The sequence below is a fragment of the Synechococcus sp. RS9909 genome (assembly GCF_014279595.1).
Classification (GTDB): domain Bacteria; phylum Cyanobacteriota; class Cyanobacteriia; order PCC-6307; family Cyanobiaceae; genus Synechococcus_C.
On the sequence record NZ_CP047943.1, the window covers coordinates 767490 to 1211780 of the forward strand.

The window sequence follows — 444291 nt, forward strand, 5'->3', positions numbered from 1 at the left end:
GCGATGGCTGCACTGCGGATCCTCAGCTCCTCAGTGGAGCGGGTCGTGGCCGATCGGAGTGAGAAGTGAGCCTTTTGGTTCGGACCCATCCAGCTCGAACAATTGCTCCACCCACAGCCGCATGGAGTGGGGCAGGGAGCCCTGCTCGTAACGCAACATCGCCTCGAACAACACAGGCGAATTCACCCATTGGATCGTGCGGCTGGCCATGGCGCAGGCAGCTTTGGTTGCACGATGGGGCTTGCTCAGGGGGTTGGCAAGGCTGCTGGCGTCGCGATTAGTCGGCTTTGTCGTATTTACTGCCCAAGCGCCACAGCTCGTTGCTGTGGGAGGGGGATTCGACAATGCGCAGCTTGCGCACCAGTTCAAACAAATCGGCCTGATCAAGTTCCCCGTTGCTTTGCCACTGCATGGCACGTGGATCGGGTTGTGGAGCAGCGGACAAAGGGGGGATAGCTGAAGTCTGAACAAGCTAATCAGCGCCGGAGTCGGTTTCCGCCCTGAAGCGCCGCTTTGCAGTGGAAGATTTCCTGAAGCCTGATTCAGAGATGCTGCAGATTCGGATAAGCGGTCACCAGTTCATCGGCGCTGAGCACATCGCCACTGCCGTCGGGTTGCCAGATCACCTCCAGGGCGATCAGGTCGCTGGAGGCCGTGGAGCCGAGGATGCGCAGGGCTTCACGCAACGCTTCGCCATTCTCGGTTTGCTTGATCGTCATTGGACGGCGGCTCGCCACCAACAGGGTGACGACGATGTATTCACTGGTGGCGTCGGCATCACCGCGTTGGGCCAGGTCTCCCGTGGTGGAACGAACGCCGCCCACGTTGCTGGTGAGCTCCTGCCGCAGTTTGCTGCGCTCGGTCATCGACAACCGATTGAAAGTGCTTTCTGCGGCACGGAAGGGGACGCTGCCGCATTCCGCATTGGCGTACACCCACAGCTCAGGCTGGCGCAGGAGGGCGAGGGTGGTGTCTTGAAGCACGCGTTGCAGGCCGGAAGCCTGGCTCGTGTCGGCCGTGGCGGCCAGTTGGCGCAGGTCGCTCTGCAGGGCTTTGGCACTCGCCAGCAACCCCACCTGCACCTGGATCAGGCTCACGGGGCCTGGATTGATCGTGTTGACCCGATCGCTGCCGATCGCATTGCCGCCGCCACTGCCAGCGCCACTGCCAGCGCCACGGAACGCATTCACCAGCACCCCCACGATCGCCATCAGGATCAGGAAGCCGAAGAGTCCGCCGCCGCCGAATCCGAAGATCGGGATGATGAACGGAAAGCCGATGCCACCTCCATAGCCGCGGCTGTAGCCACCGCCGTAGCTGCGGTTCAGTCCACCGCTGCGCGGCATCGATGGGGCCCGGAAACTGCCGCCGCCGATGCGGCCGCCACTGGCGGCTTCGCTCACCTGGGGCTGGATGATCAACACGCTGATGATCAACAGCGGGATCATCAGAATCGACAGGCCACGCTGCAGCCATGGATGCAGCGGTGATTGGCTCCGGGGATTCGGCATGCGTTCCTCAGCGGCTCACATCGTTGAAAACGACTCTAGGAACCACCACCCACGATGGTGACAATCTCCAACCTGTCGCCATCGCGGACGGTTTGGCTGTCCCAGCGATCCGGGGTGAGGATCAATCCGTTGAATTCCACCACCACCAAGCGGGGATGGTGCCCCAGCTGTTCGACCACCTCGGCAAGATTGGCCGGGGCTGGGCTGAGCAGGCGTGGCTCCCCATTCACCTGTAGTTGAAGCGTGGGCATCGCGGTTCAGGGCGGTCAGAACAAGTCAGAACACGGCAGCGATCACAACAGCGCCGTGAGCAGTTCGTGGCTGGCCGCCTGGGCATCAGTGGCGTCCATGATTGCGCGCACCACCGCCACCCGATGGGCGCCGGCCGCACGCACTGCGTCGAGCCGTCCGGCATCGATGCCGCCGATGGCGAACCAGGGAATGGAGGCATGGCGACTGGCTTCCTCCACCCAGTGCAGGCCGCGTGCGCTGCGATCCGGTTTGGTGGCTGTTGCATACACCGGACCGACGCCCACGTAGTCGCACCCTTCGTTTTGGGCCGTGAGCAGCTGCTCGAGCTGGTGGGTGCTGCGCCCCAGCAGGCGATGGGGGCCGATCAGGGCACGCGCTTCCCGTGTGGGGAGATCCTCCTGGCCCAGGTGCACGCCATCGGCATCCACCAGCAGGGCCAGATCAATCCGGTCGTTGACGATGAACAGGGCCTGATGCCGTTTGCAGAGATCGGCCAGGGCGCGTGCCTCCTCGAGCCGCTGCAGGTCATGGCCTTCCTTCGCTCTGTATTGCACCAGGGAGAGGCCCGCCTGGAGGGCTGCAGCGACCTGGGCCACCAGGTTCGGCACCGGTGAGGTCACCAGATAGAGCCGGCTCTCATGCAGGCGCCGCAGGCGTTCCTGATGGTCTCCAGCCTGCAGGATCGTGACCTCGAGGTCGTAGATGCCATAGCGGATTGCCGCGGCCGTCGCCGCCAGCTCCGGGTTGCTGTCGCGTCCGAATTCCTCGAGCACCCGCAGGGCTTCCTGAATCCGTCCGCAGTTGGCGGCCACGATCTGCTCCGCGTGGTCCCGCTTCTGCTGGGCGGGGTGGGCGAGGCCGGCGCCGCTGTCGGTGGCGGTGGACCGTGCTTCCTTGTAGGCCCTGTGGTGGTGGGCGCCGAGTCGCTGACGCCAATCCTTGAGGCGGATCACCAGATCCTGCCGGTCGAGTCCGAAGCGGCACCAGTCTTCAACGACGCGCAGTCCTTCGCGGGCCCGGTCGAGGTTGGCGTCGATCAGCCGGGCCACACGCTGATCGCCGGAGGCAGCGGCAAGCATCGATTTCATGGCAATCTTGGCAGAATCGCACGCCTACGAGCGGCCATGGATAACGGTGGATCCGAGAGCACCATGCACGTGTTGGTGTGGGGGATCGTGCTCCTGGGGGGGATCGGCGTGTTCATCGTCTGGGGCCTGGCGAACGCTTACCCCACCGGCGCCTGAAGCCGAAGACGTGCCCGTTGGGCATCGAGGCCGATCTGGGCGCTGAGTTCCTCCAGCCCTGAGAAGCGCTGCTGCCCGCGCAGGCGTTCCACCGGTTCCACCGTGAGCTCCCGCCCTTCCAGTTCGAGGCGGGTGTCGAGCAGATGCACCTCCACGGCCGAGGGGGAGGTGGGATCCACTGTGGGCTGGGGGCCGAGGTTCATCACCGCCGGTAGACGCTCGCCCTTGTCCTGGAGGAAGGCCCAGGCGGCATACACCCCGAGGCCGGGCAGGAATTTGCGCCCATCCACCTGCAGGTTGGCCGTCGGCCAACCCAGCTCGCGGCCGAGGCCTCGCCCTCGCACCACCCGTCCGCTGAAGCGATAGGCCCGCCCGAGCAACGCGCTGGCCCTGGCCAGGTCGCCGGCACCGAGGGCCGCGCGGATGCGACTGCTGCTCATCCGGCCGCCGTCGTCTTCCAGGATCGGCAGCACGCTGACCCGCACGCCAGCGCGTTCGCACAACCTGCGCAGGGTGTCGGTGTCGCCTGTGCGGTCGCGTCCGAAGCGGAAATTGGCACCGACGGCGATGTGGCGCGCCTGCAGGGTCGTCAGCAGCACCTGATCGACAAAATCTTCCGCCTGCAGCCCGGCCAGCTGCTGATCAAAGGGCACCAGCACCAGTTGCTCGATCCCCAGCGGTTCGAGCAGATCCACCTTTTCCGACGGCAGATCGAGCCGCAGGCGGGGTTCGCCATGCAGCACTTCGCGGGGGTGGGGCCAGAAGCTCACCACGCTCGGCAGGCCGCCGCAGGGATCGCCACACACGGCGTCGATCACGCGCCGATGGCCGGCATGGAGGCCATCAAAGCTGCCGAGGGCCAGGGCCGATGGCGTGCGGGCCTGCTGGGGTGAGCAGAGGGGGATCAAGGCTGGCCGTGCATCCGGCAGGAGTTAGTGCCAAGTTTGGACGACTGCCGTTCATTCGCGCATGGCCGATCGCCTTGATTTCCAGCAGCTCGCCCTGGGCGTGCGCCGGATGGCCTGGATCCGGTTCTGGATTCAGACGGCCCTCGGCGTGGTGGTGGTGGGGGTGTTGCTGTTCAACAACATCGGCGGCAGCCTGGCGCGCAACTCCGAGCGGGCGCTGGGGCTCGGGCCCGGCCTCTCACTCACCACGCTCTCGTTCTTTGTGTTGTTGTTCAGCCTCTGGCAGGGCTGGCTAACCGTGCGCCTTGGCCGCGCCCTGGGCAGCAACGCCAGACCCAGTCGCGGCGAGGCGAGTCGCCTGATCAAGCGCGGCTTGCTGGCGGATCTGCTCGGCCTGGTGCTCGCCTCTGTGGGCTATCAGAGCCTGGCCGGCAGCCTGTTCGTGCAGGCGTCGCTCCAGGCCCCTGGCTTCTTCGGATCACCGGTGGGGGGAACCAGCGCTCGCAGCCTGGTGGGTTACCCGATCACCTCGATCGAGATGCTTTCGGTGTTGAGCAACACCCAGGTGTTGTTCGCCCACACCATTGGCCTGATCCTCTCTCTCTGGTTGCTGCAGCGGATCTACCGCACCTGAGGGCGTCAGCGCACCAGCTGATCGGCCAGTTGCAACCGGGGCAGGCTGCTCAGGCCACCACGCCAGAACAGTTCCGGCTGGATCGGCGTCAATGACGGAGCATTGGCCTGAATCTGGGCCACATCGGTGGGCCAGTCGCGGGGGCCGTCGCCGCCGGATTCCAGATCGTCCACCGCTTCACCGGCCAGCCAGTAATAGGAGCGGCCGCGGGGATCGACGCGGGGGCTGAACTGCTCGTCGTAGCGCCGGATCGAGAGCCGGGTCCAGCGCAGCGCTCCCATCGCCTCCGGATGGCAGGGGGGGATGTTGAGATTCAGCAGCAGTTGGTCTGGCCAGCCATCGGCGAGGGCGGCCTCGGCCACCGCCAGGGCCAGCTCTCCGGCACCCGTGAAATCACGCCACTGGAAGCAGGCGCTGCTGATCGCCATCGCCGGCAGTCCTTCCAGGGTGCCCTCCATGGCGGCGGCCACGGTGCCGGAGCAGAACACATCCGTGCCCAGGTTGGGCCCGTGGTTGATTCCCGACAGCACCAGATCGGGCGGATTGTCGAGTAATTCGAACAGGGCCAGTTTCATGCAGTCGGCGGGGGTGCCGCTGCAGGCCCAGGCGGTGATGTCGTGCTCAAACAGTTCATCGGCCCGTTCCGCCCGAATCGGCGTCTGCAGGGTGAGGCCGTGGCCGGTGGCGGAGCGCTCCTGGTCGGGACAGACCACGGTGACGCTGTGGCCGCGACTGGCCGCCGCGGCGGCCAGAGCGCGAATGCCCGCTGCGAAGACGCCGTCGTCATTGCTGATCAGGATCCGCAGCGGGGACATGGCATCCGGGGCTTCTGGGGGGAACCTAAGCGTGCTGGCTGCCTACAGTCAGTCGCCGCGATCCCGATGCCGTGAGCGCCACCGTGTCTCTTCAGCAGCTCACCGACCAGTTGGAGGCCCTCGAAGCCGACGCTGCCGCAGCGATTGCCAGCGCCGCCGATGCCGAGGCGCTGGAGCAGTTGCGGGTGGGGTTGCTCGGCAAGAAAGGCCGCCTCTCCTGTGTGCTCGGCGCCATGGGCAAGCTGCCGGGCGATGAACGGCCCCTGGTGGGGCAGCGGGCCAATGTGTTGAAAACCCAGGTCCAGGAGCTGCTCAGTCAACGACTGCAGGCGGTGAAAAGCGCGGCGATGGAGGCCCGGATCGCTGCCGAAACCCTGGATGTCACGGCAGCGGCCAGTGGCACCCCCGTGGGGCATCGCCACCCTCTGATCACCACCACCGAGGAGATCGTTGATCTGTTCTGCGGCCTGGGCTATCAGGTGGCGGAGGGCCCGGAGGTCGAGAGCGACCACTACAACTTCACGGCCCTCAACATCCCTGCGGATCACCCGGCCCGTGACATGCAGGACACCTTTTATCTCCAGGACAACCTGCTGCTGCGCACCCACACCTCACCGGTGCAGATCCGTCACCTGGAGCAGACTCCGCCCCCCGTGCGCATCGTGGCGCCCGGTCGGGTGTATCGCCGCGATGCCGTCGATGCCACCCACTCGCCGGTGTTCCACCAGGTGGAGGTGCTGGCGCTTGATGAGGGCCTGGATTTCAGCCATCTGCGCGGCACGGTGATGGCCTTTCTCAAGGCCTTCTTCGGCGATCTGCCGGTGCGTTTCCGCGCCAGCTACTTCCCCTTCACCGAACCGTCTGCGGAGGTGGATGTGCAGTGGCGCGGGCGCTGGCTGGAGGTGATGGGCTGCGGCATGGTCGATCCGGCGGTGCTGGAGGGGCTGGGTCTGGATCCCGATCGCTGGAGCGGCTTCGCGGCCGGTTTGGGCGTGGAGCGCTTCTGCATGGTGCGCCACGGCATTGATGACATTCGCCGCCTCTACACGAGCGATCTGCGCTTCCTCGAGCAGTTCTGAGCCCTGCCTTAAGCCAGCGCAGCGGAAAGTCTCATAAAGTGCCGGAGCTGTTGTTTGGATGCGATCGGTGCCCCGGGTCGGACTGATCGTCAATGACGGCAAGCCGCTGGCGGTCGACACCGCCCAGACGATCCAGGCCCGTCTTGAACGCTGTGGCCATGAGGTGGTGCGCGCCAGCAGCGCCGGTGGCATGGTGGGATTTGCCAATCCCGACCAGCACCTGCGCCTGTTGGGCTACAACGCCTGCGTGCCGGAGGGGTTTGATCCCAGCATGGCTCTGGCGATCGTGCTCGGCGGTGATGGCACGGTGCTTTCGGCGTCGCGCCAGACGGCACCGGTGGGGGTGCCGATTCTCACGATCAACACCGGCCATCTGGGCTTTCTGGCTGAGGCCTATCTGGGTGATCTGGATCGGGCCCTGGAGCAGGTGCTCACCCAGCAATGGACGATCGAGGAGCGCGCCAGTTTGGTGGTGAGCGTGATGCGGGGTGATCAGCGTCGCTGGGAAGCGCTCTGCCTCAATGAGATGGCCTTGCATCGCGAGCCCCTCACCAGCATGTGCCATTTCGAGATCGCGATCGGTCGCCATGCCCCGGTCGATATCTCCGCTGATGGCGTGATCCTCTCCACACCCACCGGTTCCACCGCCTATGCCCTCAGTGCGGGCGGCCCGGTGATCACGCCCGATTGCCCGGTGCTGCAGCTGACGCCGATTGCGCCCCATTCCCTGGCGTCCAGGGCCCTGGTGTTCAGCGACCGCGAGCCGGTCACCGTGTTTCCCGCCACGCCGGAACGCTTGATGATGGTGGTGGATGGCAGTGCCGGTTGTTACGTGTGGCCGGAAGATCGGGTGCTGATCCGGCGCAGTGACCACCCCGTGCGCTTTGTGCGCCTCTCAGACCATGAGTTTTTCCAGGTGCTGCGCAACAAGCTGGGTTGGGGCTTGCCCCATGTCGCCAAACCGGATCGGCCATGACGACGGGACTGCTGGTGTTGCTTGTGGGCTCCGGCGCCGCCGTTCTGGCGCCGCGCCTGGAAGCTTCCGGGTATCAACCACTTGCCTGGTCGGCGGGAGCGGCTGCGGCCATGCCCGCCAGGGCTGAGACCCCGGTGGCAGCGATCCTGGCCCTGGATCAGGCGGATCGCATCCCTGATCTGCGCGCCCGCTTCGGAGCGATGCCGATCCTGCTGGATGTGGAGAACGACAGCGTTGAGGCGCGCGAGCTCTGCCTCAGTGCCGGAGCGGACGATTTCTGGCTCTCGTCCCTCGGTACCAGTGATCTGTTGCAACGGCTTCGCCTGCACCGCCGCATTCAGGCCCGCAGCGGAGAACAGCCCAGCCTGCTTCAGGTGGCTGATCTGAGCGTGGACCCCACCTGTCGTCAGGTCCGGCGCGGCAGTCGGCCGGTCGCGCTCACCGCTCGGGAGTATGCCCTGTTGATGGTCCTGTTCGATCACCGCGGTGAGGTGCTCAGCCGCGAGCAGATCCTGCGGGAGGTTTGGAACGACGAGCAGGGCACGTCCAGCAATGTGATCGAGGTGTATGTGCGTTATCTGCGCCAGAAACTGGAGGAGGGTGGCGAGAAACGCCTGATTCACACCATCCGCGGCCGCGGCTACTGCCTCAACGACGGCATGCCCCAACGCGAGCGTTCCTAGCCATGGAGCTGCCACCAGCCCAGTCGCCACCGCAGCAGCTGCCCTTGGAAGCGCGTTGGTGCGTGGCCGATCGTCGCGATGCCTGCGTGCTGCTTGAGGTGGCCGATCAGCCCCAGGAGCAACGCCTGGGGCTGATGCAGCGACCGGCCCTGCCGCCGCTCCGGGGGATGTGGTTCCCGTTCCGCCCCTCCAGGCCGCTGCGCTTCTGGATGTTCAACACGATTGCCCCGCTCGACATGGTGTTCGTGCGCGATGGCCAGGTGCTGGCGATTGAGCGCGATGTGCCCACCTGTCGGGCGCAACCTTGCCCGTCCTACTGGGCGGATGCGGATGGCAACGGCCGGGCTGATTTCGCCGATGGCGTGATCGAGCTCGGCGCTGGTGAGGCGACCCGGCTGGGCATCAGGGTCGGCCTGCCGGTGCGGATCGAGTCGATCGCTCCAGTTGTGGCGCCACGCCCGTCCGCCTCAACGGACGTCGAAGAATGAGAACGTCATCGTCAGGTCGTTGAAGTCCTGATCGCCACCGCCGGGTAGATCCTCCATGCCGATCCGGTTGCTGCCGAGGCGCCTGAAATGGTTGAACCCATCGGCATTGGCGGCGGCGAAGGCGAAGTAGATCGCCTCTTGGCCAGGTTCCAGCACTTCCACCACTGGGGCGATCAGTGCGCCTCCCTGCAGGGTGTCCTGCCGGTCGCTGGAGCCATCGTCTTCGGCCTCCAGTCCCTGCAGCGGCGTCACGCTGTTGCGGGGGGAGAGGGCCGCCTGTTGATAGCCGGCATCGCCAGGGCGGATCAGGGCGCCGCTGAGGGGATCGACGACAGCGCCTTCCGCATCCTGCACCACATAGAACCCCACCTGAGATTGAAAATCCGCCTCACGACTTGCGTTCACATCAACGGTGAGTTGTTGAAAGGGCTCGAGGCTGCGCAGGTCGAGGAGCACATCGTCTGGCGTGTCCTGCAGGGTGGCGATCGCGCTGCTGATCAGGCCATCCTGCTGGGGGATGAGTTCCTTGGCGGGATTGAAGTTCGCCGGGATCGCATCCGGGAAATACACCCCGGCCTGGAAGGGCATGGCTCCGTCGTAGTGACTGCTCCAGGGCGGGCCATCGAGGCTGGTGGACTGCAGCTGCTGAATCGAGGAGAGGATGGCGTAGGGCAGGTTGTCCTGGCCGTCGAAGGCGCGGGTGTCGGTGGAAATGGAGCCGGGCAGCGCATCCGGGTTGTTGCTGCTGTATTGCTGGCCAAGGAAGCCATCAATCAGGCCGTTGTGATGCAACACCGAGAGCACGTTCCACTGGCCATTGGCTCCCTTCTGGGTGTTGGTGAGGGGAAGGTTGGATAACTGCAGGGGGGCGAGCAGGCCGGAGCTGCTCAGCAGAGTGGCGATGTCGGGGTTGCTCAGGTTCTTGAACAGGCTGCTGGAGGGAACCGGGATGATCCTGGCCGCGTCGCCCAGCACCTGCCGACCGGCCCAGAGCACGGCGATCACGCCGGCATACACCTGATTCACCTCCTCCTGGCTGAGGCCTCCGGGTGCAAATTCAAAATCCTGGGCCCAGATGCTGTAGCCGCCTTGGCTATTGGCCCGTGTTTCCGCGCTGCTGAGAAATTCGCCCGGATAGGTGAGCACTGCCTTGAGAATCGAATCCGCCACCTGTAGGCGGTTGTTGTCATCGATGCTCTTGGGCAACAGACCGGCAATCAGGGGCCAGAGGTTCCGTCCGTCGAACTGGCGATCGTTCAGCGCGCACGACATGCCGACCACCCGCCCGTCGTTAATCAGATCAGCGCGTTGACCCTTGCTGAGCTCGCCGATCGGCACCACATCCGTGGGGATCGCACCCGCCTCGAGGGTGGCGCTGAGGTTGTCAACGAAATAGGCGTAGGTGGTGCGCATCGCTCAGCCGAAGAAACCCTTGGATTGCAGAAACAGGCCGATGGCCAGCAGCGGCCCGAAGCCGGCGATCAACAGGGTGATCTTCAGGCGCAGTGGAGACACCTGCTTGTCGGTCTGGCGCGGCATCGCGATCGGGGGCGGATGGCCTCTGATTCTGGGCCTCAGGTTGGGGGCTTGGTGCCTTTGAGGATCAGCACGGGATTCATCGGTGCCAGGCGGGTGCCCCCGGCGAGGGGTTGACCCCGCCAGGATTGCAGCTGACTGAGGGTCACTCGGCAGTCGGCCGTTTCCAGGAGCGGTCGGAGCTCGGCCAGGGCTTCGAGCGTGGCCAGGGGGATCACCACCACACCACCGGGCCGCAGACGCGTGAGCACGGCCTGCAGCAGGGCGGCCCGATCGCGCCCTCCCCCACCAAGCAGCACGCGGTCGGGGCCGGGCAAGTCCGGTAGCAGGGCAAGGGCATCGCCTTCCAGCACAGCCGCTGGCCGCACCCCCAGCCGCTCGGCATTGGCTTCGATCAAGGGCGCCCCGCCGCCCCGTCGTTCAATCGCCAGGAGCTGCAGGTCTGGCCTGAGGCGCAGGGCTTCCAGGCCCACACTGCCGGTGCCGGCCCCCAGGTCCCAGAGCACGCCGCGATCCGGCAGCTCCAGATCGGCGAGCAGCTGGATGCGCACCTCCCGTTTGGTCATCAGCCCCGGGCGGTCGTCGTGCTGCAGGAAGAGGCCGTCCTCGAGGCCGAAAAGGGGCAGGCGTTCCGGTGGCGGGGCGCTGGGCAGCTCCGCCAGGAGCACCACCAGATGCAGGGGATGGAGTGTGCTGGGGGAGGGATCCGGGGGGTGCAGCTGCTGCACCCGCTCGTCCGCGTGCCCCAGGGCTTCGAACAGCCAGAGCGCATAGGCGGTGTCCAGCCCACTGCTGCGCAGGATCGTTCTCACCTCCTCCACGCCGCCGCGGCTGGGGTCGGTGAGCACCGCCAGGGCTCTGGGCCGTTGCTGCAGTTGTTGCGCCAGCGCCAGGGGATCGCGCCCATGCAGGCTCAGCCATTGGGCGTCCTGCCAGGGGCGGCCGAGCCGGGAGAAGGCCAGCTGCAGGGAGCTCGGTGCCGGTTGAAAGCGGAGCCGATCAGCGCCCAGGCGCTCCACCAGGGTGCGGCCGATGCCGAACCAGAGGGGGTCACCGCTGGCGAGCACCACCGCCCGCGTGCTGGACGGCAGGGCCTGGAGTTGGTTGCAGAGCTGAAGAGGGGAATCGCTCGCGAGCAGCGTCGCCGGGTGGTGATCGCCAAGCCAGAGTGTGAGTGCCGAATGCAGACGCCGCGGCGCCGCGATCCAGTGCGCCTCTCGCAGCAGACGCTGTTGCGGCTCCGCCAGGCTGGCGGGTGCGCCGGCGTCGGTGCCGATCACCTCGATCATGGCGTCATTGTGGCGCTGGCGATGTCGATTGGAATGGGGTGAAGGACATGGGGTGAATGAAATGGATAGTGCGCAACAGGGGATGCGGAGCCGAGAGCGGCGTCAGCGTCTGCATGAACTCCTGCTGGCCCTGATCGCCCAGCAGGGCGACCTGGAACTGATGGATGCCGACGGTCCCGTGGGGATCAGTGCCGGGTCCAGCGGCGAGGCACCCGCTGATGCGGCCCGCTGGCTCGATCGCAATCGGCGTCTGCTGCAGCGCTACCAGGCCCTGGTGCGCACGGCGGTGACGCTCGATGCCCTGTTGGATGGTGAAGAGGCGTAATTCTGGCAATCTGGGGCGACTTTCGGCCCCTGTGCATGGCCCCGCTCGGACTCTCCGCTCTGCGTTCGCTGCTGGGCCGCCACAAGCGGCGCGCTCCCTGGCATCCGCCCGAGGCGAGCTGGAGCCGGCCCTTCGGCCTCGGTTGGGATCGCCCTTACACGGTGCGCTACGCCAGCAATCTCGATGATGGCCCCAATCACGGCATGCCCCTGGGGGGCTTTGGGGCGGGCTGCTTCGGCCGCGCTCCCGATGGCAGCTTCAACCTCTGGCACCTCGATGGCGGTGAGCACTGGTTCGGCGCTCTGCCCGACTGTCAGTTCGCTCTGTTCGAGCGCAATGGCAGCAGCACACGCGCCCATGCGCTGGCGGTAAAGCCCGAGGCCGATGCCTCGCGTCCGGATGGCGGTGAGCCCCTGGCCGCCTGGGATTGGTACCCCGCCAGCACGCCTGAGCGCAGCACCGGCACCTATGCCGCCCGCTATCCCCTGAGCTGGACCCACTACGACGGCGTCTATGACGCCGAGGTGCGCTGCGAAGCCTTCAGCCCGATCCTCCCCGGCGACTACCAACGCACCAGCTATCCGGTGGCGGTGTTCGTGTGGACGCTGCGCAATCCCACCCCAAAGCCGTTGGATTTGTCGTTGCTGCTGAGTTGGCGCAACACCAGCGGTTGGTTCACCAATACCGATGCCTCCGCGGAGGTGCACTTCCGTGATGACGGCAGCCCGGAGCACAACTACGCCCCGGCGATCGGCACAACCGATGGGCAGCGCAACCGCTGGATTGACGACGGCAACCTCAAAGGCGTGGTCCTGGAAGGGAACGTCTCCAATCCCATCGCCGAAGGCGAGGGCCAGTGGTGCATCGCTACTGCAGAGCAGCCGGGGGTGACGATTCAACGCTGCAGCCGTTGGAATCCCCACGGCGATGGCAACGAGCTCTGGAGCAGCTTCCGCGCTGACGGTTCGATTCCCGACAGCAACAATGACCGCCGCAGCGGCCACAACGATCCCCTCAGTGCCGCCCTGGCGGTGCAGTGTCAGTTGGCGCCGGGCCAGAGCCTCGAGATTCCGGTGGTGATCAGCTGGGATCTGCCGGTGACCGGTTTCGCCAGTGGGAGCCAGGCGCTGCGTCGCTACACCGATTTCTTCGGCGCTGAAGGCCATCAGGCCGCGGCGATCGCTGCTGAGGCGTTGCGCGACTGGCGCGACTGGAGGCAGCAGATCGAGGCCTGGCAGCAGCCGGTGCTCGAACGCAGTGATCTGCCCGAACCGGTGCGGATGGCGCTGTTCAATGAGCTCTACGACCTCTGCAGTGGCGGCAGTTTGTGGAGCGCGGCAACACCGATGGATCCCCACGGTCGCTTCGGCGTTCTCGAGTGCATCGACTACGCCTGGTATGAAAGTTTGGATGTGCGCCTCTATGGATCCCTGGCGCTGCTGCAGCTCTGGCCGGAACTCGACAAGGCGGTGCTGCGCAGTTTTGCCCGGGCGATTCCCGCGGCCGATGCCACCCAGCGGCCGATCGGTTGGTATTTCACCCAGGGCAAAGGCCGCGTGGAGGCCGACCGTAAGGTGAAGGGGGCGACCCCTCACGATCTGGGGGCACCGAATGAGAACCCCTGGGACGCCACTAATTACACCGCCTATCAGGATTGCAACCTTTGGAAAGACCTGGCCAGCGACTATGTGCTCCAGGTGTGGCGCACGTTCAAGTTGTCGCCCAGCGGTGAAGACATCAACTTTCTGGCGGAGTGCTGGCCCGCGGCCGTGGAAGCCCTCACCTATCTCAAGGGCTTCGACACCAACAACGATGGCTTGCCTGATAACGGCGGCGCCCCGGATCAGACCTTTGACGACTGGCCGCTCAAGGGTGTGAGCGCCTACTGCGGCGCCCTCTGGATTGCGGCCCTGGAGGCGGCCCTGGCGATGGGGCAGCAGTTGCAGTTGGCCACAGGCCTGGACACCGCCGCTGAGCAGCACACCTTCAGCACCTGGCTGGAGCAATCTCGCGCCAATTTCGACACGCTGCTCTGGAACGGTGAGTACTACGACATCGATGCCGAGAGCGGCACACCGGTGGTGATGGCCGATCAGCTCTGCGGTGATTTCTACGCACGTTTGCTGAAGCTGCCAGCGGTGGTGAGTGATGCCAATTGCCGCAGCACCCTCAAGGCCGTGAAGGAAAGTTGCTTTGAGGCGTTCCAGGGCGGCAGCCTCGGGGTGGCCAACGGCCTGCGCCGCGATGGCACCCCGCTCGATCCCCAAGGCACCCATCCGCTCGAGGTGTGGACGGGGATCAACTTCGGCATCGCCAGCTACTACCGCTTAATGGACGACACCAGCACCGCCCTGGCGATCACCTCCGCCGTGGTGAACCAGGTGTATGCGGGCGGGCTGCAGTTCCGCACCCCCGAAGCGATCACAGCGGTGAACACCTTCCGCGCCTGCCACTACCTGCGGGCGATGGCGATCTGGGGACTCTGGGCCACCCACACCGACTGGCAGCGGATTCCCGGGGCTGAACGGGGGTAATCGGTTTCGCCGCCAGCACCATCGCGTCGGACTGGCACCGATGATGGGAGGCATTCGTCCTGGGCTTGATGGGTGTGTTGCGGCGTCTGCTGGTGTCCGTTCTGGCGGCGGTGATGCTGGTGTTGCTCACGCCTGGGGCGGCGATCGCCCAGGTGCATGAGCATCAGGATGAGAACGGTGCGCCGATGGTGCGCAGCCTCGAAAGCCTGCGCGATCTCGACTATCAGAGCTGGCAGGCGGTGGCCTACCGCACTGGGAAACCTGGCAACCCTGTGGTGCTGCGCATCGTCGGCTATCCCGGCAAGCTGCGGCTCGAGCATCCCGCCCCGCTGCTTGTGCAGGCCGGGGTGAAGGAGTGGCAGCTCGCCGACATCACTCTCGACAATCCCGTTTTGGCCAGCGATGGCCGTGAGGCAGCTGCCGAGTTCGGCCTCGATCCCCTGCTCAACGATCTCAGCAACAACCGACCGCTGCGTTTGTTCCTGCCTGGTGTGTTCAATGAGCTGCCCGTGCCTCCCTACGTGGTGAGGGAATGGCGTGAGGTGCAGAGCGAGCCCCTGGGCTGATCACATCCTGCGGATGGGTCCTGGGTATTGGCTGAGTTGTTCGTCCCTTGTGACGAGCAGCAGTCCTTCGGTCTGGGCTTGGGCCAGAAGCACCCGATCAAAAGGATCGCGGTGCAAGGGTGGAAGCTGTGCGACAGCCAGCACGTGCTGACTTTGAACGGGCAGTTCTCGCCAACCACCCTCTAGTAGTGCACTCCGCAACAACCCTGCTTCCACCTCGAAGCCAGGTTTGCCGAGCGATTGTTTGATCACCACTTCCCAGAGGCTGGCCACGCTGAACACCGGTGTGTTGAGGGGGTCTACGAGCATGGCCACCAAAGCTGGTGCAAGCCTCTCGGGTGAGCCCATCGCCCAGATCAGCAGGTGGGTATCGAGTAGCAGTTGCATCGTTTTTCACTGACCTCCAAACAATTCGGGGATCACATCGTTGCCCAGCTGGTCAAAGTCATCGGGCACCTGGCAGTGACCCTTGAGCAAGCCGAGTCGTGGTTTGGCTGTTTGCTGCGATGCCTTGGCATCCAGAGGCGTGACCTGCACCATTGCTTGCCCGGCCTTGCAGATCAAAAAGCTCTCTCCTGCAGCAGCTTCATCCACCAGACGTGAAAGGTGGGTTTTGGCTTCGTGCATGTTCACCTTGCGCATGACGCCCGACTCCAACCTGGATTCAAGGTTAGTCGACTAAGTCGATTTGGGCCTCGTCTTTCATGATGGTGGCTGGCTTGTGGTCTCTGGGTCTTGTTGATCGAGCGCTGGATTCCTTGGATGCGCCGCGCCTTGCAGCTGGCGGCCCTCGTGGAAGGCCAGACGAGCCCCAACCCCTTAGTGGGAGCGGTGGTGCTCGACGCCCACGGCACGTTGGTGGGGGAGGGATATCACGCACGTGCCGGCAAACCCCATGCGGAAGTCGGTGCACTCGTTCAGGCGGGGGAGGCTGCCCGCGGCGGCACGCTCGTGGTCACCCTGGAGCCTTGCTGCCATCACGGCCGCACCCCTCCCTGTGTGGAGGCGGTGATTGCTGCCGGGATCCGCCGGGTGGTGGTGGCGCTCACCGATCCCGATCCCCGCATGGCCGGCGGTGGCCTGCAGCGCCTGCGCGATGCCGGCCTGGAGGTGATCCCTGGGGTGCTGGAGGCCGAGGCGGCCCATCAGAACCGTGCCTTTGTGCATCGGGTCAAGACCGGGCGCCCCTGGGGGCTTCTCAAGTGGGCGATGAGCCTGGACGGCCGCACGGCCCTGCCCAATGGCGCCAGCCAGTGGATCAGTGGCGCTGCTGCACGCGCCTGGGTGCATCGCCTGCGGGCCCACTGCGATGCAGTGATTGTGGGGGGCGGCACCGTGCGTGCCGATGATCCCCTGCTCACGAGCCGCGGACTGCGCACACCTGAACCGTTGCGGGTGGTGCTGAGTCGCTCCCTCGATCTGCCTGCGGCAGCCAGGATCTGGACCACGGCCGAGGCCCCCACCCTGCTGGCCCACGGTCCAGCCGTGGAAGCAGCCGATGCCGAGAGCAGTCCGTTGCTGGAGGCGCTTGGCGCCGCCGGAGTCATCTGCACGGCTCTGAAACGCTGCGAACCCCTGGCCTTGCTGGAGCAGCTGGCATCACGCGGTTGTAACCGGGTGCTCTGGGAATGTGGCCCGGCCTTGGCTGCGGCGGCACTGCAGCAGGGCTGCGTGCAGGAGCTGGCGGTGGTGATCGCCCCGAAACTGCTGGGGGGCCTCGCGGCGCGGACGCCTCTGGCCGATCTGGGCTTCACCGCGCTCGATCAGGTGATCCCGCTCCAAGACCTGAACCTGCAACGGCTCGAACGCGATGCTGTGGTTCAGGCTCTGGTGCCGCCGCAGTAAGCCGCTGGGTTCAGAGCTCATCCCGTTCAGAGCTCATTGAGATCCTGGTCGTCCAGATCGTCGCGATCCTCCAGTTCACCGGTGTAGCGACTGATCAGTACCCCCATCACCACCGCCAGATAAAGGGTGCCCACGATGCCGGTGCTCACCGAGAGCATGCGCGAGAGGGGCAGCATCGGATTGATGTCGCCGAAGCCCAGGGTGGTGAGGCAGACAAACGCGAAGTAATTGATCTTCGCGAACAACCCGGGGGAGAGCAGCAGGGTGGTGTCGGTGCCGCGCAGCTGTTCGGTGGAGAGATCCAGCGGTTCGAAACTGCCCGGTTGGATGGTTTCCACTGCACTCATCACCAAGCCGGCGGTGAGGCCCAGCAGCAGGTAACCGGCCGCAGCCCCCATGAGCATCTCCCGGCTTACCCGCGTTTCGCGGGACAGGCGCTTCACCAGCCGCACCACACTCCATCCGGTGAGCAAGCTCCAGCTCAACACCAGGGGCACGCCGGTGTTCACCCAGCGCAGCGGTGTGATCAACCAGAGCAGTTGCGAACCGAGGGCCACGATGCCGAGGAGTTGAAACAGGCGATCGCTCATGGTGCGCCGCGCTTTGCGGATCACCAGCAGTTGGGTCAGCAGCAGGGCGATCAGGGAGTAGCCCACCGTCCCCAGCCAGGAGAGCCAGGGGAAGGCGAAGCTCACCAACACCAGCAGGCACAGACTCAGCAGCAGCTGGTAAATCCGTTCGCGACTGCGACGACTGGTGCGTTTCCGGCGCTTTGGCTCAAACATCATCTTCCGAGCATTCGGCCATGGTCAGCAGCCCCGCCAACACGAAGGCGAAGGCCCCCACCACCGTGGCTCCATCCGCCATGCCGCCATTGAGCACCATCTGCTGCGGGTAATGGCGCGGCAGGCCCGCCAGGGCGGCGAGCAGAAAAAGCACGCAGCCGCTGCCGCTCACCACCGTGATCCACCAGGCGAGATGGCGCGGCTCGAACACCAGCAGTCGTCCATGCCCCACTTCCATCACCGCATAGGCAGCAGAGGTCACGAACAGGATGCACCCGATCAGGTTCGGCAGCACCTCCAGGCTCAGCCATACCGGCGAGGACGCCTGGGCCACAGCCAGGCCACGACCGGCGGCACGGTGAACAACAGGGCCCCGAGGGCCTGGGTTTCGGCGCAGCGCAGACCACTCCACTCCCAGCGCAGGCCGTGGCGACGCAGGTGCCGATCGGCCAGGCGGGCTTCCACCAGCTGCCACCAGGCCCCGGCCAGATAGAGCAGTGAACCGATGGTGAACACCTCCACGCTGAGGGTGTCGGTGATGCGCTGATGGTCGGATCCAATCACGAACAGCACCGAACCGACGATGAAGGCCAGGGCGGTGCGAACCTCCAGCCGCTCCAGATTCTTGGGGTGGATCAGGGCATGGAGCATGCCGATCGCGCTTAACGGTCGGTAGTGACATCCCTTGAGGGGACCATGACCCTTGCGCAGGCGCCGACTGGTCCAGATGCCGTCAGGGTGACTCCACGCTGTTACGGCATCACCGACACGCCAGTGGGCATGGAAGAGGCGAGGCTTCATCGCGTTCGGTTCTCCGTCCCTGGCCGGTGGCGGGCATCCGGGGTTGTCCCCCTAGCTTGGGGGACCAGTCGACTGTCGCCATGCCGATTCGTGAGGATGACAACAGGCCGAATCGGCGCTTCGGAATCATCAACCTGGTGCTGATCGGATTCGGGGTGTTGCTGCTCTTCAGCAGCTTCATTCCCAACCCCGGCATGCAGGTGCCGCGGGTGCCCTACTCCCTGTTCATCGATCAGGTGAACGACGGTGCGGTGAAGCGCGCCTTCATTACCCAGGATCAGATTCGCTACGAGCTGGCCAATCCCGAGGAGGGTGCTCCCTCCGTGTTGGCCACCACGCCGATCTTCGACATGGATCTGCCCCAGCGGCTTGAGGCCAAGGGGGTGGAGTTCGCCGCTGCACCGCCGAAGAAGCCCAACATCCTAACCACCATTCTCAGTTGGGTGGTGCCGCCGCTGATCTTCATCCTGGTGCTGCAGTTTTTTGCCCGTCGTTCCATGGGAGGTGGTGCTCAGGGTGCCCTGAGCTTCACGAAGAGCAAGGCGAAAGTGTATGTGCCCGATGAGCAGTCGCGGGTCACCTTCGGCGATGTGGCTGGAGTGGATGAAGCCAAGGATGAACTCACGGAGATCGTTGATTTTTTGAAAACCCCCGAGCGCTATGCCGAGATCGGCGCTCGCATTCCCAAGGGGGTGTTGCTGGTGGGTCCGCCCGGCACCGGTAAAACCCTGTTGTCGAAAGCGGTGGCCGGCGAGGCGGGCGTGCCCTTCTTTATCATCAGTGGCTCTGAATTTGTGGAGCTGTTTGTAGGGGCGGGCGCCGCTCGCGTTCGTGATCTGTTTGAGCAGGCCAAGAAGAATGCACCCTGCATCATCTTCATCGACGAACTTGATGCCATCGGCAAGAGCCGCTCGGGCTCCATGGGTGTGGTGGGTGGCAACGACGAGCGCGAGCAAACGCTCAATCAGTTGCTTACGGAGATGGATGGTTTCGCCTCCAAAGACAAGCCGGTGATCGTGTTGGCGGCCACGAATCAGCCGGAGGTGCTGGATGCGGCGCTGCTGCGTCCGGGCCGCTTCGACCGCCAGGTGTTGGTGGACCGCCCCGACCTCTCCGGTCGCAAAACGATCCTCGAGATCTATGCCAAGAAGGTGAAGCTCGCCGATGGGGTGGATCTCGATCGCATCGCCCAGGCCACCAGTGGCTTCGCCGGTGCCGATCTCGCCAACCTGGTGAACGAGGCGGCGCTCCTGGCGGCTCGGGCCAAGCGCACCAAAGTGGAGCAACAGGATCTTGGTGAGGCGATTGAGCGCGTGGTGGCTGGCCTTGAGAAGAAGAGCCGGGTGCTGCAAGACGACGAGAAAAAGGTTGTGGCCTATCACGAGGTGGGCCACGCGATCGTGGGCCATCTGATGCCCGGTGGCAGCAAGGTGGCCAAGATTTCGATCGTGCCCCGTGGCATGAGCGCCCTCGGCTACACGCTGCAGCTACCCACCGAAGAGCGCTTCCTCAACTCCCGCGAAGACCTGGAGGGCCAGATCGCCACCTTGCTGGGTGGACGTTCCGCCGAGGAGATCGTCTTCGGCAAGATCACCACCGGGGCCGCCAACGATCTCCAGCGCGCCACCGATATCGCTGAGCAGATGGTGGGCACCTACGGCATGAGCGAAACACTGGGTCCGCTTGCTTATGACAAACAGGGCGGCGGACGGTTCCTCGGTGGCAACAACAACCCCCGTCGCACCGTCAGTGACGCCACGGCCCAGGCGATCGATCGCGAGGTGCGTGGCCTGGTGGATCGAGCTCACGACACAGCCCTGGAGATTCTGCGCCACAACATGGCGCTGCTGGAGACCATCGCCCAGAAAATCCTCGAAAAAGAGGTGATCGAAGGCGATGAACTCAAGGAGATGCTCGCCGCCAGCGCCATGCCCGAACACGCTCCCGTCGCCGCCTGAGGCTTGACGGGAGGCGCTCCCGTCCTCGATAACACTTTTTTGAACGATCACCATGGTCGCCGCAAGCTCCGGCGTTGCTTCCGTTCTCTCTCCTCTAAAGGGCAGAGATTTCCTTTCCTCTGCGGATGTCAGCGCTGAGCAGACCGCTGCTCTGCTGGAGCTGGCCCGGCAGCTCAAATGCGGTGATCGTCGCATCGACCTGGGCAACCGGGTGCTGGGCCTGATCTTCACCAAGGCCTCCACCCGCACCCGCGTCAGCTTTCAGGTGGCGATGGCCCGCCTGGGGGGGCAGACCGTGGACCTCAACCCTCAGGTGACCCAGCTGGGCCGCGGTGAGCCGCTTGAAGACACGGCCCGTGTGCTCAGCCGTTTCTGTGATGTGCTTGCGGTGCGCACCTTCGCGCAGCAGGAGCTGGTGGATTACGCCCACTGGGCCACGATCCCCGTGGTGAATGCCCTCACCGATCTGGAGCATCCCTGCCAGGCCCTCGCCGATTTCCTCACCCTGCAGGAGGCGTTTGGTGACCTGCAGGGCCAGACGCTGGCCTATGTGGGGGATGGCAACAACGTGGCCCACTCGTTGATGCTCTGCGGCGCCCTGCTTGGGGTGAACGTGCGGATCGGTTGCCCGGACGGCTTTGAGCCCCTGCCGGGGGTGCTCGATCAGGCTCGCGAACTGGCCGTGGCCGGTGCTGAAATCTCCGTCACCAGCGACCCGATTGCAGCCGTGCGTGGTGCCCAGGCGCTTTACACCGATGTGTGGGCGTCGATGGGTCAGGAGCAGGAGCAGGCGGAACGGGAGCGGGCCTTCCAGGGGTTCTGCCTCAATGAAGCCCTGCTTGCGGAGGCCGATCCACGGGCGATCGTGCTGCATTGTCTGCCGGCCCATCGCGGCGAGGAGATCAGCGCCGGTGCGATGGAGGGAGCCGCCAGCCGCATTTTTGATCAGGCCGAGAACCGCCTCCATGCCCAGCAGGCCTTGCTGGCCTGCCTCATGGGTGGTCTCTAGGGCTTCAGGCTGGGGCTTGCCAGCGAGCATGTTGAGAGGTACAAATGTATTGTCCCCGAATGGCCTGGTCTGTGCCCGCTGGATCCCCCGAGCCACTCACCTCTGCGCAGCAGGAGCTGTATGACTGGCTCGCTGATTACATCGGCAGTCATCACCACAGCCCCTCCATCCGTCAGATGATGCAGGCGATGGGTCTGCGCTCTCCGGCGCCTGTGCAGAGTCGCTTGCGCCACTTGCAGCAGAAGGGCTGGATCACCTGGCAGGAGGGGCAGGCGCGCACGCTTCAGCTGCTCGGAGGCATGGCCTCCGGCATTCCGGTGCTGGGAGCGGTGGCGGCCGGTGGCTTGGTCGAGACCTTTGATGACGTCCAGGAGCGCCTCGATCTCGTTCCCTTGCTGGAGACCAGAGGCCTGTTCGCCCTCACCGTGAATGGCGATTCGATGGTGGAAGCGCACATCGCTGATGGCGATGTGGTGTTGATGGAGCCCGTGTCGGATCCCAGTCGGTTGCGTCAGGGGGTGATTGTCAGTGCCCTGGTGCCGGGGAGCGGCACCACCCTCAAGCATTTCCATCGCGAAGGTGGCACCGTGCGGTTGGAGGCGGCCAACCCGGCCTATGCGCCGATCGAGCTGCCCGCCGATCAGGTGCAGGTGCAGGGCAAGCTCATGGCGGTCTGGCGTCAGGTCTGAAGGCTGAGCCCATGGCTTGCAGGGTCTGGCCTGCGGCGGTGTAAGCTTCGACACGACGACGGCACGAGCCCAAGGGCATCACCGCCGTTCATGGGGCCATAGCTCAGCTGGTAGAGCACCTGCATGGCATGCAGGGGGTCAGGAGTTCGAGTCTCCTTGGCTCCATTGACTGTTTTCGGTATGAATGTTCAAAAGATGCTGGGCATTAGGGCCAGTTGAGTCTTTTACCGTTTGGCCAGCCCACGACCGTTCCCGATCAAGCCAGCATCGATCACCAGGCCGATGGCGACCACCAGCAGGCCGCTGAAGCTGCCAACTCCACCGAATGAGGCATGCGCGAAGCACACACCCAGGGTTGTCGTGGGTAGAAATACCACACCCAGAACTGGAAGAATCGGGTTGGGGATCGCTAGACCTTCAAACGGTGCGAGAACAAACAGAGGATTGAACACCCACAGCAGAATCAGGATTAGCCTCGGCGCAACCAACCCCAGGGCAGCCAGAAGGCACATCAGCCGGCACCCACCACTTCAAACGTGCCGCTGCTGGTAACCGAAAGGATCATCCAGAGCAGCACCACGCTGGCCGCCACCAGCACTACCGGCCAGATCTCACCTTCGGGGTTCATGGCCACCAGCTGCGCATGGCCTTCTTTTAGCAGGCTCTTTTCAGTGTGTCCCCTCCAGGGGCCGGAAAGCTGTTTCGTGGGTGAAGAACACGGCTGTGATCAAGGTGATCAGTCCTGCCAAAGCAACCCAGGCGCCTGGCAGCAGGGGATTGTCGGTGCGACTGATCAACCCGGTGGAGATCAACGGCGTGGTGCCTCTGAAATAACCCTCGGCGAGATTGAAGGCCACCGCCAGACCGGTGCAACGCACCGCGGCGGGCATCAGTTCCACATTGGCCGGATTCTTGCCGCCAGCGAGCAGGGCAATGGCAACGGTGAGGCCGAGTTCTCCGCGCAACACCAGCTGCGGATCACCGCTGTGCATCAGATCAAAGAACGACAGCGCACCGAATCACAGTAAGGCCGATCCGACAGCCAGGCTGCGATCGGATAAAGGAGAAGAAGTATGCCAAGAACGCCGGTGTTGAGGCTCAGTGCCGTGGCATCGCTGAGCTTCTCGCTGTCTTCCAGATAGCTCACGGCATAACGAAGGCGGCGTAGAAGCCCACGCTGCTGGCGATGTTCAGGCCCATCACTTGCAACACCTGCAATCGGTAGCGACCGAATATTTCCCGCACCGGAGCCATCACCTGAAGGGCGAGCACCTCAGCACCGTTCCCTCGCCGATCACAATATCCCAGCACAGATCCCCACATCCCCTAGATCGCGTAAAACCCCCGCTGGCGCTGGGGAGCCTGTTCGCTCAGAAAAATGATCGAACTGGTGTATTCGTCGCCAACGGACAGCCCTTGGATCCACCGCAGCACCACCACGGCAATCGGCGCCGCCACACCGATCTGTTGATGGGTTGGCAGCACTCCCATCAGCACCGTTGGGATCGCTATCGCCATCACCGAGAGGTTGAGGACACGGCGGCGACCGAACAGATCGCCGATGCGGCCGAACACCACACCGCCCAGGGGACGCACCAGAAAGCCTTCGGCAATGGCACCGAAGGCTCCGATCAGAGAGCTGGCAGGGTCGCTGGTTGGGAAGAACTCACGCCCAATCACGGTGGCGAAGTAGCCGTACACCGCGAAGTTGTACCACTCCATCACGTTGCCGATCAGGCCGGCCAGAAGAACGCGGGATGTGCTGGCTGTCGGTTTCGTTGTGGTCATGGCGAGTCGACGGCACTGTCGTGCAGGCGGTCGGTCAGTAGATCCACCTCGGTGTCGCCGATCAGGTGGCAGGCGATCGTGCGCCGGTGCGGCGCTGCGCGGTGCTCCCAGAGATACACGGCCTGCCAGGTTCCCAGCACCAGGTGGCCGTTCTCCACACTCAGGCTCAGCGTCTGTTGGGTCAGTGCGGTGCGGATATGGGCCGGCATGTCGTCGTTCCCCTCGTCGTCATGCAGGCATCGCCGACGCTCACCGTTGATGCCGAGGGGACCGGCTCCGTCCTGCGGACCCATTCGTTGAGGGATCCATCAATGCGAGTGAAGCCTGAACCCTTGGTTTGGACCTCGAGACGGCAGAGCGCCTGATCCAGCGCCATGGATGCTCTGTTCCGATCTCTATCGCTTTAGCCAGGTCTCGGGGTGAGGGGAATGGCTTCGCCCACGGTGGGCGTGATCAGCGTGCAACCCTCGGTGACCTCGGGGCTGAGCTCTGAGACACCGCCGGTTTCCAGCGCTTTGCTGATCAATCCACTGAAGCGCACATTGCCGCCCGTGGTGCTCGCCAGCACCTGCTGCGGTTGAAAGCGGCGCATCAGATCCGGCATCACGGTGGCTCCTGTGATGAAGTTGCCGACCAGGGGCAGACCCAGATCCACAACCGGGGTGATCACTGTCTGTACAGGTCGCGCTTCCACAGAGGAATCCAGCACCCCATGGGGTTCCAGGTAAACCGACCCGCCGGGCCAGTCGAGCAGGTACCCGTTCTCAACGGCTGGAACGGCGGCACCGGCGGTGGCGCGAATCCGCAAGGCTCCCCGCTCTGTGCGGTCACCTGGCTTGAGCGCCTGCACGGAGCTGAACCCCAGCCGCTTCGCCACCTTGGCGGCTGCAGCCGATCCCACGACGGGCAGATTTTTGCTCAGCATCGAGAGCGTGTCCGGATGGGCGTGATCCTGAAGCCCCTGGGTGAGCAGCAGCAGATCAATCGACTCAGGCACCGGCTGCAGCTCGGGCATGACCCCCTTCAGCAGCCAGGGGCCTGGCGGAAACACCAGATCACCGCAGAGCCAGGGATCCACCAGCACCCGCAGGCCGCCGATCTCCAGCAACCAGCCGTTGGCTCCGAAATAGGTGGCCTGATCTGTCGTCACGACTGTTGTTGCGCAGGAGGTTGGAGGGATTCATCGATGCCCAGATCGATTTCGCCGATCCAGGCCAGCATCGCGATCAGGGCGCCGATCGCACCGATCAGCAGCAGCCAGCGGCGAGCGTTCATGAACGACTCAACGATGGGTTGACCGTAAAGGGTTCAGCTGAGAACGGCGAGGCCAACGCCGACCACGGCCAGCAGGGAAGCGAGCACGCCGCCCAGTCGGGGCTGATCGCCCTCGGCCCTTGCCACCAGCAGGGCCATCACCGGAGCGGTGCTCAGGAGGGTCACCCCAAGGCCCAGCGGCAGCCGTTGCAGCACCACCTGTTGCAACACGATGCCCAGGTTGGTGCCCAGCAGCGTCGCCAGAAGCACCCTGGGCCAGCGGGCGCGGCGGGGGCGTGGCCTGGCCCAGGGGGTGTTGAAGCGCAGCCAGGGCAGCAGGAGCACCAATCCGCCCAACAGGCGGGTGGCGGCACTCTGTAATGGGGTCAGATCGCTGTTGATCAGCACGCTGCGCGAGAGGGCGGCGCCGCTGACGCCGCAGAGCACCGCCAGAACAGCGCAGATCAATCCCAGACGTTGGCTTGTCGCCGATTGATCGCGCTGCACCGTCGCCTCTGGTGGGGCCTGCCGCGCCACCACCAGCACCGACACCGTCACCAGGCCCGCGCCGATCCAGGCCTGATGGGGCAGGTGTTCCCCCAGGCCCACCACACCGCCGATGGCGGCAGCGATCGGTGCCAGGGATTCCACCGTGAGGGTGCGGCGGGTGCCGAGACGGCGCAGGGCGGCGAGATAGAAACTATCGCCGAGGGCGATGCCCACCCCGCCACTGAGCAGCAGTAACACCAAGCTTGCGGGCTGGTGCATCCAGGGCAGGGTCAGCAGCACGGGCAGCAGCAGCAGGCAGGCGATGCCGTTTTTGAGTCCATTCAGCTGCAGGGCGGTGAGGGAGGTGGCTAGGCCGCGCCAGAGACTGCTGGCCAACGTCCAGGCCAGGGCGGCGATCAGCCCTGCGAGCCACCCCATCAACGCTTGTTCTGCAGCATCGTTCCCACCAGCAGGCCGATCACCAGAGCGCCGGCGCCATGCCCCTGCAGCAGGGTGAGCCCCAGGATCAATCCCAACAGGGGTGAGGCCAGCAAGGTTCCCAGGCTTCCCCCAACCACTCCCGAGCACCAACTCTCCATCCCACCGATCGCAGGCAGCCATTGATGCAGCCCCATGCCGATCGCACTGCTGGCCAGGATCACCGGAAAGAACTGGCCGCCACGCCAACCGGTTTCGAGGCAGCCGCCCACCAGCAGCAGTTTCATCAGACCTGAGGCCACCAGCAACGAGGGGCCGAGGTGCCAGTGGCCCAGCACCAGCGGTCGAAGCTGCTCCTCCCCGGAGAACGGGGCGAGAGGTAAGGCCCAGAGGCAGACCCCCAGCGCCAGCCCGGTGATCACCGGACACCACCAGCAGCGCTCCACCAGATTGAGCCGCTGCAGCCAGCCGCGCCAGCGCTTCAGGAGCAGGCCGCAGACGCCACCGATCAGCCCGGCGATCAGCGCGGCGGCCAGGGCGCTGAGTCGTTGCTCCTGATCGGTCGGCCAGTCGTAGGGCACGCCGTGCAGGCCACCGCCCAGATCGCTGAGCCCATCAAACACCACAAAGCCAGCCATCCCGCCCAAGGTGGCGGGAAGCCAGCGCCAGAGCAGCTGCCAGCGGCGTCCGGCCAGGGCGGCCCCACCGAGCAATGGTGAACGAAACAAGCCAAGACTGCCGGCCATGGCGGCAGCGATCAGATCCCGATCGGCGCCGCGCCAGATGCGATGGCTGACGAAAGCCACGAGCCGCGTCATCAATGCCTCCGGTCCGAGGCTGCCACCACCGATCAGGGCGAGGGCGCCGCCAAGCAATTGCCTGCTGCCATGGCGGCTCTGCAGGCCATCGGGATGGCGCAGTTCGCTCAGGGTTTCATGCATCTCCGGCAGGGCGCTGCCGGCCCGTTGCCGTTGCAGGAGGGCGATCAGTAGACCCAGGCCTGCCCCCCAGGCCAGACACCAAGGCAAGGGGCGCTCGCTCGGGAGCCCCTGCAGCACGGCACGGCCCCAGATCCGGCCCTGAAATTGCAGGGTGATCATCACCACCAGGGCGGCGAGGGCGCCACCGGCGGCCCCGGCGCACAGGGCGCGCAGGCTGCCCAGCAGCAGGGAGTGGGGGGTGGAGGTCTGCGTCACCAATAGGGATCGGTGGCCAGCTCCACCGTGAGACGACCTGATGCTGACGCAGGAACGCTGGCGATGCAGGCGCGGATGGTGGTGCCATTGACATCGAGTTCGCAGGCGCCGCAGCTGCCGCCCAGACAGCCCGTGGGGATCGAGAAACCGGCCTCGCGCGCCGCCTGCAGCCAGTCCGTCCCCGGCCTGCAGCGGCTGGTGTGCCCGTTGGGCCAGTGGATCAACACCTCGTTCATGGCTGCAGGAGGGGCTCCAGATTCACGTGTTGCTCGAAGGCATCGGCGAGGCGATCGAGCAGGGCATCGCGCTGACGGCTGTGGTGCGGTTGCTGTTCGCTCAGCATCGGCAACCCCTTGCGCGTGCGCAGTTGGTTGAGCCAGCGCCGCCGCCAGGGGCCGCTTTCGAATACACCGTGCAGATAGGTGCCGGCCACGTTGGCTTGCACCCAGCCCAGCCCGTCATCAGCGCACAGTGATTGGCAGGGTTCAAGGGCAGTTGTGCTGCCGCGGTGCAGTTCGAAGCCTTCCAGTCGGATGTCACTGGCAGCCGAAGTGGGGTCGCTGTTCTTGGGCCAGAGCGCCTGGCTGCTGCGTTGGCGCAGTGCTTTGCTGCCGCCGAAGACGGTGCGCAGGGGCAGCAGGTTGAGGCCTGGAGCGCTGCCCGACGTGTTGTTGCCACCCTCCAGTCCCTCTGGGTCGAGGAGCTCCCTGCCAAGCAGCTGCATGCCGCCGCAGATCCCGAACACCGCTCCTCCTGTTGCCGCGTAGGTGTGCACATGCTTGCCCAAGTCGCTGCTCTGCAGCGCTTCCAGATCGCGCAGGGTCTGCTTGCTGCCAGGCACCACCACGGCATCGGGCTGCCCCAGCGCTGCGCCCGGGTCCACCCAACGTAACTGCACGCTCGGTTCGGCCTCGAGGGGGTCGAGATCGGAGAAGTTGCTGAGGGAGGGCAGCTTCAACACCGCGATCTCCAGCTCGGCGCTGCGTTTGCGGCCCCGGCGCTCCAGCAGATCGAGGGAGTCTTCCGGGGGGAACAGCTCATCGAGCCAGGGCATCACACCGAGCACCGGGATGCCGGTGTTGGCCTCCAGCCAGCGGCGCCCCTCATCAAACAGCTCGCGCCGGCCGCGGAAGCGATTGATCAGCAGCCCCCGGATCAGCGGACGCTCCACCGGCCGCAGCAGCGCCAGCGTGCCCACCAGCTGGGCGAACACGCCGCCGCGCTCGATATCGGCCACCAGGATGCAGCGGGCCCGCAGGTATTGGGCCAGGCGCAGGTTGGTGAGATCACGCGGTTGCAGGTTCACCTCCACCGGGCTGCCTGCCCCTTCCAGCACCAGACGCCCGCCTGGGTATGCCGCCTGTAGCTCGCACAGGCCCTGGCGGATCGCGACCCAGCCGGGACGGAACCAGTCGCGGTAATAGTGCTCGGCGCGGCAACTGCCCACCGACTGGCCCAGGTGGATCACCTCGCTGGTGCTGTCGCCCTGGGGTTTGAGCAGCACCGGGTTCATGGCGCATTGGGGCTCCAGCCCCGCCGCCCAGGCCTGCAGGGCCTGGGAGTAGGCCATCTCGCCGCCGGCCTGATCCACCCAGGCGTTGTTGCTCATGTTCTGCCCCTTGAAGGGCAGGGGCGTTTCACCACGGCGCCGCAGCACCCGGCAGAGCGCGGCCGTCATCAACGATTTGCCGGCACCGCTGCTGGTGCCCAGAACCATCAGGGGGGGTGGGACTGTCAATGCGTGACCATGCTGTTGCCTGCAAACCACTCCTCAAGCTCCTCCCAGGGCAGGTCACCAGCTGCCAATCTCTGAATCATCAACACCACGCTCTCATTGCTGGCCTGAAAGCTGAACCCGTTCAGACCGAGAAACACCACGGCGACGAGGAAGCCGCTGCGTTTGTTCCCGTCACTGAACGGGTGTGCCCGCACGATCGCTTCCGCGTAGGCCGCTGCCATTTGCGGGATGGTGCGCAGTTCCCCATAGCTCCAGCGCTGCTGGGGTCTGGCGAGTGCGGCATCCAGAGCGGCCTGGCTTCTGAGGCCCTGGAGCCCTCCGTGCTCGAGCGTTTGTTGCCGGTGGATGGCCTCAACGGCAACGCTGGGGACCCAGCGGGGTTCCGCTGTGTTGCTCAACGGGCCAGCTCTCGCAGGGCGGGCTGGAATTGTCGTGCTGCCGCGCTGGCGAGTGCCAGGGCCTCCTCCACGGCTGGATCGAAAGGCGATAGTAAAATTCCCTGCTCAGTTTCGATCGCCTGAACCCGGTCACCTGGAGACAGATGAAACCGGCGCGCCATCTCCGCTGGGATCGTGGCACTTACCGATCCACCGGCCCTTCGCAACCTGACTTCTATTCCCATCAGTCTCGATCAGTAGCATAAAGATGCTACTTTCCATCGTCACAGCCTCGGTCGATAGCGCCTCAGCCAGTGATGCAGCCGTTGCGGTAGCGACGCCCTGGGAATGGCCCCGGTCCAGCACCTCAGGCACTCGCGCCCCATCGGTGTGAGCCGGACCCGTTCGGTCAGGCCCTGTCCATCCACCTCCCGGCGCAGCACCCCCAGTTGAATCAACCAGATGAAATCGTCTTCGATGCGGCTGGCTGTGAGGGGTTGCTGGCAGAACTGCGTCCTGTCGGATCGCTCCAGCAGGGCCGTGCTGCTGAGTGCCTCCTCTTCGAGGACCTGATAAAAACGCCATGTAAAGGGCAGACAGGCCATCGCTTGCCGAGCCCGTTGCAGCGCGCGCTGGCTGAGCAGGGAGGAGGTGGTGGTGATCACGGCCAGGAGTCGCTCAAATCCATTGTCGGATCTCGAGCTCCCTGCAGCGTTCCCGTCAGACTGCCCTCAATCAACGCTGGCCCGTGCTCCTGCTTGCCTCCGCGTCTCCAGCCCGACGGCGTCTGCTTGAGCAGGCGGCGATCCCCCATCGGGTGCAGGTGAGTGGCGTCGATGAAGACGCGATTCATCACGCCGATCCAGCCCAGCTGGTGCAGTTGCTGGCGCAGGCCAAGGCTCAAGCGGTGCGCGATGCCTGCACCGACGCTTCGATCACGGCGGTGTTGGGCTGTGATTCGGTGCTCGCGTTTGAGGGGGAGGTGTTCGGCAAGCCTGCCGATGCGGCTGAGGCCATCGCCCGCTGGCAGCGGATGGCTGGCGGCTGGGGAGAACTGCACACCGGGCATTGTTTGTTGGCTGCAGGAGCACAGCAGGCGGAACGGCTCGCCACCATCACCACCCGCGTCCAGTTCGCACCGCTCAGCCCCGCTGAGATCGAGGCTTATGTCGCCACCGGTGAACCGCTGCAATGCGCGGGCGGCTTTGCGCTGGAGGGACGTGGCGGCGCGCTGGTGGAGCGGATCGAGGGCTGTTTCTCGAATGTGATCGGGCTGAGCTTGCCGTTGCTGCGGCGCTGGCTCCTGGCCATGGGCATCGGTTAGCCCCAGCTTTACGGCAGTTCGCGCTCAAGCTGGTTGGCGGAGGTTTGAAGTCCTGTGAACACCGCTTCGGAGATGGCTGGTGGAAAGTCGGCTGGCAACTGGGCCTGCACTGCGGCAATCGCAGTGGGAGTGTGAACGATCTGTTTGTTGAGGATGGTTGAGGCGTCGGCAAGGCCAAGCCGTTTTGCGGTGAGCAGCATGCGACGGCCTGTGATCTCCAAGGGCTTGTAATAACGCCCTTTTTCACCAAGCCAGGCCATCGCCATCTTGAGTTTTTGCTGTGGCCATTGATCACTTCTCCGTCCAATCACGGGCCAGGCTGAGAGCACGTCGTAGAGCGGAGTGAGCTGAAAGTGGCCGCCTGGATTCAGGAAAAGGCTGAAATTCTTGGCGTGGCCATCAATGGCCCGCAGCATCCAGAACAGCACCTGCGCTTTGAAGAACGTGGTGAGGTCGTTCCGCTCTGACGATTGAGCTAGCAGCTCGGCAATGGCTGCCATGCCGGGGCCGCCATTGTTTTCATATTTTTGAGCAGCTGGAGTGGCACTGGCCTGGCAGCAATCTTCGGTGGGGAGGCGCAGCCAATAGGCGCCGCTGGTATGGAGGCGACGATCAAAGCGTTGCACGATCAGGCAGCGTTCGCCGTCGAACTCGGCCATTTCCGTTGATGCCATCGGCAGGCCATAGGCGTGAAGCAGCCTGCTGCAGAGCCATTCGTTGGCGACAGAACTGCTGAAATCAATCTGGCCCTTACCAATCACCCCCATCGGTAGCTTGAAGAGATGGGTGGTGGGCGTGCTCCCCAGCGGCAGACACCATTGGTTGTCGTGCAGCAGGAAGGCTGTTTTCTCCTGAGCACCGGCAATCGAAAGCCTGAGCTCATCAGGCTCTGGGCCCAGGGACCCTGGAGCCGGCGTTGCCGTGACGGCGCGCAGCCGCTGGCCGATCTCCTGGTCGCTCAGAGGCCGAGCCTCGATGCGATCGAAGCCGCTGGGCACCTCGTCTGGTGGAAGCAGCTGTACTGCTCCGGCACAGTCGCGGCCAACGGCAGCCAGCAGATCGAAGGCACTGGTGCTGGCTGCCTGAAACCGAGCCTGGGCTCGACGGCGGATGGTGTCGCTGTCAGGGAGGAGGTTGTCAAACCAGCTCTCAACGGCATGTCCGCTGAGCGCCGAGCGCCCGAGCCCTGCCGGCAGAGACAGCGATAGCGGGCGGAATTGACTGGACTGAAGCCAGGACTCGGCGTAATTGAACTGCTGAGGCCCGCGAGCCGGCAACAACCAGGTGCCGACCCGTTCACCGTTCATCCACACCGCCAGGGAGCGCGCCCTCGAGGGTCTACCCATCACCACTCGGCCGGTTCGATGGAGTGTTGTCGCGGCCTCACCACCACTTCGAGGTTGAGGGCGGCCAGGAGCAGCAGCAGGCGCTCCACGGTGAGACGACCCGGTTGCAATTCGAGCTGAGAGAGCCTGGCCTGGCTTATGCCACCGGCCTTGAGTGCCAGTTGTTGCTGATTCATCCCCTGTTCTCGCCGAGCATCGCGAAGCAGCATCCCCAGCTGCGCAGGGGCGCGGATCACCTGCTCACCTACAGCCATGGCTTATGCGGATTCTCAATAAACGCACAATAGCAAGAATCTTGATAAACGCCCTTTATTGAGAATTCGAGTGAACGGGGTGGGGCTGGCGCAGGCCTGAGCGGTCGCTGCCCGCCGGACCTTGCCATTTTTTTCTGGCCGTGGCTAATCCGGAGATAGGCCCTCCTCACACCCTGGCCATGATCCGCTTCTCCCTCGCTTTTGTTGGCGCATCCCTGCTGCTCGCTGCTGTGGCCCCCCAGGCTGTCGCCATGGAGCCGGTGGTGCTCACCGCCAGCAGTGAAGTGTCTCTTGACCCCAGCATCGAAGCGGAGCAGGCCTACTTCAGCAACAGCCGCGCCCATCTCGGCAGTGGTGTCGTCTCTCCTGCCGATCCCGGCCTGCAGCAGGGTCAGCCCCGCGCTCCTCGCGGTTACAGCGTGCTCGACCTCAGTTTCTGAATTGAGCCCGAGCGCTCATGGGCTGCCGCTCGAGGCGATTGCCATCAGAGTGCCATCGTCTCCCCGTGCCTGCGGTGTCGCTGTTTCTGAGACGACTCCTGCTTCTCCTGGCTGCGGTGGCTCTGGTGATCTGCACCTCACCGCATCGCGCGAGGGCTAACACCGGCTTCCCTTTGATCGATGCCGGTCGCATCACCGAACCGGCGGCCACGTCGCCTCGCTCCCGCTCAGAAGTGCTGGAGGCGGGAAGCTACGAATTGGCCAAGGTGCGCATCCTGGGCGTGCCCGCCCTCACGGTTGCCAGCCCGGTGCTGCGGGATGGTGACGCCCTTGGCGCCAAGCGGCGCGCCTCGGTGATTGAAGGCAACCTTCGCCTGCTCTACGACCCCAATCGCCTCTGCAGCCAGAGCGAGCGGCTGAGTGAATGGATGCTGGAGAGCCTGCTGGGGCAGCAGGCCAAGGTCTGCACGTCAGGGCCTGGGGATGGTGTGTCGCTCAGCCATGACCCGCTCACGATCAGCATTCAGACCGATGCCGCCGGCAATCAGATCCTGGAGGCCCAGCTTCCTGATCGACAGCGCCAGATTCCGCTGATGACGGTGACCCGGGCCGATGCCGAAATCAACGGCGTCAGCAGTGAGGAACTGGCTCGGCGCTGGAAAACCCTGCTGGAACGCCGGATCAACCATGCCCGTCGCATCCTTACGCCGGAACGTCTCCTGCAGCGTTGGCGTCTCACCTTGGCGGTGGAGCTGCTTCTGTTTGGCGTTCTGGCCGGGCTGATCTGGTGCTGGGCCTGGATCCGGCGGCGCCGTTGTCTGCTCCAGCATCAGCGTCAGCGGGGGATTCGCAATCACAAGCTCGAATTGCGCCTGCATCTGCTGCACACGATCACCCGGGTGCTGATGGTGTTAGTGCTCTTTCTCCTGGTGGTGATGGTGGGCTTTGGCGTGATGGCGCTGCCCGGCCGCGTGCCCCTGGGAATCGAGCTGCTGCTGCAGCCCAGTTTCGCGATCCTCAAGGTGGGCGTGGTGACGGTGTTGGGTTTGCTCGGCCGGGCGCTCTGCACCTTCCTGCTGCACCAATGGGCTGACAATGTCGACGTGATGGAGCAGGAGCGGGCCCGGCGCGACCAGCGCTACCGCAGCCTGCTACGGGTGAGCCATCGCCTGGTGGATGTGGCCTGTGTGTTGGTGGTGGGGGTGTGGATTGCGGTCGACATTCCTGGTGTGCGCTCCGCATCCACCTCGATCCTGGTGGCTGGGGGTGCTCTGCTCGGTGCCCTGGCCTTCGTGTTTCAGAGCCTGCTGCGCGATTTCGTCGCCGGCATGTTGGTGTTGCTGGAGGATCGCTACGCCATCGGCGACTGGGTGGAGATCGATGGCGTGGAGGGTGAGGTGATCGACGTGGGTTTGTTCAGCACCGATATGCGCTGTCTCGACCAGCGGGTCGACACCCTGGAGAACAGCGCCATCCGTCAATTGCGGAACCACACCAAACTGCGCTCCGGAAGCTTGATCAAACTGTTGATCTCCCATCGGCAGAACTCGATCGATCAGGCGATCGGCCTGATCAGCGACGAGATCGAGCGTTTTGTCGCTGATCCCAACTGGGGAGAGCGCTTGCTCTCCCAGCCGATCCTGCGCGGTGTGCGCCGGATCACTCCGCTCGGCACCCAGCTGGAGGTGCTGTTGATCACCCGTGCGGGTGAACAGTGGGTGACCGAACGGGAGTTTCAGCTGCGCGTGCTGCGCAGTTTTGAGCAGCACGGCGTGGTGATGGCCAATGGCCTGGAGCTCAACGCACTTACTTGAACAGATTGTTCAGCAGGTTGCCAACTGCAGCGCCTAAGGCAGCACCGGAGGCTTCCTGATTCGAGCTGCCGCTGTTCTGTGTGGCCACCAGTTTGTAGTTGGCAAAGCGGAACACACCGGTGTTGCCATGGTCGACGAAGGTCACCGGCCACCTGCCACCGAAGGAATCGGTGATGGCGTAGTTGCCGCTGCCGTTGTCTTGGAAGACATAGGTCGTGCCGTTCTGGAGCTGGATCTTGTAGCGGTTGCGATCGCCCTTCGACACCTGCTTGAGCAGACAGGAACCATCGAACACCCGCCGTCCACCTTGGCTGAGGCTGCAGTAGCCCGTGTCGCTCGTCACCTGTCGATTTCCACTGTTGGAGCTGGCGTTGCTGGCACTCTGATTGCTACTGAAAAGCTGTTTGGTCAAACCTCGCGCCACATTCTTCTCGCCCCAGCCGTCATCCCAGCAGGTGCGCTTCTGGATGCTGCAAGCCTGGCCGGAGCTGAGTCGGAAGTCGTTGTTGGTGGAACCACGACGGTTCTGGCGGAGGCGCTCAGCGGCGAACTGGCCGAAGTAGATCTTGGTGATCGCGATTGATGGGCCATAGCTGTCGTAGCAGACTTGCCCCACTTGATCGCACACCACCCCGGCTTTGGGATACGTGATGCCCTTGCTCTGGGCCGAGGCAGGCATGCCTGCCAGGGTTGTGCTGATCAGTGCTGTGGCGGCGAGCAGGCCGGTGCTGGTGCCTGACAGAGACAGTCCCATCAATCGAGAAAGCGATGAGTTGAGGTTAGGGGCGCTGGTTGTCGTTTGCTGGTGATGGACTGGCACTGCTTGGACCGTCGGTAGGTTCCAACAGCGGACCGATCACACCCAGCAGGCTGTTGAGCAATCGCCGGCTGGTCTGCGCTAGTTCGCGCACGTCTTGGAGTGTGCTGGTGATCAGAGGCCGCGACTCCTGCAGCAACTGCTGAGCTTCCTTTTCCGCCACACGCGCCTCCTGGCTTACCTGGCTGATCTCGGCGCTCACGTTGTCGAGGGAGCGGCGCACTACAGGTGCGGTCTCGGCGGCTTCTCGTTCGATGGTGGCGGTGAGCGTGTTGGTGTTTTTCAGGGTGTTGCGCAGATCGGCGAGCGTGGTGTTGATGTCGCCGTTCTTGGCAGTCAGGGAGGTGGTGTTGCGCAAGGTGGCCTGGAGTTGCTGCTGCGTGACAGCGAGGTCTTCGAGGGCATCGGCGAGGTTGAGGGGCTCGGCGTAGGCGATGGTTTTTCCATCAAGAGCCTGCGCATCACCAACGCGTTGAGGATCAGGACTGATGTCGATGAAGCGATCTCCAACGAGTCCCTCTTGGGCCAGCCTTGCGCTGCTGTTGGGTCCGATCAGCCGGGCTTTGCTCTGCTCAATCCGCAATTGCACCCGCACGCGTGCATCAGGTTTGAGCTCTAAGCCACCCACTTGACCCACGGGAAAACCGGAGATGCGCACCTCTTCACCGGAGTGCAGACCACTGATGTCGCTCGCGAGTAGGTAAACGTTCACGAACCGACTGCCCCATCGCTGCTCACGGGCAAGCCCGAAGAGTACGGCAACCAGCAACAAGGTACCGGACCCCAGAAACAACCAGCGTTCGCGGGGGTGGGAGGGTTCGATCGAATTCATCATCACACGGGTCATTGGGCCAGGGTGTTGAACACCAACACCCAAACCAGTTTGAGAGCGAGGGCCAGCATCAGCCCCTCCACCAAGAGATTGCTGACAATCAGCGCTTCGCTGCGACCGCTTCTGAGCGCGGTCAACGCCCGCCACTGACACCAGGCGCAGATGCAGCTCAGGAACACACCGCTACGCGCCAGGGTGCGTAACAGACCCAAAAGCCTGATCCCAGAGAGCAGATCAGTCGTTTCACGAAGCAGATCAGCCCGCGGTGTGACGAGAACCCCGCCAACGATGGCGCCAACGATAAACAGCAGCATCAGTAAGAGTCCCACTAAACCTGCTGCAGGAACGGATTGACGCCAGGCTCGCTGACCCTGCTGCACCACGCGCTCCAACCAGCGGGGCAGCAGCAGGGCCATGGCCAGCACGCTGACGAGAATGGGGCCGATCAGTTGCAACACCAGCAGAACCAGTAACTGCAGGCTGAAGCGACTGGTCTGGTTCAGCGCACCTGTGGCAAGCTCAATGACACCAAAGCCCACCACAAACCCTGCCATCAGTACCGGACCGGCGCAGCGCTCACCGTCGCGTTCGGCGGTGAGGAGTGTTGTCAGCGGTGACGGTCTCACCAGGAGTATTTGAGGCCCCCGCCGTAGGAGACCTCGTTGTCGTTGCTCCAGAAGCCACCGTTGACGCCTGTGTAGAGGGAGACGGAATCGGAGGTTTCGATTTCGATGCGTGTGGGGATGGAGAAGAAGGTAGCAATCACCTTGGCGAAATCCGGGGTGACCAATGCGGCTGAGGTTTGATTGGTGGTGTAGCCGGTAGTTCCGATGGCGGATCCGGTGACGCCGGAGGAGACAGCAGCGCTAAGGGAGGCCCAACTGACATCAATGGTTTTGGCGACGAAGAGGCCATCCAGGATCCCGATCCCAGGCGGCTTGTGCAGCTGCTGGCGCGGGCCAAGGCTCAAGCGGTGCGCGATGCCTGCACCGACGCTTCGATCACGGCGGTGTTGGGCTGTGATTCGGTGCTCGCGTTTGAGGGGGAGGTGTTCGGCAAGCCTGCCGATGCGGCTGAGGCCATCGCCCGCTGGCAGCAGATGGCTGGCTGCTGGGGGGAATTGCATACCGGGCATTGTTTGTTGGCGGTGGGTGCAGCGCGGGAGTGACCAGCTCCGGATATCCATGGATATCCGACCACGCAACGCCTCGCCACCATCACCACCCACCTCACACTTCGCGCCGCTTACCGCCGCAGAGATCGAGACCTACGTGGCCACCGGTGAACCGCTGCAATGCGCTGGGGGCTTCGCACTGGAGGGGCGCGGTGGTGCTTTGGTGGAGCGGATTGAGGGCTGTTTTTCGAATGTGATCGGCCTCAGCCTGCCGCTGATACGTTTATGGATGGGGAGATTGACATTTCAATGATGACGTCCTCGCCAGTCTGTGGCTTCCAGCCCGTTGTGCAGAGCGCAAACTTTGAGCATTGGCGCGACCACTTGCAGCAGCAGCTTGGGGAGTGCCGTGTGACTTGCACGGCGCATGACCAAGAGACGTTTCAAGCCAGTATTCGTGTGGCTCACGTCGGCCCACTCACCTTGGTGGAGCTGCATGGTGATGGGGGAGGTTTGGAGCTGTTGCGACGCCAAAGTGCAGATTGCGCTGTGCTTTGGATCCCGGAGCAAGGCACAACGCTGGAGCAGCAGGCGGACCAGCCTGATCCACTGATCAGCAGTCCCGGTCAGGGCCTCTGGATTGCTCCAGCTGCAGAGGTGCAGGGCCAAACACCAAAGCGCTCCAGTGGGGTGTCGATCCTCCTCCCACGGGCGCTGTTGGCGGTCTGGTCCGACCAAGGTGGAGATACGAGCCTGCTGGATCCCTTCCGCACTGTGCGCCAGCCCACGGTGGTGGCCCTGCTGCGAAAGGCCCGTGCCTTGATCGATGCGGCACGTTTGCATCCCGAATGGCTCGACCACAGCGCAGGAGAGTTCTGGCGGGCGTTGGTGAACCATCGCGATGCGGTGGGGAGTTCCGCGCTGCCACCGCCAAGCCCCGATCTCACCGATCGGTTTCTCCAACTTGTCCAAAAGAAGCTGAAAGCCAGCCCTGCACATCGCTTCGGATTGCAGGCCATGGCCTTGGAACTGCATTGCTCTGCACGAACCTTGCAGAACCATCTCCGATCCGATCTGGATGCCACACCACGTGAGATCTGGACGGCGCTTCAGATGCAGCATCGCTACCCGGCTTGAGGCCATGTGCTTCAGATCGGCACGCCTCTGTTGCCATTGGCATTGCTCCGTGGTTAAGGCCTGAATATGCCCTGTTTGCCTCCGATGAAGTCCATCGCTCTCCCCTCGCCAGGGAGCCAAACAGCCACAGGCTGCTTCCCCGGTGTTGAACGACCAGTTGTTCCGCTTTCTGCTGCAGTTCCGCAAGGCGCTGTTCAAGCTTGTGCTTCCGCAGCTCTGCCAGTGAGTTTGAAGTTGGTGCAGGGAGTGCCATGGCCAAAGCTTAATCAGCTTGCGGCCTTCGCGTTTAAGCCAAAAAAAAAAACACCTTTCGGCAGGGGCTGAATGGCGATCGTTGGGGATGAATCCTTCGATCATTCGACGTCGGGAATGGCCAGGGTGGGCGCGGCTGGGGCGCTAGAGGTGACCCACCAGGAAGAAGAAGGCGAGCACGAACCGGGTCGCACTCAGCCACTTGCGGATGGTCATGATGTGCCGCGACGCAGCTCACCAGGAGTATTTGACCCCTCCTCCGTAGGAGACTTCAGTGCCATTGCTCCAGAAGCCGCCGTTGACGCCGGCATAGAGGGAAACGGAATCGGAGGTTTCAATTTCGATGGAGAGCCCAACATCGAGGGCGTTAGCACCACGGTTCTGTCCGAGGACATCAACGGAGCCGAGTGCTGGCAGTTCAGAGAAGGAGGCGTTGAGTTGATGCTCCTCATTGGCATCACCCATGAAGTCGTACTCGTAGCCGACGGTGAGTCTTGGGATGAGTCGATTGGTTGAGTTGAGCTTGATTGGAGTTTCCAATGTGAAGCCGATGCCCCAGAGGAGGGAGTCGGCGGTGTGGGAGTCAACGTCGAGGTTGAGGGACTGAGCGCCGAATTCAGAGAAGGAGCCCTGGTTGTGAACGGCGTAGGAGAGGAAGGTGCGCGGCTTGATGCGAATGGCGTCGGGATCGCTGTTGTCGCCATTGAGAGCCCAGTTGTATTGAGCGTCCAGGGCTGCTGTGAAGGCGTTGCCATCCCAATTGGCCTCTGCGGTGCGGTTGAGGCCGCCGAAGTTCATCTGCCTTGATGAGTCGTATTGGAGATTCATGTAGCCAAGAAGGCCTGAGAACTTCCAGTTGGCGGAAGGTCTGTAGATGCCCCAGAGGCTGCCGCCATAGGTGTCGGATTGGATGCGCGAATTGGCGTATTCGTAGTTGTAGAGATTGGCCTGGCCGTAGCCAAAGGCACCACCTGCACTCCACTCGGGAGAGAAGGCGTATTGGAGGCCATAAATGGTGGAGAAGACGTTGTAATCGAGGGAAGCAAGATCGCTGGTGCCATCGAGAGTGGCCTCGGTATTGGTGCCATCAAGGAGCAGACTCCAGCGTGAACCAACGGTTTTGGTGCGCTCCTCGCAAGTGTCGGGTCGCTCGGGCGAGTCGGCAGGGATGAGTGTGCCGTCGTCTGTTTTGCAGAAGGTTTCGGTGTGAGTGAGCGGAACGGAGCGATCGGTGAGCGCGAGGGAATTTTTCCCGAACTGCTCGATGGCTTCCAGTGCGACCGATTGCATGGAGGCGTAGGGCTCAGCGGTGATGGAGTGAAGCGCCTGGTTGAGTTCGATGCGTGTGGGGATGGAGAAGAAGGCAGCAATCACCTTGGCGAAATCGGGTGTGACCAAGGCCGCTGAGGTTTGGTTGGTGGTGTAGCCGGTGGTGCCAATGGCGGAGCCGCCGGTGACACCGGAGGTGACAGCAGCGCTAAGGGATGCCCAACCGGCATCAAGTGTTTTGGCGACGTTGGTGGAATTGGTGTTAGCAGCACCAGAGCCCGACCCTTGTTTGTTTTGCTGCTGACAGGTTGCTGTTGTGCCGCCGTTGGCGATGCAGGTGTTGGTGTTGGTGGAGGAGTTACCGGATGAAGCGGCGGTGATGGCACCACCTGTTTGTTTGATCGCCTTGATGGTGCTTTGTCCTGGTGTCTTGTGGCGATCGGGATTGACGGCGACGCCAGTGTCGGGATCGACTTTCAGCCAAGCGAACTGGAGTTTGGTGCAACCGAGTAGGACGGCTGGATCGTTGCTGGTGCAGGTGGCGTAATAGGCCGGATCGAGGAGACGGAACTCGCGGTCTGTTTCACGAACGAATGTCATGCCTGAGGAGCCGACAACATTGAGGTTGGTTTTGAGACCCAATTCCCCACCTGTGGCGTTGTCACCGGTGACGTCGATTGCGGTGTAGATCTTCCCAGGAGAGACAGCGGCGTTGTTGTAGCTGGAAATGTTGAGATTCCCTCCAAGGAGAACTGTGCGATTGTCTCCGGTGATTTTGAGGAGATCACTGCTGGAGCCATCCACCTCGATATTGAGGCTGGCATTCGGATTGCTCGCGCCCTGAACATAGTTGCCATCGACGGTGAGTGTGCCGATCGAGTTACCCGGAGAGACCGTTCCTTCGTTGCGAACATTGCCCGTGATGGTGCCATTTCCTTTGAGTATTCCGCTGGATTTGACGTCGAGAGAGTTGCTGGTGAGTTCACCTGAACTGTTTGGCAATGATAACGAAGCCCCGCTTTCAATATTGGTTTGCAGAATCGTCCCGTTGTTCCCGTTATTCAGTGTGATCTGGCCTTCTTCGATCTTTAATTGTCTGAGGTTGGCCAGGCCTTGATCGCGGGTGAGCACAAGTGTGCTGTTCCCCTTTTTAATAAGTGCCCCACCTTGTTGGCCTGGATTGAAGTCTCCGATTCCACCATCGAAACTGGAGTCGTTTTGGATGGTGAGAGTGAGGGTCTCGCCGTCGACAAGGATGTTGCTGCTTCCACGGAGCTCACCAGTGTTAATGCTGTAGTTGCCACCTCGTGAATCAATATTCTCACCGTTGTGGGTAAGTACGCCTGTTACAGAGAGGCTCCTGGTTCCTGCAGCCAAGCTTGTGTCGCTAATATCACCACTATTGAACAGCGTGCGGCTGCGCTCGAGCAGGGTCAGATCACCATTGATTTTGAAGGTTCCATTGATGTCGAGATGGCTGCGGGAGCCTGGGCCTCCAACAACGGTGCTGCCGGCTTCTGCCTTTGTACTGCTCAAAATGCCCAAGCGAGCCCCAGGTTTCACCGTAACTGGTGAAGTCTTGAAAAATGAACCGCCATCAAGCAACACATTGCCTGATTCGATGGTGCTGCTGCCTGTATAGGTGTGCCGGCCTTGTAAACGAATCACATTTGCAATGTTGGGGGCCGAACTGTCTCGGAAGATGATGTTCCCCGCTGTGTTGCTTGAGTCTCTGAAGATTCCGCTGAATGTTGAGACCCTGCCATTAGCATCAATAGTATTGGTTGTCGATCCATTCAGCGTGAAATTTTGTGTGTAGGTTGAATTGTCTTGGTCAACGGTGAGTGTTCCTCCTTGGAACTCTGGGGTTATCAATGAGCCAAGATTTGACGTAAGATTGATGCCATTGCCTCCGCTGATATTTCCTGTGGGAATGATTGGATTCGCCGCCACGTATGCGTAACGCCAAGCGTCTCCCTCTCTGGGGCCGCGGTTTGATATACCTTTATCTGGCGAGGCTTCCCATGTTCCAATCGTAAATCCTCTATCTTCATACGCGAACTGCGTTCCTATGACATAGCCAGAACTTGATTTGCATGCTGAGTACCAACATGATCTTGCAAAAGTTCTGGCAGCGGTTGAGTTCCCCCACCATGGCTGAGACCTCAGAATGGTGCTGATATTATTGAAGCTAGTGTATTGAAATATAATGGCGTAATCTTTTCCTTCGACCGTTACTAGATTGGAGCCTCGTGCCGGCATCGCTCCAATCCAGCTCACAAGACCAAAGGCGAAGGCCCCAGTAAGTGTTGTCCTGGTTGCTTTTCTTAAAGAAAGACTAGCTTTATGGTTGAGCATCTCTGTCGCGTTAGTGATTTGAATGTGTGTTTTGGCGTTAATGCAATGTTAGCTGGACGCGGTTGTGCCTCAATGAGTCTTTCGTCTTCATGTTGAGACGAGGGTTGCTTCTTTTGTTTGGCGCCGCGCCTCTTCGGATCTGTGATTGTGCTTACTCGCCCCCTTGCCGATAAGCGCATGTTTATCGTTTTCTGTCAGTGGTGATGAGCCTTTCGCTTCAGCTCTTTTCGCCGTAGGAGCGTTCGCTGCCTGACGCTATTGTGCTCGGATCAATCGGTTATGTGCGCATTCGGCATGACCATTGTCTCTAATTTCTGATGCCAATAAAAAGCCCCCGCCTTGCGGCGAGGGCTGAAGCAACGTCGAGTTGATCGATCAGGATCAGTCGAGGTCGGGCATAGCCAGCGTGGGCTCGGCCTGACGGTCGATGCCCTTCTCAAAGCCAGCAGCAGCAGCGCGGGCGCGGCCGGCATGCCAGAGGTGACCCACCAGGAAGAAGAAGGCGAGCACGAACTGGGTCGCGGCCAACCACTGGCGGATGTTCACGAAGTTCACCGAGTTGGGTTCGGTGATGATGCCGCCCACGGAGTTGATCGACGCGTTGGGAGCGTGGGTCATGTACTCAGCGGCACGACGCACCTGCCAGGGCTGGATGTCGTTCTGGAGCTTGTCGAGGCTCAGGCCGTTGGGGCCACGCAGGGGCTCCAGCCAGGGACCACGGAAGTCCCAGAAGCGCATGGTTTCACCACCGAAGATGATCTCGCCGGTGGGGGAGCGCATCAGGTACTTACCCAGACCGGTGGGGCCCATGGCGGAACCGATGTTGGCGCCGAGGCGCTGGTCACGCACCAGGAAGGTGAAGCTCTGGGCCTGGGAAGCTTCGGCGTTGGTGGGGCCGTAGAACTCCGAGGGATAGGCGGTGTTGTTGAACCAGATGTAAGCCGAGGCGATGAAGCTCATGAAGCTCAGGGCGCCGAGGCTGTAGCTCAGATAGGCCTCACCATTCCAGATGAAGGCGCGACGTACCCAGCCGAACGGCTTGGTGATCACGTGCCAGATGCCACCGAAGATCAGGGTCAGACCCAACCAGATGTGGCCACCGATGATGTCTTCCATCGAGTTCACACCGATGATCCAGCCCTCGCCACCGAAGGGGGCGCGGAACAGATAACCGAAGATCACACCGGGATCGAGGGTGGGGTTGGTGATCAAGCGCACGTCACCACCGCCGGGGGCCCAGGTGTCGTAGACGCCGCCGAAGAACATCGCCTTGAACACCAGCAGCAGCGCACCGACGCCAAGCAGGATCAAGTGGTAACCGATGATGTTGGTCATCTGGTTCTTATCCCGCCAGTCCTGGGAGAAGAAAGTGGAGTAGTTCTCCAGAATCTCCGGACCGCGCAGGGCGTGATACAGGCCGCCGAGGCCGAGCACAGCGGAACTGATCAGGTGCAGCACACCCACCACGAAGAAGGGGTAGAGGTCGGTGACCTCACCGCCGGGTCCCACGCCATACCCCAGGGTGGCGACGTGGGGGAACAGGATCAGACCCTGCTCATACATCGGCTTGTCGAAGGTGAAATGGCTCACCTCGAAGAGCATCATGGCGCCAGCCCAGAACACCATCAGGCCTGCATGGGCCACGTGGGCACCGAGCAGACGGCCGGACAGGTTGATCAGACGGGCATTGCCAGCCCACCAGGCATAGCCGGTGGAGTCGAGGTCTTTGCCGCCAGTGGCGACAAGACCAGCATCAAAGGGCGTTTCCACGGGGCAGAACCTCTTCAGGGAAGACGAAGTTTTCGTGCGGCTGGTCAGCCGGTGCCATCCAGGCACGCAGACCTTCATTCAGAAGGATGTTCTTGGTGTAGAAGGTCTCGAATTCGGGATCTTCTGCAGCGCGGATCTCCTGCGACACGAAGTCGTAGGCGCGCAGGTTGAGGGCCAGGCCGATGATGCCGATGGAGCTGGTCCACAGGCCCATCACAGGCACGAACAGCATGAAGAAGTGCAGCCAGCGCTTGTTGGAGAAAGCGATCCCGAAGATCTGGCTCCAGAAGCGGTTGGCGGTGACCATCGAATAGGTCTCTTCTTCCTGGGTGGGTTCGAACGCCTTGAAGGTGTTCGACTGCTCACCGTCTTCAAACAGGGTGTTCTCCACGGTGGCGCCGTGAATGGCACAGAGCAGGGCACCGCCGAGGATTCCGGCCACGCCCATCATGTGGAAGGGATTCAGGGTCCAGTTGTGGAAGCCCTGAAGGAAGAGCAGGAAGCGGAAGATCGCTGCCACACCGAAGGAGGGAGCGAAGAACCAGCTGCTCTGGCCGAGGGGGTACATCAGGAAAACGCTGACGAACACCGCAATCGGACCGGAGAAGGCAATGGCGTTGTAAGGACGGATGCCGACGAGACGGGCAATCTCGAACTGACGCAGCATGAAGCCGATCAGGGCGAAGGCACCGTGGAGTGCCACGAAGGCCCAGAGGCCACCGAGCTGGCACCAGCGCACGAAATCGCCCTGGGCCTCAGGGCCCCAGAGCAGCAGGAGGCTGTGGCCCATCGCATCGGCGGGGGTGGACACCGCAGCGGTGAGGAAGTTGCAACCTTCCAGATACGAGGAGGCGATGCCGTGGGTGTACCAGGAGGTGACGAAGGTGGTGCCGGTGAGCCAACCACCGATGGCCAGATAGGCCGTGGGGAAGAGGAGGATGCCGGACCAGCCGACAAAAACGAAGCGGTCGCGCTTGAGCCAGTCATCGAGGACGTCGAACCATCCCCGCTGTGGCGCGCGTCCTACAGCGATCGTCATGAGGGTGAACGGTGCGGAAATCCGCAGGCTGTGGGATACCAGGCGACCTTAACAATCTCAACGTGGTGTGTGAGGCCGAGATCCGGCAGCTGAAATCCGTTGTATTGAAACGCTTCTCCCGCCGCTCGGAGGCCACAATGGTCCCTTCCTCAGGGCTCCCATGGCGGCCGATCTGCTCGAACAACCGGTGGTGGGATCCCGCCGCCTCTCCAATGTGCTGGTGGCGCTGATGGTCAGCATCGGCGGTATCGGCTTTCTGTTTGCCTCGCTCTCCAGCTACCTGGGTCGCGATCTTTTGCCCCTGGGGCACCCCGCCGGCCTGGTGTTCGTTCCCCAGGGCCTCGTGATGGGCCTCTACAGCATCGCGGCGGCCCTGCTCGCCACCTACCTCTGGGCCGTGATTGCCATCGATGTGGGTGCCGGCTCCAACCGTTTCGATAAAAGCGCCGGTGTGGTCACGATTTCCCGGCGTGGCTTTCGCAAGCCGATCAGCGTGGAGATTCCCCTCAAAGACGTGAAAGCCGTGAAGGTGGAGGTGCGCGATGGCTTCAACACGCGCCGGCGCGTGTCCTTGCGCGTGCAGGGGCGCCGCGACATGCCGCTGACCCGAGTCGGTGAGCCCCTCCCCCTGGCTCAGCTCGAACAGGATGGGGCGGAACTGGCCCGTTTCCTCGGCGTCAACCTCGAAGGTCTCTGATCGATGAAGCGTCCCTCCTGGATCCACTCGGCCCTGAGTCTGTTGCTGTGTCTGCCGTTGTTGGTGAGCTGTGCCCGCTCCACCACCGCTTCGGTTCCAGCCGGTTGCGCCCAGGCCAGCAGCCCCTGCCTCACCGGCAAGGCCACGGTGAAGATGACCACCAATCGCGGTGCCATCACGCTGGAGATCAATGGTGATGCCGCCCCGGTCACCGCTGGCAACTTCGTGGATCTGGTGAAGCGCGGCGTTTACAACGGCACCGTGTTTCACCGGGTGGTGCGGGAACCCGTTCCCTTCGTGGTGCAGGGAGGCGATCCTGCTTCGAGCGATCCCAAGACCCCCAAAAACAGCTACGGCACCGGCAGCTTTGTGGATCCCGCCACGGGGCAGGCCCGCTTCATTCCGCTGGAGGTGAAATTCCGCGGTGAGGACCAACCCCGCTACGGCCGCGTCAGCACCAATCCCACCGATCTGCTGGAGATCGAACTCGCCCATGAGCGTGGTGCCCTGGCGATGGCTCGCTCCCAGGCACCCGATTCCGCCAGCGCCCAGTTCTATATCGCCCTCCGGCCCCTGCCGGAACTGGATGGTCGCTACGCCGTGTTCGGGCGGGTGACCCAGGGCATGGAGGTGGTGGATGCGATCCAGCAGGACGACACAATCATCAAAGCCGAACTGCTCAAGCCCTGATCGGTTCAGGCGATCGCGTCAGGCCGGCACCCGGTTGCCGCTGATGGCCGCTTTCAACAGTTCCGTGTTCACACCGGAGGCCCTCTCCAGGGCCACTTTCCCCGTGCGGGCGATCTCGAGAATGCCGTAGGGAGCCATCAACCGTTCCAGGGCCACCAGCTTGCCCGGATCACCCACCACTTCCAGGGTGAGGGCTTCATCGGCCACGTCCACCACCTTGGCGCGGAACACCTGCACCAGGTCGAAGATGGCGCTGCGCTGCTCCGCCGGGGCGGCCACTTTCAGCAGCATCAGTTCCCTCTCCACCGCTGGAATCTGCGAGAGATCGAGCACCTGCAGCACATTCACCAGCTTGTCGAGCTGCTGGGTCATCTGTTGCAGGGTGTGGTCATCGCCGTCCACCACCATCGTCAGCCGGGAGCGACCATCGGATTCCGCCGGCCCCACGGCCAGGCTGTCGATGTTGAAGCCCCGGCGGGCGAACAGGCCGGCGATGCGGCTGAGGGCGCCGGATTCGTCTTCCACCAGCACGGACAGGGTGTGCTTCATGCCCCTCGAACAGGTCCCACAGGAGTGTTGATGGCATCCAAACTACGGTCCAGCCAGGCCAGCACCGTGGCGTGGAATGCCTCGGGCCGTTCATCGTGGGGGCAGTGGCCGCTCTCCTCCACCACCGCCAGCTCGAGCCAGGGGTGCTGGCGCTGCAGACGTTCGCCGATCAACAGAGGCACGAAGCGATCCTGCCGGCCCCAGAGCAGCAGCAGGGGGGGGACCTGCTTCTGCTCGGCGAGTTGTTCCAGCAGGGCTGGTGCGGTGGCGCCTCGCGGACGCAAAGCCATGCCGATGCTCATCGCCCGCAGGGCGCGGGCGGCACTCCTGCGTTGCGCCGGTCGGGCGATCAGGTGCTGCAGCTCCCGGTCGTGACGGATCGAGCGCCGGTAGGCCCCCTGCAGGCCCAGCTGCAACAGCCTGGTGCGGCTGATCACGGGCAGGAGCAGTTCCAGGGGTAAGAGACGCATCGCCAGCACCACCAGCGGCCGGCGAAGGCGCCGCCAGCGCCTGGGACGCCGCAGGGGCAGCGGTTGGATCAGGGCAGGATCGGGCAGCGGCGCCGCCGCCACCGCCGCCACCAGGTCGGGGCGGAGCACCGCAGCGGTGAGGGCGGTGAGCCCGCCGAGCGAATGGCCCACCAGCACCGCCGGCCCCCTCGCCGGCGCATCCACCACCTGCTCGAGGAAGGCGTTCACCTGGCGACCCCAGAGACGGTTATCGAGCGGGCGCTGCCGCTGATGCCCGGGCTGGTCGGAGCGGCCGAAGCCGATCAGATCGAGGCTGTAGACCCGAAAGCCCGCTGCGGCGAGGGGAGCAGCGTTGTGGCGCCAGTGGTCGCTGCTCGCTCCGAAACCGTGCAGCAGCACCAGCGGATGCCCCTGCTCCGGTCCGAGGGCCCGCCAGTGACTGCGCAGACCCTGCCAGTGCCAGTCGCCGCTGTCGCCCCAGTCGGCCCCGGTGTTGAGACCGGCGGATGCAGCCGTCGGGGCAATCTTCGGAGCAATCTGGTGAGTGGTCGCCTCCACAGCCCCTGGGCCCAGTTCTCTCTCACTATCGCGAAGGTGCTGCGGACCTGAGCCTGGGAACGGGGTTTTTCCGGCCCGAGTCGCGCCCTGCCCGTGATTGTTCAGTGTTGCTCGCGGCCTGGCAACGGCGCCAGGCCCCCGAGCGCCCCCTCCGCTGGCTCGATCTGATGGCCGGCTGTGGCATCCGCGCTCTGCGTTGGGGACTGGAGGCGTCGCTTCCCAGGAGCGGCCCCCTCGAGCTCTGGGTCAATGACGCCGATGCCGATCGCAGGGCGCTGCTGCGCGCCAACCTCGCCCGCCTGCACGGCGGCGGTGGGGGCCCGGAGGCTTTGCTTGTGGAGCAACGCTCGCTGCCGGCGGAGGTGCTGTTGCGCCAGGCCTATCTCGAGCAGCGCACGTTCGATCTGATCGATCTCGATGCCTTCGGCTGCCCCAACCGCTTGTTGCAGGCCACCCTGCAGGTGCTGGCCTTCGAGGGGATCCTGCTGCTCGCCAGCACCGATGGCCGCTCCCCCACGGGCCACGACCGTTCGGCGGCGGTGCGGCGATTCGGCGCAGCGGCCCGCGCCCATCCCGCCAGCTGGGAGATCGCCCTTCGCTTGCAGCTGGCGGCCCTGGCCCGGGAGACCTGGTTGCTGGGGCGTGGTCTCGAGCCCCTCCTGGCCTTCAGCGACGGGCGCACCTTTCGTTTGGCGGTGCGCCTGCGCCAGCATCTCGATGCCGGGGAGGAGGGGCAGCTCGGTCTGCTCGCCCGTTGCGAGGCCTGCGGTGCCCAGGCGAGTCAGTCGATGCTCCGCCTGCAGGGCTGGCCGGCCTGTGCCTGTCCTGCCGGTGCTGGGCGCTGGGCGGTGAGTGGTCCGCTCTGGTTGGGACCGCTCCAGCAACCCGCCTTGCTGTTGGCGTTGCAGCAGCTCGGTGCGGGGATGGAGGGCAGCGTGGCACCGGCCAGCGCGCGGCTGCTGGCGCGCCTGGCTGCTGATCCCGGCTCGCCTTTGCTCTGCTGGTCGACGGCGGAACTGGCTCGCCGTTTGCGGCTGAACGGCCCTCCGGCGGTGGCGGCCGTGGTGGAGGCGTTGCGCGCGCAGGGCCATCAGGCCCTGGCCAGTGGGGTGATGGCGGGCCAGCTGCGCACGGATGCCCCCTACGCGCTGTTGTTGCAATCCTGCCGCCAGTTAGGGCGTGAGGATCGTTAAATGGTGGCTGTCATTACCGCCCCACCATGGCCTCGGAGATTTTTGGGACTGCTGCAATCTTCTGGGTGCTGATCCCCGTGGGCCTGGCCGGCGGCGCCCTGCTCCTGAAGCTGCAGAAAGACTGAGGGCCGCGCGGGGGAGGTGGCCGCTTTAGGCTCCTGCCTTGCAATGACGGACCCCATGCAGGTTCTGGTGGTTGGTGGAACCGGCACGCTCGGTCGGCAGATTGCCAGCCGAGCTCTTGAGGCTGGCCATCAGGTGCGCTGCATGGTGCGGACACCCAGAAAGGCCTCGTTTCTGCAGGAATGGGGCTGCGAGCTCACCCGGGGTGATCTGCTCGAACCCGCCAGCCTCGACTACGCCATGGATGGTGTCGACGCGGTGATTGATGCCGCCACCAGTCGCCCGAATGATCCCCGCAGCGTTTACGAGACTGACTGGGACGGCAAGCTGAACCTCTTGCGTGCCTGCGAAACGGCCGGGGTGAAGCGCTTCGTGTTTCTGTCGCTGCTCCTGGCTGATCAGTACCGCCAGGTGCCGCTGATGGACATCAAATCCTGCACGGAGCAGCTGCTGCGGGACTCGGATTTTGACTACACGATCCTGCAGGGTGCGGCCTTCATGCAGGGGGTGATCGGTCAGTTCGCCATTCCGGTGCTCGAGAGCCAGACCGTGTGGGTGAGTGGCAGTCCCACGGCGATCGCCTACATGAACACGCAGGACATGGCGCGGTTTGCGGTGGCGGCCCTGGAGCGTGATGAGACCATTCGGGGCAGCTATCCGGTGGTGGGTCCGAAAGCCTGGAACACCGGCGAGGTGGTGCAGCTCTGTGAGCAGGCCTGCGGCAAATCGGCGCGGGTGTTCCGGGTGCCGCCGGCTCTGCTGGAGCTGTTGCGCGGCATCTGCAATTTCTTTGAGCCCGCCGTCAATGTGGCGGAACGCCTGGCCTTTGCGGAAGTCACCGGCGGTGGCGCCCGTCTTGATGCGCCGATGGAAGCGAGCTACGCGGCGTTCGGTCTCGACCGTGCGGACACCACCACGCTCGAGTCGTATCTCAACGAGTACTACACCACGATTCTCAAGCGTCTGCGCGACATGGAGAAAGATCTCGACAAGGATGCCAAGAAGAAACTGCCCTTCTGAACGCCGCAGCCTCGGGGGCGGGACCTCACACCAGTCGATAGTCGATTTGTACTAGTGATGCGTTAAGCTTGTCAGGGTCTGCCCTTGGGTCCATGTCTGTCGCGCAAGTCAAGAATCTCCAGCGTCGGCTCGACAATCTCGCTGCTGAAGCGGAGCGTGAACTCAGCCGCGCCTGCGGTCATGAGCTTTGGCGCAGCCTTGGCTTCGACGCGTTCGACGGTCTTGAGGATGGCGACCGTCGCGCCACCGCCAACTACTACTACGGCCAATGGCAGACCGTTCAGGAGCTGCAGCAGGCTCTGGGCTGACGGTCGCCAGAATGGTCGGATTCGCTGAGCTCACCATGGCGTCCTGCTGCGGCCCTGCCGGCCTTGACCAAACCGATGCGGTGCAGCAGCGGTATGGCGCTGCTGCGGCTGAGCGGGAAGCCTGTCTCTGCACCCCTGTGGCCTTTGATGCCGCCCTGCTCGAGGTGATCCCGGCCGAGGTAGTGGAGCGGGATTACGGCTGTGGTGATCCCACCCGCTGGGTGCAGTCGGGTGACACCGTGCTCGATCTGGGCAGCGGCAGCGGCAAGAACGCCTTCATCTGTGCCCAGGTGGTGGGGGCCGGTGGCCGGGTGCTCGGGGTGGATCGCAATGCCGAGATGCTCGCCCTCTCCCGTGCGGCAGCGCCCGTGGTGGCGGAGCGGATCGGGGTGGCCAATGTGGAGTTTCTGGAGGGTGCGATCGAGGCTCTCGACGCCCCCACAGCGAACGGGCAGCCCCTGGTGGCGGATGCCAGCGTTGATCTGGTGCTCAGCAACTGCGTGCTCAACCTGGTGAACCCCTCCGCCCGTGAACGGTTGCTGGCCAACATCCGGCGTGTGCTGCGCCCCGGCGGTCGGGTGGCGATCAGCGACATCGTCTGTGATCGGCCCGTGCCCCTCGCCCTGCAGCAGGACCCGGAGCTCTGGAGTGGCTGCATCAGCGGCGCCTGGCAGGAGCAGGCCTTCCTCGCTGATTTCGTGGCGCTTGGTTTTGAGAACGTGCATTACGCCGATCGCTCCAGCGAGCCCTGGCGCGTGGTGGAGGGCATCGAATTCCGTGCTGTCACGCTCGTCGGCGTTGTGCCGGGCGGCTGAGCAGGGCCTGAAGGCGGAGGTGTTCCTCTGTGCTCACGGGCCGCCAGGAGCCAGGCGCCAAACCGTTCAGGTTCAAGGGCAGCCCCCCATCCATCAGATCGATGGCACTGCGGATCAGGCGCAGCGTGGGCAGCCCGACGGCGGCGGTCATGCGACGCACCTGGCGGTTGCGCCCTTCCCGCAGGCTCAATTCCAGCCAATCGGTGGGGATGGAGCGGCGTTCACGGATCGGTGGCACGCGATCCGGCCACGGCTGGATCTGGTCGTGGCGGAGGCGTTGTGCCTGAGCCGGCAGGGTCTGGCGCCCCTGCACCAGCACGCCATCGCACAGCTGCTGCAGTTGCTTGTCCGTCGCGGTGCCCTCCACCTGCACCCAGTAGGTGCGCCAGTGGCCGAAGCGGGGATCGGTGAGGCGCTGCTGGAGCCGTCCTTCCGTGGTGAGCAGCAGCAATCCTTCGCTGTCGGCATCGAGGCGCCCGGCGGCATACACCTGGGGCACGGGCACCAGATCAGCCAGGCAGCGCCAACGGCTGCCTGGTTCCGGGGTGAACTGGCTGAGCACGCCGTAGGGCTTGTGCAGCAGCAGGGTCGACTCAGCCGTGGCCACCGAAGCAGAGCAGCAGCGCCTCACCCCAGCTGGAGGCTCCGTTGAGGTGGTCGTCGTGGACGTGCTTCATCTTTTCGGCCTGCATTTTCATCAGCGTGGCCTGGGTGAATTCATGGCCCTTTTCGCTGGCCAGATCCACCACGTGCTGGGGGGTGGGGGCTTGACGCACCTGTTCGCGGACCTGCGAATCGGATTGCACCAGGGATGCGAAGGCGATCAGAGCGGATTCAGACACGATGACGAGAACGCGTTGAATTGAGATTAGGTGGAGCTCTGACGTGCACGCCAGAGATTCACCACCCCGATCGAAATCAGCAACAAGCCGAGGTCGAGGCTGAGGGGCGGAAGAATCATGGCGACGTCGATCGGGACGTTGACCCTAAGGGCAATCCGGCGGCGAAGGGCTGCGGGCGGCCTTCTAAACTGAGATCAACCTTGTGTTGTGGCACCGCCGGATGATCGAAACTTCGGGTGTGATTGAAAAAGAACAGGGCAACGGGTTCTACCTCGTCACCCTCGAGCAGCCCGCCGGTCACCAGTGCCTCTGCCGTGCCGCCGGCAAGCTCACCAAGTTCCGCATCAAACTCCTGGCCGGCGACAAGGTGCTGGTGGAGATCAGTCCCTACGACCTCACCCGTGGCCGCATCACCTACCGCGAGCGCAACGCCGGTGCTCCGGGTGGTCGCCCAGGTGGCAACCGACCCGGCGGTCCGCGTCGACGCTGAGGCGACCCTCAGACGGGTGCGCCCAGCAGAGCCTCGATCGCGGAGCGGAATTCGCTGCGCTGCTTCACACCGCGCCACTGCTGTTTCAGTTCCTTCCCGAAGAACAGTTGCACGGTGGGGGTGCCATTCACCCCGGCCTGCTGGGCGATCTCCTGATCGGCTTCGATGTCGATTTCCAGGCCCTGAGCTCGGCCGCCCAACTCATCCAGCACGCGCTTCAATTGCGGTTTGAGCACGTGGCAGGGGCCGCAGCTGGGGGAGGTGTACACCACGAGCAGGGGCTTGCTGCTGTCGTGATAGAGCTTGCGCAGGGCGTAACTGCCCTTTTGCCAGAGCGCATCCGGGTCGTAGCTCGCTTCGGTGGTGGTTTCGCTGGTCTGGGGCGTGGCGGCCTGAGCCGGTTCCACGCTGTCGCGGCTCACCAGGCTCGCCAGGTTGTGATGGCTGAGCCAGCGTTCCGCCGCCAGGGCCGCCTGGCAGCCGCTGCCGGCCGCAGTGATGCCCTGGCGCCATTCCGCATCGGCCACATCGCCGGCGGCATACACGCCCTCCAGCGAGGTTTCCGGCCGGCCCGGTTGGGTCACCAGGTAGCCCTTGGCATCGCAGCTGAGCTGGCCTTGCACCAACTCGGTATTCGGCGTGTGGCCGATGGCATAGAAGAGGCCGCGCACCGGCAGTTGTCGCTCCTCGCCGCTCTGCCGATTGCGCAGTCGCAATGACGCCAGCCAATCGTCGCCCTCTGCGTCAGCCACCTCGGTGTGCCAGTGCACGCTGATCTGGGGGTTGGCTTGCACCCGGTCGGCCATCGCCGCACTGGCGCGCAACTGGCCGGAGCGCACGAGCAGATGCACGTGGCTGCCGTATTTGGTGAGATACACCGCTTCTTCGCAGGCGGAATCACCACCGCCCACCACTGCCAGCTCCTCATTGCGGAACTGGGGAGTGGCGCCATCGCAGATGGCGCAGGCACTGATGCCCTTGCTCCAGAAGCGCTCCTCCTGGGGCAGCCCGAGGCGATTGGCGCTCGCGCCGGTGGCGAGAATCACGGCCTGGGCCTGGATGCTGCATCCATCGGCTTCGATGCGGAAGGGGCGGCGGCTCAGGTCGATCGCGTCGGCATCGGCCTCGAGCAGTCGGGTGCCCCAGCGTTCGGCCTGGGCCTTCATCAGGTCCATCAGGTCGGGGCCCAACACCCCATCGGGGAATCCCGGGAAGTTCTCCACGTGGGTAGTGGTCATCAGCTGACCGCCGGGGATGCCGCCCCGTTGAAACCCGGTGATCAGCAGGGGGCTGAGATTGGCGCGAGCGGCGTAAATCGCCGCGGTGTAGCCGGCGGGCCCCGAACCGATGATCACCAGATTTTCGGTGTCAGGAGCGGTGGTGCCGGGGGTGAGGCCGGTCTCAGCAGCCATGGCTAAAGCGAAGCGGTTATGAGTTGACTTTAAACCGGGCTCTTGTCGCTTGGCGAGATAGAGGGTTTAATCGTTTCTTCAGATTTGCAGGGGGTCTTCGGAGTCTTCGCTGAGACGGGGTCGTTTGCTCGGACCGCGACGCACCATCAGCACTGCCTCCTCCAGGAGCTCGGGGTGCTCACCGATGCAGGTGATCCATTCCCGGAATTCCTGGGTGATCGCATAGCTGTCCTCGTATCGCTCAGCGCTGTCGAGCACAGCGATCCGGGTGGTGGCCCAGCAGGTGGCGACGCTGACGCGGCGTTCCATTGCTGCATCCATGATCTGCTCCCAGATGGTGACCAGGCTGATGGTTGAAGGGGACCGATCAGGCCTGCATTCGCAGAACGTCGCATTTTTCTCTGCAGAAAGGTGTCGTTAACGCTGCAAAAAGCGGGGAAGTTCGGGAGTGCGCATGCGGATCACGGCCCCGGCTCCATCGTTCACCGCTTCCAGGGGAAGGCTCGGACCGCGCCAGCTGGTGCCTTCCCCTTCGTCTGCCGCTTGATCCGGGGCCTGGGTGCGGATCCGGTAAGGCTCGGAGCAGGCCCAGGTGCGGGCGTAGCCCATCAGCAGCGGGTCCGCTGGAGCAAAGATGAAGGAGGGATCCCTGGGGATCGCTTCCGTCGCCGCCCGCTCGCCGCTCATGCGCACGGCCCGGGTGATCCCCTGAATGAAGCGGCTTCGCGTCACCACGGTGGTGAGATACGCCACAACCCGCAGGCGGGGCGCGTCGAACCCTTCGGCACACATGTCGATGCTCACAAGCCAATCGGCCGTGCCCTTCTCAAACGCGCCCAGGCGCTGCGAGGCCTCCGGATCCTGGGAATGCACCAGATCGACCCGGTCGCCCTCCTCCCTGAGCAAACGGCTGATGCTGCTGGCGTGGTCGATGTCGCGGGCGATCACCAGTCCCGCCGCCCGGGGGTGGCGTTCGCGCACTTTGGCCAGTTGCCGCCTCGCCCGCAGCAGCAGTTGCAAAGCGATGCTGCTGGAGTCGGAGAGGCGAATGGCCCGCCGCAGGTTGCGGGCCCGCCAGCTCTCCCGTTGTTCGGCGGAGAGCGGTGACACATCCCGATCGGGGAGGCCCTCGCGGCTGTGTTCCACCCAGCCATCCTGAAACCGGAACTCAAGGGGGCGCACATCTCCGGCGGCGATCAGCTCCCGTGGCTCCACGCAGAGATCGGGGCTGATCTGTTCCACCAGTTCGCCGCCGTTGTCCACGCGCACGCGTCGCGCGGCGCAGAAGGCGAGGTTGTCGGCACGGAACGGGGTGCCGGTGAGTCCGAGCCTCAGGCGACAGTGCTGGCTGAGATCGAGAAAGGTGCGTCCCCAGATCGGCCCATCCGCTTCCTCCGGATCCACCCCCAGATGGTGGGCTTCATCGGCGATTGCCAGCAGTCCCTCCGGGCGCCAGTGCGCCAGTGCCGCCAACAGGCTCTGCCGTTGCCGCCCAGCCCCCTGGTACGTCACCAGCCAGCCATCGGCCTGGCCATGGTCTCCGTCCGCAGTCCACTCCACCAGCTCCAGACCCACCCGACTGGCGGCACTGCGCCACTGCTGCAGGATCGAGGTGCGATGGCAGAACACCATGAAATGCTGCAGTCGTTTTTCCGCCTGCATGCTGCGGAAGCTCAACAGCGCCCCAAGGGTCTTGCCAGCACCGGGCCCGGCATGCACCAGCACATCGCGGCCGGCCGTGCTGGCGGGATCAAGGCGCCGCCGCAGCAACTGAATCAGCTGTTGCTGCCAGAGCCGCGGCCGGATCTCCGGTCCGCCGCTGAGCTGGAACGAGGTTGGGGTGATCGGCCCGCTCCGGAAGATAGGTCTTTCTAACCATTCCATTAGCCTCGGGCATCCTTACCGTCCGGCCAACAGCGATCGGGTTTCGCCCGCCCCAGCCATGGCCAGCCGCCGTTCCTCTTCGCGACCCAGCCCTAACCAGCGTGAGGGCCTTCACCGCTGCTGGAGCCAGGAGTGCGACATCGATCCGCTGATCCTGCGGGCCCGCCTGCTCCGCCACCAGGGACTGAAGAACCAGGCCCGGGCGGTGGAGCAGGAAGTGCGCCCTCTGTTCTGATCCGATCGCTTGTGCTGATCAGATCGCTTCGGTGTGGTTGGTGAGCAGGCGTTCCACCTCCTGCAGCCCTTCGGAGGCCGCCAGCTGGGCTTGCTGGGCATTGCCCTGGGCTTCGCCGAGTAAGCGGCTGGTCAGGCGTTCCAGCAGCTCCTCCTGGCGTTCCTGCAGCATCACCAGCAGTTCGGTTTCGATCAGATCACGCACGGCGGAGCGGCGCAGGTGCTGATCGCTGGCCTCATCAAAGGTGCCCTGCACCAGTTCCTGGATGAACAGACGATGCACTTCACTGCTGCGCAGGAAGCTCTCGGTGGCATTGATGATCCCATCCACCAGGGTGCGATCCGGTTCTGATTGCTGGTCGGCGAGTTTGAACTCCCAGTCGAGGTGGCGCCGCTGCCAGCCCGCGGCATGAAGGCTGGGCATCACCGTTTGGGAGAAGGTGTCCACCGACATTTCATAGATGCGCTCCGCCAGGCGCTCGCACCACTCCCGGCCGTGCTCCTGCAGCACCTCCTGCATGGCATGGCGTTCCACGGCATGGCCGCCGTGGTGGCTGTGGCAAACGCCGTCAGGACATTCAATCGCCGTGAGGCCCATGGGGGGATCGTGACTGGAACCTCTGCCTAGCCAGTGCGGCTCAGGCCTTTTCCGATCTTCAGGAAAGTTCCTGGAATCGTGATCACGACCCCGTAATCTCACCGGGGTCGACGGCGTCATGATCTTGCCCAGACTTTTCATACCTGTTGAATCTGCGACGGCGGAAACCCGTGTTGCGGCTTCTCCTGAAACCGTCAGGAAATTCATCAGCCTGGGTTGTTCGGTGACGATCGAACAGGGGGCTGGTGCCAGCGCCGGTTTTGTGGACACCGCCTACAGCGAGGCGGGCGCCGAGCTGGTGCCTCCCGCTGATCCCCAGGCCTGGGGATCTGCTGATGTGCTGCTCTGCGTGCAGCAACCCAGCGCCAGTGCCCTCGCTCGCCTGCGCCGCGGCGCCTTGCTGGTGGGCCTGCTCGCTCCCTACGGCAATGACGCGCTGGCCACAGCGCTCCAGTCGGGCGGTTGTTCCGCCATGGCTCTGGAATTGTTGCCACGGATCAGTCGCGCCCAGGCCGCCGACGCCCTCTCCTCCCAGGCCAACATCGCCGGCTACAAGGCCGTGCTCCTGGGGGCCGGCGCCCTCGATCGCTATTTCCCGATGTTGATGACGGCGGCCGGCACCGTCCAGCCCGCCCGTGTGGTGGTGCTGGGGGCCGGTGTGGCCGGGTTGCAGGCGGTGGCCACGGCGCGTCGCCTCGGCGCCGTGGTGTATGTGAGCGATATCCGCCCTGCCGTGAAGGAACAGGTGGAATCGCTCGGGGCCCGCTTCATCGATCCCCCCGACATGGACGACAAACCGGCTGAATCTGGTGGCTATGCCAAGCAGGCATCCGATGCCTTCCTCGCCGCCCAGCGCCAGCAGCTCTCCGACCAGTTGGCGGAAGCCGATGTGGCGATCTGCACCGCCCAGGTGCCGGGGCGCCGCGCCCCTCGCTTGATCAGCGAAGACATGCTCGATCGCATGCGTCCCGGCTCGGTGGTGGTGGATCTGGCCGTGGCCCAGGGCGGAAACTGCGCCGACACCGAACCCTCCCGCACTGTGGATCGCAAGGGCGTGAAGCTGATCGGCGCCAACGATCTGCCCTGCACTGTGCCCAATCACGCCAGTGCCCTCTACGCGCGCAATCTGCTGTCGTTGCTCGAGCCCACGCTCCAAGACGGCCAGCTCAAGCTCGACACCGACGATGAATTGATCGCCGGTTGCCTCGTGGCCCAGGACGGCAGCATCCGTCGTGGCGACGTTCTCACCCCCGGAGGATCGAACTGATGTCTTTTCTGAGTGAAGCCCTCTGGGTTCTGCTGCTCGGCAGCCTCCTGGGCCTGGAACTGATCGGCAAGGTGCCTCCCACCCTGCACACCCCCCTGATGAGCGGCGCCAACGCCATCTCCGGCATCACCGTGCTGGCAGCCCTCACCCTGATCATCAAGGCCGGTCACAGCGGCAATACGCCCCTGCTGCTGCTCGGGTCTGTGTCGCTTGGCTTTGCCCTCTTCAACGTGATCGGCGGCTTTCTCGTCACCGATCGGATGCTGGCCATGTTCGGCCGTAAGCCCGCCCGCAAGGAGTCCCGCTGATGAGCTCTGCTGTGATTGTCAAATTTGTGATCGACCTGGTCGCCGTTTTGCTGCTGGCGCTGGGGATCAAGGGGCTCTCGAAGGTGCGTTCCGCCCGTGCCGCCAACCAGCTCGCTGCCGTGGCGATGGCACTGGCGGTGATTGGTGTGCTGGTGGAGGCGCTCAGTTCCAGTGGTGATCTGACCACGGGCCTGGCCGGCGGCATCACCGCCGCCTCCTGGACCTGGATCATCCTCGGCACCCTCGTGGGGGGTGTGCTCGGTGCGATCACCGCCCAGCGCGTGCCGATGACGTCTATGCCCGAAACCGTGGCGCTCTTCAACGGTTGCGGCGGCATGTCGTCGCTGTTGGTGGCCCTCGGCGTCGCCCTCTATCCCGCCATCGGTGGCAACAGTGAGGGGGAATCCGGTCTGGTGGAAACCATCTCGATCGTGATCTCCGTGTTCGTGGGCTCGATCACCTTCACCGGTTCGATCGTGGCCATGGCCAAGCTGCAGGGCTGGCTGTCCACTCCCGCCTGGATGCAGAGCAAGCTGCGTCATGTGGTGAACATCGCCCTGGCGGTTGCGGCCCTGGTGGGTGCGGTGGAAATGATTCGCTTCAGTGGCAGCACCCATGGGCTCTGGTTGCTGGTGGTGGCCTCCGGCCTGCTCGGCATCGGCGTCACCCTGCCGATCGGCGGCGCCGACATGCCCGTGGTGATTTCCCTGCTCAACAGCTATTCCGGTGTGGCCGCGGCCGCCGCCGGTTTCGTGGTGGGCAGCCAGCTGCTGATCGTGGCGGGGGCCATGGTTGGCGCTGCCGGCCTGATCCTCACCCAGGTGATGTGCAACGGCATGAACCGCTCATTGGTGTCGGTGCTGTTCGGCGGTGCGCTCGGCGCCACGTCCAGCGCCGGTGGCGGCGGAGGTGAATACACCAACATCACCAGCTGCAGCGTGGAGGAATGCGCCCTCACCCTGGAGGCGGCGGAGCGCGTGGTGATCGTGCCCGGTTACGGCCTTGCCGTCGCTCAGGCCCAGCACACCCTGCGCGAAGTCACCCGTTCTCTGGAAGCGGCAGGCATCCAGGTGGATTACGCCATTCATCCGGTGGCTGGCCGCATGCCTGGCCACATGAATGTGCTGCTCGCCGAGGCCGATGTGCCCTATGAGCAACTCAAGGAGATGGATGTGATCAACCCCGAGTTCCCGGCCACCGATGTGGTGCTGGTGCTCGGTGCAAATGATGTGGTCAATCCCCAGGCCAAGAACGACCCCAATTCGCCGCTCTACGGCATGCCGGTGCTGGATGTGCAGCAGGCCCGCACGGTGTTTGTGGTGAAGCGGGGCATGAGTGCCGGCTATTCCGGCATCAAAAACGATCTGTTCGAGCTGGCCAACACCTCGATGGTGTTCGGCGATGCCAAGAAGGTGCTGGGTGATCTGCTCGGGGAGCTCAAGGAGCTGGGCGTCGGCAAGAAGTGAGCGGTTTGCTGCTTCAGCAGCTCGGGGTTGCGCCCTATCGCCAACGTTTCCCCTGGCTGGGGGGTGACCTGCAGACCCTGCGGGACACCCTCAGGCCGATGGCGTTACCGCCGGATCAGGGGCAGCCGCTCCGGATTGCTGTGCCGGCTCTGGCCAGTGGTGCGGCAGCGGCCGGACAGCTGTTGGCCTTTCTCGATCGTCCCAGGCCTTTCGCCAGCTCTCAGCCGCCCAAGGGGCTGGTGCTGCTGCTGCATGGACTGGGTGGATCCAGCCGGCGCGAGGGGTTGCGCCGGCTGGGTCTCACCCTGCAGGCCAGCGGCTTTGCCGTGTTGCGGCTCAACCTGCGCGGTGCTGATCCCGGTCGCCATCTCGCCGGCGGCACCTACGCCGCCGCTTGCAACAGCGATCTGCTCCCCGCCCTGATGCGAGCCCGGGAGCTCGCCGGGGATCTGGCTGCCGCTGCCGGCTTGCAACGGCCCCTGCCGCTTTTCGGTGCTGGCCTTTCCCTCGGCGGCACCATGCTTCTGAATGCAGCTTTGGCGATCCCCGGGGTGCTCGATGGTCTGTTCTGCGCCAGCAGCCCCCTCGACCTGGCCGCCTGCAGCGCTTCGATCGAGCGTCCGCGCAACCGCGTGTACCAGCGTTGGTTGCTGCAGCGGCTCGTGCTCCAGACCCTGGCCGATCCCTTCGGTGTGCGTGAGCCGGAGCGGCAGCAGCTGGAGGCGATGGCGCGGGGAGAGCAGGCCGCCACGATCCGGGCCTTTGATGCGGCGATCACCGCACCACGGTGGAGCTTTGCCTCCGTGGAGAGCTATTACAGCGGCGCTTCACCGCTGCCCAGGTTGCTTGAGCCCAGCCGGCGCAGCCTGCTGCCACCGACCCTGTTGCTGCAGGCCCTGGATGACCCCTGGGTGCCAGCAGCCGCGGCTCAACGGCTGCAGGCAGCGTTGCAGATCAGCAATGGCGCCGCTGCGGCGGCGGGCAATGTGTCGGTGGTGCTCACGCGCCAGGGCGGCCACAACGGCTATCACGGCCGCGGCGATGGTCGTTGCAACGGTCCGGAGCCGGGTTGCTGGTCGGATCGCCTGGCGCTGGCCTGGTTTGACCAGCTCAGAGCGAGCGCAGGGGTGTGCGGCGAATGATCCAGTCGTGGCAGGGTTCGCCCCCCACCACATGGCGTTCCAGGATCAGCTGCACCCGTTCCGGGGTCACGCCGCCATACCAGATCCCGTCGGGCCAGATCAGCAACACCGGGCCCTGCTCACACACCCGCAGGCAGTCCGCCTTGGTGCGCAGCACGATGCCTTCGCGTCGTTGGGGGTTCTCCAGATCGAGGGCGCGCACGCCACTCTTGAGCGCCTCCCAGCTGGCAGCGCCGATGCTGGGATCACAGCACTTGGCTTTGGCAGGCGTGGCGCAGAGCAGCAGGTGATGGCTGATCACGCCGCAACCGGGGTCATCCCCAGCCGCTGGCTGCCGCGGCTCACCTGCTCGCGCACCGTGACCCGCGCCCATTGATCCACCTCCAGCACATCCTCGAGGCGGGGGTGATCCATCCGATCGGCCTTGTGCCGTTCGCAGGCGGCATCGATCAGGTCGGGAATGTCGAGGAAATGAATCCGTTCCTGCAGGAACTGGGCCACGGCTTCCTCGTTGGCCGCATTCAACACAGCCGGCATGGTGCCGCCGGCGCGTCCGGCGGCGTAAGCCAGCTCCATGCAGGGATATTTGGCGGGATCGGGGCTGCGGAAGGTCAGTTGGCCCACCTCGGTGAGATTGAGACGGCGCCAGGGGGTGTCGAGCCGGGAAGGCCAGCTGAGGCAGTAAAGGATCGGCAGTTTCATGTCGGGCCAGCCGAGCTGGGCGAGCACGGAGGAATCCGCCAGTTCGATCATCGAATGGATGATGCTCTGGGGGTGAATAACGATTTCGATGTGGTCGTAATCGAGGCCGAACAGATAGTGGGCTTCGATCACTTCCAGCCCCTTGTTCATCAGTGAGGCGGAATCCACGGTGATCTTGCGGCCCATGCTCCAGTTGGGATGGGACGTGGCATCGGCCACGGTCGCCTTCTCCAGGTCAGCGGCTTTCCAGTCGCGGAAGGCGCCACCGGAGGCGGTGAGTTGGATTCGGCGCAGGCCGGGGGTGGGAATGCCGGTGGAGAGCCGGGCGTTTTCGGCCCAGGGGGTGCCCTGCAGGCACTGGAAGATGGCGGAGTGCTCCGAATCGGCCGGCAACAGGCGACTGCCGCTCTTCTTCAGCTCGGGCAGCACCACCGGCCCGGCAGCAATCAGGGTTTCCTTGTTGGCCAGGGCCAGATCCTTGCCGGCGCGCACGGCCGCCAGGGTGGGCAGCAGGCCGGCGCAACCGACGATGCCGGTCACCACCAGATCGGCGGACTCCCAGGCGGCGGCCTCATTCAACCCCTCACGGCCCCCCACCAGCTGGGGCAGAAGCTTCGGTGTCTGGTTCGCCTCCAAGGCCTCCAGCCTGGCGCGCAGCTCAGGCAGCAGATCGGCGTCGGCGAGCGCCACCACCTCCGGCTGATGCTCCACGATCTGCTCCACCAGCAGGGGCAGGTTGCGCCCGGCGGTGAGGGAGACAACCCGGAACTGGTCGGGAAACTCCCTGGCGATTTCCAGGGTCTGGGTGCCGATCGAGCCCGTGGAGCCCAGCACGCTGATGGCTTTCACGTCGATCCGGCAATTGGCAACAGTTTCCCATGCCGAACCCTGGCAAACTGCCGCCCATGGCCAGGCATGGGAAGCGCGGATGGCGGTGAAGGAACACTGGCGTTCAGGCCTGGGCTTTGTCTTGGCGGCCGCTGGCAGTGCGGTGGGGCTGGGTAACCTCTGGGGCTTTGCCTATCGGGCGTCCCAGGGCGGTGGTGGTGCCTTCCTGTTGCTGTATGTGCTGATTGTGCTGGTGGTGTGTCTGCCGGTGCTGGTGGCGGAGATGGTGCTGGGCCGCAGCACGGGCCATAGCCCCTTGCTGGCTCCGGTCACGGCGGCGGGCCGGCGCTGGCAGCCGATGGGCTGGCTGTTCATCGCCGCAGCAAGCGGCATTCTCGCTTTCTACGCCGTGCTGATGGGCTGGACCGGCCACACGCTGTGGCATGCGCTGGTGGTGGGTCTGCCGGCCGACATGGCCGAAGCGGAACGCTTCTTCGGGGCCATCAGCGGCGGTAACAGCGCCCTGCTGGGGCAATCGGTGAGCCTGGTGCTCACGGCCCTGGTGGTGGTGGCTGGCGTGCAGGCCGGCATCGAGCGGCTGTCGCGCTGGGCCCTGCCGCTGCTGTTTGTGTTGTTGATCGGACTGGCGCTGTGGGCCTCCGGTCTGGAGGGAGCAGCCGAGGGGCGTCACACCTTTCTGCTCAACTTCGATCCCCGGGAACTCGCCGACTTCACCACCATTCGTAATGCCTTCACCCAGGCGTTTTTTTCGATTGGGGCAGGAATCGGCTGCATCCTGGCTTATGCGGCCTATCTCGACCGTCGCAATCATCTGCCGAGAGAAGCGATGGCCGTTGTGGGGATGGACACCGCCGTCGGCCTGCTCGCCGGGCTGGTCACCTTCCCGGTGGTGATGAGTTTCGGGCTGAAGGATGTGGTGAGTGGCTCCACCGTGGGCACCCTGTTCATCGCTCTGCCCACCGGACTCGCGTCCCTTGGGCTCACGGGACGGGTGGTGGCGGTGCTGTTTTTCTTTCTTGCCTACATCGCCGCGATCACCTCGTCGGTGTCGTTGTTGGAGGTGCCGGTGGCGTCGCTGATGGATCGGCTCGGTTGGAGTCGCCGGCGGGCGGTGTGGATCAGTGCGGCGTTGATCTTTGTGGCCGGTCTCCCGGCGGCCACGTCGATCCCGGTGTTGGAAGTGATGGATTCGATCTTCGGGGGGGTGATGCTGATCCTTGGTGGTCTGCTGATCGCCCTGCTGCTCGGTTGGGCGGCGCCGCAACGCTTTGAGGCTGATCTCAAGGGGAGTGCCACACCGGCTGGCTTACGCCGCTGGTTGCTGTTTGTGCTGCGCTGGATTTCCCCGCCCGTGATCGCCGTGGGCCTGGTGATCAGCCTGGTGGATCTGCTCAGGGGGTGGGGTTGGCTGCCGGGTTGAACGGGCAGGGTCAGATCAACTCGCGCAGATGCCGCGAGGCCATCTGAACCTCCCGGAGGAAGCAGAGCGAGGCGAGCATCAGCAAGCTCATCGCTGCGATGAACAGGGGCACAACCACCAGGGTGAGGTTCACCCTGGAAATCACGCTGAAGAAGGTCACCGCCACCACGGCGGAAATCAGCAGCGTGGCAGCGGTGAGCAGTTCGATCGCCCGGATCGTGAGTTGCATGCGGCGGCGGTAGCTGCGGCGTTGCTGCTCGTCGAGTGTTTCTCCCGCTCGGGCCGCATCGCGCGCCTGCCTGGCCGCATCCACGATCCGGGCCAGCCGGGCGGAGATCACGTTCAACAAGGCGCCGATGCCGGCGAGCAGGAACACCGGGGCCACGGAGAGCTGAATCGCTTTGGAGAGGCTCTCCGGTTGCATCGCGCTCGAATCCAGTAGACCGGATCCATCATCGCGACTGGCATGCCCATGCTCTGGCTCAAGCGCTGGAATTTCATTGAGCGGGCTCGGCTGGAACGGGAGCTGTGGGACGCGTTTGAAGCCAAGCAGAATCCCGAAGCGAAGCTGGCGGAGCTCCAGGCCTGGATTGATGCAGCCGATCCGGCCGATTCCAAGCTGGCGGATCAGCGTTTTCGGCTTGAGGTGTGGACCACCACGCTGGCGCGGATCCGCAAGATCGAGGCCTTGATGGCAGGACAGCAGCGCTGATCTGCGCCCGCTGCTCAGCTCAGCTGTGGCGCCACTCGGTGATCCCACCGGGCTTGTCGATCAGTTCGATGCCTTGAGCCGTGAGTTCGCTGCGGATGCGATCGGCTTCGGCGTAATTTTTGGCCTGCTTGGCAGCTTGACGTGCTGCGATCGCCGCTTCGATTGCCGTGGTGTCGACCGAGCTTTTGCTGGCTTCAGCCTGTGGTGGGGCCTCTGCCCGCAGGCCCAGCACCGCCGCCAGTTCGCGCAGCAGGAGCCAGCGTGACCTCAACACCGCCGATTCGGATGCCGTGATCCCGGCGTCATCGCCCCGATCGAGTCGGTTGGCCAGGCCGCGTAGGGGCCGAGCCAGCTCGAACACCACCGCCAAGGCCCCTGAACTGTTGAGGTCATCGTCCATCGCTGCGATGAAGCGTTGCCGCAGGCCCAGCAAGGGGTCGGGGTCGGTTGATCCTTTTTGATCCAACAGCCCGATGCTGCCTTCCACCACTGCGCCCTTGGGCAGGGGTGCGGCGTTTGGCCAACCCAGCGCGGTGCCGTGGCCTGTGCCGAGGTTGAGGGCGGCATTCAGGCCTTTCCAGCCGCTGCTGGCCGCCTCCAGGGCGTCCGAGCTGAAATCCAGCGGTTTGCGGTAGTGCGCCTGCAGCACGAACAGGCGCAGGGTCATGGCGGAGAGGCCGCTCTCCAGGAGAGCCCGGATCGTGGTGAAGTTGCCCAGCGATTTGCTCATCTTTTCGCCGCCCACGTTCACCATGCCGTTGTGCAGCCACAGCCGCGCCAGCTCCTGGCCGCTGGCGGCTTCCGACTGGGCGATTTCGTTCTCATGGTGCGGGAACACCAGGTCGGCACCGCCGAGATGGATGTCGATCGTGTCGCCCAGCTCCTCGCGCACCATCGCCGAGCATTCGATGTGCCAGCCCGGTCGACCGGCGCCCCAGGGGGAGGGGAAGGAGGGCTCGCCGGGCTTGGCCCCTTTCCAGAGGGCGAAATCGAAGGGGTGTTGCTTGCGCGCTTCTTCAGCATCGGCGACGCGGCCCTCGGCGTTCGTTTGCTGCTCGCCCAGATCACGGCCGCTGAGCTTGCCGTAGCCGGCATGCTTCATCACGGCGAAATACACATCGCCATCCGCGGAATAGGCAGCCCCTTTGGCCTCCAGTTCGCCGATCAGGTCGCGGATCGCGTCGAGGCAGCGGGTGGCGCGCGGCATGCGATCGGGCCTGAGGATGCCCAGGGCCTCCATATCGGCATGGAAGGCGGCGATGTTGCGCTCGCTCACCGCCTCCATGCTCGAGCCCTCGTCGGCAGCGCGGTTGAGAATTTTGTCGTCGATGTCGGTGAAGTTCTGCACGAAGGTCACCGCGTAGCCGCGCCAGATCAGATAGCGGCGCAGCACATCCCAGTTGATGTAGCTGCGGGCATGGCCCAGGTGGCAGAGGTCATAGACCGTCACCCCACAGCAGTAGATGCTCACCTGGCCCTCCTTCAGGGGCCTGAAGGGCTCCATGCGGCGGCTGAGCGTGTTGGTGAAGCGCAGGGCCAAGAGCGTGGTGGCATCGCTGGCGGCGAGGCTACGGTCCGGGGCCTATTTCGCCTCCATCCAGTTCGCTCCCACACCGGTTTCCACCACCAGGGGCACGCTGAGCTGGATCGCCTGCTCCATGGTGGTCACCACCAGCTGCCGCACCCTCTCCAGCGCGGTGGGATCCACCTCCAGCACCAGTTCATCGTGCACCTGCAGCAGCAGCCGCGCCGGTAGGGACTGCTGCTCGAGGGCCGCCTGCAACTGGATCATCGCCAGCTTGATGATGTCGGCGCTGGAGCCCTGGATCGGTGCATTGGCCGCGGCGCGCAGCTGCTGGGCCTCCATCCCGCCTCGCCGTGCCACCTCCAGATCAATCTCAAGCGGGTCTTTGCCGAGCAGGCGTCCCAGGCCGTTGCGATCGAAGTGGAACGGCCGCCGCCGCCCCAGGATCGTTTCCACGTAGCCGCGACTGAGGGCGAGCCTTTCCTGCAGCTCGAGGAAGGCGAACACCTTCGGGTAGCGCTCTTTGTATTTGCTCAGGAACTCCTTGGCCTGGGCCTGGCTGACGCCGGTTTCCCGCGCGAAGCGCTGGGCGCCCATGCCGTAGATCACCCCGAAATTGATCGTTTTGCCGAGGCGGCGCTCATCGGCTGTGACGGCCTTTTTCTCCAGCAGCAACCGGGCGGTGAGGGCATGCACGTCGTCGCCATCGCGATAAGCCTGTTGCAGCACCTCCTCGCCCGAGAGGTGGGTGAGGATGCGCAGCTCGATCTGGGAGTAATCGGCGCTGAGCAGTTGCCAGCCCGCCTGGGGCAGAAAGGCCTTGCGGATCCGCCGCGAGAACTCCGTGCGCACGGGGATGTTCTGCAGGTTGGGGTTGCTGCTGCTCAGCCTTCCTGTGGCGGTCACGGCCTGGTTGAAGTCGGTGTGCACCCGGCCGGTTTCCGCTTCCACCAGCTGGGGCAGGGCATCCACGTAGGTGCTCTTCAGCTTGCTGAGCGTGCGGTGCTCCAGCACCAGGGGCACCACCGGGTGATCCTGTTCCAGCTTCTCCAGCACGGTGGCATCGGTGCTGTAGCCCGTTTTGGTGCGACGCGATTTTTTGCGATCGAGCCCGAGGGTGTCGAACAGGAGCTCCCCGAGTTGTTTGGGGGAGGCGAGGTTGAACTCCATGCCGGCGGCCTGCTTCGCCTCGGTCTCGAGCCGTTCCAGGGTCTGGGCCATCTCGGTGGAGAGCGCGGCAAGGTAGGGATGGTCGATGCGAATCCCCGTGGCCTCCATCAGGGCCAGCACCGGCTCCAGGGGGAGTTCCACCTGGTCGAGCAATGGCAGCAGCCGGGGCCCCATCGCCGCCAGCTGCTGGCGCAGGTCAAGGGCCAGGCGGCGGGTGAGATGCACATCCATGCCGCAGTAGAGGGCGGCCTGGTTGATCTCCACCTCAGCGAAACAGCTCGCTTTGCCGTCCTTCGCTTTGCCCACCAGGTCGCTGAACAGGGTGGGTTGGATGCCGTAGTCGCGCTCGGCCATCGCATCAAGACCGTGTTTGGCTGCCGCATCGCGGAGGTAATCGGCCAGCAGGGTGTCCATCACCACCCCGCCGAGGGGCAGCCCGTGGCGCAGCAGGATCAGACGGTCGTATTTGGCGTTCTGCAGGGCCTTGGGGTGCTCAGCGCTGGCCAGCCAGGGGGCGAGCTGGGCGAGCACGGTGTCCAGGGGGAGCTGCTGGATCGCGCTGGAGTCCTCCAGTGATGGTTCCGCCGACGGCCGATGCCCCACTGGGATGTAGGCCAGATCATCGAGCTCCGGCCCCCAGCAAACGCCCACCCCCACCAACTGGGCCTTGAAGGGGTTGAGGTCACTGGTTTCGGTGTCCAGGGCCACCGGTTGGGCGGGGTCGCGGCACAGCAGGAGCCGATCGATTAGTGCCTTCAGCTGGTGCTCAGTTCTGATCAGCTGGGGCGTCAGGAGCGGCAGGCTGTCGCTGGTGGCGGGTGCAACGACGCCTTCCGTGGCGCCTTCCGTTCCCGTGTCTTGGACCTGCACCTGGCCGACCTGCCCCAGCAGGTGGCCGTTGGCCGCCAGGCCGCCGCTGGAGAAGGTCGCCACAAACGCAGGAATCTGGCGCACCAGGCTGTTCAGTTCCAGCTCTTGCAACCGTGCGCTGAGACCGTCGGCATCCACCGTGCCCAGGTCGAGATCCGGCTCCTCTGGAAGGGGGATGTCCACCAGAATCTCCGCCAGCTTGCGGGAGAGGTAAGCATTGTCGCGATCGGCGCTGAGTTTGCCCTTGAGCGCGCCCTTGATCGCGCCGCGGCTCGCCTTCGGGCCCTCGGCCTCCACCTCGGCCAGGGCTTGATACACCCCATCGAGGTCGCCGTTCTCCTTGAGCAGGTTGATGGCGGTTTTGGGCCCGACGCCTTTCACACCTGGGATGTTGTCGGAGCTGTCGCCGGTGAGGGCTTTGAGATCCACCACCGACGCCGGCGTCACCCCGAGCTTGGCTTCCACGCCCGCTTCGTTGATCAGGCTCGGGCCGCTGTTTTTGGCATAGGGGCCCCCGCCCATGTAGAGCACGGCGATGTCGCGCTGGTCATCCACCAGCTGAAAGAGGTCGCGGTCACCGCTGAGGATCCGCACCCTCCAGCCGTCGTTGGCGGCGCGGTTCGCCAGGGTGCCCAGCACATCGTCCGCTTCATAGCCGGGTGCCAGGCACAGGGGCAGACGCAACTGCTGGCGCAGGATCTGCTGGAGCTGCTCCAGGTCTTGAAAGAACACTTCGGGGGCCACGTCCCGGTGCGCCTTGTAGTTGGCATCGGCCTCATGCCGGAAGGTGGGTTCGGCCGTGTCGAAGGCGATCGCCACACCGCTGGGACGCAACCCCTTGCAGTGATCGAGCAGGGCCTTGAGGAAGCCGTAGGTCACGCTCGTGGGACGGCCATCCTTGGTGGCCAGGCCACCCTCCCCACCCTTGCTGAAGGCGTAGAAGCTGCGAAAAGCGAGGGAGTGGCCGTCAATAAGCAACAGCAGGGGCTTCTCTGGGCTGGCGGGCATGGGGGTGAGGGGCGTTGGGTTGGATCCGTCTCTCTGGATCAGTCGCGCTTCTTCGCCCAGGGGGGCAGATCGATGAACACCTTTGTTCCCGGCTGAACGCCCTTGAGAATGGCGGTCTGACTGCCGCTGCTCGCCCCCAGTTCCACCGCCTGGAAGCGGGGCTGCTCGTTCTTGCCCACCAGCAGCACGCCGGGTTTGCCGTTTTCCGTCACGATCGCCACGGTGGGCACCAGGGTGCTGGGGGCGGTGGATCCGGTCTGGAAGTCCACATCGGCGGTCATGCCGATGCGCAGCTTCGGCGGCGGATTGAGCAACGACAGCTCCACTTCGAAGGAGACCACGTTGTCGACCTTCTCGGCGCGGGGGGCGATGTCGCGCACACGCGCTGCAAAACGCTGATCCGGGAACGCATCCACCCGCACCGTGGCGTCCTGGCCGATGAGGATGCGGCCGATGTCGCTTTCCGGCACCTTGGCGGCGACCTCCAGTCCCTGGGAGAGCTCCACGATCGAGGAGCTGGTGGCACCGGCGGTGGCTGAGGCGGTGGTGGTGGGGGTCACGAAGGCGCCGGGTTCGGCAAAGCGCTCGGTGATCACACCGCTGAAGGGGGCGCGGATCAGCAGCTCTTCCCCTTCCACCTGGCGTTGCTGGATGCGCTCGCGTGCCGCCGCGAGGGCGGCTTTGCTGCTGAGGTAGCTGTAGCGGAACCCTTCCAGATCGGAGGTGCTGAGGGCACCACTGTTTTCCAGCCTCTTGTTGAGCAGGTAATCGGCACGTTTTCCCTGGTAATCGGCGCGGGCCTGCCGTTCAAGCGCCTGCAGTTCATCGATGCGCTCGCGGTAATCGCCGCTGTCCATGCGCGCCAGCACCTGACCCTTCTCCACCGTGGCGCCTTCCTCCACATCCAGGCTCTCCAGCCGCCCCTGGCGCTTGGGGCTCACATTGACGCGCCGGATCGCCTCCAGTTCGCCGCTGGCCGTGATCACTCCTGGCAGCGAGCCCCGCTCCGCCTTCACGGTGTAGGCGCTGAGGTCGCGGGAGCGATTGCGGCCCGGCCCGACGCTCCAGAACGCCAAGCCACCACCCACCAGCACCAGACCGGCGATCAGGCCGAGGCTGCGCCGCCGCCGTCGTTTGAGGCCGCTGAGTTGGGTGAGGGGAGCCAAGCCCTGCTCCTGGGATGGGGGGAGGGGCTGGCGGTTGGTGGTGGCCATGACCCCACGTGCAATTGCGCACCAGTCTCGCTGGGGATGGCGCCGACTTGCGCAGGTAGATTGCCAGCCATGCTCAAAGCCGGAATTGTCGGGCTGCCCAACGTCGGCAAGTCCACCCTGTTCAACGCCCTGGTGGCCAACGCGCAGGCGCAGGCTGCCAATTTTCCGTTCTGCACGATTGAGCCGAACGTGGGCACCGTGGCGGTTCCCGATCCCCGGCTGCAGCAGCTCTCGGATCTCAGCGGCAGCAAGGAGTTGATCCCCGCCCGGATCGAGTTTGTCGACATCGCCGGTCTGGTCAAGGGAGCCAGCCAGGGGGAGGGCCTCGGCAACAAGTTCCTGGCCAACATCCGCGAGGTGGACGCGATCGTTCATGTGGTGCGCTGTTTTGAAGACGATGACGTGATTCATGTGTCCGGCTCCGTGGGGCCGGCGCGGGATGCGGAGGTGATCAACCTGGAGCTCGGATTGGCCGATCTGGCCCAGGTGGAGAAGCGCCGCGAACGGCTGAAGAAACAGATGCGCACCAGCAAGGAGGCCCAGGTGGAGGACGCTGCCCTGGAGCGGATCCAGGCGGTGCTTGAGCAGGGGGGCGCAGCGCGCAGCGTCGCCTTGACCGAGGAGGAAGCCGCCATGATCAAACCCCTCGGTCTGCTCACGGCCAAGCCGATCATCTACGCCACCAATGTGAGCGAAGACGATCTGGCTCCTGGGAATCGCTTCTGTGAGGAGGTGGTGGCCCTCGCGGCCAGTGAAGGCGCCGAAACCGTGCGCATTTCAGCCCAGGTGGAGGCGGAACTGATTGAGCTGGGCGATGAGGAGCGTGCCGATTACCTCGAGGGTCTGGGGGTGAGCGAAGGCGGGCTGCAGAGCCTGATCCGTGCCACCTACAACCTGTTGGGTCTGCGCACCTATTTCACGACGGGCGAGAAGGAAACGCGTGCCTGGACCTTCAAGGCCGGCATGACAGCCCCCCAGGCCGCCGGTGTGATCCACACCGATTTCGAGCGGGGCTTCATTCGCGCCCAGACGATCGGCTGGCAGAAGCTGTTGGAGGCAGGCTCCCTTGCCGAGGCCCGCAACAAGGGATGGCTGCGCAGTGAAGGCAAGGAGTATGTGGTGGACGAGGGAGACGTGATGGAGTTTCTCTTCAACGTCTGAGGCGTCAGTCAGTCGCGCTGAATGGTTCGGCTTCCGCGACCTGAACACCGAGGTCGCTGCGCCATTGCGACAAGGGTTTCTCCCAGCCCTCTTCCCATTTCTGGGCCACCAGAGGGGCTGCCTGCAGGCCGATTCTGTTGCCGTGGGCGATCGCCCGGCTGATCAGCTCCAGCTCCTGAGGCTGCAAGCGGAAGGAGCGGAACCCGGCGAGCAGGTTGAGCAGCACGAAGGCGGGAAAGCCGATCTGGGTGGCCGTGATCGCCAGCACGCCGGATTCACCGGCTGGTTCGGTGCTGAAGCCCGCCACCACATGGTGCAGGTCATGGGTGGTGGCAATCCGTTGGGTGAGCCACAGCGCTTCGGTGCTCGTGTCGCGCGGGCGGAAGAAGTCGGCGTCGTAGTTGAGCCGGCGGATCATGCCGGCGTAGGCATGGCCGAGGCTGCCCTGCGGCAACCGCTCCAACGCCTCCACATCCGGCTGAAAGGGGGGATAGCGCTGCTCGAGCATTTCGGCACCACCGGGAAGGCGGCGGAAGCGTTCGACGCACAAGGCCATCGCTTCACTGTCGAGGAAGTTGTCGACCAGATCGGCGATGCTGTCGAGCCCACCACCTGTTTTGGCCAGGTCGCGCAGGATGGTGAGGTTGCGCACCGAGCGCAGCAATTCTCGGGCTTGGCTCATGACGCTCCAGTGGCGGTGGGAAAGTGCAGCTGCACCTCAGCCCCACCCAGTTGGGTGGAGCGGCCGATGCGAATCGTGCCGCCGTGATTCTGAAGGCTCAGTTGCACCACAAACAAACCGATGCCATAACCGTCATCTTTGAGGCTGATCAGGGGTTGCAGCGGTTCGAGGCCAGCGGGGAATCCCGGCCCGTTGTCGGCCACCACCAGGGAGATCCCATCCGGCTGCTGCCGCACCGTCAGGAGCAGCCGGGGCGCGGCGGTGTGATGCAGGCGCAGCGCATCGAGGCTGTTGCGGAGCAGGTTGCAGATGGCGAGTTGCAGCTGCACGGAATCGCCCAGGATCGGCACCGCCGTGTCCGGTTGCTCCAGGCAGAACTGCACCTCCTGCTCCCGCACCCTCGCCTGCAGTTGCAGAACGCAGCTGTCCACCACCTGCCGCAGGTCGAGGGGCACCTTCTCGGTGTGCACGTTGCGCAGCAGCAGCCCGATCCGCTCGGCGATCAGCGACAGGCGCTGGGATTCTGCGTCGATCACCGTCAGGCGTTCGCGCAGATCCTCAGGGGTGGCGGTCTCTTGACCCAGACCCTCCAGGGCCAGCTTGCTGTTGAGCAGGATCGTGCTCAGCGGCTGGCGGATCTCATGGCCGATCGCAGAGGCGGTGAGGCTGATGCGCAACTTTTCGTCCATGTCGCTCAGCTGCCGCCGCTGAGCCTGGCGATAGGCGGTCACATCCACGAAGGTGAACACGAGCCGATCGTCGAGTTCCACGCTGTTGATCAACATCTCCAACTGCTGGCCGGATTTGCTGGTGATCCGGTAGTCGTCGTTCTGGGCGATGGCGCCTTCGCCATCAGCATGGATGGCCAGGGCCTTCTGCCAGCGTTGCATCACCTCCTGGCGGTAGTCGGGATCGGGGTAGGCGAGGGGAAACCAGCGCGACAGGCTGGGGATGTCGGCCAGGGTGTAGCCGAGCTGGTGTTGGAAGGTGCTGTTGAGGAAGGTGATCGCAGGATCCTCCTGTCGCAGATCCAGAAAGGCGATGCTGATCGGGATGTTGTCGAGGATGCGTTCGAGGTCGCGGCGCTGTTCTTCAAACTGTTGCTGGGCCAGCACCTGCTCGGTGACGTCGATCAACACCCCTTCCCACACCACACTGCCGTCGGGCAGGTCGCGTGGCACCGATTCCGCGGTGATCCAGCGCACGTCCCCATTCACCAGCAGGCGGGTTTGCCCAAAAAACGGTGTGCGGTTGGTGAAGGCTTCTGCATTCCATTGCACCCAGGTGTCGAAGTCGTCGGGATGCACACAGGCGAATCCCTTGAGCGGGTCCTCGAGCGCCTCTTCCCGCTTGATACCGGTGAGTTCGAGGAATCGGTCCGACATGAATTCGAAGCTGGCCAGTGCAGCGCCGGGTCGCAGCACCATCGTGTAGGTGCCCACGGGGATCGCTTCGGTGATGCGCAGGGCGGTGAGAGCCAGATCGGGATCGGGTGGGCCGTGGGGTGGGGTGGGGATTGGCGGCTCAGCGCTGACGTCGCTGAGGTTGAGCAGCCAGCCATTGGTGCCATGGGGCTGGGCTTCCACATGCAGCGCTCTGCTGCAGGGGGCGGAGCGAGGCTCCAGCGCCACCTGCCAGCAGATCGGTGCCGATGCCGCATCGCTGGCGTCGCCTCCGAGCAGCCCGCGCTCCTGGCCTGGGGCGAGCACGATTTGCAGCCGCTGTTGTAGTTCTGCGGCTGAGGCTGCGTCGCTCAACCCGAGCAAGGTCTGGGCTCGCGCGGTGAGCGCCTCACAGCGGAAGGATCCTGCCTCGCTGGCATCCGCCACAACATGCATGGCAGCGAAGGGCCAGGACTCGGGCCAAGGGGCCATCAGGAGCCAGCATCACGTCGCAATGCTAATTCATCACTTCTAAGGACACGCCAATGCGACGTCATCGGCCTCCTGTCCGGGTGAAAAAGTCATGGCAAAATGAAGCTGCAGATGCAATGTTTCTGGTGCAGCAGTGGGAGTATCAAGTGGTGCGCTTGAACATCGAGCCGCCGGTCTCGGCGCCGCAAGAGCCGCCTCCAGCACAGAATGCTCCCGACAGCGAGACCAAGCCTTCTGGAAAGGTGTTCAGTGAGGCCTACCTCAAAGAGGAATTTCCGCGCTTTTACGTGCCTGAGGTTGGTGCTGCCTCAGCAGGGCCGATGCCTCAGCAGCAGGATCCCGCCTTCCAATTACAAGATTTTCTTAACGGTCAGGGGCAGCAGGGGTGGGAGCTGGTGGGTTTCCAGCATGCTCCTCCCCATGTCTTCATCGTGTTCAAGCGGCCTGCCGCCGGTCAGGAGAGCGCCCAAGCTGCCCAGAGCGAGCAGCTGAGGCTCACTCTGGATTTAGCGAATCGGGCCCTTGCGATCATTGACAAGCAGTCGTCTTAATTGCCCTTTTGTTGATCAAGTTTCTGAATCAACGACACCATGCGGCCGCTGGGAACCACGCGGAGTTGCCCCACTTTGTCTGCTGGTTCTTTGCGTAGGTAGGCGATGAAAGCATTCAGGGGAATCGCGATCACACGCGGCTGGTTCTTGGCTAATTGAGGTGATTCCTTCGTGGCCCGTTTCACGATGCCTTCCACGAAGTCCACTTCAGTGGCGCAGGGCACAAACTGTTTGCCCTTCGCCGGTCCCTCATTCATGGTTACCAGCAGGCCTGGTTCCGGGCAAAACACCATGGGTTGCAGATTGGCGATCTCCTTCGCCTTCGCTGCGGGAACATTCTGTGCAACCAGCAGTTGCTCTGCAGCGGCCACTTGGCTGGGATCAGGAGCGATCACTCCCAGCTGTTCGGGGTTTTGTTGCAGGAGTGGAGCTAAAATCTGATTGAAACGTGCCAGGCTCACGGGGGTGAAACGCAAACTGCCGGCGACGTTTTTGCTGAGGCCATAGCGTTCGCCGGCATTGATCTGTTCTGCGGCCTGGATGGAGATCGCGGCGAGATAGGCCTGAACGGAGCGGCCGTCAATGGTGGCGGGGATGGCTTTTGGTTTTCCCTGATCATCCACGGCCATCAAGAGCAGAATTGTGTCGAGCTTGGCGCTCACCTCTGCTTCGGGCAGAGCTCGAACGGCGCTGCCGGAAGCGGCTGTGCCCCAGAGCAGGAGGCCACCCAGCAGGGCGAAGGCGCGATGCAGGTGTTTCGTGGTCATTGGGTCAGGTGCGAGAGGTGTAGGGAGTGCTGGTTTTGAGCGATCTGATTAAAGCGATCGCATCAACCAGCGTGAAATGCGACTCAATAATTGCGATTTAGGCTTGGTGTCATCGCCGTTTGACCGAGACAGCGCGTCATCGTCCGTTGGGGATGAGATGGTACCGGTGGGCGAGATCTGCTCTTGAGATGTGTTGGTTGTGACTGAAGAGCCGCATCCAGATCCGCTGACACAAACCTCATTCCCAGGCTGGATTTCAAAGGATGCAGTACCCATGTTGTAGCGCTCTGGTTGCTGGTTTTCCACGCGGAAGTTTGGCTTGAGCGGCCCTTCCTGCACGACGCTACCTGTGCCGCGCGCTGCCGTTGCTTCACCGGTCGTCTCGCTTGAGGAGTCCTGTCTGTCGAGCGATGGATTGCCAGTTGCGCTTGTGCGCTCGCTACCTGACGTGGTAGTGATGGTTTGCGGAGCGGTTGCGATAGAGGGGCTTGGATTCGACATGGACAGGGGATAGGGAGTTGCTGCTCCAGTGGTTGCTGCTGCAAGCGGCTGGCTATTCGTGAGGCTGCTGATGGGATTCAGCACTGTGGTTGTTGTGGTTGAGGTCTGCACCCGAACCACACTCGGATCGGTGTTGGTGAGCAACGAGGGCAGCGCAGTGGATGTGCTGCTGGCGATCACTTCGCGGACGGATGGAGCTTGAGGAGTGGGTTGGGTCGTTGTGGGGACCACGCCTGGCAGCACTGGGGGTTCAGGCCGGGGCTCGCTGGTCGTGCTGGGTGGGACCGGAGGTGCCGGTGGAGTTGGCGCTGAGGGTTCGGGCCGGGGCTCGCTGGTCGTGGTGGGTGGGACTGTTGTTTGCTCAGGAGCTGTCGGCGCCTGCGAGCCACCACTGCCACCACCCCCACTCGAAGGGGGCGCCGGAATCTGAAGACCAACTGCCAGTACGCGCACAACACGACCTTGGGCAGAGAGACTGCCGCTGAAATCATTGCCGGGGCCAGGCAGATTGATGTCGCCGAGGCCGGCATTCAGATCGGTGTCTCCATCAACCGTGATGTGACCGGTCTGAAGGATCGGGCCATTGCTGCTGGTGATGGAAGCGTTGCCTTGGATCGAGGTGATCCCCAGTGAGACCTGGCCCAGCGTGATGGCCTCCAGATCACCGGTGAGATCAAGGATGCCGGAGATGAGGACGTCGTTGGCGGTGTTGATGGTGAGGTCGCCACCGACACTTGGGGTGGAGGGTCCATCGGTGAGTGTGATGTCACCGGAGACGGCGATGTTGCCAGCAGCACCGCTGTCGAAGACGAGCGATTCAGCGTTGGTGTTGGTGATGGCACCGCCGATGGTGATGTCGGAGCCAGCAGTGCCATCGGTGGAGAAGGTGATGACCTCATTGGCAGAACCATCAAGGGTGATGTCTGTGGCAATGGAGATGCCCTGATCGGCGGTGATGTCAGCGCCGATGGTGCTCGTGCCGGTGCCGTCTTGAATCAGCTCGCCAGCAATGGAGAGCACGGCGTTGTCGCCGGTGGTGAAGGTGCCGGTGTTGGTGACGAGCAGATCAGCGCCAATGCTGTTTGGCTGACCATTGATGACGAGGTTGGTGCCGTTGAAGTCGAGATCACCGGTGAGGGTGATCGCGTCGGAGAAGGTGGTGGTGCCGGTGCCAGCTGACTGGGAGAAGGAAGCCGCGGTGACGCTGCCGGTGAAGGTGGCGTCGTTGGCATTGGTGATGGAGATGGAGCCAGTGCCGAGATCACCGATGTCACCGGAGACGGCGATGTTGCCGGTGTTGCCGCTGTCGAAGACGAGCGATTCACCGTCGGTGTTGGAGATGGCACCGCCGATGGTGATGTCGGAGTCTGGGTTGCCATCGGTGGAGAAGGTGATCACCTCGTCCTGGTCACCATCGAGTGTGATGTCCGTGGCGATGGTGATGCCCTGATCAGCGGTGATGTCAGCACCGATGGTGTTGGAGCCCGTGCCGTCCTGGATCAGCGCCCCGCTGATGGCGAGCACAGCGTTATTGCCCGTGGAGAAGACGCCGCTGTTGGTGACCAGCAGATCAGCGCCAATGGTGTTGGGGACACCATTGATGACGAGGTTGGTGCCGTTGAAGTCGAGATCACCACTGAGGCTGATCGCGTCGGAGAAGGTGGTGGTGCCGGTGCCATCGATCTGGGTGAAGGACGCAGCGGTGAGGGTGCCGTTGAAGGTGGCGTCATTGGCATCGGTGATGGTGACGGCGCCGGTGCCCAGATCACCGATGTCACCGGAGACGGTGATGTCGCCATCATTGCCGCTGTCGAAGACGAGCGATTCCCCAGCGGTGTTGGTGATGTCACCGCCGATGGTGATGTCGGAGCCAGCAGCGCCATTGGTTGAGAAGGTGATGGCCTCGTTCTGATCACCGGTGAGCTTGAGGTCACCGGTGAAGGAGAGGGCGCCAGTGGTGGTGGTGATGTCCTCGCCGATGACGTTGGTGCCGCCGCCGGATTGAGCGAAGGAGCCAGCGGTGAGATCAGCCGCATTGCCCGTGGTGAAGACGCCGGTGTTGGTGACGGTCATGGCACCGCCGATGACGTTGCCACTGCCGCTGAGGGTCAGGTTGGTGCCGTTGAAGTCGAGATCACCACTGAGGCTGATGGCATCCGAGAAGGTGGTGGTACCGGAGCCATCGATCTGGGTGAAGGACGCAGCGGTGACGGAGCCGAAGAAGGTGGCGTCATTGGCATCGGTGATGGTGACGGCGCCGGTGCCCAGATCACCGATGTCACCGGTGACGGTGATGTCGCCATCATTGCCGCTGTCGAAGACGAGCGATTCCCCAGCGGTGTTGGTGATGTCACCGCCGATGGTGATGTCGGAGCCAGCCGCGCCATTGGTTGAGAAGGTGATGGCCTCGTTCTGATCACCGGTGAGCTTGAGGTCACCGGTGAAGGAGAGGGCGCCAGTGGTGGTGGTGATGTCCTCGCCGATGACGTTGGTGCCGCCGCCGGATTGAGCGAAGGAGCCAGCGGTGAGATCAGCCGCATTGCCCGTGGTGAAGACGCCGGTGTTGGTGACGGTCATGGCACCGCCGATGACGTTGCCACTGCCGCTGAGGGTCAGGTTGGTGCCGTTGAAGTCGAGATCACCACTGAGGCTGATGGCATCCGAGAAGGTGGTGGTGCCGGAGCCATCGATCTGGGTGAAGGACGCAGCGGTGACGGAGCCGGAGAAGGTGGCGTCATTGGCATCGGTGATGGTGACGACGCCGGTGCCCAGATCACCGATGTCACCGGTGACGGTGATGTCGCCATCATTGCCGCTGTCGAAGACGAGCGATTCCCCAGCGGTGTTGGTGATGTCACCGCCGATGGTGATGTCGGAGCCAGCAGCGCCATTGGTTGAGAAGGTGATGGCCTCGTTCTGATCACCGGTGAGCTTGAGGTCACCGGTGAAGGAGAGGGCGCCAGTGGTGGTGGTGATGTCCTCGCCGATGACGTTGGTGCCGCCGCCGGATTGAGCGAAGGAGCCAGCGGTGAGATCAGCCGCATTGCCCGTGGTGAAGACGCCGGTGTTGGTGACGGTCATGGCACCGCCGATGACGTTGCCACTGCCGCTGAGGGTCAGGTTGGTGCCGTTGAAGTCGAGATCACCACTGAGGCTGATGGCATCCGAGAAGGTGGTGGTACCGGAGCCATCGATCTGGGTGAAGGACGCAGCGGTGACGGAGCCGAAGAAGGTGGCGTCATTGGCATCGGTGATGGTGACGGCGCCGGTGCCCAGATCACCGATGTCACCGGAGACGGTGATGTCGCCATCATTGCCGCTGTCGAAGACGAGCGATTCCCCAGCGGTGTTGGTGATGTCACCGCCGATGGTGATGTCGGAGCCAGCAGCGCCATTGGTTGAGAAGGTGATGGCCTCGTTCTGATCACCGGTGAGCTTGAGGTCACCGGTGAAGGAGAGGGCGCCAGTGGTGGTGGAGATGTCCTCACCGATGACGTTGGTGCCGCCGCCGGATTGAGCGAAGGAGCCAGCGGAGAGATCCGCGCCATTGCCTGTGGTGAAGACGCCGGTGTTGGTGACGGTCATGGCACCGCCGATGACGTTGCCACTGCCGCTGAGGGTCAGGTTGGTGCCGTTGAAGTCGAGATCACCACTGAGGCTGATGGCATCCGAGAAGGTGGTGGTACCGGAGCCATCGATCTGGGTGAAGGACGCAGCGGTGACGGAGCCGAAGAAGGTGGCGTCATTGGCATCGGTGATGGTGACGGCGCCGGTGCCCAGATCACCGATGTCACCGGAGACGGTGATGTCGCCATCATTGCCGCTGTCGAAGACGAGCGATTCCCCAGCGGTGTTGGTGATGTCACCGCCGATGGTGATGTCGGAGCCAGCAGCGCCATTGGTTGAGAAGGTGATGGCCTCGTTCTGATCACCGGTGAGCTTGAGGTCACCGGTGAAGGAGAGGGCGCCAGTGGTGGTGGAGATGTCCTCACCGATGACGTTGGTGCCGCCGCCGGATTGAGCGAAGGAGCCAGCGGAGAGATCCGCGCCATTGCCTGTGGTGAAGACGCCGGTGTTGGTGACGGTCATGGCACCGCCGATGACGTTGCCACTGCCGCTGAGGGTCAGGTTGGTGCCGTTGAAGTCGAGATCACCACTGAGGCTGATGGCATCCGAGAAGGTGGTGGTACCGGAGCCATCGATCTGGGTGAAGGACGCAGCGGTGACGGAGCCGAAGAAGGTGGCGTCATTGGCATCGGTGATGGTGACGACGCCGGTGCCCAGATCACCGATGTCACCGGTGACGGTGATGTCGCCATCATTGCCGCTGTCGAAGACGAGCGATTCACCGTCGGTGTTGGTGATGGCACCGCCGAACGTGATGGGGCCGTTTCCTGCGGAGGTGTTGATGGTGACGTCGGCTGTGAGGGTAGCGTTCTCGTTAAACACCGCGCCTGCGGAGCCAGTGGCGGTGATGTTGCCGCCGAGCTGAACCGTGCCAGGGGCATCGGTGAGCACGCTGGCCACCTGCAGGGTGCTCTGGAAGTCGGTGAGAGCGCCGGTGTTCACCGTGAGGGCGCCCAGTTCGCCGTTGCTGGCAGCCCCCACGGCGCCAACGAAGCTGACCGGACCGCCAGCGGTGATGGTGAGGCTGCTGGCCAGGCTCGCAGCGGAATCGAGGCTGCTGCCAAACGTCACGGCACCGTTCGCGTCGCTTGCGGTGATGGTGAGCGTGTTGGCGAGGCTGGCGTTCTCGTTGAACACCACGCCGGCGGCGCCGGTGGCGGTGATGTTGCCGCCCAGCTGAACCGTGCCAGGGGCATCGGTGCTGATGCTGACGGCGTTCACCGTGCTCTGGATATCGGTGAGGCCGGCGGTGTTAAGGGTGATGGCGCCCAGAGTCGTGGTGGAGCCGATGGCGGCATCGAATGCCACGCTGCCGTTGCCGGCATCCACGGTGAGGTTGTTGGCTAGGCCTTGGGCACTGTTGACCGTTCCCTGGAAGGACACCGCACCACCAGCTGTGACAGCGCCGTTATTGGTGGTGTCAACCACGAGCTCGCCGTTCGTCACCACAGCGCCCGCGAAGGTGATGGCGCCACCCGCACTTCTGTAGGTGCTGTTTGTGGTGATGGTGCCGGCTGAGGTGTAGGTCTGGTCGCCGGTGGTGGTGACGTCAAACAGGTAGAGATTGGCCGCCGAGATGTTGAGGCTGGCCAGAGGCGTGATGGCGCCAATGGCTCCATTGAGGCCGATGTTCAAGTCGCCAGTGCCCGCGGTGAGCGTCACAGCTAGGCCACCATCGAGGGCACCCAGCAATTCGAGATCGCCGCCGGTGGCGCCGGTGTCGATGGTGATCGAGCCGCCGTTGAGCGACAGCACGTTCTTGAAGCTGATGTCAGCGCCTGCCCCTTGTGCTCCGGCGCCATCGCCCAGGCCACCGGCGGAGCGGATCACACTGTTGTTGAGAACGATTCCCTGGCCATTAGGGGTTTCCAGAGCGATCGTGCCTGCATCGCCCCCTGCGCTGCCGGTCCCATTGCCAGCGGCCCCACCGGATGTATTCAGGCTTGCCAAACTGATGCTGGTGCCGGATCCGCTGGTGGTGATGGTTATGGCACCGCCAGCGGCCGCTGCAGAGCCGGTGGTGATCAGGTTGCCGGCCAGGTCGACGTTGCCAACGGAATTGATGTTGATGGCACCGGATTGGGTGCCGTCGCTGGCTGCCGTCGTGCTGATGGTTTCGCCGCTGACCAGGGAGAGAGCAAGACCATTGGAATCACCAATGCCGGCGTTGATGGTGACCAGACCATTGTCGGTGCTGCCGTCGTTGCCACCAGTCGTCGCGATGGATGCATTGAGATCCACCACCTTGCTGTTGATGGTGATGGCCCCTGTGGAAGCGGTGAGGTTGCCATCGAGTTGGAAGACGCCCGTGCCAGCGGTGGCCTGTGAGAAGGAAGCAGCGGAGAAGGTGTCACCGAGGGTGACATTGTTGGCGGCGTTCATGGTGACAGCGCCGAGGGTGCCGCCGGTTGCGCCACCGACGATGCCGTCGAAGTCGATGTCACCGCTGCCAGCGGTGAGGGTGAGGTCGCGAGCGGTGCCGTCGCTGTTGAGGGTGCTGCCAAAGGTGATGGCACCACCACCACTGGTGAGGGTGGTGTTGGCAGCGAGGGTGACAGCCGCGGTGTAGGTCTGAGCGCCGGTGGTGTTGATGGAGCCACCGTTGAGGTTGGAGGTGCGGGAGACGGTCAGGCCGCCAAGGGCAAAGGTGTTGCCAACGGCACCACCGAAGACCGCATTGCCGGTGATGCCGAGGGTGCGGAAGGTCGACGCCGGAGTTGCACCACCGGTGTTGCTGCTATCGAGGGTGCCGTTGAAGGATGTGGTGGCCGCGGAGATGGCGGTGTTTTGGTCAAGGCCCGTGTCACCGGTGAGGGTGATGGTGCTGCTGTCGGCGTCGTAGGTGGTGCCGGTGAGGGTGATGTTCGTGGCGGTGATGCTCTGAGCGCCGGTTGCGAAGACGTTGTTGAGCGCAGCGTTGTTGGCGCTGGTGACGGTGAGGCTGGCCAGTGCATTGGCATCGCCGGCAGCCGTACCAGTAATGCCGGAGAGGGTGACATCACCAGTACCGGCGGTGAGGGTCAGGCCCTGAGCGCCATTGATGGTGCTGGAGAAGGCGATGTCACCGGTGGTGGCACCGGTGTCAACGGTGGCGGCACCCGTGGTGAGGGCAACGGCGTTGGAGAAGGAGATGGTGGCGCCAGCGCCCTGGCTGCCCGTGCCATCGCCGAGGCCACCGGCAGCGGTGATGGTGCTGTTGTCGAGGGTGATGGTGCCGGCGGTGGTGAGGCCAATGGAGCCAGCAGCGCCGCCGTTGCCATTGCTGCTGGAGGCAGCGGCACCACCTGAGGTGGTGATGTCGGAGATGGAGAGGGTGGCGGTTGTGCCGGTGGTGTCGATGGTGACGTTGCCGCCGGCTGCGCCTGCAGAACCAGTGGTGATGAGATCACCAATCAGGTTGATGTTGCCGTCGGAATTGATGTCGATGGCGCCGGATTGGGTGCCAGCAGTGGTTGCGGTGGTGGTGATGCTCTTGCCGGAGGCGAGATCGAGGCCGCCGCTGCCCGCATTGATGGTCACCAGACCATTGGCACCACCAGCAGTGGTGGTGATGGAGGCGTTGAGATCAACGGTGGCCGAGCTGATCGTGATCGCACCGGTGTCGGTGTTGAGATCACCGCCGAGGGTGAAGATGCCCGTGCCGGCCGTGCCGCTGGCTTGTGAGAAGGAAGCAGCCGAGAAGGCTTTGCTGAGGGTGACATCAGCGGCCTGGTTGATGGTGACCGCCCCCAGACGGTTGGTGCCGCCGACGACATCGGAGAAGTTGATGTCACCGGAGCCGGCCGTCAGCGCGAGGGTTTCGCTGCCAGCTGTGGTGGCATCAAGGATGGAGGAGAAGGTGATGGTTCCAGCGCCGCTGCCTGTGCTGAGGGCGACAGGTCCGGTGAGGGTGACCGCCCGCAGGAAGGAGATGTTGCTGTCTGTGGTGGAGATGTCCCCAGCGATGGAGCTGGAGCCGGCGCCGTTCTGAGTGAAGGCGCCAGTGGCGGTGATGTCAGCCGCAGTGGCGGTGGTTAACAGGCCGGCATTGGTGATTTCAACCGTGCTGCCGCTGTTGAGGCTGTCGTTGAGGGTGAGGGCCTGACCGGTGAAATCAAAGGCACCGGAGAGGTTGAGGGCACCATCAAAGGTGGTGAGGCCTGCGGCAGCGCTCTGGGTGAAGGAGGCGGCATCGATGGCGCCCGAGAAGGAGGCCTGATCAGCGCCTGTGATGGTGATGGCACCGAGTGTGGAGCCGCTGGCGCCGATGGCAGCGGTGACGGAGATGTCACCGTCGCTGCCGGCGTTGAGGGTGAGGTCTTGGCCGCTGCCGGTGATGCCGGCAGGGATGGTGCTGGTGCCGATGGTGATGTCCTGGCCGGCGGCGCCACCGGTGGCCAGCACAACGGCATCCGTACCGGTGAGGGCAATGGCTTTGGCAAAGGAGATGCCGCCGGTGGCGGTGAGGTTGGCGCCGAGGCTGCTGGTGCCGTTGCCGGTTTGCTGGAAGGCAGCGGTGATGGAGAGATCAGCGTTGTCTGTGGTGGTGAAGGTGCCGGCGTTGGCGACGGTCATGGCGCCGCCGATGGTGTTGCCGGCGCCGTTGATGGTCAGCGCCTGACCGATGAAGTCAAAGGCACCGGAGAGGGTGAGCGCCCCATCGAAGCGAGAGAGGGAGCCAGCGGCGGCAGCGCTTTGCGTGTAGGACGCCGCCTTGAAGGCGACATCAGCGGTGAGGTTGCCGGCGGAGTGGATGGTGACGGCACCGAGAGCGCCGTTGAGAGCAGAGCCAACCGCGCCGTCGAAGTCAATGGCGGCGTTGCCAGCGGTGATAGCGAGGGTGTTGGCCTCGGTGGATTCACTGTCGAGGGTGCCGGAGAAGGTGACCGCACCGCCGGTGGCACCACCAGCTGTGGTGTTAATCACCAGGGCGTCATTGATGACGGTGTCACCGGCGAAGGTGATGGCACCACCAGATGAGGTGTAGGTGCTGTTGGTGTTGATGCCAGTGGTGGCGGTGAAGGTTTGAGCGCCGGTGGTGGTGACGTTGCGGAGGGTGAGGTTGTTGCCGCTGATGGACAGAGAAGCGAGTTCTGAGCCGGCTGCAGCGGTGCCGACATCAGCGGCGGACTGGAAGACGACATCACCGGTGCCGGCTGTGAGTGTCAGAGCGCGTGCGGTGCTGTCGCTGTTGATGTCACCGGAGAAGGAGATGGTGCCGGTGCCGGAGCCAGTGGAGAGGGAGACGCCATTGGTGAGTGTGATGGCGTCGGAGAAGGCGATGTCGTCATCAGTGGTGGTGATGCCAGCGCCGAGGTTGATGGAGCCGCCACCGGATTGAGCGAAGGCGCCATCAAGGGAGAAGGCGGCGCTGTTGCCAATGGTGAGCAGGCCGGAGTTGTCGATGGCGACAGCGCCGCCGCCAGTGGTAGTGACACCACCTTTGAAGGTGAAGGCACTACCGCTCAGATCAATGCCGTTGAGGTTGACCGGAGTACCAGACGGATCAATTTGAGCGTTGGTGTTGAGTGTGCCGCCAAAGGTGGTGGTGCCGCTGCCGGCTTGTTGCTTGATGGAAGCAGCGGAGAAGGCTTTGGTGTCAGCAACGGTGACGTTGGTGGCGCTGTTGATGGTGAGTGCCCCGAGGCGCGTGCTGCCGCCAACGGTGTCGGAGAAGGTGATGTCACCGGAGCCAGCGGTCAGCGTGAGGTCCTGAGCGCCGTTGAGGGTGCCGGAGAAGGTGATGTCACCGCCAGTGGAGCCAGTGGAGATGGATCGAGCAGCGTCTGTGAGGCTGACAGGGCTGTTGAAGGTGATGGAGCCGCCGTTGGCGGAGAGATCACCGCCGAGGTCGGTGGTGCCGGTGATGGCGATGGCCTGGCCGCTGCCGTCAGCGGTGAGGTCAGCGTTGAGATCAACAGCGTTGCTGTTGATGGTGATGGCCCCTGTGGAAGCGGTGAGGTTGCCGCCGAGTTGGAAGGTGCCACCTCCAGCTGTTGCCTGGGAGAAGGAAGCAGCGGAGAAGGTGTTGCTGAGGGTGACGTTGTTGGCGGCGTTGATGGTGACAGCGCCGAGAGCGCCGTTTTGTGCACCACCGATGATGCCGTCGAAGTCGATGTCACCGCTGCCAGCGGTGAGGGTGAGGTCGCGAGCGGTGCCGTCGCTGTTGAGCGTGCTGCCAAAGCTGATGGCACCACCACCACTGGTGAGGGTGGTGTTGGCAGCGAGGGTGACAGCCGCGGTGTAGGTCTGAGCGCCGGTGGTGTTGATGGAGCTGCCGTCGAGGGCAGAGGTGCCGGAGACGGTGAGGCCACCGAGCGCGTAGGAGCTGCCAACAGCACCATCAAACACCGCATTGCCGGTGATGCCGAGGGTGCGGAAGTTGGAGGCCGGCGTGGCTGCGCCGTCATTGCTGCTATCGAGGCTGCCATCGAAGGTGATGCTCGAGAGCGTGCCGCTGTTATCGGCGGTCAGGGTGGTGTTGCTGCCCAGCACCACAGCACCGGTGTAGAGCTGGGCGGTGGTGGTGGTGACGGCGTCAGTGCCGCCATCGATGTTGATGGTGGCGGCGGAGGCATCAACGCTGGCGACGTTGACATCACCGCTGAGGGTGAGGGTGCCGGTGCCAGCGGTGAGGGTGAGGCCCTGAGCGCCATTGATGGTGCTGGAGAAGGCGATGTCACCGCCTGTGGCACCGGTGTCAACGGTGGCGGCACCCGTGGTGAGGGCAACGGCGTTGGAGAAGGAGATGGCAGCGCCAGCACCTTGGGAGCCCGTGCCATTGCCGAGGCCACCGGCGGCAGTGATGGAGGAGTTGTTGAGGGTGATGGTGCCAGTGGTGGTGAGGCCAATGGAGCCAGCAGCGCCGCCGTTGCCATTGCTGCTGGAGGCAGCGGCACCACCTGAGGTGGTGATGTCGGAGATGGAGAGGGTGGCGGTTGTGCCGGTGGTGTCGATGGTGACGTTGCCGCCGGCTGCGCCTGCAGAACCAGTGGTGATGAGATCACCAATCAGGTTGATGTTGCCGTCGGAATTGATGTCGATGGCGCCGGATTGGGTGCCAGCAGTGGTTGCGGTGGTGGTGATGCTCTTGCCGGAGGCGAGATCGAGGCCGCCGCTGCCCGCATTGATGGTCACCAGACCATTGGCACCACCAGCAGTGGTGGTGATGGAGGCGTTGAGATCAACGGTGGCCGAGCTGATCGTGATCGCACCGGTGTCGGTGTTGAGATCACCGCCGAGGGTGAAGGTGCCCGTGCCGGCTGTGCCGCTGGCTTGTGAGAAGGAAGCAGCGGAGAAGGCTTTGCCACCAGCGATGGTGACGTCGTCAGCTTGGTTGATGGTGGCCGCCCCCAGGCGGTTGGTGCCGCCGGTGATCTCGGAGAAGGTGATGTCACCGGAGCCGGCGGTGAGGGTCAGCGTGCGTGCAGCGGTGGCATCGGAATCAAGGGTGTCCGAGAAGGTGATGGCGCCATTGGTGGCGGTGAGGGTGGTGGCTGCACCGAGGCTGACGGCATCACCAAAGACCATGCCGGCAGCGCCGGAGGTGGCAATCGAACCACCGTTGATGGCGGTGCTGCCGCCGGCATCGGTGCTCAGGGAGACCAGCGCGGTGCTGTTGCCAACAGCGCCGGAGAAGGTGGTTGTTCCGGTGGTGTTGACCGCCAGGGTGTAGCCGCCGTTGAGGGTGCTGTCAAAGGTGATGGCCCCACCACCGCTGGTGAGGGTGGTGTTGGCAGCGAGGGTGACAGCGCCGGTGTAGGTCTGCAGACCGGAGGTCTTGATGGAGCCACCGTTGAGGGCAGAGGTGCCGGTGACGGAGAGGCTGCCGAGCTCGTAGGCGTTGCCGACGGCGCCATCAAACACCGCATTGCCAGTGACGGCGAGGGTGCGGAAGTCGGAAACGGCAGGAGAGGCGCCGTTATTGCTGCTATCGAGCGTGCCCGCGAAGGAGGTGGTCGCCGCGGTGATGGCGGTGTTTTGCTCGAGGACGGCAGCACCGTTGAGGGTGATGGTGCTGTTTGCTGCGTCGTAGGTGGTGCCGGTGAGGGAGATGCCAGTGGCGGTGATGCTCTGAGCGCCGGTGGAGAAGACGTTGTTGAGAGCGGCGTTGGTCGCGCTGGCGACCGTCAGGCTGGCCAGACGGCCAGTGCTGCTGTTGCTGGTGCCGGCGATACCGGCGAGGGTGACGTTGCCTGAATTGGCGGTGAGGGTCAGAGCGCGAGGCGTGCCATCACTGTTGATGACATCGGAGAAGGAGATGTTGCCGCCGCCAGCGCCGGTGTTGATGGCGACATCACCAGTGAGGGTGACAGGGCTGTTGAGGGAGACGTTGTCTGCGGTGGTGGTGATATCCCCAGCGGTATTGATGCCGCCTGTGACGGTGAGGGAGACAGTGCCATCGGCGTTGATGTCCCCAGCGGCGGCGATGGTGAGAGCTCCGCCGGTGGCATTGAGGGTGACAACACCGGAGGAGGTGGTGTCAATGGAATCGGCCAGGGAGATGGCGGCGTTGTTGATGACAACGCCGGCCGAACCGGTGGTGCCAAGGGCCTGATCGGTACCGCTGGAGAAGGTGCCGCCGTTCAGGGCGGTGGTACCAGTGCCGGTGGTCTGGGCAAGGCTGAGGGCACGGAGGCCGTTGACGGTGACGTCGTTGGCGGAGGCGATGGTGACGGCACCGAGGGGAGTGGTGTCACCGACGAGGCCTGAGAAGGTGATGTTGCCGCTGCCGGCGGTGATGGAGAGGTTATTGGCGGCGTTGGCCTTGGAATCAAGGGTGCCGGAGAAGGCGACGTTGCCGCCGGTAGCACCACCAGCGGTGGTGTTGATGGTGAGGGCGTCATTGATGACGGTGTCACCGGTAAAGGAGATGGCGCCACCGGATGAGGTGTAGGTGCTGTTGGTGTTGATGCCACCGCTGGCAGTGAAGGTCTGATCGCCGCTGGTGGTGACATCACGGAGTGTGAGCGCAGCACCGCTGATGGTGAGCGAAGCGAGCTCGGAGCCGGCGGTGGAGCTGGTGCCAACGGTGGCGCCGCTCTGGAAGACAACGTCACCGGCACCAGCGGTGAGGGTCAGAGCGCGAGCCGTGCCGTCGCTGTTGATGGTTTCGGAGAAGGCGATGTCGCCGGCGTCGGTGCCGCTGCCGGTGCTGAGGGAGAGGTCACCGGTGAGGGTGATGGCCTTGGAGAAGGAGATGCCTGCGGCGTCGGTGGTGATGTCACCGGCGATGGAGCTGGAGCCAGTGCCGTTTTGGGTGAAACCTGAGGTGGCGGTGATGTCAGCAGCAGCGGCGGTGGAGAAGGTGCCGGCGTTGGTGACGGTGACGGTGCTGCCGCTGTTGAGGGCGGCGTTGAGGGTGAGTGCCTCACCGGAGAAGGCAAAGGCACCGGTGAGATCGATCGCGCCACCAAAGGTGCTCAGACCCGTACCGGTGGTTTGTGTATAAGAGCCCGCGTTGAGGGCGCCGGTGGCGGTGAGGTTGCCAGCTGAAGCGATGGTGATCGCTCCAAGGCGACCAGCGTTGTTGCTGCCAGCGGTACCGACGTCACCCGAGAAGGTGATGTCACCGCTGCCGGCGGTGATGGTGAGCGCGCGGCCGCCATTGGCATCGCTATCCAGCGTGCTGCTGAAGATCAGATTGCCGCCGCCGGTGGTGATGGCGATGGGACCGCTGAGGGTGGTTGCAGAAGCAACCGTGACGTTGTCACCTGTGGTGGTGATGTCAGCAGCGGTGGTGATGCCGCCGTTAGCGGTGAGGGAGACGGCGCCATCGGCGTTGATGTCTGCGGCAGCGGCGATGGAGGCGGTGCCGGATTGGGCGATGGTGAGGGTGCCGCCGGTGGTGGTGGTGAGGGAGCCGTTGAGCACCAGGTTGGTGCCGGTCAGGGAAATACCGGCAGCGGTGTTGGTGTTGATGGCGCCGGAGAAGGTGGCGGTGCCGGATCCGGCCTGCTGGGTGAGGCTGGCGGCGGTAATGGCAGCGGCAGAGAGGTCGTTGGCGCTGGCGATGGTGAGCGCCCCGAGGCGGCCATTGACATCGCCGCCGACGGCCCCAGAGAGGGTGATGTCACCGGTACCAGCGGTGAGGGTGAGGTTTTGAGCGCCATTGATGGTGCTCAAGAAGCTGATATCACCGCCTGTGGCACCGGTGTCAACGGTGGCGGCACCCGTGGTGAGGGCAACGGCGTTGGAGAAGGAGATGGCAGTGCCAGCACCTTGGGAGCCCGTGCCATCGCCGAGGCCACCGGCGGCAGTGATGGAGGAGTTGTTGAGGGTGATGGTGCCGGTGGTGGTGAGGCCAATGGAAATGGAGCCAGCAGCGCCGCCGTTGCCATTGCTGCTGGAGGCAGCGGCACCACCTGATGTGGTGATGTCGGAGAGGGAGAGGGTGGCGGTTGTACCGGTGGTGGTGATGGTGACGTTGCCGCCGGCAGCACCAGCCGAACCGGTGGTGATCAGGTTGCCGGCCAGGGCGACATTGCCGTCGGAATTGATGGTGATGGCGCCGGATTGCGTGCCAGCGGTTGCGGCAGTGGTGGTGATGGTGTTGCCGCTGGCCAGGGTGAGAGCCAGGCCATTGGCATCACCAACGCCGGCATTGATCGTCACCAGACCATTGGTGCTGCCAGCGGTGGTGGTGAGGTTGGCGTTGAGAGCAACCTCCTTGCTGTCGATGGTGATCGCCCCGGTGTCGGTGTTGAGATCACCGCCGAGGGTGAAGATGCCCGTGCCGGCCGTGCCGCTGGCTTGTGAGAAGGAAGCAGCCGAGAAGGCGTTGCTGAGGTTGACATCAGCGGCTTGATTGATGGTGACGCCGCCCAGGCGGGTGGTGCCGCCGACGACACCCGAGAAGGTGATGTCACCGGAGCCAGCGGTGAGGGTGAGGTCTTGAGCACCAGCGCTGGTGGCATCGAGGGTGTCCGAGAAGGTGATGTCACCAGCGCCGGAGTCTGTGCTGAGGGCGACAGGACCGGTGAGGGTGACCGCCCGCAGGAAGGAGATGTTGCTGTCTGTGGTGGTGATGTTGCCAGCGATGGAGCTGGAGCCAGCGCCGTTCTGAGTGAAGCCAGCGGTGGCGGTGATGTCAGCCGCAGCGGCGGTGGTCAGCAGGCCGGCATTGGTGATTTCAACGGAGCTGCCGCTGTTGAGGCTGTCGTTGAGGGTGAGGGCCTGACCGGTGAAATCAAAGGCGCCAGAGAGGTTGAGGGCACCATCAAAGGTGGTGAGGCCAGTGCTGGCGGCGGCGGCTTGCGTGTAAGAGGCCGCAGTGATCGCCCCCTGGAAGGCGACCTGATCGCCATTGCTGACGGTGATGGCACCGAGTGCGGAGCCGTTGGCACCGATGGCGCCGGTGATGGTGATGTCACCGGCGCTGCCGGCATTGAGGGTGAGGGCCTGGCCAGTGCCGCTGATGCCCGTGCTGGTGGAGGAGCCCAGGGTGATGTCCTGTCCGCTGGCGCCACCGGTGGCGAGGACGACGGCATCGGAGCCGGTGAGGGCAATGGCCTTGGCAAAGGCGATGCCGCCAGTGGCGGTGAGGTTGGCGCCGAGGCTGCTGCTGCCGTTGCCGGTTTGCTGGAAGGCACCGGTAATAGAGAGATCAGCGGTATCAGCGGTGGTGAAGGTGCCGGCGTTGGCGACGGTCATGGCACCGCCGATGGTGTTGCCAGCGGCGTTGAGGGTGAGGGCCTGACCGGTGAAATCAAAGGCGCCAGTGAGGTTGAGCGCTCCATCGAAGGAGGAGGTGCCGGTTCCTGCGTTTTGTGAGAAGGACGCCGCGGTGATGGATTGATCAGCGGTGAGGTTGTTGGCGCTGTTGATGGTGACAGAGCCGAGAGCGCCATTGGTGGCGGAGCCGACAGCACCATCGAAGGTGATGTCACCGGTGCCGGCGGTGAGGGTGAGGGTATGGGCCTCGTTGGCCTTGGAATCAAGGCTGCTGTTGAAGGCGATGGTGCCGGCGCCAGCTCCGGTATCGAGGAGAACATTGCCGGTGAGTGTGACGGCCTTCTGGAAGGTGATGGTGTCGTCAGTGGTGGTGATGTCAGCGGCGATGGAGCTTGAACCAGCGCCGTCTTGGAGGAAGGCGCCGGCGAGGTTCATGTCGCCGGTGGCGGTGAGGGTCAGAGCACCGCCGTTGGTGATCGTCACCAGGCCAGCGCTCTCGTCTGAGGTGGTGACGAGACCGTTGAAGCGAACGGTGCCGGTTGAATCGAGATCGAGGTTGCCGAGGGTCAGCGTGACGGTGTCATTGAAGTTGAAGTTGGTGCCATCGAGCTCGATGCCGTCGGCCGCGGTGGTGGAGAGAGCACCGGAGAAGGTGGAGGTGCCGGAGCCAGCGACCTGACGCAGCGAGGCGGCATTAAAGACGGCGTCAGCGGTGAGGTTGTTGGCGCTGTTGATGGTGACGGCGCCGAGAGCGCCATCGGTGGCGGAGCCGACAGCACCATCGAAGGTGATGTCACCGGTGCCGGCGGTGAGGGTGAGGGTATGGGCCTCGTTGGCCTTGGAATCAAGGCTGCTGTTGAAGGCGATGGTGCCGGCGCCAGCTCCGGTATCGAGGAGAACATTGCCGGTGAGTGTGACGGCCTTCTGGAAGGTGATGGTGTCGTCAGTGGTGGTGATGTCAGCGGCGATGGAGCTTGAACCAGCGCCGTCTTGGAGGAAGGCGCCGGCGAGGTTCATGTCGCCGGTGGCGGTGAGGGTCAGAGCACCGCCGTTGGTGATCGTCACCAGGCCAGCGCTCTCGTCTGAGGTGGTGACGAGACCGTTGAAGCGAACGGTGCCGGTTGAATCGAGATCGAGGTTGCCGAGGGTCAGCGTGACGGTGTCATTGAAGTTGAAGTTGGTGCCATCGAGCTCGATGCCGTCGGCCGCGGTGGTGGAGAGAGCACCGGAGAAGGTGGAGGTGCCGGAGCCAGCGACCTGACGCAGCGAGGCGGCATTGAAGACGTCGTCAGCGGTGAGGTTGTTGGCGCTGTTGATGGTGACAGCGCCGAGAGCGCCATTGGTGGCGGAGCCGACAGTGCCATCGAAGTCGATGTTGCCGGAGCCAGCGGTGAGGGTGAGGGTGTTGGCGGCGTTGGCCTTGGAATCAAGGCTGCTGTTGAAGGCGATGGTGCCGGCGCCAGCTCCGGAGTCGAGGAGGACATTGCCGGTGAGAGTGACGGCCTTCTGGAAGGTGATGTTGTCGTCAGTGGTGGTGATGTCAGCGGCGATGGAGCTTGAACCAGCGCCGTCTTGGAGGAAGGCGCCGGCGAGGTTCATGTCGCCGGTGGCGGTGAGGGTCAGAGCACCGCCGTTGGTGATGGTGACGAGGCCGTTGTTGGCGTCTGAGGTGGTGACGAGACCGTTGAAGCGAACGGTGCCGGTTGAATCGAGATCGAGGTTGCCGAGGGTCAGCGTGACGGTGTCATTGAAGTTGAAGTTGGTGCCATCGAGCTCGATGCCGTCGGCCGCGGTGGTGGAGAGAGCACCGGAGAAGGTGGAGGTGCCGGAGCCAGCGACCTGACGCAGCGAGGCGGCGTAGAAGACGTTGTCAGCGGTGAGGTTGTTGGCGCTGTTGATGGTGACGGCGCCGAGAGCGCCATCGGTGGCGGAGCCGACAGCACCATCGAAGTCGATGTTGCCGGTGCCGGCGGTGAGGGTGAGGGTGTTGGCGGCGTTGGCCTTGGAATCAAGGCTGCTGTTGAAGGCGATGGTGCCGGCGCCAGATCCGGAGTCGAGGAGGACATTGCCGGTGAGAGTGACGGCCTTCTGGAAGGTGATGTTGTCGTCAGTGGTGGTGATGTCAGCACCGAGGCGGATGGAGCCGGCACCGGATTGATCAAAGGCGCCATCGAGGGAGAAGGAAGCGCCGCTGTTGATGGTGAGCAGGCCGGAGTTGTTGATGGCGACAGCGCCGCCGTTTGTGGTGGTGACGGTGTCTTTGAAGGTGAAGGCACTACCGGTTAGATCAATGCCGTTGGCATTGCTACCACCGATTTGAGCGATGGTGTTGAGTGTGCCGCCAAAGGTGGTGGTGCCGCTGCCGGCTCGTTGCTCGATGGAGGCAGCGGAGAAGGCCTTGCCATCAGTGACGGTGACGTCAGTGGCAGAGGCGATGGTGAGTGCCCCGATGCGCGTGGTGCCGCCAACGGTGTTGGAGAAGGTGATGTCACCGGAGCCAGCGGTGAGGGTGAGGTCTTGAGCACCAGCGGTGGAGGCATCGAGGGTGTCCTTGAACCAGATGTCACCAGCACCCGAGCCAGTGGTGATGGTGCGAGCAGCGCCAGAGAGGGTGACGGGGCTGTGGAGGGTGATGGCACCGCCGGTAGAGGTGAGATCACCGCCGAGGTCGGTGGCACCGGTGATCGTGATGGCTTTGCCACTGCCGTCAGCGGTGATATCGGCGTTGAGATCAACAGCGTTGCTGTTGATGGTGATGGCCCCTGTGGAAGCGGTGAGGTTGCCATCGAGTTGGAAGGTGCCGCCTCCAGCGGTGGCCTGGGAGAAGGAGGCAGCGTCAAAGGTGCTGCTGAGGGTGACGTTGTTGGCGGCGTTGATGGTGACAGCGCCGAGGGTGCCGTTTTGTGCACCACCGACGATGCCGGAGAAGGTGATGTCACCGGCGTTTGAGGTGAGGTCGAGGGTGCGGTTGCCGTTGGCGTCGCTGTTGAGGGTGTCCTTGAACCAGATGGTTCCACCCGGTGTAGGTCTGATTGCCACTGATGCCGGTGGCGGTGCTGGTGGCGATCGAGCCACCGTTGAGGGCCGAGGTGCCGGAGACGGAGAGGCCACCGAGGGCATAGCTGTTGCCAACAGCACCATCAAACACCGCATTGCCGGTGATTCCGAGGGTGCGGAAGTTGGAGGTATTGCTGTTATTGCTGCTATCAAGCGTGCCCGCGAAGGTGATGCTCGAGAGCGTGCCGCTGTTGCTGGCCGTGAGAGTGGTGTCGCTGCCGAGAACGACAGCACCGGTGTAGGTCTGGGTGCCGGTGGTGGTTACGGCGTCAGTGCCGCCATTGATGTTGATGGTGGCGCCGCTGGCATCAATGCTGGCGACGTTGACATCACCGGTGAGGGTGAGGGTGCCGCTGCCAGCGGTGAGGGTGAGGCCTTGAGCGCCATTGATGGTGCTGTCAAAGGTGATGTCACCGCCTGTGGCACCGGTGTCAACGGTGGCGGCACCCGTGGTGAGGGCAACGGCGTTGGAGAAGGAGATGTCAGCACCGGCACCCTGGGAGCCGGAGTTAGCGCCAGCGCCACCCGCGGCGGTGATGGTGCTGTTGTCGAGGGTGATGGTGCCGGCGGTGGTGAGGGTGATGGAGCCTGCATCCCCGCCAGCGGCGGTGTTGTTTGCATCAGCAGCACCACCTGAGGTGGTGATGTTGGCGATGGAGAGTGTGGCTGTGCCGGTGGTGGTGATGGTGACGGCACCGCCGGTGGCGCCTGCGTTGGTGGTGCTATCACCCGCGACGCCCGTGGCCACCAGGTTGCCGGCCAGGTTGACATTGCCGTCGGAATTGATGTCGATGGCGCCGGATTGCGTGCCAGCGGTTGCGGCAGTGGTGGTGATGGAGTTGCCGGAGGCGAGATCGAGACCGCCGCTGCCGGCGTTGATGGTGACCAGACCGTTGTCGGTGCTGCCGTCGTTGCCAGCAGTGGTGGTGATGGAGGCGTTGAGATCAACGGTGGCCGAGCTGATGGTGATGGCACCGGTGTTGGTGTCGAGGTCACCGCCGAGGGAGAAGACGCCCGTGCCGGCTGTGCCGCTGGCTTGTGAGAAGGAAGCAGCGGAGAAGGTTTTGCCACCAGCGATGGTGACGTCGTCAGCTTGGTTGATGGTGACGTCGCCCAGACGGCCGTTTTGTGCGCCGCCAACGACCCCGGAGAAGGTGATGTCACCGCTGCCAGCGGTGAGGGTGAGGGTTTCGCTGCCAGCGGTGGTGGCATCGAGGGTGTCCGAGAAGGTGATGTCACCAGCGCCGGAGTCTGTGCTGAGGGCGACAGGACCGGTGAGGGTGGTTGCGGCGTTGAAGGTGACGTTGTCGTTTGTGGTGGTGATGTCAGCGGCGATGGAGCTTGAACCAGCGCCGTCTTGGAGGAAGGCGCCAGTGAGGTTCATGTCGCCGGTGGCGGTGAGGGTCAGAGCACCGCCGTTGGTGATCGTCACCAGACCAGCGCTCTCGTCTGAGGTGGTGACGAGACCGTTGAAGCGAACGGTGCCGGTTGAATCGAGATCCAGGCTGCCGAGGGTCAGCGAGACGGTGCTGGCGAAGTCGAAGTTGGTGCCATCGAGTTCGATGCCGTCGGCCGCGGTGGTGGAGAGAGCACCGGAGAAGGTGGAGGTGCCGGAGCCAGCGACCTGACGCAGCGAGGCGGCGTAGAAGACGTTGTCAGCGGTGAGGTTGTTGGCGCTGTTGATGGTGACGGCGCCGAGAGCGCCATCGGTGGCGGAGCCGACAGCACCATCGAAGGTGATGTCACCGGTGCCGGCGGTGAGGGTGAGGGTATGGGCCTCGTTGGCCTTGGAATCAAGGCTGCTGTTGAAGGCGATGGCCCCACCGGTGGCACCACCGCCATTGGTGGTGTCGATGACCAAGGCGGAGTTGATGACGGTGTTCCCGGCGAAGGTGATGGCACCACCGGATGAGGTGTAGGTGCTGTTGGTGTCAATGACACCTGTTGCGGTGTAGGTCTGGGCGTCTGTGGTGGTGACATCACGGAGGGTGATGTTGTCGCCACTGATGGTCAGCGAGGCGAGGGCATTGGTGAGACCGGCTGTGGCATTGGTGTTGAACACCACGTTGCCGGTGCCAGCGGTGAGTGTCAGAGCGCGTGCGGTGCTGTCGCTGTTGATGACATCGGAGAAGGTGATGTCACCGCCTGTCGTTGCGGGGTTTGCGGCAACGGTGCTGGAGCTGGTGAGGGTGACGCTCTGGGTGAGGGTGATGGCATCGGCAAAGGTGATGTTGGCGTCTGCCGTGGTGATGTTTGCGCCGAGGCTGATGGAGCCGCCACCGGATTGATCAAAGGCGCCAGCGAGGGAGAAGGCAGCGCCACTGTTAATGGTGAGGGTGCCGGAGTTGTCGATGGCGACAGCGCCGCCGTTTGTGGTGGTGACGGTGTCCTTGAAGGAGAAGTTGGTGCCGGTTAGATCAATGCCGTTGGCATTGGCGGGGCTACCGCCGATTTGAGCGTTGGTGTTGACGGTGCCGCCAAAGGTGGTGGTGCCGCTGCCGGCCAATTGCTGAATCGATGCAGCGGAGAAGGCTTTGGTGTCAGCAACGGTGACGTTGTTGGCGCTGTTGATGGTGAGTGCTCCGATGCGCGTGCTGCCGCCAACGGCACCGTCGAAGTCGATGTCACCGGAGCCAGCGGTGAGGGTCAGATCCTTATTGCCATCAACGCTGCTGTCAAAGGTGATGTCACCAGCGGTGTCACCGGTGGAGATGCTGGCGTCACCACCAGCAAGGTCAACGGCGTTGGAGAAGGAGATGTCAGCACCGGCACCCTGGGAGCCGGAGTTAGCGCCAGCGCCACCAGCGGCGGTGATGGTGGAGCTGTTGAGGGTGATGGTGCCGGCGGTGGTGAGGGTGATGGAGCCAGCAGCGCCGCCGTCGCCATTGCTGCCGTTGGCAGCATCACCACCCGAGGTGGTGATGTTGGCGATGGAAAGTGTGGCTGCGCCGGTGGTGTCGATGGTGACGGCACCGCCGGTGGCGCCTGCGTTGGTGGTGCTATCACCCGCGACGCCCGTGGCCACCAGGTTGCCGGCCAGGGCGACATTGCCGTCGGAATTGATGTCGATGGCACCGGAAGCTGCACCGGCGGCAGATGCCGTCGTGGTGATGGTTCCGCCATCAAGGGTCAGACCACCAGAGCCAGCGTTGATGGTGACCAGACCGTTGGTACCACCGGCGCTGGTGGTGAGGTCAGCGTTGAGATCAACTGTGTCCGAGCTGATCGTGATGGCACCGGTGTTGGTGTCGAGGTCGCCATCGAGGAGGAAGGTGCCGGTGCCGGCATTGCTGCCGTCGGCTTGCGAGAAGGAGGCGGCCGAGAAGGCCTGGCTGATGGTGACGCCCTTGGCCTGATTGATGGTCACCGCCCCTAGACGGGTGGCGCCAACGACATCGGAGAAGGTGATAGCGCCGGTGCCGGCGGTCAGGGTCAGGGTCTCGGTGCCAGCGGTGGAGGCATCGAGGGCGGAGGAGAAGGTGATGTCACCAGCCCCGCTGGTGCCGGTGGAGAGGGAGACGCCCTGGGTGAGTGTGACGGCGTCGGCAAAGGTGATGGCGCTATCGGCGGTGGTGATGCCAGCGCCGAGGCGGATGGAGCCGGTACCGGATTGATCAAAGGCGCCATCAAGGGAGAAGGCAGCGCCGCTGTTGATGGTGAGCAGGCCGGAGTTGACGATGGCAACAGCGCCGGAGCCGGTGGTGGTGACGGTGTCCTTGAAGGTGAAGTTGGTGCCGGTCAGGTCAATGCCGTTGGTGTTTGGCGTGGTGCCAGACGGATCGATTTGGCCGTTGGTGTTGACGGTGCCGCCAAAGGTGGTGGTGCCGGAGCCGGCCAATTGCTGAATCGATGCGGCATAGAAGGCTTTGTCGTCAGCAACGGTGACGTCAGTCGCAGAATCGATGGTGAGGGCACCGATGCGGCCAGCGTTGTTGGTGCCGGCGGTACCGACAGCGCCGGAGAAGGTGATGGAACCGCCGCCTGCACCATTGAGGGTGAGGGCATTGGATTCAGCATCAGCGCTGTTGAGGGTGCCGGAGAAGGTGACAGCGCCGGAGCCGCGGCTGATGGTGACGGCGTCATCGAGGCGTGTGTTGCCGCCAAAGCGCACAACACCGTTGCCGGAGGAGGCGTCGATGGTGAGTCCATCGAGGGCAATGGTTGTGGCGGTGAGGTTGAGGCCGCTGGCGGTGGAGGTGGTGATGTCGCCGCGGAAGGTGGTGAGAGTGCCGGCGTTTTGTGTGAAGGACGCCGCGGTGATGGATTGATCAGCGGTGAGGTCACCGGCGGAGTGAATGGTGACGGCGCCGAGAGCGCCATCGGTGGCGGAGCCGACAGCACCATCGAAGTCGATGTTGCCGGTGCCAGCGGTGAGGGTGAGGGTGTTGGCCTCGGTGGCCTCGGAATCAAGGGAACCGGAGAAGGTAACGGCACCACCGTTGGCGGCACTACCGCCATTGGTGGTGTCAATGGTCAGGGCGGAGTTAATGACGGTGTCACCGTCAAAGGTGATGGCACCACCGGATGAGGTGTAGGTGCTGTTGGTGTCGATGACACCTGATGCGGTGTAGGTCTGGTCGCCTGTGGTGGTGACATCACGGAGGGTGATGTTGTCGCCAGTGATGGTCAGCGAGGCGAGGGCGTTGGTGAGACCGGCTGTGGCATTGGTGTTGAACACCACGTCGCCAGTGCCGGCAGTGAGGGTCAGAGCGCGTGCGGTGCCATCGCTGTTGATGACATTGGAGAAGGAGATGTCACCAGCCCCGCTGGTGCCGGTGGAGAGGGTGACGCCCTGGGTGAGGGTGATGGCATCGGCAAAGGTGATGTTGGCGTCTGCCGTGGTGATGCCAGCACCGAGGCTGATGGAGCCGGCACCGGATTGATCAAAGGCGCCATCGAGGGAGAAGGAAGCGCCGCTGTTGATGGTGAGCAGGCCGGAGTTGTTGATGGCAACAGCGCCGGAGCCGATGGTGGTGACGGTGTCTTTGAAGGTGAAGGCCTTGCCGGTTAGATCAATGCCGTTGTCATTGGCGGGGCTACCGCCGATTTGAGCGTTGGTGTTGAGTGTGCCGCCAAAGGTGGTGGTGCCGCTGCCGGCGAGTTGGGCGATGGAGGCAGCGGAGAAGGCCTTGCCATCAGTGACGGTGACGTCAGTGGCAGAGGCGATGGTGAGCGCCCCGATGCGCGTGGTGCCGCCAACGGTGTTGGAGAAGGTGATGTCACCGGAGCCGGCAGTCAGCGTGAGGTTTTGAGCGCCATCGAGGGTGCCGGAGAAGGTGATGTCGCCAGCACTGTTGCTGCCAGTGGAGATGGAGCGAGCAGCGCCAGAGAGGGTGACGGGGCTGTGGAGGGTGATGGCACCGGCGTTGGAGGAGAGATCACCGCCGAGGTCGGTGCTGCCGGTGATGGCGATGGCTTTGCCACTGCCGTCAGCGGTGAGGTCAGCGTTGAGATCAACAGCGTTGCTGTTGATGGTGATGGCCCCTGTGGAAGCGGTGAGGTTGCCATCGAGTTGGAAGGTGCCGCCTCCAGCGGTGGCCTGGGAGAAGGAGGCAGCGTCAAAGGTGCTGCTGAGGGTGACGTTGTTGGCGGCGTTGATGGTGACAGCGCCGAGGGTGCCGTTTTGTGCACCACCGACGATGCCGGAGAAGGTGATGTCACCGGCGTTTGAGGTGAGGTCGAGGGTGCGGTTGCCGTTGGCGTCGCTGTTGAGGGTGCTGTCAAAGGTGATGGCCCCACCACCACTGGTGAGGGTGGTGTTGGCAGCGAGGGTGACGGCGCCGGTGTAGGTCTGCAGACCGGAGGTCTTGATGGAGCCACCGTTGAGGGCAGAGGTGCCAGAGACGGTCAGGCCGCCAAGGGCAAAGGTGTCACCAACAGCAGCGTCAAAGACGGCATCACCGATGATTCCGAGGGTGCGGAAGGTCGACGCCGGAGTTGCACCACCGCTGTTGCTGCTATCAAGCGTGCCCGCGAAGGTGATGCTCGAGAGCGTGCTGCCGTCCTTGGCAAGCAGGGTGGTGTCGGAACCGAGCACCACAGCACCGGTGTAGAGCTGGGTGCCGGTGGTGGTGACGGCGTCGGTGCTGCCATTGATGTTGATGGTGTCGGCAGAGGCATCAACGCTGCTGACATCCACATCACCGCTGAGGGTGAGGGTGCCGGTGCCGGCGGTGAGGGTGAGTGCCTCGGGGCCGCTGGCGCTGGCGATGGTGATGTCGGCGCCGGGGGAGTTGACGCTGTTGATCGTGGTGGCGGCGGCCAGCTCGAGGGTGCCGATGTTGATGGCGGCGCTGCTGGTGCCCACCGTGCCGGCGGTGATCAGCTTGGCGGGCGCGGTGGCGGTGAGGCCGCCGGTGAAGGCAATGGCATCGCCCACGGCATCACCGAGGGTGACGGTGCCGCTGTTGGTGAAGGTGGTGTTGCCGGCGATCGTGTTGTTGGCGCCGGTGATGCTGATGGCGTAAGCGCCGGTGCCCACGGTGAAGCCGCTGGTGAGGGTGAGGTCGCCCTGCACGGCGATCGTCTGGCCGCTGCCTGCCACGGCGTTGGCCAGGATCAGGTTGGCGGCATCGACGCTGCTGCTGAAGGTGGCGCCGCCGGCGCGAGTAAGGGTGAGGCTGCCGATGTCGGTGCCAATCGTGCCGGCGCTAAGGCTGCCGGTGCTGTTCACCACCAGGTTGGAGGCGTTGCTGCCGGTGGTGCCGCTCAGGGTGTCCACCGTGATGGCATTGCTGCCCAAGTTGGCGCTCGAAGTTGCAGCCGCATCACCGAGGGTGAGGCTGGCGTCGTCGGCCAGGGTCACGTCCGAGAGGGTGATGGCGCCGCTGCTAGTGGCGTCGCTGGGGCCGCCGATGCGGGTGATGCCGCTGATCGCAATGGCGGTGTCGCCATCGCCGAGGCTGATGGTGCTAGTGCCCGTGGCTTCCAGGGTGCCGCGCAGGTGCACGGCGCTGGGGGCCGTGGCGGTAACGCCGCCGCTGAACACCAACCGGTCGCTATCGCCATCGCCGAGGGTGAGCCCACCGGTGTTGGCGAAGCTCACCGCGTCGGTGAAGTTGGTGGTGGTGCCGAGCAGGCTGAGGTTGTAGCCACCAGCGTCGGTGGTGAGGCTGGTGGCGCTGAGATCGTCCTGGAAGCTCACCGCGCCGGTGGCATTGGCGGCCTGCAGGCTCAATGCGTTCACGCCGCTCACCGCGCCGCTCACCGTGGTGGTGCCGCTGCCGGAGATCAGATCGAGGCTGTTGTTAGCGCCTGTGATGGCAGCCAGGGAGAGGGCACCGCCACCGCTGCCTGTGGAGAGCGTGATCGTTTGGGGGTTGGTGCCGTCATCCAGAAGGGTCAGAGCACTGCCGATGGTGAGATCGTTGTTGGTGGTGCTGATGTCGGCACCAAGGCTCATCGAACCAGCGCCATCCTGCGTAAAGCCGCCTGCGGCGGTGATGGTGGCGTCGTCGGCCACCGTGAGCAGGCCGGCATTGGTGATCTCCACCGTGCTGCTGCTGGAGAAGGCCTGGTTGATCGTCACCGCGTGACCGGTGATGTCGACAGCGGCCAGTTTGGTGCCGCCCACCACACCGTCAAAGGTCACGCTGCCTTTGCCGGACGCGGTGCTCTGGGCGTTGATCGTCAACGCGCGGGCGGTGCTGTCGGAGTCAATCGTGCTGTCGAACTGGACGTTGCCAGTGGCGCTCGTAAGGGTCACGTCCGCGCCCAGCGTCACCGCGTCGTTAAAGGTCTGGTTGCCGGAGCTGGTGACCGAGGCGGCCAGGTTCAGGTCGTCCGCAACGGTGAGGCTGGTGATGGCGTTGCCGCTGCCGATGGCGCCGGCCAGGGTGATCACGCCGCTGCCGCCAGTGCTGTTGCCGATGGTGAGGGCTGAGGCGCCGCCGGCCGTGGCGGCGTCGATGCTGCCGCTGATGGTGAGGGCGCCGTCGGTCTGGATCAGGGTGTTGCCGGCGAGGCTGATCGCACCGCTCACATCGGAGGCGGTGCTGCTGGCGCTGCTGTTGTAGAGGGCGCCGGAGTTGCTGATGCCGCTGCCGCTGAGGGTGAGGGCGTTGGCCAGCGAGTAGCCCGCCAGATCGAGGGCGGCGCCGCTGGCGACGCTGGTGCTGCCGAGGCCAAGGGCACTGCTGGAGATGGCGCTGTTGGCGACAACGCTGGAGACGCCGAGCTGAAGCACACCGGCATCCACGCTGGTGGTGCCGCTGTAGGTGTTGGCGCCCGAGAGGGCGAGGGTGCCGCTGCCCTCTTTGATGAAGGCACCGTTGCCGCTGATCACGCCGCTGATCTGGCCGCTGCCCCGCTCATCAATGGTGAGCTGATGGCCGGCGTTGTTGATGGCGGCGGCGCTGAAGTTGGTGGCGATGAAGCGGGTGTCGGCGCTGAGGGTCATGCCCTCCCCGAAGCTGATCACGCCACTGGCGCTGATCGGCCCGCCGGCCACCAGCAGCGTGCCGGCGGAATCGGTGCTGATCGAGGCGGCGGTCACCGCGTTCTGGAACCAGGTCTGACCGCCGCTGTTCACCACCAGCGCTCCCAGGGCGCCACCGGTCGCCGTTCCGACGGCATCGGCGAAGGTCACCGCGCCAGTGCCGCTGTTGATGGTGAGCGCGTTGGCTTCCGTTGCAGCGGAATCGAGAGCCGCCTGGAACTCCACCGCCGCGTTGGTGGTGGCCAGGGTGATGCCGCTGCCGAGGGTGATGGCGCCTTTGTAGGTCTGGCTGCCGGCGGTGGTGATGTCGGCATCGAGCACGGCGGCGGCATCGATCTGCAGGCTGGCGATCGGTGCACTGCCGCCGACAGTGCCGGCGAGGGTGAGCAGGCCGGTGTTGGCGAAGGTGAGGGCGCTGCCGCTGGCGCCGTTGGCGGCGTTGATGCTGCCGTTGATCACCAGGGCGCCGTTGTTGCGCGCGGTGGTGTTGGCGCTCAATGCAATGGCACCGTTCACGGTGGCGGCGGATGCGCTGCTGTTGAACAGCGCACCGGAGTTGCTGAAGCCGGTCCCCGCCAGGGTGAGGGCGTTGGCGATGGTGTTGCCGTTGAGATCGAGGCCGGCGCCGCTGGCGACGCTCACGCGGCCAGTGCCGAAGGCGGCATTGTCGCCGGCCTGCAGCACGCCGGCTTCCACGGTGGTGCCGCCGCTGTAGGTGTTGGCGCCGCTGAGGGTGTAGCTGCCACTGCCCTGCTTCACCAGTGCGCCGCTGCCGCTGATCAGGCCGGCGAAGCTGCTGTTCGTGTTGTCGCGTCCGAAGCTGAGCACGCGGCCGCCGAGGTTCACCGTGCCGCCGGTGCTGCCGCCGCCGCTGAGGCGATCGATGGTGGCGTTGTGGTCGATCAGCTGCAGGGTGGCGCCTGCCGCATCGGCGATCACCACCCGGGCATTGGTGATGGCGCCGGTGCTGCCGGCCACCAGGGTGCCGGCGTTGATGGTGGTGGTGCCGGCGTGGGTGTTGCTGCCGGTGAGGGTGGTGGTGCCGCTGCCCTGCTGGATCAGGTGGCCGCTGCCGCTGATGTTTTGGAACAGGGTCACCGCGTTGCTGCGGTTGATCACCAACGTGCCGTTGTTGATGAAGTCGGCATCGCTACCAGAGGCGAGGCTGCCGGTCGTGCCACCGGCACCGAGCTGCAGGGTGCCGGTATCAATCGCGGTCTTGCCGGTGTAGGTGTTGGCGCCGGTGAGGGTAAGGGTGCCGCTGCCCACCTGCGTGAAGCCAAAGGCGCCGCCGCTTTCGCCGATCGCCGCCGAGATGGTGCCGTTCTGGCTGGCGCCGATGCGGCTGTTGGCCTCCAGGGTGATGGTGCCGGCGTAGGTGTCGGCGGTGGTGCTGGCGAACTCGAGCGCGCCCAGCTGGGTGCTGCCATCAAGGTTCCAGCCCAGGCTGTTGAGCGTGAGGGCGTTGCTGATCGAGGCGCCGCCCATGTTCAGTTGCAGGGTGCCGTTGTTCTGAACGGTGATGGTCGACGTGCCAAGAGACAGCGGATCTTCCTGAATCAACCGCGCCTGGTCGATGACCGTGGCGCCGGAGAAGCTGCCGGCGCTGGTGATCGTGTAGGAGCTTTCGCCGTCGTTGCCGGTGCCGCGCAGGCGCAGGGTGCCGCTGCCGTCGATCGGGTTGTTGATGCTGAGGGCAGTGTCGCTGCGGAACACATCCATTTCGGCGCCGTTGGCGATGGTCACGGTGCCGCCATCGCCGAGGGTGCCGGCCGCACTGCCCACGCCGATCTGCAGGCGGCTGCTGTTGTTCACCGCCCAGGCGCCGGTGTTGGTGTTGGCGCCGGTGAGGATCAGTTCACCGGCGTTGGTGGTGATCGCCGCGGCGCCACTGAAGGCGCCATCGATGCGCAGGCTGCCGGCGCCGGCCTTGGTGAAGGCTTCATCGCGGGTGCCGCCTGTGGATGTGAACTGCAGCGAGCCGTTGGCGTGGCTGATGTCGATGGTGGCGGTAGTGTTCGCGTCGTCGATCCTGAGGGTGCGCCCAGTGCTCTGGGCGCCGGAGCCGGTGTAGCGCAGGGTGCCCGTGCCGGAGAGTTCCACGAAGCCGGTGCTGCCGGAACCGGAGCCGAGGTTGCTGGCGGCGTTGTCTTTGATGTCGGCCACCTCGAGCACGCCGGCGCTGATGGTGGTGCCGCCGGTGTAGGTGTTGGCGCCGGTGAGTTTCAGGGTGCCGGCACCGGACTTGCTGAAGCCGTAGTTCGCTGAGTCCTCAGTGAGCGCAGCGCTAACGAGAAGCTCAGGATCAGCATTGTCACTCGCAACGTTGAATTCCGTTGCCGAATCACGGAAATGGACTCGACCCGTGATGCTGGCTGTAGCCGTGGGATTGGTGACGTTGAAGGTGACGCCGGAGATCTCCCAACGACGGCTGGCTGCTGCATTACTGGTGCCTCCGTTGACGCGCAACTCGCCACCATCGGAGAAGTTTACTGCGGTGTCCCAGATGTACATCCGGTCGGTGTTGTCATTCAGCGTGCCTGACGGTGTCAGCGCTTCAACCAGGCCGCCATTGATGTTCAACGTGGAGACTTTGTCGCCAGTCCAGCCCAGTGCCGAGTTGTTGCCTGTGAGTTGAACGGTTGCGCCCGAGTTGACGGTCAATGCGCCCTTGACAACGCCCTGGCCGTTATTAGCAACGTCGTTCAGGATCAACGTGCCGGCATCGACGGTTGTGCCGCCGCTGTAGCGCATGTCCCGCTCAAAACTCATCACGCCAGCGCCGGTCTTTCTGACCTCACCTCGATTGTTGAGGTAACCATCAATATACAAATCACTATTGGCATTAGTACCAGCAGGCACATCGAAAGTGACCGTTCCGGTATCTAGGTTGTAGTAAAGCTGACTGCCGCCACTTGTTGTTGGGGACAAGATCTGGTTCTGGGCACCACCAGTAGTCACATAGGTGGTGTTGCGATTCACAAAATTGCTCGATGTACTATTAATCGTGCCGCCACCGGCGCTATCAAACCTGAAGGTTGCGCCATTAAAGTCGATGCGGCTACCCGAAATCAACAGGGTCGACCCATTATTGATTTCATACTGGTTACCCGCCCCCGCAACGGTCGATGTGCCATGCTCCCCGACGGAGTTGACAGTGGTGCTATCGCCTGTTGACTTAAGCTCCAGCGTACCGGCATTGATGATGGTGTCGCCAGTCCAGGGATGGAAGCCTTCGATTGTTAGCCTACCGCTGCCAATCTTGGTCAGTTCGCCAGCGCCTTCAATTGTCTCGGTGATCGTAGCGTTGTAGCTCTGGGTATCGATCGTGCCGCCGCCAGACAGCAGGCTCACGACCAAGGTATTGCGATCAACAATCAAATTCAGGTTGTCGGCGCCAGCTTTTAAGGTCCCTCCATCTAGATTCAAGGCTGTGGTCTTAGAGGTCGTTGAGCCCGTCCCGGCAATGCTGCGTTTTGTTAGCAGAACACCACTGCTGTTTATGTTAATGACGCCTACGGTATCGGCATTGCCGTTTGAGACGACCTCTATATTGGTTGTATTTGTAGTTCCACCGCTGGCACCGACCTCAACTAGGCCACCACTATTAACATTCAGTGCCCCTTCACCTCTAGTATTTTGAGTCAGGTCACCGTATCTGCCACCGATCCGGACTTCACTGCCATCGCCAATCGTGAGAGTTCCGTGAACATTAACAATGCCATCGGCATTAATCCCCGTGAAGAAAGCGCTACCATCTGCAGTGGCAACTGATCCTTGCACATTCAACGTAGTGCCCGCAGCACCAGAAACATCCAATCGACGTAAACCCGATACAGAACCGCCAGAATCCACGGTTACCATGCCATCGTGCACATACAAATCACCGGCGTAGGTAGATGTGCCCGTGAGGGTTAACGTACCAGTGCCCTCTTTGATCAGGGTGAGCTTGCCGCCATTCTCGCCGCTGTCGGCGAGCGTGCCAGCGAAGGTGCTCGTTGCGTTGTTGACGCCAACGAACACATTGTCCACATCTGAACCCCAGCCGCTTTCGAGGGTGCCGGATCCGGTGAGTGCGTTGAAGCGTGCCGCACTGTTGACGTTGCGGAACGTGGCGCCACTGGCGATGTTCAGATCCGCGAGGTTGTTGGTGAACACCTCGTTTGAGCCCCAACCCGTGGTCATCGCACCGGCTTGAACATCCATCAGAGCGCCCGCGCTCAGGGAGAAGGTGCCCACACTGGAGGCGCTGGTGTTCCACTGCAGTTCGCCGGCGCCGGATTTACGCAGGGTGCCAGTTCCGGTGTAGGTGGTCGTGTCGGCTTGCTTGGTGCCGGTGGCGATCTCGTAGTTCAGCACCGCGCCGGAGTCAATCTGATAGCTGCTGGTGCGGTTGTTGCCAGTGAGGCGCAGTTCGCCACCGGTGACCGTCACACCGCCTGTGTGGGTGTTGTCATTAGTGAGCGACAGCTGGCCGTTGCCGGTCTTGGTGAAGTTGCCAGAACCTGAGACAACGCCGCTAATAGTTAGGGGATCAGTGGCACTGGCCAGAGAGATTGTTGAGCTGGTGTTGGCATCCAATGCCAGCAAGCCAGTCCAGGTGCTTGAGCCCACGGAAATCAAGGTGCCGCCCTGCATGGTCAGTGGCTCACCCTGGGTGTAGTTCACGCCCTGAAGCTCCAGTGTGGCTCCGCTCTTCACGAACGTGCCACTGGCCAGTGTTTTGCTGGTTGCGTCGCCGAGCGCACCATCAGCCGTCACAATCAACTTGCCAGCGTTAATCGTCACACCACCGGTGTGATCGTTGTTGGTCGACAGCGTGAGTGTGCCGGTGCCGGTTTTACCGAGCACGCCACTTCCGCTCATGGTGCCGGCGTAGGTCTCTGAATCACCGTCGGCAATGATGAAGCGCGTCAGCGCGTTGTTGGTGATGTCGCCCTGAATGGCTGCTGTGTCACCCTCGATGACACCGTCCGTAACCGTTGTGCCGCCGGTGTAGGTGTTGGTGCCGGTGAGCGTCAAGGTGCCCGATCCAACTTTTTCGAACGTGCCGTCACCTGAGAGCACGCCTGAGAAGGTGGTTGAGCCGTCGTTGGCGCCGGCGCTCAGTGTGAAGCCACTGCCCAGCACGATGTTGCCGGCACCGGCAATCGAGCCAACAGTGTCAGTTGCGTCAACGTTGTACGTTGTGCCGCTGGCAAGGTCGACAGCGGTCAGATCCGATAGCGCACCTGTGACTGACAAGGTGCCGCCATCAATGTCTGTGGCGCCCGTGTATTGGCTGGCACCAGAGAGCAACAGCGTGCCAGCGCCTGTTTTTGTGATGCCGGCTGGGCCTGCCAGTGATGTGTCGCTTGCACCAGTCGCACTGCCAATCACTGCCTGCACATCGAGCGTGGCATCGGTGTCCACATCAATCGTGATCGCGCTGCGCATGCGCAAGGAGCCAGGATCCGTGTCGCCTGTAATCGACCGAATCACCGAGGTACTGCTGCCCGTGACAATGATGTCGCCACTGACATCATTGCCGTCACCGTCGGCTTCTGTCCCACCCAGAATCCAGGTGCCGCCGTTCATATTGACGTCGAAGTAGTAGTAGTTGGAGTAATCCGAACCACCAAACGTGCCGCCGTTGATGTTGACCTCGGTCAGCTGCGCGGTGTTGCTGGCATTCGTCGTGCCCGTCGTGTTATGGGCTTTGAAGTCGACTGTGGCGCCCGTGTTGATGGTCAACACACCACCCACGGTGCCGGGGTCGGTACCGCTTGCATTGGCCAGCCATAGCGTGCCGCCATCCACCGTGGTGCCACCGCTGAAGGTGTTCATGTTGGATAGCGTCAACTGGCTGGTGTTGACCTTGTGCAGGGCGCCATCGCCTGAGATCACACCACCAAAGCTTGTGTCACTTGAGGTATCACCGATATTCAGCACCGTGTCGGCGCCCAGTTGAACATTGCCGCCCGTGGTGCCGCCACCGGCCAGTGAGCCAATGGTCAGCGCCATGTCTGACGCTGGTGATGCCGCCGGATTGGTGACAACGAGCTTGGTATCAGCGACGTTGCTCAAGCTCACGGCGCTGCGATTGCCCAGGCCGGTGGCATTGGTCACGGTCACTGTTCCGCCAGTGATGTCGGTGGCGCCGGTGTAAGTATTGGCTCCTGAGATTGTCAGCTCACCGGCGCTCGCATCAGCAGTCAGTGAGCCGCTACCGGAGATGGAGCCCGTTAGCGAGGCGGTGAAGTCTTGTACGTCGAGACTAAAGCTCGATGAGCCTACGGTCTTAAAGGTATGCACGCGATAGCCGTCAGATGAGGACTCTTCGCCGCCTTGTGCACGGTCAGTGTCACTCAAGTATCGAACCACGACGATGCCCGAGCCACCCTTACCGCCTGACTTTCGGAGGTCTCGGCTTGCGCCACCGCCGCCACCAGTGTTGTTAGCACCTGCCTGCCCACCAGCAATGAGGGCATCACCGCCCCCACCGAGGCCGCCAACACCCAGGAACAGCGGATCGTCGTTGGATCGGTGGCTTGAGCCGCCACCGCCCGCGCCGAAATAGCCTGAATCTCCAAGACCTATGGCATCGGCCCATGCAACGTATAAACCATTGCCGCCATATCCCGGATTTGCATCATTCGGGCCCTGTCCAGATGTTCCGGCACCATCACCGCCTGATTTTATCTCACCACCATCACTAGCTGTCCCGCCCGAACGCTGACTGTCTAGGCTCGCGCTGTTCCAGCCGTAGCCGCCACCACCACCTGCCGACGTAATGGTAAAGAATGACGAGCTATTGCCACGTAAACCATGCCGGTTCTGATCAGCTGAATCATTTACGTCGTACCCACCAGAACCGCCATCACCGACTGTGACGGAAGCCGATGAGCCCGTCAGAATCATACTGCCGGTCTGAACTTCTCCGCCACCACCGCCACCTGCGATATCCCGTCCGCCACCGCCTCCACCACCTCCGACAACGAGATAATCCACCGGCAGGCCAAGCATGACTTCAACGGCGCCGTTCAGAGTGATGGCGTTGCTGACTTCAACACTGGGGCCAAGCACCAACGTTGTGCTGGCATTTCCATCCGCGCCCATGGTGAGCGTGCCACCAAATCCGGATGAACCGGTGGTGCTCAAGGCCAGCGTGCCGTCTTTCACGTCGACGCCACCGCCAAAGCTGTTCGTGCCGGTGAGGTTCAGAAGGCCGGCGGCGTATTTGATCAGTTGACCGTGGCCGTCAATGTCTGCGGTGATTGAGAAGCCGTTGCTGCGGTTGGTGGCCAGCGTGGCCCCTGTGTCAATTGTGATGTTGCCGGTGCCGATGGTACCGGTGGTGCCACCGCTGCCGATTTGCAGCGTGCCTTGGCTAATCGACGTGGTGCCGCTGTAGGTGTTGTTGCCCGTGAGCGTGGTCTCGCCACTGCCAGCCTGCTCAAGCGTGCCTGAACCAGAGATCGACTTGGACACCGTGATGTCGTTGCTGGTGTCGAAGATCACCGCACCATCGTTGGCGATCGTGCCCGCGCCGCCGAGGCTGCCGTTGGCTCCGCCATTGCCCACGCGCAGGGTGCCGGCGCTGATGGTTGTGGCACCGGTGTAGCTGTTGCTCGTTGACGTCAGGATCGTTTCACCTGCGCCGGCCTGGGTGAGGCTACCCGTGCCGGTGATGGCGCCAGCCAGCGTTTGTGAGGCTGCGCTGTCGATAGTGAGCGCACCGCTATTGCTGATCGCACCGGCGTAGCTGCCGGTGGTGGCATCAACGTTGTCCAGGGTGCCTGTCACGGTCAGGCCACCGGCGCTGATGGTGATGTCGCCTTCGAAGGTGTTGGCGCCAGCCAGGGTCAATGTGCCTGTGCCGAGCTTGTTCAGTGCTGCTGTTGTGCTTGTTAATGCCGTGGCAAACGTGACGTCGCGACCGTTGGTATCGATGTTGTAAGTCTGGTCTGTGGTGGCAAAGCGGCCTGAGTAGTCGGTGTTGTTGTTGGCGCTGTACTGCAGCGTGCCGCCACCAAGGTCAATCGTGCCGGTGTTGCCAATCGCTGCAGCTGAACCCAGATTCAGGATGCCGGCCGTCAGGTTGGTGCCACCGGTATAGGTATTGGTACCGGTGAGCGTGAGTTTGCCGGTGTTCTGCTTGGTCAGCACGCCACCGGTGCCGGTGATGTCACCTGACAGCGTTTGGTCAGCGGTGGTGTTGATCACCAAAGTGCCGGTATTGGCGATGTTGCCAGCGTAGTTACCAGCACCCAATGTGCCGGTGACTTCCAGTGTGCCTGCCGTGATTGTGGTGTCGCCCGAATAGGTGTTGGTGGCCTGCAGCGTCAACACACCAGCACCATCTTTGGTGAGTGCGCCACTGCCTGTCACCGCACCAGCCACGGAACTCACACCCGTGTTGGTGATCGTGCCACCGGTGCTATCAAGCGCGAGCGTGTCCTTAAACGTCACTTCGTCACCGGTGACTGAGAGGTTGGCCAGCGTCTTACCGAAACCGACTGCCTTCTCGAAGTTCACATTGCCGGTCGAGGTAATGGTCAGCTCGGAGGCGGCCAGATTGGTTTCTTTGACATAGCCAGAGGTCGTGCTTGAAGAGCCCAAGTCATTCCAAAAACCAGCGGTGCCAATAAATTGGCCGCGTGTCTCACCACCACCACTCAACGACCCATTGGGCTCACCGGATCCAAAATTGGAATACCAACCCGGCTGGGTCTTGCCGTTGGCCTGCACAGTTCCTGTCGATGGGCTGCCCTGGATATAGAACACTGAGACAGCTTCTGGGCCATCGGACCATGTCCAGTTAGCAGATTTGTCGTCAGGGCGATACGCACCATGCCACGAAGCGGCATAGTTTGCTGCCAAGCCAGCAATCGAGTTTTCTAGGCGGCTGGTGATCGTCACCAGATATGAGTCGCCTACTGTGCTGCCGCCAGTCGTTGAGCCCTTGGCAGCCGTGCGTGCATCGCTCCATGTTTGCGTGCCTGACACAAACTCATACTGGTTCGCCGAATTCACCACGCCCTTGAAGTCAACGTTGCCCGCGCCTGTATCAATCGTCAGGCCAGCAGGCGTTGCCACCAAGGTCTCACCGTGGATGGTGAAGTCGCCACCGCCGGTGTTGATGCTCTGGGCACCTGAACGGGCAAAGTAGATGTCGCCGCCCGTCAAGTAGCCACCGGTGGCATGGGTGCTGCCAGTGCCAGTCTGGAATGAACCACCACCGGTGGTAATCGAGGAACCGAAGAACTGAATAATGCCGTTGCCGGTGTTGCCGGTGTCGGCATGCAACAAGACGCTCAGCGAGCCATCGGTGGCGTTAATCGATGAGTTGGTGCCCAAGGTGATGTGGCGCCCAGCCTTAACCGTCAACGTATCTGCGGTGGCAACATCATGCGTCACCGCAAAATCCATCACCACATCGTTGTCAGTGTGGAATTCGGTGTCGCGGTTGACCTTCATGCCTTGGGCATAGAGCTCAAGGTCAAAGAACGGCTTTGCGGATGTGCCGATGTCGCCGCCGATTGAAATGTCGCCGTTCAGTGCCTGAATGGTGAGGCTACGGGTACCATCGGTGTCGGGTGTGATGGCACCGGAAATCGCAACGTTGCCGTTGGTGGACTCCAGTGTCACGTTGTTGTTCACCGTCACCGGGCCATAGAAGCTCTGCAGGCCGTCGGTGGTCACATTGGCGTTGATGACGATCTCGGTCTGGTTGCTTGCCTTGCCAACCGTGAGGCTGCCGAGGGTTGTTGCAAACTTGCTCAGTGGCAGGGTTAAAGCTGAATCGAAGCTGTCAGCCGCTGATCGGATCACCAGATCGCCGGCGCCGCTGTAGCTGCTTGAACTCAGGGATGGCGCGTCATTCTCGATGATCAGGTCGCCGGCACTGATGGTGGTAGCACCCGTGTAGGAGTTGTCACCGGTGAGCGTGGTCGTACCTGCGCCTGTCTGCGCGAAACTGCCCGAGCCACTGATGTCACCCGACAGCAGTTGATTAGCGGTGGTGTTAATCGTTAACGTGCCGCTGTTGCTGATCGTGCCGGCGTAGCTGCCAGTGCCAGCACCATCGTCACCCAAGGTGCCCGTGACTGTTAGGCCACCGCCACTGATGGTGGTGGTGCCGGTGTAGGTGTTAGCGCCAGCCAGCGTCAAGGTGCCATTGCCAGCCTTTGTCAGATTGCCGTCACCGCTGATCGCGCCAGACAACGTCGTGGTGTCGTTGTTGCCACCGGTGGTCAACGTCATGCCTGAGGCGAACACCACATTGCCGGCCCCGTTCAATGAACCGATGGTGTCTGTCGAATCGACGTTGTAGGTTGTCCCGTTAGCCAAGTCCACTGCTGTCTGATCCGAAAGGCTGCCCGTGACCGTCAGCGTGCCGCCGTCAATGTCTGTATCGCCCTGGTATTGGTTCGCGCCGGAGAGCAACAGCGTGCCAGAGCCTGTTTTAGTGATGCCAGCAGTGCCAGCAAGTGATGTGCTGCCCGCTTCAGCGGCACTACCAATCGCTGCTTGCACGTCGAGCGTAGCCCCTGTGGCCACATCAATCGACATCGCGTTACGCATGCGCAGTGAGCCCGGCGTTAAATCGCTTGCGATCGAACGAATCACCGAGCTGGTGCTGCCCGTCACGTTGATGTCGCCATCGAACACATCATTGCCGTTACTACCTGCCGCATCACCACCTAGAATCCAGGTACCGTCGTTCATGTTGACGGTGAAGTAGTAGTAGTTGGAGTAATCCGACCCGCCGAACGTACCGCCGTTGATATTGACTTCAGTCAGCTGCGCTTTGTTGGTGACATCTCTTGTGCCGGTCGCATTGTGCGCCTTAAAGTCAACCGTGGCACCCGTATTGATGGTCAAGACACCACCCACGGTACCGGCGTTGGTACTGCTTGCATTGGCCAACCACAGCGTGCCGCCGTCGACCGTGGTGCCACCGGCAAACGAGTTCATGTTGGTGAGGGTCAGCTCGCTGGTGTTGACCTTTTGCAGGGCGCCGTCACCTGAGATCTCGCCACCGAAGCTGGTGTCGCTTGTTGCATCACCAACATTCAATAGCGTATCTGCACCGAGTTCGATGTTGCCACCGGTGGTGCCACCACCAGCCAACGAGCCAACGGTCAGAGCCATGTCCGTTGACGGTGATGCCACCGGATTGGTGATGACTAGTTCGGCACCAGACACATTGCTTAGGCTCACGGCTGAACGATCGCCTAAGGCAGTGGCATTCTTGGCGACTAAGGTGCCAGCCTGAATCGAGGTGGTGCCGGTGTAGGTGTTGGCGCCTGACAGTGTTTGGGTGCCCGTGCCTAGCTTCGCAAAGTTAGCGTCACCTGAAAGCACACCCGAGAAATCAGCCGTGCTGTTGTTGGCACCGACAGTCAGCGTTACGCCAGATGCCATTTCAATGTCACCAGCACCGGCAATCGAACCAATCGTGTCAGTGGCCCCGACCTCGTAGGTGGTGCCGCTGTTGACAATCACATTCACGTTGGCGAGCGTGCCGCTCACAATCAAGCGACCAGTGGTGATGCTCGTATCACCGGTAAAGCTGTTGGCACCGGCCAGCGTCAGCTCACCGGCACCTGTTTTGGTGAAGGTGCCGCTGCCACTGATCACACCAGCGATATTGCCGGCATTGGTATTAGCCGCCGTGCCGGTTTCATTAACGGTCAGATTATTCGACCCCATGCCGATGGCTTGGGCATCCATGCCCTTGGCATTCAGGGTTGTGTCGGCACCGAGTGTGACGGTGTTGGCGTAGGTCTGGCTGCTCGTGGTTGAAACCACCATCGGATTGCTGCCATCGCCGTTCAAAGCCGTCGTGCCAGACACATCCAAAGCACCAAGGATGGTGGTCTCGCCCACCACGTCGTTCAACACCGCGTTACCGACTACATACAAGCTGTCGTTGTCGGTGGTTGAGCCCGTCTGACTGCTATCAACGGTGTCGTTAAACGTCACCGTGGTGCCGACGATGTAGGTGCGTCCACTCAGTGTCACCGGAGCGGTGTAGGTCACCGTGCTATCGCTGGCGTAGTCGTTGCCCGTCAAGGTAATGGCATCAGCGGTGATCGTTTGGGCGCCGGTGGTAAAGATGTTGTTCAGCGATGCAGCTGAGGCGCTGTTGATGGTGAGGCTTGCCAGTTCACCACTGCTGCCGTTTGAAGTACCAGCGATGCCGGTCAAGGTCACCGTACCCGTGCCAGCAGTCAGATTCAGCGCCGAGTTGCCATTGATTGTGCTGTCAAACGTGATGGCGCCATTGGCGCTGTTCACGGCCACGGCGCTGCTCAGGGTCACCGCATTGCGGAAGCGGGCATCAGCTCCAGCGGTGTCGACATCACCCGCCAGGGTGATGCTGTTGGCGGCGATGTCCACGCCATCCGCAATCAGACCGTTAACGGATACATCCTTGGCGTTGTTGATCGTCACCGCGCCCAGCGGCGTGCTGTCACCCACCAGGCCTGTGAAGGTCACATCGCCAGCCGTGCCGGCGCTGATGGTGAGGGTGCTTGGGTCGCCGACGCCATCACCATCCACCGTGGCGGTGAAGGTCACGTCGGCGCCGGTGGTGGTGTTGCCGCCATCGGTGGTGTCGACCACGGTGGCGTCGTTGAACACCGTGGGGCCATCGAAGCGCACCGATGCTCCGTCGGTGACGTAGCTGCTGTTGGTGGTGATTGTTCCGGTGGCGCTGTAGTCCTGCTGGCCGGTGGTGTAGACGTTGCGCAGGGTGATGTTCTTGCCGCTGATCTCCAGCCCGCCGGCCTTGGCGGCGCTGGTGCCCACATCAGCGCCGGCGGCGAAGATCACATCGCCTGTGCCGGCCGCCAGGGTGAGCACGCCGCTGCCGCTCACGGCTTTGTCGAAGCTGATGGTGCCGGCGCCGGTGCCGGTGCTGATGGTGATGTCGGCAGCGACGATCACAGGGCCGCTGAATTCCAGGGCGCTGCCGTCGGAGTCGATGTCGCCCGCCAGGCTCACACCACCTGCGCCGTTGACGGTGATGCCGCTATCGGCCGCGATGCTGGCACCGGAATCGAGGGTGTAAGTGCCGGCGTTGGTGATTTCGATTGAACCCCCGGCCGTGCTGGCGGCACCCTGCAGCTTCAGTTCCTGGCCAGTGAAGTCGAAGTTGCCGATCAGGGCGAAGTTGTCGGTGAAGGTCGTGAGGCCAGTGTTAGGTGCATCCAGTTGCGTGAAGGATGCTGCGTTCACCGTGCCGTCAAAGGTCACCTGATCAGCAACTGTGATGCTGATGGCGCCGATGTCGTCGTTGTTCGTGCCGATCGCACCGATGAAGCTGATGTCACCCGCGGACCCGGCATTCACCGTGAGGTTGTAGGCGTTCGCACCATCGCCGATGCTTCCGCCGAAGCGGATCGTGTTGCCTGCCGCTGAGGCGACTTCGGCGTTGTTGGTGGCATCCACCACGCTGTTCGCGGTGAGGGTGAGGCTGCCGTCGCCGAAGTTGAGCTGATCGGCGGAACTGTTGATCGTGGCGCCCAGGTTCACGCTGCCGTTGCCGCTGATGGCCAGACCATCGCCGAAGCTGAACAGATCAGTGGTGGCATCACCCAGCGTCACCGCACCGGTGTTGGCGAAATCGATGGCGCTGGTGAACGTGTTGCTGGCGCCGGTGAGGCTGACGCCGTAGCTGCCGGCGCTGGTGATCAGATCGGCGAGGGTGACAGTGCCCAGGAAGCTGGCGGTGTTGGCACTGCCGGCGGCGATCGTGAGTGTGCGGCTGCTGCCGCTGAGGCTGCCGCCCACGGTGAGGTTGGTGGCGGCGGCGAGTTCGCTGTTGGCCGCCAGGGTGAGCGTGCCGCTGCCCAGGTGCAGGCTGCCGGTGCTGCTCTCCACAGCGGCGGCCAGGCTGATCGGGGCGTTGCCGCTGAAACTGAGGCCGCCCACAAAGTTGAAGCCATCGCCGCTGGCATCGCCCAGAGTCACGGTGCCGCCGTTAGCGAAGGCGGTGCTGCCGGCGATGGAGTTGCTGCTGCCGGTGAGGCTGATGGCGTAGGCGCCGGTGCCCACGGTGAAGCCGCTGGTGAGGGTGAGGTCGCCCTGCACGGCGATGGTGTCGCTGCTGCCGGCGACGCCATCGGCGAACTCCAGGCTGGCGGCGTTCACCGCACCCGTGAAGGTGGCTCCGCCGACGCGGCTGAGGCTGATCGTGCCCAGCTCGGTGCCGCTGCTGGCACCGATGGCACCGGACTGGAAGGCGCCGCTGCTGTTGATCGTGAGGTTGGGGGCGGTGCTGCTGCCGGAGGCGGCGGCGACGCTGGTGAGCGTGATGGCGTTGCTGCCCAGGTCGGCGCTCGCCGTGGCGGCTGCGTCACCGAGGGTGAGGCTGGCGCCATCGGCCAGGGTCACGTCCGAGAGGGTGATGGCGCCGCTGCTGGTGGCGTCGCTGGGGCCGCCAATGCGGGTGACACCGCTGATGGCAACGGCGGTGTCGGCGTCGCCCAGGTTGATGGCGCCGCTGCCGGTGGCGATCAGGTTGCCGCGCAGGTTCACCAGGCTGGGGGCAGCGGCGGTGAGGCCGGCGGTGAAGGTGAGGCTGTCGCTATCGCCATCGCCGAGGGTGAGCGTGCCGGTGTTGGCGAAGCTCACCGCGTCGGTGAAGGTGGTGGTGCTGCCGAGCAGGCTGAGGTTGTAGGCCGCAGCAGCGGTGGTGAGGCTGGTGGCGCTGAGGTTGCCGTGGAAGCTCACGGCGCCGCTGGCGCCTGCGGCCTGCAGGCTGAGGGCATTCACGCCGCTCACCGCGCCGCTCACGGTGGTGGTGCCGCTGCCGGAGATCAGGCTGAGGCTGTTGTTGGCGCCGGTGATGGCGGCCAGCTGCAGGTTGCCGGCGCCTGAGCCGGTGCTAATCGTGCGGGTTTGCGGGGTGCCGCTGCCGCTGTTGAGGGCGTCATCGAGCAGGGTGATCGGCGCGTCCACGGTGAGATCCACGCCGCTGCTGCTGAGGTTGGCGCCGAGCTCGAGGCTGCTGGCCGTGACGGTGACGGCGCTGGTGGCTTCCACGTTGGCCAGGTAGCGCTGCAGGCCGCCGGTGGTCACGTCGGCACCGAGCAGCACCGTGCCGGTTTCACCGGTGATGTTGCTGAAGATCAGCTCGGCGTTGTTGCCGCCGCTGCCATCGCTGATGCCACCGGAGAGGGTGAGATCACCGGCGGTGACGATGCTGGTGTTGCCGCTGAGGCTGATGGCGCCGCTGGCGGTGGCGGCCGTGCTGGCGCTGTTGAACAGGGCGCCGGAGTCGCTCACGCCCGTGCCCGCCAGGTTGAGGTCGTTGGCCACCGAGAAGCCGGCCAGATCGAGGGCGGCGCCGCTGCTCACGCTCACGCTGCCCGCGCCGAAGGCGGCGTTGTCGCCAGCCACCAGGGTGCCGGCCGTCACGCTGCTGCCGCCGCTGTAGGTGTTGGCGCCGTTGAGGCTGAGCGTGCCGTTGCCGCCCATGGCGAGGCTGCCGCCGCCGCTGATCACGCCGCTCACCGTGCCCGCGGTGCCGGGCTTGAGGGTGAGGGCGTAGTTGTTGGCGCCATTGCTGAGCGCCACATCCGCCAGGTTGAGGTTGGCGCTGCTGAGGCTGGTGTCGGCATCCAGGGTGGTGCTGCCGCTCACGCTCAGGCTGCCGAGGGCGGTGGTGCTGCCCACCGTGCTGCCGGCTGCGCCGCCGAACACCGCATCACCAGCGATCACCAGGTTGTTGCTGGTGGATGTGGCGCTGTTGATGGCGCCCATCAGGGTGATGCTGCTGCCCTGCAGGCTGGTGTTGGCACCCAGGGTGATCGCCGCATCGGTGCCGGCGCCGCCGCCGCCCTGGAACAGCTGGGTGCCGGTGGTGGTGATGGAGTGGCTGGTGATCGTGGTGTTGTCGTTGGCATCCACCACGTAGGCCGCATCGAAGCTGATCGCATCGGCCGACACGTCGAGCGACTTCACCGCAATGCGATCGGCGAAGGTGACCGTGCCGTCGCCGGCGGTGATGGTGAGGTCGTAGTCGCCGCTCACATCGCCGCTGATGGTGACGTCGTCGCCGGGGGAGTTCACCGTGTCGAGCGTGGTGTTGCCGGTGAGCACCACGTTGCCGAGGCTGATCGTGCTGTTGGAAGTGTCGATCGAGCCGGCCAGCTTGGTGGTGCTGCCGCTGGCAGCGTTGAAGCCGCCGGTGAAGTTGTAGGTGTTGCCGCTGGTGAGCTCGATCGTGCCGGTGGTGTTCAGCGCGGTGGCGCCGGCCACGCTCACGCTGCCGCCGAGCTTCAGGTTGTAGCTGCCGCTGCCGCCACTGATGCCGGCGCCGCTGCTCAGGCTGACGCCATGGCCCAGGTCAATGGTGCCGCTGCCGCCGAGCACCAGGTTGTTGCCGCTGCCACTGCCGCTCACGGCGGAGGAGAGGGTGAGTGTTTTACCGCTGGCGGCTTCCAGCGATCCGCCGCCGGTGCCGAGGCTGATGGCGCGGTCGGCGCCGATGGTGGTGGTGCCGGCCGCGCGGAGCACGCCACCGCCTTGGATGGTGATGTCGTTGGCGGCATCGCCCAGGGCGTCATCGGAGCTGATCTCCAGCACGGCGCCGTCGTCGATGGTGGCGTTGCCCACGAAGGTGTTGCTGCCGCTGAGGCGGAGCACGCCGGCGCCCTTCACCACTAGCGGCGCCGCACCCTTGATCGTGCCGGCGGCGATGCTGGTGCGGCCATTGGGCAGCTCGATGTCGATCGAGCCGCTCACATCAAGGGTGGAACCGGTGGAGAGATCGAGGCCACCGGCTTTCACGGTGATGGCCTTGAGGGTGCCGGTGGTGAGCTGGAGCTCGCCGGCGCTGCCGCTGCCATAGCCATCGAACAGCAGGTTCTGCAGCACCACCTCGCCGGCTTTGGCGGCACCGCGGCGGCCAGCAGCGCTGTCGTTGAAGGTGATGTCCACACCCACGGGGATCACCACAGTGCGCACGTTCTCCTTGTCGGGCACGGCGCCGGCGCGGCCGCGGGCCAGGCCTTTACCAGTACCGAGATTCAGGCCCGGAGCGGAGATGCTGCCGCTATCCACCACTTCACCCACGGCCCAGTTGTTGGGATCGAACCAGTCGCCACTGGTGCCGCCGATCCACACCACATAATCCTGCTCGCCGATGCTGCCCGTGCCCTGGGCGAAGCTCACGTTGTAGTTGTCGCCGAAGTTGCCGTCGTTGATGGTCACGCCGGTGAGCACCACGCCGGCACTGCCATCGGCGTCCTTATCGGTGAAGCGAACGCTGGCGGCGGTGAGGCTGTCGCCGCTTTCGAGCGTGCCGTCGGTCTGCAGCGTGGTGTTGAGGGCCAACACATCGGCGCCATCGAGATCGAAGGCGGTGCTGCCGTCGTAGGTCTTGCTCACCGTGGGGGCGGTGATCGTGATCGCCTTGGGATCGATGTAGCCGTTGAGCGAGAAGCTGCCGTCCAGGCTGTAGTTGCTGGCCAGGCCGGTGTCATCGGCGAGGCTGTAGGTCACCGTGGCGGTGCGCAGGCCCACGTTCTTGCTGTCGAACGTGCCGCTGCCGCTCACATCCAGGGTCTGGCCGTTCACCAGGCCGCCGAGGCTGGCGCCGGTGGTGTCGATCGTGGCGGCCGTGCTGCCGTCGTAGTCGCGGGTGGTGACGCTGGCGCCCGTGATCGTGAGCGCCTTGGGGGTGATCGCCGCCTGGATGCCGGTGGTGTCGGCCAGGCTGTAGTTGCCGGCGAGGCCACCGCCGCTGCCATTGGCGAGGGTGTAGGTCGCCGTCACGTTCTGATCGACAACGTCGCCTGAGCCGTTGCGGGCCACATCGGCGCTGGCGAACTGGCCTGTGGCGGTGGCGATCGTGACGGTTTCGGAGCCGATAAAGCCGCTGAGGCTGCCGGCGGTCACCACCGCAGAGGTATCACCGTCGTACACCTTGTCGGCAGCGGTGCTGCCGGTGATCGTGAGCGCCTTGGGTGTGATCTTGGCGGCGTTGCTCAGCACCTCACCGCTGAGGCTGTAGTTGCTGGCCAGGCCGGCGTTCTGCCCGCTGCCATCGGCGAGGGCGTAGCTCACCGTCACGTCCTGATTGGCAACGGTGGCGCCGCTATAGGCGACGTTCTGGCTGGCGAAGGTGCCGGTGGCACTGACGCCAAGCGTCTCGCTACCAACCAGGCCACTGAGATTGAGGCTGTTGGCGGTCACCGTCGCAGCGGTGTTGCCGTCGTAGGCCTTATCGGCCACCGTGGTGCCGCTGATGGTGAGCGCCTTGGCGGTGATCGCGGCGGCCACGTCCACGCTGCTGCCGCCGAGGCTGTAGTTGCCGGCCTTGTCGCCCGTGAGGCTGAAGCCGCTGAGGCTGGCCGTGGTGGCGGTGGCCACATCCTCGCTGTTGTAGGTGCCAGTGATCGTGCCGGTGTTCACGCTCACGGCATCGCTGTTGATCACGCCAGAGAGGCCCACGCCACCGCTGCTGATCTGGGAGGCGTCCACAGTGGTGGTGCCGTCGTAGGCGCGGCTAGACACCGTCACGCCGGTGAGCGTGAGCGTTTTGGGGTTGATTGCCGCCTGCAGGGTCTGATCCAGCACGGTGTAGTTGCTGGCCAGGCCGCCGCCGCTGCCATCGGCGAGGGTGTAGGTCGCCGTCACGTCCTGATCAACAACGTTGTTGCTGCCGTCGCGGGCCACATCGGCGCTGGCGAACTGGCCGCTGACGCTGCTGATGCTCACGGTTTCGGTGCCCACGAAGCCGCTGAGGCTGCCGGCGCTCACCACGGCGGTGCGGTTGGCGTCGTAGGTCTTGTCGGCGGCGCTGCTGCCGGTCACGGTGAGCTGTTTGGGGGTGATGCTCACGCCAGTGGCGCCCGGCGCCACGGTGAAGCTGTTGGCGCTGAGGAAGTAGTTGGCGGCATCGGCGCCGCTGAGGGCCAGGCCGCTGAGGGTGTAGCCGAGGTTGTCGCCAGCGTTGGCGCTGGCGTAGGTGCCGCGGCCGCTGATGGTGAGGGCATCGCCGCTCACCTGGTTGGCAGCCTCGAGGGTGAGCGCTGCCATGGCGGTGGTGCCGTCGTATTGGCGGGTGCCGCCGCTGGTGATGCTGAGAGCGTTGATCGCCTGGGGCGTCACCGTGAGCCAGCCGTCGCTGAATTCGGCGCCGGTGAGGTGGGGAGCTGTGAGGGTGGCATTGCTGCCCTGGATCTGGTAGCTGCCCACCTTCAGGGCGTTGCCGGTGCTGCGGTCACCAGCTGCCTCCACGGTGGTCACCCCGTAGGTGAACACATCAGCGCCGTTCTCCCTGATCGTGAAGCCGTTGTTGGCGTCACCGCTGATGTCGCTGAGCGTCACGATCGCCTGGCTCAGGGCGGAGTAGTAGCGGGCGTTGGTGGTGCCGTTGGCGGCGCCGGTGCCGTATTCGGCGGTCACATCGCCGAGGGTCACGAGCAGTTCGCCGGCGCCGAGGATCTTGAAGGTGCCGTCGGTGAGGGTGAGGTCGTAATTGGTGGAGTCGGCGCTCACCGTGATCGCGTAGGTGCCGGCGGTTTCGCCAGCGACGCGGGACACGCTGAAGCTGCTGAGATCGGCGGTGGTTTCACCGGCCACGAAGCCAGCGGCCCGCACCGTGAGGGTGGGGTCGAGCTCGGTGATCACCTTCTTCACATCATTGGCGGTGATCGTGAGCGCGGCGGGGCTGATCACGGCCGCCAGCTGTTCATCGGCGAGGCGGTAGTTGCTGGCCAGGCCCGTGCCATCGGCGAGGGTGTAGCTCACCGTCACGGCCTGTTCGGCCGGAGCATCAGCGCCGGCGGTTCCGTCGGCGTTAAAGGTGGGCGCCAGCACCACATCTTTGCTGGCGAAGCTGCCGGCGGCGTCCACCGTGAGGCTCTGGCCGCTCACCAGGCCGCTGAGGCTGCCGATGGTGGTGAAGGTCGCGTTGGTGGAGCCGTCGTAGGTCTTGTCGTCAACCACCGTGCCGCTGATGGTGAGCAGCTTGGGATTGATGGTGGCGGTGGTGATGGTCTGGCCGCCGAAGTTGTAGTTGGCCAGGTCGGTGCCGCCGCCGGTGATCGTGAGGTTCACCGTCTTGTTGCCGCCGGCATTGGCGTCGGTGAAGACGCCGCTCACGCTGCTGATGCTCACGTCGTCGGCCGTGCCATCGCTGCCCACGATCAGGCCGGCGGCCACCAGGTCGACGGCGCTGAAGTCCACCGTGGCTGTGGTGCCCCCGTCGTATTCCTTGTCTTCTGCTGTGATGCCGCTGAGGGTGAGCAGCTTGGGATTGATGGTGCCGGTGGCGGTGGCCTGCTTGGTCACCGTGTAGTTCTCCACATCGATGCCGCTCACTGTGGTGGTGAGGTTCACCGTTTTGCCGCTGCCGGCATTGGCATCGGCGAACACGCCGGTGCCATCCACGAGGATCTGATCGCCGCTCACCAGGCCGCTGAGGCTGAGGCCGCTGAAATCGAGCGTGGCGTCGGTGCTGCCGTCGTATTCGCGGGTGGCGGCGGTGATGCCACTGATCGTGAGGGCCGCCGGATTGATCGTGGCGCTGAGGCCCTCGGGCTGCTCGAGGCGGTAGTTGCCTGCGGCGCCGCCCGTGAGGGAGAAGCCGCTCACGCTCACGTCCTTGGCGGCGGCGGTGCGGCCGGTTTCGGTGATGCCGTCGGCGGCGTAGCTGATGGTCCAGGCCACGTTCTTGTCGGCAAATGTGCCGGTGGCGTTGCTGCCATCGAGGCTCACAGCGCTGCTGTCGGCGCTGATCACGCCGCTGTTGGCCTCACCGGTGATCGCGGCCAGGCTGCCGCCGCTGATCGTGGTGGTGAGTGTGCCGTCGTAGGTGCGGCTTGCAGCGGTGGCGCCGCTGATCGTCACCGCGCGCTGGAAGATCGTGGCGGTGAGGTCGTCGGTGACGATCTGGTAGTTGCCGGCGTCGGTGCCGCCAAGGCTCAGGCCGCTCACGGTCACGCCCACGTCGGTGCCGGCGTTGGCGGAGGTGAAGGCGGCGCTGGCGGTGCCGCTGAGGGTCACCGTGTCGCCCGGCAGGGCGGTGATGGTGATGCCGGCATCGGCATCAATGTTGGCCGTGGCGGTGGTGCTGCCGTCGTAGGTCTTGTCGTCGATGCTGATGCCGCTCAGCACCAGATCCGCTTTGGTGATATCGGCGGTGAGGCCCGTGGGCTGGCCGATGGTGTAGTTGGCGGCATCGGCGCCGGAGAGCTTGTAGCCGCTGAGGGTCACGCTCTTGCCGGTGCCGGCGTTCTTGTTGTCAAACGTGGCGATCGCCTCGCTGCTGTCCACGTTCACCTGATCGCGGCCCAGGGCGCTCACGCTGCCGGCGTCCTGCAGCAGCGCCTCGGTGGTGGTGTCGTACACCTTGTTGGCCACCACGGCGCCGCTCACCGTGAGGGCGGCCTGATTGATCGTGGCGGTCAGGTCATCGGGCAGTTCCAGCACGTAGTTCACGGCCAGGCCGCCATTGGTGCCATTGCCGAGGCTGAAGCCCTCCACCGAAGCCGCCACTGTGGTGACGTTGCCATTGGCATCAAAGGCCACATCCTTGCCGGAGAACACGGCGCGGGCGTTGATCGCTTCGCCGGTGATGTCGAAGCCGCTCTCGCGGATCGTGAGCGTTTCGCTGCCGATGCCGGTGCTCAGCGTGGTGCTGCTGAGGGTGTAGCTGCCGATCGTGCTGGCGTCGTAGGTCTTGTCGTCAACACTGATGCCGCTCAGGGTGAGGCTCACCGGTGTGATCGTGGCCAGCACATCGCTCGGCATCAGCAGGTTGTAGTTGCCGCTGTCAGCGCCTGAGATCGTGTAGCCGCTGATGCTCACCTGCTTGAGGCCGGGGTTACCGGTGGTGGCATCCAGCTCCACGTTGGCGTTGGCAAAGGCGCCGCTGCCGCTGCCATCGAGTCTCACCACATCGCTGGCCAGGGCCGACACGAAGGCGCTGCCCTCCAGGGTGGCGCTGGTGCTGGCGTCGTATGGCTTGTCCTGCGCTGAGAGGCCCTGCAGCACCAGATCGGCCTTCTCGATCGTGCTGTTGGTGTTGGCAACCAGCGTGATCGTGTAGTTGCCGCCGATGGGCGCCAGCGCCGTGATCGCATTGCCGTCTTCGTCGGTGGTGGCATAGTCCTCGCCCACCACCACGCCGGTGAGGGTGATCGTCTTGCCGCTGCCGGCGTTCTTGTTATCGAAGCTGGCGAACACCTCGCCGAGCTTGTCGGTGGCGAACAGCTGGGTGTTGCTATTGGGATCCACGATCGCCACGGCCCCGTCCACGGCGGTGGTGGCGTCGTAGGTCTTGGTGAAGTCTTCGATCGTCACCGTCAGCGGTGCCGGCGTGATCGTCACCGTGGGCAGCTCGCCTTCAGCGGCGCCGAACACCGATTCGATGTCGTAGTTGCCGGCGCCCGTTCCGTCCAGCTCGATGCCGCTCACCGTGATCGGTTTGAGCTCATTGGCGTGGCGATCGTCCATGGTGCCGCTGGCGCCGCTGAGATCGAGGCTGAGCGTGCCGGTTTCGCCAGAAACTTCGCCTGCGATCGTCACACCCGAATCAGTGACGTCGACTGTGTCGGTGCCGTCGTAGGTGCGGTCCACGCCGGCGATGCCGGTGATCGTGATCGGCGCCGGGGTGATCGTGCTGGTGGTGTTATCCGCGAAGCTGATCGTGTAGTTGGCGCCGCCGTTGCCGTCGTCGATGCCAACGCCGCTCACGGTCACGCGTTTGTCGGAGAGCACCGCGTCATTGGCGTCGCGGCTCACGTTCTTGTCGGTGAAGGCGAAGCTGCCGCCGCTGAACTGGTCGTCGGCGAACAGCTCGGTGCCATTGATGGCCACGGCTTCGCCGTCGCTCACCGTGAGCGTGCCGTCGTACACCTTGGTCACATCGGCGGCGCTGATCGTGATCGCGGCCGGGGTGATGGTGGCGCTATCGCTGAGCGGCACCACGTTGCCGTTGCCATCCACGGAGGTGATCACCACTTCGTAGTTGGCGGCAGCGCTGCCGTCGAGGGTCACCTCGGTGAGGGTCACCGGTTTGTTGGTGCCGGCGTTCTTGTCTGCGAATTCGCCGGTGGCGGTGGCGATGGAGAGGTTGGCGCTATCGGCGGCGATCACGGCGGTGCCGCCCAGCTCAGTGGGCCGGCCAAAGCTGGCGCTGGTGGTGTCGAACGTGGCGTCCACCGTGCCGTCGTAGGTGCGGTCGTCGGCGGTGAGGCCGCTCACCGTGATCAGGCGGCGGTCGATGTCGGCCGTCACATCGCTCGGCTGGGCCAGGCTGTAGTTGCCAACGTCGTTGCCGCTGGAATCGAGGGCGTAGCCGCTGATGGTCACCGCCACGCCCTCGCCGGCATTGGCGCTGGCGAAGCTGGCGCTGATGGTGGCGTTGGCATCGAGGCTCACGTCGTCGCCACCCACCACGCCGCTGAACACGGCGCCGGCGGCATCGATCGTCACGTCGGTCGTGCCGTCGTATTCCTTGCCGTCGGCGGTGATGCCGAGCACCTGCAGCTGCTTGGCGGTGATCTCGCCCGTGAGGTTGGACGGCAACACCAGGTTGTAGTTGCGGGCGTCAGTGCCGCTGATCAAGGCGCCGTCGAAGCTCACCGTGCGGCTGCCCACGTTGCGGCTGTCGAAGCTGGCGCTGGCGCCGCTGAGATCAAGCGTCACGCTGTCGTTGCCCAGGGCTGTGATCGCACCGCCGCTGAAGCTGGCGGTGGTGGTGCCGTCGTAGTCGCGATCGGCAACGCTCAGACCGGTGACGGTGAGGTCGGCCTGGGTGACCGTGGCGGTGATGTCGGTGGGCAGCACCAGGGTGTAGTTGCTGGCCAGGCCGCCGTTGCTGCCGTCGCCGAGTGTCCAGCCGCTGAGGGTCACCGCCTTGGCGATGCCCACGTTCTTGTCGGCAAAGGTGGCGGTGGCGCCTGTGGCGTTGAGGCTGAGGGTTTCAGTGCCGATCAGGCCGCTGAGGCTGCCGCTGTTGGTGAAGCTGGTGGTGGTGAGGCCGGCGTCGTAGGTCTTGTCGGCCACGGCCACGCCGGTGAGGGTGAGCTCGGCGGCGCTGATCGTGCCGCCGCCGGCGGTGGTGTAGGTGGCGTTGTTGCTGAGGGCGTAGTTGCCTGCGGCGGCGCCGCTGAGCTGCAGCTCGGCCACGTTCACCGTGAGATCGCGGCTGCCGGCGTTGGCGGAGCTGAAGCTGGCCACCGGTGCGTCGGCATTGGCGCCCACGGCGGTGTTGAAGCGCACCGCCAGGTCGTCGCCGCTCACCGCATTGCTCACCGTGAGGCTGGTGAGCTCGGATGCCAGCTCGTCGGTGCCGTCGTAGCTGCGCGTGCCGCCCACCACCAGATCGATGCTGCGCTGGCTCACCGTGGCGTCGCCGCTGAGGGTGAGGCTGCTGCCGCCGTTGCTCAGGCTGTAGTTGCCGGCGTCGTTGCCGCTGAGGGAGAAGCTGCCTGTGCCGGCAAAGCTGGTGGCGCCGGCGTTGGCGCTGGCCAGCGAGGCCGCCAGATCAGCGGAGGTCACGCTCACGTCGTCGCTGCCGACGACGCCCGTGAGGTTGAAGGCGAGATCGCTGATCGTGAGATCGCGGCTGCCGTCGTAGACCTTGCTGGCGGTGGTGGCGTTGCCGATGCGGATGGCGCGCTGCTCGATCGTGCCGCTGCCGCTGAGCGTGGCGCCCGTGAGGGTGTAGTTCATCGCCGCGGCGCCGCTGAGGGCTTTATTGCTGAAGTTCAGGGCGATGCCACTGCCGGCATTGGCGCTGGCGAAGGCGGCGGTGAGGCTGAGGTTGAGGTCGTCGCCCGCGACCCGGTTGCTGAGGGTGATGGCGGGAGTGTCGAGGCTGGGGGTGCCGTCGTACACCTTGCTGCCGCTCACGCTGGCGCTGATGGCGCGCTGCTCAATCGTGCCGATGCCGCTGAGCTCGGTGCTGCGCAACACGTAGTTGCTGGCGGTGCCAGTGCCATTGGCGAGGCTCAGACCGCTGACGCTCCAGGCCTGCTGGCCGGCGTCGGCGCCGGCGAAGCCGCTGCTGCTGGACGTCACCGTGAGCGTTTCGCTGCCCACGCCGGTGCTCACCGAGAGCGTGCCGCCCAGGTTGGTGGTGCCGTCGTACTCGCGGGTGGTGCCGGCCACGGCCACATCCAGCAGCTTGGGCGTCACCCGCAGTTGGCCGCCGTCCACCACCTTGAAGGTGTAGTCGGTGCCGGCGTTGTTGATGGTGTAATCAACGGCGCCGCTCTTCACCACGCCGGCATCAATCGTGAGGCTACCGCCGAGGCTGAGGTTCAGCGCATAGCTGCCCACATTGGCGTTGCCGGCGGAACCCGTGCTGGTCACTGCAGCACTGCCGAACGCCTGGCTGAGGGTGATGCCGCTGGTGTTGGGGGCCTCGTCGGTGAAGGCGCTGCCCACCATGTTGTTGCTGCCGCGGACATCGGCGAGGGTGAGGTTGCCGAGGCTGGCGGTGAGGCGCACGTATTGCTCGCCCAGCAGGTCGGTTGCGCTCAGCGCAGTGCCGTAGGTCTTGGTGGCGTCGGCGGTGCGGATCGTGAGCAGGCCGCTCTGGGGCGCCGGCAGGGCGCTGGCGAACACGTAGCGGTTGCCGTACTCGTAGCCGTTGCCGGTGAGGGCGGTGCTGCGGCTGGCGTCGGTTCCGCTCCAGCTGGCGCCCCACACGGCGCCGTTGCCGCTGGCGAGCACCGCATTCACGTCGCTGCCGGGGCCGAACTGGTTGAGGGTGGTGCCGTTCTCCCAGCCCTTGCTCCAGATGGTCCAGCGGCCGCCGGCGCTCACGGCATCGGCGCCGCGCTCGTTGATGAACGTGCCGCTCATGCCGGCATCGAGGGTCACATCCCCGGCCAGCGACACCACCCGGCCGCTGGCGCCGATGGTGATCGTGCTGGCGGAGGTGTCGAGCAGCACATCACCGGCGGCACTCAACACACCGGCCACGGTGTAGGCCGTGGCGCCGGTGGCGCTGAAGCTGGCGGCGTTGCTCACGCCGTTGATGGTGAGCGACTGGGCGGCGTTGCTGAGGCTGATGGCGCCGCGGGCGCTGGAGCTGAGGCTGCCGATGGCATTGAGGCTGCCGGCCGTGGCCAGGTCCACATCGCCGGCGCCGGCGAGCACCAGGTTGGCGGCTGTGATCACGCCGCCGGTTTGCTCGATGTTGCCGCCGGCGGCGCTGCTGAGGCTGAGGGTTTTGCCGCTGGCCAGCGATAGATCGGCGCCGAGCACGATGCGGTTGAAATCGAGCGCCAGGTTGCTGCTGGTGTTGGCGGCGGCGTTGAGGGTGAGGGCGGGGCTGGCGCCCGGGGTGGCGGCGTAGGTGCCGGGGCCACCGATGCTGAGCGTGCCGCTGGCGCCGGTGACGCTGAGGTTGGCCAGGGAGGTGCCGGTGAGGGTGGTTTCGCTGCCGGTGGCCGTGCCGATGGTGAAGTCGGCGGCATTGCGCTGCTCCAGGCGCACGTTGTCGCCTTCAAAGGCGCGGGTGAAATCGAGCACCGTGCCGTTGCCGCCGCGGAAGCGCAGGGTGAGATCGCCGGCGGCGCTCACGGCTGAACCGCCGGAGCCAGCGCTGCTGATCGAGCCGGTGGCATCGAGCAGGATCGCGCCGCTGCCGGCGGCGTTGCTGCTGGCCAGGGTGCCGTTGTTGATCGTGATCGCGGCGCCGTAGAGCTCCAGGTTGTTGGCGCTGGTGGCCTCGCCGGAGGAGGCGTCAATGGTGAGGGTGCCGCGCTCGTTGGGGTTGGCGCTGCCGATCACCACGCGGCTGAATTCGCCCTGGATCTGGGAGAGATCGGTGGCGCCGGCGGCGCTGCCCAGGCTGCGGGCGGCATTGGCGGTGCGGCTCAGCAGGGTGAGGCTGTCGCTGCGGCCGCTGGCGGTGCTGCCCAGGGCGCCGAGCAGGCTGATGGTGTCGGCCTGGAGGGTGGCCGAACCAGCCAGATCGGTGGCGCCCAGAGTGATGCTGCCGGCGCGGATCGAGCCGGCGGTGCTGTCAGTGCCGATCGTGGCCAGGCCAGTGTTGCCGGCCTGGTCGTTGATGGCCACGGCGCTGAGGCTGCTGGCCTGGCCGATGGCGCCCTGCACGCTGATGGCACCGCTGCCGGAGTGCAGCGTGAAGCTGCCGCTGGCGCCAGGGGCCAGATCGACGCCGTTGGCCAGGGTGATGGCGCCGTTGGCACCCCAGGTGTCGATCGTGGTGGTGCCCAGCAGGGCGATCGGGGTGCTGGCGTTGGCCAGGCTCACGGCGCCGGCGGCGGTGAGCGTGCCGCCCAGGCTGAGGCTGCTGGCGCTGGTGGCGGTGAGCGCACCGCCGAAGTTGAAGGTGGCGCCGCTGGCGTTGCCCAACGCGAGGGCGCCGGTGTTGGTGAAGCTGAGGTCGCCGCCGTTGGCACCGCCGAATTCGTTGGTGGCGCCGCTGAAGCTGAGGTCGTAGGCGTTGCTGGTGGCGCCGAGGCTGAGGGCAGCGATGCCGCCGTTCACGCCGGTGTTGCCGCGCACATTGCCGCCAAAGCTGAGGCTGTCGCCGGCGAAGTCGGCGATGGTGATCGTGTTGGCAACCAGATCACCGCCGATGCTGATGTCGCCGGCGCGGTTGATCGTTACGGCGTCGAGGTTGCCGCTGAGGGCGTTGGTCACGGCCACCGTGCCACTGGTGGTGAGCGTGAGATCGCTGTTGATGGCGCTGCTGGGCGCCGCAGCACTCACGCCGCCGAGCGAGATCGCCGCGGTGGTGTTGGCGGTGCCGATGCTGAGCGAGGTGTCGGCCGCCAGGTTGATCTGGCCGATGCGCACCGTGGAGGTGGCTGCCGCGCCGCTGTCGATCGTGGCGTTGTTGAGCACGCCCAGGCCGGCGAAATTCACAGCGCCGTTGGTGGTGAGATCGGCGCTGAGGCTGGTGCTGCCGGCCACGTGGGTGATGCCGCCGGTGAAGCGCAGTTGATCAGTGCTGGCGTTGCCGAGGTTGAGCGTGCCTGTGGTGGCGAAGCTGCTCGCTCCGCTCACATCGCTCACTGCGCCATAGAGGTTGACGTTGGAATTGCCGTTGATCTGCAGGCTGCCGGCATAGAGATCACCCTGCACATCCACCAGCCCGTTCACCGAGCTCAGCTGGATGCTGCTGATGCGGTCGCTGCTGCTGCCCAGGGCACCCGTGAAGGTGATGTCGCCATCAGTGCCGGCGGTGCCGATCGCCAGGGTGCTGATGTCGGTGCCCACCGCGCCCAGGCTCACCGGCCCGGCGGCGGACACCAAGAGGCGTGAGGCGTCGCCATCGGCGGTGCCGCTCACGTTGCCGAGGGTGAGGCTGGGGCTGCCGCCGGCGCTGGCATCGCTGGCGTAGGTGAGGCGCAGGAAGGCTCCATCGGCGATGGTCACATCGCCGGCGCTGAAGCTGCCGTTGTCCGTGAGGCCGGTGGTGCCGGGGGTGATACCGGTGGCTTCGGCGCCGGCGTAGAGATAGGCATCGCCGGTGATGTTGAGGGCCGCGCTGCCGAGGTTGAGGCCGCCGCGGCTGGTGAGGTCGTAGCTCTGCAGCCGCTGGCGCCCGTTCACCGGGGTGAACACCTGATTGGTGCGGCCTTCGCGCACGGTGAGGGTGCCGAACAGGTTCACGGCGCTCACGCTGGAGGCATCCACCGCGTTGAAGAAGGTGGTGGAGTCGGTGATCTCGTCGCCGAAGCTGAGGCTGCCGGTGTTGTTGAAGGTCACCGACTGGCCGCGGATCACGTTGCCGCTGGCCAGGAAGGCGATGTCGTAGGCGCCGCTGTTCACCGTGAGGCCGGTGTTGGTGGCGGTGCCATCGGCGAGCACCTGGGTGCGGCCTTCAAAGGTGATGCCGGTGCTGATGCCGCCGATGCTGAGGGTGTTGGCCACCACCTGGTTGGCGAAGGTCACCTGATCGCCGCCGCTGATCGTGATCGCATCGGCCACGGCGCCGCCGCCCACGCTGATGTCGCCGGCGCTGTTGAGGGTGAGGCTGCTGCTGTCGGCGAGCGAGCCACTGAGGAAGCCGGCGCTGATGCTGCTGGCGTTGCCGGTGCCGATCGTGAAGGCCACGTTGGGGGCCAGCAGCGCCGTGCCAATCCGGATCGCGCCTGTGCCGCTGCCACCGAGGGTGGCGTTGTGGTTCACGGCCGTGGCGCCGGTGCTGCCGAAGTCGATCGCGCCGGCGTTCTGCACCGCCACCGTGCCGGAGATGGTGCGGCGCGAGGGTGCGGTGGCGATCAGGCTGCCGGCGAAGGTGATGCTGTCTGTGGCTTCGTTGCCCAGCGTCAGCGTGCCGCGGTTGGCAAAGGTGGTCACGGTGCCGCCAATGCTGTTTGTGGCTCCGAGGAAGCTCACGTTGTAATCGGCGCTGCCGGCCTGCACGATCAGCCCGTTGCTGATCGTGGTGTTGCCAGTGAACTGAACCGTGCGGTTGTTGCCGGAATCCTGAATGGTGACGTTGGCCTGGCTGAAGGTTTTGCCCGGGTCGTTGGCAAAACGGATGCCACCGGAGCGCACGATGGTGAGATCACCCGTGCCGCTGATGTTCTGCGCCAGGGTGAGCTCTGGCGCCGTGTTGGCGAGGTTGAACACCAGATTGGCGTTGTTGGTGATGTCGCCGAAACCGGGCCTGCCGGCGAGGCCACCGGCGCCAATCTGCAGCGTGCCGTCTGTGATCAGGGTGGTGCCGTAATAGCCGTTGTTGTTGGCGAGGATCTGGGTACCTATGCCTACTTTTTCAACGCTGATGTTGCCGATGCTGGCGTTGGAGGAATCAGAAATCGTGCCGGTGAAGCGGCCATTGGTGTTGGCCACGCCCATGATCAGCGTGCTGGCCGGGCTTGCGGCGTTGTTGTCCAGCAAGGTGCGCCAGATCCGGCCATCGCCATCAAGGGCATCGATATAGAGATTGGTGTTGGCCTGGCCAGCCGTTGGCGCAATGCCGCTATCCCACAGATTCAGCACCGCGCTGTTGGACACGGTCAGCGAACCTTCGTTGCTGGTCCAGTCGGTTTTGGCGCTGTTCACGAGCCGTGTTTCGCCGCCGGCGATCACCAGGCGGCCGCCGGCAGAGAGGTCGATCGTGCCGCCGGCGTTGCCCACCAGGGTGCGATACACGCCGCTGCCCCGCGGTGCGCTGCGGACGATGGTGCCGGCGCCGGTGTAGGTGATGCCGCCGGGGTTGGTGAAGCCATCGAGCTTGGCGGGCAGCTCCACGGTGGCGCCGGCCCACACGTCGATGCCCTTGGTGTTGGTGGTGGTGGTGGAGAGGGTGAGGGTGCCCTGTTCGGCCACCGTTTGCACGGTGTAGTCGTTGGCGCTGTTGGTGAAATAGGTCTGGCCGCTGCCGCGCTGCACCACGCTGCCGCTGAGGCTGGCCAGGTCGTAGCTGGGCAGCGGATCGAGTGCACCCGTGATGTCGGTGGCATCGCTGGCGCCGGCGCTGGTGATCTTCTGGTTGAAGGCCACCGTGTCGCTGCGGTTGATCGCGAAGGTGCCGCCGGTCACGATCACGGTGTGGCCGCCGAGGCTGCCGGTGCTGCCGCCGTCGCCGATCTGCAGGGTGCCGCCCTGCACCTGGGTGATACCGCTGTAGGTGTTGGTGCCCGTGAAGATCTGGGTGCCCGTGCCCACCTTGATCAGGTTCTGGATCTTGTCGCCGGCAGCGCGGTTGTAATCCACGATGCGGCCCGAGAACACGGCATTGGCAGCGCCCACACCATCGGCCACGCCGATGATTGGGGTGCTGCGGAAGTTCGACGAACGCCAGCCACCAGCCCAGGTGCCGCCGCCGGTGAGGGCATCGATGCGGATCTCGGCTTCCACGCTGCGGAAGGTGGCGCCGCTGGCGATGTTGAGGCTGGCGAGGTTGCTATCCCAGTTCTCATTGCCCCAGGAGCCAGCCACCAGGGTGCCGCCGGCGATGTTGATCCAGCCGCCGGCATCGAGATCAAAGGTGGCAGCTTTACGGCCCCACACCAGCAGTCCATCGCCGCTCTTGCGCAGGGTGCCGCCGCCGGTGAAGGTCATGTCCACCGGCATGTCGCGCGTGCCGCGGGCCACGTTGAAATCGAGCACGGCGCCGCTGTCGATCTGGTAGTTGCCCGAGCGGGTGGCGCCGGTGAAGATCAGCGTGCCGCCTTTAACGGTGGTGTCGCCGCTGTAGTTGGTGGGGCCGGAGAGGGTGAGGGCGGCGTCGCCCTGTTTGGTGATCGCCAGCAGGCCCTGGCCGCGCCAGGCGTTGCGCACCTGGCCGGCGTAGCCCGCATCCACGGTTTGATTGATCGTGAGCGTGGCGGCGCTGGTTTTGCTGAGACCGTTGCTCTGGTTGGCGTCGTAGCCGCCATCCCAGCTCTGGATCACGGTTCGTGCGTGACCGCTGCCGGCGATGATGTTGCCGATTTCCTGGTCGGTGCTGCGCAGCTCGAGGAAGTTCCAACGGTTGCTGCCGCTCTGGAATTCCACATCGATCGGGTTGAGCACGCCATTGGCGCCGAACTCGCCGATCTGGTTGTCGGCGTTGAGGCGCAGGCGGGCATTGCCGCGCTGGCCGCCCGAACCACCAAGGATGATGCGGCCGCGATCAGCAGCATCCAGGGCGTTGTAGAGCGCGGCATCGCGATACAAGCTGCCGGTGGAGGCGAGCGTTACCAGCTGCTCGCGCACGTGGGTGTTGCCCAGGTAGGTGTTTTCGCCAGCGAGGGTGATCTCGCGGTTGCCGGTGAAGTTGAGGCCGTAGGTATTGTTGCCTGAGGAGACAACGCCCTCGAGCGTGAGGTTGCCGAAGTTGAGGGCGCTGATGCGCGCATTGTCTGTGAGGAGAATGTCGCCGTCGTAGGTGGCATTGCCGCCACCGGTGTAGGTGTAAGCAAACAACGCACCCCAGCGGGTGCCTTCCGGCTGCGACCAGCCCTGGCCTTCGATCTCGAGGGGGTTGGAATAGGTGCCGCCCTTGCCCAGATAGAGCTGGCCATCATTGATCACCTTCACCGTGGGCAGATTGGCGCCCAGATCAGCCTGGTCAAACACCACCAAACGGGCGTTGTCGATGATGAAGGTGGCGTTGCTGCTGAGGGTGTTGGTGCCGGTGTAGCGGTAGTCGCCTGCACCTTTCTCGCCCACGTCACTGGAATTCCAGTTGTTGCTGGCGAAGATCAGGGTGCCATCGCCACTGATGTCGTGGCCGATGCGCACCACGCCTTCCACGTTCTGGCGATCGGTGCGGTAGTACTTGAGGGTGCCGTCGGCGCCGATAGTCACGGCATTGCTGTTGAGCAGGGAGCCGTTGAAGTTGCCATCGCCGATCTGCAACACACCTTCCTGCACATCGATGCCACCGGTGTTCTTGGTGCCGCGGGCGATGATCAGCGTGCCTGTGCCCTTCTTGGTGATCTTTAAGGGATCGCTGTTGTTGGTGCCGCGTGTCCAGGAATTGCGCAGGTAGCCGCTGAAGGTGAGGTTCTGATCCTGGTTGATGATCAGATGGCCCTGGCCCGTCCCGGGGTTGGTGTCCTGGGAAGAGTCTTCATAGTTCTGCAGTACCGCCCAGCCGGGGTTGCGGCCGGTGGAGAGGTTGCCCACTTCCTGAGTGGTGTCGCGCAGCGACATGTAGGAGTAGGGCTTCACCGCATCAAAGACGATGTCCACCTGGGGGCCAAGCTGGTTGTCAGCGCCGAATTCGAGGTTGGCCGCCACATCGGGATAACGCCAGCCAGCGCCTTCGTCGTGGCGGATGATCACCCGGCCGGGATTGGCCATGCGGCCGAGGTTGGCGGGATCGGTGTTGGTGGGATCGTTGTAAAGGGCGGGGCCGTTGGGGTTGGCCAGCATCAACTGGCCGCCCGACACGATCGTGTCGCCGCTGTAGGTGTTGGCGCCGGTGAGGGTGAGGCGGCCGTTACCCCATTTCTGGAAGTCGTAGCCGTTGCCGCCGTCATCAATCACCGAATTGATCACACCGCGCTCACCGCGCCAGGCACCAAAGCGGGTGTCGCCAGTCATGGTGATGGTGCCGGTGAGGTCACCACTGGCCATGCGCAAGGCGCCAATACGGCCCACGTTCTCTAACCAACCTGTGCCTTGAACTTCAACGTCATTGACGACGTTGTTGCCATCGCCCACGGCAATCGAGAGCGTGGCGCCATCCATCACCTTGATGATGCCGTTGGTGCCCACACCCTCGTGGTGAGACAGCCATAGGCGTGCGCCGGACAACACCTCAGTGTTCCCAGAAAACGCGCTTGCTTTGTATGCCAGATACGAGCTGCTGTTGCGTGTCGGTTGGCCGGCAAATTGCAGGGTGCCGCTACCGCTGATGGTGTTGTGCAGCTTGATGGCGGCATTTGTGTCGCCACGGAAGTAACGCAGCGTGCCACCACTATCGATTTGGATGTTGCCACGAATCTCGGCGTTGCTGCCGCCGCGGGCAATTTGTAGCCGTGCGCCATCACTAATCGTGGTCTGGCCGCTATAGGTGCTCTTGCCACCTAGATCAACGATGCCTGCCTTGATGTTCAAGGCACCCGTGCCGGTGATCACGCCATCCCACTGCTGGGTGGCTGTGGAGTCCACGTCGAGTTTGCCGCCGCTCGCGATATGAATACGGCCGCGATAGATGTTGCTCGTGGTGCCAGCGAGGCGACCAGTGCCTGATAGCAGCAGCGTCGAGGTGTCCCAAATCTGGGTGATGCCGTCGAACTTGTTATTGGTGTTGGTCAGTTCAGTGGTGCCCGCGCCCCTGACCCGCAGGCTGCTGCTGCCATAGCGCTGGGTGAGCGGAGCATCGATGGTGAGCGTTTTGCCGGCAGCCACATCAGTGGTGATGCGGCTGCCATCGCGCAGGCCGAACATGGCGGCGCTGCTCACCTGGCTGATCAGCGCGTCGTCGCTGACGTTGATCGTGGGGTAATAGAACTCATTGACGGTTCCGCCGAGTTTCAGCTCACCGCCGTTCATGGTGAGCTGGAAGTTGTTCCAGAAGTGGTTGCCGAAGTCGGCGCCGCCCACGGTGCCACCGTTGATGGTGAGCTTGTTCACCGAGGCGCCGCGCACCCAGCCGAAGGTGTTGGCGTCGCGGTAGTCGAGCGTGGCGCCGCTGTTCACGGTGACGCTGCCGCGAATCGTGCCGCTGCTGCCGCCCTTGCCCAGCCAGAGGGTGCCGCCATCCACCGTGGTGCCACCGGTGTAGGTGTTGGTGGCGTTGAGGGTGAGTTCGCTCGTGCCGTCCTTGATCAGCTGGCCGCCACCGCTGATCACACCGGCGAAGGTCTGATTGGTGGAGGTGTTGAGCTTGAGGGTGGCGCCGGTGCCGATCAGGATGCGGCCGTCGTAGACGCCGCTGGTGGGTGTGCTGGTGAGGGTGGAGTTGCCGCTGAGCAGCAGCGTGCCCTGGGCCACGTTGGTGAGGCCGGTGTAGTTGTGAGCGCCGGTGAGCTCGAGCGTGCCGGCGCCACGCTTGATCAGGCTGCCGGTGGAGCTGGGAGACGTGCCTGAGAGGGTGAGGGTGGTGGCCGCGTTGGTGACGGCGATGGTGTTGTTGCTGCCATTGGCAAACTGGAAGTTGCGATCAGTGGTAACACTGCCACCGCTATAGGCCAGCGTACCGCCAGCAAACACCAGGTTCGCGGCATCATTGGAAGACTGACCAATAGAGCTTGCTACACCACCGTCGGCAAGTGTGCCGACATAAAGCGTGCCGCCAGAGAGTTTGGTGGCGCCGCTGTAGGTATTTAAGCCGTTTAAGGTGATGCCACCTGAACCGGTTTTTTCTAGTCCGTAGCCATTGCCGCCATCGGAGATAATGCCCGTGATGATGCCACCCTGACCAGTCCAGGCGGTAATACGCGCATCACCGGCCAAGGTGACGCCGCCCGTGATGTTGCCGCTGATTAAGCGCAAAGCACCCAAGCGACCGGCGCTTTGTAGCCAACCGTCACCGGCGATGATGAAGTCGTTGCTAATCGTATTGGCCACACCACCAGTCTCACCAATGCGAACAAACACGCCACCGCCGGCATCAACAGTCACGGTGCCCTGACCAATGGCGTCGGTGCTATCAATGCCCAACCGCGCACCGCTGCGAATGATCACATTGCCGGTAAAGCCAGTGCTGTTGCCACCAATCCGATAGTCACTCTGGTTTTGGTTGCCCGTGCCCAGGAATTCGATCGTGCCGCCTGCAGGCCCTGTGCCTGTGCCGGAACTCGACACGGTATTGGCCAAGGTCATGCCGTTGTTACGGAAGTAGGCCAAGGTGGCGCCGTTGTCGATGGTCACCGTGGTGTTGCCGAGGGCGCCGCGGCTACCGCCATTGCCCAGCTGCAGGGTTCCCTGGCTGATGGTGGTGGCGCCGGTGTAGGCGTGGTTATTGGTGAGGATGATGCGACCAGCGCCGGTTTTGGTGACTCCGCCTGATCCAGCGCCGGTGATGCGATAGCTGCCGGTGGTGGAGCCGGAGCTGAGATTCAGCTCCAAGCCAGCGTCCTTGTTGAGGCGGATGCCACGGCTCCAGAAGGCGTTGTTGGCATCAGCGCCGATCAGGCGCAGCATTCCTTCGTTCACGGTGGCGCCACCGATCTGGTTGGCTCCCGTGATCGCCAGGGTGCCGGCGCCGGCTTTGGTGAGGTAGCCCCAGCTGATGCCGTTGTAGTGGCCGAGCTTGCCGCTGATGATCAGATCGTCGGCGCTGTCGCCGGTCACATCGGCGACGGTGAAGGTGCGGGTGGCGCCGCCACCGATGCGCAGATCGGCGGAGATCTCGGAGGCGGAAGTGCCCGCAACCGTGACATTGCCGTGCAGGTAGAACTCGCCGTAATTGGGGTGACCGGTGCCGGTGCCGGCCAGGGTGCCGCCCAGCTCCCCATCCTTACCGAGGTTCAGGTTCACGATCCGCATGTGATCGTTGGGCCGGCCAGTAAAGGCCGCCTCGAGCACACCGCCACCAAAGATATTGACTGTCTTGGCTGAATACTGGCTGCCCAAGGCTTCGTCGTTGGTCACGATCACCCGACCACCGTCGATGGTTGAGGTGCCGGTCCAGTTGTTTACCCCAGACAAGGTCACCGTGCCTGGGCCATTGAAACTAAAGTCAGCCGTGCCATTGCGCTGACGGATCGGTGCTGAAATCAGCGCATTTGTCCCATCAGCGGCGTTAATGGTGAGGTCGCCACCATCGCGCAGGTGCAGATTGGCGGACGTGTTGCCTGTGGCGCGGCGGATCACCGCATTGCCCGAAAGATTAAACGTGGGGTTGTAAAACTCGTTGTAGGTGCCGCCCAGAATCAGTTCACCGCCATCCATCGTGAGCTGGAAACCACTGGGGGTGCCATCGGCAGTGGTTTTGCCCCAGAAGTGGTTGGCAAAGTTGTTGCCACCGACACGGCCGCCGTTAATCGTTAATGAGGTAACCGACTCGATGGTTCCACCCGTTGAATTCGGGCGCCAGCCAAATGTGTGGTGGGTGCTGTAATCCACCACGCCATCGGCATTCACGGTGAGGTCGCCGCGGATCGTGCCCGTGCCGCCACTGGCGTATTGCAGCAGCAGCGTGCCGTTGTCCACGGTGGTGCCACCGGTGTAGGTGTTGGCTTTGTTCAGGCGCAGGGTGCCGCCGCCGGTGCCATCGAGGGTGAGGCCGCCGCTGCCGTCCATGGGCTTGGCGATCAGGACATTGAACCCATTGGTATCAACAATCAGGCCGCCACCATTGGTCGTATCTTTGATGTTGACGGACAAATTGGCGTCATTGTCCTGGTGGATTAGCGTGCCGGAGCGCAGCGCCTTAAGGGTCCCCCCATCAAAATTGATCTCGGCAAGACCGTTATAGCCCTCGCTCAACACTCGCGCGGTTTCAAGCGTACCGCCCGAGTTCACGTTAATCGTCGCACCTGGGTCACCCGATGCACCTCCCTTACCCCACGGGTTGAGCCAAGCGCGCCAGGCCTGTGCACCAGAAATGCTGGATTGACCACCGCCACTGATGCTCACCACACCGCCATCGTTGATGTTCAACGTGCCGGTGCCAGCCGTGCCGGTGTTGTGCAGTTTGCCGCCGATGTAAACCGCACCCTTGCCACCACCAATATTGAGATCACCGGAGACATTGACCGTACCGTGTGAGCCCTTGCCCGAGCCAATCGCGAAGGTGCCGCCGCTACCGGTGGTGAGGCTGCCGCCTGTGGCGATGTTGAGCGTGCTGTTGCCATACACATTCACCAAGTCGGTGCCATCGATGGTGCCTTCCACGTTGAGCGTGCCGCCGGCCACGAGGGTGCTGCCGCTGTAGCCGTGGTTGCCGCTGAGGGTGAGCGTGCCGGCACCGGCCTTGCGGATGCCGCCGCTGCCGGCGCTGGAGGTGCCGCTGAGGCTGAGCGTGGTGCCTTGGTTCACCACGTCAATGGTGGTGGCGCCACTGCCGGCGATGGTGATGTTGCGATCGCTGCTGGCGCTGGTGCCGGTGTATTTGAGGGCACCACCGGCCAGTTGCAGGTTGGCGGCGGCGTTGCTGGAGGCGCCGATCGAGCTGTTGGCGCCGCCATCGGCGAGGTTCGACACACTGAGTGTGCCGGCCGACACGCGGGTGGAGCCGGTGTAGGTGTTGGCGCTGTTGCCGAGGGTGAGTTCACCACCGGCGGCGTTGATGTCGAGCGAACCGCTGCCGGAGATGGTGCCGGTGAGCGCGGCGCTCATCGCATCCACGCTGAAGCTGGCGCTGCCGGTGGTTTTGAACTCGTGGAAGGTGTAATCGATGCCGCCGATGTTCACCGTGCGCACGGTGGTGCCACCCGACGCTGCTGGTGTGGCACCGGCGTAGCGCACGACAACGATGCCGGTGGCGCCATCGCCACCCCGGGAATCGCTGCCGCCGGCGTTACCGCTGCCGCCGCCGCCGCCGCCGGTGTTGGCCTGCGCTGCGGTTGGCCGGCTGGTTGTCGCAACTGCCCCGGTGGCACCGCCACCCTTACCACCGGAGCCCGCTGCCGCGTTGGGACTAGAGCCGTAGCCATGCACGCCGCCGCCGCCGCCGCCGCCGAAGTAGCCGTCGTCGCCGAGGCCCGCCGCACCAGCCCAATCCACGTAGAGGCCAACGCCACCATCTCCAGCCTTGCTGGAGCTCCAGTTACCACCGGGGCCTCCGGCGCCGCCGCCACCGCCGGTGGGATAGCCGTTGCTGCGGTTGCCGCGGCCGGTGCCGCCGGCAAAGCCCTGACCCTCGGTGCCTGGGATCGCTGCGTAGCTGTAACCCTGGCCGCCGCCGCTGGCGCCCGTGGCCGCCCGCTGAGCAGTCCAGGAGCCGCCGTGGCCGCCCCCCAGGGCCGTGATGCCAAAGATCGACGACGATCCGCCAGAGGTGGCGCGGATCGTGGCGGCATTCATCTTGTTGTAGTTGTTGGCGCCAAAGCCCTTGTTGCCCACCACCACGCCATAGCTGCCGCCGGCGATCACCTGGGTGCCGGTGAGCACGCCGCCGCCGCCGCCGCCGCCGCCCACCCAGGCGCCGCCGCCGCCGCCGCCACCCACCACCAGGTAGTCGACCTGGATGCCCATGGCGATGGTGGCCAGGCCATTGAGGGTGATGGCGTTGCCGATGGAGGTGCCGCTGGAGAGCAGCAGGCTGGAGCCATCCTCCAGGGTGAGGTCGCCAGCACCGACGGGCGTGGTGTTGGTGCCATCGGACGACAGCGCCAACGTGCCCGCTTGCACCGTGGTGCCGCCGCTGTAGGTGTTGTTGGCCACCAGGCTGAGGGTGCCGCTGCCTTGCTTGGTGAGTGAGCCTTCGCCGCTGATCACCTGGCTGAGGGTGATGGAACCACTGCGGTTCACTACCAGGCTGCCGCCACCGCTGTTGGCGGTGTTCACATCGCTATCGAGGATGATCGCGCCGCTGCCTGCCGTGCCACTGGCGCCGCCATTGCCGAGCTGCAGCACGCCTTGGGCCACCTGGGTGGTGCCGGAGTAGACGTTGTTGCCCGTGAGGGTGAGCGTGCCGGCGCCCTGCTTGAGCAAATTGCCGGTGCCATCGAGCACCTGGGCAAAGGTGAGATCGTCGGAGCGGTTCACCGCCAGGGTGGCGTTGTTCACCAGGCGGCCACTGCCGAGGCTGCCACTGGTGCCGCCAGCGCCGACCTGGAGCACACCGTCATCAATGCGGGTCTGGCCGCTGTAGGTGTTGGTGGCGGTGAGAGTGGTGGTGCCGCTGCCAGCCTGCACCAGGGTGCCGCTGCCGCTGATTGCTGCACCAATGGTGAGATTGTCGCTGCGATCAATCACCAGTTGGCCCTGGTTGCTGATGGCACCACTGCCGAGCGGGTTGGCGCTACTACCACCCGTGATCTTCAGGGTGCCGCCAGCAATGGCGGTGCTGCCGTAGCTGTTGTCGCCGGCGAGGGTGAGGGTGCCATCGCCGGCGGCGGTGGTCAGCTTGCCGGCGCCGGTGATGTTGCCGCTGATCTTGGCGGCGAGGTTGGAGTAATCGAGGGCGAATGAGTTGTTGCTGCCAACAGATGTAAAAGCGTGAATTGTATAGGTTTCGTTGTTCTCTGTGATCGTGCTGATGGAGCCGCCGGTGGCGAATGTTTCACCGCGGTAGCGGATCACAACGATGCCTGAGCCGCCGGCTCCTCCCGCGTGGCCTGTTCCACCAGCGCCGCCACCCCCGCCGCCTGTTGCAGACGTGCCAGCGGTAGCAACTGCTGTGTTGTTGTTTGCGTCAGTACCTACGCCACCATCTCCGCCTCCACCTTGGCCCCCGGCTGCAGCAGTTCTAGTGCCACGTCCATCAGAGATGCCGCCACCGCCGCCACCGGCAAACCATCCTGATTCACCAAGGTCAGCTGCGTCCGCCCATGCAACATATTTACCTACGCCGCCTGCACCACCGGCAGAATCGTCAACACCATCGCCACCAACTCCGCCGGCGCCACCACCCCCTCCACTAGCATTGTCATACGTGGAGTTGCCGTCGGAATTATTCGTCGAACCACCTGTATTTCCTTGGTCGCCATGTACAGCGTCACCAGGAGTCTGGCCCTGTGAGCCGGAGCCACCGCCACTTGCTCCGTTCTTGCCAACGCCAACAGTAGCCGAATTGTAAGTACGTCCACCGCCGCCACCACCGCCGTATGCGGTGATCCCGAATGCGCTTGAGGATAAACCTGATGTCCCCGGATTATCCCCGCCAGCAGAACCACCACCACCACCGGCACCAACGGTGATTATGTTTGCGTCAATCGAACTGATCGTGGTTTGTCCCAAGACGAATCCACCTGCGCCGCCACCGCCACCACTCGCCCCGACACCAGCACTAGAACCACCACCGCCACCACCACCAACAATCAAATACTCCACATCAATCGGCTGAATCGTGAGGCCGATGGTGGCGTCGCCGTTGAGGGTGATGTTGTTGGCGATATCAACGCCGTGGCCAAGCAATAGTGATGAACTACCCGCCAGGCTGAGGGCGCCGGTGCCGAGGCCGGCGGAGGCGCGCAGGGTGAGTGTGCCGGCGGCCACGTTGGTGTCGGCAGCGAGGGTGGCGGAGTTGTCGGCATCGAGGATCAGTGTGCCGCCGCCCTGTTTCACCAGCTTGGTGCCGGCGACGTCGCTGGCTGTGATCGCACCGGTGAGGGTGAGGGTGCTGTTGGGATTGAAGACATCGATGCGGCCTTCTTTGCCGCCTTCGATGCTGATGGCGCGGTTGATGCTGCCGGTGGCACCGGTGTAGCGCAGGCCACCACCGTCAAACACCAACTGGGATGCACCGATGGCGCCCACCGAATCGCCCAGGGTCGACACACTGATCAGGCCGCCTTCCACGCGGGTGGTACCGCCGTAGGTGCTGTTGCCGCTGAGGGTGAGCGTGCCGGTGCCGGTTTTCACCACGCTGCCGCGGGTGCCCGTGCCGGCGTCACTGATCACACCGGCAAAACCGCTGTCGCTGTTGTTGCCACCCACGGTGAGGGTGTTGTTGCCAAGGTTGAGCGTGCCGCCGGCGCTGCCGCCACCGGCCAACGAGCCGATACTGAGATCGGTGCCATCCAGCGTGAGCGTGGCGCCAGCGGTGTTGTCGATCCGCACCGCGGCCTGGCTGCCGAGGGCGCCGCTGTCGGTGACTTTCACCGTTCCGCCGGTGATGGTGGTCGCACCGGAGAAGGTGTTGGCACCGGAGACCGTCAGCGTGCCGAGGTCGGTGTCGAACGTGACATCGCCTGAACCGGAGATGACACCGGTGAGCGATGCTGCTAGATCGGGCTGGAATGTATAGGCCGCATTGGGATCAGTGAATGCATGGATGGTGTAGCTGGTTCCCTGGGCATCGGTGAAGTTCGAAATACTCCCGCCGGTAGCCACTTGAGACGTCGCGTAGCGAACAAGCACAACGCCTGAGCCGCCATCGCCACCTTTGCCGGTTCCGTCGCGCTCGGCGCCGCCACCGCCGCCGCCGGTGTTGGCCAAACCGTTGCCCGGCCGCCCAGTGCTGTTGTTGAGGCCAGCGTCACCGCCGCCCCCCTGGCCGCCGGTAGACGCGGGGCGAGTAGCGGCGTAGTAGGAGCCGCCACCGCCGCCGGCAAACCAGCCCGACTCGCCAAACGTCGTGCCGAATTGGGTGGAGAAGTCAAGACCATCTCCGCCGAAGCCCTCCTGTCCAGCTTGCCCGGCACCGCCGCCACCAGCGGTGATCCCACCGGTGGAACCAAGCGGACCGCCGTCATTGCCAAAACCGCCGCTTGCGCTTGTCGGCTGCAAAGCCGTACCGCTGTTGGAGTCCCGGCCACCACCGCCACCAGAACCCCCCGCTTGGCCGGCCGTATCGCTCGTGCTGCCCCCGGAATAGCCGCCGCCGCCGCCTCCACCGAGCGCGGTGAGCCCAAAAGCCACGGTGTTTTCACCCGTGTCGCCTTTATTCGTACCAGCCGACGGCCAAGGACTCACAAGAGCCCCCTGTTTGCCAGCGCCGCCCGCCCCAACGGAGACCGCTCCCGCATCCCAAACGAGAAGTCCACTCTGGTAGATCAGACCGCCGGCACCGCCGCCTCCACCGTGCGGTGAACCTCCGCCACCGCCGCCACCGCCAACGAGGAGAACATCAATCTCCAGCGGCGCAAACCCGATCGTGGCATCGCCCGCGAGGTCAATTGCATTCGACAGCGTCGTGCCGTGGCCAAGCAACAGCGTGGTGGCGCTGCCAAGAGTGATTGCGCCAGTACCCGCCGCTCCGGTGACACCAGTTATGAGCGTGCCGGCGGAAACAGTCGTGCCGCCGGAGTAGGTGCTCGCCGCGGTCAGCCGCAGCGTGCCAGGGCCGGCCTGCTCGATGGCCCCGGTGCCGCTGATCGAGCCGGTGAGCACGATCTCGTCGCTGCGGTTGAAGATCAGCTCTCCGTCGTTGGTGATGTTGCTGAGGGCGATCATGCCCAGTGCGCCGCCGTTGCCCAGTTGCAGCGCACCATTGGCGATGGTGGTGGTGCCGCTGTAGACGTTGCTGCGGGTGAGGGTGAGGGTGCCGCTGCCGTCTTTGCGCAGGCCGCCTGCACCGGTGATCGTGCCGTCGAAGCTGGTGGTTGAGGCATCGCCCACCTTCAAGGTGGTGTGAGCGCCGAGGCCCACATTGCCCTTGGCGCCGCCGCCACCGGCCAGTGAGCCCACGGCCACCGTGAGCGGGTTGGTGCTGGGATCGGCGGCCGTGTTGGCCAGGATCAGTTGGGTGTTGGCGCTGGAGCTGAGGGTGACGGCCGCGGCGGTGAGGGCATTGGCGCTTTCGGCGCGCAGGTTGCCGGAGTTGAGATTGAACGCACCACTGAAGCCGCTGTTGTCGCCAGCCAGGGTGAGGCTGCCGGTGAAGCTGAGGTTGAGCACGCCGTAGCCGTTCGTGCTGCTGTTCGATGCAATGGTGAAGTTGGTAAACCCTGTTGAGAAGTCTTCTCCGAACAGGTCGCCCGAGCCGTAGGCCGCGCGAATCACTTTGGCCTGCACGTCTGAGCCGCTTTGGCTCAGTTCCACAACAGCAACTTTGTTGAGTCCGTTCTGTGCCTGAACCTGAAAGTAACCCTTGCCTGTTGACGAGTCGAATGAACGACGCGTGATCGTTCCTGTCAGAGCAGTCCCGCTGTTGACGGCGCCACCACCGAGTTTTGCGCCGGTGATGCTGTCGAGCGCTTCCTGCACGGTCATGCCCGTGGCCACGGTGGTGGCGGTGGTGGTGAGGAAGGGTGCATGGCTGGCCACCGGCGTGCCGGTGAGTGTCACCGTGCCGGCATTGGCGGCATCGGCGCTGCTGATGTTGCCGCTGATCGTGAGATCACCGGCTGATTCCACATTCAGCGCAGCGCCGGCATTCACCGTCACATTCCCCGAGATGGTGGCCGTGAAGTCGACCCCGCTCAGGTCGAAGCTTCCGCTGCTGTTGAAGGTGTGGATGCGGTAGCCCGCAGCGGAGCCGGTGTTGGGAGCGGTTTCGGTGCCGCCGTTGGCGATGTCGGTGTCGCCGAGATAGCGCACCACCACCACACCGGAGCCGCCAGCGCCGCCGATGCCCGTGCCGCTGCTGTTGTAGCCGCCGCCGCCGCCGCCACCGCCGGTGTTGGTGGCTCCTGCTTCACCGGTGCCCAGCTTGCCGTCACCACCGCCGCCCACACCGCCCAGGCCATAGCCAGTGGTGACCGCCGTGGTGTTGTCGGGGCCGCCGCCGCCACCGCCGGCGTAGAAGGTTTCCGTGCCGGTGATCGTGCTGGGCAGGCCGGCGCCGCCGCTGCCGGGCTGGCCTGGACCTGTGGCGTTTTCACCTTGGGCCCCGGCGCCGCCGCCGCCGCCACCGCCGCCGGAGAAACCGTCGCCGCCAGGGTTGCCCTGGCCTGTGGTGCCGTCTGCGCCAAGGCGGTTCACGGTGTTGGTTTCACCGTCGCCACCGCCACCGGAGCCGCCAGTGGTGGCATTACGGCCGCTGTTGGCATCGCCGCCGGCGCCGCCACCGCCGCCAACGGCGGTGATGCTGCCGAACTTGGAATCGCCGCCCTTGGCGCCGGGTTGGTTCACGGTGCCGCCTGAACCACCACCCCCCACCACCACAGCTGCCGAGCTGCTGGTGAGGATGGCGGTGCCTTCCACGAAGCCGCCGCCGCCACCGCCGCCGCCGTTGTCGCCGCCACCCCCGCCGCCGCCGCCCACCACCAGGTAGTCGACCGGCAGGCCCAGGGTGATGGCCACGGTGCCGTTGAGGGTGAGATCGCTCTGCAGATCCACACCAGGGGCCAGCACCAGCTCGGTGTTGGCGTTGCCATCAAGGCCCATGCGCAGGCCGCCACTGAAGCCGCCGGCATTGGTTGTGCTCAGCGCCAATGTGCCGGCGGTCACATCCATGCCGCCGCTGAACGTGTTCGCTCCAGCCAGATTGAGGAGATCGCTGCCGTTTTTTACAACCTTGCCCGCCCCGGTGATCGCGCCGGTGATCGAGAAGCCGTTGGAGCGGTTGGTGGCGAGCACGGCGCCATTGGCGATCTGAATCTCGCCGGTGCCGGCACTGCCGGTGGTGCCGCCATCGCCGATCTGCAGCGTGCCTTCGCTGATCTTGGTGAGGTTGTAGGAGTTGGTGCCAGTGAGCGTCAGCTGGCCGGCCCCGGTTTTTTCAAACGTGCCAGCGCCTGAGATGTTTTTGCTGGAGACAAATGTTGAATTGCTGATGATGTCGAAGATCAGCTGGCCGTTGGCACCAATGGCCACCGTGCCATTGCCTCCGAGGCTGCCGTTGGCCGTGCCATCACCGATCCTGAGCGTGCCATCGCTGATGGTGGTGGCGCCGGTGTAGGCATTGCCGCTGCCGGTGAGCGTGGTGGTACCGCTGCCCGCCTGCTCCAGCGAACCTTTACCAGTGATGTTGCCAGCCAGGGTCTGATTGTTAGCGCTGTTGAGCACCAAGGTGCCGGCATTGCTGATGGCGCCGGCGTAGTTGCCCTGGCCTAGGCTGCCGCTCACTTCCACGCGGCCACTGGTGATGGTGGTGTCGCCGCTGTAGGTGTTGGCGCCGGCGAGGATCAGCCCACCACCATTGGTGTCGAGCTGCACCGAATGCGTTCCAGTGCCCGAGATGGTGCCGCCCAGTGTGACGCTGGAAGCAGCGAGAGTGAACGACTGGCTGCCGGATTTGAAGGTGTGCACGGTGTAGCCGTCTGAGAGGCCACTGCCCGTTTGTGCTGCCCCAGAGTCTGCAGTGCTGCCGGATGTGGCCGCCGCTGCACCCAGATAACGCAGCACCACAATGCCGGAGCCACCGCTGCCCGGTGTGGCGTTGGTGTCTCCGGCAAAGCCACCACCACCGCCACCACCGCCGGTGTTGGAATCGCCGGACGTGGCCGCCGCTGTGCCCTTGCTGCCTGCACCCCCACCACCGAGGCCGCCAGCGCCTGCGCTATTGGACGTCGATGCGACGCCACCACCACCACCACCGGCGAAGTAGCCGTTGTCACCCAGGCCAAGTTCAGCCACCCAGTCGACGTATACGCCGTCGCCACCGGTGCCGCCAATGGCCCCATTGCCCGAGGCATCACCACCCTTTGCTGCGGCGCCGCCACCGCCGCCGCCGCCATAGGTGGATTCGGCACCGCCGCCAACACCGCTGCCGCCCGCAAAACCCTGGTCGTCGGTGCCAGCTCCGCCTACTTGAGGCCCGCTGCCACCCGCACCGGAGCCGCCAGTGATGGAGTTGGAGCTGCCGCCCCCAATGGCGGTGAGACCAAGAGCACCGGAGTCGCCGCCTTTTTGGCCTGCTGCTCCACCAGACCCAACCACCACATCTCCAGACCAGCCGGCTAGATCGATTGACCCCTCAAGCAGGCCGCCACCACCGCCGCCGCCCCCGTGGCGTGTGCGGCCACCGCCGCCGCCGCCAACAATCAAATACTCAACCGTGGTGTCGAGGCCGATGGTCGCCGCGTCGGTGAGAGTGATGTCGTTGGCAAACGATGTAACCGCGCGGCCAAATTCGAGCCGTGCTGCGCCGATGCTCACCGCAGCTGTACCGAGCGCCTGGTTGTTGTAAACACCGAGCGTGCCGCTGCTGATCGACACCGCGCCGGTGAAGCCAGTGTTGTTGCCATCGTCGTAGTTGTCGCCGGCGATTGAGAGTCGGCCACTACCGATTTGTGACAAGGTGCCTGCGCCACTAATCGCCTGCGACAGGATCAGGGTGTCGCTGCGATTCGCTGCAAGCGTTGCGCCACTGGCGATCTGAATCTCGCTGGTGCCTGCCGAACCCGATGAACCGCCGCTGCCCAGTTGCAGGGTTCCAGCGCTCACGTTTGTGCCGCCGCTGTAGATGTTGTTGCCGGTGAGCGTGAGCGTGCCAGCTCCTGTTTTGGTGATTGCACCACTGCCGGAGATCGTGCCGGCATAGCTGGTGCTCGTGCCGGCCGAGCCGATCTGCAGCGTGGTGTCAGCCCCGAGCACGACGTTGCCGCCGCTGGTCCCACCGCCTGAGAGCGAGCCGATACTGACGGTGAGATTGTTGTTAGTTGGATCGAGGTCTGTGTTCGCCAGTTCCAGGTTGGCGCCAGCTGTGTTGCTCAGTGAGACGGCTGAGCCGCTCCCGAGTGCGGAGCTGCTGGTGGCTTTGACGGTGCCGCCAGTAATGCTGGTGGCGCCGGTGTAGTTGTTTGTTCCTGAGAGCGTCAGGGTGCCGCGTTGGGTGGTAAGCGTGAGGTCTCCATTGCCGCTGATGCTCCCCGTGATCGCAGCCACCATGTTGTCGGTAACCGTAAAGGTGCCAGACGATGTGAATGCATGGACTTGGTATTCGACACCATTGACGCCGTTTGTGCCATCTCCTGTAAATGATTTGGCCGTGCCGCCCGTTGCAGTGACTGGTCCTGCGTAGCGAACCGCCACGATGCCCGAGCCACCCGCGCCGCCGGAAGTGCCTGCATTGCGGCTCGCGGCACCACCACCGCCAGTGTTGGCTTGGCCGGCACCGCCATTTCCGGCTGGTGTGGATTGACCATCAGTTCCCGGGACGTCGCCGCCGCCGCCTAATCCGCCCGCCCCGGAGTGCCCCGGGTCTGCGGTTCGATGGCCGGCGCCACCGCCGCCGCCGGCAAAGTATCCCGATTCTCCTAGCTCAGCGGCGTCCGCCCACGCGACATACACGCCGACGCCGCCATCTCCTCCATCCGCGGACGATGCACCCGGCCCACCCGCGCCGCCACCACCGCCGCCGCCATAGTCGCTACCACCCGCGCCGCCACCTCCCGCGAATCCTTGGCCCGCCTTGCCGGATCCTGCCTCATAGTTGGTCAACCCAGCCCCACCACCACCAGAGCCGCCATCCTGTTGCGAGTTTGCCAACACCGTTCCATATCCGGCAGCGCCGCCACCGCCGAAGGCCGTGATGGTTCCCAAGGATGAGTCGTCACCACGCTCGCCGTGACGACTGCCGTTCGCATCGGTTCCGCCAGCGCCGCCGTCACCGACCGTGACGGACGTTGTGCTGCCCAGGGTTGTGAGCCCCGTGAGCAGGCCACCGGCGCCGCCGCCGCCGCCCACATCCCGGCCAGCGCCGCCGCCACCACCGCCCACCACGAGGTACTCCACTTCCAGGTCCGCAAAGCCGATCGTGGCGTTGCCGGTGATGTCAATCGCATTGGCCAGCGTTACGCCGTGGCCGATAAGGAGCGACACGCCGCCCCCGAGGGAAACCATCCCGGTGCCGAGGGCAGCGTCGCTGCGGGTGATCAGCGTGCCAGCAGATACGGTCGTTCCGCCGGTATAGGTATTACTTGAAGTGAGTGTGAGGCTCCCGCTACCCGCCTGCTCGACGCTGCCGTCTCCACTGATCGCCTGAGACAGGATCAGAGTGTTGCTTCGATTGGTGGCGAGAGTTGCACCTGTCGCGATGTCGATCGTTCCGGTGCCTGCAGAGCCAGAGGCTCCCCCACTGCCCAGTTGCAGGGTGCCAGCGCTGACGCTTGTGCCGCCGCTGTAGGTGTTGGAGCTGGTGAGTGTGAGTGTGCCAGCGCCTGATTTGGTGAGGGTGCCACTGCCGGAGATCACGCCGGCGAAGGGGGTCGCTGCACCATCAGTGCTCAGGGTGGTGTTGGCACCCAGCACCACATTGCCGCCGCTGATGCCACCGCCTGAGAGCGCACCAATGCTGACGGTGAGCGGAGTGGCGACCGGATCTGCAGAGGTGTTCGCCAGTTCCAACGTGGCGCCAGCTGTGTTGCTCAGAGACACGGCGGAGCCCTTCCCGAGTGCATCACTGCTGGTGGCTTTAACGCTGCCGCCACTAATGCTGGTGGTGCCGGTGTAGGTGTTCGCTCCTGAGAGGGTCAGGGTGCCGCGATCAGCAGCGAGTGTCAGCTGATCGCTGCCGCTGATGCTGCCGGTGAGGGTCGCAGCAAGGTTGTTGATTTCAAATGTTGAGCTGCCAACGGCTGTGAATTGATGAATGGTGTAATCAGCCGCCGTGCCCGTGCCGCTCGTGGTTGTTCCACCCGTGGCGGCTTGTGCGCCCTGGTAGCGCACGATGACAACACCGGAGCCGCCATCCTTGCCGCCACCAGCGCCGCCACCGGTGTTAGCGGTGCCAGATTGGCCTGGACCGCCACCGCCGTAGGACTGGCCGCCTGTTCCAACGGTCCAATTGCTGAGGTACCCGCCTGCACCGCCACCGCCGTAGCCAACTTGTGAGCCAGTGATGTCTGAGTAGATGCCGATGCCTCCAGCTCCAGCCCGTCTGGTCCCTGAACCGTTTGTCCCTGCAGTACCGGTGCCGGCTGCACCACCACCACCGCCGCCGTCGTAGAGCCCAGCTCCACCCGTGAAGCCAGATCCACTGGTGCCACCACTGGCACTGATGGAGCCCAATCCTCCAGCTGCAGTGATGTCAAAGCCAGAGGAGTCACCGCCCTTGCCGGTTGTGCCGGTGCCAGTGGTGCCACCAGCGCCAACCGTGATGGTGCTGCTGGATCCACTCAGCTGCAATGAGCCTGTTTTGACGTCACCGCCGCCACCACCTTGTGCATAACCCGAGTAGATCCCTTCCCCGTTGCCACCACCCCCAACAATCAGGTACTCCACGGCCAGCCCAGCAAACCCGATCGTGGCGCCGCCGCTGGTGAGCTGGATGTCGTTGGCCAGGGTGGTGCCGTGGGCCAGCGACAGCGTGGTGCCACCGCCCAGGATCAGATCACCAGTGCCGCTCACCGAGCCTGAGCCGGCGCGCAGGGTGATGCCGCCCGTGCCCGAGCGGGTGATATCGGCGTTGATGACAATGTCGCTGGCGGCCTTCAGCTCCAGGTCGTAGGTGGAGCCGGAGCTGATGGCGCTGCTCACGCTGATCGTGCCGGCCTGGGTCCCTGTACTGCCGGTGAATACCGTGACGTTGGTGCTGTTGAGCGCGGTTTGCAGAGTCGCCACATCAATGAACGCGCTGTCGGCCGCGGCGGTGTAATTGCCGCTCACCGTGTCGCCGCTGCTGCTGATCGTGATGTCGCGTGGATCCAGCAGCCATTGGCCCGTTTTGCCCAGTGGCGCTTCGGTGGAGACGTTGATTCCATCCACCTTGAGGTCGTAACCCGACGTCTCAATGCGGCCGCCATCGCCGCCCTGCGCACCGCCTTTGGCCAGCAGGGTGCCGGCCACCGTGGTGTGGCCCGTGGGATTGGTGATGTCGCTCCAGGCGACGATCGTGCCGCCCTTGCCGTTGCCCGTCGCTGAAGCATCGACAACGGCTCCGGCTTCGATCGTGGTGGTTTCCGCCTGACGTACCGCTGGGTTTTCGTTCTGCCAGCTGCCGCCAATCAGGATCTCGCCGCCGCCGGCCGCACCAGACGCATCGATGCGGGCTGTGCCCTGCACCGTGAGCTGATCGCCGGTGATCGTCACCTGCCCGCCGCGGTTGCCATCGCTGGCCGTGATCGCCCCGGCCACGTTCACCTGCTGGCTTTCCAGGCTCACGGCGTTGCTGGCCTTCAGGCTGGCTGAGGCATCGAGGTTGATGCCGCCGGTGTGATCGGTGCCGCCGATCTTCAGCTCCGCCAGGCCGGCCTGGTTGAGCTTGTTCAGCGTGCTGCTGCCCAGCTGCAGCTCCGCGGCGGGGGCATCGAGGTTCACGCTGGCCTGCCCAGCCCCGCCCAGTTGGATGGCGCGATCTGAGCTGGCGCTGCTGATCGTGAGCGCCGGGCCGCCGGCGGCTTTCACGGGTTCGGCTACCTGCACCGGCCCCGACAGCACCAGTTCGTTGGCACGGATGCTGATCTCCGTGCCCGAGAAGGTGAGCGCCCCTGCAAAGCTGAGGCCGCCGCTCACGCTGATCTCCTTCTCCAGCGTCACATCCGCCAGCGCCAGCACCTGCAGCGAAGCCAGGCCCGAGAGTGAATCAATGAAGATGTTGCCGGCCCGGTCTGTCGTGCAGCTGCCCTCGCAGCTGGCGATCACCACATTCCGGCCGCTCAGCTGCTCCTGCTGGGCGCTGAGGTTGAGATCGTCGCCGTTGAGATAGAGCGTGTAGAGCTCCGGGGTGCTGATGGGGTCCTCGGGGCTGGCTTGGCGATCGCTGCTCGCCTCGCTCTCGGCGGTGGCTTCCTCGCTCTTGGCGCCGCTCACCTCACCGGAGCTCACCACCGTTACCTCAGTGGCTTCGTCGCGGGCTGTCTCGATCGAGCTGCCACTGATGCTTGATTCGCTGGATTCGGCGTCTTCGCTGGCCTGGGCGGCTGCCACAGCGGCGGTGGGATCTTCGGCGTTGCTGATCACCGTGAGGCCGCCCTTCTCGGCGGTGGCTTCCTCGCTCTCGGCGCCGCTCACCTCACCGGAGCTCACCACCGTTACTTCGGTGCCTGCGTCGCGGGCTGTCTCGATCGAGCTGCCACTGATGCTTGATTCGCTGGACTCGGCGTCTTCGCTGGCCTGGGCGGCTGCAACAGCGGCGGCGGGATCTTCGGCGTTGCTGATCACCGTGAGGCCGCCCTTCTCGGCGCTGGCTTCCTCGCTCTCGGCGCCGCTCACCTCACCGGAGCTCACCACCGTTACCTCGGTGCCTTCGCCGCGGGCTGTCTCGATCGAGTCCTTGCTGATGAAGGAGCCACTGGAGTCGCTGGTGCTGTCGGAGGCGGTTTCGGCCTCAGGCTTGTCACTGCTCTCGTCGCTCTCGCTGCTTGCGGCGGAGGTGGTCTCTTCCTCTTCGTCGTCCTCGTCCTCGTCCTTCTCTCCTTTCTCGACCTTCTCTTCTTTTTCGCTTTCGCTTTCGCTCTTGCTTTCGGTGTTGGTGTCGGCTTCTGATTCAGCCTCAGCCTCAGCCTCTACCTCAGCGGCGGTTTCCTCGGTCTCGGCGCTGGTCTCTTCCTCTTCTTGTGCAGCAGCTTCCTCTTCTTGTGCAGCAGCCTCGTCGCCGATCTCCACGTCTTCGGGGTCGAGCAGCCACTGGCCGGCCTTGCCCTTCGCCGCGGCGGTGCTCACCTTTCCAGTGACCACCAGTGTTTGCTTCGAGCTGGTTTCCACGAAGCCGCCATCGCCGCCCTCCGGGCCGCCCTTGGCGCTGATCTCGCCGTGGAAGTCGGTGCGTTCGTCGCTCCACACGATCACACGGCCGCCATCGCCGGCCTGGGTGGCATCGGCGCGGATTGCGGCGCCGGCTTCAATCGACACCTGCTGGGCGTTGGGCTCGGGCCCCTGGCCCAGATCATTGCCGCCCACCAGCACCTCGCCGCCGCCGGCCGGGCCGCTCGCCTCCACCGCAGCCGTCGGCTTCAAGGTGATCGCACGGCCCAGCAGCTTCACCTCGCCGCCCTTGAGCCCGGCGGCGCTGGCGCTGGCATCGACACGGCCATCCACCGTGATCACACCGCTGCTCACCGCTTCGATGCTCGCCTGCTGCTCGGCATCACTGGCCACCGCCGGATCGAGGCCCAGCACATCAGCGGCACTGCGCGCTTCGATCACACCGCCCAGATTCACCGTGGCAGCCGTGAGTGCTGCGGCATCGCCGCCACCCAGGCGCACATGGCTCGCCTGCACTGTGCCCCGGTTGGTGATGCTGCCCGCCACCGCCGGGTCCAGCACCACCGCCACCAGGCCATCACCCGACACATCCAGCGTCGCTGCGGTGCCGCTGGCCATCTGCACCTGGCCCAGACGCGCCGTGATCACCCCATCGTTCACCACATGGGGGGCCACCAGGGCGGCAAAGCCGCCATCGGCCACGTTGATCGTGCCCTGGTTGATCACCGCCGCATTCGGATCGTCGCCCGGCAGCGCCTTCAGTTCCACCACGCCACCGGCCATGAACTGGTCGGGATCCACCTGCAGGGTGCTGGCGGTGAACGAGGCCGTGTTCACGACACCGCCAGGGCCGATCAGCACACCGGCGGGGTTGATCAGCAGCACCCGGCCATTGGCATCGAGCCGGCCGTGGATTTCCGTGAGCTTGCCGCCGGTCACCCGACCGAGGAACACGCTCTTGGCATCCGGTTGCTCGATCCGGACCTGCTCGCCGGCATCGATATCAAAGCGTTTGAAATCCGCCGCGCCGCGCTTGCTGCCCTGGCGGATCACCGCCGTTTTTCCATCGGGTCGCTGGATCGTCAGTTGGCCGCCGCGCACGGTCATGCCCTGGGGCAGGGCCAACGCCGCCCGGCCGCCGCCGAACATCACCATCGCCGCAGCGGCGACGGTGGCGGTGCTCGCCAGGTCCCGCACCCGCTGCCCTGGGGCGCGGCGCGGTGTGGCTTGCGGTTGGGCCTTGCTCGTGGAGCGATTGCGGCGACGGCGGCGCTTCCCCATCAGTTCTGCTCACCTCCTGCGTTGTTGGCCTCGGGCTGCGGATCGAGCGGTTGGGCACCGCTGCTTTCCAGCTCCTCGCGAATCACGCCCAGATAGGCGCTGCGGGCGGCATCGAGTTGACGCAGGCGAAATTCCAGCTGGCTGCGTTCCTGGTTGTTGCGCACCAGGTCTTCCACATACACCCGCACGCCATCGGGGATCTGGCTGGCGTCATACGACTTGTCGTCGATCGTGAGCAGCGGTTTGTCGCTCTCGCTCTCGCTTTCACCACTGGTCCACAGCGGTTGCATCTCCGATTTGTCGACTTCCTGCTTCAGTTGGCTCACCACCGTGGCTTCCATCGCCACGAACTGGCGGTAGCGGTGCTGCAGCGCCATCCACTCCTGGTTGGTGCGCACAAAATCCACACTGAGCAGGCGGGCGCGATCGCTCAGATCGTTGTAGGCATAGGCCGTGCCATCGAGGGTGAGCACCGGCGGTTGCTGCTCGCCGCTGCTGATCTCGGTGCTGGGTTCTTGGGTCGCGGTGTCGCTCATGGCGGAATCAGTGGATGAAGGTTCGGATCGTCCAGGGAAGGCAAAGCCCTGCAGAAAGGTCTGCAGGGGCCCCCAGCGGGGGGCATCGGAGGGGGGGGTTGGCGTGGTCAAAACGTCAGTGCTGCCTGCACATACACAATCGAGTTGGCCGGTCCGGTGCGTCCCACCGACCCCGGATAGGGGCCGGCGGGAATCCCCCAACCCAGATCGAAACTGCCGCTGCTGCCGACGCTGCCGCGCACGCCGATGCCATAACTCGCCGCTGTGTAGTTGGGGGGGGTGGGCAGATCGAAGTTGTTGCTCGCCACGCCGATATCACCAAACAGATAGGGCGTCAGACTCCAGCCCTGGCCGTAGAAGGCCTGCGACAGTTCCACCCCACCGGCCGCGCCCTGATCGCCGATCAGGTAGCTGCCCCGGTAGGCACGGCCCAGAAACGGGCCGCCATAACTGAAATCCTCCGCACCCGGCAAGGTGCTGTTCGCCAGCTGCCCCATGCCCGTGAGGGTGATGAAGGCATTGCTGTCGCTGATCCGCTGCTGATGGCGCAGGGTGAGGCGCGCGCTGGTGTAATCAACGCTGCCGTAGGGCAGGCTGCCCTCGGTGGCCGCCAGGGTCACCGAATCGAGCGCATTGGCGATGGGCAGCCCCTGGCTGATGCGCAGGTTGGCGCTGCTGGCATAGAAGGGCGTCGACAGGCTGCCATCGAGGCCCAGCCGTGCCATCCGCAACCGGCTCGGATTGCGCAGCACCAGCACGTTGTCGATGTAGGTGTTGTTGCTGGCGTTCTGCACCTCACCCGCCAGCGACACGCTTAGAGAGGCGGTGCGGCTCAGCACGATCGGATACCGCAGGGCCAGGTTGCCCAGCCAGCTCTGGCCGCCGCTGGTGAGGTTCACGCTGCTGCCATCGCCGAGCGGGATCGGGGTGGCGGCACTGGCGGTGCTGGTGAGGCTGCCGGTGCCCACCAGACGCAGGCCCCGGTTGCCGATCGGTGTGGTGAAACCCACGTTGCCGCTGGCGAGGCCGCCGGGGTAGGGGAAGGCATTGCTGCCAGAAAGCGTCAGTTGCAGCGGTTGCGGTGCCGCCAGCACATTCGCCTGCAGCGCTGCCGCCAGCTGGTAATCACCCAGTTGGCTCTGCACGTTGTTGTTGATGCTGATCGAACCGCCGCCGGCGCTCGGATTCAGATCCACGATCAGTTTCGAGCCACCGAAATTCTTTCCCTGGGCCAGGCTGGAGCGAAAGCGCACACCGCCAAAGCTCTGCATCAGCAGGATCTGGCGTTCCAGCTGGGAAAAACGGATCGGACGGGGATCCTCCGGACTGCTCACCAGCGGATCGAGGTAAAACACCGTCCAGCGCTTGAGGCCGGCGCTGCCGCGGCCCACCACCTCCACTTCCTCGAGGTATCCCTCCACAGCCTGCACGCGCAGCACGCCATCCACCAAACCGCCCTTGGGGATCAACACCCGGCTGGTGAAGTAGCCGGCATCGCGATAGAGGTTGCTGGCCTGGTTGAGAGCGTCCTGCAGTTGCGAAAAACGGATCGCTTGATTGAGCAGTGGAGCGAACACCGCCGCAATCCGTTCCTCGTCCATCACCTGGGCGCCTTCCACCTCCACCCGGTTGATCAACAACTCGGGATCCTTCTCTTGCTGCGGAAGCGTTTCCGGTTGTTCGTCAATCAGGGGCGCAGGTTTCTCCCGCTGCACATTGGGCAGTTGCCGCTCCTGTTGTTGCTGCAATTCCTGTTGCTGCTGCAAGCCAGGATTCAATGTGCCCGGATTGATCTGGGCATGACTGGAAGCCGGCCATGCCACACCAGCCACCAGCAGCAGGGTGTGGCTCAGCTTCAGCGCGGATTGTTGGTGTGCGCAAAGCATGTGGTCAATGTACCCAGAATTGGGCGCTTGAGTCATTACCCACAAGCCATGAAATGACCCCCTGGTGATTACTTAAAAGGCATGAGTTCAGTTGAACTCGCGGCAACTAAGTAGGCATGGATTGGCGCGATGGCTCTGCGCCAAACTTGAGAGAGCTCGCCGATGCAACGCATGAGCCTCTGGTCTCGCCCCGGCTTCGTGTCACGGCGTGGCTGGCTTTGGCTTGGCTTGGCCCTGCTCATGGGTGCCGCGGTGGCAGGCAGCTGGTGGTGGTCCCGGCAGCGGCCGATCACCGTGGCGGTGGGGGTGGATCTGCCCCTGGTGCCCGGTGCGGCCATCGACCCCAGCGATCGCAACAGCGCCGATCTGTGGCTGGAGCAGCGACCCGGCAGTCGGATTCGCCTCGTGAATCACTACAACACCCCCGATCCCGCCACCGCTGCCGCCAGCATCGCGGCCCTCAAGCGCCAGGGTGTGCGCTTCTTCGTGACCACCCAGGCCTCCAGCCACGCGGTGCCGAGCCTGCCCCAGTTCGCCGGTACCGATGCCCTGGCGATCAATGTGTCGGCGGTGAGCGACCAGCTCAGCGGCAAGGACGATGGTTTCTTCCGCATCGTGCCGGATGTGACTCAGGAGCAGCGTGCCCTCGCCCGGGAGCTGCATCGTCTGCCTGGCCGGCGGCTGCTGGTGCTGCAAGACACGGGCAATCGCGCCTGGACCGATTCCGCCTTCGCGCAGTTTGAGGCGGAGCTGAACCGTTTGGGGGGGTGGACGATCATCCGGCGCCAGTTGCGGGTGACCGATTTCGATCCCCAGCTCCATCGCCCCATGCTGGAGGGGGATGTGGACGCGCTGTATCTGCTCGCGGGTGCGTTCTTGCCGATCATCGGCAACATCAGCCAGTTGTTTAGCCAGCTGCACCCCAACGCGCCCATCCTGCTCACCCCCTGGGCCCGTTCGCCGGCGATTGTCGAAAACGCCGGTCCCGCCAGTGCGCGCTCCCTCGTGGTCAGTCCCTATCCGGCCCGGCGGGAGGATCCGGTGGTGGATCGCTACTTTCAGCGTTTTGAGCAGCGCTACGGCTACACCCCCTATGCGATGACGATCGGCACCAGCCAGGCGATTGAACTGCTCGATCAGGCCTTCCGCAGCGGTGCGACCACCCCCGCCCAGGTGAAGCGTTACCTGCTGGCGCAACCCGTGCATCAGACCCGGTTCGGGCCGGTCCGTTTCGATGCCAACGGAGACGTGCGCGCTGAGTTCCATGCCTTTTCCGCCCTGGCGGATCGGGCGCAATGACTCGTCAGGTCAGCTTCTGGCGCTTCAACCTCAGCCATGAGCTGATCGCTCTGTTGGCGGCAACCTCAGCCCTGGCCGCCGGTGCCTGGTTCACCGTGGTGCAGCTTGAGCGCCGCTATCTGCAGCTCCATCAGCAGGACGTGAATCGGGTCGGCTCCCTGCTTGAGGAGCACTTGCGGGAAGCGCGGCAGCAGCTGGAGTACTTCTCGGCGCTCGATCCCGGCCAGCAGGCGCTGGGTGTTGCTGTGGTGCTTCCCGCGTTCTCCGATGTGTATCAGCTAGGGGCGCAGCATCAGGTGCGTCGGGTGTGGCGCGCACGCCCCGGCAGTCGGGTGTTTCCCGGCTTTTCCTTTGCCAACAGCCGGATTCGCCCTTATCTGGAGCAGCCCGAGCGGCACCGCGCTCCCAGCTCCGCGATCACCCGGGGCCTGGAGGATGAGATCGCCAGTGTGTATGTGGCCACCGGGCCCTGGTTGGGGCGCGTGAATCTTCTGCATCTCCAGGCCTTGCTGCGCCGCTACAGCCAGCGTTCCGGGCAGCCGTTGCTGCTGGTGAGTCACGACGGCTTTGTGATGCTCTCCAGTGATCCGACCATGGGCGTGCCGGCGGTGGATTTGAGCCTGGCCGCCGCCCGTCAGAGCGGTTTGTATCGCATCCGTTATGGCGGTCGCGATTGGCAACCCATGGTGGCCATCGACAATGGCCTGGGTGGTCACATCGTGAGCCTGATCCCGCTGGATCATTTGGAGCGGCAGCGACAGCTGGTGCTCTGGCCCAGCTTGGTAGTCAGCCTGCTGGCCTTGCTGGTGTTTCTTTGGAAAAACCGGCGTCTGCATAGCTTGTTCTATGCCCCGGTGGCGCACTTCACCGCCCGCATGGAGCAGGTGCGCTCAGGGCTGTCTGACCCCGAGGCTCAGGCGCTGGAACCGGCCCCGGTCCTGTCGCGATTCAAGGAGATGGGCCAGATCCAGGCCGGCTTCGAAGACCTGATGCAGGCGATCCGCGATCGCGACACGGCCCTGCAGCAGAAGTTGCGCACCAGCCTCACGGCTGCCGCCATCGCCCATGAAATCAACCTGCCGCTCAGCACGATTCGCTTGCGTTGTCAGCAGGCGGATCAACAGCTGGGCCAAGGGGTGTTCAGCCCCGAGCAGAGCCGCCAGCTCGTGCAAGATCTGCAGGCCGAATCCCAGCAGGTGAGTCGGGTGATCGAGCGGATGCGCATGCTCTTGCGCAACGTGCAAACCGAGCTGGTGCCCACCGACCTGGCGGCGGTCATCGCTGGTGCCCTCACCCTCCACAAGCGGTCGCTGCGGGAGCAGGCGGTGCAGTTGGAGCGGCAGGGGTGGCCGCAGGAGGGCGCCGATCGCTGCGCCTGGATCGTGATGGCCGATCCCGCCCAGCTGCAGATGGCTGTGGGCAATCTGCTGCGCAATGCGATCGAGGCCCTGGCGCAACAGGTGCCAGAGCAGCGTCATCTGCTCGTGCGGCTGCAGCGTGATGGCGCCATGGCCGACCTGCTGATTGCCGATTCCGGCCCAGGCTTCGCCATTGATCCGGAGGGCGACACCCTCTTTCGCAGCACCAAGCCTGGCGGGAGCGGCCTGGGGTTGTTCGTGGTGCGCACCACCCTGACCAACCACCATGGCCGGATGCGGATCGGGCGTTCCCAGGTGTTAGGCGGCGCTGAGGTGCGCATCAGCCTGCCCCTGGCGCGGCCGGCGGGATCCGAAATTACTCAGCATTGCTGATGGTGCTTTCAGCGCCTGATTCCTACGGTCTGCAGTGATGCAGGCGATCTCTGCCACCACGAATCCCACCGGTGCCACAGCGTCGTTGCGTTGTGTGGTGGTGGAAGATCAAACCATGTTTCTGCAGCTGCTGGTGAGCATGTTGCAGCTGCAGCAGGGGCTGGAGGTGGTGGCGACGGCGACCACCGCGGCGGAGGGGATTGCCGCCTGTCTGCAGCATCAACCGGATTTGTTGATTCTTGATCTGTCGCTGCCCGATCAGGGTGGGGAAGTGGTGGCGGAAGCCTTGGTTGAGTTCCATCCCGAGGCCCGACTGATCGTGCTGTCGGCCCAGGCCAGCAGCTTTGTCTGTCCGGCGTCGTTGCAGCCGATGCTGCATGCGGTGGTCGACAAGATCGAGGCCTACGACTGCCTTGGCGCTGAAATCGCCGAGCTCCTGCGCGCCAAGGCGCCAGCACCGCTCGCCAAGCTCACCCGCCGTGAGCGCGAGGTGCTCAGCGGCATCGGTGCGGGCCTCTCCAATCAGCAGATCGCTGATCGCATGCATCTGTCGGTGCACACCGTGGAAACTCACCGCCGCAACCTCAGCGGCAAACTCGGCTTCAAGGGCGCCGAGTTGGTGCGCTACGCCACCCTTCAGAGCCTGCAGGCTCACGCCTGATCGCTGCGGCCGCCTCGTGGTCGCGCCTGATCGCGACCTGTCGTCAGGTCATACGCCCGGTCATACGGCCCAGACGGCGTACTGTTCCGATGCATGGCGTCATTCCGTGATGGCTGAGGCCGATGTGCGCTGGTTGCAGCGTCTCGATAATTATGGGCGGGCCTTGGCCACCCTCAGCAGAGCTCTGGCCATCGCCGAGCAACGCCCGCTCAGCGAACTGGAGGAGCAGGGGCTGATCCAGGCGTTTGAATTCACCCACGAGCTCAGCTGGTTGCTGCTCAAAGATTTCCTGGTGCATCAAGGGGTGAGTGGCATCAGCGGATCCCGTGATGCGGTGCGGGAGGCGGTGCTGCGAGAGCTGTTGCCGGCGGGGTCGGAGGTTACCTGGATGGCGATGATTCGCAGTCGCAATCTCACCAGCCACACCTACAACCCTGCGCTAGCCCACGAGATCGCCTCGCTGATCCAGGAGCGGTACGCGGCAGCCCTGTTCGATCTGCAGCTGTGCATGCTGGAGCGCGCCGGATCGCTGCGCTGACCATGGTTTCCATCCCCGGCCTACCCGAGAGCGACAGCGATAAAGTGCTGCGCTGCATCGATGCACATCCGTCGGTGCAGCGCGTCATCCTGTATGGCTCGCGCGCTCTGGGGCGTCAACGCTCTGGGTCTGATGTGGATCTTTGCCTGATGGCACCCACCATGACGCTGGCGGAACTGCTGGAACTCGGCGGTGAACTCGATGATTTGTTGTTGCCCTGGCGGATTGATCTGCAACTGCTGCATTTGATTGATCATCCCCCGCTGCTCGACCATCTCCAGCGCGTCGGCCGTGTGATCTGGCAGCGGCAGGGTTAACCCCCTCAGAACCCCTCAGTCGATGTCGCCGTATTCCTCCAGCAGGGCGATCATGTCGCGGGCTCGTCGGATGTGGGTGGCGTTGGGTTCGAGCTGGACTTGGAGTTGGAGACAATCGCATCGAGCCTGGCGTCGAGCGCGGCGAGCCGTTCGTCGAGCTTCCTCAATCGCTCGTCTTCTTTCTGCATCTGCTCGTCTTCTTTCTTCATCTGCAGCAGCCTCTGCTCGATTGCGTATCGCTTCACTCTCAAGTCGACGACCGGTCGCCAGTTGAGCTTCTGCAACAGCCGTCGCCAGGGCGGCAGCGATGCAAGGAACTCCTGCTTGCTGCGGTAAATCGACGGTAAGGGCTCGAAAGAGTTCGACATGGTCGTAACTGGTGAACAACGTGATCAGGGCCAGCAGCACGGCGGCGATCACCGTGACCCATCCCTGTCGATCCAGTGCCATCACCGTAGCCAGCCCATCACGGTTGTTCTGGGCTGACGCGATAGCGCGGGCGCACCGCCTGCAGCAGCGGCAGCACCAGCAGGCACACGAGGGCCATCAGCAGCCACAGCACCAGGCCGTGGCCCTGGCCATCGAGCAGCACCCCGGCCAGCAGCGGTGCGCCCGTGGCGCTGATGGCGAAGCACTGGGAGAACAGGGCCATCGCCAGGCCCCGATGCTGTAGGGGCGTTTCTTCCACCATCGCCTCCGCGGCCGTGGGCAGAAACGCGGCTTCGGCGAAGGCCATCGGCAGCACCGCCAGCACAATCAAGCCAACGCCACCAGTCCAGAGAGCGGAGCCGGCGAGCAGCACACAGCCGCCGCTGAAACTCACCAGCCCCACCCCCAGCCCAAACCGCAGGCTGCGGCCGGCCACCCAGTTGCCCACCGGCCATTGCAGCAGCACCAGCAATCCCAGCTGCAGCGCAATCAGCCCCCCACTCCAGGCTTCGCTCAGCGCTGGCCGGTCGAGACCGCCGCGCACCAGATCCAGAGGCAGGGCGCTCTGCAGCAGGGAAATCATGCCGGTGGCCACGATGCTCACCGCCAGCACGGGCAACAGGGGCAGCAGCCAGCTGCCGTGGCCGCTTGCCCCATCACCATCCGTGAAGCCTCCCTGCCTCGATCCCTGCCTCGATCCCTGCCTTGGATGCAGCATCGCCTCCCGGCCATCGGGCAGGGGCCGCCAGATCAGCACCAGCAGCATGCTCAGCACGGCCGAGGCCTCCACCAGAAACACGCCGCGGATCAGGCCCAGGCCGGCGAGCACCGCACCGATCAGGGCTCCCATCGCCACGCCGAGGGCATCGGCGCTGCGGGCCAAGGCGTAGCCGCGGCTGGAGGGAAAGGCCCCGGTGCTCAGCGGCACGGCCAGTTCGATCGCCGGGAAATAGAGGCCAGCGGCGATGCCGATCAACAGCTGGCCGATCACATAGCCCTGGAAGCCCTGGGCCTGCAGCAGCACCAGATCAGCCGCCAGGGCCAGCAGCGCCGCCGCCCGCACGGGCCAGGAGCAGCGGAGGCCTCGATCAAGCAGGAGTCCGCAGAGCAAGCGCGCCACCGTGCCGATCAGGGCCGATGCCGCCAACCCCTGCCCCACCTGACTGGCGGACAGGTTCGCCTGGTGAAAAATGATCGGGGTCATGTAGATCACCCCACCGGCTCCGAGCGATGCCAGCCAGCGGATCACGGCCAACTCCTGCAGGGCTGCGGGAAACTGGTGCCACCAGTGCAGTGGTCTGGGCCTTGCGACGACAACGCTCAACAGGACGGCCCCCGTCGTGGCGGGTGGGAATGGGTCTGGTGGCCAGTCTGCTGGTCGCCGCCAGCCCAGTGCGGCCGCTGCGGGCGGCCGAACAGCTGCAGGTGCAGCTCGATGGCATGGTCATCCCGCTGCAGATCGATGATCTGGTGGCGTGGGGGCGCTCCGGCGGTGTCAGCAATTCCGAGCTGGGCATCTGGCTGAATCTGCTCGAGCCCGACAGCCGTGAAGGGGTGCTGGAGCTGTTGCGCGCCCCACTGATCAACGACCGGAGCATGGCGCGGCAATTGCTCGGCAGCTGGGCCGGACGTCGCCTGCTCGATGAGGTGGCTGACATTGTGCGCGTCGATGACGACAGCGCTGGCGACACCCTGCTGAACACGTTGGACAGCCTGCTCAATCGCCAGGAGCAGGTGTCGAGCCTGGATCTGCTGGAGGCCCTGCCGGCCAGCCACGTACGGCTGGATCTGGATGCCCTGCTGCAGGCCGCTGGGCATTGGCGTCAGCAGCTGCAACGCCAGCAGCAACTCGTGCGCCGCCTCGCCAGCGCGGCGCGAGATCAGGGGGTGTCGCAGGGGGCGGCGTCGCCATGGCTGGCTGCTTCCAGGGCGGCGCTCGGAGCCCGCGAGCCCGAGATCCAGCTGCTGCCGGTGAACCACCGCGCCCAACCTCTGCGTCTGCAGCTCTGGCGGCCCCAGCCGGGAGCGCCCGCCCACAGCACCTGGCTGGTGTGGATGCCGGGGCTGGGGGGCAGCCCGGATCACTTCCGCTGGTTGGGCCGGGCCCTGAGCCGCCGCGGTTGGTCGGTGCTTGTGCTCGAGCATCCGGGCAGTGATGCCGAAGCGGTGAAGGCCCTGCTCGATGGCCGTCGGCCGCCGCCGGGGGCTGAAGTGGTCCCCGACCGTCTGCGCGATCTGGAGGCGGTGCTGGCGGCCCGCCGCCGCGGCACGATTGCCCTGCCCGGTGAGCAGCTTGTGCTCGGTGGCCATTCCCTCGGCGCACTGACGGCGTTGCTCGGGGCGGGAGCCCGGCCCCGGAGCGGCCTGGACCGCCGCTGTGCCACCGCCCTCGATGACATCCCCCTCAGCAACCTCTCCCGCCTGCTGCAGTGCCAGCTGGCTGAGGTGGCGTTGCCCTCGCCTCCTGCCGAGAGCACGCCACCGGCGGATCTGGTGGGCCTGATCGGCATGAACAGCTTCGGGAGCCTGCTCTGGCCCAGGAACCGGCCCCTGCAGCTGCCCGTCCCCATGCTCTTCAGTGGCGGCAGCCTCGATCTGATCACCCCGCCCCAGAGTGAACAGTTGGGGCTGATGCTGGCGCTGGCGTCCCATCCGGCCAGCCGTGCTGTAGTTGTTGATGGTGCCAGCCACTTCTCGCCGGTGCGGGTGGAAGGACAGGCGGGTGAGGGCCAGGGGGAGGATCTGTTCCGGCTTGGCAAGGAGCTGGTGGGCGTCCAGCCCCTGCAGGTTCAGGCTCTTTTGGAAGACGAAATTGTGGTGTTTCTTGAGCAGCTCGAAGGCTCCCGCCCAGAGGCGGCGGCACAGACCAGCAGCCTGCATCGCCGGATCGGCGATCTGCAGCTGCACCGCCTCAACCGCGACGCCGCTGCGCGCCTGCTGGCTGACTAGGGCCGCTGCCGTTCAGTAACGCACCCTGGGATCGAGCAGGGCCACCAGCAGATCCACGAGCACGCTCACCATCACCACCAGCGCCGCCACCACCACCACAATTCCCTGCACCACCGGGTAATCGCGTTGGTTGATGCTCTCCTGCAGCCGCAGGGCGATGCCCGGCCAGGAAAAGGTCACCTCGATCAGCAGGGCGCCGCCGATCAGGGACGCCACCGTGATCCCGGCGATGGTGAGCACCGGCAACAGGGCATTGGGGAGGGCGTGACGCAGCACCACCTGGGTTTCGCTCAGGCCGCGGCTCCGGGCTGCCTCCACGTAATCCGAGCGCAACGCCCGGCGCAGGTTGAGGCGTAGAGCGTTGGTGAAAATGCCGCTGAGCAGCAGCCCGAGGGTGCAGGCGGGCAGCAGCAGGTGACGCAAGGCCCCCTGCAGGGCGGGCCAGTCGCCACTGCGCCAGCTATCGAGAATCAGGAAACCACTGCCATCGGGGGGCACCAGGCTTGGGGGGAAACGCCCGCCCACCGGCAGCCAGCCGAGGATCACCGCAAACAGCAGTTGCACCAGCATCGCCACCCAGAAGGGCGGCAGGGCGTAGGTGCCGATGCCGTAGAAGCGACCGGCCAGGTCGAGCTTGCCCTCCGGGCGGGCGATGCCACTGAAGCCCACCGCCAGGCCGCTCAGCGCCGCCACCAGCAGGGCTGTGAGGCTCAGCTCCAGACTGGCGGGCAGGGCGCGGCGGATGATCTCCCCCACCGGCTCCTGGTTGATCAGGGCCCGGCCCAGGTCGCCGTGGAGCAGGCCGTTGAGAAAGTCGAGATATTGATGAGCGAGGGGTTGGTCGAGGCCGAGACGCGCGCGCAGCAGGGCCTTGGCCGCCGCCGGTGCGCGGCTGCCGAGCACCGCATCCACCGGATCCCCCGGGGCGACCCGCAACAGCAGAAACACCAGACTGGCGATCAGCCAGAGCATCACCGGCGCCAGGGCGAGGCGGGTGGCGCCGTAACGCAGCAGCTCCCGAGCCCGCGCCATCAGCTCTGGCTCCGCAGGCGGGCCAGATCCAACAAGCCGCTGCCATCAAAGCGCGGTGGTGCCATGTGGGTCTGGGCCCAGGCCTTGGGGGTCACCAGCCACACCGGCAGATAGGCGGCGCCTGCGGCCGCCATCGCATCGACGCGGTTCAGCTGCCGGAGCCGCGCCTCGCCCTGCAGGCTGTCGCTGCGGCGCAGGGCGGGCTCCAGGCCAGGCGTGGTCCAGAAACTGCCGCTGCTCACCGCTTCCCCGGCGTCGCAGACGTCACCACGGGAGCGGCTGCAGCTGAGCATCGGCACCAGAAACGCCTCCGGATCGGGATAGGTGGCTCCCCAGTCGAGCATCACCGCTTTGAACGCCCCCTCGCCGAGCTGACGGTAAACCGTGGTGGATTCCACGCCCTCCAGCTTCAGGTGCACGCAGTCGGGCAGATCCCGGGCCAGTTGGGCCTGCCAGGTGAGGGCCATCAGGCGGTCGGAGGGCACATTGGTGCGGTAGGTGAACGGCAGCGTCAACCGCGTGCCCTCGCAGTAGCCCGCCTGCCGGAACAACTGGCGGGCCTGGTCTGGCGCATAGCGCGGCCAGGGTTCGCTGGCGCCGCCGCGCAGGTCGGGCGGGATCAGGGAGCGCAGCGGTCGGCGTTGATCGTGACTGACGCGCCGGCTGATCAGGGGCCGGTTGAGGCTGTGGGCCAGGGCCTGGCGCACGAGTCGGTTCTGCAGCGGTGGTGCATTGCTGAGCAGGGTGATGTAGCCGATGTTGAGGGCGGGGCCGCTGCTCTGCAGCAGCAGCCCCTTGGCAGCGCGGCGATCCAGGGCCAGGCGCTGGTCTTCATCGATGGAATCCGACAGCAGCACATCCACCTCGCCGCTGCGCAGGGCACCGAACAGGGCGGTGGAGTTGCTGAGGTGGATCAGGTCGAGGCCCTGATTGCTCGGTGCCTCGCCCCAGTAGGCGGCAAACGGGCTGAGCCGTTGCTGCGTGGAGCTGAACCGCACCAGCCGGTAGGGGCCGGTGCCCACGAAGTGATCGTTGAGGAAACGGTCTCCGTACTTGGCATAGGCCTGCGGCGACACCGGGGTGAGATAGGGAGAGGTGAGCAGACTTTCCAGGGAACTGGAGGGTCTGCTGAGCCGTAAGCGCAGCAGGAAAGGTGCGGGGGTCTCGATCGCATCGATCCGATCGCCCACCACATAGCTCTGGGTGCCGATGCGCAGGAAGCGCCGCAGGCTGAAGGCCATGGCGGCGGCATCAAAGCGGCTGCCGTCGTGGAAGCGCACATCGCGACGCAGGGGAATTGTTACCGTGCGGCCCCCATCGCTGAGTTGGGGCTGGCTGGCCGCCAGCTGGGGCGTCAGCCGGCCGTCCGCCTCCCGTTGATACAGGGTGTCGCCCAGGGCGCTGAGCAGTTGAAGGGTGCCGGTGGTGCTGGCCTGGGCCGGATCCAGCGACACGATCCGTCCAGCACTGGCCACGGTGAGGCGCTGGCGATCGCGAGGCGGTTGGCAGGCCAGTTGCGTGACGCTGAGGGCGGCCAGCAATGCCGCAGCTCGCCAGCCTGAACGCCTGACCATTCAGCGGTGCGGGGCCCGGCCGGACAGCGTCGTCGACTGCTCCCGGGGAATCTGTTGCAGGGGCACTTCAAACACGCGGGAGCCACCCTTGGGCTGCAGGGGCCAGCGGCGCACCCAGCAGCGGTTGTGGGCATTGTCGACGCCGATCACCTGGAAGAGGTCGGTGCTGCTGTCGATCCGGATGCAGTCACCCTGGTGCAGATCCATGGAGGGGTGCGACACGGTTGCGCTGCAGCGTTGCCCCGGGGCTGTGATCAGTTCGTTCGGCATGAACCGCTGGGAGCACAGATCGGCAAATGCAGACCCGGCTTGTGATGGTTCTTACGACTTTGCCCCATGCCGGGGTGGGTGTGCCAGTGGGGGAACGCCACGGTCAGGGGTTCCTCAGAGACAGCCCAGATGGGCGGCGATGCCACGCACCTCCGCCTGGGTGGTGATGGCGGCCAGGGCCTGCTCGAGGTTGCCGTTGCTCACTTCATGGGTGATCACAACGATTTCGGCCCCTGCATCACTGGCATCGAACTGCACGATCGACTGGATGGAGACACCGTGTTGGCCGAAACAGGTGCCGATCTGGCCGATCACACCGGGTGCATCGTCTGTCTGGAAACGCAAATAGTTGCGTTGGCGGATCGCGCCGCTGTCCACCAGATGGCAAGCGCGCCAGCTGCTGGCGGCCAGCAGGGGATCGAGGTTGCCGTCCGCATCGTCGAGTTGGCGGATGCCGGCGATGTTGAGAATGTCGGCCACCACCGCGGACGCGGTGGGTCCGGCCCCGGCTCCCGGTCCGTAGAACATCACCCGACCGATCGGATCCCCTTCCACCAGGATCGCGTTGTTCACCCCGTGCACACCGGCGAGGGGGTGGTCGTGGGGCACGAGGGTGGGTTGCACGCGCACGGCCAGCGGCAGGGCATGGCTGCTGCCGTCAAGGCCAGCGCCATCCATCCGCTCGGCCACGGCCAGCAGCTTGACGCTGTAGTCGAGTTGGGTGGCGTAATCCACATCCCGGCCCTGCAGGCGGCTGATGCCGGCGGTGGGAATGCCGCTGCGGGGGATCGGCCCACCGAAGGCCAGGCCGGCGAGAATTGCGATCTTGTCGGCCGCATCGAGACCATCCACATCGGCGGCCGGGTCGGCTTCCGCATAGCCCAGCTCCTGGGCCTGACGCAGCACCTCGGTGTAGTCGGCGCCCTCCTGGGCCATGCGGCTCAGGATGTAGTTGGTGGTGCCATTGATGATGCCGCTCACCCGCTCGATCCGGTTGCCGCCGAGCGACTGCTTGAGCGGCTCAATGATCGGGATGCCGCCACCCACCGCCGCTTCAATCAGCACGTACACCCCGGCTGCGGCAGCAGCGGCGGCGATTTCTTCGCCATGGCGGGCGATCACCGCCTTGTTGGCGGTGACCACCGATTTGCCGGCGGCGATGGCGCGCATGATCAGGGTGCGGGCCGGCTCCAGCCCGCCCATCACCTCCACCACCACCTGCACGGCGGGATCATCCACCACCGCCTCCGGGTCGGTGGTGAGCACGGCGGGATCGAGCGCCACCGGTCGGGGCCGATCGAGATCGCGCACCGCCACCCGCACGAGGTCCAGGTCGGCCACCAGGGGGTGACGGCCATCCGGCGTCTGCAGAATCTGCGCGACGCCGCCACCGACGGTGCCCAGGCCCAGCAGGCCGATGCCGATCCTCGTCGTCATGGCGTCGTGTCCGATCCAGTCGTCAATCCAACGACTTTATGCAGCGGTGGGATCGCTGGAACGGCTGAGTTGAGCGGCCTGGGCCTGCATCATGCGCAGGATGTTGAGAAAGCCGTTGGCCCTCGACGGTGTGAGGCTCGCCTGGAGGCCGGTGGCGGCGATGAAGCTGGGATCCACGGCCTGCACCTGGTCGGGGCTGAGATCACGCAGGCCCTGGATCAACAGAGCGAGCAGTCCCTTGGTGATCAGGGCATCGGAGGCGCCTTGCCACTGCACGCTGCCATCCACCAGCCTGGCGTCCACGAACACCTGGGAGACGCAGCCCTGCACCTTGCGTTCCTCGGTCTGCAGTTCCTGGGGCATGTCCGGCAGTTTTTTGGCCAGCCAGAGCACGTATTCGTAGCGCTTGCGTGGATCGCTGGTGCTGCTGAGCCGCTCCACCAGCTTGTCCAGGTTCGGGCTGCCGTAGCGGCTCACTGCGCTGTCCCGTTCCTGCATCGCGTCTCAACCCTGGCGTGAGCGCCGCACCTTAACCAGCCAGCCGGCGCTGCCGATCAGGGCAACACCGCCGAGCAGCCCGGCCGATGGCCAGAGCTCCCGGTGGTGGTGAGGCCCTTCGCTCACCTGATCGAGTTGCACCCGGCCCTGGCGAACCGGCAGTTCCAGATAGTCGCGATGCCCGGGGCCTCCATCCACCTGCAGTTCCACGCTGCCGTTCTGAAGCTCGGCGGGCAGGGTCACCTGGAGGCGGCCGTCAGCGTCGAGACGCCCGAGCTCCGCACCGGGGCTGCCATCGGCCTTGAGAAGCCGCACCACCGCATCCTTGGTGGGTTCCCCTGAGGAGAAGCTGCTGCTGAGTTGGAGCGACCCATCGAGGTAGGTGAGGGTGCTCTCGATGGCGTGGGCCGAGGCCGGGCGAGGCATCAGGGGCAGCAGGCTGGCCAAGCCCAGGAGCAGCAGCAGGCCGAAACGGGAGGCGGCGGGCATGGCATCGGGATCAGTGGGCTTCATCCTGAGGGATCCGCCGCTCTTGTGCCAGAGGCCCTGAGCGTCAGGTCCTGGGCGTCAGCGGGCTGCTGACCAGCGGCGTGCACTGGTGGAGCGGGGCGCTTGCACCATCGTGCCCATGGCCTGCAGCATCATTTCCAGAGCCTGACTTCCTTCCCGACGACCGGCCAGTTCCCGGGCGATCACCTGTTGGACCAGGGTGGGTGCTTCCTGGCTGTGCTGTTCCAGTCGCTGGGCGGGACTGATCGGATGGGCTTCAGGCACGGCATCGCACGGCACTTCAGTCATCCTGTCAAACCCTCGCTGCATTCCATAATTGTTGTGCGTGTTGCTCAACAGCCTGTAAGGCAAGTGCAACCGCATTCGCTGATCCAGCCATCAAAGGGTTGATCCCAGGGGTCTCGGGGTAGCGGTTCCTGGCTGACGCAGGCGTCGGGCAGCACCACCAGGGCCGGTACGGCTCGCCAGGCCGCCTGGGCGCGCAGACGGTCGTAGTAGCCACCGCCGTAACCCAGCCGGATGCCTGTGCGGTCGATCGCCAGGGCCGGCACCAGCAGCAGGGCCAGCTGCTGCGGTGGCAGCGCCGGTTGATCCCGTGGCGCCGGGATGCCGCAGCCATCCGGTGCCAACGGGCTCGCTCCCCAGAGGTGATAGTGCAACCGGCCTTCGCCATCAGCGGCGGGAAGGGCAACGGGCTGACCAGGGCTTGGCTGGAGTCTGCGCAGATCCACCTCGCCGGCTAACGGCCAATAGATCCCCACGGTTCCCTGCAGGAGTCCGAGGCGTTCGCGACGTGTGAGCTCCAGCTCCACCTGATGGCGGATCTGCTCCTCTGGATCGATCGGATCCTTCGACGCCGCCAGGGCGGCACGCCGCTGTTGGCGGTAGTGCCGCCGAAGCTCGATTTTTTCGGCAGCCGGGTCTGGATCCCTCATCGCTGGAACCAGCCGGTGAGCGCCACCGCCAGGGCATCGGCGGCGTCATCGGGTCGGGGCGGTTCGCTCAGATCGAGTTCGCGCATCACCGCTTCCAACACCTCATCTTTTTCGGCGTGGCCATGACCGGTGAGTGCCTGCTTGATCTGCATCGGCGGAAACTCCACAGCCGGAATGCGGAACCGCGCCAGGGTCATCATCAAGACCCCGCGGGCCTGCACCACCGCAATCGTGGTGCTGGAGCGATAGAAGAAAAACTTCTCCACCGCCGCCAGATCCGGTTTCCAGCTGCGGATCAGCAGGCGCAGATCGTGGGCGATCTCCACCATTCGCTCACCCTCGCTGCGGCCGGGGTCGGTGCGGATCATGCCGCAGTCGAGCATGCGCTGCGTTCCGGCACTCACGCCCGAGCCAGCCGTCACCTCGATCAGGCCATAGCCCACGCGGGCGAGGCCTGGGTCAAGACCGAGGATGCGCATGGGGGCTGACGTTGACGGGTGCGTCAGGCGGCCAGGGCGAGTTCGAAGGCGCCGCGGTCGTTGCTTTCACCCCGCTCGAACACCTTGCAGAACACTTTCACGACGCGGTCGCCGGAATCCACCTGCTCGAGTGGATCCTTGCGGAGGCGGTGGCGGAGGCAGCAGGAGGCGACGCGGGCCACATCCTCTTCAGTGACTTCGGTGCGGCCCTCAAAGGCCGCCAGGGCCCGGGCGGCCCGATTGGTCACGATGTCGCCGCGCAGGCCATCCACATCCAGTTCACCGCAGATCGCCGAGATGCGCAGGCGCAGGTCAGCATCGATCTGCACCTGGGACAGGCGACCCTGGGCTTCCACCACCCGCTGTTGCAGCGCCTGCTGATTGGCCTCCACCGCCGCACTGAACCCCTCAGGATCGCTGTCGAAGGCGGTGCGTTGATCCACCACCTGCACGCGCAGCTCGGGGTCACGCACCGTGCGCACCTCCACACTCATGCCGAAGCGATCGAGCAGCTGGGGCCGTAGTTCCCCCTCCTCCGGGTTGCCGGAGCCGATCAGCACGAAGCGGGCCGGGTGGCGCACCGACACGCCCTCCCGTTCCACGGTGTTCCAACCCGAGGCGGCGGAATCGAGCAGCACATCCACGAGGTGATCGTCGAGCAGATTCACCTCATCCACGTAGAGCAGGCCGCGGTTGGCCTTGGCCAGCAGCCCGGGTTCAAACGCACGAACCCCCTCGCTCAGCGCTTTCTCGATGTCGATCGTGCCGCAGAGGCGGTCTTCGGTGGCGCCCAGGGGCAGGTCCACCATGGGCACCTGGCGGGTTTCGGTGGCCAGGCTCTCGCCATGCTCCAGGCGCTGGCGCACCTCGCTGCTCTGGAGATCGGGGTCGGTGGCGGAGCTGTTGTAGGGATCGCCAGCCACCACCTCAATGCCCGGGAGCAGGTCGGCGAGGGCGCGAATCGTGGTGGATTTCCCGGTGCCACGGTCGCCCATGATCATCACGCCGCCGATGCGCGGGTCGATCACATTGAGCAGCAGGGCCAGCTTCATCTCTTCCTGGCCGATCACGGCGGTGAAGGGGAAGACCCTGCGCTTCCGGGTTGAACTCACGGGCTGACGCTCGGCACAGGGGTGGATTGTTTCACAGGCAGGATGGAGAGCACCTGGGGCGGTGTCGCATCGGCGGGATAGATCAGCCGCACCCGCACCCGACGACTTTCGCCCGGTGCAAGCGTCACCGTGCCCAGCGCTGGCCCCTCCTCCCCCTGGCGCAGCACCAGATGGAAGCGGCGCGCTCCGGCTGGCCGGCCCTGGCTGCCGTCGAGGCCGCTCACCTCGATCGGTCCGCGGAACATCACCGGGCCTTTGGCGGGCGATTGGAAGCGCAGGCTGCGGTTGGTGCTGCCGTTCTTGAAGGGAGAGTCCAGCGCCACCACCACCCGGCGCCGCCCAGGCCCGGGATTGCGCAGGGGGAGGGTGAGGTCGTACTCCACGCCGTAGTTGCCATGGGCGGCCCAGGCCGTGCCCTCGGAGAACACCTTCAGCTCGGCGGTCTGCACCTGGCCGGTGCCGAGATCGCCCCGCTCCAGGCTGCTGATCGGCCAGGAGATCGGCGCCTCCTGTACGTTCAGGCTGTTGGCGCCGGGGTCGGTGAGGGTGGCCTGCCAGAGGCTGCCGATCTGCACGCCGCTGACGCGGGAGTAGATGATCTTGCCTCGGCTGCCGCGTGGGGTGGGCGTGTGTTCTTTCGGGCTGAGCGTGCCGGAGGCCAGCAGCTCCTGCCAGCGGGCGAGCGTGGGGGCGCGTTTGCCGCTGCCGTAGGCGGCCAGGGTGGCGAGATGCACGGGAGCGGAACTGCGCAGCCGCATCTGCAGATTGCGGCCGTTGAGCAGCGGATCCAGGCCGGCCACCGGGATCGGCAGCACCACCAGGGCGCTGGCCTGGCCGGGGGCGATCTCCCAGCGGGTCGGCAGCTCCGGCGCCCGTTCGCGCCGGAGCAGATCGCCGGCCACCCGGCTGCCGGGCCCGGCAGCGATCGGTGTGCTGGTTTCCGCCATCAGGTTGGGCAGGGGCAGGAACGGTGCTGCGGTCTGTCCCTTGCGGGTGGCCTGGGAGAGGGAGGTGCTGCCACCGAGAAGCTCCAGCGTCACCGGTTGCTCACCCACCGGCTGCACCAGCACCGCCAACCAGAGGGTGGAGTCGAGCTCCTCCGGCTTGCCGGCATACACGTGATGGCTGAACAGATCAAAGCGACCGTTGAGAGCCAGATTGAGGCCGGGCGATGCGGGGAAGGTGGAGAGCAGGATGCCCTCGCCTGTGATCAGCTCGGGATTGTTGTCGTTCACCATCAGCACGCCATCGAGCTGACCTGGCAGGGGCCTCAGCTGCTGCTGGCGCTGCTGGTCGCTCACCGCCGGTGTCGATGCTGCAGGGCCGGGGCCGTTGGCCCTGGCCACCGGCAGGGGAGCCAGTACCAGGGGAAGGGCGGCGAGGGTGCGAAGCAGGCGCGGGGCCGTCATGGCTGCGGTGGAGCTGGCGCCACTGTTTTAGGTGACTTGCGCGGCAGCGGCGGTTTGGGCTTGAGCACCGGCGCCATGGCTGCTGCCATGGCGCGGATCAGTTCGGTGGAGCGGGGGTCATTGAAGGGGCCCTTCACCAGAAAGGCCGCCACGGCCCGACTGCCGTCGGGCAATTCGATCAGGCCCGCATCGGCGTAGGCGATGCCGATGTCTCCGGTTTTGTTCAGCACCCGGTAGCCCTTCACCATCAGGCTGTCGTCCGGTTCTCCCTGTTCGCCGCCCAGGCCCTTGAGCAGCCCTCCGGGCAGCAGGCGGTTGGTGCGCGAGGTTGCCATCACCTCCCGGAACAGATCGCGGCTGCGGGTGCTCAACACCTCGCCGGTGTCCACCAGGGCGATCGAACGGGCGAGATCGCGGGCGCTGGTGGTGTTGGTGCCCTCCAGATCGGGCAGCCAGTTGTTCACCACCGTGGCGCTGAGGCCCAGGGCGTTGAAGCGTTCATTGAGCAACTCCTTTCCTCCGACCCGCTCGATCAACAGATTGGTGGCGGTGTTGTCGCTCACCCGGATCATTTCTGTGGCCACCTCATGGGTGGGGAAGCGACTGCCCAGAGGTTTCGAGGCCATCCAGCCGGCGCCCCCACCCACCGTGGTTTTGCTGAGGGTGAGCGGTTCGTTCCAGCTGAGGTCGCCGGCATCGAGCAGCTCAAGCGCCACCAGCAGGATCGGTGTTTTGATCGAGCTGGCGGCGGGCAAGGCCGTGTCGGGGCTCAATTCCGCGTAGCGCCCATCATCGAGTTTCAGCAGAAAGGCGCTGGCCTGGAGATCTTTCTCAGCAGCTGCAAGCGCTCGCCAGCGTTGGCTCAGGGCGGTGATTTCCTCCTTCGTCTCGAACCGCCCCAGGCTGGTGGCCATGGTGCTGGCGGTGTTGGTGGCCTGGGGCTGGCGTCCCGGGGCGAGGGCTGCCCCCTGAAGCCGATCGAGATTGAGCCAGGCGGGGAGTGTCACGTTGCCCTGCTGCACCTGGGGCGCCAGCATCTTCAAGGCGGATCCGCTGATCACACCCAGCCCCACGCCCATCAGCAGCAGGCGCAGCAGCAGCAGGAGGGGGCGGCGCCAGCCAGGATCTTGACGTCTGGAACGGCTGCTGCTCACCGGGGGGTTGCGTTGGCTCGCCCGAGGTTAAGAGCGTTGTTGCCTCAGTGCCCAGCGCAGTTGACGCACCATGCCGCGGAGCATGGCCACCTCATCGCTACGGATCAGGGCCCGTTGCAACAGCCCCCGCACTTTGGCCATGCGGGCATGGGCGGTGTGCTCCAGCAGGAACCCCGTCTCCAGGAGCAGGCTGCGGGCCGCCTCAAGGCAATCCTCCAGCTGTTGCGGCGCGGCCGGATCCAGATCCAGGGCAGGGGCGGCAACCGGTTGGCGCCGGCAACGCTCCAGCTCGTGCAGCACCACAGCCACGGCGTGCGACAGGTTGAGGGAGGGATAGTGGGGATCGCTGTACAGAGCGATCACCCGCTGGCTGAGCAGCAATTCGTCATTGCTCAGGCCGCGGTCCTCGCGCCCGAACACGAGGGCAGCGGCGGCCTGGCTCGCTTCCGCTGCGCCATGGTCAGCCAGCAGCCAGGGCAGCACCTGTTCCGGCGGATGCAGTGGGATCGTGCCATGGTCGAGGCGGCCGCAGGTGGCCACCACGCGGCGGCAACCGTGGAGAGCGCTGATCAGGTCGGGATAGTGCGTCGCCGAGTCCAGAACGGCCTGGCCATGCACGGCCATGCGGCGGGCCTCCGGGTCGGCGGGGTTGCAGCGTGGTGCCACCAGGCGCAGATCGGTGATGGCGTAGTTGGCGCAGAGGCGGGCGACGCTGCCCAGGTTGATCGGTCCAGCCGGCTCCACCAGCACCACACAGAGCCGTGGTGCGCCAGGGGCGTTGACCTGGCTCATTCCAGGGATTTCAGGTAGGCGAGCAGATCGGCCATCGTCTGAGGTTCCACCTCAAAACGGGGCATGGGAGGAGTCGCGCCGCTGACGACCTGATGGATGAGCGAGGGGTCGCTGCGACGGTCCGCCACGCCATGAAGGTTGGGGCCCACAAGCCCTTGGGCGGCAATGCCATGGCAGCCGGCGCAGTTGATGCGGAACACCTGGCCGCCGTGGTCCGCATCGCCGTTGAGCATGCGGGTGGCCTGCACGTAGGGATCGCGGCTGGCGTTGCCCATCACCCAGACCACCAGCACGATGCAGGCGACAGCCGCCAGGATCACCAGCCCGGTGATCAGACCCCGATGGCGACCGGCGGGCGCTGCAGCGGTTGATGACGGTGCCATCGCAAAAGCGTCCCGGCCATGGAACAATTGTGCTCAATCTTTTCATCGGGCGCGACTCCATGATCGAACCCCTGCTCTGCGGCATCGTTCTCGGTCTGATCCCGGTCACCCTGCTCGGTCTGTTTGTGGCGGCCTGGAATCAGTACCGCCGGGGCAGTGCTCTGGGAGGCTGAGCACCAGCACGCCACAGCTGCCGTAGCGCCTTCGATCAATCAGATCCCAGCTCCCTTCCACAGTGGGGGGATCGTGGCTGGCGTGCTCGCAGATCACCAGAGCCCCCGGCCGTAGCCATGCGCCGCAGCGCAGCGCCTCCAGGCCTGGGCTGTAGAGCCTGGCGGCGTAAGGAGGGTCGAAATAGACCAGATCGAAGCCGGGATCGTCGCTGGGGCGGCCTCGGTTCAGCCAATGGATCAGATCGGCGCTCACCACCTGCACTGTGGGGGCTGGATCCACGCCTGAGGCGATGGTGTCCAGGTTGGTTCGGCAGATCGCGGCCGTGCCGCGATGACGTTCGATCGCCACCACGCGGGAGGCCCCTCGTTCGATCGCTTCGCATGCCATCACGCCGCTGCCGCTGCACAGATCGAGCCAATGGCAGCCGTGCAGACGCGGGGCGAGCCTGTTCATCACGGCGGCGCGCACCAGTCCTGTGGTCGGACGGGTTTCGGGGCCGCGTGGGCTCTGGAGCCGTCGACCGCTGCTCAGTCGCAGCTGAGCTCTCGCACCACCCTTCCGGTTCACATCGTCACGCTGAACTGCCCGTTGGGGGAGCGCCCTGTTGCAGCCAGCTCAGCCAATGCTGGAGCAGGCGCTGGCCGGCGCGAGCCGATTTTTCAGGGTGGAACTGGCAGGCGCCGATGCGGCCTTGCCACACGATCGCGGTGGCGTCGCCGCCGCCGAAGCGGGCGCTGGCGGCGCGCACTGAGGCGTTGCCGGGATGGGCCGCATAGGAATGCACGAAATACATCCATGCCTCCGTGTCGTCGGGATGCAGCACCGGGCAGGGATGGAGTCGCTGCAGACGGGCCCAGCCCATATGGGGAATTCTCTCGCCAGCATCCTCAGGCAGCCGGGTGACGCGGCCGCGCAACAGGCCGAGCCCGGCGCGCTGGCCTTCCTCGCTGCTGTCAAACAGCAACTGCAAACCGAGGCAGATGCCCAGCAAGGGTCGGTCCTGCTTGCCCCAGAACTTCAGCTGGGGGACCAGCCCGGTGGCCTCCAGTTGCTGCATGGCGGGGTCAAACGCCCCCACGCCAGGAAGAATCAGGGCGTCGCAGCTCTGCAGATGGTCCGGAGTCTGAACGGTGTCCAGGCTCACGCCCAAACGCTGGAAGGACGTCTGCACGGAGTGCAGGTTCCCCATGCCGTAATCGATCAGGCCGATCCGCAAAGGTGACGGCGCCTTCAGATGTATTTGGAGATGGTGCCTGAGAGGGTGGCTTTGGGAACAGCACCCACCACGGTGTCCACCTTCTGGCCGCCTTTGAAAACCATCAGGGTCGGAATGCTGCGGATGCCGTACTGACTGGCAACGTTGGGATTTTCGTCGGTGTTGAGCTTGAAGACCTTGATCTTGCCTTCAAATTCCTTGGAGATCTCATCCACGATCGGGGCCACCATGCGGCAGGGGCCACACCAGGGAGCCCAGAAATCCACCAGCACAGGCACGTCGCTCTGGAGGACGTCCTGTTCGAAGGATGCGTCGGTGACGGCAGCAGCGCTGGACATTCGATCTGACCGTTGGTTGAGCGAAATTTAGCAACCGGGATCGGGATTTTTTCAGAACAGCAGCCGTGCTGGTGCGAACTGTGATCCTGTGATCCACCGTTGCCGGGAAGACAAAAAGCCCGAACGCGTCGGGCCGGGGGGTGTGAGGAGTGTGTGGGCCGAAGCCCCCACACCAGAAGATTAACGCTTGTCTCGCTCCTCTCCAGTGAGACGCAAGCTGGGTGCTGGTGTGAGGTTGGGCTTGCTTGTTACTTGCCCATGCCCAGTTGCTGCGCTTTTTGATACACCTTGCCTTCGGTGAGCAAGGACGGGGCGACGACCACCTCCACCTGCTGCATGTCGCGGAGCGACTGGGCGCCGAGGGTACCCATCGAGGTTTTGAGGCAGCCGAGGAGGTTGTGGGTGCCGTCATCGAGTTTGGCGGGGCCGCGCAGAATCCGCTCCAGGCTGCCCGTGCTGCCCACGTTGATCCGGGTGCCCCGCGGCAGCACAGGGCTGGGGGTGGCCATGCCCCAGTGAAAGCCCCGGCCAGGAGCCTCTTCTGCTCGGGCAATCGGCGATCCGATCATCACCGCGTCGGCACCGCAGGCGATGCATTTGCAGATGTCACCACCGGTCACAATGCCGCCGTCGGCAATGATTGGCACGTAGCGGCCCGATTCCTGCTCATAGTCCGCCCGAGCGGCAGCGCAGTCGGCGACTGCGGTGGCCTGGGGGATGCCCACCCCTAAAACGCCCCGCGAGGTGCAGGCCGCGCCGGGTCCGATGCCCACCATCACGCCGGCAGCGCCAGCACGCATCAGTTGCAAGGCCACGTCATAGGTGACGCAATTGCCGATCACCACCGGCACCCCCATGTCGCGACACAGGGCTTCCAGGTCGAGGGTGCCCTGCCCTTCCGGGCCGATGTGGTTGGTGGACACCACGGTGGCCTGCACGAAGAAGAGGTCGGCCCCGGCTTCGGCGATCGCCTTGCCGAAGCGCAGAGCCGCGACGGGCGTGCCGCTCACGGCGGCAATGCCTCCTTTGGCCTTGATCGCTTCGATCCGCTGGCGAATCAGCTTCTCCTGCACCGGTTGGCTGTAGATCTCCTGCATCAAGGGCACGAAGGCGTCCTTGCCCACAGCGGCAATCCGATCGAGCACGCTGTTGGGATCCTCGTAGCGGGTCTGGACCCCTTCGAGATTCAGAACGCCGAGTGCACCCAGCTTGGAGAGGCGCACAGCCATGTCCACATCCACGACGCCGTCCATGGCGCTGGCGATGATCGGGATCTCCCGTTCGATGCCCCCCAGGCTCCAGCGGGTGTCAGTGACCTCCGGATCGACGGTGCGACCGCCCGGAACCAGGGCGATTTCATCGATGCCATAGGCCCGGCGAACAACCTTGGAGCGACCGAGCTGAATGTTCACCGCGAGCCAATGAAGAATCGAGACAAACTACCAAGCGGCGCCCTGGTCACCTGGTGATCGGCGCATCAGCTCATTTGGCTGGTTGGCCGCTGCCGCCACGGAAGGCCTGCCAGCGCTGGCTAAGCCCTGACACCACTTTGCGGCGCTCGTCGCTGCGGATCAGCCGGGTAACGCTGAACCAGGCCAGCCAGGAGACGCCAACCAATTCGAACAGGCGCGGCGCCAGGGGCACGCTGGCAATGGCCGCCAGCACGGCGCTGTAGATGCGCAGCACCAGAATCAGTCCCACCAGGCCTCCGGCGAGCAGCAACGGCTTGCGCAGGCGTTGCCATTGCTCACCCAGATTCTGGTCTTGCCACCAACCGCCGATCTTGGCGCTCAGTTGCTCCCATTCCCCGCCGGATTCTGACGCGTCGCCGTTGGCGGCCTGGGCCTTGGTCAGGGCAGGAATCGTGACCTGGCTGGCGATCGCCGGGTCGAGTTCTGGTGCTGTGGTCTCGGCGGGGGTGCTGCTGGTGGGGTCGGTCGTCATGGCAGGCCGCACGGATCAGGGGAAGGAGCATAGGGGGAGTGGCCCCTGCGGGTCTGTGCCGGTCGCGATAAAGTAAACAGCGGCAATCAGGTCTTTTATGGCGGATCCAGTGGGGCCCGGCAGCGGCGGTCCCGGCGAGTCCGACGACCGGATCATTCAGACCGACCTTCGTAATGAGATGTCGCGCTCCTATCTGGAGTACGCGATGAGCGTGATCGTCGGGCGGGCTCTGCCCGACGCCCGCGATGGACTCAAACCGGTGCATCGGCGCATCCTTTATGCCATGTATGAACTGGGGCTCACCAGCGACCGGCCTTACCGCAAATGCGCCCGTGTGGTGGGTGAGGTGTTGGGTAAGTACCACCCCCATGGCGACACCGCTGTCTACGACGCTCTGGTGCGCATGGCCCAGAGCTTCTCGATGTCGATGCCCTTGATCGATGGGCACGGCAATTTCGGCTCGGTCGACAACGATCCGCCGGCGGCGATGCGATACACCGAATCGCGGCTGCAGGCCCTCACCACCGACAGCCTGCTGGAAGACATCGAGGCGGAAACGGTTGATTTCGCCGACAACTTCGACGGTTCCCAGCAGGAGCCGACCGTGTTGCCCGCCCGGATCCCCCAGCTGTTGCTCAATGGCTCTGCCGGCATCGCCGTGGGCATGGCCACCAACATCCCGCCGCACAACCTGGGCGAGTTGATCAATGGTTTGCTGGCCCTGATCGAGAACCCGGAGCTTGATGACAACGCTCTGATGCGGATCATTCCGGGGCCCGACTTTCCCACCGGCGGTCAGATCCTCGGGCGCAGCGGCATCAGGGAGACCTACCTCACGGGCCGTGGCTCGGTGACGATGCGGGGTGTGGCGGCGATCGAGACGATCGAGGCTCCGGGGCGTCCTGATCGCGATGCGGTGATCATCACCGAGTTGCCGTATCAGACGAACAAGGCGGCGCTGATCGAGCGCATCGCCGAGATGGTCAACGACAAGAAACTCGAAGGCATCTCCGACATTCGCGATGAGAGCGATCGCGATGGCATGCGCATCGTGGTGGAGTTGCGTCGGGACGCCTACCCCCAGGTGGTGCTGAACAACCTGTTCAAGCTCACACCCCTGCAGAGCAACTTCAGCGCCCACATGCTGGCGCTGGTGAATGGCGAGCCGATCCTGCTCACCCTGCGCAAGATGCTCGAGGTGTTCCTCGACTTCCGGGTTGAGACGATCGAGCGGCGCACCCGCTATCTGCTGCGCAAAGCGGAGGAACGCGACCACATCCTGCTGGGCTTGCTGCTTGCCCTTGATCAGCTCGATCCGATCATTGCCCTGATTCGGGCCGCTCCCGACACCGCAACGGCACGCCAGCAGCTGCAGGAGCGCCATGGCCTCAGCGAGATTCAGGCCGATGCCATCCTGCAGATGCAGTTGCGACGGCTCACGGCACTGGAGGCCGACAAGATTCGCCTCGAACACGAAGATCTCGTTACCAAGATCGCCGACTACAAAGACATTCTCGGCCGGCGGGAGCGGGTGTTCGGGCTCATCCAGGAGGAGCTCACCCAGTTGCGCGATCGCTACCCGATCGAGCGGCGCACGGAAATCCTCGATCTTGCCGGCGGGCTCGACGATATCGACCTGATCGCGAACGAGCGCTCGGTGGTGTTGCTCACCGAAACCGGGTACCTCAAACGGATGCCGGTGAGTGAGTTTGAGGCCACCAGTCGCGGCACCCGCGGCAGGGCCGGCACCCGCAGCCAGGGTGAAGAGGCCGTGAAGCTGTTCATCGGCTGCAACGATCACGACACGCTGCTGTTGTTCAGCGACCGGGGCGTGGCCTATGCCCTGCCGGCCTACCGGGTGCCCCAATGCAGCCGCACCGCCAAGGGCACGCCGGTGGTGCAGCTGCTGCCGATCCCGCGCGAGGAGTTGATCACCTCGCTGCTGGCGGTGTCGGCATTCAACGATGACACCGATCTGCTGATGCTCACCCAGGGGGGCTACATCAAGCGCACGCGCCTGTCGGCCTTCAGCAACATCCGCTCCAATGGCTTGATCGCGATCGGGCTTGAGGACGGTGATGCCCTCACCTGGGTGCGGCTGGCGGTGCCCGGCGACAGCGTGCTGATCGGATCGCGGGCGGGCATGACCATTCACTTCCGTCTCAGCGATGAGGAGTTACGTCCGCTTGGGCGGACGGCCCGCGGTGTGCGCTCGATGAATCTGCGCGAGGGCGATGCGCTGGTGAGCATGGATGTGTTGCCCGTGGAGCTCGCCGATCGGGTGGCCCAGAGTTCCGACGACGGCGGTGAGGCTGAGGCGGATGCGGAGGACGGACCCACGGCCTCCGAGGGCCCCTGGGTGCTGGTGGCCTCGGCTTCCGGCCTGGGCAAACGGGTGCCGGTGACCCAGTTCCGATTGCAGAAGCGAGCCGGCATGGGGCTGCGGGCGATCAAGTTCCGCACCGACAGTGATGTTCTGGTGGGATTGCGTGTGCTGGGTGCGGGCGAGGAAGTGCTGCTGGTGAGCGAGAAGGGCGTGATCGTGCGCACCAGTGCCGATGCGATTCCGCAGCAGTCGCGGGCCGCCACCGGTGTGCGCCTGCAGCGACTCGACAAGGGCGATCGCCTCTCGGAGGTGGTGTTGGTGCCGCCGGCTCCCGAAGAGGACGAGGAGATCGCCGAGGGCTCGGTCGATGCAGCCGTCGATGCAGCCGGCAGCCCAGATCCCCCAGCTGTCCCAGACACCACCCCAGACACCACCCCAGACGCCTGAACCCCAGTCCCCTCCCCATGGCCGACTTCTGGATCGCCAACACCATCCGCGATCTGATTCAGGGCGATGTGAACGAGCACCTGCCCATGGAGCGCATTCCTCTCCAGGGTGATGTGTTGGGGCTGGGTACCACCACCAGCATCGACAACGGGGAGCTCATCTTCCTGCAGGATGCCGATGGCCTGGCCACCACGATCTGGAAATGCCAGGCCAGCGATGGCGGGATCCGCTCCCTGCGGGCAGGGGATGGCAGCAGTCACTTCCCCTACGTGTGCTTCAGCGGTGATGCCACCGCGGCGCGAACCCCTGTGGATTTGGCCAGTTTCGGCGAGGTGCGGGGCCGGCCACTGCAGGAGCTCGTGGCCGAGGCGATTGCCCAGCTGCGCCAGCAGGGGCGCCTTGTGGAGGCACCGATCTATGGCCTGCGCCTGGTGGCTCAGTGGGAGTCGCTGGTGATCACCGTGGCCTCCAAGCTGTGCATGGGGCAGCAGCGGCGCAACACCGCCGTGGCCAGCAGTGCGGCCAGCGACGGCACCGCATCGCGCAGCATCTATCAACTGCTTCAGCACTACCGGTTGGCGCCGGAGGATCCCGGGAATCCCAGCGATCCGATCCGGTTTCTGGGCCGCTCTCTGGAGTGGGATTGCTGTGGCTTCTTCGATTCCGATCCGGCCCAGGGCCGTGTCACCATCCCCGATCCTCACGCCCATCTGCATCTGCATGGCTGTAGCACCGATCTGCGCTACGGCGGTCACCTGCACCACGAACATCCCGACACGCGGCTGACATCCCTCCAGCGGCTGGTGCTCTATCCCCTGCAGCAACTGCACCGGCTGGTCAGCGATCTGGCCATTGAGACCCTGCAATTCCGCGATGGCAGCGCCCACTTCACCGTGGTCAATCGCGGGGCCATGGATGTCAGCGATGTGGGGGTCGCCGTGGTGGTCAACGACCGCTACAGCGGTCATCGCTACCTACGGCTCCCTTGGCTGGCGGCCGGTGCCAGCGAAACCTTTGTCGTGCCTTTGCAGCTCCCGGCGGGGCCGCACCGCCTTGAGGTGATTGCCGATCCCGAGGGTCACATCCTCGAGGACGCGGCTCTCCAGCTCAACAATCGCGCCACCCTCGAGATTCAGTTGCCAGATGTCTGACGTGCTGGTTTCTGATGTGCTGGTGGTGGGTGGCGGTCCGGCGGCCCTGAGCATCGCGGCGGCCCTGGCCGCGGAGGGGCTGGTGGTGGCGTTGCTGGCCCCCCACGATCCACGGGCACCGTGGCCCAACACCTACGGCATCTGGGGCGACGAGGTGGATGCCCTTGGCCTGGCTCACCTGCTGGAGCACCGTTGGAGTCACACGGTGAGCTACTTCGGCTCCGGCAGCAGCGATCCTGCTGATCCGGCCAACGCCCCTACCCGCCACGGCCGCGACTACGGCCTGTTCAACCGCGAGGCGCTGCAGGGCCACTGGCTCACGGCCTGTGAGCGTGGCGGCGTGCAGCTGCTCCAGGGCCAGGCCGAGCGCCTGGAGTTCGAGCCCGCACATGACGGTCGTGAGGATGGCGGTAGCGTGCTCCACACTGCCGATGGCCGCCAGCTGCGGGCCCGCCTGGTGGTGGATGCCACCGGTCACCAGCCGTTGCTGGTGCGGCGACCCGATGAGGGGCCAGTGGCCGGTCAGGCCGCCTACGGGATCGTGGGGCGCTTTTCGGCGCCGCCGGTGGAGCCTGGCCAATTTGTGCTGATGGACTACCGCTCTGACCATCTCAGCGATGCGGAGCGCGCCGAGCCCCCCACCTTTCTCTATGCGATGGATCTGGGCGAGGGGCGCTTCTTCGTGGAGGAGACCTCCCTGGCCCTGGCGCCGCCGGTGCCCTACGACACCCTGCAGCAACGCCTGCAGCGGCGCCTGGCCCACCGCGGCGTCGCGGTGCTGGAGGTGGAGCACGAGGAGTTCTGCCTGTTTCCGATGAACCTGCCGTTGCCGGATCTGCAGCAGCCGGTGCTGGGCTTCGGCGGAGCGGCCTCGATGGTGCACCCCGCCTCGGGCTACATGGTGGGCGCGTTGCTGCGACGCGGCCCCGATCTCGCTCAGGCGCTGGCGGCGGCGCTGGCGAATCCAGCCCTGGGGTCAGCGGCTTTGGCGCAGTGCGGCTGGCAGGCGCTCTGGCCTGCCGAACGGGTGTGGCGTCATCGCCTCTATCAATTTGGTCTGGGGCGGTTGATGGGCTTCCCTGAGGATTTGCTGCGCCGTCACTTCGCCACCTTCTTTGCCTTGCCCACGGAGGATTGGTTTGGCTTCCTCACCAACACGCTGCCCTTGCACCGGCTGATGGCTGTGATGCTCAAACTGTTTGCCCTTGCGCCCTGGGAGCTGCGGCGCGGCCTGGTGCTGGGGGCCGGGAACGCTCAAGCTCCCCGCTTTCGCCAGTCAGCCGGTTGAATCAGGGGGAAGAGGGCATCCTCCTCTTCCACGTGCTCCAGCCAGTGCTCCGGTAAGTCGTCGCGCCGATCGATGGCGGCCATCAGGCGCCAGAAGCGTTCGAGGTGGCGTTCGATCCTTTCTCTGGCGAGTTCGGTGGTGGTGCCGGCCCGCAGGATGAAGCTCCAGTCCGAAGACTGGGCCAGCAGCAGCTCCCGGCCCGCCTGGTGCAGCAAGCGCAGGTCTGCTTCGCTGGCCACGCCGCGGCTGCAACGCTCCACCATCGCCCGTCCGGCCCGGCTCCATTCCGGCACGATCCAGGCGTTGCTGTCGTTGAGCCAGTAGTCGTGGAAGCCCCCCTGGCCCCAGCTCGACGGGCAGGGTTCACAGAGCTGGAGCTGGGGTTGATCCGCCAGCACCCCGCGCAGGGTGGTGAAGCGCACCCCTTCCCTGGCCGCCTGGCGAAACAGCTCGGCAAGAAAACGGGGCCCTTCAAACCACCAGTGGCCGAAGAGCTCCGCATCGAAGGGCGCCACCAGCAGGGGCGGTATGGCCATGCCGGCCTGGAGGCGCTCCAGCTGGGTTCGGCGACCCTGCAGGTAATCGCGAGCGTGCACCTGGCAGCGTTGGTTCGCGGCCTCCGGCTCGTAGGGCAGTTTCTGATCGAGGGGGGCGTTGAGGTCGCTGACGCGGTGGAGTTTGAGGCCGAGGGGGCGCTGGCCGGGCAACCCGAGGCTGGTCAGGTCGTCCTGGGGGAGATCCCAGCCGAGATCGCGATGGAATTCGCGGTAGGTGGGATCGCCCGGATAGCCGTCCCGGGCCGACCACACCGGCAGGGTGGCGTCGCTGTCGCGCCCGAAGAAGGCCACACCCTGGCGGCTCACGATCGGGGCGTAGACCCCGTAGCGCGGACGCGGCGTGGCATGGAGCAGGCCATGGCCATCGAGCACGGCGTAGCGCAGCCCGGCATCGCGCAACCAGTGATCCAGGCCTTCGTAGTAGGCGCATTCCGGCAGCCAGATGCCCAGGGGGCGTTCCCCGATCAGGCGGTGGTGTTCGCGCACTGCCGTGCGCAGCTGGGCCCGCACGGCTTCCGGGTGTTCGCGCAGCAGCGGCAGGTAGCCGTGGGTGGCCCCGCAGGTGAGCAGATCGAGCACGCCTTGCCGTTGCAGGGCGGCGAAGCGGCGGATCAGATCGCCGTCGCAGGCGGTCCAGCTGTCGAGATGGCGTTGGAAGCCGGCGGCCAGGTGCTCAGCGGCTTCGCTCTGGTCGACCGGCGCTTTCTCGAGCAACTGCAGGCGGATGGCGATCCAGCCCGGGAAACGCTGGCGCAGGGTGGAATCGGCCAGCAGCGAGAGCAGGGTGGGCGAGAGCCCCATGGTGAGTCGGGGCTGCTGATCCGCTGCGGTAGCAGTCTGTTCGAGCACCTCCAGCAGGGGCAGATAGCACTCGATCAGGGCCTGAAAGAACCAGTCCTCCTCCAGGGAGTCGGGCTCCGAGGCGCGCACGTAGGGCAAGTGGGCGTGGAGAACGAGGGCCAGGGCTCCTTCGGCCACGATCCATCCATGCCGGGGCCTTGAATCTACCGGCACCTCCCGCTCGGGCTGGTCACCTAGGATGGGCTAACTCATAGTCATTCCGACTAACCACCGTCGAGGCTGCTGCCATGGCCAAGGACCCCGGCCGCGTTCTGATCTTCGATACCACCCTGCGGGATGGTGAACAGTCGCCTGGCGCCAGCCTCAACCTGGAGGAGAAGCTGGCGATCGCGCAGCAGCTGGCCCGGCTCGGTGTCGACATCATCGAAGCCGGATTTCCCTTTGCCAGTGCCGGCGATTTCGAGGCGGTGCAGCGCATCGCCCAACAGGTGGGTGGTGCGCAGGGGCCGATCATCTGCGGCCTCGCCCGCGCCTCCCGTGGCGATATCAAGGCCTGTGCCGATGCGGTGGCCCCAGCCCCGCGCCGCCGCATCCACACCTTCATCGCCACCAGCGACATCCACCTCGAGCACAAGCTGCGCAAGAGCCGCAAGGAGGTGCTGGCGATTGTTCCCGAGATGGTCGCGTATGCCCGCTCCCTCGTCGACGACGTCGAGTTCTCCTGTGAGGACGCCGGCCGCAGTGATCCGGAGTTTCTCTACGAGGTGATCGAAGCGGCGATCGCGGCTGGTGCTGGCACGATCAACATTCCCGACACCGTCGGCTACACCACCCCGGCGGAATTCGGTGCCCTGATCGCCGGCATCGATCAGCACGTGCCCAACATCCAGGAGGCGGTCCTGTCGGTGCATGGCCACAACGATCTGGGCCTGGCCGTGGCCAATTTCCTTGAGGCGGTCAAGAACGGGGCCCGTCAACTCGAGTGCACCATCAATGGCATCGGCGAACGGGCCGGTAATGCGGCCCTGGAGGAGTTGGTGATGGCCCTGCATGTGCGCCGCCGCTACTTCAATCCTTTTTTGGGTCGCGACGAGGAGTCCCCGACGCCGCTCACGGCCGTTCGCACCGAGGAGATCACCAAGACCTCCCGCTTGGTGTCGAATCTCACCGGCATGGTGGTGCAACCCAACAAGGCGATCGTGGGTGCCAACGCTTTCGCCCACGAGTCGGGCATTCACCAGGACGGCGTGCTCAAGAACCGGCTGACCTATGAAATTGTTGATGCCCGCACCGTCGGCCTCAGCGATAACCGCATCTCCCTGGGCAAATTGAGTGGTCGCAGTGCCGTGCGCGCTCGCCTCGAGGAGCTGGGCTACGACCTCAGCCGCGAGGATCTCGATGAGGCCTTTGCCCGCTTCAAGGATCTGGCCGATCGCAAGCGTGAGATCACCGATCGCGATCTGGAAGCGATCGTGAGCGAGCAGGTGCAGCAGCCCGAGGCCCGCTACCAGCTCAAGCTGGTGCAGGTGAGTTGTGGCAGCAGCCTGCGGCCCACCGCCACCGTCACCCTGGCCGACGAAGAGGGGCGGGAACAGACCGCGGCCGCGATCGGCACCGGGCCGGTGGATGCGGTGTGTCGGGCGCTCAATGCTCTGGCGGAGGAGCCCAACCAGCTGGTGGAGTTCTCCGTGAAATCGGTCACCGAGGGCATCGACGCCATGGGGGAGGTCACGATCCGGTTGCGCCGCGACGGTGCGCTCTATTCCGGCCATTCCGCTGACACCGATGTGGTGGTGGCGGCGGCCCAGGCGTTCGTCAATGCCCTCAACCGCCTGGTGGCCGGTGCGTCCCGCTCCGCCATCCACCCCCAGCGCGATCATGCGGTCCTGGAGACCCGCCCGAGCCTCTGACCACCATGACCACCCGCGTGCGCTCCCGTTTCGCTCCGGTGCTGCAGCTGCTCGTGCTGATTCTGTTGGCGCTTGTGGTGCTGGTGCCCCTGCTCTGGTTGGTGAGCACTTCGCTCAAAGGTCCTTCAGAAGACATCTTCACCAGCCCACCGGCGCTCTTGCCTGCAGCACCGAGCCTTGAGGCCTACGGCCGCCTCTTCCGGGATAACCCCCTGGGGCTTTATCTGATCAACAGCACGATCGTCAGCGTGCTGGCGGTGGTGGCCAATTTGCTGTTCTGCTCCCTGGCCGCCTATCCACTGGCACGCATGCGCTTTGCAGGTCGTGGCTTGGTGTTGGCTCTGGTGGTGGCCACGATCCTGATTCCGTTTCAGGTGGTGATGATTCCGCTTTATCTGCTGATGGTGCAGCTCGGCCTGCGCAACACCCTGCTGGCCCTGGTGATTCCCCAGGCCGCCACCGCCTTCGGTCTCTACCTGTTGCGTCAGAGTTTTCTCGCCGTGCCGGTGGAGTTGGAGGAGGCGGCTCGCATCGATGGCTGCAGCAAGCTCGGCGAGTGGTGGAACGTGATGATCCCAGCGGCCCGGGCTGATCTGATCACCCTGGCGATGTTTGTGTTCATCGGCACCTGGAGTGATTTCCTCTGGCCTCTGGTGATCCTCGATGACCCCCAGCTCTACACCCTGCCCCTCGGACTGCAGCAGCTGGCGAGCAGTTTTTCGCTCGACTGGCGCATCGTCGCCGCTGGATCGGTGGTGTCGATTCTGCCGGTGCTCGTGCTGTTTGTGTTGCTGCAGCGCTACATCCTTCCCAGTGCCAGCAGCGATGCGGTGAAGGGTTAATCCTGGCTTGGCGGTTCATGGCCAGCCGGGGGTTGCGGTGGCAGCAGGAACGGCTGGCGCTCGAGCTCGGCCTGGCGTTTCGCTGTTTGCCGTTCCCGTTCTCGGGCTGCCGCCTGCTCTTTTTCAAGGGCTTGCAGCAGATCGCTGAACTGCGTGTCCAGCGCCTGTTGCCGTTGCCTCAGGGTGCCCATCTGCTCCTCCAACAGCTGACGGTTGTTCACCTGTTCCCGCTGCTCGATCGACTCGACCTGTTCCCGCAGGCGGCGCATGGCGCTGGTCTGCTGCCCCAGCGCTTGCCAGAGCACCACAAACAAGACCGTCAGCAGGGCGGTGAGGGCGACGGGGAGCAGACTCCAGCGAGATCCAGGCATGTCAGCGGAGCCTGCTTCAGTTGCAGCCCTGTACGGAGATGCGGTAGCTGAAACCGGTGGAATTGGGATCGCTGCCGGTGCCGATCTTGAAGTTGATCTGGCTCACGGTCTTGCCCTGGGGAGCGGTGAAGGGGCCGAACATGCGCCCTTTGCCGATCGGCGGCGTCATCGATTCCTGCACAATGCGCAGGTTGCTGCCGTCGGTGAATTTGAGAAAGGCCTCCACCGGATAGGTGCCACTGGCGGTGGAGTCAGCGGTGAAGAAGAGCTTGTAGCTGCGGTAGGGGCCGTTCACCGCGAAGTCGGTGTTCCAGTTGGTGCGACCGATCAGCTTCGGCTTGCCCACCCGTTTGGTCACGATGTTGCTGTTGCCGTTCCCCCCCACCGGCGGCAGGAAGGTGCAAGCTGCCTCCGCGGCGTCGGCATGGCCGACAACGACGGCCAGGGCCATCGCTGCCCCGAAACCGCTGCTCTGAACGCGCGTGCTGCGGATCATCGCTCCATTCACCAACTGCTTGCTCTCTAGCATTGCGCCGTTGGGATGGCCCATGCCCTAGACCTTGGACGTGGGTGAGGACAAACCATGGCCTTGGCGGATCTGGATCGGTTGCTCGAGCTGCGCGGCCAAGACCCGGAATTGGCGCAGACCATGGCCGAACCTTTGGCGATGGACCAGTTGATCGCCCTGGCGGCGGCCAGGGGCCTGGCGGTGACGGAGGCGGATGTGCTCGCGGCTCAGGAGCGCGCCGATGCGGCCATGGCGCCGCAACAGTTGCAGGAACGGGTCGCGCAGGAGGCCCGGCGCTTACGCCATTTCATCCAGGGGTGACCGTTGGGCCTCGCGCCAGGGCGCTTGATCCTTGGGGTGGCCTTGATGACGTGAGACGGTGTCGCTCGACACGGCAGCCTGATGCCCGTCACGCCGAATCTTGGTCGAGATTGCCAAGGCTGAGACGTGACGTTCTGGAAAGACTGGGCTCCTGCGGAGCAGGCAGTGCTGGCAACCGTTGAATGGTTCCGTGAAGACGATAACTTCACCCCGATCTGCCACCGCGATCCCGCCGATCCTGTCGATCAGGACTCGTTTCTCTCTTGGGATGACCTGATCGGTCAGAGGTGAGCCTGTCAGCACTCGCTGACCGATGGACACCGCCTCGCCGCCGCTCCCTAGGACTACGTTGACCTCTCCGGTTCGTCATGGCTTCGTTCACCATCTCCATCGACGGTGGCTCCAGCTTCAGTTGCGCCGATGACCAATACATCCTTGATGCAGCTGAAGAGCAGGGCATCGATCTCCCTTATTCCTGCCGAGCCGGCGCCTGCAGCACCTGTGCCGGCAAAATTCTCAGCGGCAGTGTGGATCAATCCGATCAGAGCTTTCTGGATGATGACCAGATCGCCAAGGGATATGCCCTCCTCTGTGTGAGCTATCCCCTGAGCGACTGCAGTGTCAAAACCGACGTCGAGGACGAGCTCTGATCTCAGCGGAGCATCACCACATCGGGGGTTTCGTCCATGATCTGTCCCATCCAGCGAGCATGGGTGATGGCCCCCTCATGGCTGTGGAAGGCCCAGGCGGTGTCGGGCGAATCCACATTTTCAATCCGTTGATCCTGATCGTTGACGCGGAAGTAGGTGCCGGCTTTGGGGCTGCGGAGCACATAACGCTCAAGATGGGTTGTCGTCATGCCGTTCTCGGTGAGACTCATTCCATGCCTAGCGGTGCCGTTGCTGGCCTCTGACTGTCTTCGCAATTCCTGCGTTTTTCTGCCCGCGAATGTTTTCCTGCGCACCTCCTGGGGTGCACCTCCTGGATTGACGCGTTCAGCCCGCTAGGGGAGAGCAGCGCCTCCAGCAGAGCTCCTGCGGAGGCTCCAGCCAGCTCTGATGGCCGCCATCGCGGAACCAGGGCTCGGACCGAGGCGTCAAGGGAGGCAGCGCCAGGTCCCATTGGGCAGCGAAATAGGCCGCAGCTTCTTTGGCGGTCGCCGCATGGGGTTGCTGCCAGTGCACGAGGGCGAGCCGGGTGGCGCGGATCGTGAGGATCGCCATGCGGGGCCCTTCTGTGGCCTCGGCCCGGGGCTCGATGCGCTCGTTCACGTCTTCGTTCAGCACGAATAGTCGAAGCGGAGAGGGGCTGTCACGCCCGTCCAGGTCGTATTTGTTGAGATAGAGGCTGCGGGCCCGGTGAAACAGGGGGGAGGGTGCCGTGTGCATCAGCCGCTCGAAGGCGGCCTGAAGGGAGCGAACGCTCATGACAAAGGGTGATGGGCGTGGGATGATGGTGACAGTTCTCAAGGTGGACCGATGGGGGATCCAGGACGCTCCGTCTATCGGCTCGCGTCCCTCGATGGAGCTCCCCATCCGGTCCTGGATGCCCCCTATGACTCCCTGGAGGCGGCGGAATTGGCCGCGCAGCGCTGGTGCACCGGCCAGGGGCGGCAGTCGGGGCTGGCGGAGCGGGGGATTGCGGTGGAGGTGCAGACCAGCGCCGGGGCCTGGCGCACCGTGGACTACCCGCTGAGCTGCCTGAGAAGCGCTAGACCTTGAGCAGTGAGGCGCTGGCGAGATGCAGGTGAGCGTGGATCTCTGTGTGGTGCCCCTGGGGGTAGGGGTGTCCTTGGCGCCCTATGTGGCCGCCTGTCAGCAGGTGATCGAGGCGGCCGGCCTCGACCATGAACTCGGTCCGAACGGCACGGCGATCGAGGGTGAGTGGGAGGCGGTGTTCGCCTGTGTGCGGGAGTGTCATGACGCCGTGCATCGGCTCGGTGCGCCGCGGATTTACACCACGTTGAAGGTGAACACCCGCGCCGATCGTGAGCAATCGTTCCGCGAGAAGGTGCCCAGCGTCGAGGCCAGTCGGGGCGAGCGTTAGGCCCAATCGGTAGAACTTCGGAGCAAACGCACCATCTCGCTCCCGGCATGGGTCTACTAAGACCAGGACTGAGGGGTTGTGATGGGGCATTGGTGGGCCTGGGTCTGGTGTGCGGCGGCTGGGGCGGTTCTGCCGGGCTTGGCGCCCCCCGTGGCCGCTGAAAGCTGGGATCGCATCGGCCGTTATGCCGACCTGATCCGACAGGCGGGCACCCAGACCCTGGTGGCGAACGATTGCCCGCCGGCGCTGCTGGGCGCCTTTCATGAGGGCCGCAATGCTCTTCTGCTCTGCGCCAACAACCTGGCCAATGATCCGGTGCAGATCTGGACCGTGCTCGCCCATGAATCGGCCCATGTGATGCAGCACTGCCACAGCGGGCCATTGCTGGCGGTGGAACAGCTTGGTGAGGCCAGGGAAACGGTCCGGAAGCAGTCCTCCCAGGCTTTGCGGGAGCTGCGCCTTTATCACCCCAGTCAGCAACGGGAGGAGCTCGAAGCCCGACTGGTGCAGGGTCTGCCAGCGGCTGAGGTGGAGGCCCTCTTTCGGCGCTTCTGTGCCGAACGCCTGATCCGGCGCTAACCCATGGAGCAGGTGCAGCTCGGAGGTGCCTGTGATCGGGAGGGGAGCGATGGATGATGGCGATCACCCGGTCACCCCGCTCACCGGCCCCACCCTCGATGCGGAGGGGCGGCTCACCTACATCGGCGAGGACGGTCGGCGCTATGTGGTGGTGGACGGGGTGGAACTCGATGCCGAAGGCTCGGCCCGGGTGATGGAGGCCCTGCAGGCAGCCGGGCCTCTGTTTCAGGAGATCGAAGCGCTCTGCCACGGCTGGTTGGAGCGGGTCAGTCGGGCGCCGCTGCAGCGGCAGGAGGCGATCGCCCTGCTCTTGGCGACGCTCGAGACCGTGCTGGAGGTGGCTGAAGACGACGACGACACCATTGCAGATGGGAACGGTGCTGGCGATCCCTGAGCGGCTGTGCGTACGGTGTGGAGGCTTTGCAGAGTCGGCTTCGATGGCTACCGCAGTTCGCGGCTTCTGGCTGATGACCTGGTGCGGTTTGGTGGGCAATGTGCTCGCCCTGCCCCTGATCGGCTGGTTTGCCTTCACCTCCACCGCTCTGCGGGCCGCCAACATCAGCGTGGCCTTCAGCCTGGCCTGGCCTGCGGCGATCGTGGGGATCGTTGCCAGTGCGGGGCTGCTGGCGCGCCGTCGCTGGGGGGTGATTGTGGCCATCGTCGCCCTCTCCATGGCTCTGGCCGCCTCCCTCCCCTACGGCATTGTGCGCCTGGCTCTGATCTCCGTGGGAGCTGATCCGGAGGCCCTTCCCCTGGGAGGGTTGTCGTTGCTGTTGGCGCTGGTCAACCTGCTGGCGCTCCTGTACTGGTGCCGCCCCGAGCATCGCCAGTTTCTACGCAGCAGCCTGCTCTGATCGCCTCAGGCGGGATATCCCTTGTGGGCAGGAATCGGGTAGGGGATGCGGCGGTGGCGCATGCGGCGCCACACCCGCACAAACGCCCGCACCAGTAATTCCACTTCGGCCCGACTGAGGCTGCTCAGCCGTAACTGGCCATCGCGCAGGCGCGATTCCACGATCCGGCGCACGGTGTCACGCGCCTGGGCGTCGCTGGTGTCGGGGGGGAGGGAGCGCAGGGCGGCTTCGCAGCCATCGGCCAGCATCAGGATGCCCGTTTCCCTTGAGCGGGGGGTGGGCCCGCGGTAACGGAACCGCTTCTCGGCCACGTTGGGATCGTTCTGCCGGGCCCGATGCAGGAAGTAGCCCATCTTCAGGGTTCCCTGGTGTTCGGGGATGAAATCGGCTACGGCGCGGGGCAGGCGATAGCGGCGGGCCAGGCGCAGACCTTCATCCACATGCGCCTGCAGCACACCCGCGCTGGCGAAGGGATCGTCCAGCCGGTCGTGGGGATTGTTGTCCGGTTGGGTCTGGTTCTCGATGAACCACTCCGGTGCATGCAATTTGCCCACGTCGTGATACAGCGCCCCGGTGCGAATCAGATCCACGTCGGCCCCGATCGCGCGGGCCCCTTCTTCCGCCAGGCTGCAGATCATCAGCGTGTGTTCAAACGTGCCGGGTGCCTCCGAGGAGAGCCGGCGCAGCAGGGGCCGTTCCTGGTCGGCCAGTTCCATCAGTCGGGCGCGGGTGAGCAGCCCGAAGGAGCTTTCCAGCAAGGGGATCATCAGGATTGTGCCCATCAGCAGAATCCCCATCAGCAGGGCTTCGGAGGCCAGTTCTCCCGCATTGGGGGCCAGCCGGGTCCAGGCGCTTGCGCCGGCATTGATCTGACTGCGCAGCAGCAGCCATTCGATCGCCAGGGCCGCGACGGGGAGCAGCACCGCCAGCTGCAACAGCTGTGCGCGACTGCGCAGCCGACCCGCCTGCAGGGCCGCCACCGCCGCAATCGCCGCGGCGATCATCAACCGCCCTTCACCCAAGCCATTCACCGGCAAGGGCCAGATCAGGCTGGCGATCGCCATCCAGGCCAGGCCGCAGGTGGTGCCCAATCCCTGGGCCAGCAGCAACGTGGGTGGCACCACCACCGCCAGGGGGCTCACGGCAGCCCCGAACCAGAGCTTGCAGCCCTGGGTGATCAACAGCAGGGCCAGGGCCAGCAGGCCGTGGGAGGCTTCCAGGCAGGGACGTTCGCGCCGCATGATCAACAGCAGCACGCCGCAGCCCGCCAGGGCCTCGGTGAAGCGGGCCAGCCAGGTGCCCAGACGTGGACTGCGGCTCACCAAGCCGAAGTAATCGAGGACGTCGTAGGCCTGGGGACTGATCGGTTCCCCTTTGCGGGTGATCAGGTCACCGCGATTCACCTCGATTGTGGGAATCCCCTGTTTGGTGATCAGTTCTTCGATCAGGCGTTGACTGCGGCCCGGGTCGGTGCGCAGGTTGCTGGCGCCCTGGAAGCTGCTGGCGAGCAATTTGCTGCCCAGGGTGCGTTGTGGGGTCTCCGCAGCTCCGAGGTCAGCGAGCTGGAGCGAGGCCGCCTGCCGCAGCTGTTCGATCGCCAGGGTGTTGACGATCCCCTGGCTGAGCATGCGGTTGGCGGCCCGCCGCAGCGCCATGTCCCAGCGTTTGCGCTCGAGCTGACTGCGGGCGGTGAGCCATTGCTGCTCCGTTTCGTTCAGATTGACCGGACCGATCCGTTCGGCGTCATCGCTGCGGGCCACCCGCTCCAGTTCGGCGAGCTGGCGTTCGAGTCGCTGGCGCAGCCGCTTGGTTTCCTCCAGATCCAGCACCTGCACGAAGGTGCGTGGCACCAGGCTGGAGCGTCGTTGTTCCAGCGCCTCGCTGTCGACCACCCGGGCATCCTTCGGAGCCACGGCATCGAAGGGGGCTGGCAGGCCGGGGCGCAGGTTGGGCTCCACCAGCCAGGGCCAGCTCGAGACCAAGGCCACGAGCAGGCAACTCAGCAGCAGCCCGCTTTTCTGAAGACGCCGCCAACGCAGCACAGGGCGGCGCGGCGACTCGCTGCGCAACCAGCTCCGCCAGAGCCGACTGAGGCGATCGAACCGAAACACAGCAGCGGGCATTCTCAGAAACGCTAGCTCTCCCGGCCGGGCATGCTGGGTTCAGGTTCCAACGTGGCGATGGCCCTGAAGCTGGATGGTCGAACGCTGGCCGCCGCAATCGAGCAGCGACTGCAGCAGGTGGTGCGTCAACAAAGCGACCGGGCCGGTCGGCCTCCGGGCCTGGCTGTGCTCCGGGTCGGTGATGATCCCGCCAGCGGGGTGTATGTGGCCAATAAGGAGAAGGCCTGCGCCCGGAACGGCATCGCCAGTTTCGGTTCCCACCTCCCGGCCGACACCAGCCAGGCGGAGGTGCTGGCCACGATCGAGGCGCTGAACGGTGATGACCGTGTGGACGGCATCCTGCTCCAGCTGCCCCTGCCCCCCGGCCTGAAGGAGCGTCCGCTGATCGCCGCGATTGACCCGGACAAGGACGCCGATGGGTTGCACACCCTCAACCTCGGCCGGCTGCTCAAGGGGGAGCCGGGGCCGCGCAGTTGCACCCCCGCCGGGGTGATGGCCCTGCTTCGCAGTCATTCCATCCCTCTGGAGGGCCGCCGGGCCGTGGTGGTGGGGCGCAGCATCCTGGTGGGGCAGCCCATGGCCCTGATGCTCCAGGCGGCCAATGCCACCGTCACCGTGGCCCATTCCCGCACCCGCGACCTCGCTGCAATGACGCGGCAGGCGGAGGTGTTGGTGGTGGCCGCCGGCCAACCACGGATGATCGGTGCCGATCACGTCGCTCCGGGTGCGGTGGTGGTGGATGTGGGCATCCATCGGTTGCCGCCGCCTGAAGGGTCGCCGGAGGGTACGAAGGCCAAGCTGTGCGGCGATGTGCGCGCCGAAGAGCTGGAGAACGTGGCTGGGGCGCTCTCGCCCGTTCCCGGCGGCGTCGGGCCGATGACCGTCACCATGTTGTTGGTCAACACGGTGGTGGCCTGGTCGCGTCGCCACGGTGTCGGCCATGGCCTCGATGATCTGGTGGTGTGAGGGGGTGGTTCCAGCGGCAGGCAGCCGCAGGCTCGCGTTCTGTGTCACTGGACCCTTGCAGGCGCCTTCGGCCTGAGAGAATCCCGCCAGCGATCGATGCTCCATGACCGCCGCGGCGACCAGTCCCGACAGTGCTCCGCCGGCGGGAGCGGCTCAGGGCTTCGACTTCAACGCCTACCTGGCGGCTCGAAAAGCTGAAGTGGAGTCGGCTCTGGATGCCTCCCTGCCGCCGGAACGGCCGGAATCGCTGCGTGAAGCGATGCGCTATTCCCTGTTGGCGGGTGGCAAGCGTCTGCGCCCGATTCTTTGCCTGGCGGCCTGCGAGCTGGCCGGTGGCGATCCGGCTCTGGCGATGCCGACGGCGGTGGCGCTGGAGATGATCCACACCATGTCGCTGATCCATGACGATCTGCCCGCCATGGACGATGACGACCTGCGCCGTGGTCGCCCCACCAACCACAAGGTGTATGGCGAGGCGGTGGCGATTCTCGCCGGTGATGCCCTGCTCACCCGGGCCTTTGAAATGGTGGCGCTGCGCAGCCCCGGGGTGCCAGCCGAGCGGCTGTTGCAGGTGGTGGCCGAGCTCTCCCTGGTGGCCGGTGCGCCTGGCCTGGTCGGGGGCCAGGTGGTGGATCTGGAGAGTGAGGGCAAGCAGGTCGACCTCGAGACCCTGGAGTACATCCATCTCCATAAGACCGGGGCACTGCTGCGCGCCTGTGTGATCACCGGCGCCTTGATTGCCGGAGCTGATGCCTCCCGGATCGACTCCCTGCGCACCTATGCCCGCGGCATCGGCCTGGCCTTCCAGATCGTCGACGACATCCTCGATGTCACCGCCAGCAGCGATGTGCTCGGCAAAACGGCCGGCAAGGATCTGATCGCCGACAAAACCACCTACCCGAAGCTGCTCGGCCTGGAGGAATCCAGGCAACGGGCCAAGGCGCTGGTGGAGGAGGCGAAGGCGTCGCTCGCGGCGTTCAAGCCGACAGAGCCCGCCAAGGCCTCGCCTCTGCTCGCTCTGGCCGATTACGTGATCGGTCGCGATCGATGACGGTGGCCCCATCCCCCGATGCCAGTCTGGCCCTGCTCGATAACGCCGTACTCGCCTGGGGCCTGGCCGCCTGTGGTCTGGCCCAGCTCTCGAAGCTGTTCATCGAGTTGGCGTGGCATCGGCGCTGGCGCCCGGCCGTGTTGATCGAGACCGGTGGCATGCCTTCAAGCCATTCCGCTCTGGTGACCGGCACGGCCGCCGGAGTGGGCTGGCAGCTCGGTTTCGCCGATCCGGTGTTTGCGCTGGCCGCCACGGTGGCTTTCGTGGTGATGTACGACGCCAGCGGCATCCGCCGTGCCGCCGGCTCCACCGCTGCGCGCGTCAATGCCCTGCCGGAGACCAGCTGGCCGCAGCCGCCAGCCAAACCGCTCAAGGAGAGCCTGGGGCACACCAGGCTTGAGGTGTTGGTGGGCAGCCTGATCGGCCCGGCGATTGCCCTGCCCGGGCTGGCGCTGGTGGGCTCCCCCTGGCAGCTGGGCACCCAGATCGCCCAGGCCCTGGGGTGAGCCAGTTCCCCCAGGCTGCGATCGAGCTCACCGGAGATCAAGACAGGGCGCTGGCAGCCTTCACCGACTGGTTGAGGGGCGAGCAGCCGGATGTGCCCTTTGTGTTGAGCGGTTACGCCGGCAGCGGCAAGACCTTTCTGTCGATGCGCTTGCTGCGGCAGGTGGAGGCCAGCGGGCTGTGCTGGACCGTGGTTGCCCCGACGCACAAAGCGGTGGGGGTATTGCGCCAGGCCTTGAGTCTTGAGGGCTTGCAACCCACCTGGTACCCCTCCACGATTCATCGTCTGCTGCGGTTGAAGTTGCGCCGGCAGGGGGATCGGGAGCTCTGTGAATCGACGGAGCAGACGGCGATGGCCCTGGAGCACCTCGGCCTGGTGCTGATCGATGAGGCCTCGATGGTCGACAGCGCACTGTTGACCATCGCCCTTCAGTGCGCCCATCCGTTCCGCACGCGCCTGGTGTTCGTGGGCGATCCGGCCCAGCTCCCCCCCGTGGGAGAAGCGGAGAGCCCGGTGTTTGCCTTGCAGCGGGCCCGCAGCGCCTGCCTCACGCAGGTGGTGCGCCATCAGGGGCCGGTGCTGCAGCTGGCCAGTTGCCTGCGCGATGGTCGGATCGCCTGTGAGCGGCCTCCCCTGTTGCAGCCCTGGCGTACGTCCCAGGGGTGTGTGGCCGCCCTGGAACGTCAGGCCTGGCTGGGGCGGGCCCAGGCGGCGTTGAAGCAGGCGTCGATCAGCGACAACCCGGATGCCGCCCGCATCCTTTGCTGGACCAACCGCAGTCTGGAGCAGCTGGTGCCCCATGCCCGGCGCGCCATTCATGGCGAACTCGCCGATCAGATGCCCGTGCTGCCCGGCGAGGTGCTGATCACGCGCACGGCCGTGATGGCCCCCGCCTCCCGCGATGGCGGTGAAACCGGTGAGGAACCGGATCTGGTGCTGGGCTCGAATCGGGAGCTGGTGGTGGAAGACGTGACCCCGGAGCGCTGCGATCTGCTGGACTTCGGGCTCAGCGCCGCGGATCTTCAGACCGACGGGTTGCTGGCGCCAGTGATCGACACCCAGATGGCCCAGGTGCGCTGCGGCGAACTGGAACTGAGCCTGCGCTTGCTGCCTCCCGCAGGCTCTGAACCGCGTCAGCAACTCGATCGTTGCCTCCAGCGTCTGCGTCAGCAGGCTCGGGAGGCTGGCAAGCGGGACGGTCGCAGCCTCTGGCGTCGCTTCTTCCTGGTGCGCGATGCCTTCGCCTCCCTGGGGCCGGCCGCCGTGCTGACGGTGCATCGCAGCCAGGGCAGCAGTTTCGGTGAGGTGTTCGTTGCCGACGATGTGTTCTGGCCCCAGGATCTCGACCTGCGTCGCCAGCTCGTGTACGTGGCGGTGAGCCGTGCCCGGGAGGGGGTCTGGATGGTGGGACGCGGTGGCGCCGGCAACGCCGCGGAGCGTTGGCAGGCGGCGCTCAGATCAGATGGAGACCGCTGATGCCCTGCCAGCCGAGGTAGACCCCGAGCCCCAGGCTCACGCCACCCACCACCAGGCCGCTGCGGGCGAAGAGCACCTGCTTGCCCTTCTCCAGGAGGGGCAGCACCTTGTCGCGACCGATGATCACCGCCAGCAATGGGGTGAGCAGGAACAGGCTGGCGCCCATCGTGAAGGCCACCAGACCCACCACTTCCTGCCAGGTGGGCAACTGCGCCGCCAACACCACCCCGGCGGATTTGGCGAACAGCACCAGATCGTCGGGGCTGATCACTTCACCGACGGCCCCGAGCAGGAGCAGCAGGGGGAGGGGCATGGCCACGAACCGATCGATGCCCGTCGTCCAGGCCGGGGGCTCCGAGCCGTCGGCGAAGGAGCGCAGCAGTTCACGACCGCCCAGCGCCACCAGCGCGCCCCCCGCCAGCAGATCGAGGCCGGTGCGGTGGTGGGAGCCATGGCTCATGTCGAGCAGCAAGACGTGTCCCACGGTGAGCAGCAGGATGGCGGTGAGCAGGGTGGTCACGATCCAGCCCGTCACGAACCAGCTGCCGCGCCAGAGCGGACGCGGACCAAGCAGCAGCAGTATCAGCACGGCGATATGGATCGGCGACAGGCCGATGCCGGTGCCGTAGGCCAGCAGTTCGGCCCAGAGCGTCGTGTCATTCATGGAGATCAGAACATCCCGTCGGTGGGGGCATTCCAACGGCTGATCGCCCGGCTGCCCCGCTCAAAGCCAAGCACGCAGATGCTGCCGGTGTTGAGTTTGAGCAGCCGGCCGCCTGTGGCGCCCAGGCCGAGCCAGGTGCCGGCGAGGGCGCGCAGCAGGTGGCCATGGGCAAACAGGGCGACATCGCCTTCACCCTGCACCGCCAGGGCCTGGTCGATCGCGCGCTGGCAGCGCGCCTGCACGGCGGGAGCCGCTTCACCGCCCGGACAGCCGTGGCTCCACACGGTCCAGTCGGGCACGGTCTGGCGGATCTCGGCGGTGGTGATGCCCTCATAGTCGCCGTAGTTCCACTCCAGCAGCTCCTCCATCACCTTGGCCTGGGCGCCCAGGCCCCCCAGCTCGCAGGTGCGTCGCGCCCGCTGCAGGGGGGAGGTGAACACGGCCGCAAAATCCTGGGCCTGCAGCACCGGCGCCAGGCGCCGCGCCTCCGCTTCTCCCTCCGGGAGGAGTGGCAGATCGGTGCTGCCGGTGTGGCGGCCGTTGCGGGCCCATTCGGTGGCGCCATGGCGCAGCAGCCACAGCTGACGTTCCCGGCTCATGCTTTCACCTCAAACCAGTCGTCGCCCGTGACGGGCAGATGGCTGAACCGCACCAGGCGCACTTGGGCCCCAGCGGGCCCTCGCTCACACCAGAGTCGCAGCTCATTCAAGGCGAGCGGATCCCCTTCCGCCTGCACCTCCACCCGACCGTTGCTGAGGTTGCGCACCCAGCCGCTCAAGCCGAGGTCGGTGGCGCGGCGGCTGCAGCTGCTGCGGAAGCCCACCCCCTGAACCTCGCCTTCCACCATCAGCCGCCAGCGTTCCTTGAGTGCGTAGGGGCGGGGCGGCTGGCGCTTCAGAAAGCGGTTGCTTTCGCTGCGGTTTCGAGCGCGCCGCGCCATCGGCATGGGATCGTCCAGGAGCCGCCCCAGTGGAGGTGAATCCAGCTGGCGTGCACGTTGGCTCTGTTCCATCCTTCCTCCTGTCGCTCCGTTCTCCAGCCCTCAACCTGCCACAGGCGTTCGCCGTTGCCCACAGCTGGATCACCCGCCAGCGGCTGCAGGCGCCAGCGATGGAATTCATGGCCCATCCAGCGCTCCCCCCGGCGCAGCAGCAGGCTGTCCGCGCTCGCCGTCAGCTGGCGATAGCCCACCTGAAGCCTGTCCTTGGCTGCTCGGAAGGGAAGCAGCCCGGCCATGGCATGGGCGCTGCCCTGCAGGTCGGTGAGGCTGTGGCCCAGCAGGAGCATGCCGCCGCATTCGGCGTAGAGCGGCCGGCGGCCAAACCAGTTGCGGAGGGCCGCCAGGCTGCGCTGGCACTGGCTCAGGGCGGCGGCATGTTGTTCGGGGAAACCGCCGGGCAGGATCAGACCGATCGCCTCGCTCGGAATCGGTGCATCCTCCAGGGGGCTCCAGGGAAGCACCGGCATGCCCAGGATCTCCAGGGCATCCTGCATTTCCGGGTAGCGGAAGTGGAAGGCGGCATCCTGGGCGACGGCCACCGGTAGGGGCGTCGTGGTCGGCATCTCCGGCGTGGTGTGTCGCTCGAGCTGGGCCTGCAGCGGGTCGATGCCACCGCTGGGTGCCGTGAGCAGCGGCCGCAGGCGGGCGAGGTCGAGGTGACGCTCGGCGAGCTCAGCCCAGGCGGCGAGGCGGCCGGCGAAGCGCTCGATCTCATGGGCGGGGGCCAGGCCCAGATGGCGGCTGGGCAGGTCCAGCTGCAGATCCCGGGGCAGGGCCCCGAGCAGGGGCACCTCGATGCTGCGCAACACATCCGCAAGCAGCTCGCGATGGCGATCACTGCTGACGCGGTTGAGCACCACCCCGGCCAGCTGTACACGCGGTTCATGGCTCTGAAACCCCCGCACCAGGGCGGCCAGCGATTGCGCCTGACCGCCCGCATCCACCACCAGCAGCACGGGCAGGTTCAGCTCCCGGGCCACGGCGGCGCTGCTGCCGTCGCTGCCACTGCCGATGCCATCGAACAGCCCCATCACTCCCTCCACCAGGGCCAGATCCGTGCGGCCGCCATGGCCGTGAAAGCTCTGCCGCACCCATTCGCTGCCGCACAGGGGCAGATCAAGGTTGCGGCAGGGGCGGCCGGCGGCGACCGAGAGCAGCTGGGGATCGAGATAGTCGGGCCCCACCTTGAAGGGCTGCACGCTGAGGCCCTGTCGACGGGCCCAGGCGATCAGACTGAGGCTGAACAGGGTCTTGCCGCTGCCGCTCGCAGGAGCGGCGATCAGACAGGCCATGCAGCAGCTCGGTGGGTCAGCTGAGCAGCTTGGCAGCCAGGGGAGCGGCGGCGGCGAGGAGGGGGTTGGTGGTGTCGTGGCCACCCTCCAGCAGGCGGGCCACATCCGCTTCCACGGACTGGCTCTGAACCGGCACCACCTCCTCCAGCAGTTCCATGCTCGCCATGCCACCGGCCTCCAGCCGCATGCAGCCCCCCGATTCGGCGCAGAGAATCACGCACATCGCCGGGGCGGATTCGGGCTTGCTGATCAGGCGCAGCCCGACGATCTGGCCGGGATGAATGCTGGGGGCGCCCATGGGCACCGGAGCAATGCGTATCTGCACAGCCACCCCATCCGGGCGCTGGAATTCGGCGCTGATGCCGTGATCCTCGTTGCGCTGCGATCCCTTGAGGTGCCAGCCGAGGCGGTCGGCGATCCAGGCCGCCAGCAGCAGCCCCTGCACCGGATGCTCGCCTTCCACGTCGAGATCCAGCTGCACCACATGGCTGAGGGCATCGCGCCGGTGCGGCGGATCGAACACCATCGCCAGCGTTTCGCGCCAGCTCCGCAACCGCAGCCAATTGAGATCGTTCACCGCCAGGCGGGCGTCGATGCGGGCGGCGAGCAGGTCGAGACAGGCGAGCGGGTTGCCGAGGGCGGAATCGATGATCAGCCGCCGGGGCCCGATCGCCAGCTGGCGCAGGAGATCCGGTGCTTCATCCAGGTTGCCGTTCCACCACACCCAGGAGGGCAGGTCTTCGGGCAGCAGGGGTTGAAGAATGCCGAGTCCACGCTTGAGGGCGTCATGGCCGCCCCGCAGCACCACCACATCGCCGCAGGCGGCCGTACCACCACCCTCCTCCGGCAGGGGGCAGTAGGCCGCCACCAGGGTTTCCAGCTCCTGGGTGGCGTCCAGGGTCGGTGCCAGGGTGATCAGGCGCCGGGGCCGCAGGGTGCTCACCGAGGCATCCACGTGCTGGCCGCGCAGGTCTTCCGCCGTGGTGTCCCCTGCCAGGCCCGCGAGGGCTGCCGCCACGGCGGCGCTCAGCGGTGGGGTGCTCAGGGGGAGATCCATCTCGATCACGGCCTGACGGGCCGCGGCGATCAGCTCCTGACGCTGCACCCCGGTGATCGGTCCGCTCAGCCGTCCGGTGCGGATCAGCTGTTGCTCGGTCCAGGCCGGTTGCCAGATCAGCAGACAGAAGGTGTGGGCGCCGGCGTTGCCGGTGCTGGGTTGATCCTGACCCCAGAGCTGCTCGAGGTAGGCGGGAACGTCGGCGGGCGGGAGTTCGAGCGGGGTCTGGAGGGTGAGCTGGGGAGACATGGCTGGCCTGGAGGGGGAGGGCGTCGGGGTGAGGAGCTGGGGTGAGCAGAGGTCAGGGGCGGCGCCAGAGCAGACCGTCGCGGGCCAGCAGGGCATCCGATGCGGCCGGTCCCCAGGTGCGCGATTCGTAGGGATGGATCGGGAGCTGCCAGGGACTGTCTTCAATCAGTTCCAGCAGGGGGGTGTACAGCCGCCAGGCTGCTTCCACCTCATCGCTGCGGGTGAACAGGGTGGGATCGCCGAGCATCGCGTCGGCCAGCAGACGGACGTAGCCCTCATCGGAGGGTTCACCGAAGGATTCGTCGTAGGAGAACTCCATCTCCACCGGACGGCTGCGCATGCCTGAGCCGGGGGATTTCACATCGAAGCGGAATTCCGCCCCCTCATCCGGCTGGATGCGCAGGATCAGCTGATTGGCTGTGGGGCTGCCACCGGCGGCATCAAAGAGATGCACCGGGGCCTCCCGGAAGGTGAGCACCACTTCGCTCAGCCGTTTGGGCAGGCGTTTGCCCGTGCGCACGTAGAAGGGAACCCCCTGCCAGCGCCAGTTGTCGATGAACAGCTTCATCGCCACGTAGGTCTCCGTGGTGCTGTTCGGATCCACGCCAGGTTCCTGGCGGTAGCCGGCCAGGGGAGCGACCTGGCTGCCGCCCGGTCCGTACTGACCACGAATGCAGCAGTTCCAGGGTTCCTGTTCGTCGGCGAGGCGAGCGGCCTGCAGCACCTTCGCCTTCTCGCTGCGGATCGCCTCCGGGTCAAACCGACCCGGGGTTTCCATGGCGGTGATCGCCAGCATCTGGGTGAGGTGGTTCTGCACCATGTCGCGCAGGGCGCCGGAGGTCTCGTAGTACCCGGCCCGCTCCTCCACCCCCACCGTTTCGGCGGCGGTGATCTGAACGCTGGAGATGTAATTCCGATTCCAGATCGGTTCGAAGATGGTGTTGGCGAAGCGCAGCACCATGATGTTCTGCACCGTCTCCTTGCCCAGGTAGTGGTCGATGCGGAAGATCTGCTTCTCCTGGCCGCAGGCCTGCACCACCTTGTTGAGCGCCTGGGCGCTGCTGTAGTCGCGGCCGAAGGGCTTCTCGATCACGACGCGACTGCGATCCGGATCCTTGAGCAGCCCGGCATCCGCCAGGGCGCGGCAGCCGCTGCCGTAAAACTTCGGTGATACCGAGAGGTAAAAGGTGCGGTTGCTCCGCGTCGCCCGCAACCGATCGATCTCCTGGAGGCGATGCCCCAGCTTCACCAGATCCTCCGGCTGCTGCAGGTCGACCGGTTCATAAAACATGCCGGCTGAGAACTGGTCCCAGGCCATCCGGTTGTCGCTGACTTTCGCGCCCATGGCCTCCGCCATCTTCTGGCGGAACTCCTCGTCGCTCCAGGGGCGGCGGGCACAGCCGAGCAGGGCGAATTCGCTGGGAAGACGCCGTTGCTGGAACAGTTCGAACAGGGCCGGCACCAGCTTGCGGTGGGTCAGGTCACCGCTGGCGCCAAAGATGATCAGGCACTGGGGGGCGATGACCCGTTCCTGACGCAGGCCGACCCGCAGCGGGTTCGTGATCGTTGCGCTCATGCCACGGAGAGATCTGCTGGATGTTTAACCAGGAATCCGCGGCCTGACAGTGCTCCAGAACAACCCGCCATGGTTTCGCCATCAAAAAGCCCGCCTGATGGCGGGCTTTCGGATCACTCCGATCAATCGGATCAATAGGTCTCGACGTGCCAGCGCTCCGCTTTCTTGAGCTGGGGCCGCAGCTCACTCCAGTCGAGCCCCTTGGCGGCGGCCGCCGCGGTCATCGCTTCATCGATGCCCGGTTCCATACCCCGCAGACCACACATGTACACATGGGTCTTGGGATCTTCAATCATTGCGAAGATCTCATCGGCATGCTCGAGCACCCGATCCTGGATGTACATCCGGCCGCCCTTACTGTTCTGCTGCTCGCGGCTGATCGCCTTGGTGTAGCGGAAGTTGTCGGGGAACTGCTCTTGATAATGCTCGAAATCGGCGTCGTAGAGCAGGTTGGGGGTTTTGGGAGCTCCCATGAACAACCAGGCCTTGCCGCGGAAGTGCCAGTTGTTGAGCTCCCGCTCCTTCGGCTCGAACATGCGACGCAGATAGGTGCGCATGGGAGCGATGCCCGTGCCCGTCGCCAACATGATCACGTTGGCGTCCTCGTCGTCGGGAAGGAGCATCTCCTTGCCCACCGGCCCGGTGATCTTCACCTTGCTGCCGGGCTCGATGTCGCAGAGGTAGGTGGAGCAGACGCCGTTCACCGTCTCCCCATCCTTTTCATATTGCAGCTGGCGCACGCAGAGCGACACGGTGTGGTCGGCGTAGTTGTCGCCATGCCGGGTGCTGGCGATCGAGTAGAGGCGCAGCTTGTGGGGTTTGCCGTTGGCGTCCTCGCCCTCGGGAACGATGCCGATGCTCTGGCCCTCCACGTAATGCAGCTGGGGGTCGCCACCGCTCAGGTCAAAGGTGATGTGTTGCACACGCCCGATCGCACCCTCCGCCAGCAGGCTGTAGTTCTCGGTGACGGTGCCGATGAAGGGGGATTTCGGCTTGTAGAGGTTGACCGGAACGGCCTTGTGGGCGGGTTTGGGGGCGGAAGCTGTCACGGCGGCGGCGGCGGGTGTCGACGAAGGGGCGGGGCTGGCGCCATCAGCGGCGCCCGGAATCACCGCTTGGATCGTGCCACCACTGGCCGTGATGCGCCGCACGGTGGCCTGAAGCTGACTGAAGCCCACGGTGAAGCGACGTTCAGCACGACGCTGACGTCCTGATTGAAGGCCAAGCACCACCACGGTGAACATGCGTTCTTGGGAGTCGCCTGAACCAGCCGTGCTGACACGCATGGACTTTGCCTTCTCGGGAAACGGCGCGATCATAGGCGCGCTGTTGCAGATCAGGAGTTACGTTTGCCGACTGCAGCACTCCTGCCGTTCACCGCTGCACAACGCTTTCCTTAGGATTTTCGGATCAACTCATTCAGTTTTCCCTGCGGAGTTCTGCTGTTGACGTCCACTGATCTGCCACTGCAGCAGTCCATCGCCCCTGGCATGGCACCGGTGAAAGGTGTGCGGCGCCAGACCATCGAGCAGACGATGGAGCGGCTGCCCCAGGGGGTACGTCGCCTGGCGGTGCAGCTGCGCACGCCCATCAGTGTGGATCTGCTCTGGTCGGTGCTCACCGATTACGACCAGCTGAGCCGCTTCATTCCCAACCTCAGCAGCAGCACGTTGGATTGGCGTGAGGCCAATCGCGTGCGCCTGTCGCAGGTGGGCAGTCAGCAGTTGCTGGGCCTGCGTTTCTCCGCCTCGGTGCAGTTGGAGCTCGTGGAGCATCGGCCCGAAGGCCTGCTCCAGTTCCGCATGCTCAAGGGCGACTTCCGTCGTTTTGAGGGCTCCTGGCGTCTGCAGACCCTGCCAGACGGCAGTTCGTTGGTTTATGACCTCACCGTCCAGGGATGTTTAGGCATGCCCGTGGCGCTGATCGAGCAGCGGCTGCGCAGCGATCTCTCCGCCAATCTGCTCGCCGTGGAGCGGGAGGCACAGCGACGGTTCGCGCTGTCCTGAATCTGCAACTTCAGATCGATAATAAATTTGAAACTATTGAAGCTATTTATTGCCGCTATTTAGAGCGGTCGTAACGTCAATATTGAGTCATACCCCCAAGGGGATTCGAACCCCTGTCGCCTCCGTGAAAGGGAGGTGTCCTAGGCCTCTAGACGATGGGGGCGAGGCCGTGACCGCTCGGATGTGCTCCCGATCACTCAGTGAAATTAGGCGTCTGACTGACCCTCCGTCAAGGACGCCACCGGGTTGATCTGATCCTGTCCTTGCCAGACTGGAACGGTGAAGAAAAAGCAGGCGCCCTCCCGCGGTTCGGAAACCACCCAGATCTTGCCGCCATGCACCTCCACAATCCGTCGGCACACCGACAGGCCCACGCCGAATCCTGAGGTGCCGCCGGAGGTCTGTGGCAGTCGCACCCGATCCTGAAAGATGCGTTGCTGCTCCTCCTCGGGAATCCCCGGGCCGCTGTCGCAGATGCTGATCTGCAACCACTGACTGGTGCGGTGCAGCATGGTCAGGGCGATGCGACCACCGTCCTGGGTGTATTTCAGGGCGTTCTCCAACAGGTTGAGCAACACCTGGCGCATGCGCCGCTGATCGGCGTAGACCTTCGGCAGATCTGAGGGGATGTCGGTGTGAATCGCCACATCCCGGCCCAGCCAGAGTTTTTCCAGCTCAAGAATCGCTTCCGCCGCCACGCTGGCCAGGTCGAGCCGTTGGGGATTGAACAGGGCCTCCCAGCGCGTGCTTCCCACTTCCAACAGGTCCTTGGAGAGCAGGGCGATCTCGTCGAGGCGGCGTTTGAGCACATCCTGGAAGCGCTCCAGGTCGATCTGTCCGAGTTGTTGGCTCTGCAGGGCGAGAGTGGCTGCCGTCAGCGGTGTGCGCAGTTCGTGGGCCACCATGCGCAGCAGGCGTTCCTGAGCGCCGAGGCGGTCGATCAGGGTTTCGTTTTCCTGGCGCAACACCAACAGTTGGTCTTCCAGTTGCAGCTCGCGCTGGGTGCGGCTGCCATCCAGTTCTGTGGGTTGCAGGCTGAGGCCAAGGCCGCTCACCACCTCATCCTGTTGCCAGCGGGGCAGCCAGCTGCGCAGTTGCTGAAAAATGCTGCTGCCCGCAAACACCTGTTTCGTTGAGGGCTGCAGCTTCACCAGCGCCGGGGTCACCACCAGCCGATGCAGCTCGAGCAGTTCTGGTTGCTGGGTGGGGTCCGACATCTGAAGCGTGACGTCGAAACCGCAGTCTTCGTGTTCGAGAAACTGAATCAGGGAGCGAAGATCGCCGCTGGAGAGGTGGTGCCTGGCGGCCACCAGCAGGAGCTTGAGCTGCTGTCGCGGATTGGGACCGTTCCCATCCACAGGGCGATCAGAAGCAAAGATGACGCTCACCTTATGGGGTTTTGCAGCCCGCGGCAGAGCCGCTATGACGAAGAGGTAAAGACTGTCGTTTCGCCGAGCGTTCCATGCCGCTGTTGCCGCTTGAACGACGGGGAGTCTCCGAGCCCCCCGGAGATCCGCCGATCGTCCAGCGGCTGCCGCTGGACAGCCATCTGCGCCGTTGGTTCGCCCGCAATCTGGGTCTCTGGCATTCCCGTCGGCAGTACCTCTTTCCGGATGATGAGGTGCTCACCCTCACCATGATGATCCGGGTGGAGATCTTTGCTGATTCGCCCTCTGGCCTGCCCCGCTATCGCTTCACCTGGTGGCCCGAGCGCGACACGGATTTCTTTGAGCGCAAACCCCGCTATCGCCGCGAGGGCGTGATGGAGGCCACCCTCAATGGGCATCAGCTGCAGCGCGATCAGGCCTACCTGGAGGCCGTGCCGGTGCGCACCCGCATCCGGCAGGTGGATGAACACGAGGTGATCTTTGAATCCCACTATGGCGACTGGCACATCCTGGAACACACCCGCTTGATCGATCAGGACCGCTATCGCTCAAGGGCCATCTACAGCTGGGAGAACGGGGAGCTGGCGATCGTGGAGCATCACCATGAAACCCGGACGGAGGATGCGTCGGCGCCGATCGCAAGTTGAGCACCAGCACTGGCCCATCCCAGCTCGGATGGGGCAGCATGGCGCAGTTGTCTGACTCGGACTGTTGCTCTCCCTCCCCCGCCGACTCCGGCTTGTTCTTGCAGCTCCCCTGCTGATCTCCCCACTGGCGCTGGTCGGTCCCTCCGTTCTCGCCCAGGGTGCTGGCAACGCCGATGCCAAACCCGCCACGAATGAGGATGTCTTCCTCTACCGCGGTATGGGGTCGTCCTATGTGTGCAACGCCCGTGCCGCTGGCGTTGAATTCCCCAAAGCGGTGGGCATCGCTGCCGCCACCTATGTGCAGATCCTCAATGGTCGTCACGGCGGCCAGGTGGCCTCGGCCGGCAACACAAAACTCACCAACGAGCAGTTGTTTGCCGGTGCAGAGTTTCAGATCATCACCGGAGCGCTGCAGTTCTGCCCGAAGGAAGTGCCCGCTGATGTGAAGGCGAAGGTGGAGGAAGCGCTGAAGAAGCAGAAGGCTGGCAACTGAGGAGCCGCCTCCCGCAGTGGCCGAGGGCCAGGCGTCAGGATCTCAGGAACGAGAGCTGCGCATGGCCCCCCTTTCAACCTCTCCCGATCAGACGAAAGCCCTGGTTCGCCTCTGCGACTACCGGCCCTATCCCTTCCGGATCCCCACGATCGATCTCGATGTTGTGATCGGGGATCGGCAGGTGCAGGTCACCACCGTTCTGCGGATCGAGCCACGCTCGGATCAGGCGCCTGACGATCAGGTGACTGAGACGCTCGAACTGCGCGGTGTGGCGTTGGAGTTGGTCAGTCTTCAGGTGGATGGCCAGCCCTGGCCGGCCGAGGCCTATCGGCAGGATGCCACCACGCTGGTGCTGCATCAGCCACCGCAGGCGCCATTCAGCCTCACCACGGTCTGTCGCTTCGATCCCCACGCCAACACCTCGCTGGAGGGTCTCTATGCCAGCGGCGGCATGCTCACGACCCAGTGCGAGGCGGAGGGCTTTCGGCGCATCACTTTCCATCCCGACCGGCCGGATGTGCTCAGCCGTTTCCGGGTGCGCATCGAGGCCGACCGGGAGCGCTATCCAGTGCTGCTCTCTAACGGCAACGCCGTCAGCAGCGGACCTCTGGCGCGGGATCCCTCACGCCATGAGGCGATCTGGGACGATCCTTTTCTTAAACCCTCCTATCTCTTTGCCCTGGTGGCGGGCAATCTGCGGGAGGTGCGTGATCGCTTCCTGACCCGTTCCGGCCGCAGCGTCAACCTGCGTCTGCATGTGGAACCCGGCGATGAGCCTTACACCGCCCATGCGATGGCCTCGTTGAAACGATCCATGGCCTGGGATGAACAGGTGTATGGCCTCGAATACGACCTCGACGAGTTCAACACCGTCGCCGTGCGCCACTTCAACATGGGCGCGATGGAGAACAAGAGCCTCAATATCTTCAACTCCAAACTGGTGTTGGCCGATGCGGAAACGGCCACCGATGGCGAACTGGAGAGGATTGAGAGCGTTGTTGCCCATGAATATTTCCATAACTGGTCGGGGAATCGGATCACCTGCCGCGACTGGTTCCAGCTCTCCCTCAAGGAGGGGCTCACCGTGTTCCGTGATCAGTGCTTCACCGCCGATCTCCATTCCGCTGCACTGAAGCGAATCGAGGATGTGGCGATGTTGCGCAACACCCAGTTCCGCGAGGATGCCGGTCCAACGGCCCATCCGGTGAAGCCCGACGCCTATCAGGCGATCGATAATTTCTACACAACTACGATCTACGAAAAGGGTGCCGAGCTGATCCGCATGTTGCGCACCCTGCTGGGGGAGGAGCGCTTCATGGCCGGCATGCGCCTCTACTTCCAGCGTCATGATGGCGAGGCAGCCACCACAGAGGATTTCGTGGCGGCCATTCTCGAGGGGGCCTGTGCCAAGGGCGAGCCCCTCAGCTTTGATCCGAGCCAGTTTCAGCGTTGGTATCACCAGGCCGGCACGCCCACGGTGACCGTGCAGAGCCAGTGGGAGGCAGGCAAGGGGCGTCTGACGCTGGAGCTGCAGCAGGCCACTCCCCCCACCCCAGGCCAGGCGCAGAAGCAGCCGCTGGTGATTCCCCTGCTCTGGGCGCTGATTGGATCGGATGGGCGGCTCGGTGAGGAGCGGCTGCTGGTGCTGGATCAGGCGGAGCAGACACTGGTGGTGGAGGGGTTACCCGTCGCCGAGCAGCCACCGGCCCTGTCGCTGTTCCGGCAGTTTTCCGCTCCGGTGCACTGGCAGGCCCACCAGGGCGACGACGCCTTGTTCACCCTGTTCGCCCACGACGACGATGCCTTCGCTCGCTGGGATGCGGGGCAGCAGCTCTGGCGTCGCCTCTTGCTTGCCCGGGCCAACGGCAGCGGCGATGCGGCGCTGGAGCAGCGCATGGTGACGGCGCTCTCGGTGCTGCTCGGGCCCGATGGCGAGTCGGATCCTGCCGTGCTCGCCACCCTGCTCGGTTTTCCCGGTGCTGCCGAGTTGGAAGGTCTGCAGGCGGAGGCGGATCCGCCGGCGCTCTACCGCGCTGCCTGCGCGCTGCGGAGTGCGCTCGGAACGGCGCTGGCCCCGCTGTTGCAGCGGCGTCTGGCGGAGGCGGCATCCGGCCTGGCCCGGCCCTGGCCCGAGGGGCAGGGGGAGCGGCAACTCACGGCCCTGATCTGGAGCTGGTTGGCGGCCGCGGCGAATGGCGCCGTGCGGGCTGAGGCTCTCGCCGCGGTGAACGGCCCCTCCATGACCCTGGCGCGGGCCGCCCTGCGCGCCCTGCAGCCGATCGATTGCGCCGAACGGGATCAGGCCCTGCAGGCTTTCCATGACCGCTGGCTGGAGCGGCCTGTGATTTTCGACAGCTGGTTTGCCCTGGAGGCGTCCACACCACGGCCGGATGGCCTGGAGCGGGTGGCCGCCTTGCTGCGCCACCCGCGTTTTGATCCGATGGCACCGAATGCCGTTCGCGCCGTGCTGGGCGGATTTGCCGCCAACCCTTTGCTGTTCCATGCCCCTGATGGCAGTGGCTACCGCTTCATGGCCGAGCAGATCGCCGTGGTCGATCAACGCAATCCGATCACCGCCTCACGCATGGCCAAGGTGTTCAGCCGTTGGCGGAGTTACGCCCCAGCTCGGCAGGACGCGGTGCAACAGGCCCTGAAGGCTCTCGATAGTGCCGATCTCTCCACGAACACGCGGGAGGTGGTGGGTCTGATGCTGGCGAGCTGAGGCTTGAGGGCAAGGCGCTCATCGGCCGTTGGCGCCGAGGGCCTGGAAGGCGGCCCGCCTGAGGGCGGGCCCCTCCTCGCCGGCGTGTTCTCCCCAGAGCCCCTCCCAGTAGAAGAAGATCACGCCGTGGCCGCGTTCACGGGCAAGGCGCACTTTTTCGCGCAACACCGGCATCGGTGTGGTTCGCTTGCCGAAACCGGCGAGCACCCCGATCTGCACCGGCAAGCCCCAGTCGCGCGCTTTGCGCAAGGCCGGTTGATCGAGATCGCGCGCGAAGCCCTTGAGGGAGTAGGCGTAGTTCTGCACCACCAGATCATCGATCAGTTCGCCGACCGCCCAGAGCTCCCAGTCTTGAAGCCAGTGGTTGTAAGCGAAGCGGAAGGGGCCTGGCGAGAGGCTGATCCGTTGCGGCAGGGCTCGCTTCTCCAGGCTGGCGCGCAGCTCCCGCAGCAGGCCGGTGAGTTTGCGACGACGCCAGGTCATCCAGGCCCGGTTGGTGTGGTCGCGGGGCGGTGGCGCGCCGGTTTCGCGGCTGTAGAGCGCCACGGTGTAAGGGTCATAGCCCAACTCCACCGGCCAGGCGAAATGGTCGTCGAGCTGGAGCCCATCCATGCGGCAGCGCTGCATCACCTCGAGCACCAGACCGATGAAGCGCTCCCGCACCTGGGGATGGGCGGGATTGAGCCACACCATCGGTTTGTTGTGCAGCATCGTGATCGGGCTGCCATCGGCTTTCTGCAGCACCCATTCGGGGTGCTCTTTCACCACCGCGGCATCGGCTGGCTCCATCAGGCCGTATTCGAACCAGGGAATCACCCGCAGGTCGCGGGCATGGGCTTCCTCGCTCAGGGTGCAGATCGGATCGATGGCGACCCCGGCGGCGGCGAGGGCCGGTTCCACGGGGGCAAAGCGACTGCGGTGGAAGGTGGTGCCCCGACTCCACACATTCGGATAGAGCGTGGTGAACCCGGCCTGATGGAGCTCCTCGACGGCATCCGCCAGGCGCCGCCGGTCGTAGTAGAGGGGGCTGGGGCTGTTGGTGAGCCAGACCCCAAGGGTCTCCTTGCGCCCCACCGAGGCCAGGCGACTCTTGAGGCTGCTGAACTGGGTTGATGCTGGTCGGAGGGCAGCCGCCGCGCCCATCGGTGGCGGCGGCGGCGGCAGGGGGGCCGCCTGGAGCGTCGGGGTGACTGCCGCTGTCAGAGCCCCCAGCAGGCCGAGTGCAGCGGACCACCGCCAGTCGCAGTTGTTCATCTCAGCGGAACATCGAGCTCACGGAGCTCTCCTCATGGATGCGCCAGATCGCTTCCCCGAGCATGTTGGCCACCGAGAGCACCTGGAGCTGGGGGAAGGTGCGGTCGGCGGGGATCGGGATGCTGTTGGTGACCACCACCTGCTCGAACAGGCCATCGGCGGAGAGTCGTTCGCAGGCCGGCGGCGAAAACACCGCATGGGTGGCGCAGGCGATCACCCGTTTGGCGCCCTGCTGACGCAACAGCCTTGCTCCGGCACAGATCGTGCCACCCGTGTCGATCATGTCGTCGATCAGGATGGCGGTGCGATCGGCCACATCACCGATCACGGTGAGGCTTTCGGCCATGTTGTGACCGGTGCGGCGCTTGTCGATGATCGCGAGGGGCGCGTCCTGCATCTGTTTGGCGAAGGCGCGGGCCCGGGCGACGCCGCCCACATCTGGTGACACCACCACCACATCACCCAGATCCTGCGCCGAGAGGTAATCCACGAGCACCGGCGAGCCGTAGATGTGATCGCAGGGGATGTCGAAATAGCCCTGGATCTGGGCTGAGTGGAGATCCATCGCCAGCACCCGATCCACCCCCGAGGTCACCAGCAGGTTGGCGGTGAGTTTGGCGGTGATCGATTCCCGCCCGGCGGTTTTGCGGTCGGCGCGGGCGTAGCCGTAGTAGGGCACCACGGCCGTGATCTGCCGGGCCGAGGCACGCCGGCAGGCATCCACCATGATCAGCAGCTCCATCAGGTGGTCGTTCACCGGAGCGCAGGTGGGCTGGATCAGGAACACATCGCAGCCACGGATTGATTCCTGGATCTGCACGTAGAGCTCACCATCAGCGAAGCGCTTGCACACCCGAGGGCCATCGGGAACGCCCAGATAGGCCGCGATTTCCCGTGCCAGGGACGGGTTCGACGTGCCGCTGAAGAGGCGCAGGCGGCGGGTGTCTTGCTGGATTTTCTCCTGTTCGGCACGGGCTGCAGTCAGGAAACTGGTCACGGGCCCGCAGACGAGGACAGTTGTTTCCGATGGTAGTGCTGCGTCGCTCCCGATAGGGTTGCGCCATGCCCGAACACCACCTGGTTCTGATCGGTGCGGGCCTGCAGCCCGAGTTGCGGATGCGCCAGGCCGCTGATGCGCTGGCGAGTGCCTGGGGCCGTCCCCTGCGTCACCACGCCTGCGGTGAAGCCCCCGACCCCCTGCTGGCGGCCCTCGCCGGGGAACCCGACCCCGTGCTGCTGCGGTTGACTGGTGATGCGGCGGCCGAGCGCCCCGATGGCGCCGGCTGGCTGGAGGCCCTGGCGGCCTGGCGCCAGCCCACGCTCCTGGTGGCCGCGCCCAGCGCCGATGGCACCATCCCCGGCGTGGTGCCCGCCTACGCGGCGCTCTGCACCAGCCTTCGCGTGCCCCTGCTGGGGCTCGTTCAGCTGGGTGGTGCCTGGCGACCCGAGCGTCGCCGCCGCGATGGTCTGCCCTGGTGCGGGGTCTGCCTCGAACAGGGAGACCCCGCTGATGACCTCACCCCCCTGGTCGATCAGTTGAAGACCCGCCTGGCCAGAGGGGTCGGCTGGCATCCGCCTTCAACTGGCGCAGGGTCTGCTTGCCGGCGCGGGGCGCCAGGGGAAGCGTGCTGATCCGGGGCGGTTGGTCGCTGCTGAGGCTGGCCGCCGCCAGGCTCAGCCACTCGCCACTGCTGAGGTTGCTGTTCACCTCCGACGCCACTTCACCAAGCAGCCCGGGCAGGAGGGTGATGGCATTGGGTTGACGCAACTGCTCGCTGATTGCCAGCAGCAGCCATTGCTGGCGAATGCGCCGCGCCTGTTCCTCGAGGGGCGTGGCACGGAAGCGCGCCAGTTGTTCGGCCTGGGCACCGTTCAGGGTCTGGCGTCCTGCCTGGAGGTTCACCTTGTAATTCTGGCTGCGGTCGGTGTGGCTGTACGACTGATTCAGGGTCACCTCCACCTGACCGAGTCCATCCACCAGATCGCGGAGCGCCCGGCGCGGTACCACCACATACCGCTCCGGTTCATCCGCGGGCAGACCGACCAGCTCGCGCACCACATCGGTCGTGAGCGCCACACCACCGAGGCGATAGCTGGCCCCCAGGGGTTGCATTGCTTTGCGACCGGGCAGATGCACGGCCAGCTCCACGGGCAGCTGCAGGATCTGGAGCGGTTGGCCGGCCAGGAACCGCACCAGCATCACCATGTCGGCATTCGGAGCGCCCTTGGGGGCGGCCTGATTGATCGAATCCTCCACCCGATCGGCATCGACGCCCACCACGAGCACCGTGACCGGGCGGCTGGGGAAGGGGGCGAGGCTGGTGGGATCCTCGGCGGAGGGCACATCAGCAGCCACCCGATCCGCTTCAGGCCACACCAGGCTGAGGGCCGCCCCCACCAGGCCAACGGCCACCGCGGCGGTGGCGATCCGCAAGAGGGTGCGCGTCGGATGCTGGCCCAGCCAGCGGCGCTGCTGCGGGGTCATCAACCGGCCAGAACAGAACGACGCCCAGTCTCGCCCAGCTCCCGCTCATTAGCGTTGGAAGCCTCCCAGGACCCAACCGCTTCGTGACCCAGACTTCCGCGACTCCCGCCCCCCACGATCGGGCCCGGCCGATGGCGCGCGGCACGGTCCGCCCGGCCAGGGATCTCTGCAGTGACTGTGGTCTCTGCGATTCCCGCTGGGTGGCGTATGTCAAACGGGCCTGCGCCTTTCTGCACCAGGATTTCGAGGCGATGGAGCGGCGTTCTCACGGTCGCTCCCGCGATCTCGATCAGGAGGACGAGCTCTATTTCGGTGTGCACGAGCGCATGGTCACCGCCCGGATGCGCGCGCCGATCGACGGTGCCCAGTGGACCGGCATCGTCAGCCATCTGGGGGCCAAGGCGCTGGAGCGAGGCCTGGTGGATGCCGTGCTCTGCGTGCAACAGAGTCCGGAGGATCGCTTCACCCCGGTGCCCGTGCTCGCCCGCACGCCCGAGGAGGTGATGGCGGCCCGCGTCAACAAACCGACCCTGTCCAACAACCTCTCGGTGTTGGAACAGCTGCCCGGCAGTGGCATCCGCAACCTGCTGGCGATCGGTGTCGGCTGTCAGATCCAGGCCTTGCGCGCCGTTGAGGACACCCTGCCGCTCGATGCGCTGTACGTGCTCGGTCTGCCCTGCGTTGACAACGTCTCACGCCAGGGGCTGCAGACGTTTCTGGAGAGCGCCAGCGATTCACCGGAGACGGTGGTGCACTACGAGTTCATGCAGGATTTCCGCATTCACTTCCGCCACCGCGACGGCCGCCAGGAAACGGTGCCGTTCTTCGGGCTCGACACGCCCCGCCTCAAGGATGTGTTCGCCCCCAGCTGCCTCAGCTGCTTCGACTATGTGAATGCGGGCGCGGATCTGGTGGTGGGCTACATGGGGGCGGAGTATGGCCGCCAGTGGTTGGTGGTGCGCAATCAACGCGGCGCTGCCCTGCTCGATCTGATCGAGGCCGATCTCGATCTGGCGCCGGTCACCAGTCGCGGTGATCGCCGCGCCGCGGTGCAGCAGGGCATCGATGCCTACGACAAGGCGGTGCGCCTGCCGATGTGGCTGGCGGAGCTGGTGGGTTGGGTGGTGCAGCGCATCGGACCGAAGGGCCTGGAATATGGCCGTTTCTCGATCGATTCCCACTTCACCCGTAACGCGCTCTGGTTACGTCGCCATCATCCGGAGGTGGTGGATCGGCATCTGCCGGCGTTCGCCCGTCGCATCGTGGAGCGCTATCGCCTCCCATCCACCTGAAGAGCCAACATGCGTGAACTCGGTGTGTTGCTGCACCCCACCGCCCTTCCAGGCAGTCCGGTGTGTGGCGGTTTCGGTGCTGCGGCCCAGCGCTGGCTGGAGTTGCTGGCTCGCCATGGCATCCGCGTCTGGCAGGTGCTGCCGTTGGCCCCTCCCGACGGCACCGGCTCTCCCTACAGCTCACCGTCGAGCTTCGCGCTCAACCCCTGGTTTCTCGATGCCGATGCGCTGGTGGCGGAGGGCTACCTGGCGCCCGAGAGCCTGAGCGGCCTCCCCGGCCAGAACGCCCAGGCTTCCTCCGGTGGGGCGGTGGATCTGGCCCTGGCCGAGCGCCGGGCCGCCGCCCTCGGCGAGGCGCTGCTGGCGGCCTGGCCGCAGCAGTCGGCGGCGCGTCAGCGTCGTTTCGCGAGCTGGTGTTCCCAGCAGGCGTTCTGGTTGGAGGATCACGCCGCCTTCATGGAACTGCGTCGCCAGCAGGAGGGGCGGCCGTGGTGGACCTGGCCGGAGCCTTTGGCGCAACGTCAGCGCCGGGCCCTGGAGCAGTGGCGCCGGGAGCATGGGCCTGCGCTGCAGCGTCAGCGCCTGCTCCAGTGGCATGCCGATCGGCAGTGGCAGGCCCTCCGCAGCCTGGCCCAGGATCTGGGGGTGCGTCTGTTCGGCGATCTGCCCTTCTATGTGGCCCGCGACAGCGCCGATGTCTGGAGCCATCGCCAGCTCTTTGCGCTGACGCCGGCGGGGGAGCTCATGCTCCAGAGCGGTGTGCCGCCGGATTACTTCTCCGCCACGGGCCAGCTGTGGGGCACACCGGTGTATCGCTGGTGGCGGCATCGGCTCAGCCGCTTCCATTGGTGGCGCCAACGCTTCCGGCGTCAGTGGCAACTGGCGGATCTGCTCCGCCTCGACCATTTCCGTGCCCTGGCGGCTTACTGGGCGGTGCCCGGCGCTGATGACACGGCGATGCGGGGCAGTTGGCGGCCGTCGCCAGGAGCCTCGCTGCTGCGGCGACTTCGCCGCGATGCCGGGGGCGTGTTGCCCCTGGTGGCGGAGGATCTCGGTGTGGTCACCGCCGATGTGGAGCGGCTGCGGGATCGCTTTGCGCTGCCGGGCATGAAAATTCTTCAGTTCGCCTTTGACGGCAATCCCGACAACCCCTACCTGCCCGCCAACATCAAGGGGGAGCGCTGGGTTGTGTACACCGGTACCCACGACAACCCCACCAGCATCGGCTGGTGGCAGGGCCTGGATGAGGCGGCGCGGCAGCGGCTGACCGCTTTGGTGGGGGGGGCGGTGGAGGCGCCGGGTTGGCAGTTGCTGGAGCTGGGTCTGGCCACCAGCGCCTGGCTGGTGGTGGCACCGCTTCAGGATCTGCTCCATCTCGACGATGCCGCCCGCTTCAACACCCCCGGCACGGTGGGCGGCAACTGGACCTGGCGGCTGGCGGTGGAACCGGCGGCGCTGGAGGGGGCGCTCAAGGGTTACGGAGAGCGCGGCGCCGTCTGGGGCAGGCGGTAAGTGCCGGGTTGGTCTTTGCTGGCGCTGAGGGGAGCACCGTTCCAGAGCACCTGATCGGTGGCCGTGGGCGCTGGTTCGATGCTGAGGCTGAAGGGTGGGAGCAACTGGAGGCTGAGCTTGCCCTGGGCACCGTTGAGTTGGCTGCGATCGCCGCCGGCGCTGATGAAACGGATGGCGCTGGGGCGGTTGAGCGCCAGTTCCAGCACTCCGGTGCGGGCAGGGGTGTTGTTGGCTTCGGCTTCTTGCCGCGGCGGCAGCCATTGACTGAGGGGGCGCCGGCGCGCTTCATCCAGTGGGCGCAGACCCTGGAGGGCCGGATCGCTGGCGGCGGGGGCGAGCTGGAGATCGTCGCTGCTGGGCGGAATCGGGTTGAGGCTGAGGCTGTTGCGCATGGCGAGGTAGCGCTGTTGCTGATTCAGGGCCAGCAGGGACCCCACCATCACGAGGGCATACACGACGCTGCCCTGCCAGGTGGTGAAGATGTCAATGCTGCCGATCGTGAATCGGGACGCACCCCGTTGTCGGCCCTGCAGGCGTGAGGGCTGAACCGGGGGTAAGGCACCGTTGAGACTGCCTGGATCCAGATCCAGGTGGTGCTCCAGGCGGCTGAGCATGGCGCCCAGGTAGGCCGCTTCGGGCAGGCGGTCACGCCACCCTTTCTCCAGGGCCTCGAGCACCGGGGTGGTGATCCTCATGTCGCGGGAGAGATCGCGCAGGGAGAGGTTGCGTTCTTCCCGGCGTTCCCGCAGCAGCTGGCCGGCGGCGAGCAAGGGATCCACACCGTCGTTGCCGGGGCTCACCACAGCCTGATCGCGCTTGCGCCGTCGCCAGATCCCGGGAAACCTCATCGGCGCGTCGTCGGCTGCCCCGTTTCGGGCATCAGATGGCGCCATTCTCCCCTGTGCAGGGCCCGCCATTCACCCTCCGCCAGGGATCCCAGCGGGATTCCGGCGATCGCGATCCGCTGCAGGTCGAGCACCGGATGGCCCAGCTGGTCCGCGGTGCGACGGATCTGGCGGTTGCGGCCCTCCTGCAGGGTCACCTCCAGCAGGGTGCGGCCGCCTTCGCGGCGGAGGCGTTGCACCGTCGCCGGCTGGGTGCGCTGCCCATCCAGCCACACCCCGTCGCGCCAGCTCTGCAGGTGCTGAGGCGATGGATCGCCCTCCAGCCAGACCCGGTAGGTCTTGCTGTGGGCATAGCGCGGATGGCTGAGCCTCAGGGTGAGCTGGCCGCGGTTGGTCAGCAGCAGGGCGCCGCGACTGTCGGCATCGAGCCGTCCGATCGGGTGGAGGCCGCGGCGGAGGTGGTTCGGAATCAGATCGAGCACGGTGCGACGGCCGCGGGGGTCATAGCAGCTGCTGATCACCCCCACCGGTTTGTTGAGCAGCAGCAACCGGGTGGCCTCGGGGGCCCGCAAGGGCCGGCCATCCACACAGATCCGGTCCTGCTCCGGGTCAGCCCGATCGCCCAGCGCCACGATCTGGCCATTCACGCGCACCCGTTGCTGCCGCAGCAGCTCCTCCGCTTTGCGGCGGGAACAGAGGCCCGCGGCGGCGATCAGTTTCTGGAGGCGTTCCCCGGTCAAGCTGCCTGGCCACCCTTGGGGAGCAGCAGCTCCACATTCGTGCCGCCTTCGGGGTGGTTCCGGGCCTGGATGCGTCCACCGTGATTGACGGCGATCTGCTGCACGATCGCCAGGCCGAGACCGCTGCCGCTGCGGTTCGAGCGCGCCCTGGAGGGATCGCCGCGGTAGAAGCGCTGGAACATGTTGCTGAGATCCTTCTCGCTGAGGCCGGGGCCATGGTCCCGGATCGAGAGCAGCCACCAGCCACCGCTGGGCAGGATCTCGACCTCCACCTGGCTGTGGTCGGGGGAATAGCGCAGGGCGTTGTCGAGCAGGTTCAGAATGGCCCGGTGCAGGCGCCGCTGGTCGCCGTGCAGGGGTGCCGGCTCATCGCTTTGCAGGGCCAGCGACACCCCGCGCTCTTCGGCGAGGGGGCGGATGCTCGTCCAGGCGTTCTCCACCAGGTTGTCGAGGCAGAGCGCGCTGTAGGCCTGGGCGTCGCGGGGCAGGCTGTTTTCGAGGCGCGAGAGTTCGAGCAGGTCTTCCACCATCAGCTGCAGCCGCCGTAACTCCTTCTGAAGGCGCTCCACCAGCACGGTGTCTTGCCCCTGCACGGCGGATTCGAGCCGATCGCTCACGAGCATCAGGGCGGTGAGGGGCGTTTTCAGTTCGTGGGCCACATCGCTGACCCAGCGCTCCTGTTGCTGTTGCTGGGCTTCGAGGGAGCGACAGCTCTGCAGCAGCACGAGCAGCCATTCATCCGATCCGGGCAGCACGATCGCTTCGAGTGGGTCGCTCTGCCACTCCCATTCCGTGCGCTGGGGACGTTGCTGGTGACGCACCTGCACGATCGCCTCCTCCAGCTCGGGAATGGAGAGCACCTCTTCGAGCGGTTGGCCGCGCACAAGCAGGTTGCGGGAGATCTGCAGCAACCGCTCCGCCTTTTCGTTGATGTAGGCGATGGTGAGGTCGGGGGTGAGGATCAGCCATCCCTGGGTGGCGGCATCGATCCAGGCGAGCAGCTGGGGGGTGGTGAGGGTCTTGCCCTGGAGCAGCGCACCCTGCTGAGACCGCCTCTGGCGCTGCTGTCGTTGGCCTGCCCAGCTGACGCCCACTCCGATCGCTGCCCCCAGCACCAGGCCCAGGCCGAGCTGTTCTGCCATCGCCTGCCTCAGCCGAAGCGGTAACCGAAACCGCGCACGGTGCGGATGTGTTTCGGTGCGGAGGGTTCGTCTTCGATCTTCTCCCTGAGCCAGCGGATGTGCACATCCACGGTTTTGGTGTCGCCGACGAAATCGATGCCCCAGATGCGCTCCAGCAGTTGATCACGGCTCCACACCCGGCGGGGATTCTTGATGAACAGCTCGAGGATTTTGTATTCCTTCGGGGAGAGGCTCAGGTCCTTGTCATCGCGGCTGACACGGCATTCCTCGGCAAACAGGCAGAGGTTTTCGTGGCGGTACACCTGGGGCGGCGCTTCGCTGCTGGAGGGTTGCTGGGAGCGGCGCAACAAGGCGCGGCAGCGGGCCACCAGTTCGCGCAGGCCGAAGGGTTTGACCAGGTAATCGTCGGCACCCACCTCCAGGCCGAGCACGCGATCGGTTTCGCTGTCGCGGGCGCTGATCACCAGGATCGGGGTGCTGTTGTCGTTTTTGCGCAGCTGACGGCAGAGATCGAGACCACCGAGGCCGGGAAGCATCAGGTCCAGCACCACGAGATCGACCGGTTCGGCGGCGGCGTCGGTGAGGGCGGCCAGCGCTTCGGCGCCATCGCCGCAGGCCAGCACATCAAACCCTTCGGCTTTCAGGGCTTCGCGAACCGTTTCCCGGATCGATTCATCGTCTTCCACCAGGAGAAGCCGGGCCGTGCTGACGGCCGTGGCGGCTGGGCTGATCACCGGGAAGCTCCGCTCTTGCGCCATTCTGCCCAGGCGGTGCAACCTTGCCCGGGGAGGGCGGCGATGCCTGTAAACGATGGTAAATTACGAAACAGATCGGTTTCGTAATGACGCATGGCTCCCCTGTCCGTTCTCTCTGACGTCGATCTGGTGCGCTCCTACCTGCGGGACATCGGTCGTGTGCCGTTGCTGAGCCATCAGCAGGAGATCACGTTGGGTCGCCAGGTGCAGGAGCTGATGGAGCTGGAGGCACTGGAGGCTGAGCTGCGCGATCAGCGCGGTGGTGAGGCGGTGCCGGCAGCGGAGCTGGCGACAGCGGCGGGGTTGAGTGCGCTGCAACTGAAGCGGAAGCTGCAGGCGGGCCGCCGCGCCAAGGAGCGGATGGTGGCGGCGAATCTGCGCTTGGTGGTGAGTGTGGCCAAGAAATACACCAAGCGGAATATGGAACTGCTGGACCTGATCCAGGAGGGAACGATCGGCCTGGTGCGGGGAGTGGAGAAATTCGATCCAACGCGGGGCTACAAGTTCAGCACGTATGCGTATTGGTGGATCCGGCAGGGGATCACGAGGGCGATAGCGGAGAAGAGCCGCACGATTCGGCTGCCGATCCATATCACCGAGATGCTCAACAAACTGAAGAAAGGGCAGCGAGAACTGAGCCAGGAGCTGGGGCGCACACCAACGGTGACGGAACTGGCGGGGTTTGTGGAACTGCCGGAGGAGGAGGTGAAAGACCTGATGTGCCGGGCACGTCAACCGGTGAGCCTGGAGATGAAGGTGGGGGATGGGGATGACACTGAATTGCTGGAGCTCCTGGCGGGTGATGGTGAATTGCCGGAGGAGCAGGTGGAGGTGGAGTGCCTGAAGGGCGACCTGCGGGATCTGTTGGAACAACTGCCAGACCTGCAACGGCGTGTGTTGCGGATGCGGTATGGGATGGACGGCGAAGAGCCGATGAGCCTCACCGGGATCGCCAAGTCGTTGCGGATGAGCCGTGATCGCACCCGCCGGCTCGAGCGCGAAGGGCTGGAGATGCTGCGCCGCTTCGATGGCCAACTGGAGGCCTACGTGGCGGCTTGAGTTGGATTCAGAAAATCAGAAAAACTCGTCGAAGTTGTCGAAGTCGACCGCCTTGAAGTTGCCGCTCTCCACCTGGCGCATCAGCCGCTCCAGCTGCACCCACAGCGCCCCACCGGTGAGGAGCGACAGCAGCAGGGCAACGAGATAGGCAGCACCGGATGCAAAGCCGAACACCTGGAGCGAACCGCCGATGAACAGGGTGACGCCGAGCAGGGTGCCCGTGTAGCTCATCGTCGTTTCTGCCGTTCCCAGGGGCAGCAGCGCCAGCCGATCCTGCTTCCAGCCGTTCAGGCGATCCTGCACCAGCTGGGCAAAGGTGAGGCCGCAGAGCACGCCGATCGCCAAGCCGAGGCCGGCCACCAGATAGGGCGGCTGACTCAGCGGCGCGTACTCGAGCAGGATGTCGTTGGCGCTCAGGTCGCCGAAGGCACCGGAGAGCACATCGAGCTCGGCCTGTTGGGCATCGATCGGAGCGAAGTCGGGGACTGGTGCCATGGAGGGCCGAACTCCCTGTAGCAGGGCGGATGCAAGCGCTGACCCTATCGGACTCAAGCCACCGCGAGGGGGTTGAGCCGTTGCAACATGCCGCCGGCCACCCGTCTGGGGCTGAAGGTGCGCCTGAGCAGGCCCATCAGGGCGCCGATGTCGTCGGTGCTGAGCCGGTCATCCTTGATCAGCGTCAGCAGCAGCCGCTTGCGCAGATCGGAGCCATCCCGGCCGAACAGCAGCCTCAGGCCCGCTCCGGCCACGGGCAGCAGATCGAGGCCAGGGCTGGTCGCCTCCTCGCCCACCACGTTGAGCAGGTTCTCCAGGCGTTCAATCCGCAGATGGCCGTCGCCATCAAAGATCACCTCCAGGAGTTTCTCGCGCATCTCGCGGGTGTCGCCCGCCAGCAGCCGCCGCGCCACGTAGGGATAGGCCACGGCGATGATCCTGAAGTCGGGGTCGAGCCGCAGCGCCAGGCCCTCCTGGCTCACCACCGCCCGGATGATCAGGGCGAAACGGGCCGGCACCCGGAAGGGGTAATCGAACATCAGCTCCGAGAACCGATCGGTGATCGCCTTGAAGTTGAAGGAGCCCACCGCATCACCGAGGCTGCCGCCGAGCACCTCCTCCAGCGCCGGGATGATCGGGCTCAGATCGGCATCGGGGGCCAGAAAGCCCAGGGTCTGGAAATCCTTGGCCAGGGCCGCAAAGTCGCGATTGATCAGATGCACCACCGCACCGGTGAGGGTGAGGCGATCGGCATCGCTGATCGAATCCATCATCCCGAAATCGACGTAGGCCACGTGGCCCAGATCGCCGCTGCGGCCACTCAGCGCAAACAGATTGCCGGGGTGGGGATCGGCATGGAAATAGCCGAACTCGAGCAATTGCTGCAGGCCGCTGATCACGCCGGTGCGAATCAGGGCACTGGGATCGAGGTGCTGCGCCCTCAGTTCCTGCCTGTCGCGCAGTTTGGTGCCGTGGATCCAGCTGGTGGTGAGCACGCGACGGCTGGAGAGCAATCGCTCCACCTTGGGGATCGTGACCGCTGGGTTATCGGCGAACAGGGCGGCAAATCGTTCGGCGTTGTCGGCCTCACAGCCGTAATCGATTTCTTCGAAGAGGCTGCGGCCGAATTCATCAATGATCTGCCCCAGCCCAAAGCCCAGGTTCAGGGGCAGAAACGGTGCTGTGAGCACGCCGAGACTGCGGATCAGCACCATGTCGCGCCGGAGAATGAAGGGCAGATTCGGGCGTTGCACCTTCACCGCCACCCAGTGCTGGCCGTGCAGCCGGGCGCGATACACCTGGCCGAGACTGGCGGCGGCTACGGGCGCATCGGGGAAGTCGGCGAACAGCTGCTCCACCGGAGCACCGAGGTCCTCCTCCACCGTCTGCAGGGCGATCGCATGGTGGAAGGGGGGGAGATCATCCTGGAGGCGGGTCAGTTCATCGAGCCAGTCGCGCCGGATCAGGTCGGGCCGGGTGGAGAGCGCCTGCCCCACCTTGATGAAACAGGGCCCCAGATCGGTGAGCGTGCGCAGCAGGCGGCGGGCCAGGTTGCGCTGCACCTGGGCATCGCTGCTGCCGCCGCGGATCAGGAGGCTGAGCAGCAGTCCGATCAGGGCCCAGAGAATCTGAACGGCCCGCGGAATCGCGATCCAGGGGCGGAGCAGCAACCAGCGGGCATCGCGGCCTGGGGCGTAGCGGATCTCCGGTTCGCAGAAGCGCGATCGCCCAGCCTTGGTTCCGTTGCTGCCTGTCATGCCCGCACACCCCTCAGGCTGAATCTAGTGAGAGGGCCTTGGTTGATGATGCACTCCGGCTAGGGGTCCCCTGGGGAGACGGATGGCTGCATTGCTGTCGCACCTGCGATCCGGTCGTTTCGCGGCCCCGATCGATGCCCTGCATCTTCCTGCCCATGGCCGGGGCGCTGGTCTGCCTGCGGTGATGCGGCGCCTGCTGCGCCGCCGGCCCGGCAGCTGGGATCTGCCGGAGCTGCCCCTGATCGGTGGTCCACTCCAAAACGAAGGAGCGGTGGCCGCCAGTCAACGGGCTGCCGCCGCCGTGGTCGGGGTCTCCGCCTGCTGGTACGGCGTCAATGGCGCAACGGGGCTGCTCCAGGCGGCCCTGTTGGCATTGGCGTCACCGGGGCAGACGGTGCTGATGCCCCGCAACGCCCATCGCAGCCTGATCCAGGCCTGCGCCCTGGGAGGCCTGACGCCGCTGCTGTTCGATCTGCCCTTTCTGAGCGATCGCGGCCATGTGGGCGCCCTGGAGGCGGCCTGGCTGGAGCGCGTTCTGGCGGAGCTCGACCGCCAGGGTCAGACGCCTGCGGCGGCCGTGCTCGTGCATCCCACTTATCACGGCTATGCCAGCGATCCGCTGCCGCTGGTGGCCCTGCTTCACCAGCGCGGCCTGTCCGTGCTGGTGGATGAGGCCCATGGTGCCCATCTCCAGCCCGGCGTTGACCCTGCCCTGCCCAGCTCATCGCTGGCGGCTGGGGCTGATCTGGTGGTGCATTCGCTGCACAAATCCGCCGCCGGCCTCGGCCAGACCGCCGTGCTCTGGTGCCAGGGCACCCGGGTGGACCCGGAGCTGGTCCAGCGCTGCCTGGGCTGGCTGCAGACCACCAGCCCCAGTGCCCTGCTGCTCGCTTCCTGTGAGACCGCCCTGCGGGCGTGGCAGGAGCCCCGGGGTCGCCGGTTGCTGCGGCGGCGTCTGGATCAGGGGCGGGCCCTGGCGGATCGGCTCAGCGCTGCCGGTGTGCCCCTGCTTCGCACCCCAGACCCCCTGCGCCTGATCTGGCACACGGCCGCTGCCGGCATCAACGGTCTTGAGGCCGATGCCTGGCTCCTGCAGCGGCGGCTGATCGCTGAGTTACCCGAACCGGGATGCCTCACCTTCTGCCTCGGTTTCGCTCGGCACCGGGGCCTGGCGGGGCGGATGCTGCGCCGCTGGCAGCAGCTCCGGCTCGCGCTGGGCAACGCCACCCCCCTGCCTCCGTTCACGCCGCCGCCATTGCCGCTGCTGGGAACCCCGGAGCGTCACCTGGTGGAGGCCTGGCGGGGGCCGCAGCGCGCCGTGCCGCTCGACGACGCCTGTGGTGCGATCGCCGCTGAGCTGATCTGCCCCTACCCACCTGGGATTCCTCTGGTGATTCCGGGGGAGCGGCTGGATCGGTCCAGGCTGCGCTGGCTGCAGGAGCAGCGCCAGCTTTGGCCGGATCAGATCGCAGCTATGGTGAACATTGTGGCTTGAGGGTCGCCGATGCAGCGACTCAGCAGTGGCCTCCTTGCTGGAGCGTTCGGACTGCTGGTGGTTGGCTTGGGCGGATGGTGGTTCACCCTCGCCGTTGGTGTGATCGTGCATCTCGGCCTGCTGGAATTTTTCCGCATGGCCCAGTTCACCGGGATCCGGCCGGCCACGAAAACCACCCTGGTGGCCTGTCAGCTGCTGTTGATCAGCACCCAGTGGGGGGTGGCGGGTGGGTTGCCCTCCCATCTGGCCGCCGCCGTGCTTCCCCTCTCCGGGGCCGCGATCTGCGGTTGGTTGCTGCTGCAACCGGTCACCGGTTCGATCGCCGACATCGCCGCCTCGATCTTCGGCTTGTTCTATCTGGGGTTTCTTCCCAGCCACTGGCTGCGCTTGCGCAATCTCAGCGCCATCGATCTCGCTCCGTCTCTTGTCCGTTTGCCCCCCTGGTGCAGCGGCTGGATCACCGCCGGCATGGTGATCACCCTGATGGCCTGCCTGATGATCGTCGCCAGCGACATCGGCTCCTACGCGATCGGCCGCCGCTTCGGACGCCTGCCGCTCTCGCCGATCTCCCCGGGCAAGACCGTGGAGGGCGCCTTCGGTGGCTTGATTGCCGCCGTGCTCGTGGGCATCGGCTTCGCCGTGCTGCTGCAGTGGCCGATGGCCCCCTGGCTCGGTGGCGTGCTCGGGGCGCTGGTGGCGCTGTTCGCTCTCGTGGGCGATCTCACCGAATCGATGATGAAGCGGGATGCGGGACTCAAGGATTCCGGTGATGCCTTGCCGGGGCATGGCGGCATCCTCGATCGAATCGACAGCTACCTGTTCACACCGGCGGTGGTGTTTTACGCCGTCACCCTGGTGCTGCCCCTGATGCCCTGAGCCGGACCGACCGCCTCAGGGGGTCACGCTCGCTTCGCCGCGCAGATGCAGCTGGCCCCCCTGCAGCCGCGCCTCCTGGATCTGAATGCCGGGGTCCATCGGCAGCTGTACCGCCTCTTCGGCCTCGAGATGGCGAATTTCCAGCGTGCCCGCCGCCGCCTGCAGGCGGAAGCGCCGTCGAATCGCATCGCCCGCATTGATCACCGGCGCCTCCAGCAGAAGCACGTCGTTGTCGACCGACAGGCTGCCCAGGGTGGGCAAACCCATCAACTGGGCGGCCAGCCAGTCACCCAGCCAACGCCAGCGCTCACTGAGCAGGGCCCGGTTCAGATCCGTACCCAGCATCGTCACCTCTCCGTTCAATTGGAAGGCATCCTGCAGCTGGGGCAGGCCGGGGCGCAGATTCACATGCAGGGGCCCGCTGCGCAGTTGCGCATGCTGGATCGGCAACCCCTGGAAGGTCACCCGCCGCGCCTTCAGCTCCACCGATACGAGCCGACCGCGCAGCAACTGCAGGGCTGAACCATTGAGGCGCAGGTTCAATTCCCCCACCTCATCGCATTGGCTGCGGATCCAGAGGCCCAGGCCGTTGGCGAGCAGCTGCAGAAGCGGGCCGGAACGGTCGCTGGTGTCGGTCATGACGGCATCTCCGGTTGCCGCCAGCGGCGGGCCACCAGCTGGGGCTGGTCCAGATGGGGCAGGTGACCGCAGTCTGTCACCTCCTCCAGCCTCTCTCCCAGCAAGGCCATGGCCGCGCGCCATTGGGGCGGACGCAGGATGCGGTCGTTCTTGCCCCAGAGCACATGCAGAGGCTGGGGAGGCAGCGGGCTGCCGCAGCCGGCGAAGCCACCGCTGCGGGCGAAGGCCGCCAGGGAGGGGCCCCAACCCGGCACCTGGAGCTGAAGCGAGGCGATCTGCAGTTCGGCGTCGCCGACGCTGCGCTCCGGATCGGCGAAGGCCTGCCGGCACAGCCCCCGGCGCACGCCGGGGCGGGAGAGAAACCAGACGCCAAGCCGATCCAGTCCGGGGGGAATCGGCATCGGCCGGCCATCGAGTCCGGCCGGTGCGAGCAGCAGCAGTCGCGCGATGCGCTTCGGCTGACGGCGCGCCAGTTCCATCGCCACCGCTCCCCCCATGGAGGCACCGATCAGGCCCAGGGGCTGGTCTTGAGGCAGATGATCCAGCAGTGCCTCCAGGTGCTGGAGCACCGCCTCGGGGCCGTAGCGACCCTGTTCCGGCTTCGGTCTGGGCGAGAAGCCAAAGCCGTGTAGATCGGGAATCAGCAGGGTGTGATCGCTGGCGAGCAGGGGGGCGAGACGTCGGAATTCGAGCCCGCAGCTGTCGAAGCCATGCAGGAGCAGCACCGGTGGGCCCGTGCCGATCCGGATCAGGGGATAGGGCTCTGTGGCCAGGTCAGGGGTGTGGTCGCCATCGGCCAAGCTCCACCACTCCACGTGTTGAAGCAGCGCCCGGCCCTGGGGATCGAGCAGGTTGCGGGCGGCTGCCTCGAGCAGCTCCCGGTTGGTCAAGCGCCGCGCCTCCGGCTGGTCTCGGAGGGTTCCGGCAAGGCCTCGGCGCTGATCAGCGCTTCGAGCAGATCGGTGTCGCTCACCGGGAAGGGCAGATGGTGCAGATCGGAGTTGGGGCGACAGGCGAAGCGGCAGGCCTGGCGCAACTCATGCAGCCCCACCTGGCCGAGGCCGAGATCAGCGAGGCTGACGGGAAGGCCGAGATCCCTGAGCAGCGGCAGGAGCTGGCGGCGGGCCTGGTGTGCCAGCCGGTTGCCGCCGAGCTTCTCCTCCAGCCGCAGTTGCACCAGAATTCCGAATCCCACCTTCTCGCCATGCAGGCTGTTGTGGCAGGCCTGCAGCTGGGTGAGGCCGTTGTGCACGGCGTGGGCGGCGACGGTGCGGCACTGGGCCCCCCCCAGCCCCCCGATCACCCCTGCGGTGAGGGCGCTGGCTTCGGCGACGCGGATCCAGGCATCGCTCTGGGGATCACGGCAGGCTTCACGGGCATCGATCAGCAACTGGTCGCGTAGCACGCGGGCCATCTGCACCGCCTGTTGAATCAGTCCGTCCTGACTGGAGCCGCTGCTCACGGAGGCCTCGTACCACTTCGCCAGGGCATCGGCGACACCACTCGCGAGGGTGCGGGCTGGCGCCTGCCGCACCAAGTGGTGATCAAACACGAGGAGATCGGGGCAACGGGTGAGGGCCTGATCGCGCAGGAAGGCCCCCTCCGGGGTATAGATGTTTGCCAGAGCTGTCCAGCCGGCGCAGGTGGCGGCACTGAGGGGCACGGTGATGCAGGGAAGCTGCAATCGATCGGCCAACCACTTGCCCGCATCCAGCACCTTGCCGCCGCCGGCGGCGATCAAGCCATCCACGGCTTCGGCCCTGAGGCGCGCCTCCAGGCGTTCCAGGTCGGGATCGCAGCAGTCGTGCTCCAGCGTCTCCAGGGTCACCTGAAGCCCGGCGGCCGTGAGGTCACTGGCCAGGCGTTGACGGGTTGCAGCGGTGGCACCACTGCGCCCGAGCAGAACGGGGCGCTGGCTGAGGACCTGGATGCGTGGCAGCGCATCCGACCAGGCCCCTGGACCACGGAGGACCGTGGCCGGGGCAATCGCATGGCTGGCCAGGGGCAGCGATGCAGCGGATTGGCTTGCCATGGCTGGGGTCAGAGTCCGGCGCTCGCCAGTTCCGGCGTGGCCGGTGCAGGACTGTTGGTGCCGTGACGCACCACCACCTGCTTGTTCTCATCCACGTCCACTTCCACCGCATCACCGTCCTTGATCCGGCCGGAGAGCACCTCTTCGGCGAGGCTGTCTTCAAGCAGTCGCATCACGGCACGACGCAGGGGGCGGGCGCCATAGGCGGGGTTGTACCCCTCCTCCACGAGCCGCTCCTTGAAGGCATCCGACACCGTGAGCGTGATCCCCTTCTCGCCGATACGGGAGAAGACCTCGCGCAACATGATTTCGGCGATTTCCTTCACCTCCTCACGGTTGAGCTGACGGAACACAATGATTTCGTCGAGACGGTTGAGGAATTCCGGGCGGAAGTATTGCTTGAGTTCCTCATTCACCAGGGAACGAATCCGATTGTATTGATTCTCTTCGGCGTTCTCGCCGGAGAATTCGAATCCGAGGCCGCCGCCACCCTTTTCGATCACCTTGGAACCGATGTTCGAGGTCATGATCACCAGGGTGTTCTTGAAGTCGACGGTGCGACCTTTGGAATCGGTCAGTCGACCATCTTCCAGCAGTTGCAGCAACAGGTTGAAGACGTCGGGGTGGGCTTTTTCGATCTCATCGAAGAGCACCACGGTGTAGGGCCGCCGGCGCACCGCTTCAGTGAGCTGGCCGCCTTCGTTGAAGCCCACATAGCCCGGAGGGGAGCCGATCAGCTTGCTGACCGTGTGGCGCTCCATGAACTCCGACATGTCGAGGCGGATCATCGCCTCTTCGCTGCCGAAGAAGTAGGTGGCCAGCGCTTTGGTGAGCTCGGTTTTGCCCACACCGGTGGGCCCGGAGAAGATGAAGCTGGCGATCGGCCGATTCGGGTTCTTGAGGCCGACCCGGGCCCTGCGAATCGCTTTCGACACCGCCTTCACCGCTTCGTCCTGACCGATCAGGCGCTGGTGGAGCGTTTCCTCCATGTTCAGCAACTTCACCGATTCGCTTTCGGTGAGCTTCTGCACGGGCACGCCGGTCCAGGAGGCCACGATCTGGGCGATGTCTTCTTCGCCCACCACCGGTGTGGTCAGTTCAGACTCCACAGCCTGGCTGGTGGTGGCATCGGTTGCGGCTGGCGTGAAACCGGAATCGTCGTTGCTGGCAGGGCTGTCGTCGCTGGCAGGACTGTCGCTGCGGTTGCTTTGCAGCAGGGTGCGGATCTGCTCGCGCAGCTCCACCTCCTTGTCGCGCAGTTCACCGGCGCGAGTGAAGTCCTGCTCCCGCACGGCGTTCTCTTTCTCTTTCTGCACCTGGCGCAGTTCCTTGTCGACTTCCTTCGCGGCGGGAGGCAGCTTGGAATTGAGCAGGCGCACCCGGCTGCCGGCCTCGTCGATCAGGTCGATGGCCTTGTCGGGCAGGAAGCGATCGGAGATGTAGCGATCGCCCAGGGTGGCGGCGGCTTCCAGCGCCTCGTCGGTGATTTTGAGGCGGTGGTGTTGCTCGTAGCGCTCGCGCAGGCCCCGCAGAATTTCGATCGTGTCGGTGATCGTCGGTTCACCCACCATTACCGGCTGGAAGCGGCGCTCGAGGGCGGCATCGCGCTCGATGTGTTTGCGGTATTCATCGAGGGTGGTGGCACCGATGCACTGCAGTTCGCCGCGGGCCAGGGCCGGCTTGAGGATGTTGGCGGCATCGATGGCGCCTTCGGCGGCCCCGGCACCGATCAGGGTGTGCACTTCGTCGATCACGAGGATCACATTGCCTGCGGCCTTGATCTCCTCCATGATTTTCTTGAGCCGCTCTTCGAACTCACCGCGGTATTTGGTGCCAGCCACCAGCAGGCCGATGTCGAGCGTGAGAACGCGCTTGTCTTCGAGGATGTCGGGAATGTCGCCCTGTTGAATCCGTTGGGCCAGCCCTTCGGCGATGGCGGTTTTGCCCACGCCCGGTTCGCCGATCAACACAGGATTGTTCTTGGTGCGGCGGCCGAGGATCTGGATCACCCGATCGATCTCGTTCTGACGGCCCACCACCGGATCGAGCTTGGCTTCGCTGGCCAGCTGGGTGAGGTTGCTGCCGAATTCGTCGAGGGTGGGAGTTTTGGTGGAGCCCTTGCTGCCACCGCCGCCGCCACCGGCGCCCACCTCGGCCGTTTCGCCCAGCATGCGGATCACCTGGGTGCGCACCTTGGCCAGGTCCACCCCGAGGTTCTCGAGCACCCGGGCGGCCACCCCTTCCCCTTCCCGGATCAGGCCGAGCAGCAGGTGTTCGGTGCCGATGTAATTGTGACCGAGCTGGCGCGCTTCTTCAAGCGATAGCTCCAGCACCCGTTTCGCCCTGGGGGTGAAAGGAATCTCCACCGCCACGAAGCCGGAACCGCGGCCGATGATCTTCTCCACCTCAACGCGGGCGTCCTTGAGGTTCACGCCCATCGACTTGAGCACCTTGGCGGCCACACCGGTGCCCTCACCGATCAGGCCCAGCAGGATCTGCTCAGTGCCCACGAAGTTGTGGCCGAGGCGACGGGCCTCTTCCTGGGCCAGCATGATCACCTTGATGGCCTTCTCGGTAAACCGCTCAAACATCGTCCAGGCCGGATGCAGATAACACCAACCTATCAGGGGTGAAGCGCACCTGTGAGCGGATAGCCGTACCGGCAACTTCCCAGGTAGCCAGGGGGAAGACGGGGCACCAAAGTAATCAAAACCCGACGCATTATTTCGTCGAATTCTTGTGATGAAATCGGGCCCGATCCAAGCGATCCGCCAAACCCTGGCTCAACCCCTGCCGCCCAATCGGCACCATTGGATCAGGGCATCGCCGCCATCGCTGTAGTAGTTGCGACGGCAGCCGGCTGTCTGGAAGCCGCAAGCCTGATAGAGGCTGACGGCGGCCCGGTTGTGGCTGGCCACTTCCAGGGTGGCGTGGCGTGCTCCAGAGGCCCGGCCCTGCTTCATCAGGGCGACCAGGAGCTGGCGGCCGTAGCCCCGGCGGCGCCGCCCCGGTGCCACGGCGACGGCGGTGATGTGCAGTTCATCCACCACCAGCCAGCCGCAGGCCAGGGCGATCAGGCCGTGGTGCTCGAGGTGGCCGAGGCCAATCCGCCCCGGTTCGGAGAGTTCGCGTTGCCACTGCGCCAGGCTCCAGAGCCCCCCCAGGGCCGCCTGGTCGAGTTGATGACAGGCCGCTGCATCCGTGGCCCTGAGCGCCCTCACGCAGCTGTTGGCCGCCTCGCCCATCGTTCCTTCTGGCCCTGTCACGCCGGTTCCTACATTGCCGGCCGAAAGAGCCATCCACCGCGTCATGCCGACCCCCTTTGAGCCGGGCTCTGATCCCCAGAGCCCCAACCGCAACCTCGCACCGGTGACCGCGGCCCTGGATGACGAGGCCCGTTTGATGGTGGGCGGCTGCCGCCTCAGTGCCCTGGCTGAGCGCTACGGCACACCGCTGTATGTGCTGGATGAGGCCTCGATCCGCGCCGCCTGCCGCGCCTATCGGGAGGCACTGCAGCGTCACTACCCCGGCCCATCGCTGGCGGTGTATGCCTCCAAGGCCAACAGCTCCCTGGCGATGACGGCCCTGGTGGCGTCCGAAGGACTCGGCCTCGATGCGGTGTCTGCCGGTGAGCTGCTCACGGCCTTGGAGGGAGGCATGCCCCCCGAGCGCATCGTCTTGCATGGCAACAACAAGTCGGATGAGGAGTTGCTGCTGGCATATCGCAGTGGCGTCACGGTGGTGGCCGACAACCACCATGACATCGAACGGCTGGCCCAACTGGTTCCTGACGGGGGTGCGCCAGTGCGGCTGATGCTGCGTTTCACGCCGGGCATCGAGTGCCACACGCACGAGTACATCCGCACGGGCCATCTCGACAGCAAATTCGGCTTTGATCCCGATCAGCTCGAATCGGTGCTCCGTTCCCTCAAGGGTGCGGCCTGGGCCGAGGTGAGCGGACTCCATGCCCATATCGGCTCCCAGATCTTTGAGCTCGATCCCCATCGCGATCTGGCTGCGGTGATGGCGGATGCCTTGCGGCTGGCCCGGGGCCTCGGTCATCCCGTGGAGGATCTGAACCTGGGTGGTGGTCTCGGGATTCGTTATGTCGAATCCGATGATCCGCCGAGCATCGACACCTGGGTGCAGGTGGTGGCCAGCGCCGTGGCGAAAGCTTGTGAAGAACGGCAGTTGAGCCTGCCGCGCCTGCTCTGTGAACCGGGCCGATCCCTGGTGGCCGCCGCCGGCGTGACGCTGTATCGCCTCGGTTCGCGCAAGGAGGTCCCCGGGCTGCGCACCTATCTCTCGGTGGATGGGGGCATGAGTGATAACCCACGCCCGATCACCTATCAGTCGCTCTACACAGCCTGTCTGGCCGACAGACCCCAGGCTGCGGCGACGGAGACCGTCACCCTTGCCGGCAAACACTGCGAATCCGGCGATGTGCTGCTCAAGGATGTGGCGCTGCCCGCCAGTGCCAGCGGTGATGTGCTCGTGGTGTTGGCCACAGGGGCCTACAACGCCTCGATGAGTTCTAACTACAACCGCATCCCGCGCCCGGCGGCGGTGTTGGTGCACGACGGCGAAGCCGACCTGATTCAACGGCGTGAGCGGCCAGAGGATCTGCTGCGCTACGACGAGATCCCGTCTCGCCTCAGCCCGGTAGGCTGAGGCTGGGATCTGGAGGACTGGCGTGAACGTGACAGGGGTGTTTCATCCGCGCCTGCTGCTTGACGTTCTGTTCGCTTCCGGTCTGGGTTTCCTGCTCTTTTCGAGGGTCAACGAGCAACGGACCCTGTGGTTGCTGCGGGGCTACCTGCTGTTGGTGGCGCTGGCCTGGTTTGTGCAGCGTTTTGCCAACCTGCCGCTCACCTCGAAGCTGATCGATGCCCTGGTGCTCGCCTGCTCCCTGTCGCTGGCGGTGCTCTGGCAGGGGGAATTGCGCCGGTTGATGGAGCTGCTCGGCACCGGTCGTCTCGCCGTTCTGCTCGGCAATCCTCAGGGCAAGCAGCGGGCCACCGCCAGCACGGTGGCCCAGCTCACCGATGCCGCCGGTCGTCTGTCCAAAGGGCGCCGCGGTGCCCTGATCGTGGTGGATCTCGGCAGTGATCTGCGGCCGGAGGATTTTCTCAATCCCGGCGTGGCGATTGATGCCCTCCTGAGCAGCGAGCTGCTGCTCAACCTGTTCGCCTCCGACACGCCTCTCCACGACGGTGCCGTTCTGGTGAAAGGCAGCCGGATCATGTCGGCCGGGGTGATTCTTCCTCTGTCACGTCAGGGCATCAGCCGTTATGGCACCCGCCACCTGGCAGCCCTGGGCATCACCGAGCGGTTCGATCGTTGCATTTGCGTGGTGGTATCCGAAGAGACCGGCACCCTCTCGCTGGCCAATCAGGGCCGTTTGGAGCGCCCGATTACAAGCAGCCGCTTGCAGGATCTGCTCACCGAGTTGATGGGTGTCTCCCCCCAGGCCGCCGCGACCAAAACGGCTGCCATGCCTGTTGGGCGTAGCGTGAGCGTCGGCAACCAGGACCCGCTGACGTGAGCCAACGCTTGGCCGCCCACTCCAATGATCCAAAGCTGAGGACGCTGCCGGCTGACCTCGACGCCAGTCGGTTGCCGGCCCATATCGCTGTGATCATGGACGGCAACGGCCGCTGGGCCCAGGCGCGCGGATTGCCCAGGGTGATGGGGCATCGCGCCGGTGTTGAGGCGCTCAAGACGACGTTGCGTCTCTGCAGCGACTGGGGTGTGTCGGCCCTCACCGCCTATGCCTTCTCCACCGAGAACTGGTCCAGGCCGGGGGATGAGGTCAATTTCCTGATGACCCTGTTCGAGCGGGTGCTGCAGCGGGAGCTGGAGGCGCTGGAGGCGGAGCAGGTGCGGATTCGTTTTCTTGGCGATCTCCAGGCCCTACCGCCACGGTTGCAGGATCTGATCGCCGAGGCGACGGCCCGCACCGATGAGAACGCGGGGATTCATTTCAACGTCTGCACCAACTACGGCGGACGCCGGGAGCTGGTGCGAGCCGCCCGCCATCTGGCGGAGCAGGCGGCCAGGGGGGAGCTCGATCCTGCCCAGATCGATGAAAACCGCCTGGCGGCCGAACTGTTCACCGCCGGTGAGCAGGATCCTGACCTGCTGATCCGCACCAGTGGCGAACGGCGGATCAGCAACTTTCTGCTCTGGCAGCTGGCCTATGCCGAGATCCACGTCACCGAGGTGTTCTGGCCCGATTTCGATCACGCCGCCCTCCTTGCCGCCCTGCGCGATTACCAGAGCCGCAGCCGCCGTTTCGGTGGTCTGCAGGGATGGAGTGAGTCAGACGCTCTGGGATCCTGAAACAACAACCTGAACGCAGCAGTGGAGGGATTCGGCGCCGATGAGCGATGAGCTGACCATGGCCCCGGTGGAGCGGCGCCATGACTGGAGCGTGGCCGAGATCCAGGCTCTGCTGGAACAGCCCCTGATCGAATTGCTGTGGCGGGCCCAGCAGGTGCATCGCCTCGCCAACCCCGGTTACCGGGTGCAGCTCGCCTCCTTGCTCAGCGTCAAGACCGGGGGCTGCGAGGAAGACTGCGCCTATTGCCCCCAGTCGATGCATCACAGCAGTGATGTGACCGGTCAGCCGGAGCTGGATGTGGAGCCTGTGCTGGAGCGGGCTCGGGCGGCCAAGGCCGCCGGTGCCGATCGGTTCTGCATGGGCTGGGCCTGGCGTGAGATCCGCGAGGGGGCGCCGTTCGAGTCGATGCTGGCGATGGTGCGCGGCGTGCGTGAGCTGGGGCTGGAGGCGTGCGTGACGGCCGGGATGCTCACAGACGAGCAGGCGGAGCGTCTGGCGGCGGCGGGATTGACGGCCTACAACCACAACCTCGACACCAGCCCGGAGCACTACGACCAGATCATCACCACACGCACCTATCAGGAGCGCCTGGAGACCCTGCAGCGGGTGCGGCGCGCCGGCGTGACCCTCTGCAGTGGCGGCATCATCGGTATGGGGGAGACGGTTCAGGACCGGGCTTCGATGCTGCAGGTGCTCGCCGCCATGGATCCCCACCCGGAGAGCGTGCCGATCAATGCCCTCGTTGCCGTGGAAGGCACGCCTCTGGAGGAGCAGGCGCCGGTGGATCCGCTTGAGCTGGTGCGCATGGTGGCGACGGCACGGATCCTGATGCCCACCAGCCGCGTGCGACTCAGCGCAGGGCGAGAACAGCTGAGCCGCGAAGCCCAGATCCTCTGCCTGCAGGCCGGCGCCGATTCGATTTTTTATGGCGACACCCTGCTCACCACCGGCAATCCGGCGGTGGAGGCCGATCGGGCCCTGCTCGCCGCTGCCGGTGTGCAGGCCAGCTGGGAAGGGTCGGCCCGTTGATGAGCGAGCGACCGCCGATCCTGGTGGCGGCGTTCTATGCCTTCACCCCCGTGCCTGAGGCGACGCGGCAGTCGCTGCTCACGGCTTTGCCGTCGCTGGCAGCCGGCGCGGGGGTGCTCGGATCGGTGTTGATCGCCGCTGAGGGGGTCAACGGCACGATCAGTGGTGCGGAGGCGGGTGTGGAAGCGGTGCTGAGCCAGTTGCGCAACGCCCTGTGGCTGGGGGAGGCGCCCTTTGCTCGGCTGGATGTGAAACGCAGCTGGTGTGCGCACCAGGCCTTTCGTCGCTTCCGGGCCCGCCGCAAGACGGAGATCGTCAGCCTGGGCTGCCCGGAGGTGGATCCGCATCGCAGCGTGGGCACCTATGTGGAGCCCGCCGAGTGGAATGCCCTGATCGATGACCCAGACACCCTGGTGATCGACACACGCAACCACTACGAGGTGGCGATCGGCAGCTTTGAAGACGCCGTCGATCCGGGAACCGCCAGCTTTCGCCAGTTCCCGGCCTGGGTGGAGCAGCACTTGAAGCCGCGGCTGGCGCAGCAGCGACCGCAGCGGATCGCCATGTTCTGCACCGGCGGGATCCGCTGCGAAAAGGCCAGCGGTTATCTGCAGCAGCAGGGATTCGGTGAGGTGCATCACCTGCGCGGCGGCATCCTCAACTACCTTGAGCAGGTGCCCGAAGCGCAGAGCCGCTGGCGGGGGGAATGTTTTGTGTTTGATCAGCGGGTCGCCCTCAACCATCGCCTCGAGCCCGGTGTGCACCAGCTCTGTCATGCCTGTGGTCTGCCGCTGACGCCGGAGCAGCTGGCGATGGACTCCTACATTGCCGGGGTGCAGTGTCTGCACTGCGTCGATCGGTTCAGCGCTGCCGATCGGGCCCGTTTCGCGGAGCGGCAACGCCAGCTTCAGCAACGCCTCAACAGCAACAGGCGCTGAGGTGGATCGGATGCCCGCGCGCCCGATCCTCTACAGCTTCCGCCGCTGCCCCTACGCGATCCGGGCCCGGCTGGCCCTGGTGGCGGCGGGCTTGAAGCCAGGACCTGATCTGGAGCTGCGCGAGGTGGCCCTCAAGGCCAAGCCGCCGGAGCTGGTGGAGGCCTCCGCCAAAGCCACCGTGCCCGTGCTGGTGTTGTCGCAGGGCGAGGTGATCGAGGAGAGCCTGGCGATCATGCACTGGTCGCTGGCCCTGGCCGACCCTGGCGGCTGGCTCGCAGGATGGGGTACGTCCGATCGCGCCACGATCGAGGCCTTGATCCACGAGAACGACGGCCCGTTCAAGCACCATCTCGATCGCTTCAAATATCCGGATCGCTATCCAGGCGCAGGTTGCAATCCCGATCGCCAGGAGGCCCATCGCCAGGAGGCCCTGGCAATTCTGCGGCGCTGGAATGAGCGTTTGGCGGCTGCGGGTTGGCTGCTCGGGCCGCGGCCTTCCCTGGCCGATTGGGCCCTGATGCCGTTTGTGCGCCAGTTTCGTCTCGCCGATCCGGAGCGCTTTGATGCTGCGCAGGAGCTGGAGCCGCTTCAGAACTGGTTGGCGCGTTGGTTGCAGGGCCCCGAGCTTGCGGCGGTGATGGCGGCGCCCTGGGCTGAGCGCAGCCCCTGGCGTTCGCCCAGCTGGCTGTATCACCTGGCGCTGCGGCCGGAGTGGAACGCCGCCCGCCCGGAGGGCCGCTATCGCCGCTCCACCCGCGGCCAGAGCCTGGAGGAGGTGGGCTTCATCCACCTCAGCGCTGCGCATCAGCTGGAGGCCACCGCCCGGCGGTTTTACGCCGATCTGCCGGCCGGTGAGGTGCTGGCGCTGTGCATCGACCGCCAGCGCCTGATCAGCGCCGGCCTGGAGGTGCGCTGGGAGCCGGTGCCGGGGAGCGGCGAGCTGTTTCCGCACCTGTATGGGCCCCTGCCGCTGGAGGCGGTGCTGCTGGCCCAACCTTTTCTGCGTTAAATGGCCGATAAAACCTGCATTGGATGTCCGGCAAATCCTGCATTAGTCTTAGCCTCGTCCAGGCGGAACATGGCTTTGCCTTGATTGGCAACTACCGAGCGAGAATCGCTGACGCTGAGCTCCAGGCCTGCCTGGGCTCTGCGGGAGCCGTGGTGATCGAAGGACCGAAAGCCTGCGGCAAAACGCGGATGGCTCAACAGGTGTCGGCATCCAGCGTGCTCCTCGATGTGGACGCGGCCGCTCGCCAGGCATTGGCGGTGGATCCTGAGCTCGTCCTGGCCGGCCCCAGACCGCGCCTGCTGGATGAGTGGCAGGTAGAGCCATCGCTGTGGAATCTGGTGCGGCGGTCCGTGGACCAGGCTGGCGATCCAGGACAATTCATCCTCACCGGCTCGGCGGTCCCTGCCGACGACACGGCTCGTCACACGGGGGCTGGGCGTTTCGCCTTTGTGCGCCTGCGCCCGATGACCCTGATGGAAAGCGGAGTGTCTGAGCAGAGAGTGTCGCTTGCGGACCTGTTCTCAGGGGCTCCACCGCGCTGCGCCGATCCAGGTCTGACCATTGCCGATCTGGCGGAGTTGGTATGCCGCGGTGGTTGGCCTGCTCAGTTGGAGAGTTCACTGCAGGCGTCGTGTCGCGCGGCGCGGGACTATCTCGAACAGATCCGCCAGGTGGATGTGAATCGGGTGGATGGGCGTCGGCGCGACCCTCAGCGGTTGGCATCCCTGCTCAGAGCACTGGCCCGCAATGTGGCCACAGAGGTCGCCGTGTCCACCCTGGCCGCTGATGCTGGAGGAGCTGAGGGCCCCCTCGATCCGCGCACAATCAGCGATTACCTGCAGGTGCTCGAGCGTTTGATGGTGGTGGAGCACCAACTCGCTTGGAAGCCCCATCTGCGTTCAAAGGCGGCACTCCGCCAGGCACCAAGGCGGCATTTCTGTGATCCTTCTCTCGCGGTGGCGGCTCTTGGCGCTGGTCCTGATCGCTTGCTGCGGGATCTGGAGTTGTTGGGCTTGTTGTTCGAGTCGCTGGTGATTCGTGACTTGCGCGTGTTTGCGCAGGCTCTGGATGGTGAGGTGTTTCACTATCGCGACAATTACGGAGTGGAAGTGGATGCCATCGTGCAGCTGCGTGATGGGCGCTGGGGTGCAATCGAGATCAAGCTCGGCGACCGGCAGGTGGATGCCGCGGCGGAGCGATTGCTGCGCTTTCGCAATCAGATTGATCAGCGCCGCAGCGGTGAACCGGCATTCCTGGCTGTGATCTGCGGTAAGGGATACGGCTATCTGCGCCCGGATGGGGTTGCGTTGATTCCCATCGGAGCGCTGGCGCCATGACCCTGCCCACCCTGGCGGACATCGAGCAGCGGGCGGCATCGCGGGGGCTGTTGCTGCGCCTCCAGGTGGGGCGTCCTCTGGGCCTCTGGAGTCTGCGCCTGGTGGTAGCCCAGCCGCCGCAGACCCCGGGGCAACCCTTGCTGTTGCTGGGTGAACTGAAGGCCTGGGCCTATGGCGCCCCCGCGGGCCTCCAACTCGACACGATGCGGGTGCTGCCGGCCGCTCCTGCCGGTGTGGGGGCGTTGATCTGGGCCGCCACGTTCGCCTGGGCGTTGGACTCCACGCCCTGCCGCAGCGCCCGGCTGCTGGCGATCCGGGATGACGACCGTCAACACCGCCGCCTGCTGCGCTACTTCCGCCGGCTGGGGTTTGTGCCCCTGCGTGAAGTCGGCGCGTCGGCTGTTGATCTGCCCCTGCGCCTGGTGTGGGGCGGTGCGGGCTTGCTGATGCGCGGCGATTGCAGGGATGGGTTGGCCCGGGCCTGGCGGCTGGCTCAGCCGGCCTCGGCTGCGTGATAGCTGCTGCGCACCAGCGGCCCGGAGCGAACATCGGCGAACCCCAGCTCCCGGGCGATGCTGCCCAGCTGGTCAAACTCCTCCGGCGTCCAGTAACGCGCCACCGGCAGGTGGGCCAGCGATGGACGCAGATACTGCCCCAGGGTGAGCCGCTGGCAATCGACGGCGCGCAGATCCCGCAACGTGGCGATCACCTCATCGCGCGTCTCCCCCAAGCCCAGCATCAGGCCGCTTTTGGTGGGGATCTGGGGGGCCAGCTCCCGGGCGGCGGCCAGGAGCCCGAGGGAGCGGCTGTAGGTCGCGCCCCGGCGCACCTCCCCCTGCAGGCGCTGCACCGTTTCCAGGTTGTGGTTGAAACACACCGGTTGGGCGGCGAGCACGGTCTGGAGTCGCTGTCGCTGGGCCTGTTCGCCCTCCCTGCACTCCCGGTGGCCTCCCCAGAAATCGGGGGTGAGCAGCTCGATCGCGATCAGGGGGTTGCGGGCCCGGATCGCCGCCATGGTGGTGGTGAACAGGCTGGCACCGTGATCGGCGAGGTCATCGCGGGCGACCGCGGTGAGCACCACATAGCGCAGGCCCATGCGTTGCACCGCATCGGCCACCCGTTCCGCTTCGCCTGCATCGAGGGCCATGGGTGCCCGGCCCTTCTCCACCTGACAGAAGGCGCAGCTGCGGGTGCAGATCGATCCCCCCAGCAGGAAGGTGGCGGTTCCGGCGGCGTAGCACTCGGCCCGGTTCGGGCAGCGCCCCTCTTCGCAGATCGTGTGCAGGGCGCCCTGCTTCACCACCGCCTGCACCGCCTCCAGGGCGCTGGCATTGCCCACGGGTCGGCGCAGCCAGTGGGGCAGGCGCTCTTTGGGGCGCAGGCTGCTGTAGCGACTAACTGGACTCATACGACCTCCCGGCGACCTTCAAGCGCTCGGCTCAGGGTGACATCGTCGGCGTATTCCAGCTCGCTGCCCACCGGCAGGCCGTAGGCAATTCGGCTCACCCGGGTGAAGGGCCGCAGCAGCCGGGCCAGGTAGAGGCTGGTGGTGTCGCCCTCCACACTCGGGGTGAGCGCCAGGATCACCTCTGCGGTCGACTCCCGTTCCACCCGCTGCACCAGGCTGCTCACCTGCAGCATCTCCGGGCCGATGCCATCCATGGGCGAGATCAAGCCGCCGAGCACGTGATAGCGACCGGCGTACTCCCTGGTGCGCTCCAGGGCGAGCAGATCACGGGAATCGGCAACGACGCAGAGCAGTCCGCTGGTGCCGCGCTCGGGATTGCGACAGATCTCACAGGTGGGCTCGGCGCTGAGATGAAAACAGGTCTGGCACTGCCCCACCTGGCGACGGGCCGCCAGCAGCGCCTCCGCGAAGCTCTGGATCTGCTCCTCCGGTTGGCGCAACAGATGCAGCGCCAGCCGCTGCGCGGTTCGGGGGCCGATCCCTGGCAATCGTTCAAATTGCTCGATCAACCGGGCCAGCGGTCGGGTGAAGCCGCTCAGGGATCTGCCGCGAATTCAACGAATTTAGGCAGGCTGCACAGGGGCAGAATGGCCTTCAGTTCTGTTTCGGTGTTGGCGTCATGCGCTCGATCCTGCAATCGCCCTGGCGCCTGCTGCTCGCCCTGCTCTGTGTGCTGTCGCTTTCGGCCTGTGCCGGATCCACCGCCGGCCTGAACTCCTTTCAGAGCCCCGATGGCCGCTATGCCTTTCTGTATCCCACCGGCTGGACCCGGGTGGCCGTGAGCAACGGCCCCCAGGTGGTGTTTCACGACCTGATTCACAGCGATGAAACGGTGAGCCTGGTGGTGTCGGATGTGGACGCCAACGATGACCTCACCCAGCTGGGCAGCGCCGTGGCGGTGGGTGAGCGGCTTCGCCGGGATGTGATCGCTCCCCAGGGCAGTGGCCGCGCCGCCGATCTGGTGGAGGCGACGGAGCGGGAGAGCGCCGGTCATACGTTCTACGACCTCGAATATGCCGTGCACCTCCAGGACCGTGACCGTCACGAACTCGCCACCGTGGTGGTGGATCGCGGCCGCCTCTACACCCTGGCCACCAGCACCAATGAGGAGCGCTGGCCGAAGGTGAAGGGTCTGTTCGAAAGGGTGATCAGCTCCTTCACGCTGCTGATCTGATTCGGGGCTGGGCCGTTTCAAGCAACTGTCCTCAGCAGCGCAGCCATCCCCCACCCCAGGGGCCATGCTTTGGCCCATGACGACGTCCTCCCGGGTCGAACGCCTGAAAGGTCGCTGGAACGGCCTTTCCGACCACCAGCAGGTGGGCGCTTCCCTGTTGGGTGTGGGCGGCATCTTTCTGTTCTGGCTGGTGTTCTGGCCCGTGCCCACCCAGGTGAAGGGGCAGGGCGTGTTGATCTACCCCAACAACGCCGGCGTGCTCAACGCCCGCGCCACAGGCCAGGTGCTCGATGTGAACGTGTCGGTGGGCGACAAGGTGCGCAAGGGGCAGGTGTTGATGACCCTCTATCTGCCGGTGCTCGAACGGCAGCTGGAGCAGCAGAAGGGCAACCTGGCCCAGTTGGTGCGGCAGAACAACGAACTCAACCAGCGCGACGCCCTGCGGATCAACACGGCCCAGATCGCGCTCGACACGACCCTGGCCAAGCTGGCGGATGACCAGGCCCGGCTGGCCCAGTTGCAGGCCACCTACGGCAGCAAGGTGGAGAACCTCAACTGGCTGGCCAAGCGCGCCGTGGTGGCGCCGCTTTCCTCGGAGGTGGTGACGGCTGAGCAGGGGCTCACCAGCACCAGCGTGCAACTGGATGACATCAAGATTCAGCGCAAGGAAGCAGTCACCAACTTCCAGCAGATCAAGCTGAACGTCGAAACCGAACAACTCAATCGCAACTATCAGATCGATGACCTGAAGCGTCAGATCAAGGTCACCGAAGCCCAGATTGCTTACGACGGCACGATCACGGCGGAACGCAGCGGCATCGTGCTCGATCTGCAGGTGATCCCCGGGCAAACGATCAAAGCGAAGGATCGTCTGGGCACGATCGGTCGCGCCGAAGCCCCGCCGGCCGGTGAGAAAAAAGCCGGTGGCGACCTGATCGCCGTCGCCTACTTCCCCCCCGCCGATGCCCGCCGCCTGCCGCTTGGGCTCCCTGTGGAGGTGGTGCCCCTCTGGAATCAGCGCGGTCGCTTCGGGGGGATTGAAGGCACGGTGCGCAGCGTGCTCACCCTGCCGGCCACCCCGGAAGACATCTCCACCACCGTGGGAAACACCCAGCTGGCCGATGCGCTCGTCAAGGAAGGGCCGGTGATGCGCGCCGAGATCAGTCTCGATCGTGATCCCCGCTCCGACGACGGTTACCGCTGGACCCTCTCCGGCGGCAGCGGAGTCTTCCCGATCCGTGATGGCTTGACCGTCGACACCTTCGCCTACGTGGAGTGGCGTTCGCCGATCACCTACATCCTGCCTGGGCTGCGTTCGCTCACCGGCGGCTACCGCTCCCTGCGGATCGATCGGCTCTGGAACCTGCCCTTCCTGCGCCAGCCCGGCACCCCCCGCTGATCCTCCGTTTCCAATGTCTCTTCGTCCGTTGCTGCGTCAGGAACTGCCCTGGTTGGTCGCCGAGGTGGTGCTGTTGATCGTGCTCATGAATGCCAATCCGCCTGAGCTGTGGTTCTGGCTGGTGGTGTTTCTCGTGGTGTTCGGCTACCGGATCGAGCGCTGGTGGTCCTCACGGACCCTCTGAACGGCTCAGGGTCAGCCGGGCGGGAACGGTCATGGAAGGATCGCTGGGCATCGGTAGCAGTTCGCGCAGCAGTCGGGCGTAGGTGGTGTTCACATCCACGGTGGCGAACAGGCGGCGCACCAGGGAATTGACTAATTGCTCCTGGGTCACCGAGAGATCGATGTCATCGGCCAGGCCGGTCTGATAGCGCAGTTTGGTGTCGCGGAAGGCCTCCTTGCTCGCCCCCACGGCCCGTCGGGCCGACACGAGCTTGGCGAGGCTGGCTTCATGGTTGAGGAACGCCTGCTCCAGGCGCAGCCGGATGTCATTGCGGGTGCTGGCGTAGCGCTGTGCTTCCGCCCGTTCCTTCAGCGCCAGGGCCTTGACGCTGTTGGCGGTGGTGCCGGCATCGAAGATCAGCCAGTTGAAGGCCAGACCCACCGACCATTCGTAGCCGCTCACCTGCTCAAGCGGCAGGAAGGTGGCACCGCAGCAGCCACCGCCGATGATCGAGAAATTGAACAGCCGCTCCACCGAGCCCAGACCACCGGCGGCGGCGAACAGGCTCAGCTTGGGCAACAGCTGGGCGGCGGTGGCGTCCTGACGCAGGGCGAGGGCGCGTCGGGTGGCGAGGATCGCCTCCAGCTCGGGGTTGTTGTCGTAAGCCGCCAGTAGGGTCTGATCCAGATTGAGGGGCCAGGCCGGTTGCAGGCTGATCGGATCGGCGGCGCTGGGGGTGACCGAGGCCGGCAGGTTCAGCACGGTCCAGAGGCGGCGGCGGGCGACGGCACGGTCGGCCAGGGCCTGAATCAGATCCTCCTGGTCAGCCGATAGCACGGCGCTGCGACGCAGCAGGTCGACCCGGGGCACAAGACCGGCCCGTTTGAGGTCGAGCACGTCTTCCAGCACCACCAGATCGGTGCGCACGACTGCATCGCGGATGCGCACCAGCTGCTCACTGCGCTGCAGCTCGTAGTAGGCCTCACTCACCGCGAGCTGCAGGGCGCGCAGGTCGTTGGCGTAGGTCTTCTCCTGTTGTTCGAGCACGGCCTGGGCGGCCCGCACCCGCGGCGTCCGGGCGAAGTCGATCAGCGCGTAGTTCAGTTGCAGGCCCGCATCGGCCGACACACCGTTGGCGACGGCTCCCAGGCCGCCTCCGGCTGGCACGTAGAACGGGCCGGCGGAATCGCCGCTGACCGATGTGCCGTTTTTGGTGAGCGCGAAATTCGGCATCTGTCCCTGGGCTGCGAAGGCGGGTCCGAAGCCGTAGGTGTTGTTGCCGTAGGGCGAGTAGGTGGTGGTGCCGCTCTGGAAACCCTCGACGTTGCCGAAGACGCTGATCGTGGGCCAGTAGCTGCCGGCCGCGGCGGCCACGGTGGCGGCCTGGGCGGCGATCTGATCCCGCTGCAGCTGCAGATTCGGGTTGTTTTGGAAGGCGATCGCAATCGCGTCCTTCAGGCTCACCGCCTTGATCGGGTTGGCGGGGGTGCCTGCTGCCGGCAGGCTCAGGGGCCCATCCGGACGGGCCTCCTCGGGGCTGAGGGGACCGGACGCTGGTCGGTTGGCATCGAGCAGGTTGGCGGGCACCTCGGGGGCGGCCAGATCGTCGCTGCTGTCGAGGCTTGGCGCCGGCCCCAGCATCGAATCGAGCGCCTCCATCTGTCGGTTGAGCTGATCCCAGCTTTGTTCCAGCTGGCGGGTGGTGCCGCCGGTGTTGAGGGGAGGCACCTCGGTGGCGCGGGGTTGCACCGGCTGTGCCCCAGCGGGAGCGAGCGCCGTCAACAGGGTGAGCAGCGGCGTGAGTCTGGAGCAGCGGCGGAAAATCTGGGGCACAAGTCCGGCGCTGGTCATCGCAATCCGCTCGATCCTGCCGAGCCCTCGCTCGCCAGCGCCTGGTCAAGGACAGGTGTTGATCCGGCCAGGCCTGGGGTGTTGTCGCGGGAGATCATCACCATGTGTCCCAACAGCGACGCCCGCAGCACGATCTGGCGTAACCGTTGGTCGCTCACCTGCTCCCGGGCCTCCTGCGTCGCTTCCAGCAGGGTCTGGCGCAGGACCTCCATCTGGGAGTGCAGAGCGGTGATCTCCTCCTGCATGGAGCTGTTGGGCAAGGCCTGGCGCTCGAGCAGGGAGGGGCGTCGCAGCTCCACGGCCAGGCTCCGGAGCAGGGCGACCTCCCCGTCCAAGACCTTCACTTCCTGGGCATGAAGCCTGCCTACGGCCTCAGGCGCGTGAATGGCAGCGGGAAGTCCTCTTAACCCATCGATCACGCTCATCAGCTGGGAGCTGAGGAGATCCAATTGGCTCCAGAGGCGATGCAGGGGGTGGTTCTCGGGGCTGGCTCCCAGCTCCACTTGGGCTACTTGGCGCTGTTGCCGGACGCCGTTGATCTGACCGAGCAGGCGGTTGCGGCGGCTGCGGCGCTCCGCAATCGGCAGCCGGCGGGGATGCTCCTGGCGAAGGTCGTCGGCGTAGCTGGTCAGCTCAACGCCAAGGGCTTCAAACAACGCGGCGAATTGCTGATGCAGCTGGGGGATGGTGCGACTGGGCCAGATCCAACGGGCAGCCCACAGGGAGATGACGATGCCCAGGGAGGTCCAGAACAGGCGTAGCGGTCCCCAGATGGTTTCTTCGCTGTTGTGGACCAACCAGCCCATGATGATGATGTTGCCCGCCACCTTGTAACCCACCTGCAGACCCAGGGCTCCGCCGAACAGGCGGGTGGCCCCCAGGGCCAGACCCAGGGAGAGGGCCAGTGGGAGCTGCAGGCTGCGTGAGAAAATCACCAGCAGGATCACCCCCATGAGCGATCCCAGCAGTCGCTGGATGCCCAGCTTCAGCGAGCTGCCGTAGGAACTGGAGAGCACAGCCGCCGTGGTCATCGGCAGGTAGTAGCCGAAGGGGATGTCGCTGAGCAGACCGAAGCCGGCGCTCAGGCCGGTCACCACGGCCAGGCGCAGATCACTGCGAACAAACCAGGGTTGCGGCTTCGTGGAGGGCCCGGGTGTGCTCATGAGGCGCCAGCTGTTGCCACCGTTGCGGCCATGGCCACCGAGGTGTCCAGTCGCTGTTGGCTGCGCACCAGCAGCCTCAGCCGCGTGATCTCCTCCTCCAGCGCGATGCGCTGGGGCAGGGGCAAGTTCGTGAGGTGATCGGCAAGAACCAGGGCCTGCCAGGCCATCGGCTCATTCAGATCCAGATAGCGCCCCAGTTCGGGCAGCACGAGTCTTCCCTCTTTCGGTTGCAGGCGCTCCAGCAGGCGCTCCACAAGCAACCAGCGCACCTGCAGGCAGCGCAGCAGGCTCATCCGTTGCGGCCAACGGCGTTGGCGCAAGCGCTGGATCTGGCGAGGTCCGAGGCTTTCTTCCACATTGATCAGGCGTTGCAGTTCCAGCAGGCTGCGCGTGATCGCTTCTGAATCAATCGGTTCCGGTGCGGGGCCCCGGCCCTGGAAGGCGGCGCTGTGGGCGTTCAGGCGGCGATGCAGGATCGCCACCAGGCCATCGCTGAGCTCCTGCATGCGGGCCAGGCGATTCTTCGGCCAGAACAGGCGACCCATCAGCAGGGCCACCACAATGCCCACCACCGTGTCGACACTGCGGTTGAAGACGTAGCTCCAGTTGAGCAGGGCGTAGCCCGGGATTCCCAGGAACATGATCGTGATCACCGCGGCGGTGGAGAGGCCGCTGCTCCAGCCGAGACGCCGCAGCAGCGGAATCGAGATCAACAGGCTCACCAGAATGCCGATCCAACCGGAGAGGATCGTGTGAACCACAAAGGTCACCAGCCCGCCGGTGACCGTGCCCAGGATGCGTCCCCGGGCTGCCCGCAGGGAGTTGTCGTCCTGGTCGTCGACCACGAAGGTGACGGCGAGCAGGGGGTACCAGAGATAGGTGATGCGTTGAAAATGTTGGGAGATGGCGCAGGTGATCAGCACGCTCAGCCCAAGACGCAGGCTCTGTCGCAGCAGATTGCCGTTCACGCCGATGCTCTCGATCGCTGCCATTGTGCGGGCACGGCCCTCGTCTCGCTCGTGTTGTCGCCTGATGTCCTCTCCACCGCGTTGTGGCGCACCACCGATCTCGATCTCGACGCGCTCTGGCGCATGGGTGCCGCGGTGGCGTGCGGCGTCGCTGTGGGGTTCAACCGCTTCCGCACCAGCCGCCATCACCCGCACCGCTTGCGCGTGCATGTGCTGGTGGGGCTGAGTGCCTGTCTCCTGGTGCTTGCGGCCGGCGATGGGCTGGACAGCCGCAGTCGGGCGATTCAGGGGGTCGCTACGGGAGTGGGGTTTCTCGGTGCCGGTGAGATCCTGCAGGAACCGCGATCGCGTAAACGCGGTGAGCCGGCCCATGTGCGCGGCCTCACCAGCGCCGCGTCGATCTGGTTCACCGCCGCCCTTGGGGTCACCGTGGCCACGTCCACGCCCTCGATTGTGCTGATCGCTCTGGTGTTGGCCCTGATCGTGCTCAGCTTCGGGGATCAGAACAACACCCGGTAGCGCCAGCTGCTGGTTTCACTGGCATCGGCACCGGTGCTATTGCCACTAGGCCATTCGGTGTCGAGGTAGCTGATGCCGTTGCGGAAGAACGGCGTTGCTTTGAGCCGCTGGGTTTCCAGATCGGTGGTGCCCATGGCGGTGATCAAGCCCCCCAGCTCCATCGCCCCCAGATCGGTGTTGAGATTGCTGCCTGCGGCTGTGATCAGGGCGGGCAGTCGCACCAGATTTTCCGGACGCTTCAGCGAATTGAACAGGCTTTTGAGCACCAGTTGCTGGCGCGCGAGCCGGCCTAAATCGCCTTCGCCGTCGTGGCGCCAGCGCAGAAAACCCTCCAGATCCCGACCTTTGAGGGTCTGCGGTCCTGGTTGCAGATCGATCGTCAGCCCCTGCGATCGGTCGATGTAATACAGCCGCTTGGGTACATCCACCCGCACACCGCCCACCAGATCACCCATGGTGCGGATGCCTTCCAGATTCACCAGAATGTGGTGTTGGATCGGCCGCCCCATCAGCCGCGAGAGCTCCTGCTTCACTGCCTCCGCGCCACCCCTGGCGTAGAGAGCGTTGACCTTCATCGGACCGAAATTGCGCGAATCGACGTAGCTGTCTCTGGGGATCTGGGTGATGCGGGTTTCGCCGTTCTCCACCCGGATGGTGAAGATTGCATCGGTGTTGCTACCACCGTCTTCCATGCCGAGCACCACCACCTCCCGGTCACCGAAGCCCGACCAGGCGGCGAAGGGATTGCTAATCGGCAGCAAGGAATCACCGGCTCCTGCGGCACCCCCCGGTGCCAGGGAACGGCGCAGGGGGATCGAGAGCAGCAAGCCCGCACCCAGACCGATGCCCACGGCAATGAGCAGGGAGCGGCCGGCTGCCGGTCTTGGGTACTGCGCTTTCATTGGCAAACTTTAGCCATGCCTTTTTCTTTTCTTAAGCTTGGTTCCTTGCAGCGCTGCTGCCCGGCTGTTGCGGGTTCAGAGCAGTGGCTCGCTGATGACCATGGTGGGGCAAGCGAGCTGCCGGATCAAGCCGCTGGTGCGATCGCTCGCCGGGATGGGCAAGCCGGCCACCCGGCGGCGTTGCGAGCGGAGGATCACCAAATCATGGTGGCGACTGGAGCGTTCGATCGTCTGATCGATGCCTGGGCCTGGCACCAGCTCAATGCGAATGCGGTCGTGCGAGTCGCCAGGGGGATGCCAGCGCCGCAGTTCCCGTTCAATCCACTGGCGATCGTGGCGGTTGAAACGGGGATCAACGATATGCAGCAGGGTGATCACCCCTGAGGCTCCGTCCCCGCCATGGTTCAGCAGCCGCTGCGCCAGTTCAAACTGCTCGCGCGCACTGGCGGACAGGTCCTTGATCGGGACGAGGATCCGCTGCAGCTCTTCCGGATCCCGTCCGGCCAGATTCACCACCACCACAGGACAGTGGGCGCTGCGGCAGACCCCATCCACCAGATCACCGAACAGCCATTGGCGCAGTTTGTCGGGCTGCCCTGTTCCGATCAGCAGCAGATCGGCCCCCTGCTCCAGGGCGCTGCGACTCATGCCACCGGCGATGTCTTCATCCAGCCGCAGCAGGCAGTGCGTGGGCACCCCGAGGGTGGCTCCGATGGCCGTGGCCTGCGCCAGTCGCTCTCTGGCGGTGGCGACTGCCCGGGTGAGACTGCCACGGGCCTCCTCCAGACTTGGGCAGACCAGAGCCATCGGCAGCAGCTGGCCGGAGTGGTCTGATCCCCCGGTCAAGAGACGCGAGGCCATGCTCAGGAGGCCATACTCCGTCGCGGGATTCGCCACTGGCACCACGATCTTCAAGGGACGTCGATCCACCGCTCTGGGTGGATCAGTGAGGTCATCACCGGATGCATTCCCGGATGCACTCGCAACAACCGATCGTTTGGAGGGGACGAAGTAGGAGTTGGTATCGTCGTCAGGCTCGACAAGTTGTGTGACGGAGCGAGCCGTGAGCGCTGGTCCAAGGGACGCTGTCACCACCATCATCGCGAGCACTCCGTTGAGAACAGAGGCACTCAAGAGGCCCGCTTCATACCCCACAAAGGCTGCAGCCAGAGTGGCGGCAACCTGAGGCATGGCCAAAGACCACATCATCACCACTTGATTGCCGTTGTAGCCAAAGAGTTTGCCGGTGATGAAGCTGACAATCCCTTTGCAGGCAATCACTCCGAACACCATCAAGGCAGTGAGTTCAAACTCGCTGATGCTCTGACGAAGGCTGTTGAGATCGATCAGTAGTCCAAGGTGGATAAAAAAGATCGGGATAAAAAGAGCTCCCCCAACAAAGATTATTTGTTGTTTTGCCTTGCCTTCGGGTAGAACGGAATTGATGGCCAGGCCGGCCAGAAAGGCGCCCACGATTTTTTCAACTCCAGCCAGTTCGGCCCCGAGTGAAGCGATGAAGAGGGTCAGGAGAACGGCGAGAAAAATCCTGTTTTCATCGTTGAGGCTGCTTTTGAAAATCTTTTCTCCGATCGTACGAATGCTGGCAACAACAAGGACAGCAAAGAGGCAGACGCTGGCTATCAGACTGATGACGCTGGGAGCTGAGAGCGACCCCTTGCCGAGTCCCATGGCGATTGCGAGGACAAGCAGTGATGCAATATCGGTGAGAATTGTGCTGCCAACGCTCACCACAACTGATTCATCGCGTTGGGCTCCGTAGCTGCGAACAATCGGGTAGCCCAGGGGTGTGTGGGTGGCAATCAGCGTGCCCATCAGAATGGATGGAATAAGGGGGAATCCGAACACAATTCCGATGCCTGTTCCTGTTGCCATGCCAAACAGAAAGTGGAGAATTCCGAGTGTCAAAGAGCGGTTTTTGACACGATTGAATTCGTCAAGATCGATCTCTAGCCCTACGATGAAGAGCAGGTAAATGGCACCAATGTCCGAGAAAAGATTGACGGTTTCTCCGCCGGGTTGTAGCCAGTTGAGGAGATTGGGGCCAACGAGGATTCCTGCGATCAGCAGACCCACCAGGTCGGGTAATCCAGTTTTTCTGACGATGGGTGGCACCAGCATCGAGATCCCCACCAGCAAGGCGAAAACCCCCAGCGGGTGGTGAATAAGCTGCGACGCATTCATCAGAGGGCGAGGGCTTCGTCGGGGCGCAGGCCTGCCTGCACGCGCCAGAGGTCGGCGTAGGAGCCACCGCAGGCGATCAGGGCGTCGTGCGTGCCTTCCTGGGCGATGCGTCCTTGATCCATCACCACAATCCGGTCGGCGTGCCTCACGGTGCTGAGGCGGTGAGCAATCACCAGTGTGGTGCGGTTGGCCGTGATCTGCAGGAGCGAGCGTTGAATCGCCGCTTCCGTTTCGTTGTCCACAGCTGCGGTGGCTTCATCGAGCACCAGGATCGGCGCATCTTTGAGAATCGCCCGTGCCAGGGCGATGCGCTGGCGTTGTCCGCCTGAGAGCCGCTGGCCACGCTCGCCCACCACGGTGTCATATCCCTCGGGTAGGGCGGCAATGAAGCCATGGGCTTCCGCCAGTTCGGCGGCGTGGCGCACCGCCGCGGCACTGGCCTGCTCCTGGCCGTAGCGAATGTTGTCGGCGACGCTGCCGTGAAACAGATACACGTCCTGGCTGACGAGGGCGATGCAGCGCCGCAGATCGGTGAGATCGAGCTGGTCGATCGCCAGGCCATCCAGGCAGATGCGACCGGCCTGGAGTGGATAGAGACGCAGCAGCAGTTTCACCAGGGTGCTCTTGCCCGATCCGGTGGCGCCGACGATGCCCACCGTTTCACCGGCGTTGATCCGAAGGCTGAAGTTCTGGAGTAATGGGGCGCGCTCGCGGTAATGGAAATCGACCTGCTCATAGCTGATGGCGCCTCGGAGCGTGTCCGGCTGGAGCCGCCGTTGGCCTCCGCTGATTCGGATCGGCGTGTCGATCAGATCCAGCACCCGCCGGGTTGATGCCATGGAGCGCTGGTAATCGTCGAGGGTGCGGCCCAGGGTGGTGAGGGGCCAAAGCAACCGCTGGGTGATGAACACCAGGAAGCTGTAGGTGCCCACGGCGATGGTCCCTTGCCACGCCTGGAGTCCGCCGATCAGCAGGATCGCCAGGAAGGCGAACAGGATGGCGAAACGGATCAGGGGGATGAAGGCGGCGGAGAGACGGATCGCCCGGCTGTTGCTGTGCCTGTAGGCGTCACTGGCCTGGCGGAGTTGCTCCAGTTCCCAGGCTTCGCTAGTGAAACTTTTGATCGTGAGCATGCCGCCCAGATTGTTCGCGAGCCTGGATGCCATCGCGCCGGCCCGATCGCGCACGTCGCGGTAGCGGGGAGCGAGACGCTTCTGGAAATGGAGTGACCCCCAGAGGATCACCGGGATGGGCAGGTAGGCGAACAGGGCGACGCCGGGTGCCATCACCGCCATTGCTCCCCCCACCAGCACCACGGTGGTGATCAGTTGCAGGATCTCGTTGGCGCCGTGATCGAGAAACCGTTCCAGCTGGTTGATGTCATCGCCGAGCACGGTGAGCAAGCGGCCGCTGCTGTCGTTTTCGAAGAAGGCCATCTCCAGCTTCTGAAGATGGTCGTAGGCCTGGAGGCGCAGGCTGTGCTGGGTGGTCTGGGCGAGGTTGCGCCAGAGCACGCCATAGAGATATTCGAACAGGGATTCCGCACTCCACACCAGGAAGGAGAGGCCAGCCAGCACACCGAGCTGACTGGGCACGGTCACGGCGCCCAGTCGGGCCAGCCAGGAGGTCTGCTGTTGCACCACCACATCCACAGCGAGACCGATCAGCACCGGTGGCGCCAGGTCGAAGAACTTGTTCAACAGGGAGCAGGCGCTGGCGGCCAGCACCAGGCGGCGATGGGGGGCCAGGTGGGCGAGCAGCCGCTGCAGGGTGGAGGGGGGATGTGCCATCGCTGCATTCAAGGCCAGGCGCTCCGGATGCGGTGCGAGCGCTTCTTGTGAAGCTGTTGCTGGTGAACAGTGGAGGGGTTGCGCCCGGCGTTAGACCAGTGGTGTCACCACCAGGAGGTGTTCATGACACGGACCCGAGACTTCCATCGCTTCCATCGTTGGACGGCGAAGCTGCGTCGCCGCAGCCTGCGCCAGGCGCTGCCGGTGCCCCGCGAAGGCGAACTGCAGCCCACCCATCCCATGGCCGAGCTGCGTTGCCGCGAGTGGCAGCGGGATCAGCTGCATGACCTGATCGAGCTCGACGACGCTGAAGCGATGGCCTGATGGTTTGGTGAAGCCTTGATGGCGTGACCATTGAGGCTCAGCACAAAAGCCCTGGGCCGGCCAGCTGACCGGAACCCAGGGCTTTCTGTTTGAGCACACGCTCAGAGGGGCTGGATCACCAGCGGTTGCCGCCGCCGTAGCCACCGCCGCCGCCGCCGCCGCCACGGTTACCGCCGCCGCCGCCGTAGCCGCCGCCACCACCACCGGTGCGCTCGCGCGGGGTCGCTTTGTTGACGCGGATCATGCGACCCATCCACTCCACGTTCTGGAGATCGTCGATCGCTTTCTGTTCGTCGCTGTCGTTGTTCATCTCAACGAAAGCGAAGCCGCGCTTGCGGCCGGTTTCGCGATCCAGGGGCAGGCTGGCGCTCTTGACCTCACCGTACTGGTTGAAGAGGTCGAGCAGATCCTCCTGCTCCGCCTGGAAGGAGAGATTGCCGATGTAGATGGTCATTCCTTTTGGGACCGATGGAGAAATGTGATCAGTGAAGCCGTGGTCCGAAAAGGAAAGTCCTTGATGCTGAAGCCGTGTGAAGCTGAAGCCTGGGGGAGCGAGCCGATCAGAGCCGAATGCTGAAGCTGATGCAGTTTCAGGCTACAGGGGCGTGCGCTCGCTGAGTCGCCATCGCGGGCTGTTCACAGGATCGTGAAGGGAAGTGGAAGAAGCCGGGTTTTGCCGCCGTCATGCTTCATTGTCAGAAGATCCTGACAGGAGGGGCGATGGGACTGGCTTCGATCCGGGCGCTGCACTGGACAGCGGAAGGTGAACTCAGCCCCTCCGATCGTCTGGATCTGCTGCGGTCGCTGGTGGTGCATTGCAGCGTGCCAGAGGTGCAATACGAACTGGTGCGCACTGTGGAGCTGCTCAGCGTCACCCAGCTGGATGTGTCCAGGCAGGTCACGCTGTCCTGACGGGAAGCTTTGGGTACGGTGCCTTTAGAGCTGGCGCCTTCAGACCTTGTAACGGGCGGCGGCCTTCTGCTTGCAGCTGTCCTGGGCGGACTGAATGGAAGCGCCGCTGTTCACTTCATCCAGAAAGCAGTTGCACGTGTAAGAGCCCATGCCTGCCGGCGGCGTTTTGCCGGCATGGCTCATGGCGGCATTGAAGCCGGCGAGACAGAGACGTTGGATCATGCCGTCGTCTCCGGCGGCCCAGCCACTGGCCGGGAGGGCCGCGGAGAGTCCCAGGCCGGCCGTGGTGGCAAGCAACAACGTGGAGAGGGTGCGCATGATCAGGTGAAGGGACGGATCTGCAGTTCCCTGTTCATCACCTTCAGGTGTTTCAGGGACTGAAACACATCCTGGGGCATCCCTTTGGGCAGGTCCACCAGGGTGTGGGATTCGAAGATCTGGATGCGGCCGATCATCCGCCCCTGCAGACCGGATTCATTGGCGATCGCCCCCACCAGGTTGCCCGGTTTGACCCGGTCGCGATGGCCCACCTCGACACGGAATCGCTCCATGTTGTCTTCGGGTGGTCGGGAGGGGCGCTCCTGGCGACGTCGGTCGCCGCGGTCGCCGCGGTCGCCGCCACGGCTGCCGAGGCGATCCTCGCGTGTGCGACCGCGGTTGGCGTTTTGCAGCCAGCTTTCATCGCCCTGCACGAGCAGCGGCTGATCGCCCACCGCCAGGGTGAGGGCGGCCAGGGCGAGTTGCTCCATGCTCAGGCTGTGCTCCTGGGCGACGCGCTGCAGCAGTTCCTGCAGGAGGGGGCCTTCATCCGCCTGGCGCTCAGCGCCATCTCCGGTGGCCACAGCCGTCAGTTTCTGGCGCAGGTTGTCGAGCCGGGCCTGATTGATCTCGGCATTGCTCGGGATCTGCATCGGCTCGATCGGTTGCCCGGTCGCCCGCTCCAGGTTGTTAACGAACCGGCGCTCCCTGGGGGTGACAAACAGAATCGCTTCGCCGCTGCGACCGGCCCGGCCGGTGCGACCGATCCGGTGCACATAGGCCTCACTGTCGAAGGGCATGTCGTAATTGATCACGAGGCCGATGCGCTCCACATCCAGGCCCCGCGCTGCCACATCCGTGGCCACCAGGATGTTCACTGTGCCTTTGCGAAGGCGCTCCACCGTGCGCTCCCGTTGGTTCTGGGGCACATCACCGTTGAGGACGGCCACGTCATGACCGGTCGCCTCCAGGTTTTCCGACACCGTGAGGGTGATCGCTTTGGTGCGGGCAAAAATGATCACCCCCTCGCCGGTGACCGCCTCCAGCACGCGGTTGAGCGCTTCCAGCTTATGGCTGTTCTGCAGCGTGATGCAGCGTTGGCGGATGCGCCGAGCTTCCTTTTCCTGCGTTTTGATCGTGATTTCTGCCGGTTCGCGCAGGTAGCGTTTGGATAGGCGACGAATTTCGGCCGGCATCGTGGCCGAAAAGAGCACCACCTGGCGTTCTTCCGGCAGCTGATCGAGGATCCATTCAACGTCGTCGATGAATCCCATGCGCAACATTTCATCGGCTTCATCGAGCACGAGGCTGCGCAGATGGCTGGTGTTGAGCGTGCCCTGGCGCATGTGATCCATCACCCGGCCCGGGGTGCCCACCACCACATCCACACCGCGCTTGAGGCTGTGGATCTGGGAGCGGAAATCGGAGCCGCCGTAGATCGCCAGCACATTCAGGTGGGGATGGCCGGCCGCATAGGCCTTGAACGACTCGGCCACCTGCATGGCCAGTTCCCGCGTGGGAGCGAGCACCAGCACCTGGGGGCCCGGTCCCTCCGGCTGCAGCCTCTCCAGCAGGGGCAGGGCGAAGGCGGCGGTCTTGCCGGTGCCGGTCTGGGCCTGGCCCACCAGGTCCCGGCCCAGCATCAGCTCGGGAAAGGCGGCCCGCTGGATCGGTGAAGGGGCCTGATAGCCCTTGCTGGCCAGGGTGCGCAGCAGCGCCTCACTGAAGCCGAAGCCGTCAAAGCCCGACCTGGCGTCCGTCGCCGCATCCGGGGGTGTGTGGGTCTCGCTGGCCTGAGAGGTCTCGTCGATCGTGGCGGCGCTGAGATCCACCGAACACGACAGCTCGCTGCCGTGCGTTGCACTCTGGGTCATGTCGAAAAGGCACTGGCCTGATTGATCCTTCAAATCAGGCCTGCAACGTCCAATCGGTCGAAACCGTGATGTATTGCTTGCCCTTCCTTCAAAGGCTTTGATTCAACCTATCACCCGACCAAAGTCATCTTCCAGGCGTTCGATATCGCTTTCACGCAGATCTGTGCCGTGTTGCACTTCGATGATCAGGAGATCGCCCTGGCCGGCGCGGGCACGATGGATGGCGCCGCAGGGGATGTGCAGGGTCGCGCCCGGGGTTGCTGGATGCCAGTGGCCCTCGCAGAAGAGCTCGCCCCGGCCGGCCGCCACCGTCCAGTTCTCACTGCGGTGCTGATGCCGTTGCAGGCTCAGGCGTTGCCCATCGCGGATCCAGAGCCGCTTGAGCTTGTAGCCGGGGCCTTCGAGTAAATCCTCATACCAGCCCCAGGGCCGCTCGACCCGTGGGCCAGGCTGCAGGTTCACGATGTCGCTGTGATCGGTGGTCCCAGCTTGGCGGGATCCGTCGCGCGGAGCAGCAGCAGTCGTTGGCGGGCCCGGGTGATCGCGGTGTAGAGCAGCGCCGTGGTGGTGTCATGTGGCATTTCAGACATCGTGTCGGGCCAGAGCACCAACACCCGATCGGCTTCGCTGCCCTGGGCCTTGTGCACGGTGAGTGCCAGGGCGGGTTCGAGGCGCTTCAGGCGTGCCGGGTGGAACAGACGAAGCTGCGCTTCACCCCTGGCATCGACGGAGCGGAATAGCAGGCGGCGCTGCTCGCCCAGCCCCACCGTCAGGCCCCGGTCGCCATTGGCCAGCCCCAGCTCATCCTGGTTCTCGGCGCAGAGCACGGGTACGCCGATGGGCCATTCCTGAACGCCCCCGGCGGGCAGCAGCGCGCGATGCACCGCCTCCACCCCCCAGGGCCCGCGCCGCCGGGGGCAGAGCACCTGCAGGCTGTCCAGGCTCTGCAACACTGCCTCTGCGGCTTCGGCTTCAGCATCGAAGGCACCGCTGTCTCCCGGTTCCGGTTGGACGCTCTGCAAGGCAGCGCGCAGCTGTTGCCGTTGCTCCTGCAACGCCTCGATCACCACCGATGGGATGGTGCGCCGATCAGCCCGCTGCAGCTCAACGTTGGTTTCGGCAAGGGCCGCGCCGAGTCGATCAGGCGCTGCCGCTTCCCAGAACGCCTCCATGCCCTCCTGAAGCAGCACGGCGCTGAGGTGGGCCAGGGCGCCGCGGTTGCGATACACCCGATGCAGCTCCACCGCGGCGCTGCCGAAGCGTTGCCGCTGAGCCGGCTGTTGCAGGTGGCTCCAGACCGCGCCCACGCCGATCGGGGGCAGCTGGGCGGCATCACCCACCAGGATCAGCTGGGCGTTCGCGGCTAAGGCCTCCAGCAGGGCTGTGGCCATGGCCAGGTCCACCATGGAGAGCTCATCCACCACCAGCAGATCGAGAGGCAGGGGCCGGTGGCGATGGCGGCCGTAGCCGCCAGGCCTGGCTTGCAACCAGCGATGCAGGGTGGCGCAGGGCAGTTGCCCGAGGCGCTCCTGCAGGGGCAGCGGCAGCTGGGGCAGGCCGGAGCGGATCGCCTCCTGCAACCGCGCCGCCGCTTTTCCGGTGGGGGCCGCGAGGCCGATCCGCAGGTCCGCCTGGTGCTGCAGAGCCTGGGCGAGCATGCGCACCACCGTGCTCGTTTTTCCGGTGCCCGGCCCCCCGCTGAGCAACACGACCCGATGGCGCCCGATCGCCGCGACCGCCTCGCGCTGCTCCTGATTCAGCCCGTTCAGGAGGTCGAGATCCACAGCGGCGGGTGGGGGCAACCGATCTGGGGCGCAGCGCTGCAGCAGGACCTCCACCAATTGCGCCATGCCCTGCTGCCAACGGCGGAAGCCGAGCCTGGTGCCCTCCCGCACCAGGGGGGCGTCGGGCCCATCCAGCCAGCCGCTCGCCTCCACCGCTTCGAGCTGCTCGGCGGCAACAACGCCATGGCTGGCACCGCTCGCCAGGGCCTCAACCAGGGCGAGCACCACGGCATCGAGGTGGGGCGAATCCCGGCGCGGTGGCACGAGGCGGCGCAGGGTGGACAGCATGCCCTGCGCCAGGGCCAGGGAGGCCTCGCTGGCGACTGGGTTGGAGCGGCTGCGTTCAGCCATGGCGGGAATGGGATGGGTCATGGCTGCCCCCCGTTGAGCACGCGATCCAGGGCCAGAATTCGCTGCACCGGCGCCGTCTCCACCAGCACCCCCGGGGTGGCGTTGCCGTCCAGGACGTTGGTGTCGTGGAGGTCTGTGCCTTGGACCTCGGGAAGGCCACGCAGAAAGACGTAGACATAACCGCCGAGATGGCGTTCGGGGGCGTAGTCAGGCAGGCGCCAGCGCAGAAAGCGATGCAGCGCCACCAGGTAGAGGTGGGCCTGCAGGGGGTAGTGGTGGTGCACCATCTCCCGCTCCAGAGCTTTGGGGTGGTAGTGGCTGGGTCCACAGGCCAAGGCCTGACTCGCTGGATCACGCTGCCCCAGCCAGTTGCTTTTCCAGTCCGCCACCCACCAACGGCCTGACTGGGGATCGGGGTCATCGCAGAACACCAGATCGATGGAGCCGGTGAGATAGCCGCGGCTGTGGATGGTCAGCTGGGCGATCCGGGCGGCGTAATCGCCCCCGAAGCGCGCCTCGGCTTGTACGCAGAAGGCTACAGCGAGGTTACGGGCCAACACCGCCTCGCCGTCGTGGGCTACGGGTAAATCGAAGTTCAGTTCATGGCGGCGGCGGTCGGCGTTGAGCTGCTGGAGACGGAGCCGGCCCAGGGCGCCCCCCAGCGGTGCCATGAGCAGCCGCTGCAGCCCTTGCTGCACTGCTCCAACCCAATCCGGCGCCAATCCGGCCCGGCGCAGTTCTTGCTCGATCGCGTCGCGACTGGTTGCATCCTCCGCAAGCGTGTCAAAGCCAACCCGCTCGAGAATGCGGTGGAGGCAGTCGCCGGCAGCCGGCCCGCGCGGGAACTCGCAGAGGGGCCCGTTAGCGCTCTCCTCCGCCGGCAGGGACTCTGCTGCAGCATCGAGTTCAGCCTCCGGGTCCCGGTCTCGGCCCTCCTCCTGGCGATGGGGATCCGACGCGTTGGCGCTCCAGGCGGAATAGCTGCTCCGCCCCCAGAGGCGGTCCAAGGGGCGCCGCGGCACAGCTCCCAGCTGCAGCTCCTGGCTCTGGACCGTGCGCTGCCAGCGGCGCCGCGGCGTCTCCGGTGGGAGCAGCAGCGGATGGAGACCTTCAGGCCTGGCTTGCAGCCACCCCTGAAGGGGGCCTGCTTCCTGGCCGCTCGCCTGGGCGTTGATCAGGATCAGCTGGCGCACGGCCCGGGTCATCGCCACATAGGCGAGTCGTTCCGCTTCGGCGCGGGTCTCGCCGTCTTCATGGGCTGCCATCGCCGCTCCCGCACCCCAGTCGCGGTTGAGGGCCACCAGCCAGCGGCCGTGATGGCGCCAGAGCGGTCCCTGGGCCGGCGCCGGTTCCTGCCAGAGATAGGGGCAGATCACCACCGGATATTCCAGGCCTTTGCTGCGGTGCACGGTGACCACGGCAATGGCGCTTTGGGCCGTGTCGCTGTGGGGTTGGCGTTCCTCCGGTAACGCCTCCAGCGGTTGCAGGCGTTGGCGCCGCAACCAGTCGGCGGCGCTGGCGAGATCCAGTCCCAGGCGATGCACGGCGTCCTGCACCAGGCGGGCGCTCTGTTGCAGATCACCCCCAAAGCGCCCCCGCTCCGAGAGGCTGGCGACGGTGTTGCTTTCCATCACCTGGGCGAGACAGCCGAGCAGGCCGAGATGGTCCCACTGGGCCGCCAGGGCGTCGATGCGTTGGGCCAGGCGATCCAGCTGGCCGTTGTCTTCCGCTGCCTTCAGCTCCGCCGCTGACCACTGCATCAGGGCGGAGCAGGCAAGCAGCCGCAGGCGGGCGCCATCGGCAGGGTTGGCCAGGCTGTCGAGCAAGCGTTGCAGCGCCTCCGCTGCCGCTGTGGCCAGCACATCACCCTGGCTCACCAGACGGCTGGGTAGGCCGCTGGCCGCAAGCTGGCGGCGCATCGCTTCGGCCTGGCGGTGTTTGCTCACCAGGATGCAGAGATCACCGGGCTGGAGCGACGGCTGCCTGTGCAGGAGGTCAACGGCGATCTGCGCCACGATCCTGGGCAGTTGCTCGTCCAGGGCGGTTTTGCTGCAGGCGTTCCCGTCCGCCGTCAGGTCGAGCAGCTGCAGGGGGCCTTCTGAGCCGTTCTCGCTGAGGGGTTCGGCGCTGCTTCTGGCCTCCAGCGCCGGCACCTCCAGCTGAGAGTGACGCAGCCCTGGGGCCATGAAGCGGTTCAGGGCCTGCATCAGCGGGGCGGTGGTCCGGAAGTTGACGAGCAGGGCGTCGATGCGATCGGCCCGCTCGCGCGCCCGGCGATAGGTGTTCAGGTCGCCGCCGCGGAAGCGGTAGATCGCCTGTTTCGGATCGCCCACCATCAACAGCAGGTGCGCCTCGCTGCCCACGAACACGCTGCGCAGCAACCGCCATTGCAGCGGATCGGTGTCCTGGAATTCATCGATCAGGGCGACCCGGTAACGCCGGCGCAGCGCTTCGACCACCGCCTGCTGCTGGTCCGGCGGCTGGGTGGCTGGATCGAGGGCATCGAGCAGCCCGGAGAAACCGATCACGCCGCGCCGTTCGCGCCGTTGGCGGAGGGCCGCCAATCCCCACGGCAGGGCATGACGCCAGACCTGCTCGGCCGGTCCATCCCACAGATCGGCAATCGCCGTCATCAGCGCAGGGCTGGGCAGGCTGGCGGTGGTGTCTCCGGCCTGGCGCGCCACGCGGCTGAAATGGCCCGGGTGGAAGTAACCACCGAGCAGCTCCTGGGCGCGCACGGTGCCGTAGTGGGGGGCGGCGGGGCAGACCTCCTGCTGCTGCACCCAGGCATGGAGCAGTTGCTGGCGTTGCTTGCGCGGTTTCGGGCTGTAATCGCCGGTTTTTTTGAGGCCGGCACGGCTGCGCCAGTCGGCGGCGGCAACGCGGAAGGCGTTCTCGAGCGCTTCCCCTTCCTGCCGCCAGGCCTCGACGAAGTGTTGCCAGCGTTTCGGTCGCCAGTGCTCGAACTGTTCGCGAAGGTTCTGCTCCGGGTCGGGGGCGTCGGGGCCGGGATCGAGGGCAACGCCGCTGTCGCCATCCAGGCGCACCAGGGCTTGGCTGAGGGCCTCGGCGGAGAGTCCGGCTGCCTGCAGGCCGCGCAGGTCTCCAGGTTCAAGCTGCAGCACCTGCTGCTGCCAGTAATCATGAGCCACCTCCCGGCACAGCCGGTCGCTGTCGCTCTCTAGGGCCGGGTCCATTGCCTGGCCGCTCTGCAGGGCCTGACGCTGCAGGGTGCGACGGCAGAAGCCATGGATGGTGGTGATGTCGGCCCGCTCGAGGCTTTCCAGGGCGCTGAGCAGACGACTGGCGAGCTCGCGGCAACGGCCGGCCTCCTGGCCCTGGCGTGCCAACCAGTCGCGCAGCACCGGATCAGCTTCTTGCTGCGCAGCGCCGCACTGCGCAGCTGCTGAATCCTCAGGGGTCTGGATCGCGAGCAGGCCCTGGAGGGCCTGCTCCAGGCGCCGGCCGATGCGGTCGCGCAATTCCGCTGCCGCCGCATCGGTGAAGGTGACCACCAGCAGTTGGTTGAGATCCAGGTCGCGTTCGGTGATCAGGCGCAGCACCAGGTGGGCGAGGGCGAAGGTTTTTCCGGTGCCAGCACTCGCTTCAAGCAGGCGCACACCGGGATCGAGCGGATAGGCGTTGTGCTCGAACCGTCTCATCGCTCCAGGTGCTCCACCAGGGGCTGGTACAAGCCTTGGAAGGCCGCCTCGAAACCCGGCGCCTCCAGCAGCTGCTCGCTGTCGCAGCCCTCGCCGAAGCAGAGGCGCATCTCCGGCCGCTCCCGCTCGGGGAAGGCCTGGAAGTCGCCTTGCCACTGGCTGCGGAAGGCCCGGTTGGCGGTGTCTTCGCCTTTGTGCAGCTGCAGAGCCCGCGCCAGGCCACTCTCGGGAGGCACCGGCCAGCAGTGGCGCCAACCTTCCATCACGCAAGCCTGAAGAGTGTGGAGGTAGGCCGCGGCCCGATCCGGGTCGAACCCTCGCCAGCGCAGGGCCACAGCAAATCCGTCGCTGCTGCTCTTGCCCGTGTCGCGGGTGATCATCACCGTGTCGCGGCCCTCAGCCGCCGCCTGTGCCTGGAGGTGCTGCCACCAGCCGCGGAGCACCCCTCGCGCCCGCAAGCGCCCTGGCTGGGCGACCACCAGGGTGTCGCCGGCGACCAGGCGCCCACCTTGCCGCCGCACGGATCCGACCTGCAGCAGGGCGCTCTGCAGGCTTTGCCAGCGCTGCTCCAGGCGATCGGTCTCCACCGCGGCAGCAGCAGCCGGGGGAAGCCAGCCTCGGCCCCGGCTGCGTTCCAGCCAGTCGCCTGGTTCCGGCTCGCTCCAGCCGCGACCGTTCTCAGCCTCGGGCAGCTGATCAATCAGGTGCTGCAGGCGCTCCTGCAGCAGCGCCTGCCTGTCCCGTTCCGCCAGGTCGAGGGCCTCGAAGTCTTCGATCGGCTCCAGCCATTCCTGGGGCCTGAGGCCTTGCTCCTCCAGCCAGACCCGTTGGGGGGCCGCCAGCCAGCGTTCGATCCGCTCCGCATCCAGCAAACTGTGATCCAGCAAACCGTGATCCAGCGAACCGTTGGCCTCCTCTGCCGTGGCGTCGCTGAGGGTCCAATGCAGCGGTTGGGCCAGGCCCACCAGGTCATCGCTGGCGCTGGCTGTCACGCCAGAACCTCTCTCACCCCTGAGGGCCTGATCGAGGCAGCGGCGCGCCAGCAGCAAGCGTTGATCACAGCTCGCCAGAACACCCGGTGCCTGCGGTTGGAAGTTGGTCGGATCGAGCGGATTGGCGGCGGGTTGAAGCCGCAATGCCGTCATGGCGGCGGGGCCCAGCTGCTCTTCAAGCAGCGACAACCACTGCTGCACCGGCGCCGCGGGCGGCAACGTCTCCCCCCGTCGCTCGTCGCGGGCGTTCCAGCTGATCAGCAGATGTTGGCGCGCTGAGAGCAGGGCCTCCAGGAGGGCGTAGCGGTCCTGATCGCTGGGGGAGGGATCCCCCAGCCGGCGTTGCTGTTCGAGCAGATGGAAACCGGGGCGCTCGCTCTGCCGGGGAAAACTGCTGGCATCCAGCCCCATCAGGATGATCACCCGGTGCGGGATGGCGCGCATCGGTTCCAGGGCGCTGATCGTCACGGCGCCGCTGCGATGACCGAAGCGACCGCTGTCGCGTGAGAGCGCTTCCCGCAACACCGCCACCACCACGCTCGGTTCCAGCAGCAGAGCACAGGTGTCCGCCCGTTCCCGCCAGCCCTCCAGAGCCGCCAACACGGCTTGCTTCTCCTCGCTCCAGGCGCCGCCATCGCCGAAGAGCTCCTCCAGCAGGGTGAGCAGCAGGGGGATCCAGTCGCTGCAGCGACGCGGCTGGCCGAGGCGGTCGAGCCAGCGGGCGAGTCGATCGAGCAGGGGCCACCAGCGGCCCAGCTGCTCCGGTGTCAGCCCATCACTGAACGGGGCGGTGTCACCGTTGCCCACCGTGGTGGCGTCATCAAACACCAGGCCGAGCAACCAGCGATCCAGGCACCAGCGCAGGCTGTGGGTGGGATCGCCGCGCCGGTCGCGCCCATCGAGGCCCCAGCGGAAGCCGCTGCGCTGCAGGCAGCGATGGATCGCCTCCACCTCGCTGCGCTCCAGTTGTTGCGCCGCCTGCAGGGCCGGGTTGGCGAGCAGTTGCTCGAGCCCTGTGGCCGTCAGGCGTTCACCGGCCATCTCCAGAAGTTGGAGCACGCTCTGGCAGAGGCCGGGACTGTCCTGCTGGCTGCGGTCGGTGAGGCGCCAGGGCAGGGCGACGCCGGTGGCCGCGGCGTCGTTGAAGACCGAGCTCAGCAGCGGCGCGAAGTGATCGATCTGCGGGGTCATCACCAGCACATCCCGGGGTTGGAGCGTTGGGTCCGCCGCCAGCCACTGCAGGATCTGATCGCGCACCAGTTGCACCTCGCGCCAGCGGCCTGGGCTGGCCAGAAAGCGGAGTGACTCGTCTCCGACCTGATGGTGCAGGTCGGTGTCCTGTGTCACCACCAGCTGCTCCTGCAGTTGTTCCAGCAGGGAGGGACGTCGGTTCGCCTCGAGGGCGCTGGTCATCGGCGCGGCAAACAGATCCCCGTTGGTGCGTTCACCCAATTGACAGTCGCCGCTGCCTTCGAGCAGCAGCTGAAATTCCGCCCCCATGCGACCTGCCATCGCCTCCAGCCGAGGTGCCTCCAGCAACCAGGACCCATCCAGGGGGGCCTGCCAGTGGTCGCCCAGCCGGCGTCGCCGTTGCCCGGAGCGTTGCCAGAGATCCGGGCAGGGGGTGAGCAGAAACAACTGCACGTCGATCACGCCCGAGAGGGCCTGCAACAGCTCTACCTGCACCGGCGCCATGCTGCTGATGCCGAACAGGCGCAGCTGCCTGGGCAGGCACTCGGTTGGTGCTGCACCGGCGCGCAGCCGTTGCACTGCACGCCGCACCTGGAGGCCAAAGGGGGGGACGGGGCAGTGTCGGGCCAGCTGTTGCACCAGCAGGGGTTGCCACTGCAGGGCGGTCGGCAGGTCCGGGTCCGGGCCGCTGCGGTGCAGCCAACGCTCCAGCGCATCGGGCCGATACAGGGCGTAATCGTCGATCGCATCGGCGAGGCTGCGGGCGAGCAGCCAGCGGTCCCGGTTCAGTTGACCGGGGCCGCTGGGGTGCAGGGCCATCCATTGGCGCAGCGGTTCGGCCTCCGCTTCTGCCAACAGGTCTGGAAGAACGTCGAGCACGCGCCACACCAGCCCCTCCGCCCGCCAGGGATCGTCGGCGTCGGCTTGGGAAGCGTCGCCATCAAGGCTGCGAACCAGCTGACGCAGGCGGGAGCCTGGGAAGGGGAATCGCACCAGGGCGCTGATGCCGTTGACGGCCGCGAGTTGCTCCCCCAGCCAGCGACTGGTGGGCCAGGTGTTGACCATCACCTCCACCTCGTCGAACGGTGCCGGTGGCGCCAGCCTCAGCTGTTCCGCCAGGATCCGGGCCAGCCATTCCGCCCGGTTGCTCCGGTAGACCGTCAGCAAGGCACGCGCTCGACCTGATCGGCGCGCTGCTGCAGGGCGGGGCTCGGCAGGGCAGTGTGTCCGATTACCTGCACAACGGCATCGCTTTCCGGGCAGTAAGCGGTGAGCAGTCCTCCATACACCGCGCCGGTGTCGATCATCACGATCTCCCCTTTGCGCTCCACCGAGGGCCTGGGCGTGTGGCCCACCACCACTCGGCCATAGCGACCGTCATAGCTGTCCCAGAAGGGTTCGCGGATGCGCAGGTCCGGTCGGCCTTCAGGATCGAAACCGGCGTGGGTGGCGACCCAGCCATCACCGCGATAAAGATCCGGCAGGCGGCGGAGACGTTGCAGCCACTGCCGCGTGAGGCCATCGCCGAGCTGCCGATAGGTGTCGATGCTGAGCAGCTGGCTGTCGCTCCGCCCGGGACTCCCTTCGAGGCCCTCGATCAACGCCTGTTCGTGGTTCCCTCGCAGCCAGGTGGCGCGACCGGTGCAGACCAGTTCCCACACCAGGTTGATGGTTTCGCTGATCCCCGGGCCGCGGTTGATCACATCACCACAGAACACCAGGTGATCGCCCGCGGGCAGCACAATGAGAAGCCGCCGCAGCGGCTGATGGCAACCGTGCACATCGCCGATCACCCAGTGACGAGGCGCCACAGCCACGGGATGACCTCTCTCAGCATCATTCCTTCGGATTCTGACGAACGGCCGGGATCGTGTCAGCAACCCTGCCTACGGTGTTGCCTCGCTGAGATGAGAGTTGTGGATCCGCGCTCATTGCCGGTGGCCCGCCGGGTCGCCCTGTTGGTCAAGGCGATCGATGGGGCGCCGCGCACGAATGAGGCCCTGGCCAAGGCCGCCGATGGCGAAGCGATGTTGGATGTGCTGGTGTCGGCGTCCGAAAAACTGGGCCTGGGCCTGACCCGCGAGGACTTGAGCCGAACGCCACCGATCCGCGACTGGATCTGGTGGCACGGCAAACAGGCGCCGATCACGATCGGCAATTGAGTGATTTGCGATCGAGCCTCCGCTCCGGTTTCACCAGGGGTAATCCTCTGCTTTGGCATCCGGCGGGCAGGGATCGGACGCCCGACCTCCCGGTAGATCCTCATCGCTGATGATGTCGTTGAGGTAGGCAGCGCAGAGTTGTTCGGGGGTGAGTGAATTCACCCAGCTCTGCCAGCCACCGCCGGAATCCGCCCACGCCGCCCCGGCACTTGTCAGCACCAGGCTGAGGGCCAGGGGGTACAGACTGGACCGGTGGGGCATGGCTGAGCAGGGCGTCGGGGTCAACTCAATGGGGCGCCACAAGGGAGGCGAGGGCCTCAGGGATCGTGGCGCTCGGGGCTTCGAACTGCCCCTCCAGAACAAATTCAAGCCGCAATTTCATGAAGGTGATGAAGCTGGCGTCGGTGGACACCACCGCTGCGGCCGGCTGGGGCACCTGGGCAGCCAGATCCTTCAGCTCCGGGGCGCTGAGGAAGGCCGGTTGGCGCACCAGCCAGAAATCAATCTCCCGACCCTGCTCGCTGTAGTGACGCTGGCGCTCCCGCAGCACCTCATCGAGCGGCTCCTCCTCGGTGAGGAAGCGTTCGCTGGCGGCGACGAAGTGATACGTGGTCATGACGGGGTGCTTCCAAAGAGCGGCTCACGGCGGGGATTCTGAACCAGACGCTTCATTTCGCTGACGGCGCTCTGCAGGCCGACCGCCAGGGCGCGGGCCACGATCGTGTGGCCGATGTTCAGCTCCTCCATGCCTTCGATCGCCGCCACCGCTTCCACGTTCTGGTAGGTGAGGCCATGGCCGGCGTTGACGCGCAGGTCGAGATTGCGGGCGATCGCACTGCCCTCGATCAACCGCGCCAGCTCCAAAGGCTGGTCGGGCCACGCCGCTTCGGCATAGCGGCCGGTGTGCAATTCCACCCAGCGAGCTCCCGTGGTGCGGCAAGCCTGCAGCTGGCGTGCGTCGGCATCCACAAACAGGCTCACGCCGATCCCGGCGTCCTGCAATCGGCCGACCAGTCGCTGGAGCGGTTCCACCTGGCCGGCCACATCGAGGCCCCCTTCGGTGGTCACCTCTTCGCGCTTCTCCGGCACCAGGGTGACCATGTCGGGCCGGATCCGCAGGGCGATCGCTTCCATCTCGGTGGTGGCCGCCATCTCCAGATTGAGACGGCTGCGCACCGTCTGGCGCAGCAAGTCCACGTCACGGTCCTGGATGTGGCGACGGTCTTCGCGCAGGTGCACGGTGATGCCGTCGGCGCCGCCCAGTTCGGCCAGCAGGGCGTAGCTCACCGGATCGGGCTCAACGGTGCGGCGGGCCTGACGCACGTTGGCGATGTGGTCGATGTTCACACCGAGGCTGGCCACGCTGGATTCACAAACGGTCGATTGAATCTATGCAGCGACACCCGGCGAGCGGCCGAAGGATCAACTGCCCAGCAGAGCCTGGAACGGCGGGCTTCGGCCCCTAAGTTTCCAGCCGATCGATGACCACGCCGACGCGGTGACCTCCAGCCTGGCGACACGTGAAAGCGCCCTGGGTTCGGGGATAGACCCCTTCTGGGCTCCCCTGGCGATGGTGCTCACCCAGGACCTGGCCTTGAGGGCCTACTTCCGGGAGCGCATCGTGCTCGGAGCGGAACGGTTGCCGCTGGAGGGCCCCCTGCTGTTGGCCCCCACCCACCGGGCTCGCTGGGATGCCCTGATGCTGCCGATGGCGGCGGGACGCCGCATCACCGGGCGTGATTGCCGTTTCATGGTCACCCGCACGGAGATGGACGGGGCCCAGGGGTGGTTCCTGCATCGGCTCGGCTGCTTCGCTGTTGATCAGGGTCGACCGTCCCTGACCACCCTGCGCTACGCGATCGATCTCCTCGCCGTTGGGCAGCAGGTGGTGGTGTTCCCGGAGGGCCGGATCAATCGCACGGATGACCCCATCCGTCTGCAGCAGGGATTGGCGCGCCTGGCTCAGCTCGCCCATCGCCAGGGGGTACCGGTCAGGGTCCTGCCTGTCGGGTTGGCTTACAGCGAGGCTCTGCCACGTTTCTGCGCCCGGGCGGCGATCTGTTTCGGCGAGGTCATGGACGTTGAGGGCCATGGCCGGGAGGCGGTGCGGGCCTTCAACGCCAAACTGGCCCAGCGCATGCAATCAGCTGAACAAGCGGCCCGGGAGGCGGTGGGCCGTCCCCTCAATGCCCCTTAAAGTCCGCCCACTGTTCTGGTCTGTTCATGCGTTCCCGCCTCTCGCTGACCGCCCTGGCTCTGGCGGCTGGCCTGTCGCTGACTCCCGCTGTTGCCATGGCTCAGGCCGATGGTGCTGCCGACAGCGGTGTCGCCAAGGTGCTCGCCAGTGGTGGTGCCGGTTTCAACGTGGCTGCGGTGCAGGATCTGATCAACCGGGGTGATGCCGCGGTGGCGGCCGGCAATCTCCCGGAAGCGCGCAAGGACTATGACAACGCCCGCTCTGCAGCCAAGCAGCTCCTGGCGTTTTATCGCGATCTGAGCGGCGCCTTCCGCGGTCTTGATGCCCGCATCCCCAGGGAAATGGATGCGAAAGGCCGGGCCGCTCTGGGGCTGCTGGCGGAAGCGAATCTCCGCCTCGCCGCCCTGTTCCGGCGTCAGAACCAGCCGGAGGTGGCGGTGCCCGTGCTGGTGGAGGTGGTGCGTCTGATGACCCCGTCGCAACCGCAGGGCCAGAAGGCTTACCAGAGCCTGGTGGAGCTCGGCTTTGTCGAGACGCCGTTCGCGGCGGCGAAAACCGCGCCTGCGAACTGAGACGCTTTCCTGATGCCACGTCGGTGGCTGCCGCCATCTGTCAGCATCAGCACGCATCTGAGACAGGCGCTCATGGTTCAACCCGATGCAGTGGTGGCGGCGATCCGTCATGCCCTCCCGGATGCCCAGGTGGAGGTTGAGGATCTCACTGGTGGTGGCGATCACCTCCAGGTGACGGTGGTGTCGAGCGGCTTCAGCGGGCTCAACCGGGTTCGCCAGCATCAGCTCGTCTACAAGGCCCTGCGCGATGAGCTCGCCAGTGAGGCGATTCATGCCCTGGCCCTCAACACCTCAACGCCCACCTGAGCGCCGCTTGACTTTTTATCCCATTGCTCTTCCGTCATGGATGACCAGACCAAGGCCCGCATTGAGAGCCTGATTCAATCCAGCCCGATTGTCGTGTTCATGAAGGGCACCAAGCTGATGCCCCAGTGCGGCTTCTCCAACAACGTGGTGCAGATCCTGAACTCCCTTGGTCTGCCCTTTGAAACCTTCGACGTGCTCTCCGATATGGAGATCCGTCAGGGCATCAAGGAGTTCTCCGACTGGCCCACGATCCCCCAGGTGTATGTGAAGGGGGAATTCATCGGTGGCTCCGACATCCTCATCGAGATGTACAACTCCGGTGAGCTCAAGGAAAAGCTTGAGGTGGCGCTCGCGTCTTAATGCTGCGGTTGCCTGAACAGGGTGCTCAGGTCGCCGTCGGGTCCGATGAAGCTGGAAGGGTCAAGGATCCAGCGATCCACCAACCCTTCCAGTCGGGCCTGCTCCCGCGGGTCCAGGCTGCCGGTTTTGCGCAGGGCATGGAGGTAACCGTCGGCGTAGAGACGGAGCTCCGCGGGGCTGTGATAGCGGTGCGTCAGCTCCTGGCAGGCGTCACACAGCGACTGGAAGTGTCGAATCGCCTCCGGGTGCTGCAGAGATGTCATGGCCAGTGAGGACGGCAGCCTCTGTTACCAGCGTGCCTTGAAATTGGCCTTAGCGTAAGCATGCACTCCATCGGCTTGTGACCTCCTCCTCCCGTGATCTGCTGCAGAGCGGAGCCCCGCCGGCTCCTGCAGCCACCTCCATGCGATCCAGCGGGAGTCCAAAGGAGCCATCGCGGGTGCTGGTGGTGGAGCCGCACCCCACCCTGCGCACCGTTCTGGTGCAGCGTCTGCGTCAGGACGGTCACCTCACGGCGGCGGTGGCCACCGCTGCCGAGGCCTTGGAGGTGTGCCAGGAGCAATCGCCCGATCTGTTGGTGAGCGCTGAGATCCTTGAGCAGAGTTCCGCCCTGCGGCTGGCTCAGCAGCTGCGCTGTCCGGTGATTGTGCTCACGGCCCGTTCCGGTGCTGAGCCCGTGGTGGGCCTCCTCGACGATGGTGCCGATGATGTGCTCCGTAAACCGTTCGGGTTGGAGGAGCTGGCGGCCCGTTGTCGCACCCTGCTGCGCCGTGGCGGCACCGGACTGCAGGAGCAGGTCACGGTGGGGCCGCTGCAGGTGCATCTGCTCCTTCGCCAGGTGACGCTGCGCGAGAAGCCTGTGGAGCTGAGCCCGCGGGAATTTGCTCTTCTTTGTGCCTTGCTGATGCCACCGGGAATGGTGCGCAGTCGCCAGGACCTGTTGCGCATGGCCTGGCCCCCCTTCAGCGGTGGGCCGCGATCGGTGGACACCCAGGTGCTCACCCTGCGGCGCAAGCTGGAGCAGGCCGGTCTTGGTGAAGGTGGCGGCATCACCACCGTGCGCCAGCAGGGCTATCGCTTCAGCCTGGAGGGCCTTCCGGCAGCGTGATCCAGCCAGCGTTCATTGCTGCGAACGCGACCAGTTCCGAGGTGAGCATCAGGGCGGCGAGCAGGGCAAGGAGCTGATAGGTCCAGGGCGGCGTGAGCCGTTGCACCTTGGAGGTGTCCACGCCGCTTGCGGTCTGGAATCGCTTGAGAAAAGCGTCGAAGCGATCAAGCCGCTGAGGCAACAGATAGTGCTCCTGACGGGCACTGCTCACGTAATACACCGTGCCGCCCTGACTGGTGCCCATGGGAATGAGGCGGCTGATCTCCTGCCAGGGCAGCTGCCAGCCGCGCCGCAGCAACCAGGCGCACCAGCGTGGATATCCCACCTGGATCCTCTGGTCATTGAGTCGCACCTCTTCACTGAGCAGCGCCCACACCAAGGCCAGGCCGATCGGCGCGGCGAGAAGCAGCAGGGGTCGCAGTCCGGGTGGTGCCATCAGGGGGAGAGGCAGCACCAACGCCAGGTAGACGCCAATCAGGGTGCCCCGGATCAAGGGTGAGATCTGGAAGCGTTCGTCCATCGCCTCCATCTCAGCGGTCGTCGGCGGAACCGGGAAGCGGCTCGATCACATCACTGGGGCTGTAGCGGCCCTCGAACAGCTCGGCTTCGCGCCCTTTCCAGAATTCCCCCAGCCGCATCAGATCGGCATGGGCCTCCTGAATGCTGCGCAAATAGGCCTCCGGGCTCATCTCCTCCCGGGCTTCCTTGAGTTTCGCCAGCCGGAGCATCTGCAGCATCCAGGGTTTGCCAAGCTCACCCCGCTGCTCGATGTAGCGGGCCAGATCCGCTGCGCTCGGGGTGCTGTCGCTGGAGGCGGCCATGAAGCTACGCAAGACGCTTTGGAGTGACACCCTATGGAGAGGGGGATAGGCGCTGTGAGTGGGGAGTGTGGCCTCCGGCGTCTTGCCCTGGCCTGATCAGGCCGGCAACGCCCAGGGGTTCAGGCCCAGGTCGGCGCCGATGCGGTGGGCGCAGGCAAAGCCGCTGAAGGCCACCGCATTGAGCCCCTGGCCCGGGAAGCAGGAATCGCCCACGCAGTAGAGGTGGTTCACGCCGGTGCGGTTGAAGGGCATCGGCAGCAGGCCGGGGAGGCGCAGCGCCGGGATCGGGCCGTAGCTGCCGCCCATGCGGCCAAGGAAGCGGCGGTGGGTGCGGGGGGTGCCGATCTCCTGGTGGCGGATCGCGGCGCCGAGGCCGGGGAGGATCGCTTCGAGCCGCTGCACCAGTCGTGCGGCGTCGGCGCTTTTCTTGGCTTTGTAGTCCACAGGGCTGAGCTTGGTCCAGGTCTGGATGTCGCTGGGGGTGAAGGTGTGCACGATGTGCCGCCCTTCCGGCGCCAGGGAGGGATCGAGCAGCGTGGGGATCGACACGAAAATCACCCCCTGCTCGCTCTCCATCTCGGCCCAGTTGTCGAGCAGCAGGTGGTGGCAGTGGAAGCCCTCGGGGATCACGGAGGCCTCCACGCCCAAATGCAGCGAGAGGAAGGAGGGGGAGGGCTTGTAGCGGCGGCGCCAGGTGGTTTCGGCTTTGGGGGTGTGGGCGGCATCCACCAGCCCACCAAAGGTGTCCCAGCGGGTGGCGTTGCTCACGACGCGGCGGCCACGGATTTCCTCGCCATCGGCCAATCGCACGCCCACGGCCTGGCCGTTCTCAATCAGCACCTTGGTGACGCGTGCCTTGTAGCGGATTGTGCCGCCATGGCTCTCGAGGCCCGCCACCAGCTTCTCGGCGATCACGCCAACGCCTCCTTTGGGGTAGTTGATGCCGCCGGCATGGCGATCGGAGAACACCATCCCCGCATTGATCATCGGCGTCAGGTCTGCGGGCATCACGCTCCAGCAGAAGCACTCCATATCGATCAGCTTGAGCAGCTGTTCGTCGTGGATGTGCTTGCGCGCCACATCGCCCACGTTGAAGGGCAGCCAGCGGGCCAGCCCCAGACACGCCAATGGCGCTTTGAAAAACACCTTCGTGAGATAGGCCGGGTCTTCGAGCGAGAGCAGCGGCATCGCATCGAGGCAGTTGAACACCTGCCAACAGGTGTCGTAGAAGACGCGGATACCCTTCGCTTCGTGGGGGAAGAGGGCTGAGAGCTGCGCGATGAAGGCCTCGTAGTCGCGGTCCACCGCCACGTTGAGCCCGCCGGGCAGGTGGTATTCGAGCTGGGCCGGATCGGGCACCGTGTCGCAGTGCTGGCCCACATCGGCCAGGGCGCGGGTGAGCAGGTTGGTGTGGCCCTTGTCTCCGAACCCGAAGATCATCGAGGCGCCCACATCAAAGGTGTAGCCCTCGCGCCGGAAGCTGCCGCCCGAGCCCCCGGGGATCAGGTAGCGCTCCAGCACCAGCGTTTTGGCGCCCTTGGCGGCCAGCTGCGAGGCGGTCACCAGGCCGCCGATGCCCGAGCCGATCACGATCACGTCCCAGTCAGGCTTTGGCACGGACACCCGTCAATCAGGCCTGAACCCTACGAGGTGCCGGAGGCTCCGAAGGGTGGTGTGGCCGTGAGGATCACTTCCGATCGCACAGGCATGCGCAGGAGCTCGCGGCAGCGTTCTTCGATCCGATCGCGGATCAGATCGATGGCGGCGCCATCCATGGGTTGGTTTGGATTCAGATACACCACAACGAAGGCGGTCCGCCCCACCTGCATCACGGTGAGGTCGAGCAGCCAGCAGGAGAGTCCGGCCAGAAGATCCGTCAGGGCCAGGCGGGTGCTGTGAATCATTTCCCCTTCCGCAGACGCACCGGCGGCCTGGCCCAGAGCGGTGAGGAAGGCTTGCAACGGTTCGCGCAAGACCACCAGGCTCACTATCAGCACCAGCAAGGCGTCGGTGATCGGTCCGAGCCCAGCCAGAGCGGTGCCGCTGAGCAGGGGTGAGGCGAGCAGGGCGAGCCCGGTCAGACCGCTGATCAGGCCATCGACGCGGGCCGCTTTCGCTTCGGTGAGCAGCAGCTGGGATTGGCTGCCGGTGCGTTGCCAGTCGTGGTGGTGACGCCAGGCGAGCCCCCAGCAGATCGCCACCATCGCGCCGGAATACAGCGCCACAGGGCAGAGGCTCACCGGTGCGATCGCCTTGCCATTGGCGTAGTCGATGATCGTGCTCAGGGCGGTGATCGCCGCAAAGCTGAGCACACCCACGAGAACCAGGGAGCGGAACAGCACATAAAGAGCTTCCTGGCCGTCGTAGCCGTAGGGGTAGGCGCGATCGGGGGGACGCACCACATTGCAGCTGATCTTTGCCGCCACCAGCCCAGAGCCCACCATGACGGCCGAATAAAGGCCATCGAGCAGCAGGGCTGTGGAACCGGAGAGTAGATGCACCCAGATGCCGGCCAGGGCCATCAGGGCACTGGCGAGCACGCCGATCTGCAGGGATTGCCTTTCGATCCGTCGGGCGTGGCTAGCCCGTGCAGGCGACATGGGATGGCGACCTTTTCTCTGTTGCTAGCAACAGATCCGCCAGGGCCCGATCCCGATAGGCGCCATAACGGCGTCGCTTATCGCGAATGCGCTCGGGCAGCTCCGGCAGCAGGCCGAAGTTGGGGGGCATCGGCTGGAACTTCTCGCTCGGGGCTTCGGCGATGAAGTGGGTGAGGGCGCCGATCATCGAGGTGGCCGGTAGCTGCAGCGGCTCCTGGCCAAGAGCCAGCCGAGCGGCGTTGGTGCCGGCCAGCCAGCCGCCAGCCACCGCCGCCGCGTAGCCCTCGGTGCCAGTGATCTGCCCCGCCGCGAGCAGCGTGGGCCGCTGGCGAAACTGCAGCGTGGCATCGAGCAGCTGCGGCGCCTCGAGGAAGGTGTTGCGGTGCATCACCCCGAAGCGCACGAATTCGGCGTTCTCCAGGCCCGGGATCAGCCGCAGCACGCGCTTCTGCTCGCCCCATTTGAGGTTGGTCTGGAAGCCCACCAGGTTCCAGAGGCGGCCGTCTTTGTCTTCCTGGCGCAGTTGCACCACCGCATAGGCCCGCTTGGCGCGGCGCACATCGCGGTCGTTCACATCGCCCCAGCGGGGATCCCAGAGGCCGATCGGCTTGAGCGGCCCGTAGCGCATTGTGTCTTCGCCGCGGCGGGCGAGCTCTTCGATTGGCAGGCAGCCCTCGAAGAAGGTGGCGTTCTCCTTTTCGAAATCCTTGAGTTCGGCCTGTTCGGCCGTCAGCAGCGCTTCGCGGAAGGCGAGGAACTGCTCTTTGTTCATCGGGCAGTTGATGTAGTCGGCGTCGCCCTTGTCGTAGCGGGAGGCGCGGAAGGCCACGGATAGATCAATGCTCTCGCCTTCCACGATCGGGCTGGCGGCATCGAAGAAGTGGCAGTCGGCCCGGCCGGTGAAGGCGCGCAGCTGCTCGGCGAGCGGTTCGCTGGTGAGCGGGCCGGTGGCGAGCACGGCGATGTCGCCGGCGCCAGGTAGTTCGGTCTGCTCGCGGCGCTCCACCGTCACCAGCGGGTGCTGCTCGAGGGCTGCGGTGAGGGCGGCGCTGTAGCGGCCGCGATCCACCGCCAGGGCACCGCCGGCGGGCACGGCGTGCGCATCGGCGGTGCGGATCACCAGTGAGCCCAGGCGGCGCAGTTCCTCTTGCAGCAAGCCAGCGGCGCGGTCGCTGCTCAGCGCCCCGAAACTGTTACTGCACACCAGCTCGGCGAATTCGCTGCTGTGGTGGGCCGGTGAACGGCGCACGGGACGCATCTCCACCAGGCGCACCGGTACCCCCGCGCTGGCGATCTGCCAGGCGGCTTCGGTGCCGGCCAGGCCGGCGCCGATCACGACGACAGGGGCGTCCTGGTTCAAAGACCTGAATCAGTGGTGATTCTTCACCCTATCGATCAGGCCAGGAGTTCAGGCGCGGCTGCGCTTGAGCATCAGTTGAAGTTGCCCCAAGGCGGCGCGACCAATGTTGAAGCCTGCCCAGCCCAGTGCCAGAAGAATGGGTGATGCCACGAGGACAAGCCGGAGATCCATGGGTCCGATCAGATGATGCAGCTGATCTTAAGGACAGCTTGGTGAGTGAGTGGGAAGGCTGGTGCTGACCGTTTGGTTTTGCAGCATTGCAGTGTTTTGGTCGCGCCACTGCGCGGCCAGGGCGGCGTAGTGGTGGGCGTGCTGCCGTTGCTCTTCGACGGCTGTCTCAGGGAGTTCCCGTTTCACCTGGGCCGGCACGCCTGCCACCAGGCTGCGGGGCGGAACGTCTTTGGTGACCACGGCTCCGGCGGCCACCAGGGCCCCCTCGCCAACGGTGACGCCATTGAGCACGATGGCGCCGATGCCGATCAAGCAACCGTTCTCGAGGGTGGCTCCGTGCACGACGGCGCGATGGCCGATCGTCACGTCCTCGCCGATCTGCACCGGTGCGCCTGGATCGCCATGAAGCACGGCCCCGTCCTGAACGTTGCTGCGGGCGCCGATGCGGATAGCGGCCATGTCACCGCGGGCGACTGCCATGGGCCAAAGACTGGCGCCAGCGGCGATCTCCACATCGCCCATCACCACAGCCGAGGCGGCAACCCAGGCCTGGGGATCAACGCGTGGTTGCCCCCAGTGCGAAGAGATGGCTGTGTCCGGCATGAATTCAACGCGTCGACCAGCCCAGTCTCCCGTCAGCCCCGGTGATAATCTCCATGGGTGCCAAACGGCATGCCCCAGCGGGCGGGTCGCTAGCTCAGCGGTAGAGCACTCGGCTTTTAACCGATTGGTCCTGAGTTCGAATCTCAGGCGACCCATTTCAGTTAACACCCGGATTCTGGGCTAAAATCCTTGCCTTTCAAGGGTTTTGGCCCCGTTAAAATCCTTGGGTGTGTGACTGACACCGCAGGGTGCGGATTGTCGTGATTGCCGGGGAGCGCTGCTTGATCCGCGAGGGCTCCGGCGCCGGCCAGGGCATTGATCTGGATCAGGGCTTGGCGCATGAATCAGCCCTCAAGGAGGCCGAAACCGATGCGACCAAACGGGCGCTGATGAGCTTTGGCAACGCCTTTGGCCTGGCGCTCTACGACAAGCAGCAACGCCAGGCTCAAGCGACGGATGCCCAGCCCTCGCTGGCGGGACTGGTCACCACGACCGCGCACCAGCGCTGGATTGAGGGGGTTTTGGCGGAGGCGATCGATCCCAGCAGAATGGCTTCATGACTGCCTTAAGTGCTCCATCAATTGATCAGCGGCTGCCAGCGATGGCAGATTTGATCCACCAGGCCATCCCTGGCAGTGAGGTGAGGCTGTTCGGTTCCAGGGCCCGCGGCCAGGCCGGGCCTGATTCCGACATCGATCTGCTGATCACCGCAGGCCGCGTCCCTTTTCGAGGTGTAAATCCCGAGGCCCGATTGCCCTGATTTGAGAGTGAACAGAGCTCGTCCTGCTACAGCCACACGGCGCCTCCTAACAATGTGATCTGCTGAGCGTTGTGTGCGCGTCTGGAAGCTCAGGCGGCGAGCAGCTCCAGCAACCGACCTGAGTCATCGACCAGGCGGTGACGTTCGCCGCTGGATTCAGCCCGGCGCATGGCGATGCGATAGGCGTCGGCCTGGTTCTGCTTGGTTTGAAGGTGCTGCCAGCGGCCATGCTGGTCCTGCCATTCGATCTTGATTGTCACAAGGGTCGGTGCGACGGGGTGGGTTGAAAAACTCTTTGCGCCACGCGTCACCTCGGCCATGCCAAGGGTAAAAGCAAGCTAGTAAATGCCTGGAGTGCTTGAACAGCTCCTCTGTGGATAGTGTCAAGCCGCACGACTGCGCGATCTCAGCGATTTGCTCCGGTGATGTGCATGTTCTGATTCTCTCTTGTAACGTCAGGCTGCAAGCGGAGCGGTAGATAAACTCCACGAAATCTTCTGAAACCATTCAGTCGAGATCGGCCACCTCTCTGAGGCTAACAACTGCATCGCGGGAGACACAATACTCAGCAATGATTATGCAGGAACTGCAATGAGTCGGGGCTTCTCCAGTGGCAATCACCCGATACCCTCCGCCTTGACGCCAATATCGGGCACGCCGGATTCCTTGTTAATTTTCTCCGTCCATTTGGTTCTCACCATCCTGTGACCCTTGAGAACCTGACGCCTGCAGAGAGCTCCACCACCAGCTCGAGTGCGCGGGGTGGGAGTGGCGCAGGTTCTGATCCACCTGCTCCTGCATCTGATCAGCTGTGGTCATGCCAGCAGAACGCAAGGTTTCTTCAGCAACCTTGATAAGCAGCGCTGGGGAGCGTGGAGCCGAAAGCTGCTTGGGTATTTTTACCTAATACGCATCAACATCGAGACGCAGCTCGCGGTTGACAGCCGGATGCCCTTAAGTTTTGTAAAGCAATTCTGGTCTGCGATGCTTCGCGTCGTCCTTTCGAAACCATTCCTTCTTGATTTCGGGCTGCTGGTGTTAAGGGTGTTCACAGGAACACTCTTGATTCATCATGGCTACGAAAAACTTGCCAATATCGAGAATTTCGCCGACGCCTTTGTCCGCCCTTTGCATCTGCCATTCCCGATTGCGCTGTCTTACATCGCTGCATTCTCTGAAATCGTCGGTAGCTGGCTCTTGATTCTTGGTTTGTTCACACGATTCGGCGCCCTCGCCATTCTGGGCACAATCAGCGTTGCCATCTATCATGCCATCGCTATCAACGGCTTCAACATCTATTTGTTGGAGCTGCTTGGCCTTTACTTTGGAGCTGCGGCTGTCATACTCACAGCAGGTCCGGGACGCTTCGCTCTCGATGAGCTCATCTTGAGGCGTTTCGCCCCCGATCTCGTCGCCCAGCAATCCCGATTGGAAACCTCACTAGCTGCTAGTGCTGGAATTGATTCAGACCTGTCGGGCGTTGCGTGAAAAAATCAATACCTCCCAATCGCCTTCAAGCTCAGACTTTGTCTTGTTGACTCTTGAAACGACTGCGGCGGGTGATCCGTACGGTCAGAGCACCAGGTTCATGGGTTGCACCACAACCGGCAAGCACGACAAAGAACGATTAGACCCCTCGGCCTGCAACTTGAGGATGTCCAATAAGTTGACTTGACTTTCCAAAAGGCAAGCATGCCCGCTTTGGGGAAGTACAAAGGTTCTTGCCCCAGGAAGATAACGCGTCAATCGAGACGCTTCGCTCCTTGAAGGGAGAAGACGATCCGCACCAGATACCATGATCAACGTTGATTGGTGTGCACGATCAACTGCAAAGTCATCGACATCAAACTGCTTCAACAATGACAGCCTCCAGGCGGCAGTCTCAGGACCGACAGATTGCATGGCGGACAACAATCGTCGCTTCATGGACTTGCGAACCCGATGGGATGCAATCAAAAGATCGCAGAGGCCAAGTGTTGAAAGATTATAAAGCGGAACTGGCAACAATTTTGTTATTGCACTACAAGGATGAATCCAAAGCTGATTCCGTGCAGATGAAGCGGGATTCACCAAGATCAGTTGATCACACAAATCTGGGAATCGAAAAATCAAACTCAGAGCAAGACAACCTCCAAATGACTCGCCACAAATGATGGTCATCTGGCCAGGGTTTCGATCCTGTTCCATCTTGATCAGAGTGGCCGTTCGTTCTGTTAGTTCACCCCATCCTGAGCGATCGCTTGGAGACATGGAGAGACATCGGACATTAAAATTCTGATCCAGTCCGTCACGTTGTGCCTGCAGAGAAAGGCCTGTGCCATCCATGCCCGGCAAGAAAACAAACAATGGCCGAGGTGATGTCACCTGCGTCAAAGCAATCAGCCGCAAAGAATCATACGGGTTAGCCATTAGCGAAAGGCTCAACAGTAATCATGAGATAAAAAATCAGCAATCTGATTCTGACAATTTTCGGTGATCTCCCTCACGACAGCAGCGCTATTGCGTCCTCTATACTGAGATCTCAACCCCTTGTCAATCAACAGAGGTTTGCCAATGGCAATGTCGACATGACGATAAATAACCGCTGAATGCCAGCCCTCATTTTGAAATAGAACTTCTGAAGGATCGAAATAGCGAAACCATTGTAACGGTGCAAGTCGCCCCAGTTTTTCATCCCTTGAGGCAATGGCAACTGGAAGAACCGCCAGGTCGTCAACGGGAGCCTTGAGAGCGAGGTGTGCAAAGCCTCTGTGAAATGGGCTCAGATGATGCGATGGCTTGACATTCACCATCGGAGCAGCGCCTTCTGGGAACACACCGACCAACTGATTGGATTGCAAAATATTTATTGACTGACGGAAAAATGATGCCTGGCATTGACGTCCTGACTCAAGCGGAAACGCTCCCATCAACATGGTGGCTTGATGCAGAACTGGCACTTGGCTCATGTAATAGTGGCAAGCAAATCTCACAGGACGGCCGATTGCACACATTAACAAGGGCGCATCGAACAGGCTGCGATGATTGCTGACAACCAAGAGACGATTATCGGGAATACGGTCAAGGTGGTGATAGGACGTCGATATACCAGCGACGCCAAGCAAACTTTGTGAAATTCTTAGAGGAATACTAGGTCGCATGGTTACAATCCTTCAGATGTCCTCATGACGGATGAAACGGAAGTTGGACACGTCAAATCTGCAGACCGGAGAATTTATCCATGACGAAAGATATCTCAACCATGGTTCGAGATGTCATGCGAATTGTCGTTATCGATTCAAATTCGGGGCGACTCGACATCCCAAATGAATCTGACCCTCATCCAGCAACCGTCCAAGTCTCTGCATCGCTGCTTGTTCGGATCTTGAGAAAGGACCCTGTTGGAGAATCAGCTAAGTCCGATCTGTTGCAGAATGCTTTGGCCAGTCAACAACTCCGTAGCCAGAAAGGTGTCTGCAAGAGGAACAAAGCCGAAGCGGGGAGTGGGATCAGCCATTGGGGAAGCGAAGCTTGGATCTACTGTAACGGTATGTGAAGTGATTGTTGCGAGGGCGGTTTCCCGCACAAGGAAGCCCAAAGTCGTCCGTCCGCCAATCAACCTTGGCACAGCCACTCCTGAAACTCCTCAAGTAGCGCAGCGCTGCTCCAATGGTTGCGTTGTTTCATCGCGCCCGGCAGTGAGATGGAACAGAGCAACTTCAGCGCAGAGACCTGGACCGAAAGCCAACGCCAGACAGGGGCCAGGACTGGAGGATTGGCGCAGGCGCTCGAGAATGAACAGGATCGTGGCGCTCGACATGTTGCCGTGGTCATGCAGCACAGCTTGGGAACAATCAAGCTGATAAGGCTTCAGTCCCAACGCTTCGCCACAGGCCGACAGTATGCGAGGCCCACCGGGGTGCATGGCCCAGCTCGTGATCGAGGCGGGATCGAGGCCCCATGGGCTCAACCAATCATTCAGCCAGGGACGTAGGACATTGGCCACGGTTTGCGGAACCCGTGGCGACAGGCCCATGGAGAAACCATGATCCGCGATCTGCCAATGCATCAGATCTGCGGATCCGGGAATCACGGTGGACCCGCTGGCCTCGAGACGCAGAGCGGCATTGCAACCAGGTGGTTGAACAGATGCCACCACGGCGGCAGCCCCGTCGGCGAACAGGGCATTGGCCACCACTTGCTCCCTATCAGCACCGTATTGGAGATGAAGGCTGCAGAGTTCCACGCAACACAGCAACACCACGGCAGAGGCATCTGATTCCGCAAAGGCGCGGGCGACGCGCAGTCCATTGAGAGCTCCATGGCAGCCCATGAAACCAACATGAGTGCGCTGGACATCAGGCATCAGTCCCAGCTCTGCGATCAAAGCCAGGTCAACGCCGGGAGCGTCAAAGCCAGTGCAGCAGACCGTCACCAGATGGGTGATGGCTGAACCCGGAAGACCGGAGTCGGCAAGGGCAGCTCGCGAGGCCTTCAGGGCCAAAGCTGCGGCATGGTCACGAAAGGCCCGCATGCGCTCAGCAGTGGAAGGGCTTTCGGTCCCATAGAAGGGCACTCGGTCAAGAAATGAGGTTTCTCCCTGATCCTCAGAGATCAGGACACTGCCGCGGCTGCGCACACCACTGCGCTGGTGGATGCGTTGCAAGAGCGCCGATGGCGGACCCGCCGCTTCGCTGACGTGCTCCGACAGAACGATCGCCTCGTCAAGACTGACGCGGCCGGGTGGAACAGCCGTGCCCATGCCATGCAGCGTCAGAGACATGGGATCACCTCGACGGGCAACTGCACCTGATTCAGCCTGGCGACGATCCGCTCAGGCAACGCGGGCCATCGCCTGCAGAGACCGAACAGCCCCGCTGTGAGCATCGGACGACGCAGCACAGACGCGAGGGAGCGACAAACCCGCTGGCGGCGCAGAACCAATCCCTCGAGGTTTCGGTGCCAGCGTTGTTCGAGATCGAGCGACCAGTGGGCCTGGCCCTCGAGCACGAAGGGGGCGGCAGCAGCTCCGGCTGTGAGCGCCCATGCCATTCCCTCCCCGGTGAAGGGCTCGACATAACCGGCAGCATCGCCGATCAGTAAACAACGGGAGGTCGCAAGCGCGGGTGGCCGGCGTGTCAGCGCAGGGGTGAGCTGCCAGCGGGATCCGATCAGATCTGTCGGTAGCTCAAATCCAGCTGATTGGATCAAGGATCCGGCGGCGGCGGCTGCCCCGCCGTGGAGGCGGAGAAACGAGCGATCGAAAGCAGCCGCGAGGTTCAGAGCGCCATCCTCACGCCGAACAAGACCCACATATCCACCCGCACCCACCGCCATGTGAATCACGTTTTCGGCATAAGCCTTCGCCCGCTCGGTAAGGACACAGCCAGCGCCAATCCGCGATGCACCGGTGTTGGTGTCCCGGCGATGGTCGGGGATGCAGTGATTCACCAGACCCGCGGCCACCAGAACCACCCTGGCTTGCACCACCTCTGACGCTCCACCGGGGATGGACAGGAGCCGGACGGAGCGTGCGCTGGGTCCCGCCTCCTCCAGAAGAGCACGCGTTTGAAAGCGAACCGTCGCACCGGCCTGTGAGGCGGCCTCCATCAGAGCCTGATCGAAACGCTCACGGGAGAGAACCCAGCCTCCGGGTAGAGACAGAAGCGCGGACTGACCCTTGAGGCCGATGTGCAGTCGCTCCAACGGAACGGCACCAGCCCGTTGCATCAGATCACCTTGATCGACAGCATCCAGAACCGCCTGAGCCTGGGCGTTGAAACAACAGCCACACACCTTCCAACGCGGAAAGGCACGCTGCTCCACCACAAGAACGCGCAATCCCCTTCGAGCGCAGTCGAGAGCGGCCAACCCACCGGCAACGCCAGCACCGATCACCACCACATCCCAGATCGTCGCCATCAGGAGAACGGAGACCAGATCAAGCGCTGCCGCTCTGGCCAGAACGGCACAAGTTCAGCTGTTGTGAGGCCCGCTTCTGCCGCCAGACGTCGCAGCTCTGCTGGCGTGAAAGCGGCCCGAACGGAAAGAGGGCCATCGGTGTGCACCACCCAGGATCGACTCAGTAGACGCGTTCCGCACCAGGCGAGCCCATAACCCAGTCTGCTGCGAATCAGATCATCCACTACCACAAGTCGCCGCGCCCTGGCCGCCATCACCCGCAACAGCGTCACCACATCAGCGTCGTCGAGATGGTGGGCAAACAAAGTGCAGAACACCACATCAACGCGCTCTGGTCCTGGATCCTCGAGTGCATCGGCAACAAAGAACTCAACCGCTGATCCCCTCCGGAGAGCGTTACTGCGCGCGATGCGGATCGCCTCTGGATTCAGGTCGCAGGCACGGATCGAGAGCTGCAAACCTCTCCGACGGGCCATCCAATCCAGGTCGATGGCCGTATCACCACCACCACACGCCAGCTCCAGAACACTGAGTGGTGCCTGTGTCTCGCTTGAAGGCAGGCTGAGAAGCGCTGAGAACACGCCAGTAGAACTGCGGCTGAGCGCATTGATCAGCCGCAGTCCCTGAAGTGCGCGATGGTGCTCAGCTGGATCCAAACCCGGCTGATCCATCACCTCAGGCTGCCGGTCGCGTCGCATCAAGGCCCGGCCCCAGCTCATTTCAGCCCCAGGCATTGCTTCTAAGCTAACCCCGCCGACCTGACTTGACCTTGGCAAGGCGGGAACCAGCGGACGGAAGAACTCGAGACCGCCTGCGGCGCAACGCATAACAAATGCAGCATCGACGCCGTGGCAAAAACGCCCAAAAAGGCCAGAGCAAGAAATAAAGTGTTACAGTCCAGTTCGTTGGAGTCTTCATATGTTCACGATCGAGAAAGCTCGGCAAATTTTTCCTGAGACGAGAACGGCTGATGCGGTTCCCGCTATCACAGCCCGTTACAAGCTCCTCAGCGCAGAAGATCAACTCGCTCTCATCTGGTTTGCCTATCTGGAAATGGGCCGAACCATCACGGTGGCAGCACCTGGAGCCGCACGGATGGCCCTGGCAAAACCAACCCTCGACGAAATCGAGGCGATGACTTTTGACGAGCAAACAAAAGTGATGTGTGATCTTGCCTCCAAGATCAACAGCCCGATTTCAAAGCGGTATGCCTATTGGTCAGTCAATGTGAAGCTCGGTTTCTGGTATGAGCTCGGCGAGCTCATGCGGCAAGGAAAAGTTGCCCCCATCCCCCAAGGATACAAACTCTCCGCCAATGCTTCCTCCGTCTTGGAAGCTGTCAAAAAAGTTGAACAAGGCCAGCAGATTACATTGCTGCGCAATTTCGTGGTCGACATGGGCTTCGATCCAAACATCGATGACGACAAAATCGTTGCTGAACCGATCGTCATTCCAACACCTGCAGAGGAACGTGAAACCATTACGATTCCTGGGGTGCTCAACCAAACAGTCTTGAGCTACATGCAACTGCTCAATGCCAATGATTTTGATCAACTTATTGAGCTTTTTCTTGAGGATGGCGCCCTGCAACCTCCATTTCAAAGACCAATTGTTGGTCGTGATGCCATTCTGAAATTTTTCAGGCGGGATTGCCAAAACCTTAAATTGATTCCTCGCGGCGGTTTTGGTGAGCCTGCAGAGGGTGGCTTCAATCAAATCAAAGTGACCGGGAAAGTCGAGACACCCTGGTTTGGACGTGAAGTCGGCATGAATGTTGCCTGGCGTTTTCTGCTTGATGAAAACAATAAAATCTATTTTGTTGCGATTGATCTCTTGGCATCTCCAGATGAGCTTCTAAAGCTGGGTGCAGACAAACTCAGTGGCAAGTAAATCGTTAGCTCATGATTTTAAGGGGCTAAGCCTGGCGGCAATCATTTTAGGTGCTTGGCTTTGTTCCCTTGCCTTCGGTCTCGAGCTTGAGTTGGGATCTTATCACCCGGTTCTAATTGCTCTCTTCGTAGCATTCAAGGCCTTTTTGCATACGGGTCTGTTCATTATTGCGCACGATTCGATGCACAACAGCCTGCTGGCTGGGAAGCCAGAGGCCAATCGAAGAATCGGAAGCCTCATGCTCTTTCTCTACGCCGGTCTTGAGTTTGATTTGTGCCAGCGTAATCACAAGCTTCATCACCAGTTTGCGGAAACAAAGAACGATCCCGATTTTTCACCAGACAACGGCGCCAGTATTGCCAGCTGGTACGTCCATTTTATTGGAAACTACATCCACCCCTCACAACTGATCAAGTTGATGATTGGCTGGTCGATGATCTATTGGCTTGCCAGCACGGTTAACGCGTCTCCATTTGATAATGTACTCACCTTTTGCGTGCTTCCACTTGTCTTGAGCTCTCTTCAGTTGTTCATTGTTGGCACCTGGTTGCCACATCGGCATGGCACCGATGCACCCAAAAGCCCAACACCGAGAAGCCTCTCTCTCAACCCAGTCGTGTCATTCGCGGCATGTTATCACTTTGGCTATCATCGTGAACATCACGAGTCTCCTGCCACTCCCTGGTTTGAGCTTCCGTGGCTTAATCTTGCCAACAAAGCAGCTTAAGTTCATTCAATCCTCTCGTTAACGCCAAATCTCATGTCGGCAACTGACTGGTCACAAGATGAAATAGTCGTTGCTCGTCATGCTTTCGAGCGAGGCAATCAGAAATCAATCGAGGTTCTCATTGCATCTCTTCAGGAACAAGTCAATTCGCTGAACACAGCAGAGTCAATCTGGAAACTTCATGATTTTCTCAGCACAGAGCGTTTTGATTATGAAGGCAGATCCGAATTTGATGACGCTAAAATCCTGTTCATCCTGGCCGACATGGTGAAGCGCAAATTAATTTCAAGGCAAGACCTTGTTGGCTTAAGCGACAAAAAAATAAGCAAAATTAAAGCCATGGCGATGTTTTGAAACCTGGGGTCAGTGCACGATTTCCCGCGGCAGCGCTGCTGACGCCCGTAGCAGCCCCCAACCCGCGACGACTTTTAAGTAAATTTTAAACATCAATCACAGTTGATCGGACTAGCTTGCAAGAGTCAGCTCCCGAACCCCATGGGTGTCAAGCATTCAGGCTGCCGCTCTCTATGGCTTGCCGTGCCCGCTCTCGCAGTCGTCGTAGCAGCCTGCACCGCCAAAGCGCCAACAACAGACACGATTCGGATCAGCGGTTCCAGCACAGTGTTTCCCGTGATCGAACGAGCCATCACGGCCTACCGCAAGACCAGAAACGGTAAGGATGTGAAGCTGGTGCTGAACGAAGTCGGAACAACCGGTGGCATCCGTGAGTTCTGCGCCGGCAAGATCCCGATCGCCAATGCCTCACGGCCGATCAACAGCAGTGAGTTGGCAACCTGCGCAGACAACGGAGTCACGTTTATCGAACTGCCGTTGGCCTTCGATGCCCTCAGCGTGGTGGTGAACAGCGACAATGACTGGGCCAAGAGTATCAGCACCAAAGAACTGGCACGCACATGGGGAAAACAAGCGGAAGGGAAGGTCACGACCTGGCGTGATATCAACCTGGATTGGCCTGATCGGCCATTGAAGCTGTGTGTACCTGGCACAGACTCCGGAACCTATGACTATTTCAATGAAGCGATTAATGGTAACAAAACAGACGCCAGGTCGGATGTACAAAGCAGCGAAGACGATAATGTGCTCGTGGAATGTGTTGCCAGCAATCCAGATGCCATGGCCTATTTTGGCTTTGCTTACTATCAAGCAAATAGACAGAAACTCAAGGCCCTCTCGATTATCGGAACAGAGGGAGAGTCTGTCCCCCCATCGGTAGAAACGGTACAGGACGGAACCTATAAGCCGCTGTCCAGGCCGCTGTTTATCTATGTGAACGATCAGCAGATGCGAAACAACAACGAGATTCGCAGATTTGTGGAGTACACGTTAAGCAATGGCCTGCGTTTCGTCGATGAAGCCGGCTATATTCCTCTCCCTGCAGACACCTATCGGATTGTCGAATCAAAACTCCATCGCCATATTCTCGGCACATCATTTGGTGGCGAACTGCCAGTGGGAGTCAGCTTCAGTGATTCTCTGAGAAGAAGTTTTGAGGAAACACGTAAACCTGAATTCCGCTGAATAACACCGTCGATCCAACTCAAACGGCTGCACTCAAATGTCTCGGCGGCAGTGGAAGTTTCGTGCTTGCCATAAAGGCCAGAGCCACCAAAACCGCAGAGGCCCACAAACAGGCTTCGATCCCACCTATCAAGAAAAGTGCACCGGAAAGTAGAGTTCCGAGAAGACGACCCGCCGCATTAGCCATGTAGTAAAAGCCAACGTTGAGGCTAACATCCTCGGCTTCGGTATAAGAGAGGATCATGTAGCTGTGAATGGACGAATTCATCGCGAAAACAACCCCGAAAGCAGCGAGACCGACAACGACCGCGACACCAGGATGAGCAACATTCCGCCAAAGAGCGATCGAGATCAAAGCGGGAATGGCAGTGAGCACCGCAGCCCAGAACTGAACCGCTGACGGTCCAGGCGGCTGGGTCCGACCCCAGGCTCGGCGCAGGCTGGGAGCGGAGCCCTGCACGATCCCGTAGCCGATCACCCAAAGGCCCATGAAGCCGCCCACCTCCCAGAATTTCCAGCCAAGGGCCTGATCCAGAAACACCGGCAAAGCCACCACAAACCAGACATCGCGGGCCCCGAACAGGAAGAAGCGGGCGAGGGAGAGCACATTGATGCCCTCGCTCTTCGAGAACAGCGACTTGAAGGCGGGCTTCGTCTTCATCCTGCCGATGTCGCGGGGCAACAGCATGGTCACCAGAAAAAACACAGCCAGCCAGGCCGCCATCACCACCACCGCCTTGTTGAAGCCCACGGTGGTGAGCAGCACACCACCCACGAAAAAGCCCAGGCCCTTGAGAGCATTCTTAGCGCCGGTGAGGATGGCCACCCAGCGAAACAACTGGGTCTCGCCCCGGGCCTGGTCGTCCGGGGTTTCCGGCACCACCACCCGGATCGCGCTCTTGGCGCTCATTTTCTCGAGATCCTTCGCGATGCCGCTGAGGGCCTGACAGGCCATCACCCAGACCACAGACAGCAGCTTCGGCCAGGTTTCAGCCACCGGCACCAGCAGCAACAGGGCGACAATCTGCATCAAGGTGCCCACCCAGAGGGTGAGCTTCAGACCGAAGCGGGCACCCAGCCAGCCGCCGTAAAGATTGGTGAGAATTCCGAAGAACTCATAGAAGATGAACAGGAAGGCAATCTCGAGAGTGCTGTAACCGAGCTGTAGGAAGTGGAACACCACCAGCATGCGCAGCGCTCCATCGGTGATTGTGAACGACCAGTTGTTGGCCGTCACGATGGCGTACTGCTGAATCGGCGAGAGGTTGCGCATCAGCGGGCCTCCAGGGCGGCAACATGACAGGCCAGATCCGCCATGCGGCAGCTGTAGCCCCATTCGTTGTCGTACCACGCGAACAGCTTGAGCTGGTTGCCATCCACCACCATCGTGGAGGGGGCATCGATGATCGAACTGCGGCTGTCGTTGGTGTAATCGCACGACACCAGGGGGCGCTCCTCGTAGCCGAGGATTCCCTTGAGCGGCCCTTCAGCGGCGGCCTGGAGGGCGCCATTCACCTCCGCCACGGTCACATCGCGCTGGAGTTCGAATACGGCGTCCGTGAGCGAGCCGTTGAGCAGGGGAACCCGCACCGCGTGGCCATTCAGCTTGCCCTGGAGTTCGGGGAAGATCATGGCGATCGCTTTCGCCGAACCGGTGGTGGTGGGGATCAGGGAGGTGAGACCGGAGCGGGCGCGGCGCCAATCGCTTTTAAACGCATCGATCGGCACCTGGGTGTTGGTGATGTCGTGAATCGTGGTGATCATGCCGTGCACAATCCCGAACTGCTCCTGCACCACCTTCACCATCGGCGCCAGGCAGTTGGTGGTGCAGGAGGCAGCCGTGACCAGGCGATGGCGGGCCGGGTCGTAGAGCTGTTGATTGATGCCGAACACGATATTGAGCGCTTCAGCGCCGGCCACGACGCCCTTGACCGGACAGGCCACAACCACCCGTTTCAATCCAACGCTTTCGAAATAGGGCGCAAGCGTTTCGGGGGTCTTGATCTTGCCGCTGCACTCCAGCACCATCTCCACCCCCTGCTCCCGCCAGGGCACCGCGGTGATGGCGCGCTCCTGCGACCAGCCCACCGCTTGCCCATCCACGCTGAAACCGGAGGCTTCGGCGTTGAGGCTGCGATCCCAGCGGCCATGCACGGAGTCAAACTCGAGCAGATGGGCGGCGATTGCGGCGTCTCCGGCGGGGTCATTGATCTGAACGATCTCGATACCGGGGCGACCCCACAGGGCCCGGAACACCAGCCGACCGATGCGGCCGAAGCCGTTGATGCCCACTCTCATAGCCGATGCAGCAACTGCACCCACTATCCATCAAGACGAGTTGATATGTTTTATGGCGCGGTTAAGGGGCGGCGCATCAGTGGGTTGCTGCGGCTCCAGCGACAGCAATCGCAGCAATTAGATTTGATTGAACTGCCGAGATGCCCGTGTCCCTCGCCCCAGCGCCCCCGCCTCCGGCACTGGATCCGGACCAGGCCCGAGCGCTGCTCAAAGCCCTGGCTGATCCGATCCGCCTCCAGGTGATCGAAGCCCTTGGTGACGGGGAACGCTGCGTCTGTGATCTCACCGAGCAACTGGGTCTGGCCCAGTCGAAACTCTCCTTTCATCTCAGGGTCCTGAAGGAAGCGGGGCTGCTGGTCGACCGTCAGAGCGGCCGTTGGGTGTACTACCGCTTGCGAACGGAATCGATTGAGCAGCTGCGTGGCTGGCTGCAGGGCCTTGCTGCCCACTCCGCAACTCCTGCCAAACCCTGTCGCTGAGGCCATGAGCATCTTCGAGCGTTTCCTCAGCCTGTGGGTGGCCCTCGCCATTGCGGCAGGCGTGGCTCTGGGGGCCCTGTTTCCCCAGATTGCTGAGGACGTGGCCACTCTGGATGTGGCCCGGATCAATCTGCCGATCGCCCTGCTGATCTGGGGGATGATCTACCCGATGATGCTGGCGGTGGATTTCGGCTCCATCGGGGCCCTGCGGCGTCAGCCCAAGGGGTTGGTCGTCACCGTGGTGGTGAACTGGCTGATCAAGCCGCTCACGATGACGGCCATCGCCTGGCTGTTCATCCGCGGCCTCTTCGCCGCCTGGATTCCGGCGGCGATGGCCGATGAATACATCGCCGGCATGATTCTGCTGGGGGTGGCGCCGTGCACGGCCATGGTGTTTGTGTGGAGCCGCCTCTGTGCCGGCGATGCCAATTACACGTTGGTTCAGGTCGCGATCAACGATCTGATCCTGGTGTTTGCTTTCGCGCCGCTCGCCGCGTTCCTGCTTGGCGTGAGCCAGGTGTTGGTGCCGTGGGACACCCTGCTCACGGCGGTGGGGCTGTTTGTGGTGGTGCCTCTGCTGGCGGGGTGGTTCACGCGGCTGCTGTTGCGATCACCGGGGCGGATCGAGCGGTTGGAGCAGCGGCTCAAACCCCTGGCGATCGTGAGCCTGATTGCCACCGTGCTGGTGCTGTTCATGGTGCAGGCGAAGGCGATTCTCGCCAATCCCCTGGCGATTGTGTTGATCGCCATCCCTCTGATTGTGCAGACCTATCTCATCTTTTGGATCAGTGCGCAATGGATGCGCCGCTGGGGGCAACCCAGGGCGATTGCGGCGCCTGGAGCGATGATCGGCGCCTCGAATTTCTTTGAGCTCGCTGTGGCTGTTGCCATCAGCCTGTTTGGACTCAACTCCGGTGCAGCCCTGGCCACCGTGGTGGGCGTGCTTGTGGAAGTTCCCGTGATGCTCTCCCTGGTGGCCATTGCCAATCGCAATCAACGCTTGTTCCCGGATCAAGCGGCTGCATTGCGCTGAAGACACCAGTGCTGCGCGGCCATCTGCACCGGATCCCAGGGGCTGGAGAGGGGGGGTGTGTAGCAGAGATCGAGATCACTGATCGCCTCGATCGTGAGTTCATGAAACAGGGCCTGCGCAAACGTGTCGAGCCGTTTGGCCACCTCGGCTCCCGCTGGGCCCACCATCTGCGCCCCCAGGAGGCGTCCGCTTCGGTCATCGCCTGTGATCCTGAAGTGCAGGCTGCCCGCACCGGGCACGTAGGCCTTATGGCTCCAGCACTTGAAGGCCGCGCTCCGGGCCTGCCAACCTGCAGCCTCGGCTTCGCTGCTCCGCAACCCCGTGCGGGCCACCACCTGATCAAACACCTGCACCACTTGGCTACCGAGGGTGCCGGCGTAGTGACGCGATCCACCAAGGGCGTTCTCACCGGCGATGCGACCCTGCTTGTGGGCGTTGGTGCCAAGGGGTTGATAGCCGTGGCGCTGCAGCAGGCGGTGGTAGGTCTCCACGCCATCGCCGGCGGCCCAGATCTGATCAACGCCCGTGCGCATCTGCCGGTCGACCACCATCGCGCCGCCTGCCCCCAGGGCAATCCCGGCGCTGGCGGCCAGCTCGGTGGCGGGCACCGCCCCAACGGCCAGCAGCACCATCTCGGTGTGAATCATGCTGCCATCACTGAGCTCCGCAGCCAGAGCGCGCCCCTGGCGGTGGATCGCACGCAAGCGCTGATTGAGATGCAGGCTGTGGCCGCGTTGCAGGAGGGCCTGCTGAAGCGATGAGGCAAGACTTGCGTGAACCGTGCGCAACAGCGCCGTGTTGTGCTCCACCACGGCCAGCTGCAAGCCGCGGCGATGCAGGGCATCCGCCATCTCCAGACCGATGTATCCGCCGCCCACGATCACGGCATGGCGGGGCTGCTGCTCGAGCAGAAAGCTCTGCAGTCGAAGTGCATCCCCCATCCAGCGCAGGCTGAACACACCCTCTTCGTCGACGCCCGCGAGTTGCGGCCGCCTTGCGCGGGCTCCGGTGGCCAGGATCAAGCGGTCGTAGGGAATCCGATGGCCCTTGTGGGTTTCAACGGTTTGGCGGCTGGCATCCACAGCCACAGCGGTGGTGTGGGCCTGAATCTGCAAACCAAGCCGCTCCAGCTCCGACAGACTGCGATGGGCCAGTTGCTCGGGCATGGCGGTTTGGCCGCTGATCAGAAAGGGCAGCCCGCAGATGCTGTAGTTGGGGTAGGCGTCCCTGAGCAATACGGACACCTCTGCGTTGGTATCGAGCTCACGGATGCGAATCGCCGCACTGATGCCAGCGTCACTGCCTCCAATGATCAAGACGTGCATGGTCAAGCAGGAAACCGAACAGCCGTACCTTTTGTACTGAAGCCTTGGCTTACAGACGTGATGTCAGACACCTAGGAGTTTGTTGCCGATAGAGTGAGGGGGCGTGGCATCACGCAGGAGATCGACGTCCTCGATGTGGACAGCAGCTGTTCGACTCCCTGGACAGGTCATGCCATGACTTCCCTGCAAGTCACCGGGGCAGCTCCTCGACAAAAGCGTGGGAAGAGATGCACCCGACCATCAAAGGCGATCCGGCTTACCCTCAGGATCATGAGTTGTCGCTCAAAAGAAAGACCCAGCGAGCGTCTAAAAGAGACGAACAAATCTTACGCTCGAGAGACTAAAAAGCATCAGAAAACTTCTCGTTCACAGCACAGTACTGCTCAAGGTAAGCAACAAGAGCTTGCTGAACAAAACGGTTCAAAGTCGTTTGGCGATATCTGGAAAGACGCTTGGCATCTTCGTAGAGTGAATCTGAAACCTTAAAGGTAACACGCGCCATAAGACTCATTCAATTCAAATCTATTTCAATCGAGATGCGCGCAAGCGCGATCAAGAGAAGATTAAGGTGCAATCGGAACTACTTGGCACAAGAGCGAGAAAACGAAAAGCCAATAAGTTGAGCTTATAGACGTATAACCTTGGCATAATCCATAAACTAAAACGCGCCGATACATTGAGTGCAACTACAAGGAGGGAGTGTGCTCATTAGTCTCTAAAATACTTAATTCACATCTCAAACAAAGAACAACCCCCCTTAAAGAACAATGCAACGACAAGCAAAATTAAAAGCAGCTTGCACATTGGCTGTCATCAGCGGTGCCCTTTTGACCACAGCATGCACGAGCGGCACAAACAACACAGCAAGCTCCGGTTCTACAGAGGCTGTCAAAGGGAATCTGGATGCAGCTGGCGGCACATTTCCCGCCAACATCTATATCCGATGGTTCAAAGAATTACAGCCAGAGGGAATCAATGTGAATTACCAGGCGGTAGGATCAGGAGCTGGCATTAGACAATTCACTGCTCAAACAGTTGATTTTGGTGCGTCTGATGCCCCGATGACAAAAGAGCAGACGGAGAAAGTCGAGCGTGGAGTCATTCAAATACCGATGACAGCCGGTGGAATCGCGGTTGCATACAACAATGCCGATTGCGAATTAAAGCTCTCACAAGATCAACTGGCAGGAATTTTCCTTGGAAAAATCAAGAATTACAAGGAGTTAGGTTGTAACGACAAACCAATTTCTGTTGTGCACCGATCAGATGGATCCGGTACAACATTTAATTTCACAAAGCACCTTTCTGCCATCAGCAAAGATTGGGAGAATGGACCAGGCACTGGCAAGTCTGTGTCATGGCCTACGGGAGTCGGTGCCAAGGGAAATGAAGGTGTCTCCGCTCAGGTCAATCAGATTGATGGTGGTCTTGGCTATGTCGAAATGGCGTATGTAAAGAATAAGCTAAAAGCGGCAAGCCTGCAAAATGCTTCTGGAGAGTTCGTTAAGCCAACGAATGAGACTGAATCGGAAGCATTAGGCTCTATCGACTTAGGACCAGAGCTCATTGGCGGAAATCCAAATCCTGCCAAGGGATATCCCATTGTCACATTCACATGGGTGTTGGCCTATGAGAAGGGGAATGGAGAAAAGACAGCGCTCCTCAAAAAAGTGTTTAATCATATGCTGTCTGAAAAAGCACAAGCTATGGCGCCAGAGCTGAGTTATGTTTCGCTACCTCCAAGTGTGATTGCAAAATCAAAAGCAGCCGTGGATAGGATTAGTCAATAAGGCATAAAACTTAGCAAAGAGGTAGGGGGCATAATGTGCCCCCTACTGCTTATACCTGCCTCAAGTCAAACAGACTCAAGATCGCGACCATTGGGCTCAATTCGATACAGGAACGTAACGATGGCACCAAGGATGGAAGTCAAAGCAAGAAGCGGAAGCAAACGTCCCGTGCCAAGATTCTGCAAAAGAACCGGAAAGAAGAATGCCGTGAGCACAGCACCCACCTTTCCAGATGCAGCAGCAAAGCCTGCGCCTAACCCCCTCACGCTGGTTGGAAATAACTCTCCAGCAAGTAGGTAAGTGATGGCATTGGGACCGAAATTTGTTGAAATTTGGAAGAGGAAAAATCCGACGACAATAATGGTCACATTAGAACCGGACGAACCACCGAGAGTCGCCACCGACAATCCAATCGCGCAACCAATAAATCCAATGACTTGCAAAGGAATGCGACCCCACTTATCTGCGAGGAAAATAGCCAAGATGATTCCAATTACAAAGCCGATGTCAACCAGAGAGGCACCACGAGCTCCCAGCAAGTCATCGTGGATAACAGATGCAACAGTGTGAGCATTGGTCTTATTACCAAAAGCTGCACCAACGATCACGGGTGTGAAGATTCCAATTCCATACGTTGAGAGATCTTGCAAGAACCAGGGGATAGAAGCAAGGATCGTGGCTCTGAGAGTTCTGCCTGGAATAAACAAAGCGCCAAAACCCGACAGAGCAGGCTGGTCATTCCCAGCCTGATTAGATTTGGGTTGCGCAACAATCTTCAAGGATTTGCGGTTAAGCAATCGACTGAGATTAAAAGTAGCTTTTTGCTCAAATCCTTTTTGGAAAAGCCACAAACTACTTTCAGGAATAAGGCAGCGTCCCCAAATGACAAGCGCGACGGGGAGCATGGGGATCACATAGAAAGCCCTCCATGTTTGCAGCTCAGGCTTCCATGAGAGAACAACAGTGGCAATAATCGTTCCAAGAAAAACACCTACGGCTTGAAAGCTGAAAGCACCTAATACAAGCCTACCCCTTATTTTAGCCGGAATATTCTCAGATATAACGAGGTGTGCCATCGGGTAATCGGCTCCCAAAGCAACGCCCACAACAAAGAGAGAACCAATAAGTGTGGGAGCATTCGGAGCCACTGATGCCACAACAAGAGCAATCAGCATTAAAATCATTTCACCAATAAAAATTGGCTTCCGACCAAAGCGGTCTCCCGCACCACCAAGAAATAAAGCACCAATCAAAATTCCAAAAAGAGTCGCTGCGGTAAAAAAACCTTTGTCGGAAGCGTTGAGACCAAACTCTTCACTGACGAGAGGTAAGGCAATTCCACTCATGAACACGATCAGTCCTTCAAAAAACTTTCCTGCGGTGGAAAGGAACCAGACCAACCACTGCATTTGCGAGAGTGGAGCGGAAGGCAGCTTCGATCCATCATCCCAAATGGGAACATCTTCAATGTACTGCTGGACTGATTTCATGTGAAAAATGAAACTAATTTAATATAATGACAGCCTCGACTTGATCAACAAAAAGCGAGGAAGCCTGATTAAGGCTGTGATTAAGGAAGTATAAGCCAAGCTGATCAAAGAGGGTGGGGCAAAGCTCTCCAACCATCGAGCGAGTGACGTGAGCGAAGATCCCCCGATAAGGCGATGAATTTTTTAGGGAGCGAAAAGTAGAACAAGGAAGTCCTCAAAACTGACCCTCACGCATAGCTTTATGGCGAAACTAAGCAAAGTTGCGGCTGATATAAATCGCGACAAAACACGGTATCGCTTGTGTGTCATCGATCTCGATACGAAGACGATTGAGTCAATTGTCTTCGCAGAAATAGTTGATTGCATCCGGGGAGGCAGTTACCAGAGGATCGTGCACGCATACGACAGGGAAATCGGAGCGATAGAATTTATTCATGAAAAACTAAAGGCAAATTTGGATGAGGCGGAAATATTCAGCTCAAACCCACGGACAGGCACATTGACATTTTCCTCAAAAAGCGTCGCCGAATGGCGTCAGGTTCGCCGCATTGAGGACCTTGCTGGAGGCGTCAAGATAGATCATTTAATCCTTACAATTGAAACAGCGAAGACATGGAGGCTGGAGAAATCGTTTTGGTTGAATCTGATGAACGTTGCCGATCGAAGTCTTGTCTTCATCGGCAACGCTAGTGAGGTTGATCTGGATCTAGAATTACTCGAGTCAATGGAATGGATGGTCTTCAGGGATGAGGTGGGGTGCTGAATCACTTGATGGAGACTTGAACGACAAGCTCTGAATCAAAACATGAAAAAACCCCCTCAACTTGAGGGGGTTTGCACCGATGAGTTGATTCTGAAAGATCAGAACTTGAAGGTGGTCTGGATCAGACCGCCCCAGAGGTTGAACTGACCGTCGTAACCCTGGCCGTTCTGAACCAGATTGCGGGTATTCTGGCCCATCGGACGAGACATGTAGAAGATCGCCGGGGTCACAGCGATGTTGTCGGTCACCTGGAAGTTGTAGTACCACTCGAAGACATAGTTGCCATCGAAGGGAGTGTCGCTGCAGAAGCCATCGAACTTGCCGGTGCAGTCCTCAAGCTGGGTGGCGAAGGTGGGCTGACCGAAGGCGAAGCCGAAGTCGTTGCCCTTGAGGAACACGTCATCCCACTTCATGCCCACCATCCAGCTCTGGCTGGTGACCGGGGAACCGGGCAGCTTGTCGTTGGTGGTGTTCTGGTTGATCGCCCAACCCACGGAGAAGGAGGGGATCCAACCTGCGTTCTTGGGCTGCCAGTAGGCGTTCAGGGCGTAGCTGTTGGTGCTGCCACCGCTACGGACGGCATAACCGTTGTTGTCCTCAACATCAGAGAACAGGGAACCACCGGTCAGACCAGCAGCGTTGTACTGCTGCTGGTAGCAGTCGTTGTTCCACTTGCCGTCGAATTTGGCGAAAGTGGTGCCGCGGCGCAGGCCATTGCCGGAGTCGCACTGACCGTAGCGGTAGGCGAAAGCCAGACCCCACTCAGGGCCGCCATAACCGATCTGAGCCAGGAAGCTGGCTTCCGAGTTGTCGGTCATGAAACCACCATCATTAGGATTGGTGATGTTGCCGTTGCCGTCATCAGCCACGTAGTTGACCGACACGCTGAAGGCATTGGCGCCCTTCTTGGTGTTCTGCTTCCAGTAGGCACCGATCAGCTGACCGGTCTCCTTGTTGTACACACCACTGGTGCCCATCAGACCGGTCCAGTCGAGGATTTTGATGGCACCCTTGTTGTAGACCGATGGCCACATGGCCAGGGCCTCGGTGTTCCGGGCCAGAGCACCGGCAATCACTGTGAACTCTTTACCGACGGGGAACTTGTAATACAAGCGGTCCAGCTGCACCGCATTGTTGATCGTACCGCTCGCACCGGAATCGGTGGCGATATCGAGAGCAGTGAGGTTTACACCCGCACCACCGAACGCGTTCTTACCCTTGGTGAAGTTGCCAGCGCGCAGACGGGCATACAGCTTGTCCTTACCGGTGAAGCTGGTGTTGAACGCCAGACGCTGGTCGTAATTGAAGGTAAAGGCGCCGTAGTTGGCGTTGTAGGCGTTCGCGCCACCCTTGAAGCCGTTGCTGGAGTACGACTTGCTGTTCTTGTAGGTCTTGCCTTTGTCGGTGTAACGCTTCACCGAAGCGGTGCCGGTCTTGCCGTTGAACTTGTAGTTGCGGTTCCGGTAGACGTACTCGGAACCATTGTTGCCACCAGCGTTGACAGCACCGGTCACGAAGGTGGTCTTGCCCTTCAGTTTGGTGGTGGTGGAGAACTGAGTGGCTTCCAGTTCGCCCACTTTGGCTTCGAGGCCATCGACGCGGCCCTTGAGGATCGCCAGTTCACGCTCGAATTCCTTCATCAGGCGCTTGAGCTCGTCGGTCACTTCGGTGACGCGGTCGAGACAGGCGTTCAGCAGGGCGGCCGCTTCAAAGCGGGTCATGGCGCGCTGACCGCGGTAGGTGCCGTTGGGGTAACCGGCAACGCAGCCGTAACGCTCGATCAGGTTGCTCAGCGCCTGGTAGGCCCAGTCGGTCGGATACACATCCGAGAACTGGGTGATGCTGGTGACCTGCTCGCCGGAAGCGGCGTAGTCAGACACGCCATTGATGTTCAGCTCAGCAGCATTTGCCGCCACAGGAGCCAGAAGGCCCAGGGCAGCAGGCGCCACCAGCAGTTGCTGGAAAAGTTTCATGGGGTCCTCACACCATGGATTTGAGAAGGGACAGAAGTCCCGTCGCATGCTGTCCCGCTTGATACAAAAGGTCTCAATGGAATGAACACATGGACAAGCGTCCAGCAAAACGCATTAATAAGTGTCTACCGCGAAAACGCGAATACCTTTTCCGGGACAAGATAAATTTGTTTCGTGTGAGGTTTTTTTGCATTTATCGGTGGTTTCTACCTCCATGAGCATCAGGTAGGCTCTCGCTTTTAGCACAGTAGTCCTTGAGCGCATCGCTCAGTAGCTGGCCCAGATTTTTGTCATCAAGCATCGAAGCCAACTTTGCTCGTTTATGAAGCTCATCCGAAACCTGGCAAGTAATGTGTCGCATGATTGATTGAAGTGAATCGAGCTAACAGTAGCAATACAAGGGGGCGAGTGACGAGCACTCCCAAAAGCTCCGAAGAGGGTGTCCTTGATTGCCTTAACAGTTTGGGCAATAGTTCACGAAGCCATAGACAGAAAAGTTCTAGCTTCTCGAGTGTTGCCCCAAAAGGCAACCTGCAAATAATCGAGGACGGATGTGCTCGAGACGAACTAGGAAGCGAACGAATCGCTTTTCACCTTGCTCGCAAGGATTGCTGCTTGAGCTCTAGACCTGACAGCCAGCTTCGAATAAATTGAATTGAGATGGGATTTTACCGTCTCAATGGAAACAAAAAGCTGTTCAGATATTTCCTTGTTGGAGAGCCCATCGGCTAGAATGTAAATGACTTCGAGCTCTTTCTTGCTCAAATCATCCCAGCCAGGTGGTCTTATCATGCTGATTTTGTCCTGCACATCAGATGGGATGTATGTGCCGCCAGAGACGACGCGTTCCAGTGCCTTGTAAAAGTCCCCATCGACACCTCCACCAATAGAGCTAATGAATACAACGCCATCCGCACCCGAATCCATTGCTTCCATGACAACATCCTGGCTTTCTCGCCTCAAAAAGATCACACATTTTGTTAGAGGGGAAACGGACTTGACTCTTTCGACAAGATTAATACCATAACCCTGCGCCAATTCCTCTGTGCAAAAAAGAATATCGGGCTTTTCCGTTTGCGAGCAGGAGACGGCCTCCTGCTCGGTTGTGAAACAGCCAATCAGTGATTGACGCACTTGTTGAACATATGAGAAAGCAGCCAACGTCAGGGGATCACCGAATGCAGCGACTGTTTTAGCTGAACGAAACAGCGGTGTTGCACGCTGAATTAATTGATCAGAAACAGGAGAATTATGGGGATACCTCATAAACGAAGCATGTCAGGCTGAACCGATGGTCAGCATAGAAAATCATAGGAGTGTCTGATGTCGTTCAGGTCACAGATTGGCTCTCTAGAAACCAAAACCTTGAAGAAATTCACAATCCACAGGATGAGGTGGTCTTTAACGGTGCGCGGAAGAAGGCCTTGTGTTGCTGGGCGAGCTCCTTGAACTCCAGGGTGAGGCCAGCTTCCTGAAGATCGAGCAACCAGTTGTCGGGTTCAGATGGTGATGAAGCCAAGGATCTGATCCGCTGGTGAGAACGAGCGCCTCGGACCCGCCAGTCAAAGGATTTGATCTACTCACTCGGGGTGCGCCTTCCTGTCGCCATTGCTCGGAAGGCAGGCCTGCACGACAACCAGACCGTGGAGCTCAGCTTGGCGGCCAGGCTGGAAGCCTATCGGCCGATGTCCGGCGAACCCATCGAAGCCATGGCCTGGGTACCGCCCACCAGCAACAAGTTCAGATCGCCATGGGCCACCAGTTCCACATTGGGCACCAGCCGTGGAGCAGAGATCGCGCCAGATGGGCGGCATCAGCGGGAGAGCGCATCAGATGCACCGTTTCCATCAGGCTGTTGTCAGTACCAAGCGACATCCAATCACCGCCTTGAAGCCCAGGCCCATGCGGACGTTGCGGTGCCACCGCAACAGCTCAGATTTGTTTCCGCTGATCCGGTTGGCACTCAGCCAGCGCCTGGTTCCGGCCACTAACGAGTTCTTGCGACCAGGATCAATGTGTAGACACGCGCTAAGCTCTACACATCAGCACCTGTCGGCCCATGCGTACCAACATCGTCATTGACGACCAGCTGATGCGCGATGCCATGCAAGCCAGTGGTGCGCGCACCAAGCGAGAAGCTGTCGAACGCGGACTGCGGACCCTCGTCAGGCTCGAGCAACAACAGCACATCAAAGCCTTTCGCGGCAAGCTCATCTGGGAGGGTGATCTTGATGACTCGCGCATGAGCCATCGCCCCGATCCTCAGGCCCAGGCCCAACGGTGATCGTTGTCGACTCCTCGGTCTGGATCAACTTCTTCAATGGCGTGCACAGCGCAGAGGTGGACCGACTCGATGCGTTGCTGGGCCACACACCGATCGCCATCGGGGATCTCATCCTGGTGGAGGTCCTCCAGGGCTTTCGCAACGAACAGGATGTTGCCACCGCGCGGCAGCTGTTTCGTTCCCTGCCGCTGCTGCCCATGGTCGGTGGCAGGAATGCCACAACAGCAGCGGAGAACTGCCGCACGCTGCGGCGCAAGGGCATCACGGTGCGCAAAACCATCGACGGCCTGATCGCCACCGCCTGCATCGAAACCAACCTGCCCTTGCTCTTCTCTGACCGCGATTTTCAGCCCTACGTGGACCACCTCGGCCTCGCGGTGGCCTGACACGCAGCACCGCTGAGGGGAATCCTCTGGGCAGTTCCGTCCTCTCTCCCCATGGACTGCCTGCCCACCAACGCCGCTCCAGCCTGGGCAGGCCGTTGACGCGCAACACCAGCCAGCTCAGGGCCGTGCAGTTGAGCAGATCAAACGCCTGTGTGGTCCCCTGAAACCCCAGGATCCCGGGGGAGATCCAGACCACCAGCCGGCGAGAATCCATAGAGCGCGACAACAAACTGCGCCATAGGGTTCCATGAGTCTCTGGCCGGCTGTTTCAAGACACTGCGCTAGGCGAATGGGTCCGATTCCACTTGAATCAGCATCAGGACTGCTTCTTCTGGTCCGACCGCTCCGGATCGATGACCTTTGGCCTCACCAATTAAGCGACAATTCTGATCAGCACCGAAGGAGAGCTCGCCGGGCCCCATCTCGACTCGAGCACCATCCATCGTTTCGACGAACCAACAGCCACTGATTGGCACGATCCATTGTGGCGCGGGATTTTCATGCCAGCCGTAATCAACGCCAGGAACGAGGGTCAGAAAGAAGATTTTGGTTGGCTTTGGCGAAGCATCTGATTTCCAGATGCTTGTCATTCCCTCAATAAAGGTGGTTAACTCGAAATCAGCAAACTGGACCTTCTTCTGATGACTGATTCCCTCGCCATCACGCCACACATACCAAACATCAGACCCAGTCTTTACAGAACGATCCATGCCAGGCACGCAACAGTCTCAAGTGAACTGTAAGCAGGCTCAGTGTTTTTGCACAGAACAGGTTGTACCCCCCTGCGTCCATTGCTTTCGCCAATCCTGGCGCACCTACAAGAACACGCTCAGGAACGGGCAGGGAGCGATCCCTCTCCCCCCAAAGAAGCTCGCGTCGCCGGGCCTCTACCGAGAAGGTCCAGTTGCTAGATGTCGGTGGGCAGCATCAGAGTGCGCCAATCCCCCCGATCGGTGCTCACCTCCACGCCGATCGAGGCCTGATAGGAATCCAGGGCCCGGTTGACGCTCCAATGGCGTGCTGCATCGAGGGCCTCCTGCAGAGACGGGAAGTGAACATCTAGACAGGGATGGGGCTGCATCGCAGCATCGATCAGGCGATAGCGACGGTCGTTTGACATCAGCTGAGATTCGCCAGAGATGTGTCGCTCACTGGTGCACCCTCGAGTTCCAGTTCCCGCACCAGCTCAAAGGCGGTCCAGACGTCCTCCACCTCCCGGCAGTGATGGTCGGTGTCGCAGACCCGGTAGCGACCGGGTTGCAGCCGCTCAATCGAAGAGCCGCGCGGGGTGCAGGCAACAGCAAAGGCAGGCATGAATCTCAGGCGTCTCAAAACTGTCTAGGCCCGGTTCGCGGACGCTGTTGTGATCGATGCAGCATTCAGCAACCGGCCGGCCAGTTCCGCCGCCTGGAGGCAGCTGGGAAGGCACCGCATTGACAAGCGCTGCCATGCTGACCCCAAAGTCCGACTCTGGGAGGCCCGAACCATGAAAGTCACCGTTGAACTATCGGACTCTGAGATGAGCGAAATCCTTGACCTGACGGGCGAGCGCAAAAAAGGACCCGCCATCCGCCGTCTGATGGAGGAGGCTTTGCAGCTGCGGCGCAGGGCTCGGATTGCCCAGAAGTTTCTCAACGGTGAGTGGGGGGTGGAGTTGGACACCTATGAGGCCGACCAGGAGCGCGAACGGAGGCGCACTCAGGAGCTCAGTTCATGACCCTGCTCATTGACACCAGCCTCTGGATCGACTTCACCCGGAGCCGCAGCCCGCTGGTCCTGAAACAATTCATTGCGCCATATGTGCTGGATCCCACAGCCCACCTGGCTGAACCGGTGCGTTTCGAGGTGCTCCGCGCTGCGACGGGTCAAGAGGCTCGCCAGCTGCAGGCCCAGTTCGCCAGCTTGCCCCTGCTTGCCACCCCAGAGAACCTCTGGCAACGGGCCATCGATCTTGGCCAGGCCTGCCGTCAGATCGGCCGCACGTTGCTGAGCCTGGATCTGCTGATAGCCGCTGTAGCCCTGCACCACAACGCCGTGCTGGTCACCTTCGACGCCGACTTTGAAGCCATAGCCTCGGTGAGCGCCCTGCGTCTCAACCGCCTGACCCGCCCTGTCTGAACCCATGACGGACCATCCCGTCAAACGCCGCAAAAAGCTGATCCGCAATGACGCCCGGCCGCACCGCTGGGTGGCGTTGCAGCAAGACAAGCGCGCCAGGGGCCTGTTCTGGGCTGGTGGCGGGCTGCAGCGTTGCCGGAAGTTGTTGGCTGAACGCGTCAATGACGCCGAGGCCTGCTCCGCGTTGGTGCCTATCAGCGCAGAGCGGGTCCTGGAGCTGGTGCTCAGCCAGGAAGAAGCCAAACCCCAAACACGCACTCCAGGCCCCTGGCGGCTGGTGCTGCTCACCTCAGCGGTCTGGCTGGCCCTGCTCGCAGGGCTTGGTGGCCTGCCAGTTCATGCAGCTCCCGCCACCGTCGTCTCCGTTGGTGATGGCGACACCCTCAGGGTGCGCAAGGCGGGGCAGACCATCACCATCCGCCTCGCCTGCATCGATGCGCCGGAACGCAGCCAGAAGCCCCATGGCAGCCAGGCCAGCCAGGCGCTCAAGGCCCTGCTCCCCATCGGCAGTGGCATCGATCTGCGGGTCAAAACCACCGATCGCTACGGCCGCTCCATTGCCGAGATCAGGCGAGGTGGCCGGAGCATCAACCAGGCCCTCGTGGCCTCGGGGGCTGCGTTTGTCTACTGGCAATACATCAAAGGCTGTGACCGGCAGACCTACAGCCGCCTGGAAACAGAAGCACGTCTCAAGGGCCTTGGCGTCTGGAGCACAGGCGGCGGCATCACCCGCCCCTGGGACTACCGGCGCGGGCGGCGGTGAAATAAGCGACTCCTGCAGGAGCTCCAGATTCGTGCTTCGCACAAGAACGGAACCAGACTCCTGTGGGTGGTCCCACAATGAGGTTCTGCTGGCATTGATCAATGAGCCGCGAGATTGATCCTTACCGGATTCCCAAGGCCCGCTGGGAGGTGGCTCCCGTTGCGGGCCTCGCTGCCATCGATATCAATGCCAATGGTGGTGCCTGGAGTGGCCGCGAGTTCATCGGTGAGTCCACCCTCGGCGGTGTCGCGGTTTACGCGATCTACCAGGCCCTGCTGACGGCACTGCGCACAGAAGCGCTGCGCAAGCGTGGCGCCATCGACCGGCAGACCCAGGTGCAGGCGATTGCCTCAAGCGTCTGGGAATCGGCCAAGCATGGTGCGGTCGTCAGCCTGGTGCTCAGCGTCGTCCTGCTGGTCTTTCCCTGGCTCGGCGTCCCCCTTGCCCTGGTTGGGTTCGTTGGTCTGGGCAAGGCCTCAGTGGATTTGCTCCATGCCTTCTGGGATGGTCTCGATGCAGAGCAACGCCAGGAGCTGCATCGCGCTGCTTTTGAGGCGGGTGTGAACCTCAAGCGGTTGCTGGCCAAAGGTGGTCCGGGTCAACAAAGGTTTGCGTGATCTGCATCGTTCCTGATTCACCCGTCTGGGGGATGGCCCAATCCCAGCCGCTGCTGGCAAGTTGGGAGCATGGATCACAGCTATGAGCAAAAGTTCTGCGCGCCGCTTCCCTGCCAACCCCCCGGATGAAGAGCTCCGGGAGACCTACGACGCGATGCGTTCGGCTTTGATCAGCGTGAACATCTCCCGCGGTATCTATCGCAGCCAGAGCGATAAGCGCGGTGTGGTGATCGCGGAGCTGCAACGCGAACTGCAGGAACTTGAGGCCGATCTGGGCAATGAAGCCAGGGCCAAAGCCAGGCTGCATGCGATGAACAGCCGTCTGGTCACCGTGATCCGCGAACTGGAGGCCACCGGTGATGCCATCGCCGACACCGTGGAAGAAAGCGAGCAACAGAGCGGCTTCTGGCTGGTGCGGATGTTCCAGCGCCTTGTGCAATTGGCGCAGCAGTGGCGATCGGTGAAAGCCAAGGCCGCTGCCATCGCCAGGGAAGCCAACCAGATCGAACCCGAGGCCTGAACGATGGCATCCACCCCCTCGATCGCTGATCTTCTGGAGGCCACCAGCCGTGAGCTGGCCGGCACCGATGCCCGCGTCTACCGGCGCGTGGGCGAACACATCCAGCGCACAGAGCAAGCCATCGAGGTACTGCAGAGCCCAACACCAGAGGCACCATCCGCAGCGATGGCACTCCTGGGCCGGGGCAGCTTCCAGCAGCAGACGGTGGCCACCCTCAAGCGGCTGTGCAAACAGCACCAGATCAAGGGCTACAGCAAGCTCAAAAAATCAGGTCTGGCGGCTGTTCTCGAGCAGCATGGCGTCGAGCCACCACCACGGCCCCTGGAGAGCTTCAGCAAGAAGGAGCTGATCGGGTTGGTCAGGCAGTTGCTGGAGACCAACTGATGGTGAGCACTGCTCCCAGCAAGACCCGCCTCAAACTCAAGCCCGGCTCGGTCGTCCGTTGCCGGACCCGCCGCTACCTCGTGGAAGAGGTGCAGCAGCCCGTTGAGGCCGGCGCCGACACGGTGGTGGCGATGGCCTGCATGGAAGACCAGGCGATCGGACAGCGGCTGACGGTGTTCCTTGAGCGCGAGATCGATTTCGAGGTCCTGGGTGAGAGCAGTTGGGAGGTGGTGGCCCAGAGAGGCTTCGATCAGCCCAAGCAGTTTTCGGCCTACCTCAACACCCTGCGCTGGAACTGCGTCACAGCCACTGATGCGGAGCTGTTCCAGGCCCCCTATCGGGCTGGAATCGATGTGAAGGCTTATCAGCTTGAACCGCTCCGCAAGGCGCTGCAGATGCCTCGCGTGGGGCTGTTCATCGCTGACGACGTGGGCCTTGGCAAGACGATCGAGGCGGGCCTGATCCTGCGAGAGATGCTGTTACGACAACGCATCCGGCGGGTGGTGATCAGCTGCCCTCCTTCGGTGCTGCGGCAGTGGCAAGAAGAGATGGCGAGTCGCTTTGGCTTGGCCTTCACCGTGATGGACAGGGCCTATGTGGCCAAGGTGCGCCAGGAGCGTGGCTATGGCACAAATCCTTGGAGCACAGGGAACCGCTTCCTGATCTCCCATGCGCTGCTGCGCAACAGCGACTACGCAGCACCACTGATCGATTGGCTCGAGCAAGGGAGAGGTGCAGAAGACCAGGCCCCTCTGCAGAGCTTGTTGATCCTTGATGAGGCCCACAACGCGGCCCCTGCCAGCAACAGCCTTCGCTATGCCATTGACTCAGGCCTGACCCGCAGCCTTCGTGATCTGGCGCCCCGCTTCGAGCATCGGATCTTCCTGAGTGCAACGCCCCACAACGGACACAGCAACAGCTTTACGGCGTTGCTGGAGTTATTGGATCCAGCGCGGTTCACCCGTGGGGTGCCGTTCGAACAGGGAGATCTGGATGCAGTCCTCGTCCGCCGCCTGAAGGACGATCTACGCCGCATCGGCGAGGAGTTCCCGGAGCGGATCGTTGAGCCGTTGAAGAAGCCCAAGGGTTCGCTTTCAGCCGACACCCCAGAGCTGGCACTCTCCCGGTTGCTTCAGCAGTACCGCAAACAAAGGGAGCGCAGGCTGCTGGCCGAAGGGGCCACCAAGCGCCAGCTCAATGCCGACCGGCTGGTGATCACCAACCTTCAGAAGCGTCTGCTCAGCTCGATTGAAGCCTTCGCGCGCACCTTGGCCGTGCATCAGCGCACCTTGGCCGAGAAGCAACAACAGCAACGAGACGCCCAACTTGAACTGCTTCAAGGAGGGGTAGACGCAGACAGTGATCTCGCGGAACTCAACGATGACGAGGTGCTGAATCTGGAGGAAGCCCAGACCCGGGCTGCCCTGCGCCAGACCATCGCAGCCGATCAAAGCGATCAGCAACTGCTGGAGCAGATGGCCTCTATCGCCGCTGCCCAGAGAGGCAAGCCAGATCCCCGCATCGAGATGCTGCAGGAATGGATGGGCCAACACCTCTGCTCAGGCCTTGGCACTGATGACCTGCAGTGGAAGCCCACTCGGCTGCTGATCTTCACGGACTACGTCGATACCAAGCGCTACCTGGAACGGCAGTTGGCGGCACTGCTTGGGGAGCGGGAGGCCGAGCAACGGGTAGCCAGCTTCAGCGGCGGGATGAGCGAGGAGAACCGCGAACGGCTGAAGGCTCAGTTCAACGCCGACCCTGATCAAGAGCCGTTGCGGATCCTGATCGCCACCGATGCTGCCCGGGAGGGGGTGAACCTGCAGAACCACTGCAAGCACCTGATCCACTTCGATATCCCCTGGAACCCCAGCAAGTTGGAGCAGCGCAACGGCCGTATCGACCGCAAGCTGCAGCAGGCCCCGCAGGTGTGGTGTCACTACTTCCTGCTGGAAGACCGCCCGGAAGATCGGGTGATGGACGTGCTGGTGAAAAAGACGGAAGTGATCCGACAGGAGTTGGGATCCCTCTCTCCACTGGTGCAGCGCCAGGTTGATGAGGCCTTCGAGGCGGGGATCGATCTGGACAACCTCGACGACTTGCAGGGGCAACTCGAGGGAATGGATTCAGCCACCACCGATCGGGGCGTGCTGCTCACCAAAGCTCGAGAAGAACTGGAAGCCAGCCGTCGTGTGGCTGAACTCGAGCAGCAACAAGACGCTCTCCGGCAACTGCTGTCGAAGTCAAAACAGTGGCTGGCCTTTGCTCACGACCGCTTCCGTCAGGCGCTCAACTGCTCCCTGGATCTGCTGGGTGTGTCAGGGCTGGAACAACACACCGACGAGCGTGGGCAAACCTGCTGGCGCCTGGCCAACCCAGAGGAGTTGCCCGCTCAGACACGTGACAAAAGCTGGGAAAACACCCTCGACAGCCTGCGGGGCGTGAAACCCGCCAAGGCCTATCTCGATGAATGGCGCCGGGAGAATCCAGTACGGCCTGTGATCTTCTCGGACCCCGGACGGCTGAGTGCGGAGTCGGTGCATCTGCATCTGGAGCACCGCCTGGCCCAACGCCTACTCAGTCGTTTCCTCAGCCAAGGCTTTCTGCACCACGAACTGAGCCGAGCCTGCGTTCTGCCCAGCCGTGATCCCCAGCCCAAGGTGGTGGTGCTTGGGCGCCTGTCGTTGTTCGGTCAAGGTGCTGCCCGATTGCATGACGAGCTGATCACGGTGGTGGCCGATTGGCATCCAGGCGATGACCGGCAGAGCGCGCTGCAGCCACTGCCAGCAGCCACGAAAGAGACCACGTGGAAACTGCTTCAAGACGCCTTGAAGGAGGCCGAGAGCGGTGGTCTCCCCAACGTTGACACCAGTCGCTTCCAGGCCATGGCCGAACACGACGTGCAGGCTCTGTTGCCCCTGCTCAAGCAGGAGTCGGAGACCGCATTGGCTGACGCAGCAGAGCTGCTGAAGCAGCGGGGTGGATCGGAGGCTCAGGCCCTCAAGGATGTGCTCCGCGGCCAGCGCAAACGCATCAATTCCACCCTGCGTCAACGCACCAGAGAGCTCGGGAAGCTGGAGAAAAAGGCGGCTGATGCGGAGCCAACGGGCCTGATTCCCGGCCTTGCTGATCAGGTGGATGTGCCAGCGCTCGATCTCTCCAAGTTGTCCAAGAAAGAGCACGCCCAACTGCGATCCGATCAACGGCACTGGGAGCGCAGGCTGGAAACAATCGAAGCTGAACTCGGCAGTGAGCCGCAGCGGATTGTGGAGAGCTACCGAGTGGTGACCCACCGGTTGGAGCCGGCCGGGCTTGTGTACCTCTGGCCGATCAGCGGATAGCCATGGCACGACGTTCTCCTGCGATGGATCCTGAGCTCAAGGCGCATCAGGAGTGGCTCGGCTACCTGCAGCCCGTTGGCTTGGTGGTGGCGCCCGCGGCCATGCAAGAGGCCGGCTGGGTGGTGACCCGCAGCGGCATTGAGTTGATCGAACGGCAAGCGCGCTACCGGGCTGCCCTTGAGCCACTGGATGACACATCTGATCCAGACGACAGCGACACAGAGCACGGCTTTCGATCCCTGCTGGATCTGCTCACCGAACACCTGGGTTGGGATAGCGATCAACTGGACCGGAGCCCCGAGGCCATCCAGGCTCACACCAAAGAGCTGCCTGAGCTGGGCGACACACTGACGCCGACTGCAGTGGTTCCTGCTGCCTCCGGTGAGGGGGCCCAGCTGCTTGTGGTGGAGTTGCCGCTGGCTGCAGCCTTCGATCAGAAGACCACCGATGGCGAGCACCTCTGGCGCGCTAGCGCCTCGGAGCGGCTGGAGCGGCTGCTGCGTGAAACCGGCGTGGAGGCGGGCCTGCTGTTCAACGGCAGCCAGCTGCGCTTGGTGGTGGCCCCGAAGGGAGAGAGTTCGGGCTATCTCACCTTCCGGCTGAGCGAACTGGCTGAAGTGAGCGGCCGGTTGATGCTTTCGGGCCTCGATCTGCTCTTGGGCCAGAGCCATGTGTTCCTCGATCCCGATGGCTACCGGCTCAGCGACGTGCTCAAGAAGAGCCGCAGTTTCCAGGCCGTGGTCAGTAATGCCCTGGCTGATCAGGTGTTGGCTGCGTTGTGGGATCTGCTGCGGGGATTTCAGCAGGCCGATGAGCTGAGCAAACAGCAAGACAACCAACTACTGGGAGATCTACCCGAGCGGGATCCCCAACAGCTCTATGGCGGCTTGATCACCATGCTGATGCGGCTGGTGTTCCTGCTCTACGCCGAAGACGAAGCGCTGATGCCCTGCGATGCGGTGTATGAGCAGAACTACAAACTCAGCGCGATCTTCGAGCAGCTGCAGCAAGACGAAAGCGAATATCCCGACACGATGGAGCAGCGCTTCGGTGCCTGGGCGGGGCTGATGAGTCTTTGCCGCTTGGTGTTCGACGGTGGCGGCCCAACAGTCGACTACCTGCCAGCGCGCCACGGACAGCTGTTCGATCCTGATGTCTACCCCTGGCTGGAATCGCCTTGGATCAGCGATCGGGTGGTGCTGGCGGTTCTTCGCAATCTGCTGATCGTGCAGGGCGAGCGGATCAGCTACCGGGCCCTGGATGTGGAGCAGATCGGCTCGGTCTACGAAGGGATCATGGGCTACGCGGTTCAGCGCATCCCAGGCCGTTGCATTGGCTTGAAGAGCAAACCGCAAGGTGCCAAGAAGCAGATCACGACAGCCGTTGATCTCGATGCGCTGCTGGAGTTGCCGGGGGCGAAACGCAAGAAGTGGCTGGAAGATGAAGCCGGCACAACCCTGCCGACCAAAGCTGCAACCGCTCTGAAGGCTGCCGACTCAGAAGATACGTTGGTTGAAGCCTTGGCGCCACGGATCAATCGAGACCTCTTCGATGGGCCGCAGGCAGCCGGAAGCCTGGTGTTCCAACCCACCGAAGAACGTCGCCGCAGCGGTAGCCACTACACGCCGCGTTCACTCACAAGACCGATCGTTGAGGAGGCTCTACGCCCGTGGATGGAACGCTGCGAGTACAGGCCAAAAGCCTCCCAGATCCTTGACCTGAAGATCTGCGACCCAGCGATGGGTTCAGGGGCTTTCCTTGTGGAGAGCTGCCGCTACCTGGCAGAACTCTTGGAGCAGGCTTGGAGCCGTGAAGGCTTACCAGACGCCCTCAAGCCGGGTGGTCATGCCCTCGGCGAAGAACCCCTGATCTATGCCCGCCGATTGATTGCGCAGAGCTGCCTCTATGGGGTGGACAAAAACCCCTTCGCGGTGAACCTGGCACGCCTCAGTCTCTGGCTGGTGAGCCTCAGTAAAGATGCTCCTTTCACCTTCGTGGATCATGCCTTGAAGTGCGGTGATTCCTTAGTCGGGATGGAGCGCACCGAAATCGAAGCAGCACTCAAGGGCGCAAGCCTTCAGCGCGAACTCCAGATTAACTACATCGAGGAGGTGAAGCAACAGGAGGCGAAGAGCTTTGCGCTGTTCCATGCCGACAGCCGCAGCGATGCTGACGATGAACAGAAGCGCAAGGCACTCGAAGAGTGGAATGCCAGCACGGCCTATCTGCGAACCGTTGGCGATCTCTTGGTGGCGGCATTCTTCAACGGCAAGAAGCCGAAGGATCGTGAAGAGCTGAAGACGATCTATCTAGAAGCCACGCTGAAACACAACACAGCGGAAGAACTGGAAGACGAACTGGCGGAACCGCTGGAGCGGCTGCGGGAGGGCGAGAAGGGCCTTCAGCCGCTGCACTGGCAGCTGGCCTTCCCGGATGTATTCGGCCGGCCAGAGCCGGGCTTCGATGTGTTCGTGGGCAATCCACCCTTCGCTGGCAAGAACACCATCGCCGAAGGCAGCCCCGAGGGGATCCTCGACTGGCTCAAGCAGCTGCACCCCGAGAGCCACGGCAATGCCGATCTGGTGGCCCACTTCTTCCGCCGCTGCTTCCACTTGCTCCGGCCCGGTGGCTCGCTGGGGCTGATTGCCACGAACACCATCGCCCAGGGCGACACCAGGAGTACTGGCTTGCGCTGGATCTGCCTGAACGGCGGCACGATCTATGCGGCGCGCAAGCGCTACAAGTGGCCCGGTGTGGCATCGGTGGTGGTGAGCGTGGTGCACCTGTTCAAGGGCGTCTACGCGGGCGCAAAACTGCTTGATCGGCGAGCGGTAAAGAAAATCACGGCATTTCTGTTCGCCAACGGCGGCCACGAGGATCCGAAGCAGCTAGCGGCCAACTCTGGCAAGAGCTTCCAGGGCTCGATCGTGCTGGGCATGGGCTTCACCTTCGATGATTCAGGCCCGGCCGACGACGACACCCCAGGCATACCCTCGCCGATTGCCACGATGCAGCGGCTGATCGCAGCGAATCCGAAGAACGCCGAGGTGATCTTCCCCTACATCGGCGGGGAAGAGGTGAACAGCAGCCCTACCCACGCTCATCACCGCTATGTGATCAATTTCGGGGAGAGGAGCGAGGAAGAGTGCAGGAAAGAGTGGCCGGAATTGATGCAGATTGTGGAGCGGAAGGTGAAGCCAGGAAGGCTGGCCCAGAACCGCGAGATCCGCTCGCGCTACTGGTGGCGCTTCGGGGAGACATGCCCAGCTCTGTATTCGGCGATTGCGGGGTGTGAGCGGGTGCTGGTGATCCCCTGCATCAGCAACACCCTGGCGTTTGCCTCGTTGCATCCGTCAGTTGTTTTCTCCCACAAGCTGATTGTTTTCCCATTACGAGAGGCTTCGGCTTTGGCTCTGGTGCAATCACGAATTCATGAGTTCTGGGCTCGTTCGTTTGCCTCATCCATGAAAGATGACCTGAACTACTCACCCACCGACTGCTTCGAGACCTTTCCCTTCCCCGTTGCCCTGCTCGATTCCACCGCCAGCAATCACATTCATATCGGGATCCATCAGTCCCTCGAAGCCATCGGCGAGCACTACCAACGATTCCGCGCCGGGTTGATGCTGAGCAACAACGAAGGCCTCACCAGCACCTACAACCGCTTCCACGATCCCTCCGAAACGAGCAACGAGCTTCTGGAGCTGCGACGTATCCACAGCGAGATGGATCAGGCGGTGCTGGCCGCCTACGGCTGGAAGGATGTGCCTACCACCTGCGGCTTCGGGCTCGACTACCTCGAAACCGAAGACGACGCCCAGCTCCCCGACGATCTGCAGGAACGCATCGACAGCGGCGACCTGTTCTTCTGGGACGCCGGTGAAGCCATGGCCTTTGAGTTGCAGCTGCGCTCCTGCGAAGCCATCAAGGGCAGGAAGAAACTGCCCTGGCGCTACCGCTGGCCCGATGCCGTCCGCGATGACGTACTCGCCCGCCTGCTGGCCCTGAACGCCGAGCGCTACGCCGAAGAGGTGGCCCAAGGGCTGCATGGCAAGGGAGGGAAGAAGCAATCCACAGCCGCTCCTGCTGGCGGCAAACGCCGGGGCCGGCCTGTCAAGGCAGCCGACTCGGCCGATACTGAGCAAATCGGACTGGCGCTATGAGCCTCGCCCTAGCCCAACCCCAGCTCGACACCATCGCCGACGCCTGTCGGCGCCATCACGTGGCGCGGCTGGATGCGTTCGGTTCCGTGCTGAGGCCTGATTACAGGCCTGGAGAGAGCGATATCGATCTGCTGGTGGAGTTCCAGCCCCTCGACCCCGCCACTCTCTACAAGGCCTACTTCGCGCTGCTGAATGAGCTGCGCATTGGTCTGGCCTCTCGTGTCGACCTGGTCATGGCCGATGCCGTCCGCAACCCCTATGTCAAACAGACCATCGAGGCGAGCAGGCAACAGATCTATGCAGCGTGACCCCCGGGCCTATCTGAGCGATATCCTGGAGGCGGCAGCTGCCATTCAGGACGCAACCAGAATGATTGGCGAAGCTGACTACAGCCAGTCGAGGCTGATTCGCTCGGCCGTAGAGCGTGAGTTCATCATCATCGGGGAAGCCCTGAAGGTGATCGCACAGCGAGATCCACAACTCTTTGCTGTGATCCCAGAAGCGAGGCAAATCATTGATTTCCGAAATCTGCTCACCCACGAGTACATGAATGTCAGTGATCCAGTGGTCTGGGGTGCGATCCAAACAGATCTGCCGGTTCTGATCGAGCACTGCACACAGCTGCTTAACCAGTTCGAAGAGGGGCAGAGCTGACCCATGGCCACCTCCGCTGAGATCCGCCAACAGCTCGTCGCCGCCCTGCGCAGTGATCTGATCGGCCCCGGCTGGGACAACAAAGCTCGCCGGCATGAACAGCTCAGCCAGCCCCCATCGGTTTGGTACACAACCGGCTTCCTGGTTCCTCATGTCTTCCAGCAGGAGGCGGATCGAACTGGCAATGAGGGCCAGTCGAGTTATGCCGATCTGGCTGGAGAAGACGAGAGCAACGACGCCGCCAATCGGCTGGAGAAGAAAGAGCGCGACGAAGACGCCAACGACTCTCTCGATCAGGGCAACAAGCGCCGGTCCTGGTTCCCGTCATCGCTGGGAATGAGCTTCATCCTCGAGCGGGGAAGCACTCTCGAGGCAACAGTCACCTGGGGCGATTACAACCCACCGGCTGATGGCGACGACCCAAAGCTCTGGCTTCGCTCTCCGCAGAAGGCCGAGCAGACTTTCACCATCTCGGGGCCAGGTACGAGCCCCGACATTCCCTTAGAAGGCAACCCAGAAGGGCTTTGCCTTCGTTGGATTGCCAGGCAAGCCCCGAAGAAACTCGGTTACCCCAGCGACCAACTGTCGGTTTCGTTGTTTCTGCTCAATAAGCGCAAGCCGCCTGAGAGCAATCAGATTCGCCACCGCGATCCACACACGGCTTTTCAGGCTGAGCTGAGCGTGCAATGCCGAGAAGGCTTTCCGCCGCGTCGGGATGCTCTGCAGAACGCCACCAACCAAGACAACGACGAAGCCCTCGCTGCTCTCCAGTACCGGCGTGACTTCTGCTTCGCCAGCGGTCACAACGTGGCGGTGAACGCTGAAGGAATTGCTGAGGAGCGACCTGATCGCGCCTTCACACTCACCAGCACCTGGTTGCCCACCGCTGAGGTGATGCGGGTTCTGCCTGAACCGCCTGCAGAGGCACGCAACGTGCCGATGGGCATGGAAGCCCTTGCCGATCTCGCGCAAAGCGAGCAGGTGATCGATCGGCTGCTGCCGATGGTGAAGGCCTATCGCGGCTGGATCAGCCAACAACCCAAGCATCCAGTCAGCGACAAGGATCAGAACGACACTGCCAAGCAGCTCCGAGCCCAAGCAGAAGACTGCGCCAAGCGCATTGAGAACGGCATCCAGTTACTGAGTGATCCGCTCGTGCGAGAAGCCTTCCGCACCATGAATGTGGTGATGGCCAAAGCTCAGCGGCAGCGCTCAGCCTTCACCGCCAAGGTCGCCCCTGACCAGATCGGTATCGCTGAGGGAACCCGCACTCCGGGTTGGCGTTTCTTCCAGCTGGCCTTCGTGCTGATGAATTTGCCGGGCCTAGCCCAGCCCCTCACAGATCAAGGAAAGATCGACCGGGAGACCGTTGAACTGCTCTTCTTCCCCACTGGGGGTGGCAAGACTGAGGCCTACCTGGGCTTGGCGGCATTCACCTTGGTGTATCGCCGACTAGCCCATCCCGGCATCGAGTCGGCCGGCGTCACGGTGTTGATGCGCTACACCCTGCGTCTGCTCACGCTGGATCAGCTCGGCCGCGCTGCCACCTTGATCTGCGCCTTGGAGTTGGAGCGTCAGGAACGCGCCAAGGCTGGAGATCGCTACTTGCTGGGTGAGTGGCCTTTCGAAATCGGCATGTGGGTGGGTAAGGCCGCCACGCCCAACAAGCTCGGTGGATCAGGCGATAGCGATCAGAACTCCACCCACGCGCTGCTCACCAAGTGGAAATCGGGCAAACGCGACCGGCCGATTCCGATCGAAACCTGCCCTTGGTGCAATCGCCCGTTAGCCCATGAAGGATTCCTTCTTCTGCCTCCCAAGAAGCCGGATCGCTTGGAGATCTATTGCCGCGAACCCCGTCTTCCCGAGTCCAAGCAGGAACACGCCCACATGGGTCCTTGCCCGTTCAACCGCTCCATACCGCTTCCAGTGTTGGCGGTGGATGAGCAGATCTATCGCCGTCTGCCCTGCTTCTTGATCTCCACGATCGACAAGTTCGCTGCACTGCCCTGGGTCGGGAAGACCTCGTCCCTCTTCGGCAATGTCAGTCACTACCAGCTGCCAACCGGTGCAGGTGTCGCTGGCTTCTGGGGCCCCGCTGAAAAGCCCAGCGGCCTCAAGATCCCCCACGGCCGTCTTCTGCCTCCGGAGCTGGTGATCCAGGACGAACTCCACCTGATCAGCGGCCCACTGGGAACCCTCGCCGGTCTCTACGAGACGGTGATCGAGCGGTTGATGCGACCAACGCCAGAGTCGCCCCCACCCAAGATCGTCGCCTCCACTGCAACCGTGCGGCGGGCAGAGGCGCAGATTCGGGCCCTGTTTGGCCGCTCACAAGCGCGGGTGTTCCCGCCTCCTGGGCCTGAACGAGAAGACAACTTCTTCTCGCGGACTGTCGACGATCCCAACCAGGCGCGCCTCTATGTGGGGCTCTCAGCTGCAGGCCGCAACCTCAAGGGTGTTCTGCTGCGCAGCTATCTCGGCTTGATGGCAGCAGCCCAAAAGGCCTGGGATGACAACAAGGCCATGGGCGAGAAGAACCCAGCGGATCCCTACATGACCTTGCTCGGATACTTCTCCAACCTCAAGGAACTGGGGGTCACCCGCAGCATCCTGGAAGACGAACTCGGCGCTCAGCTCGAAGAGTTCGCCAACAACCGAGCCATTGAGGGAGTCGATAACCCCTTCGCCAAGCGGCGGCGCCCGGAGATGCCCGAGGAACTGACCTCACGGGTGAACACCGCCAAGATCAGCGAAACCAAGGACCGCCTCTCCAAGCCCTACGTCGACAAGCAAAAGCTGGATGTGGCCTTGGCCACAAACATGATCTCGGTGGGTCTAGACATCGCTCGGTTGGGCCTGATGGTGGTGCTCAACCAGCCCAAGACCGCTGCTGAGTACATCCAGGCCACCAGCCGCGTGGGACGACAGCTCAGCGACAACCCTGATACCAACAAGCCAGGGCTGGTGTTGGTGCTGTTAAACCCCAACCGTCCCCGGGATCGCTCCCACTTCGAGCTCTTTCCCTACTGGCACCAAACCTTCTACCGGCATGTGGAGGCGACGAGCTGCACACCCTTCGCTAGCCGGGCCATCGATCGGGGGCTTCCTGGTGTGGTGGTCGCGATGGCACGGCACAGCGAAGCGCAACTCGCCCCCCCGTCGGGAGCCATGTCGGCCGACGCCTTGCAACGAATCAAAGGGGAAATTGCTGAGGTCTTGCAGAACCGCTGCATGGCAACGGGAGCCGCCGATGCTGATCACAGCCAACTGCTGCCAACAGAAGTACGTCAGCAGGTGATGGACCTGATGGAGGCCTGGTGGAAGCTGACCCAACAACCGGAAGCCAAGCTCCAGTACTGGACCCATGAGGAGAAGGGCTCGGGAGCGGGGCTACTGCACACCCCGCTCGATACGGATGTCCTCTACGCCAGTGATGGCTACAAGCAGTTCTCCACCAACTGGAGCCTGCGTGATGTGGAGCCCACCGTGCCGATTCGCTTGGTGAACTACCGCGATGAGATCACCGCAGACGACGAGTGAGCTGAACCATGCCCGCTAGCAACCGCCGCAAACAAGCTCCACCTCCCTTGGGGGAAGCCCGCCAGAGCCAAGTGCTGCAGATGTATGGCCCTGGGGCCATGGTCGATCTCCCCGACTATGCGGTGCTGATCGGTGGCCTCGATTTTTGGAACGATCGCGGCTGTGATCCGATCCACGAACCACGCCTGCTGCGCCTGGCACAACAGGCCACGGGTGCTGCTCGCGTGGAGCTGCGCACGCCACCGAAAGAGATCGATCCGCTGAAGAACATCAGTGGCTCAATCAAGGCGTTGCGCTTCCCGGAATGGTCGGTGGTGCAGAAAAAGATCCCTGATCGCCAGGCCTTCGGGGTGAACTGCAGAGCCCGTCTGTTGGTGCACTACAACGACGGCTGCATCAAGGATTGGAAGAAGTATCAAGACCAAGACGGCGAACACCCCCTGGTGCCCGTGCGTTTCGTGATGGCATGCCCCCATGGCCACCTCAGCGACATTCGCTGGCGCGACTTCTGCTTCCGCCAGTTCGGCTGCAAGAACACCGAACGCCTTTATCTGCTGGAAGCTGGCACCGGAAACGACTTCACCCAGATTTTTGTGCAGTCGGAGAGCGGGGTGACCCGCAAGTTGGCTGACGCCTTGATCCAGGAGATGAACCCGCTGGGTGAATGCAAGGGCCACACCCCTTGGTTGGGTCGCTTCAGCCGTGATGACGAGAAATGCCAGACGGATGGCAAGCCCACCCCAAGCAGGCTCTTGGTTCGTTCAGCGACGAACGCCTACTTCAGCGAGACGATCTCGGTGATCTCTCTGCCAGAAGAGGCAGGTGGATTGGCCAAGCGGGTCACTGAAATGAAGGATGACCTTGAGGCGATCGAGTCAGAAGCAGAAATTCCGATGGCTCTGAAGTTCAACCCAAGGTTGAAGAGTGTCTTCGAAGGAGTTGAGCCTGCAGCCTTGTGGAAAGCGATTGAGGCACAGCGGGGAGGCCCAACAGGTGAGGTTCCGCAACCCAAGGACGAGGAACTGCGGCTTCTGGTGGGTCCGATGGAAGGGGTCTCCAGCTCTGCAGAGGACAGTCACTTTGATGCTGCGATCTGGACCCCGGACTATTCACCACAGTGGTTCCAGAAGGCGATCAAACGCGTTCTGCTCGTCAGGCGCCTTCGAGAAGTCCAGGCCTTGGTGGGTTTCACCCGTTTCACGGCTCGCACGAGCAGCCTTGGCGGACTCCCAATCGACACCAGCAGGAGCAACGCGCGTGCTCCTCTAGCGAATGATCTGCGCTGGCTTCCCGCTTCAGAAAACAAGGGGGAGGGAATCTTCATCGAGTTCGATCCCGCCACAATCAAGGCATGGGCGTCCAGTGATGCTGTGATGAGCCGCGCTGCTCAGTTCAGCAAGGCTTTTGAGAACGAATGGCTCAAGTCGCGGGGGCTCGACACTGATCAGTTCCCGTTCCCAGGAGCGCCGTACATCTTTCTCCACAGCCTCAGCCATCTGCTGATCACCGAAATGGCCTTGGAGTGCGGCTATGGCTCCAGCTCAATCAGAGAAAGGATCTACGCCAACTCCGAGATCGGTTACGGCATTCTCTTGCTCACGAGCTCATCGGGCTCTGAAGGCACGCTGGGTGGCCTGGTTGATGCGGGCAAGCGGATCGTTCCTTACCTGGAACGGGCCTTCGAGCGAGGTCAGCTCTGCAGCAACGACCCCTTCTGCTCTGAGCATGATCCCAACCACGAATTCGATATCCGCCCAACCCATGGCGCTGCTTGTCATGGCTGTGAGTTGATCGCTGAAACCTCCTGCGAGCAACGCAACGAGTTCCTCGACCGGGCCCTCGTCAGCCGGACCGTTTCGGTGGTTGATGACGCCGATGACCCGAGCTTCTGGAGCTACATCAACCCTGAGGCCCACTGATGACACTCACCCTCCCAGGGCAGACCTTGCGAGGAGTAGCGGCAAAGTTGCGGCAGCTCAGTTATGTGCCCACCAGTTGGCAGGGCGTTCTGGCAGGGCTCAATGCCGATGGCCGCAGCCAGTTAGAGACTTTCTTGCATGACCTCGTGCGCGAGGGCGGGTCCCCGCAGTTGATGGCAATGGTGCTTGAGCACTTGGCTTATCAGCGGGAGGCCTTGCAGCGGGAGCGCGATGCCTGGAGCTTTGTGTGGTCGGGGCCTGAGCCTGCCCATGCAAAGACAGCTGACACTTTCGCCACCGTGGATCAGCTCATCCAAGAGGCACAGACCAGCCTCTTGATCGCGACATACAACATCGGTCTCTCCAATCAGTTTCAGGAGCTTTTGGAGTCAATCGCGGACCGGCTGCTAAGCGGAAGGCTTCAACGGGTGGAGTTGTTCTTTCATCCGATCCAGATCGCGGATCAACTGGGATCGGAGCCGCTGCGCATGATTCGGCAGTGGTTCGACAAGGAGGTGTGGCCCTGGCCGGCCAAGCCACTTGTGTATGTCGATCAAAGGCTTTCTTCATCCAGCGCTGAGCGCTGTTATCAGCACGCCAAGGTTGTGGTCGCCGATGCCGACACAGACCGATCAAGCGCCCTTGTCACCAGTGCCAACTTCAGCGAGACGGCGCAGCGCCATAACTTCGAAGCCGGTTGGCTCGTTCGGCAGCCCTGGCGCGCTGATCAGGTCGCCAAGCATTTTCAGCAGATGGTGGAGGAAGGATTGTTTGCGGAGGTGCCTTGAAATCTATCACTATAAATTTTTACTTAAATCCCAGCTTGAATTATTTTCCGTCTCCACATCTTCAATCCAAGAGCTCAAATCTCGACCACTGCTTTTATCTATAAATCCAGTAAAACAGAAATCGCCTTTCCATTGCTGCTGCAGCGGCCCGTTGCAGCTGAGGGCTGCATCGCCAGTTCAGGCGGCGAGCAGCTCCAGCAACCGACCTGAGTCATCGACCAGGCGATGACGTTTGCCGGTGGATTCAGCTCGTCGCATGGCGACGCGATAAGCGTCGGTCTGGTTCTGCTTGCTCTGGTGGTGATGCCAGTGGCCGTGTTGGTCCTGCCATTCGATGTTGACGGGCATGGCTGACAGCCAGAGCAGCATGAGACCGATGAGTCTGGCAGCGCAACAACTGATCTGTGGCACCAAGGGCATCAGCAACCAGACCGAATTGGCGATCGCGCTCCTCGTTGCCCCCTCAGCGCTGCACCACCTCGATTCGCTCCACAACGAGATCGAGTGCGCGGGGATGGGAATGGCGCAGGACCTGCTCCACCTGCTCCTGCATTTGGTCGGCGGTCAACGGTGCCGGGAACCACTGCGAGCGAGTGAAGGATCGCCAGGCCTGCTGCCAGCGCTCCACGCGCAACTGAGCATCCGTGCGACTGGCATCTGAGATGAACACCCGGGAGGTTTCGTTCGGCCACAGCACCCGGTAGGTGATCCGCAGCTTCTGGCTCTGCTGTTGCAGCGGAGTGGTGATCACAGCCGCTCCCGCGCGCCATCCCAGCCACCCGTCAGCGCGGTGGCCTCATCTGGGGCTACCGGCTGATCACCGCGTTGCTCCTGCCGCTCCTCCTCGATCGCCCGCTGCAGGGCACGATCGGCCTCCACATCGGCCACAAAACGCTCCAGCTCGGACCAGCTCATCGGGAAGAAGCAAGTTGGCGGTGACATCACCAATCACACCACCTGAACCTCCGGATCCACGCTGTGAGCCAGGTATGCCACCGGCAGCATCAAGGCACTCGGCAAAAGGCAGACGAGCAGCTGCATCAGGTTGAGGGGATGTGTGCCGAAAAACGTATTCATCCAAGCGCTTTGGCTGAAGACCGACTGAACAATCAAGGTGGCCGTGATGCCGAGTGGTACTGCCGGCGCTTCCCGCACACTGCGCCACCCCAAGCGATGCAACTCTGGTAGGCGCCGATGCCAGTGGCTGATGCTGATCAAATACACCAAATGGGCTAGAACGAGTCCCTGCACCGCCATGGTGCGTGCCAATGCGAGATCGCCAGTGGTGATCTCAGCCCACAGAAACAGTCCAAAGATCACAGCCCAGTTGAACATCGACACCGTCACCACACGACGGATCAGCGCTGGCGTGAGCAGGGGCTGCTGCGGAGGGCGGGGCGGTTGCGTCATCAAGGCAGCCGCAGGTGGCTCAAAAGCCAGCGCCAGCGACATCGTCAGTGAGCACACCATATTGAGCCACAGCACCTGCAATGCAGTGACGGGCAGGGGCATGCCGAGGATGGCGCCGAGCAGGATCGTCATCGAGGCCCCGCCATTCACCGGCAGTACAAAGGCCAAGGTTTTACGCAGGTTGAGATACACCGTTCTCCCTTCCTCCACGGCCGCTTCGATCGTGGCGAAGTTGTCATCGGTGAGCAGCATGTCGGCGGCCTGACGCGCCACCTCCGTACCACCCTTGCCCATCGCGATGCCGATGTCGGCCTGTTTCAGGGCAGGTGCATCATTCACCCCATCACCGGTCATCGCCACCACCTCGCCGTTGGCCTGCAGCGCACGCACCAGCTCGAGCTTCTGAGCAGGGGCCACCCGCGCAAACACATTCACCTCTTGCACCTGCGCTGCCAAATCATCCGGGCTGAGTTGAGCGAGCTGCCGCCCATCGATGCCCTGGCCGCCATCGCTGATGCCGATCTGGCGGGCAATACTCAGCGCTGTTTGCAGGTGATCACCGGTGATCATCTTCACCGCAATGCCAGCGCTCTGACAGTCCGCCACAGCCCTGATCGCCTCCGGGCGCGGTGGATCCTGCATTCCCTGCATCCCGATGAACCGCAGATCAGCGCTCACATGGCAGTGATCCAGTTGGACCTGATCGCGATGAGCCGCACCAATGGCAAAGGCCAACACCCGCTCACCTTGTGAGGCCATGGCGGTAACGACCTTTTCAATCGCCACCCGATCCAACGGTTGTGGGTGCCCGGCAGTGTCAAGTTGCGAGCTACAACGTTGCAAAACAGCTTCCACGGATCCCTTGAGAAGGATCCGCTCACTCCCATGCAAGGTGGCCATGAACTGCTGCTCGGATTCAAACGGAATCGAGTCGCGGCGCGGATGACGGGCGTGAGCCTGGCCGTGATCCATCCCCACGGAATGGGCGGCAGCCAGCAGCGCTGTTTCCGTTGGATCGCCCATCCAGATATCGCGCTCACTCGGGCGGGCGTCATTACAGAGCAGACCAGCCAGGAGGGTTTCTTCCATCGCCAGGTTGGGGTGATCAAACCCACTGGCTGATTGCGCAGGCTCGCCGTTCCCCGGCCATAGCTCCTCGAGAGCAAGGAGCTCGCCACCGGCGTAGAGGTGGCGCACCGTCATCCGGTTCTGTGTGAGCGTGCCTGTCTTGTCGGAACAGATCACCGTGGTGCTGCCCAGTGCTTCCACTGCCGGCAACTTGCGGATGATCGCTTGGCGGCGCGCCATGCGCTTCACACCAATCGCCAAGGTGATCGTCACGATGGCGGGTAATTCCTCGGGGATAGCACCCACCGCTAGAGCCACAGCGCCATCGAACATCTCGTCGGCACCACGTCCCCGCATCAGCCCCACCGCAAAGGTGAGCGCTGCCATCACCACAATCACCTTTAACAGCGTGCGACTGAAGCGCGCGAACTGACGTGTGAGCGGTGTGCTGAGACTGATCTGTTCCTGCAGTGATCGCGAAATGCTGCCTACTTCGGTGGCATCGGCCGTGGCCACCACAACACCATCGGCCTGACCTCCAGTGACATAGGTGCCCGCATACGCCATGCCAACCCGCTCAGCCAGTGGGGCATCGGCAGCCACAGCCAACGTGCCTTTCGCGACGGGCAGCGATTCACCTGTGAGCGCTGATTCATCGGTTTGCAGCTGGCGTGCTGTTATCAGTCGCAGATCAGCTGGCACCTTCACGCCAGCCTCCAGCCGCACCAGGTCTCCGATAACCAGCTCCTCGGAGGGAACGCGCATCGGAACACCACTGCGCACCACATCCACCTCCGTACGCACCGCTTTCGCCAACGCTGCAATGGCACCCTCGGCTTTGCTTTCCTGCACAAAGCCGATGACGGCATTGATCACCGTGACACTGATGATGACCAAGGCATCACGGGGGTGGCCGAATCCGACTTTCACACCTCCAACAACAAGCAGGGTGATCAACAGTGGATTGTTGAACTGACAAAGCAAGCGCAGCAGCGGTGGCGTTCCACCCTTCTCTTTCAGCTGGTTGGGGCCATCGCACTGCAAACGCCGCTGCGCCTCAGACTCATCAAGGCCTCTGGCGGCGTCGCTGCCCAGTGTGCGCAACACCTCGGTAGTGCTTTGGGCATAGGGCTTGGTCGTTGCCAGATCCATGACGTCAGCCCAGCGTTGATGCGCCTTTGCGCAGTGTTAATGGAGAGTGAGCAAGACACGCACAGCAAAAGAAGCGCAGTGCCGCTGCGCTACCTGCGAATCCATCCAGGATGCTCCGGACATCACCAGTGGCCCAGAGACCGTGAAACGCGCTGATGGCATCCCTGAGCCGCCTGCTCCTGTTCCCGCTGCTCCTCCTGCCAGGCGCGCTGCAGATCGATCCGCGTGATCCGGTAGCCGAGGCGCCGTGCCGCGAGATCAGCTCCTCGCGGGAGCGGCAGTGCTTGAGCGCCCGCTGCAGGGCACGATCGGCCTCCACATCGGCCACAAAACGCTCCAGCTCGGACCAGCTCATCGGAGGGGAAGCCCTGGGTCTCTCACCATGCCAAGGGTGTCTGAGCTGCGCCAACCATTGACGAACCGTCTTTAGCGATTTGGTGTTGGAATGATTTTCAATGCCCTCAGGCTCTCCCGCCCGAGCTGCTCGCGCTTGGGCGCATCCGCCGAGCCGTTCATCGCGATGTTCAAGGCAAAGGGGTACACCTGATCACCCCGCTTCACCCAGCCCACCCACCAGCCAACACCCGCTCCAGGCGCGTTCTGCCAGCCGGTCTTGGCATGCAAGCTCCAGCCTGGTCCTCCATCGATGCGGGTGATCTCCGCCACCTGCTGTTGCGCAGCCGCAGGGAAGGGCAGCGTTCGCTTGGCTAAGCCAGCGAGAAACTGCGTCTGCTCGATGGCGCTGATCGCCAGGGGCCCACGCAACCAGAAGGTGGTGACATTGCTTCCGATCTGCTCATTACCGTAGTGAAGACGCTGGATGGCGGCCTGCATGCGCGCTAGCCCGATGCGACGTGCCAGTTCCTGATAAAGGGGCACATTCGACACGCGGATCGCGCCACGCATGCCCATCGGCTCGAGCCACTCGCGCATGAACGGATTGGGATCACCCGTGTAAGGAATCAGCTGATCCACGCTGGCCACCACCCCGAGCGACAGCGCAATGAGACTGTTGGGGATCTTGAAGGTGGAGGCAGGCGAAAAGCGCTGCTCAGCGCGCTGGCGGTTGGTGCCGCGCCAAGCGCGTTCGCGCTCATCGAGCAGCACAAAAGTGCCATCCACACCGGCCTTTTCAAACAAAGGCCTCAGGGAAGGTTCCTCGCGCCAGGTCAACGCCATCACCTGGTTGGCGCTGATCAAGGTGACGGCCACACCAGCCACCGATGCCCGCAGACCAAAAACCATCAGGGCTGCCCCTCTATGAGCATTGTTGACATGGACTTGCATCAGCACTGAGCCAACCGGCCGGAAATCCGGCCGGCGGGAGGCATAGCCTCCCGAGGTGGCTCAGATCACCGACATCGTGGTGTCTGGGGTTCCCTGGAAAGACCGGGCCATCGCATGGGCATCTTCTGCAGGAATCAGGCGCAGCTTCTTGACCGGCTTGCCGCGCCGACCGATCGCGATGGTGAGCCGCTCATGGCCATAGGCCTTGATGCCAGCCGGGCAGACGTGCATCAGCAGGAAGCGGACTGCGCAGCAGGGAGCAGAGGGACGAGCCATGGAGAGAACTGGCGTGGACACGGCATCGCCATGGCGGGCTGGGCCTCCAGGTGTTCGGCTCGGTGATTCACAGGTTTGCGCGACCGGGCAGCGATCTGGATCTGCTGGTTGGTGGAGTTCCCGGCCAGCCCCAGCTTTGAGCAGGTCATGGACCTCAAGCTGGCGCTGGAGGATCTGCTGAGCGTTCCGGTGGACCTGGTGACCCGCCGCGTCAGCTGTTGCCGGTGGTCTGCGATCGATCGGCCGTGGGAGGGGGCTCCAGCCTCTCCGACAGCCACACTTTGATGATCGATTGGCGTGTCACGCCGAGGCGCGACGCCTCACGGTCGAGTTGTTCGACCATCCAGAGCGGAAAGTCAACATTGACGCGCTTCTGCTGCAGACGGGGGCGCCGGGCGGCGTTCAGATCCAGCGCGTTCAGCACCGAATCGCCGCTCTCAAAGGATCGGTCGAAATCAGAGCTGTTCATAGAGCTGACTTTACTCAGGGCGTGATCGACGGACGGAGATGAGTCGGATGGCCTGGCCGTGCAGGGTGATCACGGCTGACCCGTGCTTGCGCGCGGGGATCTCCAGGTGATCCGATCGCCCTGGTGGAGTCCTGCCATCGCGCTGTGGAGTGGATCCTCGCCTCACATTCCGTCCGGGGCGTCAGGGGATGGTCATCTCGCAGTACTCGCCGGGGCGCAGATCAGCCACCACATCCACCACCTGGTCGGCTGCAGCCTTAATGCGTGGCCAGCTGGTGGTGGAGAGCACCAGGATTGCGATTCTGCGCTCCCGCAGGTTCTGCTGATAGCGGAGGTTGGCGTCCGTGGTGATCAGCAACTCAAAGCCCTCCTGCTCAGCCAGTCGGATCAGCTTGCCATTGGTCACGGTCGACCAACCCCTCTCGTAAGCCGTCATTACCTCGTGCGCCGTTAGCGCTCGACGCAACGGTGCCGGTGTTCCCTGGTCAAACAGAATGCGCACTACGCCGGGGCTACAGAAGTGCTTCTGGCAGCGTGCTCCAGCACGTCTCGCGCCTGCTCGATCGTCACTCCCGGGAAGAACTCCACGAATTCGTCCAGAGAAACGCCGTCCTCCAGGTTCTGAAACAAAGCCGCCACCGGAATCCGCGTGCCACGGAACACCCAGACACCACTGACGCGCTGGGGATTCCGTTCGACCGCCGGGCAGTCCGCCCAATCCAGCTGGCTGGTTGTCGGCATGGCGGCTGCCAGATGGGGGCAACTCAATCGTAAGCAGGCTGCCCGGATCAGGTTTTTGCCGCCTCCGCCAAACCCCGGAGCCCTTGCGGATCAAGCAGCGCTCCCCGGCGATCACGACAATCCGCACCCGGGCGGTGTCAGTCACGCCCCAAGGATCTTGACGGGGCCAAAACCCTTGAAAGGCAGGGGTTTTGGCCCAGAATCCGGGTGCTAACTGAAATGGGTCGCCTGAGATTCGAACTCAGGACCAATCGGGTAAAAGCCGACAGATTTCAGCCTTTTTTCTCCGCTATGACTGGTGTCTCATCGAAAAGTCTCCAGAAATGTCTCCTGGATTCGGAAATTCACCAAGCGAAACCCGGTGATGCGGACATGGATCCGTCATCGGGACAAGCGGCCAAACCTGCCGCTACCACCCTGACCAGCACTGACCATTGAAGCCATCGCGTCATTGACCAAAACCGGCCAGGCAACAGGATCTCCGTGAGCCCCAGACAACCCCAACAGGCCTGCCAGCAAGTCAGCACCGATAGCGGCAAGGCTCCTCAGCAGGCACCATGGGTAGTGGCAACGGTGATCTGGATGACCACGAGCTTCAACACGCAGAACCTGCGGGGCCAGTTGCTGCTCTTCCGCTGTCTGGACACGGGGTTCGTCACCACCGCACCGGCGCTGACCCGCTACCAGCAGGGCAGAGGAATCGATCCTGCCCGGCGCGAGTTGGTGGGTGAACGCAGCCCCCACTGGCACAAACAAACGCCTGTGACGATCTGCGAGCACTGCGGCATGGCGGTCAAGGGCAACCAGTGGGCGTTTCGCCAGCATCAGCAGACCAAACGCTGCCGAAGGGCACAGCAAGGAACGTGATGGCCCATCCCCTCTGGTTGCTGCTGCCCTGGGCGCTGGTGGCCCTCTCGGCCGGCGTGAAGTTCTGGCGACTCACCAGCGCCTGGCGACAACGGGGGAAGGCCAGCACCAATCGAACCGACACGGACGCTGCCCGGCAGGCCCTCGAGCGGATCTGGGAGCAGGATCAGCAGAGGCGATGAGGCCAGGTACGGCTCTGCCGTTGATGCTCCTGCTTGGAGCCTGCAGCATCCAGGCTGAGAACAGCCATCGCAGCCCTTGCCTGGATGGCGGATCCTCGTGTGCGGCCGCCCAGGCGCCTGCAGGGATGCGTCAGGTTCTCAAGGGTCACAGGATGGTGAGAACCAAATGGATGGAGAAAATCAACAAGGAATCAGGCGTGCCCGATATTGGCGTCAAGGCGGAGTGGAAAGCGATTACTGAATTCCGCTGATCAGCATCTAGGGGCCTGAATGCGAAGCCTCAGACGCCAATGAGCGCCAGAATGATGACGCGACAGCGAATGGAGGCAGAGGGTGTCGGGGGATTGCCACTGGAGAAGCCCCGACTCATTGCAGTTCCTGCATACTCATTGCTGAGTATTGTATCTCCCGCGATTCAGTTGTTAGCCTCAGAGAGGTGGCCGATCTCGACTGAATGGTTTCAGAAGATTTCGTGGAGTTTATCTACCGCTCCGCTTGCAGCCTGACGTTACAAAAGCGAATCAGATCATGCACATCAGCGGAGCAAATCGCTGAGATCGCGCAGTCGTGCGGCTTGACTGTTTGACGACAATTAGGTGGGCGGGCGCTGCCAACTCAGGTTCCAGGCCACTGATCGCCTCCATGGCGACATCGTCAGCGGGCTCCACCACCAACGGGTGGGAGCGGCTCAGCAGCTGGGCGCCAGCTGGCGCTCGCGTTCCCTGAGCCAGGTGCTGACGCATTGCACGCAGGCTTCCGTCGATTCGTAAGGCAGCACATTGCGGCCGGCGATGGTCTCGATCGCTGCAGCAGGCAGTTTCTGCCGGTAGGTGGCGAGGCGCTGATCGACATCATCCCAGTCGCGCGAGCGGCCGATGCCCGTTGCCGAACGGCCGAACACCACCAGCAGAGGGAGGCTCAGCTGGGTGAGTTGGGGGTCCCAGTCACGCCGCCAGAATCCCGCCAGAAACGAATACACGGCCCATCGGCTCTCCATCGCGCGCGATCCCTGCCTGAGGGTCTCCAGCCATTCCTCATCCACCGCGTCTGCATCGGCAAACAGGTTCTTTTTAGAGAACGACAACAGAAAACTGCGTCGCCTCGCGTAGCGATAGAAGAGGTTGCCGATCGGGCCTTGGAACAACCAGCGCCAGAGCCGCTGGGAGCGCTCGATCGGGAAGGGTTCCTGCAGCACCCGCCAGCCCGGCGGACTGATGGCCACCAATCCGCTCACCGATTCCGGGGCCTGCTGGATCAAGGCCAGGGCGATGGGCAGGGAGCTGCCCTGGGTCACGAGCACCACTGGACCTGCGTTGCGCTCCTTTAGCAGGCTGACGAGTGGTTGCGCCCAGTCGTTGGGTGAGAGCGGTGCGGTGGAGCAGGGCGCGTTGCCGCATCCGATCAGATCGGGAGCCAGCAGTTCAGTGTCGGGACTGTCTCGATGCCAGCGTTGAATGAAGCGGTCCCAGAACCGTGAGGAGAGCCCCACACCAATCGGATGGATCAGCAGGAGTGTGGGTGTGGTTCCGTGATCGGTTGATGTCATGCGAGTGCCTGGTTATAGCGTCGGTTCACCTCAGTCCAGTTCACCAGATCCCACCAAGAACTGATGTAGTCAACCCTGCGATTTTGATACTTGAGGTAGTAAGCATGCTCCCAGACATCGAGGCCGAGCAGCGGCGTACCGCTCTCGATCCCCGGGAGGTCCATCAAGGGATTGTCTTGGTTGGCTGTGCTGGTGATCGCCAGGTTTCCGTCGTCGGTGCGGATCAGCCAGGCCCAGCCAGAACCGAATCGGCTGGCGGCAGCTTGCGAGAATTCCTTTTTCATGGCGTCCAGCGATCCAAAGCTCGAGGTGATTGCTGCCAACAGATCGTCTGAGGGCATCCCGCCCTCGCCTGGCGGTGCCATCACTGCCCAGAATTGGCTGTGATTCCAATGTCCACCGCCGTTGTTACGCACTGCGAGCGGGAAGCGGGAGATCTGCCCCTGGAGTGTCTCGAGATCCAGGGATTGCAAGGCAGGGTTGGCCCTGATCTGGCCATTCAGGTTGCTCACGTAAGCGGCGTGATGGCGATCGTGATGGAGCGTCATGGTGCTGGCGTCGATCGCCGGTTCCAGGGCTTCCACTGGGTAGGGCAACGGTGGCAAGCTGAACTGGGCCCAGGCCGGTGCCGCAGCGGCAACCAACACCAGAAGTGCTGCGCAGCAGGTGCGAATCAGGCGCAACATAAAGGGCAAGCGCAAGTGGCTCCAGCCTGACCGATTCCAGGGCCTAGCCGCGGGAGAGCAAGGCGTAGTCGCTATCTCAACCTGTCACCGCGCGTGATGGTGCCGTGACACGCGCCGATCAGGGCCAAGATGAAGGGTGAGCCGATCAACATCTGCCCTTGATTCGCGCCAGAGCTGCCGTGGCCTGGGCTGCCGGAGAACCACTGGAGGTCACCGAGATCGAGGTGGCCCCGCCTCAGGCGGGAGAGGTGTTGCTGAAAGTGGTGGCCACAGGGGTCTGCCACACCGATGCCTACACCCTGTCGCGAGCTGATCCCGAGGGGCTTTTCCCTGCGGTGCTGGGCCATGAAGGCGGCGCCGTGGTGGTGGAGATCGGCGAGGGCGTGAACTCCGTGGCCGTCGGCGATCACGTGATTCCGCTCTACACACCGGAATGCGGCAGCTGTCGCTTCTGCCGCTCCGGCAAGACCAATCTCTGCCAGGCGATCCGTACCACCCAGGGTCGGGGGCCAGCTGGCGTGCCTGGGACTGCGTGGCCCTGCTTGAGGATGGTCATCGTCGCGATGACCCATTGCTTGTGGATGTCGGCTCAGCCGATCCCTTCCTCGAGGAGCAACTGCGCACGAACGACCTCAAGGAAGCGGCTGCGCGTTGCGGCCAGCCGCTCTCGCTCACCCTGCACGAGGGCTACGACCACAGCTATTTCTTCGTGGCCAGTGTGATCGACAACCACTTGCGCCATCACGCCCGGGCGCTTGGGCTGAGCTAGGAGCCTTGCCAGGCTCAGCTGCAGCCCTGCACGGAGATGCGGTAAGTGAAACCGGTGGCGGCCTGATCGGCAGTGGCACCGATCTTGAAGTTCACCTGGCTCACGGTTTTGCCGGGCACCGCCTGCACATCCCACTGACGGCCCGTGCCAACGCCAGGAGTGAGGGAATCATTCACCACCTGCAGGTTCGAGCCATCGGTGAACTTGAGATAGGCCTGGATCGGATAGGTGGCGCTCACCGACGAATTGGCGGTGAAGAACAGCTTGTAGGAGCTGAAGGGCTGGGTCACGAAGAAATCCGTGTTCCAGTTGGGGCGACTGAAGGGCAGCGGATTGCCTGGGCTGATTGTTTTGGTCACGATGTCGGTGACACCGTTCCCGCCCACGGGGGTCAGGAACTGGCAGCTCTGAGCGAAGGCGGGCTTTGCCATCGTGAGCAGGCAGCCACTGGCGCAGATCACTGCGGCGCGGGTTAGGGAACGCATGGACATCGGCATCAGTCCAGAGGCTAGGCGATGCGTTTCAGATCCCATCCTGCTCCTGCACATCGGCGCCGGATCCCACTTCGCTGGAAGCAGCCTGACCAGGTCTCCAGCCGCTGGCCCAGATCTCGCGGCAGCGGAGATTGAGGTCCTCTTGCTTCAATGACCAGAGCGTGAGGCAACGCTCCAGGTCATCTCGGATGTCCTGGGCACCGGGAAAATCCTTGTAGCGAATCATCAACATGGCAGCGCGGGTGAGCTGCTCCGGGCCCGGGTCACCGGTGTGACCCAGGAGTGCATCCACCGAGTCCCGATCGGTGCGGTAGAGGGGATGGACCTGTTCGTCGCTCATCGGAGTTGCGGCTTGCTTATGCACAGACTCTGCAGCAATCGCTCCAGAACCGCAGCTGCTCTGGCGGGCTCTTCTGTGGCAATGGGCACACCAGCTGAGTCTGACCATGGGCCAGAACGGGACCACCTTGATCAGGTTCTGGTGCCCATGGATAGCTCCAAAGCATTCGCCGCCATCGCCCTGGCCGCTGTGTCCTGGGATGGAACGCTCACGCAGGCAGGCTCACGCAGCTTGCGTCATGCACTCGACTATCGCCAACCCTTTGCCACCTACCCCGCAGGCAAGATGGTAAGCCTCATGGATGAGTTGCTGCAGGCGCTCAGGCAACAAGGTGCGCAACGGTTGATGGTGACAGCTTCAGAAGCCCTCAATCCGCAGCAACGACGCACGGCCTATGCGATGGCAGCGGAAATCATGCGCTCCGATGGTCCCTATCAGGATGATGAGCTGAACATCCTCAGCAATCTCGCCGAGGTCCTGATGGTGGATGCACGGCTCACCAACGAGATTCAAAGCACCATGAACCTGTTGCATGGCGAGCTGGGGTGAGTTCCGCCATAAAAAAACCGGTCAACCTGGGAGGCCGACCGGGAGTCTGTGAGGCTTCAAATCCGAAGCTTGACGCTTCAGGCTGCGCTCACCACGTCGCCGGCATCGCCCTCGTTGGCGTCCTCATCCACGGCACCCATGGGGATCAGTTTGATCTGCTTGCGACCCAGCTTGATTTCGAATTCATCGCCGGGTTCGAGATCGAGCATGACCGTGTAGGCCTTGCCGATCAGCAGATTGCCGTTGCCCTGCACCTTGGCGATGTAGCTGAGTTTGCGACCCCCTTTGCCGATCCCCTTGCTCGGAGCATCACCGAGGCTGACGCCTTTGGCCTCCAGAAGCGCTTCGTAGAAAGCAGTGAAATTCAGGCGCTCACCGCCGTCTTTTTTGGTGCTCACATAGCCGCAGGCGCGCACGAGATCCGATTTGGACACGTCGCTGAGTTCCTTGACCTTGGTGAGCAGTTCAGATCCGGTGAGCATGGCAACAGGTGAGTTGTTATGTGCAACATAACAGACAATCGCGCCGCTGCCGATGCAAGGAACAATCCGGGAACGACGCAGTCCTGGTCGATCGAGTTGGCCCTTTTCAATGCAGGAAGCTCCGGATGATGCGATCGCTGCGTGCTGATCTGGCGCCGGCGAAGGCGTTGCGAATCCGATCCGATCCCAAAAACAGCCTGAAATCTGGGCCACTCCGCAGTGCTGCGCGGCATGGTGCAGAGATCGGAGACTGCCATGTTCACGATCGAACGGATGTCGCCAGCGGGCTGGACGGCTGAAATCGAATGCAAGACTGAATTTCGCGCCTTCTTGAATGCCCGCACCAAGTGCATGGCCACCGGCCAGGTCTATCGCGTGATCACCGGCGATGGTGATGTGGCTTGCGTGATCACGCTGGAGGAGTGCAGACGCCAATTTCAGGCCCGTTGACGCTTGTTCTGTCTGTCGCTGACCTGATGTTTCTTTCACGCTGCAGCGCATGGCGGCATGCTCTGGTTCTAGCGGTGCCGTCAGGGGCAGGCGTCGTTCGCCGCCTTGCGGAGAGCATCGGCCTGGCGAGCAGCCTCAGCGCCGTTGACGGTGAAGAACGGAACGTTCTGATCGTTGGTGTACAGCACGGGTTGGCTGGCCTTCAGATCCACCTCCGCCTGCCGCCGGCAGCGTGCATAGGCGCCGTAATCCAGTCGCATCCGCTGGCCTGGGCTTGGCGCGTTGGCACTGGCTTCAGCTCCCTGGTTGGCGAGGCTCTCCAGCTGCGGACAAAGCTTCAAGCGCCGTTTGTGCACCAGCTTGACTTCCTCCCGCCAGGCCTGACGCGCCCATTGATCCCGCTGCTCCTGAAGCCTGAGGCAGTGCTCGGACGCCTTGTTGGCGCCGATCGCCTCCGCCCCGAGAAGCCAGGCCAGGAGCAGGATCCAACGATTGCTTCGAGTGGTGACAGAACGAACGGACATCAGGGCGTTGCCGAGGCAAGGTGTGGGACTTGTTGAGGCTTTGCAGCGTTGGATGTTCTCAATGATTGGCTCTGGGGACGGGTGCTGATCGTCGCCCTCCTGGCGATCGGTCTGGTCTTGAGTGCACGCACCCGCTGGGTGCAATTTCGCTACTTCGGAGCGATGTTTGCACTGCTGGGCCGCGCCTTTCAACAGGAGGGCAATCACCTCAGCTCCTTTCAGGCGCTTGTGCTCAGCGTCGCCGGTCGGGTGGGCGGTGGCAACATTGCCGGAGTCGCTGTGGCCATCAGCCTCGGCGGCCCGGGTGCTGTGTTCTGGATGTGGGTCACCGGTTTGATCGGCATGGCCACCAGCTTCTTTGAATGCACGATCGCCCAGGTGTTCAAAATCGCCGAGGTGGATGGCACCTATCGAGGCGGACCGGCGTATTACATCGAGCGCGGTATCGGCCTGCGCTGGATGGGCCTGCTTTTTTCTCTGCTGTTGCTACTCACCTTCGGCCTTGGTTTCAATGCGCTGCAGTCGTTCACGGTGGCCAGCGCCCTGGCCGACACCTTTGGCGTTCCACCCTCCATTAGTGGTGCGACGCTCATGGTGGTGCTGGGCGTGATCATCTTCGGGGGGGTGCGGCGGATCGCCGAGGTGGCGGAGGTGGTGGTGCCGTTCATGGCGATCGGCTACTTCCTGCTGGCGCTGGTGTCGTTGGTCATCCATGCCAGTGAAATTCCTGGCGTGTTGGCTGAGATTGTGCGGGGCGCCTTCGGGTTGAAGTCAGCCCTGGGTGGGGGGATCGGAGCGGCGGTGATGTTCGGTGTCAAACGCGGTTTGTTCTCCAACGAAGCCGGTCTCGGCAGTGCCCCCAACGTGGCGGCTGTGGCGTATGTGAAGCATCCGGTGGAGCAGGGGATCATTCAGGCATTCAGTGTGTTCATCGACACCATCGTTCTCTGCAGTTGCACCGCCTTTCTCATCCTTGTGACGCCCTTGTATCAACCGGATGGCGACGCGGTGGCGGTCACCCTCACCCAACAGGCGATGGGCTACACGATGGGCTGGTGGGGACAGGCCTTCATCACCGTCGCCCTGGTGTTGTTTGCCTTCACGTCCATCATCTACAACTACTACCTCGGTGAAAATGCTCTGAATTACTTCAGTGATTCCAACCAAACCCTGTTTCAGGGGTTGCGATTCGTCACCCTGGTGTTGATCATCTGGGGGGCCAGTCAGGACCTTGCCACGGTGTTTGGTTTTGCTGATCTCACCATGGGGCTGCTGGCGTTGGTGAATCTGGTGGCCTTGGTGATGTTGATGCCTGTGGGATTAAGGATTCTCGCCGATTATGAGCGGCAGCGTCTCACTGGTTTGAGTCCCAGCTTTGTGGCGGCTGATCATGACCATCTGGGCATCGATCCCCGCAGCTGGCCGTCGGGCTGAGGCGGAACCTCAGCGCATCTCGATGGCGTTGAGGCGTTCCCGGAAGGAGCGTGGGGTGTCATTGGTGTCGTTGGCCTGGTTCGACAGCAAGGGGTCGTTAGAGCCTGATTCCAGGGCATTAGGTCGTCGGTACCCTCGGACCGACTGGCCCCGATGGGGCATCGCCTTCAGGGCAAGCTCCTGGGTTTTCGGATCCCGGTTGAGGGGCTGATTCTTCAGTTCACTGCGCACCTGGTTGAGCAGGCGGTAATGGCCAGTGCTGCTGAACTTGCGGAGCAGGGCCTGATCCCAGGCCATCGAGCGTTTCATCATGGTTTCACTGTAATGGGGCCTTCCGGCTTGCCGTACACCAAAGGACCGCAGCAGCGCGGTTGACCGTGATAAATTGTCAGGAGCAACTGGAAGTCGTTTCGACTTCGACTTGGTTTCGATTCAGTCCTGGCGCTCCCGTTGCTGCACCTTCGCCCCCTCATCATGACCGCCAACGGCTGCCTGCGTGTGGGCCAACAGGCCCCTGATTTCACCGCCACCGCAGTGGTTGACCAGGAGTTCAAGGAGATCTCCCTGTCTCAGTACCGCGGCAAGTATGTGGTGCTGTTCTTCTACCCCCTCGATTTCACCTTCGTCTGCCCGACGGAAATCACCGCCTTCAGCGATCGCTACGCTGATTTCTCCAGCAAGAACACCGAAGTGCTGGGCGTGTCGGTGGACAGCCAGTTCAGCCACCTCGCCTGGATCCAGACCCCCCGCAATCAGGGTGGTCTGGGTGACATCGCCTATCCCCTCGTCGCTGACCTCAAGAAAGAGATCGCCAGCGCTTACAACGTGCTCGATGAAGAGGAAGGCGTTGCCCTCCGCGGTCTGTTCATCATCGACCCCGAAGGCGTGATCATGCACGCCACCATCAACAACCTGCCCGTGGGCCGCAACGTTGATGAAACCCTGCGTGTGCTCCAGGCCTTCCAGTATGTGCAGTCGCACCCCGATGAGGTCTGCCCCGCCAACTGGACCCCTGGCGAGAAGACCATGAAGCCCGATCCCGTCGGTTCCAAGGAGTTCTTCGCAGCTGTCAACTGACAGACGCCTGCAAGTCGTCTTGATGTCTGAAGCACTGCAGCCGCCCCACGGGGCGGCTTTTTCATGAGCGCGACAGCTCCTGCACCAAAGCCCCTTCCACCCGTCCGGTCATCAGGGCATTCAGGCCTTCAATCAGATTCGCGGCCATCGCCACACGACTGCCATCACTCACCACCACCCGGGTCAGGGTCGGCAGGCCGCCACGACGGGCCCGCAGATACACCGGCTCCACATACAACAGAGCATTCCCCAGGGGGACCACCAGGAGATTGCCCTGCACCACCTCCGATCCGGCCCGATCCCACAGTCCGAACTGTTGACTGATCGCCGGGTTCTGATTGATCAGGGCCTGGATCTGTTCCGGACCGAAGATCGGCACGTCGGAGGGGAAGCGCAGCAACACCAGCTCGCCGTAGTGCTCATCGTCGCTACGGGCCGCCAGCCAGGCTGAAAGATTCGGGCGGGCCAGGGGGGTGAGGGGCTGCAACAACAGGAATTCCGACGCTTCATTCGCCCTCAGTTGGGCTGTGATGTGATACGGAGCCACAGGAATCTGCTGCTTGCCATAGAGCTCCAGCGGCACCTGCCACACGTCATCGCCGCTGTAAAAGATGCGCGGGTTGGTGACGTGATAGCGAAGTAATTGCTGCACCTGAAGTTCAAACAGACTGGGCGGCACCATCAGATGCTGTCGCAAAGTGCTCGGCAGAGCGCTGATCGGTTCAAACAGCTGGGGAAACAGGCGCTGCCAGCCCCGCACGATCGGGTCGTTCGGTTCCTGCACGTAGAGATGCACGCTGCCGTTGTAGGCATCCACCACCGCTTTCACCGCATTGCGCGCATAGCGCAGCGGCCGGCCATCGGGAAGACTCGAGGCGTAGGGATAGGTGTTCGACGTGGTGAAGCCATCGACAATCCAATATTGATGTTGCTCGCTGTCGTATCCGCTTGTGTCCGCCGGGATCGGCACCGACACCAGATAGGGTTCACCCCAGAACTGCAGAAAGGGCGCCAGGGCCTTCACCCGGCTTTTCACATCCCGGCGCAGCAACAGCCGGGATTCCGAGGTCAAGGAGCCGGTGTTCAGCAGGCGCGGTTCCTTGAGATACACCGCTGCTGCGACGCGATCCAGGCCGGTGCGCAGAGGCACCCCGGCAGCTCCGGAGTAGTGGTTGTAGATGTTGCGATCGCCTTCGGGGAAATCAAACTCCTCCACCGTCGTCGGTGCCACGGCGTAGGGCGATGGCAACAACCCGAAATAGAGCGCGGCCCGGCCGATCGGCACATGCTCTTTCACGTCGGCCGCGCTGATCTGCAGGGCGGGGTTGCCTTCAATTCGGGTCGAGAGACCCAGATCGCTGATGAAATACTCCGGCAGGCCATCGGCAGCCCGGGTGTTCACCGGGCTCATTGTGAAGCCGAAGCCATGGGTGAACACGAAATGGCGGTTCAGCCAGGTGCGGGAGCGATCGGGCAGGGAGGCCTGATCCAGCTCCCGGGCCGCCAGGATCACCTGCTGGCGGCTGTCGGTGTCGTTCTGGAGTTGATAGCGATCCACCGCCGCGTTGGAAAAGCGGTAGTACACCCGCAGCTGCTGCAACTGGCGGTTGGTGGCCAGCAGCGGTTGGCTGTCCCAGAGGCGGATGTTGCGCAGGGTGCTCGCCCCTTTCTCCAGATCGGCCGGTTGCAAGCGCGGGGAAGGATTGATCTCCCGGCTGCTGATCGCGTCGAGTTGAAAGGCCCGCCGGGTGGCGGCAATCGCCCGCTCCAGATAGGGCGTTTCCAGCATCAGTTCCCGCGGCTTCACGACCAGCCACTGCATCGGTGGCACCAGCAACAGTTCCGCCAACAGCGCCAGCGCCGCCACGGTTGCCACGATCAGACGCAGGCGTCGGCGCCGGATTGCCCCCGGGATCGGCACCACCAGCACCGCCAACAGGGCAAAGGCGATCGCTGCCAGTTGCCGCAGGGGCAGCACGAGATGCACATCGAGCCAGCCGGCGCCAGCCACCACGCCATCCTGCGACCAGAGCAACTGATGGCGTGACAGCCAGAGCAGGGCCGCGAACAGCAGGCACACCAGAGCGAGCAGGGGGCGCAACCGTTGTCGTTCCGCCCGGTTGAGGCCTGGAAAGGCCCAGTCCGTCAGTCCGGGGATGCGGCTGAGACGGGCCCAGAGGCTGGTGCTCAGGGTGAGCAGCAGTTGGATCAGCAGCAGTTCCAGGCCGAGGGCGATCGCCGAATAGCGTCCGAGGCCGAAGCTCACATCGGCGCCGAGCAGGGGTTCGCGTTCGCCCAGGGATGGGATCGTCAGTGCCAGCGCCCAGAGCCCCCAGGCGCGCCCCGCAGTGATGCAGAGGCAGATGCTGCCGAGCCCCTGGGCCAGCTGAAGGCCACCCTTCGGCCTGAGGCCCAGCCCCAGGCTCATACTTAGGAGCACCAGGGCCACGCCGGCCGGCCAGCCGGGCTGGATCGGCACGCTCCACCACTGACTCAGGGCAAAGGGATCGACCAGGGCCAGCCAGGTGAGCCGCAGCGCCATCGTCAGACTCGAGGCCGCCACCAGCAGACAGGCGGTGAGGGCGAGTCCGTAACGCCAGCCCTGCAGCGCCCACAGTCCCGGAGTCGTGGCCTGCGCGATGGCCTGTCTGGGGTGGGGTTCAGGCTCGGCGAGCCGCAACCAGCGCCGGCGCCACAACCACGTGGTAGCGGCGAACAGGGCGGCGCCAGCGAAGGCGAGGGTCTGGAGCAGCCAGCGCAGAGCAAGCACGCTCTGCAACTGGAACTGGCCAAACCAGGCCCATTCGATCCGCAGCCGCAACAGCAGCCACACCAGGAGCAGGGCCAGAACAGTCCATGCACCGACTCGCAGGGCTCCAGTCCCCTTCCTGATCAGCACCCGCCGGCCGCTCAATGACCCAGCTCAACTACCCAACGGTAGGGGCGGTGGCGGTTTCGTCGATGCCTGCAAGGGCGAGAAAGCGGTCGGTGTGCAGGGTTTCCTCTTCGATCAGGGCCTCCACCAGCCGATCCATCACCTCTCGCCGACAGCGCAGCAGCGCAATCGCCCGATCCAGCGCCGACTGCGCCAGCTGGCGCACCTGCAGATCGATTTGTCGACCTGTGCTCTCGGCGTAGTCCGGACGGGTCTGGATCAGATCGCGGCCGAGAAAGACCTCATGGCCCGCCCCCTCGAGAGCCACCGGCCCGAGGCTGGAGAAGCCGAAGCGGGTCACCATTTCCCGTGCCAGTTGACTGACCATCTTCAGATCGCCCGAGGCTCCCTGGGTCACTTCGCTGAGGCCGAAGACCACAGTTTCGGCGGCCCGACCACCCAGCGCCACCACCAGGCGAGCCTGCAGGGTGGCGCGGCTGATCAGGCCGGAATCGAGTCGCTCTTCATCGGGCCAGAAGCGGGTGAAGCCGCCCACGCCGCCACTGCGTGGCAACAGCGTCACCTTGTCGACCTTGTCGGCATGGGGGGTGAGCGCCGCCACCAGGGCGTGGCCGATTTCGTGATAAGCAATCAGGCGTTTCTTGGCGCTGTCCTGCAGCGGTGCGGCGGTGAGCCCCATCGTGATCCGCTCCAGGGCGGCCTCGATCTGGGCATCACCGATCGCGCTCACTTGTTGCCTTGCCGTGAGGATCGCCGCCTCATTGAGCAGATTGGCCAGGTCGGCGCCGGAGAAGCCGGGGGTGCGCCGGGCCCAGTCCTGCAGCGAGACCTCTGGAGCCAGGGGACGGGTGCGGGCATGCACCCCCAGGATCGCTTCGCGGCCCTTGCGATCGGGAAGATCGACGTGGATGCGCCGATCAAAACGGCCCGGGCGCATCAGGGCCGTGTCGAGCACATCAGCCCTGTTGGTGGCCGCCAGCAGGATCACACCGGAGTTGTCGGCGAAACCATCCATCTCGGTGAGCAGCTGGTTGAGCGTCTGCTCCCGCTCATCGTTTCCGCCGCCGATGCCGGCGCCGCGTTGACGCCCCACCGCATCGATCTCGTCGATGAACACGATGCAGGGAGCTTTCTCTTTGGCCTTTTTGAAGAGATCGCGCACCCGGCTCGCGCCCACGCCCACAAACAGCTCCACGAATTCGGAGGCGGCCATCGAGAAGAACGGCACCCCCGCTTCACCGGCGATCGCTTTGGCGAGCAGGGTCTTACCGGTGCCGGGAGGTCCCACCAACAACACGCCGCGAGGGATCTTGGCGCCGATCTGAATGAAGCGTTCCGGTGTCTTCAGGAAGGTCACCACCTCCTGCAGTTCTTCCTTGGCTTCATTGATGCCGGCCACATCCTCAAAGCGGGTCGTCACCTCCTCCTGGGATTTCACCCGCGCCTGGCTGCGACCGAAGCCCATGGCGCGATTGGCCACCTGGGCGGAGCGGCGCAACAGCAAGGAGAGCCCCACCACGATCAGGGCGATCAGGGCGAGATTGCCGGCCAGGCCTGCAAGGGCCTGCTCCTGGCGCACATCTTTCACCGTGAGCGGGATGCCGGCCGCTTCGGCGGTGCGCAGCACCTGCTGGTCGTTGGCAAAGATCGGCACGTTGGTGGAGCGCCCATCCGGGTAGTGCACGATCACCTCGCGCCTGGCGGGAACGAGCTGCAGATCCTTCACCTTGCCGGCCTTGATCTGGCTGAGAAGCTCGCTGTAGGTCGGTGGCGGCTCGGGCTTGAAACGTGCCAAGGGATCTGCACGCTGTGCGGGGTCCGGTTGACCTGAACTCACGGCAACACTGCGTTGGCGGCAGCCTAGCGATTTGACGGAGAGACTCTCGGCAGGAGAAGATCATCGTTTGGCAGAGATCGCCGGCGATGGCCGTACCCAAGAAGAAAACCTCCAAGAGCAAGCGCAATCAGCGCCACGCCGTGTGGAAAGCAAAAGCGGCCACCGCAGCCCAGCGGGCCCTCTCGATCGGCAAATCGGTGCTGAGCGGTCGTGCCCAAGGCTTCGTGTACCCCGTTGATGAATCAGCCGAAGCTGACGCCTGATCGCTTGATCATCTGAGCTGCACCTCACGAACCCGGCGGGTTTCCGTGAGGTGCACCACCACGGCCACATCCCTCGGGTTCTGCAAGACCGTTTCAGGGATGGCTGTTTCAATCATCCGCACAAAACCCTCCAGTTCCTCTGCAGGCAAACGGATGCCGGTGCGCTGTTCCATCGCCCGTTCCTGCTCTTCCTTCCAGCGGCGCGAGGCGCTGGGGGAGGGAGCCTTCAGGTGCCAGAGGTCGTCGAGGCGATCCCAGATCGGCTGGTAGTGCACCAGCTGGTTCAGGGCCTGTGCACGCCCCTGTCGTTCGGCTTCGCTCAACGCCAAGGCGCTGATCGCCTCGAAGGACTCCGTCGAGGCATGACCCGGGCAGGCGCCGAGAAACCAGCCCTCCAGCAGCACCACCTGGGCGGTTTGCTGCTGCCAACCGCTGCGGTCGCCCCGGCCTCCGCGCAGCGATTTTTCAAATTGCGGCATCCTCAGCTCACCGCTGCGCCGCCAGCGCTCCAGGCTGGCGTTCAGCAGCTCCAGGTCATGGCTGCCCGGCAGGGCGCGGGGTACGCCCCAGGGGTTCCCGGCCATCGCCTGCTCCAGCTGCTCCCCCGGCCAGTAGAAATCGTCGATGGAGACCACGGCCACCGGGAGGTCCAGGTCGGCTGCGGCGCTGGCCAGCCACCGCGCCAGGGTGCTCTTGCCGCAACCGGGAAGGCCGCTCAGCCCGACCAGGCGGCGCTCCCCAGCACGGCAATGCCGCTCCAGCGCCGTGAGCAGGGGCAGGGCGATGGCCCAGACCCATGGCTCCGCCACCGGGTGGCCCCAGGCCTGGTGCTGAAACGCTGCGCCACCCCGTTGCTGCCAGCGCTCGAGCCAGCGGCCTGCATCCCCCACCTCCAGGGCCGTGAGCAGGTCCGCCAGTCCGGGAACGGCATCGATGGCGAAGGCGGGCTGGTGTTCAGGACCCAAGTTTGTACGCCTCCAGCACCACGGCATACACCACGCCGATGCGCAGATTGTCGAGGGCGAGCCAGGCCAGGGGCCAGGGTTCCGCCTGAACACGGGTGCGCAGCCGCACCATCACCTCGATCATCGCCACCAGGCCGAGCACCACCAGCGGGCGCTGACCGATTTTCTCCAGGTAGTAGCTGGTGAGGTTGTTCCCCAGAAAAAAGCCGATCAGCAGGGTGAGCACGCCCACACTGCGCCGACGCCACGGCCCCACAAAGCTCAGCAGCACGTGGTTGCCCAGGCGTTCCTGCAGCCGTTCGTAGCGGGTGAGCTGCGGCACGATCAGTTGCCGTCGGCCAGAAGGGACTGCAGATACTCCAGCGTCACCACCCCGCTCGGGCAAGGGGGGCCTGACCATTGCCGCGCTGGGGCCTCCATCTCGCCGAGATGCTCAAAAGCGGCTGGATGGGATGCAGCGGCTGGCGCACCGTTGCCGAGCCTGGCGTGCAATCGCTTCTCCCAGGGGGAGGGGGTGAGCAGGCAGCGCAAGCCCGCCGCACTGGCGGAGCGCAGCCCCGCCTCGGAATCCTCGATCGCCACCACGCCATCGCAGTCAACACCGCTGCGTTCCAGGGCGAGTTGATAAGGGGCCGGATCCGGCTTGGTGGCGGCGACATCATCGGCGCTGATCAGGCCCGCGAAGGGATGGCTCTCCGCAGCAAAGACCCCTGTCAGCAGGGCGTGCACCGAGGCAGCGCCGCTGCTGGTGACGATCCATTGCCTCACCCCCGCCTGTTGCAGCGCTGCGATCAGGCGCGCCACCCCAGGCCGCAGAGCGATCGCGCCGCTGCGGGAGCGCGCCAGATAGTGCTTCTGTTTCAAAGCGCGCAACTGGTCGAGACGTGTGGCCTCCAGCGCTTCCCCCCGCTGGGCGGCGTAGGCCTCTATGCGCTGCCGCCCCCCCGCGATCGCGAGCAGCTCGGCGTAAAGGGTTCGGTCCCAGTGCCAGTCGAGTCCGGCCTCGCGGAAGGCGGCATTGAAGGCAGGGCGATGCCCCTCCAGTTCGGTGTCTGCCAGGGTTCCATCCACATCCCAGAACACGGCCTGCAGTTCAGCCACTTGGATTCCCCCGAATGGAAAGCCAGCTTGAAGCAGGACCCACAATGCAGCCATGTTCAGGCGTGGGCCTTGGCTGCAGCAACCCAGGGATCACGGCATCCACAGGTGTGGCAGCTGCCCCCCGCCTGCGGTGAGGATCCCCTCGCGGCTGTGCCCCTGCCCCTGCCGCTGCGGGCGGTGCTGGCCAGGCGCGGCCTGGACCGGGCCCAGGTGGAGGACTTGCTCCAGATGCCGCCTCTGCCTGAGGCCACCGAGCACTTCCCCCAGCTCGCCGTTGCGGTCCGTCGCCTGCGCCGGGCCTGTGATGGCGCTGAAGCGGTGGCGATCTGCGGCGATTACGACGCCGATGGCATGACCAGCACCGCCCTGTTGATCCGGGCTCTCCGCGCGCTCGGCGCCAATCCGGTGGCGGCGATCCCCAGTCGCATGGACGATGGCTATGGCTTGAACCCGGGCATGGTCGAGCGCTTGCACGGCGAGGGGATCCGCCTGTTGGTGACGGTCGACAACGGCGTGTCCGCCGCTGAAGCGCTGAAGGCAGCAGCCCAACGAGGCATGGAGGTGATCCTCACGGACCACCACACCCTGCCCTCTCCGCCACCGGAGGCCCTGGCGTTGATCCATCCGGCCACCACCCCCGAGGCGTCGCCCTATCGCGGTCTGGCCGGGGTGGGGCTCGCCTATGTGCTCGGCCATGCGCTTGCCCAGGCGATGGGGCGGCCGGAGGCGATCGAGACGGCGCGCGATCTGTTCTGCGTTGGCACCATCGCCGATATGGCACCGCTCACCGGAGCCAATCGCAATTGGTTGCGCCAGGGTTTGGCCACGCTCCATCGCAGTCGTTGCGAGGGGCTGCGCGCCCTGCAGCAACTCGCCGGCCTGGAGGAGACGCCCCTGCGCGCCGATGCCATCGGCTTTCAGATCGCGCCCCGGATCAACGCGGTGGGCCGCCTCGGCGATCCGCGCCTGGTGGTGGAGCTGCTCACGGCCGATGACCCTGGGGAGGCGATCGAGCTGGCCCGTCAATGCGATGCCCTCAACCGGCAGCGCCGGGAGTTGTGCGATGCGATCGAGGCGGAGGCGCTGGCGCTGTTGGATGCCGATGGCGACAGCCTGGCGCCGTTTCTGCTGCTCGCCCAGGGGCATTGGCACCATGGCGTCATCGGCATCGTCGCTTCACGCCTGATGGAGCGCTTCCAACGCCCGGTGGCCCTGCTCGCCGGGGAGGGCGATGGACGCTTGCGCGCCTCCGTGCGGGCACCGGAGGGGTTTGCGGTGGATCAGGCGCTCACCAGCTGCGCCGAGCACCTCGAGCGTTTCGGCGGCCATCCCGCTGCGGGGGGGTTCACGGTGCGGGCGGAGGCGGTGCATGCGCTGCACGCCCAGCTCAACGGCCTGGCCCTGGCCTGGCAGCAGAGCCAGCCCCTGGGCCAACCGGTTCGCCCGGAAGCGCTGCTGGCGCTGGACCAGATCGATCGTCGTTTCTGGCAGCACCTGCTCGCCCTGGAGCCTTTCGGTGTGGGCCATCGCTCCCCCGTGTTCTGGGCGCGCGACTGCCAGGTGCTCGAGGAGCGGCGCTTGCGCGGCGGCCACCTGCGCCTGAGCCTGCGCCAGGGTGAGGCCCGGTGCGAAGGAATCGCCTGGCGATGGGACTCGCCCGGTCCCGTCCCCGAGCGCCTGGATCTCGCCTTTCGCGTCGGTCTGAACCGCTGGAACGGTGAGGAACGGTTGCAGTTGGAGATCCTGGCCTTGCGCCAGCATCACGCCGAGATCCGTCTGCAACGCGCCAAGCAGATCTATGTCTGCCGGCGCTGTGGTGAGCAGCAACTGGAGCTACGCAACCCCTCGGGTGATCGGATCCGGGCCCATCGACGGCCGGATGGCGCCATCCGCAGCGATGACTGTCGAGCCGACCATGCCTATGTGGCCGGACTGCTACAAGATGCGGCCATCGGACTCGGCCTTCAACCATGAGCCTGGATACACGACGAAGCAAGGGGCTCTTCCCGGGCCTGATCGAGAGCCCCGCTTCGGCGCTTCCTTCGCTCATCCGTCACCTGATCGGCCTGATCGTGGTGGGCCTGCTCATCGGCCTCGCCTGCTGGCCCCTCAATCTCACCGACACGGTGCAGGACCAGCTCTATCGCCTGTTTCCCACCCGCCCCGATCGCCCCTGGAGCCTGGTGGGCGTGCTGTTCGCCCTGATGCCGATCGTGGTGATGCCCGTGCTGCTGCTGCTGCAGCGTGGCCCCTGGAAGGACGGCGCCGGTTCAGGGATTCCCTCCACCATGAACGGCCTGGAGGACCCCAGCAAACTGCCGAAGGCGATGGCGGCGGCAGGAACGGTGCAGCGGGGTGTGCTCTGGGGCATCGCCACCGTGGCCATGTTTCCGCTCGGTCGGGAAGGTCCGGTGGTGCAGTTCGGTGCCGCTGTGGCCCGCGCCGTTCACAAACGTCTGGCGGGTTGGTTGCCGAGCCTCACCGAGCGACAGATGGTGGCGATCGGCGGCGGTGCCGGCCTGGCCGGTGGTTTCAACACACCCTTGCTCGGGGCGGTGTTCGCCCTGGAGGAACTCACCGCCGACTATTCGATCGTCACGCTTTGGCCCGCCCTGGTGATCAGCGTCTCCGCTGCCGGTTTCAGCCACTGGGGCGGTGAACCGATCTTCGGTCTCGGTGTGATCAACGTGATGGTTCCAGAGGAGGAGCAGCTGTTGATCGCCCTGCCGGTGGGGCTGGTGGGCGGCCTGGTGGGCGGCTTCTTCAACAAGGGGCTGGTCTGGGCCACCAGCCGGTTGATGGAGGTGGTGAAGCGCCGGCCGATCCGCGTCGGTGTGCTGCTCGGCGGGGGGCTGGCGCTTCTGGCGCTGCTCAGCTGGGGCACCAGCAGCTCCGATGGCGAAGCGCTGATCCGTCAGCTGATGGATGAAGGACTCCCCAACGCCGATCCCGCCGGCGGACAGTTTGCGGCGGGCTTCACCAGCCTCTGGATCATCGTGGTGCGCGTGATCGCGCCGATGATCGCCCTGGCGCCAGGGGTGCCTGGCGGTCTGATCGACCCCTCACTCACGTTCGGGGCTGTCGTGGGCTACACCGTCTGCGCCGTTCTCGGCGTCAGCCAGCATCTCGGTATTGCCCTCGGCATGGCAGCGGGGCTGGCGGGAGCGACCCAGCTGCCCTTGGTGTCGATTGTGTTTGCCTGGCGACTCACCGGCGACCAGCAGCTGTTTGCCGGTGTCGTCCTTGCCGCTGTGATCGCTGCCTATGTGGGCCGGCTCGTAGCGCGCCAGCCCGTGTATCACGCCCTCGGCGCGCTTCAGAGGGCGCCGCGCCGGTAGAAGAGGATGAAGATCACGGCGGGGCCTGCCAGCGTGATCAGGGCCAGGGCAGCGAAGTTGGCGATCAAGTGGAAATCGATTCCCATGGGATGGCGCGGTGAGGCGGTGCAATCGTCGCATCAGGCTACGGGGCCTGCAGCCTCGAGCCAGCCCGCTCGGCCTGCCACTGTGATGGCTTGTCACAGCGACCGCTGATGCTCGATGGATCCGGCACCTGGCGCTGTCTCCACCAGTGCGGAGCGTGCTGCCGTCTCGCGCCGGAGGAACGGCCGGAGGCCCTGGAGGTCCTCGATGACGCCCAGCGTCAGCTCTATTTGGAGATGGCCGGTCCGGATGGCTGGTGCCGGCACTACGACAGCGGTGGACGTCGCTGTCGGATTTATGAGGAGCGCCCGGACTTCTGTCGCGTCAGCAACCTCGCCGATCTCTTTGCGGTGGAGGCGAGCGACGCGGAGGCCTTTGCGATCGCCTGTTGCCGCCAGCAGATCCGCTCCGTCTATGGCGGCCGAAGCCTGGAACTGCGTAAGTTCAATCGATTGTTGCGAACAGGCGATGAGTGAGCCCTCCGTGTCCGCCGGCGACGAGGGGCTGTCGCTGAGCTTCACCGCTGTGATGCTCAGCACCTTCACCACCGTCTTTCTGGCGGAACTGGGTGACAAGACCCAGCTCGCCACCCTGTTGCTGTCGGCCCAATCCGGACAGCCCTGGCTCGTGTTCGTCGGAGCGGCCCTCGCCCTGATCAGTTCCAGCCTGGTGGGGGTGCTGGTGGGCCGTTGGCTCTCACGCATCCTGCCGCCGGAGCGGCTTGAGCAGATGGCCGGTCTGTTGATGGTGGGTCTCGGTCTGTGGCTGGGCGTGCAGGCGGTGCAATCGTTGCTGCAGGCGGAGGGCCTCTGAATCGCCATGGACATCACCCTGCTTCTCTCCACCTTCGTCACCGTGTTCCTGGCGGAGCTGGGCGACAAGACCCAGTTGGCCACCGTGGCGATCAGCGGCACCTCGAATCGCCCCGTCGCCGTCTTCATCGGCTCCGCCAGCGCCCTGGTGCTCGCCAGCCTGATCGGTGCAATCGCCGGCGGCTCGATGGCCAGTGTGATCCCGGCGGATCTGCTGCAATTGCTCGCTTCGATCGGTTTTCTGGTGATCGGCCTGCGGTTGCTCTGGCCCCTCTTGCAGAACGTCACCAGTCCGGCCGCCCTGAGCGATGACGAGGCGTCCCCTAAAGTCTGAGTTCACCAGGATGGCGCTGCATCGTCTCCGGACACGTCCCGGGTGATCGTTCCCCCGGCCCTGAAGGCCGGTAAGCCCACGTTCCACGATGAAATTCACGGTCGCTGACCTGCTCGACCAGCTCCCAGCCGAGGGATCCATCGACACCGGCACCCTGGAGAAGATCTTTCGCCTGAGCAACCGCTCCGAGAAAGACAGTCTCCAACTCGCCATCACTGGCCTGGAAAAGATCGGCGTGATCAGCCGCGCCGGCGACGCTGCTGTGCAGCGTTCGGAGGATGAGGGGTTGATCGAGGCCCGTCTGCGCTGCAGCAGCAAAGGCTTCTGCTTTGCCATCCGTGAAGACGGTGGCGAAGACATCTACATCCGTGATCACCAGCTCAACCACGCCTGGAACGGCGACCGGGTGCTGGTGCGGATCACGCGGGAGGGCGGGCGACGTCGCTCACCGGAGGGTGGGGTGCAGTGCATCCTCGAGCGCCAGACCACCAGCCTGTTGGCCCATCTCGATCAGCAGGACGATCGCTGGGTGGCGCTCCCCCTCGACGACCGCCTGCTGGCCACGATCGAAGTGCCGGAGGGCACAGAGGAGACCTCGGCGCTGGTGGAGGTCAAGGTCGACCGCTACCCCGTGGCCCAGTTCCCCGCCCGCGGCCATGTCGCGCGACCCTTGCCTCTCGATGCCGGCCCTGCCGGTGATCGCGATCTGCTGCTCACCAAGGCGAATCTGCATGAGCGACCCGAGGCCCCGCGCAGCAGCCTCAAGGCCCCCAATGCCAAGAAGCGCCACGATCTCACCGCCCAGCCGGCGCTGCTGTTGCGCAGCTGGCGCGCCGAATTGGCCCCGGACTTGCCCGCCGTGCACGTGGAACCCCATGACGGCGGCACCCGGCTCTGGATTCACAGCCCCACCCTGGCGGAACGGCTTAGCCCAGGGAATGCCCTGGATCTCTGGCTGCGCGATCAGGCTGAAGCGATCTGCCTGGGTGATGTGTGGCAGCCCCTGCTCACCAGGGCGCTGATCGACGCTTCCCGCTTTGCGGTGGGTGAGGCCCAGGACGCGATCAGTGTGCGCCTCGATTGCTCCGCCGATGGTGAGCTGCGCGACTGGTCGTTCTGCCTCAGCCGCATCCAACCCGTGGCCTGCGTTGACGCTGAGGCGCTTCAGGCCCTGGCCGCCCGCAAGCCGAAGGCGCGCACGGTGCCCGCCGTGCTCAAACCGATCAAGGATCAGATCGGTCAGCTGGAGACGCTGCTGTTCTGCGCCCGTTCGCTGCAGGTGGATGCCCTCCGCCGTGGTGGCATCGAACTGGATCTGCCCGCCCCTGAGCTCGAGAGCCTTGGTGATCTGCGCGCTGCCTGGCCCGATGCCGGTCGCCACGCCTGGCTGCCCCCCCTCAATCCGGAGGATCCCCAGGCGATTCTCTCCCTGCTGCTGGAGGCCGCCGCACGGGCTTGGGCCCTGCATCGCCAGGACCTGAAGCTGCCTGGCTTGGAGCTGCGGCCCCCCGAGGCCGATGCCTCCAGTCTCACCGATGTGGCCAAAACCGCCGTCGCCCTGGAGCTTCCCCTGGAGCTGGATGACGAGGGCAGTCCCGCAGCTTCGGAGCTGGCGGAGGTCTTCCGCGACAGCCCCTTCCGGCGCGTGTTGGATCAGCAGCTGCGCCAGGCCCTCCCTGACCCACTGTTCACGCTCGCCCGCGGTGAGGAGGCCGAGGAGAGCGACGCGGTGGAGGCCGATGCGGTGGAGGCGGCCATCGCGCCCTGGTGTTGCCCCACCCTGCAGGTGGCCGATCTGATCAACCAGCAGGTGATCGCCAGCCTTCTTCTCGATGGCAAGGATCGTCCCACCGTGCGTCACAAAGACAAGGTGCCGCTGGGGGATCGTGGCGTCGGCGCTCGGATCGACTGGCCCTTGTTCACCCAGAGCCTGACCCAGAAGGTTCATGACTGGTTCAGCGATCGGCTGGTGCAGCGGCTGAATGCGCGCCGTCGTCAGGTGACGGATCTGCAGCGGGACGTGGTGGCGATGATGCAGGCCCGCAGCTGCGAAGCCCTGGTGGGCCAGGAGCACAGCGGCGTCATCAGCGGTGTGCAGAGCTATGGCTTTTTCGTTGAGATTCCGCCGTCGATGGTGGAGGGGCTCGTGCACGTGAGCTCCCTCAACGACGATTGGTACAAGTACCGCTCCCGTCAGAACCGCCTGGTCGGGCGCCGCCATCGGCGTCGCTTCCAACTGGGCGACACGGTGACGGTGCGGATCCTCAAAGTCGACGTGCTGCGCAACCAGATCGATCTGGAGGTGGTGCCCGAATCCCTGCAGCCGCTCCCGGATGACGCTGACGTCTGAATCCCGCCAGGACCCTCCTTATGTGCTGGCGGTGACCGGGGCCTCGGCCCAGCCGCTGGCCGAGCGCTCCCTGCAGCTGTTGTTGCGCAAGGGCCGCCAGGTGCATCTGATTCTGAGTCGCGGTGCCCATGAGGTGTGGACTGCGGAAACCGGGGTGAGCATTCCTGTCGATCCCGAGCAGCAGCAACGGTTCTGGCGTGAGCGTCTTGCCGTGGACACCGGCGCTCTCACCTGTCATCGCTGGAACAACCAGGCCGCGAGTATTGCCAGCGGCAGCGTGCGCACCCGGGGCATGGTGATCGTGCCCTGCAGCATGGGAACGGTGGGCCGGATCGCCGCCGGGATCGCCACCGATTTGGTGGAACGCTGCGCTGATGTGCATCTCAAGGAGGGGCGCCCCCTGGTGATCGCCCCACGCGAGATGCCCTGGAATCTCATCCATCTGCGCAATCTCACCACCCTGGCGGAGGCCGGGGCGAGGATTGCCCCACCGATCCCGGCCTGGTACACCCAACCGAAGAGCCTCGACGACATGGTGGATTTCCTGGTGGTGCGCCTGTTCGATGGGCTGGATGAGGATCTGGCGCCGCTGCAGCGCTGGGGCGACAGCGACCCGCGATGACGGCATTGCAACGGCTGTTGCTGAGCGCTGGCCTGGCGCCGCTGCTGCTCATGGCCTTGGTGGCTGGGCTCAACCTGCGCCGGAGCGTGTCGTTGCGGGTGCTGGTGTGGCGTTCCCCCGCACTCCCGGTGGGGGCCTGGATCGCCATCGCCACCGGAGGTGGCTGTGCCCTGAGCTGTCTGGCGGGCCTGGCGTTGCAGCCTGGAACAGCGCCGCTGCAGCGGCAGGTGCATCGCCGCCAGGATGCCGATCGCCCTGAGGCTGGCTGGGCTGACATGCCCTGGCCGGGACCCGAGCCGCAGGCGAACCACCGCGCCACCCCTTTCCCGGAGCGCGACCTGCGTGATCCCGCTCCCACCGTTGCCGTGCCCTACCGGGTGATTCAGCGCGGAACGAAGCGCACCGCTGAAGCCAAAGCCGAATCGCCCACCGCGACGGCCGCCAGCGCTGCACCGCCTGATCACGACGACTGGTCTGCGGCATCCAGCGAAGACTGGTAAGGGGCTCCGCGCACTGATTACAGTTCCGCCAGCGATGAGCTTCCGGTGAGCGACACTCCAGCAGCGGCCACGCCCAAGCCCAAGCCTCCGAAGCTGGAGGACAAGCCCTTCGCTGCGTTCATCGCTGAAGATTTTCTGCCTGGTTTGCGCAAGGGCCTCGCCGACCATGGCCTCACCCCCACCAGCCTCGATCTGATCGAGGGGGAACGCCCCGTGGTGGGCGGTTCCTGTTGGATGGTCTGTGGTGAACTTCCTCCCGGCCGGCGCTTCTGGCTTTGCTTCAACGAAGCGGCGATCCAGTCGGGGAAGACGATCGCCCTGGCGGATCCCGGCACCGAACCGAGCCTGATCGAATCGTTTCTGATCGATGAGAAGCGCATCACCCTGCCTCTGCTGCTCTCGCGCCTGTTGCAGCGGCTGAATGGTCAGAAGTGGTTGGGAGGCAACTGAACAGTGACACGGCCCGGCGACGTCAACGTCAGGACGGCGCCACCTACGATGGCGCTCAGTGAAGATCAGAGTCGATGGTGCCTCCCACCGCTGTTTCGGAAGCCGCGCCCTCAGCCGATTCCGCCGTTGCCATCAAGGATCCGGTCAAGGACACGATCCTCACGCCCCGGTTCTACACCACCGACTTCGAGGCCATGGCCGCCATGGATCTCCGCCCCAATGAGGCGGAGCTCGAGGCGATCTGTGAAGAATTCCGCAAGGACTACAACCGCCATCATTTCGTCCGCAACGACGACTTTGATGGCGCCGCCGACAAGCTGGATCCCGACACCCGCAAGGTGTTCGTGGAATTCCTGGAGCAGAGCTGCACTTCGGAATTCTCCGGATTTCTGCTCTACAAGGAGCTGAGCCGCCGGATCAAAACCAAGAACCCGCTGCTGGCGGAGTGCTTTGCCCACATGGCCCGGGATGAGGCCCGCCATGCCGGCTTCCTCAACAAAGCGATGAGCGATTTCGGGCTTCAGCTCGATCTCGGCTTTCTCACCGCCAACAAGAAGTACACCTTCTTCAAGCCGAAATTCATCTTCTACGCCACCTATCTCTCGGAGAAGATCGGCTACTGGCGTTACATCACCATCTTCCGCCACCTCGAGCAGAACCCCGATAGCAAGATCTTCCCGATCTTCAATTTCTTCGAGAACTGGTGTCAGGACGAAAACCGTCACGGTGATTTCTTCGATGCCTTGATGAAGGCCCAGCCCGACACCGTGCGTGGGTTCACCGCCCGTCTCTGGTGCCGGTTCTTCCTGCTCGCCGTGTTCGCCACCATGTATGTGCGCGATGTGGCTCGCAAGGAGTTCTACGAAGCCCTTGGCCTTGATGCACGCACCTACGACCGTGTGGTGATCGACAAGACCAACGAAACCTCAGCACGGGTCTTCCCCGTGGTGCTCGACGTGAAGAACCCCCGCTTCTGGGATGGCCTCGAAGCCCTCGTGAGCAACAACGCCGCCCTATCGGCCGTGGATGAAAGCGCTGCGCCTGCACCGCTGAAGCTGCTGCGCAAGCTGCCCCATTGGATCGCCAATGGTGTGCAGATGGCGTCGCTGTTCCTGATGGCACCGGTGCGTAGTGAGGCCTATCAGCCGGCTGTGCGCTGATTCAGGCGGCTGTTCGCAGCGTCAGTTGCCCATAATTGACGCTGACGCAGACGAGGGGCTTGGTCGCTACCCATCCCGCTCCACTCCAGGTGGTTGGCCTGGATCCGCAACGCAGCCCGATTCAGGCCCAGCTCGAACACCTCCTCACCGAGGGGCGACGGGCTGGTGCTGATCTTGTTGAGGTGTTCCTCGAACGCACCGATCACATCGGCGTTCTGGCAGAACAGGATCGGATCACCAGCGTCAGCCCCTCCTTTTCGATGGGGGCCGGAATCCGGGTCTTCAAGGGAGGTCGCGACGGATTCGTGAGCACCGACGATCTCGGCGACGTGGGTCTGCTCAAAGCGCTGGATCAGGCGCTGGCGATGTTGGGGCTCGAGCGTTCCGCTCTGGCCTCCGCTGCCAGGTTTGAAGGCCTCCAGCCCTTGCGTGATTTCGCTGCTGTCAAGCACGACTGGTTGCAGCGATCTCCCGATCTGCGCACGAGCACCGATCGCCTGCTCGAGGGCACCGCTTTGCTGGAGCGCCTCGGACAGCACCTGGAGGTGCGCCGCGGCAGTTACGCGCGCGACTGGCAGGAGGTGCTCGTCGCCGCCAGTGATGGCACCTTTGCCCGCGACATCCGCCTGCATCAGTCCAGTGGCCTGAGCGTGCTCGCCGCCGATGGCGACCATCGCGCCAGTATCGGTCGCCGTTATGGCTCTTCGGATCGGCCCGACGATCTGCGCGAGTGGGACCTGAAAGCTTCGGCTGCGGAGGTGTGTCAGAGCGCCGCCACGATGTTGCGCGCCGACTACGTCGACGGAGGCCAGATGCCTGTGGTCTTGGCCAATCGCTTCGGCGGCGTGATCTTCCATGAGGCCTGCGGCCACTTGCTCGAAACCACCCAGGTGGAGCGCGGCACCACCCCCTTCGCAGACAAGGTGGGTGAGCTGATCGCCCACCCGGCTGTCACCGCGATCGATGAGGGCCTCAGTGCCGGCGCCTTCGGCTCCCTCTCCATGGATGACGAGGGGATGGAAGCGCAGCGCACCGTGTTGATTGAAAACGGGGTGTTGCAACGGTTCCTCAGTGACCGAGCCGGCGAGATGCGCACCGGCCATGCCCGCACCGGCAGTGGCAGGCGCCAGAACCACGGCTTTGCTGCCGCCAGCCGGATGCGCAACACCTACATCGCCGCCGGTCCCCACAAGCCTGAGGATCTGATCGCCTCGATCGACCAGGGGCTTTATTGCAAGTCGATGGGGGGCGGCAGCGTCGGCCCGACGGGCCAGTTCAATTTCTCTGTGGAGGAGGGTTACTTGATTGAGAACGGCAAGCTGGGCAAGCCGGTGAAGGGGGCGACCCTGATCGGTGAGGCCAAGGAGGTGATGCCACGCATCTCCATGTGCGCCGATGATCTCGATCTGGCGGCGGGATTCTGCGGCTCCGTGAGCGGCAGCATTTATGTCACCGTCGGTCAGCCCCACGTCAAGGTGGAGTCCATCACCGTCGGAGGCCGCTGAGATGACATCTTCAGCTCAGACCGCTCAGGCGGAGTTGCAACCGATTGATGTCGCCGCCCTGCGCGACCACCTGCAGAGCTACGCCAGCCGGGAGGGGATTCGCCAATGGGATCTCGGCGCCAGTCGCAGCACCAGCGCCTCGGTGCAGGTGGATCGCGGTGAGGCCAAACAGCTCAAGGCGGCCCAGCGCAGTTCGATCACGGTGCGGGTCTGGAACGACCAAGGCTTGGTCGGCATCACCAGCTGCACGGATCTGTCTCCCGCTGGGCTGGAACGGGCCCTCGCCGGCGCACGGGAGGCGAGCGCCTTCGGCAACAGCGAGGAGATTCCCGCCTTCTCCCCCCTCGCCAAGGCGCCCACGCCCGAGCTGGAGCGTCCGCTGCAACCGGCCCGCGGCATTCAGTCGCTTCTGCACACGCTCAAGGATGCGGAACGGCAGCTGCTGGCGCGCCACAGCGCCATGGACACCGTTCCCTACAACGGCCTCAGTGAGGGGTGCAGCGAGCGCCTCTATCTCAACAGTGAGGGGGCCCTGCGTCAGATGCAGCGCACCCAGGCCAGCCTGTACCTCTATGCCCGGGCGGAGGAGGCTGGCCGCAAGCCGCGCAGCGGTGGTGCCGTGCGCCTCGCCCTCGGCAGCGATCAGCTCGATGTGGCCGGTTGCATCGATGAAGCGGCCAACCGCACCATCAGTCATCTCGCTTACCAACCGATCCCCACCGGCCGCTATCTGGTCTGTTTCACCCCTGAGGCTTTTCTGGATCTGCTCGGAGCCTTCAGCAGCATGCTCAATGCCCGGGCGGTGCTCGATGGTGTCAGTCTCAGCAAGGCGGAGTCGATCGGTGAGCAGGTGGCCGTGCCCTTTCTCTCCCTTCACGACAACGGGCTCCATCCCGGTCATGTCGGTGCCGCCCCCTTCGATGGCGAGGGCACACCGACCCGGCGGCTCAGTCTGATCGAGCAAGGCCGCCTCGTCGGTTTTCTCCATTCCGAAGCGACGGCGCGTCATTTCGGCGTCGCGCCCACCGGTCATGCCGGCCTGGGTGCCAAGGTTTCGGTCGGCCCGGATTGGTTCGAAGTGGGCACCAGCGATGGCATGAGCAGTGGCAACAGTCATCTGCATCACGCCCGCAGCACCGACACGTTCGTGTTGATCGAAGGCCTCAATGCCCTCCATGCCGGTGTCAAGGCCAGCCAGGGCGCCTTTTCCCTGCCCTTTGATGGTTGGTTGGTGCAGGGGGGCGAACGGATCTCGGTGGAATCGGCCACCGTGGCCGGTGACATCCGCGAGCTGCTCAAGGCGATCGTGCATCTGGAGGAGCCGGTGGTCACCCACCAGGGGGTCAGTCCCCATGTGTGGGTGGAGGGCCTCGCCATCACCGGTGATGCCTGAGCGATTCCTCGCGTGAAGATCCTGTTCTGGGGAACGCCGCGCTACGCCGTTCCCAGCCTCGAGGCCTTGCATGCAGCCGGGCACACGATCGTGGCGGTGGTGACCCAGCCCGACCGCCGTCGCGGTCGGGGCAAGGCGTTGCAGCCCTCGCCTGTCAAGGAGAGGGCGTTGCAACTGGGTGTGCCCGTGTTCACGCCGGAGCGGATCCGCCGCGATGCGGAGATGCAGCAGCAACTCGAAGCCCTCGGCGCTGATCTCTCCGTGGTGGTGGCGTTCGGCCAGATTCTGCCGCCTGAGATCCTGCAGCAACCGCCGCTGGGCTGTTGGAACGGCCATGGCTCCCTCCTGCCCCGCTGGCGCGGCGCCGGACCGATCCAGTGGTGTCTGCTCGAGGGCGACGCTGAAACCGGCGTCGGCATCATGGCGATGGAGGAAGGCCTCGACACCGGTCCGGTGCTGTTGGAGCGTCGCCTCGGCATTGGGTTGCTGGAGAACGCCGAGCAACTGGCCATGCGCCTGAGCGTGCTGACGGCGGAGCTGATGGTGGAAGCGATGCCTCGCATTGAAGCGGCTGGACCCGGTCCGGAGTCTGAGCGCTGGCAGCGGCTGGGGCTGCGTCCCCAGGCCGCCGAGGGCATGACCTACGCCCGCATGCTCAGCAAGCAGGATGCCCAGATCGACTGGAGTGCCTCAGCTCTGGCGATTCATCGCCAGGTGATGGGGCTGTATCCCAACGCGGTGAGCCAGTGGCAGGGCAAGCGCCTCAAGATTCTCCAGACCGAGCCCCTGATCGAGCGGCTCTCAGCCCAGCTCTCCAGCGATGCCCGGGAGTGGGTGGGGCGCTGGCCCACCGGGGGGCAAGCCCCGGGAACCGTGCTCGCCTGTCCACCCGGTCTTGGGGTGGTGGTCAGCAGCAGTGGCTGTCCGCTCCTGATTCGGGAAGCGCAGCTGGAGGGCAAAGCACGCTGTGGCGGGCAGGCTCTGATGCAGCAACTTCAGGCTCGGCCCGGTGACCGCCTCGGCTGATGACTGCTGCGCGACTGGCTGTTACGCGACTGGCTGTTACGCGACTGACTGTTGCGTCCCTGCCCATTGCGGCCCTGGGGGCTGCGGCGGCCCCGGCCACCACTGAGATCGAGCGGTGGGGCGCTGAGCACCGTCGGCTCGAAGCCCTGAATCTCCACCCGGGGCAGGGCCTCACCGGTGAGCCGTTCGATCGCTTTCAGCAGCAGGGCTTCCTCCGCAGCCACCAGAGAAATGGCATGGCCGCTTTCACCGGCGCGACCCGTGCGGCCGATTCGATGCACATAGTCTTCCGCCACATTGGGCAGATCCAGGTTCACCACATGGGGGAGCTGTTGGATGTCGATGCCCCGCGCCGCGATGTCGGTGGCGACGAGCACGCGCACGGACCCGTCCTTGAACCCCTGAAGGGCCCTGGTGCGGGCGCCTTGACTTTTGTTGCCATGGATCGCCGCGGCGACCAGGCCCTCCTGGTTGAGTTGGTCGGCCACCTTGTTGGCACCGTGTTTCGTGCGTGAGAACACCAGCACCTGCTGCCAGTCTTCCGATCGAATCAGGTGTGTGAGCAGGGCGGCTTTGCGGCCCATGTCGCAGGGGTGCACCGTCTGTTCGACGGAGCGGGCGGTCTGGTTCGCCGGCGCCACCTGGATCTGGAGGGGGTGATGCAGCATCCCCTGCGCCAATTTGCGAATCGGGGCGCTGAAGGTGGCGGAAAACAGCAGGGTCTGGCGCCGTTCGGGAAGGCGCGACAGCAGACGACGGATGTCGTGGATGAAGCCCATGTCGAGCATCCGGTCGGCCTCATCCAGCACCAGGCACTCCACCGCCTCAAAACGCACCGCCCCCTGCTGGTGCAGATCGAGCAGGCGCCCGGGGGTGGCGACCAGCACATCGACTCCCTGGGCGAGGCGCTGGATCTGGGGATTGATCTTCACGCCACCGAACACCACCTCACTGCGCAGGGGCAGATGGCAGCTGTATTGCCGCACGTTGTCGAGCACCTGAGCCGCCAGTTCCCGGGTCGGCGTGAGCACCAGGGCGCGGATCTGGCGTCGCCCGGCGCGAGCGCCATGGCAGAGCCTCTCGAGCATGGGCAGGGTGAACCCGGCTGTTTTTCCCGTGCCTGTCTGCGCTGCCGCCATCACATCCCGGCCGCTGATCACCGCCGGAATCGCCTGCGCCTGGATCGGAGACGGGGAGCTGTATCCCTTGTCATTCAGGGCGCGGAGCAGCGGTTGGCTGAGCCCGAGGCTGTCAAAACCGCTGCTGCTGGCGGTGTCGGACGCGCTTCTGTCGGCGGGCGTGGTGCGGGAGGCAGGGCTGGATGCAGTGATGATCGAATCGCGCTGGAACTTCAGCCTACGGGCGGGGCTCAGGGCTCTCCGTAGAGCTGCTTCGCCTGCTGCCAGACCCGCTCCAGATCGGCATCCGCCAGGGCCAGCGCTTCCGGATGCAGCGCCTGGAGCCACTGACGCCGCGCCGCTGGTGTGTCGTTGTTGAAGAAGCTCCCCTCCGCCGCCAGCACCCGGAACTTGAGAAACTCCAGCAAGCGGGCCCGCAGCCGCACGGCATCGAGCAGGCGCAGGCGAGCGCGGGGATCCCGCAGTTCCAGCGTTGCCCCTGGCTTCAGGCCCGGAATCCAGGCGGTGAGCAGTTCCACCGTGGTGGCAGGTTGCCAGTGCCGCTGTTTGGTTTCCGGATGGGGGTGGTAGATCCAGCCCATCTGCACCGTGCCGGTGATGCGTAGCTCCACCTGCCAGAAAGAGAAGGTCTCGGGGGGATGGCGATCGGTCCAGGTCACGGCCTGGAAGCAGTGATCCGGATCGCGCAGCTGCAGCTCCAGGGGCGCGAAGCTGAGGTTGAGCGTGCCCGGCCAGCAGCCGCTGAGATCCAGGCCGAGGCGCTCAAAGATCGGCCGTTGCATCGCGATCGTTCCCGCTGGATAGGGCGACGTGTCGCTGCGGCCGGAGGCGACACCATGCCCGGCGCTGATCCGCCCCTGCCACCAATCGGATGCCTTGTCGGCGATGTTGTGGGGCATCGCTTCAGCGCTCCAGGCGGTGGACGCACCGCTCACAGGGGCCATCGGGCATCACTGCACAGCGCAGCAGAGGGCTGAGGGCATTGAGCTTGCAGGTGGGGTCTCCGATCACCCAGCCATGCCGCCAGCGGCGGGCATCGGCCGGCCGGCGCTCGGGTTTCACCAGCAGCACCAGGCTGCTCAGCTGATAACGGCCGGAACGCAGGGTGTAGCGATGGCGCCGTTGCAACACCAGAAAGCTGCGCTCGCCATGCTCGAACCAGCGGCCGGGGTGGGGAGGTTCCTCCAGATCGAGCCGATCGATCAGTCGTTCCGACCCCGCCTGCTTCAGTTCCACCAGCATCGGCTCAGGGTTCCTCCACCAGGGCCATGGTGCGCCGGGAGAAGCCCCAGAGCACCAGGCTCGCCACCACCACCAGCGTGAACCATTCGGGCAGGGGCCAACCGGGCAGAAGCAGGCCCAGGATCAGTTTCAGCCCCACGAATCCCACGGCGGTGTAACCCGCCGTCTCCAGGCGGGGGTAGAGCTCGAGCCAGCGCACGAACAGCCCGGCGGTGAAGCGCAGGGCGATCACACCGATCAGGGCACCACTGATCACCAGCAGCAGCTGGTCGCTGATCGCCACGGCGGCCGCAACACTGTCGATCGAGAAGGCCAGGTCGGTGAGGGCCAGGGCCAGCACGGTGCGGGCCATGCCCGGTGTGACCAGCCCTCCTGCGGCGCCGCTGCCAGGGCCTGGGCTTGCACTGGCCTGGCTGGTGATGAGTGGATCGCCGGAGTGGGTCTGGCGCCAGTGGCTGAAGAACAACCAGAGCAGGTAGGCCCCGGCCAGCCATTGCAGGGGCTGGAAGGCGAGCACCCATTGGGCCATCAGGATCAGACCGATGCGCAGCACAAAGGCGAGCGCGATGCCGATGTTCAGGGCCCGTTGTTCCCGATGCTGATCGTTCTGTTGCCTGGCGATCGCCGCCAGGGCAATGGCGTTGTCGGCCGAGAGAATCAGCTCCAGCGCCACGAGCACCGGGAGCAGGGGAAGCAGCTCTCCCCAGCGATCGACGCCATCGAGCAGGGGCGTGAGCGAGGGAAGGGCGGCGGAATCCATAAGGCCCAGCCTAGAAATGGGCAACTCCCAGCAGTGAGATGCGCACCCAGGCCCGCCTCTGCCACATCGATGAGCGGCGCTGCGTCGTGGAGGTGATGCTGATCGGGGCGGAGGGGGTGATCGCCAGTGCCCTGGGGCAGGGGGCCGATGCGGAAAGCGCCGAGGACCGTGCCTTGAGCCGACTGCAGCAGCGTCTGGCTGCAACCCCTGCCCCTCCTGCGGCAACACCGTCTGCGGCAACACCGCCAGCCGCGGTGCCCCCACCAGCTCCCGCACCTATCGCGGCCCCAGCGCCTGCAGCGTCACCTGCCCCTGCCCCTGCCCCTGCACCCGATCCGGAACCACCCAGTGAGGCCCCGACCGATCCGGAGGACTGGAGCGATGAACTGGCGGCGATCGATCTGGAGTTGCAGCGTCTCGGCTGGGATCGGCAACAGGAGCGTCTCTACCTCGAGCGGGCCTTCGGTCATGGCAGTCGCCATCGACTGACGCGCTACAACGATCTGGTGGCTTTTCTCAAACGCCTGCGCAGCCTCGAACCGGGCATCAGCGCCGAGAGCGCCCCCGTGCCGCTGCGCCGCAGTGATCTGATCAGTCAGGGCGATCAGATGCTGCAGACCCTGCGCTGGAGCTCAGCCCAGGCCAGGGAGTTCCTGCAACAGCACCTGCAGGCCTCCTCCCGCCAACAACTGAGCGATGAACAGCTGCTGCAGTTCAACATGCTCCTCGAGGAACAGTTGCTGGCACTCACGCCGTCGCCTGGCTCCCCCTCCCCCCAGGCTGAAGCGGACCGGGCGGCGGCGGGCTGAACAGGGCCGGAAGCGACAGCGCCACCAGGGCCGATCCCACCGCCACGAGCACCAGCAAGGGAATCGGTCGCACCAACGGCTGCTTCTCGAGCACCGTGCCGCAGCGGGAGCAGATCGGCGTGGCACCACGGGGAGGGCGAAGCACGACGGCGGGCCCGCAACAGCATTCCGGACAGCGAAAACGCGGCATGGGCCCATCAACTGGATGACCCGCAGCGTCGGGCCATCGATTGCGACAATCATGCGTTGCCATCTGCCGCATCGCCATGCCCCTCAGCTCCCTGGTGCGTCTGCTGCAGAGTTCGGCGCTCACCGGAGAGTTGCTGGAACGGCGCTGCCGAGATCAGCGTCTATTGCTCCGGGGTGGCCACAGGGCGGCGCGGGCCCTGGTGGCCACGGCCCTCGCCCGTCGCGCCGATCAGCCACTGCTTGTGGTGGTGCCGACCCTGGAGGAAGCCGGTCGCTGGACGGCGTTGCTGGAGCTGATGGGCTGGAGCAGCACCCAGCTCTATCCCACCAGCGAGGGATCGCCCTACGAACCGTTTGACCCCACCACGGAGATCACCTGGGGCCAGCTGCAGGTGCTCAGCGAACTGCAGAGCGGCAGCGACCGGCCGGATCTGGCGATCGTTGCCACCGAACGCTGCCTCCAGCCCCACCTGCCGCCACCGCAGGCGTTGGCCGAGCGCTGCCGCAGCCTGCGCAAGGGCGACACGGTCGACCTGGAAGAGCTGGCCTCCTGTCTGTCCCAACTGGGCTATGAGCGGGTGTCGAGCATCGACCAGGAGGGCACCTGGAGCCGTCGTGGCGACATCGTCGACATCTTTCCGGTGAGCAGTGAACTGCCGGTGCGGCTGGAGTTCTTTGGCGATGACCTCGACAAGCTGAGGGAATTCGACCCCGCCAGCCAGCGCTCCCTCGATGCGATCGAGAGCCTCCGTCTCACCCCCACCGGCTTCAGCCCCCTGATTGCCGAGCAGCTGCGCGAGCGGATGCCCGATGGCCTGGAGGGCCTGCTCAGCGAGCAGGCCTTGCAGGAGTTGCTTGAGGGCGGCACGCCGGAGGGGATGCGCCGCTTGATGGGCCTGGCCTGGGAAGCCCCTGCCTCCCTGCTCGACTACCTGCCCGCCCATTGCTGTGTAGCGATCGATGAACGGCGCCACGGTCGCGCCCATGGCCAGCAATGGCTTGATCACGCCGAAGAGCAGCACGGGGAGCTGGCCGCTGAGCTGAGCCAGCCCCTGCCGCTGCTGCACCGTCCGATCGAGGCGGCCATGGCCCTGGCGGAAGCCTTCGACGGGTTTGACCTGGCGGAGCTGCAGGAGAACGACGGCCACGCCAATGCCTTTGATCTCACCAGTCGACCGGTGCCGGCCTACCCCAATCAGTTCGGGAAGCTCGGCGAGCTGGTGAAGGGCTATCAGGCCGAAAAGCAGTCGGTGTGGTTGCTTTCAGCCCAGCCCAGCCGCGCCGTCGCCCTGCTCGAGGAGCACGACTGCATCAGTCGGTTTGTGCCCAATGCCGCCGATGCGCCGGCGATTGAACGGCTGGTGGAGCAGGGCACCCCCGTGGCGCTGAAAACGAAGGGAACGGCGGAACTGGAGGGTCTGCAGCTACCCGCCTGGCGGGTGGTGTTGATCACCGACCGTGAATTCTTCGGGCAACACAACCTCGGCAGCAGCGGTTACGTGCGTCGACGGCGCAAGGCGGCCAGCCGCACGGTCGACCCCAACAAGATGCGCCCCGGTGACTACGTGGTGCATCGCAACCACGGCATCGGCCGTTTTCAAAAGCTGGAGAAACTGGCGATCAGCGGTGAGGTGCGCGACTACCTCGTTGTGCAGTACGCCGATGGCCTCCTCCGGGTCGCCGCCGACCAGCTGGGCAGCCTGGGCCGCTTTCGCGCCAACAGCGACACTCCACCCCAACTCAGCAAGATGGGCGGCTCGGCCTGGGTGAAGGCGAAGGAGCGCGCCAGCAAGGCGGTGCGCAAGGTGGCGCTCGATCTTGTGAAGCTTTACGCCGAACGGCATCAGGCCCCGGGCTTTGCCTTTCCCGGCGATGGCCCCTGGCAGGAGGAACTCGAAGACTCCTTCCCCTATGAGCCCACGCCGGATCAGCTCAAGGCCACGGCGGATGTGAAGCGCGACATGGAACAACCCCAGCCGATGGACCGGTTGGTGTGCGGCGATGTGGGCTTCGGCAAGACGGAGGTGGCGATCCGGGCCATCTTCAAGGCGATCACCGCCGGCAAACAGGTGGCGATGCTCGCCCCCACCACCGTGCTTGCTCAGCAGCACTGGCGCACGTTGTCGGAACGCTTTGCCCCCTATCCGATCAAGGTGGCGCTGCTCAATCGTTTCCGCACCGCCAGCGAGCGCAAAGCCATTCTGGAGGGCCTCAAGCAGGGCACGATCGATGCGGTGGTCGGGACCCACCAGTTGCTGAGCAAGAGCACGAGCTTCGACAAGCTCGGCCTGCTGGTGGTGGATGAGGAACAGCGGTTCGGTGTGAATCAGAAGGAGAAGATCAAGGCCCTGCGCAAGGACGTCGACGTGCTCACCCTGTCGGCGACACCGATTCCCCGCACGCTCTACATGAGCCTTTCCGGGGTGCGGGAAATGAGTCTGATCACCACGCCGCCGCCGCTGCGTCGTCCGATCAAGACCCACCTGGCGGCCCTCGATGAGGAGGCGGTGCGCAGTGCGATCCGCCAGGAACTGGATCGCGGTGGTCAGGTGTTCTATGTGGTGCCCCGCGTGGAGGGCATCGAGGAGGTGGCAGCTCAGCTGCGCCAGATGTTGCCGGGGTTGAAGCTGCTCGTGGCCCATGGCCAGATGGCCGAGGGAGAGCTGGAGAGCGCCATGGTGGCGTTCAACGGCGGTGAGGCGGATGTGATGCTCTGCACCACGATCGTGGAGAGCGGCCTCGACATCCCCCGGGTGAACACGATCCTGATCGAGGACGCCCATCGCTTCGGCCTGGCCCAGCTCTATCAGCTGCGCGGACGGGTGGGCCGCAGCGGCATCCAGGCCCATGCCTGGCTGTTTTACCCCGGCGATGCCTCCCTCAGCGATGCCGCCCGCCAGCGCCTGCGGGCGATCCAGGAATTCGCCCAGCTCGGCAGTGGCTATCAGCTCGCCATGCGCGACATGGAGATCCGCGGCGTTGGCAATCTGCTCGGTGTGGAGCAGAGCGGCCAGATGGAGGCGATCGGCTTCGACCTTTACATGGAGATGCTGCAGGAATCGCTGGCTGAGATCCAGGGGCAGGACATTCCGGCGGTGGACGACACCCAGGTGGACCTTCAGGTGACCGCCTTCCTCCCGGCCGACTGGATCACCGACTCCGACGAGAAGATGGCGGCCTATCGCGCTGCGGCTGAATGCACCAGCGCCGAAGCACTGGTGGATCTGGCGGCCACCTGGGCGGACCGCTATGGCGCCCTGCCTGGTCCGGTGCAGTCGTTGCTGCAGCTGATGGACCTCAAGCTGCTCGCCAAGCGCTGTGGTTTTTCCCGGATTCGCCCCGAGAAACCGAACATCGCCTTGGAAACCCCGATGGAGGAGCCGGCCTTCCGTCTGTTGCGCCAGGGGCTGCCCCAGCACCTGCATGGCCGACTGGTGTATCAGGCCGGCACGGGCACCAGCGCCAAGGTGCTCGCCCGCGGCCTCGGGGTGTTGCCGATGGAGAAACAGCTGGAGGAGCTCAAAGGCTGGCTGGAGCTGATGGCGGCCCAGATTCCTGACGCTGAAGGTTTCACCGCCGAGCAGCGACAGGAGCAGGACAAGGCCCGCAATGAGGCGGTGCTGTCGGTGTGATGCGCCTGGCCAGGTCGTGACCCGCAAAAATGAGAAGCGTCCGACACATTGCGCAATTCTTCGTTACAGTTCGCGGAGTACGCGGAGCCGTCGTGGGTGAGTTCATCGATCCGATCAGCAGCGCAGGATCCATGGGCCTCTTCGGCAGCCTGATCGGCGCTGTCGCCCTCGGCGTCTATGCCCTCTGGCAGGACGACACCCAGAACGACGACGATGATTCCACCCCCGGCGGTGGACTGATGCAACCGGTGGCCTGATCGGTCATGGTGCGGCAGCAGCTTCAGTGAGCGCGAAGGTTTCGGGCTGGCGCCCTATCGCTGAACCGCCGACTTGAGATTGGCGGAGCCGGGCTTGTAGGCCCGGCCGCTGCTGGGGGCCGCCAGGGCTTTGATCAGGGTTGTTTCGGCAACGCGATACTGGCTGTCTTTGTTAGTGCCGAGGTCTTCCAGCTTGAGCGATTGGATTTCCTCCTCGCTCATCTCCACCTTCACATCCGGCTTGATGCCGTTTTTGTGAATGTCGGTGCCACTGGGCGTCAGATATTTGGCGATGGTCACCGTCATGCCGGACCCATCCGCCAGGCCGCGCACGGATTGCACCAGGCCTTTGCCGAAGGTTTTCTGGCCCACCAACTGGGCCCGGTGGTTGTCCTGCAGGGCACCGGAGAGGATCTCGCTGGCACTGGCGGAACCTTCATTCACCAGCACCACCACAGGACGCTGGGTCAAAGCACTGCCAGTGGCCCGCCGCACATCCTGAATGCCATCGCGGGTCTTGGTGCTGACGATTTTGCCCTCATCGAGCCACTGGCGGGCGATGTCCACGCTTGCTTCCAGCAAGCCGCCGGGATTGCTGCGCAGATCGAGCACGTAGCCATCCACGCCTTGCTCCTCCAGGCTGCGGATTGCCGCCCGCATCTCCTTGGCAGCGTTGGCATTGAATTGCTTGAGGCGGATGTACCCCACCTTCCGACCGTTGGGGGCGTTGTTGATCTGGCTGCTCACCGAGTGGATTTCGATGCGGGCCCGCACGAGGGGCACCTGCAGCACCTGGCCCTTGCGACGCAGGCCGAGGGTCACCTGGGTCCCTTCCTTGCCGCGGATCAATTTCACCGCGTCTTCGGTGGTCATCCCCTTGGTGGAGGAGCCATCGATCGACACGATCACGTCCTTCGGCTGCACCCCGGCGCGTGAGGCCGGGGTGCCTTCGATCGGCGACACCACCACGATGTCTTTGGTTTCCTTGTCGAGTGAGATCTGAATGCCCACCCCGGTGAGTTCACCGGAGGTGTCGATCTGCATCTCCTTGAATTCCTTCGGATCCAGGAAGCGGGTGTAGGGATCATCGAGGCTGGCGAGCATGCCCCGGATCGCTTCATAGGACTCTTCCGTGCCGTTGTAAGGCTTGGCGAGCAGGTTGCGGCGCAGGCTCTGCCAACGCTCCGGGTTGTATTCGCCGGTGGAGTCGAGGTAGTCGCGATAGACGATCTGCCAGACCTGATCGATCACCTCCTTCGGGCTGTCGGTGATCGCCGAGGACGTGCTGCTCGGGAGCCCCAGGCCGGGCGAGGCCACCGCCACGGCCGCTGAAACGCCGCCCACTCCCAGAAGCACCATCCAGGTGCTGCGGCGATCACGCAGGGAACGGCGGTGCTGGGAGGAGGGCATGGAAAACGTCCCGTCAGGACTGATCCTTCACCCTAACGAGTTCAGGCGGGTTCCACCCAGCGACCGTCGTCTTTGATCAGCTGAATCAGGGCCTCCACCCCTTCGGATTCCGGCACCTTGCGGATCTCGTCCCGTCCGCGATAGAGGGAGATCACCCCGGGGGTCTTGCCCACGTAACCGTAGTCAGCATCGGCCATCTCACCCGGTCCGTTGACGATGCAGCCCATCACGGCGATGTCGAGTCCGGTGAGGTGGGAGGTGGCGGACCGCACCTGATGCAGCACCTCCTCGAGATTAAACAAAGTGCGACCGCAGCTCGGGCAGGCCACGTATTCGACCATCGTCTTGCGCAGCCCCAGGGCCTGGAGGATGGAGAAGCAGACGGGAATCTCCTTCTCCGGTGCTTCGGTGAGGGAGACGCGGATCGTGTCGCCCAGGCCCTCCGCCAGCAGGGTGGCGATCCCGGCGGTGCTTTTGATTCGGCCGTAGTCACCATCGCCCGCCTCGGTGACGCCGAGATGGAGGGGGTAGCGGAACCCCTCCGCATCCATGGTGTCGGCCATCAGCCGGTAAGCCGCCAGCATCACCGGCGCCCGCGAGGCTTTCATCGAAATCACGATGTTGTGGAAGTCGAGCGCATCGCAGAGCCGCACGAATTCCATCGCCGACTCCACCATCCCTTTCGGGGTGTCGCCATAGGTGAACAGCATCCGTTCGGCGAGGGAGCCGTGGTTCACGCCGATGCGCAGGGCCTTGTTCTGCGCTTTGAGCACTTCAACCAGCGGGGCGAAGTCATCGCGGATGCGCGCGCCGATCGCATCGAACTCCGCCTGCGTGAACTCCTGACGGCTGGGGTCGGGCTTGTCGAACACAAACAGCCCGGGGTTGATCCGCACCTTGTCGACGTGGTTCGCCACTTCCAGGGCGATACGAATGCCGTTGTGGTGCACATCCGCCACCAGGGGCACCCCACAGCCCTGGCTGCGCAGCGCCGCGCGGATCTCCTTCATCGCCTTGGCATGCGCCATCGAGGGGGTGGTGACCCGCACGATCTCGCAGCCCGCATCGGCCAGGCGACGAATGCCGGCCACAGCCGCCTCGATGTCGAGCGTGTCCTCGTTGATCATCGATTGCACCACCACCGGGTGCTCACTGCCGATCGGCACATCGCCCACCATCACGGTGCGGGTGACGCGGCGATGGATCTGGGTGTCGTACCGACGGGACGAGCCGACAGAAGAGGTGGCGGTCAAGGGGATGGAGCGCCGAAAGCGGACTCACCCTGACACAGACGCTCCCTGATCTGACGTAGATCCGAGCGGGTCAGGTCGAGCGGTCGTCCGGGCTGCGTCGAGGGATTGCGCAGCAGATAGGAGGGATGGAACAGGGGCATCCAGGCCCGCCCATCCCGCTCGATCCACTGGCCACGCAGACCCGTGATCGGCCCGCGTTCCTCCAGCACCGCCGCCAATGCCGTGGACCCCAGCAACGCCACCACGGCCGGATTGACCAAGGCGATCTGTTGCTCCAACCAGGGGCGACAGGCGGCGAGCTCCTGGCGTTTCGGTTTGCGGTTGCCGGGTGGCCGGCACTTCACGGCATTGCAGATGTACAGGTCATGGTCCGGGTTGAAGCCCGTCTCGCGCAGCAATTGATCGAGCAGGCGTCCGGAGCGCCCCACGAAGGGGCGCCCCTCCGCATCTTCTGACGCGCCCGGCGCTTCGCCGATCAACATCAGCGGTGCCGCAGCCGAACCACGGCTGATCACCACCTGGCGGCGACTGCCGGCCAGGTCACAGGCCTGGCATTGGCGGCAGGCCGTGGCGAGCGTGGTGTCGTTGGTGGTGTCGTCGTTGCTGTGTGCCTTGGTGGCGGACGCGGCTGTGCTCAGGAGGAGCAGCCGATTCCCCTCCGGATCCGCCAGCCAGCATTCGGCACCGAAGGGCTCCTGCCGAGCCGGTTCAACCACCGTGGCGCCGAGTTGGCGCGCGGCATCCACCATGGCGTGGAGTGGCTCCAGCGGGTCTCCTGCCCTGCCGCCCACCTGGTGCTGCAGACAAGGCGCCAGAGCCTGAGCGGCAGCCGGCATGGCGCGTGTGCGGGACGGGCGATAGAGCTGCAGAACCCCACCGCCAGGGAGGTCCACCAGCCAGTGCTGCGCCGCGACGCCTGGGCGAGGGGCCGTCTGAAACAGAGCGCCGTAAAAGCGGGCCAGGGCCTCGGGTTGCTGGGCGGCCAGGACCCAACTGAGGCTGGTGGTGGGGAGGGCCGTCATCGCAGCGCTGCGGGTGCTCCAGTCTGGTTGTCTGGAACACCAGATCAGGCAGGATGGATCATCCCTGCGCACCCGCTGGAGGAGTGCCGCGTTGATGTCAAGCCCGTCAGTTCTCTCCCATCGGGCTGTGGCCCTGAAGCCGTCACTGACGCTTGCGATCAGCGCCCGTGCTCAGGCTTTGAAGGAGGCGGGCCGCGACATCTGCAGCCTCAGCGCCGGTGAACCGGATTTCGACACGCCCGAGTTCATTGTCGAAGCGACACTGAAGGCGCTCCGCGATGGAATCACCCGCTATGGCCCCGCCGCCGGCGATCCCCAGTTACGCGACGCGATCGCCGGCAAACTCAGCAACGAGAACCGGGTGCCCACCGACGCCGCCCAGGTGCTCGTCACCAATGGCGGCAAGCAGGCGATTTACAACCTCTTCCAGGTGCTGCTCAATCCGGGCGATCAGGTGCTCATCCCGGCGCCCTACTGGTTGAGCTATCCCGAGATGGCTCGACTGGCGGGTGCGGAACCGGTGGTGGTGCCTTCGTCTGCTGCGACGGGGTTTCAGTTGGATCTGGAGGCACTCGAGGCGGTGCTCACCCCGCGCAGCCGGCTGCTCGTGCTCAACACACCGAGCAACCCCACCGGCCGGGTGATGCAGCGCACTGAGCTCGAGGTCCTGGCGGCATGGCTGCGCCGCCACCCCGATCTGCTCGTGATGTGCGACGAGATCTATGAGTTCCTGCTGGCCGAGGACGAAAGCCATCACAGCTTGGCGGCCCTGGCTCCCGATCTGGCAGAGCGCATCTTCATTGTCAATGGCTTCGCCAAAGGCTGGGCGATGACCGGCTGGCGCCTGGGCTATCTGGCCGGGCGCGTGGAGGTGATCAAGGCAGCGGCGGCGCTGCAGAGTCAGAGCACCAGCAATGTCTGCAGTTTTGCCCAGCGCGGAGCCCTGGCTGCCCTGGAGGGCTCACGCAGCTGCGTCAGTGCGATGGCGGCGAGTTACACCGAACGCCGTCAGCAGATGATTGCCGGTCTGCAGGCGATCGATGGGTTGACGCTGGTGCCGCCGCGAGGTGCCTTCTATGCCTTTCCCCAGCTTCCCGACGACACCATCGAGTCGGTGGAGTTCTGTCGTCTCGCCCTGGAAGAGGAGGGTCTGGCCTTGGTGCCCGGTGAACCGTTCGGGGATCGGCGTTGCGTCCGGCTGTCCTGCGCTGTGGCCCGTGAGACGATTGCGGATGGTCTTGAGCGCCTGCAGCGATTGCTCGATCGCCTCAGGAGCTGATGCCACACCTCACTGTTCACCACAACGCATTCCCCCACAACCCATGTCCGCCATGCCCGCACGAGAACGCAGGGCCGTCGTGTGCCTTGGCCTGCTGGTCAGCCTCGTCACGACGGCCCTTCCCACCTGGGCGCAGCAGGTGCTGCGCATCGGTGCCATCCCGGATCAGAACCCGGAGCGCCTCAATCGTCTGTACGGCGTCCTGGCGAAGCAGCTCAGCAGTGACCTGAAGGTTCCGGTCCGCTACGTCCCCGTCAGCAACTACCCCGCCGCCGTGACGGCTTTCCGCACCGGCAGCCTCGATCTGGTTTGGTTCGGTGGTCTCACCGGCGTTCAGGCCCGTCTGCAGACGCCCGGCGCCAAGGTGCTGGCCCAACGGGATATCGACGCCAAGTTCCGCAGCGTCTTCATCGCCAACACCGCCAGTGGCCTGAAGCCGATCAGCAGTCAGAAGCAACTCACCACCCTGCGCGGCAAGCGGTTCACTTTCGGTTCGGAAAGCTCCACTTCCGGCCGTCTGATGCCCCAATACTTCCTGCAGCAGGCTGGCGTGTTGCCCAGTCAGTTCGCCGGTGGTCGGCCTGGATTCAGCAAGAGTCACGACGCCACCATCGCGCTGGTGCAGAGCGGTTCCTACCAGGCCGGCGCCCTGAATGAACAGGTGTGGACGTCTGCTGTGAAAGAGGGCCGCGTCGATCCGAGCAAGGTGCGCGTGATCTGGAGAACACCCACCTATGTGGATTACCACTGGGTGGTGCGTCCGGGCCTGGATCAACGCTTCGGCAAGGGCTTCACCACCCGTCTGCAGAAGGCCCTGCTCAGCATCGATCGCACCACCGCCAACGGCAAAACGATCCTCGAACTGTTTGCCGCCGGGTCGTTCATCCCCGCCAAAGACAGTCAATACCAGTCGATCGAACAGGTGGGCCGGCAGCTGGGCAAGATCCGTTGAGCGCTGTGCTCGCCCTGGATCGGGTGTCCGTTGTCGGCCGTGATCTACCGCGTCTCGATGCGGTCTCCCTGGTGTTGCAGCAGGGAGAACGGGTCGCCCTGCTCGGTCCGAGTGGTGCCGGCAAAAGCACCCTGATCGCCGTGGCCAACGGCAGCCTGCGTCCCGATCGGGGCCAGGTGGTCTGGCCGTGGCAGGGACAGGGGCGGAGGCAACGGCGGGCGATCGGCACCCTCTGGCAGGACCTGCGCCTGGTGGAGGAGCTCTCGGTGCAGCAGAACGTCAACGCCGGCGCCCTCGGTCGCCGTTCGCTGGGCTGGGCCCTGCTCAATCTGCTGTTGCCTCTCGACACGGCCGCCTGCAGCCGCTGTCTGGAGTCGGCAGGGTTGGATCCTGGCTTGCTTGAGCAGCCCGTCTCCCGTCTCTCCGGGGGCCAGCGTCAGCGGGTGGCCATCGCCCGTCTGCTTCGTCAGGAACCGGAGTTGCTCCTGGCCGATGAGCCGCTGGCCAGCCTCGACCCCGCCCTGGTGGACGACATCCTCCAGCGCCTGCTGCACCAGAGCGCGGCCACGGTGCTGATCAGTCTCCATCGCCCCGATCTGGTCGATCGCTTCGATCGGGTCGTGGGTCTCCGCGCCGGATCGGTGTGTCTGGATGCGGCTCCAGCTGAGCTCAGCCCGGAGCAACTGGAGCGTTTGTATCGCCCATGAAACTGCATTGGCCGAGTGCGCCCCTGCTCTGTCTGCTACCGGCCCTGGCCCTCGTTCCGGTGCTGGTGGTGGTGGTGCCTGCCCTCCATGCCGGTGGCCTCGCCACCTGGGGGGCCTTCCTGCTGGGCGCTCTGAGGCCCAGCCTGGAGCCGGCGGTGCTCAACGCCGTGCTCCACGGCCTTCAGGTGACGCTCGCCACCGCCTTGCTGAGCTGGGCACTGAGTGTGCTGATCGGTGCGGTTCTGGCCCTGATCAGCGCCGATGTGCTCTGGCTCAGCCAGGGCGGCTCGCCCTGGCCTGGCCGGGCCTTGCGTGTTGTTCTGGCCCTGCCCCGTTCGATCCACGAGCTGATCTGGGGGGTGTTGTTGCTGCAGGTCTTCGGGCTTCACCCCTGGGTGGCCGTGCTCGCGATTGTGATTCCCTACAGCGCTCTGGTCGCGCGGGTCTGGCGTGATCAGCTCGACAGCCTCGATCGACGCCGTCTCATCGCCCTGCTCCAGGGCGGCGCCGGCGCCCCTGCCGCCCTGCTCACCGCGATGGCACCGGTGATGGCGCCGAGCCTGTTCAGCTACGGCGGCTATCGGCTCGAATGTGCGTTGCGCAGCGCCACCCTGCTGGGGGTGTTCGGCCTGGGTGGTCTGGGCACCGAACTGCAGCTGAGTCTTCAGTCGCTCCGATTTGAGGAGTTCTGGACCGCCCTCTGGCCCCTTGTGCTGGTGAGTGTGGCCCTGGAGCAACTGCTCCGTCTCTGGCGCCTGCGCCGCGGTGGTGCGGATCGTTTTGTTGAACAGCGCCAGCAACTCTGGTGTGTGGTGGGTCTGGTTGTCGCCGTCATCGGCGGCGCGCTCTGGATGCAGCAGCTGTTCCCGCCCCAGGAGGGCGCCCTGCCCTGGCAATGGCCGCCCCTGCCGGATCGGGCGGCCCTGATCGCCGCTGCCGGCGAGCTTCCCTGGCTCGCCCTGATGGGAGACACCCTGCTCCTCACCGTTCTGGCCGCCGGTTTGGCCATCGGCCTGCCGCCCCTGGGTCTGCTGCTCTGGCATCGCGGCGGTGGCACCACGCTGCAGAGCCTGATCTGGACCGCGTTGCGGCTGCTTCCCCCACCCTTGACCCTGCTCTTGTTGTTGCTCGCCAATCAACCGAGCCTGGCGCTCGCCGCCCTCGCCCTCGGGCTTCAGAACGCCGGGGTGCTCGGTCGGTTGCTGCTGGAGGGCCTGGAGCAGCAACCCGCTGAGCGGCGCATCGCGATCGAGGCCACCGCTGCGCCGCCGGCCGCCAGCTGGCTCTACGGATCCCTCAGCGGCCAGAGCCATGCCTACCTGGCCTACGCCGCCTACCGCAGTGATGTGATCCTCCGGGAGACGGTGGTGGTGGGCCTGGTGGGGGGCACGGGACTGGGCTGGGCCCTGATCGAAGCCCTGAGCTCATTCCATTGGGCTGCCATCGCCCTGCTGATTGCCGCATTCGCTGGGATCACCCTGGTGGGGGAGTGGCTCAGCGAGCGCCAACGGGCCCACTGGCTGGAGGGCTCCTCACCGCGGGGCCCCGAAGTCCTGCTGCAAAGTTGAGTTCATCTCTCAAAGCCCATCTCTCCCCGCTTCCCTGAACGTTCGCCCCTATGGAGGTCCGTCCCCGTCAACTGATCGTGATCGGCGATAGCGGTGTCTATGGCTGGGGCGATCGGGAGGGGGGCGGTTGGTGTGAGCGACTGCGCCGCGACTGGATGGGCAGTCCGCTCGCGCCGGTGCTCTATCCCCTCGGTGTGCGCGGCGATGGCCTGGAGAAGGTGGCGGAGCGCTGGCAACGGGAATGGGCCTGCCGGGGGGAATTGCGCCGTCAGCTGCCTGAAGGTGTGCTTCTGGCGGTGGGCCTCAATGACACCGCCCGGGTCGGGCGTGTCGATGGGCGCCCGCAGCTGTCGCTGGAGGCCTATCGCTTCGGCTGCGAACAGCTCCTGCGTGCCATCGCGCAGCGAACCGATGTGATGGTGCTGGGCTTGAGTGCCGTGGATGAGGCGGTGATGCCCTTTGCTGGTTGCCTCTGGTATGCCAACGACGCGGTGGCGGACTATGAAGCGGCTCTGGAGGAGGCCTGCCTGGAGGTGGATGTTCCTTTTCTGTCGGTTCACGCCGCCATGCGGACCGAACCGAGCTGGTTGCGCTGGCTGGAGCCCGATGGCATCCATCTCAACGCTGCGGGGCACCACTGGCTGCACCAGCGGTTGATGCACTGGCCGGCGTTGCAGCGTTGGGCAGGCTTCGTGCCGCTGCGTCAGGGCACCCCGCTCGCGCCCTGATCGCGCTCTGATGCATCCGATCGGGTGAGTGCCAATCCTCCCTTTCCTCCGATCGGCTGACTGCTAACCCCTCGCTCCGGGGAGGGCTGGGGTGTGGATTTCACGGACGGTGAAGAGAGTTCACCGTGATGTCCATGACCCAGCAGGCACCCACCGCCAAGATCCGCTGCGGGCGCATCCGCCGCGAATGGCGGCGTTCACTTCCGGAGGCCATTCGCCATCGCAACGGCGAGATCATCAGCCATCTCGGCCTGGCCCATCACGTTGCCGGGCGTCAGTCGACGCGTGGCCATGGCGACTGGGATGACCTGGTGCAGGAGGCGAGCCTGGGATTGATCGCCGCGGTGGAGGGCTTTGACAGCAGCCGTGGTCACCAGCTCAGCAGTTATGCCGTGAGCCGAGCCCATGGCCAGATTCTCCATTTCCGCCGCGATCGGCAGTCCACGATCCGCATCCCCTGGCGACTGCGGTCGTTGTATGGCCGCGGCATGCGTCTGCAGGAGCAGCAGTGGCAGGCCCATGGCGCTCCCCTCAGCGAGGAGGCCCTGATCGCAATGCTTGAGGTGAGCCGGGAGCGTTGGCGGCAGGCCGTTCAGGCCCATGCGCAGGAGGAGGTGCTCAGCCTCGATGGGCCGGGTGTTGAGCCCGGCGAAGCGTTCGGGGAGGTCGCGGCAGAGGATCCGCAGCGGCAGTGGTTGCATCAGGCCTTGCCCCAGTTGCAACCGGAGCAACGGCGCTGGTTGCTGGCCCACTGGGTGGAGGGCGTGTCGCTGCGGGCCCTGGCGCGCCGGGAAGGGGTGCATCCGGCCATGCTCAAGCGTGTGCTGGCGACGGCCCTCGAGCAATTGCGGAGCCTGGCTCAGGTGGAGGCTGAGCCAAGCAGGCCGAGCCCCATTGCCAACAGGGCGGCTAGTGCCGTCTGAATCCCGTTCACCATCTCATTGCTGAGCCAGGCCACCCGCCCCTGGACGAGCGCCCCGAGCACGCTCTCCAAGAGGGTGGCCACGACGCCCACGCTCGCCACCAGGGCCGCGACAGCCGGGGAGGCGATCAGACCGAGCGCCAGCACCACGACCGTCATCAGGGCACTGCCCACCACGCTGGCCAGGGTGCCCTCGAGGCTGATGGCGCCTTCAGTGCCCGCAGGCACGCGATGCAGGTTGGTGATCAGCACCGTGGTGCGTCCCCAGCGCTTGCCGATCTCACTGCCGAAGGTGTCCGCCAGCTTGGCGGCGAAACTGGCGGCGAAACCGATCAGCAGCAGCCTTTCGCTGCCCACCCCCATCCCGATCAGCAGGGCGAGAACCGCACCGGTGAGCGCCGACCCCCACACGTTCGCTGGCCCCCGCTGCCCGCCTCGCGCCTCGGCCAGGCCAGCGGCTTGTTTCTGGGCGAATCCCAGCTTGGTCACAAGCGAGCCCAGGGCGAGATAAAGCACCACCGCCAGCCAGCCCCGCCAGCCCAGGCATCCCCAGAGGATGGTGCCCAGAGCACCGGCATGGATCCAGCCGTTGCGCGTCAGCAGGGGCAGGCGTTGGGCCAGAGCGATCAGCAGGGTGTTGATCAGCAGGGCTGTCAGCATCGCTCTGTGTTGCACTGCCCTAAGGATCGACCGTCAGGGGCCCGGTGCAGCGGATAATCGAGCCACCCCCGGTTCCGATCCAGGCATGGTGCTGAAGCGCAAAGGGTTCTTCCTGAACCTCGAGGAGTCCGCCGATGCCGGCTCCACTCCGCCGGTTCAGGTGGCACCGGTGAAGGCCCCAGTCGCCAAAGACAGCAGCGGCAGCAAGTCATCTGAAGCCAAGGCCGTGCTGACCTCATCGGTCCCTGCCACAGGCGCATCGGATCCGGCGCCTGCTGCTGAGACCGGAAGCAAGCCCGCCCTCACCACCGCCGAAGCGATTGCTGCCGAACTCGCCGCCGCCGAAGCGGCCCGTCCGGCGATGACGATCGCCACCTATGCCCCCGAGGCGCTGCGGCCTGATCAGGCACTGCGCCCCCAACGCCGCCGTCCCGGTGCCAACCTCAAGGGTTTCCGCAGCATGGCCGCCGATCTGTTCAAGAGCTGAGCCCAGTCGGCTTGAACCCCTTCAGCCGCGCTGATCACGCCAGCTCGCCATCTGGGCGACGGCACTCACCGCAGCGGTGGAGGTGCGCAGGATCGATGGGCCGCAGCTGACGGGCGTCCACCCTTTCGCTTCCGCAGCCCGTTCCTCGTCGGCTGTCCAGCCCGCCTCCGGACCGATCGCCACCCAGACCATTCCAGCCTGATCGGGTTGTTGGTTCAGCCACTGTTGCAGGGAGGGCAGCCCGTCCCGGCGTGTGGTCGCCAGGGCTTTCACCGCATCGCTCGATAGCTCACCCCACCAGTCGTCGACGTGGCGACAGGGCAGCAGGCTGGGTTGCCAGAGGCGCTCACACTGCTCCACGGCCTCATCGAGAATCAGTTGCCAGCGTTGCGGTCGCTCCTCGGCCTGCACCGTGCGCCAGTTTGAGCGCAGCGGCTGGATCCGATCGACGCCGAGCTCGCAGGCCATGCGCATCAGCTCATCCATGCCGCGTCGCACCCCCACCACGGCCAGTCCCAGCAGAGGGGATGGCGCTGGTGCCGGGTCGGAGGCCGCCATCGGATCGAGCGCCAGCTCCGCTGGAGAGCAGAGGCCAGCGGTCCACAGCCCACCTTCTCCATCCACCACGGCGACAGCATCGCCGGGCCTGAGCCGGAGAACGCGGCGCAGGTAGTGGCCTTCCCTTTCGTTGAGGGCCAGCCGTCGGTCGCTGTTCAGGCAAGGCTCCAGCCGGGAGCGCTGGATCAGCAGCCGACGCAACTCCGCCAAGGTCTGGGCTCAGTTGAACGAGGGGAAGATGCTGTCGGGGTGCTCTTCCACCGGCCAGTCTTCGTTCTCGCCGCCAATGAGCAGTTCTTCCAGCTGCACCACATCGCTGTCGAGCTGGCGCAGGGCGTTGATCAGCACATCGAGGCCAAGGGCATCGCTGGTGCCCAGATCGACCCAGCAACGGGCCCAGTCCTGGTGGTATTCCAGCTGGCTCATGTTGTGCATCAAGGCCGGCATCGCCGAGGTGGCCTCATCGTTGTCGTAGGCCATCCAGCTGAGTTCATCCCCCTCTTCGTGCGCCTGGAGGTTCTCGGCATTGAAGCCGCCAAGGCGGCCGATCACATACCAGCTGTCGAAGATGCCATCCACGTAGTTGCGCTCGCCCTGGCTGGGCACATCGGCGAAGCGCAGCCACAGCCAGCAGTTGAAGGGATCCACTTCGCGGAATCGGACGTGCATGGCCAGGCTGCAACCTCACCATCATCGCTGCCCCGACCGGTGATCGACCAAGCTGTGCCCAGAATCCTGCACAGAGCGGGGCTGGCCGGGCACCATGCTGGAGCTGAAGGATGTGGTGTACAGGCCGGCCACGGCGGAAAGCGCCGTGCTTCAGGGCATCGATCTGCAGGTGTGCGGCGGCCAACCGCTCTTGATCTCCGGCGCCAGTGGCAGTGGCAAAACGAGCCTGTTGGAGGTGATCAGTGGCTTGAGTGGGCAGCGCCGGGGCCAGGTGCTCTGGAATGAATCCGCCCTGAACCAGCGGCAGCGACGTTGGCTCTGCGGTGTGGTGTTTCAGTTCCCCGAGCGTCATTTCCTCGGACTCACCGTGGCGCAGGAGCTCAAGTTGGGTCATCGCCGTCTTGCCGGCGAGGCCCTGGATCGGGTCTTGGCCCAGGTGGGGCTGCGCGGCATCGATCAACGTCAGGCACCGGAACGCCTCAGTGGTGGGCAGCAGCGTCGTCTCGCCCTGGCGGTGCAGTTGCTGCGTCAACCGAAGGTGCTCCTGCTCGATGAACCCACCGCCGGCCTCGACTGGTCGGTGCGGCAGGAGGTGTTGGCGTTGCTCCACGGTCTGGCCCGGGATCGGGTGCTGGTGGTGGTGACCCATGAACCGGGGCTGTTCGCCGATTGGGGCTGGGCCCACCTGCAGCTCCACAACGGCCGGCTGCGCCCTCTGGCACCATTGCCCCCAGCTGCAGCATCGCCATGAGCGATCGCCTCGTTCGGGCCACCGCCGCGGCTGGAGGCATCCGTCTGGTGGCCGTGACCACCACCGAAGCCACCCGGACCGCCCGCGAGCGCCATGGCCTCTCGTATCTCACCACCGTGATGCTTGGTCGGGCGATGGGGGCGGGTCTGCTGCTCGCCAGTTCGATGAAGGTGGCCCACGGGCGGGTGAATCTGCGGGTGGGGTCCGATGGCCCCCTCAAGGGTCTGATGGTGGATGCCGGTCGCGATGGCACGGTGCGTGGCTACGTGGGCAACCCGCAGCTGGAGCTGGATCCCATTGCCGATGGCGAGGGGCATTACAGCTTTGATTTCGCCGCCGCCGCTGGCACCGGCTATCTGCATGTGGTGCGCGATGAGGGCAAGGGGGAGCCGTTCAGCAGCACAGTGGAACTGGTGCGCGGCGGAATCGGCGAGGATGTGGCTTCGTATCTGCTCCATTCCGAGCAGACCCCATCGGCTGTGTTCGTGGGTGAGCGCATCAACCGCGACGGCCTGCAGTGCAGCGGTGGCCTGCTGGTGCAGGTGTTGCCGAAGGCGGCTGAGGAGCCGGCGTTGGTGGCGCTGCTCGAGGAGCGTTGCCGGGAGATCGAGAATTTCAATGCCCGGCTCGACGCCTGTCAGACCAATCTGGAAGCCCTGCTTCAGGATGTATTTCCGGATCTCGATCCCCGGCCGATCCCGGCCGGAGAACCGAGCCAGAGCGTGCACTTCCATTGCCCTTGCAGCCGCTCCCGCAGCCTCGGGGCTCTGAAGCTGCTCGGGGCCGATGAGCTCACCACCATGCTGGCCGAGGATGGCGGCGCCGAGCTCACCTGCCACTTCTGCAATGCGGTGTATCAGCTTGACGCCGGCGAGCTGCGCCAGCTGATCCAGGAACTGGAGACGGTCGCCTGATCGCGGCCTGATTCAGGCCAGCAGCAGGGCCCCGGCCCAGAGCAGGAGCGCGGCCGGCAGGGCCTGGATCTGCTCTGGGCTGAGCCAACCGATCGTGGCGGCACCGGGCACCAGCGCAAGCAGGCTCGCACCGAGCAGCAGCCCCACGCTGAGCAGGAGCACGCTCCAGCCGAGAGCGGCGAGGGGGCGCCGGCCGCGGCGGATCTGGCTGAGAAACACACCGATGGTGCCGATCGACAACACCAGCTCAGCGCTGCCCACCGCAAACAGCAGCAGCCCCAGGCCGGCGGCCCCTGCCAGGCCCCGCACCATCAGCCCCTGCCCTTCCACCAGGCTCAGGTCCGGCATCCAGCTGCCCGCCTGGGTGGCGGAGCTGGGCAGGGAGAACTGGCGCAGGCGGGTGAGCAGAGCTCCAGGCACACCGCGATCCATCGGCGCGGCTGCCTCCACTTGTTGTTCCCGCTGGGAAGCGGTGGCTGCCGCTGAACTGACGCGGCCTGATTGGCGCTCGCGTAGACGCTCCATCAGCACGGCGTCGTAGGCGGCTTCAACCCGAGCCCGTGCCTGGGGATCGTCGCCCGCAGCGGCGAGGGCTCGATCTCGGGCTTGCTGAACGCCCTCAAAACTGGCATCTCTTGAGATGCTCAGGCGCACGTAGGGATCCTGGGAGCTGGAATCGGAGCCGGAATCAGTCCCGGAAGCCATGGGAGCGTTGGTCTCTACAAGGAGCGTATCGAGCCAATCGTGCCGCCGACGGTTTTGCCCCGAACTGGTTCATCAGAACAGGGGTGGACCATTTCGGTAACCCTGGCGTTGTTCAAAATCGCGACGGCAGTCGCTCAACTGATCGCAGCCGATCCAGCGTCGTCGCTTCAGCAGGGGCATCTGGGGGGGGAGATGGTGCCCCTCCAGCAGTTCGATCTGCCCCTTCTGGGGATGGCGGAAGCAGATGTAATCGATGCCCCCATCCCGGCCGGGGCGATGCAGCCAGATGTTGTCCACGATGGCGGAGCGGACGATGACCTGATTCTGGCGAGCGCGGCATGGCGCTGCGAGGCGTTCAGAGGCTGATCGGTTCGACCCCGCTCACCACCGGCGCGACGGCGCTGAGTTCGAGGGCCGGATGCTCCTCCTGCAATTGGTTGAGGTTCCAGCTGTTCTTGAACAGCAGCACGGGCCGTGACCAGGCGTCCTGCACGGTTTTGCAATTGAAGATCCGACCCACCGTCTCCAGGGCCGGCCAGCCACCACTGACCCAACGGGCCACCTGGTAGCCCATTGGTTCGAGCCGGGTGGCGACACCGTATTCATGCTCAAGGCGGTGCTGCACCACCTCCAGCTGCAGTTGACCCACCGCTGCCAGGATTGGGTCTCGGCGGCTCTGATCGGTGTCGTAGAGGATCTGCACGGCCCCCTCTTCCCGCAGCTCGTTGACGCCTTTGCGGAAGTTCTTGAACGCCGAGGGATTGGGGTTGCGCAGCCAGCTGAAGATTTCCGGACTGAAGCAGGGAATCCCTTCAAATTCCACCTTTGAGCCGGTGTACAGCGTGTCGCCGATGGCGAACATTCCCGGGTTGTTGAGGCCGATCACGTCGCCGGGGTAGGCATCGTCCACCACGGCACGATCCTGTCCGAACAGCTTCTGGGGTCGCGACAGCCGGATCGTTTTGCCGGTGCGGGCATGGCGCACGGTCATGTCTTTTTCGAAGCGGCCGCTGCAGACCCGCACGAAGGCGACCCGATCGCGATGGCGCGGATCCATGTTGGCCTGCAGTTTGAACACGAAGCCACTGAATTCCGGGCGCAGTGGATCGATCAGGCCATCGTGGCCACGCCCATCCAGCCCACTGCGGGCCGTCGGTTTCTGTGCCATCTCCAGAAAGGCATCCAGAAACGGCCTCACACCGAAGTTGGTCATGGCCGAACCGAAGAACACCGGTGTGAGTTCGCCGGCATGCACCAGTTCAAGGTCGAGCTCCGCTCCGGCGGCTTCCAGCAGCTCCATTTCCTCCACCGCCTGCTCCAGCAGCTCCGGTTCCACCAGCTCCGCCAGCTCCGGATCGTCGAGCTGCAACAGGCGTTCCTCTGACTGGCGCCCCCGCTCGGCCCGGCTGAACAGCACCACATCACGACTGCGCCGGTCGATCACCCCGCGGAACTGTTCACCGCTGCCGATCGGCCAGTTCACGGCCCAGGGGGTGAGGCCGAGTTCGGCTTCGATTTCATCGAGCAGGGCCAGGGGCTCCCGCCCGGGCCGGTCCATCTTGTTGATGAAGGTGAAGATCGGGATCTGGCGCATGCGACAGACCTCGAACAGCTTGCGCGTCTGGGGTTCGAGCCCCTTGGCGGCGTCCTCGAGCATGACGGCGTTGTCGGCGGCCGCCAGGGTGCGGTAGGTGTCTTCTGAGAAATCCTGGTGCCCCGGGGTGTCGAGCAGGTTGATCGTGTTGGGGCCGTAGTCGAACTGCAGCACCGTGGAGGTGATCGAGATGCCCCGCTGTTTTTCCAGTTCCATCCAGTCGGAGGTCACCTTGCGCTGCTCCCCGCGCGCTTTCACCGCACCGGCCTGCTGGATCGCACCGCCGTAGAGCAGCAGTTTCTCGGTCAGGGTGGTTTTCCCCGCATCCGGGTGGGAAATGATCGCGAAATTGCGACGACGCTCCACCGCCTGGGCCAGATCCTCGCTGGCGGTGTTGGTGGCGGGAACCGTGGTCATGGGCCTCAGGTGCTGAGCACAGCCTGGCAGCCGATGGGGCCTCGGGTGGCCCTGCGGCTCAGCCGAGCCTGCCCCGCACCTCCAGATAGCGATCCTCCAGCTCCACCACCTTCAACGTCTGCAGTCCGGCGTTGACCAGTTGCTCCCGCACCTCCCCGGCGGTGAAAGCGGCGTGCAGGGAGTTGAGGTAGTCCTGTTGCAGGACAGCCGGCGCGTCGGAACAATGGCGCTCGCGCAGGGCCAGCGCTTGCTCCGGGCTGTTCGGGCGGCGCAGGTCCCGGTGCAGCACGAGGGCACCGGCGCTGCCGTGGCGTTGATGCAACCGCCAGAGATCCTGGGGGTCGTGGAGATGGTGCAGGAGGCTGTTGCTCACGATCACCGTGGCCTCCAGGCTCGGAGCGCGGCTGAGATCCTGCAAGGACCAGGCCTGATAACGCAGTCGCTGCAGTCGGGGCTGATCCTGCTGACGGCGTTGCTCCGCAAGCGCGAGCATGCGGGCTGCCGCATCGACGCCGATCACGTCGGTGTTGGGCCATTGCCGTGCCAGCCGCTCGCTGATGTTGCCTGGCCCGCAGCCCAGATCGAGCAGGCGGTCGTCAGGACCGAGGTTGCGGTCGTTGGCCAGGCAGAGCTGCTGAAGTGCCTCGATCAGGGCCGCATCGCTGCGACTGAAATCGGCGGCTCCATAGGCGGAGACCTGCTCGAGGTCGTCCATCAGCTCCGGTTCGGGGGTGCGTTGCATCAGCTCGTGTGCAGCATCAGGGTCTGGGTGGGGAAGGGGATGTCGATGCCCTCTGCCTCCAGGGTGCTGATCACACGCCGGTTGAGGTCGTGGAGGCTGTCTTCGAAGGCATCGTGGTTGGTGTGGCTGGAGCTGAACTCGAGCACGTGGTCGTAGCTGAAGGCGGCAATCCGCTCCAGCCGGCAGGCGCCATAGCGCAGCTGGGGGTCCTGCTCCACGGCGGCTTTCATCAGCTCGGGCACGCGCGCCAGTTGGTCGGCGGCGGTGCCGTAGGCGATCCCGATGGGGATTTCGGAGAGCTGGGCCCGCTCCACCACTTCCTCCAGTTGCAACAGCAAGGCCTCGCGCTTCTGCAGGTAGGCGGGCCAGCCGTGCAGCTCCACCATTGCAAACACCACCAGCACCGGTGACGACTCGCTGGGCCGCTCGAGGCTGACCAGAGGGTCTGCCAGCCCGGCGAAGGCGGCCAGGGTGCGGCGGGCCTGGTGGAGCACTTCCTCCAGTTGGAACGGTGACCATTCCCCCTCCAGATCGAGGCGGAGTTCCAGCCCCTGCATCGGGGAGCTGTTGCCGGGCAAACCCCGGCGGGAGAAGTTGATGATCGTTGCCTCATCCACCACCGAGTTGGGGATGGTGACGCGACTTTCGAGCGTTTCCAGTTCGAGCGAGCGCAGACCGATCCGGGTCACGAAGCCCAGGTTGTCGCCCACCCGGCAGAACTCACCGACCCGCAGGGGCCGGTCGGTCTGAATCGAGAGGCCGGCGAACAGATTGCCGAGCAGCTTCGAGGCGCCCAGACCGATGGCCAGACCGGGTACGGCCGAGAAGGCGAGCACGGTGCTCGAAGGCAGTCCGAGAAGCAGCAGCAAGCGGTAGACCAACACCACGGCCACCAGGCCGCCGATGGCGCGGCAGAGGGGCATCACCAGATTGCTGACCCGTTGCAGCTGCAGCGGGGTGCCGCCACCCCTCAGCTTCACCAGCCACTCCGAGCCGGTGCGCCCCACCGCCTCGAACACGAAGAACATGAACACCCCAGCCGTGAGATACCAGATCACGTAGAGGGCATAGGTGATCACCACCAGGGGCAGGCCGGTGAAGTTGACGACATCGTCGATGAACACCTCGGTGAAGCGGGTGAGGGGCAGGATCGGCAGCATGATCAACACCCGCCTCCAGGCCATTCGGTCCTGGTTCCAGGGATCCCCTTCCGGTGCCTGGCTGGCCCGCTCTCTGTAGGTCTGCAGCATGAAGCTGCCGAGCCAGGCGAGAAGGAGGAGATACAACACGATGGCCAGAGCGGCACAGGCGATCTGGAACAGGGTCTGATCGGTGATCGGCACTTCGATCAGGTCGCGCACGTTCCTGGGCAGGGCCAGATACCAGGCGGGCGGCACCAGATAGCCCGGGGTGTGCACGAAATCCCGGTAGAACTCGGGCGTGGCAAACGGTTGATCCACCACCGGGACGTCGCGGATTTCCTGATACATCTCCGAGATCGCCGCCACGGTGTTGGCGGAAAACAGGTAGTTGTAGTTCCCGGAGTCGTTGCTGACCTCGGTGGTCAGGGTGATCGCAGTCCCGGGGATCCGCCAGACATCGGCGGGTTTGGTGCGTTTGTCGTTGATCGTCTTCATGCCGGCGGCATCGGGAATGACGATCGGCTGATGGCTGTGGGTGAAGACGTAATCGAGCACGTGTTTGAGCTGAATCGCCGCCTCATCCGCCATGTCGTTGCGCACGCTCTCAGGAAACACGGACGCATCCAGCGCTTTCACCGCGAGTTGGAAGAGAAGCGAGGTGTCGTCGATCTGCTCGCGCCGTTCCAGGGCCTGGGCATCGGTGGTGGACAGGGACGCCACACGTCCAAGCCGATCCGCTCGCCGGCCCACCTCGGCCATGACCGCATAGAAGTTCAGCAGCGTCGCCCTGGGGCTGTCGCCCACCACCTGGTCGAGCACCACATCCGACCAGCCCGCAGCGATGGCTTCGAGTTCGGGAAAGAACGGTTGCTCCTCAATCGGGATCAGCCGGCCTTCACCCGGGCGCTGGTTGCTCACGGCGGGGCGACCAGCGCCGGCCGGCGCTGCCTGCAGGGCGCCCCCCATCTGCACCACCAGCAGCAGCGTGGTGGCGAGCAGGATCACGTGGGAGCGCAGACGCCTCAGGCGATTCCGCTGCATCGTTGACCCCGGAAACACAATGCATGCTGGCAGCTGATCTCACCCGGCGCTGGCACTGCTAGTGGTGGTGGCGCCCCTTGCTGCCACCACCAGTGGCGTTAGGGTGCGGGAACGCTTAATCGATCACCTGTGACCCTCAGCCCCAGCCGAACGGAGGCCGGCTCCATCGAGACCTCCAGCGACACCGCGATCAGCATCGGCAACGGTTTGTCGAGTGATTTCCCCCTGACGGCACCCGCTGCCAATCCGGTCTTCTATCGCACTTACAGCCGTCGCACGGCTTCCGGTCGGGAGAGTTGGAGCGAGGTGGGCGCTCGCAACCTCGGTGGCCTTCAGAAGCTCGGTCAGCTCAGTCCGGAGGAGGTGGCGTTGCTGGCGCGGATGCAGGCTGAGAAAAAGGCGCTGCCCTCCGGCCGCTGGCTCTGGATCGGCGGCACGCCCTGGATCGAGCAGCCTGAAAATTTCTCCGGTGCCTACAACTGCACCTCCACCAACCTGGTGGATTGGCAGGCCTTCGGCCTGATGATGGATCTGGCGATGATGGGCTGCGGCACCGGCGCCATCATCGAGCCCCATCTGATCGAGCGGTTGCCGCAGGTGCGCAATCCGATCGAGGTGGTGTCGGTGACCGACATCGGCCTGACGCCGGCGGGGCAGCGTCAGGAGCACACCAGCCACAGCATCAACGGCGACCGGGTGGCGATCAAGGTGGGCGACACCCGTCGCGGCTGGGTCGACAGTTATCAGTTGCTGCTCGAGCTGAGCAGCGATGCCCGCTTCGAGGGACGCACCGTGCAGGTGGAGGTGGATCTCTCCGATGTGCGGCCGGTGGGCGAAACCCTCAAGGGCTTTGGCGGGATGGCCAATCCCGTGAAGTTGAAGGATCTCTACGGCCGTGTCGCCCGTCTGCTCGGCAAGGCCGTGGGGCGTCGCCTCAATTCCGTCGAGTGTTGTTTGCTGATCGACGAAGCGGCGGTCACGATCGTGGCGGGCAACATCCGTCGCAGCGCCGGCATGCGTCAGTTCGCAGCCGATGATCACGCCGCTGCTGGCGCCAAGGACAACCTCTGGCAGCAGGATGCGGAGGGCAATTGGCGCATCGATCCGGAGCGGGACGCGTTGCGGATGGCTAATCACACCCGCGTGTATCACACCAGACCCAGTCGTGAGGTGCTGCTGGAGGCGGTCACCAAGCAGTTCCACAGCGGTGAGGGCGCGATTCAGTTCGCCCCCGAAGCGATCGCCCGCTCCAATGCCGATCTGCTCACCACCCCGGAGTTGCGCAAGGAATTCATCGACATCTACTGCGATCAGGGCCGCCAGGAGGCCGGACGCTGGTTGAGCCTCAACCATGGTCCGATGGCTGCCGATGAGCTGGAGCACCGATTGGGTCGCTACGGACTCAACCCCTGTGGCGAGATCCTCGGGGCTGATTTCCACTGCAACCTGGCTGAGATCCATCTCAACCAGATCGATCCCAGTGACGAGGAGGGCCAGCGCGATGCCTTCCGCGCCGGCGCCCTGTCGGTGGCCTGTCTGCTCAACCACCGCTTCGAGGTGGAGCGTTACCGCCAGAGCCGCGCCTGGGATCCGATCGTGGGGGTGAGCTTCACGGGGCTGTTCGATTTCTTTGTGCATGCCTTCGGCACCCCCTGGCTGCGCTGGTGGGAGGCCGGTCGCCCCGACAGCGAGGAGGGTCACGCTTTCAAGCAACAGGAGGCGGCCTACCTGAGCCGCTGGAAGCGCATCGTCAACGAGACCGTCTGGGACTACTGCGATCGCCATGGTCTGCGTCGTCCTAACCGCTGCACCACGGTGCAACCGGCAGGCACCAAGAGCCTGCTCACCGGTGCCGCGCCGGGCTGGCATCCGCCCAAGGCACAGCGCTTCATCCGCCGGATCACCTTCCGCAAGAATGATCCTGTGGCGATGGCCTGCATGGACTACGGCTACACCGTGGTGCCGTCCCAGTCGGACAAGGACGAGCAGGGCCGTCTGCTCGACGATCCCTTTGATCCCCGTTGCACCGAGTGGTTGGTGGAGATTCCCACGGAAGTGAGCTGGGCCAACCTGCCCGGAGCTGATGCGGTGGACATCAACGCCTTTTCGGCGATGGCCCAGTTCGATTTCTACATGCAGGTGCAGACGCACTACACCGCCCACAACACCTCGGCCACGATCGAGTTCCGCGAGCACGAGATCGAACCGCTCACCGACGCCCTGCACCAGACGATCGAGCGCGGTGACGGCTACATCTCCGCGGCGTTGTTGGCCCGTTTTGATGCCAACGCCACTTTCCCCCGCCTGCCCTTCGAGCCGATCGATGCCGCCACCTATGAGCGGATGCAGGAGGAGGTGATCCAGCGGCGTGTGAGCCAGAACTTCTTTGAAGCGCTGCAGCGCTATGACGGTGGTGAGCTCAGCGAGGCCGGCCCGGCCGGTTGCGATTCCGACAAATGCCTGCTGCCGCTGGCCAAGCCCCAGGGCTGAATGGCGGCAGTGCGCCGCTTAAACTGTTCGCCTGCCTGGTTGGACCGGGCAGGTGCAGGGAGAGGTGGTCGAGTGGTTGATGGCTCTGGTCTTGAAAACCAGCGAGGTGCAAGCCTCCGTGGGTTCGAATCCCACCCTCTCCGTTTTCACAGGATCCGAAGGGATCCGCAGAAATCCCAAAACCACTGCAGCACAGTCGATCTGCCCTTTTGGCTCGTCCGGGTAGATCCGGGGGAAACCGGTTACTGCCGCTGCGGATGGCGGTATTTTTGGCGGTATAGCCAGCCGGGTGCGGACTTATACCGTCACCCTGCTTGCTAAACCGCCGACATCCTCTCCCGCGCCAGCGTTTCGGCGCTGTCCGCCATGCTCAGTGACAAGGCGATCCAGGCCCTGCGGCCCGACCCGGACCGGCCGGGCACCAAGCACCACGACCGTGACGGTCTCTATCTCTGGGTGGCGCGCTCCGGCTCCAAGACCTGGCGCAAGGACTACCGCTGGCAGGGAGCACGCCGCACCTTCACCATCGGCCCTTACCCGGCCGTGCGGCTCGCCGATGCCCGCAAGCAGGCCCTGGAGCTGAACACCTGGATCAAAGCTGGCATCGATCCGCGCACCCAGGTCCCAACGCAGCAGCGCAACCAGGCCGAAAGCAGCAGCCGTCCCTTCGTCCAGATCGCCCAGGCCTGGTTCGAGCACCACAGCGCCAGCTGGAGCCCCCGCTATTGCAGAGATATGCGGGAGAAACTTAATCACTTCGTGATCCCGGCACTCGGTCAACTGGATATCGAGGCGATCAGCCGCAGCGACATTGAAACCCAGCTGCTCGCGCCCATCCTCGCCAGAGGTGCCAATGAACAAGCCCGCCGCTGCAATGACGTCACCCGTCGCGTGATTGAGCACGCCGTTGATCTCGAACTGCGGCAGGACAACCCCGCCGTCAAAGCCCGCAAGGTCATCGCCGCCACCCGCGTCACCCACTACCACCGCATCAGCTGGGTGGAACTTCCCGAGCTCTTGGAGGTGATCGATCGCTTTGAGCGTCAACGACTGGCCGAGCGCAGCAGCCTCATCGCTCTGCGCCTGATGATGCTCACCCTGGTGCGGCCCAGTGAACTGCGGGAAGCCCGTTGGAGCGAAGTGGATACCGAGGGTCGTCAGTGGATCATTCCCGCTGAACGCATGAAGACCCGTGTTCGGCACATCGTGCCGCTCTCATCACAGGCGCGGCACCTATTCGACATGCAGCGGCCGATCACCGGCCACACCGATCTGGTCTTTCACACCCCCAACCACCGCGGCAGCGGCGAGCTTCGGGTGATGAGCAATGGCTGCCTCTCGATGCTTTTGCGGCGCATGGGCTTCCAGGGGCGGCAGACACCCCATGGCTTCAGGGGCTTCGGGCAGACCAACTGCATCGAGCAGCTCAAGATCCCCAGGGTGGTCACTGAAAAGCAGCTGGCCCATGCCGATGGCAACAGCGTTAGCCGCGCCTACGACTGGGCCGAATACCTCGAGGAGCGCTCCGACATGCTGCAGCGCTGGGCCGATCTACTCGATCAGGTGGCCGTCGCTGCCGGTCTGGCTCCCGTCTCAGAGCTGAGCGCAGCGATGGCTGGACATCCATCAGCGCTGCAGGCGGCCTGACGCTTGGAGGTGATCCAGTCCTCCAGCTCCTGCTGGGACCAGGCCACCGCCCGTGGGCCAATCACGATTTGCCTGGGGAACTCGCCTGTGGCGATCAGGCTGTAGATCGTGGTGCGTGAGAGGCCGACCCGGTGGATCACCTCCGGGAGCCGCAGCAGTCGATCGGTTGCGGATGTCATGGCTGATGGTCTGGGTCTCAGGTGTGTGTCTTGGATTGGTTTGTTGCCTTTCAGTTGGTCTGGTGCAGCAACGCCACCACGGCCGGATCCCAGAGGATCTGCTGGCGGCGCTCTACCCGACTGCAGAGCGGCAGGGCGACACCCCAGTCACGCCCGGCTTCTGTGAGCTGCCAGTCGTCGTCCTCGTTGCGCTGCTGCAATCCGGCGGTAGCGAGCCGCTGGTTGGTGTGGCGGAGCGTTCCCTCCAGACGGTCCGCTACCTGATTAGCCGTCAACCAGACCACCGCTGCACGCTGCGAGACGCGTTGCTTCAGGTCAGACGCGGCGGGACTGCTGTGGGCCTGGATCTCCTCCAGAACGCTGAGCAGGGCCTCGGCATGGGACACCCCGGTGAGTTGGATGATCTCGTCGGCGCCGCGCAGCACCTCCGCTGCGGTCTGCCTGCGGATCGCCTCGATGCTGCGTCGTGGCAGCTCTCCGTTGCCCTCTTGGCGGCGCTGCAGGGAGGGCAACAGGTCATGGGTGAGCCAGCGCCGCATCCGCCGTGCGCTGGCGTTGTCGCTGTTCAGCAGCCTGCGCAGCAGCGTGGCCTCATGGATCAGCGCCAGGGTGAAACCATCGGCGCCGGGGCCCTCTTCTGAATGGAGGCAGTGCTCCTCCTCGTCTCGCCTGTTCGCCATGGCCCAGGCCATCGGGCTCTCCGCCAGCGCAGCGCAGGCATCGGCGACGACGATCCAGGCTTCTCCCTGCTGATCGGTGCTCACCCGGATGCGGTGCCCCTCGAACAGGTAGGGCACCAGAGCGGACGTGCTGCTCATGGCTGGGAAGGTGAGAGGACCAGCAGCACCGTGCTCAGTTGCAGGGCCAGCACCAGCCACAGCAGCCACTGCAGTTGCCGCAGGTCGCCCAGTCGCACGGTGGTGGTGATGGGCCGGCGTGTGCGGCAAAAGGCCGGCAATTGCGGCTGGGCCATGGGCCGCGGCGTGCGGCCAGGGTGTTGGGGGTAGGCCATCAGAACGGCACCTCCTCATCAGCGAACTCATCGCCGTAGTCCTCCCCGTCCGCCAGGGGAATCGCCTGCTGCTGGCGGGCGGCGGCTTCATCAGCCTTGTAGGCCTGCTCCGCCGCTTCGATCCAGGCGGGATCGGTGCCCTCGCGGATGCTCAGCGGCCCGTAGAAACCGATCGTGACGTTGCGCGGCACCGCATCGGCCGCCGCCTGGTCTTCGATCTTGGGGCCCTTGGGGTTGCCGGCCTGGTCGTACTGCTGGGCCCAGCGGGTCTCCAGCACCAGCACATCCCCCACGTTCAGCCGGCCGCGGCGGTGCTGGCGGCGCGCTTCGATCCACTCGCCAAAACCCTTGGCCTTGAGGATCAGCCGCACCCGATCCCCTGGTGCCGGGACCCCGCCCTCATCACCGATGCGCGCCTCCATCGTCGTGCCGGGCATGGCGATCGCATGGACCACCATTTCCTGCTTGACCTTGGGCCGGCCCTGGCGGTCGCTGCCGTTGGGGATCGGCTCCATCGCGCCGCTGCTGAGGTTCTTGCGCAAGCGGTCGCGCTGCTCCGGGCGCACGATCGCCAGATAGGCCACCTCACCGAGGCGCTGTTGACGGATCACCGGCGCCGCACTGCGGCTGCCGTCGTTGAGTTCAATCGCCATGGGACTTGCTGTTCAGGTTGGAAGAGGAAGAGGACAGGGGCAGCAGGGGCTCCAGGCCGGCACCCAGCCGCAACAGGTGATGGGCGGCACCGGAAAGAGACAGCTGGTGCTCGGCCGACAGCTGCTTCACCTGCCGGTAGACATCGCTGTGCACGCAGACGCACAGGGTGTGACGGCCGTGCTGCGACCGCGGCTGGGGCCTGGCGTAGGCGCGGCGGCAGACACTCATGGCGTTCCCCCCGCCAGTTCGCGCTCGAACACGTCGATGAAGTCCTTGTGGCGTCGCTGGGTGATGCGGTCCTTGATCGTCCGCACCTCCCGAGGCACCTGGAAGTGGTGGCGGAACTCGATCGTGAAGCGCTTGCGCGCCTCCTGGGGCATCGCCCCGAGGAACTTGTGCAGCGTGGCGATCTCGTCTGCAGTCAGGGGCTCCAGGCCGGAGTCGCCGGCTTCCGGCCCATCCGGAGCGCCGGTGTCCCACTCGTCGTCTGCGGCGTCAGGGTCGTCCTCAGAGGGGGAGGGTGCGGCGGTTGCGGTGCCGACGCTTGAAGCGCTCGCACCAGGGGCACCTGGCTGCGACGGCTGTGGCTGCGGTCGCACCTGATCCGGCTCGATAGTTCGAGGATAATTGCCCACTGGAATGCCCAGCAGGCCCGCCAACAGGGAAGCGGTCAGCGCATGCCAGGCCGTGCTGCCATCCTGGGGCGCCTGGGCCTCGCTGAACTCCTCGGCGCCGCCGCGGTGCCGCAGGGTCACTCGCAGCACTTCATGCTCCTCGTTGATCAGCTTCTGGGCGCTGAAGGAGAAGCCCAGGGCAAAGGCTGGCGCCGCCGCCTGCACGACCTCCTGCATGGAGGTGTCGGCGATGGCGGCCATCTGGGACTGGAACTGGGCCAAGCCCTCGGCCCACTGGGCGCGGGCCTGCTCGCGGCTCTGCAACAGGGCCTGGTTGAGATCAAAGGCGGCGGTGGGACCTGGCGTCGGCTCCATCCGCCCGCAAGGGGTGGTGGTCATCGAAGGCACTGCGGGACCGGCGCCCGCTTGTCCAGGATATTAGCGGCTCGCTAATCCGAATCTGTATCTTGCGCCACGCAAGACATGGCGTACTCCGAATCTGCTCCGGGAGGTGTGCGTGCCTGCCTCAGTTGGCGCCCGTCTTGGTGGACCATTCCTCCAGCCAGCGCTGCGGCAGCCATGCCTCTCCGTCCCACATGCCCTGCAGCTGCTTGGCGGAATACGGCTCAAAGCCGGCCAGCATCGCCTGGAAGGCCTGCCGCTGTTTGGCTGGCGCTGCCTTGGCAGCCGAACTCAGGGCCTCCATCACGCCAATACCGTGTTGCTTGGCGGTCTGCACCAACTGGCCGCGCCACTGCTCGCTCAGCTTTTCCGCTTCTGCGGCATCGACCTCTGGCTGGGCCGGCAGCACGGGCGCCTGGTAGGCGCTCGGCACCGGCAGCAGGCCCAGGTGGCAGCTCCAGAACTCCGCCGGCCCCCACACCCGCTTCTCGTCATCCATCAGGGGTTTGGCCTGGCTGATCAGGTCCTTGAGGGCCCGGGTGCGCACGCCGTTGAAATCCCTGGCGGCCAGCCGGCGGTTGACCTCGGCGAGGGCAAAGAAACTCTCCGGCCTGGGCTTGGGCGCCTTGCCGTTTTCGAACATGCTCAAGGTGCTCGGCGCCATCACCTCAAAGCCGGCCTCCTTGGCCCACTTATAGGCCGTGTACTGGGTCCAGTTGTTGAGCTCCCGCCAGCGCCTGAGCATCCGGCCGAACTGCTGGCCGGCCTCGAGCTGCTTGGCCTCGATGTACCGGTACTCAGAGCTCATCAGGACTCGAATCTGGCCATTAGCGAGAGGCTAAGGCTTCTGGCGCCGATTGGAATCGGCAGCACCGTGATGCCAGCGGCCATGGGGCCTGGCCCGCTGGCGGCAGTGCCGGCCCTTGCCGCGCCGAGCTTCAGGCTTCACCAGGCCACAGAAAACGGCTTGATCAGGCCGGAACAGCGGCGCAGGCCAGCAGATGGCCTGCTGCAGCAACCGCTCCAGCTGCTGGCGCTGCTCCGGCTCCAGCAACGCCACGGGCTCGACGATGCGGCTGTCGGGCCCCAGGGTCCAGTCATCGCGTTGACAGCCGTACTCCCAGTCGCGCCCATCAGGGGATCGAGCCCACGTGAGTGCCCCAAGCTGTTCGCGCTCGATCGCGATCTCCAGCTGCCAGCCGCTGGTCAGATCGAGCCGCATCCGGCCCCACCAGATCTCACTCCAGGGCCTATCTGCCAGGAAGGCCTCACCCGCCAGCAGCGCCCGCAAGGCCTGCTGGATCTCGGCGGCACAACAGCGGCTCAGGGAGTGCAGAGCGGGTGACGCAAGCCATTGCCAGGGCACCAGAGCGCCCACTCCCCGAGGGCGATCGGCTTGCCGCAGCAGCGGCAATGGCCGGGATGGCGGACGCGGATGCGGCGAAAGCCATGGGGTTCGGCTGTGGGCTGCCTGTGGTGCACCCCTGCCGTCGGCACTCCAGGCGCTGACGCTGCAGAGGGAGGGTGCCCGCTGACCCGCAGGTCGTGCGCGCGGATCAGGCGACAGGCCAGGAAGGCGCTGGTGACGATGAGCGCCTCACCCCACCTGGAGGAGGCGCTCATCGCCACCAGCTTGCGGACCTTCTCCGCTGCCCGATCCGCCGCCGCGCTGTCAACCATGCCCTATTCGTCAATGGAATCAGATTAGCGAGCCTGTGCCAGCATGAATAAACTGATTCGACATGCCGAGGTTCCCATGCCCTCGATGATGACCCCGCTCTCCGTGCAGTTCACGCTTGAGCAGCGGGACTGGCTGGATGCGCGCACCCGTGGCGGTGTGCTCTCGCGTTCCTCGGTGATCCGCCTCATCGTGGCCGAGGCCATGGAACGCGAGCAGCTTGCCAGCAAGCCCCGCCAGCGCCAGGGGCTCGATGGCCAGCGCTGAAGCGGCCACCAGTCCCACTCAGGCCTGTATCAACCGCACTGCCGCCGAGCAGTTCCTCTCCCTGCTGGGCAAGGACCAGGCCAGCGCCCGGCTGCGCGCCTTCCCCCACCGCGCCAACCCAGCCAAGGCGGTGATCGGTGCCCGCAAAGGCCCGTTTGACCTTGATGCGGCCGAGCAGTGGCAGCGAGAAGGCCGGGGCATCTACCTGGTGATCAACGACGGCGGCGACCGCAAATGCGAGATCACGGCCTGCAGGGCGTTCTTCGTGGAGTGGGACGACCGGCCGATCGCCTGGCAGCTGAATGCCTGGAAGGAGCTGGGGCTGCCGGAGCCCTCGCTGATCGTGCTCAGCGGCGGCAAGTCGGCCCACTGCTACTGGCTACTCGACACACCGATCCCGCCGCAGGAGTGGGCACCGCTGCAGGCGGAGCTGATCGCCTACGCCGGCGGTGATCCCCACTGCAAGGACGCCTCACGCGTGTTGCGGCTGCCGGGCTGCTGGTACATCGATGCCGGCGGGCAGCCCACCGCCCTGGTGGAGCTGGTGCACGTGAGCGGCCAGCGCTACGCGCCGGAGGACATCGCCCTGGCGCTGCTGCCCGATGAGTTTGCCGAACCGGTTGCAGATGCCGCACCGCAACCAGAGATTCCCCTGCAGCAGCCCTACGAGGTTCCAGGCACTGGCATTCCGCTGCCTGAGCTGGGCGATGAGGACTTTGGCCCGCCACGGCCGTTGGAGCAGATCCGCGCCGCCCTGGCGGCCATCCCCCGCCGCGTGGCGGGCAGCAACACCTACGCCGACTACCGCAACCTCCTCTGGGGCCTAATCCAGGCCTGCGAGCAGGCCGGCCACGACCGCGAGCTGGCGATCGCCCTGATGGAGGCCCACAGCCCCTCAGCCAGCTGCGGCTGGGACATCCGCCAGGTGGCCAGCTCCGGCGGTGAGCAGATCAACGCTGCCACCTTCTGGTTCCATGCCCGTCAACACGGCTGGTTGCCACCGGAGTCGGCTCATACCCCCAGGCCCCCTGGGGTACAGGCGACAGGCAGCCGCCGACATCAGAGCGACACCGGCGGTCGCCATCCCGGCGGCAAGGGCGGCGAGCGCAGCAGCAATGCCAGGGGCACCAAGGGTTCCGGGCCTGGCCCGCAGCGTTTCTCCCCCAGACCCGACACCCGGGTGTGCTGGGGAAAGGTGCACCTGCCATTCAATCGACGCTTTAACGCCCTGGAACACTGCATCCGCTCCCTGGTGGCTCGGGAGCGCAACAGCCTGCGCCGCAGTGCCCGCGTGCGAGAGGCCCACGCTGCTCTGCAACTCAAGAACGCCTTGCGGCTGCAGGAGATAGGCCAGCTCACCCTCGAGGCCCTCGATCTGCGCAACGGCAATCGCTTCCACCCCCTTACGGAAGACGAACGGGCTGCCATGCCCCCACCGGCGGTGCAGTGGGAGATTCCGCTCTGCATCCCTCGCGCCGATCTGACGATCATTGGAGGGCGGGCCAAGGTGGGCAAGACGCGGCTGGTGCATGCTCTCGCCCGCTGCCTGCTCTGCGCCGAGGATTTTCTTGGCTTTGGGGCACCGGAGGAACCGCGGCCGGTGATCCTTGTGACTGACGATCAGGGCGACGGCGATACCGCCCAGATGCTTCAGCAGCTGGGGATCTGGGATCACCCCTTGCTGCTGTGGTCACGCCGGTTCAGGGTCACCGAGGCCAACCTCGACGCACTTCTGAGTTGCCTGGCCGAACACCGCGGGGCGGTGCTGATTCTTGATTCGTTGCGCTCGATCACCCGCAGCTGCTGCTTTGGCGAGAACGACCCGGAGATGGGCTCGCTGATCTACGACCTCAAGCACCAGGTCACCGACGCCGGCGGCACCATGCTGCTGATCCACCACTGCAACAAGGCCAACGACACCACCGGCACCGAGGCCCTCTCGGGTCACAACGCCATCGCCGGTGCGGCCAACACAATCCTCACCCTGCACTACCTGGCCAAGGGCAACCGGCTGATCAAGGATTCACCCCAGCGTCGGCTCGTGCGTGAGGCCCGCTCTGGCCCGCCAGCGGATCTGGTGGTGTCCATCGACGGCAACACCGGCTCGTTCGCGCGACTCGGCACCTACGACGCGCTGCAGGAGCAGCAGGAGCAGGAGAGCGATTTGGATCGCGCCGCCCAGCGGGTGCGTAAGGCCAGCGAGAAGCAGAAGCAGGCGCTGCGTTATCTCCAGGCCCTGCATACCAATGGACTGGCTGGTGTTGGACTGCTGGAGCTGGTGCAGGCGATCGGCGCGGCGCCTGCAGAAGCGCGCCTGAAACGGGATCTGGAGGGAGAGGCGCTGAGCATCTACAACGCCCTCGGCCGTTTCCTCAGCAACCTGGACGGCCTGGTCATGGCCACCCGTGTGGGCACCAGCGGCCAGAGCTACTACCTGCGCTACGGCCTCAGCGATGCAGGCGCGGAGTGGCTGTCGCGTGAGTTCGATCTGTAGGGGGTGCTTCTTTGAATTCTTTGCACTCCCCTGCACTGCAACCGATCTGGCCGGGTCTGCGGCGTGCGATCTGCCCTGCATGCTTTCGATTCTTTGCTGCCATCCCACGGCCTGAGCAACGCAGCGCCTTTGGTCCCGACGCTCACCAGATCAGGGCTGAATTCATCGTTTTCTTTCCCCTCCACTGCGCTGCAGGCGGTCTGAGTGATTTTTGGGGTGTGATTTCTTGGCCATTCTTTGTGTTCTTTCAGGGCCTGGGCCTGTGGCCTCCTGGGGGCCAAAGAATGTCCAAGAATCGAAAGAATTCGCCGCGCCCAGACCACCCCAGATCAACTGCGCCAGAAGGGAATACAAAGAAAAGAACGAATTTAGTGTTTCATGTGAGGCTGCGGTGATCAGGTGTTCTCTCCCCACAGCCAGCTCTGCTGTTGCTGACCCCAGCAACTGGCTGGCACCGATCCCAGGCCTGCGGCGCACTGACCCCGAGCACCGCTACTGGCTGGGGGATCACCTCTTCGCAGTGTCCGTCACCGGCGTGGTCGGCTCAGCCAAGAGCGACTGGGCGATGGCCCGCATCGAGGCCACCCGCCACGTCTGGGAGCCGCGGGGCCACATCGTGCACCTGGCGCTGGAGGCGCTGCTGCACAGCCGCTTCCATCCCCTGCCCCAGCAACGCCAGCAGGCCAGCCGCCAGCTGGAAAACCTGCGCTCTGGCAACTACCGGGACTGGATCGAGCCGCTGCTGGCCCACCCCCACTGGCAGCAGGTGACGGTGATCGCTTCCGAGCGGCCCACCTGCTGCCTGATCCGCAACCTGGCCGGCACCTACGACACCGGCTACATCCAGCACGCCGATGGCCTGCGGGTGCTCGCTGACCTCAAGACCCTCTCGCGGCCTGGATCGGGCAGCTACTGCACCCGCGCCCAGCTGGGCGGCTACATGGTGCTGGAAGCCACCTGGGGCGTGCACTACGACGCCGGCCAGACGATCTGGGCCCGGCCGGGGGAGACCCGCTTCTCGCCGCTGTATTCCCGCGAGGAATGCCTGGCGGCCTGGGCATCAGCGTGGGCGGGCTACGTGGGCCGCTCTCGGCCCTGGTGAGCCAGCCGCCAACCAACGCAGCAGGCTCGTTGTACCGAATCAGTGCATTCGGACTATCGAGCCGCTATGGTTTGTTGCAGGTCGATTACTCGCGTCTCTTTGTCCCTCGCTGGCTCTGCTGATGGCTGCCACCACCGCCAGCTCTTCCTCAATGGCTAGCGCTGCCCTCGACGCGTTGCTTGATCGCATCACGGTCCTCAAGCTGCAGCAAAAAAGCATCGACGCCGAGCTCTCCTCGCTGCTGGAGCAGCTCAGCGGGGCCCTGGAGGCCGGCGAGCTGGATGCCAACTTCTCCCACAACGGCTGCAGCTTCTCCTGGTCGGCCGGGCGCACCAGCTACGCCTACCCCGAGCCACTGAAACAGCAGGAGCAGGCCCTCAAGGAGGCCCAGCGGCTGGCTGTTGCCACCGGCGCCGCCACGGAGAAACAGGGCAAGGCGTTCTGGACGATCAAGCCGGGCCGGAGCTGAACGATGGCCAATCCCCAGAAGCGCAAGGGGGATGCGGCCGAGCGGGAAGCGGCCCAGCTGCTGAGTGATCTCTTGGGCCTGGTGGTGCGCCGCAAGCTCGGGGCCGGCCGCACCACCACGGCCGGCGGTGACACCGGCGACCTCGATGGCGTGCCGGCCCATGTGATCCAGGTGGCCAGCTGGGCCAACACCGCCGCCGCGGCCCGCCTCAAGCCAGACGAGGCCGCCCTGCAGGCCGAGCACGCCGCCGTGCCGTTCGCGGCGACATTGGTACGTTTCCGCGGCGGCACCTGGCGGGTGGTGCTCACCCCTGAGCAGTGGGCCGCCTATGTGCGGCTGATCCTGAGGCAGTCCCCCCAGGGGACGGCGCTCCCTGCTCTGCCGCCCAGTCGTGGAGGGGGAGCATGAGCCCCGAGCAGCCACCGACAGCGGTCGCTGGCTCAGAACCAGGCACTGAGTCGCTGGATGAGCTGCGTGCTGCCCCGACCCAGCAGGACGACGACGGCAACCCGATCTGGCCGGCCGCCGACCCCAGCCGGCCAGTCGGCAAGGGCAATCCGCCCCGGGGCCGCCGCAACCCGATCCACAAACCGCGCGCCACCCACATGGAGGTGGAGACCCGCATCGCCGAGGCGCAGCTGTGGATCGCCCAGCGGCTGCCACTTGCACAGATCAGGGAAAAAGCAGCCCAGAACTGGGGAATCACCAACATCAAAACGATCAGCCGCTATTTGGCGCTGGCGCGACAGCGAATGGTGGAAGAGCTGCTCACCGACCGGCGCCGTCACCAGGCCGAGCAGATCTTTGCCCTCAATGACTGCGCCCGCCGGGCGATGGACGCGGGCCAGTTCAACGCTGCCGTCGGCGCCTTCCGGGTGATCGCTGAGATCGGCGGGCTGCTGCGAGCCCCCATCAAGCCGCCGGAGCCACGGGCATGAGGACAGCTCCGGCCACAAGGGGACTACCATCGGTGCCCCTGCCCCAAACCTCTGCCGCTGCAGAGGGTGGCTTGCTGCCGGAGCTCGACCCCTGGGGCGACGCCGGCCTGCTGCACCTCCCCACAACCACCACAGCCAAGCCAGCGGAACCCCAGAGCCTGCGCAGCTTCATCGCCGAGGCCTACCCCCGCTACGGCTTCCACCGCTGGGCCGGGCTTCTGATCGAGCTGCTGCAGGCCGTCGCCGATGGCCAGCTGGGCCGCTTGATCGTCACCTGTCCGCCCCGGCTGGGGAAGAGCCTCTTGGTCTCAAAGCTGTTCCCGGCCTACTTCCTGCAGCGCTACCCGCATCTCTTCGCGGCGATCGCGTCGTACTCGGCGGAGCTGGCCTATGCCCACTCCCGAGAGGCGCGCCACTTCTACCGGGTGACCGGCCACCTGCTGGCCCGCGATTCGGCGGCGGTGGGCAACTGGCTCACCCGGCAGCGCGGAGGCTGCATCGCTGCTGGTGTGGATGGCCCGTTCACGGGCAAGGGCTACAGCCTCGGGATCATCGACGACCCCTACAAGGGCCCTGGCGATGCCGCCAGCCCGGCGCTGCGGCAGAAGCTGATCGACTGGCTGCGCTCGGTGTGGCTCACCCGCGCCGAACCGGCCTCAGTGCTCGGGCCGGACGGCAGCACTCAGCCGAACCTCTCGGCGCAGGTGGTGGTCCTCACCCGCTGGGACCACCAGGACGTGATCGGCTGGCTGCTGGAGCAGGAGCTGGGGGAAGCCCCGCAGCACTGGACCGTGCTGGACCTGCCGGCCATCGCTGAGGACCCGACCGATCGCCCCCAGCTGCCGCCCACCTGCACCCTGATCCCCGACTGGCGGCAGCCGGGAGAAGCCCTGTGCCCGGAGCGGTTCCCCCTGCCGGAACTGCTCAAGATCAGGGCCCGTCTCGGGGCCTACTGGTGGGCGGCGCTTTATCAGCAGCGGCCCAGCCCGGCGTCTGGATCCATCTTCCTGAGGCAGTGGATCCGGCCGCCCTTCCCCCGAGAGGGCGGCAGCCAGCGCCACTACGCCCTGCTGGCGCTTTCGTGTGACCTGAGCTTCAAGGGGGAGGCGGAGAGCGACTACTGCGGCTTCTGCCTGGCTGGCCTGCTGGCGCCACCGGCTTGGAATGCCATCCCCCGATCGGGTGAACCCCAGGGGCAGATGGCGCCAGCGGCACTTGAGATCGAGGTGCTCTGGGCCGCTCGGCACCGCTTTGGCCTGCCGGAGGTGATCCGTTTCCTGCTGGGCTGTCTGGAGGCGCTTGAGCAGCAGGGGCTGCGCCCCAATGCCGTGCTGATCGAGGACGCCGCCAACGGGCCGGCGGTGCTGCAGTCCCTGCGGCGGCGGGTGCCGGGGATGCTGCCGATCACTGCGAGAGGCAGCAAGGAAACCCGCGCCCATGCCGTCGCCCCCCTGGTGGAGTCGGGACAGATCCGCTTTCACCACCGCGCCCAGCCGCTGGTGGAGGAAGCCATTCGCTTCCCCAAGGGCAGCAAGGACCTGGTGGATGCCTTCTGCCACGGTGCCCTGTGGCTGGAGGGCCGCTACTGGAAGGCCCAGGGCATCCAGCCGGTGGTGACACCGCTTCTGGTGAGCCGGTGAGCATGCCGATGGTGTCCGCAGTGCGGGAACATCCCAAGCCTTCCGCAGTGGAGAGCCCACGCCCTGCCGTGCTAACTCCTGCTGCTGTGCAGCTGGTGCTGCCGCTCATGGTGGTGTTGGTGGGCGATGCCGCCGGGGCGGAGCGGATGCTGCGGCGACGGCGCTATCGCAGGCCGGCGTGCCATGCCCGTGCGCAGCAGCTGGAGATCAACCTCCATGCTCCAGTGCGACACCACCCCGGAGCCCAGGGTCAGCGGCCTCAGCGCTGCAGGCCCCGGCGAGAGCGGCCGGTGCGGCCCCATGCCGCTGCCGATGCCCTGGCGCTGCAGCACAGGGACCTGGCGGAGAAGGTCGCCGGCAACTTTGCCCGCCGCACTGTCCACCCCAAGGAAGACCTGCTGCAGCTGGCGATGATCGGCTTGATCAAGGCGGCTCGACGGTATGACCCTTCACGGGGACCGTTTCGGCCCTATGGCCGCACCTACGCCAATGGAGAAATCACCCACTTTCTGCGGGACAACGGGTTCCTGCTGAAGGTGCCGCCCACCTGGCGGGAGATTCATGCGCGAGGGCAGCGGTTACTCACCTCAGGAGTTGGTGTCGGCGAGATGCTGGAGCAAATAGGGCTTAGCCGCGAGCAGTGGGTTCAGATTGCTGAGGCCTGCTCAGTGCGGGTGGTTGCCTTCCCTGTTGATTGAATGCTCCTGATCAGCGGTGGGAAGTAGCTAGGTAGACACATCAGAAGCCTTTGGCCCCATCCGCTGGATCTGGATGTTGGGTGGCCTAAGCAACTTTCTCTGCTTCGTCCTGCGCATACTTCACGAGCCATCCCTTAGGGGTTACTTGAATTGTCTTTCGTCGCTTATCTCCTTCATCTTGTGTGCTAACCAGTAATCCAGCATCCTCTAAGTCTTTGACATGCGGACGCAAGGCCATGGAACTATTGAATTCAAACTCTTGAAAATCACTAGGAGAGAAGACGCCACCAAGGCTTACTGCGACTGAGAAGACCTCCCATGCCCGAGGTTTCAACGTTGACTGTGCAGCATTGAGTGCCGCAGACGCCTCTGCATGTAACCACTCGCTAAAGACACTGCGCTTTTCATCAAGAGTTTCTGGGAGATCACGTTCAGCCACCCATTGGCAAAAGTTATCCGCCCTTCCCAGTGTGCTACGGAGATTGCGATGCAAAATATGGTACAAGACCTCAAAGTCCTCTAAGCACAGCGGCAAATACACGCCTTGGGACTCTGGCGCGGCATAAGCAGTAAGACGTGAGCGATAGATCTCTGCAGACAAGGTGTTATCAACGCCGTCAACTTCTATTGGCGTATGCAAGAATCCTTCAAGTCGTGGGGAGGAAACTGTGCCCAGGACGATCCCGAGAGCGCCACACAAAACCCAGCGAAGACCAGGTATTACAAGAAGTCTGTCCCTGAGTTTCTCAAGAAGCTGCCGCACAGTGTCTGAAGTCTGCAATAGCTCCAAGTTGTCGATTACGCAGATAACTCCGCCATCGTTCTGAGTGGGAAACAACTGCTTCAGCCAGAGCTCAACTTCTTTGCGAAAACCACTTCGCTCAAAGCCGGACGAGGTGTTTGTTTCTGAACTTTCCCCTATGTTTGCACCATTGCCTACGATTGAGAAGCCTCCCTGCATTCCGCTGATCTGTGGCGAGTTCAGCCATTTATCGATTGGCCCTGTTTTAATTGAGTCACATAGACCTTGAATTGCCTTGGCACGATCGATCAGAGTTTGCGCCACTGCCATTAAGACCTCGTCAATAAAGTCATCGGCATCCTTGCTTGTGTCCAACTGAAAGACCTTGTTGCATGGTATTAACAGAGGACCATTCCATCCCGAGAGACAATCTCGATACGCCTTAAACGCAGCAACATTGACCAGGCTTGTCTTTCCGACGCCATTCAGCCCTTCAATGGTCGCTATCTTGGGCGGATTGAACAGTTTTCTTTTGAGACTGGCAAGTTCTCTTTCTCTCCCAATAAGGAGTTGCTCTCCTAGCTCAGAGGGCGGCAATGGAGTCACCTGAAATGGGGAATCGTCAAATCTCCATTCTTGATAGATATTCATGACTCCTATGATTGTTAATGGCCTGTGTGCGAGACTCTAGCTAAGATTTTGGCTTTGCCAAGCGCCTCTAGGCAGTCCTCCTAACGCTATATGAGCGGATCCTCGGTAAAAAATAGCCAGGCCCCTGTTGATCCGTATAAGAACTCGAAGTCATTACCGGTTTAACCCTAAACCAACTGCGTAGTAATCACCCTCGGGCAGATGGCTCATCAAGCCTGGTTCATATGCGGACCCGCATATGAACCCTTGCCCCTCGTCCTGGCCGAGCCGCTTACCCGGATGATCTGACTGGAACCCTGCAGATTCTGCATAGCTTTCCCGGTTGCCAATCACGGCCTCTGGCAATGGCTTCGACCCCACCAGCAGCCCGTGCCCACCACCCGCCGCCGCAGGACAACTACCCCCAGCAGCCCCTCCTCCCCACCAGCGCTGCAGCTCCAAGCCCCTGACCAGCCCCCCTGGCTGGAACACCCCACCCTCTCGGGTCTGAGGGACCGTCTCCAGCTGGTCTACGACTGCTGGACCCTGCTGGAGCTGCCTGACGGCACCAGCCGCCGGTCGGTGTATCTGCCCCGCGGCATCGAGGAGCCAGAGACCTGTTATCTCAAGCGCCTGGAAGCGGCCCGGCCCACCAGCTTCTACCGCGATGCCCTGCGCACCTACGCGGGGATGCTGTCGCGCCTGAGCTGGCAGGAGCTTCCTGATTCGCTAAGCCGGGTGGCCACCGACGTGGACGGCCAGGGCACGGATCTGGGGGTGTTCCTGTTCCTGGCCGACCTGCTCACCCTGCGGGATGGCGGCTGTCTGATCCTGCAGCTGCCGCCCCAGCACCACTGGCCTTCAGAAGGGGACCGGCTGGAAGCCCTCGCCAAGGGCGATCGGCTTTCGCTGCCGCGGCTGCAGCTGGTGCCCAGGGGCGACCTGCTCAACTGGCGCCTGCCCACCGATGGCACCAGCGGTGCGCCGGCATCGGGTCCGGTGGAGATCGTCTGGCGGGAGCCGCGCCGCCAGGCCCTGCCGCCCCGCTTCGCCACTGGCAATGCCGCCGTGGCCACGGTCGTGCTCGATGCCCACGGCGGGCTGGTGCCGGACCCGCAGGCTTGGCTCTACCGCAGCCTGTCGCTGAGCGACGACGGCCTGGTGCTGCGCAGCTGGCAGGCCAACCCCAATCCCGGTGCTGCCGATGGCTACGACGTGGTGCCGGTGGGGGAGCCGGAACGGATGCCCCAGCGCTTTGACATACCGGCCCTCTGGTACTCGGTGGATGGCACCGCCTTTGGTGAGGGCGACCTTCCCCACCTGGGCCTGGCGCACCAGTACCTCAACCACTACCGCTGCCGCAGCGAATACGAAGACCTTCTCTCCCGCACGGCCCTGCCGGTGGGTGTGCGCACGGGCCTGGTGGATGCCTACGGCTTCCGCCGCAGTGATGGCGCCCTCGGCTCTGGTGCAGGGACAGGGGGAACAGATGCCCAACGCCCCCAGCGGCTGGTGCTCTCCACCTCCTCCTTCATGGACTTGCCGGAGGGCGCCACGTTCCAGTGGGTCGAAATAGAAGCCCGGTCACTGGCAGAGCACCGGGCCTACCTGCAGCAGCTGGAGGAGGCCATGCGCCGCGACGCCCTGATCCCCGCCGGCGGCCACGGTCCAGCCCGCACCGAGCTGGAGATTTCCCTGACTGCCGGCCAGAGCTTTGCAGTGCTGCAGTCGCTGGCGGGCCAGAAGAGTTCGATGCTCAGCACCCTGCTGCGCCAGTGGACCCGCCTCACTGGCGAAAAGCTTGCGGACACGCCGGCCTGCAGCGTGGAGATCTGCCCGCTGGTGCCGCCGCAGCCACCGCGCAAACCCCAGCCCTCGGTGCAGGAGTGGCTGGTGCTGCATGAGCGGGGGGTGATCGACGGCGTGGAGCTGCGCCAGCAGCTGGGGATCGATGGCAACGCTGACTGAAGACCCGTGGCCTGGGACTGTTTGCGGCGGTGGCCGTTCACTCCCCACAGCGATCCAGCACGGCCTGGATCACCGCCGGTGCAATGCGGAAATCGCTGGCATGCAGTGCAGCGAACACGGCTCTGGCAGAGGCGATCAGGCCGCGTTGGCGGGCCAGGCCGATCACGGCAGCGGTGCCGGCCACGCTGAGGCCGAGCTCCTGGCCCACCGCTCGACCGGCGCGCTCATCGATCAACAGCAGCACCGGCTCGCCGCAGCCCAGAGCCAGGCGGATGCTGGCCGCCTCCCCCTCGTCGAGATCGGGTAGCGCCGGCTCGCTGGTGTCAATCGCGGTGGCCTGCAACCAGCCCGCCGCGAGGGCCTGCTGGATCGGGGCTTCCGTATCTGGATAGCGGCCCGTGAGCACCTCAGCCAGCACCACATCGGTGACCACAACCTCGGTGAACAGCTGCTGCAGCCAGAGCAGCCCGTTCACCCGGGCCAGCGCGATCAGCGGGCTGGCGTCGCTGATGACGATTGCAGCCACTGTTCCAGGGTGTCGAGATCGGCGTTGGTTTCAGCGGCCGTGAGCCGGATCGCAGGGATGCCCAGGCGGCCGAGGTGGGAGATGAAACTGGCCACATCCATCTCGGCCACGCGGGCAGAGCGCACCAGCGACAGCTCACCATCGCGGAACAGGGCCGTCGCCAGCGCTGCCCGCACACCCGGCGCCTGCAGCACGCCCCCCTCTTCCAGGCCGATCAGCAACGCATCGGGATGGTCGCGGTTGAGCACCACGACCGGGCCGCTCCTGGCTTGACGTAGTGCCTCAGCGGGGTTGTGCTTGAGCCCGCTCATGCTCACCGCATGCATGGCCCATCCCTCCAGTGATGATCAGATGGGATCAAGCTAAGGGATAGAAGCTAGGGATGAACCAAGCCGAGGGGTTGAGCTGGCAAGGGTCGGCATGACCCAGTCCTCCCTACCCAGCTGCAGCTGGCGCCCTGGCGACGCCGAGGCCCTGCGCATTGCCCTGTCCATCCCCGTCACCAGTGCCGCCCTGGCGGCCCTGAACCGGGAGATGGCCCAGCTGCAGACCCATTACCCCACAGGGGTCTGCACCGCCCAGGGCTATCTCGATGCCATTGCGGCGCTGGATGAGCAGCTGGCCGCACTGACACCGGCAGAGGTGAACAGCCCGGTGCGCAGCCGGCGCAAGGGCGTGGCCGGTGGCGTGGTGCCCAACCCACTGCCATTGAGCAAGTTGGCGGTGGTGGAGTACGCCACCGAGCTGCTGCTGGAGGAAACCGAGAGCGAGTGGGACCCCGCGGGACCGTCGCCGGCGGTGGTGCTGGGGAAACAGCGCAGCCAACACATCGGCCAGCTGGCGCTGCTGCTGCCGCGGCTGGCCAACTGGCGCCAGTGCAATCCCGACCCCTTCCGGGGATCGCTGCTGCGGGGCTGAGCGATGCAACTCCCCCTGTGGCTGGCGCTGCAGCCCTACTCCAATGCCCGCCTCTGCTTGTTCGAGGTGGACCGGCCCGAGAGCCGCAATCCGGTTCCGATCCGCCGGCATGTAATCGACTGCTTCCTCGAGCAGAGCGGCATCGTCAGCGGCTACAACGACACCGCTCTCACCGACCCCGGCGATGTGCTGCTGCGCGGCTACCTCTGCCGGGCGGCGATCCTGCCGGTGAGCACCAGCAACACCTTCGATTGGTTGGCGGCCGAGCTCGATTGGGGCACACCGGGCTTCCGCGAGGAGGCGCCACTGCCCTGGGATCCAGAGCTGCTGGGCACGGTGCAGGCCCCCTGCCAGGGGGTGATGTGGCTGGGGGATCTGGCCCTGCTGAAACCCCAGGGCGGCCTGCCCAGTGGCGGCCGGGGTCAGTTCGCGGGATGTCTGGTGCAGCACTTCGGGGCGGACTACGGCCCCGGTGGCATTGGTCTGCTGCTGGAGCCGTTGCTGGGGGAAGCGATCCAGCTGGTGCTCAGACCCCACAGCGTGCTGGTGCTGCGGGAGGGCGACACCTTGACCCTGATCGCCGAGCGCTACGGCACCACCGTGGCCACGTTGCGGCGGATCAACCCCCAGCTGGAGAGCACCCAGACAATCACCGCCGTCGAGGGGGATTCGCTGGCGGTGCTGGCTGGCCGCCATGGCACCACCGAGACCAAGCTGCGCAGCCTCAACCCGGTGCTGCAGCAGAGCGAGGCCTACGTCACCGCAGAAGGGGACACGTTGAGCAGCGTGGCGGCTGAGCAGAATATCAGCCTCTCCCTGCTGCGCCAATTCAACCCGGAGCTGAGCAGCTGGCCCAGCACTGAGCCGTTGCCGGCTGGCACCACGCTGCTGCTGCCCGTCTACCGCTCCACCACTCCCATCCCGGCGGGGATGCAATTGCTTGTGCCGGGTTATCTGCCCTCCACGCCGCTGCCAGCGGGGGAGTGGATCGACCTGCCGGCCCGGCGCTCTGCTCCTGTGCTGGAGGAGCTACCTGAGCAGGGCTTTTGAGGAGCTGGCAACAGGGAGAGCGAGCGCAGCCCGGACGGGGCGCTCGCAGCACCACAGCCGTGATGGGTGATGCCCTCCTCCTTCTTTTCAGACTCCTTCCAGTTCCCTGGCCCTACTGCCCAATGGCAGACCTACGCCCAGCACCAGCAGCAGCCCAACCAGGGCCCTGCGAGCTCCATGCCGCCTGCCGCCGACCCCGACCTGCTCGACAGCGACGGCGCTGCTGAAGCGGGTTTGGATGCTGCCGACGATGACGACACCCTCGACCTTTCCCTGCCACAGGACTCCAGCCCCAGCGACAACGACGATCCTCCTGCTGCCACCACCAGCACTGCTGATCCCCTGCGGGCCGAACGCCGCCGCAGCAACCAGTTGGAGAAAGAACTGCGCAAGGCCCGTGCCCAGCTGTCGCGGTTCTCGGAGATCAACCCGGACGAGTACGCCCGCCTGCAGGACGCCGAGCGCAAGCGCGAGGAGTTTGAGCGCCAGGTGGGCGAGCGCGAACGCCAGCTCAACGAGGCCAACTTGCGCCGCGTGCGCAGCGTGGAGAAGGAACGGGACGAGGCCCGCTCCCAGGTGCAGAACCTGCGCAAGGAGCGCTTGATGGAGCGCCTCTTCTCAGAAGCGGAAGGCCGGGTGGGCGGCGATGAACGGGGGACGTTCTTTGACACCTTCGTGACGCTGTGCGGCGGGCACTTCCAGCTGGGGGATGTTGATGGCCGCGAGCGGCTGCTGCCAGTGGACGGCAAGGGCCAACCCCTCACCGCCGATGGTGTGGCCCTCAGCGACGGGGACTACATGGAGGAGCTGCGCCGCCACCCGGTGTACAGCTTCCTGTTCCAGCAGCGCAGTGGCCTCTATTCAGCTGCTGTGCCGGAGAGCGGTCACGAGCACGGGGGAGCGGTGAACCTGCAGACCTTGAGCACCGCCGAGCTGTATCTGGAGGCCGTGAAGGGCACCACGCCCAGGGCGGCCGCGCCACGGCGTTGATCACCCCGCCGTGATGGATCCAGCCCCCAGTTCGGCTCTGCTCGCTCCAAGGCCCGGGCCCGGCGGCAGCGGAGTGCCTACCGCCACTGGCTGTGACCTGCAGTGTAAGGCGAATCGCCTTACACTGGACTCATGGCCACTGTGACGCTCACCAGCAAAGGGCAGCTGACGATTCCGCGGCAGTTGCGAGACGCGCTCGGCCTGACGCCAGGGGCCAGGTTGCAGGCTTCCATCGATCGGAATGGCCGGTTGGTGCTGGTGCCCTCCAAGTACGAGCCTGAGGACCTGTTCCGGGACCGCCCCAAGGTGCATCGGGTGATGACCACCGACGACATGGACCGGGCCATTGCCCGGGCGGTTGGCGGTGAGGACGCTTGATACCAACGTGGTGGTGCGGCTGCTGATCGGGGACGATCCGCAGCAGACCCCGATCGCCGAACAGGCCTTTCTTGATGCCATCGCCAGCGGCGGTGTGTACCTGCCGGATGTGGTGCTGGCTGAGGTGGCCTGGGTGCTGCGGGGCTACGACCTCGAGCGCGCAACCCGCTACCAACTGCTGGAGCGGCTGGTGCGCACCCGTGGCGTTGTGGTGGATGACATCGACGCGGTGATCGATGCCCTCGAGCAGTTCCGCCTGGGAGGAGATCTGGCCGATCAGCTGATCCTGGCCCGGGCCGCCGGCACCGGTGCCCTGCCGGTGCTCAGCTTTGACCGTCGGTTCGCCGCCTCAGAAGGTGTTGAGCTGCTCAGCCCAGGTTGAGCGTCCCACGGAAAGCCCGGCCACCAACCGGCAGCCGGGCCAGAGCCCCCTGGCTCAGCAGACCGAGACGGTGCAGCCGGGGGTGCCCTGCAGCTTGCGGGCAAAGGCGAAGGCCTTCTCGGCGGGGATCAGCCGCATTTTTTTGACGGGCTTGCCGCGGCGGCCAAAAAACGCGATCTCACAGGGGGCGGAGCCGAGCTTGCGGACCCCTGGCCCATAGCGGTGCACCAGGAGCAGGCGGACTTCGCAGACGGGGCCTTGGGGAATGGCCATGGCTGGGGTGGAGCGGAGAACACCGACCAGCCACCTCCCAGTGGCAACGGTGCAAGTGCCGTGCTGCCATCCCACCGCGCCCGGTGAACAGAGGTGCTGGCTCACCTGGGATCGAGGGCTGTCCCAGCTCCGTCACAGCTGATGCGGCCCGCCGCGCAGCGGCGTTCTGGCTGCCCGCTCTGCAGCACCCCCGCCAGCGTTCATCTGTGCCCTGAGCATCGGTCCCGGCCTGGCTGGTGGCAGGGCCTTCCCTGGTGGTTGTCCCCTACTTGCGCTGTGGCCACCCTTGGCCGGAGCCGAGGAGGCCGAGCAGGCGCGAGAGGCGGAGCGGCGCAGGCTGAAAGGGGCACAAGGGCCCCCTGCAGGATCAGGCAGCCGGTATGGACCCACAGCGCTGCAGCCCGCCGCTGCGCAACGACGCCTCGGCTTCCACCTGCTGGCGGTAGCTCAGCTCGGCTTCTGCTTCCAGGGCGCTATCGATCTCATCCACCCGCGCCAGGCATTGCTGGATCGCCGGCAGCACCTCTTCCTCAAGCCGGGAGATCTCCTCTTCTCCATAGGGCCGATTAATCCAGGTGCGGCGCAGCGGCCGGCCGGCATGACCCCTGAGGATCGATTCGATGGCCTTGCCGCAGGACTCCAGCAGCAGGAACGGATCCTCCTCTGGCCGGCAGAACGGCGAGGCAGCAGCAGAGAAGCCAGTGGATGGGATGGCCATGGTGATCGGCGCCAGAACGGCGCAGCGATGGGACCGATCCCAGCGGAGGCCCGACGTCAGGAGGGCCTCAGACTGGAGAGGCCCGAGCAAGCCTTCCCCACGGAGCCGACCATTCCGCTGCTGGTGAACGATCCGCGAACAGTCGATAGCATTGCTATCAGCGTTGGGTGACGCCATGGCTGACCTGTTGGTGCGGGGTGTCGATGACGCCCTCGTGCAGGCCCTCAAGAAGCGGGCCGGGGCCCATGGACGCAGTCAGGAAGCCGAGCTGCGGGCGATCCTGTCCGCGGCGCTGCTGAGCCCACCGCGGCGCAAGCTGGCGGACCTACTGGCGGCCATGCCGGATGTGGGCGTGGATGCCGATTTCCAGCGCCACGACGAGCCAGCGGCGGCGGCCGATGTTTTTGATTGACACCAACGTGATCAGCGAGGCGCGCAAAGGCCGCCGCGCAGATCCAGGGGTGCAGGCCTTCTGGGCAGAGACCGCCCGCGACGACACCCCGCTGTTTCTGGCGGCCGTCACCATCGGTGAGCTGCGCCGCGGCGTGGAGTTGATCCGTTACCGGGGGGATCACCCGCAGGCCCAGCTGCTGGAGCAGTGGCTGCTGGAGGTGCTGGAGACCTACGGCGATCGGGTGCTGGACCTCGATGGTGATGCGGCCCAGATCTGGGGGCGATTGCGGGTGCCCAATCCCCACAACGCCATCGATAAGCAGATCGCTGCCATCGCCCTGCTGCACAACCTCACCGTGGTGACGCGCAACACCGATGATTTCGCCGGCTGCGGGGTGCGGCTGCTGAACCCGTTTCAGGTCCTCTGACGGTCGGATCGCCCATCGACCTCAGCATCTGCTCACCAACGGTTCACCGGTCCATCCGCGTCAGCGCGGCTCCACCCAGCAGCGCCAGCAGCAGGTTGAGGGTGGAATCAAAGCCGCCCTGCAGCTGCTCCAGCGTGCCGGGGCAGATCTGCCCGATCGGCCGGCCTTCCATGGCCCGCTGGCCGCAGACCCCGGCGGCGAGGGAATAGACCAACAGCTGGGTGCCGATCACCACCGCCAGGATCTTGAACACAAACCGCTCCCGGTCAAACGGCGGCTTGGGCGGCCGGGGCACTGGGTCGGCTTGCATCGCTGCTCCTCCCAGGCGATCAGGACCCAACCGGCGGCAGCACGAGCGCGCCGCTCTGCAGCAGCCCCCAGATGCGCTGGGCCTCCGCCTGGCGTCGCTCGGTGTGGGGCGTGCCCGGCCTGAAATAGCCCTCGGCTGTTGCCGCTGATCCGGTCCAGTAGGCCGCCGCTGCGGCTGGAGTCATGCCATGAGGCCGATCCTCAAAGACGCAGGTCCAACCGATCAACGAGCCCTCCGGCGGATCGTGCAGGCCGGCGTACTCCTCGGCGAAGTACTGCTCCTGCCAGTCGTTGCTGTTGGGATCGATCCCGTCAGCGATGGCCTGCAGCCGAGCAGCGTCATAGGCGGTGCGGCGCACGCCCGTGTACTGCATGGCGCCGCGGCCGGCGCCACTGCCGGCCTCCACCACATCAAGGTTCTCCAGCTCCGGTTCACCGGTTTCGACGACCATGCAGCCGAGGAAACCGCAGGCCTCTTCCGCCGTGAGGGATTGGATGACGCCGAGGCTGGCCTCGGTGACGGCGCTGCTGCAGAAGAACTCCAGCCAGTGCTGCAGGTTGGCGTGGGCCAGGGATGGCTCCCCAAAGGTGCATCCCCCTGGGGCCTGGCCCGTCGACACTTTTTTTCCTGGAACACCCCCACGTAGACGGTGCCCTGGCGGTAGAGGGGTAACACCTTGTCGCGCAGATCAGCGTTGTGCAGGCGCACGCAACCGAGGGTGGGGTGCAGGGGCTGCTGCGGTGCCCAGGCCCCAGGCCAGCCGCAGGCCGATCCGCCGCCGTGGAGCATGATCCCGGCCCGACCAACGGCCACCTCCTGGCCCTCCAGCTCCTCCATGTCGAAGGAGTACCAGCCGTAGCCCATGGCGGTGTCGGAGCAGGGGGGATTGGGGTTCTGCTCGTAGTCCGCATAGAGCTTCCCGAGCTTGTAGAGCCCAGGCGGTGTGTCGGTGTTGGTGTGGCTCCAGTCGGTGTCAGCACCCTGGCCGCGCGCCAGGCAGGGAATCTTCCAGAGGAAGGCCCCGGTGTGGTCGTAGGCCTCCATGTCCTCGTCCCGGTCATTCACCAGCAGGTAGGTGTCGCCGGCCTGGACAGGGGCGGCCATCTGCGGGCCGGCCATGCCGGCTTCCTCTGAACCGCGGGGATCCAACCCACCGGTGGGAGTTGGCGGCTGGGATGGCTGCTCGCTGTAGGTGACGGCCCAGGGGGCCTGCTCATCGAGGATCGCGGCCCCTTGGTCGCTGCTGCCGATGGCGGCATACAGCTGCAGAACGCCGCGCAGCTGTTGCGGCTGGCCTGAGTAGAAGCGGAAGCGATCGGCAAACCGCTCGGCGCTCATCGGGGTGGTCATGGGATGGGGTGCTGACCCCTGCCCTTGCCAGCGGGCGCTCAACCCTGCGTCTGCCTGGATCCCGCGCACCCGTGATGCGGTGGGCTGGGAAACCCTGCTGATCCATCCGATACTGAATGGATCCGACTGGTGCCATGGCCAGCGCAGACACTCTGCTTGTATTCGGTCCTGATCAGGTGCTTGCACTGCTGCGTGAGCGCCAAAGCGAATGGCGGCAGCGCTATCAGGTGCAACGCATTGGGCTGTTCGGCTCCATGGCTCGCAACCAGACCACGGCCTCCAGTGACGTAGATGTGTGGGTTGAACTCGATCCCCTCACGCCCTATGCCACCGTCCACCTGAAGCAGGAGCTGGAGGAGTTGCTGCAGCGCCCGGTTGATCTGGTGCGTTTGAGGGAGCGCATGAATCCCGCCCTACGGCAGGCCATACTGCAAGAAGGCATCAGCGCGTGAGCGGTGACCTGTTGTTGCTGCTTACCCCGCTGCGGCAGGCCCTGGAGCGGATCGAGCGCAAGGCACAACCCTTGCTGATGGATCCGGCACTGCTGGACCATGAGGAAGGCCAGGACCTGCTCGATGTGATTTGCATGCAGTTCCTGGCAGCCGGGGAAGCACTCAAACGACTGGACAAGCTCCAGCCTGGGCTTCTGGCAGCGAGCTTTCCTGCTGTCGACTGGAAGGGAGCTATGGGGTTTCGCGATGTCATTGCGCATCAGTACTTCGATCTCGACGCCGAGCAGGTGCTGCTGATCTGCCAGCAGGCCCTACCCGGCGTTCTGGCTGCCGTTCGCGACCTTGAGCAACGCAGTCAGGACACGACCTAAGCCAGAGCCGATGACTGCCCCCGGATGGGGGCAATTGCGGGCCAGCAAACTCCTGCCCACGGCCCCGCAGCTGGGCATCCAGCCACAGCGTCATCCCATCAACACCGGATGGTGGATTTCCTGGGCGGCGTAATCCAGGGCGGCGCTGAGGTCTTCAGGTTCCAGATCAGGGAAGTCGGCCAGGATCTGCTCGCTGCTCAGGCCCGCGGCATAAAGCTCCAGCACATCACGCACGCGAATGCGCATGCCCCGAATGCAGGGCTTCCCGCCGCACTGCTCCGGGTTGTGGGTGATGCGGGATGAGAGCATGGACCCAGGCTAAGCGGCTTTCCTGGTTGTCGATCACACCGCCGCCGCAGCCCCTGACGCACCTGGCAACAGCTGCTGTTGTCACTGGGGCGAAGCCCCGGGAGCGTGCCCTTGGGCCTGACGCTGATCGACGCGCAGAAAGTCGCCCGCCGCGCCGAACAGCTCGCGGTGCTCAAGACCGTTGCAGAGGAGCAGTTGCTGCGCTTGCCCGGCCGCTACGTCTGAGCAGCCACCAGGGGCTGGATCTGCTCCAGCTCGTCGGCCAGTTCAGCGCTGGCCAGCTCAGTGTCGTGGGCGGCCTGGGCCCGCAGCCAGTACCCGGGACTGAGGCCCAGAAACCGGCAGAGGCGCAGATCGGTATCGGCGGTGATCGCCCGCTGGCCCGTCACGATTTCACTGATCCGTGAGGCCGGCACGCCAATGGCCTTGGCCAGCCGGTACTGACTGACACCCAGCGGCTGCAGGAACTCCTCCTGCAGCAGTTCACCGGGGGGGATGGGGGGTAGACGGTTCATGGCAAGGATCAGTGGTAGTCGACGATTTCGACGGCATCGGGGCCGGCGGCCGTCCAGATGAAGCAGAGACGGAACTGGTCGTTGATGCGGATGCTGTGCTGGCCTGCGCGATCACCCCGCAGGGCCTCTAGTCGGTTGCCCGGGGGAACACGCAGGTCGTCCAGACGGCCTGCGATCTCCAGCTGCCTGAGCTTGCGGCGGGCTACGCGTTCAAAGGACTGGAACCTGGGCACGGCCCAGCCCTGGGCCAATCGTTCGGTGTCGGGACATCGGAACGAGCGGATCATCCATCCACCTTAGTTCCGCAGCGCAGAACGGTTGCTGTCTGCTGCGCGAAGGGGCCAGCCAGCCCTGCTTGCGCACCTGGCAACAGCTGCTGTTGTCACTGGGGCGAGGCCCCGGGAGCGTGCCCTTGGGCCTGACCTTGATCGAGGCGCAGAAATACGCCCGCCGTGCCGAGCAGCTGGCGGTGCTCAAGACCTTCGCGGAGGGGGAGCTGCTGCGCCGCCTGCCCTTCCGCAACCTCGTCGGCGGCTCGTTGAGCTTCCCGGCGGAGACCAAGCTCCCCCGCGTGGGTTTTCGGGCGGTGAACGAGGGCTACCGCCAGAGCTACGGGGTGATCAACTCCGATTCGGAGTTCGTGCACCTGTTTGGCGGCGACCTGGATGTGGACCGCTCGATCGTGGACCTGCAGGGCCCTGAGGCCCGCGCTGCCCAGACCGAAATGAAGGTGCGCTCGATGCGCCTCACCTTGGAGGCCGCGATCATCAACGGCGATGACACCTTCGATCCGCGGGCGTTTAACGGGCTGAGCAAACGCCTGGTGCCGGGCGCGGACCAGACGATCGACAACGGCGGCAGCACCCTCAACCTGCTGGCGCTGGAGGCGCTGACCGACAGCGTGATCGGCTACGGCGGCGACAAGGTGCTGATCGCCAGCAAGGCGGCCCGCCGCCAGATCAGCACCGCCTCCCGCCAGGCCGGCGGCGATCTGTATGAGGTGATCGACGGCCGGCACTTCTTCGAGGGGATCGAGATCCTGCTGGTGGAGGAGGACGCCGAGGGCCATGCGGTGCTCGGCTACGACGAACCCGGAGACACCACCTCGATCTACTGCTGTGTGCTGGGGGATGCGGCGGTCTGCGGTCTGCAGGGCCCGTTCGAGGGTCGCTACGGCATCTCGGTGCGGGATTTCGGGGAGGTGCATGACGCGCCGGTGTTCCGCACGCGGGTGGATTGGTACGTGGGCTTTGCGGTGTGCAACCGCAAGGCCGCCGCACGCCTGTTCAACGTCGCCCCGATGCCGCTGGTGGTCTGAGACGTCGCCTGCCACCCCTGCCGCAAGGCCTTTCCCTTTTCTCCGGAGACCTTCCCATGACCTCTCAAGCCACCCGGCTGCTCGACGCCCAGACGGTGCTCGTCGGCTGGATCAATCACTCGGCCACCGACTGCTACGAACACACCCGCAGCAGCGGTGATGTGGTGAACCTCGGCACCGACCTTGAGGCCACCAGCTCCTTTGTGCTCGTGGCCTCCCACCCCGGCCACAGCGAGGCGGTGACGGTGACCCTCGAGCTGGCGCCGCTGCTGGCTGATGGCACGGCCGGCAGCTGGATCACCGCTGCGGCCGTCGCCATCCCTGCCGCTGGCGGCAAGGTGGAGGCGATCATCAGCGGCGCTGCGCTGCTGATCAACCCGGTCGACAACGAGCTGATCACGCCGCCCTGTCTGCGGCTGGCACGGGCGACGGTGTCTCCCTCCACGCCCGCAGGGATGACCGTGGCACTCACCGCCAACCAGGGGCTGTGAGGTGAGCGCCATGAGCAACCCAATCGACACCCTCACCGAGGCGGCCGGAGCCGAGGCCCTGCCGCTGGAGCTGCTGCAGCCCATCGACAGCAGCAACCCCGCCTCCACCCCCGTGCGCCTTTCGGGCCCGGAGCAACGGCTCACCCTCAGCCCGGATCCGGGTGTGGGTGATGCGGCGCTGCTGCCCCCCAGCCAGGTGCTGATCGGCAAGGACGGAATGACCCGCTCGATCTGGCCGGTGCACCTGGCCGGCTGGCAGGCCCTGGGCTGGCAGCTGCACGCGGAGCCGCCGGCACCGGCACCCGAACCAGAACCTGAGCCAGCACTGGAGCCAGAGGCCCCCGAGCCCCCTGCAGACCCCGCCCCCGCCAGCGGAGAAGCGCTGCTGGCCACCGAGACCACCGACTTCCAGGCGATGACCAAGGCCCAGATCATCGAGTACTGCTCGACTGTCCATGGCGTGGAGCTCGATGGCAGCCAGACCAAGGCGGAGCTGGTGGAGCAGGCCACAGCCCTGGAGCTGGGGGATGCCCTGCTCTGATCCCTACCCAGGGCCTGGCAACAGCTGAGCAGCACTGCCCTGCTGCCAATGGCCACTCCTGATCCGGCGGTGCTGGCGGCCCTGGCGGAGCAATGCCGCAGCGAGGCCCGGCCCCGGGGGCTGATCTTCCTGGGCGAGGCCCAACTGCAGGACAGCTGCAGCCCTGAACCACCTCCGGCTGGCGCCGTCTCGGCGGTGCTGGCCCTGGCTCCCCTGCTGAGTGCGGCCGCCGGCGATGGGGTGGTGGTGCTGGCGCTGGACCTGCGCCTGCTCAGCCCCCTGCCGCCCTGACCCCCGCCCCCATCTCGCCAACCCCTTTCTCCACGGATCGCTATGGCCACCACCACTGCCCCAACCGCAGGCCGCGCCCTGCCCCAGCCCACCGACCTGCTGCTGGTGCAGCGCGGTGACACCCCCTACAAGGCCCCCGCCGAGGCGTTGAAGGCCTACATGCTCTCTCCCGCCACCGCCGCAGCGATCGGGGCGATCAAACCGGGCACCAACCTCTCGGTGGATGCCGATGGCACGTTGCATGCCGCCATCTCCGGTGCCCTCACCTACCGCGGTGCGATCGACCCCACCAGCGCCGAGGCTCCTGCAGGGGCTGCGGTGGGGGATGTGTATCTGGCCAGCGCGGCCGGCGTCGCCCTGGCGAGCTGGAGCGGCATCGCCGGAGCAGAGATCGCCCAGGGGGATCTGCTGCTGTTTGACGGCAGCAACTGGAGCACCAATGCCGCCCTGGGGCCCGATGGCGCCGGTGTGGTGCAGGTGCGGGTGAATGCGCCGCTGAGCGTGGATGCCAGTGATCCCGCCCAACCCCTGCTCGCCGTGGCCCTGGCCACGAGCGAGACCAGCGGCGTGGTGCAACTGGCCGATGCGGCAGCCCTGGCGGCCGGCACAGCGGAGCGGGTGGTGGATGCAGCCCAACTGCAGGCCGCCATGGCCAGCGCCCAGCCTGCGGGCAACTACATGCCGCTGGACATCAGCACCCTCCCCGCCCTGCCCTGAGGTTTGATGGCGCTGCAACCCACTGACCTGCTGGCGATCACCCGCCCCAGCGGCGCCGGGGCCGGCAGCTACCAGCTGCCCGCTGCGGCATTGGCGGAGCTGGTGGCCCAGCTGTTGCCGCCCCAGCTGCTGCTGGAAACCGCCGTGCGCAGCGGCAACACCACACTGGCCCTCGCCGATGCGGGCCGGGTGGTGCCGGTGGCCACCAGCAGCAGCGGCGTCACGGTGACGGTGCCGGCCGAGGCGAGCGTGGCCTTTGCCATCGGCACGGTGGTGAACGTGTACAACGCCGGCAGCGCGGCGATCACGGTGGCCGGCGCCAGTGGCGTGACGGTGCGCAATGGCGGCCTGGTGGCGCCCTTGCAGGAGGTGTCTCTGCGCAAGCGGGCCGCCAATGAATGGGTGCTGGCCGGGACGGTGACTGCCAGCAAAGATGACGCCCCTGCTGCTGTTCAAGCAGCCATCCTCAACGTAGCTGGACTGGGGTCAAGTTCTGTTGGTGGTGGATTGATCCAGACCACCTCTGGTTGACGCCAGCAGCGTGTGGATCGTGACCACCGGCGTGGGTGTCGCTTGCGCGCTTGCTCGTACACGACAGCGCGATGTCGACAGATCTCGATGGCCTGACCGCTATGGCGTTGATGGGGCGTCACGAACTTGATGCCGCTGTGGCGGTGCCGATGGTTGTACCAGTCGACAAACGACGCGACCCACTGGCAGGCCTCGTCCTTGCTGGCAAATGGCCGTCTCGGGTAATCAGGCCGGTACTTCGCTGTGCGGAACAGCGATTCGGAGTAGGGGTTGTCATTGCTGACGCGCGGCCGTGAGAACGACCTGAGCACACCCAGTTCTTCCAGCCGGCTTTCCAGCGTCGACGCACGCATGGCATTGCCGTTGTCAGCGTGGAGGATCAGCGGTTGGCGGCGCCTCTTGCTGATCTTCTCTCTCAAGCAGGCTCTGCTCACCAGATCCGCTGCAATGGCTGGATCCTCGCGCTCGGCGACATCCCAGGCCACAACCTTGCGGCTCCAGACGTCAATCACCAGGTAGAGGTACAGCCAGATCCCGCGCACGGTGGTGGGCAGGTAGGTGATGTCCCAGCTCCAAACCTCATTTGGACCAGCGGCCCTCAGCCGTGGCACGGGTCTTGGTTCTTGTGGTGGCCGTGCACGACCCCGCCGGTGAACCTGACCGTGAGCGTGCAGCACCCGGTAAAAGCTGCGTTCCGAACCGATATAAAGCCCGCGATCGGCCAGGACCGGCACGATCTGGCCTGGCGGCAGCGCTGCAAATTCAGGTTCGTTGCAGGTGAGCAGGATCCGTTGGCGTTCCTCCTCACTGAGGCGGTGAGCGACGTGGCGGTGGCTCCCCTTGCGCCGGTCGACGCCATCACCGTCACCAGCAAACTGACGGCGCCAGCGCTGCAGCGTGGTGAGCCCCACGCCGAGCAGCAAGGCCAGCTCACGGGCTCGGGCACCATTGGCCATGCCCTCATCAAGAATATCCAGGGCCTTCCGGCGATCGTCGGGTGACGTCAATCGTCCCCGTCCTCTCCCCAGAAGGCCTGAATCTTTTTTGAGGCGATCAGCAGTGCAGCCGCCTCCGCCAGGGCTTTCTCCTTGCGGCGCAGCTCCTGCTTGAGCCGCTTGATTTCCTTTTGATCCTGGGCGCGGAGCCGTTCAAGCTCCTTCTGCTCTTTCAAGGTGAGCACTGGTTTTTCGTTGGCATCCTGCGATGCCTGACGCCAGCGCTCTACCTGCTCCGGGAACAAGCCCCGCTCGCGGCAGTAGGCACTGAGCTCGGTGGCGTTGAGCCCAGCGGTCTCGAGCACCACCGTGAACTTATCGGTGGCGCCCCAGCCCTCAGGATCCTTCTCGGATGCCGGCACCACCTCTCCCTGCAACCGCCAGGCCTTCCTCCAGTTGTAGAGGGTGACCACGTGAATGCCCAGCTCTGCTGAGATCTGGGCCACGCTCTGCCGCATCGGCGGACTCATCCGCCTTCTCACATCAGCCTTGACGGCCTCGCTGTAGCGACGCATTGCTCTGCTCCATCAAGCCCCCTTGGTGATCGAAATGGAGAGGCGTCAACTTTCCTGGCAGAGGGGGGGAGCACCACATGAACCTGCGCCGCCGCGCACACCTGAGCAGCCGCCATGGCTTTCGGCCAATCCAGGCCACAGGCGGCGTGGTGAGCGAGATCACCGTGGCCGGGGTGCGCTACCGCCTGCACAGCTTCCTGGCGGTGGGCAGCCACAGCTTTGTGGTGCTCGACCCCGGCAGCGATGGCCTGATCGACTACCTCGTGGTGGGCGGTGGCGGGGGAGGCTCCACCGGTGGTGGCGGCGCCGGTGGGGTGCTCACCAAGAGATAATAAATTATCCTCTATCACACTAAGTTGGAATCGCTAGACTGGATAGATCCGTCAGTCACCTTCTTTCCTCTGCACCTCCTGAGGGAGTGAAATCCATTTCCATAGCCAGTTAGCCAAGTCGGTAGCAACAAATACGGTCATTGATTTTGTGCTAAGTCGTCCGACTCCCTCGTCACGCAAGAGTCCGCGTGATACAAGTTCAGAGCATGCCAACTCTAAAACATGACTTTCATAAGAGGAGAAAAGATCCCTCAGATTGATGCTATTGGAGGCTGACCCTGCATGAGTTGCTTTCTCTAAAGTAACAATCCGATGTCCTTCGTAAGGGCCAGTTGCCATAGGAGCATTGACTGCCTCGCGCAGAACAGCTACGTGCATCTCTTCTAGAGATGCAAGAAGACGAGCCGCACTTTCTGCCTCATCCCAAGAAAAGGCTAGAGTTGCCTGACGACCAACTACCTGGACCAGGCGTTGTCGTTTTTGTACGGAGCGAGTATGAATTGCTTGATCTATCGTAGACAAGATAAAGTCTGAAAACCCTTCACTGCCCAGGTCTGCTGCAACCTCTTCAATGGCACTCATGCGTGACTGCAACATCTGAACATAGCTTTCAAGGCGCTGCATCTGGATCTTTGAGGCGCCACCAGCCAACAATGTATCGAGGCTTCCACCTATCCCAGGAATAGCCTGAATACCTGCTCGTATCGCATAAGCGTCGGAATATCGCGTGCGAATCTCTTGAATCTGGCCGCCAACTGAATCAGGCGTCATCTTGCCATTCAAATCAACTCCGGCTTGATAGTACTATTCGCGGCCTCAAAAGCTGCTTTATGCTGACTTTTGGGCAGCTGGACGTGATGGAAGGCCTGGATCCGCGGCAATCCCCTCGCAAAGTTGTCGGTGTTGATATTGATATCCGCCCCCACAACCGCAAAGCCCTCGACGAGCATCCCCTGCGCTTCAAGATGGAGCTGATTGAAGGATCCTCGACGGTGACTTTCAGGAAAGGTGTCACTCCTGGGCTGCCTTTCAGGCCGCCTGCATCAACGGTAGCTGCCCTGGTTCATTGAGTTCATCTGGCGGCTGATTGATCCAGACCACCTCCGGTTGACGCCAACACCTGGTTGATCGTGACCAACGCCTTGGATTGAGCTGTCGGGCTCGCTCGTAGACGACAGCGCGATGGCGGCTGATCTCCACAGCCCGGCCATTGTGACGTTGCTGGGGCGTCACGAATTTGATCCCGCTGTGGCGGTGTTGGTGGTTGTACCAATCGACGAACGCGGCCACCCACTGACAAGCCTGCTCTTTGGAGGCAAATGGCTTGCGGGGGTAATCAGGCCGGTACTTCACTGTCCTGAACAGGGATTCTGAGTACGGGTTGTCGTTGGACACCCGTGGCCGTGAGAACGACCTGAGTACGCCCAGTTCCTCCAACCGGCTTTCCAGCGTGGCTGCACGCATGGCGTTGCCGTTGTCGGCATGGAGAACCAGAGGTTGTTTCCTGCCTTTGCTGATCCGTTCTCTCAGGCAAGCCCTACTCACCAGATCCGCTGCAATCGCTGGATCTTCCCGTTCGGCGACATCCCAGGCCACAACCTTGCGGCTCCAGACGTCGATTACCAGGTAGAGGTAAAGCCAGATCCCGCGCACGGTGGTGGGCAGGTAGGTGATGTCCCAACTCCACACCTGGTTTGCGCCTGAGGCCCTGAGCCGTGGAATGGGGCGCGGTTCCTGTGGTGGCCGTGCACGACCGCGCCTGTGCACCTGTCCGTGGGCGTGGAGCACCCGGTAAAAGCTGCTCTCCGAGCCGATGTACAGCCCCTGATCTGCCAGTGCTGGCACGATCTGACCTGGTGGCAATGCGGCGTACTGGGGCTGGTTGCAGGTGAGCAGGATGCGCTGGCGCTCCTCTTCACTCAGTCTGTGGGAGACCAGGCGTGGGCTGCCTTTACGACGATCGTGACCACCGTCATCACCCGTCAAGGCCTTGCGCCAACGCTTGAGGGTGCGCAGAGAGATCCCGATCTCGCTGCAGGCACGCACCAAACCCGCGCCAGCGGCATGTGCCTCGCTGATCAGCTCGATGGCCTTCTTCCTGTGAGCGGCGCTGGTCAGCCTTCCGCGTCCTCCGAACAGAAGGCTTCCCACTTTTTTCGCAGCACCAGCAGGGCCGCCATCTCCGCCATGGCCTTCTCTTTGCGCTGCAGCTCCTTCTTGAGGGCTTTGATCTCCCGTTGGTCCTGGGCGCGGAGCTTTTCCAGCTCCTTCTGCTCTTTCAAGGTCAGCACTGGCTTTTCATTGGCATCCTGGGCCGCCTGCCGCCAACGCTCCACCTGCTCAGGAAACAGGCCTCGCTCTCGGCAGTAGGCACTGAGTTCGGTGGCGTTCAAGCCAGCCGTCTCCATCACCACCGTGAACTTATCGGCAGCGCTCCAGCCCTCTGGTTCCTTCTCGGATGCCGGCACCACCTCTCCCTGCAACCGCCATGCCTTCCTCCAGTTGTAAAGGGTCACCACGTGAATGCCCAGCTCCTCGGAGATCTGGGCCACGCTTTGCCGCTGCGGTGGGCTCATTCGCCTCCTCACGTCAGCCTTTACAGCCTCGCTGTAACGACGCATTGGTCATGTCCTCAAGCCCCCGGGTGTACTGATCACAGGGGTGACAACTTTCCTGAAACCGGGGGCGATCGACCCCGAGATCATCCAACAGGTGCGAAGCCATGCCGATGGCGTCGATCGGGTGCTGGTGTCCTTGGATTCCAACCACACGCATGAGCACGTGCTCGCTGAACTGAATGCGTACGCCGATCTGGTGTCCGTTGGCAGCTACTGCATCGTGTTTGACACCGTGGTGGAAGACCTACCTGCCGGCTCCTTCCCCGATCGCCCCTGGGACGTCGGCAACAACCCCAAAACAGCCGTTCATGAATGGCTGAAGACCCATCTCGAGTTTGTGATCGACAAGGACATCGACAACAAGCTGTTGATTAGCGTAGCGCCGGATGGGTATTTGAAGAGGGTTGGGTAGTGCGAACAAGCTGGTCTGGAGAATTGCCTATATGATTTAGAATATAAAATCACATTCGCCCCAACGTACATGAGCGTACAATCTATGATCCTTGCCCAGCTCGGTCAAATGGGCATTCAGATCGAGCGCGTTTCCAGTGAAGCAATGAACGGAATAGCGAAAGATATCGCAGAGATGACCGATAGCGGCCTCGACTTTGACGACAAAGATCAGATAAAGGAACTAGAGAAAGTAATTCTGTGGCACATGCATAAGCATCCCGTTTGACGCGCTCTTCCGGGGATCTGCAGTCAAAGGATCTGTAGCTTTTTCGAAACTGAGACCGTGGCGAATATTCCCCTGGATGTACTCTTAGCCTTATTCTGGGTCACCGTGCATTGCTAAGGACAAGTCACTTTTTTCGGTAGATTATGCCCAACGCCAAGATCAGCGGCGGGGGTGGCTCAACAAGGCGCGCTTCATCTGTGCAATCCCGTCCGCTGAATCTTGATGTTATACATTATTGGTATAGCGTTGCTGCTGAATTATCAAAGAACCCGCAGACAATTGCAGCGTTACTTATGCACTGCTTGATCATCTAGGGTTCTCAGAGTCGCCTGACTACATCATCGATGGCATCTTGACACTCGCCTGTTCGACGAGCATCGACGCTAACATTGGTTCCATATACTGAATAGCTTCTTTCTTTCAGATCAGAAAGGGGTGTGCCCAAGTGGGCCGCGACCACTCCCGCGGTATTGAAGTCTCGTAGTGGAACCGAGAATGAAGTCCTAAAACTGTCCAAGTCGTGTGGGGGAGGTGTTATTTGAGCGAATCTTTGAGGTGTATTTTGGAAGGCTGTGTAGAGAGCGTCGGCTGTAGCGTCAGAAAGTGCTCCATATGCTGCAGCTGAGCCCGAGTACTGTGTCAGCCGATTACCAATGACAAGGTGCACCATTGGGCGCAAGATGGCATGTGTATGGGCTTTTGCGGCATAAGTGTACTGCCCATAAAATGGATGAGGAGGGTCTGCTCCATAAATCAATGAAAACATCGCATTAACGGCTACCCGAGACGCATCATCAGCATTTACAGGAACAACTAGTCGGTCGACACCTGATATTGCAATTTCTGTGTAGATACTGAAGCTTGGATTTGTATCAACAAAGACCACCCAATCTTCTTCGGTGCTTGTGGCATTTTCGATGAAACGACGCAAGATGCTGTGAACCCATTTCCAAGGGTGCTCTGCCGGCGGCAGCGCTGCTTGATTTGCTCTTTCGGAGATCAGTGGTGCCATTGGTTCGAGGTTGCCATCTCCACATAGCAGCAATAGATTGGGTGGTATGTGCTGATTCCAGTCACTAGGATTAACTATGAAGTCTGATGGGTGCGGGAGCTGAGCGCCCGAGCCACCTGAAAGGACGGTAGCCAAGTAACCCACCACAGACTTTGGGGTAGGATCAACTTGGCACAGTTGAAGAACTCTGTCTTCACCCTCTTGCCCACCACCGAGCAGAATCATTGATACATTTGCCTGTGGACACATATCAATTACAAGTGCTTTGCGCTCCGGATGAAGCTGTGCGTAACGAGTAGCGAGATGAAAGGTGATTGTACTTTTGCCCACCCCTCCCTTGTTATTCCACAGCGCATAGCTTGCAGCAAGTGACATTAGAGCTCTGATCTTGAGTAAGTGGAAGAACTTTAGGGGATATGGCTCTGAGTCGCCACTTCGGACGCCAGCCCTGCAATGACTTATAGCGCTAAATGGGCGGATCGTTTCGAGGAGATGGTCCGACCCTTCGTGGTCCGCATAGGCACAGGAATTCGTTTCCGGATACCTCTAAACCCATTACGTGCCAGCCAATCACAGGCATATGGTCCTATCTGCCTGGTCCATATGCGGGCCACCCATTGCCACAGCTGAGATCTGAAGGAGGCAAGCCGTCAGCCCCGGCGTAGCCGGTGCTGCTCCTCGGGATTTACACCACTCGGCGGGACGCCCCCCGATGCCCTGCTCACCTATGCCGGGATGCTGTCGCAGCTGGCCTGACAGGAGCTGCCCGACTCCCTGACCCGCGTGGCCACCGATGTGGATGGCCATGGCACCCGGCGGTAGGGCGGCCACGATCCCAACAGCGCCGGCAACGTGATCGGCAGCGGCGACTGGGCGGCCGATCGGATCGTTCCCGATGCCATGCGGGCCCTGGCAGCACGTGCTGGAAGCCGCCCTCCAGCACTGGCCCGGCTCCTGACGCGATGGCTCCGACCCCCACGCCCCGCACGAGGCCGGCCGCCTGCACCTGCAGATCGACAAGGCCCACCACCAGCTCGGCTGGCAGCACCGCTGGCGTGCTGTCTGGCGGAACTGGAGGCTTACGCAGGTTGCAAGCGCAGCCCCGCCTGAGCCATGCTCATAAAACTTGAGCCATCACGCCACCACCCGCTGACCCGCCAGCCCATGCCTGTCTTGCTCCAAAGCTGGTCACTCGTGCAGGCCAAGGCGCTGTATCAGCGCATGGGGCGCCAGCGGCCCAGCTTTTGGCGGGGCTTGGAAGCCGCAGTGGATTGCGAGCCCTTGGCCCGGCCCACAGTCCGCCGATCGATGGGATCCCGGAGTTTGCGGGCCGATCTTGAAGCTTTGCGCGCCGATCGTGATCAGGCACTCTCCCAACTCCTGAATGCCTGAAGAGCCGCTGCCACGGCTGGATCCAGCCGATCAGCCAGCGATGGCCAGGCTTCATGCCGTTGTGGCACTGGCTACGGCTACGTGAAGACCACGTCCTATTTCCGTGAGGTGGTGTGCACGAAACACCCAGGCATCGAAGCGGCCTGGATCCTGCGGGTGATGGCCGCACCCCTGAAGGAACGCAGACAGGCCGACGGCCGCTATGCCCTGTGGGGCCTGGTGCCAGAGGCACAGAACCGTGCGCTCAGGGTCATTACCCTTGAGGACAGAGAGACCGTCCACAACGCCTTCTTCGATCGGGGCTTTCTGAGGTCCCGCACTCCGTCACAACCTCCCCCATCTGCTGTGCCCCCTGCGCCATGAAAATCCGTTACTTCCCGGATACCGACACCCTCCATATCGAGCTGGCCGATCGAGTGAGCAGCAGTTCAGAAGCGATGAGCGACAACTTGATCATCGACTTCGATGAGCTAGGCAAGCCGGTCGGCGTGACTCTCGAGCACTACTCCCAGATCAGTGACAGCAGCACGATCGAGACCCTGCTGCCGATCCACCCGATGCTGCAGCCGGCCTGACCTGTCACGACATCGACAGTCGAGACATGTGACCAATCGCCGCGGAGGTGGTCGATGCATCGTCCCCAACAACTGAGCCTTCAGCTCAAAGGCATGGAGCGGCTGTTGGCTGATCCCGTCAGCGATAGACCCTGCGACGATGGCCGATGCGCACCACCAGGATCACCGGGTCGCTGCGTTGCCATTCGTAGACCACGCGGTAACGGCCCACCCGTAAGCGCCGCAATCCTTCGAATTCACCCTTGAGCGCTGAACGGCTGTTGCTCAGCGACCAGCATCCGCAGCGAGCAGCGCATCGCGCACCTCCGCCCAGTCGAGAACGGGGTCGGCAGGGTCCTTTTCGCGAAGCGCCCTACGGTGAAACCGAGCGCCGCTCCCCAGCGGATGCCATGCCGGGCCAATCACCGGAGCAACGCGCCCAGGGTGCGGCGGATGTCCTTGAGCGGCAGCAGCAGGTGCAGCGGATCGGTGGGTGAACGCTCGAACTCCGGGATCCGGTGCTCGTAGAAGCTCCGGGCTTCCTCAGACTCGGCATGGACCAGCAAGCCACGGCAGCCGATCGCCTCGCCCAGGCTGGCGACTCGGGCGATCACATCCAGCAACAGGGCAGCGCCAAGGCCGTGGCCTTCATGGCGTTCGTCGACCCCCAGACGAGCCAGCAAGGCGATGGGCTGGGTCGCCACGCTCGCCATGCACCAGGCGTAGTAGGCGACCACATGCCGCTGATCCACTGCGGTGACCACAAACACACGGGTGGTACCGGTGCCATGGGCCTGCCGAGCCGTCTCAACCAGCCAGGCTGTCTGCTCTTCCGATCGGCAGCGAAAGCCTGCGAGCTGGTGACGGGCCGCCAGCAGCTCTGGCGGTTGGTAGCCGCTCATGCCTCGGGCTGATCCTCCACTGGAGTGACAAAGGGCGACCGCCGCTGCAGCAGGAGCGCCAGCCCCGGCAGGTTGCGGGCCGGGCGGCTATTGATCCGCTCCCATTCTTTTTGGCCGTCGGCATCGAGCACGAACTGCTCCCGGTCGGCCAGCACCCGCTGGGCCGCCAGGCGCCCCTGAGCGAGCAGGAAGGAACTGCGGTCGGTGCCGAGGGCCGCAGCGGCCCGATCCAGAAGGTCGCGGTCGTCTTCTGTGGCCCGCAGCTCGATTCGGCTGGTCTTGGCCGGCCGGTGACCCTGGGGCTTGGTGCTGGTCAAGGCGACACCCACCCGAAACGTACGGACACTGTACGGTGCTGATCAGAGAGAAGGGGCTGCAGCCTCCACCAGCGCCTCCAGCTGTGAGCGCGCAGCAAAGATGGAACACCTGATCGGCGCTGCTCTGCTGTGGCGCCTCAGAGGATGGCGCCCACCACCACCGCCCAGCCCCTGCCCGGGGCATAGCCATAGGCACCGCCGCCGATCGGCTCCACCATCCAGCGCTTCCCGTAGCCGCAGGCCCGCGAAGCGGTAATTCAGCCGGCTGAACCGCAGCCCCATCCCCTTGACGTTGAGGGTGGTGCCGTGGATCAGATCGGGCTCCCCCCAGGGGTCGTTCACCACCACATGGGTGGGGGTGTGGCCATAGACGATCAGCCAGTGCCCTGAGCCGGTGGGCCGCTCGACCGGGCCCCGGTGGATGTAGCCGCAGGGGACCAGGATGCCACGGTTGATCTGCTGCACGATCAGCTGGAAGTCAGCGTTCTGCACCATCCGGGCCGTGACGCCGAAATGGGCGAGGGCACGCAGCTGGGCGTTGGCGTCGGTGGTGTCGCCACTGGTTCTCTGCTCGTCGTCTGCGACGCCGAGGTGCTGCACCACCGCCAGGTACTGGTCGTCGCCATTGGCGCCCTTGAGCGTGCCGGGCTTGATGGCCTCCAGGAGCATGGCGCAGCTGGAGGAGAAGCAGGTGCGATCGCGCTGGGACAGCTGGGCGGAATCGCGCTGATTGAACCGGGGCACTCCCACCAGCGGGTTGGGGTGGCGCAGAACGGCCGGAGCAGGAGCCCGACCCGGAGCCTTGGTCTCCACCGCGGCCTTCCACAGATCCCGCAGCTCGCTGCCCTCAGCCAGGCGCGGTGATGGGCCTTGGCGGGGTCGTAGTAGGTGACGTAGTTGCTGGTGGGGACTGGAGGCTTCCCCTGCTTGGTGGTTTTGCTCATGGCTGCCACTGCTCCAGTTCCTCCGGCGTTGCCCCCTCCAGCCATCCCGCAAAGGCCTCATCGCCCATCTGGCCCACCGCATGATCCGCTGCTGCCCGCGGGTCGAATAGGGCAAACAGTGGCCTCAGGTCGTCTGTGGCCCAGCTCTCGCCGGTGAGCGCCTCCAGCTTCTGGCGCACCACCTGCTCGAGCTCGGCGCCAGAGCAGCGCTGCAGCAGCCCCGGCAGCAGCGGATCGAGCTGGCAGAACAGCAGGGGCGCGACCGCCAGGATGCGGCGCTGCACAAACCGCCGCGCCAGTGGTTTCACTACCGCCTCCATGGCGCCGAGGGCCAGGAAGGCGATGGCCAGATCAAGCAGCCAGCCCATCGTCCCCGTCCTCGTCGCTTGTGCTGGAGCGGAACTGGCCGAGCCGGTTCCTGGGCGGCAGGTGCCGCACCACGGCAGCCGGGATGCCACCACCGGGGCCGGGGCCGCCGCCACCCGGGCCTTGACCGCCTGGGACCCTGCCGCCGGCACGGCTGGAGTCCATGAAATAAGTGGCGGCCGACTGGCCGGCCAGGGCAATCGCCGGCAGGGCCAAGGCCCAGCGGCTTTCACACAAGATCACGTCCTTGGCTCGGATCTCACAGGCCCCGACAAAGGCCATCAGCGAGAGGATCTCAGCGCCGACCAGGGCCAGGATCGGTGCGGCGTTGCTGCTCATTTGGGGTGGTGCCATCGGCATTGCTGGGGCCACCGCAGGCAGATCGGCCAGCCCTCCATGGGCTTTTGCCAGGTAGGCGCACGGCTCAACTACAGAGAGGGGGCTCAGCCCTCGCTGGTGTGCTGCAGAAGGGGTGCCACCAGCAACCTCCACGGATGATCGTCGCCAGGCTCCAGCTATCGGCCTCGCTGACATCTCCATGGGGTCACAAAGCCGAGGCGAAACTGGCGGCAGCAGGAGCAGCCAGGGTGAGCCCCCCAGCCCAAGGTACGGAGCCGGAACAAAACCGACTAGAGTTGCAGTGGCTAACCGATGGAGACCCCGCAGTGCCATCAACCCTTGAAAAGCCTGCGACCCCCGTTGGCGCAATCAAGAGCTTTGGCCCATTTGGGGCTAAGTACAAAGTTGGCGAGGCTATTCAAAAACTCGACGATGATGACTGGATGGTTGAAGTCGTCTTAATCGAGAGCGGAGAACGAGCGGAATACCGGCTAAGCCGCATCGAGAGCGACCCAGAGGCCGAATAAATGTATGCGGTCGCCTTTGACTTGGTTGTCAGCGAAACCGAGAAGCATCACCCCAAGGGGATTACACAGGCCTACACGGAAATTGCATCGGTCCTTGGGGAGCATGGTTTCAGCCGCGTGCAAGGAAGCCTCTATGTCTCTAGCAATGAAGACATGGCAAATCTATTCCTCGCGATTCAAGCTTTGAGAAGCAGGTCGTGGTTCCCGAAATCCGTGCGTGATATTCGCGCATTCCGAATTGAACAATGGTCTGATTTTACGGCTGTCGTGAAGAGCTGAAGCTGCTCGCTCTTGGGGTAAACGATCAAGGATCTGACAAAGCGCTCAAAAGTCACCGCAGACCGGCCAGCCCTCCATGGGCTTTTGCCAGGCCGGCCCACGCTTAGCGGCCCTACTGCAGGAAGGGGCCTCAGCTCTCAGCGGTGAGCTGCTGGAATCGACCTGTGGACCCTGCGGCCTCTTGCAGCTGGCTGTCCCAGTCGTTGGGTGGGTGACCGCTGGCCAGCATGGCCTGGAACACCCGATAGGCATCGCTCTTGCTGCCATAGGCGCGCTTGGTCTGTTGGTCGTTCACCCAAGCGAGCACGATCACCTTGGAGCGGCTGTGAAAGCGAAAAAACAGCCGGTATTGCTGGAAAAACTTCGCCCTGCGCCAATGCCGATGCTCAGCCCCCAGGGTGGATCCCTGCTGAAACTCCTTGCGGCTGGGATCCTGGGGGATGTCGTGGAGCATCAACCGGGTGATCGCCGCCAGGTGCTTGCTGGTGGCCTTGCTGCCATACCCCTGGGGATCCTTGCGGCGGAGTGCCTCCACATCCGTGATCAGCGCCTCCAGCTGATCGAGAAATAGCGGATGCGCAAACACACGCCAGCCGTTGATCACGACAACCGCCGGGGCGGCTTCATCCGCCATCAGACGATTGGCTTCGAGGGGAGGTTGCTCATGCAGTCGTCATCCTCTGGAGGTGGACCATCGAGATCCACCGCAATCCCGCCCACGAGCTCCTGCAAGCGGCCCGCCAGATCTGCGCTGATGGGCTGGAGACGCTCGGGATGGGCGGCGATGTCTTGCTCCAGCAGAACCAGGAAGGGTGCCAGCGCCGGATCGTCGTCTGCAGGCTCTGGGCAGGCGCGCTGCAGGACCACCTCGCCATTGGCACGGAAGGCATAGCGGATTCGGTCACGCTTGCGTAGCCCCAGGGCCCGCCGCACCGGCTGCGGCACGGTGGTCTGATAGCGATCGGTGAGGGCCGATTCCACCTCCTCGATCGGGGAGTCTCCAGCGGTGGCAGCCGGGGCAGAGGCGGGGAGAACAGCCATCGGACCAACCAAGAGCATTGCAACAATGGTAATGCAACTGCATTGCCGCGACAGCCGGGCGGCCTCAGCCCCCACCGGCAAGCTGCTGGCTGGCCTTGCCCAGAAGCCCCAGACTGGAGGCAGCCCGCTCAACGCCAATGAGCACAGCCGCCGCCCAACGACCCACGGCGATCCTTCACCGCGAGGAGGAGGTGGTCGTGGCCGAGTGCCCGGAGGTCGGCACCGTGAGCCAAGGCGACACCGTGGAAGAAGCCCTGGCCAACCTGCGGGAGGCCACCGAACTGTTCCTGGAGGAGTGTCCGCAGCCGGCGTTGGCGCCAAGGCTACTCACCACCTTTGAGGTGAGCGTTGCCTAAGCTCCCGCGCCTCCCTGCCAGTGACCGCTGGCTGACCCTGACAGAATGGAATGGGTCCACTGACCTGGAGCGGAACCGATGACGCAAGCTCTGTCTGCAGCGGTGGCATCCGCAGCCAAGCTCCCGGAAGAGGAGCAGAACGTGCTGGCGGCGATCCTGCTCGAGGAAATGGAATCAGAGGAGCGCTGGAGCGCCCTGTTCGCTGGATCGCAGAACCTGCTGGAGCGAATGGCCAGTGAAGCCATTCAAGATTTCCAGGCTGGCCGGGTGCAGCCGATCGATGAGCTGCAGTGAACTCAGTTACGACTGATCAGTTCAGACAGCTCTATACCCAGGCGCCCCTCGAAAGGAGACGAAAGATCAGGCGTGCCTACAAGCTTTGGCAACAGAACCCGGCCCATCCTTCTCTGAGATTCAAGAAGGTGCATACAACGCTTCCGATCTACTCGGCCCGTGTCGATCTCGACTGGCGGGCCGTGGGAGTGCTGAAGGACGGCACGTTGATCTGGTTCTGGGTCGGATCACACAAGGCCTATAAGGCCTTGCTGCGGTCGCTCTGACGAGCCCTGCGCGCCAGCCATCAAAGGCATCCGTGCATCAAGCCGCTGCGGCCGTCGCGGCCGGCAGCGACCGTTGCCACTTCTCCAGCCACAGCTCTGGCCGGTAGCGATCCTTCTCCAGCCACAGCACCGACAGCTCGGCCGGGGTGTAGCGGCGAAAGCCGGTGAGCACGGCGTAGAAGTCGCGCCGGTGCTCCTCTGCCGCCAAGGCCATCAGTCCGTCCAGCGCTGCGGCCGCATCGAGCTGGTGCTCTTCGATCAGGCCCTGGAGCTGACGGCGCCAGCGGCTGCTCAGGACAGCAGCCTGAAGACCCCCCGGCTCTCCTCCTGCTGCTGGAGCAGCACCTCATAGGCGGGGATGGTCGGAATGCGCAGCCGGTTGGGGTGCTGGGGACTGGTCGCACCGAGAGGTGCGCGTGGCAGCGCAGTGCTGCTGGGCGTGGGTGGAAGAGGCGTTGCGGTCATGGGGCTCGCCGCTGATGGCGGTGCATGGCACCAGCTCTTGCCATGCAGCCCAAGCCCCAGCCATGGCAGGCAGGAGAAAGCCGGAGGCCAAGAAGCCTCCGGCCCCGGGAGGCTCAGAGCACCTGCACCCTGGCCTGAGGCCCAAGCACCCGCTGCTGATTGGAGGCCAGGATCAGCGCCTCTTCTCGGGGCACGTAGTGCGGCTCAGCAGAGATGTGCCCACTGGCTTCAAAGAAGCCTGGCGGCTTGGTGATCGAGGAAGAGAACCCTTAGAAGCCGGCCAGCGGCATCAAGCAGATGCACCGAGACGATGCGGATCGGGCAGGTGCGGCTGAGAGGGGTGGCGGCCATGGCTGTGCTGGCGAACGACACCGCCGTCAAGCCCCGGCGCCGCCTGCGCCGCGCAAGGGGCGCGGAGCGCAGCGCAGCGACTCGCGTCAGCCCTTGCGCGGTGCGCAAGCCGGGGCAGGCCGGGTGGCGTGATCGCCAGTGCCAGGGCCTGGCAGCCAGGAAGCGTGACACTGACACCGCGATTAGGGTTGAAGGAACGTCCATGCGGACGGCGAGAGCCGCTGCCGTCATGACCCCAGCCGATCAAGCCATTCAGGAGCCGGAAGCTCCCTTCTCCATTCGCCGCCGCCAGCGCGGCGGGCGACGTGTTGTGGCCGTGAGCAGCTCGGTGAGCGCCATGGAGGCCCTGCGGGCCCGCATTCGTGCCCAGAGCAAAACGGTGGCCGATCACATCGCGGCTGATCCTGAGGCCCAAGGGTTCATCGACAACTGGACCACCCCTGAGCCCATCTCCCGCTGACGGCCAGCGTGGAGCTCAAAGCCGGGCAGATCGTCACCGTTGACTGGCGCAAGGAGCCAGACGACCCCGCCCAGAATCCTCAGCCGCCAGAGCCCAACAAGCTCAGGCCAGCTGTTGTGGTGCAGGACACCGAACTGTTTGACCCGGCTTACCCCACGGTGCTGGTGGTGCCGATGACAGGCGACCCTGCCCTGGCCATCCCCGACCTGACCGTGGTCCTGCAGCCCAGCCCCAGCAACGGCTGCACGAAGGTGAGCTACCTGCTCCCGCAGAACCTGACCTGCGTGGCCAAGACACGCCTCACCGCAGCTACCAAGTCACAGATCACCCCAACAGAACTGCAGCAGCTGCGCCAGTTGGTGGTGCTGACCATCGGGGGCCTGGCCTGAATTGGCCTGAAGCACATCCAGGCCAGCCAGTGAGCATGGCGAACCAAGCCGAAGTCGGTACGAGCGCGGGATAGCCCGTAACGAAAGAAGAAGAGCTGCAACGATTCCCGTCAGAGGTCAAATGTAGTTCCAGGCACAAGTCACGTCGCTGACAGGACGCGATGGCTGATTCATGCAAATTCTGCATTTCCAGGCCTGGGTTTTGCCGTCCTACCGGGTAGGGCCGCGATCCAGGATTAGCGGCAGTTGAGCGTGCTGCATGGTCTTCCTGCCGTCAACAAGCGACTTCCCGCCCGATCCCGAGCCGATGAAGCGTGAGGATCTCAACAGCACCTACCGCGAACTGCGCAGCTGCTACACCAGCTCCCTGCGCAGCCGCGGCCAGCACAAAAGCCTGGCCAACAAGGCCAGAAGCGAAGCAGCCCAGCTGCGGGTGCGGCTACTGGCCCTGGCCAAGCGCGAGGCGTCGGTACGCACCGATGTCTACGAAATGCTGGAGATTGTCACCGCTATCGCTGGCGATCTGGAGGATGCCGGTGATGATCTTGTCAATCAATTCGGCCGCTACAAACTTGGACGAAAAACCTATCAAGGTGGCTCTTTTATTGGCGGTCTTGTGCAGGCGGTGATCCGCTTCATCAACCGCTGGACGCACACCAAAGACAAGGTGGTGGAACTCGACAAGAAGCGTCAGGCATTCATCGAGAAAAGCCAGGAGCTGCCGCCGTTGAGCCTCGGCGGCAACGGCCACCAGGGCCCTGTGGAGATTGACGCTCAGCAGCTCGATCTGCAGGTCAACGAGAAGGAGGACACCACCGCAGAGGGAGGCCAGCGTGGGACAGATCGCTGACACCCTGAGGGCCACCCTGCGGGATCTGGCCCAGTCCGATGCCCGCCTCTACCGGGGCCTGCAGGGGGAGCTAGCGGAGTCAACCCCCAGCCAGCCATCGGCGTTGCTGGAAGGAGAAGACTGGGCCAGCCGGGAAGACCTTGAGGGGCTGTCGGTGAAGGTGCTCTGGGGCCTGTGCAAAGAGCGGGGCATCAAGGGCCTCAGCAGCGGCCCCAAGCCGCGGCAGATCGAGGCCCTGCTCAACCATCCAGACGGCCCGCCGCTGCGCAGTGCCCTGCCCACCAAGGTCAGCAAGGGCGTCAAGGCATCGGGCGGCGGCCAGGCCGCCAGCAGCAAAGCCAGTGGCGGTGGCCTGCAGCAGCTGGAGCAGCGGCTCGATCGACTGGAGCTGCTGGTGCTGCTGATCGCCAAGCAGGTGGGTGTGCCCCCGGCGGCAATCGCCCAACTGACGCCTCCTGCAGCCCTTCCGCCAACCTGAAGCACCTCTGTGCTGGCCCCAGCCGATGACGGTGAACCGGGAGTCGCTCGACAAGCTGGGCCGCTTCCTGCTGCGCGGCCTGCGCATCGGCGCCAGCACGGTGGCAATTGTGGAGCTGCTGCGCAACGACTGGACCGGCGGCATCAGTGCCGGCGTGGCCTGGCTGGTGTTCCTCCAGGTGGAACGGCGGCTGCCGCCACCGGGGCAGACGCCATAGGGCTGAACGTCAGGACCCAAGCAGCATGCTGATCATGAGCTGCCAGAGATTGCCTACTTGCAAACGGCGGCTTGGTTTCAGGGCTTCCAGGGTGGACAAGTCAAGATCTTGAGTTAGCGGCGTCAGTTCTCCTTGCCGACAGTTGTAGCCAAAGCGATATCGCATCTTCTTCTGTCTCTCGCTCGCGCTCTTTGCACCGTGCGGCTCTGATTGTCTGAGGAACCAGCTCCCCGGGCTTGATGTTCAGTTCAATCCCGTTGCAGCCCAGAAACGCCACAGCGGAGATGATCGCGATGCGCTTGTTGCCATCGCTGTAGGGATGTGCCTTGGCGAGGCTCACCAACAGGTGGGCAGCCAGGCAAAAAAGGTTGTCTTCCCCGCCGTAGGCAAAGAGATTTCGAGGAGAAGCAATCGCGGCTTCAAGAACGTTGACGTCGCGGATGCCGCAGAGGCCGCCGTGGACCTGGAGGGATTGATCATGCAGTTCGTCGACCAGGTCGCGATCGAGCCATTGCGGCTCAGGCATCGGCAAGCTGCTTCAGCTCGTCCCCGTGCTCGTCATAAAGACGGGCGACAGCAGCCAGAGCACCTGCCCTGCCTGTCAACGGTTTCACTTGCCCGCTCACCCGAATGGGGGCCAAGCCAGGCTGGCTTGCCGGAATAAGCCGGGCCACCCGGGCCTTCGGCTGCTTTGTGCTTTCGGTTGCTTCCATGCCCCCATCTTGGCGCACCTGAACCCCGGCGGGCAGGCGCGGCGGTCATCTCCCCCTCTTGTTGCGAGACCTGAGGCCATTGCCTCAATCCATGCCAGTGAAGCCCGAGAAGCCCAGGGGGGGACGCCCCCGTGCGCTCTGTCGTGCTCAGTTCTGCCCCGCCAGCACCTGCTGCATCACCTCCAGCAACCCATCAGCCAGAGGCCGGTGGCAGCCCAACCGGGTACTCCAAATCGACCCCACCAGCAGCTCCTCCGCACTCACCAGGGCCATGTCCTGACCCTCCAGCAGCTGCAGCTGCTCCAGCGGCACCGATAGCTCAGCCCGAAAGACATGGGCCGTGCGCCGGTGGATGTGATGCACCATCACCAGCTCCAACGCTGGGGGCTGCCAGCTGAGCTCCTCCAGCAGCTCCCGCCGCAGGGCCTGCTCCGGCGTCTCGCCAGGATCCAGGTGCCCGCCAAACAGGCCCCAGCAGCCGGGCGCGACGATCGTGGGGATCTCATCGCGCAGCTGCATCAGCCAGCGGCCCTCCCGCTCCAGCATCGCCAGGGCGACTTCAACAGCCATCGCGCCAGCTCAGGTCGCTGCCGGGCGGCGATGCTGCATGGCGTAGACCGCGGTGGTGATTGGGCAGAAGGGGTTCAGAAGCACGGCGGCAGTCCTGCTGCACCCATGCTGGCGCGACACCAGCACCAGCAGAGGCCGGCACACCCACCTAGGATGTGTACACACTTTGCGGGGGTGCAGCGTGGCTGTCCGTGTCGGCATCCGAGAGCTGCGGGCGCGCCTGGCCTCGCATCTGGAAGCGGCCACCCCTCTTGAGGTGACGCGCCATGGGCGCACCGTTGGGCTCTATGTCCCCCTGCCGCAGGAATCCGATCTCAACGAGCGCGAGCGGCTCCTGGAAGCCGGCCGCCTCATGCAGGTTGAGCTGCAGCGACTGGGTCTGACAGAAGAGGAGCTGGCGGCTGACTTCAAGGCCAGGAGGCGGGGTCAGCTGCAGCGCGTCCCCTGAACCACGGCAACGATGGAGTCCTATCTCGACTGCTGAGCTTCAGGTGGGGTGCCCCTGCCACGAGGCCAACGCCTCCTCGATGTCTGCTGCTTCCAGCTGCGGGTAGGACTGCAGGATCCGCCCGCGGATGCAGGGCTTGCCGCCCATCACGGCGGGATCGTGCCTGATGCGGGGGAAGGCCATGGGCCAACCGTAGGCAGAAGCCGCCAACTTGCCCCCTTCAGGAGAGGGGCTGAGCAGCTGTGCCGGGCTGACGCTGGTGCTGACTTGTGGAGCGCAGCTCCCGGTGCGACACCAGAAACGTCTCAATCCAGTCGTGGTGGCATTTCTGATTGATCCGATCGGCGATGGTGGCAGCGGCCTCGGGCACCTGGAAGCGCTTGCGAAAGGCCCGGGTGAGGCTCTCCAGCAAGGGGCGAGGCAGGGTCCGCAGGGTGCTGTGGAGGTGCTGGATCGTCTCGGTATCGAGGGGGATCTGGCCGCAGTCGGCCTGGGCTGATGGCGGTGGCGTCGGGTCCGTGGCGTGGGTGCGGCGCTGAGCAGGGGAGGCAACGGCGGCGGCGGGAGAACCAGCCTCCGGCCGGATCAGAGAAGACCGCTGCCCACCAGGCCGCTTGGCTCCATCGCCCTGGCCCGCAGCACTGCTGACCTGCCGCTGCGCCTTGTCGTAGAGGGCGAGGCCGAACGGATTCCCGAAGGTCATCAGGGCCCGCTTCATGGCGTCGGTCTCGGCTTCCTTGATGGCGGACTCGTGGGCCTGGCCCAGGTCGGCGTCGATGCCGTGGCCGGCGCCGCTGCCCTCGCGCACCAGAGGCGTCAGGCCTCCGGCGGTGACGGTGACGCGCACACGGGCGGTGTAGGTGACGCCCCAGCCGGGCTTCTGCTCCCGGCTCGTGCCTCTGGCACCGATCAAACGTTCGGCCTGGGCGACGCAGCGGACGGCGATGGTCTGCCGCTGCCAGCCGTCGAAACCAAAGATGCGGTTCGCTTCCGCGATCACCTGCCAGCCTTCGAGGTAGTGGACCTTCGATCGGCCCTGCTCCCGCTGACGGACGTTGGCGCGATCGAGGGGGGCGGAGAGCGCCGCGAGCTGCTCGGGCGAGAAGCCGGAGGGCTGAGCCTGGGGGGCTTCCGGTGCCGAAGTTGGTGCTGGAGCCTCAACGGCGCGGTCAGTTGAGCGGATTAGCTCCAGTGCCGAGGGCGGCCTCTGGCTTGGTCGGGGAGCAGCGGGGCGGCTGGTGGTGCGGGTCCCGTTGGTGGAAGGAGCGGCGACGGTCATGGCGATGGAAGCAATGGTGTGAGGAGGAAGGGAAGGGGGGCCCGGCTGCCCAGCCGGAACCCCAGTTGCATGGGGCCTGTGTCCCGTTCAACAGATGCGCCAGGAGCGACGGGAGAGGAGCCGGGCGCCGGTGATCTCCGTGCCTGCTTTGAGGGCTTCCTTGATGGCGGCCTTGTCCGGCTTGGTGGTGGTGATGACGGTGAGCCACTCGGAATCGAGGACTTCGTCGTCGTCGATCTCGACGGACTGGGACTTGCGGGAGGTGAGCTCGTGGTTCGGGAACGAGAAGCGGGTGGCGGCCGGCTGTAGTTGGGTGAGGACGAACACAAGCGACTCCTCCAGGGCATCGGCCCGGCCGGCATCAGAGCGGGCCAGATCGGTGAGGCGCTTGGCCTGCTGCTGGCGGTAGGCGGCCTGGCCGCGCAGGTGCTCGATCACCCAGCAGGTGGCATCGGCCTTGGCAGCGAGGGCCTGTTTGTTGCCTTCTTCCGCGAGCAGGGCAGCCTCCAGCTCAGCGAGGGCCTGGGCGCGGATGTCGACGTCATCGGTTTCGAGGCGCTGGGCCAGCAAGCCGATGGCGGTGGTGAGCTCCTGGGCCTCGATGCCCAGCTGCCAGAGGGAACCGGAACGCTGCAACGAGCAGGCTGGACCAGAGGCGACGGACTCAGGAGTTGAAGCATCCACTGGAACAGTGGTGATGGGGGTGAGGACAGCCATGGGAAGGACGGCGATGGGATTGGCGAGCGGAGGATGCGGCCGTGCCGCTGAGATCAAGGGAGAGCAGGTGCCTGGCTGATCTGGGCCACGGCGATCGGCACCGGAGAACTGGCGGCCATGCGCCGGGCCTGCTGCACCAGCGAGGCGGTACCGGCACCACCGGGGAAGGCCACCACCAGCACCGAGACCGGGGCGGCGGCGGAGGTGAGGGCTACGGCCCGGCTGATCGCCAGCTCGAGCAGCTCGCGATTGCGGATCGGCCCGGCCGCACGGCCATGGCGGCGCCAATCGGCTGGTAGCACCTCGACGGGCCAGCCCAGCTGACGGGCGGCACGGCCAATGGCGCGATCGGCGCCACGGGCCCCGCCATGGAGCAGCTCATGGACGAGCTGGCCGCCGGTGCGGGCCACCAGGGCAGCGGCGATCTGATCGGCCGACCAGAGGAGATCCCTGCCACCACCAGCAACAAGCACCCGACCAGCAGGAGCGGGCGGCAACGGGGTGATCACCGCCGGCGCCAGCAGCTGCAGAACCGCATGGGGGCCCAATGCAGCGGCTTGAGCCACCACAGAAGGGTGTGAATTCATGACCTACAAAGCAAACGAACGGAGCAGGTTGTCTCGGGATTTCATTGCCGCAGGCGATGGGCTCGGGGCCTTTGGCGCTAACCTTATTCTAGCAGTTCAAATGCACTAAGAATCGAGCAGAGTGGCTGCAGCGCAATGGATTGACGCCTGGCAAACTGATCAGCCGGCAGCATTGAAAGCTGATAAGCAAGGCCACCAGATTCAGCACTAAATGCCCAGCTGGCCGCGCAGCCGCGCGAGGCAACCTACGGCTTCACCCAAGCCGCCTCGAGGCGGACGAAGCCCCGGCCACCGCAGCTGCGGGAGAGCCGCCATGCCCTCCACCCACACATCAGCCCCGGAGCGGAGGGCGGCGGCGGCTGGCCGCTGCACGCCACGGCGTAGCCGTGGCATGCTGAAGGACGGCCGCTGTCGCACCGGGAGGTGCGCTCAACGAATCCGAACGGAGCCCTGCGGCGGTTGCTCAGCCCCAGGGCCCCAGGGAACGTCCAGGAACCCCACCAGCAGCACGCCTCGGTGGGTGCCATGGATCCTCACCAGTCCCGCCTTGGCAGCACGCTCCATACCAGGACGCTCCTTGCGGACCTGCTCGGCGCTGGCCAGCACCCGCACCCAGCCGCCGGTCATGAAGTCCTCGCTGCCTGTTTCAAAGACCTGCAGCCGGCGGTGCTGGTTGCTGTTGCGCTCGTAGTACAGGCCTCCACCGGTGGGGTCGGTCCCCTCTGCCCAGATCTGATCCACCATCAGCTTGCCGATCGCCAGCGGGTCCCGTGCCGCTGCGTCAATGGCCTCACCGTCAAGCACCAGCGGGTTGCCCGGGTCCTCGCGGTTGTCAGAGATGATCAATCGGTCGCCCATGAAAGGGTTCTCCTCAGACCCTTCCTCTCGCGTGATCACGCCTTATGGGTCAATCCAGCGATGCTGATCGTCAGTCTGGCTGCGGATCTGCTTACAGCCTCAGCCAGTACCGGCTCAGCCGTTTCCCCTGAGCACTCCGGTCCGGGTCTCAAGCAGGTCCCACTGCAATCTGGAGCCTCGAATTCCGTCCATCCATCACAGACCGTGAATGACGGTATAAAAGACGGTACAGACGGAGGCACCCATCGTCCCAAGCCATCCCATAGCAGTCGATCCGGTCCGCTGCACACGGACACCCTCTCCGTTTTTTTCTGATTCTGCTCAGTAGAGCAGGAATCCTGGTTCGAAGCCTTCATCGGGCCAGACACCATCCTCGCCGACTTGCCATTGATCCGCCGGGATGGGACCGGAGCTGGGCTGGCTTCCATCGATGCAGCCATCCGGCGTTGTGAAGCCGGAACTGAAGGTTTCGCAGTTGATCGGATCCGCCGGGGCGAGGTCAGGGTCCTGGGCGCGTGCGGCGGGGAATCCCAACAGAAGCAGGGCCAGGAACGCCAGCGGCAGCAGGTCTCGCACGGCAGCTCGGCAGGGTGGTTTCAGCGTAGGGCTCAGAGCTGACTCAGGGTTCCAAGCGGCCAGCCCAGGTTGCGGAGGTGGCGCACCAGCACCCGAGAGGCGGCGAAGTAGTCGTGGCTGTAGGACGCCTTGAAGCCGATCTCCCCCAGAGTGAGCAGCAGCAGGCGATGCTCGCGCCGGGTGCCTTCCCGTTCCGCCAGCAGGGCAAACCCTCGCTGCTCCAGGTCGTCGCGGAGCTCTTGATTCAGATCCGCCGTGAAGCCCACGTGGAGCACATGGTCGACCGCGCGATAGGCGGTGAACACCCTGGCGCCCTGATGCTCTTCGAGAAACTGGTAGCGCTCGGTGACGGCGATCACCGCATCCATCACCGGGGCCTGCAGGGCCTGTTCGATCACGGCAAGGTTGGCCCCACTCATGACGGCATGCCTCCACCGGCAGCGAGCCGCTCCTCGCAGGCCAGCTCGTAATTGCGAATGGCGCCGGAGGGAATGGCGCCGCTGCTTTTGAGCTGACGCACGGACAGTTCCACGCACTGGAGCACCACGCTGGTGAGCTCGCGGCCCTCGCACTGGGCCCAGCTGCGCAGCAGCACATGCAGGCTCGGCGGCACCGACACTGTGAGCTTCACCTGGTTTTCGCGGGGAAC

424 protein-coding genes, 4 tRNA genes and 5 pseudogenes (2 of these 433 running past the window's edge) are annotated in these 444291 nt (G+C 64.4%); 193 read left to right on the plus strand and 240 right to left on the minus strand.

The annotated features are described in order from the left end of the window. Positions 1-69, plus strand: partial view of a nickel pincer cofactor biosynthesis protein LarB gene (larB, locus tag SynRS9909_RS03900; protein ID WP_186593787.1) — the 3' portion only. 627 nt of this gene lie to the left of the window's left edge; the window shows 69 of its 696 coding nt (coding positions 628-696); its start codon lies beyond the left edge, outside the window; the stop codon is at positions 67-69. On the opposite strand, the gene SynRS9909_RS03905 is transcribed toward larB, so the two are convergent. The 6 genes from SynRS9909_RS03905 to SynRS9909_RS03925 all read right to left on the minus strand — a co-directional run bounded on the left by SynRS9909_RS03905 (position 31) and on the right by SynRS9909_RS03925 (position 3915). Beyond that, positions 31-210 (minus strand): hypothetical protein, encoded by a 180-nt coding sequence (locus SynRS9909_RS03905; protein WP_038000779.1) that lies wholly within the window; start codon positions 208-210, stop codon positions 31-33. The two genes, larB and SynRS9909_RS03905, sit on opposite strands and share 39 nt — an antisense overlap. Before the next feature lie 67 nt (positions 211-277). Next, positions 278-412 (minus strand): hypothetical protein, encoded by a 135-nt coding sequence (locus SynRS9909_RS13895; protein ID WP_007100373.1) that lies wholly within the window; start codon positions 410-412, stop codon positions 278-280. A 130-nt stretch (positions 413-542) separates the two neighbouring features. Continuing rightward, positions 543-1511 carry a DUF1517 domain-containing protein gene (locus SynRS9909_RS03910; protein WP_007100372.1) on the minus strand — a complete coding sequence of 323 codons (969 nt, stop codon included), beginning with the start codon at positions 1509-1511 and terminating at the stop codon, positions 543-545. A gap of 35 nt (positions 1512-1546) precedes the next feature. Continuing rightward, positions 1547-1762, minus strand: a complete 216-nt coding sequence (thiS, locus tag SynRS9909_RS03915; protein WP_007100371.1) for a sulfur carrier protein ThiS — start codon at positions 1760-1762, stop codon at positions 1547-1549. A 42-nt stretch (positions 1763-1804) separates the two neighbouring features. Beyond that, positions 1805-2851 (minus strand): thiamine phosphate synthase, encoded by a 1047-nt coding sequence (locus SynRS9909_RS03920; RefSeq protein WP_007100370.1) that lies wholly within the window; start codon positions 2849-2851, stop codon positions 1805-1807. A gap of 137 nt (positions 2852-2988) precedes the next feature. Continuing rightward, positions 2989-3915, minus strand: coding sequence for a bifunctional riboflavin kinase/FAD synthetase (locus tag SynRS9909_RS03925; RefSeq protein ID WP_007100368.1), 927 nt, complete (start codon positions 3913-3915; stop codon positions 2989-2991). A 61-nt stretch (positions 3916-3976) separates the two neighbouring features. Between SynRS9909_RS03925 and SynRS9909_RS03930 the strand changes: the two genes are divergently transcribed. Then, entirely contained in the window at positions 3977-4549 is a 573-nt protein-coding gene (locus SynRS9909_RS03930) for a DUF3611 family protein (protein WP_007100367.1), read from the plus strand. Between the two features lie 5 nt (positions 4550-4554). Here the strand turns inward: SynRS9909_RS03930 and surE are convergent, their stop codons facing one another. After that, complete coding sequence (gene surE, locus SynRS9909_RS03935; protein WP_007100366.1) at positions 4555-5364, minus strand: 5'/3'-nucleotidase SurE; 810 nt, start codon at positions 5362-5364, stop codon at positions 4555-4557. A gap of 71 nt (positions 5365-5435) precedes the next feature. Here surE and pheS point away from each other — a divergent pair, with 71 nt between their 5' ends. The 4 genes from pheS to SynRS9909_RS03955 all read left to right on the plus strand — a co-directional run bounded on the left by pheS (position 5436) and on the right by SynRS9909_RS03955 (position 8590). Next, complete coding sequence (pheS, locus tag SynRS9909_RS03940) at positions 5436-6443, plus strand: phenylalanine--tRNA ligase subunit alpha (RefSeq protein WP_007100365.1); 1008 nt, start codon at positions 5436-5438, stop codon at positions 6441-6443. A gap of 67 nt (positions 6444-6510) precedes the next feature. Continuing rightward, the gene (locus SynRS9909_RS03945) at positions 6511-7419 is read left to right on the plus strand and encodes an NAD(+) kinase (RefSeq protein ID WP_007100364.1); all 909 of its coding nucleotides are present in this window, start codon (positions 6511-6513) and stop codon (positions 7417-7419) included. After that, on the plus strand, positions 7416-8102 hold the full coding sequence (locus SynRS9909_RS03950; protein WP_007100363.1) for a winged helix family transcriptional regulator: 687 nt from the start codon (positions 7416-7418) through the stop codon (positions 8100-8102). The genes SynRS9909_RS03945 and SynRS9909_RS03950 overlap by 4 nt, the downstream gene beginning before the upstream one ends. Before the next feature lie 2 nt (positions 8103-8104). Further along, positions 8105-8590, plus strand: a complete 486-nt coding sequence (locus SynRS9909_RS03955) for a DUF192 domain-containing protein (RefSeq protein WP_007100362.1) — start codon at positions 8105-8107, stop codon at positions 8588-8590. Here SynRS9909_RS03955 and SynRS9909_RS03960 read toward each other — a convergent pair. Genes SynRS9909_RS03960 through SynRS9909_RS03965 form a run of 3 tightly spaced genes read right to left on the minus strand, consistent with a single transcriptional unit; the run spans position 8570 to position 11415 of the window. Further along, the gene (locus tag SynRS9909_RS03960; RefSeq protein WP_007100361.1) at positions 8570-10003 is read right to left on the minus strand and encodes a DUF4114 domain-containing protein; all 1434 of its coding nucleotides are present in this window, start codon (positions 10001-10003) and stop codon (positions 8570-8572) included. The two genes, SynRS9909_RS03955 and SynRS9909_RS03960, sit on opposite strands and share 21 nt — an antisense overlap. Positions 10004-10006: 3 nt before the next feature. After that, positions 10007-10129, minus strand: coding sequence for a hypothetical protein (locus tag SynRS9909_RS13900; protein WP_007100360.1), 123 nt, complete (start codon positions 10127-10129; stop codon positions 10007-10009). A gap of 35 nt (positions 10130-10164) precedes the next feature. After that, positions 10165-11415: a bifunctional cobalt-precorrin-7 (C(5))-methyltransferase/cobalt-precorrin-6B (C(15))-methyltransferase gene (locus SynRS9909_RS03965; protein WP_007100359.1), complete on the minus strand. Its 1251-nt coding sequence runs from the start codon at positions 11413-11415 to the stop codon at positions 10165-10167. A gap of 61 nt (positions 11416-11476) precedes the next feature. Between SynRS9909_RS03965 and SynRS9909_RS03970 the strand changes: the two genes are divergently transcribed. From SynRS9909_RS03970 to SynRS9909_RS03980, 3 genes are all read left to right on the plus strand, one after another. Beyond that, positions 11477-11740 (plus strand): hypothetical protein, encoded by a 264-nt coding sequence (locus SynRS9909_RS03970; protein ID WP_050752437.1) that lies wholly within the window; start codon positions 11477-11479, stop codon positions 11738-11740. A 35-nt stretch (positions 11741-11775) separates the two neighbouring features. Next, complete coding sequence (locus tag SynRS9909_RS03975; protein WP_007100357.1) at positions 11776-14274, plus strand: GH116 family glycosyl hydrolase; 2499 nt, start codon at positions 11776-11778, stop codon at positions 14272-14274. Between the two features lie 68 nt (positions 14275-14342). Continuing rightward, positions 14343-14840, plus strand: coding sequence for a DUF3122 domain-containing protein (locus SynRS9909_RS03980; RefSeq protein WP_007100356.1), 498 nt, complete (start codon positions 14343-14345; stop codon positions 14838-14840). Here the strand turns inward: SynRS9909_RS03980 and SynRS9909_RS03985 are convergent, their stop codons facing one another. After that, the gene (locus SynRS9909_RS03985; RefSeq protein ID WP_007100355.1) at positions 14841-15227 is read right to left on the minus strand and encodes a type II toxin-antitoxin system VapC family toxin; all 387 of its coding nucleotides are present in this window, start codon (positions 15225-15227) and stop codon (positions 14841-14843) included. A gap of 6 nt (positions 15228-15233) precedes the next feature. Next, positions 15234-15482, minus strand: a complete 249-nt coding sequence (locus SynRS9909_RS03990) for a type II toxin-antitoxin system Phd/YefM family antitoxin (RefSeq protein WP_007100354.1) — start codon at positions 15480-15482, stop codon at positions 15234-15236. Positions 15483-15602: 120 nt separating this feature from the next. Here SynRS9909_RS03990 and ribD point away from each other — a divergent pair, with 120 nt between their 5' ends. Further along, positions 15603-16685, plus strand: a complete 1083-nt coding sequence (gene ribD / locus SynRS9909_RS03995) for a bifunctional diaminohydroxyphosphoribosylaminopyrimidine deaminase/5-amino-6-(5-phosphoribosylamino)uracil reductase RibD (protein ID WP_050752566.1) — start codon at positions 15603-15605, stop codon at positions 16683-16685. Between the two features lie 26 nt (positions 16686-16711). Here ribD and SynRS9909_RS04000 read toward each other — a convergent pair whose 3' ends face one another. The 3 genes from SynRS9909_RS04000 to SynRS9909_RS13910 are packed head-to-tail and all read right to left on the minus strand — an operon-like array spanning position 16712 to position 18271. Beyond that, on the minus strand, positions 16712-17473 hold the full coding sequence (locus tag SynRS9909_RS04000) for a potassium channel family protein (RefSeq protein ID WP_007100352.1): 762 nt from the start codon (positions 17471-17473) through the stop codon (positions 16712-16714). Further along, on the minus strand, positions 17463-17804 hold the full coding sequence (locus SynRS9909_RS13905) for a hypothetical protein (RefSeq protein WP_007100351.1): 342 nt from the start codon (positions 17802-17804) through the stop codon (positions 17463-17465). Before SynRS9909_RS13905 ends, SynRS9909_RS04000 begins: the two co-directional genes overlap by 11 nt. Beyond that, complete coding sequence (locus SynRS9909_RS13910) at positions 17774-18271, minus strand: YrhK family protein (protein WP_240307708.1); 498 nt, start codon at positions 18269-18271, stop codon at positions 17774-17776. The genes SynRS9909_RS13905 and SynRS9909_RS13910 overlap by 31 nt, the downstream gene beginning before the upstream one ends. Before the next feature lie 80 nt (positions 18272-18351). On the opposite strand from SynRS9909_RS13910, the gene ftsH (SynRS9909_RS04010) reads away from it, so the two are divergent. From ftsH (SynRS9909_RS04010) to SynRS9909_RS04025, 4 genes are all read left to right on the plus strand, one after another. Next, positions 18352-20229, plus strand: coding sequence for an ATP-dependent zinc metalloprotease FtsH (gene ftsH, locus SynRS9909_RS04010; protein ID WP_007100349.1), 1878 nt, complete (start codon positions 18352-18354; stop codon positions 20227-20229). A gap of 52 nt (positions 20230-20281) precedes the next feature. Next, entirely contained in the window at positions 20282-21238 is a 957-nt protein-coding gene (gene argF, locus SynRS9909_RS04015; protein WP_007100348.1) for an ornithine carbamoyltransferase, read from the plus strand. A 59-nt stretch (positions 21239-21297) separates the two neighbouring features. Continuing rightward, positions 21298-21927, plus strand: coding sequence for a transcriptional repressor LexA (gene lexA, locus SynRS9909_RS04020; protein WP_007100347.1), 630 nt, complete (start codon positions 21298-21300; stop codon positions 21925-21927). Positions 21928-22019: 92 nt separating this feature from the next. Further along, a tRNA-Ala gene (locus SynRS9909_RS04025) sits at positions 22020-22092 on the plus strand. A 59-nt stretch (positions 22093-22151) separates the two neighbouring features. Here SynRS9909_RS04025 and SynRS9909_RS04030 read toward each other — a convergent pair. The 15 genes from SynRS9909_RS04030 to SynRS9909_RS04080 form a co-directional block, all read right to left on the minus strand. Beyond that, positions 22152-22439, minus strand: a complete 288-nt coding sequence (locus SynRS9909_RS04030) for a hypothetical protein (protein WP_007100346.1) — start codon at positions 22437-22439, stop codon at positions 22152-22154. After that, positions 22439-22561 carry a hypothetical protein gene (locus SynRS9909_RS13915; RefSeq protein WP_255479220.1) on the minus strand — a complete coding sequence of 41 codons (123 nt, stop codon included), beginning with the start codon at positions 22559-22561 and terminating at the stop codon, positions 22439-22441. The genes SynRS9909_RS04030 and SynRS9909_RS13915 overlap by 1 nt, the downstream gene beginning before the upstream one ends. Before the next feature lie 34 nt (positions 22562-22595). After that, the gene (locus SynRS9909_RS14150) at positions 22596-22919 is read right to left on the minus strand and encodes a hypothetical protein (protein WP_007100344.1); all 324 of its coding nucleotides are present in this window, start codon (positions 22917-22919) and stop codon (positions 22596-22598) included. Positions 22920-23070: 151 nt separating this feature from the next. Continuing rightward, the gene (locus SynRS9909_RS14155) at positions 23071-23199 is read right to left on the minus strand and encodes a hypothetical protein (protein WP_370587892.1); all 129 of its coding nucleotides are present in this window, start codon (positions 23197-23199) and stop codon (positions 23071-23073) included. Positions 23200-23253: 54 nt separating this feature from the next. After that, the gene (locus SynRS9909_RS14160; RefSeq protein WP_007100341.1) at positions 23254-23715 is read right to left on the minus strand and encodes an MFS transporter; all 462 of its coding nucleotides are present in this window, start codon (positions 23713-23715) and stop codon (positions 23254-23256) included. Then, positions 23712-24008 (minus strand): YjbQ family protein, encoded by a 297-nt coding sequence (locus tag SynRS9909_RS04040; RefSeq protein WP_007100340.1) that lies wholly within the window; start codon positions 24006-24008, stop codon positions 23712-23714. The genes SynRS9909_RS14160 and SynRS9909_RS04040 overlap by 4 nt, the downstream gene beginning before the upstream one ends. 110 nt (positions 24009-24118) lie before the next feature. Further along, complete coding sequence (locus SynRS9909_RS04045; protein ID WP_007100339.1) at positions 24119-24865, minus strand: MBL fold metallo-hydrolase; 747 nt, start codon at positions 24863-24865, stop codon at positions 24119-24121. Further along, complete coding sequence (locus SynRS9909_RS13920) at positions 24862-24990, minus strand: hypothetical protein (protein ID WP_007100338.1); 129 nt, start codon at positions 24988-24990, stop codon at positions 24862-24864. Before SynRS9909_RS13920 ends, SynRS9909_RS04045 begins: the two co-directional genes overlap by 4 nt. Positions 24991-25023: 33 nt before the next feature. After that, positions 25024-25896, minus strand: a complete 873-nt coding sequence (locus SynRS9909_RS04050; protein WP_007100337.1) for an EamA family transporter — start codon at positions 25894-25896, stop codon at positions 25024-25026. Then, positions 25896-27092, minus strand: a complete 1197-nt coding sequence (locus SynRS9909_RS04055; RefSeq protein WP_007100336.1) for a chloride channel protein — start codon at positions 27090-27092, stop codon at positions 25896-25898. Before SynRS9909_RS04055 ends, SynRS9909_RS04050 begins: the two co-directional genes overlap by 1 nt. Next, entirely contained in the window at positions 27089-27328 is a 240-nt protein-coding gene (locus tag SynRS9909_RS04060) for a 2Fe-2S iron-sulfur cluster-binding protein (RefSeq protein WP_007100335.1), read from the minus strand. Before SynRS9909_RS04060 ends, SynRS9909_RS04055 begins: the two co-directional genes overlap by 4 nt. Next, positions 27325-28809, minus strand: coding sequence for a cobyric acid synthase (locus SynRS9909_RS04065; RefSeq protein ID WP_007100334.1), 1485 nt, complete (start codon positions 28807-28809; stop codon positions 27325-27327). Before SynRS9909_RS04065 ends, SynRS9909_RS04060 begins: the two co-directional genes overlap by 4 nt. Before the next feature lie 17 nt (positions 28810-28826). Further along, positions 28827-29228, minus strand: coding sequence for a type II toxin-antitoxin system death-on-curing family toxin (locus SynRS9909_RS04070; RefSeq protein ID WP_007100333.1), 402 nt, complete (start codon positions 29226-29228; stop codon positions 28827-28829). Then, a complete protein-coding gene (locus SynRS9909_RS14165) occupies positions 29225-29452 on the minus strand; it encodes an AbrB/MazE/SpoVT family DNA-binding domain-containing protein (RefSeq protein WP_038000776.1) in 228 nt (75 codons plus the stop codon). Before SynRS9909_RS14165 ends, SynRS9909_RS04070 begins: the two co-directional genes overlap by 4 nt. A 39-nt stretch (positions 29453-29491) precedes the next feature. Next, on the minus strand, positions 29492-29872 hold the full coding sequence (locus tag SynRS9909_RS04080) for an Npun_F0494 family protein (protein WP_007100331.1): 381 nt from the start codon (positions 29870-29872) through the stop codon (positions 29492-29494). Between the two features lie 83 nt (positions 29873-29955). Here SynRS9909_RS04080 and SynRS9909_RS04085 point away from each other — a divergent pair, with 83 nt between their 5' ends. Beyond that, positions 29956-30531 (plus strand): nucleoside triphosphate pyrophosphatase, encoded by a 576-nt coding sequence (locus SynRS9909_RS04085; RefSeq protein WP_007100330.1) that lies wholly within the window; start codon positions 29956-29958, stop codon positions 30529-30531. Positions 30532-30539: 8 nt separating this feature from the next. On the opposite strand, the gene SynRS9909_RS04090 is transcribed toward SynRS9909_RS04085, so the two are convergent. Together SynRS9909_RS04090 and SynRS9909_RS04095 are read right to left on the minus strand one after the other, a co-directional pair. After that, complete coding sequence (locus SynRS9909_RS04090) at positions 30540-31877, minus strand: type II toxin-antitoxin system HipA family toxin (protein WP_038000773.1); 1338 nt, start codon at positions 31875-31877, stop codon at positions 30540-30542. After that, positions 31877-32113, minus strand: coding sequence for a helix-turn-helix domain-containing protein (locus SynRS9909_RS04095; protein WP_240307707.1), 237 nt, complete (start codon positions 32111-32113; stop codon positions 31877-31879). Before SynRS9909_RS04095 ends, SynRS9909_RS04090 begins: the two co-directional genes overlap by 1 nt. 197 nt (positions 32114-32310) lie before the next feature. On the opposite strand from SynRS9909_RS04095, the gene SynRS9909_RS04100 reads away from it, so the two are divergent. Beyond that, positions 32311-32571, plus strand: coding sequence for a hypothetical protein (locus SynRS9909_RS04100; protein ID WP_007100327.1), 261 nt, complete (start codon positions 32311-32313; stop codon positions 32569-32571). Between the two features lie 74 nt (positions 32572-32645). After that, a complete protein-coding gene (locus SynRS9909_RS04105; RefSeq protein WP_007100326.1) occupies positions 32646-34385 on the plus strand; it encodes a mechanosensitive ion channel family protein in 1740 nt (579 codons plus the stop codon). Here the strand turns inward: SynRS9909_RS04105 and SynRS9909_RS04110 are convergent. From SynRS9909_RS04110 to SynRS9909_RS04125, 4 genes are read right to left on the minus strand one after another with little or no spacing between them, the layout of a single operon-like run. Next, positions 34378-35139, minus strand: coding sequence for a YcgJ family protein (locus SynRS9909_RS04110; protein WP_007100325.1), 762 nt, complete (start codon positions 35137-35139; stop codon positions 34378-34380). The two genes, SynRS9909_RS04105 and SynRS9909_RS04110, sit on opposite strands and share 8 nt — an antisense overlap. 25 nt (positions 35140-35164) lie before the next feature. Next, entirely contained in the window at positions 35165-36049 is an 885-nt protein-coding gene (locus tag SynRS9909_RS04115; protein WP_007100324.1) for an MlaD family protein, read from the minus strand. Continuing rightward, positions 36046-36660, minus strand: coding sequence for a hypothetical protein (locus SynRS9909_RS04120; protein ID WP_240307706.1), 615 nt, complete (start codon positions 36658-36660; stop codon positions 36046-36048). The genes SynRS9909_RS04115 and SynRS9909_RS04120 overlap by 4 nt, the downstream gene beginning before the upstream one ends. After that, positions 36657-37004: a hypothetical protein gene (locus tag SynRS9909_RS04125; protein ID WP_007100322.1), complete on the minus strand. Its 348-nt coding sequence runs from the start codon at positions 37002-37004 to the stop codon at positions 36657-36659. The genes SynRS9909_RS04120 and SynRS9909_RS04125 overlap by 4 nt, the downstream gene beginning before the upstream one ends. Here SynRS9909_RS04125 and SynRS9909_RS04130 point away from each other — a divergent pair. Next, positions 36921-37461, plus strand: a pseudogene (locus SynRS9909_RS04130) (nucleoside triphosphate pyrophosphatase). The gene SynRS9909_RS04125 and the pseudogene SynRS9909_RS04130 overlap by 84 nt on opposite strands. Continuing rightward, positions 37461-38285 carry an AraC family transcriptional regulator gene (locus SynRS9909_RS04135; RefSeq protein WP_162858290.1) on the plus strand — a complete coding sequence of 275 codons (825 nt, stop codon included), beginning with the start codon at positions 37461-37463 and terminating at the stop codon, positions 38283-38285. The pseudogene SynRS9909_RS04130 and the gene SynRS9909_RS04135 overlap by 1 nt, the downstream one beginning before the upstream one ends. A 486-nt stretch (positions 38286-38771) precedes the next feature. Here SynRS9909_RS04135 and SynRS9909_RS04140 read toward each other — a convergent pair whose 3' ends face one another. From SynRS9909_RS04140 to psbD, 3 genes are all read right to left on the minus strand, one after another. After that, a complete protein-coding gene (locus tag SynRS9909_RS04140; protein WP_186593788.1) occupies positions 38772-41759 on the minus strand; it encodes an autotransporter domain-containing protein in 2988 nt (995 codons plus the stop codon). 786 nt (positions 41760-42545) lie between these two features. Further along, positions 42546-43934: a photosystem II reaction center protein CP43 gene (gene psbC, locus SynRS9909_RS04145; protein ID WP_007100315.1), complete on the minus strand. Its 1389-nt coding sequence runs from the start codon at positions 43932-43934 to the stop codon at positions 42546-42548. Then, positions 43918-44973: a photosystem II D2 protein (photosystem q(a) protein) gene (psbD, locus tag SynRS9909_RS04150; RefSeq protein WP_007100314.1), complete on the minus strand. Its 1056-nt coding sequence runs from the start codon at positions 44971-44973 to the stop codon at positions 43918-43920. The genes psbC and psbD overlap by 17 nt, the downstream gene beginning before the upstream one ends. 160 nt (positions 44974-45133) lie before the next feature. Here psbD and SynRS9909_RS04155 point away from each other — a divergent pair, with 160 nt between their 5' ends. Both SynRS9909_RS04155 and SynRS9909_RS04160 read left to right on the plus strand, forming a co-directional pair. Next, positions 45134-45670, plus strand: coding sequence for a photosystem I assembly protein Ycf4 (locus SynRS9909_RS04155; protein WP_007100313.1), 537 nt, complete (start codon positions 45134-45136; stop codon positions 45668-45670). Positions 45671-45673: 3 nt separating this feature from the next. Beyond that, a complete protein-coding gene (locus SynRS9909_RS04160) occupies positions 45674-46360 on the plus strand; it encodes a peptidylprolyl isomerase (protein WP_007100312.1) in 687 nt (228 codons plus the stop codon). 18 nt (positions 46361-46378) lie between these two features. On the opposite strand, the gene ilvN is transcribed toward SynRS9909_RS04160, so the two are convergent. Then, complete coding sequence (ilvN, locus tag SynRS9909_RS04165) at positions 46379-46909, minus strand: acetolactate synthase small subunit (protein ID WP_007100311.1); 531 nt, start codon at positions 46907-46909, stop codon at positions 46379-46381. Beyond that, a complete protein-coding gene (locus tag SynRS9909_RS04170) occupies positions 46906-47937 on the minus strand; it encodes an alpha/beta fold hydrolase (protein ID WP_007100310.1) in 1032 nt (343 codons plus the stop codon). Before SynRS9909_RS04170 ends, ilvN begins: the two co-directional genes overlap by 4 nt. 104 nt (positions 47938-48041) lie before the next feature. On the opposite strand from SynRS9909_RS04170, the gene SynRS9909_RS04175 reads away from it, so the two are divergent. From SynRS9909_RS04175 to SynRS9909_RS04195, 5 genes are all read left to right on the plus strand, one after another. After that, positions 48042-49130 carry a N2,N2-dimethylguanosine tRNA methyltransferase gene (locus SynRS9909_RS04175; protein WP_007100309.1) on the plus strand — a complete coding sequence of 363 codons (1089 nt, stop codon included), beginning with the start codon at positions 48042-48044 and terminating at the stop codon, positions 49128-49130. A gap of 26 nt (positions 49131-49156) precedes the next feature. Beyond that, complete coding sequence (gene petM, locus SynRS9909_RS04180; RefSeq protein WP_007100308.1) at positions 49157-49255, plus strand: cytochrome b6-f complex subunit PetM; 99 nt, start codon at positions 49157-49159, stop codon at positions 49253-49255. A gap of 55 nt (positions 49256-49310) precedes the next feature. Next, entirely contained in the window at positions 49311-50273 is a 963-nt protein-coding gene (locus SynRS9909_RS04185) for an NAD(P)H-binding protein (RefSeq protein WP_007100307.1), read from the plus strand. Between the two features lie 92 nt (positions 50274-50365). After that, entirely contained in the window at positions 50366-50581 is a 216-nt protein-coding gene (locus tag SynRS9909_RS04190) for a hypothetical protein (protein WP_007100306.1), read from the plus strand. Positions 50582-50592: 11 nt separating this feature from the next. Beyond that, positions 50593-51396 carry a methyltransferase domain-containing protein gene (locus tag SynRS9909_RS04195; RefSeq protein WP_007100305.1) on the plus strand — a complete coding sequence of 268 codons (804 nt, stop codon included), beginning with the start codon at positions 50593-50595 and terminating at the stop codon, positions 51394-51396. Here the strand turns inward: SynRS9909_RS04195 and SynRS9909_RS04200 are convergent. After that, positions 51365-52003 (minus strand): pseudouridine synthase, encoded by a 639-nt coding sequence (locus SynRS9909_RS04200; protein WP_007100304.1) that lies wholly within the window; start codon positions 52001-52003, stop codon positions 51365-51367. The two genes, SynRS9909_RS04195 and SynRS9909_RS04200, sit on opposite strands and share 32 nt — an antisense overlap. After that, positions 51990-52238, minus strand: coding sequence for a Nif11-like leader peptide family natural product precursor (locus tag SynRS9909_RS04205; protein ID WP_007100303.1), 249 nt, complete (start codon positions 52236-52238; stop codon positions 51990-51992). Before SynRS9909_RS04205 ends, SynRS9909_RS04200 begins: the two co-directional genes overlap by 14 nt. A 220-nt stretch (positions 52239-52458) precedes the next feature. On the opposite strand from SynRS9909_RS04205, the gene infA reads away from it, so the two are divergent. Then, a complete protein-coding gene (infA, locus tag SynRS9909_RS04210; RefSeq protein ID WP_006041809.1) occupies positions 52459-52728 on the plus strand; it encodes a translation initiation factor IF-1 in 270 nt (89 codons plus the stop codon). An 8-nt stretch (positions 52729-52736) separates the two neighbouring features. Here infA and trxB read toward each other — a convergent pair whose 3' ends face one another. The 3 genes from trxB to SynRS9909_RS04225 form a co-directional block, all read right to left on the minus strand. Next, a complete protein-coding gene (gene trxB / locus SynRS9909_RS04215) occupies positions 52737-54140 on the minus strand; it encodes a thioredoxin-disulfide reductase (RefSeq protein ID WP_007100301.1) in 1404 nt (467 codons plus the stop codon). A gap of 78 nt (positions 54141-54218) precedes the next feature. Further along, complete coding sequence (locus tag SynRS9909_RS04220; protein WP_038000765.1) at positions 54219-54461, minus strand: hypothetical protein; 243 nt, start codon at positions 54459-54461, stop codon at positions 54219-54221. A 96-nt stretch (positions 54462-54557) separates the two neighbouring features. Beyond that, positions 54558-56024 carry a DEAD/DEAH box helicase gene (locus tag SynRS9909_RS04225; protein WP_007100299.1) on the minus strand — a complete coding sequence of 489 codons (1467 nt, stop codon included), beginning with the start codon at positions 56022-56024 and terminating at the stop codon, positions 54558-54560. 58 nt (positions 56025-56082) lie between these two features. Here SynRS9909_RS04225 and SynRS9909_RS04230 point away from each other — a divergent pair, with 58 nt between their 5' ends. Next, a complete protein-coding gene (locus SynRS9909_RS04230) occupies positions 56083-56259 on the plus strand; it encodes a hypothetical protein (RefSeq protein ID WP_007100298.1) in 177 nt (58 codons plus the stop codon). 18 nt (positions 56260-56277) lie between these two features. Here the strand turns inward: SynRS9909_RS04230 and SynRS9909_RS04235 are convergent, their stop codons facing one another. Beyond that, the gene (locus SynRS9909_RS04235; RefSeq protein ID WP_007100297.1) at positions 56278-56856 is read right to left on the minus strand and encodes a hypothetical protein; all 579 of its coding nucleotides are present in this window, start codon (positions 56854-56856) and stop codon (positions 56278-56280) included. 118 nt (positions 56857-56974) lie between these two features. On the opposite strand from SynRS9909_RS04235, the gene SynRS9909_RS04240 reads away from it, so the two are divergent. The 4 genes from SynRS9909_RS04240 to SynRS9909_RS04255 are packed head-to-tail and all read left to right on the plus strand — an operon-like array spanning position 56975 to position 61039. Further along, entirely contained in the window at positions 56975-58123 is a 1149-nt protein-coding gene (locus tag SynRS9909_RS04240; protein WP_038000763.1) for a Re/Si-specific NAD(P)(+) transhydrogenase subunit alpha, read from the plus strand. Beyond that, on the plus strand, positions 58123-58431 hold the full coding sequence (locus SynRS9909_RS04245) for an NAD(P) transhydrogenase subunit alpha (protein WP_007100295.1): 309 nt from the start codon (positions 58123-58125) through the stop codon (positions 58429-58431). The genes SynRS9909_RS04240 and SynRS9909_RS04245 overlap by 1 nt, the downstream gene beginning before the upstream one ends. Next, complete coding sequence (locus tag SynRS9909_RS04250) at positions 58431-59897, plus strand: NAD(P)(+) transhydrogenase (Re/Si-specific) subunit beta (protein WP_007100294.1); 1467 nt, start codon at positions 58431-58433, stop codon at positions 59895-59897. The genes SynRS9909_RS04245 and SynRS9909_RS04250 overlap by 1 nt, the downstream gene beginning before the upstream one ends. Continuing rightward, positions 59894-61039, plus strand: a complete 1146-nt coding sequence (locus SynRS9909_RS04255; protein ID WP_007100293.1) for an alpha/beta fold hydrolase — start codon at positions 59894-59896, stop codon at positions 61037-61039. Before SynRS9909_RS04250 ends, SynRS9909_RS04255 begins: the two co-directional genes overlap by 4 nt. Here the strand turns inward: SynRS9909_RS04255 and SynRS9909_RS04260 are convergent. Beyond that, complete coding sequence (locus SynRS9909_RS04260) at positions 61008-61340, minus strand: ferredoxin (RefSeq protein WP_007100292.1); 333 nt, start codon at positions 61338-61340, stop codon at positions 61008-61010. The genes SynRS9909_RS04255 and SynRS9909_RS04260 overlap by 32 nt on opposite strands. Beyond that, entirely contained in the window at positions 61337-62590 is a 1254-nt protein-coding gene (locus SynRS9909_RS04265; RefSeq protein WP_007100291.1) for a 1-deoxy-D-xylulose-5-phosphate reductoisomerase, read from the minus strand. Before SynRS9909_RS04265 ends, SynRS9909_RS04260 begins: the two co-directional genes overlap by 4 nt. A gap of 79 nt (positions 62591-62669) precedes the next feature. Between SynRS9909_RS04265 and SynRS9909_RS04270 the strand changes: the two genes are divergently transcribed. Beyond that, complete coding sequence (locus SynRS9909_RS04270; RefSeq protein WP_007100290.1) at positions 62670-64010, plus strand: sodium-dependent transporter; 1341 nt, start codon at positions 62670-62672, stop codon at positions 64008-64010. Positions 64011-64020: 10 nt separating this feature from the next. Here SynRS9909_RS04270 and SynRS9909_RS04275 read toward each other — a convergent pair whose 3' ends face one another. After that, positions 64021-64434: a DUF2721 domain-containing protein gene (locus tag SynRS9909_RS04275; protein WP_007100289.1), complete on the minus strand. Its 414-nt coding sequence runs from the start codon at positions 64432-64434 to the stop codon at positions 64021-64023. A gap of 48 nt (positions 64435-64482) precedes the next feature. Between SynRS9909_RS04275 and SynRS9909_RS04280 the strand changes: the two genes are divergently transcribed. Next, on the plus strand, positions 64483-64722 hold the full coding sequence (locus tag SynRS9909_RS04280) for a hypothetical protein (protein ID WP_007100288.1): 240 nt from the start codon (positions 64483-64485) through the stop codon (positions 64720-64722). 19 nt (positions 64723-64741) lie between these two features. Here the strand turns inward: SynRS9909_RS04280 and cysS are convergent, their stop codons facing one another. The 3 genes from cysS to SynRS9909_RS04295 are packed head-to-tail and all read right to left on the minus strand — an operon-like array spanning position 64742 to position 70509. Beyond that, the gene (gene cysS / locus SynRS9909_RS04285) at positions 64742-66262 is read right to left on the minus strand and encodes a cysteine--tRNA ligase (RefSeq protein ID WP_007100287.1); all 1521 of its coding nucleotides are present in this window, start codon (positions 66260-66262) and stop codon (positions 64742-64744) included. Positions 66263-66304: 42 nt separating this feature from the next. After that, positions 66305-69295 (minus strand): DNA polymerase I, encoded by a 2991-nt coding sequence (gene polA / locus SynRS9909_RS04290; protein ID WP_007100286.1) that lies wholly within the window; start codon positions 69293-69295, stop codon positions 66305-66307. 38 nt (positions 69296-69333) lie between these two features. Then, complete coding sequence (locus SynRS9909_RS04295) at positions 69334-70509, minus strand: efflux RND transporter periplasmic adaptor subunit (protein WP_007100285.1); 1176 nt, start codon at positions 70507-70509, stop codon at positions 69334-69336. Between the two features lie 69 nt (positions 70510-70578). Here SynRS9909_RS04295 and ychF point away from each other — a divergent pair, with 69 nt between their 5' ends. Next, positions 70579-71670 (plus strand): redox-regulated ATPase YchF, encoded by a 1092-nt coding sequence (ychF, locus tag SynRS9909_RS04300; RefSeq protein WP_007100284.1) that lies wholly within the window; start codon positions 70579-70581, stop codon positions 71668-71670. A gap of 4 nt (positions 71671-71674) precedes the next feature. Here ychF and SynRS9909_RS04305 read toward each other — a convergent pair whose 3' ends face one another. Then, a complete protein-coding gene (locus SynRS9909_RS04305) occupies positions 71675-72352 on the minus strand; it encodes a Coq4 family protein (RefSeq protein WP_007100283.1) in 678 nt (225 codons plus the stop codon). Further along, on the minus strand, positions 72349-74226 hold the full coding sequence (locus tag SynRS9909_RS04310) for a PAS domain-containing sensor histidine kinase (protein ID WP_186593789.1): 1878 nt from the start codon (positions 74224-74226) through the stop codon (positions 72349-72351). Before SynRS9909_RS04310 ends, SynRS9909_RS04305 begins: the two co-directional genes overlap by 4 nt. A 116-nt stretch (positions 74227-74342) precedes the next feature. On the opposite strand from SynRS9909_RS04310, the gene SynRS9909_RS04315 reads away from it, so the two are divergent. Continuing rightward, complete coding sequence (locus SynRS9909_RS04315) at positions 74343-74777, plus strand: hypothetical protein (RefSeq protein ID WP_007100281.1); 435 nt, start codon at positions 74343-74345, stop codon at positions 74775-74777. Here SynRS9909_RS04315 and SynRS9909_RS04320 read toward each other — a convergent pair. The 5 genes from SynRS9909_RS04320 to SynRS9909_RS04340 all read right to left on the minus strand — a co-directional run bounded on the left by SynRS9909_RS04320 (position 74774) and on the right by SynRS9909_RS04340 (position 157986). Then, positions 74774-75439: a hypothetical protein gene (locus SynRS9909_RS04320; RefSeq protein ID WP_162858289.1), complete on the minus strand. Its 666-nt coding sequence runs from the start codon at positions 75437-75439 to the stop codon at positions 74774-74776. The two genes, SynRS9909_RS04315 and SynRS9909_RS04320, sit on opposite strands and share 4 nt — an antisense overlap. 153 nt (positions 75440-75592) lie before the next feature. Further along, positions 75593-94363: an S-layer family protein gene (locus SynRS9909_RS04325; RefSeq protein WP_186593790.1), complete on the minus strand. Its 18771-nt coding sequence runs from the start codon at positions 94361-94363 to the stop codon at positions 75593-75595. Next, positions 94260-155564: an autotransporter-associated beta strand repeat-containing protein gene (locus SynRS9909_RS04330; RefSeq protein WP_186593791.1), complete on the minus strand. Its 61305-nt coding sequence runs from the start codon at positions 155562-155564 to the stop codon at positions 94260-94262. The genes SynRS9909_RS04325 and SynRS9909_RS04330 overlap by 104 nt, the downstream gene beginning before the upstream one ends. Next, positions 155564-156211, minus strand: a complete 648-nt coding sequence (locus tag SynRS9909_RS04335; protein ID WP_162858288.1) for a hypothetical protein — start codon at positions 156209-156211, stop codon at positions 155564-155566. The genes SynRS9909_RS04330 and SynRS9909_RS04335 overlap by 1 nt, the downstream gene beginning before the upstream one ends. After that, entirely contained in the window at positions 156208-157986 is a 1779-nt protein-coding gene (locus SynRS9909_RS04340; RefSeq protein WP_007100276.1) for a ShlB/FhaC/HecB family hemolysin secretion/activation protein, read from the minus strand. Before SynRS9909_RS04340 ends, SynRS9909_RS04335 begins: the two co-directional genes overlap by 4 nt. A 171-nt stretch (positions 157987-158157) precedes the next feature. Between SynRS9909_RS04340 and SynRS9909_RS04345 the strand changes: the two genes are divergently transcribed. The 5 genes from SynRS9909_RS04345 to SynRS9909_RS04365 all read left to right on the plus strand — a co-directional run bounded on the left by SynRS9909_RS04345 (position 158158) and on the right by SynRS9909_RS04365 (position 162552). Next, complete coding sequence (locus SynRS9909_RS04345) at positions 158158-159285, plus strand: ABC transporter substrate-binding protein (RefSeq protein WP_162858287.1); 1128 nt, start codon at positions 158158-158160, stop codon at positions 159283-159285. Then, positions 159282-161036, plus strand: coding sequence for a sensor histidine kinase (locus SynRS9909_RS04350; protein ID WP_007100274.1), 1755 nt, complete (start codon positions 159282-159284; stop codon positions 161034-161036). The genes SynRS9909_RS04345 and SynRS9909_RS04350 overlap by 4 nt, the downstream gene beginning before the upstream one ends. A 37-nt stretch (positions 161037-161073) precedes the next feature. Beyond that, positions 161074-161697: a response regulator transcription factor gene (locus SynRS9909_RS04355; RefSeq protein ID WP_007100273.1), complete on the plus strand. Its 624-nt coding sequence runs from the start codon at positions 161074-161076 to the stop codon at positions 161695-161697. A gap of 109 nt (positions 161698-161806) precedes the next feature. Next, positions 161807-162235 (plus strand): nucleotidyltransferase substrate binding protein, encoded by a 429-nt coding sequence (locus tag SynRS9909_RS04360; protein WP_007100272.1) that lies wholly within the window; start codon positions 161807-161809, stop codon positions 162233-162235. 2 nt (positions 162236-162237) lie between these two features. Next, positions 162238-162552 (plus strand): nucleotidyltransferase domain-containing protein, encoded by a 315-nt coding sequence (locus SynRS9909_RS04365; RefSeq protein WP_007100271.1) that lies wholly within the window; start codon positions 162238-162240, stop codon positions 162550-162552. A 15-nt stretch (positions 162553-162567) separates the two neighbouring features. On the opposite strand, the gene SynRS9909_RS04370 is transcribed toward SynRS9909_RS04365, so the two are convergent. Then, a complete protein-coding gene (locus SynRS9909_RS04370) occupies positions 162568-163002 on the minus strand; it encodes a hypothetical protein (RefSeq protein ID WP_186593792.1) in 435 nt (144 codons plus the stop codon). 16 nt (positions 163003-163018) lie between these two features. Then, a complete protein-coding gene (locus tag SynRS9909_RS04375; RefSeq protein WP_240307807.1) occupies positions 163019-164185 on the minus strand; it encodes an MFS transporter in 1167 nt (388 codons plus the stop codon). A gap of 149 nt (positions 164186-164334) precedes the next feature. On the opposite strand from SynRS9909_RS04375, the gene SynRS9909_RS04380 reads away from it, so the two are divergent. Then, the gene (locus SynRS9909_RS04380; RefSeq protein ID WP_007100268.1) at positions 164335-165930 is read left to right on the plus strand and encodes an alpha/beta hydrolase; all 1596 of its coding nucleotides are present in this window, start codon (positions 164335-164337) and stop codon (positions 165928-165930) included. Between the two features lie 12 nt (positions 165931-165942). Here SynRS9909_RS04380 and SynRS9909_RS04385 read toward each other — a convergent pair whose 3' ends face one another. The 14 genes from SynRS9909_RS04385 to SynRS9909_RS04450 all read right to left on the minus strand — a co-directional run bounded on the left by SynRS9909_RS04385 (position 165943) and on the right by SynRS9909_RS04450 (position 177515). Next, positions 165943-166962 (minus strand): ABC transporter permease, encoded by a 1020-nt coding sequence (locus tag SynRS9909_RS04385; protein WP_007100267.1) that lies wholly within the window; start codon positions 166960-166962, stop codon positions 165943-165945. Next, positions 166962-168536 (minus strand): ABC transporter substrate-binding protein, encoded by a 1575-nt coding sequence (locus SynRS9909_RS04390; RefSeq protein WP_007100266.1) that lies wholly within the window; start codon positions 168534-168536, stop codon positions 166962-166964. Before SynRS9909_RS04390 ends, SynRS9909_RS04385 begins: the two co-directional genes overlap by 1 nt. Further along, the gene (locus SynRS9909_RS04395) at positions 168537-168743 is read right to left on the minus strand and encodes a hypothetical protein (protein ID WP_370587893.1); all 207 of its coding nucleotides are present in this window, start codon (positions 168741-168743) and stop codon (positions 168537-168539) included. It lies immediately after the preceding gene. A gap of 177 nt (positions 168744-168920) precedes the next feature. Then, positions 168921-170243 (minus strand): homoserine dehydrogenase, encoded by a 1323-nt coding sequence (locus SynRS9909_RS04400; protein ID WP_007100264.1) that lies wholly within the window; start codon positions 170241-170243, stop codon positions 168921-168923. Between the two features lie 36 nt (positions 170244-170279). Next, positions 170280-170741 carry a SufE family protein gene (locus tag SynRS9909_RS04405; RefSeq protein WP_007100263.1) on the minus strand — a complete coding sequence of 154 codons (462 nt, stop codon included), beginning with the start codon at positions 170739-170741 and terminating at the stop codon, positions 170280-170282. 6 nt (positions 170742-170747) lie between these two features. Then, positions 170748-171230: a hypothetical protein gene (locus SynRS9909_RS04410; RefSeq protein WP_038001499.1), complete on the minus strand. Its 483-nt coding sequence runs from the start codon at positions 171228-171230 to the stop codon at positions 170748-170750. A 78-nt stretch (positions 171231-171308) separates the two neighbouring features. Further along, entirely contained in the window at positions 171309-171539 is a 231-nt protein-coding gene (locus SynRS9909_RS04415) for a hypothetical protein (protein WP_162858286.1), read from the minus strand. Between the two features lie 44 nt (positions 171540-171583). Next, positions 171584-172186: a 5-formyltetrahydrofolate cyclo-ligase gene (locus SynRS9909_RS04420; protein ID WP_007100260.1), complete on the minus strand. Its 603-nt coding sequence runs from the start codon at positions 172184-172186 to the stop codon at positions 171584-171586. Further along, complete coding sequence (gene ruvC, locus SynRS9909_RS04425; RefSeq protein ID WP_007100259.1) at positions 172183-172665, minus strand: crossover junction endodeoxyribonuclease RuvC; 483 nt, start codon at positions 172663-172665, stop codon at positions 172183-172185. The genes SynRS9909_RS04420 and ruvC overlap by 4 nt, the downstream gene beginning before the upstream one ends. A gap of 23 nt (positions 172666-172688) precedes the next feature. Further along, entirely contained in the window at positions 172689-173777 is a 1089-nt protein-coding gene (bchI, locus tag SynRS9909_RS04430; protein ID WP_007100258.1) for a magnesium chelatase ATPase subunit I, read from the minus strand. Continuing rightward, positions 173774-175186, minus strand: a complete 1413-nt coding sequence (locus tag SynRS9909_RS04435) for a DUF3370 domain-containing protein (RefSeq protein WP_007100257.1) — start codon at positions 175184-175186, stop codon at positions 173774-173776. Before SynRS9909_RS04435 ends, bchI begins: the two co-directional genes overlap by 4 nt. Then, the gene (locus tag SynRS9909_RS04440; protein ID WP_007100256.1) at positions 175183-176340 is read right to left on the minus strand and encodes a serine hydrolase; all 1158 of its coding nucleotides are present in this window, start codon (positions 176338-176340) and stop codon (positions 175183-175185) included. Before SynRS9909_RS04440 ends, SynRS9909_RS04435 begins: the two co-directional genes overlap by 4 nt. Positions 176341-176367: 27 nt before the next feature. Further along, on the minus strand, positions 176368-177132 hold the full coding sequence (locus SynRS9909_RS04445; protein ID WP_007100255.1) for an RNA methyltransferase: 765 nt from the start codon (positions 177130-177132) through the stop codon (positions 176368-176370). Beyond that, positions 177129-177515: a cytochrome c gene (locus SynRS9909_RS04450; RefSeq protein WP_007100254.1), complete on the minus strand. Its 387-nt coding sequence runs from the start codon at positions 177513-177515 to the stop codon at positions 177129-177131. Before SynRS9909_RS04450 ends, SynRS9909_RS04445 begins: the two co-directional genes overlap by 4 nt. A 59-nt stretch (positions 177516-177574) precedes the next feature. Between SynRS9909_RS04450 and petG the strand changes: the two genes are divergently transcribed. Then, positions 177575-177688: a cytochrome b6-f complex subunit V gene (petG, locus tag SynRS9909_RS04455; protein ID WP_006041770.1), complete on the plus strand. Its 114-nt coding sequence runs from the start codon at positions 177575-177577 to the stop codon at positions 177686-177688. A gap of 22 nt (positions 177689-177710) precedes the next feature. On the opposite strand, the pseudogene SynRS9909_RS13925 reads toward petG, so the two are convergent. The 5 genes and pseudogenes from SynRS9909_RS13925 to SynRS9909_RS04475 form a co-directional block, all read right to left on the minus strand. Then, positions 177711-178256: pseudogene (locus SynRS9909_RS13925) on the minus strand (RsmD family RNA methyltransferase); the annotation flags it as partial. Between the two features lie 4 nt (positions 178257-178260). Then, positions 178261-178905 (minus strand): imidazole glycerol phosphate synthase subunit HisH, encoded by a 645-nt coding sequence (gene hisH / locus SynRS9909_RS04460; protein ID WP_007100251.1) that lies wholly within the window; start codon positions 178903-178905, stop codon positions 178261-178263. Positions 178906-178919: 14 nt separating this feature from the next. Then, complete coding sequence (trxA, locus tag SynRS9909_RS04465; protein WP_007100250.1) at positions 178920-179243, minus strand: thioredoxin; 324 nt, start codon at positions 179241-179243, stop codon at positions 178920-178922. 248 nt (positions 179244-179491) lie between these two features. Beyond that, positions 179492-180655: a GuaB3 family IMP dehydrogenase-related protein gene (locus tag SynRS9909_RS04470; protein WP_007100249.1), complete on the minus strand. Its 1164-nt coding sequence runs from the start codon at positions 180653-180655 to the stop codon at positions 179492-179494. A 70-nt stretch (positions 180656-180725) separates the two neighbouring features. Beyond that, positions 180726-181187, minus strand: a complete 462-nt coding sequence (locus SynRS9909_RS04475; RefSeq protein ID WP_007100248.1) for a CAAD domain-containing protein — start codon at positions 181185-181187, stop codon at positions 180726-180728. Positions 181188-181284: 97 nt separating this feature from the next. On the opposite strand from SynRS9909_RS04475, the gene gyrA reads away from it, so the two are divergent. The 3 genes from gyrA to crtL are packed head-to-tail and all read left to right on the plus strand — an operon-like array spanning position 181285 to position 186399. Further along, entirely contained in the window at positions 181285-183960 is a 2676-nt protein-coding gene (gene gyrA, locus SynRS9909_RS04480) for a DNA gyrase subunit A (protein ID WP_007100247.1), read from the plus strand. Positions 183961-183977: 17 nt separating this feature from the next. After that, positions 183978-185111, plus strand: coding sequence for a CARDB domain-containing protein (locus tag SynRS9909_RS04485; protein ID WP_007100246.1), 1134 nt, complete (start codon positions 183978-183980; stop codon positions 185109-185111). Then, positions 185104-186399, plus strand: a complete 1296-nt coding sequence (crtL, locus tag SynRS9909_RS04490; RefSeq protein ID WP_007100245.1) for a lycopene beta cyclase — start codon at positions 185104-185106, stop codon at positions 186397-186399. Before SynRS9909_RS04485 ends, crtL begins: the two co-directional genes overlap by 8 nt. Here the strand turns inward: crtL and SynRS9909_RS04495 are convergent. Then, on the minus strand, positions 186366-187934 hold the full coding sequence (locus SynRS9909_RS04495) for a glycoside hydrolase family 57 protein (protein ID WP_007100244.1): 1569 nt from the start codon (positions 187932-187934) through the stop codon (positions 186366-186368). The genes crtL and SynRS9909_RS04495 overlap by 34 nt on opposite strands. A 110-nt stretch (positions 187935-188044) precedes the next feature. Between SynRS9909_RS04495 and SynRS9909_RS04500 the strand changes: the two genes are divergently transcribed. Continuing rightward, positions 188045-189667 carry a 2-isopropylmalate synthase gene (locus SynRS9909_RS04500; protein WP_007100243.1) on the plus strand — a complete coding sequence of 541 codons (1623 nt, stop codon included), beginning with the start codon at positions 188045-188047 and terminating at the stop codon, positions 189665-189667. Positions 189668-189672: 5 nt separating this feature from the next. Next, on the plus strand, positions 189673-190509 hold the full coding sequence (locus SynRS9909_RS04505) for a carbohydrate ABC transporter permease (protein WP_007100242.1): 837 nt from the start codon (positions 189673-189675) through the stop codon (positions 190507-190509). On the opposite strand, the gene SynRS9909_RS04510 is transcribed toward SynRS9909_RS04505, so the two are convergent. Further along, positions 190506-190880 carry a hypothetical protein gene (locus SynRS9909_RS04510; protein ID WP_007100241.1) on the minus strand — a complete coding sequence of 125 codons (375 nt, stop codon included), beginning with the start codon at positions 190878-190880 and terminating at the stop codon, positions 190506-190508. The genes SynRS9909_RS04505 and SynRS9909_RS04510 overlap by 4 nt on opposite strands. A gap of 16 nt (positions 190881-190896) precedes the next feature. After that, positions 190897-191376 carry a hypothetical protein gene (locus SynRS9909_RS04515; RefSeq protein ID WP_038001496.1) on the minus strand — a complete coding sequence of 160 codons (480 nt, stop codon included), beginning with the start codon at positions 191374-191376 and terminating at the stop codon, positions 190897-190899. A gap of 87 nt (positions 191377-191463) precedes the next feature. Between SynRS9909_RS04515 and SynRS9909_RS04520 the strand changes: the two genes are divergently transcribed. Together SynRS9909_RS04520 and SynRS9909_RS04525 are read left to right on the plus strand one after the other, a co-directional pair. Further along, complete coding sequence (locus SynRS9909_RS04520; RefSeq protein WP_007100239.1) at positions 191464-191709, plus strand: Nif11-like leader peptide family natural product precursor; 246 nt, start codon at positions 191464-191466, stop codon at positions 191707-191709. Between the two features lie 368 nt (positions 191710-192077). Beyond that, entirely contained in the window at positions 192078-192359 is a 282-nt protein-coding gene (locus SynRS9909_RS04525) for a 2Fe-2S iron-sulfur cluster-binding protein (protein ID WP_007100237.1), read from the plus strand. A 2-nt stretch (positions 192360-192361) separates the two neighbouring features. Here SynRS9909_RS04525 and SynRS9909_RS04530 read toward each other — a convergent pair whose 3' ends face one another. Both SynRS9909_RS04530 and SynRS9909_RS04535 read right to left on the minus strand, forming a co-directional pair. Next, positions 192362-192589, minus strand: coding sequence for a hypothetical protein (locus tag SynRS9909_RS04530; protein ID WP_007100236.1), 228 nt, complete (start codon positions 192587-192589; stop codon positions 192362-192364). A gap of 115 nt (positions 192590-192704) precedes the next feature. Beyond that, on the minus strand, positions 192705-193136 hold the full coding sequence (locus SynRS9909_RS04535) for a hypothetical protein (RefSeq protein ID WP_007100235.1): 432 nt from the start codon (positions 193134-193136) through the stop codon (positions 192705-192707). A 51-nt stretch (positions 193137-193187) separates the two neighbouring features. On the opposite strand from SynRS9909_RS04535, the gene SynRS9909_RS04540 reads away from it, so the two are divergent. The 5 genes from SynRS9909_RS04540 (at position 193188) to SynRS9909_RS04560 (ending at position 195188) form a co-directional block, all read left to right on the plus strand. Further along, entirely contained in the window at positions 193188-193430 is a 243-nt protein-coding gene (locus SynRS9909_RS04540; RefSeq protein WP_007100234.1) for a hypothetical protein, read from the plus strand. A 19-nt stretch (positions 193431-193449) separates the two neighbouring features. Beyond that, positions 193450-193755: an MTH1187 family thiamine-binding protein gene (locus SynRS9909_RS04545; protein WP_007100233.1), complete on the plus strand. Its 306-nt coding sequence runs from the start codon at positions 193450-193452 to the stop codon at positions 193753-193755. 81 nt (positions 193756-193836) lie between these two features. Then, complete coding sequence (locus SynRS9909_RS04550; RefSeq protein ID WP_007100232.1) at positions 193837-194334, plus strand: hypothetical protein; 498 nt, start codon at positions 193837-193839, stop codon at positions 194332-194334. A 25-nt stretch (positions 194335-194359) separates the two neighbouring features. Beyond that, positions 194360-194728 carry a hypothetical protein gene (locus SynRS9909_RS04555; RefSeq protein WP_370587894.1) on the plus strand — a complete coding sequence of 123 codons (369 nt, stop codon included), beginning with the start codon at positions 194360-194362 and terminating at the stop codon, positions 194726-194728. A gap of 43 nt (positions 194729-194771) precedes the next feature. Then, positions 194772-195188, plus strand: coding sequence for a hypothetical protein (locus SynRS9909_RS04560; RefSeq protein WP_038000762.1), 417 nt, complete (start codon positions 194772-194774; stop codon positions 195186-195188). Between the two features lie 5 nt (positions 195189-195193). On the opposite strand, the gene SynRS9909_RS04565 is transcribed toward SynRS9909_RS04560, so the two are convergent. Further along, complete coding sequence (locus tag SynRS9909_RS04565; protein ID WP_007100229.1) at positions 195194-197311, minus strand: HDIG domain-containing metalloprotein; 2118 nt, start codon at positions 197309-197311, stop codon at positions 195194-195196. 57 nt (positions 197312-197368) lie between these two features. On the opposite strand from SynRS9909_RS04565, the gene folD reads away from it, so the two are divergent. From folD to SynRS9909_RS04585, 4 genes are all read left to right on the plus strand, one after another. Next, positions 197369-198277, plus strand: a complete 909-nt coding sequence (gene folD, locus SynRS9909_RS04570) for a bifunctional methylenetetrahydrofolate dehydrogenase/methenyltetrahydrofolate cyclohydrolase FolD (RefSeq protein ID WP_038001491.1) — start codon at positions 197369-197371, stop codon at positions 198275-198277. Positions 198278-198380: 103 nt separating this feature from the next. After that, entirely contained in the window at positions 198381-199328 is a 948-nt protein-coding gene (gene crtE / locus SynRS9909_RS04575; protein WP_007100227.1) for a geranylgeranyl diphosphate synthase CrtE, read from the plus strand. After that, complete coding sequence (locus tag SynRS9909_RS04580; protein ID WP_007100226.1) at positions 199325-199834, plus strand: divergent PAP2 family protein; 510 nt, start codon at positions 199325-199327, stop codon at positions 199832-199834. The genes crtE and SynRS9909_RS04580 overlap by 4 nt, the downstream gene beginning before the upstream one ends. Continuing rightward, on the plus strand, positions 199831-201309 hold the full coding sequence (locus SynRS9909_RS04585; RefSeq protein ID WP_007100225.1) for an AAA family ATPase: 1479 nt from the start codon (positions 199831-199833) through the stop codon (positions 201307-201309). Before SynRS9909_RS04580 ends, SynRS9909_RS04585 begins: the two co-directional genes overlap by 4 nt. Here the strand turns inward: SynRS9909_RS04585 and SynRS9909_RS04590 are convergent. The 7 genes from SynRS9909_RS04590 to SynRS9909_RS04620 all read right to left on the minus strand — a co-directional run bounded on the left by SynRS9909_RS04590 (position 201287) and on the right by SynRS9909_RS04620 (position 208433). Continuing rightward, the gene (locus SynRS9909_RS04590) at positions 201287-201973 is read right to left on the minus strand and encodes a GAP family protein (RefSeq protein WP_007100224.1); all 687 of its coding nucleotides are present in this window, start codon (positions 201971-201973) and stop codon (positions 201287-201289) included. The two genes, SynRS9909_RS04585 and SynRS9909_RS04590, sit on opposite strands and share 23 nt — an antisense overlap. Before the next feature lie 5 nt (positions 201974-201978). After that, complete coding sequence (locus tag SynRS9909_RS04595; RefSeq protein ID WP_007100223.1) at positions 201979-202572, minus strand: histidine phosphatase family protein; 594 nt, start codon at positions 202570-202572, stop codon at positions 201979-201981. Then, on the minus strand, positions 202569-202913 hold the full coding sequence (locus tag SynRS9909_RS04600) for an acylphosphatase (RefSeq protein WP_007100222.1): 345 nt from the start codon (positions 202911-202913) through the stop codon (positions 202569-202571). Before SynRS9909_RS04600 ends, SynRS9909_RS04595 begins: the two co-directional genes overlap by 4 nt. After that, positions 202868-204265: a cobyrinate a,c-diamide synthase gene (locus SynRS9909_RS04605; RefSeq protein WP_007100221.1), complete on the minus strand. Its 1398-nt coding sequence runs from the start codon at positions 204263-204265 to the stop codon at positions 202868-202870. The genes SynRS9909_RS04600 and SynRS9909_RS04605 overlap by 46 nt, the downstream gene beginning before the upstream one ends. Before the next feature lie 16 nt (positions 204266-204281). Then, positions 204282-205571, minus strand: coding sequence for a glucose-6-phosphate dehydrogenase assembly protein OpcA (locus tag SynRS9909_RS04610; protein WP_007100220.1), 1290 nt, complete (start codon positions 205569-205571; stop codon positions 204282-204284). Between the two features lie 52 nt (positions 205572-205623). Further along, positions 205624-207147, minus strand: coding sequence for a glucose-6-phosphate dehydrogenase (gene zwf, locus SynRS9909_RS04615; RefSeq protein WP_007100219.1), 1524 nt, complete (start codon positions 207145-207147; stop codon positions 205624-205626). Positions 207148-207278: 131 nt separating this feature from the next. Next, positions 207279-208433: an FAD-binding oxidoreductase gene (locus tag SynRS9909_RS04620; RefSeq protein WP_007100218.1), complete on the minus strand. Its 1155-nt coding sequence runs from the start codon at positions 208431-208433 to the stop codon at positions 207279-207281. A 204-nt stretch (positions 208434-208637) separates the two neighbouring features. Between SynRS9909_RS04620 and SynRS9909_RS04625 the strand changes: the two genes are divergently transcribed. Further along, positions 208638-209153, plus strand: a complete 516-nt coding sequence (locus SynRS9909_RS04625) for an SRPBCC family protein (protein ID WP_038001487.1) — start codon at positions 208638-208640, stop codon at positions 209151-209153. A 90-nt stretch (positions 209154-209243) separates the two neighbouring features. Here SynRS9909_RS04625 and SynRS9909_RS04630 read toward each other — a convergent pair. Beyond that, positions 209244-209316, minus strand: a tRNA-Glu gene (locus tag SynRS9909_RS04630). Positions 209317-209359: 43 nt separating this feature from the next. Continuing rightward, the gene (locus SynRS9909_RS04635) at positions 209360-210511 is read right to left on the minus strand and encodes a histidine kinase (protein ID WP_186593834.1); all 1152 of its coding nucleotides are present in this window, start codon (positions 210509-210511) and stop codon (positions 209360-209362) included. A 104-nt stretch (positions 210512-210615) separates the two neighbouring features. Here SynRS9909_RS04635 and SynRS9909_RS04640 point away from each other — a divergent pair, with 104 nt between their 5' ends. The 3 genes from SynRS9909_RS04640 (at position 210616) to pepN (ending at position 214403) form a co-directional block, all read left to right on the plus strand. Next, complete coding sequence (locus tag SynRS9909_RS04640; RefSeq protein WP_007100215.1) at positions 210616-211188, plus strand: hypothetical protein; 573 nt, start codon at positions 210616-210618, stop codon at positions 211186-211188. Positions 211189-211252: 64 nt separating this feature from the next. Then, a complete protein-coding gene (locus SynRS9909_RS04645) occupies positions 211253-211681 on the plus strand; it encodes a hypothetical protein (protein WP_007100214.1) in 429 nt (142 codons plus the stop codon). A 61-nt stretch (positions 211682-211742) separates the two neighbouring features. Further along, positions 211743-214403, plus strand: a complete 2661-nt coding sequence (gene pepN, locus SynRS9909_RS04650) for an aminopeptidase N (RefSeq protein WP_007100213.1) — start codon at positions 211743-211745, stop codon at positions 214401-214403. A gap of 18 nt (positions 214404-214421) precedes the next feature. Here pepN and SynRS9909_RS04655 read toward each other — a convergent pair whose 3' ends face one another. Next, entirely contained in the window at positions 214422-215657 is a 1236-nt protein-coding gene (locus SynRS9909_RS04655; RefSeq protein ID WP_007100212.1) for a glycoside hydrolase family 10 protein, read from the minus strand. 1 nt (position 215658) lies between these two features. Then, positions 215659-216654 carry a ribose-phosphate pyrophosphokinase gene (locus SynRS9909_RS04660; RefSeq protein WP_007100211.1) on the minus strand — a complete coding sequence of 332 codons (996 nt, stop codon included), beginning with the start codon at positions 216652-216654 and terminating at the stop codon, positions 215659-215661. A gap of 65 nt (positions 216655-216719) precedes the next feature. On the opposite strand from SynRS9909_RS04660, the gene SynRS9909_RS04665 reads away from it, so the two are divergent. Next, complete coding sequence (locus SynRS9909_RS04665) at positions 216720-217289, plus strand: hypothetical protein (protein ID WP_162858285.1); 570 nt, start codon at positions 216720-216722, stop codon at positions 217287-217289. On the opposite strand, the gene SynRS9909_RS04670 is transcribed toward SynRS9909_RS04665, so the two are convergent. Further along, on the minus strand, positions 217174-218142 hold the full coding sequence (locus SynRS9909_RS04670) for an LCP family protein (protein WP_007100209.1): 969 nt from the start codon (positions 218140-218142) through the stop codon (positions 217174-217176). The genes SynRS9909_RS04665 and SynRS9909_RS04670 overlap by 116 nt on opposite strands. Positions 218143-218273: 131 nt before the next feature. On the opposite strand from SynRS9909_RS04670, the gene SynRS9909_RS04675 reads away from it, so the two are divergent. After that, a complete protein-coding gene (locus SynRS9909_RS04675) occupies positions 218274-219434 on the plus strand; it encodes a Coenzyme F420 hydrogenase/dehydrogenase, beta subunit C-terminal domain (protein WP_007100208.1) in 1161 nt (386 codons plus the stop codon). Positions 219435-219443: 9 nt separating this feature from the next. Further along, entirely contained in the window at positions 219444-220946 is a 1503-nt protein-coding gene (gene malQ, locus SynRS9909_RS04680; RefSeq protein WP_007100207.1) for a 4-alpha-glucanotransferase, read from the plus strand. Here malQ and SynRS9909_RS04685 read toward each other — a convergent pair. From SynRS9909_RS04685 to SynRS9909_RS04700, 4 genes are read right to left on the minus strand one after another with little or no spacing between them, the layout of a single operon-like run. After that, a complete protein-coding gene (locus SynRS9909_RS04685) occupies positions 220910-221794 on the minus strand; it encodes a RodZ family helix-turn-helix domain-containing protein (RefSeq protein WP_007100206.1) in 885 nt (294 codons plus the stop codon). The genes malQ and SynRS9909_RS04685 overlap by 37 nt on opposite strands. After that, positions 221791-222531 (minus strand): pseudouridine synthase, encoded by a 741-nt coding sequence (locus tag SynRS9909_RS04690; RefSeq protein ID WP_007100205.1) that lies wholly within the window; start codon positions 222529-222531, stop codon positions 221791-221793. Before SynRS9909_RS04690 ends, SynRS9909_RS04685 begins: the two co-directional genes overlap by 4 nt. Further along, entirely contained in the window at positions 222528-223673 is a 1146-nt protein-coding gene (locus SynRS9909_RS04695) for a cell wall metabolism sensor histidine kinase WalK (protein WP_007100204.1), read from the minus strand. Before SynRS9909_RS04695 ends, SynRS9909_RS04690 begins: the two co-directional genes overlap by 4 nt. Before the next feature lie 8 nt (positions 223674-223681). After that, complete coding sequence (locus SynRS9909_RS04700; RefSeq protein ID WP_007100203.1) at positions 223682-224431, minus strand: response regulator transcription factor; 750 nt, start codon at positions 224429-224431, stop codon at positions 223682-223684. 90 nt (positions 224432-224521) lie between these two features. Between SynRS9909_RS04700 and SynRS9909_RS04705 the strand changes: the two genes are divergently transcribed. Next, positions 224522-225487: an RpoD/SigA family RNA polymerase sigma factor gene (locus SynRS9909_RS04705; RefSeq protein WP_007100202.1), complete on the plus strand. Its 966-nt coding sequence runs from the start codon at positions 224522-224524 to the stop codon at positions 225485-225487. Between the two features lie 15 nt (positions 225488-225502). Here SynRS9909_RS04705 and SynRS9909_RS04710 read toward each other — a convergent pair whose 3' ends face one another. Continuing rightward, a complete protein-coding gene (locus SynRS9909_RS04710) occupies positions 225503-225982 on the minus strand; it encodes a hypothetical protein (RefSeq protein ID WP_007100201.1) in 480 nt (159 codons plus the stop codon). 53 nt (positions 225983-226035) lie between these two features. Continuing rightward, positions 226036-227739: an AarF/ABC1/UbiB kinase family protein gene (locus SynRS9909_RS04715; RefSeq protein ID WP_007100200.1), complete on the minus strand. Its 1704-nt coding sequence runs from the start codon at positions 227737-227739 to the stop codon at positions 226036-226038. A gap of 82 nt (positions 227740-227821) precedes the next feature. Between SynRS9909_RS04715 and SynRS9909_RS04720 the strand changes: the two genes are divergently transcribed. Both SynRS9909_RS04720 and SynRS9909_RS04725 read left to right on the plus strand, forming a co-directional pair. Further along, positions 227822-229234 carry a lysine decarboxylase gene (locus SynRS9909_RS04720; RefSeq protein ID WP_007100199.1) on the plus strand — a complete coding sequence of 471 codons (1413 nt, stop codon included), beginning with the start codon at positions 227822-227824 and terminating at the stop codon, positions 229232-229234. Positions 229235-229243: 9 nt separating this feature from the next. Next, complete coding sequence (locus SynRS9909_RS04725) at positions 229244-230110, plus strand: phosphatidate cytidylyltransferase (protein WP_007100198.1); 867 nt, start codon at positions 229244-229246, stop codon at positions 230108-230110. A 15-nt stretch (positions 230111-230125) separates the two neighbouring features. On the opposite strand, the gene SynRS9909_RS04730 is transcribed toward SynRS9909_RS04725, so the two are convergent. The 5 genes from SynRS9909_RS04730 to SynRS9909_RS04750 form a co-directional block, all read right to left on the minus strand. Then, the gene (locus tag SynRS9909_RS04730; protein ID WP_007100197.1) at positions 230126-230749 is read right to left on the minus strand and encodes a DUF2993 domain-containing protein; all 624 of its coding nucleotides are present in this window, start codon (positions 230747-230749) and stop codon (positions 230126-230128) included. Continuing rightward, positions 230746-231639 carry an alpha/beta fold hydrolase gene (locus SynRS9909_RS04735; protein WP_007100196.1) on the minus strand — a complete coding sequence of 298 codons (894 nt, stop codon included), beginning with the start codon at positions 231637-231639 and terminating at the stop codon, positions 230746-230748. The genes SynRS9909_RS04730 and SynRS9909_RS04735 overlap by 4 nt, the downstream gene beginning before the upstream one ends. Continuing rightward, positions 231636-232781 carry an iron-containing alcohol dehydrogenase family protein gene (locus tag SynRS9909_RS04740; protein WP_007100195.1) on the minus strand — a complete coding sequence of 382 codons (1146 nt, stop codon included), beginning with the start codon at positions 232779-232781 and terminating at the stop codon, positions 231636-231638. Before SynRS9909_RS04740 ends, SynRS9909_RS04735 begins: the two co-directional genes overlap by 4 nt. 8 nt (positions 232782-232789) lie before the next feature. Further along, complete coding sequence (locus SynRS9909_RS04745) at positions 232790-235372, minus strand: ATP-dependent Clp protease ATP-binding subunit (protein ID WP_007100194.1); 2583 nt, start codon at positions 235370-235372, stop codon at positions 232790-232792. A gap of 192 nt (positions 235373-235564) precedes the next feature. Then, positions 235565-236026 carry a GNAT family N-acetyltransferase gene (locus SynRS9909_RS04750; RefSeq protein WP_007100193.1) on the minus strand — a complete coding sequence of 154 codons (462 nt, stop codon included), beginning with the start codon at positions 236024-236026 and terminating at the stop codon, positions 235565-235567. Between the two features lie 64 nt (positions 236027-236090). Here SynRS9909_RS04750 and lysA point away from each other — a divergent pair, with 64 nt between their 5' ends. The 8 genes from lysA to SynRS9909_RS04790 are packed head-to-tail and all read left to right on the plus strand — an operon-like array spanning position 236091 to position 243952. Beyond that, on the plus strand, positions 236091-237452 hold the full coding sequence (gene lysA, locus SynRS9909_RS04755; RefSeq protein ID WP_007100192.1) for a diaminopimelate decarboxylase: 1362 nt from the start codon (positions 236091-236093) through the stop codon (positions 237450-237452). Positions 237453-237474: 22 nt separating this feature from the next. Continuing rightward, positions 237475-238326, plus strand: coding sequence for a diadenylate cyclase CdaA (gene cdaA, locus SynRS9909_RS04760; protein WP_007100191.1), 852 nt, complete (start codon positions 237475-237477; stop codon positions 238324-238326). Further along, on the plus strand, positions 238323-239123 hold the full coding sequence (locus SynRS9909_RS04765; RefSeq protein WP_007100190.1) for an isoprenyl transferase: 801 nt from the start codon (positions 238323-238325) through the stop codon (positions 239121-239123). Before cdaA ends, SynRS9909_RS04765 begins: the two co-directional genes overlap by 4 nt. Before the next feature lie 40 nt (positions 239124-239163). Then, positions 239164-240153, plus strand: coding sequence for a biotin synthase BioB (gene bioB / locus SynRS9909_RS04770; RefSeq protein WP_007100189.1), 990 nt, complete (start codon positions 239164-239166; stop codon positions 240151-240153). Next, positions 240153-241091 carry a rhodanese-related sulfurtransferase gene (locus tag SynRS9909_RS04775; protein ID WP_007100188.1) on the plus strand — a complete coding sequence of 313 codons (939 nt, stop codon included), beginning with the start codon at positions 240153-240155 and terminating at the stop codon, positions 241089-241091. The genes bioB and SynRS9909_RS04775 overlap by 1 nt, the downstream gene beginning before the upstream one ends. A gap of 10 nt (positions 241092-241101) precedes the next feature. Next, entirely contained in the window at positions 241102-242100 is a 999-nt protein-coding gene (locus SynRS9909_RS04780) for a DUF952 domain-containing protein (protein ID WP_038000758.1), read from the plus strand. Positions 242101-242123: 23 nt separating this feature from the next. Continuing rightward, a complete protein-coding gene (locus SynRS9909_RS04785; protein WP_007100186.1) occupies positions 242124-243437 on the plus strand; it encodes an ATP-binding protein in 1314 nt (437 codons plus the stop codon). Then, on the plus strand, positions 243434-243952 hold the full coding sequence (locus SynRS9909_RS04790) for a hypothetical protein (RefSeq protein ID WP_007100185.1): 519 nt from the start codon (positions 243434-243436) through the stop codon (positions 243950-243952). The genes SynRS9909_RS04785 and SynRS9909_RS04790 overlap by 4 nt, the downstream gene beginning before the upstream one ends. Here SynRS9909_RS04790 and lipA read toward each other — a convergent pair. Together lipA and recR are read right to left on the minus strand one after the other, a co-directional pair. Continuing rightward, positions 243931-244845, minus strand: a complete 915-nt coding sequence (gene lipA / locus SynRS9909_RS04795; protein WP_007100184.1) for a lipoyl synthase — start codon at positions 244843-244845, stop codon at positions 243931-243933. The two genes, SynRS9909_RS04790 and lipA, sit on opposite strands and share 22 nt — an antisense overlap. Next, complete coding sequence (recR, locus tag SynRS9909_RS04800; RefSeq protein WP_186593835.1) at positions 244842-245423, minus strand: recombination mediator RecR; 582 nt, start codon at positions 245421-245423, stop codon at positions 244842-244844. Before recR ends, lipA begins: the two co-directional genes overlap by 4 nt. Before the next feature lie 101 nt (positions 245424-245524). On the opposite strand from recR, the gene psbP reads away from it, so the two are divergent. The 3 genes from psbP (at position 245525) to SynRS9909_RS04815 (ending at position 247662) form a co-directional block, all read left to right on the plus strand. Continuing rightward, entirely contained in the window at positions 245525-246079 is a 555-nt protein-coding gene (psbP, locus tag SynRS9909_RS04805; RefSeq protein WP_007100182.1) for a photosystem II reaction center PsbP, read from the plus strand. 76 nt (positions 246080-246155) lie between these two features. Continuing rightward, positions 246156-247478, plus strand: coding sequence for an NHLP bacteriocin system secretion protein (locus tag SynRS9909_RS04810; protein ID WP_007100181.1), 1323 nt, complete (start codon positions 246156-246158; stop codon positions 247476-247478). Between the two features lie 13 nt (positions 247479-247491). After that, positions 247492-247662 carry a hypothetical protein gene (locus SynRS9909_RS04815; protein ID WP_162858284.1) on the plus strand — a complete coding sequence of 57 codons (171 nt, stop codon included), beginning with the start codon at positions 247492-247494 and terminating at the stop codon, positions 247660-247662. Here the strand turns inward: SynRS9909_RS04815 and SynRS9909_RS04820 are convergent. The 3 genes from SynRS9909_RS04820 to SynRS9909_RS04830 are packed head-to-tail and all read right to left on the minus strand — an operon-like array spanning position 247648 to position 251647. Then, a complete protein-coding gene (locus tag SynRS9909_RS04820) occupies positions 247648-249492 on the minus strand; it encodes a TolC family protein (RefSeq protein WP_007100179.1) in 1845 nt (614 codons plus the stop codon). The genes SynRS9909_RS04815 and SynRS9909_RS04820 overlap by 15 nt on opposite strands. Then, on the minus strand, positions 249489-250655 hold the full coding sequence (locus tag SynRS9909_RS04825) for an FUSC family protein (RefSeq protein WP_007100178.1): 1167 nt from the start codon (positions 250653-250655) through the stop codon (positions 249489-249491). Before SynRS9909_RS04825 ends, SynRS9909_RS04820 begins: the two co-directional genes overlap by 4 nt. Next, complete coding sequence (locus tag SynRS9909_RS04830) at positions 250652-251647, minus strand: aromatic acid exporter family protein (RefSeq protein WP_007100177.1); 996 nt, start codon at positions 251645-251647, stop codon at positions 250652-250654. Before SynRS9909_RS04830 ends, SynRS9909_RS04825 begins: the two co-directional genes overlap by 4 nt. Before the next feature lie 27 nt (positions 251648-251674). Between SynRS9909_RS04830 and SynRS9909_RS04835 the strand changes: the two genes are divergently transcribed. Further along, entirely contained in the window at positions 251675-252142 is a 468-nt protein-coding gene (locus tag SynRS9909_RS04835; RefSeq protein ID WP_370587895.1) for an MgtC/SapB family protein, read from the plus strand. Here the strand turns inward: SynRS9909_RS04835 and SynRS9909_RS04840 are convergent. The 3 genes from SynRS9909_RS04840 to SynRS9909_RS04850 form a co-directional block, all read right to left on the minus strand. Further along, a complete protein-coding gene (locus SynRS9909_RS04840) occupies positions 252124-253044 on the minus strand; it encodes an LCP family protein (RefSeq protein WP_007100175.1) in 921 nt (306 codons plus the stop codon). The genes SynRS9909_RS04835 and SynRS9909_RS04840 overlap by 19 nt on opposite strands. A 75-nt stretch (positions 253045-253119) precedes the next feature. Then, positions 253120-255246, minus strand: a complete 2127-nt coding sequence (locus tag SynRS9909_RS04845) for a cation:proton antiporter (RefSeq protein ID WP_038000752.1) — start codon at positions 255244-255246, stop codon at positions 253120-253122. Next, on the minus strand, positions 255246-257036 hold the full coding sequence (locus tag SynRS9909_RS04850) for an ABC transporter ATP-binding protein (RefSeq protein WP_007100173.1): 1791 nt from the start codon (positions 257034-257036) through the stop codon (positions 255246-255248). Before SynRS9909_RS04850 ends, SynRS9909_RS04845 begins: the two co-directional genes overlap by 1 nt. 123 nt (positions 257037-257159) lie before the next feature. Between SynRS9909_RS04850 and SynRS9909_RS04855 the strand changes: the two genes are divergently transcribed. Continuing rightward, a complete protein-coding gene (locus SynRS9909_RS04855; RefSeq protein WP_007100172.1) occupies positions 257160-257360 on the plus strand; it encodes a hypothetical protein in 201 nt (66 codons plus the stop codon). 115 nt (positions 257361-257475) lie between these two features. On the opposite strand, the gene SynRS9909_RS04860 is transcribed toward SynRS9909_RS04855, so the two are convergent. Further along, positions 257476-257814 (minus strand): RNA-binding protein, encoded by a 339-nt coding sequence (locus tag SynRS9909_RS04860; protein WP_007100171.1) that lies wholly within the window; start codon positions 257812-257814, stop codon positions 257476-257478. A 266-nt stretch (positions 257815-258080) separates the two neighbouring features. On the opposite strand from SynRS9909_RS04860, the gene SynRS9909_RS04865 reads away from it, so the two are divergent. Continuing rightward, the gene (locus SynRS9909_RS04865; RefSeq protein ID WP_007100170.1) at positions 258081-258272 is read left to right on the plus strand and encodes a hypothetical protein; all 192 of its coding nucleotides are present in this window, start codon (positions 258081-258083) and stop codon (positions 258270-258272) included. Between the two features lie 39 nt (positions 258273-258311). Here SynRS9909_RS04865 and SynRS9909_RS04870 read toward each other — a convergent pair whose 3' ends face one another. The 7 genes from SynRS9909_RS04870 to SynRS9909_RS04900 form a co-directional block, all read right to left on the minus strand. Further along, a complete protein-coding gene (locus SynRS9909_RS04870; protein ID WP_007100169.1) occupies positions 258312-258590 on the minus strand; it encodes a hypothetical protein in 279 nt (92 codons plus the stop codon). Positions 258591-258592: 2 nt separating this feature from the next. Beyond that, positions 258593-260404: a DEAD/DEAH box helicase gene (locus SynRS9909_RS04875; protein ID WP_007100168.1), complete on the minus strand. Its 1812-nt coding sequence runs from the start codon at positions 260402-260404 to the stop codon at positions 258593-258595. A 102-nt stretch (positions 260405-260506) separates the two neighbouring features. Beyond that, positions 260507-260866, minus strand: coding sequence for a phosphomannose isomerase type II C-terminal cupin domain (locus SynRS9909_RS04880; RefSeq protein WP_007100167.1), 360 nt, complete (start codon positions 260864-260866; stop codon positions 260507-260509). Continuing rightward, the gene (locus SynRS9909_RS04885; protein WP_007100166.1) at positions 260863-262560 is read right to left on the minus strand and encodes an exodeoxyribonuclease V subunit alpha; all 1698 of its coding nucleotides are present in this window, start codon (positions 262558-262560) and stop codon (positions 260863-260865) included. Before SynRS9909_RS04885 ends, SynRS9909_RS04880 begins: the two co-directional genes overlap by 4 nt. Beyond that, positions 262557-266201, minus strand: coding sequence for a UvrD-helicase domain-containing protein (locus SynRS9909_RS04890; RefSeq protein WP_007100165.1), 3645 nt, complete (start codon positions 266199-266201; stop codon positions 262557-262559). Before SynRS9909_RS04890 ends, SynRS9909_RS04885 begins: the two co-directional genes overlap by 4 nt. Beyond that, positions 266198-269551: an exodeoxyribonuclease V subunit gamma gene (locus SynRS9909_RS04895; RefSeq protein ID WP_007100164.1), complete on the minus strand. Its 3354-nt coding sequence runs from the start codon at positions 269549-269551 to the stop codon at positions 266198-266200. Before SynRS9909_RS04895 ends, SynRS9909_RS04890 begins: the two co-directional genes overlap by 4 nt. Continuing rightward, positions 269545-270201 (minus strand): metallophosphoesterase, encoded by a 657-nt coding sequence (locus tag SynRS9909_RS04900; RefSeq protein ID WP_007100163.1) that lies wholly within the window; start codon positions 270199-270201, stop codon positions 269545-269547. Before SynRS9909_RS04900 ends, SynRS9909_RS04895 begins: the two co-directional genes overlap by 7 nt. 90 nt (positions 270202-270291) lie before the next feature. Here SynRS9909_RS04900 and SynRS9909_RS04905 point away from each other — a divergent pair, with 90 nt between their 5' ends. Then, complete coding sequence (locus SynRS9909_RS04905) at positions 270292-270546, plus strand: hypothetical protein (protein WP_255479232.1); 255 nt, start codon at positions 270292-270294, stop codon at positions 270544-270546. Between the two features lie 30 nt (positions 270547-270576). Here SynRS9909_RS04905 and SynRS9909_RS04910 read toward each other — a convergent pair whose 3' ends face one another. From SynRS9909_RS04910 to SynRS9909_RS04920, 3 genes are read right to left on the minus strand one after another with little or no spacing between them, the layout of a single operon-like run. Continuing rightward, positions 270577-270807 (minus strand): hypothetical protein, encoded by a 231-nt coding sequence (locus SynRS9909_RS04910; RefSeq protein ID WP_007100161.1) that lies wholly within the window; start codon positions 270805-270807, stop codon positions 270577-270579. Between the two features lie 25 nt (positions 270808-270832). Further along, positions 270833-271162 carry an MgPME-cyclase complex family protein gene (locus SynRS9909_RS04915; RefSeq protein WP_007100160.1) on the minus strand — a complete coding sequence of 110 codons (330 nt, stop codon included), beginning with the start codon at positions 271160-271162 and terminating at the stop codon, positions 270833-270835. Further along, a complete protein-coding gene (locus SynRS9909_RS04920) occupies positions 271159-271908 on the minus strand; it encodes a pyridoxine 5'-phosphate synthase (RefSeq protein WP_007100159.1) in 750 nt (249 codons plus the stop codon). The genes SynRS9909_RS04915 and SynRS9909_RS04920 overlap by 4 nt, the downstream gene beginning before the upstream one ends. A 136-nt stretch (positions 271909-272044) precedes the next feature. Here SynRS9909_RS04920 and SynRS9909_RS04925 point away from each other — a divergent pair, with 136 nt between their 5' ends. From SynRS9909_RS04925 to grxD, 4 genes are all read left to right on the plus strand, one after another. Further along, on the plus strand, positions 272045-272743 hold the full coding sequence (locus SynRS9909_RS04925; protein ID WP_007100158.1) for a 1-acyl-sn-glycerol-3-phosphate acyltransferase: 699 nt from the start codon (positions 272045-272047) through the stop codon (positions 272741-272743). Positions 272744-272769: 26 nt separating this feature from the next. Then, the gene (locus SynRS9909_RS04930; RefSeq protein ID WP_007100157.1) at positions 272770-273315 is read left to right on the plus strand and encodes a hypothetical protein; all 546 of its coding nucleotides are present in this window, start codon (positions 272770-272772) and stop codon (positions 273313-273315) included. Between the two features lie 72 nt (positions 273316-273387). After that, positions 273388-273621 carry a BolA family protein gene (locus SynRS9909_RS04935; protein WP_007100156.1) on the plus strand — a complete coding sequence of 78 codons (234 nt, stop codon included), beginning with the start codon at positions 273388-273390 and terminating at the stop codon, positions 273619-273621. A gap of 36 nt (positions 273622-273657) precedes the next feature. Further along, complete coding sequence (gene grxD, locus SynRS9909_RS04940; RefSeq protein ID WP_007100155.1) at positions 273658-273981, plus strand: Grx4 family monothiol glutaredoxin; 324 nt, start codon at positions 273658-273660, stop codon at positions 273979-273981. On the opposite strand, the gene SynRS9909_RS04945 is transcribed toward grxD, so the two are convergent. Next, positions 273978-274244, minus strand: coding sequence for a DUF6761 family protein (locus tag SynRS9909_RS04945; RefSeq protein WP_007100154.1), 267 nt, complete (start codon positions 274242-274244; stop codon positions 273978-273980). The two genes, grxD and SynRS9909_RS04945, sit on opposite strands and share 4 nt — an antisense overlap. 140 nt (positions 274245-274384) lie before the next feature. On the opposite strand from SynRS9909_RS04945, the gene SynRS9909_RS04950 reads away from it, so the two are divergent. Beyond that, positions 274385-275089, plus strand: a complete 705-nt coding sequence (locus SynRS9909_RS04950; RefSeq protein ID WP_116431338.1) for a response regulator transcription factor — start codon at positions 274385-274387, stop codon at positions 275087-275089. On the opposite strand, the gene SynRS9909_RS04955 is transcribed toward SynRS9909_RS04950, so the two are convergent. From SynRS9909_RS04955 to SynRS9909_RS04985, 7 genes are all read right to left on the minus strand, one after another. After that, positions 275061-275618 carry a hypothetical protein gene (locus tag SynRS9909_RS04955; RefSeq protein WP_007100152.1) on the minus strand — a complete coding sequence of 186 codons (558 nt, stop codon included), beginning with the start codon at positions 275616-275618 and terminating at the stop codon, positions 275061-275063. The two genes, SynRS9909_RS04950 and SynRS9909_RS04955, sit on opposite strands and share 29 nt — an antisense overlap. A gap of 1 nt (position 275619) precedes the next feature. Beyond that, a complete protein-coding gene (locus SynRS9909_RS04960; RefSeq protein WP_007100151.1) occupies positions 275620-275910 on the minus strand; it encodes a hypothetical protein in 291 nt (96 codons plus the stop codon). Positions 275911-276006: 96 nt separating this feature from the next. Next, positions 276007-277527, minus strand: a complete 1521-nt coding sequence (gene crtH, locus SynRS9909_RS04965) for a carotenoid isomerase (protein WP_038001473.1) — start codon at positions 277525-277527, stop codon at positions 276007-276009. Between the two features lie 26 nt (positions 277528-277553). Further along, the gene (locus SynRS9909_RS04970) at positions 277554-278510 is read right to left on the minus strand and encodes a cation transporter (RefSeq protein WP_007100149.1); all 957 of its coding nucleotides are present in this window, start codon (positions 278508-278510) and stop codon (positions 277554-277556) included. Continuing rightward, on the minus strand, positions 278491-279870 hold the full coding sequence (gene trmFO, locus SynRS9909_RS04975; RefSeq protein WP_007100148.1) for an FADH(2)-oxidizing methylenetetrahydrofolate--tRNA-(uracil(54)-C(5))-methyltransferase TrmFO: 1380 nt from the start codon (positions 279868-279870) through the stop codon (positions 278491-278493). The genes SynRS9909_RS04970 and trmFO overlap by 20 nt, the downstream gene beginning before the upstream one ends. A gap of 48 nt (positions 279871-279918) precedes the next feature. Further along, complete coding sequence (locus SynRS9909_RS04980) at positions 279919-280041, minus strand: photosystem II protein Y (RefSeq protein WP_007100147.1); 123 nt, start codon at positions 280039-280041, stop codon at positions 279919-279921. A gap of 27 nt (positions 280042-280068) precedes the next feature. Beyond that, a complete protein-coding gene (locus tag SynRS9909_RS04985) occupies positions 280069-280644 on the minus strand; it encodes a gamma carbonic anhydrase family protein (protein WP_007100146.1) in 576 nt (191 codons plus the stop codon). A gap of 83 nt (positions 280645-280727) precedes the next feature. Here SynRS9909_RS04985 and SynRS9909_RS04990 point away from each other — a divergent pair. The 3 genes from SynRS9909_RS04990 to SynRS9909_RS05000 all read left to right on the plus strand — a co-directional run bounded on the left by SynRS9909_RS04990 (position 280728) and on the right by SynRS9909_RS05000 (position 281404). Then, a tRNA-Lys gene (locus SynRS9909_RS04990) sits at positions 280728-280799 on the plus strand. A 93-nt stretch (positions 280800-280892) separates the two neighbouring features. After that, positions 280893-281204: a Rad52/Rad22 family DNA repair protein gene (locus SynRS9909_RS04995; protein WP_007100145.1), complete on the plus strand. Its 312-nt coding sequence runs from the start codon at positions 280893-280895 to the stop codon at positions 281202-281204. A gap of 41 nt (positions 281205-281245) precedes the next feature. Next, positions 281246-281404: a nucleotidyltransferase family protein gene (locus tag SynRS9909_RS05000; protein ID WP_255479234.1), complete on the plus strand. Its 159-nt coding sequence runs from the start codon at positions 281246-281248 to the stop codon at positions 281402-281404. An 89-nt stretch (positions 281405-281493) separates the two neighbouring features. Here SynRS9909_RS05000 and SynRS9909_RS13930 read toward each other — a convergent pair whose 3' ends face one another. Further along, entirely contained in the window at positions 281494-281715 is a 222-nt protein-coding gene (locus tag SynRS9909_RS13930) for a hypothetical protein (protein WP_240307703.1), read from the minus strand. Positions 281716-281779: 64 nt separating this feature from the next. Further along, positions 281780-281911 (minus strand): annotated as a pseudogene (locus tag SynRS9909_RS14170) (Nif11-like leader peptide family natural product precursor); the annotation flags it as partial. A 477-nt stretch (positions 281912-282388) separates the two neighbouring features. Here SynRS9909_RS14170 and SynRS9909_RS05010 point away from each other — a divergent pair. Continuing rightward, the gene (locus SynRS9909_RS05010; protein WP_038001469.1) at positions 282389-282892 is read left to right on the plus strand and encodes a DoxX family protein; all 504 of its coding nucleotides are present in this window, start codon (positions 282389-282391) and stop codon (positions 282890-282892) included. A gap of 84 nt (positions 282893-282976) precedes the next feature. Here the strand turns inward: SynRS9909_RS05010 and SynRS9909_RS05015 are convergent, their stop codons facing one another. From SynRS9909_RS05015 to SynRS9909_RS05035, 5 genes are all read right to left on the minus strand, one after another. Next, complete coding sequence (locus SynRS9909_RS05015; protein ID WP_205407505.1) at positions 282977-283828, minus strand: alpha/beta fold hydrolase; 852 nt, start codon at positions 283826-283828, stop codon at positions 282977-282979. Then, positions 283825-284544, minus strand: coding sequence for a 1-acyl-sn-glycerol-3-phosphate acyltransferase (locus tag SynRS9909_RS05020; RefSeq protein ID WP_007100140.1), 720 nt, complete (start codon positions 284542-284544; stop codon positions 283825-283827). Before SynRS9909_RS05020 ends, SynRS9909_RS05015 begins: the two co-directional genes overlap by 4 nt. Positions 284545-285029: 485 nt before the next feature. After that, positions 285030-286166: a type III polyketide synthase gene (locus SynRS9909_RS05025; RefSeq protein ID WP_050752433.1), complete on the minus strand. Its 1137-nt coding sequence runs from the start codon at positions 286164-286166 to the stop codon at positions 285030-285032. Next, positions 286157-287305, minus strand: coding sequence for an NAD(P)/FAD-dependent oxidoreductase (locus SynRS9909_RS05030; protein ID WP_007100138.1), 1149 nt, complete (start codon positions 287303-287305; stop codon positions 286157-286159). The genes SynRS9909_RS05025 and SynRS9909_RS05030 overlap by 10 nt, the downstream gene beginning before the upstream one ends. Then, positions 287305-288024, minus strand: coding sequence for a class I SAM-dependent methyltransferase (locus SynRS9909_RS05035; RefSeq protein ID WP_007100137.1), 720 nt, complete (start codon positions 288022-288024; stop codon positions 287305-287307). Before SynRS9909_RS05035 ends, SynRS9909_RS05030 begins: the two co-directional genes overlap by 1 nt. Before the next feature lie 199 nt (positions 288025-288223). Between SynRS9909_RS05035 and SynRS9909_RS05040 the strand changes: the two genes are divergently transcribed. The 4 genes from SynRS9909_RS05040 to SynRS9909_RS05055 all read left to right on the plus strand — a co-directional run bounded on the left by SynRS9909_RS05040 (position 288224) and on the right by SynRS9909_RS05055 (position 291461). Then, positions 288224-289195, plus strand: coding sequence for an orange carotenoid-binding protein (locus SynRS9909_RS05040; protein WP_007100136.1), 972 nt, complete (start codon positions 288224-288226; stop codon positions 289193-289195). After that, the gene (locus tag SynRS9909_RS05045; protein ID WP_007100135.1) at positions 289185-289922 is read left to right on the plus strand and encodes a beta-carotene ketolase; all 738 of its coding nucleotides are present in this window, start codon (positions 289185-289187) and stop codon (positions 289920-289922) included. The genes SynRS9909_RS05040 and SynRS9909_RS05045 overlap by 11 nt, the downstream gene beginning before the upstream one ends. A 33-nt stretch (positions 289923-289955) precedes the next feature. After that, the gene (locus tag SynRS9909_RS05050) at positions 289956-290276 is read left to right on the plus strand and encodes a hypothetical protein (RefSeq protein WP_007100134.1); all 321 of its coding nucleotides are present in this window, start codon (positions 289956-289958) and stop codon (positions 290274-290276) included. Positions 290277-290417: 141 nt separating this feature from the next. Next, positions 290418-291461 carry a PstS family phosphate ABC transporter substrate-binding protein gene (locus SynRS9909_RS05055; protein WP_071933933.1) on the plus strand — a complete coding sequence of 348 codons (1044 nt, stop codon included), beginning with the start codon at positions 290418-290420 and terminating at the stop codon, positions 291459-291461. Between the two features lie 19 nt (positions 291462-291480). Here SynRS9909_RS05055 and arsJ read toward each other — a convergent pair whose 3' ends face one another. Next, a complete protein-coding gene (gene arsJ, locus SynRS9909_RS05060) occupies positions 291481-292734 on the minus strand; it encodes an organoarsenical effux MFS transporter ArsJ (RefSeq protein WP_007100132.1) in 1254 nt (417 codons plus the stop codon). Then, a complete protein-coding gene (locus tag SynRS9909_RS05065; RefSeq protein WP_038000740.1) occupies positions 292734-293759 on the minus strand; it encodes an ArsJ-associated glyceraldehyde-3-phosphate dehydrogenase in 1026 nt (341 codons plus the stop codon). The genes arsJ and SynRS9909_RS05065 overlap by 1 nt, the downstream gene beginning before the upstream one ends. A gap of 140 nt (positions 293760-293899) precedes the next feature. Between SynRS9909_RS05065 and SynRS9909_RS05070 the strand changes: the two genes are divergently transcribed. Next, positions 293900-294238 carry a helix-turn-helix transcriptional regulator gene (locus SynRS9909_RS05070; protein ID WP_007100130.1) on the plus strand — a complete coding sequence of 113 codons (339 nt, stop codon included), beginning with the start codon at positions 293900-293902 and terminating at the stop codon, positions 294236-294238. Positions 294239-294242: 4 nt separating this feature from the next. Beyond that, positions 294243-295271, plus strand: coding sequence for an ACR3 family arsenite efflux transporter (gene arsB, locus SynRS9909_RS05075; protein ID WP_186593793.1), 1029 nt, complete (start codon positions 294243-294245; stop codon positions 295269-295271). Here the strand turns inward: arsB and SynRS9909_RS05080 are convergent. Further along, the gene (locus SynRS9909_RS05080; protein ID WP_038000737.1) at positions 295250-296596 is read right to left on the minus strand and encodes an FAD-dependent oxidoreductase; all 1347 of its coding nucleotides are present in this window, start codon (positions 296594-296596) and stop codon (positions 295250-295252) included. The genes arsB and SynRS9909_RS05080 overlap by 22 nt on opposite strands. 767 nt (positions 296597-297363) lie before the next feature. On the opposite strand from SynRS9909_RS05080, the gene pstS reads away from it, so the two are divergent. Continuing rightward, complete coding sequence (gene pstS / locus SynRS9909_RS05085; RefSeq protein ID WP_071933932.1) at positions 297364-298386, plus strand: phosphate ABC transporter substrate-binding protein PstS; 1023 nt, start codon at positions 297364-297366, stop codon at positions 298384-298386. A 65-nt stretch (positions 298387-298451) separates the two neighbouring features. Here pstS and SynRS9909_RS05090 read toward each other — a convergent pair whose 3' ends face one another. Then, positions 298452-299876, minus strand: coding sequence for an MFS transporter (locus SynRS9909_RS05090; protein ID WP_007100125.1), 1425 nt, complete (start codon positions 299874-299876; stop codon positions 298452-298454). Positions 299877-300267: 391 nt separating this feature from the next. On the opposite strand from SynRS9909_RS05090, the gene SynRS9909_RS05095 reads away from it, so the two are divergent. Then, positions 300268-300639 (plus strand): hypothetical protein, encoded by a 372-nt coding sequence (locus SynRS9909_RS05095; RefSeq protein ID WP_162858283.1) that lies wholly within the window; start codon positions 300268-300270, stop codon positions 300637-300639. 98 nt (positions 300640-300737) lie between these two features. Here the strand turns inward: SynRS9909_RS05095 and SynRS9909_RS05100 are convergent, their stop codons facing one another. From SynRS9909_RS05100 to SynRS9909_RS05110, 3 genes are all read right to left on the minus strand, one after another. Beyond that, positions 300738-302612 carry an iron uptake porin gene (locus tag SynRS9909_RS05100; RefSeq protein ID WP_186593794.1) on the minus strand — a complete coding sequence of 625 codons (1875 nt, stop codon included), beginning with the start codon at positions 302610-302612 and terminating at the stop codon, positions 300738-300740. 567 nt (positions 302613-303179) lie between these two features. After that, positions 303180-303878 carry a response regulator transcription factor gene (locus SynRS9909_RS05105; protein ID WP_038000733.1) on the minus strand — a complete coding sequence of 233 codons (699 nt, stop codon included), beginning with the start codon at positions 303876-303878 and terminating at the stop codon, positions 303180-303182. Between the two features lie 109 nt (positions 303879-303987). Continuing rightward, complete coding sequence (locus SynRS9909_RS05110) at positions 303988-304131, minus strand: hypothetical protein (RefSeq protein WP_186593795.1); 144 nt, start codon at positions 304129-304131, stop codon at positions 303988-303990. A gap of 540 nt (positions 304132-304671) precedes the next feature. Here SynRS9909_RS05110 and SynRS9909_RS05115 point away from each other — a divergent pair. Both SynRS9909_RS05115 and SynRS9909_RS05120 read left to right on the plus strand, forming a co-directional pair. Further along, positions 304672-304896 carry a type II toxin-antitoxin system VapB family antitoxin gene (locus tag SynRS9909_RS05115; RefSeq protein WP_007100117.1) on the plus strand — a complete coding sequence of 75 codons (225 nt, stop codon included), beginning with the start codon at positions 304672-304674 and terminating at the stop codon, positions 304894-304896. After that, positions 304893-305282, plus strand: coding sequence for a PIN domain nuclease (locus SynRS9909_RS05120; protein ID WP_007100116.1), 390 nt, complete (start codon positions 304893-304895; stop codon positions 305280-305282). The genes SynRS9909_RS05115 and SynRS9909_RS05120 overlap by 4 nt, the downstream gene beginning before the upstream one ends. Positions 305283-305563: 281 nt before the next feature. On the opposite strand, the gene SynRS9909_RS05125 is transcribed toward SynRS9909_RS05120, so the two are convergent. From SynRS9909_RS05125 to SynRS9909_RS05135, 3 genes are all read right to left on the minus strand, one after another. Beyond that, positions 305564-305992 carry a hypothetical protein gene (locus SynRS9909_RS05125; RefSeq protein WP_038000731.1) on the minus strand — a complete coding sequence of 143 codons (429 nt, stop codon included), beginning with the start codon at positions 305990-305992 and terminating at the stop codon, positions 305564-305566. Positions 305993-306189: 197 nt separating this feature from the next. Beyond that, positions 306190-306402 carry a hypothetical protein gene (locus SynRS9909_RS05130; RefSeq protein ID WP_007100114.1) on the minus strand — a complete coding sequence of 71 codons (213 nt, stop codon included), beginning with the start codon at positions 306400-306402 and terminating at the stop codon, positions 306190-306192. Next, positions 306402-306596: a hypothetical protein gene (locus SynRS9909_RS05135; protein WP_007100113.1), complete on the minus strand. Its 195-nt coding sequence runs from the start codon at positions 306594-306596 to the stop codon at positions 306402-306404. The genes SynRS9909_RS05130 and SynRS9909_RS05135 overlap by 1 nt, the downstream gene beginning before the upstream one ends. Before the next feature lie 205 nt (positions 306597-306801). Between SynRS9909_RS05135 and SynRS9909_RS05140 the strand changes: the two genes are divergently transcribed. The 13 genes from SynRS9909_RS05140 to drmC all read left to right on the plus strand — a co-directional run bounded on the left by SynRS9909_RS05140 (position 306802) and on the right by drmC (position 324092). Then, entirely contained in the window at positions 306802-306999 is a 198-nt protein-coding gene (locus tag SynRS9909_RS05140) for a hypothetical protein (protein ID WP_007100112.1), read from the plus strand. After that, on the plus strand, positions 306996-307400 hold the full coding sequence (locus SynRS9909_RS05145) for a PIN domain nuclease (RefSeq protein WP_007100111.1): 405 nt from the start codon (positions 306996-306998) through the stop codon (positions 307398-307400). Before SynRS9909_RS05140 ends, SynRS9909_RS05145 begins: the two co-directional genes overlap by 4 nt. A gap of 4 nt (positions 307401-307404) precedes the next feature. Continuing rightward, positions 307405-308163 (plus strand): thermonuclease family protein, encoded by a 759-nt coding sequence (locus SynRS9909_RS05150; RefSeq protein ID WP_007100110.1) that lies wholly within the window; start codon positions 307405-307407, stop codon positions 308161-308163. A 101-nt stretch (positions 308164-308264) separates the two neighbouring features. Then, on the plus strand, positions 308265-308780 hold the full coding sequence (locus tag SynRS9909_RS05155; protein WP_007100109.1) for a hypothetical protein: 516 nt from the start codon (positions 308265-308267) through the stop codon (positions 308778-308780). An 82-nt stretch (positions 308781-308862) separates the two neighbouring features. Next, positions 308863-309300: a hypothetical protein gene (locus SynRS9909_RS05160; protein ID WP_007100108.1), complete on the plus strand. Its 438-nt coding sequence runs from the start codon at positions 308863-308865 to the stop codon at positions 309298-309300. 3 nt (positions 309301-309303) lie between these two features. Beyond that, a complete protein-coding gene (locus SynRS9909_RS05165; RefSeq protein ID WP_007100107.1) occupies positions 309304-309684 on the plus strand; it encodes a hypothetical protein in 381 nt (126 codons plus the stop codon). After that, positions 309684-313025, plus strand: coding sequence for a DISARM system SNF2-like helicase DrmD (drmD, locus tag SynRS9909_RS05170; RefSeq protein WP_007100106.1), 3342 nt, complete (start codon positions 309684-309686; stop codon positions 313023-313025). The genes SynRS9909_RS05165 and drmD overlap by 1 nt, the downstream gene beginning before the upstream one ends. 2 nt (positions 313026-313027) lie before the next feature. Beyond that, a complete protein-coding gene (locus tag SynRS9909_RS05175; protein ID WP_116431271.1) occupies positions 313028-317188 on the plus strand; it encodes a DNA methyltransferase in 4161 nt (1386 codons plus the stop codon). Further along, complete coding sequence (locus tag SynRS9909_RS05180) at positions 317185-317496, plus strand: nucleotidyltransferase family protein (protein ID WP_007100104.1); 312 nt, start codon at positions 317185-317187, stop codon at positions 317494-317496. Before SynRS9909_RS05175 ends, SynRS9909_RS05180 begins: the two co-directional genes overlap by 4 nt. Continuing rightward, a complete protein-coding gene (locus tag SynRS9909_RS05185) occupies positions 317486-317842 on the plus strand; it encodes a DUF86 domain-containing protein (RefSeq protein WP_007100103.1) in 357 nt (118 codons plus the stop codon). Before SynRS9909_RS05180 ends, SynRS9909_RS05185 begins: the two co-directional genes overlap by 11 nt. Positions 317843-317845: 3 nt before the next feature. Further along, on the plus strand, positions 317846-321385 hold the full coding sequence (drmA, locus tag SynRS9909_RS05190; RefSeq protein WP_007100102.1) for a DISARM system helicase DrmA: 3540 nt from the start codon (positions 317846-317848) through the stop codon (positions 321383-321385). Positions 321386-321393: 8 nt separating this feature from the next. Continuing rightward, complete coding sequence (gene drmB, locus SynRS9909_RS05195; protein ID WP_007100101.1) at positions 321394-323304, plus strand: DUF1998 domain-containing protein; 1911 nt, start codon at positions 321394-321396, stop codon at positions 323302-323304. Continuing rightward, the gene (drmC, locus tag SynRS9909_RS05200; RefSeq protein ID WP_050752431.1) at positions 323304-324092 is read left to right on the plus strand and encodes a DISARM system phospholipase D-like protein DrmC; all 789 of its coding nucleotides are present in this window, start codon (positions 323304-323306) and stop codon (positions 324090-324092) included. Before drmB ends, drmC begins: the two co-directional genes overlap by 1 nt. Positions 324093-324269: 177 nt before the next feature. Here the strand turns inward: drmC and SynRS9909_RS05205 are convergent, their stop codons facing one another. The 10 genes from SynRS9909_RS05205 to SynRS9909_RS05250 all read right to left on the minus strand — a co-directional run bounded on the left by SynRS9909_RS05205 (position 324270) and on the right by SynRS9909_RS05250 (position 330495). After that, entirely contained in the window at positions 324270-324440 is a 171-nt protein-coding gene (locus SynRS9909_RS05205) for a hypothetical protein (RefSeq protein WP_162858281.1), read from the minus strand. Between the two features lie 115 nt (positions 324441-324555). Further along, the gene (locus SynRS9909_RS05210) at positions 324556-324843 is read right to left on the minus strand and encodes a hypothetical protein (RefSeq protein WP_007100098.1); all 288 of its coding nucleotides are present in this window, start codon (positions 324841-324843) and stop codon (positions 324556-324558) included. After that, entirely contained in the window at positions 324840-325007 is a 168-nt protein-coding gene (locus tag SynRS9909_RS13935; protein ID WP_007100097.1) for a hypothetical protein, read from the minus strand. Before SynRS9909_RS13935 ends, SynRS9909_RS05210 begins: the two co-directional genes overlap by 4 nt. A 33-nt stretch (positions 325008-325040) precedes the next feature. Continuing rightward, the gene (locus SynRS9909_RS05220) at positions 325041-327722 is read right to left on the minus strand and encodes an HAD-IC family P-type ATPase (RefSeq protein ID WP_007100096.1); all 2682 of its coding nucleotides are present in this window, start codon (positions 327720-327722) and stop codon (positions 325041-325043) included. Between the two features lie 4 nt (positions 327723-327726). Further along, positions 327727-328077, minus strand: coding sequence for a Nif11-like leader peptide family natural product precursor (locus SynRS9909_RS14175; protein WP_240307701.1), 351 nt, complete (start codon positions 328075-328077; stop codon positions 327727-327729). Positions 328078-328148: 71 nt separating this feature from the next. After that, positions 328149-328967, minus strand: coding sequence for a class D beta-lactamase (gene blaOXA / locus SynRS9909_RS05230; RefSeq protein ID WP_007100094.1), 819 nt, complete (start codon positions 328965-328967; stop codon positions 328149-328151). 102 nt (positions 328968-329069) lie between these two features. Continuing rightward, positions 329070-329285, minus strand: a complete 216-nt coding sequence (locus SynRS9909_RS05235; protein ID WP_038000729.1) for a hypothetical protein — start codon at positions 329283-329285, stop codon at positions 329070-329072. Positions 329286-329496: 211 nt separating this feature from the next. Beyond that, positions 329497-329754, minus strand: a complete 258-nt coding sequence (gene brnA / locus SynRS9909_RS05240) for a type II toxin-antitoxin system BrnA family antitoxin (protein ID WP_007100090.1) — start codon at positions 329752-329754, stop codon at positions 329497-329499. Positions 329755-329935: 181 nt separating this feature from the next. Then, positions 329936-330160, minus strand: coding sequence for a hypothetical protein (locus SynRS9909_RS05245; protein WP_007100089.1), 225 nt, complete (start codon positions 330158-330160; stop codon positions 329936-329938). Between the two features lie 95 nt (positions 330161-330255). Continuing rightward, on the minus strand, positions 330256-330495 hold the full coding sequence (locus SynRS9909_RS05250; protein ID WP_007100088.1) for a DUF433 domain-containing protein: 240 nt from the start codon (positions 330493-330495) through the stop codon (positions 330256-330258). 582 nt (positions 330496-331077) lie between these two features. Here SynRS9909_RS05250 and SynRS9909_RS05255 point away from each other — a divergent pair. The 3 genes from SynRS9909_RS05255 to SynRS9909_RS13940 all read left to right on the plus strand — a co-directional run bounded on the left by SynRS9909_RS05255 (position 331078) and on the right by SynRS9909_RS13940 (position 331795). After that, positions 331078-331362 (plus strand): hypothetical protein, encoded by a 285-nt coding sequence (locus SynRS9909_RS05255; RefSeq protein ID WP_038000722.1) that lies wholly within the window; start codon positions 331078-331080, stop codon positions 331360-331362. Further along, complete coding sequence (locus SynRS9909_RS05260; protein ID WP_007100086.1) at positions 331362-331544, plus strand: hypothetical protein; 183 nt, start codon at positions 331362-331364, stop codon at positions 331542-331544. The genes SynRS9909_RS05255 and SynRS9909_RS05260 overlap by 1 nt, the downstream gene beginning before the upstream one ends. 125 nt (positions 331545-331669) lie before the next feature. Then, complete coding sequence (locus SynRS9909_RS13940) at positions 331670-331795, plus strand: hypothetical protein (protein ID WP_255479237.1); 126 nt, start codon at positions 331670-331672, stop codon at positions 331793-331795. A gap of 437 nt (positions 331796-332232) precedes the next feature. On the opposite strand, the gene SynRS9909_RS05265 is transcribed toward SynRS9909_RS13940, so the two are convergent. Together SynRS9909_RS05265 and SynRS9909_RS05270 are read right to left on the minus strand one after the other, a co-directional pair. Then, positions 332233-333090: an alpha/beta fold hydrolase gene (locus SynRS9909_RS05265; protein ID WP_007100084.1), complete on the minus strand. Its 858-nt coding sequence runs from the start codon at positions 333088-333090 to the stop codon at positions 332233-332235. Beyond that, entirely contained in the window at positions 333087-333776 is a 690-nt protein-coding gene (locus SynRS9909_RS05270) for a superoxide dismutase (protein ID WP_007100083.1), read from the minus strand. The genes SynRS9909_RS05265 and SynRS9909_RS05270 overlap by 4 nt, the downstream gene beginning before the upstream one ends. A gap of 158 nt (positions 333777-333934) precedes the next feature. Between SynRS9909_RS05270 and SynRS9909_RS05275 the strand changes: the two are divergent. Together SynRS9909_RS05275 and SynRS9909_RS05280 are read left to right on the plus strand one after the other, a co-directional pair. Then, a pseudogene (locus tag SynRS9909_RS05275) lies at positions 333935-334285 on the plus strand (alcohol dehydrogenase catalytic domain-containing protein); the annotation flags it as partial. Between the two features lie 23 nt (positions 334286-334308). After that, positions 334309-334545 (plus strand): hypothetical protein, encoded by a 237-nt coding sequence (locus tag SynRS9909_RS05280; RefSeq protein WP_240307837.1) that lies wholly within the window; start codon positions 334309-334311, stop codon positions 334543-334545. Positions 334546-334559: 14 nt separating this feature from the next. On the opposite strand, the gene SynRS9909_RS05285 is transcribed toward SynRS9909_RS05280, so the two are convergent. Beyond that, positions 334560-335042 (minus strand): hypothetical protein, encoded by a 483-nt coding sequence (locus SynRS9909_RS05285; protein WP_007100080.1) that lies wholly within the window; start codon positions 335040-335042, stop codon positions 334560-334562. Between the two features lie 25 nt (positions 335043-335067). Beyond that, positions 335068-335379, minus strand: a complete 312-nt coding sequence (locus tag SynRS9909_RS05290; RefSeq protein ID WP_007100079.1) for a DUF3288 family protein — start codon at positions 335377-335379, stop codon at positions 335068-335070. A 147-nt stretch (positions 335380-335526) separates the two neighbouring features. Between SynRS9909_RS05290 and SynRS9909_RS05295 the strand changes: the two genes are divergently transcribed. Beyond that, positions 335527-335928 carry a tellurite resistance TerB family protein gene (locus tag SynRS9909_RS05295; protein ID WP_038000718.1) on the plus strand — a complete coding sequence of 134 codons (402 nt, stop codon included), beginning with the start codon at positions 335527-335529 and terminating at the stop codon, positions 335926-335928. A 77-nt stretch (positions 335929-336005) separates the two neighbouring features. On the opposite strand, the gene SynRS9909_RS05300 is transcribed toward SynRS9909_RS05295, so the two are convergent. Together SynRS9909_RS05300 and SynRS9909_RS05305 are read right to left on the minus strand one after the other, a co-directional pair. Beyond that, positions 336006-336410: an AbrB family transcriptional regulator gene (locus SynRS9909_RS05300; protein ID WP_007100077.1), complete on the minus strand. Its 405-nt coding sequence runs from the start codon at positions 336408-336410 to the stop codon at positions 336006-336008. A 530-nt stretch (positions 336411-336940) separates the two neighbouring features. Next, positions 336941-337384, minus strand: coding sequence for a hypothetical protein (locus SynRS9909_RS05305; protein ID WP_007100075.1), 444 nt, complete (start codon positions 337382-337384; stop codon positions 336941-336943). A 48-nt stretch (positions 337385-337432) separates the two neighbouring features. Between SynRS9909_RS05305 and SynRS9909_RS05310 the strand changes: the two genes are divergently transcribed. Beyond that, positions 337433-338818 carry a sodium:alanine symporter family protein gene (locus tag SynRS9909_RS05310; RefSeq protein WP_007100074.1) on the plus strand — a complete coding sequence of 462 codons (1386 nt, stop codon included), beginning with the start codon at positions 337433-337435 and terminating at the stop codon, positions 338816-338818. Positions 338819-338827: 9 nt separating this feature from the next. On the opposite strand, the gene SynRS9909_RS05315 is transcribed toward SynRS9909_RS05310, so the two are convergent. Next, positions 338828-339130, minus strand: coding sequence for a hypothetical protein (locus tag SynRS9909_RS05315; protein ID WP_038000716.1), 303 nt, complete (start codon positions 339128-339130; stop codon positions 338828-338830). A 162-nt stretch (positions 339131-339292) separates the two neighbouring features. On the opposite strand from SynRS9909_RS05315, the gene SynRS9909_RS05320 reads away from it, so the two are divergent. Then, complete coding sequence (locus SynRS9909_RS05320; protein WP_007100072.1) at positions 339293-339895, plus strand: peroxiredoxin; 603 nt, start codon at positions 339293-339295, stop codon at positions 339893-339895. 61 nt (positions 339896-339956) lie between these two features. Here SynRS9909_RS05320 and SynRS9909_RS05325 read toward each other — a convergent pair whose 3' ends face one another. After that, positions 339957-342809, minus strand: a complete 2853-nt coding sequence (locus SynRS9909_RS05325; protein ID WP_007100071.1) for a UPF0182 family protein — start codon at positions 342807-342809, stop codon at positions 339957-339959. 13 nt (positions 342810-342822) lie between these two features. Continuing rightward, entirely contained in the window at positions 342823-344586 is a 1764-nt protein-coding gene (gene ftsH, locus SynRS9909_RS05330) for an ATP-dependent zinc metalloprotease FtsH (RefSeq protein ID WP_007100070.1), read from the minus strand. 128 nt (positions 344587-344714) lie between these two features. Between ftsH (SynRS9909_RS05330) and rpmF the strand changes: the two genes are divergently transcribed. Next, positions 344715-344891, plus strand: a complete 177-nt coding sequence (gene rpmF, locus SynRS9909_RS05335) for a 50S ribosomal protein L32 (RefSeq protein WP_007100069.1) — start codon at positions 344715-344717, stop codon at positions 344889-344891. Between the two features lie 8 nt (positions 344892-344899). On the opposite strand, the gene SynRS9909_RS05340 is transcribed toward rpmF, so the two are convergent. Genes SynRS9909_RS05340 through SynRS9909_RS05350 form a run of 3 tightly spaced genes read right to left on the minus strand, consistent with a single transcriptional unit; the run spans position 344900 to position 346957 of the window. Further along, a complete protein-coding gene (locus SynRS9909_RS05340) occupies positions 344900-345856 on the minus strand; it encodes a hypothetical protein (RefSeq protein ID WP_007100068.1) in 957 nt (318 codons plus the stop codon). Then, entirely contained in the window at positions 345846-346181 is a 336-nt protein-coding gene (locus SynRS9909_RS05345) for a DUF565 domain-containing protein (protein ID WP_038001442.1), read from the minus strand. The genes SynRS9909_RS05340 and SynRS9909_RS05345 overlap by 11 nt, the downstream gene beginning before the upstream one ends. Next, complete coding sequence (locus tag SynRS9909_RS05350) at positions 346181-346957, minus strand: HAD-IA family hydrolase (RefSeq protein WP_038001438.1); 777 nt, start codon at positions 346955-346957, stop codon at positions 346181-346183. Before SynRS9909_RS05350 ends, SynRS9909_RS05345 begins: the two co-directional genes overlap by 1 nt. 69 nt (positions 346958-347026) lie before the next feature. On the opposite strand from SynRS9909_RS05350, the gene recJ reads away from it, so the two are divergent. Then, positions 347027-348931: a single-stranded-DNA-specific exonuclease RecJ gene (gene recJ, locus SynRS9909_RS05355; RefSeq protein ID WP_038001435.1), complete on the plus strand. Its 1905-nt coding sequence runs from the start codon at positions 347027-347029 to the stop codon at positions 348929-348931. Then, the gene (locus tag SynRS9909_RS05360) at positions 348928-350295 is read left to right on the plus strand and encodes a chloride channel protein (protein WP_007100064.1); all 1368 of its coding nucleotides are present in this window, start codon (positions 348928-348930) and stop codon (positions 350293-350295) included. The genes recJ and SynRS9909_RS05360 overlap by 4 nt, the downstream gene beginning before the upstream one ends. Here SynRS9909_RS05360 and psb30 read toward each other — a convergent pair. Continuing rightward, the gene (psb30, locus tag SynRS9909_RS05365) at positions 350274-350381 is read right to left on the minus strand and encodes a photosystem II reaction center protein Ycf12/Psb30 (protein ID WP_007100063.1); all 108 of its coding nucleotides are present in this window, start codon (positions 350379-350381) and stop codon (positions 350274-350276) included. The genes SynRS9909_RS05360 and psb30 overlap by 22 nt on opposite strands. Before the next feature lie 108 nt (positions 350382-350489). Here psb30 and SynRS9909_RS05370 point away from each other — a divergent pair, with 108 nt between their 5' ends. From SynRS9909_RS05370 to fmt, 11 genes are all read left to right on the plus strand, one after another. Next, positions 350490-350855 carry a YkgJ family cysteine cluster protein gene (locus SynRS9909_RS05370; protein ID WP_007100062.1) on the plus strand — a complete coding sequence of 122 codons (366 nt, stop codon included), beginning with the start codon at positions 350490-350492 and terminating at the stop codon, positions 350853-350855. Next, positions 350848-351192 carry a TMEM165/GDT1 family protein gene (locus SynRS9909_RS05375; RefSeq protein ID WP_007100061.1) on the plus strand — a complete coding sequence of 115 codons (345 nt, stop codon included), beginning with the start codon at positions 350848-350850 and terminating at the stop codon, positions 351190-351192. The genes SynRS9909_RS05370 and SynRS9909_RS05375 overlap by 8 nt, the downstream gene beginning before the upstream one ends. A 6-nt stretch (positions 351193-351198) precedes the next feature. Beyond that, positions 351199-351525 (plus strand): TMEM165/GDT1 family protein, encoded by a 327-nt coding sequence (locus SynRS9909_RS05380; RefSeq protein ID WP_186593796.1) that lies wholly within the window; start codon positions 351199-351201, stop codon positions 351523-351525. Positions 351526-351613: 88 nt separating this feature from the next. Then, on the plus strand, positions 351614-353875 hold the full coding sequence (locus tag SynRS9909_RS05385; protein ID WP_186593797.1) for an RNB domain-containing ribonuclease: 2262 nt from the start codon (positions 351614-351616) through the stop codon (positions 353873-353875). Then, positions 353859-354497 carry a flavin prenyltransferase UbiX gene (locus SynRS9909_RS05390; RefSeq protein WP_007100058.1) on the plus strand — a complete coding sequence of 213 codons (639 nt, stop codon included), beginning with the start codon at positions 353859-353861 and terminating at the stop codon, positions 354495-354497. The genes SynRS9909_RS05385 and SynRS9909_RS05390 overlap by 17 nt, the downstream gene beginning before the upstream one ends. Then, a complete protein-coding gene (locus SynRS9909_RS05395) occupies positions 354494-354997 on the plus strand; it encodes a hypothetical protein (protein WP_007100057.1) in 504 nt (167 codons plus the stop codon). The genes SynRS9909_RS05390 and SynRS9909_RS05395 overlap by 4 nt, the downstream gene beginning before the upstream one ends. Positions 354998-355042: 45 nt before the next feature. Next, positions 355043-355447, plus strand: coding sequence for a DUF2996 domain-containing protein (locus tag SynRS9909_RS05400; protein WP_007100056.1), 405 nt, complete (start codon positions 355043-355045; stop codon positions 355445-355447). 74 nt (positions 355448-355521) lie between these two features. Continuing rightward, entirely contained in the window at positions 355522-356607 is a 1086-nt protein-coding gene (gene acsF, locus SynRS9909_RS05405) for a magnesium-protoporphyrin IX monomethyl ester (oxidative) cyclase (protein ID WP_007100055.1), read from the plus strand. 89 nt (positions 356608-356696) lie between these two features. Continuing rightward, positions 356697-358112, plus strand: coding sequence for a TldD/PmbA family protein (locus SynRS9909_RS05410; protein WP_007100054.1), 1416 nt, complete (start codon positions 356697-356699; stop codon positions 358110-358112). 1 nt (position 358113) lies between these two features. Further along, on the plus strand, positions 358114-359505 hold the full coding sequence (locus SynRS9909_RS05415; protein ID WP_007100053.1) for a TldD/PmbA family protein: 1392 nt from the start codon (positions 358114-358116) through the stop codon (positions 359503-359505). Between the two features lie 12 nt (positions 359506-359517). Beyond that, positions 359518-360531, plus strand: a complete 1014-nt coding sequence (gene fmt / locus SynRS9909_RS05420) for a methionyl-tRNA formyltransferase (RefSeq protein ID WP_007100052.1) — start codon at positions 359518-359520, stop codon at positions 360529-360531. Here fmt and SynRS9909_RS05425 read toward each other — a convergent pair. The 4 genes from SynRS9909_RS05425 to SynRS9909_RS05440 form a co-directional block, all read right to left on the minus strand. Beyond that, positions 360501-361670, minus strand: coding sequence for a DEAD/DEAH box helicase (locus SynRS9909_RS05425; RefSeq protein ID WP_370587896.1), 1170 nt, complete (start codon positions 361668-361670; stop codon positions 360501-360503). The genes fmt and SynRS9909_RS05425 overlap by 31 nt on opposite strands. 230 nt (positions 361671-361900) lie before the next feature. Then, a complete protein-coding gene (locus tag SynRS9909_RS05430) occupies positions 361901-362614 on the minus strand; it encodes a hypothetical protein (RefSeq protein WP_007100050.1) in 714 nt (237 codons plus the stop codon). Further along, positions 362574-362912, minus strand: coding sequence for a DUF6464 family protein (locus SynRS9909_RS05435; protein WP_007100049.1), 339 nt, complete (start codon positions 362910-362912; stop codon positions 362574-362576). The genes SynRS9909_RS05430 and SynRS9909_RS05435 overlap by 41 nt, the downstream gene beginning before the upstream one ends. A 4-nt stretch (positions 362913-362916) precedes the next feature. After that, the gene (locus SynRS9909_RS05440; RefSeq protein WP_007100048.1) at positions 362917-363672 is read right to left on the minus strand and encodes a DUF475 domain-containing protein; all 756 of its coding nucleotides are present in this window, start codon (positions 363670-363672) and stop codon (positions 362917-362919) included. A 38-nt stretch (positions 363673-363710) separates the two neighbouring features. Here SynRS9909_RS05440 and SynRS9909_RS05445 point away from each other — a divergent pair, with 38 nt between their 5' ends. Then, positions 363711-364481, plus strand: coding sequence for a hypothetical protein (locus SynRS9909_RS05445; protein WP_007100047.1), 771 nt, complete (start codon positions 363711-363713; stop codon positions 364479-364481). Here the strand turns inward: SynRS9909_RS05445 and SynRS9909_RS05450 are convergent. Further along, positions 364420-364626, minus strand: a complete 207-nt coding sequence (locus SynRS9909_RS05450) for a hypothetical protein (protein ID WP_240307700.1) — start codon at positions 364624-364626, stop codon at positions 364420-364422. The two genes, SynRS9909_RS05445 and SynRS9909_RS05450, sit on opposite strands and share 62 nt — an antisense overlap. Before the next feature lie 121 nt (positions 364627-364747). Between SynRS9909_RS05450 and mfd the strand changes: the two genes are divergently transcribed. Together mfd and SynRS9909_RS05460 are read left to right on the plus strand one after the other, a co-directional pair. Further along, the gene (mfd, locus tag SynRS9909_RS05455; RefSeq protein WP_007100045.1) at positions 364748-368302 is read left to right on the plus strand and encodes a transcription-repair coupling factor; all 3555 of its coding nucleotides are present in this window, start codon (positions 364748-364750) and stop codon (positions 368300-368302) included. 92 nt (positions 368303-368394) lie between these two features. Then, entirely contained in the window at positions 368395-368559 is a 165-nt protein-coding gene (locus tag SynRS9909_RS05460; RefSeq protein WP_007100044.1) for a hypothetical protein, read from the plus strand. 54 nt (positions 368560-368613) lie between these two features. On the opposite strand, the gene SynRS9909_RS05465 is transcribed toward SynRS9909_RS05460, so the two are convergent. The 3 genes from SynRS9909_RS05465 to SynRS9909_RS14180 are packed head-to-tail and all read right to left on the minus strand — an operon-like array spanning position 368614 to position 372244. Continuing rightward, positions 368614-369969, minus strand: coding sequence for a S41 family peptidase (locus SynRS9909_RS05465; RefSeq protein WP_007100043.1), 1356 nt, complete (start codon positions 369967-369969; stop codon positions 368614-368616). A gap of 41 nt (positions 369970-370010) precedes the next feature. After that, a complete protein-coding gene (gene ispG / locus SynRS9909_RS05470; RefSeq protein ID WP_007100042.1) occupies positions 370011-371222 on the minus strand; it encodes a (E)-4-hydroxy-3-methylbut-2-enyl-diphosphate synthase in 1212 nt (403 codons plus the stop codon). Continuing rightward, positions 371219-372244, minus strand: coding sequence for a uracil-DNA glycosylase family protein (locus SynRS9909_RS14180; RefSeq protein WP_007100041.1), 1026 nt, complete (start codon positions 372242-372244; stop codon positions 371219-371221). Before SynRS9909_RS14180 ends, ispG begins: the two co-directional genes overlap by 4 nt. 94 nt (positions 372245-372338) lie before the next feature. On the opposite strand from SynRS9909_RS14180, the gene SynRS9909_RS05480 reads away from it, so the two are divergent. The 6 genes from SynRS9909_RS05480 to SynRS9909_RS05505 all read left to right on the plus strand — a co-directional run bounded on the left by SynRS9909_RS05480 (position 372339) and on the right by SynRS9909_RS05505 (position 378401). Continuing rightward, positions 372339-373523 carry a pyridoxal phosphate-dependent aminotransferase gene (locus tag SynRS9909_RS05480; RefSeq protein ID WP_038001427.1) on the plus strand — a complete coding sequence of 395 codons (1185 nt, stop codon included), beginning with the start codon at positions 372339-372341 and terminating at the stop codon, positions 373521-373523. Between the two features lie 52 nt (positions 373524-373575). Beyond that, positions 373576-374475, plus strand: a complete 900-nt coding sequence (locus SynRS9909_RS05485) for a putative selenate ABC transporter substrate-binding protein (protein ID WP_038001423.1) — start codon at positions 373576-373578, stop codon at positions 374473-374475. After that, the gene (locus SynRS9909_RS05490; protein ID WP_007100038.1) at positions 374472-375182 is read left to right on the plus strand and encodes an ATP-binding cassette domain-containing protein; all 711 of its coding nucleotides are present in this window, start codon (positions 374472-374474) and stop codon (positions 375180-375182) included. The genes SynRS9909_RS05485 and SynRS9909_RS05490 overlap by 4 nt, the downstream gene beginning before the upstream one ends. Beyond that, the gene (locus tag SynRS9909_RS05495) at positions 375179-376750 is read left to right on the plus strand and encodes an ABC transporter permease (RefSeq protein ID WP_007100037.1); all 1572 of its coding nucleotides are present in this window, start codon (positions 375179-375181) and stop codon (positions 376748-376750) included. The genes SynRS9909_RS05490 and SynRS9909_RS05495 overlap by 4 nt, the downstream gene beginning before the upstream one ends. 50 nt (positions 376751-376800) lie before the next feature. After that, on the plus strand, positions 376801-377478 hold the full coding sequence (locus tag SynRS9909_RS05500; protein ID WP_007100036.1) for a GDSL-type esterase/lipase family protein: 678 nt from the start codon (positions 376801-376803) through the stop codon (positions 377476-377478). 134 nt (positions 377479-377612) lie between these two features. Then, positions 377613-378401: a sigma-70 family RNA polymerase sigma factor gene (locus SynRS9909_RS05505; protein WP_007100035.1), complete on the plus strand. Its 789-nt coding sequence runs from the start codon at positions 377613-377615 to the stop codon at positions 378399-378401. Here SynRS9909_RS05505 and SynRS9909_RS05510 read toward each other — a convergent pair. Continuing rightward, a complete protein-coding gene (locus tag SynRS9909_RS05510) occupies positions 378338-379060 on the minus strand; it encodes a TIGR00297 family protein (protein WP_007100034.1) in 723 nt (240 codons plus the stop codon). The genes SynRS9909_RS05505 and SynRS9909_RS05510 overlap by 64 nt on opposite strands. A gap of 85 nt (positions 379061-379145) precedes the next feature. Here SynRS9909_RS05510 and SynRS9909_RS05515 point away from each other — a divergent pair, with 85 nt between their 5' ends. Further along, positions 379146-379547, plus strand: coding sequence for a hypothetical protein (locus SynRS9909_RS05515; RefSeq protein ID WP_007100033.1), 402 nt, complete (start codon positions 379146-379148; stop codon positions 379545-379547). A 21-nt stretch (positions 379548-379568) separates the two neighbouring features. Here SynRS9909_RS05515 and SynRS9909_RS05520 read toward each other — a convergent pair whose 3' ends face one another. Together SynRS9909_RS05520 and SynRS9909_RS05525 are read right to left on the minus strand one after the other, a co-directional pair. After that, the gene (locus tag SynRS9909_RS05520; RefSeq protein ID WP_007100032.1) at positions 379569-380315 is read right to left on the minus strand and encodes a 16S rRNA (uracil(1498)-N(3))-methyltransferase; all 747 of its coding nucleotides are present in this window, start codon (positions 380313-380315) and stop codon (positions 379569-379571) included. A gap of 9 nt (positions 380316-380324) precedes the next feature. Continuing rightward, on the minus strand, positions 380325-380774 hold the full coding sequence (locus SynRS9909_RS05525; protein WP_007100031.1) for a DUF3531 family protein: 450 nt from the start codon (positions 380772-380774) through the stop codon (positions 380325-380327). 94 nt (positions 380775-380868) lie between these two features. Between SynRS9909_RS05525 and SynRS9909_RS05530 the strand changes: the two genes are divergently transcribed. Beyond that, a complete protein-coding gene (locus SynRS9909_RS05530) occupies positions 380869-381525 on the plus strand; it encodes an ABC transporter ATP-binding protein (protein ID WP_007100030.1) in 657 nt (218 codons plus the stop codon). Then, a complete protein-coding gene (gene hslO / locus SynRS9909_RS05535) occupies positions 381522-382439 on the plus strand; it encodes an Hsp33 family molecular chaperone HslO (RefSeq protein ID WP_007100029.1) in 918 nt (305 codons plus the stop codon). The genes SynRS9909_RS05530 and hslO overlap by 4 nt, the downstream gene beginning before the upstream one ends. A gap of 12 nt (positions 382440-382451) precedes the next feature. Here hslO and SynRS9909_RS05540 read toward each other — a convergent pair whose 3' ends face one another. The 5 genes from SynRS9909_RS05540 to SynRS9909_RS05560 form a co-directional block, all read right to left on the minus strand. Beyond that, positions 382452-383144 carry a CPP1-like family protein gene (locus SynRS9909_RS05540; RefSeq protein WP_007100028.1) on the minus strand — a complete coding sequence of 231 codons (693 nt, stop codon included), beginning with the start codon at positions 383142-383144 and terminating at the stop codon, positions 382452-382454. Positions 383145-383216: 72 nt separating this feature from the next. Beyond that, the gene (locus SynRS9909_RS05545; RefSeq protein ID WP_007100027.1) at positions 383217-383441 is read right to left on the minus strand and encodes a hypothetical protein; all 225 of its coding nucleotides are present in this window, start codon (positions 383439-383441) and stop codon (positions 383217-383219) included. 58 nt (positions 383442-383499) lie between these two features. Next, positions 383500-385155, minus strand: coding sequence for a peptide chain release factor 3 (locus SynRS9909_RS05550; protein WP_007100026.1), 1656 nt, complete (start codon positions 385153-385155; stop codon positions 383500-383502). A gap of 58 nt (positions 385156-385213) precedes the next feature. Continuing rightward, positions 385214-385897 carry a class I SAM-dependent methyltransferase gene (locus SynRS9909_RS05555; protein ID WP_007100025.1) on the minus strand — a complete coding sequence of 228 codons (684 nt, stop codon included), beginning with the start codon at positions 385895-385897 and terminating at the stop codon, positions 385214-385216. Beyond that, on the minus strand, positions 385897-388080 hold the full coding sequence (locus SynRS9909_RS05560; protein ID WP_007100024.1) for a mechanosensitive ion channel domain-containing protein: 2184 nt from the start codon (positions 388078-388080) through the stop codon (positions 385897-385899). The genes SynRS9909_RS05555 and SynRS9909_RS05560 overlap by 1 nt, the downstream gene beginning before the upstream one ends. Positions 388081-388209: 129 nt before the next feature. Between SynRS9909_RS05560 and nrdJ the strand changes: the two genes are divergently transcribed. The 3 genes from nrdJ (at position 388210) to SynRS9909_RS05575 (ending at position 392217) form a co-directional block, all read left to right on the plus strand. After that, positions 388210-390570 (plus strand): ribonucleoside-triphosphate reductase, adenosylcobalamin-dependent, encoded by a 2361-nt coding sequence (gene nrdJ / locus SynRS9909_RS05565; RefSeq protein ID WP_007100023.1) that lies wholly within the window; start codon positions 388210-388212, stop codon positions 390568-390570. Between the two features lie 58 nt (positions 390571-390628). Beyond that, positions 390629-390713: transfer RNA gene (locus SynRS9909_RS05570), tRNA-Ser, on the plus strand. A gap of 223 nt (positions 390714-390936) precedes the next feature. Then, the gene (locus SynRS9909_RS05575) at positions 390937-392217 is read left to right on the plus strand and encodes an integrase arm-type DNA-binding domain-containing protein (RefSeq protein ID WP_007100022.1); all 1281 of its coding nucleotides are present in this window, start codon (positions 390937-390939) and stop codon (positions 392215-392217) included. Here SynRS9909_RS05575 and SynRS9909_RS05580 read toward each other — a convergent pair. The 9 genes from SynRS9909_RS05580 to SynRS9909_RS05620 form a co-directional block, all read right to left on the minus strand. Then, positions 392130-392396, minus strand: coding sequence for an AlpA family transcriptional regulator (locus SynRS9909_RS05580; protein WP_038000701.1), 267 nt, complete (start codon positions 392394-392396; stop codon positions 392130-392132). The genes SynRS9909_RS05575 and SynRS9909_RS05580 overlap by 88 nt on opposite strands. A 50-nt stretch (positions 392397-392446) precedes the next feature. Next, a complete protein-coding gene (locus SynRS9909_RS05585; RefSeq protein WP_007100020.1) occupies positions 392447-393214 on the minus strand; it encodes a BRO family protein in 768 nt (255 codons plus the stop codon). Further along, positions 393211-393408, minus strand: a complete 198-nt coding sequence (locus tag SynRS9909_RS05590; RefSeq protein WP_038000699.1) for a hypothetical protein — start codon at positions 393406-393408, stop codon at positions 393211-393213. Before SynRS9909_RS05590 ends, SynRS9909_RS05585 begins: the two co-directional genes overlap by 4 nt. Then, the gene (locus tag SynRS9909_RS05595; RefSeq protein ID WP_007100018.1) at positions 393408-394061 is read right to left on the minus strand and encodes a hypothetical protein; all 654 of its coding nucleotides are present in this window, start codon (positions 394059-394061) and stop codon (positions 393408-393410) included. The genes SynRS9909_RS05590 and SynRS9909_RS05595 overlap by 1 nt, the downstream gene beginning before the upstream one ends. After that, a complete protein-coding gene (locus SynRS9909_RS05600; protein ID WP_007100017.1) occupies positions 394051-394290 on the minus strand; it encodes a hypothetical protein in 240 nt (79 codons plus the stop codon). The genes SynRS9909_RS05595 and SynRS9909_RS05600 overlap by 11 nt, the downstream gene beginning before the upstream one ends. Beyond that, complete coding sequence (locus SynRS9909_RS05605) at positions 394287-395075, minus strand: hypothetical protein (RefSeq protein ID WP_240307699.1); 789 nt, start codon at positions 395073-395075, stop codon at positions 394287-394289. Before SynRS9909_RS05605 ends, SynRS9909_RS05600 begins: the two co-directional genes overlap by 4 nt. A 127-nt stretch (positions 395076-395202) precedes the next feature. Next, the gene (locus tag SynRS9909_RS05610) at positions 395203-395886 is read right to left on the minus strand and encodes a helix-turn-helix transcriptional regulator (RefSeq protein ID WP_007100015.1); all 684 of its coding nucleotides are present in this window, start codon (positions 395884-395886) and stop codon (positions 395203-395205) included. Between the two features lie 30 nt (positions 395887-395916). Further along, positions 395917-396444, minus strand: a complete 528-nt coding sequence (locus SynRS9909_RS05615; RefSeq protein WP_240307698.1) for a hypothetical protein — start codon at positions 396442-396444, stop codon at positions 395917-395919. Then, complete coding sequence (locus SynRS9909_RS05620; RefSeq protein ID WP_162858280.1) at positions 396402-396758, minus strand: hypothetical protein; 357 nt, start codon at positions 396756-396758, stop codon at positions 396402-396404. The genes SynRS9909_RS05615 and SynRS9909_RS05620 overlap by 43 nt, the downstream gene beginning before the upstream one ends. An 88-nt stretch (positions 396759-396846) precedes the next feature. Here SynRS9909_RS05620 and SynRS9909_RS05625 point away from each other — a divergent pair, with 88 nt between their 5' ends. The 8 genes from SynRS9909_RS05625 (at position 396847) to SynRS9909_RS05660 (ending at position 404364) form a co-directional block, all read left to right on the plus strand. After that, positions 396847-397023: a hypothetical protein gene (locus SynRS9909_RS05625; protein WP_199310386.1), complete on the plus strand. Its 177-nt coding sequence runs from the start codon at positions 396847-396849 to the stop codon at positions 397021-397023. Further along, positions 397010-399517, plus strand: coding sequence for an AAA family ATPase (locus SynRS9909_RS05630; RefSeq protein ID WP_007100011.1), 2508 nt, complete (start codon positions 397010-397012; stop codon positions 399515-399517). The genes SynRS9909_RS05625 and SynRS9909_RS05630 overlap by 14 nt, the downstream gene beginning before the upstream one ends. Before the next feature lie 391 nt (positions 399518-399908). Then, positions 399909-400619, plus strand: coding sequence for a hypothetical protein (locus SynRS9909_RS05635; RefSeq protein ID WP_007100010.1), 711 nt, complete (start codon positions 399909-399911; stop codon positions 400617-400619). A gap of 121 nt (positions 400620-400740) precedes the next feature. Further along, positions 400741-401088: a hypothetical protein gene (locus SynRS9909_RS05640; RefSeq protein WP_007100009.1), complete on the plus strand. Its 348-nt coding sequence runs from the start codon at positions 400741-400743 to the stop codon at positions 401086-401088. A 3-nt stretch (positions 401089-401091) separates the two neighbouring features. Next, positions 401092-401496 (plus strand): hypothetical protein, encoded by a 405-nt coding sequence (locus SynRS9909_RS05645; RefSeq protein WP_007100008.1) that lies wholly within the window; start codon positions 401092-401094, stop codon positions 401494-401496. Then, positions 401493-402026, plus strand: a complete 534-nt coding sequence (locus SynRS9909_RS05650; RefSeq protein WP_007100007.1) for a hypothetical protein — start codon at positions 401493-401495, stop codon at positions 402024-402026. The genes SynRS9909_RS05645 and SynRS9909_RS05650 overlap by 4 nt, the downstream gene beginning before the upstream one ends. Positions 402027-402058: 32 nt before the next feature. Beyond that, positions 402059-403666 (plus strand): hypothetical protein, encoded by a 1608-nt coding sequence (locus SynRS9909_RS05655; protein ID WP_007100006.1) that lies wholly within the window; start codon positions 402059-402061, stop codon positions 403664-403666. 68 nt (positions 403667-403734) lie between these two features. Next, positions 403735-404364, plus strand: coding sequence for a sigma-70 family RNA polymerase sigma factor (locus tag SynRS9909_RS05660; RefSeq protein WP_240307696.1), 630 nt, complete (start codon positions 403735-403737; stop codon positions 404362-404364). 85 nt (positions 404365-404449) lie between these two features. Here the strand turns inward: SynRS9909_RS05660 and SynRS9909_RS05665 are convergent, their stop codons facing one another. Further along, positions 404450-405757 (minus strand): hypothetical protein, encoded by a 1308-nt coding sequence (locus SynRS9909_RS05665; protein WP_162858279.1) that lies wholly within the window; start codon positions 405755-405757, stop codon positions 404450-404452. Between the two features lie 369 nt (positions 405758-406126). Between SynRS9909_RS05665 and SynRS9909_RS05670 the strand changes: the two genes are divergently transcribed. After that, the gene (locus SynRS9909_RS05670) at positions 406127-407704 is read left to right on the plus strand and encodes a DUF4055 domain-containing protein (RefSeq protein ID WP_007100004.1); all 1578 of its coding nucleotides are present in this window, start codon (positions 406127-406129) and stop codon (positions 407702-407704) included. Positions 407705-407741: 37 nt separating this feature from the next. Here SynRS9909_RS05670 and SynRS9909_RS05675 read toward each other — a convergent pair whose 3' ends face one another. Both SynRS9909_RS05675 and SynRS9909_RS05680 read right to left on the minus strand, forming a co-directional pair. Beyond that, a complete protein-coding gene (locus SynRS9909_RS05675) occupies positions 407742-408230 on the minus strand; it encodes a DUF3368 domain-containing protein (protein ID WP_007100003.1) in 489 nt (162 codons plus the stop codon). Further along, positions 408194-408541: a UPF0175 family protein gene (locus tag SynRS9909_RS05680; protein WP_205407504.1), complete on the minus strand. Its 348-nt coding sequence runs from the start codon at positions 408539-408541 to the stop codon at positions 408194-408196. The genes SynRS9909_RS05675 and SynRS9909_RS05680 overlap by 37 nt, the downstream gene beginning before the upstream one ends. Before the next feature lie 109 nt (positions 408542-408650). Between SynRS9909_RS05680 and SynRS9909_RS05685 the strand changes: the two genes are divergently transcribed. The 5 genes from SynRS9909_RS05685 (at position 408651) to SynRS9909_RS05705 (ending at position 411948) form a co-directional block, all read left to right on the plus strand. Beyond that, complete coding sequence (locus tag SynRS9909_RS05685; RefSeq protein WP_186593799.1) at positions 408651-409148, plus strand: hypothetical protein; 498 nt, start codon at positions 408651-408653, stop codon at positions 409146-409148. Between the two features lie 3 nt (positions 409149-409151). Then, positions 409152-410198 (plus strand): LysM peptidoglycan-binding domain-containing protein, encoded by a 1047-nt coding sequence (locus SynRS9909_RS05690; RefSeq protein ID WP_186593800.1) that lies wholly within the window; start codon positions 409152-409154, stop codon positions 410196-410198. Between the two features lie 69 nt (positions 410199-410267). Further along, positions 410268-411188: a hypothetical protein gene (locus tag SynRS9909_RS05695; RefSeq protein WP_186593801.1), complete on the plus strand. Its 921-nt coding sequence runs from the start codon at positions 410268-410270 to the stop codon at positions 411186-411188. A gap of 132 nt (positions 411189-411320) precedes the next feature. Then, entirely contained in the window at positions 411321-411566 is a 246-nt protein-coding gene (locus SynRS9909_RS05700) for an AbrB/MazE/SpoVT family DNA-binding domain-containing protein (protein WP_186593802.1), read from the plus strand. Continuing rightward, positions 411553-411948, plus strand: coding sequence for a PIN domain-containing protein (locus tag SynRS9909_RS05705; protein WP_186593803.1), 396 nt, complete (start codon positions 411553-411555; stop codon positions 411946-411948). Before SynRS9909_RS05700 ends, SynRS9909_RS05705 begins: the two co-directional genes overlap by 14 nt. A gap of 54 nt (positions 411949-412002) precedes the next feature. Here the strand turns inward: SynRS9909_RS05705 and SynRS9909_RS05710 are convergent, their stop codons facing one another. Both SynRS9909_RS05710 and SynRS9909_RS05715 read right to left on the minus strand, forming a co-directional pair. Continuing rightward, the gene (locus tag SynRS9909_RS05710) at positions 412003-412221 is read right to left on the minus strand and encodes a hypothetical protein (protein WP_186593804.1); all 219 of its coding nucleotides are present in this window, start codon (positions 412219-412221) and stop codon (positions 412003-412005) included. A gap of 367 nt (positions 412222-412588) precedes the next feature. Beyond that, positions 412589-412939, minus strand: coding sequence for a hypothetical protein (locus SynRS9909_RS05715; protein ID WP_186593805.1), 351 nt, complete (start codon positions 412937-412939; stop codon positions 412589-412591). A gap of 175 nt (positions 412940-413114) precedes the next feature. On the opposite strand from SynRS9909_RS05715, the gene SynRS9909_RS05720 reads away from it, so the two are divergent. Then, on the plus strand, positions 413115-413351 hold the full coding sequence (locus SynRS9909_RS05720) for a DNA-binding protein (RefSeq protein ID WP_186593806.1): 237 nt from the start codon (positions 413115-413117) through the stop codon (positions 413349-413351). Continuing rightward, entirely contained in the window at positions 413338-413760 is a 423-nt protein-coding gene (locus SynRS9909_RS05725; RefSeq protein ID WP_186593807.1) for a type II toxin-antitoxin system VapC family toxin, read from the plus strand. Before SynRS9909_RS05720 ends, SynRS9909_RS05725 begins: the two co-directional genes overlap by 14 nt. 43 nt (positions 413761-413803) lie before the next feature. Here the strand turns inward: SynRS9909_RS05725 and SynRS9909_RS05730 are convergent, their stop codons facing one another. Together SynRS9909_RS05730 and SynRS9909_RS14185 are read right to left on the minus strand one after the other, a co-directional pair. Then, a complete protein-coding gene (locus tag SynRS9909_RS05730) occupies positions 413804-414070 on the minus strand; it encodes a hypothetical protein (RefSeq protein WP_186593808.1) in 267 nt (88 codons plus the stop codon). A gap of 19 nt (positions 414071-414089) precedes the next feature. Continuing rightward, complete coding sequence (locus tag SynRS9909_RS14185; protein ID WP_370587900.1) at positions 414090-414521, minus strand: hypothetical protein; 432 nt, start codon at positions 414519-414521, stop codon at positions 414090-414092. A 1033-nt stretch (positions 414522-415554) separates the two neighbouring features. Between SynRS9909_RS14185 and SynRS9909_RS05740 the strand changes: the two genes are divergently transcribed. Together SynRS9909_RS05740 and SynRS9909_RS05745 are read left to right on the plus strand one after the other, a co-directional pair. Then, positions 415555-415872, plus strand: coding sequence for a nucleotidyltransferase family protein (locus tag SynRS9909_RS05740; RefSeq protein WP_186593810.1), 318 nt, complete (start codon positions 415555-415557; stop codon positions 415870-415872). Further along, positions 415869-416243: a DUF86 domain-containing protein gene (locus SynRS9909_RS05745; protein ID WP_186593811.1), complete on the plus strand. Its 375-nt coding sequence runs from the start codon at positions 415869-415871 to the stop codon at positions 416241-416243. The genes SynRS9909_RS05740 and SynRS9909_RS05745 overlap by 4 nt, the downstream gene beginning before the upstream one ends. Before the next feature lie 90 nt (positions 416244-416333). Here SynRS9909_RS05745 and SynRS9909_RS05750 read toward each other — a convergent pair whose 3' ends face one another. From SynRS9909_RS05750 to SynRS9909_RS05760, 3 genes are all read right to left on the minus strand, one after another. After that, complete coding sequence (locus tag SynRS9909_RS05750; protein ID WP_186593812.1) at positions 416334-416552, minus strand: DUF433 domain-containing protein; 219 nt, start codon at positions 416550-416552, stop codon at positions 416334-416336. Between the two features lie 215 nt (positions 416553-416767). After that, positions 416768-417067, minus strand: coding sequence for a HigA family addiction module antitoxin (locus SynRS9909_RS05755; protein ID WP_186593813.1), 300 nt, complete (start codon positions 417065-417067; stop codon positions 416768-416770). A gap of 8 nt (positions 417068-417075) precedes the next feature. After that, complete coding sequence (locus SynRS9909_RS05760) at positions 417076-417300, minus strand: type II toxin-antitoxin system RelE/ParE family toxin (protein ID WP_304623123.1); 225 nt, start codon at positions 417298-417300, stop codon at positions 417076-417078. Positions 417301-417473: 173 nt separating this feature from the next. Between SynRS9909_RS05760 and SynRS9909_RS05765 the strand changes: the two genes are divergently transcribed. Genes SynRS9909_RS05765 through SynRS9909_RS05790 form a run of 6 tightly spaced genes read left to right on the plus strand, consistent with a single transcriptional unit; the run spans position 417474 to position 420956 of the window. Further along, the gene (locus SynRS9909_RS05765) at positions 417474-418385 is read left to right on the plus strand and encodes a major capsid protein (RefSeq protein ID WP_255479243.1); all 912 of its coding nucleotides are present in this window, start codon (positions 417474-417476) and stop codon (positions 418383-418385) included. A 56-nt stretch (positions 418386-418441) separates the two neighbouring features. After that, a complete protein-coding gene (locus tag SynRS9909_RS05770; protein ID WP_186593815.1) occupies positions 418442-418876 on the plus strand; it encodes a hypothetical protein in 435 nt (144 codons plus the stop codon). 10 nt (positions 418877-418886) lie between these two features. Further along, positions 418887-419417, plus strand: a complete 531-nt coding sequence (locus tag SynRS9909_RS05775) for a hypothetical protein (RefSeq protein WP_186593816.1) — start codon at positions 418887-418889, stop codon at positions 419415-419417. 48 nt (positions 419418-419465) lie between these two features. Beyond that, entirely contained in the window at positions 419466-419708 is a 243-nt protein-coding gene (locus SynRS9909_RS05780; RefSeq protein ID WP_186593817.1) for a hypothetical protein, read from the plus strand. A gap of 42 nt (positions 419709-419750) precedes the next feature. After that, positions 419751-420425 (plus strand): hypothetical protein, encoded by a 675-nt coding sequence (locus SynRS9909_RS05785; protein WP_186593818.1) that lies wholly within the window; start codon positions 419751-419753, stop codon positions 420423-420425. A 6-nt stretch (positions 420426-420431) separates the two neighbouring features. Beyond that, a complete protein-coding gene (locus SynRS9909_RS05790; RefSeq protein ID WP_186593819.1) occupies positions 420432-420956 on the plus strand; it encodes a hypothetical protein in 525 nt (174 codons plus the stop codon). On the opposite strand, the pseudogene SynRS9909_RS05795 reads toward SynRS9909_RS05790, so the two are convergent. Then, a pseudogene (locus SynRS9909_RS05795) lies at positions 420878-422466 on the minus strand (IS3 family transposase). The gene SynRS9909_RS05790 and the pseudogene SynRS9909_RS05795 overlap by 79 nt on opposite strands. Positions 422467-422543: 77 nt before the next feature. Between SynRS9909_RS05795 and SynRS9909_RS05800 the strand changes: the two are divergent. Continuing rightward, positions 422544-422798 (plus strand): hypothetical protein, encoded by a 255-nt coding sequence (locus SynRS9909_RS05800; protein ID WP_186593820.1) that lies wholly within the window; start codon positions 422544-422546, stop codon positions 422796-422798. 51 nt (positions 422799-422849) lie between these two features. Here SynRS9909_RS05800 and SynRS9909_RS05805 read toward each other — a convergent pair whose 3' ends face one another. Together SynRS9909_RS05805 and SynRS9909_RS13950 are read right to left on the minus strand one after the other, a co-directional pair. Further along, positions 422850-423569: a hypothetical protein gene (locus tag SynRS9909_RS05805; protein WP_186593821.1), complete on the minus strand. Its 720-nt coding sequence runs from the start codon at positions 423567-423569 to the stop codon at positions 422850-422852. Between the two features lie 8 nt (positions 423570-423577). Then, complete coding sequence (locus tag SynRS9909_RS13950) at positions 423578-423748, minus strand: hypothetical protein (RefSeq protein ID WP_255479266.1); 171 nt, start codon at positions 423746-423748, stop codon at positions 423578-423580. On the opposite strand from SynRS9909_RS13950, the gene SynRS9909_RS13955 reads away from it, so the two are divergent. Next, on the plus strand, positions 423713-423868 hold the full coding sequence (locus SynRS9909_RS13955; protein WP_255479256.1) for a cephalosporin hydroxylase family protein: 156 nt from the start codon (positions 423713-423715) through the stop codon (positions 423866-423868). The genes SynRS9909_RS13950 and SynRS9909_RS13955 overlap by 36 nt on opposite strands. On the opposite strand, the gene SynRS9909_RS05815 is transcribed toward SynRS9909_RS13955, so the two are convergent. Together SynRS9909_RS05815 and SynRS9909_RS13960 are read right to left on the minus strand one after the other, a co-directional pair. Further along, positions 423828-424949, minus strand: coding sequence for an IS3 family transposase (locus SynRS9909_RS05815; RefSeq protein ID WP_007100122.1), 1122 nt, complete (start codon positions 424947-424949; stop codon positions 423828-423830). The two genes, SynRS9909_RS13955 and SynRS9909_RS05815, sit on opposite strands and share 41 nt — an antisense overlap. After that, positions 424913-425419, minus strand: coding sequence for a transposase (locus SynRS9909_RS13960; RefSeq protein WP_071933931.1), 507 nt, complete (start codon positions 425417-425419; stop codon positions 424913-424915). Before SynRS9909_RS13960 ends, SynRS9909_RS05815 begins: the two co-directional genes overlap by 37 nt. A 40-nt stretch (positions 425420-425459) precedes the next feature. Here SynRS9909_RS13960 and SynRS9909_RS05820 point away from each other — a divergent pair, with 40 nt between their 5' ends. Together SynRS9909_RS05820 and SynRS9909_RS05825 are read left to right on the plus strand one after the other, a co-directional pair. Next, complete coding sequence (locus tag SynRS9909_RS05820) at positions 425460-425828, plus strand: CmcI family methyltransferase (RefSeq protein WP_007102731.1); 369 nt, start codon at positions 425460-425462, stop codon at positions 425826-425828. A gap of 84 nt (positions 425829-425912) precedes the next feature. Then, on the plus strand, positions 425913-426095 hold the full coding sequence (locus SynRS9909_RS05825; protein ID WP_007102730.1) for a hypothetical protein: 183 nt from the start codon (positions 425913-425915) through the stop codon (positions 426093-426095). Between the two features lie 319 nt (positions 426096-426414). Here SynRS9909_RS05825 and SynRS9909_RS05830 read toward each other — a convergent pair whose 3' ends face one another. Further along, positions 426415-427482, minus strand: coding sequence for a ParA family protein (locus SynRS9909_RS05830; RefSeq protein ID WP_007102729.1), 1068 nt, complete (start codon positions 427480-427482; stop codon positions 426415-426417). 1376 nt (positions 427483-428858) lie between these two features. Between SynRS9909_RS05830 and SynRS9909_RS05835 the strand changes: the two genes are divergently transcribed. Further along, entirely contained in the window at positions 428859-429074 is a 216-nt protein-coding gene (locus SynRS9909_RS05835; protein WP_007102726.1) for a DUF2283 domain-containing protein, read from the plus strand. A gap of 118 nt (positions 429075-429192) precedes the next feature. On the opposite strand, the gene SynRS9909_RS05840 is transcribed toward SynRS9909_RS05835, so the two are convergent. From SynRS9909_RS05840 to SynRS9909_RS05865, 6 genes are all read right to left on the minus strand, one after another. Further along, entirely contained in the window at positions 429193-429387 is a 195-nt protein-coding gene (locus SynRS9909_RS05840) for a type II toxin-antitoxin system RelE/ParE family toxin (RefSeq protein ID WP_050752547.1), read from the minus strand. An 88-nt stretch (positions 429388-429475) separates the two neighbouring features. Beyond that, the gene (locus tag SynRS9909_RS05845) at positions 429476-429955 is read right to left on the minus strand and encodes a GNAT family N-acetyltransferase (protein WP_007102724.1); all 480 of its coding nucleotides are present in this window, start codon (positions 429953-429955) and stop codon (positions 429476-429478) included. Continuing rightward, positions 429952-430272 (minus strand): DUF1778 domain-containing protein, encoded by a 321-nt coding sequence (locus SynRS9909_RS05850; RefSeq protein WP_038002054.1) that lies wholly within the window; start codon positions 430270-430272, stop codon positions 429952-429954. The genes SynRS9909_RS05845 and SynRS9909_RS05850 overlap by 4 nt, the downstream gene beginning before the upstream one ends. 42 nt (positions 430273-430314) lie before the next feature. Then, complete coding sequence (locus SynRS9909_RS05855; RefSeq protein ID WP_186593822.1) at positions 430315-431085, minus strand: C39 family peptidase; 771 nt, start codon at positions 431083-431085, stop codon at positions 430315-430317. Between the two features lie 127 nt (positions 431086-431212). Then, complete coding sequence (locus tag SynRS9909_RS05860) at positions 431213-431584, minus strand: hypothetical protein (RefSeq protein WP_007102721.1); 372 nt, start codon at positions 431582-431584, stop codon at positions 431213-431215. Then, the gene (locus SynRS9909_RS05865; RefSeq protein ID WP_162858342.1) at positions 431568-431936 is read right to left on the minus strand and encodes a hypothetical protein; all 369 of its coding nucleotides are present in this window, start codon (positions 431934-431936) and stop codon (positions 431568-431570) included. The genes SynRS9909_RS05860 and SynRS9909_RS05865 overlap by 17 nt, the downstream gene beginning before the upstream one ends. 140 nt (positions 431937-432076) lie before the next feature. Here SynRS9909_RS05865 and SynRS9909_RS14190 point away from each other — a divergent pair, with 140 nt between their 5' ends. Further along, entirely contained in the window at positions 432077-432448 is a 372-nt protein-coding gene (locus tag SynRS9909_RS14190; RefSeq protein ID WP_162858341.1) for a DUF5397 domain-containing protein, read from the plus strand. Beyond that, on the plus strand, positions 432449-432727 hold the full coding sequence (locus SynRS9909_RS05875) for a virulence factor (protein ID WP_007102718.1): 279 nt from the start codon (positions 432449-432451) through the stop codon (positions 432725-432727). Between the two features lie 130 nt (positions 432728-432857). Here SynRS9909_RS05875 and SynRS9909_RS05880 read toward each other — a convergent pair whose 3' ends face one another. Both SynRS9909_RS05880 and SynRS9909_RS05885 read right to left on the minus strand, forming a co-directional pair. After that, on the minus strand, positions 432858-433361 hold the full coding sequence (locus SynRS9909_RS05880; RefSeq protein ID WP_007102717.1) for a type II toxin-antitoxin system YhaV family toxin: 504 nt from the start codon (positions 433359-433361) through the stop codon (positions 432858-432860). Then, positions 433361-433768, minus strand: coding sequence for a type II toxin-antitoxin system PrlF family antitoxin (locus SynRS9909_RS05885; RefSeq protein ID WP_050752648.1), 408 nt, complete (start codon positions 433766-433768; stop codon positions 433361-433363). The genes SynRS9909_RS05880 and SynRS9909_RS05885 overlap by 1 nt, the downstream gene beginning before the upstream one ends. 137 nt (positions 433769-433905) lie before the next feature. On the opposite strand from SynRS9909_RS05885, the gene SynRS9909_RS05890 reads away from it, so the two are divergent. The 3 genes from SynRS9909_RS05890 (at position 433906) to SynRS9909_RS13965 (ending at position 434684) form a co-directional block, all read left to right on the plus strand. Beyond that, positions 433906-434124 (plus strand): type II toxin-antitoxin system HicB family antitoxin, encoded by a 219-nt coding sequence (locus SynRS9909_RS05890; protein ID WP_007102715.1) that lies wholly within the window; start codon positions 433906-433908, stop codon positions 434122-434124. Positions 434125-434202: 78 nt separating this feature from the next. Further along, positions 434203-434418 carry a hypothetical protein gene (locus tag SynRS9909_RS05895; protein WP_007102714.1) on the plus strand — a complete coding sequence of 72 codons (216 nt, stop codon included), beginning with the start codon at positions 434203-434205 and terminating at the stop codon, positions 434416-434418. 128 nt (positions 434419-434546) lie between these two features. Continuing rightward, positions 434547-434684: a hypothetical protein gene (locus tag SynRS9909_RS13965; RefSeq protein ID WP_240307805.1), complete on the plus strand. Its 138-nt coding sequence runs from the start codon at positions 434547-434549 to the stop codon at positions 434682-434684. Positions 434685-434721: 37 nt separating this feature from the next. Here SynRS9909_RS13965 and SynRS9909_RS05905 read toward each other — a convergent pair whose 3' ends face one another. From SynRS9909_RS05905 to SynRS9909_RS05915, 3 genes are all read right to left on the minus strand, one after another. Next, positions 434722-434898 carry a hypothetical protein gene (locus SynRS9909_RS05905; RefSeq protein WP_007102712.1) on the minus strand — a complete coding sequence of 59 codons (177 nt, stop codon included), beginning with the start codon at positions 434896-434898 and terminating at the stop codon, positions 434722-434724. Between the two features lie 77 nt (positions 434899-434975). Beyond that, complete coding sequence (locus SynRS9909_RS05910; RefSeq protein WP_162858340.1) at positions 434976-435149, minus strand: hypothetical protein; 174 nt, start codon at positions 435147-435149, stop codon at positions 434976-434978. Between the two features lie 228 nt (positions 435150-435377). Continuing rightward, a complete protein-coding gene (locus SynRS9909_RS05915; RefSeq protein WP_038001416.1) occupies positions 435378-435731 on the minus strand; it encodes a hypothetical protein in 354 nt (117 codons plus the stop codon). On the opposite strand from SynRS9909_RS05915, the gene SynRS9909_RS05920 reads away from it, so the two are divergent. The 5 genes from SynRS9909_RS05920 to SynRS9909_RS05940 all read left to right on the plus strand — a co-directional run bounded on the left by SynRS9909_RS05920 (position 435730) and on the right by SynRS9909_RS05940 (position 437894). Further along, positions 435730-435960, plus strand: a complete 231-nt coding sequence (locus SynRS9909_RS05920) for a hypothetical protein (protein WP_007102708.1) — start codon at positions 435730-435732, stop codon at positions 435958-435960. The genes SynRS9909_RS05915 and SynRS9909_RS05920 overlap by 2 nt on opposite strands. A gap of 8 nt (positions 435961-435968) precedes the next feature. Then, positions 435969-436349: a type II toxin-antitoxin system PemK/MazF family toxin gene (locus SynRS9909_RS05925; protein WP_007102707.1), complete on the plus strand. Its 381-nt coding sequence runs from the start codon at positions 435969-435971 to the stop codon at positions 436347-436349. 259 nt (positions 436350-436608) lie between these two features. Continuing rightward, on the plus strand, positions 436609-437199 hold the full coding sequence (locus SynRS9909_RS05930; protein WP_186593823.1) for a hypothetical protein: 591 nt from the start codon (positions 436609-436611) through the stop codon (positions 437197-437199). Further along, positions 437183-437677, plus strand: coding sequence for a hypothetical protein (locus tag SynRS9909_RS05935; RefSeq protein ID WP_007102705.1), 495 nt, complete (start codon positions 437183-437185; stop codon positions 437675-437677). The genes SynRS9909_RS05930 and SynRS9909_RS05935 overlap by 17 nt, the downstream gene beginning before the upstream one ends. Positions 437678-437702: 25 nt before the next feature. After that, positions 437703-437894 carry a hypothetical protein gene (locus SynRS9909_RS05940; protein WP_007102704.1) on the plus strand — a complete coding sequence of 64 codons (192 nt, stop codon included), beginning with the start codon at positions 437703-437705 and terminating at the stop codon, positions 437892-437894. Positions 437895-437994: 100 nt separating this feature from the next. On the opposite strand, the gene SynRS9909_RS05945 is transcribed toward SynRS9909_RS05940, so the two are convergent. The 3 genes from SynRS9909_RS05945 to SynRS9909_RS05955 all read right to left on the minus strand — a co-directional run bounded on the left by SynRS9909_RS05945 (position 437995) and on the right by SynRS9909_RS05955 (position 439177). Further along, positions 437995-438420 (minus strand): type II toxin-antitoxin system death-on-curing family toxin, encoded by a 426-nt coding sequence (locus SynRS9909_RS05945; protein WP_007102703.1) that lies wholly within the window; start codon positions 438418-438420, stop codon positions 437995-437997. Next, positions 438413-438607 carry a hypothetical protein gene (locus SynRS9909_RS05950; RefSeq protein WP_007102702.1) on the minus strand — a complete coding sequence of 65 codons (195 nt, stop codon included), beginning with the start codon at positions 438605-438607 and terminating at the stop codon, positions 438413-438415. The genes SynRS9909_RS05945 and SynRS9909_RS05950 overlap by 8 nt, the downstream gene beginning before the upstream one ends. A gap of 147 nt (positions 438608-438754) precedes the next feature. Further along, complete coding sequence (locus SynRS9909_RS05955) at positions 438755-439177, minus strand: NUDIX hydrolase (RefSeq protein ID WP_007102701.1); 423 nt, start codon at positions 439175-439177, stop codon at positions 438755-438757. Positions 439178-439358: 181 nt separating this feature from the next. Between SynRS9909_RS05955 and SynRS9909_RS05960 the strand changes: the two genes are divergently transcribed. After that, positions 439359-439625 carry a hypothetical protein gene (locus tag SynRS9909_RS05960; protein WP_007102700.1) on the plus strand — a complete coding sequence of 89 codons (267 nt, stop codon included), beginning with the start codon at positions 439359-439361 and terminating at the stop codon, positions 439623-439625. A 39-nt stretch (positions 439626-439664) separates the two neighbouring features. Here SynRS9909_RS05960 and SynRS9909_RS05965 read toward each other — a convergent pair whose 3' ends face one another. The 8 genes from SynRS9909_RS05965 to SynRS9909_RS06000 form a co-directional block, all read right to left on the minus strand. Then, positions 439665-439808: a DUF433 domain-containing protein gene (locus SynRS9909_RS05965; RefSeq protein ID WP_007102699.1), complete on the minus strand. Its 144-nt coding sequence runs from the start codon at positions 439806-439808 to the stop codon at positions 439665-439667. Between the two features lie 37 nt (positions 439809-439845). Continuing rightward, complete coding sequence (locus SynRS9909_RS05970) at positions 439846-440904, minus strand: RAD52 family DNA repair protein (protein WP_007102698.1); 1059 nt, start codon at positions 440902-440904, stop codon at positions 439846-439848. A gap of 87 nt (positions 440905-440991) precedes the next feature. After that, positions 440992-441540, minus strand: coding sequence for a siphovirus Gp157 family protein (locus SynRS9909_RS05975; RefSeq protein WP_240307804.1), 549 nt, complete (start codon positions 441538-441540; stop codon positions 440992-440994). Between the two features lie 134 nt (positions 441541-441674). Next, a complete protein-coding gene (locus SynRS9909_RS05980; RefSeq protein WP_255479245.1) occupies positions 441675-442187 on the minus strand; it encodes an SLOG family protein in 513 nt (170 codons plus the stop codon). Positions 442188-442637: 450 nt separating this feature from the next. After that, on the minus strand, positions 442638-443066 hold the full coding sequence (locus SynRS9909_RS05985) for a hypothetical protein (RefSeq protein WP_007102695.1): 429 nt from the start codon (positions 443064-443066) through the stop codon (positions 442638-442640). A 321-nt stretch (positions 443067-443387) separates the two neighbouring features. Beyond that, the gene (locus SynRS9909_RS05990) at positions 443388-443642 is read right to left on the minus strand and encodes a hypothetical protein (RefSeq protein WP_007102694.1); all 255 of its coding nucleotides are present in this window, start codon (positions 443640-443642) and stop codon (positions 443388-443390) included. 32 nt (positions 443643-443674) lie between these two features. Next, positions 443675-444061 (minus strand): hypothetical protein, encoded by a 387-nt coding sequence (locus tag SynRS9909_RS05995; RefSeq protein WP_007102693.1) that lies wholly within the window; start codon positions 444059-444061, stop codon positions 443675-443677. Next, a protein-coding gene (locus tag SynRS9909_RS06000) for a hypothetical protein (RefSeq protein WP_007102692.1) crosses the window boundary here: on the minus strand, positions 444058-444291 show its 3' portion. Its footprint extends 9 nt past the window's final position; the window shows 234 of its 243 coding nt (coding positions 10-243); its start codon lies beyond the right edge, outside the window; its stop codon occupies positions 444058-444060. Before SynRS9909_RS06000 ends, SynRS9909_RS05995 begins: the two co-directional genes overlap by 4 nt.

Excerpts from the sequence above, each read along its gene's own strand:
- SynRS9909_RS05505 (WP_007100035.1), top strand. The coding sequence starts at position 377,613 with ATGACCCAGCAGGCACCCACCGCCAAGATCCGCTGCGGGCGCATCCGC.
- SynRS9909_RS04985 (WP_007100146.1), bottom strand. The coding sequence starts at position 280,644 with ATGCCGGACACAGCCATCTCTTCGCACTGGGGGCAACCACGCGTTGAT.
- thiS (WP_007100371.1), bottom strand. The coding sequence starts at position 1,762 with ATGCCCACGCTTCAACTACAGGTGAATGGGGAGCCACGCCTGCTCAGC.
- SynRS9909_RS05415 (WP_007100053.1), top strand. The coding sequence starts at position 358,114 with ATGACATCTTCAGCTCAGACCGCTCAGGCGGAGTTGCAACCGATTGAT.
- SynRS9909_RS05260 (WP_007100086.1), top strand. The coding sequence starts at position 331,362 with ATGGCCCATCCCCTCTGGTTGCTGCTGCCCTGGGCGCTGGTGGCCCTC.
- grxD (WP_007100155.1), top strand. The coding sequence starts at position 273,658 with ATGGATGACCAGACCAAGGCCCGCATTGAGAGCCTGATTCAATCCAGC.
- SynRS9909_RS04245 (WP_007100295.1), top strand. The coding sequence starts at position 58,123 with ATGTCTTTTCTGAGTGAAGCCCTCTGGGTTCTGCTGCTCGGCAGCCTC.
- SynRS9909_RS05510 (WP_007100034.1), bottom strand. The coding sequence starts at position 379,060 with ATGCTGACAGCCCTGCTGATCAACACCCTGCTGATCGCTCTGGCCCAA.
- SynRS9909_RS04565 (WP_007100229.1), bottom strand. The coding sequence starts at position 197,311 with ATGCCCGCTGCTGTGTTTCGGTTCGATCGCCTCAGTCGGCTCTGGCGG.
- SynRS9909_RS04750 (WP_007100193.1), bottom strand. The coding sequence starts at position 236,026 with ATGGGCGAGGCGGCCAACAGCTGCGTGAGGGCGCTCAGGGCCACGGAT.
- SynRS9909_RS04385 (WP_007100267.1), bottom strand. The coding sequence starts at position 166,962 with ATGGCGCGGGCTCGGGAGCTGCTGCGTTACGGCGCCACCCGCCTCGCC.
- SynRS9909_RS05220 (WP_007100096.1), bottom strand. The coding sequence starts at position 327,722 with ATGGATCTGGCAACGACCAAGCCCTATGCCCAAAGCACTACCGAGGTG.
- SynRS9909_RS04250 (WP_007100294.1), top strand. The coding sequence starts at position 58,431 with ATGAGCTCTGCTGTGATTGTCAAATTTGTGATCGACCTGGTCGCCGTT.
- SynRS9909_RS13895 (WP_007100373.1), bottom strand. The coding sequence starts at position 412 with ATGCAGTGGCAAAGCAACGGGGAACTTGATCAGGCCGATTTGTTTGAA.
- SynRS9909_RS04590 (WP_007100224.1), bottom strand. The coding sequence starts at position 201,973 with ATGAATGACACGACGCTCTGGGCCGAACTGCTGGCCTACGGCACCGGC.
- SynRS9909_RS05830 (WP_007102729.1), bottom strand. The coding sequence starts at position 427,482 with ATGTCACTTGCTGCAAGCTATGCGCTGTGGAATAACAAGGGAGGGGTG.
- SynRS9909_RS04910 (WP_007100161.1), bottom strand. The coding sequence starts at position 270,807 with ATGCCCCACCGGTCCAGTCTGTACCCCCTGGCCCTCAGCCTGGTGCTG.
- SynRS9909_RS04825 (WP_007100178.1), bottom strand. The coding sequence starts at position 250,655 with ATGAGCACACCCGGGCCCTCCACGAAGCCGCAACCCTGGTTTGTTCGC.
- SynRS9909_RS04785 (WP_007100186.1), top strand. The coding sequence starts at position 242,124 with ATGTCCGGCAAATCCTGCATTAGTCTTAGCCTCGTCCAGGCGGAACAT.
- infA (WP_006041809.1), top strand. The coding sequence starts at position 52,459 with ATGATCGAAACTTCGGGTGTGATTGAAAAAGAACAGGGCAACGGGTTC.
- SynRS9909_RS04295 (WP_007100285.1), bottom strand. The coding sequence starts at position 70,509 with ATGGCCACCACCAACCGCCAGCCCCTCCCCCCATCCCAGGAGCAGGGC.
- SynRS9909_RS05360 (WP_007100064.1), top strand. The coding sequence starts at position 348,928 with ATGAGCCTGGATACACGACGAAGCAAGGGGCTCTTCCCGGGCCTGATC.
- SynRS9909_RS05315 (WP_038000716.1), bottom strand. The coding sequence starts at position 339,130 with ATGATGAAACGCTCGATGGCCTGGGATCAGGCCCTGCTCCGCAAGTTC.
- SynRS9909_RS05440 (WP_007100048.1), bottom strand. The coding sequence starts at position 363,672 with ATGGATTCCGCCGCCCTTCCCTCGCTCACGCCCCTGCTCGATGGCGTC.
- SynRS9909_RS05640 (WP_007100009.1), top strand. The coding sequence starts at position 400,741 with ATGGCTGCCACCACCGCCAGCTCTTCCTCAATGGCTAGCGCTGCCCTC.
- SynRS9909_RS05910 (WP_162858340.1), bottom strand. The coding sequence starts at position 435,149 with ATGACCGCAACGCCTCTTCCACCCACGCCCAGCAGCACTGCGCTGCCA.
- SynRS9909_RS05250 (WP_007100088.1), bottom strand. The coding sequence starts at position 330,495 with ATGCCGACAACCAGCCAGCTGGATTGGGCGGACTGCCCGGCGGTCGAA.
- SynRS9909_RS05755 (WP_186593813.1), bottom strand. The coding sequence starts at position 417,067 with ATGAACCGTCTACCCCCCATCCCCCCCGGTGAACTGCTGCAGGAGGAG.
- SynRS9909_RS04050 (WP_007100337.1), bottom strand. The coding sequence starts at position 25,896 with ATGGGGTGGCTCGCAGGGCTGATCGCCGCCCTGGCCTGGACGTTGGCC.
- argF (WP_007100348.1), top strand. The coding sequence starts at position 20,282 with ATGGTCGCCGCAAGCTCCGGCGTTGCTTCCGTTCTCTCTCCTCTAAAG.
- SynRS9909_RS05690 (WP_186593800.1), top strand. The coding sequence starts at position 409,152 with ATGCAACTCCCCCTGTGGCTGGCGCTGCAGCCCTACTCCAATGCCCGC.
- SynRS9909_RS05050 (WP_007100134.1), top strand. The coding sequence starts at position 289,956 with ATGTCGGCAACTGACTGGTCACAAGATGAAATAGTCGTTGCTCGTCAT.
- gyrA (WP_007100247.1), top strand. The coding sequence starts at position 181,285 with ATGGCGGATCCAGTGGGGCCCGGCAGCGGCGGTCCCGGCGAGTCCGAC.
- SynRS9909_RS05985 (WP_007102695.1), bottom strand. The coding sequence starts at position 443,066 with ATGGGCGACCGATTGATCATCTCTGACAACCGCGAGGACCCGGGCAAC.
- SynRS9909_RS04790 (WP_007100185.1), top strand. The coding sequence starts at position 243,434 with ATGACCCTGCCCACCCTGGCGGACATCGAGCAGCGGGCGGCATCGCGG.
- SynRS9909_RS04665 (WP_162858285.1), top strand. The coding sequence starts at position 216,720 with ATGCCCGAACACCACCTGGTTCTGATCGGTGCGGGCCTGCAGCCCGAG.
- SynRS9909_RS04695 (WP_007100204.1), bottom strand. The coding sequence starts at position 223,673 with ATGGCAGAACAGCTCGGCCTGGGCCTGGTGCTGGGGGCAGCGATCGGA.
- SynRS9909_RS05835 (WP_007102726.1), top strand. The coding sequence starts at position 428,859 with ATGAAAATCCGTTACTTCCCGGATACCGACACCCTCCATATCGAGCTG.
- drmA (WP_007100102.1), top strand. The coding sequence starts at position 317,846 with ATGGCCACCTCCGCTGAGATCCGCCAACAGCTCGTCGCCGCCCTGCGC.
- SynRS9909_RS04100 (WP_007100327.1), top strand. The coding sequence starts at position 32,311 with ATGATCCGCTTCTCCCTCGCTTTTGTTGGCGCATCCCTGCTGCTCGCT.
- SynRS9909_RS05020 (WP_007100140.1), bottom strand. The coding sequence starts at position 284,544 with ATGCGACCTAGTATTCCTCTAAGAATTTCACAAAGTTTGCTTGGCGTC.
- SynRS9909_RS05885 (WP_050752648.1), bottom strand. The coding sequence starts at position 433,768 with ATGGCTGTTCTCCCCGCCTCTGCCCCGGCTGCCACCGCTGGAGACTCC.
- SynRS9909_RS05700 (WP_186593802.1), top strand. The coding sequence starts at position 411,321 with ATGGCCACTGTGACGCTCACCAGCAAAGGGCAGCTGACGATTCCGCGG.
- SynRS9909_RS05780 (WP_186593817.1), top strand. The coding sequence starts at position 419,466 with ATGGCCACTCCTGATCCGGCGGTGCTGGCGGCCCTGGCGGAGCAATGC.
- malQ (WP_007100207.1), top strand. The coding sequence starts at position 219,444 with ATGCGTGAACTCGGTGTGTTGCTGCACCCCACCGCCCTTCCAGGCAGT.
- SynRS9909_RS04065 (WP_007100334.1), bottom strand. The coding sequence starts at position 28,809 with ATGGTTCTGGGCACCAGCAGCGGTGCCGGCAAATCGTTGATGACGGCC.
- SynRS9909_RS04550 (WP_007100232.1), top strand. The coding sequence starts at position 193,837 with ATGGGGCATTGGTGGGCCTGGGTCTGGTGTGCGGCGGCTGGGGCGGTT.
- SynRS9909_RS05895 (WP_007102714.1), top strand. The coding sequence starts at position 434,203 with ATGACGCAAGCTCTGTCTGCAGCGGTGGCATCCGCAGCCAAGCTCCCG.
- SynRS9909_RS04935 (WP_007100156.1), top strand. The coding sequence starts at position 273,388 with ATGGTTCAACCCGATGCAGTGGTGGCGGCGATCCGTCATGCCCTCCCG.
- SynRS9909_RS04710 (WP_007100201.1), bottom strand. The coding sequence starts at position 225,982 with ATGGCACCAGTCCCCGACTTCGCTCCGATCGATGCCCAACAGGCCGAG.
- SynRS9909_RS04775 (WP_007100188.1), top strand. The coding sequence starts at position 240,153 with ATGAGCGAGCGACCGCCGATCCTGGTGGCGGCGTTCTATGCCTTCACC.
- SynRS9909_RS04435 (WP_007100257.1), bottom strand. The coding sequence starts at position 175,186 with ATGACGGCCCCGCGCCTGCTTCGCACCCTCGCCGCCCTTCCCCTGGTA.
- SynRS9909_RS05255 (WP_038000722.1), top strand. The coding sequence starts at position 331,078 with ATGACCACGAGCTTCAACACGCAGAACCTGCGGGGCCAGTTGCTGCTC.
- SynRS9909_RS04860 (WP_007100171.1), bottom strand. The coding sequence starts at position 257,814 with ATGACCATCTACATCGGCAATCTCTCCTTCCAGGCGGAGCAGGAGGAT.
- SynRS9909_RS14185 (WP_370587900.1), bottom strand. The coding sequence starts at position 414,521 with ATGGTCGTCGAAACCGGTGAACCGGAGCTGGAGAACCTTGATGTGGTG.
- SynRS9909_RS05730 (WP_186593808.1), bottom strand. The coding sequence starts at position 414,070 with ATGCAAGCCGACCCAGTGCCCCGGCCGCCCAAGCCGCCGTTTGACCGG.
- arsB (WP_186593793.1), top strand. The coding sequence starts at position 294,243 with ATGAGCATCTTCGAGCGTTTCCTCAGCCTGTGGGTGGCCCTCGCCATT.
- SynRS9909_RS05375 (WP_007100061.1), top strand. The coding sequence starts at position 350,848 with ATGAGTGAGCCCTCCGTGTCCGCCGGCGACGAGGGGCTGTCGCTGAGC.
- SynRS9909_RS04280 (WP_007100288.1), top strand. The coding sequence starts at position 64,483 with ATGCTCTGGCTCAAGCGCTGGAATTTCATTGAGCGGGCTCGGCTGGAA.
- SynRS9909_RS03985 (WP_007100355.1), bottom strand. The coding sequence starts at position 15,227 with ATGCAACTGCTACTCGATACCCACCTGCTGATCTGGGCGATGGGCTCA.
- SynRS9909_RS05580 (WP_038000701.1), bottom strand. The coding sequence starts at position 392,396 with ATGACATCCGCAACCGATCGACTGCTGCGGCTCCCGGAGGTGATCCAC.
- SynRS9909_RS05595 (WP_007100018.1), bottom strand. The coding sequence starts at position 394,061 with ATGGCGATTGAACTCAACGACGGCAGCCGCAGTGCGGCGCCGGTGATC.
- SynRS9909_RS05290 (WP_007100079.1), bottom strand. The coding sequence starts at position 335,379 with ATGAGCGACGAACAGGTCCATCCCCTCTACCGCACCGATCGGGACTCG.
- SynRS9909_RS05135 (WP_007100113.1), bottom strand. The coding sequence starts at position 306,596 with ATGCCTGCCTTTGCTGTTGCCTGCACCCCGCGCGGCTCTTCGATTGAG.
- SynRS9909_RS05860 (WP_007102721.1), bottom strand. The coding sequence starts at position 431,584 with ATGGGCTGGCTGCTTGATCTGGCCATCGCCTTCCTGGCCCTCGGCGCC.
- SynRS9909_RS04865 (WP_007100170.1), top strand. The coding sequence starts at position 258,081 with ATGGGACTGGCTTCGATCCGGGCGCTGCACTGGACAGCGGAAGGTGAA.
- SynRS9909_RS14175 (WP_240307701.1), bottom strand. The coding sequence starts at position 328,077 with ATGAGCTGGTCCGAGCTGGAGCGTTTTGTGGCCGATGTGGAGGCCGAT.
- rpmF (WP_007100069.1), top strand. The coding sequence starts at position 344,715 with ATGGCCGTACCCAAGAAGAAAACCTCCAAGAGCAAGCGCAATCAGCGC.
- SynRS9909_RS05525 (WP_007100031.1), bottom strand. The coding sequence starts at position 380,774 with ATGCACGTCCGATTCCGCGAAGTGGATCCCTTCAACTGCTGGCTGTGG.
- SynRS9909_RS03990 (WP_007100354.1), bottom strand. The coding sequence starts at position 15,482 with ATGCGCAAGGTGAACATGCACGAAGCCAAAACCCACCTTTCACGTCTG.
- SynRS9909_RS05285 (WP_007100080.1), bottom strand. The coding sequence starts at position 335,042 with ATGCCGATGTCCATGCGTTCCCTAACCCGCGCCGCAGTGATCTGCGCC.
- SynRS9909_RS05025 (WP_050752433.1), bottom strand. The coding sequence starts at position 286,166 with ATGTCTCTGACGCTGCATGGCATGGGCACGGCTGTTCCACCCGGCCGC.
- SynRS9909_RS05750 (WP_186593812.1), bottom strand. The coding sequence starts at position 416,552 with ATGCTCTCATCCCGCATCACCCACAACCCGGAGCAGTGCGGCGGGAAG.
- SynRS9909_RS04745 (WP_007100194.1), bottom strand. The coding sequence starts at position 235,372 with ATGTTTGAGCGGTTTACCGAGAAGGCCATCAAGGTGATCATGCTGGCC.
- SynRS9909_RS05880 (WP_007102717.1), bottom strand. The coding sequence starts at position 433,361 with ATGGCGGATGAAGCCGCCCCGGCGGTTGTCGTGATCAACGGCTGGCGT.
- SynRS9909_RS05865 (WP_162858342.1), bottom strand. The coding sequence starts at position 431,936 with ATGGCACCACCCCAAATGAGCAGCAACGCCGCACCGATCCTGGCCCTG.
- SynRS9909_RS05550 (WP_007100026.1), bottom strand. The coding sequence starts at position 385,155 with ATGACCACGGTTCCCGCCACCAACACCGCCAGCGAGGATCTGGCCCAG.
- SynRS9909_RS04810 (WP_007100181.1), top strand. The coding sequence starts at position 246,156 with ATGACGACGTCCTCCCGGGTCGAACGCCTGAAAGGTCGCTGGAACGGC.
- SynRS9909_RS05140 (WP_007100112.1), top strand. The coding sequence starts at position 306,802 with ATGAGCGAAATCCTTGACCTGACGGGCGAGCGCAAAAAAGGACCCGCC.
- SynRS9909_RS05695 (WP_186593801.1), top strand. The coding sequence starts at position 410,268 with ATGCCCTCCTCCTTCTTTTCAGACTCCTTCCAGTTCCCTGGCCCTACT.
- SynRS9909_RS04945 (WP_007100154.1), bottom strand. The coding sequence starts at position 274,244 with ATGACATCTCTGCAGCACCCGGAGGCGATTCGACACTTCCAGTCGCTG.
- SynRS9909_RS05600 (WP_007100017.1), bottom strand. The coding sequence starts at position 394,290 with ATGAGTGTCTGCCGCCGCGCCTACGCCAGGCCCCAGCCGCGGTCGCAG.
- SynRS9909_RS05625 (WP_199310386.1), top strand. The coding sequence starts at position 396,847 with ATGACCCCGCTCTCCGTGCAGTTCACGCTTGAGCAGCGGGACTGGCTG.
- SynRS9909_RS14160 (WP_007100341.1), bottom strand. The coding sequence starts at position 23,715 with ATGACCACAACGAAACCGACAGCCAGCACATCCCGCGTTCTTCTGGCC.
- mfd (WP_007100045.1), top strand. The coding sequence starts at position 364,748 with ATGCCCCTCAGCTCCCTGGTGCGTCTGCTGCAGAGTTCGGCGCTCACC.
- SynRS9909_RS04240 (WP_038000763.1), top strand. The coding sequence starts at position 56,975 with ATGATCTTGCCCAGACTTTTCATACCTGTTGAATCTGCGACGGCGGAA.
- SynRS9909_RS04980 (WP_007100147.1), bottom strand. The coding sequence starts at position 280,041 with ATGGATCTCCGGCTTGTCCTCGTGGCATCACCCATTCTTCTGGCACTG.
- SynRS9909_RS13960 (WP_071933931.1), bottom strand. The coding sequence starts at position 425,419 with ATGCGTCGTTACAGCGAGGCTGTAAAGGCTGACGTGAGGAGGCGAATG.
- SynRS9909_RS04870 (WP_007100169.1), bottom strand. The coding sequence starts at position 258,590 with ATGCGCACCCTCTCCACGTTGTTGCTTGCCACCACGGCCGGCCTGGGA.
- SynRS9909_RS05370 (WP_007100062.1), top strand. The coding sequence starts at position 350,490 with ATGCTCGATGGATCCGGCACCTGGCGCTGTCTCCACCAGTGCGGAGCG.
- SynRS9909_RS04500 (WP_007100243.1), top strand. The coding sequence starts at position 188,045 with ATGGCCAAGGACCCCGGCCGCGTTCTGATCTTCGATACCACCCTGCGG.
- SynRS9909_RS04225 (WP_007100299.1), bottom strand. The coding sequence starts at position 56,024 with ATGGAATGGTTAGAAAGACCTATCTTCCGGAGCGGGCCGATCACCCCA.
- SynRS9909_RS04380 (WP_007100268.1), top strand. The coding sequence starts at position 164,335 with ATGGGTCTGGTGGCCAGTCTGCTGGTCGCCGCCAGCCCAGTGCGGCCG.
- SynRS9909_RS04700 (WP_007100203.1), bottom strand. The coding sequence starts at position 224,431 with ATGGCGCAAGAGCGGAGCTTCCCGGTGATCAGCCCAGCCGCCACGGCC.
- SynRS9909_RS05645 (WP_007100008.1), top strand. The coding sequence starts at position 401,092 with ATGGCCAATCCCCAGAAGCGCAAGGGGGATGCGGCCGAGCGGGAAGCG.
- SynRS9909_RS04195 (WP_007100305.1), top strand. The coding sequence starts at position 50,593 with ATGGTCGGATTCGCTGAGCTCACCATGGCGTCCTGCTGCGGCCCTGCC.
- SynRS9909_RS05585 (WP_007100020.1), bottom strand. The coding sequence starts at position 393,214 with ATGAGCAGCACGTCCGCTCTGGTGCCCTACCTGTTCGAGGGGCACCGC.
- bioB (WP_007100189.1), top strand. The coding sequence starts at position 239,164 with ATGAGCGATGAGCTGACCATGGCCCCGGTGGAGCGGCGCCATGACTGG.
- SynRS9909_RS05995 (WP_007102693.1), bottom strand. The coding sequence starts at position 444,061 with ATGAGTGGGGCCAACCTTGCCGTGATCGAACAGGCCCTGCAGGCCCCG.
- SynRS9909_RS05030 (WP_007100138.1), bottom strand. The coding sequence starts at position 287,305 with ATGGCGACGATCTGGGATGTGGTGGTGATCGGTGCTGGCGTTGCCGGT.
- SynRS9909_RS05665 (WP_162858279.1), bottom strand. The coding sequence starts at position 405,757 with ATGAATATCTATCAAGAATGGAGATTTGACGATTCCCCATTTCAGGTG.
- psbP (WP_007100182.1), top strand. The coding sequence starts at position 245,525 with ATGCGCTCGATCCTGCAATCGCCCTGGCGCCTGCTGCTCGCCCTGCTC.
- SynRS9909_RS04580 (WP_007100226.1), top strand. The coding sequence starts at position 199,325 with ATGACGGTGGCCCCATCCCCCGATGCCAGTCTGGCCCTGCTCGATAAC.
- SynRS9909_RS14150 (WP_007100344.1), bottom strand. The coding sequence starts at position 22,919 with ATGCACAGCGGTGATCCGCAGCTGGTGTTGCGCGGAGAACTCGGCCTC.
- SynRS9909_RS05800 (WP_186593820.1), top strand. The coding sequence starts at position 422,544 with ATGAACCTGCGCCGCCGCGCACACCTGAGCAGCCGCCATGGCTTTCGG.
- SynRS9909_RS05915 (WP_038001416.1), bottom strand. The coding sequence starts at position 435,731 with ATGACGGCAGCGGCTCTCGCCGTCCGCATGGACGTTCCTTCAACCCTA.
- SynRS9909_RS04115 (WP_007100324.1), bottom strand. The coding sequence starts at position 36,049 with ATGACCCGTGTGATGATGAATTCGATCGAACCCTCCCACCCCCGCGAA.
- SynRS9909_RS04340 (WP_007100276.1), bottom strand. The coding sequence starts at position 157,986 with ATGCTTTGCGCACACCAACAATCCGCGCTGAAGCTGAGCCACACCCTG.
- SynRS9909_RS04525 (WP_007100237.1), top strand. The coding sequence starts at position 192,078 with ATGGCTTCGTTCACCATCTCCATCGACGGTGGCTCCAGCTTCAGTTGC.
- SynRS9909_RS04475 (WP_007100248.1), bottom strand. The coding sequence starts at position 181,187 with ATGACGACCGACCCCACCAGCAGCACCCCCGCCGAGACCACAGCACCA.
- SynRS9909_RS05305 (WP_007100075.1), bottom strand. The coding sequence starts at position 337,384 with ATGTCCGTTCGTTCTGTCACCACTCGAAGCAATCGTTGGATCCTGCTC.
- SynRS9909_RS05965 (WP_007102699.1), bottom strand. The coding sequence starts at position 439,808 with ATGGCCTTCCCCCGCATCAGGCACGATCCCGCCGTGATGGGCGGCAAG.
- SynRS9909_RS05905 (WP_007102712.1), bottom strand. The coding sequence starts at position 434,898 with ATGGCCTTGGCGGCAGAGGAGCACCGGCGCGACTTCTACGCCGTGCTC.
- ilvN (WP_007100311.1), bottom strand. The coding sequence starts at position 46,909 with ATGAAGCACACCCTGTCCGTGCTGGTGGAAGACGAATCCGGCGCCCTC.
- SynRS9909_RS05080 (WP_038000737.1), bottom strand. The coding sequence starts at position 296,596 with ATGCACGTCTTGATCATTGGAGGCAGTGACGCTGGCATCAGTGCGGCG.
- psb30 (WP_007100063.1), bottom strand. The coding sequence starts at position 350,381 with ATGGGAATCGATTTCCACTTGATCGCCAACTTCGCTGCCCTGGCCCTG.
- SynRS9909_RS05725 (WP_186593807.1), top strand. The coding sequence starts at position 413,338 with ATGTTTTTGATTGACACCAACGTGATCAGCGAGGCGCGCAAAGGCCGC.
- SynRS9909_RS05160 (WP_007100108.1), top strand. The coding sequence starts at position 308,863 with ATGAGCAAAAGTTCTGCGCGCCGCTTCCCTGCCAACCCCCCGGATGAA.
- SynRS9909_RS14190 (WP_162858341.1), top strand. The coding sequence starts at position 432,077 with ATGATCGTCGCCAGGCTCCAGCTATCGGCCTCGCTGACATCTCCATGG.
- SynRS9909_RS04705 (WP_007100202.1), top strand. The coding sequence starts at position 224,522 with ATGGCTCCCCTGTCCGTTCTCTCTGACGTCGATCTGGTGCGCTCCTAC.
- SynRS9909_RS05430 (WP_007100050.1), bottom strand. The coding sequence starts at position 362,614 with ATGGCCCCTGTGAGCGGTGCGTCCACCGCCTGGAGCGCTGAAGCGATG.
- SynRS9909_RS13910 (WP_240307708.1), bottom strand. The coding sequence starts at position 18,271 with ATGAAGCCTCGCCTCTTCCATGCCCACTGGCGTGTCGGTGATGCCGTA.
- SynRS9909_RS04235 (WP_007100297.1), bottom strand. The coding sequence starts at position 56,856 with ATGGGCCTCACGGCGATTGAATGTCCTGACGGCGTTTGCCACAGCCAC.
- SynRS9909_RS05890 (WP_007102715.1), top strand. The coding sequence starts at position 433,906 with ATGAGCACAGCCGCCGCCCAACGACCCACGGCGATCCTTCACCGCGAG.
- SynRS9909_RS03960 (WP_007100361.1), bottom strand. The coding sequence starts at position 10,003 with ATGCGCACCACCTACGCCTATTTCGTTGACAACCTCAGCGCCACCCTC.
- SynRS9909_RS05435 (WP_007100049.1), bottom strand. The coding sequence starts at position 362,912 with ATGCTGGTGGAACTGAAGCAGGCGGGGTCGGAACGACTGATCGATCGG.
- SynRS9909_RS04400 (WP_007100264.1), bottom strand. The coding sequence starts at position 170,243 with ATGACGACGAGGATCGGCATCGGCCTGCTGGGCCTGGGCACCGTCGGT.
- petG (WP_006041770.1), top strand. The coding sequence starts at position 177,575 with ATGATCGAACCCCTGCTCTGCGGCATCGTTCTCGGTCTGATCCCGGTC.
- drmB (WP_007100101.1), top strand. The coding sequence starts at position 321,394 with ATGCCCGCTAGCAACCGCCGCAAACAAGCTCCACCTCCCTTGGGGGAA.
- SynRS9909_RS04520 (WP_007100239.1), top strand. The coding sequence starts at position 191,464 with ATGGCCTTGGCGGATCTGGATCGGTTGCTCGAGCTGCGCGGCCAAGAC.
- SynRS9909_RS05540 (WP_007100028.1), bottom strand. The coding sequence starts at position 383,144 with ATGGCTTCCGGGACTGATTCCGGCTCCGATTCCAGCTCCCAGGATCCC.
- SynRS9909_RS03965 (WP_007100359.1), bottom strand. The coding sequence starts at position 11,415 with ATGATCGAGGTGATCGGCACCGACGCCGGCGCACCCGCCAGCCTGGCG.
- SynRS9909_RS04420 (WP_007100260.1), bottom strand. The coding sequence starts at position 172,186 with ATGAGGGATCCAGACCCGGCTGCCGAAAAAATCGAGCTTCGGCGGCAC.
- SynRS9909_RS04600 (WP_007100222.1), bottom strand. The coding sequence starts at position 202,913 with ATGGCGCGGCGCGCTCGAAACCGCAGCGAAAGCAACCGCTTTCTGAAG.
- SynRS9909_RS05175 (WP_116431271.1), top strand. The coding sequence starts at position 313,028 with ATGGCACGACGTTCTCCTGCGATGGATCCTGAGCTCAAGGCGCATCAG.
- SynRS9909_RS05125 (WP_038000731.1), bottom strand. The coding sequence starts at position 305,992 with ATGGATCGTTCTGTAAAGACTGGGTCTGATGTTTGGTATGTGTGGCGT.
- SynRS9909_RS04160 (WP_007100312.1), top strand. The coding sequence starts at position 45,674 with ATGAAGCGTCCCTCCTGGATCCACTCGGCCCTGAGTCTGTTGCTGTGT.
- SynRS9909_RS05465 (WP_007100043.1), bottom strand. The coding sequence starts at position 369,969 with ATGCCCTCCTCCCAGCACCGCCGTTCCCTGCGTGATCGCCGCAGCACC.
- SynRS9909_RS04310 (WP_186593789.1), bottom strand. The coding sequence starts at position 74,226 with ATGGCCCCTTGGCCCGAGTCCTGGCCCTTCGCTGCCATGCATGTTGTG.
- SynRS9909_RS05040 (WP_007100136.1), top strand. The coding sequence starts at position 288,224 with ATGTTCACGATCGAGAAAGCTCGGCAAATTTTTCCTGAGACGAGAACG.
- SynRS9909_RS05650 (WP_007100007.1), top strand. The coding sequence starts at position 401,493 with ATGAGCCCCGAGCAGCCACCGACAGCGGTCGCTGGCTCAGAACCAGGC.
- SynRS9909_RS04970 (WP_007100149.1), bottom strand. The coding sequence starts at position 278,510 with ATGTCGCCTGCACGGGCTAGCCACGCCCGACGGATCGAAAGGCAATCC.
- SynRS9909_RS03980 (WP_007100356.1), top strand. The coding sequence starts at position 14,343 with ATGGGTGTGTTGCGGCGTCTGCTGGTGTCCGTTCTGGCGGCGGTGATG.
- SynRS9909_RS05875 (WP_007102718.1), top strand. The coding sequence starts at position 432,449 with ATGTATGCGGTCGCCTTTGACTTGGTTGTCAGCGAAACCGAGAAGCAT.
- SynRS9909_RS04820 (WP_007100179.1), bottom strand. The coding sequence starts at position 249,492 with ATGACCAGCGCCGGACTTGTGCCCCAGATTTTCCGCCGCTGCTCCAGA.
- SynRS9909_RS05035 (WP_007100137.1), bottom strand. The coding sequence starts at position 288,024 with ATGAGCTGGGGCCGGGCCTTGATGCGACGCGACCGGCAGCCTGAGGTG.
- SynRS9909_RS04730 (WP_007100197.1), bottom strand. The coding sequence starts at position 230,749 with ATGACCGACACCAGCGACCGTTCCGGCCCGCTTCTGCAGCTGCTCGCC.
- surE (WP_007100366.1), bottom strand. The coding sequence starts at position 5,364 with ATGTCCCCGCTGCGGATCCTGATCAGCAATGACGACGGCGTCTTCGCA.
- SynRS9909_RS04540 (WP_007100234.1), top strand. The coding sequence starts at position 193,188 with ATGGGGGATCCAGGACGCTCCGTCTATCGGCTCGCGTCCCTCGATGGA.
- ruvC (WP_007100259.1), bottom strand. The coding sequence starts at position 172,665 with ATGCGCATCCTCGGTCTTGACCCAGGCCTCGCCCGCGTGGGCTATGGC.
- SynRS9909_RS04560 (WP_038000762.1), top strand. The coding sequence starts at position 194,772 with ATGGCTACCGCAGTTCGCGGCTTCTGGCTGATGACCTGGTGCGGTTTG.
- SynRS9909_RS04850 (WP_007100173.1), bottom strand. The coding sequence starts at position 257,036 with ATGGCACATCCCCCCTCCACCCTGCAGCGGCTGCTCGCCCACCTGGCC.
- SynRS9909_RS05785 (WP_186593818.1), top strand. The coding sequence starts at position 419,751 with ATGGCCACCACCACTGCCCCAACCGCAGGCCGCGCCCTGCCCCAGCCC.
- SynRS9909_RS04720 (WP_007100199.1), top strand. The coding sequence starts at position 227,822 with ATGGCTGCATTGCTGTCGCACCTGCGATCCGGTCGTTTCGCGGCCCCG.
- SynRS9909_RS05300 (WP_007100077.1), bottom strand. The coding sequence starts at position 336,410 with ATGCTCACCGGATCTGAACTGCTCACCAAGGTCAAGGAACTCAGCGAC.
- ychF (WP_007100284.1), top strand. The coding sequence starts at position 70,579 with ATGCTCAAAGCCGGAATTGTCGGGCTGCCCAACGTCGGCAAGTCCACC.
- SynRS9909_RS05950 (WP_007102702.1), bottom strand. The coding sequence starts at position 438,607 with ATGGAAGCAACCGAAAGCACAAAGCAGCCGAAGGCCCGGGTGGCCCGG.
- arsJ (WP_007100132.1), bottom strand. The coding sequence starts at position 292,734 with ATGCGCAACCTCTCGCCGATTCAGCAGTACGCCATCGTGACGGCCAAC.
- SynRS9909_RS04220 (WP_038000765.1), bottom strand. The coding sequence starts at position 54,461 with ATGGATGCAGCAATGGAACGCCGCGTCAGCGTCGCCACCTGCTGGGCC.
- SynRS9909_RS04350 (WP_007100274.1), top strand. The coding sequence starts at position 159,282 with ATGACTCGTCAGGTCAGCTTCTGGCGCTTCAACCTCAGCCATGAGCTG.
- SynRS9909_RS03970 (WP_050752437.1), top strand. The coding sequence starts at position 11,477 with ATGGATAGTGCGCAACAGGGGATGCGGAGCCGAGAGCGGCGTCAGCGT.
- SynRS9909_RS04885 (WP_007100166.1), bottom strand. The coding sequence starts at position 262,560 with ATGACCCATCCCATTCCCGCCATGGCTGAACGCAGCCGCTCCAACCCA.
- SynRS9909_RS04640 (WP_007100215.1), top strand. The coding sequence starts at position 210,616 with ATGCCGCTGTTGCCGCTTGAACGACGGGGAGTCTCCGAGCCCCCCGGA.
- SynRS9909_RS05770 (WP_186593815.1), top strand. The coding sequence starts at position 418,442 with ATGACCTCTCAAGCCACCCGGCTGCTCGACGCCCAGACGGTGCTCGTC.
- SynRS9909_RS04725 (WP_007100198.1), top strand. The coding sequence starts at position 229,244 with ATGCAGCGACTCAGCAGTGGCCTCCTTGCTGGAGCGTTCGGACTGCTG.
- SynRS9909_RS04535 (WP_007100235.1), bottom strand. The coding sequence starts at position 193,136 with ATGAGCGTTCGCTCCCTTCAGGCCGCCTTCGAGCGGCTGATGCACACG.
- SynRS9909_RS04135 (WP_162858290.1), top strand. The coding sequence starts at position 37,461 with ATGACGTCCTCGCCAGTCTGTGGCTTCCAGCCCGTTGTGCAGAGCGCA.
- SynRS9909_RS04410 (WP_038001499.1), bottom strand. The coding sequence starts at position 171,230 with ATGCCCGCCGCCTCCCGTTTCGGCCTGCTGCTGCTCCTGGGCTTGGCC.
- SynRS9909_RS04855 (WP_007100172.1), top strand. The coding sequence starts at position 257,160 with ATGACACGGACCCGAGACTTCCATCGCTTCCATCGTTGGACGGCGAAG.
- SynRS9909_RS05380 (WP_186593796.1), top strand. The coding sequence starts at position 351,199 with ATGGACATCACCCTGCTTCTCTCCACCTTCGTCACCGTGTTCCTGGCG.
- SynRS9909_RS04360 (WP_007100272.1), top strand. The coding sequence starts at position 161,807 with ATGGCTGAGGCCGATGTGCGCTGGTTGCAGCGTCTCGATAATTATGGG.
- SynRS9909_RS05680 (WP_205407504.1), bottom strand. The coding sequence starts at position 408,541 with ATGAGCGGGCTCAAGCACAACCCCGCTGAGGCACTACGTCAAGCCAGG.
- SynRS9909_RS04355 (WP_007100273.1), top strand. The coding sequence starts at position 161,074 with ATGCAGGCGATCTCTGCCACCACGAATCCCACCGGTGCCACAGCGTCG.
- SynRS9909_RS04960 (WP_007100151.1), bottom strand. The coding sequence starts at position 275,910 with ATGGCCGCCTCCAGCGACAGCACCCCGAGCGCAGCGGATCTGGCCCGC.
- SynRS9909_RS04595 (WP_007100223.1), bottom strand. The coding sequence starts at position 202,572 with ATGAGCCGGGAACGTCAGCTGTGGCTGCTGCGCCATGGCGCCACCGAA.
- SynRS9909_RS04445 (WP_007100255.1), bottom strand. The coding sequence starts at position 177,132 with ATGAGCCAGGTCAACGCCCCTGGCGCACCACGGCTCTGTGTGGTGCTG.
- SynRS9909_RS05685 (WP_186593799.1), top strand. The coding sequence starts at position 408,651 with ATGACCCAGTCCTCCCTACCCAGCTGCAGCTGGCGCCCTGGCGACGCC.
- SynRS9909_RS04605 (WP_007100221.1), bottom strand. The coding sequence starts at position 204,265 with ATGGCCTGTCTGATCGCCGCTCCTGCGAGCGGCAGCGGCAAGACCCTG.
- SynRS9909_RS05605 (WP_240307699.1), bottom strand. The coding sequence starts at position 395,075 with ATGACCACCACCCCTTGCGGGCGGATGGAGCCGACGCCAGGTCCCACC.
- SynRS9909_RS05295 (WP_038000718.1), top strand. The coding sequence starts at position 335,527 with ATGGATAGCTCCAAAGCATTCGCCGCCATCGCCCTGGCCGCTGTGTCC.
- lipA (WP_007100184.1), bottom strand. The coding sequence starts at position 244,845 with ATGAGTCCAGTTAGTCGCTACAGCAGCCTGCGCCCCAAAGAGCGCCTG.
- SynRS9909_RS04740 (WP_007100195.1), bottom strand. The coding sequence starts at position 232,781 with ATGGCAAGCCAATCCGCTGCATCGCTGCCCCTGGCCAGCCATGCGATT.
- SynRS9909_RS04505 (WP_007100242.1), top strand. The coding sequence starts at position 189,673 with ATGACCACCCGCGTGCGCTCCCGTTTCGCTCCGGTGCTGCAGCTGCTC.
- SynRS9909_RS04845 (WP_038000752.1), bottom strand. The coding sequence starts at position 255,246 with ATGAATGCGTCGCAGCTTATTCACCACCCGCTGGGGGTTTTCGCCTTG.
- SynRS9909_RS03905 (WP_038000779.1), bottom strand. The coding sequence starts at position 210 with ATGGCCAGCCGCACGATCCAATGGGTGAATTCGCCTGTGTTGTTCGAG.
- SynRS9909_RS05270 (WP_007100083.1), bottom strand. The coding sequence starts at position 333,776 with ATGTTGCGCCTGATTCGCACCTGCTGCGCAGCACTTCTGGTGTTGGTT.
- SynRS9909_RS05385 (WP_186593797.1), top strand. The coding sequence starts at position 351,614 with ATGAAATTCACGGTCGCTGACCTGCTCGACCAGCTCCCAGCCGAGGGA.
- trxA (WP_007100250.1), bottom strand. The coding sequence starts at position 179,243 with ATGTCCAGCGCTGCTGCCGTCACCGACGCATCCTTCGAACAGGACGTC.
- SynRS9909_RS05070 (WP_007100130.1), top strand. The coding sequence starts at position 293,900 with ATGCCCGTGTCCCTCGCCCCAGCGCCCCCGCCTCCGGCACTGGATCCG.
- SynRS9909_RS04515 (WP_038001496.1), bottom strand. The coding sequence starts at position 191,376 with ATGATCCGCAGCACGCGCGTTCAGAGCAGCGGTTTCGGGGCAGCGATG.
- trxB (WP_007100301.1), bottom strand. The coding sequence starts at position 54,140 with ATGGCTGCTGAGACCGGCCTCACCCCCGGCACCACCGCTCCTGACACC.
- SynRS9909_RS05575 (WP_007100022.1), top strand. The coding sequence starts at position 390,937 with ATGCTCAGTGACAAGGCGATCCAGGCCCTGCGGCCCGACCCGGACCGG.
- SynRS9909_RS04000 (WP_007100352.1), bottom strand. The coding sequence starts at position 17,473 with ATGATGTTTGAGCCAAAGCGCCGGAAACGCACCAGTCGTCGCAGTCGC.
- SynRS9909_RS05715 (WP_186593805.1), bottom strand. The coding sequence starts at position 412,939 with ATGGCCATCCCATCCACTGGCTTCTCTGCTGCTGCCTCGCCGTTCTGC.
- SynRS9909_RS05115 (WP_007100117.1), top strand. The coding sequence starts at position 304,672 with ATGCGTACCAACATCGTCATTGACGACCAGCTGATGCGCGATGCCATG.
- SynRS9909_RS05485 (WP_038001423.1), top strand. The coding sequence starts at position 373,576 with ATGCCCGCACGAGAACGCAGGGCCGTCGTGTGCCTTGGCCTGCTGGTC.
- SynRS9909_RS04270 (WP_007100290.1), top strand. The coding sequence starts at position 62,670 with ATGGCGGTGAAGGAACACTGGCGTTCAGGCCTGGGCTTTGTCTTGGCG.
- SynRS9909_RS04370 (WP_186593792.1), bottom strand. The coding sequence starts at position 163,002 with ATGGCACTGGATCGACAGGGATGGGTCACGGTGATCGCCGCCGTGCTG.
- SynRS9909_RS04815 (WP_162858284.1), top strand. The coding sequence starts at position 247,492 with ATGTCTCTTCGTCCGTTGCTGCGTCAGGAACTGCCCTGGTTGGTCGCC.
- SynRS9909_RS05425 (WP_370587896.1), bottom strand. The coding sequence starts at position 361,670 with ATGGCGGCAGCGCAGACAGGCACGGGAAAAACAGCCGGGTTCACCCTG.
- pepN (WP_007100213.1), top strand. The coding sequence starts at position 211,743 with ATGGCCCCCCTTTCAACCTCTCCCGATCAGACGAAAGCCCTGGTTCGC.
- SynRS9909_RS04485 (WP_007100246.1), top strand. The coding sequence starts at position 183,978 with ATGGCCGACTTCTGGATCGCCAACACCATCCGCGATCTGATTCAGGGC.
- SynRS9909_RS13950 (WP_255479266.1), bottom strand. The coding sequence starts at position 423,748 with ATGCTCGTCGAGGGCTTTGCGGTTGTGGGGGCGGATATCAATATCAAC.
- SynRS9909_RS13900 (WP_007100360.1), bottom strand. The coding sequence starts at position 10,129 with ATGCCGCGCCAGACCGACAAGCAGGTGTCTCCACTGCGCCTGAAGATC.
- SynRS9909_RS05590 (WP_038000699.1), bottom strand. The coding sequence starts at position 393,408 with ATGGCCTACCCCCAACACCCTGGCCGCACGCCGCGGCCCATGGCCCAG.
- crtE (WP_007100227.1), top strand. The coding sequence starts at position 198,381 with ATGACCGCCGCGGCGACCAGTCCCGACAGTGCTCCGCCGGCGGGAGCG.
- SynRS9909_RS04390 (WP_007100266.1), bottom strand. The coding sequence starts at position 168,536 with ATGGTCAGGCGTTCAGGCTGGCGAGCTGCGGCATTGCTGGCCGCCCTC.
- SynRS9909_RS05775 (WP_186593816.1), top strand. The coding sequence starts at position 418,887 with ATGAGCAACCCAATCGACACCCTCACCGAGGCGGCCGGAGCCGAGGCC.
- brnA (WP_007100090.1), bottom strand. The coding sequence starts at position 329,754 with ATGAACAGCTCTGATTTCGACCGATCCTTTGAGAGCGGCGATTCGGTG.
- SynRS9909_RS05390 (WP_007100058.1), top strand. The coding sequence starts at position 353,859 with ATGACGCTGACGTCTGAATCCCGCCAGGACCCTCCTTATGTGCTGGCG.
- SynRS9909_RS05620 (WP_162858280.1), bottom strand. The coding sequence starts at position 396,758 with ATGGTTGACAGCGCGGCGGCGGATCGGGCAGCGGAGAAGGTCCGCAAG.
- SynRS9909_RS13940 (WP_255479237.1), top strand. The coding sequence starts at position 331,670 with ATGCGTCAGGTTCTCAAGGGTCACAGGATGGTGAGAACCAAATGGATG.
- SynRS9909_RS05495 (WP_007100037.1), top strand. The coding sequence starts at position 375,179 with ATGAAACTGCATTGGCCGAGTGCGCCCCTGCTCTGTCTGCTACCGGCC.
- SynRS9909_RS04545 (WP_007100233.1), top strand. The coding sequence starts at position 193,450 with ATGCAGGTGAGCGTGGATCTCTGTGTGGTGCCCCTGGGGGTAGGGGTG.
- SynRS9909_RS04190 (WP_007100306.1), top strand. The coding sequence starts at position 50,366 with ATGTCTGTCGCGCAAGTCAAGAATCTCCAGCGTCGGCTCGACAATCTC.
- SynRS9909_RS05940 (WP_007102704.1), top strand. The coding sequence starts at position 437,703 with ATGACGGTGAACCGGGAGTCGCTCGACAAGCTGGGCCGCTTCCTGCTG.
- SynRS9909_RS05720 (WP_186593806.1), top strand. The coding sequence starts at position 413,115 with ATGGCTGACCTGTTGGTGCGGGGTGTCGATGACGCCCTCGTGCAGGCC.
- SynRS9909_RS04840 (WP_007100175.1), bottom strand. The coding sequence starts at position 253,044 with ATGAAAGCGCAGTACCCAAGACCGGCAGCCGGCCGCTCCCTGCTCATT.
- lexA (WP_007100347.1), top strand. The coding sequence starts at position 21,298 with ATGGCCTGGTCTGTGCCCGCTGGATCCCCCGAGCCACTCACCTCTGCG.
- SynRS9909_RS04090 (WP_038000773.1), bottom strand. The coding sequence starts at position 31,877 with ATGGGTAGACCCTCGAGGGCGCGCTCCCTGGCGGTGTGGATGAACGGT.
- SynRS9909_RS04830 (WP_007100177.1), bottom strand. The coding sequence starts at position 251,647 with ATGGCAGCGATCGAGAGCATCGGCGTGAACGGCAATCTGCTGCGACAG.
- SynRS9909_RS04955 (WP_007100152.1), bottom strand. The coding sequence starts at position 275,618 with ATGGAGGCGATGGACGAACGCTTCCAGATCTCACCCTTGATCCGGGGC.
- SynRS9909_RS04530 (WP_007100236.1), bottom strand. The coding sequence starts at position 192,589 with ATGAGTCTCACCGAGAACGGCATGACGACAACCCATCTTGAGCGTTAT.
- SynRS9909_RS05265 (WP_007100084.1), bottom strand. The coding sequence starts at position 333,090 with ATGACATCAACCGATCACGGAACCACACCCACACTCCTGCTGATCCAT.
- SynRS9909_RS05155 (WP_007100109.1), top strand. The coding sequence starts at position 308,265 with ATGAGCCGCGAGATTGATCCTTACCGGATTCCCAAGGCCCGCTGGGAG.
- SynRS9909_RS05000 (WP_255479234.1), top strand. The coding sequence starts at position 281,246 with ATGGCAGATTTGATCCACCAGGCCATCCCTGGCAGTGAGGTGAGGCTG.
- drmD (WP_007100106.1), top strand. The coding sequence starts at position 309,684 with ATGGTGAGCACTGCTCCCAGCAAGACCCGCCTCAAACTCAAGCCCGGC.
- SynRS9909_RS04780 (WP_038000758.1), top strand. The coding sequence starts at position 241,102 with ATGCCCGCGCGCCCGATCCTCTACAGCTTCCGCCGCTGCCCCTACGCG.
- SynRS9909_RS04405 (WP_007100263.1), bottom strand. The coding sequence starts at position 170,741 with ATGCAGGAACGGGACAGCGCAGTGAGCCGCTACGGCAGCCCGAACCTG.
- psbD (WP_007100314.1), bottom strand. The coding sequence starts at position 44,973 with ATGACGATCGCTGTAGGACGCGCGCCACAGCGGGGATGGTTCGACGTC.
- SynRS9909_RS05320 (WP_007100072.1), top strand. The coding sequence starts at position 339,293 with ATGACCGCCAACGGCTGCCTGCGTGTGGGCCAACAGGCCCCTGATTTC.
- SynRS9909_RS05920 (WP_007102708.1), top strand. The coding sequence starts at position 435,730 with ATGACCCCAGCCGATCAAGCCATTCAGGAGCCGGAAGCTCCCTTCTCC.
- SynRS9909_RS05970 (WP_007102698.1), bottom strand. The coding sequence starts at position 440,904 with ATGACCGTCGCCGCTCCTTCCACCAACGGGACCCGCACCACCAGCCGC.
- SynRS9909_RS04610 (WP_007100220.1), bottom strand. The coding sequence starts at position 205,571 with ATGTCTCCCCAGCTCACCCTCCAGACCCCGCTCGAACTCCCGCCCGCC.
- SynRS9909_RS04305 (WP_007100283.1), bottom strand. The coding sequence starts at position 72,352 with ATGAGCCAAGCCCGAGAATTGCTGCGCTCGGTGCGCAACCTCACCATC.
- SynRS9909_RS05930 (WP_186593823.1), top strand. The coding sequence starts at position 436,609 with ATGGTCTTCCTGCCGTCAACAAGCGACTTCCCGCCCGATCCCGAGCCG.
- SynRS9909_RS03910 (WP_007100372.1), bottom strand. The coding sequence starts at position 1,511 with ATGCCGAATCCCCGGAGCCAATCACCGCTGCATCCATGGCTGCAGCGT.
- SynRS9909_RS04155 (WP_007100313.1), top strand. The coding sequence starts at position 45,134 with ATGGCGGCCGATCTGCTCGAACAACCGGTGGTGGGATCCCGCCGCCTC.
- SynRS9909_RS05610 (WP_007100015.1), bottom strand. The coding sequence starts at position 395,886 with ATGAGCTCTGAGTACCGGTACATCGAGGCCAAGCAGCTCGAGGCCGGC.
- SynRS9909_RS05555 (WP_007100025.1), bottom strand. The coding sequence starts at position 385,897 with ATGCAACGCACCCCCGAACCGGAGCTGATGGACGACCTCGAGCAGGTC.
- SynRS9909_RS03950 (WP_007100363.1), top strand. The coding sequence starts at position 7,416 with ATGACGACGGGACTGCTGGTGTTGCTTGTGGGCTCCGGCGCCGCCGTT.
- SynRS9909_RS04315 (WP_007100281.1), top strand. The coding sequence starts at position 74,343 with ATGTTTCTGGTGCAGCAGTGGGAGTATCAAGTGGTGCGCTTGAACATC.
- SynRS9909_RS04330 (WP_186593791.1), bottom strand. The coding sequence starts at position 155,564 with ATGGGGAAGCGCCGCCGTCGCCGCAATCGCTCCACGAGCAAGGCCCAA.
- SynRS9909_RS03930 (WP_007100367.1), top strand. The coding sequence starts at position 3,977 with ATGGCCGATCGCCTTGATTTCCAGCAGCTCGCCCTGGGCGTGCGCCGG.
- SynRS9909_RS05630 (WP_007100011.1), top strand. The coding sequence starts at position 397,010 with ATGGCCAGCGCTGAAGCGGCCACCAGTCCCACTCAGGCCTGTATCAAC.
- SynRS9909_RS04345 (WP_162858287.1), top strand. The coding sequence starts at position 158,158 with ATGAGCCTCTGGTCTCGCCCCGGCTTCGTGTCACGGCGTGGCTGGCTT.
- SynRS9909_RS05445 (WP_007100047.1), top strand. The coding sequence starts at position 363,711 with ATGCGCACCCAGGCCCGCCTCTGCCACATCGATGAGCGGCGCTGCGTC.
- SynRS9909_RS05480 (WP_038001427.1), top strand. The coding sequence starts at position 372,339 with ATGTCAAGCCCGTCAGTTCTCTCCCATCGGGCTGTGGCCCTGAAGCCG.
- blaOXA (WP_007100094.1), bottom strand. The coding sequence starts at position 328,967 with ATGGTTTTTGGTCTGCGGGCATCGGTGGCTGGTGTGGCCGTCACCTTG.
- SynRS9909_RS04030 (WP_007100346.1), bottom strand. The coding sequence starts at position 22,439 with ATGTGCCTTCTGGCTGCCCTGGGGTTGGTTGCGCCGAGGCTAATCCTG.
- SynRS9909_RS05065 (WP_038000740.1), bottom strand. The coding sequence starts at position 293,759 with ATGAGAGTGGGCATCAACGGCTTCGGCCGCATCGGTCGGCTGGTGTTC.
- SynRS9909_RS04625 (WP_038001487.1), top strand. The coding sequence starts at position 208,638 with ATGGCACCGGTGAAAGGTGTGCGGCGCCAGACCATCGAGCAGACGATG.
- SynRS9909_RS03975 (WP_007100357.1), top strand. The coding sequence starts at position 11,776 with ATGGCCCCGCTCGGACTCTCCGCTCTGCGTTCGCTGCTGGGCCGCCAC.
- SynRS9909_RS13935 (WP_007100097.1), bottom strand. The coding sequence starts at position 325,007 with ATGAGCTGGTCCGAGCTGGAGCGTTTTGTGGCCGATGTGGAGGCCGAT.
- SynRS9909_RS04685 (WP_007100206.1), bottom strand. The coding sequence starts at position 221,794 with ATGAGGTTTCCCGGGATCTGGCGACGGCGCAAGCGCGATCAGGCTGTG.
- SynRS9909_RS04670 (WP_007100209.1), bottom strand. The coding sequence starts at position 218,142 with ATGACCCCGCAGCAGCGCCGCTGGCTGGGCCAGCATCCGACGCGCACC.
- SynRS9909_RS05805 (WP_186593821.1), bottom strand. The coding sequence starts at position 423,569 with ATGACGCCTGATTCAGTTGGCGGCCAGATTCAAGAGATTCGCACGCGA.
- SynRS9909_RS05185 (WP_007100103.1), top strand. The coding sequence starts at position 317,486 with ATGCAGCGTGACCCCCGGGCCTATCTGAGCGATATCCTGGAGGCGGCA.
- SynRS9909_RS04930 (WP_007100157.1), top strand. The coding sequence starts at position 272,770 with ATGCGTTCCCGCCTCTCGCTGACCGCCCTGGCTCTGGCGGCTGGCCTG.
- folD (WP_038001491.1), top strand. The coding sequence starts at position 197,369 with ATGGCCCTGAAGCTGGATGGTCGAACGCTGGCCGCCGCAATCGAGCAG.
- SynRS9909_RS04655 (WP_007100212.1), bottom strand. The coding sequence starts at position 215,657 with ATGAACAACTGCGACTGGCGGTGGTCCGCTGCACTCGGCCTGCTGGGG.
- SynRS9909_RS04905 (WP_255479232.1), top strand. The coding sequence starts at position 270,292 with ATGAGAGTTGTGGATCCGCGCTCATTGCCGGTGGCCCGCCGGGTCGCC.
- SynRS9909_RS05845 (WP_007102724.1), bottom strand. The coding sequence starts at position 429,955 with ATGAGCGGCTACCAACCGCCAGAGCTGCTGGCGGCCCGTCACCAGCTC.
- zwf (WP_007100219.1), bottom strand. The coding sequence starts at position 207,147 with ATGAGCGCAACGATCACGAACCCGCTGCGGGTCGGCCTGCGTCAGGAA.
- hslO (WP_007100029.1), top strand. The coding sequence starts at position 381,522 with ATGAGCGATCGCCTCGTTCGGGCCACCGCCGCGGCTGGAGGCATCCGT.
- SynRS9909_RS05740 (WP_186593810.1), top strand. The coding sequence starts at position 415,555 with ATGGCCAGCGCAGACACTCTGCTTGTATTCGGTCCTGATCAGGTGCTT.
- SynRS9909_RS05955 (WP_007102701.1), bottom strand. The coding sequence starts at position 439,177 with ATGGCTGTTGAAGTCGCCCTGGCGATGCTGGAGCGGGAGGGCCGCTGG.
- SynRS9909_RS05055 (WP_071933933.1), top strand. The coding sequence starts at position 290,418 with ATGGGTGTCAAGCATTCAGGCTGCCGCTCTCTATGGCTTGCCGTGCCC.
- SynRS9909_RS04375 (WP_240307807.1), bottom strand. The coding sequence starts at position 164,185 with ATGACCCCGATCATTTTTCACCAGGCGAACCTGTCCGCCAGTCAGGTG.
- SynRS9909_RS04230 (WP_007100298.1), top strand. The coding sequence starts at position 56,083 with ATGGCCAGCCGCCGTTCCTCTTCGCGACCCAGCCCTAACCAGCGTGAG.
- SynRS9909_RS04890 (WP_007100165.1), bottom strand. The coding sequence starts at position 266,201 with ATGAGACGGTTCGAGCACAACGCCTATCCGCTCGATCCCGGTGTGCGC.
- SynRS9909_RS05235 (WP_038000729.1), bottom strand. The coding sequence starts at position 329,285 with ATGGCTCGTCCCTCTGCTCCCTGCTGCGCAGTCCGCTTCCTGCTGATG.
- polA (WP_007100286.1), bottom strand. The coding sequence starts at position 69,295 with ATGCCCGCCAGCCCAGAGAAGCCCCTGCTGTTGCTTATTGACGGCCAC.
- drmC (WP_050752431.1), top strand. The coding sequence starts at position 323,304 with ATGACACTCACCCTCCCAGGGCAGACCTTGCGAGGAGTAGCGGCAAAG.
- SynRS9909_RS04365 (WP_007100271.1), top strand. The coding sequence starts at position 162,238 with ATGGTTTCCATCCCCGGCCTACCCGAGAGCGACAGCGATAAAGTGCTG.
- SynRS9909_RS05180 (WP_007100104.1), top strand. The coding sequence starts at position 317,185 with ATGAGCCTCGCCCTAGCCCAACCCCAGCTCGACACCATCGCCGACGCC.
- SynRS9909_RS05530 (WP_007100030.1), top strand. The coding sequence starts at position 380,869 with ATGCTGGAGCTGAAGGATGTGGTGTACAGGCCGGCCACGGCGGAAAGC.
- SynRS9909_RS04620 (WP_007100218.1), bottom strand. The coding sequence starts at position 208,433 with ATGCGTGTCAGCACGGCTGGTTCAGGCGACTCCCAAGAACGCATGTTC.
- SynRS9909_RS05515 (WP_007100033.1), top strand. The coding sequence starts at position 379,146 with ATGGTGCTGAAGCGCAAAGGGTTCTTCCTGAACCTCGAGGAGTCCGCC.
- SynRS9909_RS05560 (WP_007100024.1), bottom strand. The coding sequence starts at position 388,080 with ATGCAGCGGAATCGCCTGAGGCGTCTGCGCTCCCACGTGATCCTGCTC.
- SynRS9909_RS04415 (WP_162858286.1), bottom strand. The coding sequence starts at position 171,539 with ATGACTGAAGTGCCGTGCGATGCCGTGCCTGAAGCCCATCCGATCAGT.
- acsF (WP_007100055.1), top strand. The coding sequence starts at position 355,522 with ATGGTGCCTCCCACCGCTGTTTCGGAAGCCGCGCCCTCAGCCGATTCC.
- SynRS9909_RS04185 (WP_007100307.1), top strand. The coding sequence starts at position 49,311 with ATGCAGGTTCTGGTGGTTGGTGGAACCGGCACGCTCGGTCGGCAGATT.
- SynRS9909_RS13920 (WP_007100338.1), bottom strand. The coding sequence starts at position 24,990 with ATGAACGCTCGCCGCTGGCTGCTGCTGATCGGTGCGATCGGCGCCCTG.
- SynRS9909_RS05165 (WP_007100107.1), top strand. The coding sequence starts at position 309,304 with ATGGCATCCACCCCCTCGATCGCTGATCTTCTGGAGGCCACCAGCCGT.
- SynRS9909_RS04715 (WP_007100200.1), bottom strand. The coding sequence starts at position 227,739 with ATGACAGGCAGCAACGGAACCAAGGCTGGGCGATCGCGCTTCTGCGAA.
- SynRS9909_RS04040 (WP_007100340.1), bottom strand. The coding sequence starts at position 24,008 with ATGGGTCCGCAGGACGGAGCCGGTCCCCTCGGCATCAACGGTGAGCGT.
- SynRS9909_RS05790 (WP_186593819.1), top strand. The coding sequence starts at position 420,432 with ATGGCGCTGCAACCCACTGACCTGCTGGCGATCACCCGCCCCAGCGGC.
- lysA (WP_007100192.1), top strand. The coding sequence starts at position 236,091 with ATGCCGACCCCCTTTGAGCCGGGCTCTGATCCCCAGAGCCCCAACCGC.
- SynRS9909_RS04275 (WP_007100289.1), bottom strand. The coding sequence starts at position 64,434 with ATGCAACCGGAGAGCCTCTCCAAAGCGATTCAGCTCTCCGTGGCCCCG.
- SynRS9909_RS05105 (WP_038000733.1), bottom strand. The coding sequence starts at position 303,878 with ATGAGGTATCCCCATAATTCTCCTGTTTCTGATCAATTAATTCAGCGT.
- SynRS9909_RS14165 (WP_038000776.1), bottom strand. The coding sequence starts at position 29,452 with ATGGGAATAGAAGTCAGGTTGCGAAGGGCCGGTGGATCGGTAAGTGCC.
- SynRS9909_RS05150 (WP_007100110.1), top strand. The coding sequence starts at position 307,405 with ATGACGGACCATCCCGTCAAACGCCGCAAAAAGCTGATCCGCAATGAC.
- SynRS9909_RS04395 (WP_370587893.1), bottom strand. The coding sequence starts at position 168,743 with ATGGATCTGCACCAGGGTGACTGCATCCGGATCGACAGCAGCACCGAC.
- SynRS9909_RS04875 (WP_007100168.1), bottom strand. The coding sequence starts at position 260,404 with ATGACCCAGAGTGCAACGCACGGCAGCGAGCTGTCGTGTTCGGTGGAT.
- SynRS9909_RS03920 (WP_007100370.1), bottom strand. The coding sequence starts at position 2,851 with ATGAAATCGATGCTTGCCGCTGCCTCCGGCGATCAGCGTGTGGCCCGG.
- ftsH (WP_007100349.1), top strand. The coding sequence starts at position 18,352 with ATGCCGATTCGTGAGGATGACAACAGGCCGAATCGGCGCTTCGGAATC.
- SynRS9909_RS05945 (WP_007102703.1), bottom strand. The coding sequence starts at position 438,420 with ATGCCTGAGCCGCAATGGCTCGATCGCGACCTGGTCGACGAACTGCAT.
- SynRS9909_RS04675 (WP_007100208.1), top strand. The coding sequence starts at position 218,274 with ATGGCGCGCGGCACGGTCCGCCCGGCCAGGGATCTCTGCAGTGACTGT.
- SynRS9909_RS05205 (WP_162858281.1), bottom strand. The coding sequence starts at position 324,440 with ATGCCCGTCAACATCGAATGGCAGGACCAACACGGCCACTGGCATCAC.
- crtL (WP_007100245.1), top strand. The coding sequence starts at position 185,104 with ATGTCTGACGTGCTGGTTTCTGATGTGCTGGTGGTGGGTGGCGGTCCG.
- SynRS9909_RS05395 (WP_007100057.1), top strand. The coding sequence starts at position 354,494 with ATGACGGCATTGCAACGGCTGTTGCTGAGCGCTGGCCTGGCGCCGCTG.
- SynRS9909_RS04950 (WP_116431338.1), top strand. The coding sequence starts at position 274,385 with ATGCGATCCAGCGGGAGTCCAAAGGAGCCATCGCGGGTGCTGGTGGTG.
- SynRS9909_RS05090 (WP_007100125.1), bottom strand. The coding sequence starts at position 299,876 with ATGAAATCAGTCCAGCAGTACATTGAAGATGTTCCCATTTGGGATGAT.
- SynRS9909_RS04510 (WP_007100241.1), bottom strand. The coding sequence starts at position 190,880 with ATGCCTGGATCTCGCTGGAGTCTGCTCCCCGTCGCCCTCACCGCCCTG.
- SynRS9909_RS05145 (WP_007100111.1), top strand. The coding sequence starts at position 306,996 with ATGACCCTGCTCATTGACACCAGCCTCTGGATCGACTTCACCCGGAGC.
- petM (WP_007100308.1), top strand. The coding sequence starts at position 49,157 with ATGGCCTCGGAGATTTTTGGGACTGCTGCAATCTTCTGGGTGCTGATC.
- SynRS9909_RS05500 (WP_007100036.1), top strand. The coding sequence starts at position 376,801 with ATGGAGGTCCGTCCCCGTCAACTGATCGTGATCGGCGATAGCGGTGTC.
- pstS (WP_071933932.1), top strand. The coding sequence starts at position 297,364 with ATGCAACGACAAGCAAAATTAAAAGCAGCTTGCACATTGGCTGTCATC.
- SynRS9909_RS05100 (WP_186593794.1), bottom strand. The coding sequence starts at position 302,612 with ATGAAACTTTTCCAGCAACTGCTGGTGGCGCCTGCTGCCCTGGGCCTT.
- SynRS9909_RS14180 (WP_007100041.1), bottom strand. The coding sequence starts at position 372,244 with ATGACGGCCCTCCCCACCACCAGCCTCAGTTGGGTCCTGGCCGCCCAG.
- SynRS9909_RS05010 (WP_038001469.1), top strand. The coding sequence starts at position 282,389 with ATGCTTCGCGTCGTCCTTTCGAAACCATTCCTTCTTGATTTCGGGCTG.
- SynRS9909_RS04060 (WP_007100335.1), bottom strand. The coding sequence starts at position 27,328 with ATGAACGAGGTGTTGATCCACTGGCCCAACGGGCACACCAGCCGCTGC.
- SynRS9909_RS05710 (WP_186593804.1), bottom strand. The coding sequence starts at position 412,221 with ATGGCCATTCCCCAAGGCCCCGTCTGCGAAGTCCGCCTGCTCCTGGTG.
- SynRS9909_RS04110 (WP_007100325.1), bottom strand. The coding sequence starts at position 35,139 with ATGGGACTGTCTCTGTCAGGCACCAGCACCGGCCTGCTCGCCGCCACA.
- SynRS9909_RS05130 (WP_007100114.1), bottom strand. The coding sequence starts at position 306,402 with ATGTCAAACGACCGTCGCTATCGCCTGATCGATGCTGCGATGCAGCCC.
- SynRS9909_RS05825 (WP_007102730.1), top strand. The coding sequence starts at position 425,913 with ATGATCCTTGCCCAGCTCGGTCAAATGGGCATTCAGATCGAGCGCGTT.
- SynRS9909_RS03955 (WP_007100362.1), top strand. The coding sequence starts at position 8,105 with ATGGAGCTGCCACCAGCCCAGTCGCCACCGCAGCAGCTGCCCTTGGAA.
- SynRS9909_RS04915 (WP_007100160.1), bottom strand. The coding sequence starts at position 271,162 with ATGACCACGTATCACTTCGTCGCCGCCAGCGAACGCTTCCTCACCGAG.
- SynRS9909_RS04450 (WP_007100254.1), bottom strand. The coding sequence starts at position 177,515 with ATGGCACCGTCATCAACCGCTGCAGCGCCCGCCGGTCGCCATCGGGGT.
- ribD (WP_050752566.1), top strand. The coding sequence starts at position 15,603 with ATGCGCCGCGCCTTGCAGCTGGCGGCCCTCGTGGAAGGCCAGACGAGC.